Genomic DNA, 457,329 nt, shown 5'->3' with positions numbered 1-457,329 from the left:
TCTCTGATGAGCTGATGCCTGTTCTGTCTACATTGTGAAGAGAAGATATGTCTGGAAGCTTCCAGGTGTTTTGAACCTTTAAGGTTTGAAGCGTCCGAGCCCAGTCTCAGTGAAACCTTGTGATGGCTTAGTCGGCCGGGATTGGTGGAGGGATTGGAGTAGGTAGGAAAGCTTGTCTAAGGCATGTTCGTTGTTGGGAGATTTAAGGATCTTCCTCTGATGGATATGCTGGATTGGTGTTGCCTGACCGCGCATCACCGGATGATATCTCGAGAAGCTGGTCTTAATGATACGGCCTCGAAGTGCACCGGCGTGCCTTCAAAGAGGACTGTATCGACACGTCGATGTCATCAAGAAATGACCTGATTGTAAAAGGTAATCGGGTTGTCGTTCCTAACGGAACGGCTATGGATGAGCATAGACAATGAGAACGAAGAAGTGAATTAAGGGCATTTGGTGGATGCCTTGGCATGCACAGGCGAAGAAGGACGTGATACGCTGCGATAAGCTGTGGGGAGCTGCGAATAAGCTTTGATCCATGGATCTCCGAATGGGGCAACCCACCTTAAATGCTTGGGAAATCTGTTTTGTTGGTTAGTTGGTCTGTTTGGGTCTCCCATACAGGGCGCTAGCCCGTCGGTGCTTTTGCACCGCGCCGTCCGCAGGGCTTTGGCCGTGAGGACAGAACTGAACAGGTTTCCAAGCATTATGATAAGGTATCTTACTTTCGAATACATAGGGGTAAGAAGCGAACTCAGGGAACTGAAACATCTAAGTACCTGAAGGAAAGGACATCAACCGAGACTCCGTAAGTAGTGGCGAGCGAACGCGGACCAGGCCAGTGGCAATGAGGAATAAAGTCGAACGATTTGGAAAAGTCGGCCATAGCGGGTGATAGCCCCGTAGACGTAGAACACTCATTGTCCTTGAGTAGGGCGGGACACGTGAAATCCTGTCTGAACATGGGGAGACCACTCTCCAAGCCTAAGTACTCGTGCATGACCGATAGCGAACAAGTACCGTGAGGGAAAGGTGAAAAGCACCCCGACGAGGGGAGTGAAATAGAACCTGAAACCGGATGCCTACAAGCAGTCGGAGCTCGAAAGAGTGACGGCGTACCTTTTGTATAATGGGTCAACGACTTAGTGTAGCAAGCAAGCTTAAGCCGGTAGGTGTAGGCGTAGCGAAAGCGAGTCTGAATAGGGCGTTTAGTTTGTTGCATTAGACCCGAAACCGAGTGATCTAGCCATGAGCAGGCTGAAGGTTGGGTAACACCAACTGGAGGGCCGAACCCATATCTGTTGCAATAGATTGGGATGACTTGTGGCTAGGGGTGAAAGGCCAATCAAACTCGGAAATAGCTGGTTCTCCGCGAAAACTATTTAGGTAGTGCGTCGATCGAATACCCTCGGGGGTAGAGCACTGGATGGGCTATGGGGACTCACCGTCTTACTGATCCTAACCAAACTCCGAATACCGAGGAGTACTAATCGGCAGACACACGGCGGGTGCTAACGTCCGTCGTGAAGAGGGCAACAACCCTGACCTCCAGCTAAGGTCCCCAAGTCATGGCTAAGTGGGAAAGGATGTGAGGATCCCAAAACAACCAGGATGTTGGCTTAGAAGCAGCCATCATTTAAAGAAAGCGTAACAGCTCACTGGTCTAAATAAGGGTCTTTGCGCCGAAAATGTAACGGGGCTAAAGCCATGCACCGAAGCTGAGGATAGTACAGTTATAGTGACTGTGCTGTGGTAGCGGAGCGTTCCGTAAGTCTGTGAAGGGGGACCCGTGAGGGCCCCTGGAGATATCGGAAGTGCGAATGTTGACATGAGTAACGATAAAGGGAGTGAGAGACTCCCTCGCCGAAAGACCAAGGGTTCCTGCTTAAAGTTAATCTGAGCAGGGTTAGCCGGCCCCTAAGACGAGGCGGACACGCGTAGTCGATGGGAACCACGTTAATATTCGTGGGCCTGGTGGTAGTGACGGATCTCGTGTGTTGTACATTCTTATTGGATTGAATGTGCGGCGAAGAGGTTCCAGGAAATAGCTCCACCGTATAGACCGTACCCGAAACCGACACAGGTGGTCAGGTAGAGTATACCAAGGCGCTTGAGAGAACTATGTTGAAGGAACTCGGCAAATTGCACGCGTAACTTCGGAAGAAGCGTGACCCTGTCGTACGCAAGTATGTCAGGGTGGCACAGACCAGGGGGTAGCGACTGTTTATCAAAAACACAGGGCTCTGCGAAGTAGCAATACGACGTATAGGGTCTGACGCCTGCCCGGTGCTGGAAGGTTAAAGGGAGGGGTGCAAGCTCTGAACTGAAGCCCCAGTAAACGGCGGCCGTAACTATAACGGTCCTAAGGTAGCGAAATTCCTTGTCGGGTAAGTTCCGACCTGCACGAATGGCGTAACGACTTCCCCGCTGTCTCCAACATAGACTCAGTGAAATTGAATTCCCCGTGAAGATGCGGGGTTCCTGCGGTCAGACGGAAAGACCCCGTGCACCTTTACTATAGCTTTACACTGGCATTCGCCAAGGCATGTGTAGGATAGGTGGTAGGCTTTGAAGCAGGGACGCCAGTTCTTGTGGAGCCATCCTTGAAATACCACCCTTATCTTCGTGGATGTCTAACCGCGGTCCGTTATCCGGATCCGGGACAGTGTATGGTGGGTAGTTTGACTGGGGCGGTCGCCTCCGAAAGAGTAACGGAGGCGCGCGATGGTTAGCTCAGACCGGTCGGAAATCGGTCGTCGAGTGCAATGGCATAAGCTAGCCTGACTGCGAGACTGACAAGTCGAGCAGAGACGAAAGTCGGTCATAGTGATCCGGTGGTCCCGTGTGGAAGGGCCATCGCTCAACGGATAAAAGGTACGCCGGGGATAACAGGCTGATGACCCCCAAGAGTCCATATCGACGGGGTTGTTTGGCACCTCGATGTCGACTCATCGCATCCTGGGGCTGGAGCAGGTCCCAAGGGTATGGCTGTTCGCCATTTAAAGCGGTACGTGAGTTGGGTTCAGAACGTCGTGAGACAGTTCGGTCCCTATCTGCCGTGGGTGTAGGAATATTGACAGGATCTGTCCCTAGTACGAGAGGACCGGGATGGACGTATCTCTGGTGGATCTGTTGTCCTGCCAAGGGCATAGCAGAGTAGCTATATACGGAATGGATAACCGCTGAAGGCATCTAAGCGGGAAACCAACCTGAAAACGAGTGTTCCCTATCAGAGCCGTGGAAGACGACCACGTTGATAGGACGGGTGTGGAAGCATGGCAACATGTGAAGCTTACCGTTACTAATAGCTCGATCGACTTCTTCGTTCCCATTGATTATGTTCATCTTCATCGAAGATGAAGATGAGACTTCTGTCCTCACGCGCCAAAGGCGCTGCGGACGGCGCGCCAAACGATTGGCGACGGACTATCGTCCTGTAGGACGCCCCGCTCACACTGCAGCAAGGGTGAAATACGGATAGGTCAAGTGAGACGTGTATTAAGACAAAAAAGAACCTCGTGTTCTCCAGCTTCTCGAAACAACAGTTTCCATGCCAAAACATGGACATATGTTGCGTTTTGCCGACCTGGTGGTTATTGCGGGGCGGCTGCACCCGTTCCCATTCCGAACACGGCCGTGAAACGCCCCAGCGCCAATGGTACTCCGTCTTAAGACGCGGGAGAGTAGGTCGCTGCCAGGTCTGCAAAACGCAACGTAAAACAACAAAAACATCTTCTCATCACATACCTCGGCCCAGCCGATACCAAGGGCCGCTATCAAGCGGCCTTTTGCTTTTGAAATGAAATGCAGTGCGTCCTTACTCGAGACAAATCGCTTCGCAATTTGCTCGGCAACAGGCATAAATCCTAAAGGATTTACGCAAACGGTATTTTGCCGTCGGCAAAAACCGGAAAAGACGACATTTTGCTAACGCAAAAGTCGGTAGAGGCGCAAACAAAAAGTGTTTGCTCTGGCGCGACAAGTTCTTCGAACTTGCGCTGGTAACGCGGGGTGGAGCAGCCCGGTAGCTCGTCAGGCTCATAACCTGAAGGCCGCAGGTTCAAATCCTGCCCCCGCAACCACTGAAACTTGTAAATTCGACCATTCCAGATATTTACGTTCAAGCTCCTCACCATACTGGTCGAGGAGCTTTTTGTGTTTGGCCTCCGTGTCGATCTCGCCAGACCCGATTCGCGCCATGAAATCGTTGCCTGCTGCGGCAAGGAACTGTTGCTCCATCAGATCGAGAACCTCCATGGATGCCATGATGTTGGCTGCATCGGAATAGGTCGTAGTCTTCGACACTGTCGCGCGCGCCGATCCACTGCCAGCCAGCCTGCTTAGACAATGTAATGAAGACCTCATTGGGCGTGATCTTGACGCGGTTCGTTCCCGTCTCAGCCTTGATCGCATCACGAAAAAGCTGATCCAGTTTGCCACTTGCACCCGTCCTCTTGGTGTAGGCGATCGCCACCTTTGAGAAGATTGGAGTTGGTGCGACGCGCTTGGTCAGCGCCGAAACGCGGTTTTACCCTCTTGCGTCGTCTCTTTGCCTCATCGATGTCGAGCCGCGATGGTCTAAAAGTGTTCATCGACGATATCATGGCAATCTACCGGGCAATCGAAGGGGCCATGTTGCAGAAACGCGTCATCAAGGAGGCGCTTGCCAAGGAGTTTCAGGACCTCGCGCGTGTTGCCCGGCTCGAACTGATGAACCTGGCGCTGTTCGTCGCGACGGAAACAGAGTTGCGTTGCAACGCTCGCGCCATGACGTTCCCGAAATCGAGCGAATGGGCGCGGGTCCATGACATGCTCTATAAACTGGGAGGTGTTGAGCAGTTGCCGAAGTCGAGCGGTATGCGGGACTGGTTGCACTTGAAGTCCTGCCGGTCTTGCTCTGGGTGGTCTCGAAGGAACGCAAACCGAAGTGGCCGCTGGAAAGACCGACGGCTGCAGTTGCGACCGAACGTGCGGAGATCTCTGATCTCACCGAGGGCGCTCCGGACGGGGTGGCCGAGGGTGCCGAACCAACGGCGACCCGTGCGCAGATCGATGTCGTGCCGCCACTCGCCCCCGAGATCGAACTTGACCCAAGCGACGAGATAGATGTCAAGCCTTCAGAAGAAGTGGAACTGCCAACTGCCGTCAAGGCATGAACTCCACCACGGATGGCGGCTTCTGCCCTCCAGACAACATTCGAGAGGGCCGCTTGTCGGCCCTTTCTCTTATCCAGCAGTCAGTGAATGAATCGGGTCGCACCCGGCGGCCGTGATGATCGTCGCAGGCCGATGTGCGGATCAAGGCGATAAAGTCCGGATTGTTGGTCGTGAGCCCGCTGTTAACCTTGTGCCGGCTTTGTTCTTTTTTGTTGTTTTGGGGCCTTGAGCCCGAGCGCCGGTCCTGCCAGGTATGTCGTCGACAATGCCGGGGACGTGGTCACCGAGAATGCCGGCGAGGGCATGGATACGGTCAAGACCGCGCTTGCGAGCTATACACTGGCCGCCAATGTCGAGAACCTCACCTATACACGCACCGCAGCATTTGCGGGGACTGGTAATGAACTTAGTAATACCCTGAAAGGCGGTTCGGGTGCAGACACGCTTTCGGGTGGTGGAGGTGATAACATTATCACCGGTGGCAGCGGGAGCAACAGGTTGTCCGGTGGATCAGGCAATGACATTTTGATTGGGGGCGCCGCAGCCGACACGTTCGTTTATATTGCTCAGGGTGGCGTCGACACCATAATTGGGTTTACGCCGTCTGGAACCAGTCATGACGTGCTTGCTGTGGACAGCACTTTATTCGCTGATTGGGCGCATCTCCTCGCGGCTTCAGCGCAATCTGGCAGCGACGTGATCATTACCGCAGACTCCGAGGACTGAATTGTTCTAAAAAACATGACGGTCGCGAGCCTTCAGCCCGCAAACGTCCAGTTTTTGTAACGCGATGCCTCACCCTGAAGGTCGATATTCGGGGTGAGCAACAACTCATTTCGGCGTAACAGCCTTTGGGCACCACCACCTGCGGCGGCCCTACACTTCCAAATAGCGGTACACACTGGAGAGCAAATTTGGCTGGTAAGCGAGCGGTGATAAATCGACGAGGCAAATACTACCTGTTCAATTCGCCGGCCAATGTGACAAGGCCAAATCGGTAAGCTTGCGCGAAGGCTATGATGTATTAGCCCACTGGTGAAGAACGACCTGTACATGGACCCCTCACCGCAACAGTCTTTGCGTCGCAGTAGCTCAAGGCTGTCCGCCTAAAGCTGATCTACTGCTATGTCTACAACTGCCGCGATTGTGGGCGGTTCAGAACGTATTCATGTTTACGTGCTTTTGCCTCTATTGGAAACGCTCGGCGCCGCTATAGCGAAGATTTGGGGATGCGAGCGAAAACCGCGAAATATCTGAGGTCATGGTCGACATTGTGTTCCAGAAGTGCAGCAGCGCCCCATGTATTCGCTTGGAGCAGCCTGGACGGCATTCCACAGGGCGATGCATATCCGATCTCACTGTGGGTACGATTAGGGTGATTGCTGATGCCCTTATTCATTGTTTTGGCAACACTGCTGGCTTCCCAAACCGTCATAGTTTGGGCGCTGACGAGATCGCCGGATGATCTTGGTGGAATGGAGTCTCCCGCGGCTGGCGCTTGCTCTCGTGCTGGGCTCTTGTCTCGACATGAACGTTGCGATGTTCCGGCCGTCAATCATGCCATGCCTGCAGTTTTAAATCAGTATTCGGTTGTGGATCTGGCGGCGACGCAGCAACATTGAAGTCCGGGAGTAGAAAACGAGCTGAGGAAATGAGAGAGTCCTCGACTCGGTCCAGCAAGCCGATAGAGCAAGGGTTTCAGTGAGATGGCGGACACGGAAGAGCTGAAATAACGGGAAGTAGGTTCGAACCCTTTCAAGAGCTGTGGCTCGTTTTAACTGGCAGGCGCTTGTTTCACATGCCAGCGTTTTGAAGACAAACTTTCAGGCATCACGCTCGACCGCTGAAAACAGCGAAACGCCATGACTTGAAACTACAATCCACGTCTGAGAAGCCGGCATCCGTCAGCCACTGAAGTTGACTACTAACAGATGCGCATTTGTCATAGGACATTCGATCCCGTGCCTTGTCGATTTCCTGCTCCGAAACACCAAGTTGCAGTATCTGTTCAAGCCATATCCGTGAATAGCGCTCGTCCGCGTTCGTGTTCGGCCCCGCGACCTGTTCGGCGTTTATAAACAGGCCGCCCGGCTTCAAGGCACGGCGGATGCGTCGGTATACGTCACGTTTCTCATCATCGGCAAGATGGTGGATCGCCAGGGCCGATACCACAAGATCCCATTCGTTGCCGAAATCGGCGTTCGCCATGTCTGCAACGCGATATTCGACATGTTCGTTTGGCGGAAATCGGTGACGCGCCTGTTCAAGCATCGCTGCAGATCCGTCAAGGAGGCAGAGCCGCCCGATCGAACATTTCGACTGCACGATCGCGGAGAACATGCCAGTTCCTGCTCCAACATCGAGAACGTCAATGGTTGGTAAGGCCTGCCACTCCTGAACGAGTTTAAGCGCCGTGCCGTAGAAGTCGTCGAAACAGGGGATTAGCCGTCGGCGCAGATCGTCGTAATCTCCGGCGTCTCGGCTGAACAGCACGGACGCCGACACTTCCTCATTGCTCATATTGCACTCCTTAAGGAAAATCCGTCATTTGGCGGGCTGCGGGGCCAGACGGGGGTTCAGAGTATAAGTCGCGATAGCTTCACCTTGGGCCAGAATGTGTTTGACCATGGCCTTCTCCGCATCCGGGCCGTCGAACGCACCGGTCAAACCCAGAGACGAAACATCAAGCGCAAATACCTTCACGACATAGCGGTGAGCTTGTTCGTCATTAACAGGAGGGCAAGGCCCGTCGTAGCCGCCATAGGTGCCAGCCATTTCCGGGTTCGAGGCAAGGAAGGACGTATAGACGTTCGCACCGCGACGGCCATGTTCGGTCTCTCCGACTGGCTTTCCATGGGGCACCAGACCATCGCTTTCGATGCCCGAGGCGAGCGACGTGATGGTGTTCGGAATATCTACCAGCACCCAATGATGCAGTTTGATGCGCGCAGCATCCGCTGAAATCGTCGTTCCGGCCTTGTTGATCTGGTTGAAATCTTTGGGAACATCCAGGTCAGCCATCAGGAGCGCATAGGACTGCGTGCCGTTCGGACCCGTCGACCACTTGACCGCTGGGCTGATATTCTTCGTGGCACTGGAGGGTGGAGGGCAGAAGGCGGCTTGATCCGGCAGACGCCCGTCTCGATCCAGACCGCCAATTTCGACCTTCAGATGGTCGCTATCAGCATAGACCGCTGGTGCAGTCAGCAATGCGGCCACAATGGCTGCTGCTGTCATTCTTCGATAATGAGCTGTCATATTTTTCATCCTCGTCCTTTGAAGTTATGACGAGGATAGATAAATCGAGGCGTAAGCGTGGATCGCTTCCGATCACAATTGGGCCCGATCCGATCATGAGTCAGTCGTCTCCCGCCTGCGATGCCGTACCGACGAGGGTGTCGCGCCAAACTGTTCCTGAAAATGCCGGGAGAAATGCGATCGCGAACGATAGCCAGTCGCCGCAAGAGCGTCTGCGACATCGGCGTTCCGATCATTGAGGACGATATAGGCGGCTTTCATACGCTCACTGCGGAGCGTTCCCTGGATAGTGTGCGACTCTGCATGGAGCCTGCGCCGCAAAGTCGCCTCCGACATGGAGAGTTCGGCGGCGATGCCTGCAGTCGTCCATGGCAAATGCAGGCGATGCCTCACAAGCAGGCGGACCGCCTCGACAACCGATCCTTCGACGTATTTGGGTACGAGTGGCAGGACACCTTGCTCAGCGAGGATCAGAAGGATTTCAAGAACGCGGTGATCCATGACGCGCCGGGACGCTGATATCCGGTGCGACAGGGCTTCCGCGCCATGAAGAACAGCGGAGCACAAGTCGGCGCTGATAGTAACGTCATTTGAACACGTCTCCTGCCCAACGAATTGAGGCCAGAGCCGCGCAGCTTCGATGATCAGCTCGCGGGGGAACCGCACGAACAAGGCGCGATAGAAACCGGTTCGTGAATCTGGCTCATTGACCACATCGACACGGGCGTTCGCCGGAAGAACGAAAGCATCACCAGCCCCGTACATGCGCTCGTCGGTTCCGACGATGACTTCCTTTCGGCCCTCAATAACGATCACGAGACCTGCGGTATGCATGACAAGTTGGCAAATTGTTTCACGGTTCCTGGCGACGAAGGCCGAAATGACGGGAGGTTGGCCATACTCCACCATATCGCGTGTGTCACACATGGCTAAAGACATCAGTGCTTTGACGATATCCATCTTTTGAAGGCTGTTTCTATTATCGATAGCTGTCATCATCGTCCCATCGCGGTGTTTTACCCTTGATGGCTCGCCAAGGCGCATTTTGCAAACAGCTGATTGTCAATTTTATTAGCTGACGGACGCATAAGGTCATCAGATGAGTGTCGAAATTGAGTGACTTAGAGGTGGAGCGAACACAGGTTTTTGGGCGAAACCAAGCCTTGGACCATTTGTTAAATTTGAGACAGGCAAGACCGGGGGTAACCAGACCGTTGGTTCCAATCCTTTCAAGGCGTAGGACACGGCATCGCCGAGCTTGGTATCCGGCACGACCTTTGGCGCGATGGTATCGAGCCATGTCTTTAGGGCGATGAGGACAGGCAAGCTGTGCTGTTGCCGGAAACGACGAATGCAATCGGCCTGCGTTTCACCGGCGTCGGGCGTTTGGTCTCTCGCCTGCTTTTCGATACGGCAAAGCTGCTCGAAGAACCGGAGCGCCTGCTCCGGCGGTCCGCCTCCGTTCTTCCTGTTTTTGAGAGCCTCGACGAAGCGCCGCCGTGAATGAGCTATGCACCCGACATGGGTTGCGCCATATAATGTACACCAGACGTTGTATCCATCGGTCACCAATATACTGCGGTAGTCGCCGAGAAATGCTTGCGGGTGGGCTTGGCCGCGGCCGGGCTGGTAGTCGAGCAGTACGTGGCTCGTCACTGTCCTCGCTGCTGCGGTACGCCCACATTTGAGATGTGCTGGTGGCTTCCTTGTTCTTTTCCTCCAGCACCTGAACCGTCGTCTCATCGCCATGAATGAGAGGCTGTGACTTAAGCTTCAGCCTCAGCGCATGGTAGATGCGATGCAGATGCCTCTCGCTCGAACCGATCACCCAGTGCGCGAGAGCACCCCGGCTGATCGGAACGCCGGCCCGTTCGAACGTTAGCGCCACGCGGTAGGGCGGCGTGCCGTCGACGTATTTGTGGACGAGTGCGAAGGCCAGCGTAGAGGCGGTGGCGATGCTGCCCGGCAATGGTTGCGGCGGCATCAGTGCCATTACGACAGAGGTGTTGATGCCGGTGCGGTCGCAATGGCGGCACGCGTATTTGAGCCGCACATTCTGCAGAACCTTGGCCTTGACCTCGATATGAAGCTGCTCGGTAACGGCCTCGCCCATGCGATGCATTCGACTGTCGCAGCAAGGGCAAACTTTCTGATCGTCGGGCAGATCGTATTCGACAAGCTCGCGCGGCAGGTCTTCCGGCAAGGGTCTGCGGCCACGCTTCTTTCCCGCCGCACTATCTACCGCCGGCAAGCCTGTATCCGGGAGATCGGCGACGACCTCGTCGCCACAATCAGGACCATCCTCGTCTGCGGCCTCTTCGGCCTCGTTGAAGATGCGATCGACGTGCTTTTCGCTACGGGGTGCAAACCGATGGAGCCTTGCGAGCGCCAGTTCTTCTTCCAGCTTGACGACCCGCCGTGACAGCGCTTCCTTCTCGACTTTGAGCGCAGCGATTTCGCCAGCACTTGCCGCCAACTGCGCCATCAGCTCTGCAACATCAGGTTGGCCGGTTCGGGTCATCCCAGTTCTGAATCTGAACCGCGTCGCCGGGTCAACAGATCAACACGTCACCTCAGCCGGCGATCTGATATTGCCGCACGGGATGGCGGATCATCGCATCGATATCGATCCGTCGAGAATCCAGTGCAGTTGCTCTGTTGTCAGTGTAACCACCGGCACCTCTCGGCGCGGCCATCGGAACTTGTCTTCCGTCAACCGCTTCAGGATTAACACTAAGCCCGACCGCTCGAAGAACAGCAGCTTCACCCGGTCACGCCGGGTAGTGGAAGCAACTCTAATTCGGCTCGGCCAATCATAACGCTTCACGCCAAAGCCGTCCGATAGACCGAAAGCGATGCGCCGAGGCAATGAAGGCTCTCGGTAAGATCATCAATTGCGAGGCTGTCGGCAGGTATTGCCAGCTCCGCGTCAAGCAAATGTGGAGCTGCGCCGTGCCACGGGCGGATGCGATCGATTGTCTCAAGCTGCGTCTTGTTGCTACCGAACTTCTCGGTCTGAAGCCATTGAGCAGTTACGGCTCCGGCGAGATCGCGGAGCGCCGCGAGCACATCGGCGGCTTCGTCGAGATGCGAGCTGTATCGCTGTCCTTCGAGAAGTAATCGCTGCAGGGATGTTTCGGCAGCGGTGCTGGCGATACCGGCGGCACGCCGGGCGTCGCGTATCGAGCTATCTGCTACGTCAGCCTGAGCTGACACCAATTCGGCATAGATGAGATTGGCGTCAACGGCTTTCGACAAGGCGGCGTCCATCTCGTCGCGCACGCGTTCGGGCCAGAGCGAACTGATCCCGACACCGATCAGCGCTCCGACGATATTGTCGACCGCGCGCGTCCAGGCGAGGCTGTGACCGGGCTGGAGCAGTTCGGAGACGAAGATGAAGAGCGGGGTCAGGAACGCCACGAACAGCGTGTAGCTGACCGATCGCAACGCAATCGTCGCGGCGGCGACCGGGAAGATGACGAGCAGGAGCGCACCCTGGGTCGAGAGAAGTTCAGCGCCGGCGGCGGCGATGATAGCGCCCGTGACGCTGCCAAGGACGCGCTCTAGGCTCCGCCGCCAGGTCGCGGATGCGCCTGGCTGCATGCAGACGACCGTCGCCATGGTTGCCCAGTAGGAATAGTCGAGGCGAAGGAACTGCGCCGCAGCATAGGCGACGATGACGGCAATCGCCGCGCGGACGGCATGCTTGACGATCGGCGGGGCAAACAGACTGCGAACTGGCCGTGCAGACTTCCCAGGTTCGATGGGATCGCGCCTTGGCGCGAGCGCGAGAGGCGGCCATTGCCGGGCGAGCGAATCGAGCGCGGTCACGCTCTGCGCGCTTAGCTTCGTGAGGAAGGTTTCTGTGGCGACCGGCTTGCTTCTCAGGCGCGCTGCGATTGCGACCAGCGCACTGCCATGGGGCATGCGCCGGGCGGATTGCAGTTGTAGCTCGGCAAGCACCTCGGCAAGAATGCCGATGGTCTTGCAATATGCAGGCCCATCCGATGGCGCAAAGCCGTTCCTGCCATGGTGCTCGATGGCGATCAGGGTCGCGAATAGTTGGTCCGCGACATCCAAGCCGGCGCCGATATAGTCGCGCTCGACGTCACCCTCAGATGGCAACCGGGCGAGGAGTGCGTGCCCATGCTCGATGGCATTGCGTACCGCGCGACGATGGTCGGCGGTCAGGGCGACGGATTTCTTCGAGCTGAATGTCCCCGAATCTTGGGGCAAGAGATCCGCGAGCATGTCGTGGAGGCGCGCATAGGCCGCGACTACCGCACGGCGCGCGGGTCCATGGGGATGGATCCTCCAGATCAGTAGGCAGAGCGTCGTCGCCCATATCGAGCCCGAGAAGAAAATTATGCCGAGTTCGGCGGCGGCGAGCGGCGGGCGCGGAAAGCTGATGGCGACGACCGCGACGACGCTGGCCATCAGGCCAGCCGGGGCGACGGCTGGACCCCAACCGCGGCTGAGCGAGCACAGGAAAACGGTCGCGAAGAGGAAGGGCGCAGCGATGAATGGGCCAAACCCGGCGAGCGTGGCGGCAAGCGGCGCGATAATCGTTCCGGCAACAGCGAGACCGCCCATTGCTAGGAAACGCTCGCGATCCGGGCCGCCGGGATCGGCAAGGCAGGTCCAGAAGGCGCCGAAGGCGGCCCAGCCGAGCATTGGGGCGTCCAGCACCCAAGCGATCGCGACCACCACAGCGACGGCTGTCGCGGCGCGAAGACCTTCGGTGAATCCTATCTGCTCGGGCGTCAGCGCGACTGAATACTTTTCGAGGAAGCGCACGAGCGCACTCAGCAGTGGCGCGTGCCTGGTCTTGTGTCGCCGTCGGAAGCTCTTCGCACTCCCATTCCTGGTATCGATCGTTGCCATGCGGATTCACGCCTTCGTCGGTCCCTTAGGCGGGGCCGGTCGACAATGTTTGAGACATCTCCTTCATAACTTGCGCCACATAATTCGTAAAATGACTTATTTGACTGATAGTAAGTCTTGTATGGAATGAGATCAGTACAGTAGGCCTTGTGCGCGTCGGATCGGTTGAGCGGCCGCCGACACCGTCGTGGCGGATGCCGCTCGACGGAGAACTGGTTCGACCCTCAGCGGGCGCGTGCGTTCAGGTCGCGGCTGGCTTGGCTGGCGGCGGGTCGAGGACCACGGAGGCCCCGGAGGTCTGGACCCGATAGGGCAGCGTCTCCTGCAGGTAGAGTTCGACGCCGTCGGCATCGTGGCTCAGATAGCCGATCGACACCACCACGCCGCCGGCGACGGCCGGGCTCCAGACGACCTCTTTGTCGATGAGCTTCTGGATATGCTTGAGGATTGGGTAGCCATCGTCGCTGCCGCCGGTCAATGCGGTGTAGGGATCGGCGCCCAGGAGCAACGCATAGGGACCGTTGACGCCTGCCAGGCGCAGCGCGTTGACGGCGCGCTCGACGATCTCGGGATGGGTCTGGATATCGCCCGGCAGCGTGAGCAGCTCGTTGCTGGTGACTTGGCGGATGCCGGCGGCTTCATAGCCCTCGAACACGACATGGTCTTCGGCGAATGCCATCGTCTTCGCGGCATCCTTGAGCGGCTGCCAGTAGGAATCGTTGGCGCCGCGCTCGACATCATCGATCGCGCGGCGCGTGAGCATGAAAGGCACGCGCAATTCGATGACAGGAGCGATTTCACGCCTGACGACCTTGAGACCCTCGCGCAGCGGCGGAACGTCGTTGGTGTGGCCGGTGCCGACCGCGGAAAGATCGAAGCCTTTCGGGCCGATCAGATCGACAAGTTTGCGGGCGGCGAGATAGCGCTTGAGGGTGCGTGACGCTTCTTCTTCGATTTGCGTCCATGCCGCGGCAGATATCGGCGCCAGTTCGCGATGGAGATTGTTCATGTCAGTCCTCGTTCTTGAGAGAGCCTATGCCCAGGGAGCCGTCCAGCGGCGCGGTGGGCTTGGCGATCGCGGTGGGAAGTGGGGCGGTGGCGGGTGACGGGTCTGGCGTCACGGCATCGAGAAAACTCACAGTGGGGACGAAGAAAAGCGAGCCGGTCATCGCTCTGCTGAAGTCGAGCAGGCGGTCGTAATTGCCCGGCGGATTTCCGACGAACATATTCTGGAGCATCCGCTCGATCCGGCTGGGCGAACGCGCATAGCCGATGAAATAGGTGCCAAACTCGCCCCTGCCGATGTCGCCGAACGGCATGTTGTCACGCACGATATCGAGTTCGTTGCCATCCTCGTCGTGGACGACGGTGAGCGCGTTGTGCGCGAAGGAGGGTTTAACGCTGTCGTCGAGCTCAACGTCGGAGAGCTTCTTGCGGCCGATGAAGCCTTCCTGCTGCTCGACCGGCACCGCGTTCCACTTTGATAGGTCGTGGAGATATTTCTGGTCGATGACGTAGCTTCCGCCGGCGAACAGTGGATCCTCATCGGCCAGGATCGCCGCATCGAGCACTGCCTGGCCGGTGGGGTTCTCGGTCCCATCGACGAAGCCGAGGAGGTCGCGGTCGTCGAAATACTTGAAGCCGTGCGTCTCGTCGACAACGGTAACAACCACCCGGAGGCGATCCATGATCTCGGCCGCCAGCTCGAAACATTGGTCCATTTGCGCGGCGCGGATGTGAAACAGGATGTCGCCGGGCGTGGAGACGGCGCGATGAACGCCGTTGATCTCGCGAAAGGGGTGCAGTTCCCTGGCGCGGGGCACCCCGAACAGGCGATCCCAGGCACTCGAACCAAAACTCATCACGCAGGACAGGCCGCCGTCGAGATCACGAAAGCCGACCGCACGAACGACGACGGAAAGGTCCGCGCAAAAGGTCCATACTGCCCGAAGGGGCTCAGTCCCGGCGTTGATCGTGGCCACCAGGAAGATGGCTGATCGCGAGAGCCTCGCGGCAATAGGCTGACTGTCGATGGCCTGCGCCAAAGTAGCTCTCCTTGGATTGGTTGAAGTCGGCGCAACCTTTCGTAGCCGAATATATTCTCAAAATGACTTTTGTGACTTAATCGAAGTCTGGTATGGAATGGCGGTGTGTTCGGACACCTGCATGGTTACGAAATGCCGCTCAACGAGGAATGAAGATGGAACTTCGCACCCTGCGCGCCTTTGTCGAAGTCATTCGCTGCGGTGGGTTCACCGAAGCCGGGAAGACGATCTTCGCGACGCAATCGACGGTCAGCAAGATGGTCAAGCAGCTCGAGGAGGATGTCGGCGTCCAGTTGATCGACCGCTCCGGCCAGCGTGCCCGCCCGACCGAGCCGGGCCTTCTAGTCTATCAGCGCGCGCTCGACATGCTCGCCATGCGCGACGAACTGCTCATGCAAATCGGTGAGCTTCACAGCTTCAAGCGCGGTGTCCTGCGCGTCGGCGTGCCGACGGTGGGTGGCGACACGCTGTTCGCCCCGGTGATCGCGGAATATCGCCGACGTTTTCCCCTCATACAGATCAATCTCATCGAGCATGGCAGCGCACATCTGCATGCGCTTCTTCGAGGCGGCGACCTCGATGTCGCCGGCATCCTGCTTCCGGTCGAAAGCGATCTCGAATTTCGCAAGGTCCGGCGCGAGCCGGTCGTCGTGCTCACGCCCGAAGGCGCATACCCGGCACGAAAAGCCTCAATCTCGCTGGCCGAATTGCAGGATCAGTCCTTTCTCCTGTTCCAGCAGGGCTTCGCCTTGAACGATATGATCCTCGCCGCCTGCCACCGACAGGGCTTCGTGCCGAATGTCGCCATGCAGTCGGCCCAGACCCGGTTCATCGCCAAACTCGTCGAGGCGCGGCTGGGCGTGGCGTTCATGCCGCGCATGGTCGCGATGGCCGACCGGCCGGGCGGCGTCGCCCTCCTCGATCTCGATGATCCGGACATTGCCTGGGATATGTCGCTCGCCTGGCGGCGCGATGGCTATCTGCCGAAAGCGGCGACCGCGTTCATCGATCTCGTACATGAAATCGTCGCGGATCAGTGAAAGGCCGGGCCGAACTGCCAACGTGAAGGGCAATCTCACTCATTCCAAATTCGACTTACGCGAAGTCAAACGTTTCATTTTACGAATGGTGAGATGCGCCATACCTTGTTCGTAGAAACTTCGAAGTAGCCAGCAACCGAAGTGGACCACGAAAGGAAAGTAAAATGATCGTCTCTGCTCCCACAGACTTTCGCGAAGCTGCCCGTCATCGGCTGCCGCGTTTTCTCTTCGACTATATTGATGGTGGCGCGGTCACCGAAAACACCATGAAGTCCAATTCGACCGCGCTCGCGCCGATCGCGCTGCGCCAGCGCGTGCTCTGCGGTGTCGGCGCACCGACGCTCGATACCGAGATCATGGGCTCGAAATGGTCGATGCCCGTGGCGCTCGGCCCGGTCGGCGCGACCGGCATGTATGCGCGCCGAGGCGAGGTCCAGGCCGCGGCCGCCGCCTCGAAGGTCGGCATTCCCTATACGCTCTCGACCGTGTCGGTGTGCCCGATCGAGGAAGTGGCGCGCGGCGCTGACGGCGAACTCTGGTCGCAGCTCTATGTACTGAAGGACCGCGGCTATATGCGCAATGCGCTCGAACGCTCCTGGGCGGCGGGCATGAAGTCGCTAGTTTTCACCGTGGACATGCCGGTGCCGGGCTCGCGCTATCGCGACAACCGCTCGGGAATGTCGGGGCCGCATGCGACGCTTCGCCAATATATGCAGGCGATCACGCATCCGCACTGGGCGCTCAATGTCGGCTTGTTGGGGAGGCCTTTGTCGTTCGGAAACATCGTCGCCTATACGGGGCGAAAGATGAGCATGGGCGACTATATGGGCTTTATCGGCGCCAATTTCGATCCTTCGATTGCATGGAGCGATCTCGAATGGATCCGCGAGAGCTGGAAGGGCAAGCTGATCATCAAGGGCCTGCTCGACCCCGAAGACGCTCGCGATGCAGTGCGGCTTGGCGCCGATGGCATCATCGTTTCCAATCATGGTGGCCGCCAGCTTGACGGCGCGATCCCGACCGCGCGGGCTCTCCCGCGGGTGGCCGAGGCGGTAGGCGATGCGTTGACGGTCCTCGCGGACTCTGGCGTTCGTTCCGGCCTCGACGTCGTCCGCATGCTGGCGCTCGGCGCCAAGGGTGTCATGCTCGGACGCGCCTATATCTACGCCCTCGCCGCGGAAGGCGAGGCCGGCGTCGCGCGTTTGCTCTCGTTGTTCGCCGCCGACATGAAGGTGACCATGACGCTGACTGGCGCCAAGTCGCCTAGCCAGATCAGCTCGGACTGCCTCGACGAGATCGAGCGGCACATCCGGGCAGAGCGGGAGCAGGTGAAGGCCACCGGCGCGCCCGCTTTGACACACGCGGCCTGACAGCACCGATGAGAGGCGACGCATAACCGCGTCGCCCTCGTTAGCACACGCCACAGCCCATCAACTCCAGGACCGCTCGCAAGGCGCGCGAGCGGTAACGGCGAGGCTTTGCCCGTAAGCGGCCCGCCGATCAGAAGGAAAGCAGTTATGCCAAGTTTTGTCGTCAATCTGCCCGCCTTGCTTCGAGATGCGCTCGAACGCGAGGCGACCCGGGTGAAGGACAGCCCGTCGAACGTCGTCGCCGCGGCGATCGGCCAGTATCTCGGCACGCCGGCGCACACCGTATTCCAGGTGTCGACCTCGGGCGCGCTGGTCGCTGGCGTCTATGCCGGCGTCGTGAGCGTCAGGACCCTCCTCAATCACGGCGATTTCGGGCTCGGGACCTTCGCCAATCTCGACGGCGAGATGGTCGTGCTCGACGGCCTCGCCTATCAGGTCCAGGGCACTGGCCGCGTCAGCGTCGCCGACCGTGAGGCCCGCGCGCCCTTCGCGGTGGTCACCCGCTTCACGCCGGATACTGACACGACGATCGAGGCCGTCCACAGCTTCGAGGAGCTGACGCACCAGTGTGACGAGCTCCGGAAGTCGTCGAACATCTTCTACGCCTTCAGGCTCGATGGCCGCTTCAAGGTGGTCCGCGCCCGTGCCGTCAACCCGTCAGAGGGCGAGGCGCGCCTCGTCGACACCGCCAAGGCGCAGAGCGAGTTCACCTTCAGCGAGGTCGAGGGGACGCTGGTCGGCATCTGGTCGCCGGCCTTCTCCAGCGCGTTCAGCGTGCCCGGCTACCACTTCCACTTCCTGTCGGACGACCGCCGGCAGGGCGGCCATCTGCTCGACTGCATCAGCGCCGGTGACCTCCGGCTGCAATGCGAGTCGATGACCGACTTCCATCTCGTCCTTCCTGAAACGGCAAGTTTCCTCAACGCGGACCTTTCGAATGATCCCGCGGCTGAGCTCGCTTACGCCGAACAGGCCCACTAGGAGCAGCCCAAATGGACATGAACGTCACTGCAAAGCAGCAAAACGGCGCCGAGCTGGTGGTCCGGTCGCTCGAAGCGCATGGGGTCACTCATGTGTTCGGCATCCCCGGCGCCAAGATCGATGCTGTGTTCAACGCGCTCGACGATTCCTCGATCGAGACGGTGGTGTGCCGACACGAGCAGAACGCCGCCTTCATCGCCGGCGGCATCGGCCGCATGACTGGCAAGGCCGGTGTCGCGATCGCGACCTCGGGTCCGGGCGTCTCGAACCTCGTCACCGGCCTCGCGACCGCCAATTCCGAAGGCGATCCCGTCGTTGCTTTGGGCGGTGCGGTCGCGACCTCGGAGGCGCTCAAGCGTGTCCATCAGACGATGGACGCGGTCAGCATCTTCAAGCCTGTCACCAAGTATAGCGTGACAGCCGGCGCGTCTGACGCGATCGGCGAGGTGATGGCGAACGCCTTCCGCACCGCCGAAACCGGGCGGCCGGGTGCTGCCTTCATCAATCTGCCCAAAGATATCATGGCCGCACCCTGCGACCATGACGTGCTCGCTCCCCCAAGCTTCTCGGGTCTCGGCGCGGCCGATGCCGGCGCGCTTACGGAAGCCGCGCGCCTGATCAACGCGGCGCGCAATCCCGTCGTGCTGCTCGGGTTGCTCGCCAGCAAGCCCGCCAACGCCAAGGCGCTCCAGGCCTTCGTGGGCCGTAGCAACCTGCCCGTGGTGGGCACGTTCCAGTCGGCAGGCGCGGTCGGCGCGCATCTGTTCGAGAATTTCGGCGGGCGCGTCGGCCAGTTGCCGAACCAGCTGGCCGACCGGCTTCTCGATGCCGCCGATCTCGTCATCACCATCGGCTACGACCCGGTCGAATATCCGCCGTCCGACTGGAACAAGGAGCGCAATCGTACCATCGTCCATGTCGACGTCCTTCCGGCCGATCTCGACAATGCCTATCGCCCGGAAGTCGAGCTCACTGGCGACATCGCCCAGACGCTCGATGCGCTGACGGCGCGGCTGACGCGCCCCGCGCGCTCGGCGCTCGCCTCGACCATCCTTCAGGACATCGCCACCGAGCGGGAGTGGTTCCACAAGGAATCGCTGCGGCTCAATGGCTCGCCGGTGCATCCGCTCAGGATCGTCCACGAGCTGCAGCCGCTCCTGAGCGAGGACGTGACGCTTTGCCTCGACATGGGCTCGTTCCATCTATGGATGGCGCGTCACCTCTACAGCTTCCGGGCGCGCCAGCTCCTCATCACCAACGGCCAGCAGACGCTCGGCGTAGCACTTCCCTGGGCAATCGCTGGTTCGATCGTGCGGCCGACCGAGAAGATCCTCTCGATCTCGGGCGATGGAGGCTTCCTCTTCTCCGCGATGGAGCTGGAAACCGCCGTCCGGCTGAAGGCGAACATCGTCCATATGGTCTGGATCGACGGCACCTACGACATGGTCGCGGTGCAGGAAGAAGCGAAATACGGCAGGACGTCAGGCATCCAGTTCGGACCGGTCGACGTCGTCAAATATGCCGAAGCGTTCGGAGCCAAGGGTCTGATGATCCGCTCGCCCGAAGATATCGCGCCGGTGCTGCGCCGGGCCTTCGACATTCCCGGCCCTGTGATCATCGGCGTGCCTGTCGACTATCGCGACAACCACAAGCTTTTTGAGATGGCCGGCGCCGGGCACGCTTATTGAGCCCGGCGAGGTCGACCATTCCCCAATCCATCACATGGGCGGGCGCTGACGAATTGAACGTCGGCGCCCGCAACGCCCCAGCTTTGTGCGGAGCCGCGCGATGGAATTGACAGCCCTTCTCCTCTCGCGAATACAGTTCGCGTTCACCGTTTCGTTCCACATCATCTTTCCGGCCTTCACAGTCGGTCTGGCGGCCTGGCTGCGCTTCCTAGAAGCCCTTTCGCTGTGGACCAGGAACCCGCTGGATCACCGCCTGTTCGATTTCTGGCTCAAGGTCTTCGCCGTCGCCTTCGGCCTCGGCGTCGTCTCTGGCGTCGTGCTCGCGTTCGAGTTCGGCACCAACTGGAGCGAGCTGTCGCGCCGGAAGCGTCCTTCTTCGGCCGTGCCCGCGTGCGGCCATGGTTCTACATGGTGGCCTGTCGGATGGTGGCGCTGGGCACGACGCTTTCGTCCTACTGGATCATGGTCAACAATAGCTGGATGCAATGGCCGGTCGGCTACGCGATGGGGCCTGACGGCACCTTCGTCCCGACCGACTGGAATGCGATCATCTACAGCCCGGTGGTCGTCGCCCTGCAAACCGACACCGAAGAGGTTCAGGCGCAGATTCTTGATCGCATCTTTGCGCTGAGGATGGAACAAAATAAGACACAGGCCGTTATGCTAACACGATCGACGCGTCACGCGGTACGCTCTTTCCGGATTGACGTGCTTTACACCACGAGGTCGAAGCAAAATCCGCCGATCGGACCCATCTAATGACTATCCTTAAAACAACGGCCATCGCCGTTGGGCTTGTCTTTGCGCTGTCTGCCACTGCCGTTCAGGCGGCCTGCAATATTTCTGACGCCAAGCTTGAAGAAGCTATTTTGCAGAAGCCCGAGTTGCGTGATCCCGAGAACCGCTATCTCGTGCTCGACCTCAGAACATTGCGTGATGCGGCTTTCCTATTGTGGACCTACGGCCTGGAAGATGATTGCGAACGGCTGGTCGGTAACATCAGAGAGCTGATCGCATCCCCCTCAATGGGCGAACGCGGCACGAGTGACGAAGATGCCGTCGATCAGCAGCAGGCTGCGGGCGAGCCGCTGCAACAACGGTTGGGCAAGGTCAAAGGCAGCCGCGGTACGCTCAACGAAGCTCCCCTCGTGCCGATCAGTGCGCTCGATCCGGGCCTTCTGGTCAACGAGATCGTGGGAGTAGAAGTCAGAACGTCTGACGACAAAATCGTCGGTGAAGTTCGCAACGTTGTAATCGGAACCAAAGACCAGAAAGATTACGTGATTGTCGCGTCCGGCGGCTTTTTCGTCCCTGGAAAAGACAGCCTGGTGGTGCCACTTTTGTCGCTGGTGATTGATCGCGCACGAACCAGCTTCTTCCTGCCCATCACCAGCGCCCAGGTGAAATCAGTACCTTTGATGCCCGATCAGGATTATCTCTGGCTCGATGACAAGGAATGGCGTGCCAACAACGATGCAATTTTCCAGAGCCTCGTTTCCAATGTTGCTAGTATCGATAAGACCCTCGCACCCACGGTGGTCACAAAGTGACCGTTAAAAGCCAAATCGCCCTTGTGGTTGAAGACGAGCCGCTGATCGCCATGCTGGCGTGCGACCTTCTGTCCGACCTCGGTTATATCGTTTTCGAAGCGCGGACCACGAATGAGGCTATGGGCTTGCTGACTGACGTGGACGGGATTTCGATCCTGTTTACCGATGTCGATCTTGCCGATGGCTCCTCCGGTGTCGATCTGGCGGTCCGCGCGAAACAGCACTTCCCGACGGTACGCATCGTTGTCACGTCAGGACGTTTCAAACCTGCAACACTCCCAGATAGCATACCCTTCATACCAAAGCCCTATAGCCGCGAATGTCTCACGAACGCCTTCGCAGTCAGTCCGTCTATTCTAACGGGACTAGCGCAGAGGCGTTATGCCGCGGTGTAACGCTTGACCCTGCGCTAGGTTAGGGTGAGGCGAACAACGCTCACAACGAGTGCTCATTCTCAATTCATTCTTGCAAAGATCGGGACCAACATGACCCACTACGCGGCCGACAAATCGGTACTTGCTGAAATCGCGACGCTGCGGGAGGCGCTCCCGAAATGGATTGTCAGTACGGTCGAACTGGTCGAGCTGGCAGAAAACGCCGAGCGCGCGGCCCGTGCCGTCGATCCGCAGACAAACGACCGGTCGCGTCAGCTCATCGTTGAGGTTGCCGAGTGGCAGCAAAAACTGACGGATTGGCAGCAGGAGAATCTGAGCCCACGCCTTATGGCAGAGCTTCGTATTCTCAAAGCAACGCTGGACGCCTCCATGGATGAGGCAAATGCTGCTGCGGCAAATCTGATGCTTTTTTAGGTGTTCGCCTTAGAGTATTCGTTGGTGATGCTAAGGGATATTCTAACTTGCCAAGCGTTCCGGGTCGACCATCACAGTGACGACAAGGCCGTCTCGAGCCCAGTTATAGTTAATTGAACCGCGCAGATGGCCTGTCACACTGCGTTCCACCAATTTGCTGCCGTAGCCAGCTTTGGATTGCGGTGCGGACACTTTAGGGCCGCCGTTTTCGGTCCATACGATCGTGACTGCTTCGTTTTGTGCTGAGCATGAAACGTCGAGTGTGCCCGTATCGGACGAGAGTGCGCCGTATTTCAGGGAGTTGGTGGCCAGTTCATGGACAATCAACGCTACGACTGTGGTTGATGCGTCACCAACACTCATCCGTGGCACGGAAACCCGGATACGGCCGCTAAAAGCTCCCAAATCGTCATAGGGGGCGAGAAGTACGGTCAGAAGATCGCCCAGCAAGGCTGATGGCGCTTCTGTTTGCCCCGGGACCGGCCGGACGAGATCGTGGGCCCGCCCCAAAGCCGTCAGCCTGAGGGTCAACTCGCGGGCCATGTCCTCGACTGTTGTCGTCGACCGTGAGGTAATGGCGGTCAGGCCGGAGGCTATGGCAAGAAGGTTTTTCACGCGGTGGCTCATTTCTCCCGCCAGCAACTCCCGACCTTCCTCTGCCTGCTTACGTCCGGTGACATCAATGAAAATACCAAACATGATCCCCTGGACCATACCTTCATCGTCACCCTGGCCACGCGCGGAAATCCACTTGAGTTCATCGCCGATCATGATGCGGAAATCGATCTCATAGGCACCGATGATGGAACGCGTGGCCGTAAAGGCTGCACGGACCCGATCCCGATCGGCCGGGTGAATGTGCGCGGAAAGATCTTCGAATGTGACGTCTTTGCCTTTAGGAACGCCCCACAGCTCATAAGAATGATCGTCCATCGCAAAGGCGTCAGTGTTAACGTTCCAGGACCAAAGAGTGACTCCGGCAGCTTCGATGGCACGCACCAGATTTTTCGGTTCCCACAGAAGTGGTTTAAGGGTCTCCGCCGGCGTCATGGGAACTCCATATTGTCTTACATTTCGAGCGATAGGACCTTCGTCGTCACGCACTTGAATTCCAGCTCTATAGCGAAAATACGATCGGAATGTTGGAATAGTTAGCAATGGTGCTTTGCGATAATACTTTCGACACGACTAATTAAGCGTCTGTTCCGCTGAGGGAATCGGATACATGATGTCATGCTTGGGAGCGACCCGAGGAACTCTGACCGTCGCTCGAACGCTTTGCGCACATCGTAGGCCAAGCCAAGAAAAGAGCCCTCCTTGTCAATGACAAGCGGCGGCCGTTCCCGTCATGCATGACCTTATGTAGCCAGGTCAGTGACGTGTAGTCTCCGACAAGCAGGATGCCGGCGTGGTTTTTGAGCAAGCTGTAGGAGGAGAGCATTAAGACTATTCCTTTCCATCGACGAACAGGGCTGATCAAGCGGTCGATGGGTCGATGATATCTATTCCGAAGCCTTCGAAATCCTTGGTGTTGCGCGTCGCGAGGGTCAATTGGTGAGCGACGGCCGTAGCGGCAATCAAGCCGTCCATCGAGGCAAGCCCCCGACCGCTTCGCTTGGCAAGCGCCATGAGGTCGCCCCAGGCAAAGGCGACAGGCCCTTCCACCGGAATAATCCTGCTTTCGAAGCGTTGAGGCATATCATACGTGAGCCATTCGTCCAAAGCGTCGCGCTTTCTCCCACTGTCCATCAAAGCAACACCACGGCGAATTTCAGCGATCGATATGATGCTGATGAATGTGCGGTCCTCATCCAGCTCGTGGAGCCACTTAAGAACACCTTCATCGGGCCGAGGTTTGGTAACTTCTGACAGAACATTCGTATCGAGGAGTAATCTCATAACGACAAGTCACGCGGCTCGTCGTGTTGTCGCTCGATATCCAGATCGGCACCACGCAGAGGCGATGCCAGCAGAAACTCCGCTAGCGATCCCCTGCGTGCAGTCTTCTTTTGCCATTCTTCTGCAGAAACAACCACGACGCTAGGCTTTCCGTTCCGCGTAATTGTCTGAGGTGCCAATTGCGCGCGCTCCATGACTTCCGAAAGCTTTGCCTTCGCGCCTGCGACCGTCCAGTTCATATCATCGTGTGTTGATGTTTGCATCGCTTCACCTATAACCAAAATGACTATCGTGACTATATTGCGTGAGGAGCGTCTCTGCAAGCGTGGTTGGAGCCGGGAGGGAGGGAAGCGTGGCGTCTCTGATATCTGCCGGTCTCCGCGATGACCCTTTCGCTGCCGATATCGTCTTTTCAAGCTGGGGTGGAACGACGCAGGACGCGCAGAAGGCCGCATGGGCCGATAAATTCACCGAAAAGACCGGCATCAAGGTTTTGCAGGACGGACCGACCGACTACGGCAAGATCAAAGCTATGGTGGAAGCCAATGGTGTGACCTGGGATGTGGTCGATGTCGAGGGTGACTATGCAGCCCAGGCGGGAAAGGGCGGGATGCTCGAAAAGCTGGATTTCTCGGTCATCGACAAGTCGAAGCTCGACCCACGCTTTGTCACGGATTATTCCGTTGGTAGCTTCTATTATTCATTTGTCATCGGCTGCAACGCCGATGCAGTTGAGGCCTGCCCGAAGTCTTGGTCGGATCTTTTCGACACGGCAAAGTTCCCCGGCAAACGCACATTCTACAAATGGTCTGCACCCGGCGTTATCGAAGCAGCCTTGCTTCTTCCTCCAGACCGGCCTCAATGGCACGATGCCTGGCTTTATCATCGCCCATCTGGTGCTGGCACCACCATTCTCCATCCTGTCGATTACGAAAGCCCTTGAAGGGTTCGACAAGTCTGTCGAGGATGCGGCGGTACTGTGTGGTGCGTCGCCGCTGGAAGCCAAGATCAGGGTCGCATTGCCAGCCATCAGCCATGGCCTATTTTCCGTAGCGATCTTCATGTCCAGCCCGACGCTCCAGACCCTGCCGGTCAAGGTCTGGTCGACATTGCGGCAAGACCTGACACCGGTGGTTGCTGCGGCCTCAACACTTCTCATCCCTCTGACTGTAATTTTGATGGTGCTGTTTGCGCTCGTGCGCAAGGGACTGAAATCATGACGCAACCGTTCCTTCAGATCAAAGGGATCAAGAAACAGTACGGCCCGGTTACGGCTGTCCAGAATGTCGATCTACAGGTGGAGCGCGGAGAGTTTCTGACATTTCTCGGGCCGTCCGGCTCGGGCAAGAGTACAACACTCTATATCCTGGCAGGGTTCGAGGACCCGACTGCGGGTGACATTTTGCTGGACGGAAAGTCCATTCTGTCCACCCCCTCGCACAAGCGTAACATCGGCATGGTGTTTCAGCGATACACGCTGTTTCCGCATCTGTCGGCTGGTGAGAACATCGCTTTCCCCCTGAAGGTTCGCCGTCTCCCAAAGGCCGAGATCGACACTAAGGTCAAAGAGATGCTACGGCTGGTGCGGCTGGACGGTTTTGAGGATCGCAAGCCAGCCCAGATGTCGGGCGGCCAGCAGCAGCGCGTCGCGCTCGCCCGTGCGCTGGCTTACGATCCGCCGATCCTTCTGATGGACGAGCCCCTTTCGGCGCTGGACAAGAAGCTGCGTGAGGAAATCCAGTACGAAATCCGCCGTATTCACCAGCAAACGGAAGTCACGATCCTTTATGTCACCCATGATCAGGAAGAAGCGCTGCGATTATCCGATCGTATCGCGGTATTCTCGAAGGGTGTCATCGACCAGATCGGCACCGGGCCTGAACTCTACGCTGACCCGCGCACACGTTTCGTTGCGGAATTTATCGGTGACAGCGATTTCCTGTCCTGCGATCTCGTCTCTGCATCTGAGGGGCAGGCGAAAATCTCGCTTGGAAACGGTGCGGTCTTCGATCGGATACCGGTACATGGGACAGCGGTAGCGGGGAGCCGCGCATCGCTGATGTTACGCCCGGAGCGCATTCGTCTGTCCCGCGACCATAACGGCGCCAGCGGCCTTGCTGCGAAAGTCAGCGACATCACCAACGTCCACGTCATGACGGAAACGGTATCAGGCGAAAAGCTGGCTGTTCGACTGCCGTTCGGAAATGCGGCCATTGGAGGTATAAGCAGAGGTGATCTTGTTAGCTTAGATTTTGACCCTGGCTCCGCTCGCGTCTTTTCTTAACTTGGTTATGTTCAAGCCAACATTGAGCGATCTGTTAAACCCCTGGGGGCAAGCGCAAATTCGTTTTATCCAGTATCGGATGCACACGGTCTCGGCGCCGAAGTCAATGAGGAACTGTTGGTGAAGCAGAGTTTCGAATTCTGGGAGGCGCCACATTTGAAGTGCCGTGACGGCTCTGTGACCAATTGGTAAAGCGGCTATTGTCACAGAAATTACTTCATCTTCGCCAACCACAATTGCTTGCTGAGGAAGTCCACACCGCTGATAGGGAGAAAGACATGTTCGAGACAGCAAAACCGTCGAACGACCGTCATTGTAACAGGCACCGGCGGCAACCTCGGTGGCGATACGAGCATCTAAGCAATACATCAAAAAACTAACAAAAACGAAATCGTAGCTCGCACAAGGATGGGAATTCGGGTTCTGCTCCTTTCAAGAGCTTGCAGTCAGAATTTCTGCGTTTGGCCCAAACCGGTCATCGGCGGACGAATGCGATGGCGCCGCTTTGCGCCTTCAATTTGGCCGTCCACGCTGACCGAAAATTTCCCCCAAAGCAGCCGTGCGCTGGTTTGGGGTCAATGTCGGGGATGGGGGTTTTAGCGGTCGGTCAGCTTCTGAGTCTGAACGGTCAGAAGGCGGCGTTTCGTGCGCTAACCAAGCCGCGATGCTCTAGGTTACCTGGGGTAACGATGGAGGGTTGGTGCGTCACCGTTGGCCAAGATCGACATGGCCCTTGTGGGCGACACATTCCCGATATCTCAGCGGAAGTTCGGCCGCGGGCAGATCATGTGCCTCGAACGATTTCCCGCTGGACCAGGGGAGCGCGTTCAACACCACACCGAATCCTGTACTGAAAAGCCACGGCACGAGCTTCGCAAGGGGCTTCTTCAACGCGATTGCAAGAACACCGAGCGGCAACTTCACGACCATGAATAGGATGAAGATGAAAGGGGCGACGAAGATGGTCAGCACCATCGGAATCGCCGTTTCCAGCATGGGATCGCCGCCGTATCGCAGGCGGAGCAGTGGGTTCCGTGCTGCCGCAAACGGAATCAGTTCTTCCATGAAGCGAACGTAGTCGGCGGACCGATCAACGGCCGTTTCTCCGAGCGAATCGAGCGAGGAGATTTCCCTTGACCCGAAGAGCGTCCTAAGACGCGCGCTGTAGATTGGAAAGCCAGTGGTGCCGACTCCACTCGTGACGTGGAGGTGGAGGAATCTAAGCGATGTCCACGGGACGAGGCTTACGGACCGCCCTCGCGTCACCGAGAGGCCTCGGTCCTCGACGACGTAGGCCATCTCGAGCTTTTGCGCGGTATCTTGATAGCTCGGTATCTCCACAGTGAAGCGGTAGTTGGGAAGGTTGTCCGTCTGCAATCAAGCCCTCCAATACGGTGTGCTAGTCGAAATGCTGCCTATCTCGCGATAGGATTCGATAGCTGATTTACACGCAACTTGTTCTGTTAGTAATAATCGCTTGCGGCGGATCAGCCGCTATCTTCTCCTTCGGGCTCGGAAGCGGTTATGGAGGCCATACCCGCTCATCGCAGCTATTTCATTCGTAGCCTCCAAGACTGGACCATCCGCTCTCGGCCCCATTACAGCCCTCAACTTCGACGCAGCTCAGCTCTCCTTTTGGCTAGAAGCTGCCAAAGGCAGCAGTTGGCCAATGCGCACACGGCGCTGATCTCTACAACGGTCTTATCGCAATCAGTCATTTAATGGGCTACCTTATGCCGGCCATCAAGCTGCCGCAGTGGTCTTGTTTGGCCGACGTCGAAGTAACGGATCACTTGTCGAGGTTTCTATGATGGCTGAGTCGTCAAGGGTTTTGATCGTCGGTGGAGGTGCTAGCGGCCTGGCCCGCGCACTCAATTGCGCTCGTCTCGGCATGCAAGTAAGAGTGGTTGAGAAAAGAGTTTCAAGACCATCGGCGCAGAAAGCGACTTGGGTCGCTCAAGGCGTTTGGCACCAACTGGCGGATTTTGGGATAACCGAAAGAGTCATCTCGGAAGCTATTCCCATGAGGCGTTTCGTGTTTCACGACAATGCGAGATTGGTGGCGGATATTCGGGTTCTGAATGTGAACGGCGAACCGCCTGCGCATCTTTATCCGCAGGCCATGCTTGAGCAGGCTATGGAAGATGCCTTGGCCTCTTATGGTGTAAAGGTTGAGTACGGTCGAGCGTTTATAAGGGCGGTGGAAAATGCCGATGGCATTGAAACTAGTATAAGTAACGGCGATGAAACCGAAATCATCGAGGCGGATTGGCTTGTCGCAGCTGACGGGAGCAAAAGCGATGTCAGATCATTCCTCAATGTGCCATTCCTCGGACATGACTACCCCGAAGATTGGTCCGTAGCTGAGATAGAGACCACGCGAGTGGTCTTAAGAAATACAACCGCAACTGTTCTTGCAAGCAGACGGGGTCGGTCTCTTTCTTTCACAACCTCGTCGAGGTGTCATTCAAGGCATTCTCAATGCGAAGGGTGCGGCCTCGAGGCTCACTCGTAAGTTCCGAGATGCTAAGCTACTTTATGAAAGGGAGTTTCGTGTTTCACTTCGGCGCGTGTCCTCACCACGAATTGGTCGAGTATGGCTGATTGGGGATGCGGCCCATGTACAATCTCCGGTCGGCGGCCAAGGCCTAAATTGGCTATTTGGGATGGGATTACGCTTGGACGCGCATTAGCGCGAAACCAACCCGACGTGGAAGAAACGTTGCGCAATCGTGCACGATCAGTTCTCCGATTCACACACTTCGACTACCTCATGCTGTCGACGAAGTGGCGAAGTGTACAATATCTTAGAAATAGCTACTGCAAGTTCGCAGCAAGATTCCCACTCAGTGCAGCTTGGTTTTTCAGACTAATCTCCGGAACGTGGTGACGCGGCAAGGATGTCTCCTATTGGCGCGAAGCAGCCAAGGCAGCATCTGACCCGTCATTGGCTCGGCTTTCAACTTTCACCAAACCATCGCAACGCGGTTTCAGTGAACCCTCGATAGTGAGTGTGACCGTCGCCGACCCAGGCGACGAAGCCGTCGGGTCGTATAAGACCTGCCTCCAAGCCCAGTTGCTCTTTGGCCTCGCTTGCAATGTAGGTGATCTGCCGAGCAAAAGGCTGCATGAGGTCGTGTAGCGGTGATAGTTTTTTAAAATCCAACAGTATGCCTTTGCCCAATTTGAGATGCTCGCCCAGCTTTGACCCGTCAGCAAGTTCGAAATCGGGTGCACTGCGGCCGACCAGCGGATGGGTTCCGCCGAGATAGTAGCTAAGAGCGGGCCCCCATAAGCAATTCTAACTCCGGATTCGAGGCTTTCTTGGGCTAAACGCCACAGTTGGAAAAGCAAAACTGTTTGAACTTCGTCGTTGCATGATATTTTTACGCCTGATTTTTAGCTGATCAATATCTGAAATATCCATCCATCGTTGGATGACAGGGTTGATTGATCGTTTAGCATTTATCCCGAGAGCGTCCGGTTCTTATGGTTTCTTTATTTTTTTGATCCGAAAACCCAATCGAATTCCTATGTTGATCGGGCGTAAAACCGAAACCGTGAACAGTGTAGCGGTTTCGATGCAGCCAGATATTCTCAACATTACCGACCTTCGCCAACGGCTCCAAAACGGTTCGAGGGTGCGTGAAGAGCACGTATGGTGTCTGGCAAAACAGACGTTCCCTCAGTTGTGTTCGGCAACTAACGCAGAAGTAAAGCGCTTTGAAACGCTTCTGCAAGCCAATGCACTTCTCGATGCATTGTTTTTTGCAGTGTTGACGCTGCGTCCTTCCATCTCCCTCGAGGCCATACGCAGGACATGTCACGGTTGGATGTGCTCGGCATCGTTAGCCGTAGACGGAGCCTCCTCGCGCAAGGCAGTGGGTCGGCATGCAGACATGGAAGGCGCCTTGTTCATCGCCCTTCTCACCATCCTGAAATACCAGCGGCAGGGCAATATGAAGACAGTTCTAAAAACCGGCGAGGATGACTGAGATGCAGGAACACTCGCACGCAAAGCATCGTTTTTCGGGAACAATGACAGCTCTCATTACGCCGTTCCTTGGTGCGGGCATTGACTATGCTGCATTCGATCATTTGGTTGAATGGCAGATCGAGCAGGGAATTGATGGCCTCGTCCTGAACACCCTGATCGCCGAAGGGCCCACTCTTAAGACTGAAGAGCGCCGCAGTTTGATCAGCCGTTGCGTTCATCTGAGCAGGGGTCGCATTCCGGTCATCGTAGCGACCGGCACCAACAGCACAGCCTCGACATGTGAGAGAACCGTCGAGGCCGAACACCTCGGTGCCGATGCGGTGCTTATCGTCCAGCCCTATTACAATCGGCCAAGTCAAAAAGGCATCATTCACCATTTCGAGGAGGTTGCGAAGCGGGTTCAGCTGCCGATTTTCCTTCATAACGATCCGCGCCACGCTGGTGTCGAAATCAATCCTTGCACGTTGAACAGACTTTTGCAGATCCAGAACGTGGTCGGTGTTGTTGAAGACACCTGCACCATGGCGCGCACTGCCAAGTTTGGAGACATGGTCGCAGACGACGTCATCTATTTGTGCGGCGATGACTTCGCTGGTGAGGACGTGATTGCAGCATCCCACGGATCGATATCTGCTTTGGCCAATCTATGCCCTGCGACCGTTTCATCGATGCAGCGGGCAATAAGGGTAGGTGATGAGCAACATGTCTTTCAACAGCTGCTTTCGCTGGCAAGCGCGATGTCACTTGAAGATCCCTCGGCATCGTTAAAACATGGGTTGTCTCATTTGCGCGGAATCGATGATTCAGTCCGACTGCCAATGACAAACATTAGCGATGAGACAGCCCACGCCATCATGCGGGCACTGAAGCTTCTGCGACCCGCCCACCCGTATCGTCCTCCATCACCTTTGATTTTGGAGGCAAGAACGGCGCGCATTTCACAAGCTTATGATGGTCCATCCTGAAAGCTTGGGACACCGCGTTATCGGAAGTCTCATTCGACGCTGATCAATGGGTTGAGGTTGCGCCCCTTTTTTCAAGGAGTTCTCGCAGATGCACGGACGTTTAGGATTATATTACCGACTGCAGTCGGAACTGCGGCTAAGGGTTACTTCAGACCAGGCTGGAGAACACAAAACTCCGCTTGAACGCGGACAGGCCGTGACAGAGCTGACGATGTTTGTACGCCTTGTCGCCGTCGTCGGCGGACTGATACTCGCGGTGTCGCTCATCATGGGCAGCATCCAATAACCGAAAACATGGCTTCGCGACACCAAGATAAGACGCAAATTTTGCTCCAAGGAAGAGACAATGCAAGAGAAACTCGAACCCGACCCTGCAGCAGGAAATCGCTTTACGATCGGGCGTAACAGGAAAGGCTGCTGGCTTGTGTGTGACACGCTCGGGCTGGTCGGTGGCATATTCGTTGACAAAGCGTCTGCCATTCGCTTCGCAAGAACCGAAACCGGCGACCGTTCGGGTCATTTTTGCTGGAGACGTGGGAAGCAAAGCCTGGAGGTCCGGGATGTTTTCAATGTCGGCTCAACACGGCGTCATTCGGCATGAACACAGTTTCGGAGTCAAAATCGATGTTCCAACATCATTAGGCTGAGTCTCAGCGACAGACGTTCATAAGAGGTGCGTTCGAGTTGCTTTTTCTCGCCGTCATCACATGCAGCGCGATCATCCTCACATTCGCTCCCACGATTTTTCTTGGCTACTCCTGACACAGATGGCGTAAATCATTATGAAAGTGAAAGATATCTACGCCTACCAACTCGATGGCGTCGAAATAGAATGGAAAAACCTCACACGTTGTGACGATTACCGTGGCAAACTTGCGAACATCTATGCCCTTGAGCAGGACGGAGGGCAGCGAAAAATCCGGCTCGCTAAACTCCTCAAGTTCGAAGAGTTTTACGGCGCTTCAATCGAAGCCGGGCGGAACATTGGCTCACGGGGAAATTTTCTTGTCGAGCCGCATCTTGGTTTCCTTCCGACGGGTCTTTGTATGTCGGTCTATCTGATTTGGCAGGACGACGATCATGGCAGCATGTATGTCGTCTCGTCTGTCGAGATGCCGCATCTGGAAAACTAGAGACTCATAGCCATCCAGATTTTCTGAACTGGTAATATAAGACGCCGCAGAGAGAAAAGATGACTGCCAGGACGACATAGTAACCGTACTGCGTTTCAAGTTCGGGCATATGCTGGAAGTTCATCCCATAGATCCCGGCGATGGCGGTGGGGACGGCGAGGATCGCAGCCCATGCTGCCAGCTGTCTCGTGATCGTGCCCTGACGCTGCATTTCAAGCAGATTGCTGGCCTCGAAAACGGACGTCACCACCTCGCGCAGGCCTGACACCATTCCCTCGACCCGTCTGACGTGGTCGTGGACATCGCGAAAGTACGGTCGTGCATTGTCGTCGATGCACGGCAATTCAAGATGCGTCATCCTGCCGATCATTTCTGACATCGGCCCCAGAACGCGCTGAAAAAGGATCACTTGTCGGCGCATCCGGAAAAGACGTCTGATCTGGTCGCGTTCGAGAAAGGAGATCAACATATGCTTCTCCATTTCGAGAACCCGGTCTTCCAGCTTCTCGACCATGGGCAGATAGCCATCGACCACGAAATCGAGAATACCGTGAAGCACGTAGTCTGGGCCGTGTTCGAGAAGCCGCGGTGACTGTTCAAGTTGCTCCCTCAACTCCTTGTGCCCACGTGCCGAACCGTGTCTGACCGTGACCACATGGTTTGGACCCACGAAAACATAGGTCTCGCCATAAGCGATCTTGTCACGCTCGAGATGTGCAGTCTTTGCAACGACGAAAAGCCGGTCGCCGTAAACCTCGACTTTCGGGACCTGGCCGCCCTTCAAGGCATCCTCGACGGCCAGCGGATGCAGTCCGAACATAACCTTCAGGCTCGCCATCTCCTGCGTGGTAGGTTCTGTCAGGCCGATCCAGGCGAATGCGTTGCCGTCCGTTTCAAAAGGCTGATCGTTTATTGGTACGTCCTCTGCCCGTTTGCCCGCACGGTACACATATGAGGCGACAACTGTCATCTTGTTCCCTTCAAGAACAGGTTTAAGGCCTTCAGCCAAATAATGTCGTGGGGATACGGCCCTGTTGCGGTTGCTGGACAGTATCTCGCAGTCCGGTCCCGTTGTCTTTACGTCAAACTAAGGCGGATTGAGAGCCGGCATCGCTAAAAAATCGAGACATGAAATCCGCCAATCTTGTCTCCTTTTTTAGATGGATATGCCAAGTGTGCCGCACAAGCATGCCATTGACGGCGAATGCTGCAGCGCACATATAAAAGCGGTCGATTTTTTTTCATAGTGAACAACCGATACCGATCTAACGCTCGCAAACGCGCGCAGGGCGCAGAAACTGAGAGTATGACGTCACAAGCAGCTTTGTTGCTGGTCAACCCGAATTCCCGCAGAGGAAAAGACAGTCTGCCCGAGGTGCGCCGGTTACTGGAGCACGCTGGAGTCCGTTTTACCGAGCTGCCGACCGATTATGCGGGTACGACATCTCAGGCGATTGAAGAGCATATCGGCTTGGTCGATCGTGTCATCGTCGGCGGCGGTGATGGCAGCCTGAACGGGGCGGCAAGCGGACTTTTGAAAGCGAGGCTTCCCTTGGGTATTCTGCCACTTGGAACGGCAAATGATTTTGCCCGCACCATCGGCCTACCGCTGGTTCTTGCCCAGGCTGTGGACGTCATCGCCAAAGGCAACACGGCCCAGATAGACCTCGGCGAAGCGAACGGGCATCCATTCTTCAACGTAGCAAGTGTCGGTTTCAGTGCCGATCTGGCAATGTCGCTGACCGAAAAGGCCAAGAAGCGTTGGGGCAAGCTGGGCTACGGAATCGTCGCTGCCCGGTTGCTCGCCAGTTCACGACTGTTCACCGCAACGCTCGAGCACGACGGTCAGACCGAAGAACTGCGAACCTTGCAGGTGGCTGTCGGCAATGGGCGCTTTTATGGTGGTGGCATGACCGTGCATTCAGATGCCACGGCCACGGATGGCATGCTGGATTTCTACAGTCTCGAGGTCGACCATTGGTGGAGGCTGTTGGCTCTGCTACCAAGTTTGCGCAAGGGTACGCACGGCGGCTGGAACGGTGTCCGGTCGTTCTCGACCAAACATCTGACTATTCGCACCAGCAAGCCGCGCGCGGTCAATCTCGACGGCGAGTTAAAGACGAACACACCGGTGACGTTTCATATCAGGGAAAAGGCGATCTCGGTCTTCGTTCCCTGACGGACGCGAATTCATATTCATTCATTTCAAAATACAAAGGCTGCATTTTTCATGGCAACAGGTCTCATAGCGCTTCTCGATGATGTCGCGGCAATCGCAAAGCTGGCTGCTGCGTCACTCGATGACGTTGCGGCGCAAACGGTCAAGGCCACTGGTAAAGCAGCAGGCGTCGTGATTGATGATGCTGCCGTCACGCCGCGATATGTGGTGGGCCTCAGTCCCGCCCGTGAACTCCCCATCATCGCCCGCATTGCATTGGGCTCGTTAAAGAACAAACTTGTGTTTCTTCTGCCGACCGCGCTTCTGCTCGGTTTTTTTGCGCCGTGGGCCATTACACCGCTGCTTATGGTCGGTGGCGTTTATCTCTGCTACGAAGGGGCCGAAAAGCTCTATGCGGTTTTCTTTCCGCATGCTGCGCACGGTCACGAAAAGCAGGTTCTGGGTGAAGAGCTTGATCCGGTCGCTCTTGAAAACCAGAAGGTCAGCGGAGCTGTTCGCACCGATTTTATCCTCTCAGCGGAAATCATGGCGCTGACGCTGGCCGATGTTTCGCAGTCCAGTGTCTATATGCAGGGCTTTGTACTCGCGGCTGTCGGTATTTTGATCACGCTCGCTGTTTATGGTTTCGTTGCGCTCATCGTGAAGGCAGATGACGTCGGTATCGCAATGGCAAAGACCTCGTCGTCGCTCCTACAGATCATCGGTCGCGGTCTCGTCTGTGGCATGCCGATCTTCCTCAAAGTGCTGGCAGCCGTCGGCACCGCAGCGATGCTCTGGGTCGGAGGCAGCATTCTGGTTCACGGGTTTGCCCAACTCGGTTACGCTGGTCCAGAACACCTCATCCATGATGTTTCTGCGGCCATCGTTTCCACCATCTCTTTCGCTCCAACTGTCGTCGGTTGGCTCGCGACGTCTGTCCAGCAGGCTGTGCTCGCCATCATCATTGGTGCGGTTGCCGTGGCTGCCATGGGAACTGTGATCGCGCCAATGTGGAGAAAAATGCGCAGTCGCGAACATAATTGAAGAATCGATTTTGAGAGCAACACTGTAAACGGTGTGACGGTAGCACGTTGACGGTTACCGGCGATTTGATTGCGGCAACGTTTTGGTGTGAAGCGGACTATGCGCCCGTAGAAGCCTGATGATAAACCACAACACCTTGCCGAGCTGCAGTTCCGAAATCCAGACACTGGAAATACTCTGGAGGAACACCGGGAAATGTAAGAGTAGCATCGACCTTGAAACCAAATCGAGAATACTAGCCGGGATCGCCCAAAACGACGCAGCCGGCGGCACCAAGAGATTGTATTTGGTCCAGTCCAGCTTCTACGAGCCTAACACCAACGCCTTGCCGCTGTCGCTCAGGTCGCATTGCAACTGGCCCGAGGCCATACCATTTGACTTCTGTGCCAGCGATTTCGACTGGAGAGAAGGCGATATGGCCAACAATCTCACCATCGTGTTCTGCCATCAGGGAAACTGTCAAAGCAGCTCCGTCCCTCTGATCCATCGCTATGTGGCGCTCCGTCGAACACGGCGGTGATCAGCGCTCGAATTTCCTGAACGTCCTGGGGATTTTCTGGTCGGATGATCATGAGATTCGTTTAGCAAACGAGCGCCGGATGGCCAAGACGAAACCTCTTAGGCGAGTGTAACTTGGGAAAGGTTACTTCTCGGGATAGTTCCAAGGCAGTAGCTCATCGATTTGGCTCTGCTTGTGGCCGTTGACGATTGCTGTGAGAATGGCGGTCAGATAGGCTAACGGATCGACAGCATTGAGCCTACAGGTCTCAATGAGCGATGCGATGGTCGCCGAATAGACCAAGCTCGTGTCCGGGCTAGAAAATTCGTGCTACAGGAGAAAAATGTAAGTACGGCGTCTCCGGTTCGGATTCCTTCAAGAGCGCGAGGGGGCCGTTGCAGCCCTGACAAGCCATTCGGCCATTCCGCTTTAGTCGTTTTTCCTGGCATCGAGATGAACCTGTCCCCAGTCGCCAAGAGCTTTCATCACATGGGCCAGTGTCTTGCCGTGCTCCGTCAGGGCGTATTCGACGCGTGGCGGCACCTCCGCAAAGACGGTCCGCACCAAGATGTGCTCATTCTCCAAATCCCGCAGGGTTACCGTCAGCATATGCTGGCTGACACCGGGTATGGCGCGCCGCAGCTCGTTGAAGCGACATGGGCGACGCAATAGCTGCCATAGTGTCAGTACCTTCCATTTTCCACCGAAAATTGAAAGCGTCGCGAAAATCTCGGGTGGTGGACGCGCAAGCACCAAAGACTTGGGGCACACCGAGGCATTGGTCATCTTTTCCATCCTATGGCAGAATATCCATCCTACTTGTGAGATTCATCACGCCTGGTCAATATGCTAGCGGTGCTGACAGATAGGTGAAGACATGTCATTTGCGGCAGTTGCAAAAAGCAAATTCTTTAGAGGTTTGAAAATACTGCTTTCATTGCTCGCACTGGGGGCAGGAGTGGCAGAGCTTTGGGGACCGTCCGTCTTCGTTGCCGAGTTCGAGCTGATCGGCTTCGGACAGTGGTTCCGGTACTTTACCGGGGTGACCTTGATTGTCGGGTCCATGCTTCTTTTCTGGGAAAAGACGGCCGGGTTAGGCGCCGCGTTGTTGTGCGCAGTCTGTATCGGCGCATTTTTCGCGCACTTCTTTGTCCTTCACGGGGACCTCATCCATACGGTGATCCCAGCTTTAATCCTGGGCGCTATAGCATGGCGTCACCGCGATCAGATGTACGCGCTCTTATAAGCCCGCCATCGCGCCCGCCCGAAATTACAATCGATTCAAAAGGATCACACTGAATGCATAAGCCGATGCCATACTTGTACAAGATTTTTATCGTCGCTGCGGCGTTGACTGCGACAGCTGGATTTTCGGCCCCTTCGATTGCTGGTTCGCTAGAAGAGGCGAACACGAAAGTCGTTCTCGACTTCTACAACAGGGCGTTCAAATACCACGAACCCAAAAAGGCTGCCGATCTGCATATCGGCGACGTTTACATCCAGCACAATCCGCGTGTGCCAAATGGTGCTGCGCCATTTTACGGATTCTTCGGAAAGTTCTTCAAAGAAAATCCTAACGCCTCCAGCGACGTCAAGAGGGTCATCGCGGAAGGCGATTTGGTGGTGCTCCACTCGCATTCAAAAGCAAATGCTGAGGACTCTGGCCGGGCAATCGTCGATATCTTTCGCGTCGAAAACGGTAAGATTGTTGAGCACTGGGACGTTATGCAAGCCGTTCCAACTGAGCCCTCGCCAAATGGCAATACTATGTTCGAAGGCAGTAATGCGAAATAGCAGTACTTGAGGCCAAGGTCCGAGCAGGCGGGCAACTTGGCGGATCAACAGAGCCCGTTGATCCGCTATCTGGCGCTGTGATCACGGTGTCGGGGATGGCCCGTTCGGAGTGCGCCGTAACATGATCTCCCGCTGAGGTTGATCGATCCGGCAGATTAGCTGTTTTCCAACCGTGCCTGCTCCCGAAGCCGCCAGACGCGGGGTGGTTCGCCAGCCCGGCTGACGAAGAAGCGGGAGAAATAGGCCGGATCGGCAAAGCCCAGATGAGCTGCGATCTCGCTGACGGGCGCCGTTGAAAACAGCAGTTGCGCCTTTGCCTGCTCCATCAGTTTTTCCGCAATCAGGTCGTGCGCCGTGCATCCCAGTGCCGAGTGAACGATGCGATTGAGATGGGTGAGCGACACGTCCAACGCTTCCGCATAGAAGGCGACCGGCTTATGGGCGCGGAAATGCTCTTGAATCAGTGCGCGAAGCGCGTCGATGCGACGTCGCTTGTCTGCGGCGAATGGCGGGCTTGCATCCTGCGAGGATGAAATCCGTGTCAGCAGTTGTAATGTCGAAGAGATGTAGGCGGCCATAAGGTTGCCGCGACCTGGGCGACGATTGTTGAACTCATCCTCAAGCCGCGTCAGTGTTTGCGCTACATAGGCCCCGTCGGCCTGACCGATGTCGAGCCGCGTGACCTGCGGTACCAAAAGCAGTCCGCCGCGTTCGACATGCCCGTGGCCGAGATGTGTATTGAGAATCGTCAGAACGAAACCCTTCACATCGCGCGAGAAGCGAAATCCGTGATTGAAACCGGCTGGTACGCTGACGACGGAGGACGGAGGAATCGGTACAATCCGATCGTCGAGGACCGCGTCGCCGGATCCACTTTCGAGGTGCAATATCTGAAAGAAGGAGTCATGTCGGTGAAGCCGGATTTCCCATGCATGACGGCTGCTCCGAGACTCAATCGTTTCGCAATGCACCCAGAAATCAGGCTCTTTGCGCGAATTCTCGCCGTACAGCATATATGTGGGAACGGACTGTATCACATTTTTCTCCAATCTTAATGTTCAGATTGTGCAAGCTTCCGGCTGAAATGTCCATTGCGGACACGGTCGAAGCTCATCACACTTGCAACATCAACTGCGATCGGGAGGAAAGCATTGAGAACTCAGGTTGCTATCATCGGTTCAGGCCCATCCGGACTTCTGCTCGGTCAGCTTCTGAGTGAGGCAGGCATCGATAACGTCATTCTCGATCGTGTGTCGAAAGAGTATATTCTCGGCCGTGTGCGCGCTGGCGTGCTGGAAGAAGGCACGGTCGAACTTCTCGACAAGGCAAAAGCCGGTGCTCGGATGCATGCGGAAGGGCTTCCGCATGACGGTTTTTCGCTCGCATTCGATGGCCGCGACCACCGGATCGACCTAGCGAAACTCACGGGCGGCAAGCGCGTTATGGTATACGGCCAGACCGAGGTTACCCGCGACCTGATGGAATGTCGCGAAGCTGAAGGGGCGGTGACTATCTATGAAGCCTCCAACGTCCAACTGCACGGTTTCGACACGGCGTCGCCGTTCGTAAGCTACGAAAAGGACGGCACGACCCACCGGCTGAATTGTGACTTCATTGCCGGATGCGATGGCTTCCACGGTCCAAGCCGTAAGGCGGTGCCACCGGACGCAATCAAGATATTCGAAAAGATCTATCCCTTCGGGTGGCTGGGTGTTCTGGCCGATGTCGCGCCGGTCAGCCATGAACTGGTCTATGCAAACCATCCGCGGGGATTCGCGCTCTGTTCCATGCGCTCCGAGACCCGCAGCCGCTATTATCTCCAGTGTCCCTTGGACGAAAAGATCGAGGATTGGAGCGACGATCGGTTCTGGGATGAATTGAGGCGCCGCCTGCCGGTCCATCACGCGCAAGCACTGCTGACCGCTCCATCCTTCGAAAAATCGATTGCACCACTGCGATCCTTCGTTGCTGAACCAATGCGGTTTGGTACTCTGTTTCTTGTGGGAGATGCGGCCCATATCGTGCCCCCTACCGGCGCGAAGGGCCTCAACCTTGCCGCCAGCGACGTGCACTATCTCTTCAATGGCTTGAGAGAGCATTTCAGCGATCATTCGGATGCCGGACTTGATGCCTATTCGGAAAAAGCTCTTGCCAGGGTCTGGAAGGCCGTGCGGTTTTCATGGTGGATGACCACCATGATGCATCGTTTTCCAGGTACGGGCGACTTCGACCAAAAAATCCAGGAAGCCGAACTCGATTATCTCACGCATTCGGGGGCAGCATCCACAGCTCTCGCCGAAAATTATGTGGGTCTGCCGTACTGACCGACTGTCGATATGGGGTGCAGACCAGAGATATGCGTTAAAAATGCAGTTTGAAACGGTGCAGAGCCAGGGAGGTGCGCACCACAAAGGGAGGACTAGATCATGAGGAAAATGATTATCGCGGCGATTGCGGCCGCGGCACTCAGCGGCACGGCTTATGCAGAGGTTATCAAGATTGGCGTGGTAGGGCCGTTCTCAGGTCCGTTTGCCTTGCAGGGAAAGAACTTCAAGGCCGGGATCGATGCCTATCTGGCGATCAATGGCAACAAGATCGGCGATGACACGGTCGAGATCATTTATCGCGACGTGCCGCAGGCAGATCCGGCACAGTCCAAGGCACTCGGCCAGGAATTGGTCGTCAAGGAAAAGGTGCAGTACCTGGCCGGGTTCTACTTCACCCCCGATGCCATGGCCGTGACGCCGATCCTGAAGCAGGCGAAGGTGCCGATGATCATTATGAACGCCGCGACATCAGCGATCATGAAGACCAGCCCGCTGGTGGTTCGCACGTCGTTTACCACCTGGCAGACTTCGACCCCGATTGCGACGGTGGCTTTTGAGGCCGGCGTCAAGAAGATGATCTCCGTGGTGAGCGATTACGGTCCGGGCGTCGACGCGGAAAATGCCTTCAAAGCGGGCTTCGTGAAGGCTGGCGGCGAGGTCGTACAGTCCATCCGCATGCCGCTCACCACCAACGATTTCAGCCCGATCATGCAGCGCATCAAGGATTCTGGCGCAGACGGCGTCTTCGCCTTCCTTCCATCCGGGCCGACCACGCTCGGCTTCGTCAAGGCCTATAACGACAACGGCCTGAAAACCGCTGGCGTGAAGTTCTTCGCGCCCGGTGACTTGACGCAGGAATCCGATCTGCCGGCGCTGGGTGATGCGGCACTCGGAATCCAGACCACGTTCCACTACGCGGTTTCGCATGACTCGCCGGAAAACAAGGCATTCGTCGAAGCTGCCACCAAGGCGATCGGCAACAGGGCGGAGCTTTCCTTCCCGGCAGTCGGCGCGTTCGATGGTATGCATGTCATTTACAAGATGATCGAAGCGACCGGCGGCAAGCAAGACGCGGAAAAGGCTGTCGAAGCCGTCAAGGGATTATCTTGGACCAGCCCGCGCGGGCCTGTATCGATCGATCCGGAAAGCCGGCACATCACCCAGAACATTTACCTTCGCGAAGTCGTGAAGGCTGACGACGGCACGTATATGAACAAGGAAATCCGCACCTTCGAAAAGCAGGGCGATCCAGGCCTTGCAGCCGTGAAGTAAGCCTCAAGAAAATCTCGAAGCATCGGTGGGTCCATGACCCGCCGATTTGAGCAGGAATAATTCATGCAGACAGTCTTCAGCATAGCCATTGATGCCCTTGCCTATGGTATGGTGCTGTTCGTCATTTCCATCGGCCTTTCGGTGACGATGGGATTGATGCGCGTCGTCAATCTGGCACATGGCGCCTTCGCCATGATCGGCGGTTACATCGCGTCGTATGTGGCGCGCGATCTCGGTCTCGGATATTCCGTTGCAGTGATAGCGGCTGTCGTGCTTACGATCATCATCGCCATCCCGATCGAGCGGTTTCTCTATCGCCGCATCTATGGTGCCCCCGAATTGACGCAGGTTCTGATGACGATTGGCATCACCTTTTGTGTCATCGGCATTGCCAACTATGTCATGGGACCGACGCTGAAGACCATCCCGTTGGCTGGCCCGCTGCAAGGTGCCGCCGACCTCGGCTTCCGCAGCATTTCGGTCCACCGTCTCTTTGCCATCGTCTGCGGCCTCGTCGTGGCGCTCGGTCTTTGGTTTGCAATCGAAAGGACCAATTTCGGTGTCAAGGTCCGGGCGTCTGTGGATGACGCCGCTATGGCCGCCGCACTTGGTGTCCGCACCGAGATCATTTACGCCATGAGCTTCGCCATTGCGGTGGGTCTCGCAGCATTCGGCGGGGTCGTCGGTGCGGAGCTTCTGCCGGTCGAGCCCTATTATGCGCTTCGCTACATGGTTACGTTCCTCGTCGTCGTCTCCGTAGGCGGCGCAGGATCCATTCCGGGCGCCCTCGCGGCCTGTCTGCTGTTGGGTGCGATCGACACCACCGGGCGCTACCTGATGCCGGAATTCGGCGAGTTCTTCTTCTACCTCGCAGTGATCGCGATCATCTGCGTGTTTCCGCGCGGCCTTGCCGGAAGAGCGAAATGATGAAGGAGACTGTTGCAATGACCTCCAACGTGAACAACGACATCTCCCTAGGCGCCAAAACGCGCAGCGCTCTGGTCCGCGACCTGATCGGCATCACCGTGATCGTGGTTGCGGCCGTAATCGGCTATCTGCTGTTCCCGGACAATCTGGCGCTGCTGACGCGCATCCTCGCGATCGCTCTTCTCGTGCTGGCGCTCGATCTCGTTACCGGATATTGCGGCGTAGCGACACTTGGCCATGCCGCGCTGTTTGGATCGGGTGCTTATGCCGCCGGTATCCTTTCAGCCCATTACGGTATCAATGATCCGTTACTGATGACATTGGCCGGTCTCGTCGGCGGTGCCGTTTCCGGTCTGCTTTGCGGTGCGATCATGCTCCGCGCCCATGGATTGCCGCAACTCGTCCTGTCGATCGCGCTCATCCACCTGTTTCACGAGCTTGCCAACAAGATGTCGTCCTGGACCGGGGGTAGTGACGGACTTGCGGGCATCGCACCCGACCCTGTTTTCGGCATGTTCGAGTTCGACCTCTACGGTCAGACGGGCTATGTTTTCGGTGTGGTCCTTCTGTTGATCGTATTTGTTTTTCTGAGGATACTCGTTCGCTCGCCTTTCGGTATGCTTAGCCGCGGTGTTCGCCAGGATACGCTGCGAATACGCGCGATGGGCGCGTCTCCTAGCTCCGTACTGATCAGAATGTACGTAATTTCAGGTGCTGTCGCCGGGCTCGGTGGCGCATTGAACGCCATTTCGACGCAGGTCGTTGCGCTCGATACGCTATCCTTCACGCAGTCAGCGGAGGCGCTGGTCATGCTGGTGCTCGGCGGGACCGGGTCGCTGTTCGGCGCCTTGACTGGGACGCTGATCTTCATGCTGTTTGAGGACTACGTTTCGGCCGCTAATCCCTTTCACTGGCTGACGATGGTCGGCGCTTTGCTCATCGCCGTCGTCCTGTTCGCGCCGAAGGGGCTTTACGGAACTGCCGCCGATTACGTTTCGCGTCGCAGGGAGGCGAAGCCATGAGCGCGGTTTTCGAGGTCAACAATCTTAAAAAGACGTTTGGTGGCCTGACGGTCACCGACAACGTTTCGCTTTCCATGATGCCGGGCGACCGTGTTGCCCTGATCGGACCGAATGGCGCGGGTAAGACCACCTTCGTCAATCTCGTCACTGGCAATCTTCAGCCGAACTCCGGAGACGTTCGACTGAATGGTGAGACCGTTACGAACATTGGCGCGTCGGGCCGCGTCGGGCGTGGTCTCGTGCGCTCCTTTCAGGTCACCCGGCTTTTCCAGGACATGACGCCTGCCGAACATGTGGCGCTTGCAGTGCTGCAGCGTGACGGCCACGCTACCCGCTTGTTCGGCAATTTTCTGACGATGCCCGATGTCATGGCTGAAGTCTCGGCACTGCTCGGAAAGCTCGGTCTCGCCGATCTTGCGCACCGCCGGGTCAGCGAGATTGCATACGGACAGCAGCGCCTGCTGGAACTTGCCATGGCACTGGCGTTAAAACCGAAAGTCCTGCTTCTCGACGAACCGGCCGCCGGCGTGCCGCAAAGTGACAGCGGCCGTATCGAACATGCCCTTGCGGACTTGCCCGCAGATCTCGCGGTGCTAATGATCGAGCACGACATGGATCTGGTCTTCAGGTTTGCAAAACGGGTCATCGTTCTGGCGGCGGGAGCCGTCATCTTTGATGGCCTGCCAGCCGATGTCACCAAGGATGCCCGCGTGCGGGAAGCGTATCTAGGGAGCTATGCCGATGCCAGCCACGTCGCTTGAGGTCGAGAACCTCTCCGCCGGATACGGCCAGACGAAGGTGCTGGAAAACGTTTCCTTCTTGGTACCTGCTGGCCAGCGCTTTGCCGTGCTTGGCCGAAACGGTATGGGCAAAACGACCTTGCTCGCCACACTCGCCGGCCAGACCAAACGCTACGACGGACGCATCCGACTTGGCGGCACGGACATCACGACGTCACCAAGCGCTTCGAGAGCTCATGCGGGCCTCGGTTATGTACCGCAGGCGCGTTGCGTGTTTCCGACGCTCACTGTCGAGGAAAACCTGTTCGTTGGCCTGAAAGGACGGCCGAAATCCGCGTTGGAAGAGGCTTACCAGTTGTTTCCGCGCCTCAAGGAGCGGCGTCGCAATCTTGGCAACCAGTTGTCGGGAGGCGAACAACAAATGTTGTCCACCGCGCGCTCCATCCTTGGACGCCCGTCAGTTTTGCTGCTCGATGAACCGCTGGAAGGGCTTGCCCCGGTGATCTGCGAGGAACTGATGCTTGCCTTCACCGATCTAACGAAGACGGGCGACATGACGATCCTTCTGGTCGAGCAGCGTATTCAGAGCGCGCTAGATTTCGCCGAGCAGGTCATCATTCTCGAACGGGGTAAGCTGGCCTGGAGTGGAACGCCAAAGGCGCTCGCCGCCGACCATAGCACAGTGGAGCGCCTTCTTGGCGTCGGTGGCCTTTTAAGCGAGGAGGTTTAGCGGTCCAGCCTATCATGCTCTTGGACAACCAGCAGGTTCGAAACCGTTCATCAAGCATATAACAACATTGCGAAGAGCGCCTTATTTGCGTTGACGACGGCAAGATAGTGCCGTCATTCGTAAATTGTCTGTCTAGACCCATCATGGGAACGGCTGATAATACGATGATGTTCGCATATGATCAGCCCCTAGCGGCTCAGTGTGAACAGTTCGAAACGCCGCGCCAAAAGTGGCGACATGGGGGACGTGCCACGCAGGATAGCGCTGGCAATCACCTCGCCGTCGCCGAGCTTCAGCAATTCGCTGACCGGGCGGTCAAGCACAATGGATTGATCAGTGACCGTGACTTCCGACGTGTAGTTGTTAATTTCGACGGCGTCCTCGAGCGACGACTGCTCCTTGGTTCGACTTGGTACCAGCCAATGGAAGAACAGCAAAAACGTAATGCCGACCACCGCCAGCGTCAGCCCGACCGGGGTGAAGTCGAACATTCGAAATGAAGTGCCGGTTATCTCTTCACGCAGGCGGGAAACGACAATGTTAGGCGATGTACCGATCTGCGTCATCAGCCCGCCGAGCAAGGCCGCAAACGCCATCGGCATCAGGTACTTCGAGGGCGATACTCCAGAACGCCGCGAAAACTGTAACGCGACCGGCATCATGATCGCCAATGCGCCGATGTTCTTGATGAAGGCCGAAAGCACCGCGACAACTATCATCAGTAGCGCCAGTTGAGCCTGCAGAGAGTCGAGCTTGGGGAAGAACTTTTTAATGGCGATATCGACGATGCCGGAACGCGCCACCCCGGCACTGACGACCAGGGCGCTGCCAACGATGATGACTATGTCATCGGAAAACCCGGAAAAGGCTTGCTTCGCCGGAACGGCGCCTATTGCCACTGCCCCCACGAGAGCGCAGCAGGCTACTACGTCATATCGGAACCGGTCCCAGATGAAGACTGTCATCATCACCGCGATGACGTAGAATGCAAGGATTTGCTCGTGGGACACGAATTACCGTTGATATGGAGAATGGATCGGGTCTTGGGGCGTGCCTCGTAACTCCGGGAGCTTGCCGAAGTTCCGCCACAGCTTGCGGCGAACTGAAACTGGGCTGCTGCCAGAAGGCGATCACAACATAAGCTTTCGGCAGCTATTGGCCCAAAACGGACATCATAAGGCTAGCTGGTTTTCACGCATGTTTCCCCGTCTTTGCAAAAATAGCGATGCCATAGGAAAACAACAACAATGCTAAGACAGACCACGAGAGCCACTCGATGCGTGCATGGTCGAGCAACAGTCCTCCAACGAGGCCACCGCCCGCGATAGCTAAATTCCAGGCTGTTACGATCATAGACTGTGCGACGTCTGATGCCTGTCCTGAGGTGTTCGCGGCTGCCGTCTGGAACAAGGTGGCAGCACCTCCGAATGCCAGTCCCCACAATCCAATCGCCAGCCAGAACGGCTCCTGTACGTCGCCCCATATGCCGAGCATGAATGCTCCCACCGCAAAAAGCACGATGCTTGCCAGGATAAGCTCTCGCAGCCATCGAGTGATTAGGTACCCGACAATGCCGATCCCCGCTATCGCCGTCACCCCGAACACGAACAGGACAATGTCGAGTTTCTGGCCCAAACCTGCTGGAACCACAAGCGGGGCGATGTAGGTGTAGAGGATGTTGTGCGCTAGCACGAAAAGCAGGGTCACCATCAGAACCGACTTGATACCGCTGATCGCAAGCGTGCCCAGTACGGAAGCGCTGCTCTGGATCGCGGTGCCTGAATAATTGGGCATCTTCGCCCATGCCCAACCAATTAAAATGACGGTCAGCGTGGTCATAATCGCGAATGTACTACGCCAACCCACGGCCGACCCTATTAAGGTCCCGGCGGGAATACCTAATGACAACGCCAGCGGCGTACCGACCATGGCAACCGCGATGGCACGTCCTTTCAGCTGATCCGGGACCATGCGTGCTGCATATCCGGCGATCATCGCCCAAAGCAGGCCCGCACAAACGCCTGCGATAAAGCGTGCCACGAGCATAACGCCGTAGCTCCCCGTGATTGCTGTCACTGTGTTGACCACCGCAAAGCCCGCGATGGCGCAAAGGAGAAGCGGTTTGCGGGGAAAATGCTGGGTAGCAGCCGTCAGTGGAATGGCCGCCATCAGCGAACCGACCGCATAGACGGTAACAAGTTGGCCGACAGAGGATGGGCTGACAGCAAGGTCCGCGCTCATCTGTGGTAGAAGCCCCGCTGGCAGAGCCTCTGTCAAAATGGTGATGAAGCCTGCCATGGCAAGAGCGAGCAACGCAGCCATCGGCAATCGACGGTCGTCCGGCTTCGTGCTTGCCGTGCGTTTGTCTGGGATCGCATGGGACATGGTAGTCAGCCCACCTGTCCGAGTTTTGGCAAAACCAGATCGCCAACACTGTATGTGTGGAATTCGCTGGTGGAGACCGTGTCGAGTTTGCGAAATTTTTCGACGAACGCAGGGTCGGAAAAGAACTCGTTAACGTTGCCAGCGCCTTGGATCGCTTCGATGTTTACCACAGTCAGCCCGTCCGTGCTCTTTGCCAGATTGCTCCAGAGAAACCCCGCCTTCCTTTCAGCCACATAGTGGACCACCTCCTGAATAATCTGAAATGCCTCGTCCTGTTTGCCTGGATGGGCATGGATGACGTTGACGATGAACGTGGTTGGCTCCGGTGAGATGGCAAAACCGACGGGCGACTTCTTATCCATTGCATATTCCTTTCATAAAATATCGGCGTTGGTCGCCGCGTCACACTGGATATCGGTTGTGGGATAGGCGATAAATGGTCGTGTATTCCGTTAAGTATGGAATAATATTCTTCAATAAGGATTCCTATGGATAAGCTCGGGACGCTCGGTATGTTCGTTCAAACGGCGGAAAGCGGCAGCTTTGTTTCAGCCTCTCAACGACTGGGTCTTTCCAGCTCTGCGGTTGGCAAGGCAATCGCGCGGCTTGAGCAGGAGATGGGTGTACGGCTTTTCCACCGCTCGACGCGCAGCATGACCTTGACGGAAGAGGGGAGTTTCTTTCTCGATACCTGTCGGCGCATCCTGTCCGAACTGGATGCAGCACAGGCGCAACTCTCCAGCTCCCGCAGCAAGCCTCGCGGCCTTTTACGTGTCAGTTTTCCGCTGACAGGAATGCTTCTGATGCCAGCGATATCGGCTTTCATGAAAGCCTATCCCGAAATCAATCTGGACCTGGATTTTACAGATCGCCTGGTCGATGTGATCGAAGAGGGCTTCGATGCCGTCGTCCGCACGGGAGAGATACGTGACACGCGCCTCATGAGTAGAAAGCTCGGCTCATTCCGGCACAGGATCGTTGCCTCTCCCGATTACCTGGAGAGGGAGGGAACGCCGGAGACCCCCGAAAATCTATTGCAACATAGGTGTCTGCATCACCGCTACGCCAACTCGGGTAAACTTGAGCCATGGCCGTTGGCGAGACACAGAAAAGAGCTGCGCCTGACATTGCCGACCACGACAGTGGCGAGCACGCTCGAACCGCTTATTCATCTGGCGGAGAATGGTTTTGGGATCACCTGTCTTCCGCAATTCGCGGTCGCTCAACAGATCGCGGAGAGCAAACTGGTGCCTATGTTAGATGGCTTCACGACAGAGGTTGGTGTCTTCCGAGTCCTCTGGCCCACCAGTCGCTATCTCTCGCCAAAAATTCGGGTATTCGTGGACTTTATGGCAGAAAACCTGTTCGTGGTTGAAAGCGCCGGATAGGAGTTTGGGACGCGCTCTGGTACACGGCCTGCCGAGATGCTTGTCTGGAGTTGGCCCTAACCGGACATTCCTACCAGAAATTCCGAAGCCAGTTTGCGCCTTCATACCGGTCCTATACGCCGTCGTTTGCCGTTCCTGAAAATCGTCATCATTTTTGGCAGAGTTTCCTCGCTTTTGCGCCGGAAGCAGACGCTGCGGCTTCGAAATGAAGCACTCTGGCGACTACGACAGGTCGTGGAGGTCCTTGCCCAAAGCCCGCCCCAATTGCCACTCACTAAATCTTACTTCCAAGCCTGCACGTTCGGGAGTGCAGCACATTGGCCCAACTAGATAATGATCCGCTTTTGGAAATGGGCAGAGGCGGACCAGTGGCCAAGTCTGCCCATCGTCTGAAGCTTGTATTCTTAGAACGCCGCTCTGGACGGTCACCCTTATCCAAAAATCTGATGGGTCGCCGTCATATCGCCCCGTTGCCCAGTCGGAGGTTTCATCCGTCAGCACACTGCCGAGCAAGCCATATCCGTCCGAGAACTCGATCCCGGTCTTGACCCACCGTCTTTCGTCGACCCTGACCATAAGGCCAGCCTGGTCGTAAAGATGTTCAAAATGTGCCTGGACTCGAAGCTGGGCGGTAAAGTCGCAATCGGCCCGGAATGCGTAGAAGTGGCCGCTGTCGCGCACAAAGTCATAATGTGTCTCTCGCCAAAAATCCGTGTTGGCGTCAGTCGTTACGGAAAGTCCGGTATCCGAAGCATTTGCTTTTATGGGCTCATTGAGCCACCGTCCATTTTTAAGACTCTGCACGGGCGTCTCCCAACTAGCGGACTTACTCAGCCGCATCTCGCGTAAATGGTAATTCCTAGAGAGCGCAAGTGCTGCCAACAGGCAAGGTCTGGCAGGCGTCTTTCGCTTGGCGCCTCCATTGCGGACATCCAGGCCGCTCCGGAAAATCAGAGAAACGGACAAACCGTTCTCCGCCCCAAGTCCGACAGTGCGCCGATTGAAGAAATGTCCGGTCTTGGCGCTAAGCTGCCCTGAAAAATTAAGACAGAAAGAACCACTGAACTGAGGGTCGACGGTTCGATTCTTAGCAAGGCGATGCATCGGTTGGATGCACCGGTTCCAAGCATGAAGTCTCGCCCTCAGGCGCTTCATATGTCTTATGCCGATTTGACACTAACGAAATCCAGCCCGATATCGAGCGTTGGTGCGCTGTGGGTTATCCAGCCGATCGAGAGGAGATCGACCCCGGACGCCGCAACTGCCGCTGCTGTCGTTGGCGTGATACCTCCGGAGGCTTCGGTGATTGCTCGACCGGCAACGATACGGACGGCTTCGCGCAGTTGGTCTGGTGTCATATTGTCGAGCAGGACAGCATCGACGCCGACGTCCATTGCCTCGCGGAGCTGATCGAGCGTATCCACCTCCACCTCGATCTTCACCATATGACCGACGCCGGCCTTCGCGCGCCTGATGGCCTTCGCTACGCCGCCGGCGATGGCGACGTGATTATCCTTGATCAGCACCGCATCATGGAGCGCGAAGCGGTGGTTCATGCCGCCACCGGCGCGCACGGCGTATTTTTCCAATGCCCTCAGGCCCGGCGTGGTTTTGCGGGTACAGACGACCGAGGCGCTGGTCCCCTGGACCGCGGCGACGATGCCCGCCGTGACGCTGGCGATGCCGGACAAATGGCCGAGGAAATTGAGCGCGGTACGCTCGGCGGTCAGGAGCCCGCGCGAAGAACCTTCAATCGTAGCAATCGTGTCGCCGGGGTTCACCGCGGCGCCGTCTTCCAGATGCCGGGTCATGACGATCTTGGGATCGATCAGTTCGAATGCGAGTTGCGCTGCGTCGAGGCCAGCGACGACGCCTTGCTTGCGGGCCGCCATGATCACGGTGGAGCGGTGGCCGACGGGAATGATCGCAGTCGAGGTGACGTCTCCGGCAAGGCCTAGATCTTCGAGAAGTGCGGCGCGTACAACCGGTTCGATCATCAGGCGAGGTAAGGAAAACAGGGCCATGTCAGGCGCTCCAGGCAAGAGGGTGAGAGGCGGTAGAGCGGGCAATATCAAGTGCTTCGGCAAGCTGCATGGTGCGCCTTTCCGCATAGGCGAGTTTGAGGGGAAAATCCGTACGGGCAAGGGCCCCGCGCGATTCCTTACGCAGCGACGTGAAGACGGCGATCAGCAAGGCGACAATGGCAGGATCGGAGGACGGCCCGTTGCCTTCGACCAGCGACAGCAGGTCGGCAATCGCTCCTTGGACCGCGCCGGCATTGCGAAGCACGCCGAGATGGCAGGATACGATTGGCCGGGCGGCGGATATGTCGGCATCTGGCGGCAGTTCTGCGTCTGATCCCTTCGTGCAGGGGCCAGCGGGGACGTCGCCAATATTCTGTGCCGCCCTCATGCCCACTACGGCCGCTTCCAGCAGCGAATTGCTGGCAAGCCGGTTGGCGCCGTGCAGGCCGGTCGAGGCCGCTTCGCCGACCACCCAAAGCCCGTTGAGCGAAGTGCGGCCTCTCACATCCGTTGCTACGCCGCCCATGTGATAATGGACGGCTGGCCGCACGGGAATAAGATCCTTGGATGCATCGATGCCGGCTTCGCGACAGAGCGCATCGATCATCGGAAAGCGGCTGGCGAACCGATTGCCGAGAGCTTTGCTCGCGTCGAGGAAAACTCTGCCACCACGAGCGATCTCGGCGCTGATGGCCCTCGCCACCACATCTCGTGCGGCAAGTTCGGCGCCAGGCTCGCGGGCAAGAAAACGGTCGCCCTTTTCGTTGACCAGGATCGCACCCTCGCCGCGCACCGCTTCGCTGATCAAGGCCAGCGGCGTGCGTTTGGAGTCGAGGGCGGTCGGGTGGAATTGCACGAATTCCATGTCCGTGAGTTCAGCTCCGGCACGGGCCGCGAGCATGATGCCTTGGCCGTAGTTTCCGGTTGGGTTGGTGGTGGCGTGATAAAGCCCGCCGAGGCCACCTGTCGCCAGTGCGACCCGTGACGTCGGCAGGATCGCCGCGCCGGTGGCCGTTGCGCAAAGCAGGCCGGACACCGCGCCACCGTCCATGATGATCCTGCGGACTTCGACCCCAGAGAGCACCGTGATCGACGGCGTTTTCAAGACGGCTTCTAACAATGCGCGAACGATGGCCGCGCCGGAACCATCACCTTCCACATGCACGATACGGCGGCGGGAATGGGCGGCTTCCAACCCGAGCGCCAAGACCCCATCCGCCGCTCTATCAAAACGGACGCCGAACTTTTCCAGCATGGCGATGGCATGCGGTGCTTCGCTGAGGATCGAAGCGGAAACGGCCGGATCACAGAGCCCGTCACCAGCGGCGAGTGTATCGGCGAGATGCAGGTCCGCGCTGTCGTCGGCACCAACACTCGCGGCAATGCCGCCCTGCGCCCAGGCGCTGGAGGTTTCGGCGCCGAGTCCGGCGCGGGTCACGATGACCACGGGCTGCGGCGCCAGCGTCAGCGCCGTCACCAACCCCGCCAACCCGCTGCCGACGATCGCGATGCGGCCGGTGAGATGGCCGAGGACCTCGGTCATATCGCTAGCATCCTTTCCACAGCGCGCCGCGCGGCAACCGCAATCGACGGATCGACGGTCACTTCGTAGCGATTTTCCTCCAGTGCCTGACGGATGTTGCCAAGTGTGATGCGCTTCATATGCGGGCAAAGATTGCAGGGCCGTACGAACTCCACGTCCGGATGATGCACGGCGATGTTGTCGCTCATCGAACATTCCGTCAGCAACACGACGCGGGTTGGCTTTTTCTGGCCTACATAATCGGACATCACCGCCGTCGAACCGGCGAAATCGGCTTCGGCGACGACCTCCGGCGGGCATTCCGGATGCGCGAGCACGATAATGCCCGGATACACTTCACGCAGATCGCGGATATCCTGGGCGTTGAACAACTCATGCACTTCGCAATGGCCACGCCAGGCGATGATCTCGATATTGGTTTCCCGTGCCACGTTCTGCGCTAGATATTCGTCCGGGATCATCAGCACTTTCGGCACGCCGAGCGACTCGACCACCTGCTTGGCGTTGCCCGAGGTGCAGCAGATATCCGACGCGGCCTTCACCGCGGCCGACGTGTTTACATAGGTGATGATCGGCACGCCCGGATGCGCCAGCCGTAACAGCGCAATGTCTTCCGGTGTGATGGAATCGGCAAGCGAACAGCCTGCCGCCATATCTGGGATCAGCACCGTCTTTGTCGGATTGAGCAGTTTGGCGGTCTCCGCCATGAAATGCACGCCGGCCAGAACGATGACGTCCGCATCAACCTCGATTGCCTTGCGGGCCAGCGCCAGACTGTCGCCAACAATATCCGCTACGCCATGGAAAATCTCCGGCGTCTGGTAATTATGGGCGAGAATGACGGCGTTGCGGCGACGCTTCAAGTCGAGGATCGCTGCGATGTCGTCTTCATATGACATCCACTCTGCCTTGGGGATGACGTGGCTGACGCGATCGTAAAGCGACGGTACGGATGCCGGGGAATTCATGCGCAACTCCTTTTATACTCCAAGTGAGTATATCTGGGATGGAGAGATATTCTCGATTCGAGTTTATGTCAATTGCGTGAAAGCGGAAGTTTTGAACCGGAGAGCGCGCGTTCCTCGAGGACCGCGTGGCGATAGCGGAAAAGCTTGGCCGGACGGCCGCCGGTCTCGCTGGTCATCTGCCCAGTTTCCTCGATCAGCTCCTGTTGATCGATCAACCGGCGGAAATTCGGCTTGTGCAGGGTCAGCCCGGCCAGCGCCTCGACGGTGTGCTGCAATTGTAGAAGTGTGAAATTCTCCGGCATCAGTTCGAAGACCACCGGGCGGTATTTGATCTTAGCGCGCAGACGCGCAATGCCGGTCGCCAGGATACGGCGGTGATCGGCGAACATCGCGCGCCCGACGCCGTGCTCAGATGGACACCCGGCTTCGGTGACAAGACCAGCCTCGTATATGAGTTCGTACCGTTGCAGAGTGAGGTCTTCATTCCAGGCGGCGCCATTCAGCCCGAAAGCGAAATTCACAAGTCGCTGGCGATGGTCGCGACGCGCCGGTTCGGCCGCTGCCCAGTGCAGCAGTCGTTGGATTATGTCATCAAGAATATCCGGAGCCTTTTTGCGGCAGTCTTCCCATGGGAAATATTCGTACCAACTGTGCCAGCCCGGCTTGCCGGCGCCGGGCGCGGCCTGCTCGCGAACCAGACCAAGGTAGCTGATCGAGATGGTCCGTTGGCCTGTATTGTCGTTAGTTCGGTCGCGGTCGGCAAAGGTATAGAGCTGCTCCAGATAACCGAGCGGATGCCCGGTCTGGTCGCCTACCCATTCCCTCAGTCCAGCCTGCAGGCTTCGATGCTCGAGTTCGAGCGGACCAGATGGCAGGGCTTCTCCAGAGCGGATCGTCATGACCTTCGGCTCGTTCCCCGTGACGGCGGTCAATACAGCTATGAGTTCGGCATTTGCCAGCCCAATCATTTGTGCACATCCTTATTTCTTTCAGGCGACGTGCTTCTTCTGACACAAGCCAACGTCACCGCCAACGCCGCACGCACGGAATACATGCGTGACGTCAAATCCCTTGAAACCCAAGTGTTAAACTACGGATTCCGGGCGGCGGGTGTTTTTTGACCGACTTACCGCTCCCGAATACGGACGAATGGTCAACTGCATGCCGGGGCGACGCGTGGTGTCGCGGTGATTTTCGGCGAATATCTCGCTGTTGCGGAGCAATCGATATCGCTTGCGCAAGCGTGAAGCTTCATGTCGTTTGGTAGGTAAACGGGCTCAGCTTGCTGCTTACGCCAGTATAGGCTTTGGCCAAGCTCTTTTAGACAACCAACTGTTTTGACCTAAAAGCAGATGGCCTGGACCCGGTGAAAGCCGGCTCCAACGACCTCTTAGCCAACGTAGCCAAAAGCCACAGGCGGTTCTGCTGCGGTTTCAACCCAAATACTTTTCGTCTGGGTGTAGGCCATCAGAGCATCCTTTCCGCTGGAGCGTCCGTAGCCGCTCTTTCCGAAGCCGCCGAAGGGAGACATGACGCTGATTGTCTTGTAGCCGTTGATCCAGAAGGTGCCAGCGCGAACCTGCGAGGCAACGCGGTGAGCCTTTGCGACATTCTGAGTCCAAACTGCTCCAGCAAGGCCGTATGGATTATTGTTGGCCAGCGTAATAGCCTCTTCTTCCGTGTCGAACGGCGTCACGCCGACGACCGGCCCGAAAACTTCTTCTCTCGAAAGAGTGGCATTCGGAGCAACGTTATCAAGAATAGTCGGCGCAAAATAGAAGCCGCCTGTTCCTTCCAAAGCCTGCGGACGTCCGCCGCCTGCGGCCAGCGTTGCGCCTTCACCCAGCCCCAATTCCACCATCTCGGCAATCTTGTTCCACTGACGTAGATTGTTGATCGGTCCGACATGCGTTGTGTCTTCAAACGGGTTTCCAACCGGTATTTTGTTAGTCGCCGATGCATATCGCTCAACGAATTTTTGATGGATTGAGCGATGGACAAGAAGGCGCGAACCGGCAACGCAGCTTTGTCCAGCACCACCGAAGATTGCTGACTGTGCACCGAGGATGGCACGGTCAATATCGGCATCGTTAAACACGATGTTTGCCGACTTGCCGCCAAGTTCGAGGATGCACGGCACGACACTTTTTGCCGCGGTCGCTGCGATGAGCGATCCGGCATGAGCTGAACCGACGAAGACTACAAGCCCGGTTTTGGAATGCTTGATGGCGGCCTGGCCTGCCGTCGTGCCTTGGCCTGAGATAACATTGACGAGGCCGCGCGGTGCGCCAGCACGTTCGCACAGGGCACCCAAAATGAGTGTGCTGAGCGGCGTCAATTCGGACGGCTTGATGACGACACCGTTTCCAGCGCAGATGGCTGGCGCGATCTGCCAGCCACCGGTGAATAGCGGCGCATTCCAGGGTGTGATCTGGACCACAACACCAATCGGCTCATTGCGCGTGTAGTTGAGATGCGAGGTCGGAACCGGAATGACCTCGCCATGCAGCTTGTCGCACCATCCAGCGTAATATTCGAACATCTCCGCGACTTTGATCGCTTCGCCACGGATATCGCGGATGGGTCGACCGGCAGAGCGGCTTTCGATTTCAGCAATGGCAGCCGCATTTTCGCGGATTTGGCGGCCGATTTCGAACATGATGCGGCCACGAGCCGATGCGGTGAGCTTCATCCACTCGCGTTGCGCCGTGCCCGAAGCCTCCATCGCGAGGTCAATGACCGACTGATCGGCATCGTTGAACGTTGCGAAAACCCTGCCGGAAGATGGATCGGTCAGGTTGAGCGTTTCGCCAGCGCCGTGAACGATTTCACCGTTTACGAAGCTGCCGATTTCCTCTGTCTTGAAAAAGTCGTTGAAAATTTGACGAACGCGCGGACCCTGATCCTGTATTATATCCATAGTGCCCATAATCTTAAGTCCTTATTTCGAAGATGGTTTGAAGGCGCCCATGCGCGTGAAGTCATCACTGTCCTCGAGATTGGACGACCCTGCCCAAAGCTTGGCCACCAGCTCGGCCATCGGAAGCTCTGCACCCTTGCTTTGCGCCAATTCGCTGGCGAGCCGAACATCCTTGCGCATCAAGCCCATGGAAAAGCCGCTATCGAAGCGGTCCGACATGACCCAAGTGGGGAAGTGGACTTCGCTGATCATCGATTTGCCAGAGGCAGCGTTCAGCACGCGCAGCGCAGCTTCGGGATCAATACCGCCAGCAAGCGCAAGCTTGAGTGCCTCGCCGGTGGTGATCATATGTGCCGCTGCCAGAAGATTGTTGACCAGCTTTGCAACATTTCCTGCACCGCTCGCACCCACGTGCAACGCCTTGGCAGACAAGGCTTCGATGACTGGACGGGCAAAAGCGACGTCTTCGTCTGATCCGCCAATCATCATGGTCAGTTTGCCGGTAGCCGCACTAGCGGGTCCACCGCTGACCGGTGCATCAAGGAAGCCGTGGCCAAGTGTGGAAAGGCGACTTGCCAGTTCCCGGCTGACATCAGGCTCGGAGGTAGATGTATCGATAATGATGATGTGTGTACCGTCTCGTTCCTGAAGGATATCGATATGTTGATTGACGACAGCCGCCACATCCTTGGCCGTCGGCAGGGAGAATACGAGAAAATCACTCGTTTCAAATGCAGCAGCGATGGTGTCGAGCGGCTCGATTGCCGATTTGGCGGCAAGGTTGCGACGCTCTTCCGAGAGATCGAAACCGAGTGTACGGAAGCCTTTGGACGCTAGAGTCTGGGCCATTCCAATGCCCATGCTGCCGAGGCCGATAACCCCTACCGTCGTCTGTGTGTCTGCCGACATTCAAGTCCCCTTACAAGAGCGCTATGCTCTGCTGATTTTGTCTGGGGAGACCCTCTCATCTTCATCAAGGGGCGGGTAGTCGGAGTGTCGGGAACGACGCGTTGCCGCAACAGCAACGCATTCTTCAAAGTTTGAAAGCAGCCATCGCCACGGCAAGATGGCTTGCAAGACGATCGACCGAAGCAGGTAGTCTCCGACGAGATTTGACGAGAAGATGGGCGCTAGCCTGTGCTAAAAGAGGATCGCTCAGCTCAACAACGCCCAGCGCAGAGCGGGACAGTTCCGTCGATACGGCAAAGTTTGGCAGGAAGGTCACACCAAGCTCGGCCATCACGAAACGGCGCAGCACATCGATTGATGGCGTTTCCACCATGGGTGCCACAGCAATTCCGCAATCTGCGGCCACACGGCCGACAAGCTGGGTAACGCCATGACCTTTGCTCAGAAGGGCATAGCGGCTTTCTGCCAAGCAATCCTGTAGCATGACCGTTTTACGTGTCAAAAGCGGATGTCCATTTGGTGCCACAAGGCAAAGCGGCTGGCGAGAAATTGCCAGGGATCGCACACGAGTATCGATGACCGGGTTATAGGCGACGCCGATATCGGTATCGCCATTAGCAACATTGTCCAGCACGTCATCGGTGCTGCCGAGCGTTAGCGAATAAGCCACCATGGGGTAGATATTCACAAAACTTTTCAGGCCGTGTTCGATCATGTCGCCGAGAAAGCCTTCACCACAGCAGATGCGAATGCGGGCCTGCTGAACGCTACGCAGTTGATCGAGCTGTTCGGACAAAAGATTTCTGTCCTCGATGACCCGCTGTGCATGTTCCAGCACCAGCTTTCCGGCATCGGTAAGTTCCACGCCGCGGCTGCTGCGCTCGAAAAGTGTCAGGCCGACATTTTTCTCGGTTTCGGCGATCTGGCGGCTTACAACGGATGCAGCGACATGCAGAAGTTCTGCTGCACTTCGGATCGAACCCGTTCGCACGACGGCGGTGAACATCCGCAGAGCTTTGGCGTCAAGCGTTTCCATCAGGGCATATGTCGCGGATCGGGTGATCCTGTCAATGAACGCGGAGCCGGGTACACTATATCAATCATGCCGCCTTCAACTGATCCTGAACGAGCGATATCCACATGTTGGCTCCAAGCGGTAGTAGAGCATCGTTGAAGTCGAAATAAGGAGAGTGCAGGCCGGGATTATTTCCGCGCTTCTTCGCGCCAAGCCAGAAATAGCAGCCTCGCTTTTCTCGCAGCATGAAGGAGAAATCTTCCGCCGCCATGCTCGGGTCCGCATCAGTGACTGTTACGCCAGCAACATTCGGCGCGACATTGCGGATGATCGCGGCGAAAGCTGGGTCATTGATGGTTGCGGGGTAGCGGTGCATGTAATCGACATCCGCTACGCAATCGAATGCGGAGGAGATGGCGTTTGCAAGCGCGGTGAGGCGCGTCTCTATCTTCACGCCAACATGCTCATCGAACCAGCGGGTCGTGCCTCGGATGACAACCTCTTCTGGTATGACGTTCCAAGCATCACCACCATGAACCTGCGTTGCAGATACGACCGCGCTTTGCAGCGGCGAAACGTTGCGGCTTGCAATCGTCTGAAGCGCCGAGACGATCTGTGATGCAGCAACGATGGGGTCTGCGCCTTCATGCGGCATGGCACCATGGGCGCCGCGCCCTTTGACCTTGATCTCGAAGGTGCCGAATGCAGCCATCATTTCGCTGTCGCGGGCCACGCACTGGCCGAGTTCTAGCGCAGGCCAATTGTGCATCCCGTAGATGCCATCCATGGCAAAGTCCCGGAAGAGGCCGTCCCCGACCATGGCGCGACCGCCGCCCTCATTTTCCTCAGCGGGCTGGAAGACGAAATGCACCGTGCCATCGAATGTCTGCGACGAAAGCGATTTCGCAGCGGCGAGCGCCATCGCAACATGGCCATCATGACCGCATGCATGCATTTTTCCCGCTGTGCGAGACACGTAATCGGCACCGCTTTTTTCTAGGATCGGCAAGGCATCGATATCGGCGCGAATGCCGATGGCTTTTGATGAGCTACCCCGGCTAAGGCTGCCGATAAGGCCGGTTTTGCCATAGCCCGTTTTTACGGCGTAGCCCCATTCCGCCAGTCTTGCAGCTATGAAAGCAGAGGTTTCGATTTCTTCAAACCCAAGCTCAGGGTTCCGGTGCAGATGATGCCGCCAGTTGACGGCCTCCACGATTTCCGAGTTTTGAAGAAATTTCTGCACCGGCTTTCCTTTCCAAAGCAATACCGGCCGCACTTGATATGCGACCGGCTCATTTTCTTACTGACCTGTGATCCGCAGCGAAAAATCTGCAATCACCACTGAACCCATATAGGTTCCGAACATAACGCAGATCGCAACGATAACGATCTTCCAGCCCGACTTTCTGGCGATGTCAAACTCACCTTTGGTCAAAGCAAGGCCACCGTAAGCGAGTGCTGGCGTTGCGAGTGCGAGAAAGTTCAGAAGGTTTACCTTTTCAAGAACCCATGCGGTGCCAGGAATGAAAGGCAAGGTCACGATGATCGCTAGAAGCGAGGTCCAGGCGACACCGGGAAGATAGAATGGCATGTAGCGCGCCATAATCAGGCCTGCGACGGATACCAGATAAAGGATCGTCATGCCCGGTAGTGCAGTCAACGGGTCAACACCGGTGCCGACCCAGTTTGCAACAAGCCCGATTCCGCAGGCAATCAGCAGCAGGCTGGAGTAACGGGCGAGATCGACTTTGCGCTCATCTTCAGCGTGGGCCGGAATCTGTTCCTCAAGAGAAGAGGTTTGGGCGGGGTTCATGCTCATTTGCTCTCTCCTTTAACAGTCCAGTTTGCCGGATCATTCGGACGCGACTTCTTGTAAAGCCATTCTGTCAGCGGAAGGGCGACGAACAGGCCGACATAAAGACCCGTTGCATAGGTCAGGATGTTGCTGGCGGCAGCGAGTGCGAGGATAATGTCTTTGTTCTCGGGGAGAACTGAGACGAGGCTTCCCGTGCAGGCCGCAAGCATGCTTCCTGAGCCGACACCGCAGGACATGGCCAGCGCACGGTAATCGAACCAGCCGAGAGACTGGATGAGCGGCGGCATGATGGCGAATACGAAGGTGCCGATCAGCGTTCCCGTAGCGTAAACGCCCATGGCGCCAGCGCCTTCGGGGCTGTTGAGACCATACCGATCCGCGATGACCGCGAGGTTTGGTTCACGGTCGATGGAATAGGTCGCGCCAATCGATTCACGGCCCATCTTCAAGAGGAAAACCGCAATGGGGAAAGCGACGACGATCGTCCCGAGATTACCGATCTCCTGAACGATAAGCGCCGGTCCAGCCTCGATGATCTTGTCGATCTGCGGCCCGACGGTGGTGCCGAACTTCGCGATAAATGGCATGATGGCAATAGTGATCATCGTACCGGATAATTTGACAGCGCTTGGGGGGATGAGCGCCGCAGTCTTTTTCAATATGTGCGGGTTGAGCGCGATACCAAGCGCGAAGGCATAAAGAATTGGTAGGAACACGACGGTGCCGATGCCAATTGGCAGTCTCAGTATGCCGATGAATTCTGCGACGATGACGATGGCCAGCACGATGCCGTGAAGCCACCATCCTTCTAAGGATGTGTTGGTCATATGGTATTGTCCCTCTGGTCGATGCGGCCCTGATATTTGTTTTTGTCATCCGCTTAACGAAATTATGATCCGGGTGAGGAAGATGGGAAGTGCGGATGCAAGCAACGAAGCGTTGCGAGCGCAGCAACGCAGCCAAACCAGTATTGCTGTAACGGTGCAGGTCTGAAAGCGTTTCGTTTGCATATCCACATACTAAGCCGAGCTGCCTTCGCCTGGATGTTCAGCTTAACCTTTATCGGCTAGCGCCGACTGCGTTCAATACCCGAAAGCTCCATTCGAGCGAAGCTAACCTCCAAGACCTCATAGTGCCAGATCATCGCTTGGATGGCCCGGTTCGCGAAATCAGTTGGCCGGACGCACACCATGAAACAGCTAGCTACGCTCGTATTTTCTTATCAAGTCGCTAAGCTGCTTCGTTTAAACAAGGGCTTTTGCTTGTTTCAAGAAGCTTTGGAACTGCTCTTCCGGCACGAGTGAGCCACCCGTGGCCCACATGATATGCGTCACGTTTGAAAATCTCCCCTGACGCCCATGCCGCTCGGTGAATCGCTTTTCCCTCTATGTGGCGGACAATAAACTCCGGTCCACGGAGGCTGCGGTCGCAGAAGGCTCGAAGCGCCAGCCTTCGGTTTCGTGCGCTGCCAGCAGCATTTTAAAGAGGTCACGGTCTGAGACTGTGTACACTCCAGCCAGCATTTCGCGCATGACGGTGGCAACGAAGGCAGACATTCTGGCGACGGCCATCCCATCCGCCTCGGTTTTGTTCGTCAAACCGACGTCGTACACTGAAACCAGTTCTTCTTGTCCCGACATCATGTGCACCCTTCGACGGATGCGCCATTCAACGTGTACTTCTTTTCGCATAGGACGCCGGCGGCAGACCCGGTCAGGCAGAGGCGTTGGCGGGAGTTGCTAGCGCCCTACTATGTCGAGGCAGATCTCGATCCCGAGATCGAAACGACAGGAGCAGCGCGTGCGCCTTTTGATTCCGATTTCTGCGACGTTGTGGAAGAGTTCAGGCCGCCGATCGTCAGCTTCCATTTTGGACTGCCGGAAGCGGCGCTTGTCGAGCGCGTCAAGGCAACAGGCGCGAAGGTGATATCCTCAGCCACCACGGTGGCAGAGGCGGTCTGGCTGGAGACGAACGGGGTCGATGCCATCATTGCCATGGGTTTCGAAGCGGGCGGCCATCGCGGGAATTTCCTGACCGAAGACATGGCAACGCAGGTGGGAACGATGGCCCTGGTTCCCCAGGTGGTCGATGCGGTCAAGGTGCCTGTCATCGCGGCGGGAGGCATAGCCGACGGTCGGGGAGTTGCGGCCGCGTCGATGCTTGGGGCATCCGCAGTTCAGATCGGCACAGCCTATCTTTTCTGCCCGGAAGCGGGGATTTCATCGATACATGCGCAGGCGCTCGCCGGTGCCACCGATGACAACACGGCAATCACCAACCTGTTCACGGGCAGGGCCGCACGCGGCATCGTCAACCGGCTGATGCGTGAACTCGGTCCCCTGTCGGATGCCGCGCCTTCATTCCTCACCGCAGGGGCGGCGCTCGCCCCGATCCGCGCTAAGGCCGAGGCAGCGTCCAGGACTGACTTTACCAACCTCTGGTCAGGGCAGGCGGGAAGGCTCAGCCGGCGACTTCCCGCGAAAGATCTAACCAGAGCAATCTACGATCATGCGATCACGATACTTGGGCACCAAACAGGCGTTTGATTCGTGTTTGATCGGGTTACTACACCTGGCATGATGGCAGCGGCCTGAAGGAAGAAAACAACATCGCCCTCGTTAAGCGCGGCATGTCTCTGAATAATCTTCCAGCACCAGATCTATCGCTGCAATCATTCTCCTTATGGAGAACGTGTAACGAGTTGTACCCGATGGCTATGTCCTCATAATCGAGTTTGTTGCAATCCCTTTTCAGCCACCAAGCCAAGCTCGGACGCCCGAAATGTGTTGCTTCTCGAAAAGCAGATAAATTGCAGCCGCCCACTTTTGACGCGCGGGGTGTACGTCGTGGCCGACCTTTCACATCCTTTCAAGGCGAAATAGATTTACGATGGCGATCAAGATTTGTCGTTTGGCACTTAATCGTAAGAATGCGGCCATTCATCCAAGGTTGGGCATTTAAAATGAGGCCAGCGTGACGTGAATCCCGGTCCGGGACGACGATATAGCTAGACAACCTTCTGTAATCGTTGAGATTTGCAAAGGCATCGCGAGCGAGATGTTCATAATGAATATCGTGACGAATCTCAAATTAAGTGGCAAGTGCTGATCGAAAATCTCGAATTAAGTGCCAAATCTCAAATTATGTGCAGCGCTAAGTATATGTTTTCGTTGGAATCGTTGTCTCACCATTAAATGCCAAACGACAACATCGATGAGACCCCTTTTTTTGCCCCGAAAGATAAAAGGCTTGGCCGCTTTGCATAACATCAAGCTTTAATATTCGCAGATATGCGTGTCGGTCAAGCAAGCTTGCCTGTCTGCGCAGAGCATTCGACCCTATCGCAAGACCAGCTTCATACGGATCGTCTTGTCCGGCCGCAGCGTGACCTTCATGACCGGCTTAGGCGTTTGCGGTTCGATGGCGGCAAGCCGAACTTTTTGAAGCAGCACGGCGAGAATGGCGACAGCTTCCATCACGGCGAATGCATTGCCAATACAGACCCGAGGCCCCGCGCCGAATGGCATATAGGCGTAGCGATGTCGTGCCTTGGCAGCCTCCGGTGTGAAGCGATCAGGGTCAAAGATCTCCGCGTCCTGCCAGAGCGACGCGTGGTGATGGACCGCGTAAATCGGTACAATGAGCACTGTGCCCGCCGGGATCAGGTATTCACCCAGCCGGAAATCCTCGAGAGCGGTTCTGGTAATGATAGGGGCGGGCGGATAGAGGCGCATTGCCTCGGAAAACACTTGCCGTGTGTAGACCAGCTTCGAAACGTCATCCGCAGTTACCGGCCGGCCTTGCGTAACTTTATCGATTTCGGACAGCACCTTGCGCTCGACGTCGGGGTTACGGGACAGAAGATCGAATGTCCACGCAAGCCCCAGCGCCGTCGTCTCGTGGCCTGCCGTGATGAAGGTCATAAGGTTATCTACGATCTCCGCATCTGTCATCGTTCTGTCGGTTTCAAGATCTGATGCCGACAGAAGCATGTTCACGAGATCACAGCGGTCATCCGGGCTTTTCCGCCTCTCCTCGATGACGCTCTGGAGACTCGAACGGAGAAACGTGACGGCTGCCTTCGCCTTACTGCGACCGGGGTAGGGTAACCACTCGGGCGCGTGCACAAGTCCAAGTGCGAACGCCCAACCGGTCGGCCTTAGGAAGTCGGAGATACCTGTCTCGACCTTTCCGACATCGATGCCATGGCCGCCGGACATCATCGTGTCGACGATAATGTCGAACGTCGTGCGCATCATCTCGTGGCCGACATCGAGCGTGCCTTGTCCATTTTCTAGCCACCTGTCGCGGGTCCGTTCGGCCACTGCAATCATTGCAGGCTGCAACCCAAGAAGCTTGTCATGCCGAAAGGCGCCTGCGACCGATTGGCGTTGCCACTTCCAATGCGCGCCGTCGGCTGTCAAAAGGCCCTGACCGAGGGCCGGACCCAACGCTCGTCGAACCTGGTCGCCTTTTCCCAACGAGTCCGCATTTTTGACCAGCGCTTCATGGATCAAAGCCGGGTCTGCTAGATAGACCTTTATCTCCCCTGCGGTCTTCGAGAACACGAGCGGTTCTGTGAAGATCGAAGGCGGCAGAGCATCCAGCGGGTTGCGAACGATCGCCACCAGTGCGCCAAGTGTCGACTGTGGCGTTAGTGGAAAGCGCGTTTTTAGCTCGTTGTTACTATCAATGGCCGTGTCCATGCTTGAATCCTTGATTGCCGCCTGGCGATGCAGTACCCATTTAAGGTAACCGCCTTAAAACAATTGAGGTGTTTACCTTAGATTTGCAAGGGCGATTCATGGCTAGAGGTGATAATACGGAGGGGGGAAGACGTGTCAGTACGCGTGACCGGATCCTAGAAGCCACTCTTATCCTTTTCAACGACAGGGGACCGGACCGGGTCGCGACCGCGGAAATAGCGCGCACCGTCGGCATCAACGAAGGCAACCTCTACTATTACTTCAAAACGAAGGAAGCGCTTCTCGAGGCCCTGTTCAAGAAATTGGAGGCGGATGCATCTGCGTTTATGACGGACGCGAGTTCGAATACTGCCACGGACCCTGGTATCTATTCGACCTTTATGCGGCGCTGGTTCTCGATCATCTGGGCCCACAGATACCTTTTCAGAGATTTGCCCAGCATAATTGCCATTGCGCCGTCCCTGCGTGAACCAACGCATGTGCTGAGCATTGGGATGCGGCTTGTCGTGGAAGGGATGCTCCAGCAAATGACCGCCGCCGACTTGATGGACGTTCCGGTGGACGACGCGCCTCAACTGCTTGCCAATGTCTGGATCGTATCGACCTACTGGGCCGTATACCTCAGCTTGCAGGAAGGTATCGACGATCTGACGCCAGAGCATCTTGACTGGGGACTGAAGCAGGTTGCGAGCCTGTTCAAGCCATACCTATCGGAGTTGGGGAAGGGCGAGCTACAGATCATGCTCGATCGCTCCTTTGCGCAGGAAAAACTGCCTTGATCAAAACGCAGCACTATTTCCAGCTGGTATAGTCGGCAGCAACGCATCCGAACGGCGCTCGATCCTGACCGAAACGGTTCTTCAGCTTACTGCATCCCCATTCATTCAATGGCGCCGGCATCAGGTTGTTGATGTCCATGCCCGGAGACTGAAACTGCGTATCGGAGATCGTCACATACCAGAGCCAGAAACCGAACACGCCGACGATAATGAGGACCAGCACCCCTAAGAAAATCTGAAGTCGCTTCCAGATCGACATTGTCTTGTTCAGCGTATCGACCACAACCGGCTTCTGACCGTCGTCGTACAGGGCTTCAAACGGCGCCAACGCCGCCGTCCACTCTTCGTTCGTCAGCGACACACGCTGAAGGCCACTATCGAGCAGTACCGGCAGAGCAGTTTTGCCGTGCCTGACGGCCAATCCGACGGGTTTGCCATTGGCAGCGCCGACAATCAGTGGCTCCTGGGCTTGCTTCATGCGTGTGTAGGACGAACGTCCGGTCTTATCACTGGCAATCTTATCGTTGTAAGTAATGGAGAGGACGTCGCGTTTGCGATCAAATGCGGTAATCTCAACGGGCACGGGCATGAGCACAGCCGGTTGGCGCAACTGGCCTTTGACCCGCCAGATGCGCAACGTTAAGAATATCATTCCAACGCCCATTCCGCCCAAAAGAACAGTTAGGATGGACAGCGTGATGATCCGGTTCCAGAGCTTATCCAGGCCAAGGCTCATCGTCGCCAATTCCGGATGGTCCGCGGAAATGACCACGCCGGTCTCATAGTCGCCCATATGGAAATCGACGAACATTACTTCGACTTCGGTATCGTAATTTTGGCCGTTGTAGCTGTAGATCAAACGAGCTTCGCAGTCGGTGAAGATGGCTTTTCGGGTGGTGCACCGGCCATTTTGAACGTCGCCGTTGTCCAAAGCCAACGGGTTTTGACTGATCTGGAAGTCGCGGTAGATACCTGGGGCTTCCCAGACAAACAGAAAGATAGCCAGCAGAAGGATGACGGGGGTCGACCAGAAGTATGCCCGCGGCGTCGAGATAACGTCCGGGGCTAACGAGAGCGCGCGATTGGGGAGGTTGAGTGAGGGCGTCAAAATCTGTGCCTTTCGATATTTTTCTGCTGAAATAGATCACGGAATGTCAAAGTACGACCCACAGGCCGCGATCCGATGTATTCGAACAGCTTAGAGCGCACCAGAGTGCTGATATCGCGCCATGCGGTTTTCAAACTGACTGTCAAAGTCAGTACGATATCTTTCGCGTCTAGGCGGTCGCTGCGTTTATCAGTCCAGAACCAATTGTTGTCGCTAATTCAATACTAGTGATTCAGGGGCAACCTTGGGCTCACATTGGCCCGCACCACATTATAAAGTTGACGTGCGACAAGTTTCATGTTTACTTGCGGCATCTAACTGGGTATCGGGAGGCCTACCAGTTCGGACATGTGATTGTCAGGCCCAGCCAAATTTTGTCCCGGGAGGACTGAATGAAATTTAACGGCTTTAAGACTCTTCTCGCCTCTGCTGCTTTCTCGCTCGTGGCGGTTTCCGCATACGCAGATGGCATCGGCGCATCCCTGCTCACACAGCAGCACCCATTCTACATCGAGCTCGCCAAGGCGATGACCGATGAAGCCAAGGCCAAGAATGTGCCTCTGGAAATTTCCGTCGCCAATCAGGACCTCAACAAGCAGCTTTCCGACGTTGAAGACTTCATCGTCAAGGGCGTTGACGTTATTATCATCTCGCCGGTTGACAGCCAGGGTGTCATCTCCGCGATCGCTCGCGCCAATGCGGCGGGCATCAAGGTCATCACCGTCGATGTACCTGCAACTGGCGTACCCGTCGCATCCTATGTCGGCACCGACAACTTTGCAGGGGGCGTGAAGGCAGGCGAGTTGATGGCCGAAAAGCTCGGCGGCAAGGGCAAGGTTGCGATCATCGACTACCCGCTCGTTCAATCTGTTGTAAACCGCGTCAACGGCTTCAAGGAAGCCATTGCCAAGCACCCGGACATTCAGATCGTTTCGATCCAGACCGGCATCACCCGCGCAGAAGCGCTAGCCGTTGCCCAGAACATGCTTCAGGCCGACCCTGAAATTACAGGCATCTTCGGCTTCGGCGATGATGCAGCGCTGGCCGCCGCGGTTGCCGTCAAGGCGGCGGGCCTACAGGATAAGGTCAAGGTGATCGGCTTCGACGGCATGGAAGAAGCACGCAACGCTGTAGATGCCGATCCGGTCATGGTTGGCGTGATCCAGCAGTTCCCCGACCAGCTCGGCAAGACCGCTGTCGACACCGCCGTCAAGGTGATCGCAGGTGAGGAAGTTCCGGCAGAACAGCCGATCGTTCCAGGCGTCTACACCAAGAAGTAACAACTCCCAGGACGGCCCGCGCCTTAAAGTGCGCGGGCTGGACACGTCCGGTGGTCCCACGATGTTCAGCGTGGAACCACCGTTTCGAACGGCTGGAAGGAAGATCGGAATGGAAATTTCCACGACCGACACTGTATTGCACATCAACAATGTTACGAAGTCTTTCGGGCCCGTAAAGGCCATCCGGGAGATGCACCTGAATGTCCGGCCCGGCCGCGTGCACACGCTTCTGGGTGAAAACGGTGCGGGCAAATCCACGCTGATGAAAATCCTCGCAGGCGTCTATAAGCCCACTTCGGGCGAAATCCTGCTCGACAGACAACCCTATCAGCCAGCCAATCCGCAGGATGCCTCGGCGCGCGGCCTGACCATCGTGTTTCAGGAGCTTTCGCTGTGCAGCAACCTGACGGTGGCAGAAAACATTTTGGCGACCCGCGAGCCAGCAACGGGCGGTTTCATCAACGACCGCGCACTGCTGCGCAAGGCACAGGAAATCGTCAAGGATCTCGGCCTGCCGGTCGATGTCTCCGAAAAGGTCGGCAATCTTTCCATCGCCCAACGCCAGCTTGTCGAAATCGCCAAGGGCCTCAGCGTCGATGCCAAGATCGTCATTCTCGACGAACCGACATCCTCGCTCAGCGGCAGCGAAGCGGAGATCCTGTTCGACATCATCGGCAGACTGAAGCAACGCGGCGTCGCCGTCATCTACATCTCGCACCGCATGGAAGAGATCATGCGCCTCAGCGATGACATCACCGTCATCCGCGATGGCAGCTACATCACCACCCGTGACAAGAATGACGTCACCATCGAGGAGCTGATTGCCCTGATGGTTGGCCGCACCATGGATGAAATCTATCCGCCCCGTGATGTCCCGGCGCCAGAGCAATCCGCACAGCCGGTGCTGAAGGTCGAAGGCCTGACCCGTGACGGCGAATTCAACGACATCGGTTTCGATGTGCGGCCAGGCGAAATTCTCGGCTTTTTCGGCCTGATCGGTTCCGGCCGTTCGGAGGTAATGAATGCCATCTTCGGTATGAAGCATGCCACTGGCACGGTACAGCTCAACGGCGCAACCGTGCAGATCAAGTCGCCGGTTCGGGCGATCGAACACGGCATAGGCTTCGTTACCGAGAACCGCAAGGAAGAGGGCCTCGTCCTTAACCAGAGCGTGGGCTGGAACATTTCCATGGTAGCGCTCAAGGATTTTGCCGGAAAGATCGGTTTCCTTCGCCGCCGTCAGGAGCGCGCCGCAGCCGACATTGAGGTAAAGCGTCTAGCGATCAAGACCGCATCGATGGAGACGTTGGCCGGTTCGCTTTCGGGCGGCAACCAGCAGAAGATCGTTTTGGCGAAGTGGCTGTTAACCAAGCCGAAAGTGCTGATTCTCGACGAACCCACCCGTGGCGTCGACGTCGGCGCGAAATTCGAAATCTACAAGATCATCCGCCAATTGGCAGCGGAAGGAACGGCCATCCTGCTGGTTTCTTCCGAACTGCCTGAAGTTCTCGGCATGAGCGACCGTGTGGTCGTGATGAGCGAAGGAAAACACATCGCTACGGCGACTGGCGAAAACCTGACACCCGAGAAAATCATGGCCTATGCGACAGGATTGAAATCATGATCCAACAATCAGCTTCAAACGCTGCCTTCAAGGCGGTCCTCAAGCAGTATGGCGGGATTTTCCTCTCGCTGATCGTGCTGTGCGTCATCTTCTCCTTCATGAACCCGCGCTTCATGTCGGTAGCCAACTTCATGAACATTCTGCAGCAGGTGGCGGTGATCGCCATTGCCGCTTTCGGCATGACATGGGTGATCCTACTGGGTGAAATCGATCTGTCGATCGGCTCGATCATTGCCGTTGCAGGCATGGTCGGCGCGCAATGTTTCGCCTTCGGCCTAGGCTTCGGGCCAACCATCATCCTGACGATCATGGCCGGCGCAACTCTGGGATTTGTCAACGGCACGCTGACGGCCAAACTGCTACTGCCATCTTTCATCGTCACGGTTGCGACCATGGGCATCTACCGCGGTCTCGTCAGCCTGCCGACCAACGGTGCGCCTGCGATGATCATGGACCCGACATGGACGGCCATCGGTTCGCAGAGCTTCCTAGGCCTGCCGATCATCATCTGGATCGTCGTAGTGCTCTTCCTGTTCAACCATATCCTGCTGAGCAAGACCACATTCGGACGCCGCGCATATTTGACCGGCGGCAACCGAGAAGCGGCGCTGTATTCCGGCATCAAGGTCGACCGCATAAAGATCATCATCTTCATGATCTCCGGCGTCATGGCTGCCATCAGTGGCGTGCTGCTATCCTCGCGTCTTTATTCGGCGCAGACCAATGCGGGCATGAGCTACGAGTTGGATGCGATTGCCGCAGCCGTTCTTGGCGGTACCAGCCTTGCTGGCGGTGTCGGCACCATGGTTGGCACGCTGATCGGTGCGCTGATCATCGGCGTGATGAACAATGGCATGAACATGCTGTCGGTGCCCTATTTCTACCAGTTAATCGTCAAGGGGCTGGTGATCCTCATCGCCGTCTATCTCGACGTCCGCTCCAAGCGTGCAAAGCAGTAATCGGATCACAAGCATGTCGAAAATTCTCACCATCGGCGAAATTCTCGTCGAGATCGTTGCAACCGAACGCGGCGACGGTTTTCGCGCGTCTGTTCCGTTGATCGGCCCGTTCCCTTCAGGCGCCCCGGCAATTTTCATCGATCAGGTCGGCAAGCTCGGACAGGACTGCGCCATCATCTCGCGCGTCGGCGACGACGATTTCGGTTACGTCAATCTAGAGCGCCTCAAGGAAGATGGGGTTGATGTGTCCGGTATCGAAGTGGCGAAACAGGGCACCACGGGCAGCGCCTTCGTGCGTTACCGGGAAGACGGCAGCCGCGCCTTCGTGTTCAACATTCGAGACAGCGCCTGTGGAACCATCACCATCACCGACGCAGCCTCGCGGCTGATCGACAGCTGCACCCACCTGCATGTCATGGGCACGGCCCTTTATGCACCGAGCGTGGTCAACACCATTCTCGACACTCTGGACCGGATCAAGGCAAAGGGCGGCACGGTCTCCTTAGACCCGAACCTGCGCGCAGAAATCCTCGACACGCCCGGCATGCGCGAAGCCTTGAAGCAGGTCATCTCGAAGACCGATCTGTTCCTGCCAAGCGGTGACGAACTCTTCCTGTTTGCAGAAGCCAAGAGCGAGGCGGCAGCCGTTGCCGAATTGCTGGCAACCGGCATCAAGGCCATCGTCGTGAAGCGTGGCTCGGCTGGCGCAACCTACTTCGACACCTCGACCTCGATCGACATGCCAGCCTTCAAGGCTACCGAAATCGACCCGACCGGTGCGGGCGACTGTTTCGGCGGGACCTTCGTTACCTTCTGGCTGGCGGGCGCCGAACCCGCGGAAGCGCTGCGTTACGCCAATGCAGCAGGTGCACGTGCCGTGATGAAAGAGGGCCCCATGGAAGGGGCTTCGACCCGCAGCGAACTCGACCAATTTATTGCAGAGCAAGGAGCCTGACCCGCCATGACGCAGAACCATCTTCTCGACATCGCACAGTGGAAGAACGGCACGGGCGCACAGGGCATTCCATCGATCTGCTCTGCGCATCCGCTGGTGATTGAAGCATCGCTGCTGCACGCCCTGCGCGGCGGCCATCATCTGCTAATCGAAGCGACCTGCAACCAGGTCAATCAGGATGGCGGCTACACTGGCATGACACCGGCGGACTTTCGCACGTTCGTCGAGGAAATCGCCACAAAGGTTAGTTTTCCAATTGAAAAGCTGATCCTTGGCGGCGACCACCTCGGCCCAAATCCTTGGAAGGATTTGCCTGCGGACGAAGCCATGGCGAAAGCCAAGGTGATGATCGCAGCCTTTGCGCAGGCCGGTTTCACCAAGCTGCACCTTGATACCAGCATGGGCTGCGCGGGCGAACCCGTGGCACTGCCGGATGAACTGACCGCATCGCGTGCCGCATTGCTTGCGGCTGAAGCCGAAAAGGCCATTGCCGGTCGTGGTGGCATCGCTCCCGTCTACATCATCGGCACCGAAGTTCCAATTCCCGGCGGCGCCATGGAAGAACTTGACGTTCTGGAATTGACGACGCCCGAAGCGGCCATCAAAACCATCGACGTTCATCGCGAGGCCTTCAAGGCAGCAGGTGCAGAAGATGCCTTTGCGCGCGTTATCGGCGCAGTCGTTCAGCCCGGCGTCGAATTCGGCAACGAGAACGTCATTGCCTATGAATCCCCCAAGGCACAGGCATTGAGTGCGACGCTTGAGAAATTCGACGGTATCGTTTTCGAGGCGCACTCAACGGACTATCAAACACGCGCTGCTCTTCGCAGCCTTGTTACCGACGGCTTTTCCATTCTGAAGGTTGGCCCGGGCCTGACATTCGCGTTGCGTGAAGCCTTTTACGGTCTCGATCTGATCGCGGAGTTCCTGTTCCCCGGTAAACGTCCGGAGACACTGACGTCCGTTATGGAACGTGTTCTGACCACTGATCCGAAGAACTGGAACAAATATTATCACGGCTCCGAAGACGAACAACGTCTGCAACGCCATTTCAGCTATAGCGACCGCATTCGCTATTACTGGCCACAGCCGGATGTCGCCAAGGCTGTGAAGGACCTGTTCGACACGCTCGCCGGTGTGACGATTCCGGAAACGCTAATCAGCCAGTATCTGCAAAACAGTTATACGCTAGTGCGCGATGGACTGATCGAGCCGAACGCGAAAGCACTGGCGCTGGCGTCAGTCGATGCCGTGTTGGAAGACTATTTCGTGGCATGCCACGCCTAACCGGACAACGGGCCGCGAGACAATGTTCCGATTTCATGAGGATAATCGTCTTTTTCGCTTGCCCGAATCCCGCACGCATTTAAATCGATTAGACTGCTTTGATACAGGAGGTTGAATTCGTGGAAAAGCCACCTATCAAGACAATGGAAGACTTTTCCGCGTTTGTCGGCCTGTCACGTCCAACGGTATCGAAATATTTCAACGATCCTCAGTCTGTCAGAAGCAAGACGCGTGACAAGATCGAGGCTGCGGTCAAGGAGTCTGGCTTCCGCCCCAACATGTTCGCGGTCAATCTCAACCGTCGCCGCTCCAACATCCTCGGCGTCATCATTCCCAATTCGACCGATCCGTTCTACATGGCGCTGACCAGCCGTGTCGAAGTGATCGCCAACCAGTCGGGCTTTCTGGCGCTCGTACTGTCTTCGGATGGCAATCCCGAAATGGAAGAGTGGGCCATCGAGACCTTCAAGTCGATGAACGTTGCGGGTGCCATCATCGCACCGCTCGGCATCCAGTCGCACCACGACACCTTGCAGGCACTCGGCAAAACCATCCCGCTCATCTATGTGGATTCGCCGCTCGACGAGACATCGGCCTTCGTCGGGACAAACAACCGCCAGAGTTTCCAGCTAATCGTCGATTACCTCTGCCGCTCAGGTGAGCCGCCCTGTTATCTCGGCATGCCGCCCGTCAACACCAATGCCAAGACCCGTCAGCTTGCCTATATCGAGGCAATGCAGCAGTTGAAGATGGTGCCGAAAGTCATTCCGGTGCCGGACACCGACACATGGGACTTCGAGAAATTCGGCTATGACGAAACGCTGCGCATTTTGAACAATGGTGGCTTTCCAAGCAGCACCGTACTGTGCGCCAACGACCGCGTGGCCTTCGGTGCGATTGCCGCTGCCTATCACCTTGGCGTCAAGATCGGGCACGGGGCAGATTGCGATCTGCGTATTGCCGGTCACGATGACCACCCGCTGTCGCGCTATGCGTGCCCACCCATCACCACAGTTGCGCAGAACTACAACGAGATCGGCCGCCTGGCGATGCAGCTCTTGTTGCACAAGATCGGCGAAGAAACAGAAGCCAAAACCAGCTTTCCCGGCGGCGAACGCATATTGCTCAATGCGGAGATCATGTTAAGGAACTCTGCATAAGCCTTGCCGGTGGTCTTCGCCGGAATTTCGCCCACCAGTCAGGACATCCCTTGTCGACCACCATCCAAAATCTGTTCGCTAAAAACCACGACGCGTTTCTGTTCGACATGGACGGTACGCTGCTCAACTCCATCTCCGTCGTTGAACGTGTCTGGAGCCGTTGGGCCGTTGGCCACGGTATCGAGCCGATGTCTTTTTTAAAAACCATTCACGGGATGCGGGCGATTGATGTGGTGGTCCGCGAGTCCATACCGGGCGTCGATCCGATGGTCGAAGCCGAGCGCCTCAAGCAGGAAGAGATGGAAGATGTCGACGGCATCATTTCCATTCCTGGCGCGATACCCTTTCTGGCGTCCATTCCCGAGGACCGCTGGGCGATCGTGACATCAGCACCACGCGACCTCGCCGTTTTGCGCATGGCAGCCGCTGGCATCCCATGTCCGACGGTGATGATCTGCGCTGAAGACATCCCCAACGGCAAACCCGATCCAGCCGGATACAAACTCGCGGCTGAGAAGCTCGGATTTACGCCGGAGAACTGCGTTGTCTTCGAAGACGCACCAGCAGGCATTCTGGCAGGCGAGCGTACCGGTGCCGACGTTGTGGTGATCCACGCTACACATTCCGAACCGCATGTGACTGATCATCTGTCGATCGGCAGTTACGATGAATTGGTCCTGACCCAGGCCGGTGCCGGTGCGTTGAAGTTGGCTCTTGCACCATGAATACGGCCAAATGCGGCACCATGTGTGTTTCGGCAAGTCAGTTGACCCCACCATGGGCACCGAAGGGTAACCCCAGCCGGACAGCAAAAAAATAATACTCGTCAGCATCTTACTTCATAGCATCTGGGGTTATCCTTCCGCGCCGACAGTGGTCAGCTTTGGAAGCCGGATCACAGTGTTCGCAAGTGACACGTCCGCAGCCAACGTCTGCCGCAATGATTTTATCGAAAACAATTGAGTTCGCTGAAAACTCGATTCGGGATTTGAATTTTAATGTCGAACTTCTGCGCGGCATCAGCAGCCAGTTCCGGACCATGTCGAGACATTTATGGCCGATTTTGCCCGCTAGGCTAAAGCGCAGCTTTAGATGCGCATCACACTGGAATGATTTCGTTCGCGGCAAGCTCCCCCATAATCCATATTTGAGAACGACACAGCCTCATCGTTAGCAGCCGATACACCTGCACCGTGGTCGGAAACGACACGGTGGATCCTGGCTATATCTAATCGCCATCGACTTAATCATGCTCGGTCCAAATTTTGCGCTATTGCACACTTGTTCGGCAATCATGAAAGATTGTTCAACAGTATAGACATTATTGTCCTACCTTGATAGCCTTATGGAGAGAATTGCGCTACGACTTTGCTCGGTCGCGACTATTGGTGTTAGCGGATAATATCCGTCATCATTTGCATTGCAGAGCGAGATATCGAGGCCAATCTGAACACTATGCCGGGGGGGCGCCATGACCAATGCACCAGACACTGTTAAGCCGCTTCTTTCGGTTGAGGGTTTGAGTGTCGAATTCGGCACAAGCCGGGTAGTGGATGGTCTCTCCTTCTCAGTTGCACCGGGGAAGACCGTTGCGATTGTCGGCGAGTCGGGTTCTGGCAAATCGATTACGTCTCTATCGACCATGCGACTGGCAGATATGATGGGCGCAAAGTTTGCATCTGGCCGTATTATTTTCGGCGAGAAGGATTTGCTCAAGACTTCACAGAAGGAGATGCGCTCCATTCGTGGCAAGGAAATTGCCATGATTTTTCAGGAGCCCATGACATCCCTCAACCCGGTCTTCACCATCGGCGATCAGATTTGCGAAGTGCTGATATTGCACGAGAAGATCGGCAAAACTGCTGCGATGACCGAAGCGCGCAGGCTGCTAGACATGGTGCGTTTGCCAGATGCCGCGGAACTGCTGACACGTTATCCACACCAATTGTCTGGCGGCATGCGCCAGCGCGTCATGATCGCCATGGCGCTGGCCTGTCGCCCCAAGCTTCTCATTGCCGATGAGCCAACCACCGCTCTCGACGTGACAATTCAGGCGCAAATTCTCAATATCATGCGCGATCTGCAAAAAGATCTCGGCATGGCCATGGTGTTCATCACGCATGATATGGGCGTTGTGGCCGAAATGGCTGACGATGTTGTGGTTATGTGGAAGGGTAAGAAGGTCGAAGAGGGTTCCGTCGGACAAATCTTTGCCAATCCGCAGCACCCCTACACACGCATGCTTTTGTCCGCAGTGCCGCGTCTTGGCAGTATGACGGGTGAAGATTTCCCCAAGCGCACGCCGCTGACGGTTCTGGAAGACGGAAAGCCGAAGATTGTCGGGGAGGAGCGCGTTCAGGACACGGCGAAATATGATGAAAAGCCGCTGCTGTCGGTAAAAGACCTCTTTGTTCGCTTCGACATTCGTAAAAACCTTCTCGGCAAAGCGACGCATCGTTGCAGCGCAGTGCAGAAGGTTAGCTTCGATATCCACCCCGGTGAGACACTGGCGCTGGTGGGTGAATCCGGTTCCGGCAAATCGACAATTGGCCGCACGATCCAGCAACTTCAGGCTTCGATGGGCGGCGAGATTGCCTTTAACGGGCGCACCTTTTCTTCCATGTCTGCGGCAGAGCGTTTTCGCATGCGTCAGGAAGTTCAATATATCTTCCAAGACCCATTCGCCTCGCTTGATCCCCGCAAGACCGTGGGTTTCTCGATTGCGGAGCCAATCAATACGCATGGTCTAATCTCCGGCAACAAGGCCGTTCGCCGCCGTGTGGATGAATTGCTGGAGCGGGTGGGCCTGAGTTCAGAAGTGGCGGAACGCTATCCGCACGAATTCTCTGGCGGGCAGCGACAGCGTGTCTGCATTGCGCGCGCACTCGCGTCCGATCCCAAACTAATCATCGCGGACGAGGCGCTCTCGGCGCTGGACGTTTCCATTCAGGCGCAGATCATTAATCTGTTTATGGATTTGCAGGCGGAACGAGGCCTCGCCTATCTTTTCATCAGCCATGATATGGCTGTGGTGGAGAAAATCAGCCACCGTGTTGCAGTGCTTTATCTCGGCCAGATCATGGAACTGGGCAGTCGCCGTCAGGTCTTCGAGACGCCGATGCATGATTACACACGCCGCCTGCTGTCCGCCGTTCCGGTTGCTGATCCGACCGCGGTGCGACACACGGCGATGATTGAGGGTGAAATCCCCAATCCGGTTCGCCGTGTCGGCGACGAGCCAGCTATCCTCGCACACGAGGAAATCAATCCAGGCCACTTCATCGCAAAAAGTGCCTGAAAAACCGCGAAAAATCGCATCTATCTGAGAGGAACAGATCAATGAATACGATAAAAAGGGGACTGACGGCATTTGTAGCGCTGGCATTGTCGGGCGTTGCTTTTACCGCTGCTCCAGCTTTTGCCGCTGGCAAACTGACGATTTCCACGCCGCAAGATCCTGGCAGTTGGGACCCAATCGATACGTTTCTGGTTCAGTGGGCCGCCGTTTCCACTAATATTTTCGATGGTCTGACCTATCGCGGTCCTGATTTGAAGCTGGCTCCCGGTCTGGCTGAATCCTGGGAAGAACTGGACGAAGGCAAGCGCATTCGTTTCAAGCTGCGCCAGAACGTCAAGTTCCACAATGGCGAGCCTTTCAATGCCGAAGCCGTAAAGTTCACCTTTGATCGCCTTCTTGGCGAACAGGGCGCAAAAGGCCCGCAGCGTTCTAATTACACGGCCATCGCAAGTGTTGACGTCATCGACGAGAACACCGTGGACCTGAAGCTGAAGGCTCCAGACCCTGTTCTGTTGACCAAGCTTGCCGGTTACGGTGCCATGATCGTGCCGCCAAAGTACATTCAGGAAAAGGGCGAAGATAACTTCAACGTCAATCCTGTGGGCACTGGCGCATTTAAATTCGTGTCCTATGCGCCTAAGGTCAATATCAAGCTTGAAGCCAACGCGGATTATTGGGGCGGTGCGCCGAAGCTGTCTGAGCTGGAATATCGCTTCATCTCAGAACCTGCGACAGCCGTTGCCGAGCTGCAGGCCGGACGCGTCGATATCGTCATTCCGCCAACCATTCCAATTGGCATGCTGCCGGTCATTCAGGGCGATTCCAAGCTGGAAATCGTCAGCGTTCCCGGTCCAACGGTCGATGCACTTCGCTTCAACACACGTGATGGCATCACGGCTGATCCAAAGGTGCGCAAGGCCATCATCATGGCCGTTGATCGCGCCACCATCGTCAAATCGATCTTGGCTGGACAGGGTGCAGAAATCGCCAGCTTCCAGAGCGCGCTTTCCTTCGGTTACGATCCTGAACTGAAGCCATTGGCTTACGATCCAGCAGCAGCAAAGAAGTTGCTTGCCGAAGCTGGCGTCAAAGCTGGTGCAACGTTGCAAATCGATATTCGCGGCAATGACGCGACGATGAACGAAGTTGCGCAGGTCATCGCCAGCTATTTGCAGATGGTCGGCATCACAGCAACGATCAAGCCCTATGAAACCAACGTTCTGCTGAACGACATCATCCCGCAGGGCAAAACCGGCGCTATGTTCCAGCAGAAGTGGGGCGGCTGGACGTTCGATTACGATAACACCGCTTATTCCATGTACCACTCCGGTGAGAAGTGGAACCCTTACGACAAGGACGAAACGCTGGACAAGCTGCTGGAATCCCAGCGCCCGCTGACCGACCGCGCAGAGCGTGAGCGTATTCTGAAAGAAATCGGCAAGTACACAGCCGAAAGAGCGCTTGAGCTTCCACTATACAACACCAATGCGATTTACGGCGTCAGCAAGAAGGTCAAGGGCTTCATTGCACCGCCCGACAACCGCCTGAAGCTGACAGACGTTACCGTCGAGTAATCCATTGTTTGACGCCGCTCTTCCGGGCGGCGTCAATTCCCCGACTTTAAGGAAAAGAACGTGGCCGGTTTCCTCATCAAGCGATTGTTGCAGGCGTTTTTCGTCGTCATCGCCATTACGCTGCTCGTTTCATTTGCCGTTCGCCTGACGGGCGACCCTGCCGTGACCATGTTCCAAGGCGGCGGAAGTATGACTGAAGAGGATCTGGCGCGCATTCGCGTCGCGCTGGGCACAGACCAGCCGTTCTTCGTGCAATATCTAAACTTCCTAAAAGGCCTTGTGACCTTTGATCTGGGCAAAAGCTTTGCCGGTGGAACGCCCGTATCGCGGTTGATTGCCGACGCGTTGCCCGCCACGCTGCTGCTGGCCTTCATTTCCATGGTCGTATCGATTGCGCTGTCGATCCCGCTCGGCATCAAGGCCGCTACGGCGAAAGGCAAAGGCGTCGATCAGGCGATCCGTATCTTTTCGCTTCTCGGCCTGTCCTTCCCGAATTTCTGGCTGGCGCTGATGCTGGTGCTGCTGTTTTCCATCACGCTCGGCTGGCTTCCACCAAGCGGCATGGGCGGTTTTGTCAGCTACATCATGCCTGCGGTGACGATGGGTGTCATTCTGACCGCCACCAATGTGCGCCTCGTGCGCACGGCGATGCTCGATACGCTGCAATCCCAATATATCATGGTGGCGCGCGCCAAAGGTCTGAGCGAAAGCAAAGTGCTTTACAAACATGCTCTGCGCAATTGCGCCATTCCTTTGATCACCTATTTCGGCCTGCAATTCGGCGGCCTTCTCGGCGGCATCGTCGTTATCGAGAGGGTTTTCAATTGGCCGGGCATGGGGTCGCTGGCATTCGATGCCGTGGGTGCGCGTGATTATCCTGTCTTGCAGGCGGTTATCACTGTCCTGTCGCTGATGATCGTCGGCATCAATCTTCTGGTCGATATCGCCTACGGGCTGGTCGATCCCCGTATCCGCACGGAGTAAATGACATGGCTGCCAAGACCTCCCGCCTTTCGCGTTTTTACAGCCTTGAATTCATACTCGGTGCAACGTTAACTGCTATCATCTGCATTGCCGTTCTGTTGTCTGATGTGCTCTTTCCCGGCGGTGCCGAAAAGATTGATTTGATGGCACGCCTTGCCAAGCCCTTTGCCAGTGCCGCTCATCCGTTCGGCACCGATCCACTGGGCCGTGATGTGCTGGCACGTGTCGTTGCCGGCGGCAAAATCTCGCTGCTGGTTGGCTTCACATCCGTCATTGGCGCGGTAATTTTCGGCGTGGTCATGGGCTTGGTTGCGGGTTATTACCGTGGCTTCTGGGACATGATCGTCATGCGCTTTGCCGATATTCAGCTTGCCATGCCGTTTATCCTTCTGGCCATCACCTTCATCGCCATTGTCGGCGGTAGTCTCACCAACACCATCATTTTGTTGATTGTTTCGCAGTGGGTGCAATATGCGCGTCTGGTGCGTGGGTCGGTTCTGACGTTGCGCGAACGTGAATTTATCCTGTCTGCCCGCGCAATCGGCGTGAAGGACTGGCGCATCATCTTCCAACACTTGCTGCCGAACCTCATCGGCCCGGTCATCGTGCTGATGACGTTGAATGTTGCTAACAATATCCTGCTTGAAAGCAGCCTGACATTCCTTGGAATGGGTGTTGATCCGACCATTCCAAGCTGGGGGGGTATGCTTGCAGATGGCCGCACCTATTTGCAGATTGCATGGTGGGTCAGCGTCTTCCCCGGCCTCGCTATTCTTCTGACCGTGCTTGGTCTCAATCTTCTCGGTGACTGGCTGCGCGATAGCCTTGATCCAACTGGCAGAACTTCAAGGTAAAGCGCAATGACAGAGATTTTCGCCCAAACACTTCAGCGCAGCCTTGATATTCTGGTTGAGCAGGCCATTCCCGGCCAGTCCTTAGAAGCTTGGACATTTGACGACGTAAAGAGCCGTCGCGATGCGGAACAGCGCTTGTTGGAAAAAGGCGTCAACGCCCGCATCCGCAGCGCCTACAAGCCTTTGCTTCACGCGTTTCTGGAAGAGATCGATCTTGCTGGTGTAGAGGCGATTGAAGTTCTTTATCCCGTTCACGCCAATGCGCCTGCCAACCGTTTTCGGTTGGAAGCCTATCCGCTGGCTGCGTTGGTTGGTAATGTCAAAATCGACTTCATACCGCGTGAAGACAATGAGTTTTGGTACGATGTGACACTGACGCGGGCTGGTGGAGAACAGACCTTGGAGGTACTCGCGCCAAACCGCGTTCACGTCGATGTGGTTGGCGAAACCAATGTTTCACCAACCGGCTGGATGCGCCTTACTGGTGATGAGGTCGGTGAACGGCTGGAAACCGATTATGAGCGTTTGTTTGAAAGCACCATCGACGCTGTCGCCACGCATGATTGGGGCAATGACGAGCCCTATTTCGAAGAACTGAATATCCGTGCATTGCACCCTGCCGAAGACTTGGCGCTGACCATTGGCGATGAAGTCGTTAGCTTGCGGGAAGCACTGCACGAAGATTTCTATTTCTCGCTGCTCGAATTCTTCCAGAAGAAATCCGGGCGACCGCTGGGTGATCGCGGCTTGAAGCCTGGCCAGATCGTGCCGGAAATCGTCAAAAGCGAAGGGGAAATTTCGGTTCGCATCGAAATCAGACCACTTGGCACGACGTTTCTGGATTGCGCAGATCAGCCGATTGATACCGCTGTCGAGCCCCCGGCTGCCGACCAGATGTCCCGTCTGCTGGCCGAAATCGGTGGCGAGGCGTTTGATGCGCGGTCGCGCTCAGGCCGTAAGGTTTCCGCTCGTTACGTAAAAGGAAGCGATGCCGCTGTGATGATCAGCGGCGGGCAGCATCCGAATGAGGCGACCGGCATTGTCGGTGCCATCCGTGCGGCCCGCTCCCTCGTACAGAAAGACGGCGCACATTTCACAATCTCGCCGCTGGAAAACCCGGATGGTTATGCCATCCACCAACGCCTTCGTGCTGATAATCCACGGCACATGCATCATGCGGCGCGCTATACGGCGCTGGGGGATGATCTCGAATATCGGACAGTTGAGAATTCAGGCGCGCACCTCAACGAAAAAGCAATCCGCTTCAAGGCGCAAAAACTCAGCGAAGCTGGTCTGCATGTAAACCTGCACGGCTACCCTTCGCATGAGTGGACACGGCCATTGTCCGGTTACGTCCCGCGCAATTTCGCCATGTGGACATTGCCAAAGGGCTTCTTCCTTGTGATGCGTCACCATTCAGGATGGGCCGAACAGGCTGACGCCCTGCTGGACAAGGTCACCCGCCACCTCGGAAGCATTCCCGGACTACTGGAATACAACGACCGCCAGATAGCTCTTTACGAAATCCATGCCGGAGAAACCGGCTTCCGCATCATAAACGGATTTCCGTGCCTCTCATCCGTCGATGACCGTCACACCGTGCCGATGACGCTGATAACGGAATATCCTGACGAGACGATTTATGGCGATGATTTCATCGTCGGCCATACGGCGCAAATGGAAACGGTCCTGTCCGCATATGCTGCTTGGCAAGAGATTTCCGCAGAAATATCTGTCCCGTTAAGCTGAAAACGGTTGCTGTGCGTTCTCAAAGGACGCACAGCAAATACTTCGGCGAACTTAAAGAGCAGCGTTCTGAGCGCGCTATTGTTGTTGCAAAAAAGCTTGAGCTTTCGAAAAGTCAGGGCAGGGGGGTCGGATTCCCTCGGGGACGGATAGCCGCTGTTGTTTTCACAGGACTCGAAACAACGATATTTTAGCGCCGTGATTACTCTAGGTACGTCCCGGCCTATCTTGAGAAACGCTCGGGTGGAACACTCGCCTGATCTTTTTACGTACCCGCAAAAATCAGATATCAGGCTGCTTCTTGTCCCTGAAACCCTCATATTGAGGCGGTGAGGGCCTAGGTGAAAAAAAAGGGTGATTTTGCGGATGATAACGAGGACCAATTGGCCGTCGAGAGCGCAAAGATGGCTCTCTCCTCGTTGATGGCTGGATCGACATCCGCTATGTCTCGAAGCGTCTGGACATCGACCTTGTCGATGACGCGGATCCACCCTTGCTGGCTTAATTATTTGGCGGCTTGGACACATGCCTGCTGTCGGTGAAAAGGCGGCGTTCGGAGGGCTTGTCTACGAAGTGATGGCTCTGGACGGACACACCATCGACAAGGTTAGGATTGGCAAAGTCGGCGCGACTAGCGAAATTTCCGAGGAACAATAATGCGCTTTTGTCCGTTTCATTGCCATTTCTTATGTGATGATAGGATAAAATCATACCTGACGCCAAAAGAATTTCATCCAGCTATTCTTGTGCGGACGGCTGGACCACCTTTTTTATCCTACGCACGTTAATGGCCTCGGACTGATGTGAAACAGCAAATCGAATGACCCCGAAGGCGTTACAAATGCTTGTATCCCGTATCAGCAAGTGGACCAGCCTCCTGACGACACGCAAGCTTTACCAGAAGGAGTTTTCGTGGCTTTGGTTCGGGACATTGGGCGTCACAGAGGAGAGCAAATGCCGATGACGATTGCTATTCGTCGGCCACAAACAGCACCCGCTGTGATCAAACGAGCGCCAGAATACGTGCCGGGCCACCTGTCCCACCCCGGTGGGTTGGTGCTCCGACGATGATGGTTGCCCCTTTGACCGGCAGGGCTTCAAGATTGTTAAGGCCTTCGATGCCATAGCGGCCAGCTGGAAGCCACGAGTTATGGACCGCGAAGTCGGAGGAATTGCCCGGATCCAACGAGAGTGTATCGACGCCGATTGCGACCGTATCGAGCTTCAGCAGCAAGTCGGTTGCCGACTTGCCGAAGCCGGGAAAGGCGAATTTACCAGCGTCGTCGTTGCGAAAGGCTGGGCTTTTTACTTTTGTCGCCCAGCCAGAGCGCAGAGCCACGACTGCACCTGCCGGAATGTCACCGTTTGTGCTCATCCACCGCTCGATATCCGCCGCTTCAATGGTCGAGTTGGCATCCTCTTTGGCGCGGTCCGTGATGTCGATGATAATCAGGGGCGCGACCAGTTTTTGTGGTTCCAACTGATCAACGCTGGCGCCGTCGGCGCTGAAGTGGAACGGGGCGTCGATGTGGGTTCCTGTGTGTTCGAAAATTGTCAGTTTATGGAGCTGATATCCGTCCTTGGTGATATCGGCAGCCCATTCAAACTCGATTCCGGGCTTGCCATCAAATGTCGGAAACGCTGCGTCATAGATATGCGAGAGATCGACAACTTTGCTGGCTGTCTGAGCAAGTACCGGCGTCGCCAAATTGCTCGCGCCCAATGCGACACCCGCTAACGCCGCACCTTTAAACAGCATACGCCGCGATAGCATGTTTTTCTTCACGCCTTCGATTACGCATTGATTGCACATCCGCTCGTCCCTCCGTTGCAAACCTTATGTCGTGACGGTACCTCAAAACCGGCATGAAGCAAGAGCGGTGATCTTAAAGGTTGCAGATCCAATAGAAAGACATTCTGCCTTTTCGCCTGTGTAATGGGTGACCGGTTGCCCGCTAGCGACGTTGAGCAACTTTGAGTTGTAATAGGTCTGGCAGCTGGGCATGACTTACTTCAATTGATGAAGAAGGGTTTCGATGGGCGCAGATTGTGGCAGAGCAGGCGGGTGATCGAGTTTTGCCCGCATCCGGTAGGTCGGATCCCTGGAATACCAATCAAGCAACGCGGATGCGACTTCGATGGCTCTTATGTCAGTTCTTTCTACTCCGTTCTCCTCGCACCACGCAATGTGAAATCGATCAATTTCTTCAAGGTCATGTGACGATAGCAGGGTGGCAGAGCGGGATGAGGAATTCTGATCCATGTCTCACCGAATATAGGCGGTTTCTACATTTTCCCTAAAACCGTTTTGAATTCATTTTGTTCCAGCATCCGTACGGCTGGAAAGCTGTGTGTCTGGACAAAAGGCGGCGCTGGCATCTCCGCAACCGCAGCGCTGCTAGCAACGGGACTAGCGCTTAAAGGCCGGTGACGATGCTGGACTGCACCCCCAACCATGTAGCAGATCGAAAATCGGTGGGACCGAACCCTCGACCTCGTTTGAGATGGCATAATCTTGAGCCAAGTCGGCGTCGCCTGTCAGGATTGCAGCCACAGGCAGGCGGATGCCAAGATGGGCGGCGTCTCACAGCAAGCGATTGTGACGAACAGTAGGCCTCGCAGCCGGAACACCAAAACATGCACCTGACTGCGTTAGCGGTACGGCACCGTCGTCACGGCACTGATGGGTTGTTATCGTTTGCGTCCTTGACGATCAGAGCGAGGAGCCCGGGCAACGCCGCTTCGATTTCGTGGCGGCACAGAGGGGCGGCTCTACTGTTTCCCCTGTCGACCTGACTGATCAGGCCCGCCTCTCGCAGTATCCGGAAGTGATGGGTGAGTGTTGCCTTCGATACCGGCAATCCAAACGACACGCAGGTTCGTTCAGTTCCTTCAGGCGCGATCGACAGTTCCGCGATCACGCGTCGTCGATGCGGGTCTGAAAGGGCGGCGAGCACAACTCCCAGATCGAGAGGCGCTTTTTCCATATTTCCATTCTGCAGCACTGGAATTCCCTAGGTATGACTTGTATCATACCTTCTTCGTTGATAGGTACGATTTCAGTCTTACCAAAGGAGCGTACAAATGTCGAACAATGCATTTTCTCTGCCCGAGCCTGATCCGGCAGAAACCGGACCTTACGCTGTGGTGGGTGAGGCACGAGCAAAACCTGGCAAGGCCGATGCGCTTGAAGCCGTACTCGTTTCGCTTGTTTCCCCAACGAGGCTGGAAGACGGAGCGTTGGAGTACCACGTTCATCGGGACCGGCACGACACTGATCTATTTGTGTTTTATGAGGTATGGCAAAGCAAGGAGAAACTTATTCAGCATCTTCAGGCGCCTTACATAATCGCGTTTCTTGAGGGTCGTCACGAGTACCTCGCGAACGAAATGACAGTTCGCTGGCTGAAAATGGCGAGTGCATACGCGACGCAAAGCGCACGCTCGCAATAAAGACGTTCAGGTCAAAAGCAGTGACGCGCCGGTTCCCGACGCCTCCCAAGACCGCCAGTACAAATGAGGCTGAGGCATGGCTGCAATCGCAGCCTTGGCGTTGCCATCGTTGCCGAACAAGATGTATTCAGCCAGGTCAGCAGGTGGATGCCTTATCCGCGGGCGCACGTTCTTAAGGTCCATTTTTCAAAGCCTCAATGCCGTATGGTTGGTGGAGGAGACACCCGCCCCGGTTTCAGCGATAGTCTATATGTTCTCATTGCTGAGGGAGCCACGATGGCTGTTTATCGGGTTGCATGGTGTCCCGTTTCACGTTAGGTGCACAGACTTATCGGAGATGCAATTTGCAATTACCTGACCCGGAATATCCCGGGGGAGCCAAACGACGGCGAGGGCGCTCTATCTGGCCTTGGCTGTTATTGCTCGCTGTCATGCTTCTGGCGATTTATGCTTACGGACAGGCCGTCGCGGCTTGGGACGATATGGTCAGGATGTGGCGGGACCTCGTTCAGCTTTTCTGGTGGATAATTCCTGACGAACGGTCAGCGAGCTAAACTTGGGCCTGCGGATTGGTCGGCGTGGAGTGCTAGAGGGCGCGACGAGAAACGTGATGTGTCTCCAACATTCTGCCCTGTTATATGTACTATAATCTTCTCTTGAACGGCGCTCATTGAGATAACTGATTGGATGCGCCGAGGGCTATGGGAGCATAGTTGCTCAATAGGAGTGTGTCAGGCCAACTCGGTGGCACCATTACCTATGACTGGTCGCCAGCGGGTGTCGTCGTTCTGGTGAAGCTCAGTGGAGAGAAGCTGGCCAAGTGATGGCCGGCTATCCTATAACTCGCAATGCCAACCGGATTTACGGATAGGCAGAACCATTTAAAAAGCTCTCGTGCAGCAGTAAACTGGTCGATCTTGTCTGAAGGATTTCGCGACCTATCTCATTTTCTCACGACGATGGAGCGACGAGATGGAAGAACTGGTGGCTAATTTTCTGTTCGACAAAGCTGTCGAAATTATTCCTCCGGAAGCCAAAGAGAACAGGTCGGATGCCCGCATTTGTCTGTGCTGCCGACGCTCAAACTGCTGGATAGACGACGACGGCTGTGGAATCTGTGAGGAGTGTATCGCGGCGTAAGTCCGTGTGTTCATCGCAGCCACCTATGTCGCGCTTGGGCGCATTCAGTGTGGCTCGATGTTTCCAAGAATGCTTGGGACCGCCCTATGCGCATCATCACAGCTCTCGAGACCTATCTTGTTCTACAGGTGCGCCGCGATTATTGGGGGGCGGCGGCATATTATTCGTTCTCACATGTTAGACCACTGACGAATTGTTCTTGGCGCGGTTTTTGGTACACGAAGAAATTAATCAGCCCGCAAACGAATACGGAAATTTTCTTCGCGGACCTTCAAGCGATTTCGTAGAGGAATTCCCATACGAGATCCGCGAGGATGCTCGCTTGCTCATCGCTCATGTAAGCGGCCGTTTCCACCGCAATAGCCTCTACGTCACCCCGATCAACAGCGATCAGGTCGAGGATCCTCGCGAATTTGATTGTCAGTTCCGGATCGCTAGCAAACTCATCTATGGTTACCGTCAGCAAGCTTTCGGTCGCGTCAATCACCCGAGTCTGGATGCTGTCGGGAGAGGTGGATAGCGCTCTTACTGCTTCGAACAGACGTGCGCGTGCCTCGGGATATTTGACGTCCATGGTTTTTACCTTTTCCATTATGGTGGGAAGTCTGGACGCGCGTTCGATGTCGGCCACCGATTGTGGAGGTCGTTCAACAGCGAAAACATGACTGCTACAAACTGTTCCATAACACGACGGACACGTTACGGTTCGTTTTTATCGTTGTATCACCTGAAATAAAAAAGCAGGCACTCATCCCAATGCAACTATGCGATTTCCGCATTGCTGCGCTGCAATAACGTCTATTTATTGTGCGCTACGATAGAATATCGTGGCTTTATCGAAGTGATGCACCTCCTCCCGCAGAGCTTCGTATTCAGACGGCCCACTCCTCCTCCCAAGGGTCTTCTGTTGGAACAGCGGCAATTCTCCTCCCAGTCGTTGTTCGTTTCTTTTCCGAAAGCCTGCCGCACCTCCTCCCGCGGCAGGCTTTTTCGTTTCAGTGCCGGCTGCATCGAGGTCCCAGATTGAGCTGCCGGTCATGCCTGCTCTCGTAGGTTGAGCGAGGAAAGGGTAATGCCCGAAGCCGCACCGCCCGCTTAACCAGCAGCACCGAAGCAAAACGGCGATATCCTAAGATACTTCTATACCGACAGAGAACTGGAAGCCCGCGGCGTGCACGACATGAATCGGCAGTTCTAGACCTGCTTCACGTGCCTTTGAGCGCAATCGCCGAACCACTGCGTCAAGACTACGGGTTTCGGGGCTAAGTTCTCTGTACCCCATGGCGCGTGAGAGATCTGCTCTGGAAACGATGCGGCCACTAGCTTCGGCCAAGCACAAAATCAACTTCGCTTCCCGGCCGGACAGCCTGATCTCTGTACCTTCGGGCGAGATGAGGCGTTGGCTAGCGCAGTCTACACGCCATTTCGAGTGCGACTGATTTGGTAACTGCTCTGTGGTCGTGACGCGCTTAATACGATCTGAAAGATTTTTAATCGCAAAAACCAACTCGTCTCCGTCGACCGGTTTCGTCAGATATAAATTTGCTCCTTCAGCATAGCCTCGAATTTTGTCGTCACGTAGCGTTCGAGCGGTTACGATAATGACTCCCATATGGGTTCTCTCGGCCAATGATCGCGTAATCTCGTAGCCGTTGGTGTCCGGCAGGTTTATATCGACGATCGCAACGTCGAAAACGTCAGTGGTAACTGAAAGCGAAAACTCTGCACCATTGGCAACTGGCGTTACCGAAAACCCGTTCAGACGAAGAAAGTCTGTCAGGCCTTGCCGCAGATCGAAATCGTCTTCAACAAGAATAACGCGGACGCGTTGGTTACCAATTGTCTCGTTCATCTTTAAGGCTTTTGACAAGGGACTAAAAACTCTATCACGCAAATGATCAAACTCCCTGCGCACAGCACTGTTCGCAGCGTGGCAGGCATTGAATAGTACCCCCGCAACGCATCAATCGGCCAACCGATTGAACTTGGGGAGAACAATAGTTGCTTCTGCACCCCCTTCTGAGCGGTTGCGGATCAAAAATTGTCCGCCGTGGGCATCTACGGCGCGCTTTACCAGCGATAATCCTATCCCTTTTCCTTCTACGTGAGCCGAATTGGACCCCCGCACGCTGTGCTTGACAAGGTCATTGATCTGGCCATCTTGGATACCAATGCCATCGTCCGTGATCTTCAGATGGACTTCATCCCTCACGCAAAATACCGCAACCTCAACCTTCGTAGATCCAAGGGGAGCGGAGAATTTCGCTGCGTTCTCAAGAAGATTGATAATGGCGAGCCGCAGCATCTCTTTGTCGGCGAGTATCCAGGCCCTTCTCGCTTCCACGCTCACTGCTAAATTGATTTTCGTGCCAGGAAGAAGGTCACTTGCATCTGATAATGCGGCCTCTGTCAGATCAGCCACGCTCGTATCCACCAAGTTTGGCTGATAACTCGGCCCTTGTATCTTGCTTCGAGTCAGGTTGACTTCAAGCACTTCGACTAATCGCATAATTCCGCCGTTGGCGCGGTTCAATCTCTCACGATTGGACCCATCGCTCTTCGGCAATGTCAGTCGAATGCTTTCCAGATTGGTACGTATTACGCCAAGAGGTGTTCGATACTGGTGCGAAATAACCTCCATGAAACGAACTTGCTGCTCCTGTGCCTGCAACTCTGCATATAGGGCAACCTCCGCTACACGCTTCGCTGCCTCGAGTTCCTGCGTTCTCTCTCGAACGAGATCGTTTGCTCGATGTTCGGCAACATTGGCCGCCAGAAGAGCGCGACGATCAGCCTCTCTAGTTGCAGCCTCCGCCTTGCGAAGCCTGACAGCGAGCGACCCAGTCAGCAATGTGAAGTGCATGATGCTGGTTGCTGCGTAGGAGCTGGCGACCCAACCCGGCAATGGCAAAATGCCGTAGCGCTGACTATTGGTCACGATCAGACCAGCCCACAGCAAACCAAATGCTGCAAAGTTCAAGCCCTGTTGAGCGTCGCGCGAACGGTAGAAATCCAGAAAAGCAACGATCACCGCCAAAGTTGTTAGAACCAGAATAACTGGACCGGCCACGGTTACAAAATAACGATTCACGCCTGCGAAAACGCATGTAACGCCAACAAAGCCAGTAATTGCAGTAAAGCGGCAATAAAGGTCAAGCCGTGGGTAACGATGTCGAAGCTCAAGGATTCCAGCAATCGATAGAGCGCCCGCCGCTAGGCCCAACCAGGACGAACTGCTGGTCAGATAGTCGTTACCTAGTCCACCTTCGCTGAAAAACAGCAACCGCGCTAGCCCGAGGCTACCGAAATAGGTCGAGCTTACCGCCAATATGTCCAGCGCAAGAAATAAATAAAATATCTTCCGATCAAAATAAAAGAATAAAAATTGGATGACAAGCAATATACCCATGCCACCGAACCACATACCACGAACTATGTTCTGAATAATCGATCTATATTCGTAGTCGGATGGAGACAACAATTCCGCTGAGACATTCAGACTCGCGTCTTGGTTCCGCGCACGAATGTAAACTACAGTCGTCTCGCCAGGTTGCAGCTCAAGAGGAAGTATGTTTGCCGAGGTATTGAAGTGTACCTGCGAACGCGGCGAATGATCGCCCATCTCATAGCGATTGAAGTCGTCTGTATTTTTGCTCTTTCCTTGCAAACCCACATAGACCTCTAGTTCGTCTGTGAAGTTCGGTGTGAGTGAAAGAAGCAGATTTTGCGGATGTTTCGCCTGCGGAGACGGCGCAAGAGCAAACCGCATCCAGGCAGACGTTTGCACAAAACCGAGATTGATGTCGTGTCGCGCGATCGGTGAGAACAATATCGGCTGCCGCAGGATATCCTGCAGAGTTACAGAACTATCTTGGACAAGGGCAACATCGATATAGCCATCCAGGGGCAAAGAACCGGACATTTCAAGTGGCACGTCACGAACTCGAATTTCGGAACTGCCGCTGTCTGCGCGGACGACTACCGCGTTGAAAATCAACGCCATTATCAGTGTTAAACAGACTTTGAATATCGACATGAGTCACATAGTGCGGGGACGAAAGACCAGACTCCGTTGGGGATGAACGACCGCTTTATCCATCATTCGGAAATGTCACTCCCTTGCCGTCGCGCTACGAGATGAGATTGTCAAGTCCGGTTGGGCATGAAGTGGACGATGCGACTTTCAAGCCGCGAACGGTGAACCATCTTGTACGGACACATGAGGTTCACTCACTTCCGGAACGTCTCTGTTGGAAAAGGGATCGCTCGCTTTTCCTCAACCGGTCTACATCCGTGGACGGCTGTTGCCGTCACAGCACGCGTTCCGTTCCAAAGCGTTCCAACTCGTTCCAATTGCGTCCTGTCAGGAATGGGCGAACCAACTTAAGAGTTCGACTAGCTGCATGGTCGCAACTCAATGAACGCATATTTGACGGAAAACCCAGAGAAATGATTGCTAAAACAGCCGCAGCTTTCTGTGCAAAGAAGTCATTTTTCTTGAAGTCATTTCTAGGATTGCTGTTGCGGACAATCCTTTTTTCCACATTGTCTATATTTGGTATCGGGGCCAACTCGTCTCCCGCATTTGCGTTATCAAGCGCTTGCGAAACATTGAATAGCAACACCGGAACCACAGCATATTCAAAGATATTCAATGCCTCGGATTTTGGGGCCGGAGAGTCTGTTACCGTGTCATTTACAGATAACGGCACGGACCCAAAAACTGTGCCGGAAATCAACTCCGGGCAGATCAGACTGAACAGTTCGGACAGTAGCACTGTATTTTACCGATACTCGACATACACAGGCTTGGCCGGACAATATTCCGGTAGTCACACTGCCCTTAGCACCAACGGGCTTTCAATCACGGTCAACTCAAGAACCTTTCTGAGCCCGGTAACGATCGTGTGTTCCGCACCGGTTTCACAACCGACCCTGAACGACGTCACACCGAACACGGGAACTGCTGCTGGCGGCACCTCCATTACCATCACCGGCACCAACCTGACGGGGGCAACGAGCGTCACCATCGGAGGCGTGGCCGCGACAGGCGTTACAGTCCTATCCTCCACTACCATTACGGCAACAACACCTGTCCATGCTGCTGGCCTTGTCGATGTCGCTGTCACCACATCGGCCGGCTCCGATGTTCTGGTCAACAGCTTCACCTATGTCGCGCCAAATCCGCCGGTCGCCAACCCGGTGTCAGCAACAGTTGCATCCGGTTCACCTGCAAACCCGATCACACTCAACATCACCGGTGGCCTGGCGACTTCCGTCGCGGTCGATGCCGCTGCCAGCCATGGCACCGCAACCGTATCTGGTACAGCGATCACCTACACGCCGACATCAGGATATGCAGGTCCCGATAGCTTCACCTATACCGCCAGCAATGCCGACGGAACGTCTGCCGCAGCAACTGTTTCCATCACCGTCAGCGCCGCCGAACCGGCACTGACCGGCATCACACCCAACACAGGCACAACGGCTGGCGGCACCTCCATTACCATCACCGGCACCAATCTGACGGGGGCAACGAGCGTCACCATCGGAGGCGTGGCCGCGAACAACGTCACGGTTGTTTCTTCGTCCTCAATTACCGCAACGACGCCGGCCCACGCCGCCGGTCCCGTCAATGTCGCCGTGACCACACCTGATGGTGCTGACGTTCTGGTCAACAGCTTCACGTATGAGGCAGAGCCAATCGTTGTTTCACCGTCGAGCGGAACGTTGCCCGAGGCCACGTTGGGAACAGCGTATAATCAGGCACTGTCCTTGAACGGTGGAACCGGGCCGTTCACATTCGGAACATCTGGATCGATGCCCGCAGGCCTCAGTGTCCACCCCGCTACAGGGGCTATTTCAGGAACGCCGACCGCCACTGGATCCTACAGTTTTTCGGTTATAATCACTGATGCGAATCATACAACCGGCTCCGCAACCTACGCGCTGACAGTCAATCCTCCATCGGCCAGCTTCGTGTTCACGCCGTCCGGTGGCGTTTTGAAGGAAGCCATGGTGGGCGAAGGCTACAGCCAGCCGATCAGCGCAACGGGCGGAACTGGCTCGCTGGTCTACAGCCTTTCCAGCGGCACTCTGCCAAACGGCATTACGCTCAACGTCTCTACCGGCGAACTGACCGGACCTTTGGGATCGGATGCCGACGACAAGGATTACCCTCTCACCATTCAGGTACGCGATGGCAATGGCGCTACTGGAACGGCGAGCTATACGCTCACCGTCAAGGCGCGTGCCGTAACGGTGAGCGACAAGGTTGTTGACGTCGATGCCGGTTCCTCACCTGCCGATGTTTACCTCAACCGTGGCGCCACCGGCGGGCCGTTCGTTCGGGCCGACATGACCTTCGTGGAGCCGTCAAACGCTGGCACTGCAACAATTATTCAGGGACAGCTGGCGCAGAGCGGACCCGTCACGACACCTGTGGGCTGGTATCTTCAGTTCACGCCAAACCCGGCCTACAAAGGACAGGCCCGCGTCGGGTTCAGACTGACCAGCGCACTGGGGATCTCCAACACCGGCACCGTGACCTATAACATCGTCTATGATGCGCAACAGGTCGCTTCCGATACCGACCGGTTGGTCCGCAGCTTCGTCAGCAGCCGCCAGAACATGATCTCCTCCACGATCCACGTTCCCGGCCTGCTGGAACGGCGGCGGATGACTGAGGCGACCGATCCCGTGACCTCCCGTATGGCGCCTTCCGAAAACGGCATGACGGTCAGTTTCTCCACCAGCCTCGCGCAGATGGAATCGGCACGCGACAGCACCGATGGCATCGCCGGCGGCTATTCGTCCGCCTTCAACATCTGGATCGACGGCGCCTTCCTGGCCCACAACGACAAGGACATCAACGGCGGCAAGTGGGGTAGCTTCGTCATGGTGAATATGGGAGCGGACTATCTGCTGAATGAAAGGGCGTTGCTTGGCTTATCGTTCCATTACGACTACATGACCGATCCAATGGACGAGGACGCGAAATTGAAGGGCAATGGCTGGCTGGCCGGTCCTTACGCGTCCTTCGAGATCGGCAAGGGTGTGTTTTGGAACGGCAGCCTGCTCTATGGCGGCTCGTCCAATGACATCGATACGCAGTTCTGGGACGGCTCGTTCGACACGAAGCGCTGGATGGCGGATACCTCGATCGAGGGCCAGTGGAATCTCGGCAACGATACGACGCTAACACCGAAGCTCAGGGCCGTATATTTTTCCGAAAAGGTCGAGGACTACACTATCGGCAACGTTACAGGCGATACTATCACCATTGATGGCTTCAACCAGGAGCAGTTCCGTATCAGCCTCGGTACCGAGATCATCCGCTCCTTCACGCTAGGAAGCGGCGCAACAATCAAGCCGGGTCTCGGCGTGACGGGCGGCTTCGCTGCTCTCGACGGCTCCGGCGCGTTCGGAACCGTAAAAGCAGGCGTGTCGCTGCAAACGGCAGATCTGTGGATGCTCGATGCAAGTCTGCTTCTCAACGTAGAGGGCGAGGGTCAGAAATCCTTAGGTGCCCGGGTTGCTGCGAGTAGACAATTTTAACTGATACAATTTTCTGGCGCCAAAGGCCTTATCCAAATGTTATTTGAAGGAGCAGAGTTTAATGTCTGGCGAAGACTTAAAAAAAATACAAGGACACAGCTCTCGATACTCGTTATGCGGCATTGGTCGAACGATCGCGTGAGCATATCATAAGAAGAACTGAGCTAGAGCTTAGTGAGGTAGGCCGTGAGCTACAGACGAGGGGGCTCAGCTTCGAAAAGAGGCTGCCGATGATAACTGTATGGCGAGACATCTTTTCGCTATCTGGCGATAAAGCTGTCACGAGCCACGTCGATTCACTCAATTCCAACGAGACGAATATTGCGCCAAGATCGACGGGGGTGGTGGTCTGCGCTTGAGTTTGATCTGCTGTTATTGGCATGATTGGCCTCCAGAGAGTTTTCGAGCGACCTCACTCTGCCACAGTGCTGGCTGCTGCTCACCCCTGATGCGATCTCAAGAGCTGCAATCGCGCCTTCATCATCGGTTTGACAAACTTTGCCATCAGCGGGTATCTTGAGACATCAAGGAGACTCAAATGGCGACGATGAATGTATCCCTGCCAGATACCATGAAAGATTGGGTAGAAGCACAGGCCAAGACGGGTCGATACTCGAATGCGAGCGATTATGTCAGAGACCTCATCCGCAGAGACCAAGCCCGCACGGACAAGATTGCCGAGATGCAGCGCTTTGTCGACGACGGGATTAGAAGCGGAGTTGGGAGCCGTTCAAGGGACGAGTTGTTTGCTGCAGCCACCTCTCGAGCGGAGATCAGCCGCGGACGCACTTGATGCGATTCAGCATTTCGGTCCAAGCGGAAGAGGATATTGTTTCCATTGCAGAAGAAGGCATTCGCAACTTCGGAGCACTGGTTGCCAAAAGATATAACCATGAGCTTTTTGCCTTGCTAGAACTCATCGCTACCAACCCAAGAATGGCGCGCGAACGCCATGAGATTTCCCCTCCTGTCAGGATTCATCCGTTCAAGGCTCACCTTGTCGTGTATCGCATCATTGAAGACGGAAGCATATTCGTGATCCGCATACGGCACGGCCATGAAGATTGGGCCGGAGATTCTTTCTAACCAACCCCTTCGCTGAATTCATAACATACTAGTCGCGAGTGCGTATCCCATCAAGGCGACGAATTTTACAAGCTCTCTGTGTTCAGGCCCCCGCAACCAAATAATTCCCCTGCAATACCAAAAAAGCCCCCTCGTGGGGCTTTTTGCGTTCTTCGCCTTCAATCGACGTGACTCTTCCCATAAACTCTTCCAAGGCCGCCCCTCATTGGGCAGCGCCAGCCTCCTTTTGCCATATCCACACCTAAGAACCCCAGCAAGAGCCAAGAGCAAAACGATCGTCAGGGCAGAGACAGCGCACGCGAGATCGATGCGGAAATTCCTAGGTGAGAATTGAAGGAGCGCAATTTAGCTCAACGTGCACGCAACCTATATCGGTGGATCACGATCTGACAAGATTTGAGGCTTGGCGACGGATATCCAGTTGCCGCGGCCTTAACTCAGACCTCTGAGAAAAAAGTCAAGTATAGCCCAATATAAGTATACTGCGTACATCTATAACGAGCGCTTTTCGTTGTTTAGTCAATTTTTAGTAATGCCGCAGAATATGGGCGTAAGGACGAGTTTATCGCCGAGGCGAGGCAATAATTCAATTAATTTTCTATTTTGAATATCATTAAAGGTTAAATACATCTTTTTATTGTACAAATCTATCTGTCAGGTTTTAATTATTAGATGGTAATTTATGATTTTTATACAATAAGTTAGCGTCGTTTTTCTCTAAAAGTTAATGATCAAATTCGAATATTCGTCAATTATCCAGAGATTGACGTTGAATATGCTTAATAATTTGTTATGGTCTAAAGCATTCAAGGAAAATACAAGTTAAAAAAACGGAATTCGGAGCATGAAGCTTTCTCGGATGTCGTCACCACTTGTTCAGAAATATAAGGTGCTAAACGGTTATTGCCGTAATCGAACCATCTTATGCATGATCTTCGCCGTGACTGGTCCACTCGCTTCGGTTGCGCAAGATTTGTCTGCCTGCACTGAAACCGTTTTGCCTTCGTCAATCGGGGAGCTCTCGCAGACCCAAGTTCTGCGAGATGTTATTCGTTCGGGCGATAAGCTCAATCTCGCCTTTTACGAAAGCTTAGGATCGGAGGAGGATCGATGGGGCGCTTCCAAAGGTTCGGGTCCACGTGGCTTTTATCAACGCCCTGAACTCAGCGCCGAATATACGGTCGAGGCGGACGGGGCTATTTCACTTCCACTTCTGGGTCGATTTCCGGTTCGAGGGCTTCTCCCAGCTGCGGTGGAATCGTCCCTCCTCCATTCCTACGAAAACCTTGTCGGTAGAAAAGGGTTCGTGAACATCGTCAAGATCGAGCATCAGCCGATCTATATCAGCGGGCCGGTTCGCAATCCCGGGTCATTCAAATATGTGGATGGCATGACCGTCATGCACGCCATAGCCCAGGCTGGCGGCATGACAGCCAAGAGCGTCGAACCTTGGCAACGTGTCGAAATCGCACGCCAGATAGAGCGGCTCAAAACGGGACTGACCGATCTGAAACGGATTTCCTCACGAACCGAGGTGCTGAGGGGCGTACGGGATTCCGTGAAAGTTGCCAGTATTGATACGCCTGTTCTCGGCGTCGATCAGGATGCTCAGCGGCTGCTGAATGAAGAGACATGGCAGCGGCAACTCGTAACAACAAGCAGAGATGCTCAACACGATAGCTATGCAAAGGCCGTTACGAACGCTCAGGCCGATCTCGATTTGCGTCAAGCGCGCGTCGGCAATTATGACGCCACCATCCGGGTCCGTCAGGACAGGTTGGCCAGTGTCGAAAATCTGGCCAAGAACAAACTGGTCACCAGCATCGAACTAACCCGCGCGCAGAGTGAACTGACAGAGTCGGAAGATCGAAAGCAGCAGGCCATAATCGATGTCGAGAGCGCCAAGCAGCGACTGGCAGCAGCGAAACAGGATCTGGATCGTGACCGTATCGAAGGCAAGATCGAGATTGAAAAGTCGGCAGCTGATGCAGAGAAAACCTTGTCCACCGCGTTGAAGACGACCGAGAGCGATCTTGAAATCTTCCGCGCCATGGTTTCATCGAATGATGCCGGTGATATCGCATTCGAAATAGTTCGGGCTGGACCGGATGGAGTCGTTGTCGAGCCAGCCACTGAGGAATCGGTGCTACAGCCGGGCGATCTTGTCAAAGTGCATTGAAATCTAGTGCATTCCTTTCCCAAGCGGGAAAGCACGTCCTCCCCTCCGCCAAGGCGCTCAGGGGCATTACCTATTTTTGACTTATCGTGCGTTTTAAAAACGCCATGGAGAGGTATTGTGTCATGGAAGCTCTACCCTATTCAAACTCCGTCGTGTCGGCTCAGGTTCCGATGTTCGCGATGCCGAAGATATCATTGGTCATTCCGACCTTGAACGAGGCGGAAAACATCAAGCTACTGTTGCCCCGCATACCGACATGGGTACACGAAGTCATTATCATCGATGGCCGCTCGACAGATGGAACGCCTGATGTTGCCCGAAGCATACGTCAGGACGTCAAGATCGTGCTTCAGCCCAAGAAGGGTAAAGGCATCGCCCTGCGAACGGGTTTCGAGGTGGCGTCCGGCGACATGATCGTCATGCTTGATGCGGACGGCTCGATGGATCCGGAAGAAATCATTCTTTTCGTTGCAGCCCTTGTCGCCGGTGCGGATTTCGTCAAGGGATCGCGTTTCATGCAAGGCGGCGGCACCAGCGACATGACCGTCATCCGTCGTTTCGGAAATCTCGGGCTGACATTCCTCGTGCGGATGCTTTTCGGCAGCTCTTTCAGCGACCTATGTTATGGCTACATGGCCTTTTGGAAGCGACATGTTTCATTGCTGCGTGCCGATTGCGATGGCTTCGAGATCGAGACGCTGATCAATTTGCGGGCGCTGAAAAGCAAGCTCAAGGTCATGGAAGTGGCGAGCTTTGAATCAGAGCGCATTTTCGGCGTCAGCAATCTACACGCTCTTCCCGACGGCTGGCGGGTTTTGAAGACCATCATTCGGGAGCGCATCAGCACGCCGATCAGCGTGCAGGTCCTTGAGCACCGCATCTCTTGAGGGTCGAATGAGACTGGAGACAGCATCATGCGCATCCTCATGCTGAGTGCCCGATACCTTCCTTTTATCGGGGGAACTGAAACCCATGTCAGAGAAGTGGGAACCCGCCTTGTACAAAAGGGGCATTCGGTAACGGTGTTGACCGGCGATCCTGACGGTCTTCTGCCCGAAACAGAAACACGGGATGGAATTCAGATCGTCAGGATGAAAACCTTCCCCAAGGGACGGGATTGGTGCTTTACGCCAGGTATCTTCACAGCCATCAATGACAGTGGTTGCGATTTGATTCATGTTCAGGGCTACCATACTTTCTTGGCACCTTTGGGAATGATGGCTGCGCTGCGGAAGCGCCTTCCTTTCGTGGTCACGTTTCACAGTGGTGGACATTCATCTCGATTTCGGTCGTCTATGCGGCGTCTACACCACAAAATGCTTGGGCCTTTGGCCTCCCGCGCGGCGCAACTGATTGGGGTGTCGCAGTTTGAGGCGGATTTATTCAGTAGGAATATGGGGATCGCAAGAGACCTGTTCACCGTCATTCCTAACGGCGCCCGGCTGCCTGAAACGTCCGGTCAGCATCCCGCTTCTCGTCATGGCGGGCCTCTGATTATTTCGCTCGGCAGGCTGGAGCGTTATAAAGGTCATCATCGAGCGCTTGCGGCGTTTGGTATTCTTGCGACGAAGTTCCCGGATATGCGCCTCCGGATTCTCGGAGAAGGGCCTTACGAGGCAAGATTGCGTGAGCAGGTGGCACAGCTCGGGCTGGGTGATCGTGTCGAGATTGGTGCAATACCCCATGCCGACCGTTCGGGAATGGCTGATCTTTTATCCTCGGCGGCTCTGGTGGTGCTCCTCAGTGATTATGAAGCGCATCCCGTGGCGGTTATGGAAGCTCTTTCCGTCAAGGCGCCGGTACTGACCACCGATACATCCGGTTTTCTGGAGTTGGCAGCGAAGGGTCTTGTGCGCACCGTTCCGCTCAATGCGCCGGCGGGCATTACCGCACGGGAAATGTTGGCCACCATGGAGGTGGGGCCAATCTTTACCGAAACGAAGTTGCCGGATTGGGAAGAATGCACAGACAGCATTCTAAAGGTTTACAGGCGCGTGCTCTCGCATCCGCGACAGCCGGAACCGCAGAACGGCCCCGCACGGCTTGGAGAGCTAAGGCATGACGATAGCTATTGATGGGGATCCGGATAGGGTAGGTAGGCTCAAAAGGTTCTACATTCCGCGCCTCGATTTGTGGATCGCGGCCTTCCTCGGGCTGCGCAGAAAGGACAGTGTCGTCCGTGATGTGTCAGTCGCATCTTCGCTGGGACTATCACCGCTTTTCGCCTTCATTTCCAGTTGCGCCCTTGTTTTGGCAGCCGAGGCGGCGAACGCCAATCGTTTGGGAGATGGCTGGGCGGTTTCGGGTTTTTACGCCGCGATCGCCATGATCTTCCTGCCCGCAGCTGCACGGATCATCCATCCCGCCGCCAGCCGGCTGGAGCGACTGTCGCTCATCGTCACCATGACCTCAGCCTTTTTTCTGGTGCGCGTCATTCGCGCCCCGGTCGCTTTCATCGACCATGACGAATTCCTCCACTGGGCGACGGTGAATGACATTATCGAAGCGGGACGACTGTTCCTGCCCAATCCGCTGTTGCCTGTCAGCCCGCTTTATCCGGGGTTGGAAATCATAACGTCCGCTCTGGTGAACCTGTCGGGATTGTCCGTTTTTGCAGCGGGGCTTGTCGTGCTTGCTGTGGCGCGCATCATGCTGATGCTTGCTATGTTTCTTCTGTTCGAGAAGATTACGGATTCATCCCGGATCGCTTCCATCGCCTGCCTGATCTACATGGGCTCTTCGGCGTTTCTGTTGTTCGATGTCCACTATTCTTATGAGAGCCTGGCGATCCCAATGCTCGCGGCTGTACTGCTGTCTTCGGAAAACCGCTCCGTAGAAGGGGATCGGGTCGCAAGCTGGCGAACGGTTTTCGTCACTATTGTCTTGATCGCTGCGCTCGCGACCACTCATCATCTCACGTCCTATTTCTGTATGGTGCTCTTATGCATCACGGCGGTGATGGAATGCCTGCGACGCGGCGCATCCGACATGCGCAAGCGACAGGCAATCCTTCTTGCCTTTGTCGCCGTTGTTGTTCCGCTTGCCTGGTCGAAGATCGTCGGAAATCCAGCCAGTAACTACATCCTGCCGGTCCTGGCGGGCGGCTTACAGGAGGTCGCCCAACTCGTACTGGGCTCTAATGCCACTCGCCAGCTTTTCGTGTCTGACACGGGAGCATTGGCACCCCTATGGCAGCGCTATGTGACGATGGCAGGTGTTGCATTGATATGCCTCGGCCTCCTCACCGGATTTCTTCGCTCGCTCGTCTTTAACGGGCAACGTCGGGATGTGAGTATCCTTTGGCCGCCGACCAGATGGCGCAGGTGGCGGTCTAGTCTTCTTGTCGTGCTCATCCTCATCACGCTGGCCTATCCCGTCAGCATTATCTTCCGCCTGACGCGCAGTGGCTGGGAGATCGGCAACCGTATCGGCTCACTCTCATTTTTCGGCGTCGCGATCGTGGTTGCTATTGCCATCGTGGCGTTTTGGGATGGCGCGTCACGCAGTTGGGTCCGTGCAACGGTGCTTGCTGCCGCTGCGACAATGGTTCTGCTTGCCGGTGTCATCAGTTCCGAGGGGCCGCGTATATTGGTTCCATCAGGCTATGAGGTGTCGTCCGACTCTTCTTCGATAGAACCCATGGGGATCAGCGCCGCGAAATGGACACGGGAATGGCTCGGCCGGGATCAGCGTTTTTCGGCCGACCGGATAAACCGACTGCTTCTCTCTACCTACGGTCGGCAGAAGGTCGCAACCACGCTTGAAAACTGGCGGGATACCAGCATCGCCATCACCGCCAGCGATTTCGGTCCGATAGAGCGAAACCTGCTGATTGACGCTGGTGTCGGCTTCGTAATGGTGGACCTGCGCATGACCACGGATTTGCCAGGTGTCGGTGTCTATTTCGATGGAGGCGCTCAAGACCGAAACTATATGAGGCCTCTCCCGTCATCGTCGCTGCTCAAGTTCAATTCAAAGCTCGATATCGACCGGAACTTCGACAATGGCTTCATGGTCATCTTCGACATCGAGCGGCTGGGAAAGACGTCACAATCATCGAGACGAACAGGTGGAGATTTACAATGAGCAGCAGTCTCGACGCGTTCATGTGTGTCCATTCGCGAGACATCGCATATTTCCTCGAAGCGTCTCTCCGCTCCTACCAGCAGCATTTCCCCAGCAAGGGAAATCTCACCCTCGTCACTGACAACCCATCTGCATTAAAGGCCTTTTTGAACGAGAAGGACTTGGTGCCTAACGCATTTGTTACGGGTGACAATGACTGGCTCTCGACCCGAGAGTTGAGACTGCCAGGCTGGTTTCGGCAACAGATCATCAAGCTGCGCGCCTTCGAATTCTGCCAGACCGACACTTTCTGTAATCTTGGCGCCGACACGCTGCTGCTGCGCCCCATCGAGACGACCGATCTGGTCGATCAGGGGCAACCGGTCCTTTATTACTCCAGTCATACGTTGCCTGATCCTCATTATCTTTTCGAGAAAAAGAGGGTGCGCAATGTGGCAAAGATTCTGGATGTCGCGCCGCTGCGATCGCTTCGATATGTCGATTTCATCAACGATTTTTTCTGCTTCAAGCGTGAATGGCTCATCGCGCTCAACGACGTCATCGTGTCGAAATACGGTGCAGAACCTTACGTCAAACTTCTCGAAGGTTTCAGCGTATCAAAAGACCAGACCCGGTTCGGGGAGTGGACACTCTATTCTGTTTTCATACTCGATGTGATGAAGCAGTCCCCGACGGTGCGTGACGCACGCGGCGCCTATCTGACGCAGATCCACAGCCGGCTTGGCCTCGCACTGAGTACGCTGGACAGCAAGATCGTTCATCTCGTTGCAAAATCCTTCGATCCTGACGCGATACGGCAGAAGCTGATGAAAGTGAACCCGGCTGCCGCCCAGATCATCAGCGCTACCACATGGACGGACACGGGAGAAAGCTACAGATGATGGTCCGCCATATCCAGCTGTCAGTCATTCCGCCATGGATTCTTGCCGTGGCGCTGGTCGTAATGTGGAAGCCCGAGACGTCTTCAATCTTGGAGACGTCATTGCGTCTGGCACTTTGCGCACCGCTTGTTCTCTATTTTCCAGGCAACATGCTGGTGGACATCATGCGAATCGAGGGTGATACCGTCACAAGGGTGACTTTTTCGGTGTTCCTGAGTTTGGCGGTCTGTCTTTTTTCGGGTTTCGTGCTGAACGTGATCGGCCATCTTGATGCGCGAGGCTGGGTGTGTGTGCTTGGCCTGACAACGATGGTCGCATGGTGCCTGAACATCGTGCTTTTGCCGACAAGGCAAGCTGCGATTGTGTCATGGGCGTGGCCCGGCCCGCGCTTCGTGATATTCGTTATGTCTGGAATTCTGGCGACCGGCTCGGTTCTTATGGCGCGTCCATCCGCGCTTGAGCGCAAGCCTTTTGATTTTACCGAGCTCTGGATGGTGCCCCAATTGAGCTGGACCAACAATGTCGTGACGATTGGCGTGCGAAATTCGGAAGCCGGCAGCACGCTTTATGGCGTAGACCTCGTTTTGGGCGACACTTTGATTGCAAAGATGCCAACATTTGAACTGGCACCGTCTGCCAGCCAAACCTTCGAATTCTCCGTGCCGATGAAAACGCACACGCCTCAACGGTTGGAAGCCTGGCTTTATAAGGATGGCGACAGGGGAACGATCTACCGTAAGGTCTGGATGACCGTCAACGCGTTACAGTCCCCGGCATTGACCGGGAATAGCCCCTCAGATCGACGATTTGGAGACGAGCAATGCGTAATGTGCCGCAGCCCACGCCTGATAAATGCGAAACGGCAATCGTCATCTGCTGCTATTCCGACAAGCGCTGGGACATTCTGAACAAGGCGATCAGATCGGCAATGCACCAAATACCGGCAGCAGACGAGGTCATCGTCGTGGTCGACCACAATCCAGGGCTGGCGCGACGCCTGCGCGATCAGGCGTTTGAAATCCCTGTCAGGATCGTTGAGAGTACCCATCCGCCTGGGCTCTCAGGTGCCCGCAATACCGGGATCTCAGTCAGCAGCAGTGAGATCATCCTGTTTCTTGATGATGACGCCATTGCCGACCAAGACTTGCTGGCGACACTGGTTCGGCAAATGGCGCATCCCTCCGTTATGGGCGCCGTCTCAACTATTCGTCCCTTATGGGAAACGGAGCGCCCCTCCTGGTTTCCCGATGAATTCCTGTGGACCCTTGGCTGTACTTATCTAGGCCTCCATCCGGGACCGGTGCGTAACCTTATCGGCGCTTCGATGTGCATTCGCCGCTCCGTCTTTGATCATGCTGGCGGTTTCGATTCCGGCCTGGGTCGCACGGCCAAGGCGTTGCCATCAGGGTGCGAGGAAACGGAGCTTTGCATCCGTGCACAGAAGGTTTTGCCGCATGCCCGGTTCGTTTACGATCCTTCAAGCGGCAGTGATCATGCCATCCCGGCCTCTCGCGCAACCTGGAGATATTTCCTTTATCGGTGCTGGGCGGAAGGTCTCTCAAAGGCCAGCCTGTCATTCATGGCAGGCACTGGAAAAGCGCTGACGTCGGAAAAGACTTACATGGTGAAGACATTGCCGCGAGGGGTTATGCAGGGGTTTGCCGATGTGTTGAGCGGGCCGCCGGGCGGGCTTCTGAGGGTCGTTGCGCTGGCTTCTGGCCTCACCGCCACCGCAGCCGGTTTCGCTTTCGGCCGGACCCGAATTGCCCTTTCGAGATCGCCCGCTCTAGCATTCAAACCGCTGGAGTAGTCATAATGACCGTCAACACCGCCATGCAAAACGTCCGCAAACTCTTTATAAGCCAGGCGGTTATGCTGCTGAATGCTGGCATGTTGGGGCTCGGAACATTGCTGACGGCCATTCTTGGCTTCGTATACTGGTGGTTCGCAGCGCGTTCCTTTTCCGCTGAAGCCGTTGGGCTTGCCGCGACGGCCATATCGTTGATGAATCTGCTCGCGCACCTCAGCGAAATTGGTCTTGGCCCTTTTCTGATGGGTGAGATCAGCCATCAGAGACAACCGGGTTCATTTCTGACCGGAGCCCTCCTTGCCACGTTTAGCGCCGCCATTGTGGTGGGGCTGATTTATCTTGGCATCGCGATTTACACCTCCACACATCTTGGCTCGATCGTCAGTTCCTCTGCTAGCGACCTGTTCTTTGTTGCCGGTTGCGCCTTGACGGTTGTGACCATCGTGCTTGATCAGGCTTTGGTCGGCCTCCTGCGAAGTGGCCTGCAATTGACTCGAAATGTGTTTTTTGCTGTCACCAAGCTCATTCTTTTGATCGCCCTTGGACTGACAATCGGCCGGTCAGCGAGCGAAATGGCGATATTTGCTACTTGGGTCACTGGCCAGTTCGCCTCTCTGGTCATGGTGGTCGGGCTGCTTGTTTACGCGGGGACACGCGTTTTCCACCGGCCGGAAATTCGCGTTTTTCAACCCGTGATCAGACATGTTTGTGGCCACCACACACTGAGTATTGCGGTTCAGGCGCCGGGGCTGCTGCTGCCGTTTGTCGTCACAGTGATGCTGTCCCCGCAGATCAATGCCGCCTTCTATGCAGCATGGACATTGCTGAACGTGGCGCTTCTGGTTCCTGCATCCCTTGCCTCGGTGCTGTTTGCCATCGCGGCGCGGGATATGGAGCTGTTTCCCGTGCGCTTGCGCCTTTCGCTCGGCTTGTCTGTGTTGGCTTGCACGGTGACAGCCTTGGCTTTTTTCTTCTTCTCGCGCTTCATGCTTTGGATTTTCAATCCGGCTTATGCTGTTATTGCAGGAAACAGCCTCCAATTTCTTGGCATTGCTGCGTTTGGAATGACGGCGAAGTATCATTATCTGGCTGTTCAACGGGTCCGGCGGCGGCTCGGCGTGGCCACGCTCATACTGATTGGCGGCGCTGTGCTGGAAATCATCGCCGCGGTGATCGGCGCACGATTCGGTATCGCAGGCACGGCCAACTTCTGGGTTGCCGCCGTTTCGCTGGAAGGTCTTCTTCTCTGCCCAGCCTTGTATTGGGCCACGCGCGACATCGCGAAGCCTTCCACGACTGTACCATCTGCGGCTGATGGTCTCGCCACAAACCTGGGGGAAACGGGCCAAAGAGGATTTGCGTCGCAGAACTGAAAGGGAGCTTCCTCGTATGCGGCATACTCACCACATCCGTAATGTCTGTGTCGGCCTCATCGCCTTCTCGCTCTTCTGGGCTTTTCAACCCGGGCCGGAAGACGCGCAATCAGCCGGGCGGCCATCGTTCGTCACGACAAAAGATGGTGGTTTTTCACTGGATGGCAAGCCATTCCGGGTGGCCGGCGTCAACAACCATTATCTGGCATTCGGCTCCTCGGGCGAAGTGACCCGCGTGCTGGACGACGCCACGGCAATGGGTGCCAACGTGGTGAGAACGTTTCTCCAGCCGGTTATCGGGTCGCTGGACGGCAAGGTGCCGACCATCTGGAATTCGAAAAGCACGTCCGATTCCAGCAATCTGGGAACGAACGGCATCTATATGATGAGTTGGGATACGATTACGAACCGAATGGTTTTTAACGATGGACCGGATGGGCTTCAAAAGGTCGATTATCTCATCGCAGAAGCGGGAAAACGGAAGCTCAAACTCATTCTCGCACTTGTCGATTTCTGGGCATATACCGGCGGCGCGCAGCAGATGAGTGCCTGGTACGGGAGTTCGGACAAATACACTTTCTTTGCCGCTGATCCGCGAACGAGAGCCGATTACAAGTCATGGGTTCGTCACGTCTTGTCGCGGGTCAACACGATCACCGGCGTTCGTTACTCCGATGACCCAACCATCTTTGCCTGGGACTTGGCCAACGAACCTGACATCCATCCGCCACCTCTGCTTCATGACTGGCTGTCCGAGATGTCCGCTTACGTCAAAACCCTTGCGCCGAAACAGCTTGTGACGACCGGCCATGGGAACATGGATCAAAAGTTGTCGGATATGAATATTCCAAGCGTCGATTTTGGCACTTGGCATGGCTATCCATCCTATGTCCAGATGAGCCATTCCGACTTCGATGCTCGCATTCGCGAATATTGTGAGATTGCACGAAATGTCGGCAAACCCGTTATCCTGGAGGAGTTTGGAGTTCCAAGATCCGATCCGGATCAGGCGAATGCCTATGAAACCTGGCTGAACACGATCGCCACATCGGATTGCGGAGGTTGGGTCGTTTGGCGACTTGTGAGTAAACAGGATTCGGGCCTCTATCCAGAAGATGACCACGACAAATTCGATATCCATAATGATGGGGGTCGCACCTGGCAGGTTCTCCAAGCCGCCGCCCTCAAGTTTAGACAGTAAGCCGACTGGTATGATTTGGCCCGCAGCTGTGTCTTCATTGTATGTGTGGGCGGAGACTGGATGGCTGTACAAGTGTCTTCGATATCGTGGCGAGCTTTCTGGAGACCAAGGGCCAGCTCGTTGTTGATGAGAGGCGCACGCTGCCTCATTGAAAGTCTTACGAGGATCGTGAAAAGCCGGTGAACCTGACGGTATGTGGCTGGCTCGGTTGATACGCAACCAAATTTGACCGATCAGCATTCAACTTTCCAACATTACTCACGTGTGCTGAACGTGGCGTAAAAAATCTCGAAGCCTCGCGGCGAACTCTCGAAGCATTGGCCTGAGTATTGGGTTTCAGATTTGATCTCGATTGCATATCCCACGAGCCATCATACGGTTTGAAGATCGCCAAACGAGCTTGCTCCACGGCACCAAGCGATGCCGTGGAGCAAATGGTTAGCGCCAGCCGAGTTCCGGCGCGACATATTTCAAAATAGAATCAAGGACGTGCACATTGTAGTCAACGCCCATCTGGTTCGGGATCGTCAACAGCAGCGTATCGGCTTCGGCAATCGCCTCGTCCTGCGCCAGTTCCTTGATCAGTACGTCCGGTTCTGCCGCATAGGAGCGCCCGAAGATGGCGCGTGTGTTGGCATCCAGATAACCGATGCTGTCGCTTTCCTTGGCTCCGCTGCCAAAATAGGCGCGGTCGCGGTCATCAACCAGCGCAAAGATGCTGCGGCTGACGGAGACGCGGGGTTCGCGGTTGTGACCGGCTTCTTTCCATGCCTGGCGGAATGCACGAATTTGCGCGGCCTGCTGGAGGTGAAACGGCTCGCCTGTTTCGTCGTCCTTCAATGTCGAGCTTTGCAGGTTCATACCCAGTTTGCCTGCCCAAACGGCAGTTGCGTTGGAACCGGCACCCCACCAGATGCGGTCGCGCAGACCTTCCGAATGCGGCTCCAGACGCAACAGGCCGGGAGGATTGGGGAACATCGGACGCGGATTGGGCTCGGCAAAACCTTCGCCCTTCAGCACTTCGAGAAAGACCTCGGCGCTGTTGCGGCCCATATCCGCATCGCTCGCACCTTCTTTGGGCTGATAGCCGAAATATTTCCAGCCATCGATCACCTGTTCGGGCGAGCCACGGCTGAGGCCAAGTTGCAAGCGACCATTGGAAATAAGGTCGGCAGCACCGGCATCCTCCGCCATATAGAGCGGGTTCTCATACCGCATATCGATGACGCCGGTGCCGATTTCGATCTTTTTCGTTCTGGCACCGACAGCGGCCAGCAGTGGAAAGGGTGACGCGAGCTGACGCGCGAAGTGATGGACGCGGAAATAAGCGCCATCGACACCGATCTCTTCGGCGGCAACGGAAAGCTCGATGGATTGCTGCAACACGTCCTTGGCGGTACGCGCCTGCGAATGCGGGCCGGCGCTCCAGTGACCGAAAGACAGAAAACCGATCTTCTTCATGATAATTCACCTGAATTGCATATGTTTCGTTGCCGAACATATAGTGCGCAATTCAGGGAATGAACCGGTGCGATTGTGAACAGTCTGTTCAGGCCTAGGCGCGAACGACATTGCCGGTGGAATGAACATGGCCACCCTCTGGCACATGTGCATCGACGATGGCGCCTGCGAGCTGCCGGAAACTCACCATACCCAACACCTCGCCAGATGCATTGGCGACGGCGGCATCGTCCTGACCGCTGAGTGACAGCAGGCGCATGGCCTCCTCGACACTCGTTCCTGCCATGACCTGCGGACCACTGAGCGGCAGGCCGGGCCTGATCGCCGACATGATCGCCTCGACATTGATGACACGACCACGGTTCACTTCCTTGACGAAGCTGGCGATATAATCATCAGCAGGGCGCAGCACGATGTCTTGACTGCTGCCCTGTTGAATAATCTCTCCGTCGCGTAGTATGGCGATCTGGTCACCCAAACGAAGCGCCTCATCCAGATCATGGGTGATGAAGACGATGGTTTTTTTGATTTCCTTTTGAATATCGAGAAGAACGGTCTGCATGTCGGTGCGGATCAGCGGGTCGAGCGCCGAATAGGCCTCGTCCATCAACAGCACCGGCGCATCGTTGGACAATGCCCGCGCCAGCCCGACGCGCTGTTGCATGCCGCCGGACAGTTGATTTGGAAACCGCGTTTCGAACCCTTTCAGCCCAACACGCTCCAGCCAGCGCATAGCGATGTCGACGCTTTGCGCCCGCGCCATACCTTGGACTTCAAGACCATAAACCGTGTTGTCCAGCACGTTGCGATGCGGCAAAAGGGCGAATTTCTGGAAGACCATGGCGGTCTGGTGGCGGCGAAAGGCAAGCAACTCTGTCCTATTCATCTTCACCACATCGACACCATCGACCAGCACCTCGCCGGCCGTCGGATCTATCAGCCGGTTGATGTGGCGGATCAGCGTGGATTTACCGGAGCCGGACAGACCCATGATGACCTGAATGCAGCCCGATGGTATATCGATGTTGATATCCCGCAGTCCAAGAACGTGGCCGTATTTCTCGTTCAGTTCCGTTTTCGTCAGTCCTTGTCTGACGGCGTCGATATGGGCTTCCGGCTTCACCCCGAAAATCTTGTAGAGATTGCTGATCTTTATGCCGCCAAAAGCTGTGTCAGCCATGGGCCATCTCCTGATGTTTCTGGAGCCTTTTGCCATAGGCCTGGCTGATGCGATCGAAGATGATGGCAATGCCGACGATTGCAAGGCCGTTGAAAATACCGAGTGTGAAATACTGGTTGGCGATGGCCTTGAGAACCGGTTGGCCCAGACCCTGAACGCCGATCATGGATGCGATGACGACCATGGCAAGCGCCATCATGATCGTCTGGTTGATGCCAGCCATGATGGTGGGAAGCGCCAGCGGCAATTGCACCTTAAAAAGTTTCTGCCAGCCGGACGAGCCGAAGGCATCTGCCGCCTCCAAAACATCCCGGTCCACCAGCCGGATGCCCAGATTGGTGAGGCGGATCATCGGCGGAATGGCGTAAATCACGACCGCGATCAGGCCCGGTACCCTGCCGATGCCCAACAGCATGACGACGGGGATCAGGTAAACGAAGCTCGGCATGGTTTGCATGACGTCAAGGATGGGATTGACCACGCGCTGAAAGCGATTGGAATGCGACATGACGATGCCGATGGGAAGGCCGATGGTGATGGACAGAACCGTACAGACGAAGATCATCGAGATCGTCCGCATCGTATCCGTCCACATGTCGAAATAGCCGATGGCCAGAAGTGTCAACAGACACCCCAGCACGATTTTGGCGCTGCGACTTGCGGCCCACGCAATGCCCAGAATAATCAGAATGATGATTGGCCATGGGGTTTGGGTCATGAACCGCTCTGCCCAGATCAAAAACTGCTGTAACGGCGAAAAAAAGCCCTCGATGCTCCCACCCCAGGCGCGCGTGAACTCACGAAAACCGTCATCGATCATCTTTTTCAGATTGCGAAGCGTGTCGTCGTTCATGTGCGGAAACTTGTAAAACCAGTCCATACAATTCCCCTATGATCGCGGCGACATGCGACTGGGTTTGCCAGTCGCATGTCCATTTGCGTGGATGCCTGACGGCTGGTCAGGCAGCAGGGAAGCTCGTCAGAGCGAAGCCTTGATCTTTTCCGCAGCGTCGGCAGAGACCCACTTGGTCCAGATATCGGGGTTTTCTTTCAGGAAATGCTTGGCGCTGTCTTCGCCCGTTGCCTGGTTGTCCGTCATCCAGGCCATCAGCTTGTTGACGGTGCTGTTGCTCCATGACCGTTTGTTGAGGTAGTCCATAATTTCTGGGCCAGCCTTTTCCGAGAAAGGCTTGGCAACCAGCGTGACGACCTTGTCGACTGGCCATGCGTTCGGCTTCGGATCGGGGCAATCGGCAACCGTGTTGCAACGTTTCCATTCGGCTGCGTCGGCGGCGACACCGGGCTCAAGCTTCACCATCTCATATTTGCCGAGAAGGGCGGTCGGTGACCAGTAGTACCCTACCCATGGCTGCTTGCGCTCATAGGCTTTGGCAATTGACCCATCGAGACCGGCGGACGAGCCGCTATCCACGAGGGTGAACCCAGCTTTTTCGGCGCCGAATGCCTTATAAAGTTGAGCCGTGACGACGGTGCCGCCCCAACCCTGCGGGCCGTTGACAATGGCACCCTTATCAGCGTTTTCAGCGTCCGGAAAAAGCTTGGGATTTTTGAGGAGGTCGCCGATCGTCTTGATGTCCGGGTGGGCGTCGGCCACGTATTTCGGTATCCACCAGCCCTGAATGCCACCATCGGGCAGGGCGGTGGCGGCGACAACGAGTTTGCCCTCATCCACACCGCGCTTGACCACTTCCGGCAGCGTATCGGCCCATGCTTCCGGCGCTATATCCGGTTGGCCTTTTTCGACCATGGAGGTGATGGTCGGAACGGTGTCGCCGATGGTAATGTCGGCGCTGCAACCATAGCCTTCGTTGAGAATGATCTTGTCAATGGCAGAGAGCACTTCGGCACTTTGCCAGTTCATGCTGGCGATGGTGGGGCTACCACAGTCTGCGGCGCTCGACGCGGATGCGCCACCCAGCAAACCGAACACCAGACAGGTCGATGCAATCAGTTTCTTCATATCTGTTCCCTTTATTGGCGACGCTTATAAGGAGGCAAGCCTGCCGCTTGGGTCTGCCCCTGTCGTTGTCTTTGTCTTTGCAAAGTTGAGGCGATGATGGCTTGAAGCTCATCCTCAACCTACACAAAATGCGACGGCAATCCGCCAAACCACGACGGGTCAGGGCATTTTAATCTTCAGGTAACATTTCAGCCGTGGCGGCCTGCGACGTGCAGATCGCTCACTCCGTACTGCTTGATGTCAAAAAAAGCTGAAGAGTTGGCCTTGGCAGGCACGAGAAGCAGCGGCCCCGGCAAAGGGCAGGGCGCTATTGGGGGATTTCGTCCTGGCTGGCATCTGGCTTGTGGGCAAGGTCGTGGACCGTGGCTTTGCTAGACTGTTCTCGCTTTCGGAATATGGGCAACATCGCCGGTCGTGGTTTTTGTCGATGTGGTGATATGGGGCGTCACGTTTCGGCTACTCAAGTTTAATGACGACCTTGCCCTTTGCGCGACCGGTTTCAACATAGGCAAGCGCCTCAGGCATCTTTTCGAACGGGAATACCTTGTCTACGATCGGGCGAAGCGAGCCGTCATCGATCAACCGGGCGATCTGCTCCAACTGGTGGCCATCCGCCTTCATGAACAAGAAAGAATAATGAACGCCCAAACGTTTGGCTTTTTGGCGTACGCTAAAACTCAATAGACGCATGACCGTCTTGAGAAGGATGTTAAGGCCCAAATCATTCGCAAAGGCCGGATCGGGTGGGCCGGAAATGGACACAAGTTGTCCACCGGGCTTCAGGATGGTCAGGGATTTCGCAAGCGTCTTGGGGTCTTGGCTATTCAGGACTACGTCATAGCCCGACACAACCGTCTCGAAGTCTTGGCGCGTGTAGTCGATCACCACATCCGCGCCGAGGCTTTTAACAAGGTCGATATTCCTCGCGCTTGTTGTCGTCGCGACCGTCGCGCCCAAATGTTTGGCAAGCTGGATCGCAATCGTGCCGACACCGCCGGAACCCGCCTGAATGAACACCTTTTGGCCCGGCTTCACCTTGGCGACGTCGACCAAGGCTTGCCATGCCGTCAGCGCAACCAACGGGATGGACGATGCCTCTTCCATCGTCAGCGTGCCCGGCTTGAGCGCGACATCGGCCTCGTCGATCGCGATCAATTCTGCGAACGTACCGACGCGGTGATCCCTCGGACGCGCATAGATCTCGTCGCCGATCTTAAAGCGGCTGACACCCGGGCCGACTTTGACGATGGTGCCTGCGACGTCGTGACCAAGCACAAAGGGCGGGCGGTAGGGCAGGAAAATTTTAAACTCTCCGTCCCGGACTTTTGAATCAAGGAGATTGACGGCCGTGGCATGAACGCGAACGAGGACGTCGTTGGCCTGAACCTGCGGATCCGGCAACTCGGCGAAACGAAGCACGCCCTTTTTTTGGTACTTGTCGACGACATAAGCTTTCACTTGGGGCTCCGGTCTGTTGCTCTTGCCTTGCAAGATTTTGATTTCGCTGTGCCGTTGCACAGGTTCATATTTGTCGAGGGCGGTGACCGCGCTTTGACGCCATCCAAGATCGCTCACATCACCACGCGGCATTGATTCAGGTTGAGGAAGCCGGTGTGTGCGGACGACCTGACAAGACGCGTATTGCATCCCTTCCGGACTGTAGAATGCGGCCCGACGTCTCATTATCTACCGCACGTGCCAACTGGAGCGTCCCGATCAGCGTTGCAAAAATCGCGCATGCCACGTCCTCTTTTGCTTCAACATCTGCCGGCAGCGCTTCTGCGAGCTGGAGCACAAGGGTACGGGACTGTTCGGCATACATGCCGCGCGTCTCTTCCGGCTGTCGCGCAAGCTCCGGCAGCAGTGCCGCAGAGGCGCAACCAAGTCCCGGATTGTCCCGATGTTCGGGTGAAAGGTAGAGATCTACCATACGATCAAGTCCGCCCTCATTCAGCACCTCGCGCAGCCATACGGCTTGCTTGCTCAACGCATCAGACAAGGTTTCCCGCACGAGGTCAGCCTTCGAGGGAAAATGGGGATAAAAGGCGCCATTCGTCAGGCCGGCATCCTTCATAATGGTTGCAAGACCTGAGCCTGCTATCCCATCCGTGCGGAAGCGTTCGACAGCGACGTCGATGATCCTGCGGCGTGATGTGTCTTTTCGGCCTTTTTCATATCGCATGACGGTTTTTTTGGACCCTATTGAATTATGATCATAATACTATTAAATCATCGTAATGCAACTGATCTCTGGACTTAAAATCCAAGACGTTTACGCAAGGGAAAAACATGGACACCCTCAGAACCGCAATTGTGACCGGAGCGTCGTCCGGTATCGGCTACGCCGCCGCCGAAGGTCTTGCCCGCGCAGGTTTCCGGGTTTTCGGAACGAGCCGAAACGTCTCTGTTGTTGGGCCGGAGGGTGTGACGATGCGGGCATGCGATGTGACCGACGACGCGTCAGTGTCGGCTTTGGTCGCAGAGGTGGTGGCGCGCGCGGGGAAGATCGACCTCCTCGTCAACAACGCTGGCATCGGCATGTTCGGCGGCGCAGAAGAATCCTCGATCGCGCAGTCGCAGTCTCTGTTCAACGTCAATGTTTTTGGTGTCATGCGGATGACGAACGCCGTTCTACCGGTGATGAAGCGCCAAGGCGGCGGTCGCATTCTCAACATCGGCTCCATACTGGGTGTTGTCCCGGCACCATACTCTGCGCACTACTCCGCGGCCAAACATGCGATCGAGGGTTATTCCGAGTCGCTTGATCACGAGGTCCGAGCTTTCAATGTCCGCGTTTCGGTGATCGAACCGGCCTATGTCCGCACTGTCTTTGACCAGAACGGCATGGAGCCAGATCAACAGAAGGCAGAATACAATCAGGCGCGCGCGGATGTCGCGGCGCTGTTGCGGGATGTCATGCCAACGGCGGACCTACCAGACGTTATCGTGAAGGTCATCATCAAGGCAGCCAACGATCCCACCCCGCGTCGCCGATACACCGCTGGCAATGCGGCGCGCATGGTGAGCCTACTGCGCCGTTTCGCACCGGCTGGGATTTTCGACAGGATCCTGCGCAAGCAATTCCGCATCGGTTGACCAGATGGCGATGTCGTCCAGAAAATCATGGGCCATTGGGCACCCGTAGGCTGAAGACGCGTCACGGTTTTCGGCCATTCGTCGTCGTTCCATGATACGGATTTGTACTTCGCGATCCCGGCAAGAGCAGCGCTTTATCCAATCTGTTCGCTTCATCAGCAGTTTGTATTGTTCCAAGAGGTGCGCGCATCCCATCATACCTGCAACGTAATTAAACAATTCGCCTTGGTATCGACGTGCTTTTGACATGGCTAGGTTACTGGCCTCGTCCATAAGTTCTCTGCACAAAGGAGATCGCTATGTTTGAACGCGAGTTGACAATAAACGGGGTTCTGAACGATCCGCTTATCGGTCTGGTAATGCGAGCCAACAGTATTTCTTACGTTCATCTGCACAGTTTGCTGAACAACGCGCGCGAGCGGCAGTTGACCTGATCTGGCAGCTGATTTCTTCAAAGACGGTGACGGACGTGATATCCCTTGGATTCAACGTTCGCATTGTGAGGCTCTAATGGTTCTGTCCCTGTCTGGCGTTCGCAAGTCTTACACGACCACCGAGGGGACAATCGAGATACTGAGCGGTATCGACCTTGATATCGCGGCAAGCGAAAGCGTGGCCCTGACCGGTGAATCTGGCAGTGGCAAGAGTACCCTTCTTCATCTGGCAGCAGGGCTCGACCATCCTGACAGCGGCTTGGTGTTGATGGGAGGGCAGGATATTGCGTCGTTTGATGACCGAGAGCGTGCCAGGTATCGCAGAACCCAGGTCGGCATTGTGTTTCAGCAATTTAATCTCATCCCGTCGTTAAACGTCGCGGCAAACATATCGTTTCACGCCAAGTTAGCCGAAAGGTACGATCCGATATGGGAAGCCACGCTCACGAAAGAACTGGGCTTGAGACCTTATCTGGCCCGATACCCGGAACAGCTTTCTGGCGGGCAACAGCAGCGGGTGGCGATCGGGCGAACCCTGGCGGCGAGACCTCCGCTCATCCTGGCAGACGAACCCACCGGAAATCTTGACGAGGCCACCGGCGATACGGTTCTTGATTTGATGCTTTCGCTTGCACGCAGCGCCGGGTCTGCGCTTCTTCTTGTCACCCATTCATCGAGGTTGGCGGATCGACTGGATCGGAAAGTTGTCTTGCGGAGTGGGCGGATCGCCGGATGAGGCTTGTCGCATTCACAGCCTTGTTGTCCCACTGGCGTCGCAAGCCGCTGCAATTACTGACACTGGTGATGGGCATCGCGCTGGCAACGGCGCTCTGGTCCGGCGTGCAGGCCATCAATGCCGAGGCTCGCGCGAGCTATGCTCGGGCAGCATCCGTTCTTGAGCAGGGCGCTCTGTCTCAAGTCGTGTCCAAGGCCGGCACCGGTATTTCGATCCGGTCCTACGGCAATCTTCGCCGTGCAGGGTGGAACGTGTCCCCTGTAATCGAGGGTATGGTTCGTTTCGGCACGTCACGCATCAGGCTGATCGGCATCGATCCGCTTAGCATGCCGAAGGAAGGGCAGATGGCACCGGTTTCGGACGGCTCCGAACTTTTAGCGTTCCTTTCGGCCCCCGGGCAGCTTGTTGTCTCGGCCACAACGGCAAACACGCTGCGTGGCAAAACGGATTTGGGTATCAAGGTCTCGGATCGTGTTCCGGATGACGCGGCCTTCGTGGATATTTCGGTCGCCGACCGGTTGCTTGAGAGGAATGGAATGGTCACCCGGCTCGTTGTCGCCCGCGAGCAAAAGACCGGATTGCTATCCATTGAAGACATTGCACCCGAATTGGTGCTGAGGGAAAACAACGATCAGCCGGATGTCGCTCGTCTCACAGACAGCTTCCATCTCAACCTCACAGCGTTCGGTTTCCTCTCTTTTGTAGTCGGACTTTTCATCGTCTATTCGGCAACCGGATTGACGTTCGAACAGCGACGAGGAACGTTCCGTACATTGCGTTCGCTGGGCATCTCTCAGTCGGCACTTGCAACCATGCTGATGATCGAACTCGCCGGGTTGGCACTTGTGTCTGGGCTGATCGGCGTCATTATGGGGTATTTCATTGCGGCGGCTCTGATGCCCGGCGTGGCGACAACTCTGCGCGGTCTCTACGGCGCGAGCGTGTCAGGTTCGTTGACAATACGACCGCAATGGTGGGCAACCGGGCTGGCGATCGCGCTTGGCGGAACGGCGATCGCGTCGGCGCAAAGCCTGTGGCGGGTCTGGACGTTGCCGATCCTGGCGGCCGCTCAGCCAAGAGCTTGGGCAAGAGCTTCAGGATCGGCGCTGACCTACCAAGCCGGGGCGGGAGGAATATTGCTGGGTCTCGGGGTAGTATTGGCCGCTATCGGGTCCGGGCTTGTCGTGGGGTTCGCGGTGCTGGGGTGCCTGCTGTTGGGCGCCGCTCTTCTGCTGCCGCCGTTTCTCTCCATCAGTATTTCCGTTGCAGAACGCATGTCTCGCGGGGCTTTGACACAATGGTTCTGGGCAGATACACGCCTGCAACTGCCAGGCCTGTCGCTCGCGCTGATGGCGCTTTTGCTCGCATTGTCGGCAAACATCGGCGTAGGAACCATGGTCTCAAGTTTCCGGCTGACATTCACGGAATGGCTGGATCAACGGCTGGCAGCGGAACTCTACGTGACCGCCCAGGATGAAGAGCAAGCCAGACGGCTTAGGGAATGGCTTCCACAGCACGCCACAGCGGTGCTTCCAATCTGGAGCGTTGAGCGCGATGTGCTGGGAGAGCAATTGCAGATCTTTGGCGTGGCTGACGATCCGACCTACCGCGACCACTGGCCGTTGATCGTCGCTGACGCAGACGCCTGGGACAAGATTGCCTCGGGAACGGGTGCTCTCATAAATGAGCAGATGTGGCGTCGTGGCGACGTAAAGCTTGGCCAGACTATTGCCATGCCCGGCGGCTGGAATGTCAATGTGGTGGGAACCTATTCTGATTATGGCAATCCCAAAGGGCAGGTCATCGTCGGAATAGACAGCCTGGTCACACATTATCCCGATGTGCCCAAACTGCGTTACGGCGTCCGGGTGCCGCCCGAACGCGCGCAAGATCTCAAGCGGCAGATCGTCAGTGAGTTCGGCCTTCCGCAGACCGCAGTGATCGATCAGGCTTCTCTCAAGCAGCAATCGAAGGCTATCTTCGAGCAGACATTCACCGTAACCGGTGCCTTGAATGTGCTGACGTTGGGTGTCGCCGGATTTGCGATGTTTGCCAGCTTGCTGACATTGTCCGGCATTCGCCTTCCTCAACTGGCACCGGTCTGGGCCATGGGCATCCGGCGGCGTGATCTGGCGTTTTACGAGATCGCCCGCACTCTTGCACTGTGGCTCGCCACCTTTCTTGCCGCCATTCCTGTGGGCCTTGGATTAGCGTGGGTGCTTTTAACAATCGTCAATGTGCAGGCATTCGGCTGGCGTCTGCCGATGACGGTCTTCCCGCTAGACTGGGTGTGGCTGGGCGCAGTGGCGCTCATTGCCGCTCTTTTATCGGTTGCCGTGCCTGTCCGCCGTCTGGCAACGATCAATCCCGCCGACTTGCTCAGGATATTCGCCAATGAACGCTAGAAAGTTGGCCGCAATGCTGGCGGCAATACCCATAGCCATCTCCGCTGGAAGCAGCCAGTCGCAAGGCTTTGCCGGACTCGGGTCCGATGCCGGCGGTTTCGCAATGCCTGAGCGCGGGCATGCACTATCGTTCCCGGCCGACCATGGTGCTCACCCCAATTTTCGGATCGAGTGGTGGTACGTGACTGCCAATCTGCAAGGAGGGGATGGCAAAATCTATGGAGCACAGTGGACGCTGTTCCGGTCAGCCTTGGCACCCGGAAACAGTGAAGGGTTTTCTGATCCCCAGGTCTGGATTGGTCATGCGGCTGTTACCACGGACGACCGGCATTACTTCGCTGAGCGTTTCGGCAGAGGAGGCGTAGGGCAGGCGGGGGTTAGCGTCGCACCTTTTGAAGCCTGGATCGACGATTGGCAGATGAAGGGGGTGTCGCCGTCGACCCCGGATGTGCTGGATGATCTTTCGCTTTCCGCCAGTGGAAACGACTTTAGCTACGCTCTGAACCTGAAGGCAAACGGACCTCTCGTTTTGCAGGGTGATCGCGGCTTCTCCGTTAAATCGGCAGCCGGTCAGGCGAGCTATTATTACTCGCAGCCTTTCTACCAGGTTTCAGGGGCAATCAAGATTGCCAACAAGGATGTCAAGGTCACAGGAAAGGCATGGCTTGATCGGGAGTGGTCGTCTCAGCCGCTTGCGAACAATCAGACCGGGTGGGATTGGTTCTCGCTCCATTTGGACTCGGGTGAGAAGGTAATGGCCTTCAGGCTCCGCGACGACAAAGACGGGTTTGTCTCGGCGAATTGGATTACGGCTGATGGGCAGACTACGCCGATGTCGAATGACGACGTGCGTTTGACGCCTGTACAGCAAGCCAAGGTAGACGGGCGCGATATGCCGGTTGGATGGCGCATCCAGATACCGACCAAGTCTCTGGACATCACAACCAGGCCGTTGAACGAACGGTCCTGGATGGAAACGTCCCCGCCATATTGGGAGGGTCCCGTCATCTTCGCAGGGAGCACAACAGGCATCGGGTATCTCGAGATGACTGGCTACTAGTTTGCCTCATCGCGACGCAGACGTTCGATTGTCCAGGCTCTTGCGGGTGGTAGGCCGACCATCGCGCCGAACGGCCGCCCATTTGGTCAACGAACGGCAGTGGCCACATAGGTTCATCGCGGCGGTCATAAATCGCCGACAAATCCGGTCTTAACTTTGGCGTTTCTTTAGCCGCAGACGCTCAATGATACTGCGGCCCGAGCCTTCGACATGCTGACCGATAACGCGCGCCGCTTCTTCGGCATCCTGTGCCTTGATACAGGCTATCAACTGGCGGTGCTCCTCCAGTACGTTGGCTCGGCGGCTGAGTGGGGTTGGAAATCCGCGACCGATGGCACCGAGAATCTGGCGATGTCGCACCCAAAGATCGACCGCGTGTCGATTATAGTGCCTGTCGTACATCAGCCGATGGAACTGTAGATCGAGATCAGAGTGTTGTTCCTCGTCGGCATAGTTGAGTGTTTCGATTTCCATTTGTATGCGCTCGAGGTCGTCAATGTCTTGGAGGGTGGCAATCCCAACGAACCAACGTGTCAGAGCAGGCTCTATCAATACCTCGATTTCGCAGATGTCGCGAACAAACTCCTCATCGATCGGTCGAACTCGGGCGCCGCGATTGGGAGTCATGAGAACGAAGCCCTCACCCCGCAATTGTTGAAGCGCTTCGCGAATGGGATTTGTTGATGTTCCCATTCGACTGGCAAGCTCCGATACCTTCAGACGCTCATTCGCCACAAGCCGACCGTTGATGATGTCGTCGCGCAGGCGCTCATATACCGACGATTCGGCATCTTCGGGTTGTTCATCGCCGACGGCACGGGCTTGGCTTATGTTGGTTATCGCGCTCATAAGTACCGCTTTTAATCCATCATATTGGTCTTTGCAAAGCGTAAAAAAGCATAGATTATACATTTATATTGACAAATAATGTACGATTTGTAAGTTGATGTCGACGCAAGGCCGGGAGGATGTCTGGCCAACGTGTTGGAGGAGACCGGTTGACGCCGGTGATCAGGAGGAGAATTCTATGAGATACCAGCGCAAACTGCGCGGCCTTGTCGTTTCGACAGGGTTGTTGGGAATTGCTGTATGCGGACTGATCGCGCCGGCCCATGCACAGGACTACAAGCAGGCTCCCACTCTTGAGGAGCAGGTCAAGGCTGGAAAGCTTCCTGCGGTCAACGATCGGTTGCCCGAAAAGCCTTTTGTCGAGACGATGATCGATGGCGTGGGAAAATACGGTGGCACTCTTCGCACAACCATCCTCGCCAATGGTGACCAGTATAACCTGACCCGCACCATCGCCAACGAACTTCTCGTTCGTTGGGATCCGCAATGGAAGAAGGTCGTGCCATCACTGGCCGAGGAATTCACCGCATCCGATGACGCAACCACTTACACATTCAAGCTGCGCAAGGGCTTGAAGTGGAGCGACGGCCAGCCCTTCACCGTCGATGACATCATGTTCTGGTATGAAGATGTCTTCATGAATAGCGCGCTATCGCCTGCGAAAAACCCGACCTTCACGGTCGCTGGAAAGCCGGTCAAGGTTCGCAAGATCGATGAGCAGACCGTCGAGTTTAAATTCGACACCCCTTACGGCCTGTTTATTCAGCAACTGGCTTATGGCCAAGGCCATCTACCGGTCATTTATCCCAAGCACTATCTCAGCCAGTTCCACGAAAAGTACAACAAGGACGGCATTCCTGCCCTTTTGAAGTCCAACACTGCGGCCGGTGATTGGGTCGCGCTTTTCAACTCTAAGGTCTCACTGACTTTTCAGCCGACATACTGGCAGAATCTGGAGCTGCCGACGCTGAACCCATGGGTGCTGACTGTTCCTTATGCGGATAGTGAACGTGTGGTGGCCAAGCGTAACCCCTATTACTGGAAGGTCGACACCGACGGCAACCAGTTGCCGTACATCGACGGCATCACATGGGCAAAACTTGACGATCCGCAGTTGATGGCGCTGAAAATGACATCAGGCGAGTTCGATTTTGCGTTCCGCCACATCAACAATTCCACCTTCAAGTCTGTCCTTTTCGATGGGCAGGAAAGCGGTAATTACAAATTTGTGGATGTTAAGGATCTGCCAGCAAACGACGCCACCATTCTGCTCAACCTCAACTCCACCGATCCGGTGAAGAAGAAGCTGTTTCAGAACAAGGATTTCCGTATCGCTCTCAGCCATGCGATCAATCGTCAGGAAATCATCGATCTGGTTTACGTCGGACAAGGCACGCCTGCACAGGTCGCCGTTCAGCCTGAACATGAGTTGTTCAATGAGCGCGAAGCCACGCAATACACCGAATACGATCCGGCAGCGGCCAACGGCATGCTCGACAAGATCATGCCCAAGAAGGACGGTGAAGGATACCGTCTGGATGAGAGCGGCAAACGCCTGACCATCAACTTCATGGTGGCTGATGTCTTCGGTCTTTCCTACCCTGACGTCATGCAGATGGTGCAGCAATATGCCAAGGACATCGGCATCGATATCCAGCTGCGCACGACGGACCGCGCTCGTCTCAACACCATGTGGGCTGCCAATGAGCAGGACGCCTACATCTGGAATTGCGTTGGCGGGCTTTCGGAAGTCTACACCGATCCGCGTTGCTATATGCCGTTCCAGAAAGCGGACATCTTCTTTGCCGTGCGTTGGGCTGAATGGTACGCCAATCACGAAACAGGTGAAGAACCGCCTGAACAAGTGAAAGCGCTGATGGCGGCTTACGACAAGGTCAATGCATCAGCCAATGATGCAGACCGGAAGACACGGATGGAGGAGTTCCTCAATCTTTCAGCGGACAATTTCCTGAACATCGGCATTTCACGCCCCAAACCGAAATACATGATGGTTTCCAAAAACCTGAAGAATGTCGTCAATGGCATTCCGATTACCGGAAACCTGTGGCACCCGGCGCCCACGCTGACGCAGTGGTATTTCGACAAGGCCAAATAAACGCTTCCTCCCTGGTCGGCGGTGATCTACGGGCCATCGCCGGCTCCCTTCGATCCAATCGAATGGTGCAGTTCCATGCTTCGATATATTGCCAAGCGGCTCGTGTTCGCCATCCCGACACTGTTTGCCGTCTCCATCATCGCGTTTATTATTATCCAGTTGCCACCGGGAGATTATCTCACGACCCTGATGGCTGACTGGGCAAGTCAGGGCGGCGCCGTAGAGGCGGGAACCGTTGCGGCCATGCGCGAACGCTATGGCCTCGATCAGCCCATGTATTTCCAGTATTACAAGTGGATAGCTGGCATTATCACCCATGGTGATTTTGGCATGTCGTTCGAGCTTGGCAAACCTGTCACGGAACTGATCTGGAGCCGCCTCGGCTTCTCCATGTTGCTTTCGTTGCTGACGCTGTGCTTCGTATGGGCCATCGCTATTCCGATCGGCATTTTGTCCGCCGTGCGCCAATATTCGATTTCCGACTACACAGCGACTTTTTTCGCATTCTTCTTCCTCGCCGTGCCTGATTTCCTGGTGGCGCTTTCCTCCATGTATCTGATGTCGGTCTGGTTTGGTCAAAGCGTTGGTGGATTGTTCTCGCCTGATTTGATTGATGCGCCATGGAGCTTTGCCAAGCTTCTGGACTTTGCCCAACACGTCTGGCTGCCGGTCATCGTTATCGGGCTCGGTTCTCTTGCCGCGCTTGTCCGCATCATGCGTGCCAATCTTTTGGACGAGTTGTCCAAACCTTACGTCACCACCGCGCGCGCCAAGGGCATGTCGGAATTCGAACTCCTGATCCGCTACCCTGTGCGGCTGGCCCTCAACCCGCTCATTTCAACACTCGGCTGGATTTTGCCTGCGGTCATTTCCGGTGAAATCATCGTGTCAGTCGTGATGAGCCTGCCCACGACCGGGCCGCTGCTTCTCCGCGCCCTTCTTGCTCAGGATATGTATCTCGCAGGATCTTTGATCCTTCTGATCTCGGTTCTTACGATCATCGGAACCCTGATCTCCGACATCCTGCTCGCGCTTACCGATCCACGGATACGCCTCCAATGACAGATATCACGCATCTCCCCACTGATCCCGGGCCATCGGTTCATCTTCATGGCAAGGACATCGCCGTTGCAGGTCAATGGAAACTGTTCTGGCTGAAGTTCAAGAAGCACAAGATCGCGCTCGTCAGTCTCGTCGTGATCTGCGCCATGTATCTCATCGCAGCCTTTGCGGACTTCATCGCCCCCGTCGATCCGAACGCGACCAATGCGCGCTTCACCTATGCACCACCGCAGGGAATCTCGCTGTTTCACGATGGTTCGTTCCTGCCGCATGTCGACCAGTTGAAAATGACGCTGAACACGGAATCGATGCGGCGCGAGTTTGTACCCGACCCTGCAAAACCAGTGCTGGTCGGCTTCTTCGTGCCTTCGCAACCCTATAACCTGCTTGGCTTCATCCCCATACAGACCAAGCTTTTCGGTCTGGCTGATGCCAAACCGGGCGATAGCCTTTATATCTTTGGCGCTGACCGTCTGGGTCGCGATATCTTCTCCCGTGTCGTTCACGGCGCGCGTATCTCGCTCTCCATTGGTCTCGTCGGCGTCTTCATGAGCCTTATTCTCGGCGTAACGATTGGTGGTATTTCCGGCTTCTTTGGCGGCTGGGTCGATCTTTTCATACAGCGCGCCATAGAGCTTCTGCGCTCGATTCCAACCATTCCGTTGTGGATGGGGCTCGCCGCCGCAATTCCTGTCGGCTGGCCACCGCTTCGAACTTACTTTGTCATCACCCTCATCGTGTCGCTTATTGGCTGGACAAGTCTTGCGCGAGAAGTGCGCGGAAAATTCCTGTCACTGCGCAATGAGGATTTTGTGACGGCGGCACGTCTGGATGGCATGAGCGAAATCGGCATTATCTTCCATCATCTCGTACCATCCTTCATGAGCCACATTATTGCGACCGTCACGCTGGCGATCCCGACGATGATCCTTGCCGAAACTGCCCTGTCATTCCTCGGCATCGGGCTTCAGCCACCGATCATCTCCTGGGGCGTGTTGCTTCAGGAAGCGCAGAACATTCGTGCGGTTGCGCAGGCACCATGGCTGCTGTTCACGCCTGCGGCGGCAATCGTCATCGCCGTCCTTTCCCTCAATTTCCTTGGCGACGGCCTGCGTGATGCCGCAGACCCGTACGAGTCGGTGTGATGAACATGACAAGTGACACAATCCTGAAGGTCGAAGACCTGAAAACCTATTTCCCCACCCGTACTGGCGTGTTCAAGGCGGTGGACGGCGTTTCGTTCGAACTGAAACGCGGCCAGACACTCTGTGTCGTTGGCGAATCCGGTTCTGGAAAATCAGTAACTGCCCGTTCGATCCTGCAAATCGTCGACAAGCCGGGCCGTATCGAAAGCGGTTCCATCATCCTTGCAAAGCGGGAAGGCAATGCCGTCGATCTGGCCAAGCTTGACCCACGTGGCAAGGAAATCCGGGCCGTTCGCGGCAAGGAAATCGCCATGATCTTTCAGGAACCCATGAGCTCTCTGTCGCCCGTCCACCGGATCGGCGAGCAGATTGGTGAGGCACTGCGTATTCACTTTGGCACGCCCAAACGCGAAAGGCGTGAACGTGTTCTGGAACTGTTGCGGCAGGTGGAAATTCCCCGCCCTGAAACCGCAATCGACCGCTACACGTTCGAGTTTTCCGGCGGCATGCGCCAGCGTGTGATGATCGCCATGGCGCTCGCCTGCAATCCATCTGTTTTGATCGCTGACGAGCCGACAACAGCGCTTGACGTCACGACGCAGGCGGAAATTCTTGACCTCATCAAGAAACTGCAACAGAGCCATGGCATGGCGGTGCTGTTCATCACCCACGACATGGGTGTCGTGGCCGAAATCGCCGACGAGGTTCTGGTGATGTATCGCGGCAAGGTCATGGAGCATGGCCCGGTCGATCAAATCTTCCATTCGCCTCAGAACGATTACACCCGCGCCCTGATCGGCTCCGTCGTGAAACTGGAAAAGAAAGCCGAAGTCCGCCTTTCCCGCCCGCCGATTAGACCGGACACGCCAGCGCTGATTGAAGTCAAAAACCTTTCGCTGGTATTCCCTTCTGGCTTAAAAGCCGTGAACGACGTGTCGTTGTCCGTCCGTCCCGGCGAAACCCTCGGCATCGTTGGCGAATCCGGTTCCGGCAAAACCACCATGGGTCGCTGCCTCCTGCGCATCTATGACCCGCAGGAAGGCGAGATCAATTATCGCCGTCCGGACGGCGGCGTTATCGACCTGTGCGCTTCCGACAAAAACGAACTGAAAAGTATCCGCCGGGAAGTCCGCATGATCTTTCAGGATCCTGTCGGATCCCTCAGCCCGCGCAAAACCGTGGGTCAAATCATTGCAGAACCCCTGAAACTCGCAGGCGTCAAAGGCAAGGAACTGGATGACCGTGTTGCCGAACTGATGCAACAGGTCGGGCTGGAACCGGCATGGCGCGAGCGATATCCGCATGCCTTCTCAGGTGGCCAGCGTCAGCGTATCGGCATTGCCCGCGCCATTTCCGTCAGGCCACGCCTGATCGTTGCGGATGAAGCAACATCAGCGCTGGACGTATCGCTGCGTTCGCAGGTTCTGGACCTGATGATGAAGCTTCAGGACGAACTCGGCCTGTCCTATGTGTTCATCTCCCACGACATGTCGGTCATTCGTTATATGTGCGACCGCGTGGCCGTGATGTATCGCGGACGGATCGTTGAAGAGGGCGAGACCGATCAGGTCGTCAACAATCCGGCCCACGATTACACGCGTGCGCTGCTTTCCGCCATTCCCCATCCCGATCCGCGTGATCGCCGCATCCAGAAGCGCTTCCGCTACGCCGATGCTCAAGCTGCTCAATAAACGGAATTCGTCATGAAAATCACACAGGTCAAAATCATCGTCTGCTCTCCCGGGCGCAATTTCGTCACCGTCAAAATCTTCACGGATGAGGGTCTGACAGGCGTTGGCGACGCGACACTTAATGGTCGTGAAAAGGCAGTTGCCTCCTATCTGGAAGACCATATCGCACCTCTGCTGATAGGACGTGATCCTTCACGCATCGAAGACATCTGGCAGTATTTCTACAAGGGTGCTTACTGGCGGCGTGGCCCTGTAACCATGGCTGCTATCGCAGGTATCGATACCGCCCTTTGGGACATCAAAGCAAAAGCAGCCAATATGCCGCTTTATCAGCTCCTTGGCGGAGCCAGTCGTGAAAAGGTGCTGTGCTACACCCACGCGCAGGGACGCGATATCGCAGAAGCCGTTGAAGCTGTCGGTCGACGCAAGGAAGAGGGTTATAAGGCCATCCGTGTACAATGCGGCATACCCGGACTGCCGGATGTCTACGGCACCGGCGCAAAGTCCGTTACCAACAATGCGGAAGATGACGCGGTACCGCATGAGGAAACGTGGTCCACATCCAAATATATGCGCCACATTCCCAAACTGTTCGAGGCCGTTCGTGAAGCCCATGGTTGGGATATCGAGCTTCTGCATGATGCCCACCACAGACTAACGCCCATAGAAGCGGCACGTGTCGGCAAAGATCTTGAGTTTGCGCGACTGTTTTGGCTGGAGGACACAGTCGCCGCTGAACATCAGGAAGGTTTCCGCCTGATCCGCAAACATACGACCACACCGCTGGCCGTGGGCGAAGTGTTCAACACTATCTGGGACGCCCGGCTGCTGATCGAAGAGCAGCTTATCGATTATATCCGCACCACGTGCGTCCATGCAGGCGGCGTGACCGCGCTTCGCCGCATCATGGATTTTGCCAGCATTTACAATGTGCGGACCGCCTGCCACGGCGCAATGGACATGTCGCCCATATGCCTCGGCGCCAATCTCCATCTTGATCTGTGGGTGCCGAATTTCGGCATTCAGGAATATTCGGGCTATCTCCCAGAAATCTTGGAAGTCTTCCCCGGCGCATGGAGCCTCAAGGATGGCTACCTGCATCCCGGCGATGCCATTGGCCATGGCGTCGATATCGATGAGGAACTTGCTGCCAAATACCCATACCAGCGCGCCTACCTGCCCGTAAACCGTCTGGAAGACGGCACTTTGTGGCACTGGTAGGAGGGGAGATACATATGAAAATCACTGCCATAAAAACCTACGCGGTAAAGGTTGGTATCCGGAACCAGCTATTGGTGAAAATAGAAACGGACGAAGGGATTTTCGGCTGGGGCGAAAGCGGTCTTTCGGGCCGCGAGAAAGCCGTTGTCGGCGCACTGGAACACTATGCAGAATTCTTGCGTGGGCGAGATCCATTCAAGATTGGCTCGTTGTGGCAGGAGATGTATCGCAGCCAATATTTCGAAGGCGGGCGCGTCCTTCAGGCCGCAGTGTCCGCCATCGACATCGCGCTCCATGACATCAAAGGCAAGGCGCTTGGCGTGCCGGTCTATGATCTTCTGGGCGGCAAGCAGCGGAATCATATTCCGACCTTCGCAACCACTTACGCCGCCCCTGGGCCTGAAATGATTGATCAGGCCAAGATGCTGATTGAGCATGGCTGGACGGCGATGCGGCTTTCTCCCTCGGGCCATGAAGAGAAACAAATCTACGAGCCACGCGAACACATTGCCACGACGGCAAAGTGGCTGGTGAAGGCCCGTGAAGAACTTGGAGAGGATGTCGTGCTCGGCATCGATTACCATCACCGTCTCACGGTGGCAGAAGCCGCCAGCTTCTGCCAGAAAATGCCATCAGGCACACTCGACTTCCTCGAAGAACCCATTCGTGACGAATCCCCGGGGGCTTATGAAGCTCTGCGACGATTAACCGATGTTCCCTTTGCAATCGGCGAGGAGTTCTCCTCAAAATGGCAGTTCCAGCCCTATATCGAGCGTGACATCCACCAGTTCAATCGTCTCGATGTTTGCAACGTGGGTGGCCTGACGGAGTCGATGAAAGTCGCTGCCTGGAGTGAAACACACTACGTGGATATGATGCCACATAATCCTCTCGGTCCCATCTGCACGGCAGCGACCTTACATTTCTGTGCGGCAGTGCCGAATTTTTCTTGGCTGGAAACGCGTGCTAGTCCAGCAGAGACCCATCTGGGTTTCGACAATTCAGATTTCTTTCCCGTACAGCCAAAACTTGAAGGTGCCGTTTACACCGTCTCCGATGCACCAGGACTCGGCATCGAAGTCAATGAGAAACTATTGGCCAAGCAAGACTTCGAGTTTTGGGAGGCACCCCATCTCAAACGTCGCGATGGGTCTGTGACGAACTGGTAGTCTCGCTGCGGTATGGGGACGGCGCGTCGAATTCCTACAGACGGTAGGCCGTTTCCATCACAGCTTGGCGCTTCGTCGGATCGAAAGCGCCAGCAGCCGTAACTACTGGGATCTTAGGGCTAAACGAAATCCTAAGCGGTGGCCTGCCAGCATCCCATCTCTAGATGCTGCCAGGATGATATCGTACAATCACTGGAAGAGCGTTGCGGGAAGTTTTGCCGGCGCGGTTTGTGAACTTCCGATCAAGCCGCCACCGGCTGCACTCTGCGTTGGCGGGTCACTTTTCGCACCGGGCTTTTCAGTGCCACAGACCCTGTATCGCTGAGCGCCGATATCACCGCCTGAGTGAGTGAGGCGGACACGAAGTCGGCGCTTATTTCCTCCGGATCTATTTGCTTATAACTTTCGCCATCGGTCATCGGCATCAAGATGCCGACCCGCAGCGAAGGCCTGATACGCTTCAGACGGCGCACGACCTGGCGGGCGTGCGACTTTGAGTTTCCGTTGAGAAATGTAACGACAACCGTGTCGATGTCATCATCCACCAGTGCCTTTAAATCACGCCCGTCAATGATGCTATGATCGCCCTGTCTTATCTGCGCGCCCTGAACCACAAGCACTTGCGACAGCATCGCGGATGCAGCGTCATCCATCGCTCCTCTGCCTCCAAAAGACAGGATCGATTTTCCTGCACCATCCGGCAGCGTAATTGTCTCTTTGGTCTCAGGCGTTCCAGACTGTTCGTCTTCTGAAGTTTCCTCTTCACCCGCAAATTCGGCTAGGTTTTCGATGAGAGTTTGCGTGCTGGACGCAAGGAGAACGATCTGGGTTTCCGACATGACACCACGCTGTCGGTCGGCTTCACCGAGCATTAAGGCCGGAAGACCGACTTTTTCGTAATAGTCGATCAGATATTCCTCTTCGAGAAACTCTTCCGCATTATCCGTCGCCTCGTTGGGATCGCCGGACAGCAGACGTTGATAGAGTTTTTCCTGCGGCTGGAGGACGGGCTCGTTTCCGAGGAGAACATCGAGAAAGCTGAACTCCGGCACATATCTTCCAAGCACGACCAGGCACACGGTGAGGGGCGTAGACAACATCAGCCCTAGCGGTCCCCACAGCCATGACCAGAAGATCGCGGAAATGATGATCGCCAAAGGAGACAGGCCGGTGTGGCTACCGTAAAGCCACGGTTCAACGACATTGTTGCTGACCAGTTCAGTAACAATGAAAAGTGCTGCGACCCATGCCATCAGTGACCAGCCGGGGGAGATGGCCAGAGCAAGAAACAATGGCAAGATCATTCCGATGACAGGACCGATATAGGGCACAAAACGCAAAACGAGTGTCAGCAGACCCCAGAGGATTGCGTTTGGAATGCCAAGCACCCACAGCCCGATGGTGATGGGAAAAGCATAAAGCGCATTCACCACCAATTGCATGAGAAGATATTTTCCAACCCGCTTTCCGGCGTCCTGAAGCGCCGACGTGGTGCGATGGAGATCACCTAAGCCGACCAGCCGAATGAACCTGTCACGAAGATCCTCGCGTTCTATCAGCATAAAAATCACAAGAACGATGACGAGACCTGCGGTGGCAAATGGGCTGATCAGCGGAAGGATAAAGTTTCCAAGTGTCTCGATTGGATGAGATCGTGTGACGATTTCGACCAGCATCGGTTCGCGCGGCGTTGGTGCGGTGGTCGTCGTCGTGTCATCCTGACTTTCCACAGCACGCGTCTGCAATTCCGATCCGACCCTTTCAACCACCTTGCTTAGATGTTCCAGCACGCCGTTGCCGGACCCTGCCTGACTGAGCGCCTGCACTTTCGTGACGATATTGCGCTGATATGTCGGGATGTTTTCTGCGAGATTGGTGACCTGCGTGGCGACGACGAAGCTGAACAACGCAATTGCCATAAAGGCGGAGGCGACCGCCAAGATGACCGCAGCAATCTTCGGAACGGATCGTTTACGAAGAAACGAAACAATCGGCGCGAGCGTGAAGGTGAGGAGCAGGGATAGAGCCAGTGGCACGAATATGTCCTGCCCAACGCGCAGAATAACTGCAACACCAATCAGGATGAGGATCGTTCGTCCAGAAAGCTTCGTGTTGGCCAGCGGACCTTGACTAGAAACGGCCATAAGCTTTCCGATATCGTTTGATGTTGAGGAGATAGAGCCCATCAGTCGCTCACCGCCTGATGCCCTGACCAATTAAGAGTGATCTGTGCCATGTCCGCACCTGCTGCATGAAGAGCAGCTTTAACTCGCGAAAGACATTAAAGATGCAACGTACCGCGCACATCTTTCGTCCCGGTAGGTGGCGCTGCGAAGGGGCTCTAGATCGGGTTGCGACAAAATGAGTTTGGCATTTGCCTTAATCGCTTTATGGAGCTGACAGGTTTTCGTCTTTTGAATATTTCACATCAGGTCAATATGGAAACGTCGCTTTATCTACCCGTCAAAACCTTTCTTGAAGCAGCCGGTTATACGGTCAAAGGTGAGATTGGCGGCTGCGATATGGTTGGAGTTCGTGAGGGCGACCCGACCGTTGTGGTCATCTGCGAACTGAAGCTGAGCTTTAATCTGGAGCTCATCTTACAAGCTGTTGACCGTGCAACCGTCTCCGACGAGGTGTGGATTGCCGCGAGAATTTCCTCCAAGGGTCGGGGACGTGAGGCGGACAAGCGTTATCGCGATCTCTGCCGCAGGCTCGGCATCGGGATGCTGGGGGTGACGGGTGCGGGCGATATCAGTGTTTTTGTCAGTTCCGTTTCGCCAATGCCACGCGCCAACCCCAAGCGTCGCACACGGCTGGTGAATGAACACAGGAAACGAAGAGGTGATCCCGCGCTGGGTGGCTCCACCAAAATCCCGATCATGACAGCCTATCGTCAGCAGGCTCTGGCCTGCGCCAGCGCTTTGGTCAACGGTCCACTTCGTCCGCGCGACCTTAAAGCCGTGGCGCCGACGGCGGGCAAGATTTTGCTCAACAATTACTACGGCTGGTTTGTGAAAATCGAAAAGGGTGTGTACGGCCTGAGCGATGCCGGGCGACTGGTGCTGTCAAATGGGTTGAATGCACAGGATTTGCCGTAAGGTGAACTTAACCCTGTCCTTGATCAGCCGCTCTTGAACGCAACGCTCCGCGTCCCCATTCCTATAGGGCTGGGACATATCTCTTTTTTGGAGTGAGGTTGCTATGACGGCAAGAACATGGAACGCCAGCGGTACATCGGAGGATTTCGCAGATGGTGCGGAACGGCTCCGTCGTCTGAGACGACTTTCGGGCATCGCGCGCCTCATGGATACGGCGATCGGCATTCCCGGCACGCGCATCCGTTTTGGTGCCGATTCCATCATGGGCTTGTTGCCTGTCATCGGCGATGGCGCAGGCGCTATGGTCGGTCTCTACATCGTCAATGAAGCCCGCCGCCTCGGTGTTCCAAAAGAAAAACTGACCCGTATGGTTGGTAATATTGCCATGGATGCGGTTGTCGGCAGCGTGCCTTTGGTTGGAGACCTGTTTGATGTCTACTTCAAATCGCACCGCCGCAATGTCGATATGATCATTGATCATTTTGGCATCCACCGCGACGAGTTGCGACGTAAACGCTCGTCCGCGTGACCGCCGGTGGCACATCCCAAAAACATCCCCGGGTAATTTGAAGGTTCTGCGACGGCGGCTTTTCGCTCAAACCCAACAACGCGTGCGACCTTAAATTTGCCTCAGAAACTCAAGGATCAACGCCGAGACGTCACTTGGCCGCTCTTGCTGGAGCCAGTGTCCGGCATCCGGAAGAGCGTGGGAGCCGCGAAGGTCTGGAACTAACCTCCGCATGCCAGCGATAATTTGATCCATGCCCGGTACGCTGAGCCCGTGTCACGATCACCGATCATGGAACAAGGCCGGGACCGTGACCATCTGGCCAGCATTGCTTTGTTGTAGTTCCCAATTTCGATCCAGATTGCGATAATAGTTCAATCCTCCCGTGAAACCAGAAGCCTTGAATGCAGCCGCTGTTGTGGTTCGACCACAACAACACGCTCCCCTCGCATGGAGCTTCAGGATATCGATTGCCTCATGAATTCTTAAACCGTCCAACAGACGTCTGATGCTGCCTGGTTTTTATCGTGCAACACCATCCGTAGTACGTATGGCCCCAGGAGGCGCCATACGTATGTGTTTTTTTGTCGTCACTTATCGTGCGGGACGTAGTTGCAGGCGCGATACGCCCGCTGCTACGTTCAGACCCAAACCTGCTTCAGCGCTCAGTGGCTGGAGGCCGAAGTTCTTTGCGTTGCCGCCGACGAGTGCATTGGCTCCGAGCCCGATACCAACTGACGCGCGAGCGGATGCACCGACGTAAGTTCCAGCCAAGCTGCCTTGGCCAATGGTTGTTGGCTCTGTGTTGACGACCACCCAGCTTATATAGGATTTGCCTGTTACACCGACGTCAAGGCCTAGCTTGCCGATAGTGCCCGTGTAACGTTCCACCTTGCCGGTACGCTGCTTGAACTGGCAATCGACCGCACGGCTGGAGCCGACGAGAAGGCCGATGCCGCCTGCCACTTCGCAGGACAATGTTCCCAGACGCTGCTTGGGTTGAGACACCACCTTCTCCGCAGGCTTTCTGTTGTGATGCGTGCTGGCAGCAGATGCGGCAGATGTCATGGCCATTGCACCGGCAACAGCGAGGATGAGTGTTTTTTTCATATCGTATCTCTTTTCATGTAAAGAATGTTGCCGGACTTTCGACGATCTTTTGACGGATCGTGAGCAGGCCGAACGGGAAGGGCCAGGTGTGTCTCGCACACATCGATGTCGCTGAAGACCGGTCTCGATGAAATGTCGGAGGCAATCTGGATCGCCTTGTCCACGGCAGCAACGCTGGACGCTTTGCCGGTAAGCATGACGATACCAAAAGAAACTTCGACGTCGATCTGGCAATCTTCCAGACCGTGCGCGTAGGCCAGTAACGATTTGATCGCGGCACCGGTTGCATAATGGCCTGAAGTTGACTCTGTGTGTGTCGAGAGAACGGGAAAGAGCATGTGGGCTGGCCTCCTTGGATCTGGCTCGCCATTGCCGTCGAGCCAGATTGCTGGATGGACGCTTATTTGAGCGCGCCCTTGACGGCATCTATACCTTTGCCCACGGTGCTTTGTGCTTCGCCAGCGATCTTTTCGCCCTTGCCTTCGGCTTCAAGCTTCTTGTTGCCGGTCAGTTTGCCGGCTGCTTCCTTGATTGTGCCCTTCAGTTCCTTGGCGGCACCTTCGATACGGTTCTTATCCATGATGTATCCTTCCTAAAACTGTAATCTCAATCGTATGACGCCTGACAGTCGTAAGGACGACAAGCATCATGGCATTGGAGATACAGCGGCGACGGACGCTTTCACAGATCGTGAAGTACTATTCGAATTGGTAGAAAATAACCTTTTTTATCAATTTCTGCCGATTTTTGGTTATGTCGTGGATTTACGCCGTGGAGTGGTTTTGGTTGTCGCTGGCGCGCCGGTAAATCCACGCTCACGGGCCCATATGACGGCTGCCGCCCGGCGGTTGACGCCAATCTTTCCATAAAGGGATGCTATGTGATTGCGGATCGTATTCTTTGAGAGATGGAGAGTTTCGCCCATATCCGCATCGCTTTGGCCATTGCAGATCAGCCCCAGGATTTCACGCTCGCGATCGCTCAATTCCATCAACTGGGCAGTGGGTGCCGCTGTCGACTGGTGTTTGAGCGTTGCAAGGCGATCGACGATGGAGCGGCTGAACCATGACGTATCAGCCATGACGCTTTCGATGGCTTCGACAAGCTGTGCTTCGCTCCGTCTACGCTCCGTCACATCCTGAATTGCCCAGATCACGCATTGCTCGTCATTGATTTCGACCCGCTCGGCAGACACGAGGCAGTCTGCCACGCCGCCATCCTTCAGACGCATGCGCAAAGGCTCGTTACGAACGAAAATATTGTCGCGCAGCTTTTGCTCCAGCGCGCGCCTTGCAGGAACGTCTTCGAACAGGCGCAGATCGCCAGCGGTACGGCCGGTGATTTCTGTTAGGCCGTAGCCGAAGATTTGCAAAAACGCGTCGTTTGCTTCCGTAAAAACGAAGTCATCCAGCCGGGAAACGGCGGCAGGTGCCGGGGATAGCCTGAAGGATTTGGAGAAGCGTTCCTCGCTCTGGCGCAACGCATTTTGGGCTTTTCGTCTTGCGTCCAGATCGGCAAAGGTGAAGAGCATGCACGGCTCCTCGATCACGGAAATCGGTTCGCCTGCGACGATGACCAGACGGTCACCGCCACCAGGCAGCGAAACAAGCGCTTCGCGATGACGGATCACGCGCCCGTCGTCCAGCTTGGTCAGCGCATCCTCGCCCGTTTCGCAGTTTGAAAACAGACCAATCGCCTCCACGGTTTTTCCGACCACGTCTTCCTTCGTAAAGCCCGTCATCTCAAGGAAGCCTTCGTTGACGCGAATAAAGCGGTGGTCATCCAGCCGGCAGATCAGCCCCGGTGCGGGGTTGGCGTTGAATGAGCGTTCGAACCTCTCCTCCGCCTCAAAGCGCGGCGTCTCGTCTCGCAAAATAAGAGCCAGGACATCCGGCTTGTCGGTTCCGTCGGAAATGATCATGCTCCGCACGGTGTGGACCCAGACGAGATCGAGATCGCTGGACGGCGAGATTTCCACGGTCACATCATCCACCGTGTCCCCAGATAACAAGCGCTCGAGCGGGTATTGGCCCTCCTCCAGAAGATGGTTGTTTCGATAGCGCAGAGTGAAGAGACGACGGTACTCTCTGGCGTTGGCGCCCAACTCTTCAATGCTCGCCACGCGGTGCATCTCCAGCGCGGAACTATTTGCCCAAGCGATATTGCCATTGGGCTCCAAAAAGATGACCCCATCACTCAACCCCCCAATGAGTTCCTGAAGGCTGCCTCGATTGATCTTAGGGGGCTGGGGAATATCGTTCATCGCATATCTCGAAATATAATCGTTGGAACATACGTCGCATTCTTATGGCCAGTGGAAAAGAAGAAAATCCTGACATCATAGACAAGCAGGCCGACCTCAGCCTCAACGTGCATCGCTCCTATCGACCTGGATGACTATGATGTATCATCGATAAGGGGACGAAAATGCGCCCATCCCTAATTTACCGGTTTGGTGGCAAAATCGTGCGTCACAGTGACACGCGCGCCAAATGATCGCGCGATAATTGAGCGCAGTGCGCCCGCTTAGCCTTTCTATTACACAACGGAATATTATCACTCATTGAAGGAGGTTAAAGTGTTTGACGGTTTCAGCGCTGAGATTCTAGCGCGTATCCAGTTTGCTTTTACTGTGTCTTTTCACTTTATATTTCCGGCATTTTCCATTGGCACGGCAAGCTATCTCGCCATTCTCAATGCGCTTTGGTTGTGGAAGCGCGATCCGGTTTATCTCAAACTCTTCGAATACTGGAAACCGATCTTTGCCATTACCTTTGGCATGGGCGTGGTTTCGGGCATCGTGATGAGCTATCAGTTCGGCACCAACTGGGCAGTGTTTTCCGACAAGGCCGGGCCGGTTATCGGGCCATTGATGGGATATGAAGTTCTAACGGCATTTTTCCTTGAAGCAGGCTTTCTGGGCATAGCTTTGTTCGGGCGCAAACGCGTGGGCGATAATCTGCATATGTTTGCCGTGGCCATGGTTGCCATCGGCACGCTGATTTCCGCGACCTGGATTCTCTCTGCCAATAGCTGGATGCAGACGCCACAAGGCCATATCATGGGCGAGAACGGACAGTTCATGCCGCAGGACTGGTGGAAGATCATCTTCAATCCGTCATTTCCGTATCGATTGGTTCACACGGTGTTGGCGGCATTTCTGACCACGGCTTTTGGTGTGGGCGCGGTGGGTGCGTATCATTTGCTGCGTGATCGCAGCAATCGTCAGGCGCGGGTGATGTTTTCCATGGCCATGTGGATGGCCGCCCTGGTCACCCCTATCCAGATTTTCGTTGGCGATCTCCACGGCATTAACACGTTGGAACACCAGCCCGCGAAAATCGCCGCGATGGAAGGTCATTATGAAACGCATCGCGGCGCACCGCTCATCCTTTTCGGTCTGCCCGATGACAAGGCTGAGGTGACCCGCTACGCGCTGGAAATTCCCAAGCTCGGTTCGTTAATCCTCACCCACAGTCTGGATGGCGAGATCAAGGGGCTGAAAGAATGGGACCGCAACGACAGGCCCCCAGCGCTCATTCCATTTATCACGTTCCGCGTTATGGTTGGTATCGGCATGCTGATGCTCGGACTTGGCATGTGGTCGCTCTGGGCGAGATATCGCCGCTGTCTGTACGATAACCGGCTTTTGCACCGTGCTGCCGTGTGCATGGGACCATCGGGTTTCATTGCGGTTTTGGCGGGTTGGTACACCACGGAAGTCGGTCGTCAGCCATGGACGGTCTATGGACTGCTGCGAACCTCCGAAAGCCTATCGCCGGTCGATGCGCCCGCAGTGGGTGCATCGCTGTTAGCCTTCATCGTGGTGTATTTCATCGTCTTCGGGGCAGGTGTATTTTATCTGCTACGACTGATGCACCGCACACCGATCTTCGATGAGGACCACGAACTTGATCACGCGCCGGTGCGCGCCGCCGGCATCACACCCGGTCTTGCTCAGGAAATGCATTCGGGAGACCGTCATGATGTTTGATCTTGCGTTTATATGGGCGGGGCTGATCGCTTTTGCCGTGCTGGCCTATGTCATTCTCGATGGCTTCGATCTCGGCATCGGCATTCTTTTTCCGCTGTTTCCCAAACGGCATGACCGGGATGTCATGACCAACTCCATCGCCCCGGTCTGGGATGGCAACGAGACGTGGCTGGTGCTGGGCGGCGGCGGCTTGATGGCGGTGTTTCCGCTGGCCTATGCCACAGTGCTGCCAGCCCTTTACATGCCGATCATCCTCATGCTGCTGGGGCTGATTTTTCGTGGCGTCGCCTTCGAATTTCGCTGGCGTACGAACCGCGGCAGCATCTGGTGGGATGCGGGGTTCTTCGTCGGTTCTACCATTGCGGCGTTTATGCAGGGCGTGGCACTCGGCGCACTGGTTCAGGGTATCCGCGTGGTCAATCGCGCTTATGCAGGCGGCTGGTGGGACTGGTTGACGCCGTTCAGCATCGTCACAGGGCTGGCCGTTGTCGTCGGTTACGCGCTGTTGGGCGCAACATGGATCAACCTCAAAACGACAGGTGAGCTACAGGCACACGCACGAAAAATCTCTATGGCCACAGGTGCAGGAACGCTGCTGCTGATCGGCGTCGTAAGCATTTGGACGCCGTTTATCGACCGTGTCTATTTCGAGCGCTGGTTCGGCTGGCCCACGGCATTTTTCTCGGCGCTTGTGCCGCTGCTGGTGGTGACATGTGCGGTGGCGTTGTGGCATGGACTGTTACGTGAAAAAAGCGTTCAGCCATTTCTGGCTGCGCTCGGCCTGTTCATAATCTGCTTCGCTGGTATCGGCATCAGCTTTTATCCATATATCGTGCCGGGTTCACTGACGATCTGGGAAGCGGCAGCGCCTGAAAGCTCTCTGGCCTTCCTCCTGGTGGGCGCAAGCGTGCTTATCCCCATCATCCTTGCCTATACCGGATATGCCTACTGGGTGTTCCGCGGCAAGATCGATCCTGAAGAGGGGTATCACTGATACCAAATCCGTCTCCCCATACGCCCCTGCCAAAAAGACTTTTATGGTTTGCAGGCATCTGGCTGGTCAGCGTGCTGGCGCTGACAGTGGTGGCCTATGCGATCCGACTGATGATTATGCCGTAACTATGGATAGGAATCGTTTCTTCCGTGAGCCAGATTTGACCAACGCAAATTATATTTATTGGGGGAGGGCTGATCTACATCAGCTGCGGCATGTTCGGGATCGTGTTGATCTTTAATGACACCATGGTTTGATATCTGCTCTCCATGGTGAGAGCCGAAGCATTTTTGGCTCTGGGCAAGGTAGAGCCGAAATAGGTGAGTGCGGAGCCGGACATGGCTTAGGAGGTCGCAGTAACAAGGAGCGGTAATGCGGCTTGCACACCTCGTTCTCTTAACGCATTCATGGCAAAACTACCCAACGAAATTTCGCAGGGGAACCGCTACTGATCCAACGGAAACCTGCATGGGTTGGCTGAGGTTTGATGATAAATAAGTCGTTTTGGGTAATGCTTTTGCTACTTGCGGTACCCGTTTTCTCGCTGATCGCAGTTCAGATCGATACGAGCTCCGGAGCCTCGATCGGCGGTGGCGGCTATGATCTCGGTCCGTTTCTGTATTCGTGGCTTTTGATTATCGTCACAACCGTGTGGTCCCTCTGCACGTTTGCAGCTGCGATAATTCATCGTGAGCGGACCGCGAAAATACGAGCTTTGTTTTTGACTGCTATTGGTTTTGCGACCTTCGTAGCTGTCCTGCTACTTTACCGAACAAACCTTTCTTAAGCTATGAGACACTCACCGGCTTTGAGCGAAGTCTGTTGGCTGTGGCGGGGTCGGCGCGTCGGCAAAGCTGCGGCGGAAGGCCTTTCATGATCAGTTCCGCGTCCGCGACTGCCATAGAGCCGAGCTTGTAGAAGGCATCGCGCGTGCCGCCCGTGCGATGTGCGGAAAGCAGCAGGCCCGGGATCGAACGGACGGGATCATCCGCCGCCACTGGTTCATCGGGAAACACGTCCGTTGCCGCGCGGACATGGCCGGATTTTACGGCGTTCAGCATGGCGGGGAAATCGACCACGGCAGCGCGGCTCATCAGCAGGAAAGCCGAGCCCGGCTGCATGACGTCGAACTGACGTTTTCCAATGAAACCCTGATTTTCGCTGGTCACGCTGGCAAAGACATAAACCACACGGGATTTGGAAAAGACCTCATCTAGAGTGCTGGGGATACAGTCCAAACGCTCGATGATCTCTTCCGGCAGCCACGGATCATAGACGCGAACTTCGTTCTTGAACGGACGCGTAAGTTCGCGAAGCTCTCGGCCCAGATCCCCGAACCCAATGATGCCAATGGGTGCTCCGGCATAGCGGAACGTGTCAGCGTTGCCTGCAAGGCCATACTCTTCGGTGCCGTTGCGAAACTGGCGGTCTGCAATGGTTATGCCGCGTGCCAGATCGAGCGCCATGCCGATCGATGCCTCAGCGACAGGCGATGAAAAGGCCGACGCGGGCGTGATCACCCAGATGCCGCGCTCCACACAGGCCTGATAGTCGATATTCGGCAGGAAGTTCGATTCCACATTGATGATCGCCTTGAGCTTTCGTGCTCGCTCCAGCCGCTCTTTCGGCATGTCGGTCTGGCCAAAGATCAGAACGGTATCGGGAAGAAGGGCATCCACCTGCTCCGCAGGTATTTGCCGATCTTCCGAAATGACAAGTTCACCGAGCTTTTCCAACCGGGCGCGAACATCGGGCTCCATGATCAGGTCAAGGGTTCGCGGCAGCGGATCGACGAGCACGATGTTGCGACCTGTCATGAATACCTCCCGTTATGAGACGGCACCTTTCCGTCCCGTTTTTCGTTACCGCGCGGCCCAGTTTGCGCCACGACGGAAGATTTCCCGCATTTGCGGGACGGCAAATTCCTTCGCCTGATGGCCGAGCGCCGAATAGAAAACGCGGCCTTTGCCATAGTTCCGCTTCCACGCCACGGGCATCACCACGCCATTGATCCACCACGCATGATCGCCGGTGAAGGTGGTCGTTGCCAGTACTTCGTTCGATGGATCGACGTGCATATAATACTGTTCCGACGTATAGGGAAAGTCGGTGATGCCTTCCATGATCGGATCATCCGGGCGGGTGATGTTGACCGTGTAATCGATGATGTTACCGGGGTGGGCGACCCATTGACCGCCGATCATGAACTGGTATTCCACGCATTCGCGGAAACTGTCGCCCGCACCGCCATGGTAACCGGCAATGCCTACGCCGTTTTCAACAGCAGCGGCAAGGTTCTTGATCTCTTCCTTCTCGATCTTGGACATGGTGACGATCGGCACCACAAGGCTGAGATCATGCACGGACGGGTCGGCAAAGGCCTCGGTGCTGTGCTCGACATAAACCTTGAAACCTTCTTCTTCCAGAAGATCCTTGATGATGACGGAGCATTCCTGCGGCTCGTGACCGCTCCATCCGCCCCAGACTATCAGTGCTTCACGCATATTGTTGCTCCTTAGGGATTATTTGCCGATCTGGCCGTTAACCAGTGATTCCGCCAGCGGTGCTGGACGGTCGACGGCAGTGGTAATGTTGATTGTTGTGCCGGTGTCGGATGCGCTTTGGAACGCCTCCATAACTTCCAGCACATGCAAGGCGAGATCGCCATTGGCACGGTGCTGCCGGTTCGAACGAATCGCATGTGCCATATCCGCGACGCCGATGGACCGGTAATTGCCATCCGCATAGGGCGACGATAGATCCTGATTTTCTAACTGGCCACCCTTCTTCAGCAGTTGTACTTCGCCACCGAAATGGTTCGGGTCGGGCACGATAAGCGTGCCTTCCGTGCCATAAAGCTCCAGCGGCACATGTTTGTGACCCGCGACATCGAAGCTCATACCAACCTGCACGACTGCGCCGTTTTTGAACGCCAGTGCGCCAGCAACATGCGTTGCCACCTGCACCGGAATTTTTTCGCCGTTGCGCGGTTCGCTGGTGATCAGCCGTTCCGTTCGCGGCGAGAACGCAAAACCTGCGACCTTGGCGACAGGGCCGAACAGATTGACAAGATCGGTGATGTAATATGGTCCCATATCCAGCATCGGCCCACCGCCAACCTCGTAATAGAAGGCGGGGTTGGGGTGCCAGCGTTCATGGCCGGGGCACATGAAGGTCGCTGTGCCGCCGACGGGTGTGCCGAGTACGCCTTGATCGATCAATGTGCGGGCCGTCTGATGGCCGCCGCCGAGGAAGGTATCCGGTGCAGCGCCGATCCTCAGGTTTTTTGCCTTTGCCGCTTCCGCAAGCCGTTTGCCTTCTGCAAAATTGATGCCGAGCGGTTTTTCGGAATAGGTGTGCTTGCCTGCATCCAGCGCCCTCAAAGCCACCTCGACATGCGCCTTGGGAATTGTCAGGTTGACGATGATTTCGATCTCCGGATCGGAGAACAGTTCATCCACGGTGCGGGCCGGAACGTTGAACTCTTCGGCCTTTGCCTTTGCCATATCGGCATTCATGTCGGCAACGCCGCGAATGTCGAGAATGGAAAACGATGCCATCGCTTTCAAATAGGCACCGGAAATATTGCCGCAGCCGATGATGCCTATGCCGACTTTCTTCATATTCTCTCTCCCATAAAAAATTGTACCCGCTCCCTCCTTAGAGAGCCGGACCCGTGGTGTTCCACGGCGATTCGTAAAGCTCGTAGAGTGCGACGGCCGCAGCACCCTGCGCCCACAATTCATCGCTCGATTTGTCGAAAACCAGTTCTGCCACGCCTTGCAGGGAAGGTGGCACCGAGGCCTCATAGGCAGTTCGGATGCTGTCGATAAAGGGCGCGCCAAGTTCGAGGCTCGACCCGACGATGATGACCCGTGGCGGTGCAAACAGGGTGACGATGTTGGCCAGCGTCAGCCCGATGGCCGCGCCCGCCCGCTCGGCAGCAGTGATGAGGTCGTTATCCTGCGCCAGCACCAGCGTATGGGCGTGCAACATGCCGCGGCCGAGGCGAATGGCTTCCGCAAAACGTCCGTCCGCAGGGCGTGATCCGAGGATGGCATTCTCTCCCGCCTGGCTGGCAAGGCGAACCGTGCCTTCCGGGCTTGCGACCAATACCAAATCGCCGAGATTGTGGCTGAGACCACCGGCACCGCGAAACAGATCGTTCCTGTGCAGCACACCCAATCCCAATGTCTGTTCCAGTGAGATCAGCACCATGTCTTCCAGATCGCGCGCCTTGCCGAACCAGTGATGGCCGAGCGTGACAGCGTGTGCATCGCTTTCGATGATGGTCGGCGTGCCGAAACGGGCCGTCATTTCTTCAGCGAAGTTGATGTTCACTTCGCGCAGCACGGGGCTGGAGCGAATTCTACCTGTACGATGTTCGATAACGCCCGGCAGGCCGAGGCAGACCATGTCCACATCTTCCAGCGAGAGATTGGCGTCGACCACACAACGGCGCACGCCGTCTTCGATAAGGTCGGCAATGACGCCAATCGGTTGGCGGTCGATACGGATCGGCAGCGCAAGTGTGGAAAGCACGTTGCCGCAGAAATCCGTCACCACGAACACCATGCGGCTGGCTGCGATTTTTGCACCGACGACGCGTGCTGCATCCGGGTTGAGTTCCAGCATGACGCGAGGCCGGCCACGGGCGCCTTCGGTGCGGATGTCGCCGAGATGCCGGGAGAGAATCAAGCCGTCATCCAGCAGCGATGCCGTAATGGCCGAAACGGTTGTTGTGGAAAGCTGTGTTCTTTCACTGATCTCCACGCGCGATATCGGGCCGTGGCGACGAACCGTGTCGAGGACATTCAGGCGATTGATCGCACGCATCAGTTCCGGGTCTGCGGTCTTCATGGTTTCCAGTCGCGATCAAGCTTCGGTGCTGTTTGGCCGACACGATATTTATGTCGGGTTGCGGATTAAATAACGGGGAAGGGCGGGGGTGTGTCAAGTGAAAAGCTGAAAAAATCGGCAATATGCCTTGACACTGACCACGTCCTGATATGAATTAATCCGCATTGGGGAATAATTGGTGAGGAACGTCCCCTGGGAGGATTACCATCATGACGTATCTGCACGCGGGCGCAAGCCTGAGCGGCAAGCTGATGTCGTTTGCCGCAACGACAGCCATCACATTCATGCTCGGCGCAGCCAGTGCATCGGCCGCCACGGTTGTGAAGTGGCTACATGTGGAACTCGATCCGAAAGCCGTGGCCGTCTGGGAGGAGATTGCCAAGGATTTCGAAACCACGCATCCGGGTGTGGATGTTCAGCTTCAGTTTCTGGAAAATGAAGCGTTCAAAGCAAAGCTGCCGACACTTTTGCAATCCAATGACGTTCCGGACTTCTTTTATAGCTGGGGCGGCGGCGTGCTGGAGGAGCAGTCCAAAACCGGTGCGTTGAAAGATCTATCCGAGACCTTTGATGCAGACGGCGGCAAGCTGCGCAAGGCCTACAACCCGGCAGCAATCGATGGTCTGTCCTTCGATGGCAAGCTGTGGGCCGTGCCTTACAAAGTGAGCCTTGTCAGCTTCTTCTATAATAAAGCGCTGTTTGCCAAGGCTGGCGTGAAGGCCGAAGATATCAAGTCCTGGGACGATCTGGGTGCTGCGGTCAAAACCATCAAGGCAGCGGGCGTCGTGCCGATTGCCGGTGGTGGCGGCGAGAAGTGGCCGATCCATTTCTACTGGAGCTACCTTGTGATGCGCAACGGCGGACAGGCCGTGTTCGATGCTGCGCGCAAGGGTGAGGGCGAAGGGTTCATGGACCCGGCGATCATCAAGGCAGGCGAGCAACTGGCCGAATTCGGCAAACTGGAGCCCTTCCAGCCCGGCTATCTCGGCTCTACATGGCCGCAGGCGCTTGGCGTGTTTGGTGATGGCAAGGCCGCGATGATCCTCGGTTTCGACAATACCGAAGCCAACCAGCGCAAGAACGCCGGTGACGGCAAAGGTCTGGCGGCGGACAATATCGGTCGCTTCGCTTTCCCCGCTGTCGAAGGTGGCGCTGGCAAGGCAACGGATACGCTCGGCGGTCTGAACGGTTGGGCCGTCACGAAAAATGCCTCCAAGGAGGCCATCGAATTTGCGACCTTCATGACGAATACTGAAAACGAAAAGAAGATGGCCAAGGCCGGTATGATCCTGCCCGTTGCGGTTGATGCAAACGAAGCTGTGACCAACCCGCTGCTGGCGAGTTCTGCCAAGCAGCTTGCGGAATCCACCTGGCACCAGAACTTCTTCGATCAGACGCTGGGTGCAGCCGTCGGCCGCGTCGTCAATGACGTTTCTGTCGAAATCGTCTCGGGCCAGATGACATCCGAAGAAGGCGCCCAGCAGATTCAGGATGCCTTCGAGCTTCGCTGATCCCGCCTGAACGACAGGACGCCGCCGTTATTGCGGCGTCCCTTCGCCCCGCGTGAAACCGAAAGCGGACATGATGACGAATATTTCCATCAATGCAGTACCTGCATTGGCCAAACCACTGACGAAGTTGAAGCGCAAACAAAGCTCGGTCGCCCATGACCGCGCCCTGACGCTGCTGATCTTCCTGCCGCCCGCACTTCTTCTCTTTACCCTCTTCGTCATCCTGCCGATGGGGGAAGCGGCCTGGTACAGTCTTTACCGCTGGAACGGTTATGGCACGCCGACCGACTTCATCGGCCTGAAAAACTTTCAGGTGTTGTTCGGCAATGCAGCCTTTTCGCAGGCGCTCATCAACAATGCCCTGATCATCGTCATTTCTATCTGCATCCAGATTCCGCTGGCCATCTGGCTGGCAACAATGCTTGCGCACAAAATTCCCGGCGTCGTCGCTTTCCGTCTGGTGTTTTTCCTGCCCTATGTTTTGGCAGATGTCGCGGCGGGTCTGATTTGGCGTTTTGTTTATGACGGTGACTATGGCCTCTTCGCCGCGATCTCCAACTTCTTCGGTTTTGCCAACCCCTATGTGCTGGCTGACAAGGATGTGGCGATCTATGCGGTGCTGGCCGTCATCGTCTGGAAATATTTCGGCTTCCACATGATGCTGTTTATCGCCGGTCTGCAATCGGTCGACAAAAACGTGTTGGAAGCCGCCGAAATCGATGGCGCGACCGGCTGGCAGAAGTTTCGCTATGTGACGCTGCCGATGCTGGGTTCCACCGTGCGTCTTTCCATCTTCTTTGCCGTCATCGGCTCGCTTCAGCTGTTCGACATGATCATGCCGCTGACCGGTGGTGGTCCGTCCAACTCGACGCAGACCATGGTGACTTTCCTCTACACCTACGGTGTGATGCGCATGCAGGTGGGGCTTGGAAGTGCGGTTGGCGTGGTGCTTTTCATCATCTGCGTCACGCTTGCCTTCGGTTACAAAAGGATTTTCATGCGCCATGACTGATACATCCACATCCATCCGCGTAAGCACACAGACGAAGCTCTATCTTTATGTATCGCTCGGCCTTATCGCAGCCATCGTGCTGATACCGCTTTTGACGACGGCGCTCGGCGGCTTCAAGACACTGGGTGATTTGCGTGTGAACCCATTCGGCCTGCCCGCCGAATGGCAATGGTCCAATTACGGCGATATTCTTTTCGGCAAGCGCTACTGGCTGCAAATCTTCAATTCGTTGGTCATTGCAGTTTTGACTGTGTTTCTCACACTCGTCGTTTCGGCCATGGCGGCCTTCACCTTCGCGCATGTGAAATTCTTCGGCTCCAATTTCCTGCTGAATTACTTTTTGCTGGGGCTGATGTTTCCGGCAGCGACCGCCATCCTGCCGCTGTTCATCCGCATCCGCGACCTTGGCCTGCTCGATACCTATTGGGGCGTAGTGCTGCCGCAGGTGGCCTTTGGGCTGGGCATGAGCATCCTGCTGTTTCGCAACTATTTCAGAAATCTGCCGGAGGAGCTGTTTCAGGCGGCGTTTGTGGATGGCTGCGGTTATCTGAAATTCTTCTGGTATATTTCCATGCCGCTGTCTCGTCCTATCATTGCGACGGTGGGCATCGTGTCCTTCGTGGGAAGCTGGAACAGCTATATCCTGCCGCTCATCATGCTCAATTCGGAATCGAAGTACCCGTGGCCACTCGGCATCATGGTTTATCGCGGCGAATTCGGCACGGAATGGCAGCTGGTTCTGGCGTTCATCACCATGACGATCCTGCCCACCATCATCGTCTTTTTCCTAGCACAGAAACACATCATTGCGGGTCTGACGGCTGGCGCCGTCAAGTCTTGAACAGGAGCAGAACATGGCATCCGTCGAACTCAGAGATATCCGCAAGTCCTACGGCGCGCACGGTGTCATTCACGGCATTTCGCTCGAAATCGCCGATGGCGAATTCATCGCGCTCGTTGGCCCCTCCGGTTGCGGCAAGTCCACGCTGCTGCGCATGATTGCGGGTCTGGAAGAAATCACCGATGGCGACATCATGATCGGCGGCAATGTCGTCAACGAGATGACGCCACGGGAACGCAACATCGCCATGGTGTTTCAGTCCTACGCGCTCTACCCGCATATGACAGTGGCGGAAAATATGGGCTTCAACCTCAAGATCGCGGGCCAACCGAAAGCCGTGATTGAGGAACGCGTCACTGAGGCCGCCCGCATGCTGGATCTCGCCAGCCTTCTGGAGCGCAAGCCATCCCAACTCTCCGGCGGTCAGCGCCAACGCGTGGCCATGGGCCGCGCCGTGGTGCGCAATCCGGCCGTGTTCCTGTTCGATGAGCCATTGTCCAATCTGGACGCCAAGCTGCGTGTGCAGATGCGCAGCGAAATAAAAACTTTGCACCAGAAGGTCGGCACCACATCGATTTACGTCACCCATGACCAAATCGAGGCTATGACGCTGGCCGACCGCGTGGTCGTTCTCAATCAGGGTCGTATCGAACAACAGGGCACGCCGCTGGAACTCTACAAGACACCCGCCAACCTCTTCGTCGCCGCTTTCATCGGCTCACCCGCCATGAACCTCATCGAATGTATTGTCGATGGGGAAGAGGGCGCTCCAGCTGCACGTCTCGACGATGGCACTGCGATCCGTATCTCGCAGGATCGCAAGGTGAAGCGCGGTCAATCGGTGACCATAGGTCTTCGTCCCGAACATTTCACTATGGGCGGTGGCGGTGATGTAGCTGTGACGGGAAAAACGCTTTTGGTCGAACCGACTGGCGCGCAGACGCACGTGATTTTCGATCTCGCTGGGCATCACGTGACGGCTGTGGTGGATGGCGAACAACTGGTTCGGACCAATACTCCCTTTGCCGCAAATATCAGCCGTGAACGTGTTCATGTCTTCGATAGGGTGTCCGGTTTGGCGCTCTGAGGCTGAGCACCACAGAAGGATTTTCCGAAGCGAACATATTAGGAAGATAGAAGACGGAGCGGCTTGAACCTCTCCGTCTCCTCGTTATCTCGTCATGCAGCAGCGAGCGCTTTTTCGATGTCCTGAATCGAATGCCCGGTCAGGTCTTTGTCGAGTTCACCCAACAGAACGTCCGACAGGGACTTGTGATATCCCTTGCGCATCTCACCAAGCGTCCGCGGAGCAGCCACCACAATCAGTCCTTTGATATTGCCACCAAGAACCTTTTTGTTCAGCATCTCGGCAATGCCGGCGCTGAAACCGTCTTCATCCTGCTGGCTGTCGTCGGGGTTTGCCGAGCTGCTGGAGTGGCGTGCACCGGACGCAATTTTGGAACTGTCCACGTCTGCATCCGGAAGGGCCTTCAGCTTAACGTTCTGCGCATCGCCTTCATTCTTGAAGAGGCTGAGCTTCTCGCCATCGGCAACGGCGACCACGGTATTTTGTGGAATATCCATATTCTTCTCCAATATTGCATTCAAAGCATGGTCATTCGGACCCTTGGCTTGCTTTGAATAACCTGTCGGAGAAGAATCCGTTCCTTAATGAGATGTCTTGAAACATCTCCGCGCGCATCGCGACTTCGAAATTGAAGTTTGACCCTCTCTCTATCCGGACAAGGCAGGCACAAAATGGCCCCCTTGCTCCGGTCCAACCCCTCGGGCAGCTTCATCTGGACCTGATTTTCTCACACAAAAAAATGTGAGCTACACAACACCTTTGCTGAAAATGAAGCAACCGTACGGTCCTGGATCTGATGTTCTGACAATGACGAATGATTTTTTCGCTTCTTCATAAAATGCGAAACGTTCCAGAGGCTCGATTGGAACATGTCGCTTTTCGGCCTGATCTATGACATGTTGAATCGTCGCGAAAATTGGAACCTGACCGTCAGGATCGCCTACGACTTGCATACGCTTCACCGGCATTTCAATGAATGTGTCCAGAGGAAAAAGCTTGAGAATGGCTTGCGCCGCGCGCTCCAGACCGCAGCCGGAAACGTCAATCAGGCGGCCATAGGTTGTTTTCCGGGCAATGGTTTGTGCGGGGTGGTTTATATCGCACAAGACCAATTGGTCGCCATGTCCCATCAGCATCAATGCATAAATCAGTTCGGCATTTAGAACTGGATCGATCCCCTTAAGCATCTCGGTTTCCTCCCGGTGGGCGCAAATTTACTCTTTACGAATTAAGCATAACTTGTGATGTTATCAATTGCAGAATTTTGTCTTTCCAGCATTTGACGAAGAATCGCGATGATACTCTGCGAGTCGACGCTGTAAAACATTGGATTATTGCGGTTGAAAATTCATATCTCAAAATATTCGACGGAATCGCAATGACGCAATTTACAATATTTAATAATTGTGTGAAGTTTGAAGGGTGATGACGTCCTCCCAAGACGGCAGAACGGTGGCGGTTGAAGCTTCGAGCTTTATTCCGCCGCCGTATTCAGGGAGGTTCGTCAAACGTCGCGAGGAGTGCGCGACGCCGTGGGAGGAGAAGAGCTTTTGGCATCGATGAACATCGTCAATGTCGGAAAAGCCTATGGCAGCCTGACGGTGATCCATGGCGTTTCCGTTGAAATACCCGATGGCGAGTTTGTCGTCCTCGTGGGGCCGTCTGGCTGTGGAAAATCAACGTTGCTGCGCATGGTCGCAGGCCTTGAACCGATTACCTTTGGCGACATTCAGATTGACGGCAAAGTGGTCAACGATCTGCCGCCGAAGGATCGCGATATTGCGATGGTGTTTCAAAGCTACGCGCTTTATCCACACAAGACGGTGGCCGAAAATATGGGTTTCGCGTTGAAAATGCGCGGTGATAGCAAGGCTGATATCGATACGCGGGTGCGCAAGGCCGCCGAAATTCTTGATCTGACGCCATATCTGGCACGTTATCCGCGCCAGCTTTCTGGCGGACAAAGGCAGCGTGTGGCGATGGGCAGAGCTATCGTGCGCGATCCTAAAGTCTTCCTGTTCGATGAACCGCTTTCCAACCTCGATGCCAAGCTGCGCGTGCAGATGCGCGCTGAAATCAAGGAACTCCAGCGGCGTCTGGCGACGACCATGATCTATGTGACGCACGATCAGGTAGAAGCTATGACCATGGCAGACAGGATCGTCGTTCTGCGCGATGGGCGCGTAGAGCAGATCGGTTCGCCACTGACCCTTTACGACAAGCCCGCCAACACGTTCGTGGCTGGGTTCATAGGCTCACCCTCGATGAATCTGATTAGGGGTCAAATTCGCGCCTCCGACGTGCCGTTTTTCGAGACGGATGACGGCATCCACCTGCCGCTTGCCCACGCGCCTGCGGGTTCGGATGGAGCCTCTGCCTTTTACGGAATTCGGCCGGAGCATTTTACGCTCAGCGGTTCGGTCAATGCGCAGGTGACGGTTGTTGAATCGACGGGTTCCGAGACGCAGGTTTTTGCAAAACTTGGGACACAGAAAATCATCGGCGTTTTTCGTGATCGCGTTGATGAAGCATCGGGAAAGATGATCGCGATGACACCGAATCCGGCTCTGGTCCATCTGTTCGATGGTGAAAGTGGGCTGAGGCTCGACTGAGTTTCTGCTGGTGCTTTGAGGAGAAAGCGCTGGCGGCCACACATCGTGGCATTCTATCAACGGGAGGAAAATCGCATGAAAGTCAGTGATTTCGAGAGAATGATGGCGATCGGGCTGAGCAGGCGCGCCATCTTGAAGACCGGGGCAAGCCTTGGTGCGGTGGCCGCAGCGGGCAGCATGATTGGCCCGTTTGATGCGGCCTATGCGCAAGGCGCATCGTTGCGCAGCCAGATTCTTCAAGTGCCGGGTGTCGGTAAGGGATCGCCAACCGATGCCGACTGGCAGAAGGTTGGTGAGATGTGCCTTGAAGCGACAAAGAAAAGTATCAAGCAGGGCGAATTTGCCGGTGTTGAGCTGTCCTTTATGGGGCTAAACAATCAGAACCTGCATAACGTTCTATTCCGTGGCTTCCTGAAGCCTTGGGAAGATTACACTGGCGCCAAAATAACGTGGATCGATCTTGCGCAGGCCGATTATAATCCGCGTCTTCAGCAGGCTATCGCCACCGGCACGGTTGACTTCGACCTGCTGGAGATGGGTGCGCCGTTTGAAGGAGATGTGTGCGGCAAAGGATTGGCGTCTGAAATGCCGGATTGGGTGAAAGCCCAGATCGACATGGATGATTATGTGGATTACCTCAAGGCACCGGTTGGCACCTGGGATGGCAAAACCTACCGTATTTCGGTTGATGGCGATTGCCATAACTTCAACTATCGCACCGATTACTTCACCGATGCCGACCTTGCCAAAGCTTGGAAAGATGAAGGGCATGAGGGTGAGTGGGGCGTTCCGAAGACTTGGCAGAAGGTTCAGGAGGTCACCAAGTTCCTCAAGGGCAAAAAAATCGGCGGTGCTGATGCAATCGGCTATCTCGATGCGCCAAAGGCTTGGGGTGGTTTCGGCTTCTACTTCCTCGGTAGCCGCGCGACAGCCTATGCCAAGCATCCCGATGACAAGGCTTGGTTGTTCGACACCGATACGATGAAGCCACGCATCAATAATCCAGCATGGGTTCGCGCCATTCAGGACGTTATCGACGCCCTGCCTTCAGAAGCGGGCGACCAGCTCAATGCCGATCCGGGCACGACAGCCTTCCAGCAGTTCCTTGCAGGGACGGGCTCGATGGTGTCGTGGTGGGGTGATGTGGGCGCCAGTGCGCGCACAAGCGACAGCTCGGTCGTGGGCGATACGATTGGTTTCGATATCCTGCCGGGTTCGGACGATGTGTATAATTCCAAAACCAGCAAATGGGAGAAGCTTGCAAGCGGCCCGAACCATGCGCCGAACATGGCTTATCTTGGCTGGGGTGTTTACGTGATGTCCCGCGTTGATAGCGATGAGAAAAAGAAAAAAGCCGCTTGGAGCGCCGCAGCCCATCTTGGTGGCAAGGATCTGGCACTGTGGACGGCAGCCTATCCATCCGGCTTCCAATGCTACCGAAAGAGTCAGTTCGACATCAAGGAATGGGTGTCTGCGGGTTATGACGAGCCATTTATCTCAAACTATCTGGCCTCGCAGTCCAACTCGTATAATCACCCGAATGCAGCCATCGAGCCGCGCATTCCGGGCATCTTCCAATATTATAGTGTTGCGGAAGACGAGTTGGCCAAGGTGTTTGCCGGAAAGGCAACAGCACAGGCTGGCGCCGATGCCATTGCAGCCGCGTGGGAGAAGATCACCGACCAGCTAGGACGCGAAAAGCAGGTCGCACTCTACAAGGCCTCGCTCGGAGCCTAACCGCGACTTTGGTTGCGTTTCACACCAGATTCAGGCGGCACGGAAAAGTGCCGCCTGATCGTCAGCACGGCTTTCCAGCCCAGAGGTCTGCCCATGTCGCAAACGATCATGCCAACCCTAAGCCCCGTCGAACCGAAAACGGTTCAATTGACCACTGCCCGGCGGGGCAAGCTTTTGCTGTTGGCTGCGACCGTTCTGTTGTTTGCCGTTCTCATTTTACAGATTGCTGACGTCGCAGGCATCACGACAATCGGCTTCGTCAGCTGGCAACCGCTGTTGTTTGCCTACATCGTCTGGTCTGTCGCGTTGTGTGCTGCACAGGTGTTGATCCGTGGGGAGGCCGGGCAGCGGGCCGCATTCGTGCTTCCAGCGGTGCTGTTCACTGTTGCCATGGTGGTATTTCCAACAGTCTTTGGTCTCTACATCGCCTTTACGGACTGGAACCTGAGTGCTGCTGCCGGTCGACGGTTCAACGGGCTTGATAATCTGCGTACTTTGTTTGCGGATGTCTATTTCTGGAACGCGCTTTTGAACATGGTCTATTATGTTCTGTCCGTTCTGGTTCAATATGCCATCGCGTTTGGATTGGCGCTGCTGCTGAACGCCGAGATCAAGGCGCGTAAATTCTTTCGCGTCGCTTTTCTTCTGCCTTTGATGCTCAGCCCCGTGGCCGTCAGCTGGATGATCGGCAAATCGCTGATGGAGTATCGTTTTGGGCCTGCCGCGACGCTTGCGCGGTATCTTGGTTGGGATAATCCTGCGTTTTTCTCGACACCATGGCTTGCACGCACATCGATCATGGCAATGGATGCGTGGGTCTCCATTCCTTTCATGATGATCCTGCTGCTTGCCGGTCTTCAGGCTCTGCCTGCAGAGATCAAGGAAGCGGCGAAGGTGGATGGGGCTTCCGGTTGGCAGAGTTTCAAGGAAATCACCTTCCCGCTGATGCTGCCGGTCAGCATGACCGTCATCATTCTGCGCATCATCTTCCAGCTCAAGCTGGCCGATATCGTCATCAACGTCACCGCAGGTGGGCCGGGCGGTGCGACCGATACGGTGTCCAGTTTCATCTTCCGTGAATATCGTGATCGCTCGAATGTCGGCTACGGTACGATGCTCGCGGAGTTCTATCTCGTCATTATCATCATCTTCGTCGCGCTTATCCTCAAAGGGGCGAGCCGATGGATGCAACGTGAAAATTGAGGCCGAAGCCTATGGCGATACATGCTGAAACAACCACCAAACCGGGAAGTCTTTGGTCCCGCCGCCCGCAGTTCCTCACCAGCAGTCTGCTGATTTATGCGGCTCTGGTGTTCTGGGCCTTCGTTTCGCTGTTTCCGATTTACTGGACGGTTACGACCTCGTTCAAGACGGCTGTGAACGTTACGCAGGGACATCTCATTCCTTTCGTTGATTTCACGCCGGATTGGAAAGGTTGGCGCTCGCTGGGACTGTCGCCAGATACGATCTTTGCGCAATCCACCGTGCGGGATGAGTTTATACGTCGCTTCTTTAATAGCATCGTCGCCTCGGCGGGGGCGTCGTTCCTGGCCGTCGTTATTGGATCTCTGGCAGCCTATGGACTAAGTCGATTTTCATATAAATTCCTCTGGATGAAGAACAAGGACATATCTTTTTTCTTCCTGTCGCAGTTGATCCTCCCGCCCGTCGTTCTCGCCATGCCGTTTCTGGTTCTCTACAAACACCTGATGCTGCTGGACACGCTGATTGGCCTCATTCTCGTTTATACGTTGATGGTTCTGCCGATCGTGATCTGGATCATGCGCGACCAGTTCGACACCATTCCTGTGGAACTGGAGCAGGCGGCACTGGTTGATGGCTGCTCGATCTGGGGCGCTTTTTTGCGCATCGTGCTGCCTATCGCACTGCCCGGCATGGTGGCGGCTTTCATTCTGTCGGTCATTTTGTGCTGGAACGAATATTTCTTCGCGGCTTTGCTGACGAGTTCAAACGCCAAGACGTTGCCGGTCATGGTGGCTAGCCAGACCGGATCGCAAGGGATCAACTGGTGGTCGATGGCAGCAATCGCCACGGCCGCGATTATGCCTTTGGTCCTAGTTGGAATTTTCCTGGAACGATACATCGTGAAGGGTCTGACGGCAGGGGCCGTCAAATAAAATGAGGTCAATGATGAAGTCTGGCGTTTCCATTCTCGGTATTTTTGTTGCCGATACCGCCTATCTTGCCCCCCGTATGCCCGTTGTTGGAGAGACAATCACCGGCACCGGCTTTTCGGTAGGCCCCGGCGGCAAAGGCTCCAATCAGGCCGTGGCTGCCGCGCGCGCTGGTGCCGAGGTATCCTTCATTTCCAAAATCGGCCGCGATACATTCGGCGATCTCGCACTGAGCACTTACAAATCGGCTGGCGTGACGCCGGTGTTGACTATCATGGACGACCAGCCAACCGGTGCCGCTTTCATCTATGTCAATGATACCACAGGAGACAATGCAATCATTGTTTATCCGGGGGCGGCTGGCACTATCGGTAGGGATGATGTCGATGCGGCGCGTGATATCATCACCCAGTCGGCTGTGTTTGTGACGCAATTGGAGCAGCCAGCGACGACGGCGCACTTTGCTCTGGACATTGCCCATAGCGCCGGTGTTACGACGATTTTCAATCCCGCACCCGCCGAAACATTCCCTGAAGAAATCTACGGACTTTGCCACTACATCATTCCCAACGAGACAGAGGCCGCCGCACTTGTCGGCTTTGCCATCGCGACGATTGATGATGCACGACGCGGCGGAGATATTTTATTGGCGCGCGGTGTCGGTGCAGCGGTCATCACACTTGGCGCACGGGGCGTGTTGTTTCATGCCCCCGGTCAATCCGTTCATGTGCCTGCCGTTACCGTCGGCCCGGTCATAGATACCACTGGTGCCGGTGACGCGTTTGTTGGTGGTTTTGCCGCAGCACTTGCACGAGGGACAGACCCACTGGATGCCGTGCGTTTTGGCTGCGCGACGGCTGGCATCGCCGTCACGCGGCGCGGAACAGCCCCTGCAATGCCCGCACTGGCTGAAATCGAAGCGGTGTTGGCGCGCTGACGCCGCTATTGCGCCCTCGCATGTGACTGAAGAAGTGATGGCCGTTTACGGCCTGTTGCGCCATGAGCGTCGAACGCGCGCGACAGAAGGGATAATCGCAAAAAAACAGCCAGACCTGAACGAATTGGTGCGGTGCACAACATATATAACTTTACAAAATAATATTAATCTGTGAAGTTAACGCAACAACGAGTGAAGTGAGCAAGAGCTGTGACCAAACTGAAATTCGCGACCCGACTGAATTCTTTCGCCTCAAAGCCATCCGCAGAATGGCCGGGCCTTTCTGGCAAGCCGACAATGCTACAGATGGCGACGCGCGCGGCAAAGGTCGAGGGACTAACGGATCTCGATCTCAATTATCCCGATCACGTTGCGGAAGATCCTGCTGTTCTTTCACGCCAAATTGGCGACCTCGGCTTGGCGATCAACGGTTTTGCCATGCGTTATTATACCAATCCCGCATTCAAGATCGGTGCCTTCACCAACCCGGACCCGGCTGTACGGCGTGAGGCGATCGACCTGACAAAGAAGGGAATCGATGCGACACGCGCTGCTGGTAGCAATTTGATGACTCTCTGGCTTGGTCAGGATGGTTTTGATTACGCCTTTCAGGCTGACTATCACACGCTCTGGCAACACGAAATTGACGGAATTCGTGAAGTATGCGCGCATGATCTCGATTGCCAGATCAGCATCGAATACAAGCCGAATGAGCCGCGCTCTTACAGCCTGATGCCCGATTGCGCCACCACGCTTCTGGCCATCAAAGATGTGGATATGCCCAATCTCGGTGTGACGCTGGATTTTGCCCACGTTCTTTACGCGGACGAGCAGCCCGCTTTCGCGGCGGCGCTGATTGCCCGTTACAGCCGGGTTCTCGGCGTTCATCTGAATGACGGTTATGCCAAGCGTGACGATGGTTTGATGGTTGGCGCAGTCCATACCCAACAGACGATCGAGCTTCTGCGCCAGATCCGTAGAGATGGTTATGACGGCGCAATTTATTTCGACACGTTCCCGGATATGACCGGCCTTGATCCGGTCCACGAATGCGAAGTGAACATCCAGACTGTGAAGCGAATGCTGAACGTTGTGGATCGAATTGAGCAGGACAATCGCCTGTCTGGTGCGATTGACCGACAGGATGCCGTGTCTGCGCAAGCCGTCATTCAGGAACTGATGCTCGGCTAGACACTGTAAACACTGACATTACTCGCAATCTCTGAACCTTTTTAACCAAGGTCACGCCGAAGGCTTGCCGAAACGACACCATCTGGGAGGAACCGATGAATACCTTTTTGAAGACCACACTGGCTACCGGGTTAGCCGCAAGCTTCCTGTTCAGCGCAGCTTTCGCGCAGGAACTTGCACCCCTTAATTCGGACACTGAGAAAGACCGTATCGACTGGTCGCAGCTTGAAACCAAGCTTGGCGCGTTCCCCAAATTGCCAGAGGGCACGAAGGCTGGTGCCGTTTCCAAAACGCTGACCAACGAATATTGGCGCTCGCTGGGTGAAGGATACGCCTCGTTTGGCAAGAAGGTGAATGTGCCTGTTGCCTATCAGGCTGCACAGAGCGAAGGCGATCAGCTTGGCCAACTGACGATTGCTGAAGGTATGATTACGCAAGGGTATAATGTTTTGCTGGTTTCCCCGCAGACAGACGCCAATCTGCAACCCGTCATCGAGCAGGCAAAAGCGGCCAAAATTCCAGTCGTGAACGTCAACGATGCCGTCATCCCGCAGGTCGAGCATTATGTTGGCAACGTTCAGCGCGACAATGGCGTGCGTGTGGCAAGGTGGTTCATCAAAAATCGTCCACAGGGTGGCAAGGTCGCGATTGTTGAAGGACAGGCCGGTGTTTATGCCGCCGTTCAGCGCACGGACGGCTTCAAATCCACCATCAGTGAAGGTGGCAAGTTCCAGGTCGTGGCCAGCGTTCCTGGGAACTGGGACCGCCAGACATCTTACGACGCCGCGACCAACATCCTCAATCAGCATCCTGATTTGGTTGGCTTTTATGCCAACAATGACGGCATGGCGCTCGGCATCGTAGAGGCGGTCAAAGCCGCGGGTCTTGCCGGCAAAGTTGCCGTATTCGGCACAGATGGCATTTCCGACGCCTATAAGTCGATCAAAGCAGGCGAACTGACAGGCACAGTGGATAGTTTTCCGGTGCTGACCGGCGAGGTGGCACTCGAAACAGCGCTGCGTCTCGTCGCTGGCCAGAAACTGCCCCGTGTCGTCGCCACGCCACAGGCGCTCATCACCGCTGACAACCTCAGCCGTTATCAGGGCGAAGGCGTCAATGTTCGCGCCGTGCTGATGGAAGATGCCAAAGCCGCAAAGTAACGAACGCCAAAAGGATGCTGGCCATGACGGCTGGCATCCTATTGAGCATGGAGTTTGAACGATGACGCCGCGACTGAGATTCGAGACGATTTCCAAGAGTTTTCCCGGTGTGAACGCGCTGACAGACGTTTCGTTTGAGGTAGCGCCTGGCGAAATCCACGGACTTCTTGGCGAAAACGGTGCGGGCAAGTCGACCCTTTTGCGGATATTGTCCGGCGTGTTTCGTCCAACTGCGGGAACTGTCTTCGTAGACGGCACAGCGGTTGCTTTCAAAAAGCCAATGGACGCACGCGCAGCGGGCATTGCGATGATCCATCAGGAACTTCAGCAAGTTCCGCATCTGAGCGTCGCCCAGAATATGTTTCTTGGCCATTCGCTCACGCATATGGGTGGCCTGTTGGTGTCGCGGCGCGAACAGGAGGTGCGGGCCGCCGAAGCGTTGTCCATGATCGACAATACGATTGATCCTTCTGCACCGATATCGTCCCTTAAAGTGGCGCAGCGCCAGATTGTTGAGATTGGCCGCGCTCTGCTCGACAAGGCGAAAATCATCGCCATGGACGAGCCCACATCAAGCCTGACACCGAGCGAGTTCGACCGTTTGGCCGAGGTTATCGCCAGCCTGTCGGCCAGTGGTGTCTCAATCATCTACGTGTCGCACAAGATGAACGAAGTGTTCCGCATCTGCCAGCGCTCTAGCGTTATGCGGGATGGCAAGCTCGTCGATGTCGTTGATCTGAATAAGGTTTCGGAAAATGACGTGATTGCCAAAATGGTCGGTCGCGAATTGATGCAGGAAGAGCATAATTCTTTCGTCACCAAAACGGTCAAGCTCGAAGCAAAGAACCTCTCTTCGGCAACCAGAATTCGTGACGTCTCATTCACGCTGCATAAGGGCGAGGTTCTTGGCGTCGCCGGGCTGGTGGGTTCAGGCCGCACCGAATTGCTGCGGTTGGTGGCGGGCGCAGATCGTTTGAGCGCGGGTTCGATCGCCATTGACGGCAAAGAGGTAAGCTTTGCCAGTCCGCGCGATGCGATTGCCGCTGGCATTGGTCTGGTTCCAGAAGAGCGCAAGCGGGAAGGCATCATCCCCCTGCGCCCTGTCAGCAACAATATGGCCCTCGCCTCGCTCGGCAGTTATTCATCCGGTGGGATGATCAGGACGTCAAAACTTCGGGCATCCGCGCGGGATTTGTTGAAGCGGGTCAATCTGCGACCTTTTCAACTGGATCGCCCCATCCGCCTGTTCAGCGGTGGCAACCAGCAAAAGGCGATCATCGCGCGCTGGTTGGCCGCAAAATCGCAAATCTTGCTGTTTGATGAACCGACCCGCGGCATCGATGTGGGTGCCAAGGCAGAGATTTATCATCTGATCGAAGACCTCGCCCGTGAGGGTCACTCTATTATCGTCGTTTCATCCGAACTGCCGGAAGTCATCCGGCTTTCAGACCGTGTGCTGGTCATGCGCGAAGGTCGGATCGCAGCAGAGATTCCACGCGACCAGCTGACTGAAAGCGCGATCGTCGCGCATGCCATTCCAGGGGCAAATGCCGATGCGGCGGATATCCGCACTGCGCGGCCCGCGTGAACCATACAGGACATCCCATGACAAGCTCTTCAACAGTACCCGCAAACTCTGCTCCCGCCTTTCGGCGCTTCTCGTTTTCACTTCGCGATGCGGGAACCCTGATTGGCCTCATCATCATCATGGCCGTGTTTGCGGCTCTCGTTCCGGGCTTTATTTCGGAACGAAATCTCGTCAACATCCTGCAACAGTCCAGCATCAATGCGTGCCTGGCGCTGGGCATGACGCTTGTTATCATCTCAGGTGGTATCGATCTGTCGGTTGGGCCAACCGCTGCGATCTCCGCTGTCATTACCGCCAGCCTGCTGGTGGCCGGAATACCAATACCGCTGGCCATCCTCGCAGGTCTTGGCGTGGGCGTGGCTTGCGGCTTCATCAACGGCGCGCTTGTCGCCTATGTTGGCCTGCAACCGTTCATCGTCACTCTTGGTACACTCAGCACCTACCGCGCCATCGCGCTGATTTATACCGGCGGCAATCCCGTTCTCGGTATTCCGGCTGGCTTCCGTTCGCTGTTCAACGGCAATCTCTTCGGCATCCCGACACCGGTTTTAATCGTGGCCGTCGTTGCCATTGCCGCATGGATACTCCTCAAGAAAACGCCGATTGGCGAATATCTGATGGCCGTGGGTGGAAATGAAGAAGCTGCCTATGTGGCAGGTGTTCCGATTGCGCGCACCAAAATCACGGCTTACGTCATCTCCGGCGGACTTGCTGCTCTTGCCTCGCTTATTCTGATCGGTCGGCTGGGTGCTGCCGAACCTATCCTCGGCAATCTCTGGGAGCTTGATGCAATTGCCGCTGCGGCGATTGGTGGCGCTTCGCTGATGGGCGGCAAGGGAAGTATTCTCGGCACCATTCTGGGGGCCATCATTCTGGGCGCAATGCGCAACGGTTTGACGCTGATGAATGTTCAGGCCTTCTATCAACTGCTCGCCACTGGCCTTATAATCCTCGTCGCAATGATGATTGATCGCGCCACGCGAGGACGAGAATAGGAGACGGGGATGGACGCTGAGAGCTTCGACATGAAAGCCGTGGGACCGCGCATCCGCATGATGATGCCGTTGTTGACGCCGCTCGAAGCGAAGGTTGTCGATACCGTGTTCGCCATGCGGGACTTCAGCGATGAGACCTCGCTCAAACAGATCGCGGAAAACGCTGGCGTGTCTGAAGCCATGGTGGTCAAAATCACCAAAAAGCTCGGCTTTGCCGGTTTCCGTGATTTCCGCTCCGCTGTCAGCCAGTATAATCTTCAGCCAACTGCGGAGATGCACCAGGAGCTTTCGGTCGATGATACCTCGCTGGAAATCGTCCAGAAGGTGTTTCGCACGTCCATTCATGCTCTTGAAGAGACGCTGGCTATTCTCGATATGGCGGCGTTCGACCGGGCTGCCGATCTGATCCACAAGGCTGCGACCCGCGATTTTTACGGTGTCGGCGGTTCTGCACAGATCGCACGGGATGTGGCCCATAAGTTTCTGCGGATCGGTGTGCGTGCCAGCGTGTTTGATGATTCCCACATGATGCTCATGTCTGCCTCGCTGCTGGTGGAGGGCGATGTTGCAATCGGTTTCTCTCATTCCGGCAACACGATCGCGGTGATCGATGCGCTACAACTTGCGCGCAGAAACGGCGCGAAAACCATCGCTATTACCAATTACGATTCCTCTGCGCTCGCGCAGTCCGCTGATGTGGTCCTGTGTTCTACGGCGCAAGGATCGCCGTTGATGGGCGAAAATGCTGCGGCGCGCATTGCCCAGCTCAATATCCTCGATGCCATTTTCGTGGCCGTTGCCCAGCGTGATTATCAGGCCGCCGAGCGCAATCTTGAGCGCACCATGTCTGCCGTCACATCCAAACGAAAAGATCGCCTTTTATGACATCCTCCCCCATCGTCACCGTCTTCGGTAGCCTACATTACGATATCGCGGTTTTCGGCCCTGACCGCCCGCGCAAGGGCGAGACAGTAACCGGAACGTCATGGCACCCGAAATTTGGCGGCAAGGGCGGCAATCAGGCGGTATCGGCTGCGCGCGCAGGGATTTCCACCTCCATGATCGGCGCGGTTGCCGATGATGATTTCGGGCGATTTCTCATTGCAAATCTCAAGAGCAAAAATGTCGATCATACCTTCGTGCGGCGTGATGCGTCACAATCGACCGGAATGAGCGTTGCGATTTTCGACGCAGATGGCGACTACGGTGCGGTCATTGTGTCAGGAAGTAATTTGACACTCGGCGAGCACGACATCACGGCCGCTCATGATTTGTTGAGCCGCACGACAATCCTTGTGCTGCAAAACGAAATTCCCGACGCCGCAAACGTGGCAGCAGCAAAAGCCGTTAGGCAAGCTGGCGGTCGCGTACTCATCAACGCGGCGCCGGCGCGCATCCTGTCTGACGATCTGCAACCGCTCATCGATATCATCGTGGTCAACGCTATCGAAGCCGAAATGCTGGCTGGTGTCCCGGTGGTGGAAACTTTGGATGGCGCTCTGGACGCTGCTCTGAAGCTTGTCAACTTTTTCCCCGAGGTTGTAGTGACGGCGGGCGGCGCGGGTGTCGCCTACGCAAACAGGGCTGGCGACAAGATCGTTGTTGAGGCAGTAAAAGTTAAAGTCGAAAGCACGCACGGTGCGGGCGATCAATTCATTGGCGTACTGGCTGCTGAAATTGCGTCCGGAAAGGCCACTATAGCGGCACTTCATAAAGCCAATACCGAGGCGGGGAAATTCGTCGGCACGCCAGAAGCTGACCGTATTTGATAATCTATGCTCATCTGTTGTTCGAAACGAGGATTGTCGACACATGTCTCACTCGTTGGTCGTCAGGACGTGTCTTCGCCGCCTTGGCGTGCAAGTGGGCATTGTCTGCCATCCAAAGCTCGACCAAATTGCCCGTTTTGATCGTATATTCGGCGATATGTGACCCCGGTCGCCCCAACATGCCGGGTGGCCGCGAACGCGCCGTAAGGCCGAGGCTCAAGAGCGACACCAGAAGTCAAAATAGGATATAAAAATTTGCGCCTCTTTTGGAACATTAATGGCAGATAACAGTTTGTTCATCTGACATTCATATTCGCAGCGGAGATATATCACGATGTTTTTGAGCAGCATGCACGACAGCAGCGCCTTCAGTTTTGGTATCGGTAGCAGCATTTCCGCCCGTCGCGCCGCAATTGAAGCAGAGCTGCGGCATCTGGCGAATTTTTCCGGCCACGATATTTCTGTCGACGTTGAAGGCGGATGCGTCATCCTGAGCGGTGTTGTTTCCAGCCAACTGGATTTGTACAGAGCGATGAACGTTGCGACGGATATCGCCGGTGCAGACAGAGTGATTTTTCAAGTCAGTTTCAGTCAGATGGCTTTCGCTTAACTGAAAGTTATCGTCCATGTTGGGCCGACTAGCGACGCTGGTGCATTTCGGTTGCCATCAGCGGAAACCAGCGAATGATCGTTATCGCTCCCTCTGAATATCCGGACAGAAGATGTGTTCCCCATGTTCAGAAAGTCTCACCGACCATAACTGCATCAATTTGTGTCTTCCAACACGTGGCGGTTTAGAGAGACTTCATCCTAAACAAAACACCGAAGCCTCAAGGGCAGCAGGGCAGCACCAATGGCTGAGGCGTCTCCTTCGGTTTCAGCTAGAACGAGTTTCGCTTCCCTCGGTCCTACGCCGTAACGATGTTCGCGTTGGGAGGGCAGTTGGGTCCGTTCTATCATCATTCGACCGAGCGCTGGCGGTAATTGTCCGCCGAAGACGATCGCTTGAGGGTCGATGACTGCAATGAGGCTTGCGACCAAGCGGTCCACTTGCGGCATAGTGGCGGAGAGCCATTCCTCAACGCCGGGCCATTGCGGATCAAACCGTTGATAGAGCGTTTCGATCGAATGGATGTCGACACCGTTTTTCTTCAGCGTTGCGATCAGATACTGCAATGCGGGGCGCTTGTCCGATTCATCCGGGTTGTAGATGCCGCTGAATTCGCCGGCATTGCCGTGAAAGCCATGAAATGGCTGGCCGCCCAGGATCAACCCACCGCCGAAGCCGTAGTTGAAGGAAAGATAAGCAAAGGTCTGGCACCAGAGGCCCACGCCGCGAAGGCTTTCACCGATCGCCCCGGTTGTAGCGTTGTTCTCGAGCCAGACTGGCAGGTGAAACATCTTCTCTAGGATGGGTTTGAGGTTCATCAGCGACCAGTCGCGCAAAGGCTCCGGCGCGTTGAATGCCCGGTCTTCGGAAACGAAAAATCCCGACATGGAAAAGCCCAGCCCCACCAGCCGCTCACGCGCGATGCCGTGGGAGGCGAGCATCTCATCCAAAACAAGTGAGAGTGCCGCGAGTGTTTTCTCTCGGTCAACGGGAACGATATCCAGCTTTTTCTGGACGACAATCGCGCACAGGAAATCCGCGACACAGATCACTGCGGAATCGGTATTGATGGAAATTCCAAGCGAATAGGCAGCTTCAGGCACCAGCTCTATCGTCGGGCTGGGCTGGCCGCGTGTTCCCTTCAATGCTGCGCCGGTGCGCAAGAACCCGCGATCCAGCAGGCCTTCGATCAATCGATGTACGGATTGCTGCGTGAGGTTTGTGTGACGGGTAATAGTGGCCCGGGCAATTGGACCATGGCGCCTGACAATATCGAGAATGAGGCGTTCATTCTCGCTGGCAAGCGGTTCGCGGTCGAGCTCTAAGCGCGGTTTTTCATCAATAGTCATAATCTTGGATAGCCGCTGCAACAGGCCGCCGCAACCACGCCACACGCCCTCTCGATGAATTTTTCTCTGGACTGTCACAAATATTACACCTAAAGTGTATTAATGGGAACCAGTGAGCAACGGATCCCTAGGAGGAGCCACCATGAATATGAAATACATTGCGATCGCCGCGCTTGCGTTGGCGACGACGGCAGCGCCTTGCCTGGCGGCAGATATCAATATGAAGAACCTCGATTTCGATCTGTCAAAGGTCACGCGAGACAATTTTTATGAGATCGTCGTTCCCGCCGCCAAAGCGGAAGGCGCGGTCACGATGTATAATTTCGCTGGAAGTTTTGCAGATACCTGGAAGGAGCTGATCACGCGCTTTGAGGCGAAGTATGGCATCAAAGTCTCCTACAGCGACGTAAAGGGTGATCAGGCCAACCAGCAACTCATCGCCGTTCAGGCTGCGGGACAGGATTCACCGGTCGATGCCTATTTTGCAGGTGGCGGCAGCTATCCGCTCCTGTCGTCCAAGGGCGTCGTCGGTAATATTGCGCTGACGAAAATCCTGCCCAATATGGCAAATTACAATCCGGAGTTTGCCGAAACAGTCTTCGGCAAAGCGCATGGCGGCAGCTTTCCGCTGGTACACTTGAACCAGACAGCGATTGGCTACGACGCGGCCTTCGTAAAGCAGCAGGACGTGCCGAAGAGCTTCGATGAGCTGCTGGCATGGGCCGAAAAGAACCCCAAGCGCCTCGGCGTGACGTTGCCGGCAAAGGGCGGTTCCGGTGGCGGTTTCATCTATTCGGTCGCACTCAACTACCTGACTGGCGAATGCCGCACGCAACTGACCGACTATAATCAGACACTGCAACAGGCCGAAGACTGGGCCATGACGTCTGAGTGCCTCACCCCCGTCTGGGATTATTACAAACGATTGCTGGCGGTCGCGGAATTGACCAATGGCAATGCCGACACGCTGAACCTGATCAACAACCAGCAGCTCTACATGGGCACCGTATGGGAAGATCAGGTCATGAGCTTCCTGGGCACAAAACAGTTGCCGGACAGCTTCCGTTTGACACTGCTTGAAAAAGGCCAGATTGGCGGCGGGGACGCGATGTTTGTTCCTGCCAACGCAAAGAACGTCGCCGCAGCGCTGCTTTTTATCGACATGGCGATGAGCAAGGAATTCCAGCTTTGGAAGCTGGAAAACAAGGCGTCTCGCTCGCCACGGCTGGATGTGACCAACGATCTGATGCCGCAGGAAAAGCAGGTGCATGTTCTGCCGCAAGATGTCTATCCACGCCTTTCGGCGCCGGCCTTCTGGGATATGTCGACGGCTCTTGCTGAAGCGCTCGATGAAAAGGTGCTGAACCAGTAGCACCGCTTTGAGCCTCCCCTCGCTGCGCTTGGCGCAATGCCAGTCCGCAGTGTGGAGATGTCTGAGCCGCGATCATGAAGGATCATCGCCATGAGCGAACTCGAAATCAGCAACATCACCAAGGATTATGGCGCAAGCCGCGCGCTTCATCCGGTATCGATCACCGTCGAGCGCGGCGAATTCGTGACGATCCTCGGCCCGTCAGGCTGCGGAAAATCGACGCTTCTGCGCATTCTCATGGGCATCAGCGAGCCATCCGGTGGTGAAATCCATCTGGGCGGAAAGCGCATCGATCAGGCTCCACCGGAAGCGCGAGACATTGCCATGGTGTTCCAGTCCTATGCGCTTTTTCCGCATATGTCGGTCGCCAAAAACCTCGGCTTCGGACTGCGGATGAAAAAGGTGCCGAAAGACGAGCGTGCACGTCGTATCGCCCACGCACTGGAGATTTGTAATCTCGCAGGCCTTGTCGACCGTATGCCGCGCCAACTGTCTGGTGGCCAGCAGCAACGCGTGGCACTGGCGCGCGCCATTGTCATGCAGCCGAGCCTTCTGCTGTTCGATGAGCCTCTTTCCAACCTGGATGCCAAGCTGCGAGACACCTTGCGCCATGAGCTTACGGAACTGCACAGGCGGATTGGTGCCACCAGCATATATGTGACCCATGATCAGGCCGAGGCGATGGCAATGTCCGACCGGATCGTGGTGATGAATGCCGGACGGGTGGTGGAGGTCGGGACGCCGCTCGACCTCTACCGCGCACCCAAGCACGCCTTTACTGCGGGTTTCCTCGGTCAGACCAACCTTCTGCCGGTGACAGCTGATGGAAGCGAGGCACGTTTGCCTTGGGGCCAACCGGTGATACTGGACAAGAAAGCGACCGGCCCGGCGCAGATTTCTGTGCGGCCTGAAAATATCGTCATCGCCGCCGACAAAAAAGGTGCAGGCACGGTCTCCGCCGTCTCGTTCATGGGGGCGAACGCGCTCTACACCGTTGAGATCGGCAAGGCGCTGCTGCGTGTCAGCCAGTCCGGTGCGGAAAGTCTGATAGACGCGGGAAGCAGAGTGTCGCTGCTATTTCCGGGGTCAGTGCATCTGCTTGAGGACAAGCCGGTCAAGGAGGCTGCGTGATGCAATGGCTTCTTCGTGATCGGCGCGTGCAACTGTTTGTTTTGCTGGCACCCGGCGTTGGTTATCTCATCGTCTTCTTTGGCGGACCGTTGTTGTCGGCACTGATCGGCAGCTTCAGGATGGATGATGGCAGTTTCACACTGTCTTTTTATCAGCGAATTTTCACCCGCCCGTCGATGATCCGGGGCCTGACGACCTCGATCTATTATGGCGTCATGCCGGTTATCGTCTCACTTGCGGTCTCGGTGCCATTGGCTCTCCTGATCCGCAAGAGTTTCCTGGGCCGAAAACTGTTCAGCGGATTATACAAGCTGCCAATGGCGGTGCCGGGCATCATCGTCGGTCTGATGGTCATCGTCGTTTTCGAACGCGGCGGATTTATGGACCGTCTCGTCACACCGCTCGGGCTGGAATTGCCCAAACTTGTGCGCGACGAGTGGGGCGTTGGTGTTATCCTCGCCAGTGTCTGGAAACAGATCCCGTTCATGACGCTGATCATTACCAGTGCGTTCGCGGCCATTCCGGAAGATATCCGCTACGCGTCACGCACACTTGGCGCTTCCCGTCTGAAGACCTTTCTCTTCGTGGAGGTGCCGCTTGCCATGCCCGGCATCACCGCCGCTATTCTTCTAACCTTCATCGGCTCCATGGGCTCCTATGCCATTCCCGATATCGTCGGGCCGCCGACGGCACGCCCGCTGTCCGTTCTTATGGTGCAGGAATTCAATCAGGGCCGGTTCAATCAGGTCTACGCCATGGGCATGGTGCTGAGCGTCTTCGCCATATCGGTCCTACTTTTATATTACTCGCTGACATCTCGCATCGGCGTTGGCCAGACACGGGGAGACGCATGATGAGCGTTACAACCACTGAAACGATGGCAATTCCTCGTCGTCGCACGTTCAACCCGGAAGACCGCATATTCGTATCGATCGGCCTTTACGTGGCGCTTGGCCTTGCCATCGCGGTACCGCTTGCGCTGATGTTCCTGTGGAGCGTCGCGGACGGCTGGTCGCCTCCGCTTGTCGTGCCGAAGGACTATACGACTGCGCGTTGGGCCAGCATTCTGACGGATAGTGGCCTGATCCGTGCCGCCTTCAACAGCATTGTCATCGCGATTGTCGTCACGTTTGCAACGGCGGCCATTGCCTTGCCGACGGCCTGGGCCATGGCGCGTTTTCCATTCCGTCTCAAGCGGCTGGTGGAAGTCTTCATTCTTGCGCCGATCATCATTCCCGGCCTCGTCGTCGCGGTCGGCATCGGGCAAGTGTTTCTGATCAAGGGGCCTTGCCTATTCGGTCACTGGCGTCATCCTCGTCCAGATCGTCGGCACGCTGCCGTTGATGATCCGGCTGATGACGGCTGCGCTGGAAACCATCCCGGACGAACTCATCCACGCCGCTCGCTCCCTTGGTGCGGGAACTGTCGGCATCGTCATCCACATCATTCTGCCACTGGCGGTGCCGGGTCTGCTGGCCGGTGGCCTCATGTCATTCATTGGCAGCTTCGAGGAATTCGACAAATCCTTCATCGTCGGTGCACCTGTGGTCGAGACGTTGCCGATCAAGCTCTACATGTATCTCGACCCCTATTCGATGCAGCTGCCCTTGGCCTCCATCGTCTCCTTCATCCTGCTTCTCCCAGCCCTCATCGTCTTCATCATCGCCGGTCGCATTCTGCGCGACGACTTGATGGCGGCCGGCATGGGAAAAATCTGACCTCGAGTTCAATCCATCCACCTTAAACATCCGAAAGCCAAACCATGTCTCAGACTCTTGTTGCCTCCCGTCCCGCCAGCGATACCTGCGACGTTCTCTCCCTGTGCTCGCGAAGCAATCCCGCCATCCTCACCATTGCCCATCGCGGGTTTTGGCGAAAAACCGCGGAGAACTCGCTGGCGTCGGTCCGCGCCGCCGTCGCTGCCGGCGTGGACATGATCGAGATCGACACGCAGTCAACAGCCGATGGCAGGCTCGTCGTCATTCATGACGAGACGCTGGACCGCACGACAACAGGCACTGGAACAATCAGCGAATTGCCATTCGATGTCGTCAGGGCAGCAAAGCTGCGGGCAGGCGCAGGCGGCGCGGATGCCGATATCCTTGACGAATGCGTGCCGACGCTGGAGGAATTGCTGGAGGAAATCCGTGGCAAGATCACCGTCAATATTGATACGAAGTATACGCGGGATCTGCCGCAGGTGATGGAGACGGTGCTGCGGCTCGGCATTCAGCATCAAGTGCTGGTGAAAACCGACATCGACCCGCAGGCAATGCATTTCGATATTCTCGACGCAGACTGGTTCGGGAAAATTCCGCACATGCCAATGTTCCGGGTCCGTCCGGGCCATTTCACGGAAGATCTGCGCCGCATCGAAGCCTTTCGCGCGCCGATGATCGAGGTAAAATTCACGGATATCGCAGACCTCGCCAGTGGTCGCGAAGAACTGGAGCGCCAGAATATTCGCCTCTGGATCAACACGCTCGACGTCTCCTATTGCCTCGATTTCAACGATACACGTGCGCTCGGCGAACCAGACGCCGTTTGGACCACGCTTGCAAATGCTGGCGTCGGAGCAATCCAGACGGATGAGGTTGAAGCCTTCACAGCTTGGCTGAAAAGCCGTGCAGGCGAGGCGGTCAAGTGATGGAAACGGCGAATGAACGTCTGGATCGGGCCGTCGCGATCATCGAGGAGGCGATGACACTCGCGCTCGAATTCTTTGCGGCCCGCGGCAATATCGCCACCCGAACCAAAGGTTTTCAGGATTTCGTATCTGAGGCCGACACCAGTGTCGAAACGCTGGTGCGCGAACGTTTGGCGGCGGTCTTTCCAAACGAGACCGTGCTTGGCGAGGAAATGGGCGGCATTGCCGATGACGCCTACTGGATCATCGACCCCATCGACGGTACGGCGAATTTTTTGCGTGGCTCGCCGCTTTGGGGTATATCACTCGGATTTGTGCGGAATGGTCGCCCGGAACTCGGCATAGTCGCCATGCCGGTTTTCGGGGAGATTTATTCCGCTGCCGATGGCACGGGCCTGCTCTTGAACGGAAAGCCGTTTCCTCGCGATGTTCCCTTCCCGGAAGTGCAAGTGATGTCCCTCGGTGACAGCGCATCAACGGATGCTGAAGAGATTGCGGCGCTGAATGTTGGCCTGCGCCATGCGGGCTGGGTGGTGGAATCGATCCGCTCCACCTCCATCTCGCTCGTCTTTGCAGCCCGTGGCACATTCGATGGCCATCTGCAAAAACTCACCACCATGTGGGATATTGCCGGTGGTGTGGTCCTCGCGCGCGAAGCGGGCCTTGATGTCCGCATCGGCACCCGTGAAGGAACGGACATCCCCTGGGTCGCCGCCGGAACGCCGAAGCTGATGGCCGCGACGACAGAGCTGTGGCCAGAAATCAAAACCGTCCGTTCCAGTTCCTCGGCTTGAGGAGTTGAGGCATCGTCTCGTGTAGAGAAGGAATAAGGCTCATAATGACTGTATGTGGCCCCACGCCGCTGGCGGACGGGAACGATAGTCGCTCGGTGTGCAGCCGATCATTTGACGGAACTGTGTCGAAAAGTGGAATGCGGAGTGAAAACCGAGAAGACCAGCGATCTCCTTGATCGATTTGTCGGTGTTCATCAGAAAGTCGCTGGCGCGCTGAATGCGGACTTGCATCTGATATTGCTTGGCCGACATACCGGTCTGCTCGCGAAACAGACGCCGGAAATAGGGATAGCTGACGCCGAGTTCTTCGGCGAGCAGTTCAACCAACAGCGGTTGGCCGCAACGCTCCATCAAAATCATTCTCGCGCGATCGACGATCCTGCCGGAGACGTTGCTGTTGATATCGGTGGCCCTGCATATAAGCGCAAGCAGTTGAAGCCCAAGAGTTGAAATCAGCGGCTGATTGCTCAGGGAATCGTCCTGCGCCAGTGCGTGGATCGACGCGAACACATCTGCAACATCAGGGATGCTTGCGTGGACCGGGCGTTCCGGATGCAGCAAACCTGCGTCGCAGGCAAAGTCGAAAGCGCTGCCCTTGCACTCAATCCAATGCTCAACCCATCCCGTGCGCCGATCTGGAGCAAACCGGTGCCAGACACCGGGGAAAAGAATGAAAATCGAGCCTTCGGCAATCGTGGCCTGTCGACGTTCATGCCCGAATTCCAGCCGTCCGCTACCAGCGCTGATCTGTACCACCTGATATGCATTCAGGATACGGCCGCGCGACCAACTGAAATGATGATCGTCCGGATGACGGGTCGGTGGGTAATCGGAATAGGGCGCAATTTCTGTATAGCCCGTGGAAACGGCCGTGCAGCCCCAGGCTACGCAAAGACGGTTATCCGGCATGTAGACGAAATAGTTCTGCATTTTGCTGGCCAAGTTTTAGGATCATATTTTGTATGTAAAAGATCATTTTTGCGGAATATGCCCGCGTGTCAATGAAAACGCTTGGTGTTAACGTTGAATAGTAGGGTCAGTTTTCGAATGATCTGGACATCTTAGCTGAGATCATCAGCGTTGTCGCTGCCAGGGAGGGCAGTGGCCGGGAGGAGAGAGACATGAAACATCAAGCCAGCTTGCTGGTGGTTGCCGCGTGCCTTGCGGCTTCTGCTGCCTATGCCGAGGATTTCCACGGGTTCGATCCGACGAAATTCGACGGAAACATGCTGTCGGCTGAAACTCTGAAGGCGATGGCGGCGGATGCCGCCAAGGTTACCCCGCCCAAGAACGGCAAGAGCTACAGCATTGGTTTCGCCAATTTACAGCGCGATATTGCGTTTGGTGTCCTCGTTGAAAAGGGTATTCAGCAAAACGCCGATGCGGCAGGCGTGGAACTGGTGATCGCGGATAATCGTCTCGACGGGCCGACGGCGCTTGCCAATGCCAAATCCTTCGCCGAGCGTAAGGTCGATTACGTCATCGAATTCCAGACAGATGCCAATTTCGGCCAGACAGTCATGGACGTCTTCAAGAAGGACGGTACGAGAGTCACGGCGATTGACATCCCGATGCCAGGCGCAAGTTTCTTCGGCGTCAATAATCCAAAGTCGGGTTTCATGGGCGGGTCTTATCTGGCGACAGCAGCAGTCAAAAAGTTCGGCGCTGATGTCGTGAAGACCGGCTATCTGGTTATCGGAGCGCTACCGCAATCCGGCGTTATCCCGCGCATGCGCACCGAAGGCCAGCGGGCAGGCTTCGTGGCGATGAGTAAGGATTTCCCCGCTGATCACATCATCGAAATCGATACCAAGAATACGCTGCAAGAATCCTTTGCGCAGATGAATAATGTCATTGGCCGTATTTCGCCTGGCGCGCCTATCCTCATCATCGCAATCAATGATCAGGCCACAATGGGGATGCTACAGGCTGTCAGGGCTGCTGGCCGTGTTGATCAGGCTATCGCTGTCGGTAATGGAGCTGACGAGGCTGAGGCGCTCGCAACCGATCCGAACCTGGTTGCCGCCACCGGTTCGTTTCCGGGAAGCTATGGTAACTATCTGATCCCGATTGGTCTGTCTGTGCTTGCCGGAAAGCCTGTTCCAGAGGCGACCTTCGTTACCCACCAGATGGTCACCAAAGCCAATATCTGCCAGTTCTATAAAGAGTTTCCCTGCGTCGGGGACGCGGATGGCTACGTGTTTCCGGAGACGGAATTCGCAGCCTATCTTGCAGATTTGAAGAAGCAGGACTGGCTGAAGGGCTACGAGTCCATTCTCCCTCAGCAGTGAGCGGGATGCCTTCAAGGGAGTGTGACATGACCGACGACAGAACCAAAGGGAGCCGCAATCCGCGGCTTCAGATTGACAATGTCAACAAAGCCTTCGCCGGCGTGACGGTCTTGAAGAACGTCTCCCTGTCAGCCCATGTGGGCGAGATCGTCGCGCTTCTCGGTGCAAACGGTGCGGGTAAGTCGACACTCATGAAAATCCTGTCCGGCGTTTACACGCTGGACAGCGGACAAATCCGAATTGACGATACGGTCACGACGATCGCCACCCCGCAGGATGCGATTGCGGCTGGCATCAGGCTGATGCCGCAGGAGCTTTCGGTCCATCCGGATCTTTCAGTTGCCGAAAACATCGCGCTCGGTTCCATGCCCAAGCGGTGGTTTTCAGGCATTCCCGTAATTGACTGGCGGGCGATGGAGGACCAGGCGGAAGCGCTGCTCAAGCGGTTGCGGCTCGATCATGTCGCCCCCAGCCGACGGATGGGCTCGCTGCCTTTGTCCGAGCAGCGTATTGTCGAAATCGCCCGGGCGCTCTCCGGCAAGGCGCAGATCCTGATCATGGACGAGCCGACTGCATCGCTGGGCGAGGTGGACGCCAACAATCTTTTTCAGGTGATCGAGGCACTGAAGGCACAGGGCGTCACCATCATCTATATCTCGCATTATCTTGACGAGGTCTTCCGGCTGAGCGACCGGATCGTCGTTTTGCGCGACGGCGAGGTTCGCGGCCAGTTCAAGACCGCCGAGACAAGTCGCGACGAGGTTCTGACGGCCATGCTCGGCAGCGAACTCGGCGATCTCTATCCAGCCAAATCAGCAGCGCGTGCGGATGCAACGACGGTCCTGTCCGTCGAAGGCCTGTCTCTTGCCGGATGGCTCGAAGGCGTCTCGCTGTCCGTGCGGCGCGGCGAGGTCTTCGGTGTTTTCGGATTGATCGGATCGGGTGCCGAAAAGATCGGCCGCGCCATCTATGGTGCCGAGCCTGCTGCGCGGGCCAAAGCCGTCCGGCTGAACGATATCGACATCGGCCTGTCTAGTCCCCGAAAGAGCGTGCGCAGCGGTATTGGCTTTGTTGCCGCCGAGCGCAAGCGTCAGGGGCTTATCGGCAATCTTTCGGTGCGCACCAACACCACGCTGCCCTATCTCAGCCTGTTCACGCAGTCCAGTGTCGTTGATCAAAAGCGCGAAGACGCAAGTACCAGAGACTGGATCAAGGCGTTGCGGGTCAAGACATCCGGTCCGGATCAGGAGATACGCCTGTTGTCCGGCGGCAACCAGCAGAAGATTTGCCTGGCCCGCTGGCTGCTCGGGGCCCCGAGTTTTCTCATACTCGAAGAGCCGACACGGGGTGTCGATCTCGGCGCCCGGCGCGAAATCTATGCGGAAATCCGCCGTCTTGCGCAGGCGGGACTGGCGATCCTGATCGTATCCTCCGATGCGGAAGAAGTGGCCGGGCTCGCGGATCGCAGCCTCGTTCTGGACGATGGAAAGGTCGTTGCCGAGCTTGGACAGGATGCCACCGCGACAGACCTGATGCGGGCGGCCGAACCTCGATCTTCCATCCGCGATATGAATGAACTGGAGAAAGCATGATCAAGTCGTCCTCCATTCCCGCAGCGGCGGGGGCCTCGAAGAAGCAGGCAGGTTCGATGGCCGACCTTCTCGGCCGCCCGGCCGCGGGCATCGTTCTGCTGCTGGTGTTTTACATCCTGCTTCTGGCGGCATTCTCGCTTCTTTCCCCCTATTTCCTGACGCTGAGCAACCTGTCCAACATCGGCACCAACATGGCCTTCATCGGCCTGATGGCCGCCGCCGGGACGCCGTTGATCATCGGCGGTGGGCTCGATCTGTCGGTTGCCGCCGTTGCCGGACTGGCCGGTGTCATCGTGGCGCTGATGCATGCCAACGGGATCAATATCTGGGCAGGGTGTTTCACGGCGCTCGTTATCGGCTGTGCGGTCGGCGTGATCAATGGCTTCATTGTCACCCGCCTCAAGCTCAATCCGCTCATCGCCACGCTCGGGACGATGAGCATCTTTTCCGGCCTATCCATGGTGATGACCGGCGGCCTGTCGAAGCCGCTCTTTGTTCCCGCCTTCAGCTGGCTCGGATCAGGCCGCCTTTTTGGCATCCCTTTTCCAATCATTCTTATGCTGCTTGTGTTCGCGGTGCTGTGGTTGATCCTTTCGAAAACCCCGTTTGGACGCTTCGTCTATGCGACTGGCGGTAACCCGGAGGCCAGCAGCTTGCTTGGAGTACCGGTCGAGCGAACCCAGATGATACTCTATGTCGTCTCCGGACTTTCGGGGGCGGCGGCAGGCATTATCCTCGCCGCAATGCTTGGCGCAGCTGCCCCAAATGCGGCCGGTCAACATTTGCTCACCATTATTGCGGCCATCATTCTTGGCGGAACTAGCCTGTTCGGCGGTCGCGGCAGTGTCTGGGGTACACTCATAGCGGTGTTGATCCTCGGAACGCTGAACAATGGCCTTACACTGATGAATGTCTCCAGCTTCTGGCAGGACGTCACACGCGGCGTTGTTCTCCTCATGGCGGTTGGCCTTGATCAGTTGCGTGTGCGCTTGCAGAACTGACGCATTTATCCCCCGAGAATACTGGAGAAATTCAATGTCTGAACGCCTGTTGAAAGTCGGCTTGTTCGGCATCGGCCTGGAGGCTTATTGGCCGCAGTTCGAAGGCCTGCACGCACGGCTGAGCGGTTATGTCGATACGGTCGAGAAAAAGTTGGCGCGACCGGGTGTGGACGTCGTCAATCTCGGCCTTGTCGATACGCCCGAAAAAGCGTTGGAGGCCGGCCACCAGTTTCGCCAGGCTGACGTCGACATTATTTTCCTCTACATCACCACATATGCGCTCTCGTCCACGGTACTGCCCGTCGTTCGCAGGGCCAAGGTTCCGGTCATCATTCTCAACCTGCAACCGGTCGCCGCGATCGATTATGCCAGCTTCAATGCCTTGGGCGACCGTACTGCGATGACAGGTGACTGGCTGGCTCACTGCTCTGCCTGTCCAGTTCCGGAAATTGCAAATGTCTTCAATCGGTCGGGCATCCGTTTCCACCAGGTCACCGGCGTACTTCAAGGGGACGACGGTGTCGACGACGAGATCAATGACTGGATGGAAGCCGCGCGTGTCGCACATATCATGGAGCACAATCGACTGGGAGTGATGGGTCGCTATTACAACGGTATGCTGGATATCTATTCCGATCTGACTGCGCAGGCATCGGCATTTGGTACGCATATCGAGGTCATTGAAATCGATGAACTGGCTCGCTTACGGCAAGATGTGAGCGAAAACGAGATTTCCGCCTGCCTGGCTGAGATCAATAAGGATTTCGATGTGCAGGCGGATTGCGATCCGAAAGAATTGCTACGCGCAGCCAAGACAGCCGTGGCGTTGCGAAAGCTTGTCGAGAAAAAGTCGATCGGCTCGCTGGCCTATTATTATGAGTCCGTCCCCGGACATGAATACGAAGACATTATAACGTCCGTGATCGTCGGCTGCTCTATGTTGACGGCGCAGGGCGTGCCTGTGGCCGGCGAGTATGAAATTAAAAACGCCCAAGCCATGAAAATAATGGACAGTTTTGGGGTAGGGGGGTCGTTTACCGAGTATTATGCGATGGATTTTGCACAGGACGTGATCCTTATGGGGCATGATGGCCCTGGTCACACCAAGATCGCGCAAGGCCGCACAAAGGTTCGTCCTCTACAGGTTTACCATGGCAAGGTGGGGTCAGGTGTGAGTGTAGAAATGTCCGTTCAGCATGGTCCGGTGACTTTGCTATCCGTTGTCGAGGTTGCGGGTAAGGTCAAACTTCTCTGCGCAGAAGGCCACTCCGTCGAAGGTCCGATCCTGGAGATTGGCAACACCAACAGCCGCTACAAGTTTTCGCTGGGCGCACGACGGTTTGTTGAGGAATGGAACAACGAGGGGCCGGCGCATCATTGTGCCGTTGGAATAGGGCATATCGCTGCCAAAATTGAGAAGCTTGGAAAGCTCCTCAGTCTTGAGGTCATTAAGATTTGCTGAATTCCTAGATCCCCGATTTTGAGACCGTTGGGGCCATAGATTTCCGGGGCTTCGGATGCGTTTACCGAAGTGGCAGCTACGACATTCACGAGGTGGACATCGTTAAATTGCGAGGCTCACGCAGGCCCCAGCATAATATAGGTCTCGCTCTTTGCCACGCCGTTGATGGCACGGACCGTTGAGATCAATTCATTCAGCTGCAGCATCGTTGATACCTCAATCTCGGCGATCATATCCCAGATACCGTTGGTGTTGGAGAGCGCTTTGACGCCTGGCAGTCGCTTGACAGATGAGATTGTCGTCTTTGGAGAGCCTTCGACTTCGATCAGAATGAACGCCCGGAGAAAGTCCTTGCCGACATCGTCCCTTAATCTGACGGTGAAACCCTTTATGTCGCCGTTGGCAATCAGGCGATCCAAGCGTTTTTGGGCGGTGGCACGAGCAACGCCGAGCAATTGTGCCAGCTCCGGTACGGAGGCGCGGCCATTGACGCGAAGCTCTGAGACCAGTCGCTTATCAAGTTCATCCATTCGAAATTTCCTTATTCGGCAATATATTGATTATATCGTCAATTATTGAGAAAATAAGACACTTTGTGTTCTTTTTTGTTCATGAGACAACAGCTAAACCGGCCTCTGTCGGGGCTTTTTGCCAGCCATAAATGCGGGATCAAGCTCAAAACAAGCTGGTCTAAACGCTCCCGATCAATCAATGCCGCTTACGCATGTAAGCGCTGATTAAACAGTGATCCGGCAAGCCGGATTGTGATGGGAGATAGATTTATGAGATTGTCACGCGTTTTTTCTTCAATACTCGTTATTGCTGGCGTGTGCGCCACCGTGACTGCAACACATGCAGACGACCTTCAGAAAGTGGAAAAGGCTGGAAAACTTTCGGTCGCCCTGTCTGGCGCGTTTCCGCCCTTCAGCTTCGTAGACGAGAACAACAAGGTTGTTGGTTTCGACGTTGATATCGGGTCCGAAATGGCGCGTCGCCTTAAAGTCGAGCCCAACATCGTCACCACCGCTTGGGATGGCATCATCGCCGGTCTCGTGACCGGTCGGTATGACACCGTCATTGGCTCTATGGGCATTACAGATGAGCGTAAAAAGGCCATCGACTTTGTCGGTCCTTATTATCGTTCTGGCCTTGGTCTGTTTGTTGCCAAAGGTGCCGATGTCAAAAAAATCGGTGAACTCGAAGGTAAAACCATTGGCGTGACTTTGGGCGAAACCTCCGAAAAATGGGTTCGTGACCAGAACAAATTTACGGTCCGTACCTATAAGGGTTTGCCCGAAATGCTTCTCGATCTCGGCGCAGGCCGCGTCGATGCCATTGTTGCTGACGACGTTCCCGTGCTTGTCGCGATCAACAAGAGCAATGCTGCCGTCGAGCAGGTCAAGGACGACGCTTTGCCTCGCTTTGATATCGGCATTGCCATTCGCAAGAACAACCCCGAACTTGCCGCCGCAATGCAGAAGGCTCTGGATGCGATGATGGCAGACGGCACATACGAAGCCATTTCCAAAAAGTGGATCGGCTCGGACATCCGCTAAGTATCTTGCTCCGGGTTGCCAAGGGGGTCTCCCGGAGCATTGCACACGAAAGCGCATGGTTTGTTGCAAACGGTAGCGCTTATTTCATCAAAAGTCATCGCGTTCGGGCGTTGTCTGCGGCAGCGCTGTCGCTGACGTGTTTCGCATCGGCGAATGCAGGACACAGAATTTCGCGCAAACCCATGGGATGATCCTTTCCGCAATCTTTTTGCGTGAAAAGGCCGGTCCGGAAAGGCCGAAATGGATATCGAACTGATCAGGCGTATATTGCCCTTCATGGTCGAAGCATCATTGCTAACCCTGTGGCTCACTGCCGTGTCGCTGGCAATAGGGCTCGTCGTCGCAACGGCAATCACCACGGCACGTTTCTCAAAGACCGCACTATTGCGGGGGCTGGGAACAGCATATGTCAGCATCATGCGGGGTACGCCCTTGCTCGTGCAGCTTTTTCTCGTTTACTTCGGCGGCCCGCAATTTGGTCTTGACCTGACACCATTCATGGCCGGTGTGTTGACCATGGGCCTCAACATCGGGGCCTATATGTCCGAAGGGATCAAGGGTGCCATCCTGGCCGTCGACAGGGGGCAGGCAGAGGCTGCTCGCTCCATCGGGTTCGGGCGTTTTGCGACCATGCGGTTGTTCGTTTTACCGCAGGCTGCACCGCTGATGATCCGATCTCTTGGCGTCAACACCGTGATCCTGTCGAAAAGCACCGCTCTGATTTCAACCATCGGCGTGGTGGAACTGACCTATTCGGCGCAACGCTTCGTAACCTCGACCTACAAACCTTTTGAAGTCTTCGCCGTGGCAGGCCTGTCTTACATGGTCATCGTCGCAGCCATCTCGGTTGTGATGCGAACGATCGAAAGGATATTCGACACGAGCAGGAGGGCAGGGGCATGAGTCTCGATCTAAGCGTCGTCCCCTCATACTGGGAAATCCTTTTCACGGGCGTGTTATGGACCGTTCTTATTACCGTCCTTGCCGGTGCGATCAGCATCATTCTGGGTATGCTCATAGCCACGACGACACTCTACGGTCCGAAACTCGTGAGCCTGCCGATCCGCGGCATCATGTTCCTGTTCATGGGCACGCCGCTGCTTTTGCAGCTCTATCTGCTCTACTATGGACTGTCGCAAGTCGGCATCATGTTGCCAGCCTTCTGGACAGGCATAATCGGGCTTGGCCTGCATTATGCCGCCTATAATGCCGATATTTTCGGGGCATCGCTTAGAGGTGTGGATTCCGGGCAGATGGAAGCAGCCAGAACACTTGGTTTTGGCAAGGGTGCGACCCTGCGGCACTTCATCGTACCACAGGCCGTGCTGGCAGCACTTCCGCAGGTTGGAAACAACAGCATCATTCTGTTGAAAGACACGGCGGTTCTTTCGGTTCTTGGTATCGCGGAACTCGTGCTGAACGCGCAGCGGGCCATCAGTGAAACCTATCGCCCGTTTGAGTTCTATCTCACCGCAGCGGTTCTCTACTACATCGTCAATATCGCGATGGAAGTCCTTCTGAAACAGGCGGCCAGAAAAGCGGAGGCAATCCGATGACAGCGCAGACCCCCATGATCGAATTACGGCAAATCCGTAAATCCTATGGCGACCACGAGGTGCTGAAGGGCATCGATATGAGCGTTGCCCGCGGCAAGATCGTATCCATCATCGGGCCAAGTGGTTCGGGAAAGAGTACGTTGCTGCGGTCTATCAACATGCTGGAAGAGATTTCCAGCGGCGAAATCTGGCTGGATGGACAGCAGGTAAATCGCCCGTTGAAGGGCCGCGCCTTCGAAAACCATATCAACCATATCCGACAGGACATGGGCATGGTGTTTCAACAGTTCAATCTGTTTCCTCATCTGACCGTGCTTCAAAACATCATGATCGGACCGATCAAACTCAAGGGCTTGGGCAAGGCCGAGGCATTGGACAGAGCCAATACGCTGCTTGCCAAGGTCGGGCTTGCCGACAAGGGAGATGCCTATCCGGCCAGATTGTCCGGTGGCCAGAAACAGCGCGTCGCTATTGCGCGCGCTCTCGCCATGCAGCCGAAAGTCATGCTGTTCGATGAGGCAACCTCAGCGCTTGATCCGGAGCTGGTTGAAGAGGTGAACCAGGTGATGAAGCAGCTTGCTGCTGAACATATGACCATGCTGATCGTGACCCATGAAATGCGCTTTGCTGCCGAAGTCTGTGATCATGTCATGTTCATGGATGGAGGTGTGGTTGTCGAGCAGGGTGCCCCCCGCGATGTTCTGTCCAACCCTGTCGAAGAACGTACCCGCGCATTTCTGCGCAAACATCTTTCCTATTGAGCAGAGACCACTCCCATGACCATTCATAAAAATACATCGCTCGATCCTGCCCATGTTCGCGATCTTGCCCTGCGCATCGTTTCCTGGCCGAGTGAAACTGGAACGGTGGGAGAGGCAGAATTTGCCGATCGCCTGCACGCGTTGCTTCTAGAAATCCCCTATTTCCGCGATCACCCGGACGACATTCGTCTTATCGAAAGCCATGGCGATCCTCTCACGCGAAATGTGGTCGCGGTGGTGCGTGGCACGGGCAGGAAAACAATCGCCCTGGCCGGGCATTTCGACACGGTATCCACCGACAACTATCACGAACTCAAACCCATTGCCTGTGACGGCCTCAAGCTGAAAGAGGCTTTGATTGCCGATCTATCGGTAAAAACGCGTTCCGAGCAGGAAGAGCGGGCTTTGCAGGATTTGCTGAGCGGTGATTTCCTGCCCGGACGGGGAATGCTGGACATGAAGAGCGGCGATGCAGCAGGTATCGCCTGCCTGGAACATTTTGCAGGCAGTCCTGACCGCAAGGGCAACCTGATGCTGATCCTCACCCCCGACGAAGAGCGTGAGAGCCGCGGTATGCGTTCGCTGCGCGATGCGCTCCCCGGTCTTGCCGACGCCTTCGATGTCGAGATATCCGCTGCGATCAACATGGATGTAACGTCTGATCAGGGTGATGGTCGCGAAGGCAGGGCGGTTTACGCCGGCACCATCGGCAAGCTTTTGCCGTTCGCGCTGGTCATAGGCTGTAGTTCACATGCAAGCTACCCGTTTGAAGGTGTCAGCGCGCAGGCGATGGCCGCTGGCATTTTGTCGCGCTTTGAAGGCAACGCGGCACTTGCGGACAAGGACGACAGCGATGTTTCGCCACCACCAATTTGTCTCGAAGCAAAAGACCTGCGTGACGGTTACGAGGTCACGACGCCCGAGCGTTTCTGGATCGCCTTCAACTGGCTTTATCACGCCATGACGGCAGAAGAGCTTTTTGAACGCTTCCGCAGTGAGGTTCTGACTGGAGCGACGGAGGCGGTTGACCGTTTTGCCGCTCAGTCCTTGGAATATGGCAGGCTGGTGAGCAAAAGTGCCGGTGCCACGCCTGCGAACCCGCGTCTCTTTAATTTCGCAGAGCTACGTACACTCGCCGCGCAGTTTGCGGGAGAAGGATTTGAAGCACTGTATGCTGACAAGGAAGCAAGTCTTTCGGCAATCGACAATCCGCTGTCGCTGACCCGCCAGATCACCGAGTGGCTGGTTGGTGTGGCACGGCTGTCAGGCCCTGCTATCGTCGTCGGCTTTTCCGGGTTGCACTATCCGGCCAGCCGTCTGCGGACGGAGCACGCCAACGACCGCGCCTTGCATACGGCCATTGAAAAGGCCCGCGCCTCTCTCGGCAATGCACCAGACCGTAGCCTGACTTGGAAACCGCATTTTCAGGGCATTTCCGATATGAGCTTTCTCGGTCAAGCAGCCATGAGCAGCGATGTCGTTTCGCAGAACACACCGATTTCCCGCCTCATCGATCATCCTCCTGCGAATGCGCTGCGCTTTCCAGCCGTCAATATCGGTCCATGGGGACGTGAGTTTCATCAAAAACTTGAGCGGGTTCATGCGCCCTATGCCTTTGAGGTTTTGCCCAACCTTGTCGCCGACATCGTTGATCAATTTCTCAACGAGACCAGCAACGACGTTTGAAGCGCTTTCGCGCCGGCGTCGGCGTGTTGTTGCAAGCCGCAGCGTAACGCAAACAGGATAAAATCCATGACCACCCACACAAATCTAAACACTGTTCCTTTCGTCAGCGTCGATCATATGATGAGGCTTGTCCTGACGGTTGGAACAGATACCTTTCTGACCGAGCTTGCTGCCGTGATCGAAGAGGATTTTCTCCGTTGGGAGCAGTTTGATAAAACCCCGCGCATTGCATCCCATTCAGACGAGGGCGTTATCGAATTGATGCCGACGAGTGATGGAACGCTCTATGGTTTCAAATATGTCAACGGCCATCCTAAGAATACCAAGGAAGGACGCCAGACTGTTACAGCGTTCGGCGTGCTGTCGGATGTCGGCAACGGCTATCCGATGCTTCTTTCCGAGATGACGATTTTGACAGCCCTTCGCACCGCCGCTATGTCTGCGGTGGCTGCCAAACATTTGGCACGCAAGGGTTCAAAGACCATGGCGATCATCGGCAATGGCGCACAGAGCGAATTTCAGGCGCTGGCCTTCAAGGCGATTGTTGGCGTGAACGAACTGCGGCTGTACGATCTCGATCCTTCCGCAACAGACCGATGCACCCGCAATCTCGCCGGACACGGCTTCACTATTACCAAATGCGCGACCTCCCAGGAAGCCGTAGAAGGCGCCGACATCATCACGACAGTCACGGCCGATAAGCAATGCGCCACCATCCTTTCCGACAACATGGTTGGCCCCGGCGTACATATAAATGCCGTGGGTGGTGATTGCCCCGGCAAAACGGAACTGCACAAGGACATCCTGCTGCGCTCCGATATCTTTGTCGAATATCCGCCACAGACCCGCATCGAAGGCGAAATTCAACAGCTTGGTGCCGATTACCCGGTTAAGGAACTTTGGGAAGTGATGGCAGGCAAGATCGAAGGGCGTCAATCCGACCGCGCCATCACCCTCTTCGACAGCGTCGGCTTCGCCATCGAAGATTTCTCAGCGCTTCGCTACGTGCGCAGCAAACTTCATGAAACAGCTCTCTACATCGACCTCGACCTTCTGGCTGACCCGGATGAGCCACGTGACCTCTACGGCATGTTGTTGCGATGCGAGCAGCACTTGGAGACTTTGTCATAGCGAGTAGCGCATTGCCTTTGCTCTGGACGTGTGATCGTCGCTGCGTGCTTCTGTGATTTAAAGAGCCCTCAGACTGCTTGCCGGTGCAGTGGCCCACTATCGCCGGCAATCGCACCAGATCACCCTCATCTGGTTCGTAACGGCTGCGTCGAAAGATGATGAATTGTTGCAACATCCGACTGCTTGGTCTGCTCGGGCTCAGCAGTCTCCACAGCCAATTTTCTGAACGGCTTGACGATCAGGATGAGGAGATCATCCACGAATGTGAAGATGACCGGAATAACGAGTAAGCTTAGAAAGGTCGACGTCAGCAATCCACCGATCACCAGGATCGCCATCGGCTGACGAAAGCTGGGGTCTCCGCCGCTGAGACTGAGTGCCACAGGCAACATACCGGCACCCATGGCGATTGTCGTCATGATGATTGGCCGCGCCCGCTTGTGGCAGGCGTCGATGAGGGCCGCTGCCCGCTCGACGCCTTGGCGACGCGCCATGATCGCGTATTCAACGAGAAGGATGGAATTCTTCGTCACGACACCCATCAGCATCAGCAGGCCAATGACGGCCGGCATGGAAAAGCTGATTCCGGTGACGACCAGCGGCAACAGCGCGCCGCCGACGGACAGCGGCAGGGCCATAAGAATGGTGATCGGCTGAAGGAAATCGTAAAAGAGCAGCACAAGCACCGCGTAGATGCAGAAGATACCTATGCCCATGGCGATGGCGAAGCTTGAAAATAGCTCCGACGAGCGCTGTAGTTCGCCCTGCTCGACAAGATGAACCCCAACCGGTAGATTTTTGAGAGCCGGAAGCTGGCGTGCTTCGTTCATCACTTCGCCTAGGATGCGGCCGTTCAGCTCCACCGAAAGCGTAACATTGCGCGACCGGTCAATTCTATCGACCTGTGCCGAGCTACCGCCAATCGATATATCGGCGATCGAAGAGAGCGCGATATCGTTGCCGTTGGCGCGTACCGTCAGGCGCGATATCTCGGCCAGATCGACACGCAATGCCGGATCAAGCCTGACCCGTATGGGTATCTGCCGCTCTGGAAGATTGAGTTTCGGCATCACCGACGAATAATCACCATTGGTCGCGATACGAACCGTGTCCGCAATCGCTTGCGAGGTGACACCGAGAGCCGCCGCGCGATCGAAGTCTGGTTTGATCTGAATTTCGGGGGTTTGGAGGGCCGCGCTAGACACCACATTCCCGATGCCTTTCAATGAGCGAAGTTGGGTCTCCAGATCGTTCGAAACGCTTTCAAGCATTCTCGAATCGTCACTTGCCAAGGTAATTTCAAGCTTCGTGCCATTGGCGCCTGCGCCGACTTCGACGCGAACGCCGGGCAACACCGTCAACGCCTGCCTTATCGCGCTTTCGATCTGTGACTGCTTTACGGACCGTTCGTTGATCGGTTTGAGATCGACGGTCAGCGTTGCTGACGTCGTGCTGCTTGTCGTGGACGCATCGGGTCCGCCTCCACCGGACGCTGCCGTGCCGATGGAATTGAAAACATGGGTTACATCGGCAACTTTGGACACGATGGTCGCCGCCGCTGCCGCTATGGTTTTTGTCTCCTCCAGAGAGCTGCCGGGAGGGGTTGTCAGAGATATCCGTGTCTGCGCCGTGTCGGAAGCGGGAATGAAACCGGTTTTCAGAAACGGGATGACACATAGGGACAAACCGACGAAGGCTACGACTGCGAGCAGCGTGACCTTTCGGTTTCCAAGGCAAAAGCCGACCGCCTTGAGATAGGCCGTCATGATCCGACCGTCCTCTTTCTGCACATGTTGCGGTTTCATGAAATAGGCGGCCATGACCGGAGTGAGCAGCCGCGCAACGAGGAGCGACGTGAGCACTGCAACCGCTGCCGTCACACCGAATTGCCGAAAGATGAGGCCGGGAATGCCGGCCATGAAGGCTGTCGGAAGAAAAACGGCGACGAGTGTGAACGTCGTTGCGATGACCGCAAGGCCGATTTCGTCTGCCGCCTCCATAGCTGCATCATAGGGTTTCTTGCCCATGGCGATATGCCGGGAGATATTTTCCACCTCGACGATCGCATCATCGACAAGGATACCGACAACCAGAGAAAGGGCGAGCAGCGAAACGATGTTCAAGCTGAAGCCCGCGAGATAAATGACGAGAAACGTCGGAATGATCGACAGCGGCAGTGCGATGGCCGAAAGCATCGTCGCCCGCCAATCGCGCAGGAACAACATGACAACGATGACCGCAAGCGCCGCGCCCTCGTATAGTGTTTCCATCGAAGCCTCGTAGTTTTCTTCGATCGGCGTGACGGTATTATTTGCCTCGGAGATGGAAATCAAAGGATAGGCCGCTTTGAAATTTTCGACGGCCTTGCGAACGTCTGCGGCAACGCCTGTGTCCGAATAGCCGTTGGACCGTTTGATCTGGAAGGCGATGACAGGCTTTCCGTCCTCGTATGCAAAGGATGTCCTGTCTGCGAATGCATCCGTGACGTTTGAAATCTGATCAAGCCGAATATGCTCACCGTTCGGCAGAGGAACGGCGATCGCCTTCAACTCGTCCACGGAGTTCACGGCGCCCAAGGTGCGAAGCGTCTGCCGCGCTCCGCCGACTTCGCCGACGCCACCGGACTGGTCGACCTGAACGGACTTGAGTTGCGTCGAAACATCCGAGGCCGTAATACCGAGAGCGTGCATGACATTGGGATTAAGATCGACATGGGCCTCGCGGTCCACACCCCCAATTCTATCAGTTTCTCCCACGCCTTTAACGGACATCAGCATCTTGGATATATCGTTGTCGACCAGCCACGAGAGCTCAGTCTCATCAAGTCGGTCGGAACGAACAACATAGGTCAACAAGGCGGAAGACTGCACCGTCAGTTTCGAAACCGTGGGGGTCGTCATCTCCTTTGGCAAGTCTGCCTGCGCACTATCCACCGCGTTCCGCACCTCATTCAATGCAGCTTCCGGGTCCTTGCCAACCTCAAATGTCACGGTTATCGACACTAACCCGTCGGTAATCGCGGTGCTGATGTGATCGAGCATACGCAGGGACGGAAGCTTATCCTCGATCTTGCGCGCCACCTCTGTCTCGAGTTGATCGGGCGCAGCCCCTTCGAGGGAAGCGGATATCTTGATGGTCGGCAAATCCATATCAGGCAGGTTTTGAACTGGCAGGCCCATGAAGCCGAGGATGCCGCAGACGGTCAGCATTGCAAAAAGCAAAACGCAGGGAACCGGATTGCGAATGGACCAGGCTGAAATATTCATTCGCCGATCTCCGTACTTTGCACGACCTTGACCGAAGCGCCGTCCGCAAGAAAAGCGCCCCCGGATTTCACCACATCGGACCCCGCGACGATGCCTGTCTTGATTTCCACGAGGCCCTTCTGTCGCCTGCCGGTTTCGACGCGTTTGCGCTCGACACGCATGTGATCGGCCATGACAAAAACGTACGTCATGCCGTCGCGCTGAACGATAGATGTTTGCGGGACTGCAAGGCTTTTCGTGCGCCCTATATCAATCGATCCCGAGACAAATTGGCCGGGTGTTGAACCCGTACCAGGGAGCGCAACGAAGATCAGCGCACGACCAGTGTTCTTGTTAACGGTCGGCGATACCAGTCGAACCGATCCCTGGACGGTCGATGCGTCCGGTAACAGGATTTGCGTTGCCTGACCCTCGCGGATGGAGGAAAGCTGGTTTGAAGGAACTTCCGCCTGCCACTCGATCCGCTGCTGGCGGATCAATCGAAACATTTCCGTGCCGGAGGAAACGACCGCACCGAGCGTGGCCGACCGCGATGAAATGATGCCGTCGTCGACCGCGATAATCCTTGTTTGCGCCAGCTTGATTTTTTCACTGGCAAGCCCTGCTTTTTCCGATGCCAGACTTGCCTGCGCGGTTCGCTGCGCGATCAGATATTGCATTTTCGTCTGACCCGAGAGTGCACCGGAGCCGTCAAGCTGCCGCGCGCGTTCGACATTGGCGTCTGCCTCGTCGAGATTGGCCTGCGCGGTACCGATTGCAGCCTGCTGTTTTTGAATATCGGCAAGAACGCTTTCGGATGAAAGCTCGGCAAGCGTGTCGCCTTTGCGCACCAGCGATCCCACATCGACAAGAATGGTGCTGACTTTCAGGCCGCCGACTTCGGAAGAAACAACGGCCTCCTGCCAGGGTAGCAACCAGCCCGAGGCAGACACAGTCTCGGGCCATTCTTGCGTGACCGGTTTGACGAGCTCGACCGTCAACGCAGTGGCTGTTTGCGACACGTCTTCCTGCGCCTGTGCACACGGTGTGCTGACAGCACAACAAAGAAGAGCGGCCAAAATGGTATTTCGAAAATTGAGATGCATCCGCTTCACCCTGAAAATCCAAAGCGCGCACCCGACATATCGACGGCGCAGCCACAAAACGCGGTCGTTGGACCGTCGTACTTTCAGGGTAAAACTAGCGGACGTTGTGCTAAGCGCCGTTATGGGAGTGTAAAATTATGTAAATAATGCGTGGTATCTGCCTGGCATCACTCGCCAATCTCGATGATGATATTCAAGCCGCCCTGCGTGCCATTTTCTGCACGAATCTTCCCATCCAGTATCTCGAGGGATTGCCGGGCAATTGCCAGTCCCAGCCCGTGGCCCGCGACTTCGGCCGTATCGACGCCACGTTGAAACGGCTCGAAGATGCGTTCGATTTGTTCTTCGGGCACGCCTGGACCCTGATCGCAAACCGTCACACGCAGTATTTTGCGGGCCTGGATTTCGACGCCGCGTGCCTCGATCGTCACCTTCGTTCCGGCATTCGTATATTTCACTGCGTTTCGCACGACGTTCTCAAGCGCCCGGTACACAAGTTCGCCGTTGATGTTGCAGACGAATGTGGGAATCGAATCCAGGGTCACGGTAACGTCTTTGGATTTTGCCTCGAACGCGGCATCATCGACGATGGCACTCAGCAGATCGATAATATCGATTTTGCTCTTTCCGAACGACGAGGCATATCCGGAATTGAGTTTGGCCAAGGTCAGGATTTCGTCGACAAGCGTGTCCAGCCGTTCGATCTCGCGTTCCATGCGCGACATCATTCCCTCCAGTTTGGCGGGGTTCTGGCGTAGAACGCCGATCGCCGCTTGAATGCGGGACAGCGGCGAACGGAGCTCATGCGAAACGTCGTGGTACAATCTTTGCTGTATCTGCTGCAACATCTGGAGTTTGGACGCGGTGGAGTCGAAATCCAATCCGAGATCGGAAATCTCATCCCGTCGTCGTCCGAATTTCTCGCCAATTCGAATGTGGAGTTCACCGTTCGCCAGAGCGTTCAACCCATTTTTCAACGTGACGATCGGACCCGCCAGATAATTGGCCAGCCAAAACGCTGCGATCAGGCTGGCCACGGCGGCCACGAGAAAGGGAGCGGCGAGAAACGCGAATGCCCTTGAACCATTTTCAACGGCCCGCGCAGAAAGCTGGTAACACACAGAGCCGGACCTGACGACTTGCATCGATTGAAAAATGCCGTTTCCGTTTTCGCATTCCCTATCGCCGACCGCCTGAATATCCAGCGTCAGCCTCGGCGCGGACAACACGGCGGCGCGGGCTATCGGAGCGATCAGGTCCGGCCCTCCGTGCGAGACGAGTTCTTTTGCCATCTCTAGAACAGTTGCGCGTTTCTGCACCTCCAACTCGTGGTCTGGTGGTCGAAACTGGAAAATATTGTTGAGCAGGATGAGCATGCTCAACAGGCCTGCAATCGACAGCCAGATGACGACAAACAGTTTCCAGAAGAGACGGCTCATTTTTCCTGGACCAATTGATAGCCTTGGCCGCGCACCGTTCTTATCCAAGACTGCCCATCCTTTTGCAGACCAAGTTTCTGGCGGATGCTGCTGATATGAACGTCGATCCCTCGATCGAAAGGCGTCAAGGCTCTGCCGAATGCCCGGCGCGATATCTCGCTCTTCGAAACCAGTTGACCGGTGTTGCGTACAAGAACTTCCAGCAGGTTGAATTCGGCACCGGTCAGCTCCAAGGGCATTCCATACCATTCCGCATTCCGTGTGGCTGGATACAAAAGGAGGTTTCCGGCTTGCAGCTTGGTCGGCGTCTGATCGATTTCGCTGGATTTATTGTATCGCCTGAGAATGGCGCGCAGTCGTGCGACGATTTCTCCAGGGGGGCATGGCTTAGGCACGTAATCGTCAGCGCCGAGGTTCAATCCGACGATGCGATCGATATTCTCGCCACGCGCTGACAGCATGAGAACCGGAATACTGCTTGTCTTGCGGATGCGCTGGAGAACTTCGATACCATTTATGCGTGGCATCATCACATCGAGAATGACGATTTCATAGGCATTCGACGTTGCTTCCTGAAGCCCTATCCGCGGATCATCGACAGCATGCGCGTCGAAACCCTCCTCGACGAGATATTCGACAAGCAGAGCCGTCAGTTCTTTGTCATCATCGATCAGCAAAACTTTCGTCATGATAAAGACCCATATGGTTGTTCCTTACATACCACGACACGTCGTCTCAACGTCGTTTTTCCGCTCACATTGATAATCACACAACCGCATTCACGATCTGCTGTCTGCCGTTCGTTTTTTGTCGGTCCAGCCAGGAGGCGCGCCCAACTTGGCGCCGATAGCACCTGTCAGGCCCGATGACCGTCCGAAACTTTCGCATGCAGCATATTTGGTTTTGCCACCAAGCCGCGACCAAATTTTCTGGCCCGACGGCAACGAGCCCATTCCGCCGAACGGGCTTTTGCCTAATGTCAGCATTTTTCCAAAATCATCGCCGAACGACTCGGCCAAGGCATATGCATCCCCGATCGGCGACATGCGTGCGCTTGTGGTGATTGAATCCGCCCCGCGTGCCCAGATCATGGCGGCTTTCTGCGCGCCGTCTGACCCCATCGCTTCCGCTTCGACCCCCAGCCCGCCGAGCCCGATGGGCAGGCGCGGGATCGACACCGGCAAGACGGCCGAACTTCCGAGAGATGTAACCACCGAGACACCGGCAACCATGGTGTTGGTCGGAAGGATATTGGTGATTGAGGCTCGGACCGTCAAATCCGCAGGTTGGTTGGCCGCGACGACTTCGAAGCGGTCACTCAGTGCCACGCACAAGGCCCGGTCAATGGCGTTTGCTGTCAGGCTTCGCTCTGCACCGTCTGGAATTTTGATGGCGGCAGCCGGCGATACGGTCGTCTGCTCGATCTTGATTGTCCTTGCCGCAGCCAGCGCAATCGCATCGACCTTAATTCTGGTTTTCGTTACCGCGCCGTTTGCAGGCTTCAGCCCGTCATAGGACGAAAGTGTTACTCCCTGCTGCACGGGCACGTTGGCGCAGCTGGCCAGCGACGTCACAGTTCCGATCATCAGGATCACAAGTCCGTTCAATCCACGATCCCGAAGTGGCATTTTATCACTGGTAAGACTCATGGATTTCCCTTCGACTTCCGGACCTCAGAACGCTTATGTCTCATATCGGCGCGGCTGTCTTTACATCAGTATAGGATGGGGCAGGAAAGACCGGACGATCTTTCCAAACGGTGCCGTTTTCCATTTCGGCAGCACCAAGATTGAAGACGGCGCGCATGTAACTCGTGCCGAATGGATCCAGCGGGTCATATTTTACGACCGTATCGATCGAGGCTACGTGGAAGCCGATCCCGGATTTTTGCGAAAATCCATAAAGTGCGACAAGCGCGCTTCGGGTCTGCGACTTGATCAAGGTCGAATAGGCGCGTGACATGACCGACAAAGTTCGATCTGTGGTGATGGCGAATTCCGGCATCAAGGCGTTGTTGGCGATGACATAAATATCCAGCTTCTGCCCACGTCGAACAGGCATCGATACGGCACTTGTCATCATGGCTTCGGGGACGGCAAGGAACTGCGTGGTCGATCCGCCGTCCGAGTGCATCTCCTCGAACGTATGTCCGCCGGACGTCGCTTTGATCATCACGGACGGATAAATACCGGGAATACTCGCTGATGCGATCAGAATCTGGCGGAAGAGCGCGAGCGCATCTGGCTTGCCGCTGTCGGCAATGGCACCCATGTTCCAAACCACAGCACGTTGCGCGTCGAGGTTCGAGGTCAAAACGAACAGTCTGCGACCTTTGCGGTGCTCGGCTGCAATCAGGGCAACAACATCGGTGGTAATATTCTGTTCGACCAGTCGGCGAAGAGGCTCCGGCTTCGCCAAGCTTTGCCCCAGCAACCCGACTGGAAGCGGCTTCGTCTGAAGCAGGGTTTTGGCGATGCCGCTGGTGTACAGCTGGACGAGGTCTTTGTCGTATCGAGACCCAAGAAATGCGTAAGGCGCAATGAGCGCGCCCGTGCTGACACCCGTGACCATGTCGAAGTTCGGACGCGTTCCCTTTTTGCTCCATGCAGACAGGACACCGACTCCGAATGCGCCACCCGCGCCGCCGCCGGAAATAACCAGAAGACTTTGATTCTTTGACGCCGTGCGCGGCATCCAGATGCCGTTTTGGGGCAACGGACCTTCAGCATCCAGGTAGACGCGCAGTTTCGAAAAACCTGGCACTTCTGCGTCTTGAGCGTCAGCGGCCGAATACGCTAAACGGCCGGTGCTCATGCAGCTCGACAGCGATGCGGAGACAACAAGCACCATGGCCAAGAGACGCAACAGCGCCGATTGATTGACGAATGATATCTGCATAGGCTCCACGGTCTCGTTTGCAGAATATCTCTAGCGACTGGTCTGTTAAGTACAGTCAGCTCGATGTAAATTTATGTAAAGACACGGTTGACGCCCTGAGGAGGCCCACCACTGTCGTATAAGCGATCCCGCTCGTCTCGGCCCGATGGCTACATGCTCGATATCGCCTTGATGGCGCGGTCGGGAGCTTCCGAAATCCAGCTTGATCGGATGCTGGATTACCGGACAAATCTGGAGCGATATCCCGAATTCCGGGGGTATTTCCGCAGGAGCCAACTGCATTTCCTCGCGGTTTGGGGTCGTCACGATCCAGCCTTTGTTCCGGCGGAAGCCGAAGCCTACAAACGCCAAACGCGCATGTGCATCTGCTCGACACAGGCCATTTCGCGTTTGAAACTCACGCGAGCGAGATCGCTCAGATTATCCGCAGCGTCCTCGGCCAGCACCTAGATCGGCCGAGGATGAGACACCCAAATCGTCACCACATTTCGATGCGATGCAAGATGACAAATAGGATTGGGGATCGAGGTCGTCTCACCATCGATAGTCACGATAACCGTGCCGACCACGCCATTCGCGTTGCTGATGCCAATCCCGGCGCTCTCGCCATTCGCGGTGATCGCGTCTGTCGCGCCACTCTCTTCTTTCTGCCCACCGATCACGTCTGTCCCATCGATCGCGATATTCGCGCGGCGGCCCATTTGGTCGGCAATAGCCACGAGGAGAGAGGTGGAAGCCACGTCCGCACGTGTAGTCCACCTTCTGCACGGATGATGCTGACGGGATGGATGGTTGCGCTAACGGCATGGCGTTAGCCACGTTGGCGAACACACTGCTTAGAATTATTCCCGCGCTTAATATTATTTTGCGCATCTCAGATCACTCCGTTGAAGGTAGCCTAATTTAGCGACCCGGCTCGTGAACCATGCCTGAATGAATGTTGACGTTTTCGTGGCAGTGCCAGGTAGGCGGATGGACGGATGCGGCGACCTTTGAGTCCGTAAAGGGATATAAAGGAAGGCTCTGGGCCAGATTGAAAACGTCGGCATTATCCTGACGTGGCGCCTTGTATCCAGCGTGGCGCAGTGTGCCGTCGGCGATGGGTCAGGATATCTGCACGCCATGCCGTTTGATTTGTACGGAAACAGGTCTAATGGTTCTCTAAAGCATGCCGATGGGAGAATGAAACAGTCTCTTGCGTTGGTGATTACCATTACTGGATATGATGTTCACGACCAAGGATGGGCTCAATGATCACACTTGAGCAGATCGCTTTCCGCGCAGGATGCTCCGTCAGCACGGCAAGCCGTGTCTTAAACAGGACTGGCCCGGTGAGTGCCGAAATGGTGCGCAAGGTGCGTCGGGCGGCAGCGGAGCTTGGTTACAGGCACGTCAAGAACAGAGATGGATATGGGCGGCGATCGCGGCCGGTTGTTGGCGTGCTGGTGCCGAGCATTTCCAATCCAGTGTTTGCCGCATCACTTGCGGGAATCCAGCACCGGTTGCAGGCGGCGGGGCACAGCGTGCTGATTGCACAATCAAATTACGATCCGTCCAGTGAGACTGCGGCGGTTGCCTCGCTGTTGGAGGAACACCCGACCGGGTTGATCCTGACACTTTGCGATCCGCGATGCAGCGATGTACTTTCGGCTGCTCTTCCGCCCACGGTTCTTCTCAACAACCTGCCGATGCCGAGGTTTCAGGCGGCCGTCACGGTCGATAATTTTCAGGCGAGTTACGAACTGACAGCGTTTCTATTGAGCAAGGGTCATAGGCGTGTTCTGTTCGTTTCGGGCCATTTTACCTCGTCGGACCGGGCGCGGCTGCGGTACGAGGGGCATTGCCAGGCGCTGAACGACAGCAATCATCAGCCGCTCGAAGCTTTGCAAATTGCCTTTCTGGACGGATACGAAAACCTCGACCTGCTGGATGTGGTGGAGAACATCCGCCCAACAGCCATTATCGCCTCCAATGATCTTCTGGCACTGGGTGTCATCGGTGCATTGAGACGGCACGGAATTTCTGTGCCTCACGATATCTCGGTTTGCGGTTTTGATGGCATTGCGATCGGACGGCTGCTTGATCGGCCTTTGACCACCATCAAGATGCCTGACGCCGATATGGGAACGGCGGCTGCCGCGCTGTTGCTGGACATTGCCGAGAATGCAGCACCACCTAGACATCTGCGGGTTGGGCATCAATTGTTTGCCGGGGCAACCGTGGCCTTCGCAAAGTCTTAGTTGCTGGACGCATCTGTTATAATCAACGAAACATGCGAATAAAAAGAGGCGGCTTTGCCGCCTCTTTCCGTGCGATGTCAGCCTGTTATGAGGACTTGCGTGGCAGAAGCTTCTTCACTTCGCCAGCTGCGTCGTTGAGAGCGTCATCCGGCGTAGCGTTTTGTTCAACGATGCGGGAGAGATTTTCAACGATGGTCTGCGTAACCTTGACACCGTTGCTGCCAGGGAAGGCGTACCACGGGATCATACGCGACATCTGTGAAAGACCGGCTTGGAACAGCGGGTTTTCCTTGTAGAAGTTGCCGAGATATTCCGGTGACTTTGCAGCCAGTTCGTTGTTTGGAACGTAACCGGTGCCGGGCACGACAACGGATGCGCCGTATGGACCGGCAGCAAACTTGGCGAATGTCCATGCAGCCTTCTGCTTTTCGGCATCCTTGGTCAGAATGACGACGGCGTTGCCGCCCGTTGGCAGCTTACCGTTTTCTGCGTCGATCAGCGGGATCTGGGCCGTGCGAAGGTCGAACTTGTCGCCGACATTCTTGATGGTGTTACGCAGCGCGCCGGTTGTCTGGAACGCAAAGCCGATCTTGCCAGCGGCAAAAGCCTGTTCGCCAGCCTGCTTGGTCAAAACGGGAAGTCCGCCTTCCTTGACCATCTTGTCGAGCACGGCAACGGCTTTCTGGCCAGCTTCACCATTGAACGTGACCTTGGTTTCGTCTGCATTCAGCATGGTGCCGCCTGCGCCGAACAACAGTGCTGAGAACATCCAGTCGTCGCCCTGCCAGCGGAAGTCGATGCCTTCATTGCCATCGCCGAGCGCTTTGATCTTGCCACCAAGCGCGATCACTTCGTCCCATGTCTTTGGCGGAACGTCAGGATTTCCACCGGCTTTGCGAACGAGGTCGGCGTTGTAATACATGATCGGGTTGGATGTCGCGAAAGCCAGACCAACCTGCTTGCCATCCACCTGAGCGAGCTTCAGGATGGTGTCGGAGAAACCCTGCTCGGCCATGTTACCGTCAGCAGCAACCAGCGGTCCCAGATCGACAGGGATGTCGCGCTCACTGACTATGCGCAGGCGGTTGAGGCCGATGAAGGTCAGATCAGGCATTTCAGCCGTTCCGGCCTGACGCATGATGGTCTGAATGCCTTCTTCATATGTAGCCGAAGGGTTTGCGAACTGGATCTTGATCTCCGGGTTTTCTTCCATGAACTTCTTGGAGATGTTGTCCATGACATCCTTGAAGAAGCCCGGCATTGGATAATGCACTGTGAGGACGGTTTCTGCCTTCGCCGGTAAGGCCGCAAAGGCAACTGAGACGGCAAGCGCCGTCAATGCGTGTCTGATCAGTTTCATGGCACGTTCTCCGTTGAGAGGTAGATTGTTGTTGGTATGTCTGTCCGGCTCAGCCTTTGAGACCGGTCATGGTGATGCCTTCGACAAAGCGCTTCTGGGCAGCCAGAAAGGCAATGACGAGGGGAAGGGTGATGATCAGCGTTGCCGCCATCAGTGCGCCGTAATCGTCTCCGGCTTCGGCGGCGCGGAAATAGAGCAGGCCGAGTGGCGGTGTGGCGTAGGACTGGTTGGTGACGACGATCAGCGGCCAGAACAGATCGTTCCAGTGGGCAACCACTGAGAAGATCGCAAAGGCGGTAACCGCAGGCCAGGCGTTCGGCAGGATGACGCGCGCAACGATGCCCGCCTCGCTCATGCCATCCAGACGGGCGGCGTGAATGAGATCATCCGGCATGGCACGAAAAAACTGTAGAAACAGAAAGATCGCAAAGACCGAGATGGAGAAGGGGGCAACCAGCGCCAGATAGCTGTTGAGCGCCGACATCCGATCAAACGCGACATAGAGTGGCAGTGCTGTCGCATGGATCGGCACCAGAAGACCGAGCATGACCAGTACCATTAAGGCACGGGCTGCTTTGAACTTCAACTTGGCCATGGCATAGGCGCAGGGGATAGCAACGATGACCTGAATGAACAGGATGAGTGCGCAGACGATCGCACCGTTCAACAGGAGGTGCGGCATGGACACCCGCGTCATGGCCTTGGTGAAATTGGCCATGTAGCTCCATGTCAGCGGGATGAGCGACAGCGACGAGGAGAAGATTTCGCTCTGCGCCTTGCCCGCCGTCGAGATCATGAAAATATAGGGCGACAGGAAGATGAGCGCGCCTATCGTCAGGATGGACAGACGGATGATGCGTCCGACGGTCATGCCCGGGTGTGTCATGGTGGGATGGCTCATGAGTAGTGCACCTTGCGGTCAAGAACGCGGTACTGGAGGAACATCAGAACCACCAGAATGGCGAGGAAGATCACCGTCATGGCCGAGGCGTAGCCGACCCGCAGGTAGACGAAACCCTCCTGATAGATGGTGAAAAGCAGAACTTCGGACGCCTTGTTCGGGCCACCTTCGGTGAGTGCCTTGACCGTTTCGAACACCTTGACCGAGTTGATGATGCTGATCGTCACGACAAACAGCGTGGTCGGTCCGAGCATTGGCCAGGTGACCAGCCGGAACCGTTCGAAACTGGAGCGCACGCCATCCATTTCGGCAGCCGCGTAGAGATCGCGTGGAATGGCTGTCAGGCCCGCCAGAAAAAGCACCATATTGAAACCAACCGACTGCCAGATGCCGATGATGGCAAGGCTCGGCAGGACCGTGCTGGACGAACCGAGCCAGTTAGGACCGGTTATACCGAAGACGGCGAGCAACATGTTCACCGGCCCGATGCTGGGGTGCAGCATATATTGCCAAACGGTGGCCATGGCGACGAGCAGCGAGGCAACCGGCAAGAAATAGACGGTGCGGAAGAATGCGCGTGCACGCGGCTCCGCCTCGATCAGCATGGCAATGCCCAGGCCGATGAAGATGGAAAACGGGGTGACGATGGCGGTGTACACCACCGTGTTCCACAGGGACTTGCGGAACGTGCGATCACTGAAAAGCTCCGCGTAGTTTTCAAAACCGACAAAGCGGAAATCCGAATAACCCAGTTCGAAATCGGTAAAACCGAGCACGATGACGGCAAGTGCGGGAACGATGATGAACAGCATCATCAAGGTGATTGCGGGCGCAGCCAGCAGCCATGCCACGCGGCTTTCGCGCCGGGCGGCGATGTCGGCCTGCGACGGTGCAGATCTCGTAAACGCTGTCGCGGAGGCAGTGAGATCAGCCATGGAGCAGCTCCGGCGCGCCAACGGTGGAGACTTCCGTGCTGATACGTTCACCTTCGCTGGCAAACAGCATCGCCTTGTCTGGCTGGATGGCCAGATACACCGGCTTTCCGGGGCCAAGGTTAGCGGCATCTGATGGCGTCAGCTTGACGACAACCGTTTCACCCATGCCGTTCAGGCGGGCAAAAAGAATGACCTCAGAGCCGAGAAATTCCAGGCGTTCCACCGTGGCGGCTATTGTGTCCTTCGACTGCGACGCCAGCGTTACGAATTCCGGGCGGATGCCGACAGTGACGTCATCGCCATGCGACAGGCTGGACGCTGCAATGGTGATGCCGCCGAACTGCACCATGCCGTTGGCCGTGGCCTTGGTGGGAAGCAGGTTGATGCGCGGCTGGCCGATGAAACGCGCAACCTCGATATGCGAGGGGTCTTCGTAGATTGCCTGTGGCGTTGCCAGTTGCAGCAATCGGCCACCGATCATCACGGCCACACGGCTGGCCATGGACAGGGCTTCGGACTGGTCATGCGTCACGTAAAGGGCAGGCACGCCGGATTTGCGGTGCAGTTCGACGATTTCGCCACGGGCATGCACACGCAGGTTGGCGTCGAGGTTGGACAATGGTTCGTCCATCAGGAACAGGGCAGGGTGGCGGACCATGGCGCGGGCGAGCGCCACGCGCTGGCGCTGGCCGCCGGACATCTGGCCAGGCTTGCGATCCAGCAGGTGGCCGATCTTGAGGGACGAGGCCATGGCCTCGACTTCCCTCAGAATGCCCTGACGGATATTCTTCTGGCCCGGCATGAGGTTGCCGATCAAAGGCAGGCGCTGGGTGGCCGTCAGGCGGCGCATGGCCAGTGGCACGGCAATGTTCTGACCGGCGGTCAGATGTGGATAGAGTGCATAGGACTGGAACACCATGGCGATGTTGCGGTCCGCAGCCGTCAGGTTCGACAGCGTCTTGCCAGCAAGGCTGATCTCGCCGCCATCGGCGTGTTCCAGACCGGCGACAATGCGCAGCAGTGTGCTCTTGCCGCAGCCCGACGGGCCGACAAGCGCGATGAATTCGCCGGGTTCCGCTTCAAGGCTGACACCCTTGAGAATATCGTTGGCGCCGAAGGATTTGGTGATGTTGGAAAGGGACAGGACGCTCATTCGGCGGCTTCCTTCTTCTTGACGGCAGAGGGGTAAACCTCGGCCACCACGTCATCGAGGAAATAGGGTTTCAGGCCATCGACCGCGACCAGACGGCTTTCGACAGTGTCTCCGAGTTCGTGGATGGCCGCGCCGACGAGGCGTTCGCCGGGCATTTCGCGTTCCATGGCCCCAAGTATGAAGGAGGAAGGCGGTGCCCAGACAAGGCTGGTGTTTTCATGACGGCCAATCCAGCTCCAGTGCAGGTGACCCGAGCCAACCAGTGCGACATCGTGCTTGGCAATGAGACCAAGCAGGCGCATGCGCGGTGCGAACGGAGCGCTCCAGTACCCTGCTTCCGGCTCCTTCGCGTCATCGACAAACAGCGGTTTGTGGGTAAAGATTGCCACACGGCGGCCTTCCCGGCTCGCGAGCTGGTCTTCAAGCCAGCGTTCCTGTGCTTCCTCTTCCGCACCACCGAGGCCAATCAGAAGGCTGTTGAGGCCGATGATACGCCAGGTGTCTGTGTCTTCGACCCAGTAGTCAGGGCCGACGAGGCGGTGCCAGCGTTCGAGACGTTCGGTGTTGACGGGTTGGGCCGAGCCGTGGAAATGGCCGACGTCGTGATTGCCCGGGACGATCAGCACCGGCATCGACAGCTGGCGCATCATGTCCATGGCGAAGGCGATGTCCGCCTCGAAATCCGCGCCATCGATGCTGAGGTCGCCGGTGTGAATGACGAAATCTGGTTTCTCGCTCTCGATCCAGCGGACCAGCGGTTCCCAGTTGTCGTTAAAATGCGACTTGCTGGGGCTGAGGTGAGTGTCGGTGATATGGACAATTTTCAAGACGAAACTCCGGAAACTTAGATTTTCCGGAGAATGCTCTAAAGCACGACCGGCATTTGTTTCCGCCGTCTTTAGTCGCTGATGATGTCAGTGTGGCTACAGCTTTTGTCAGTAAATTTTCAGTTTTGTTGCAAAATCTTCACAAGTTCGACGCTCTTAGAGGCAAGCGGATCCCCGGCTAAACTCCAACTGTGCAAGCCAAGCGTGCAGGGGTGCCTCACCGGTCTGCCACAGAGCCCAGAAGTAATACAGTTTCAGAGAATTCGTATCGCAAACGGCAGACCTATGGCTCGCACCATTGCAACAGCGTCGGACGACGGCCTCTCGACTCTCCACCCTTCGCCTGCAAGTCGACGTTTTCGACCTCGACATTGGTGGGGGCAGTTTCAACAGTCGCATGGCGAGGGAGAAGGAATCGTCACCGTCGTGCCTCTTCCAACCGCGGAATGAATCCTGACGTGTCCGCCTGACTGGTTCACGAGCCATGGATCATCGACAGGCCCAGGCCCGTATCAAGCCCGATGGGCTTGGTCGTGAAAAAAGGTTCGAATGCACGCTCCACCACTTCGGGCGTCATGCCGACGCCGTTATCCGAAACGGCCATGTAGTGCTCAAGCTCGTTGAAGCGTCCCTGCCCAATGCGGGTTTGCATCAGGTCGAGCGAACCGGAGATGCCCGCGAGCAGGTTGTTGAAGCCGCGGGCAAGGCCGCCGGTGAGTTGCCCGACCGCATCCATCTTCTGGCTTTGCCGCAGCGCTTCCTGAGCCTGCTCCAGTTCCGCCTCTCGCGCTTTCACATGACTGAGATCGCGCCCGACGGCGATGAAGTTTACGCCGTCACGCTCGGGGGCGACGGTCCACGACGGATGATTCTATTTCCGCCTTTAGCCAGCCGACGAAGGCCTCCACGGCCGATTTTTTTTTGGAAAGCGGGTCGAAATGCGCCCAGTAAGCGGCCTTCTCCGAACTGATGTTTATCGTTAGAGGTCTTACAAGCTGCCCGCTCTGGAGATACTTCTGGACGAGAAGGCTTCGGCCCATGGCAATACCCTGACCATCAAGCGCTGCCTGCAATACGATATTATAATCCGTAAGATGCACTTGTTTGGCTTGCCCCAAATGGATTTCCGCCGCCTCAGACCACAATTGCCATTCGAGACCGCTCTTCGACTGCAATATCGTATAATCGAGCAGGTCTTGTGGGGATTGGAAACGGGCACCGTTGTCATAGAGGGCTGGGCTGAGAACAGGAAAAAGTTCTTCGTTGGCAAGATGCACATATGCCTGTTTGCTGGTATCGAATTCGCCAAAGCGGATCGCCACGTCTGCTTCCCCGCGGCTGATATCAACGACCCTTAATGTCGGGTCCAGTTCGATGTCTATCTTCGGATGATCTTTGTGAAACCGGTCAAGTCGGCTGACAAGCCAGTTGGCGGCGAAAGACGGCAGTAAGCTAACCCGCAATCTTGTTTGCCCTGAACGTGCACGCACCTTGGCTGTGCCCTCCGATAAAAGCGTCAATGCATGATCCACGGTTGCAAGGAACATTGCACCTTCTTCGGTCAATTCGATGCTTTTGCTCCTGCGCCTAAAAAGCGAGGTGCCCAATGAGTTTTCGAGCTGCTTGATGTGGTGGCTCACCGCGCTTTGAGTGATCAGAAGCTCTTCTCCGGCCAGGCGAAAGCTAAGTTGGTGGGCCACAGCCTGGAAAACTCTGACGGCGGAAAGCGGAGGAAGAAGCGGAGAGTTTCGCAAATCAGGTCGGACCTCAAACAGAAGCGGCTGCATGACATTAGCGATTTCGATCGCAAGGCGTAAAGCTTTGAATTGGAACGCGGCTCTTTTTTCTTCCATGAAGAATAAAAAGGAGAAACACATGTCGACATCTATTCGCGAAAAACTGGCTACCCTCGGAATCGAGCTGCCCGCACCTGCTGCGCCCGTTGCGAGCTACGTATCCGTTGTCCGTTCAGGCGGCCAACTACTCATCTCCGGCCAGATCAGCAAGGCTGCAAACGGTGAGGTTCTTGCTGGAACGCTCGGCGCTGGGTACTCACACGCGCAGGGCATAGAGGCAGCACGCATCGCGGCTATCAATGTTCTTGCCCAGATCGCTGTCAGCACCGACGGTTCACTTTCCTCAGTGCGCCGTATCGTGAAGCTCGGCGTATACGTCGCTGCGACGAAGGACTTCACAGATCATTCGCAGATAGCAAACGGCGCCTCTGATCTCATGATTGCTGTTTTTGGCGAGGCCGGAAGCCATGCGAGAGCAGCGCTTGGCATGAGCTCACTTCCCGCAGGTGCCGCTGTCGAGATCGACGCAATTGTGGAGCTGGAGGGCAACCAGTGCTGACGGACGCTACGATCCAAATTTTGCGCGATGACACCCCCGGCTGCGCCGAACTCATTCATTTTAATCACTCCGGAGCATCACTGCCCCCAAAGCGCGTGACAGACGCTGTCGTCAGCCACTTGAAACGAGAGGCTTTACGAGGCCCAATGGAGGCCGCCGCGCAGGTTGCAGATCGGCTTTCAACTCTGCGCGCAAATGCTACGAGATTGATCGGCGCCGAAGCAGGCGAGATCGCATTCGGCACATCTGGCTCCGCCGTTTGGGGGATGGTCTTTGCAGCGTTGCCGCCGCTGCGTCCCGGCGATCGAATTCTGGTCGGCAGGCAGGAATGGGGCGGCAATGTTGCAACGATGCAGCGTGCCGTGGCCCGCGCAGGCGCGACGCTGGAGGTTATTCCCTGTCGTGATGATGGAAGCGTCGACGCGGATGCTCTTGCCGCAATGATCGACGACAAGGTGCGGCTGATCTCGCTTACTTGGCTTCCCGCAAACGGGGGGCTGATAAACGATGCCGAAGCAATCGGCAAAATCGCCAATGCGGCGGGCATACCCTATTTGGTTGACGCCGGGCAGGCACTTGGGCAGGTGCCAATCGATGTTGCAAAAATCGGTTGTGATGTCCTGAAAGCTGCGGGACGGAAATATATCAGAGGTCCGCGTGGCACCGCTCTACTTTATATCCGTTCGACATTCCTCGAAACATTGGAACCCGTATTTCTGGACGTGAGTTCCGGCCCACTGGTAGACTGGATGCCGGAACTGAGAACAGATGCCCGTCTGTTCGAAACATCCGAAGCATCGGTCGCTTTGCACATGGGTCTTGGAGAAGCAATCACCCTTGCGTCAGAGCTGGGCATTGATGCGATCCACAATCGGATTGGCATTCTGTCGGCCATACTTCGGCAAGGGTTACAGGCTGTTCCGGGAGTTGAGGTGCGCGATCTCGGCACAAGGCAGTCTGGATTGGTCTCTTTCACGGTTGAAGGGGTCTCAGCCTCGAACGTCAAAAGCAGGTTAGCCGAAAAAAGCATCACAATTGGAGCGAACGGGGTGGCTTATACGCCGTTCGACATGACGGCTCGCGGATTGCGCGAGATAGCCCGTGCTTCGGTCAGTTATTTTAATACCGTGGGTGAGGTCACGCGTCTCGTCGAGGCGGTCACACAACTCGCGAGGATATCTCGTTGATGGAAAGAAGATTTGCGATGGATCTGGGGATAGCTGGAAAACGTGCGATTGTGTGTGCCAGTTCGAGAGGTCTTGGCAAAGGCGTGGCACAAAAGCTTGCGGAGGCCGGTGCCATTATCACCCTCAACGGTCGCAACCGGGATGGACTCGAGGCGACAGCGCAAGAGATTCGTGAGCAGACGAACGCAGAAATTCGAACGGTTGTGGCGGACGTAACCACGGCGGAAGGGCGCCAGGCGCTGTTGGATGCGGAGCCTTCTCCCGATATTCTGGTGAACAATGCGGGTGGGCCACCGCCGGGATCATGGTCTGATTGGAGCGAGGAAGACTGGTTGAGTGCGCTCCACGCAAACATGCTCGCTCCGATCTCGCTGATGAAAGCGGTTTTGCCGGGCATGATCGATAGAAAATGGGGAAGGGTGATTAATATCACCTCGGCGTCAGTGAAGTCTCCTATCCCTGAGCTTGGACTTTCGAACGCGTCACGCAGTGGCCTGACTGGCTTTGTCGCGGGAACGGCAAGGCAAGTCGCCAAACATGGTGTGACAATCAACAACCTCCTTCCCGGTTCGCATGAAACTGATCGTATCGCAGCTCTTTTCGAGAAAACGGCAGCAGCGCGAAAGGTTTCCGCCGAGCAAGTGCGACAGGAGGCTCAGGCTGAAAATCCAACCGGTCGCTTTGGGACAGTAGAAGAGTTCGGTGCCGCCGCAGCGTTCCTGTGCGGCCAATATGCAGGCTATATCGTCGGTCAGAACCTATTGCTCGATGGTGGCGCATTCCGATCTACGCTTGGATAGCATTCCGCACATTCATACGCATTTGCTCCTGTTGCCAATGTGGGGCAACAGGAGGCTCGGTCACAATCGGCGTCAGGCGAATTTCATTATAAACTCAAGCCTGCCAATTCTTCAGAATCATTCGGATAAAATTCTGTCCGTCTGGCACCAGTTCGAAGGTGGCGTCGTCCAAGGCCCATTCGAGCATCAGGCCTCTTATGGAAGAAGAAAGAAGTGCGGCGGCCATGGCGGGCGTCCACGGTGCTGAGAGTTTCTTGCGGTTGTCTGCGGCTGTAAAGATTTGCGTCAGGGCAAGAAGCAAGGCTTGTTGGAACGCCTGTTTGTCGGCTGCCCCAGGCTCAACGGCGTCGAAATACATCATGACCCGCAACATGCCCTTATTGCGCTTGTCGGTATGCAATGTGGTAAACATTTTCTCGACAAAATCGGCAAGCGCATCCAACGGCTTGGACGCGTTATCCTGCATCATCTCCTCGGCCAGCGCTGAAAGTGGCTCTCGAAACTCGTCTCTCAAGGCGAACAGGATGCCCTGCTTGTTTTTGAAATGCCAGTGAACCGCGCCACGCGTGACGCTGGCGGCAGCGGCAATTTCTTCAAGAGTGACGTTCTCATAACCGTTCATGAGAAAAAGCTGCTCAGCCTTGCGAAGAATTTCTTGCCGTGTCTGGGCAGCTTCCTCTTTTGTGCGTCTCACGGTATTCTCCTCACATCACTACAGATTATGCGGATGCTTGCGCGCCCGTCCGTGCGAGCATAGCCGAATGGCGAGGCTTTACAAACTCATGTATGTATAATTTGACAAACAATTGGTATGTATGTAAATGGAAAGCCTCCCGGTCGTGAGTTTGAATGTTGCCGGTTCTCCGTTTGCGCCCGCTACTGAAACATGAGGTAAGAAATGGATTTGCTGCGATGCGTTTTTTAATGTCGAGCGGGAATAGCGCCTTTCTTTTGGTCATCGCCTGTGGCCTTCTGGTGTCGTCCTGCAAGGACGACGAAAAGAGGCCCGAACGCCAGAACACCGCTGTGCGAACCGTAACGGCTGAATTTACGAGCTACAGCCGACCGGTTAAGCTGACCGGCGAAGTCGCAGCGCATGTCACCACCAATCTGTCTTTCCGCGTCAGCGGCAAGATTACGGAATGGACGGTCGACGTTGGCGAGCGCGTTAAAAAAGGGCAGGTGCTTGCACGGATAGATCCCAAAGAGCAGAACGCGGATGTCGAATCCGCCGAGGCCGCCCTTCAGGGTGCGGAAGCTGTCGTAAAGCAGGCTTCGCTCTCGTTTGAGCGCCAGAAGATGTTGCTTGGCACAAATGCCTCGACACAGGAGCTTTTCGATCAGGCGCAGACGACACTTCAGACCGCTCAGGCATCGCTTGAATCGTCCAAGGCTCAGGTAGGTACTGCGCGTGACGCGCTCTCATACGCAGAGCTTCGGGCAGATACCGATGGCATCGTGACTGTGCGCAGTGTTGAAACAGGGCAGGTCGTCCAGACAGCGCAGACTGTTTACACCATTGCAAAAGACGGCCCGCGCGATGCAATTTTCAACATTTACGAATCTTTGCTCTCTGAAGAGCCGGACGACCCAAAGATCGTGCTGGCTCTTGTGAGCGATCCATCGGTCCAAACCACGGGCACCGTGAGTGAAATTTCCCCGACGATCAATGCGTCCACCGGCACGGTGAAGGTCAAGATTGCGATGGACAATACCCCGGATCGTATGACGCTCGGTGCGTCGGTAATAGGTATCGCCCGGCCCAAGCCTGCCAAGTTGCTGATCCTGCCGTGGACGTCGGTTTCGGCAATCAATGACAAACCTGCGGTGTGGGTCATCGACCCGAAGAGCCGAACGGCAGATTTGAGACCCGTGACGATAGCATCCTATGAAACAGGCCGCGTGTTGATATCCGGCGGCGTATCCAAAGGCGAGATCGTGGTCATCGACGGAGCAAAAAGTTTGCGCCCGGGACAAGTGGTTGATGTCGTTGAGGAGCAAGCCCTATGAAGTCCGTAACGATGACGTTTCTCCTCGCGTCCCTCGCCTCGCTGACGCTATCGAGTTGCCAGGAAAAAGATGAGGTGGCACAGCAGCCACCCCGCGCGGTATTATCCACGGTCGTCAAGATGGAGGCTCTTCAGGGGACGAGTTTTGCCGGCACGGTGCAGCCGAAGGTGCAAACCGTGTTCGGGCCACGCGTTGCAGGCCTGCTCGTCGCACGCGACGTCGATATCGGCGATGTCGTCACCCGTGGTCAGTTGCTGGCTGCGCTCGATCCCACATCACTCACGCTCGTCGTCAATTCTGCCCGAGCTGACCTCGTCAGCGCCGAGGCCACCCTTGCCAACGCGCGCTCTGTCGAACAGCGCGCAAATGCGCTGTTGAAAGGCGGGACGGAGACGCGCGCTGCCGTCGAAAACGCCGAACGTTCGAGTGCATCGGCGCAGGCGTCGGTCGTTCAGGCCCGGTCCGTCTTGTCAAAGGCCGAAGAGCAACTGTCCTACACGCAGATCACAGCAGCCTATGACGGCATCGTCACCGAAAAGGGCGCTGAAGTTGGACAGGTCGTAACCGCCGGCGCATCGGTCGTCACAGTTGCCAAGCCGGACGAACGAGATGCCGTCGTCGACATCTCTGATAACAACCGGGCTATTACAGAGGGAACGCTTTTTTCTGTCTCCCTACAGGTCAATCCTGCACTGTCTGTGAACGGTAGGGTACGCGAAATAGCCCCGGCGGCCGATGAGGCAACACGCACGCGCCGCGTCAAGATCGCCCTTGAAAATCCACCGGAGAGTTTCCGGCTTGGCACGACGATTACCGCCTCGCTCAAGGAAGCTGTCGCCGCACGGATAATCCTGCCCGCATCGGCGATATTGTCTCGCGATGGCAAAACCTTTGTCTGGGTCGTTGATGAAGGCAAGGGTATCGTCAACACGCGCGAGATTCAAACAGGCCCGGATATCGATGGCCGCATCGTCGCCCTATCCGGTGTCGAGCAGGGCATGCGCGTCGTCACCGCAGGCGTGAATAGCCTGACGGAAGGCCAAAAAATCAGGATTGAAGGCAGAGAACGTCCATGAAAAAATTCAACCTCTCCGACTGGGCGCTCGATCACGCATCCCTCGTCTGGTATTTTATGATCGTCTTCGGCGTTCTCGGTTTCTTTTCTTACCTCAATCTCGGGCGGGAAGAAGATCCCAACTTCACCATCAAGACGATGACGATTGCGGCGCAGTGGCCAGGCGCGTCGGTCGCGGAGACGACGCTTCAAGTCACGGAACGCATCGAGCGCAAGCTCGAAGAACTGGACGCGCTCGATTATACGAAGAGCATCACGACCGCGGGCCAGACCATCGTTTTCGTCTTCCTGAAAGACTCGACCAAAGCGCGCGATGTTCCAGCTGTCTGGCGAACTGTGCGCGATTACATAGGCGATATCAGAGCGCAATTTCCATCCGGCGTGCTCGATCCGACGTTCAACGATCGCTTCGGGGATGTTTTTGGCAACATCTATGCTTTCACGGCCGATGGTCTGACACAGCGGCAACTGCGTGATTATGTCGAGCGGGCGCGCAGAGATATCTTGACAGTCGCCAATGTTGGCAAAGTGGATTTGGTCGGCGCCCAAGATGAAGTCATCTATCTCGAATTCTCAATCCGGCAGCTGGCGGCTCTCGGTGTCAACCAAAGCGAGGTGCTGGCGACGTTGCAGGCACAGAACGCCATCGCTCCGTCGGGTGTTATCCAAGCCGAGGGTGAGCGCGTCAGCATTCGGGTCAACGGGCAGTTCGCGTCCGAAGATAGCCTGCGCGCCGTCAATCTTCAGGTCAACAATCGTTTCTTTCGCCTGAGCGATATCGCGACGGTCACACGTGGCTATACCGATCCACCACAGTCGCTGTTCCGATTTAATGGCCAGGACGCCATCGGGCTCGCTATAGGCATGAAGCAGGGTGCCAACCTGCTGGAGTTCGGCACAGCGCTCGAGAAGGAAATCGAGAAAGTTCAGGCCTATCTGCCAGTCGGCGTGGATATCCATCTCGTGTCGGATCAGCCGGTGATCGTGGCGGAAGCGGTATCTGGCTTCACCAAGGCGTTGATCGAAGCCGTGGTCATTGTTCTCGTGGTCAGCTTCATTAGCCTTGGCGTGCGAGCCGGCTTGGTGGTTGCCTTGGCCATTCCGCTGACGCTCGCCATCACCTTCGTCTTCATGTCCTATTATGGCATATCGCTGCAACGAATTTCGCTTGGCGCTCTCATCATCGCGCTCGGTCTTCTCGTCGATGACGCGATGATTGCCGTGGAGATGATGGTGGCGCGGCTGGAAGCAGGCGACACGCTGCGCAAGGCCGCAACATACGTTTATACATCGACAGCCTTTCCCATGCTGACAGGCACGCTCGTAACGGTAGCAAGCTTTATCCCGGTTGGCTTGAACAGCAGTGCCGCCGGTGAGTTTACATTCTCACTCTTTGTTGTCATCGCCGTGTCCCTGCTGGTTTCCTGGGTCGTGGCCGTGGTTTTTGCGCCCTTGCTCGGCGTTGCAATCCTGCCGAAGACGATGAAGCAGCATCATGGCGAGAAGGGCTGGTTCAGCCGTCTGTTCTCGCGCGTGCTTGACATCTGCATTCGCTGGAAGTGGACAACAATCGTCGCAACCGTTTTGGTCTTTGGAAGCTCGGTCTACGGTTTGGGTTTCGTCCAGCAGCAGTTCTTTCCGTCGTCGGACCGCGTGGAGCTGATTGTCGACTGGACCTTGCCACAAAACGCGTCGATCACGCAAACGAACGCGCAGATGGCGCAGTTCGAGCGCGAAAAGCTCGTCGGCAATCCCGATATCGAGCACTGGTCAACCTATGTCGGCGTAGGCGCCCAACGTTTTGTACTCTCTTTCGACGTTCAGCCGCCAAACACCGCCTTCGGCCAACAGGTGATCGTCACGAAAAGCCTGGAAGCCCGCGATCGACTGAAAGGCGATCTTCAGGCCTATCTCAAGAAGACCTTTGTTGGCACCGATGCCTATGTGAAGCTGCTTGACATCGGCCCTCCCGTTGGTCGACCCGTGCAGTACCGCGTCAGCGGTCCTGATATCGGCGAGGTGCGCAGGATCGCCCTTGAACTTGGCAGTGTGGTCGGCAAAAATCCGCTTCTCGGCGATGTGGTCTATGACTGGAACGAGCCGGCGCGGGTGGTCAAGGTTGATGTGCTGCAAGACAAGGCACGCCAGCTTGGCGTCACCTCGCAGGATATCGCTGCGGCGCTGAACGGTATTGTCGGCGGAACATCCGTCACGCAGGTCCGCGACGACATCTATCAGATCAATGTTTTGGCGAGGGCTACAGCGTCCGAACGCCAATCGATAGAGAGTCTGCGTGACCTGCAATTGCCGGGCGCCGATGGAAACTCTGTTCCTCTGGCAGCCGTTGCACAATTCCGCTACGAAACCGAACCACCGGTGGTGTGGCGCAGGTCGCGTCTGCCCACGTTGACAGTCAAGGCGGGCATTCTGGATTCTACGCAACCAGCAACGATTGTCGCCCAGCTTGACAAGGATGTCGCTGCCTTTTCGGCGAAGCTGCCGCAGAACTACAAAGTTGTCGTCGGCGGCAGCGTTGAGGAAAGCGCCAAGAGCCAAGGCCCGATTGCTGCGGTGGTGCCACTCATGTTGTTTGCCATCGCAACCCTGCTGATGATCCAGCTCCAGAGCTTTTCGCGCTTGTTCCTGGTCTTTGCCGTCGCACCATTGGCCTTGATCGGCGTGGTCATTGCTCTTTTATCCAGCAATGCACCGATGGGGTTTGTGGCCATTTTGGGAATTCTGGCGCTTGTCGGCATTCTAATTCGAAACTCCGTCATTCTCGTGGTCCAGATCGAGGAGCATCGTAAACGAGGCCAGCACGCATGGGACGCGGTGCGTGAAGCTACCGAACACCGGATGCGGCCAATCCTTCTAACGGCTGCTGCGGCAAGTCTGGCGTTGATCCCGATTGCTCGGGAAATCTTCTGGGGTCCAATGGCCTACGCCATGATGGGCGGGATCATCGTCGGTACAGTGCTGACGCTGTTATTCCTGCCAGCGCTCTACATCGCCTGGTTTGGAATCAAGCCACCTGAGGAGGGTGCAGCGAAGTCTGATCATCTGAGTCCCGACGACGTTGGCGATGGTCTAGCCAAACCCGTCTGACATCGAAGCCGATTTATCTGGGCGGAGTGGTTGACGACCATTCCGCCCCCATTGTCTTGGTACGGCGGATTAAGGACTTCTTGGGCCACGGTTTTTTTGTTAGCCCGCTCATCTGCGCTGAAATGGGATTGGTGCGGTTATCGCACCAGCCATCCGCCATCGACGGGAACGGTAATGCCGGTCACATAGCTTGAGGCGGGAGATGCAAGGAACAATACCGCTGTCGCAAGATCGTCCGGCGTGCCCCAGCGACCCATCGGAATACGCGCGGAAATCTGGGCGTTTCGGACCTGATCGTTGCGTAACGCTTCGGTATTGTCCGTTTCCATGTAGCCGGGAGCGATAGCGTTGACGGTGATGCCGTGTGGCGCAAGCTCGTTGGCCATGGCTTTCGTCAAGCCGGCAATGCCGTGTTTGGAGGCGGTATAGGCGGGGACGCGAATGCCGCCTTGGTATGACAGCATCGACGCGACATTGATGATCCGTCCCGGCCGCTTTGTTTCGACCATATGCCGCGCCGCTGCCTGTGACAGCAGAAAGGTTGACTTCAGATTGACGTCGATAACATCGTCCCAGTCCTCTTCCGAATGGTCGAGCAGATCGGCGCGGCGGATGATCCCGGCATTGTTGACCAGGATATCGATGCCGCCAAGGGCTGACAGAAATGACTCGATAACACCTTTCGCATCGAATTTCTTTGAGAGATCGACTTCGAGGTTAAGAAAAAGGCGACCGGTTTGAGTGATCGCTTTGGCCGTTTCTGGCATCGGGCTTGAGCCAAGAGCAGCGATATTTGCACCTGCGCGGGCGAGCGCTAGTGCCATACCCTGGCCCAGTCCAGTCCGTGCACCGCTGACCAGTGCCACCTTGCCGGAGAGATCAAACAGCGTGTTCAATTCGCAGCCCCTTATCATCGAACAGATGCAGGGGAGCCGACGACAGCGACAGACGGATATCAGTACCCGCTGTCAAATCATGCTGCCCCTGCGCGACAACAAGGATTTTCTGGCCTGCGACGTCGGTGTGAAGGATGGTTTCGGAACCGAGCGCTTCGACCAGCTTGATCTTGGCGGGAATGCCTTCGCCGTCGGTACGGATCGAGATATGCTGCGGACGGACGCCAAGCGTAATAGGGGCGCCGTTGGCCAAGCTGCTTGTCGCCACCGGCAGTTCCAGCTTATTGCCACCGGCAAAGGTGGCGACGGCCTTGCCGGAGGACGATGGTTCCACCGAGCCTTCGAGGAAATTCATGTGGGGCGAGCCGATGAAGCCGGCAACGAAGCGGTTTGCCGGGGAGTTGTAAAGCTCCATCGGTGTGCCGATCTGCTCGATGCGGCCAGCGCGTAAAACGACGATACGGTCTGCAAGGGTCATCGCCTCGATTTGATCATGCGTCACGTAGATCATAGTCGCCGATAGTCTTGCATGCAGTGCTGCCAGCTCGGCGCGGGTCGAACCACGCAACTCGGCATCGAGGTTGGAAAGCGGCTCATCCAGCAGGAATGCGACGGGACGGCGCACGATTGCCCGGCCGATCGCGACACGCTGACGCTGACCGCCGGAGAGCTGGCCGGGACGGCGCTCGAGATAGTGGTCTATCTCGAGCATCTTTGCTGCCTCGGCGATGCGGGTGGCGATTTCAGCCTTCGGCATCTTGCTGTTTTCCAGCCCGAAGGCGAGGTTCTGGCGGACGCTCATATGCGGGTAGAGCGCATAGGACTGAAACACCATAGCGAGCCCACGATCGGCAGCGGTTACCTCGTTGACAACCTTGCCATCAATGGCAAGTTCACCGCTCGTCGGGTTTTCAAGTCCGGCGATTGTGCGCAGAAGTGTCGATTTGCCGCAGCCCGATGGCCCGACGAAAACGACGAACTCGCCGTCTGCGATCTCCAGATTGATATCATGTAGCACATCGACCGCCCCGAAAGACTTTGCGACGTTGGTGAGTTTGATATGTCCCATGATAAACCCTTATTTCAGGCCGGTTCCGGCGATGCCGGTGGTGATGAAGCGTTGCAGGAAGAGGAAGACCAGAACCACGGGGATCATGGTCACGACCGTCATCGCCAGGATGAAATGCCATTGAACGTTCAGTTCCCCGGAATAGATGCTGAGACCGACCTGCAATGTATAAAGCTCTTTTCGCGACAGCACGATCAGTGGCCACAGGAAGTCGTTCCATCGCCAGACGACTGAGAAAATGGCGAGCACAGCGAGCGCGGGTGCCGTCAGCGGGAGAATGATCCGCCAGTAGATTTGCCACTCCGAAGCCTTGTCCATACGGGCAGCATCGAGCAATTCATCGGGGATTGTCAGCATATATTGACGCAAAATGAACACGCCGGTCGGTGTTGCCACCGTTGGCAGGATCACGCCCCAGAGATTGTTGAACAGGCCAAGAGCAGAGATGATCGAATAGAGCGGCACCATGATCACAGACAGGGGCACCATCAGCGTCGCGAGGATCAAAAGCATGGCAAAGGTGCGACCGCGAAACTCATATTTGCTCAGTGCGAACGCGGCCATGGAATTGACGACCAGCGTAATCAGCGTCGCGGTCACGGTGACGAAGACCGAGTTCCAGAGATAGCGGACGAAATCGAAATGGGTGAAGGGTTCGGTATAGTTCTCGGTCGCAAAGGAAATCTCCCGGACCGGGGTTCGCTTGCCAATGTTGACCTTGACGATCTCAGCCGGTTTCTTCGGGTCAACCATCTGGCTGATCGTACCGATGCGGCGGACTTCGGCAAGCACCGTCGTGCTGCCGTCCTCCAACGTTGCTGTGTAGAGATCGAGTGGCTTATCATAGCCTTCGACCGTCACTTTCTGAGTGACATATGGGAGGATCGTTGGCGGAAATTCGGCGAGTGCGGCAGGCGACTTGAATGACGACGCGGTCAGCCAGACGGCAGGACCGAACATCACGAACAAACCGGCGATCAGCCAAACCCATGTGACGATATCCGTCCAGTGCCAGCCTTTGCCGCCCTTGCGGCGAAGTAGAAATTGTAAGGCGCGGCTCATTTCTGAACTCCTTTCTTATCGCGCGATCGGCTCAGGCCGAGCTGCAGGAGTGTGAGGACGACGAGCACGATGCCCATCAAAATTGAGGCGGCGGACGCAAGGCCGGGATTGCGGAGCTGGGCTGCAAAGCCGGTTTCGTAAATGTACTGCGTGACGAAAACCGTGCTGGTTCCAGGGCCGCCGCCGGTCAATACATAGACCTCGTCGAAGATTTGTACGGCTCTGATCAGGACAAGGACGATGACGACGAGCAGGTTCGGCATCAGGAGTGGCAAAGTAATGCGGGTAAAGACACGCATTGCGCGCGTACCATCCATCTCCGCCGCTTCATAAAGATCTTTGGGAATGGCTTGCAGACCGGCAAGAATGATGAGCGTATAGAAACCCATATGCGCCCAGATCGAAACGCCGACGGCTGCGGCAAATGCCCAGTTGCGGTCATTCAACCATACATGCGGCTCGAATCCGAAGCTGTAGAGGCCGAAATTCAGAAGGCCCTGTCGTTGCAGAATCCATTTCCAGATCAGGCCGACGACGACGGGTGACAGCAGCACCGGAAAGAAGAACACCGCGCGCCAGAAGCTGCGTGCTCTCAGATCGCGATTGAGGATCAGTGCGGTGATCAGCGAGGCGCCGATCATCAACGTCACTTGCAGGATGACAAACCAGCCGGTGTTGCTCACTGCCGTCCAGAACGTATCTTCCGCGCAGGTGTTTGGGTTCAGATAATTCGAGCAGTCAAACAACCGGGCATATTGATCGGCGCCGACAAAGGTGCGGTCCGACAGAAACAGCGCGGTGCCGCCTGTCATCGAATAGGCAAAATTGATGAAAAATGGCAGCAGCACGAAGACGACGAAAATCAGCATATTCGGAAGCAGGAAGAATGCCGCCATTCCACCGAGGCCAAATTTCTTTTGGATCCAGCGCAAGGGTACGTCAATAATGCTCATGGCAAGGCGCACCGGTACAGCGGCAATCGTCCCCAGACTTTGACCGATGCGGCTCCGGCTGGTTTGGCGGAAGGTCTCTGCCATGGGTGATCACTCTCCTGTTGTCGGACAAATTGCGCCACAGCTTGGCGAATATTTGAGATAGGAATCTCGGGCGGCTAAAACGGATTTATTCGCTGCCGCCCGTGGTTCGTCTGGTTAGAGAGCCGAGTCTTTAACCTTGGCTGCAATATCCGCATCGATGCGGGAATAAGCCTCGTCGAGCTTCATCTCTCCTGCTGCTGCCTGACTGACGCGGGTGACAACCGCACCGTAGACAGTGTCGGACCATGTCCAGCCTGGCAATTTGCGAGCGAGGTCGGCAATTGCACCCGTCGCCTTGACGAAGATGTCGAGAGCCGCTTTGGCCTGCGGATCGTTCGTCTTGAAGTCCAGACCCTTTTCGACCACGCCCTTATGCGCTGGCAAGAACAAGGTGCGCTCGGAAAACTCCTTCACCACCGGTTCGCTGGCCAGATAATCCATGACCTTGGCAACGTCCTTCGGGTTTTTGGTGTATTTGATCGCCACCAGGCCAGCGCCGCCGGGCATGCCGGTGCAGTTTGCCGGGCCACATGGGCTGCCGGTCGCAACCCAATCGAAGTTGGTGCCGATCTTGGCCGAGAAGTTTGGCACCTGCCAGGAGCCGGAATAGTAGAAGGCGACCTGACCGTTGATGAAGTCGTCGGCGCCAGCGCGATAGGTCGAGCCTGCCGCCGAGACCCAGACGTCCTTGCTCATCGTGCCGTCTTCGATCCAACCCAGAAACTTTGAGATGAAGGTTTTTGATCCGGCATCAAGTGTTGCAGGCTTTCCGTCAGCGCCGATGAAGTTGGCTCCAAAGGCGATATTGGGCGCAGTGATGCGTTGTCCGGAACGGTCGAGAGCCATTGGGAACGGCAATTTCTGGCTCGCGGCAACCTGTTTGGAAGCTGTTGCCCAGTCGTCCCATGTGGCGTCCTTGCCGGGCATGGCCACGCCAGCCTGATCAAACAGCGTCTTGTTCGCATAGCCGCCGGTGAGCGTGATCTGCGTCATGAAACCGGAAATCTGGTTGGAGCCATCGGGACGCATCCAGTCAGCCTGATCGCCGAAATTCTTGTCCCAATAGGCGGCATCGGCCACCAATGGCCGCAGGTCCAGCCAATGTTTGCTCTGTGCCTTCAGGTTGGTGACACGGGCAATGTCTGGCCCGTCGCCAGCCTCGAGCTGTACCGGAAGCTGCTCACGGACCACGCTATAGGAAACGTTGTCGATAGTGACCTTGATATCCGGATTAACTGTCATGAAGCGGTCGATGAGGTCTTTGAGGACCGCGCCTTCCACGCCATCGGAATACCACATGATACGTACATCACCGGCAAGTGCCGCCGTGGATGTCAAAAGTCCGACGGCAAATGCCGCGAGCATCGTTCTTGCCTTGGTCATGTCTTCCTCCTCCTTTGGGTGCGGGCCTTCTCCTTGCCCGCATGTAAACTCGGCGCCGGCTTGTCCGTGCCGGCGCTGTGCCATTAGTGTGCGGCCAGCATGGCAACCTCGCCCGCGACCGTGAAGTCCTTGGGAACGATCGTTCGACCCTCGGCTTTGACCGAGCCATCCTTGAGGAACGTCACCGTGCCATAATCAGGGTCTTGTACCACCAGCGCGCCGTCTGCCGTCTCCTCGACTTCCAGCGAGGTGAACCGGCCTTGCGCCGTTGCGAGATCAGATGCCTCGCAGACGCGGACGATCCAGCGGGTGTTCTGACCGTACTGGCGCAGTTCCGCATTGGCCGAAGGTCCGGTTGTCACGGGTTGCAGGTCTGTGCTGCCCAGAAGGATCACCGCGCCGTTGCCGCTTCGGGCAGCAGCAACGCGTCCGTGAACGGCACTTTCATCGAATTCGGCAACCGGGAACCACGCATGGGTGAAATCCGGCTGTTCTTCGAACGTCAAAAAGTCGAGTACGGCCAACCCGCGATACTGGTGGGCGCGAGGGAGGGTGCCGCAACCGCCCCAGAAGGAGGGTCGACCGTACCCGAACTGGATTGTTTCGCCCGGATGGTTGATCCAGACGGCGGCCTCGGGCCGCTTGCCGATGCGAAGATGCAGGATTGTTTCCTGATAACCCCATTCGTTCCAGCGATAATGAGCGGCGGAACCCATGGCGAAATCACGGCTCTTGTAGTGATAGAGCGCTGCAAAGCGGTCCTGACCCTGCGCAAACCGCCATTCCTGATGTTCATCGGACTGATGGCTCGCAACGGCTGCCAGGCTTTCCGGCACGATCAGACCGTGATCGCGCAGGCAGACTGCAAGCTGCGGCAATGCGTGGACACGGCGACCGTACCAGCCTGCACCCCACAGAAGGCGGGCAACGGCTGAAAGCTCCAGCGAGCGGCCAGCGCAAAGCGTATGCTCATAGGAACGTCCCTGCGCTGCCGTGACCATGCCGTGATGGGCAGAGCGGGCGATGACTTCGCACAGGCGCACGATGCCCTTCTTTGCGCGTTCGGCAATATCGGCATCGGGCGAGAGTGCGGCGAGGGCCGTTAGCCCCTTCAGATCAATCGGGAAGTAAGGTGCGGAGTTGAACTCCGCCATTTCCCACGCCTCGAAATGATCGAGCCAGGCACGCACGCGGCTGGCACCAATTGCGCTTTGCTCGGCACCCTTGCGGCCAGAGCGGGAGAAGGTTTCATCAGCGAGCAGATGACCGGCAAGATAGGCGGATGTGTGGAACAGCAGAGCGTGGTTTTCGGAGAAATACCACTGCACATCGTTGCCGGGTTCGTCCATCCAGTAACGGAAATTCAGGATTGCCCGATCAATCCGGGCGCGGGTTGCGGCGCCGATGTCGTTGCCCCAGACCGTTCGTGACCAGATCAATGGTACGAGTGAGAAGTCGGCGCAATCATGGCAATCTTCGATCGACGGCAGAATTTCGTCGATCATCGCATCCGTATCGGCACCGCCACGACCGCTTGCCAGCCGGGCGAATGCCCGCACCGTATCGCGTTCGGAGAATTCCGACACTTCGGTCAGCGTCTCGGTGATGCGCCCGGCGAGTGTTACCGCTGCCGTGCCCTGACGGGCCGTATGGCATATTTCGATACCCAGAGACCGCGAGGCGACGAAGCCGCCAACCTTGAGCGTGATGCGGAGATGGCGGAAATCGGCAGGCGCTTTTTCCGACGGGCCGATGACCAGACTTGTCGCTTCGGCCTTGAGTGTGAAGTCGTAGTCGAAGCGCTCTCTCGACATGAAGTCGCCTTCGATCGCGACATTCACCTCGACATCCACTGGCAGCGGTTCGGCAAGCAGCAGTGTTATATCGCCTTCGAAATAAGCGGTCTTGTCAAGATGCATACCTTCAAGAGCAGCCTCGATCGTCTGTGCCACTTTGCCTTCGATTGGCACCGGTACGGCAACGCTGGCGGCAGGGCCGTCAACGTAATCGAGTTGGAAGAAATAGCGGGCGTCGCGTTCGGCGAGGTCATCGAAAAAGATCGTGATTTCGTTCTGGCCTTCTTTCAGCGGCAGGTCGAATTCAGCCTTCGCCTCGAGATTACGGCTATAGGGGGCCATCCAGCCAACTTCGGTCCCGTTCAGCCAGACAACCGCGCCACCGCATGTGCCAAGCCTGATTTTGGCCGTTCCCGCCTTTTCGGCCACGATGAACGTTTGAGCCCAGGTGGCAAGCCTGGTTGGACGGAACCAGAAACCTGAGAGATCAAGCCGCGGCGAGCCGAAAGGAAGCCACCAGCGTGCAGCATCGAAGGTGCCGCGCACCTCAGGCCGTTTACCGCGGTAGGTTTCGGCAAATATCGTCCGGCAGGGATATTCATGCGGAATGAAATTTTTGTGTTTGGTCAGAAAGAAGAACGGGTCCATCTCGCCCTTCATCGGGGCGTCAGGAACGTCGAAGCGTTCTTCGGCAATGGTTCCCAGCTGCCAGTAGCGGATGGCGTCGCCGGTGTTCAGGTCTCGGTTCATAAAAGTTTTCATCGGTGTCATTTCAGCTCTGCCAAGGCCACCGGGGCCACATCGTTATATTCCTGATTTTCTCCTGTCATGCCCCAGACAAAAGCATAGGGGCCGGTGCCCGCACCCATATGGAGAGACCAAGCGGGGGACAGCACCGCATCGCCATTGGCGACGATCAGATGACGCGTTTCTTCAGGGCGGCCCATCAGATGAATGATACGATCTTCCGCCGCCATGTCGAAATAACAATACGCTTCCATGCGGCGCTCGTGCAGGTGCGGCGGCATGGTGTTCCAGACGCTGCCCTCGGCAAGATCGGTAATGCCCATCAACAGCAGGCAGGACGGCGCGACTTCCGGATGGATATACATGGCGAGCCGTCGCTTGTTCGACCGGCGGCTGTCGCCCAGATCGATGGCCTTCGATTCCGCCTTCTTGATCAGCCTGTGCGGGATATCGGCACCAGCGGGGACGGAGTTCATATAGAACCGTGCGGGTGTTTTGTCCGAAAGGCTCGTCATGCTGATATCGCGGGCGCCACGGCCCAGATAAAGAACGTCACGATTTTCCAGCGTGAAGGATTGGCCGTCGACTGTCACGGTACCCGTACCGCCCAGATTGGCGATACCCATTTCGCGTGCCGATAGGAGATAGGGCGTGCCGATCTCGGCGCCGGATCCGAAAGCAAGGCTTGTGGACACCGGCATCGCACCGCCGATAAGCAGTCGATCCACATGTGTATAGGTGAAATTGGCGGCATCCGGGACGAACAGATCTGTTACCAGAAAGGCATCACGTAGCTTTTCCGTGTCATAACCTTTGACGTCTTGTGGTGCTGCTCCGTACAAAATCTTCATCGTCATGCTGGTTGTCCTTCCTGTCCCACATGCTCCAGACCTTCGGAAAGGCACAGGATCGCCAGGGCCTGGCCATAGCCGGTCGGCTGAATGGGGATGTCCTTGTAGAACTGGAGATCATGGCCCATGCGGGTGCCATAGGAGACATTGCCGACGGTCCCGGTCTCATCGATATTGTCCATCACCACCTGCAAAGCCTTTAGGCCAGCGTCGCGCCAAGCTGGGGTGCCGAGCCCGAGACGATAACCTTTGAGCAGGCCATAACCGATCCCGGCGGTGGCGGAGATTTCCTCATAGGACGTTGGATCGTCCAGCAATGTATTCCATGCACCGGACGGCGCTTGCAGCGACAGGAGCGTATCGACCTGTGCCACCAGCACGCCTTGCAGGAAATCCTTTACAGGTATGGCGAGGTCGGCGAGGTCGAAGAGATCGAGCAATCCCGCTGTTATCCAGGCATTTCCCCGCGCCCAGCGCGCTCTTGCGAAATTGTGTCGCCCATCAAACGTCCAGCCATGAAACCACAACCCGGTCTGGGGGTCTGCAAGATAGCGGGTGTGGACGAGAAATTGTCGTGATGCTTCATCGACCAGTTCGCGGCGTCCACTTGCCTGACCGTAGGATGCGAGGAACAGCGCCACCATATAGAGCGTATCGTCCCAGAGTTCGTCGTGATTGACCTTGTCCGAGACATGGTGCTCGAAGCCGCCTTCCGGCGTGCGTCCGAGTTCGGCAATCACTCGATTTGCCCAGTCATCGAGAACCGGCTGCCAGCGAGGGTCGCGGGTTTTTGCCCACAGGACCGACAGGCCGAGCATAGGGGCTGTCGTGTTGACGTTGATCTGGGGCAGACCGGCATCGATACGGCGAGTATACCAGTCTTCAACGAGCTGGCGGAGATCATCGCGATCGGTAAAAAGCCAAAGCTTGATCAAGCCATAAAGGCCAACACCCTGCGGCCATTCCCAGCTGTCGAAGCTGATGTAGTCACCTGCGGTGCCATCGAGATTAGGCTCATGGAAACGACCGTCGTGCTTGAGACCGGTTGTTCCGGCGACAAGACGATTTAGGCCGTCGCGAATTTCGCGGCCATTTGGACCCATGAATGCTCCTCCGAATGTTCCGCTTTTGGTAGCGGTTTGTTGGCGAAATAAATGCACAGTGAATTTTGTTGCGCAATCTGAAAATTTTTTTCATATTGCCGCAACGGAGATCGATATGGCTGTCAAACCTGTCGCGGGTAAACGCGGAAAAAAGAGCAAACGCGTGCGTTTGGAGGACATCGCCGAGGCTTGCGGCGTATCGCTTAGCACTGCTTCAAGGGCTATCGCCGGTGAAAAAGGTGTAAGGCCAGAGATACGTCATCGGGTGCTGGAAGCGGCCAAGATTGCCAATTACGTCATCCCGACGGCTGTTGCTGGCCAAAAAGTCATTCTGGCAGCGTCGAGCGCTGCCATGATCGATTATGTCCGCAACCAATTCACCCTTTATGTGCTTGAAGGCCTGAATGAACGTGCACAGGCGCTCGGGCTCGAAATCGTGACCCGACCGATCGCCGATCGCAACGAGGAACTGGCCGTTCTCAAAGAAGCGCAGGACGATCCGGAAGTTGCGGGTCTTTTGTTTCTGACTGTCGACGACGAGGGCATGCTGGCGGCGACACGCAGCTTCGATAAGCCGGTGGTGCTGCTCAATAGCGACGATCCTTTCATGCGTCTTTCCAGCGTCACACCCTGCAACCGTTCCAGCGCGCGGCTGGCTGCTGATCATCTGATCGGGCTTGGCCACGAGCGCATCTTGTTTCTGATGCGGCCCGGTCGGCGCACCATCGAGCGGCGCTACGAAGGCTGGAAAGATGCGTTGTTGCATCATGGACTTGCCCATGATTCCGATCTGGTGGTGCCGGTCGAGGATTGGCTGCCTGAGTTGGCGGCGCAAGCGATTGCAAATCGGATAGAGGCGCGTGGCCTGGACTTTACCGCTGTGCTCGCCGCAGGCGATAGCTTGGCCGTCGGCGCGATGATGGGTGTCCAGCAGCGGGGGTATTCTGTACCTGGCGATGTTTCGGTGATGGGGATGGACGACCTTCCGCAAGCGGCTTTCCTCAATCCGCCGCTGACAACCATGCACATCCCCATGCGCGAAATCGGCTCGGTCGCACTTGATCTGTTGCGCGATAGCCTCTCCGGATTGCCGATGCCACCGCGCCGCGTCGAACTGGCCTGCCATCTCGTGGAACGCGCATCCACCGCTGCCTACCGCCCCATCCTCATCACATAATCATGCCGGCTTAACCACGATATACGACGGCTAATGCCAAAGGTTAGCCCTGTTCTGACCTCTGGTCACAGAGGTGATGCATCACGCCAAAGCGGCGGAAACGATCTTAAGGCGCATGTTCGGCGGCAGTTCCGTCAGGACGACCTGGTGATGGGACGCAACATATGTTTTGCGTAGCAAAGCCGAGACAGATGCCGTGGTCCGATGTCGATATCGAAAGCTTCAAGACCCGGCATCAACTTTTTGCGCGAGAATGAGCGTTGCTGTCGCTTCATCTGTGATCAGGCCATTTATGATCTGCCCGTTGATAGCAGAAAAGATCGATTTGGCTTTTTTTTCGCCAGAAGCCACGCCCACGACGAGCCGATCCTTGCCGGAGCTGATCGGAACCGACGTTAGCCGGGCATTGACGCCTCCTTCTAGGATTTCGCCCCTCGCATCAAAGCTCCAACCCGTGATCTCGCCAACCGCTCCTTGCCTCATTTGGTGCAGGAGCTCTTCTCTGGAGATAAATCCGTCGATATGCTGAGGTGCATCCAGATCCATTTGTCCCACGCCAACCAGAGTGACTTCTGCGGCTTGCGCAAGGGCGTGTGTTCTTTGAACGATCCGCAGCGAGGTCAACAAGTCTCTCTGTTCCTCATTGTCCGCAAGTACTGGCAACGGGATGGGGAAGTGACGCGTTTTGGTGAGGTCGGCAAGCCGACTTAGAACATCAAAGAAACTCGCTGAACCATCCATTGCAATGTTTCCCACCAGCGCGACGAGCGTATGCTGTGGGCATTCCATGGGATGTATCAAATCGACCGCGACACGCAGCGTCCGTCCTGTTCCAACCGCCATGGTGATGGGTGAGGGAGCAGACAGCGTTTGTTCGATGAAGGCCGCGGCACTGGTGGCGACCCCAGCGTTGGACGATGGGTTGCTAGGGTCTGTTGGGACTATGTCGCAGTACTTCAAGCCGAAACGGGCACGCATTTGCTCCGACAGTTCCATACAGGTGGCGACATGGTGTTCAAATCTGAACGTGACATAGCGATTTGAGAGGGCAAGAGAGACGAGGCGTTGTGCTGTTGGCCGTGAAATTCTCAGTTTTTGCGCGATCTCTTCCTGTGTGTTGCCTGCAATGAAGTAAAGCCATGCTGCACGTGCCGCACTGTCCTGTTTTGCGTTTTCTGTTTCGTAGCCCAACGTCAGACCTCTTGTTTTCTCAAATCGGCGAATTGTCGCCGATCGTCATCGCGGCACTCAAGTTCCGCATTGTTTTTAGAATTTTCTCATCGGAGCAAAGGGCAAAATAGTCCGCATACAGTCTATCGTAGACGATGGCACGCTCGGCATCAGGCTCGAAAATACGGTATTCGCGGCATCCAAATCGACTTGCGCCTTCCTTAAAGTTCGCCACGGTTCCACTGGCCACAGCGGCATGAATTGCGGCACCCATTGCCGTGGCCTGCTCGATATTGGGCACATAAACCGCACGCCCCAGCACGTCACAGATTGTTTTGACCAGAAAGCTGTTGCCTCGTGCAATGGCACTGGTCAAGACCACACGCTCTATTGTTAGTCGTCCCCGCTCGCCTCGTTCCAAAATAGCTCTGATGCCGAAGGCGAGAGATTCGATAAGGGCGCGATAAATGTCGACAGGCGATGTGTCGATGCGTAGCCCGATCAAACATCCACTCAGTAGTTTGTCTGCGTAAGGCACACGGTTTCCGCCGAACCAGTCAAGAGCAATCAATCCGCTCTGGCCGGGCTTCAACAGATCGGCCTTGCCATTGTACCAATCAAACTCTTCACCAGTTTTAGCCGGGCAGGGGAAGGTTCGAATGAACCAACCCAATGTGTCTCCAAATCCAGCCTGACCAGCCTCGCAACACCAGATGTTCGGCAATGCCGCTCCAAAAGCACTGGCCTCAAATCCATCAGGAAGTGCACGCGGTTCGCTATCGAGAAAAATGAAGCCGGAAGACGTGCCGAGTACACCGACCATCGTGCCCGGAGATGTCACGCCGACAGCAGGCAGTACAGCGTGGGAATCGATGGATGCGACAGAGACAACAGGCGTGCCTATGATTCCGGTCTTTGAAACCCAAGTTTCTGAAAGGCAACCAGCAGCGCTACCAACCGAATGAGGCGGAGACAGTTTCTCTTCCAGCCCTGCGACCAGGCCGTTGGGGAAGCCGCTATCTTGCGAATACAGCGCCTTGAAGTATGCAAAGTCCGAGCTGCGAAATTCGCCTCCAGTCAGTTGCCAGACGACCCAATCGCCCACCTCGATGAACTTGTCGGCAATGTTCCACACCGCCGGGGATGTTTCGCTTGTTTCGGCAGCCTTGGCGATCAATCCCTCACCGGAAATCCGCCATGTGTAAGGCAGGAAACGCTCTCTGTTTTGCTCATTGATATCGTCTGCAAAAGGTTGCGCCCGCGCATGTTTCCAGAGTTTGACATAGGCTTGAGGATCATCTGGAAACTGTTTGACCAGCGAAGAGCCATCGGCACGCGCAGGCATCGGTGACGATGCTGTCGATGCAATTCCAATCCCGGCTATATCCTTACCGCGCCCAAGCTTGGTGAGAATATCTAGGGCGGTTTTGATGTAGTCAGCAGGATGATGGAGCGAAAACCCGGACGGAAGGCGATCGCCGTTGGGAAGAGAGGCACTGATCACGCCGTGCGGATATTCCGACACGACATAATCGACCTGCTTGCCAGAGGTTATCTCGACCAAAACGCCGCGAGCAGACGCAGTTCCAAAGTCGATTCCAATCAGATACCGGTCGCTCAAGAAACAAGCCTCTCTACGTCAGCGTGCGCGCCCGTCGCGCTTTTGCGAGATGCGCAGTAACGTCTCGACGCTGTACGATACCTCAATGGTCGTTTGAGGCTACCGCCGTCTCGGCTCAACCGGGAGATTTTTCGTCTCGCTGGCGCTGAAATTGACCTCATTTCCCGAATGATGGTCAAAGCTCTAAATATTCTCTGCGGTATAAAGTTCAATTGGAACAATAAATTGAGATGGCATCTGGTTTAGGTTGACGCTCTTATTCTGGGGGGCGATTGAACGAGTATCATCCGAATGATCGACCAATGCATTGATAGCTCCCAGCAACGCATGAACAGTTGCTCTTGCCAGGGCTTCTCGTGGTTGATGGATGACGAAATTGATTGCGCCGTCAACCAGTCCCTCACGTGTATCGTTTGTCAAATCGTGGCAGATCGTCGTGATACGCATTGTGGCGTTAGCTTCCCGTAAAGCGTCCATAACGCCCTCCACGCCGCCGCCAACCATATATATCCCAACCAGATTTGGCGCTTTTTGAAGGAGGTCCAAAGTCCCTTGATAAGCGAGGCGCGGCTCCTCGAAATTGACCAGCGGCTCAAGCAGCTGCAAATGCGGAGCGTTTTCGCGGACATAGGTGCGGAAGCTGATTTCGCAGACTTCGGTTGCAAGATATCGGTGGCTTCCGACAATGATCGCGACATCTCCGCTCTGCTTCGTCAAATTGGTCATCGCCCATCCGGCAGTGCGACCCGTCTTACGCCAGTCCACACCGATATATGCGGAACGAGCCGACGCAGACAGATCGCTGAGGAGTGTAACGACCGGCTTTCCCATCTCTTTGACGTCGAGAATTGCTTTGCTGACATAAGGATGGTCCGCCGCCACGAGCGCTATTCCGTCGGTTCGTGCGGCCATCTTGCGAATTCGCTCGGCGACGAAAGCCGGTGTGAGATCATCGAGATATTCGACAACCGGCACGCCATGGATCGCAGGATTTGATAGGGTCGCATCGCTCAGCGCTGCGCCCAGGGCACCATAAAACTGGACGGAGTGCTTTTGAAGAATGAAGCCCAACGTCATGATGGGCTTGTCGGGTTCCGAGCGCTGGCGAATGAGCGGGGCTGCGTGAAAACCGACGGCTTCAGCCGCTTCCCGAACGCGAATAGCCGTTTTCGCTTTGACTGGAAGACGCGCATTTATCACGCGATCGACTGTTGCGACACTGACGCCAGCCTGACGGGCAACGTCTGCAACGGTTGGCCGGTCACCTTTGCGACCGCGATGCGAGACCATCAATTCGACCTCCTTGTTGGAAGTTTTTCCAAGAAACCGCCCGGATTCTCATGAGCAGAACCTCTATATGCTGTCTCAGAGTTCAAGCATGATAGATACAATGATCACGTATTTCGATGATTTATTTATCATTTTTACCAGAAAATATCATCAGATTTTCTGAATCCCTCCAAAGTCTATCATTATGCAATATAATCTATCATTAATAACGTCAAAAAATGATAGATTGCTAGATAAATCTATCAGTAATTGATAGTTTGCCGTTCACCATGTTAGCTTCCCAGGCAGTAAAACACATCGCACAGACGGGAGCTGGCAGCATGGATGACCTAAAGTACGGAACTCGTAACAAACGAGGCGACTGGAAACCGCACGGGAAGATTCAATTCGCTCCCGTTCTGGATTGGCCGTTTCGGCCGGTTCGCTTTGTCAAATGGTTGGTGAGCTTTGACGGCTTTTTCCTGCCGTGGAACGTCACCTTCGTGTTCATCGCGTTTTTGGTTTGGCGTTTCCTGACCCCTGCCATGGAGACCACGCAAACTCTCAGTATCGACTGGATTGCTTATCTGCTGGTCCGCAATGCGCTCATCATTCTGGCGTTCTATGGCGCGTGGCATGTTCGGCTCTACATTCAAAAGGCGCAGGGCAGTGATTTCAAATATGATGCCAAATGGCCGCCGAAAGATAATAGCGCGTTTCTTTTCAACAACCAGAATATCGACAATCTGATCTGGACGTTCGCAAGTGCTGTTCCAATCTGGACAGCGTTTGAAACTCTGATGCTTTGGGCCTCGTCGAACGGCTACACACCATATGTCAGTTGGTCAGAGCACCCGATTTACTGCACGCTTCTTATTCTGGCGACGCCATTCTGGGCCGATTTCCATTTCTATGTGATCCATCGCCTGATCCATTGGCCACCGCTTTATAAATATGTGCACTCGGTCCACCACAACAATGTCAATCCCGGTCCGTTTTCCGGCCTGGCGATGCACCCTGTCGAGCACCTGCTGTATTTTTCAAGCGCGCTGATCTATCTGATCGTGCCATCGAACGCGCTCCATTTTACTGTGCAGCTTATTCTAAAAGCGCTCGGTCCGGCCCAAACCCATTCGGGCTTCGATAAGCTCGTGGTCGGTGATGACAAGACAATCGACACGCACAGTTACGCCCACTACCTCCACCACAAGTATTTCGAATGCAACTACGCCGACGCGCTCATCCCGCTCGACAAATGGTTCGGTACTTTCCACGACGGCACGCCGGAAAAGCAGCAGGAGATGGAAAAGCGTCTCGCGATACGTGCCGCAAAATGGAACCCGCCTGCATAAAGGCGCGCTGAATGTCTTGGCCAGTTGCTGATGTTGCTGGCCAAACCATTCATCAAAAACGATGAGCCAACACAATATATTCGGAGGATACCATGGCTTGGGTGGAAGCATGTGCGGTCGACGCCGTTGAAGAGGAAGAAGTCATTCGCTTCGATCATGGCGCCAAAAGCTTTGCAATTTTTCGGGGGCAAGATGACGATTATTACGTGACGGACGGTTTTTGCACCCACGAAGCCGTCCATCTCGCCGGCGCTTTTGTGATGGACGGCATTGTCGAATGTCCAAAGCACAACGGCCGGTTTGATTACCGCACGGGCCAGGCCAAGGGTGCACCGGTCTGCGTCAACCTGAAGACTTATCCGGTCAAAGTCGAAGATGGCCTTGTTTTGATCGAAATCGCCTAGGAGGCAGTCATGACCGAGGCTATTGTTATCATCGGAGCAGGCGAAGCGGGCGTGAGGGCGGCTGTAAGCCTTCGTGAACGCGGCTTCAAAGGCTCCATTTCATTGGTCGGGAATGAAGAACATGCTCCCTATGAGCGACCTCCGCTGTCAAAGGCTGTTATTACGTCCGAACTGTTGCCCGATGCTCCCAAGATCATTTCAAACCATCTGGAACTTGCGGAACGATCGATCGATTTTATACCGAATGTCATAGCGGAGAAAATTGATCGCTCTGCACGGAGTGTGTCCCTTAGCGACGGCCGTGACCTTCAATATTCGAAACTGCTTCTGGCCACAGGCGCTTTGCCGCGCCGTTTGGGTGTCACAGGTGCGTCTGCCGAAAATATTCTGTATCTGCGAACCTTTTCCGATGCGCTGAAGCTTCGTCACAGACTTGAACCCGGATCAAGGCTTATCGTCATTGGTGGTGGTTTTATCGGACTGGAAATCGCAGCAAGCGCGATCGCGAGGGGCTGTGAGGTCACAATTCTGGAAACCGCGCCGCGTCTGCTGATGCGAGGCGTGCCAGAGGTTGTGGCAGAACGGATTACGGATAGACACCGCAATGCTGGGGTCGATATCCGGACATCTGTTGAGATCGAAGAGGTTTCAGGAGATGGCAAACAGTACTCCGTCCGGCTCAAGGACGGTGCAGTCCTGGTTTGTGATCTTATCGTGGCAGGCATCGGCGCAATACCGGAAACGCATCTGGCTTCGGCCTGTGGTCTGGCCGTAGAAAACGGCATAAGTGTCGATAGCTACCTTCAGGCGAGCGATCCCGATATCTTTGCCGCAGGAGATTGCTGTTCGTTCCCTCATCAACTCTACGATGGACGACGGGTGAGGCTGGAAGCATGGCGGAATGCCCAAGATCAGGGGGCCATCGTTGCTGCCAACATGTTGGGTTTCAAAACCCGCTATTCGGCAGTCCCGTGGTTCTGGTCCGATCAATATGACGAGACTTTACAAGTCGCAGGGCTCTTTGATCCAAGCTGTAGCACGGTCGAGCGTAAGCTGGACGAGAACACCTCGGTCTATTTTCATTTGGCCCCGGATGGGCGGCTACTTTCGGCAAGTGCGGTCGGTGCCAACAACATTATCGCCAAGGAAATTCGAATTGCCGAGATGTTGATAGCCCTGCGCGCGCATCCAGACGCCGCAGACCTCAGCAATCCATCGTTCAAACTCAAAGACCTACTCAAAAATCTCAACAAGGATTGAGCGCAGTTGAACGGCGTATTTCTTTGCAAACGGATTGGCCTATCATGACCACGCAGAACCTCCATTCGACTGAGTTGCCGATCGGCATTGCCGAGAACGCGATCATGCACACGGACTCACAAGCGCCTTTCGATCTCGAAACCAAGTTCGACATGGTTCGAAATGCCGGGATTTTCGATTACCTGGATATCGACCCTCCAACCACACAACTCAAGGCCTATCGCGACCTGAGCGCCAAGTATGAACTGCCTGTTCGTGCATGTGGATACATCTACAAGGTAGGGCGTGACGAAACGCTGTTGGAGGAGCATTTGCAGATCGCGGCTTCCCTTGGCAGCAAAGTCCTGAACGTCCAGATGCTCCGACATCATGAGCGGGGATATATCGCCTCCAATGAGGAGATTGCACAGGCATATGCACGTGCTGCGGACATTGGCGAAAAGCTTGGGTGCCTACCTGTTTTCGAGGTCCATGTTGATATGTGGTCGGAAGATTTTTGTCGCGTGGAGCAGGTTGCAAATCTGGTCGAAGCGGGCGGGCGGCCATTCCGGCTGACGCTGGATCCGAGCCACTTGATCTTCAAAATGGACAATGCCCAAGAAGAGGAAGTTCTCAATCTGCGGCAAGATTTGGAGGACGGATCGGTTGTTCTCGATCCGTCGAAGCCCAACAATGTCATGGGTCGGTGGATCAACCGTAATCTCGTGTGGCACGCCCATGCGCGATCGGCTGTTCCGAACAATCCCAAGAACATCAACGCCCATCACCCGGATGGGAGAGTGGGACGCGGCATCCAGTATCCCTTCATCAAACCTGAAGAGGGGCAGTATCATGCGCCTTGGAGCGCTTCTGCGCTGGACCCTTGGAAGGATTCGATGCGGCTGCTTCTAAGCCACCATGCTGCCGATCCCGCCAGCCCTCTCGGCCAGATTTCCGTCGAATTCATCCCGTTCGCCGATTATGGCGGCGGTGGAAAGTATTCGATTTTTGAAAATGCTGTCGCTTGCGGCCATTGGCTGAGGGATGAAATAGCCGTTTTGCGTGACGGTAAAAAGGAGAGACTGGAAGGACGTCTTACGTCACCGCGCCGATCATGATCGGCTTTCTCTCGGTCGCAACTTTCGTCAGGACACCGCGATCGGGGCCGAACATGGCGTGAAGTGGCAGGATGCTTGCACCAACAGGGGCTGCCCAAGCACCGAATTCTCCAGCAACGATAGTTGGTGCAACCAGGCCAGCCGGTAATAACTCAGTAAAGCGGGCGCGAATTCTGTCGACGGTGTCAATCAGGATAGGTTTCGGAAGAATGCCGTCTATGACAATGACGTCAACGTCGATGACCGAAATGCTCGAGATGATTGCCTGGGCCAGAGCGTCGGCGCAATCGTCCTGCCATTCATTGACGAGAGCGGGGCCATTGCCTTCGACGGCAAGAATGTCCTTCGCACGATTGATCGGCACGCCGTTCTCACGCAAATGCCGCATCAAAATGTAAATGGACGCGCGCTTCAAAAGGATTTCGAAGGAGCCGGAAGAAGACCGCACTGTCGATAGTGACGACTTGGTGACAGGCATCGGGCCATAGGCACCTGCATTGCCGTTGGGGCCGCTTTGCAAAGTGCCATCCAAAACCACGCCACCACCAATGAGCGTGTTGATCGACAGGTGGATGAAATCTCGGCACGTTTTTCCTGTTCCGTAGACGAGTTCCGCCACCGCAGCCGCAGAGGCGTCGTTCTCTGTAAACACAGGAAGGACATTTTTAGGCTGGTGGAAAAACGTTCGTAGATCGATAGAACGCCATTGCGCGCTGATTTCCGATGCAAATTCCAGTTCCTCTCCCCAGCCACCAAGAAAATATGGGGCGGCAATTCCTATGCCCACGGCCCTGTCAACGCGTTTTCCCAACTTCGATTTGAATTTTTTTATGAGGTCGTTGCCAACCGTTCTCACCTGATCTGGATGGGGGTAATCGTATTCGAAAGTCTGTTCCATGAGCCGCTGCCCGGCAAAACCGGTCAAAACAGCATCTATGGCACGCCGTCCAATATGAATACCGATGGAGAAGGCGCCGTCCGGTGCAAGTTCATACATGACGGAGGGTTGACCTTTGCCGCCGAACTTCTTTCCCTTTTGGACAAGATATCCGGACGATTCAAGTGAATCCATAATCGTGGCGATGGCAGGGGGTGTCAGTCCTGTCGTCCTTGCAACATCGGCTTTCGATGCGACATCAAGACGCCGTATAACATCAAGCACGACGCGCTCATTGAAGTGTCGGAGCTGACCCGAATTGCTTCCCTTAAACTGAGCGAGATCAAGTGCGCGGGCCATGGGAGTAGACTTTCTGTGCGAGTTTTTTTGATCGGCGTGGACGCGAATGGCCCAGAAGGCAAGCCCAATTTCAGATCGTAGCACATCATCCAGTATAACATAATAATTATAGTAATTTACTTTAGTATTTCGTGATACGGGTGATTTTTACCCTTTCCGCCTCGATATGCTCCTTAAAACGGGGGTGCCCCTGCGCGGTTCTCGCCGAAATCTCTGGAGGCGGTAGCCTACAGTTATAAGTGCTTTGAACGCCTTGATGCGACTACGTTCTTTCTCGGCACGCAGGGTTGAAGCCGCCGTCACGTTTTTAAGGGCTGTCTGTTGGCAGTCACCGAGTGGACGACTGCCAACGCACGCTGTGATTTAAAGACTGCGCTTTAAATGATCCAGACCAAGCAGGCGGATGTCATTAGCCCCAGCACTTCGCCAAGCCTTCTTTCGTATCGATGCTTTTTATCCCGGAGACCGGCTTGTCTGTCACGAGAGTGACGCCGGTGTCGAAGAACGCTTTGCCTTCCGAGGGCTTTGGCCTTTCACCGGTATCTGCGAATTTTTTGATGGCTGCAACGCCGAGGGCCGCCATCTGAAGCGGATACTGCTGCGACGTTGCTCCAATAACGCCGTCTGCCACGTTCTTAACGCCGGGGCAGCCGCCATCCACAGATACGATCAACACGCTTTTTTCGAGCCCAACGGCTTTGAGGGCCTGATATGCACCGGCAGCAGCCGGTTCGTTGATCGTGTAAATCACATTGATTGCAGGATCGATTTGCAGCAGGCTTTCGGTTCCGGTTCGTCCGCCTTCTTCATTGCCGTTGCTTGCGCCGTGGCCAATGATGCGTGGGTCGGTTTCATCGCCGATCTTATTGGGATTCTTGGCATCTATCCCAAAGCCCAGCATGAAGCCCTGGTCTCGCAAAACATCGACGGAGACCTGGGCTGCATTGAGGTCCAGAAACCCGATTTTTGCATCTTTCGCCTTGTCGCCCAGTGTCTCTCTAGCCCACTGCCCAATTAATTTACCAGCGATGCTGTTGTCTGTCGCGAACGTCATGTCCGCGGCTTCTGTGGGTTCCAGAGGGGTGTCAAGCGCGATCACGACCATGCCGGCATCACGCGCTTTTTGTACGTAAGTTACGATGCCTTTGGTGTCTGATGCTGTCAGAAGTATGCCTTTGGCACCGGCGGCTATGCAGCTTTCGATGGCACTGATTTGACTGTCGGCGTCACCGTCCGCTTTCCCAGCATATGCATTGAGGGTGATGCCCAGCTCTTTCGCCATTGCAGTGGCTCCTTCTTTCATTTTCATAAAAAAAGGATTGGAATCCGTCTTGGTGATGAGGCACGCCTTTATGTCGGCAGACTGTGAAGGTCCGACTGCACATGCAGCAATCAAAGCTGCCAATGCAGCTATGTTCAATTTTTTCATTGTTTCCTCCCGTGAAAATTGCGGTCTTGAAATGAGAAATTTCTTTGGTTCAGATTGAAATTGTCCACTCTCCCAAGTCGAAATAACACCTAATAGAAAGGAATAATTCCTGTCAATATTAAAGTAATTTACCTTACTTAAAGCTGATATACGCTTGACATATATCCGAATAGGTGATTTGCACATAAATGCATTGTGTGGATAAATGTTCATGTCAGCGCACAGTAAATTTTGGGAGGAATTCACATGAAAGCATTCTTTGTAGCGCTCTTAGGCGCGACATCCATTCTCGCATTCAGCCAGGCAAACGCAGAAACCATTACAATCGCCACAGTCAACAACGGCGACATGGTTCGCATGCAGGGCCTGACAGAAGACTTCACCAAGGCCAACCCAGATATTCAGCTACAGTGGGTGACCCTTGAGGAAAACGTGCTGCGCGAGCGTGTCACCACAGACATCGCCACCAAGGGTGGTCAATACGACGTTCTGACGATCGGCACCTATGAAGTTCCGATCTGGGCGAAACAGAACTGGCTTCTGCCGCTCGACAATCTCGGTGCCGATTACGATGTCGCTGATTTGTTGCCTCCGATCCGCTCCGGCCTGACGGTCGACGATAAGCTGTTTGCCGTGCCGTTTTACGGCGAAAGCTCCATGATCATGTATCGCACCGACCTGCTGGAGAAGGCCGGGTTGAAGATGCCGGAGGCTCCGACCTGGAAGTTTATCGCAGAGGCTGCTGCCAAGATGACGGATCGCAAAGCCGACATCAGTGGAATCTGCCTTCGCGGAAAGCCCGGTTGGGGTGAGAACTCGGCTCTCATAACAGTGATTGCCAACTCCTTTGGCGCTCGCTGGTTCGATGAGAACTGGAAGCCGCAATTCGACCAGCCCGAATGGAAAAACGCTCTCGATTTCTACGTCAATCTTGTCAACGAATCTGGCCCGCAGGGTGCTTCGTCCAACGGCTTCAACGAAAATCTGGCGCTCTTCCAGCAGGGTAAATGTGGCATCTGGATGGATGCGACAGTCGCCGCTTCGTTCGTGACAAACCCGAAGGAATCGGTCGTTGCCGACAAGGTCGGGTTTGCACTCGCGCCTGATACCGGCCTTGGAAAAAGGGCAAACTGGTTGTGGGCCTGGAGCCTTGCCATCCCGGCCGGTACCCAGAAAGCCGCAGCCGCCGAGAAGTTCGTGTCCTGGGCAACCAGCAAGCACTATCTCGAACTGGTTGCCTCCAAGGAAGGCTGGGCCAACGTTCCTCCCGGCACACGCAGCTCGTTGTATGCAAATCCCGAATATCTGAAGGCAGCTTCATTTGCCAAGACGACGCTCGACAGCATCAACGCGGCTGACCCGAAGCATCCGACCGTAAAACCCGTGCCCTATGTCGGCGTTCAGTTCGTCGCCATTCCTGAGTACCAGGGTCTTGGCACGACGGTTGGCCAGCTCTTTGCGGCGGCACTTTCCGGTCAGACGACAGTGGATAGTGCGCTGTCTCAAGCACAGTCCGTCGCAACGCGTGAGATGACCCGGGCTGGCTACATCAAGAAGTAACGTTTTCTCCCAGGAGGATCGGCTTGGACGTTGTCCGGGCCGAACCGGGCCTGATCTTGCCATCGGCGTATTCTTTGCGCTGCGGGTGACATCAGGCCCGCCTTCTCCAAAAAAATCTTTGAAATCAATCAAACAGTGAAGCGATGTTCACCGCTTCAAAATGGGCCTCGTCACCATGGCAACGCAGAATACGCGGACTATAGCACGTCTGATGCTGGCCCCCTCCGTGGGGCTGTTCCTGATCTGGATGATCGTGCCTCTGGCAATGACATTGTGGTTCTCGTTCCAGAACTACAATCTGCTGAACCCCGGCAATGTCAGTTTCGCCGGTCTGTTCAATTATCAGTATTTCTACACCGACCCGGCCTTTTTCCAGTCCATCTGGAACACGCTGGTTATCGTTGGCGGTGTGCTGCTCATCACGGTCATTGGCGGCATTGGCATTGCGCTTTTGATTGATCAGCCGATTTTCGGGCAGGGCGTCGTTCGCATTCTGGTCATCTCGCCTTTCTTCGTCATGCCGCCGGTCGCCGCGCTGGTATGGAAGAACATGATAATGCATCCGGGCTATGGCGTCCTTGCCGACATCAACCGGGCATTGGGCCTCCAGCCGGTCGATTGGTTTTCGCAATATCCATTGCTTTCCATCATCATCATCGTCGCCTGGCAATGGCTGCCTTTTGCGACCCTCATCCTGCTGACGGCTTTGCAATCGCTGGATGGCGAACAGAAGGAAGCAGCAGAAATGGACGGCGCCGGTTTCGCCAGCCGTTTCATCTACCTGACGCTGCCGCATCTGGCCCGCTCGATCACCGTGGTCATTCTCATCCAGACGATCTTCCTGCTTGGCGTCTACGCGGAAATTCTGGTCACCACCAATGGTGGACCGGGCTATGCGTCCACCAACCTGCCGTTCCTGATCTATCGCACAGCACTGCTCGGCTATGACGTCGGCGGCGCATCCGCCGGAGGCATTATCGCCGTCATCCTGGCCAACATCGTCGCCATTTTCCTGATGCGCGCTGTTGGCAAGAATCTGGACAAATAGGAGGCAAGACCATGGCCCGTGCCGTTTCGACCCGAAGAACCATCTTCTTCACGATCGCCGCCTGGATTGTTGCGCTGATCATTTTTTTCCCGATCCTCTACACGATCATCACCTCGTTCAAAACCGAGACCGAGGCAATCAAAGGGTTCAATCTGATACCGTCCGGTACGTTCAGCAGCTATATCGACGTGCAGACGCAAAAGGACTACTTCAAGCCCTTCATGAACTCGGTCATCCTGTCGCTCGGCTCCACGGTTCTGGCACTTCTGATCGCGGTGCCTGCGGCCTGGTCGATGGCCTTTTCGCCAACACGGCGTACGAAGGACATTCTGATGTGGATGCTCTCCACGAAGATGATGCCAGCCGTTGCCGTTCTGGTGCCGATCTATCTTATCTTCCGCGATTTTGGTCTGCTCGATAGCCGTATCGGTCTCATGATCATGTTGATGATGATCAATCTGCCGATCGTGATCTGGATGCTTTACACATATTTCAGGGAAATTCCCGTCGAGATTCTCGAGGCTGCCCGTATGGACGGCGCCTCACTCTGGGGCGAGATCTGGTATGTGCTGACGCCTATGGCCTTGCCGGGCATCGCCTCTACCATGCTGCTCAACATCATTCTGGCATGGAACGAAGCGTTCTGGACGATCCGCCTGACGACGACCAACGCCGCACCACTGACTGCCTTCATCGCATCCTTCTCCAGCCCGCAAGGTCTGTTCTGGGCAAAGCTGTCGGCTGCGTCGACCCTAGCGATTGCACCGATCCTGATCATGGGCTGGTTCAGCCAGAAACAACTTGTCCGCGGCCTGACTTTTGGCGCCGTGAAGTAACAAAGAAAAGACTTGGGAGGTCCGCATGGGCAATATCACACTGAAAAAAGTCAACAAATCCTTTGGCGGGACACAGGTTATTCCAGGCATCGATCTCACGATCAACGACGGCGAATTCGTCGTCTTCGTCGGTCCTTCAGGCTGTGGAAAGTCAACCCTGCTGCGGCTGATTGCCGGCCTTGAAGATACGTCTTCCGGAACGATCGAAATCAACGGTCAGGACGTCACCGGCGTGGCACCTGCCAAGCGTGGATTGGCCATGGTGTTTCAGTCCTACGCGCTCTATCCGCATATGACCGTGCGCAACAACATCGCTTTCCCCTTGAAAATGGCGAGGATGGACCAAGGTGCGGTTGACAAGAAGGTGACGGAAGCCGCGCGCGTCCTCAACCTGACCAACTATCTCGACCGCCGCCCCGGGCAGCTCTCCGGCGGTCAGCGCCAGCGCGTTGCTATCGGTCGCGCCATCGTTCGCGAACCTTCGGCCTTCCTGTTCGATGAGCCGCTCTCCAATCTTGACGCGTCGCTCCGAGGCACGATGCGGCTGGAAATCAGCGAGCTTCATCATCAGTTGAAGACAACGATGATCTACGTCACCCACGATCAAATCGAAGCCATGACCATGGCCGACAAGATCGTTGTCCTGAACGCAGGCAATGTCGAGCAGGTTGGATCGCCGCTCGACCTTTACAATAAACCAGACAATTTATTTGTCGCCGGTTTCATTGGTTCGCCGCGGATGAATTTCGCGTCTGGACAGTTTTCGGCGCCTTATAATGCTCACACGATCGGTTTCCGGCCAGAGCATATCAAGCTTTCCAAGGAGAGTGGCAGCTTCGCCGGTGTTGTCGGCGTTGCCGAACATCTCGGCTCCGATACGTTTTTGCACGTGCATGTCGACGGGATCGGCATGGTCACTGTTCGCACAGGCGGTGATGTGCCCGTCGATCACGGCGACAAGGTTTTCCTTACTCCGGATTCGGACCGCATCCACAGGTTCGGCCCAGAGGGAAAAGCCATTCGATGAGTGGTTCAAACCGAAAGCCCTCGTCAGGGAACTCCTAAACTCACGCGTTATCGGCGAAATCGGCGGCCACTGGATAACCGGACCGAACCTCGTCGCAAGGAATCAAGACATGACGACCAAACTCTCTTCTGCCAACCTGGACACAGTCAAGGCAACCGCAACCATCCCGGCCTACGACCGTTCGGCGCTCTCGCCAGGCATCGTTCATTTCGGCGTTGGTAATTTCCACCGCGCCCATCAGGCCGTCTATCTCGATGACCTTTTCAGCACCGGCAAAGATTTTGACTGGGCAATTGTCGGGGCAGGGGTTCTGCCATCCGACGAGGCGATGCGTGCCAAGCTCGCCGAACAGGACTTTCTGACAACGGTGGTAGAGCAGGACAACAACAGAAGTGCGGCTCGGGTCACCGGCGCCATGATCGATTACCTGCGCCCCGGCAATGCCGTCGCAACAATTGCCCAGCTCGCCGATCCTGCGATCCGTATTGTGTCGCTGACGATTACTGAGGGCGGCTATTTTATCGATCCTGCATCCGGCAAATTCAATCTGGCACATCCGGCCATTGTCGCCGATAGCCAGTCCCCTGCCGATCCGAAAACCGTGTTCGGCCTGATTATTGCCGGGCTGAAAGCCCGCAAGGAAAAGGGTATCGTGCCGTTCACGGTGATGTCCTGCGATAATATTCCAGGCAATGGCGAAGTCACCCATGCGGCTGTTTCCGGTCTTGCGCGGCTGTCCGATCCTGCACTTGCCGAGTGGATCGACGCCAATGTGGCGTTTCCGAATGGCATGGTTGATCGCATCACGCCAGCGACCGGTCCGCGCGAAGTCGGCATCGTCGCAGACGACTACGGCATAGATGATAATTGGCCGGTCTTTTGCGAAGAATTCAAGCAGTGGGTGCTGGAGGATAACTTTCCTGCTGGCCGACCGGCACTTGAAGAGGTCGGTGTCCAGTTCGTGGAGGACGTCGCGCCTTACGAGCATATGAAAATCCGAATTCTGAACGGTGGCCACGCGGCGATCGCCTATCCGGCAGCGCTTCTCGATATTCATTTTGTACACGAGGCGATGGACGATGCAGATATTCGGGCGTTCCTGATCAAACTGGAGCAAGATGAAATCATTCCCGTCATTCCACCCGTGCCCGGAATTGATCTTCGAACGTATCTCACGACAATCGTTAGCCGCTTTTCCAACCCGAAAATCGGCGACACTGTGCCGCGTCTGGCGCTGGACGGCTCCAATCGCCAGCCGAAATTCATCCTACCCTCGACCGTAGACCGTTTGCGGCGCGGTGAAGATGTCACAGGTCTGGCGCTCGTATCGGCACTCTGGTGCAGATATCTCGCTGGTCGATCCGATGCGGGCAAGGCTCTCGAGGTGACGGACGAACTGATCGAAATCCTGCAACCTGCGGCTCTGCTCGCGTTAGAGCAGCCTGAGCATTTCGTGGGACTGAAATCGATTTTCGGCGAACTGGGTAGTTCCGCGATATTTACGCAGAGTTTCGTGAAAGCCCTGAAAAGCATCGCAGAAAACGGCACGCGCGAAACGTTGCAGCTTTACGCCAAAGACGAGCTCTAACGATCATCGCAAGAGAGAATACATGAGCCTTTTTGTCGATGGACATTGAAAAGCCTCGGCTTGTAGGGCCGGGGTGGCCAAGGGCATCTGAGGTATCGTCGAAAGCTTGGTGTCGGCTGAACTCGCGGACACCAAACATAAACGATCCTGAAGGAATGGCCGCCATCACCGACAACATCTCAATCAAGCAACTGGCTGATAAACAAGGACTTCTGAACCTTCGTCATCGGCTGGGCAAAGACTGGCTACAAGATCGCTTGAGGATCCCATGACCAAAATCGAAGATATCGCCTCTGACCTCGTTTTCAGAGCCTCCATGAAAAAGCGCTATATGATTGCCGTTGCTGGCCCGCCTGGCGCTGGCAAGTCGACCTTTGCACAGGCACTTCGCGGTGCTTTTCCAAAAGGCGATGCCGCGGTTTTCCAGATGGATGGCTTTCACTACGACAATTCCCTTCTGGATGCGCTGGACCTGCGAAGTCGAAAAGGTGCGCCTGAAACCTTCGATTTTGCGGGGTTCGAGACAATGTTGCGGCGCCTTCAGTCAGGAAATGGCGCGGTCACGGTCCCGATTTTTGATCGGTCGCTCGATCTTGCGCGAGCCGGAGCGGTGACGATCCCAGAAACCACGAAATTCATTATCGTCGAAGGCAATTATCTTCTTTTGGACGAAGAGCCCTGGTCTGGGATTTTTGACATTTTTGATTTCAGAATTTTTCTCGACGTGAAATCTGAGGAGTTGGAGAGAAGACTGATGGAGCGTTGGGTTGACCTTGATATTGCCATCGATACGGCAAGGCAAAAAGTAACCGACAACGACATGCCGAACGTTGACCGGGTTATCGCTCGTTCCGCCAAAGCCGATCTGGTCGTTGGAAACTGAAAATACGAATGTGCCTTCAAGGCTTGGCTGTGTTGGCTCAAAAACGCATCTGGGGTGATGCTGGGGAAACTATTTTGAGATAAGGAGTGAAGACGTCAGAATTTCAATCGTCCCCGAACAGAAACGTAAAACCAGAGAGATTTCGGACGGCCCTTCCATAATAGGGGGCAGTGAAATGAGATGGGAAAATTATAGTATTTTGGTCGGCGCTTTCGGTGAGTATGCGACGTCGCGTTGTTCTCGCCAATTCGGGCAGTTCACAATATCGGCTGTTCCACTCCGGCATATTTGCCTGGATTGGATGGTGCATGATGTCGCCAGTAAAAAGAGCGTTCTGAGCTTTGCTGCGGATGCGCAATGTGACAGATCCCACGGTATGCCCGGGCGCGGGCTCCAACAGAAGATGCTCGCTGATCGCGTAGGATCCGGCAACGGGCACCGCCTGACCGGCGAGCAGGATAGGCAAAACGCTGTCTTCGAAAGCGCCCGAATTGATATCATCGGAACGAAGCGGATTGTTGCGAGTATCGACACTGTTCAACTCGTCGCACGAAAAAATATAGCGCGCCTTCGGGAAGGTGGGCACCCAACGGCCATCGAGACGTCGCGTATTCCAACCGCAATGATCGACATGGAGATGTGTACACACCACCACATCGACATCCTCCGGCCTCACTCCCTTGGCCGCCAAGTGCTCAAGCCAAGGCGTTTCAAGCTGGTGAAAGCCGGGATTATTCGGTCTGTCTTTATGGTTTCCTGCACAGGTATCGACAAGAACGGTCAGCTCTGGAGTGCGAACCAGCCAGCTATGAAAGCTCATCACCAACCTGTTTTCGTCAGGCAGATAGTGGCCGTTTACGAGCCAGCTAAGGTGTTCCTCAAAACTCTCCCGGTCGAAATCCGGAAAAAGAACCTCCGGCTTGCTGCGAGGGCCTTCGGCTTCGGCAATTCGAACCACGGAAACATTGCCGACCTGCATAGACGCGGCCTCAACTTGAATATGGAATTTGGGCAAGAACCAACGGGCTGTCGATGTTGAGGCGCCCAACGCGACCGGCGAAGAACCCGCAATCGCGGTCTGCCGGTAAGGTCGTTTGAACTTCAAACTTAATTGTCATCTCATATCCTTTGAAGCCGGAAACGTCACATCACTGCGCCAACTTGCCATGGTACGAACTCAGCATCGCCATAGCCGAGCGTTTCGGATTTCGTGCGCTCACCCGAAGCGACAGCAAGAATTGCCTCAAAAATCTGCTGGCCCTTTTCCTCAATGGATGCGCCGTCAAGGATGTCTCCACAGTTGACGTCCATATCCTCAATCATCTTTTCGAACATGGTCGTGTTCGTCGCAAGTTTGATCGAAGGCGTCGGTTTGCAGCCGTAGGCAGATCCTCGGCCTGTGGTGAAACAGAGAATATTTGCTCCGCCAGCCACTTGTCCGGTGGCAGCAACGGGATCGAAGCCTGGCGTGTCCATGAATACGAAACCGCGTTGGGTCACCTTCTCGGCATAGCGGTAAACCGCCTGCAAGGTCGTTGAGCCTCCCTTCGCCGCAGCTCCCAGCGATTTTTCAAGGATCGTCGTTAGCCCGCCAGCTTTGTTGCCGGGGGAGGGGTTGTTGTTCATTTCGGCACGATTGCGTTTGGTGTAGTCCTCCCACCATTCGATGAGTTGAACGAGCTTTTGGCCCACTTCCACTGTTGCGGCGCGGCGGGTGAGGAGATGCTCGGCCCCGTAAATCTCGGGTGTTTCTGACAGAATTGCAGTGCCGCCGTGACGAACGAGAATATCGGCAGCGATCCCCAGTGCTGGGTTGGCGGTGATGCCGGAATAACCATCCGACCCGCCACATTGCAGGGCAAGCACCAGCTCCGACGCTGGCACGGTTTCGCGCCTCGCCTTGTTGGCGACGGTCAGCATGTCCTTAATTACCTCGACACCGGCAGCGATTGTTTTTCGCGTGCCGCCAATATCCTGAATGGTCATCGTCCGGAAATTTTCACCCTCGTTGATCCCGTAGGCATCTTTCCAAGGGTTGATTTGAAACGCCTCACAGCCAAGCCCGACCATAAGCACGGCTGCTATATTGGGGTTGGATGCATAACCCCACTGCGTCCGCTTGAGAATTTTATAGCCCTCACCTTTGGTGTCGAGAGCGCATCCGGTGCCGTGAACGAGAGGAATGATACCATCGACATTCGGATAGTCGGCAAGAATCCCGGACTTTTCAATCTCCTGAGCGATAAAACGCGCCACCGTGGCCGAACAGTTGACGCTGGTTAAAATGGCGACGTAATTGCGTGTACCCACGGATCCGTTCGCGCGCCGGAAACCCTGAAATGTTGCGCGCTCGGTTTCGGGCAGAAGATGCTCGGGTCTCGCATCCTCGGCAAAATGATAGTCGCGGGCAAAACTGTGGACTTCAACATTGTGTTCATGCACCCAGTCGCCAGCGGGAATGTCCGTCGATGCATGGCCGATGACCTGGCCAAATTTCAACACGGGCTGATTGCGGGCAATGAGCCGGGTCGCAATTTTGTGCCCGCGCGGAATCCGGCAAAGAGCACTCACCCCTTGTACAAGCGCGCCCGCAGCCAGAGCGTCGATTGCGACGGCGACATTGTCGCCATCGCGCAGGCACAGGCTGCGTGCACTGGATGTCTTGAGTGTATCGGGCTGCATCTTTACACCGGCTGGAAAGCGTGAACGACCTGACGCTGACGTCCCAGACCTTCGACGCCCAGCTCTACGATGTCTCCGGGAACAAGAAACTGAGGCGGGTTCATGCCGAGGCCGACGCCGGGCGGTGTTCCCGTTGTCACAACATCGCCCGGCATCAATTTCATGAAACGGGTGATGTATGAAACAAGATGGGCGATGCCGAATATCATCTTGGATGTCGTTCCGGTCTGCATCCTTTTGCCATTGACGTCGAGCCACATGCCGAGGTTCTGCACGTCGGGAATTTCGTCCGGGGTCACGAGCCACGGGCCGAGAGGGCCGAATGTTGGACCACTCTTGCCCTTGGTCCATTGTCCGCCGCGCTCGATCTGGAATTCCCGTTCCGAGACATCGTGGCAAACGCAGAATCCGGCAATGACGGAAATCGCGTCTTCCTCGCGAACGTGATAGGCGGGTTCCCCGATCACGAAGGCGATTTCTACCTCCCAGTCGGTCTTTTGAGAGTCCTTTAGCAAGACAATTGGATCGTTCGGACCGGAAATGCAGGAGGTGACCTTGTTGAACAGCACCGGCTCGGCGGGGATCGGTGTATTTGTTTCCAGCGCATGGTCGATATAGTTCAGCCCAACAGCCACCAAATTTCCGACATTTCCGACACATGGGCCTAGCCGTGTGCCCGCCGCAACAATTGGCAGCGATCCCGTATCAAGACTGGCAAGGCGCGCTCTGCCTTCGCGAGACAACACTTGGCCAGCAATGTCTGAAACGACACCAGAGAGATCGCGGATGGTGCCATCCTTGTCGATAAGACCGGGGTTCTCTTGGCCGGCCTCTCCGAATCGGAGGAGTTTCATGATGCTTTCCTTTCAATGTCGATAGCGCCCGCTGTAAGGTCGATGAGCGAAAATTCCAGACGATAGAGACCCCTCTCGGTGATGGTGTCTTGGGCATAAGCCGAGAATGCATCCGCAAATTGCTGTCCCGCCGCATCGGTCGCTGCAACCGACGATCCCTCGATCAAGACGATCCAGTTGGGGACTCCCACTTGGCGGCCCTTGCGCTCAGCGGTTTCCACGCTGCTGGCAGACGTATCGGCTATGCACAGATGAACTCCGCTGATGCCCTTCAGCTGTCCGATACGTTCGAGGTCGGCGGTAATCAGTTTTTCAAGTCTGGCGCGATCAGCGCTGTCTGCATCAAAGCGAAGTGTCAGCAGAAAACCGCCGTCGCCGGTGCCGTGCGAATATTGGGTGTTGCAAATCCCGCGAATGGTGTTGCGGAAATCTGCGGTCGATTGCTTCGTCCACGGGGTGGGGTTGTTCAGGCGCTCCAGATAGGGCTGGCCGGTCAGAACCGTTGGATCGGCAGCCTCATAAAGCGTGAAATACTCCGGGTTGCCGTATTCAGCGATGTACCGTCTGCCACGCAGAAAGCCGGGAATGGCAACACGCTCCGGAATATGTTCGCGGTTGTGCCATTCGATGAAGTTCTCGCGTCCTTCGGGGGTGATGTCGTTCCAAATTGCCACGACGGCTTTTCCCAATAACGTCATGTTCGGCACCTCAGTAGGTTGCGCGACCGCCGGACAGGTCGAACACTGCCCCGGTCGAAAAGCTGCATTCGGAAGACGACAGCCATGTCACCATGGCCGCGACTTCGTCGGGATCAAGAAAGCGTCGCATCGGAATGCGTGATAAAATGTCGTCAAGCCGCTCTTTCGGGGCATCGATACTCATCGCCGTAAGGGATGCAGCCGGTGTAATCGCATTGACAAGAATACCCGCAGTCGCCAGCTCTTTGCCGAGGCTTTTGGTGAGTGCGACAAGCCCTGCTTTGGCGGCGCTGTAGGCTGCGGCATTGTGCATACCTTCCTTAGCTTGGATGGAGGCAACATTGACGATCCGTCCAAACTTGCTGCGTGCGGCGCTGTCAATCATCAACGGGATCAGAGAGCGGCACACGAGGAAAGCCCCGAACAGGTTGACGTCGAGAATTTTGCGGAACTCCGCCACAGGAATTTCCCAGGTCGGCTGCACCGAACCGACGATGCCCGCATTGTTGATCAGGATATCGAGCGTTCCGAAACGGTTGCGGAGATCGGCTGCGGCTTCCTCGACACTTTCCTCACGCGTCACATCGACGCCGTAATAAGAAGCGCCGTGTAGGTCTTGACGTGCCAGGGCTTCAGGCAAATCCCACAAAATCACATTGGCACCGCAGTCCGTCAGGCGTTTTCGGATCGCGGCACCGAACCCGCCAGCTGCGCCAGTGATAACCGCTGTCCGTCCTCTAAGATCATATGTTGCCGATTGATGCATTTCTGTTCATCCGAGTTGAAGACTTGCGGCCCGGATTTAAAACCTCCGGGCCGACTGAGGCGTACGTCTGCTATTTCGTGACGAACGTGTTGGTGAAAAAAGCGTCGGCAGGCAGGTCAGTTTTGATGTCCTGATATTCCTTCATGAGATCGAGCGTCCGTTGCCAATCAGCAGCCGCCATTTCACCGAGCGGAGCGGAGGCATTCGAGGGAGAAGGCAGCAAGGTCAACGAAACAGTGAGTTGATCTTTCAGAAGTGCTGGATCTCCGGTCGGCTTCACCTTTACTGCCGCTGCAACGGCGGCGTCTGGGTCGGCCTTGGCAGCCTCGATGGATTTCAGAGAGGCTTGCACGAAGCGTTTGACCAGATCGGGATTGTCATCAATCAGCTTGCTGTTGGTCACGACCGTCAGGCCTTGCGTGTTCACGCCAAGATCCGCGAACAGGAAAACTTTCTGTTCCACGCCCTTGCTCTTGAGAACGACGACCTGATTTTCGAGGCCCGCCATCGTGCCGTCGGCACGGTTTTGCATCACAGCGATGATCTTGCCGGCGCCATCGACATTGAGAATTTTGACCTTTGAGGCATCGATGTTGTTCTGTTTCCATATTGCAGGCAGCAGAGCAAGCGATGCCTCGCCAGCACTGGCTGCGACGGTCTTTCCTTCGATGTCCTTGATTGTCTTCACGCCAGCATCGGCACGGAAGGATATTGCATAGGGCGAGGTGTTCAGCAGTCCCATAACCGATTTGACAGGCGCACCACGGGTTGCGCCGGAAATCACGCTGCCGCCATCCGCGATGCCGAACGTATCGCCGTTCGTGGCAATAGACTGCACGGTGCGCGCAGAGCCTTGACCTTCCCCGATCACCAGGTCGATTCCGGCGTCCTTGTAGAAGCCTTTTTCTACACCGTAATAAAATATGGTGTGGACGCCACTGAGAAGGAAATTAAGACGCAGGGTCACCTTGTCCTTTGCGGCTGCCGGCGACATTCCCGCTGTTGCCACCGCAACGGCAAGAGCGCCACCCATTAGGATTTTTTGTACCAGTTTCAGCATTACAACCTCCCTTGTTGAATCCTTGGTTTATGCGCAGTGTCAGGTTGGGCTCTTGCCGACGGCAAAATCGTCACGCCGTTGCGAGACATGCCACGGGATCGCCCATCGCTCGACCAGTTCGACGATGCCGTAGAGCAGCAGTCCGAGCAGACTGAGGACAACGATGACGGCAAACGTCATGCTGGTGTTCATGTTGCCATTGTAGTTGAGCAGCAGGTATCCAAGCCCGTTGTCCGACGCCACGAATTCGGCGACAACAGCCGCAGTGGCTGATAGCGCGGCCGCAACCTTGAAACCGGCAAAAAGGGATGGCATGGCGCCGGGAAGCTCAACCTTCCAGAAAATCTTCAGCCGTCCGGCTCGATAGCTTTTCGCCAAGTCGTAGACATCGGGCTCAATTGATTTGAAGGCAACGATTGAGTTCACGACGATCGGAAAGAAAGACAGCAAGAAGACCAGAAGGATTTTCGATGGCAGGCCAAACCCTACCCAAATGATGAACAGGGGTGCGATTGCGATCTTTGGAATGATCTGGAGAATGACCAGAAGCGGGTAAAAAACCGCCTCGAAGCCCTTCGAATAGACGACCAAAAGTGCCAGCAGCACGCCTAAGACCACGGCAACGAGAAAACCAAGAACCATTGGCTGAAGAGTATAAAGCGACGCTGACGCGACGATGCTGAAGTTCGCGGCGAGATTCGTAAAGACACGACTCGGCGCAGGCAAAATATACTCTGGAACAGAGAGAAGCCGCACCGCCGCCTCCCATACCAGCAGTGCGCCCGCCAAACTGGCAAGCGTATGCAACTGGCCCTTGATGGCTCCCATTACTTTCAAAATCATATTGTCCTCCCATTGAAAATCATCAAGGTTGGCTCGACAATTCTCTAACTTGGAACAATGTTCCATATGGACTAGCGTTCCGTCAAGTGATATTTGTGTTTCCAACCCGATGGTGTTGGGAACAGGATCGGTCAGTACGGGAGGAGCCTTCTTGAATATGCAAAATACAAAAACCCAATATGAGCCTGGAGTTTCGCTGGAGGGCGTGAGCAAATATTTCGGCCACCCCGATGCTCCAGTTATAGCCTTGGAAAAGCTGGACCTCACGATTGGGGATGGGGAGTTCGTCGCGGTCGTCGGCCCTTCCGGCTGTGGAAAATCGACGATGATGCGACTGATCTCCCGCTTGTCTCCAGCGAGTACCGGGCAGATATCAGTGTTCGGCGACGTGTCGAAGGAGCCGCCGGTCGGCATGAGTATCGTGTTTCAGAACCACGTCCTGCTGGCGTGGCGCACGATCATCGACAACGTACTTTTCCCCGCCGAAATGACAGGCAAAAACAAGGAGAAGTTCCGTGCCCACGCGATGGAGCTGTTGGATTCTGTTGGCTTGAAGGACTTTGCAAACCGTTATCCGCACGAATTGTCAGGTGGCATGAAGCAACGCGCGTCCATCGCCCGGGCCTTGTTGTTACAGCCGCGTCTGCTTTTGATGGATGAGCCATTCGGTGCGCTTGACGCGTTGACCCGCGAGCAGATGCGTATCGATCTGGAAGCATTATGGCTCAAAAACCGGATGACCGTCGTTTTCATCACCCACTCCATTGACGAAGCCGTTCTTTTGGCCGACCGGGTCATCGTGATGACGCCGAGACCGGGCCGTATCGAGCGTGTTCTGGAGATCGAAATGCAGCGCCCTCGTGGCCTTGCGGCTCGGCGTGCTCCGGAATTCATTGAAAAGTCTGAGGAGATCACGGAAATTTTCCTCTCACGCGGCGTTCTGCAACGGCACGCATAAATTTCGAAAGAGGAGAGGCTCATGGATAAGACTTCAGGTTCCTCGAGCGGTGGTGTCGATCGCACGATAGCCATGCTTGAGCTTCTGGCATTGGCTGAAGAGCCGCTCAAGCTGTCGGATATCGCGCATCGCCTCGATATCCCCAAAAGCGCATCCCACCGCATCCTCACGTCCTTGCTGGAAAATGGCTGGGCACGGCAGAGCAATGAAAGTGATTGTTATGCCCTAACGATCCGCATGGCGTTGATTGGCCAGAAGCAGTTGGATCGGCTGAAGGTCACGGACCTCAAGCAGCCGATCCTCAACGATCTTGCTGAACGGACGCGGGAACTGGTCCGGTTAACGGCGGTGCAGAACAATAGCCTTGTATGGATCGGATCGGCGCGTGGGCGGCGATCCGGCCTCGTGTTCGAGCCTGACATGAGTGCCGCCATCAGTCCGTTTGCCACGGCCAACGGCAAAATTTGGCTCGCCAGCCTTGAACGAGAACATGCCCTTCGGATTGCGCTTGAGGCTGGATTGGGGCAGGCGGGGCAGAGTTCCGCCTCCATTCGCTCCATTGATGCCTTGACCAAGGCGCTCGACGAAACAAAAGGGCAGGGCTACGGGCGTGCGCGTGGTGAAGCCGAAGAGGGTGTCGGTGCCATCGCGGTTGCAATCAAACAGGGAGACGCGGTCGTCGGAACCATGAGCGTGGCGGCCCCCCTGACGCGCCTGACGGACGACAAGGTGGCCGAGATCGTACCTCTCCTCCATCGGGCTGCGAGCAATATGTCCATTGCCTGGCAATCCAACTGAACACAGTCGCACCGCGCCTGCGTCGAAACCAAATCATAGACATGGGAATATGAGCAATGCGCATTGCAATAACGGGCGCTGCTGGATTTCTAGGTGGCAGCATTTGCAACCGGTTGGTAAGCCAAGGCCATCACGTGCTCGGCATGGATCGAACAGTTGTTACCTTGCCAGACGGATGTGAGGCTGCTGAATGCGACATTGCGGATCGCGACGCCGTGCGGCAGGCAATAAGAGCTTTTTCACCGGACTCGGTGATTCACCTTGCGGCACTTTTGACCGTCGAGGCGAAATGCGACATCGTTGCCGCCACGCGCGTGAACACACTTGGCACGGCGCATGTCTTTGCAGAAGCGCTTGATGCAAAAGTTTCACAGATCATATACGCAAGCTCTGTCGCCGCTTTGGGAAATGCCGACACAGGCTTTGGAGACCGTTCAGTGCCGCAACCGGGTAGCGTCTATGGTGCGACCAAAGCCTTCAGTGAGCATTTGGCGACCGCACTTGCAGCCCAGCACCCGACGACCACCTTCATTGGTTTAAGATACGGATACGTATACGGCCCCGGTCGTCAACGGGGCTGGCGTGAGATGCAGGAAATGGTCGAAGCCGCACATCGTGGCGATCAGGAAATTGTCTATCCCGACTATGCCGATGCCGTCGATTGGACGTGGGTGGACGATGCCACAGAAGTGACGGTGCATATGCTTGGTGCGGGGATCGAAGAAAGCCGCGTCTTCAATGTCGTTGGCGACAAACGCAGGATGCGAGATGCCGCAGCATTTCTCGCTCAGAGATATCCAGACATACGATTTGTTCCGAGAAACGCGCAAACACCGCCGTCCGCATGGGGTTTTCAGAATGATGGTCTGCAAGCCGCAATCGGTTTTGTCCCCCACACCACGATGGAAGAGGGTATCGAAAACTGCTTGAGCAGTCTTGATCGCGCAACAGAGACCATAGCCTCCGAGACTTGATAGTCAGCCGGAGTTACCCCAATTCCATGATCGCTGGGCTGGAGGACATCAGCGGTGGTGAGTTGCGAATTGGCGGTAAGGTCGTGAATGACGCCGAACCAAGGGACCGCGGGATTGCCATGGCCTTCCAGATTATGCGCTTTATTCGCATATGACCATTCGGGAGAATATCGCTTTCGGCCTGCGCCGGCTCGAAATCGCCGACGCTGAGACCGACCGCCGCATCGATGCTGGGCCTCGGTCCGGTTATTGCCAGAAAACCCACGAAGCTTTCTGGCGGCCAGTGCATCATGCGAAGTTTGCAGGGTACCCGACCTGTGGCGACGTGTTGTGGCGAACGGTGCGCTCGAACATGCTGTCACATTCCAACGTCTTTATCGTCCTCGTCAACATCTGTTGTGAAATGCCGCCGACCTTACGTTTGACACGGCATGTCGCCGTAAGGGACAGGCTCGCCCAAATCATTGCAAAGCTTCCTTACCACGTCGGATGAAGAGCTTCTCAAAAAGCGTACGCGAAGGTCGAGCGTCACGTCGACCTTCGCGGTGAATCCCGATACGCGTCTACTATGAGGTAGACGAGCTTAGTGACGCTGAGCCACAGTTGGCGCCGTCCCTATCCGCGAAAGCGGGCTAGAGGGTTCTCAAGCTCGCCGATGTACTGAAGGCTTTTTTCCGGATTGAGCAGATCCAGCATTTGTTGGTTGTTGTTGAGTTGCAGCCTGTTCAGGCAATTTCGCACGAAACGCTCCGAGAAAAAGTCGTACTGCTCATACTTCTGCGCATATTCCGGATGTTCGATCTGATAATTGCGTATGCATTGTGCCACTAACCCCCAGAACTGATCCTCCTGCATCGTATCCGTTTCGTGCAGGATCGCGGAGAGATACCGGAAGAAGCAATCGAACACATCTGTGAAGATGCAGTTCGGTTTCATACTGTCATCGAGCGTGTACGAAATACGGGATATTTCTTCGGGCAAGGTGATCGAGCCATTAAGAATGCCGATTTCTTCACCGATATCCTTCATGATCGCGCGAACAGGCGTGTTGTCGTCCAGCACCAGGATCAGATTCTCTCCGTGTGGCATGAAAGCGAGATCGTAGCGATAAAAGCAGTGAATGAGGGGTGCGAGATAGGCCTTCAAATAGGCGGCGATCCATTTCTCTGCGCTGAGGCCCGATGCTGCGATCAACTCCGACACGAGTGAGACGCCATCGCGATCCTTATGCAGAAGGGCGGCCATGGTCATGACGCGCTCGTTTGCACGCAAGCGCGGCAGGGGGCTTTCTCGCCAGAGCGCCGAGAGCATTTTCTTGTAGGGAGAATCGAGTTTCAGACCTTGATCGTAATAGGGGTATCGATACCCAATGGCTGCGACTTCCCGCAAAATACTGAAACCATTTTCGTTCAGGTACACATCGGCTTCAATGAGATTTCCAAGCCATTCGTTGATGGCAGGCGTCGTCAGCATGTACTTGGGTGACAGGCCGCGCATAAAGCCCATGTTCAAAACGGAAATACCCGTTTTAACATAATGCTTGCGACTGTCCGTCGTGTTGAAGAATGTCCTGATCGACTGCTGGGCCTTGTAGCTATCGCTCCCATATCCCAGGCATACGATATACCTGCGGGCCACGTCGGCGGCAAAAGTGATGGCGAGCTTATTAAACCACTGCCATGGATGAGCGGGCATCAACCAATAGTCATTGGGATCAAGGCCGAGCCGTGAGAGGCGCGTTTCAAAACTGCGCAGCGTGATTTCATCCAGCTCCGTCCCGATCAAGTCTTCGTAGTCGAGCGAACTGACGGAGGTGAATGTTGCACGCTCCTTGCTGACGGCCAACCAGATGATGTGTACGGGATGGCCAGCCTCTGGCGCGTAAAGCCGGTAATCGATTGCGTCGAAGCCGATACGTCCATTATTGGCAATGAAGGTCGGATGACCTTCCGTCATACCAGCCTCAATCGTTTGGTAATCCGCAACGGCGAGCTGACGGGACGAAATATGGCGTTCCTCCCGCTTGTACGACGCTCCATATAGGGTCGTGGACACTTCTTCCAAGTATACCGGAAGCATGGATTCGCGGAGACCCAGTGTTTGGGCAAATTCCAGGATCAGTGCCAGCGCATCCAGTTGCGCTGGCTTGCCGTCAGTCTTCTTTTCGATAGTGGCAGGATCGATCGACCAGTGATCCAGCGCCAGTCTTCTGGCTTTAAAGCTGTAGACAATCTCCGGGTTTTGCTCAGGGCGCACTTCGTACTGTCCCCAATCGCCATCGGTTGCAAGCAATCGAGGAGTCAGAAGCAGTTCGTGAGAGAATTCAGCCAGTGCCTTGTGAACAAGGTGTCTGTTGACGTCCTCCCACACCAGCGGACCCAGATGAGACGAGGCCTTTTCTGGAGAAAAGGGTGTAGGTTGAAACGCTGAGATATTCATTCGTTTTCTTCCTGTTCGAGAGTGTTGTTGAACGCGTCGCGGGTAACGAACGACAAAAGGGCGGTTTTCTCTTCGAGTTTGATATGTCCTGCGGACACAAAGCCGACCTTTCGATTCAGTTCATGCACCTTGGTGTTGCGTACATCGGGCTCCACGACGAGCCGATGGATCTGCGGGTTGCTGAAATGGAAACTCAAAATGGTGCGGATGATGCTGAGCGTGAAGCCAGAGATAGGGATGCTTGGCGGTGCGACGAGAAAATGCATTCCCCAGTCACCGGTCTGAATATTGTAATGCTTTCCGACCTGGTCATGCCGAGGATCATAAGATTCCATGACGAATGCAGGCTCGCCTTTAAAATAGCCCATGAAGCTTTCGGCATGCCCGCTTGCATTCATTTTTGCATAGAAGGCCGCGATCTCCTGGCGGGAGTAATGGCCCATGTTCCAGAACCGGGCATAATCACGGGTAAACCAATCGTGCAGGATCACACTGTCTTCATCCGGAGCAAGCGGGCTAATAGTCATTTCGCCAACATTTCGATGCTGCTTCTTAAAGACAACGTCTCGTTCTGACATCTGCGATTTTTGTAAGTGGAGCATAGTCATCCCCTTGCTCATGCGGGTTGGGCGCGACTGCTTGGTGCAGCGAGAATGGGTTTTAGGCCGACGCGGTACAGCAACAGTGTTGCCAGCACGAAGAAAGCCGCGAATAGAAAGGGTATGCCGTCGCCGAGCTGCTGAACCAGCAGACCGCTTGCGAGTGCTGCGAGCATCACGCCGCTGTTTCGGGCAATATTGAGGAAGCTGAAACCGGATGCGTAACGATGTTTTTGCGCGCGTTCAAAGAACAAGGCGTCAAGGCCGGTTGTCACGCGATAGAGGCCGATACCGTAAATGATACGGCCTACGATGATCGATGCAGGATTTGGAAACGCCTGAATTATGAGGCCGATGGCGGTTAAAGCAAGGCCAGCTTCGTTTCGGCGCCAGGCCTGTTTTCCTTTGTCCCACTTGTGATCTCGGGCCAGTATGGCGACGGCTACGAAACCCGGTATCGCATAAACCAGTCCTGTCCATTGCTGCATCGTCTCGCCTGAAATGGACTGCCACCACACGGTCATGAATGGCATGGACATGTAGAAGCCGAAATAAAACAGGAACATTACGCACAGCAGTGAGGTGAAACTCTTTACCTCGTGGGAAGTGAGCTTTGTCAGGTTTTGCCGCTCTTCGGAGGCAGGCGCGGGCGCTTCTTGGGACATGGTCTTGAGCAAAACCGCGCAGATTGATGCTTGAAGGACGTCGCCCAAAGCCATAGCGACATAGGGAAGCGCATAGCCATAGGAACCAACAATTTCGCTCCCGGATATGGCGCCGACGATTCCGCCGAAATGAACGATGACGGCAAGAGCACCAATGGTCGTAGAATGCTTTTCCACTGGCTGCTTGGCGATGACATAAGGGTACATCAGCAGGTAGCTGGCTTTGAAGCAAACCATCAGCAAGGAGAATACCCAGAAACTGGCGATATTCTCTGAGGCATAACACGCAAAGCTCAGGGCACCCGCCGCTACCTGCGTCCAGATCAGTACCGAAATGGTGTCGCGTTTCTTTGCGATAGCAACCCAGACCGGAAAGGCAAGCATGACCGCCAGAGATATGGACGCCAGATATAATCCCACTGTGAAGGATGACGTTATCTCGAAACGCGCCTCGAACAGCTGCGGGTAATAAGGGAGTAACATCGTGTCACTGATGACCGCGATTGCAGTCATCGCGAAAAGAGCAAGCCTCAGCATCATGCTACCACGCGCGGTGATGCAACGTTGCTGAGGGCGTTGACATCAAAGGTCTGGAAGGTCGTGTCCTCCTCGACCGGATAGACTTCGTAACCTGCAATCGCACGCAGGATCGTCGCATTGCGAAGGCATGCCATACCAAGGTCCGGTGCAACGAAACCATGGGTGTGAATATTGAGGTTCTGCACGAAGATGTCTTGCCGATCGTGATCGACGGCATAATTGGCAGCAACATCCAGCCTGCCTTTGCCATCTCTTTTGAGGCGTTCGTTGATCCCGCCGAGAAAATCCGGTTCTTTATAATCGTATCCGGTGGCAAGAATGACGGCATCTGCTTTGCGCGTGAAGGGAACGTCCTGTTCACGGTGCCGGAACTCCAGAGAAAATGTCTGGTGGACCGCAGAATGGCGAAGCTCGACAAGTTCGCTGTTCGGGATCAAATTGGTCTCGACGGTGCTTTTGAGGCTTTTGCGATAAAGAAGGTCGTAAATATCTTTTAGCAGGCTTGCATTGATGCCTTTGAACAGGGTTGCCTGCTCTTTTAGAACTCCGTCTCGTGTCGCTTCAGGCAGGTTATGGAAATAACGGGCATAATCTGGCGATGTCATTTCCAGGTTAAGCTTCGTCAGATCAAGTGGAAAGAAACGCTGAGACCGTGTGACCCAGTCGACGCTGTAGCCGTGCATGTCGATTTCCGAGAGAAGGTCATAATAAATCTCTGCTGCACTCTGGCCACTCCCCACGATGACGATGGATTTGCGCGCCTGGATTTTCTTCTTGTCGGCCAGATACTGTGACGAATGGGTTAGATGTTTGGCAGCGGAATTACAGCAGGAAGGTATCGATGGGGATGTCCCCGTGCCGACGACAAGCTTACGCGATCTCACTGTTTTGATCTCGCCTGCGCGGTCTGCAACAGTCAGGATGTAAAGCTTCGATGCCTCGTCATAACGCGCATCCTTGACGGCATGGCCGAACCGCAAATTATCAAGCTTTGCCGCCGCCCAGCGGCAGTACAGATTGTACTCATTCCTCAACAGGAAAAAGTCTTCACGGGTGTAGAAGGAATATATTTTCCCCTGCTCTTTCGCGTAGTTGAGGAACGTGAATGGGCTGGTTGGATCTGCAAGCGTGACGAGATCACCCATGAACGGAGTTTGCAGCGTAGCGTTTTCCAAAAGCATTCCGGAATGCCAATTAAATTCCGGATTCCGATCCAAGAAAATGGACTTTAATTTCGAAATGGGTTGGGTAAGGCATGCGAGCCCCAGATTGAATGGTCCAAGCCCGACACCCGTAAAATCAAAAATTGTATTTTTCATTACGGTCTCCAATGATCAGGCATCTTTTTTATAAACATGATTATAAAAATCAAGTATTTTTATTACCAAGAATTTAGAGATAAAAAATGACATTAAAAGTTGCGCTGTTTTGCTAGAATATACGATAAATGCGCTAAAAAATGCCATATTTTCACGAAACACCATGTTTCGTTTAGTAGAATAAAATATATAATTGTGCTGTGTCGCGCGAGGAAAGACGTCTGAGCGTTGGTCGTCAGACATTGAGATGCGAGATGGCGGCCGATATTTCTAAAAAATCGGAAACAGAAAATACTACTATAAATTGCGTTGAGTTTGGTGTGTCATTTCACGTGACGACGCATAAGGAGCAGGATTATTGGAGCTGCGAGCATCGAGACTCCTGCGGCGATGAGGAAGGACGTTGCGTAACCAAAACGCGCTGCAATGGCACCGGCGCCAAGCCCCCCAGCCATGCTGACAATCCCGTCCATGCACTGAAACAAAGTAAAATCCACACCAGCCTGTCGCGGGTCCGACCAGCCCATGAAGCAGGCATAGAGTGCAACGAAGCCGATCGACATGACACCTGAAGAGCTGACGATTGCGACTGTCATGACCATCCAATGGGCGATGTCGCGGTTGAGACTGAATGTTGCGAAGGCGCAGAGCAAAAGAGTTTGAGTGGCTATAGACAGGATAAGGACGCGTGATGAGCCAAATGACCGAACCAGTGCGCCACCGAGTATTGCGCCACCAAAGCCTACAATCATACTGCCCATACCGTTAAGAGCGCCTATCGTTACCAAATCGAAGCCATAATCGATCAGAAACGGGCCAAGCATCGCCAAACCCCATTTTTGGGCAGCGACATAAACGGCGGCAACCAAGAGTCCTGTCCGGACTTGAGGACGCTTGAGCGCGTGACGGATGGACGGTATCTGTTCGCGTGTTTCTGGCTTCGCCTTGGCGGCGGGTCCGAATATAAAAGGAAGGGCCAATGAAATGAGAAGCGCCGCCATAGCGGTCGTCGCGTTTTTCCATCCAAAATAGTCGACCAGCACAAGAAACAGACCTGCCCCGATGGCTGAACCGAGATAGGAGCCGCCGACTTGTGCGGCATTTCCCCAGCCATAATGTTCCACAGCCAGTGCCTCCACCGCAAAGCCATCGCAGGCAATATCAACGGTGGCGGTGACCATGGCGACGACAAAAAGCACTGCAATAGCCACGCTCACTGGCGATGGCCCAGTATAAGCAAGAATAAGCAGACCGGAGGCGCAGATAGAAACGCCGACTGCAACGATCCTGCGCGATCTGTTTTTACCCAAACGCGGTAATCGATAGCGCTCGACATAAGGAGACCATAGGAATTTCAGGGCCCAGGGCAGAACAACGAGATAAAGAAGACCGATCTGGTCGAGCGGCAGACCAGCAGTTCTGAGAACTGCTGGAAGACCGAGAAAAGTCAAACCGCCGATGACGCTTTGCCCGACATAAAGACCGCCGACAGCCACGAAAACCGATACCGGCGACGGCCTTTTACCCACTGGATGTTGCTGTAGCATCAGAAGCTGTACTTGACGCTGGCAACCACTTTTCTACCTTCGTCGTAAAGGCAATAGCCGGTTGCGCAAACCTGATTGACCTCGTCGAGTAGGTTCGTAGCGTTGACATGGAGCTTCACACCCTCCATCGCGCTGTTAAGTTTACCGAGGTCGTAACGCAAGGATGCATCGATAAAGGTACGCGCTTCGTTATTGTAAACCGGTGTATGGACATCGTCGCCAAAACTGGAGCCGACATAACGTATCCCAGCGCCTATACCGAGACCTTCAAGTGCGCCACTTTGCACCTCATAATCTGCCCAGAGAGAGAACATATGATATGGGGTCGAATTAAGCTGGTTTCCAACTGTCGCAGCGCTCTGCCTAGTGATTTCAACGTCGTTGTACGAATAGCCTCCGGTAAAGCTCAAGCCGTTGTCGAGAGACGTAGTGACCTCGAACTCTACACCGCGTGAATGGAGATCAAGCTGTCGTAGCAAAGCGACACCGGAGGAGGTGTCGTAAAGCGATGCGTTTTTCTGATCGAGATCGAAATAGGCGGCAGAGATGAGAATGTTCTGATCAGGAATTTCATACTTCAAGCCAATTTCGTACTGCTTCCCAAGTGCTGGATCGGCTTGTCTCGTCGTGCCATTCAATACAACACCTGCATTGGCGACATAGGACGTTCCGTAGCTCACATAGGGCATTACGTTCCACGGCGTCACATAACCAATCGAAGCTCGCCCGGTGGTTTCGCTATCGTTTCGGGAACTTCCGTCACCGTTGCTCGTGTATTCGCTTTTGTGCCAGTCATGACGCAGACCGAGGCCGATCCGCCAAGCATCGATTGCAATCTGATCCTGAACATAAATACCAATTGAATTCTGCTTTTGATTCGTGACGGAAGTAATCGCCGGGTTGTAAAAAATGGGGGGAGTAGACAGTAAGGGGCCATTACCTTGCCGAGATTCGTATTCCATAAAACTGTAATCGACGCCGGCGATAAGTTTATGCTGCGCTACACCAGTCTCAAATTCGCCTTCAAGGTAGGTATCCGTGGAGACACCCTTATTGTCTTCGTGCACCACACCTAGATAGCTAGACTGATAGTCAACCCATTGCTGATTAGTCGCAAGCTGAGAATAACGCAGCTTATGATGTAATGTAAGGTTTTCATTGAGTTCGTGTTCAAGTTCGTAGCCGATTCTCCACTGCTTCTGGTCAAAGTCGTTAAAGCGGGAATCCCCTGCATATACGGGCGTTGCTCCATTGTTTTGGATGTATCCCCAAGTTCCGCCGGTAGTGGAATCCATGTACTCGCCAAGGACGGTAAATTTAGTGCCTTCGTCCGGCTTCCACGTTATTGCAGGTGCGATCATCACACGATCGTCTTTGATTGCTTTGACTTCGTTGCGGGCATCTCGTCCGACTCCAGTCAACCGATACAAAACCGAGCCGTCTTCATTGACGGGACCGGACAAATCGAAAGCGGTTTGAACACGCCCGTAAGAGCCATATTGCAGTTCCACTTCACGGAGTTGCTCTTCAGTCGGGCGCTTCGAAATAATGTCCACGATGCCGCCTGAGCTGCTTGCGCCGTAAATAGATGCAGCCGGACCACGCAGAATTGTCACGGCTTCTATTCCATAAGGCTCCAAACGGAAAAGGCCGTTAGGACTGTTGATTTGACGCAGACCGTCGCGGAAGACACCTGTGTAACTGAGTTCGATCCCCCGAAGCTTGAAAATATCGAAGCGCGGCTCAGTTCCGACCGACCCGCTACGGACGCTTGGCGAGTAATTGATCACTTCTCTGAGATTCTGCGGCTGCCTATCGTCCAGTTGCTTTCGGCTGACCACGGACACGGACTGCGCAGTTTCCGCAATCGGCGTATCCGTTTTTGTTGCCGTGCGGCCCGACTTCGCAACGTATCCATCCGTTTCTACGACGCCCTTGACACCTTCTGCACCAGCGCCCTGAACGACGATGGGAGCAAGCACCGTAGAGCCGTTATTAACGGCTGCTGCTTGATTTGCGCTTGCCGCAGGATCGAAAATCCGCACTGTATTGGATCCGGTGATCGTGAAATACAGGCCGGAACCAGCAAGAAGTTGGTTTACTGCGGCAGAGACGCCAAGTGCGCCCTGAACGCCTGCAGTGGTCTTGCCTCTGGTAATGGCGGATGGATAGAGCATCCTCAGATTGGCCTGGCGGCCTAGTGCCAGAATGGCATTCTCCAGTGGGCCAGCGGGAACGGACAGATTGACCGCGGCAGAGGAAACGGGTGCGCCTTGTGCCAGAGCATGGTTCGTCTCGATAGCCGTTGCGACCGTCAAACCCACTATCGCTGTTGTCGTCAGCCACAACCCTCTGCGCACCCGCTTCGCTAATAACATTTCGGTCCCTTTCAACGCCTGATCAACAAGGCACTCCGCAACGGCGCAGTGCGTTCTGTTGACCTAGAGTGAAAAAGGACCTGACATCCTGACGTGCTGTGCTAAAAAATTATCGGGAACGAACAAGCACCATCATGCCGGACAACCGGGTGACGACGACGGGAAGGTTGCCTTCGAGAATGTGAAGTGCCTGATCTGTGTTTTTAAGATCGAAAATGCCGGACACGCTGAGCTTGGCCGCTCTATCGTCGAGAATGAGTATGCGGCCATGACGATATTGCGCCAGAATCTTGAGAACCTCCCTGAGAGACTGGCCTGAGAAAACGAGTTTGCCGTCGCGCCAAGCCGTATTACTGGAGACATCCTGTTTAGAGCGGACCATGTTGCCTGTATTATCCAGCGTCACCACATCGCCAGCGCCTAACCGGGCGACACCGTGGGGTGTCTCAACCTCGACCTCTCCCTCTTCGACTTGCACTTCCTGCGGTAACAAACCAGCTCCGGCACGAACGGAATAATGGGTGCCGAGAGCCTTTGCCGTCAGCGCCTTGTTGTCGACAACGAAGGGGCGTTGAGGGTTCTTCACCACATCGAAGAAAGCTTCACCGCGCAGAAGAACGACGCGTCGCTCGTGATCCGTATATCGTGTCTGAATGGCAGCATCCGTATTCAGGGTAACTTCCGTTCCGTCTTCCAGCCGAATGACGCTGGTCTCACCAATCGATGTGTAATAATCCGCCTGAAAGCGATCGATGACGCCGGTTTGCCAGAAGAAAACCGTTGCCAGCCCCAAGAGACAGATAAAGCCCATGGTTGTCGCGATGGTTTTTCCAGATGCCAAGCGGCTAGGTTCGGCGGGAAGTTCGATCTGCATGTCGCGCATCTCGCTCCAGAGGCCTTTCATTTCCTCGTAAGCGGACTGGCGACCAGGATCGGCCTCTAACCATTCTTCGAAATCTCGGTGATCTGCCTTCGTCGCGTCGGCTGACTGTATGCGTGCAACCCAAAGCGCTGCTTCTTCGGCAAGGGCATGATCAATCAGGTCTCTGCGGTATTTAGACATAAAGAGGTTGCCGCTCTATTGGTATGGTTTAACTTTGTACCCTTATATAATGAGTGAAAAAGATACGAGCGCCTGACGTTCTATCAGGGATTTATTTTTACGCGGGCCTCCCGGCAGTGAAGCAAGGCCTTGATGATATGCTTTTCCACCATGTTGCGCGATATCCCGAGCCTTGTTGCAATCTCGCCATTTGGCAGGCCGTGGAGACGGCTCAGCACGAAGACCTGCCGGCATCGCTTCGGCAAAGCGTCGATCTCACGCGTCATTGCCACGAGATGTTGCCGTGCCGCAACGATCTGTTCCTGGCAAGGCTTGTCGCAGGCAACGCCAAGACCATCTTCCAGTGGAACGAGAAGAGGCCGCTCACGGGACTGCCGAATTATCGTCAGCCGCGCCACTGATTTCGCGATCTGAAACAGATAGGCTTGGGGGTTTTCGATCAACACCGATTGTGAAACTTGCAAGACTCGCAGCGCCGTTTCCTGCATCGCATCGGCGGCATCCTCACGGTTTCGAAGCCGCCGCCAAAAGAATCGCATAAGCCGGTTTTCTTCGTCCGTATCGAGAAGCTGTAAAAGCGCTCTGCTCATTAATCGACCTGATCCAAAAGCTTTTTTGCACAGGGATGGGCTGATCCCAGCCACCTCAGATGCATATCAGTAACATGATTATCATTGTCATGTTTATAAAGCTTGACGAACAAGCGCTAGAGCCAAGAAATCATGAGCAGTCGATTGGGTGCAATTATACGGAAACTGTTGCGAATTTGCATTTCACCATTCTGCCCCAAAAGTACCATGCCGGGGCCTAGGGCGGAGATCGGACCTCTTCCTGCAAATGGGCAATACCTGCTATTCTTCGGTCTCATCGTCTCCGATTTTGCGCAGCAGATAAAGCAGGGCGATGCGTTCGGCGGGGTTGAGGCGCGCGACGGTTTTTTCGCTGATGAGATAGGCTTGGGGATACATCTCCTGTAGCAAGGCTTCGCCTTTGGGGAGAAGAGAGATCACCACCTTGCGGCCGTCGGCCTTGTCCTTTGAGAGATCGATCAGCCCGCGGGCTTTCAACCGTTCAACAATGCCACGGATGGTTGCCTGGTCGACGGACGTTGCGTTGACGAGTTCGACCTGCGAGCTGGGGCCGAGGTCATGCAAAGCGCATAGCGTTACGAACTGCACCGATGTCAGGTCGGGATCGCTGGCATTGGTTTGGAAAATCGAAAGATGACGCTGATAGGCTTTGCGCAGCAGATGCCCGACTTGCTCCGTGACGTGGTAGCCATTCTGAGGCGCCGGCACTTCGGGCAGCTGTTCGGGGTCTTTTACGGTCATCGTCGGCGTGGTCCATCTGTTAAGGTGTGCTCAGCGTCAATACTGCGCGGACTTAAGGAAACACCACAGCAAGTTGCGACGGTCAAGGCGTGTCGAGCCTCGCCACTCCGCGCGATTTCACGCGGAGTGGCTTGGTTATCCGGTTATTTGAAGTTGTGTTTCATTTCCTTGACGGCGATGTCTCCATTGAGGACCATCACTTCGTCGTCGAGGAAAAGCGAGCAACCGCGCATCGGTATATCCAGATGGCAGGCGGTGTCGTTGGGGCCACCCAGTTCGTTGTTCGGGCCGGTGGAGAACATCACGTTGCCGTAGAAGGAGCGTGCCTCCATGCCCATGCCCCCCGGGAATTCGCCGGGCACCATGCGATGCCATTTGGCATTCTGATTGAGACCCCAGCCGACATGGCTCATACCCATGCCACGAGGGTCGTTGAAGCCCGCCATGTAGGATTTGACCAGTTCGGCGTCGAGACCACCGCGAATGTCTGTGACCCAGCCGTTTTCGATGGTGTAGATGATCGGGTCGCGCACATAGATGTTCTGCGGCAGCAGGATATCGCCCGGTGCAACGACGATTGTGCCATCAACGCCGTCGTCGTCACCACCGGTGAACACAAAGCCGGATGGCCAGTGGTCCCAGCGGCCAGCTTCGTCCGTACACGCATATTCCGTGACAGTGGGATAGGTGTTGAGCTTGTAGGTGACATCGGTGCCATGCGGAGAGGTGATCCGCATCACCTTTGCCTTGGATAGCAGATCGCCTGCAAACTCGACACGCTCACGCAGTTCCTGTGTCGGCAACATACGGGCGAGAATTTCTGGCGGCTCAACGGCGGTCAGGATACGCGTGCCAGCCGCCTGGATCGCCATCTGTTCCGGGCTGAACAGCAGGAAAATGCAATCGATCAGCATGTCGGCTGCCTTCAAGGCCTCCACCGCTTCCGGCATGGCTGCGAGGCCTGTCTGGCCAACCGACCATGCACCTGCTGGCGGCACTGGCGGCAAGCGCATGTGATACATTCTGGCGCCAAGGCGCATACCTGCCGCCATGAAGGCGTCGGCGTAGTCGAGGCGCTCGTTGCCTTGGGTCAGGACGATGAGTTTTTCGCCCTCGTGGACGCCCGACATCTTTAGCTGATGCAGGCAGATTTCCGTGAAGCTGAATTGATCCATGCTCGTTCCCTTTTATTGTTTGAAGGCTTAGGTGCCTCGTACAGTTACGGACAGTCGGACTTGACCTTGGCGATTTCTGCGATGGCTTCCTCCCGCGAAACGACATCGCCATATTTGCTGTCGATATCGAAGAGGTTGGCATTGTGCGGGTCGGGGTGGCGGTCGCCGACGCATTCGCGCACGACTATGCCACGGAAGCCGTGTTGCACAGCGTCGACGGCGGTGGCGCGGATGCAGCCGCTCGTCGAGCAGCCAGCCATGATGACGGTGTCGATTCCCTGCGCGTGGAGCTGCGAGGCGAGGCTGGTGCCGAAGAAGGCGCTGGCATATTGCTTGATGATGACGAGCTCGCCATCGGCAGGCTCGACGCCCTCACAGAATTCGGCCAATACATTGCCGTCGACCATCGCCTTCATGACGGGCGATTTCTTCACCCACATGCCGCCATCGGCGCAGTTTTCTGCCAGATAGAGGATACGCGTGTGGATGACAGGAATGCCTGCCTTTCGTGCTGCCTCGATCAATTCGGGTGTTTTGGCAACAGCTTCAATCACACCGGGGGCGTACAGCGGAGCGCCTTCGATTGTGTAGGCTTTCAAAAAATCTATGACCAGAAGGGCAGGGCGCTGGCCGAAGCCGATGCGGTTGCCCCAGACGCCTTGATAATTGGATTCTGCGGTTTGCATGACACTCTTCCTCAATAAGCGCCGGACAGAAGCGCACCCGCTCCCGGCACGACAGGTTCAAGGCCCAGCGATTTCAACATGCAATAGGTCGTGGCGACGGCGGCAGTGACGACCGGTTTGCCGGTCATGGCTTCCACCTTGGCAATGGCTGCCAGCGACGGCATCTGCACGCAGGCCGACAAGACGATGACGTCCACATCGGTCAGGTCCAGTGTTTGCACGATGGCGGGAAGATTTTCCGGGTCGTGGCGGGCAACATCCAGATTGTCGGGGATTTCCAGTGCCCGCCAGTCCATCACTTCGAAGCCTTCTTCACGAATGTAGTTCACCACCAGTTCGGTCAGCGGCTTCATGTAAGGCGCAACCACGGCGATTTTTTTCGCCTTCATGAACTTCAGCCCTTCGATCAGGGCACCAGCGCTGGTGACAACGGGGATATTCGCGCCCTCCTCAGCCGTGCGACCGGTAAGGCGTTTCTCCGACTGGCGATGATAGCCCAACCCCATGGCCATGATGGCGACAAGGCAGGCGTAACCCAGCACGTCGACGCGCGCGTCGGAAAGCTCTATGGCGCAGCGGTCGGATTCGGCGTCCATGGCCGCCAACTCTTCCTTTACCACCTTCTTCATACGCATACGGCTGGAATGGAAGGTGAAGCGTTCAGGGCGAATGGATTGGCGTGCGATCAGCATCGCCGGAATTTCTGTTTCCATGGTGGTGTTGGAACTTGGTACGATCTGACCGATACGATAGAGTTTTTGCACTGCTGTGGTCCTCTGCAAGATAAGCCTGATATCAAACGAAAACGGCGGACCAGAAACCCGCCGCAGTCTTCATCTTCAACGGGAGAGGAAGTCTCCGAGAGCGACAAAAAAGCCGTCGAAATCGTCCCATGGGATCATGTGTCCGGCATTTGCCACATGGGTGATTTCCAAAGCGGGGCATAGCGCCTGCGCTTCGTCCTGATCGACCTTTTCAATCACGCCGCCGCGTCCGGCCACCATCAGCATCGCTGGTACCGACAACTTGCCGATATCGGGGAAAATGTCGTCCTTGTGGAAGTCTTCAAAGGCAGTAACGATCGCTGGTTCGTAGCAGGTGTGAAGCCATTCGGCGCGCAGCGTAAGTTGTCCTTCTGTCCATGTCGGGCAGAATGCCTTCATCGCCTCGGCGTCCATCCCGTTCAGCGACTGGTGAATACTATCCACATACCAGGGCAGCTTGCTCGGATAGGGGCGACGCCCCGGACCGGACACAGGCGGGTCGATCAGAGCCAGCCGCGAAAATGCATCGGGTGCCGATACGGAAGCGCGCATGGCAATGCGCGCACCCATGGAATGTCCCAACAGCGCCGGACGGGATAGGCCAAGTGCAGCGGCAAAACCCACCACATCTGCGGCCATGGGGTCGAGGCCGTAATCGAGATCAGGGCCGGTTGAGGACAGGCCACGGCCACGCACGTCCAAAACGTACACGTCATAACGCTCCGCCAACTTCTCTGCGACGAAACCCCAGGTGATTGCCGGGCTGGTAATGCCGGGAATCAAGATAACAGATGGTCCCTTGCCGCCGTAGCGGAGATAATGTTGGCGAATGCCGTTGGCAAAGACGTTCGCGCCGTAAAGCGGTCCGCTGCTCATGCTGCGCTCTCGGTTTTCAGCGGCGCGGCGTAGATGTCATAGCCATAAACCCATGCCGGATCTTCCTGCTGGAGCAGGAAAGTGTTGGCATTCGACACGCTCTGAACGCGTGTTGCGCGATCCCTGCGGTTGGTTTCATACAGGCCGAAGGCGGTACCGAAATCGTTGATGCCGGTTTCTTGCAGGCAGCGCGTCAACATCGCGGCATCTTCGATCGCCATCGCAGCGCCCTGCGCCATATGTGGCTTCATCGGGTGACAGGCATCGCCCAGCAGCACAAGACGTCCCTTGCTCCACAACGGCAGCGGATTGCGGTTGAACAGCGGCCACTTGGTGACCTCGTCCGTGCTTTCTATCAGCGCCTGGATGATCGGGTGGTAGCCCGCGAACGCGGCCGCCATTTCTTCGCGGCTGCTATCGACAAAAGCGGAATCGAATTCCCATGCGGGATGAGGAACGCCGGTGACATAATAATATTCGTCGCGGCGGGCAGTCGTGTAATAGACCATCATGTGACGGTCTGGACCCCACCATTTGACGCAATCTTCGAACGTCAGGTCGAACTTCTTCAGTTTCTCGGACGAGATCAGAGCGCGATGGCCGACCCAGCCGCTGTAGTTTGGCTTTTCTTCGCCCAGCAGTGTTTCCCGCACGCGCGAATTGATGCCGTCCGCACCAATCACGATGTCGGCGCGTATCGAGGTTCCATCCTCGAATTCGACCAGCACATCGGTGCCGTTGTCATCGAGACGAGCCAGCTTCTTGCCGAAATGCAAGGTGCCGGGCTGGAGTGCTTCTTGCTGAATGGTCTGAAGGTCGCCGCGATGAACGGTGCAATATGTATGGCCGTATCCCTCAAGCGGAACCCGTGCGGTGTATTCGCCGGTGATGCCGTCACGGCTGAACCAATGGCTCGGCGTGCTGCTGATGCCGATGACCTTTTGATCGATCCCAATCCGCTCGAAAATCTTGAGAACGTTCGGACCCATATGGATGCCGGCACCGAGACGCGAGAAGCTTGGCGCTTGCTCATAGATGTTGACATCAAAACCTGCGTGCTGGAGCAGCGCGCCAGCGACAGCGCCACCCAGGCCAGCACCGATAATGGCGATTTTCTCTTTTCCGTTAGACATAGCGACCCTTCTTAGCCGTCTTTCGACGCATTGTTCCCACGATTGGATGCTTGGCGAAAAGTCTAGCGCATACGCTCTAAATAGCAAGGGCGTGATTTTAATTTTCATCAGAATTACGCGTAAATTGCGGAATTAACACGAGAACTCAGTAGATCGAAATCTCTATTTCCGTCTTGTCATCTGTTGTTATAAAGCGTATACACTTGTTAATAAAATAAAAGGGGATATAGATGCGAAGAGTCGGTGACTGTCGCATCGTTATGGTTTGTGGGCGTCGGATCGGCGTCTGCTGCGTGACGGTTCGGTCGGTGAGGATAGGTGTGCCCTGTGTTTCGTTCTCCTGTTTGGAGGGCCTGCTTTGACGCTGCCGGTTTGCTTAAATTTGAATGTTAACGGCTCTGTTCACAGGGTCGAAGCAAGCCTTGAGACACCTCTTCTTTACATCCTCAGAAACGATCTTTCGCTCAATGGTCCGAAATACGGCTGCGGGATTGGCGAATGCGGCGCGTGTGCGGTTCTTGTGGACGGTCGTGCAGTTCGGTCCTGTACAGTGCCGCTTGGCGCAATCGGAACACGTCAGGTCACGACGCTGGAAGGTCTGGGGACGCCAGAGCATCTTCACCCGACCCAGGCCGCCTTTATAGATGAAGCCGCTGCTCAGTGCGGATATTGCCTGAATGGCATGATCATTGCCACCGCTTCCCTGCTTAATCGCAATTCAGATCCCGACGAGAACGACATTCGAGAAGCGTTGCGCCATCATCTGTGCCGCTGTGGAACCCATATGGAAATACTCGCCGCAGTCAGGCGGGCCGTTGGCTATATGAAGATAGAGCGCACCCGCCAAACCCCGTCGAATACCGAGACACCGGACGTCATAGAGGAGGCCTCGCCATGACAGATCATCGCGAAACATCCAAATCCAGCTATATGTCCGCTGCCGATATGTTGCTGATTGTTGATGACGCATCGCTGGGCGAAGCCGCCGAGCTGTATGTTGCCGTCGGCGGCAATGGTCGCGTGACCGCTTTCAACGGACACGTCGATCTTGGAACAGGCATACGCACCTCGTTGGCGCAGATTGTCGCCGAAGAGCTGAATGTGCCGTTCGAGCAGGTCGACATGGTGCTGGGTGCCACCTCGGTCGCGCCCGATCAAGGTGCAACGATTGCCAGTGAAACGATCCAGATCACCGCCATTCCCTTGCGACAGGCCGCTGCCACGGCGCGCCATCATCTGCTGGCCAAGGCCGCCGAGAAAACAGGCATTGCGCGTGAGCGGCTGACGCTGGAAAACGGTATTATCCGTGCGGATGGTGGCGAGAACTGGCAGCTCAGTTTTGGTGACATCGTCAGCGGCAACCGTGTCAGATTGTCGATCGATAAGAATGCGGCACTCAAACCGGCATCCGATTATCGGCTTGTCGGCTCATCGCGTCCGCGTGTCGATATTCCGGAAAAAGCCACGGGACGCTGGACTTATGTTCATGATGTGCGTGTGCCGGGTATGCTGCATGGTCGCGTCGTGCGTCCGCCTTATGCGGGCTTCGATCATGGCGACCATGTCGGCAACAGCCTGATCGCGATCGACAAGGCTTCGGTCGCACATATCCATGGGTTGGTTGGTGTTGTTGCCATCGGCGATTTCGTCGGTGTGGTCGCGACGCGCGAAGAGATCGCCATTGAGGCTGCGAAAAGCCTCAAGGTCGTCTGGCGTGCGCCGCCCGAGTGGCCCGACCTGAACGCGCCGGAAAAGGCGTTGCGCGCCAATCCGTCAACCGCGCGTAAACTTGCCGATCTGGGGAATGTCGACATGGCGCTGGCCGGTAGCGCCCAGCCGATGAACCGCACCTATGTCTGGCCCTACCAGATGCACGGTTCTATAGGACCTTCCTGCGCGGTGGCCGACTACGGCGACGCCGGGTTGACGGTCTGGTCCGGGACGCAAAACCCATTCCCGATGCGGCGCGATCTGGCGCTCCTGCTCGACATGCCGGAAGATCTGATCGTTGTGGAGCGGCTGGAAGCGGCTGGTTGTTACGGCCGCAACTGCGCCGACGATGTAACGGCGGATGCAGCGCTTCTCTCCCGCGCCGTCAAAGCGCCAGTGCGCGTACAATTGACCCGCGAACAGGAACACGCATGGGAGCCAAAGGGGGCCGCTCAAATTATGGACGTCCGCGGTGGTCTGGATCTGGAGGGTGGTCCGTCTGCCTATGATTTCGAGACACGGTATCCCTCTAATCTGGCGCCGACCCTTTCTTTGATCCTCACCGGCAAGGTGCCGCCTGTGGCCGACGTCGTGCAGATGGGCGACCGCACTGCGATTCCGCCCTATGCCTATGGCAACCTGCGCGTTACCGTGCACGACATGCCGCCAATCGCACGCGCATCGTGGTTCCGAGGCGTTTCGGCAATGCCGAACACCTTCGCCCACGAGTGTTATGTTGATGAACTGGCCGCTGCTGCCGGCGTTGATCCGATTGAGTACCGCCTTCGTTATCTTCATGATCCACGCGCTGTCGATCTGGTACATGCCTTGGCCGAACGCGCAAAGTGGGTGCCGCATACGACGTGGGGTACGCTCGGCGGCGAGGGCGATCTGCTGTATGGGCGCGGATTTGCCTATGCCGTTTATGTGCACGGGCCATTTCCGGGCAAGGCCGCTGCCTGGGCCGCGTGGGTGGCCGACGTTGCCGTCAACAAGAAGACAGGTGAGATTGCGGTCACGAAAGTGACCTGCGCGCAGGATTCCGGGATGATGATCAATCCGGATGGCGTGCGTCACCAGATCCACGGCAATATCATTCAGTCTACCAGCCGGGTGCTGAAAGAAAAGGTCGAGTTTTCGTCAACCGCTGTCCAGTCGAAGGAATGGGGCGGCTATCCGCTGATCACCTTCCCTGAAGTTCCCGACATCGATGTATTGATGATGTCGCGACAGGATGAGCCGCCGCTCGGTGTTGGCGAATCTGCTTCCGTGCCAAGCGCTTCGGCCATTGCCAACGCGGTCTACGATGCAACCGGCATTCGCTTACGGGAGCTGCCGTTTACGCCGGAACTGGTGCTCGCGGCGTTGAACGCCAAGAAGGACGAAACACCGGCCAACCCACCCGCCAAAAAGCGGAACTGGTGGAATATCGGCCTGTCCGCCATTGGTGGCTTCGCCGCATTGACCGGCATCGTGACCATGGCTTCACCATGGCGCCCGGCAATCGGTACCATCTTGAGACCAGATACCAACGTCTATAGCGCCGCCACCATTGAGCGTGGGCGAATGGCGGCAGCGGCGGGTGCCTGCAACGTCTGCCATGTTGGAAATGACGGCACGCCCTTCGCCGGGGGGCGGCGCTTCGACACGCCGTTCGGCGCGGTCTATGCCACCAACATCACGCCGGATACGGAAAACGGCATCGGTGCCTGGTCCTATCCGGCCTTTGAGCGGGCGATGCGTGAGGGCGTAAGCCGCGACGGACATCATCTTTATCCGGCTCACCCCTATACCTCATTTGCAGGTGCAGAAGAGGCCGATCTTCAGGCGCTTTATGCCTATATGATGATGCAGGCGCCGGTTGCGGAAAAGACACCGGAGACGAAGCTCAAGTTTCCCTATAGCATCCGTGCCATGATGGCTGGCTGGAATGCTCTCTTTCTGAAAACAGAGCCGTTCAAATATGTGCAGACCCGTGATGCACAGTGGAACAGAGGCGCTTACCTTGTGGAAACGCTTGGTCACTGTTCGGCGTGTCACACCGAACGAAATGTTCTCGGGGCGGAGAAAAGCGGTAGCGCCCGTCTCTCCGGCGGCTTTGCCGACGGCTGGGAAGCACCGGCTCTGAATGCCTTTTCCAAGGGGCCGGTCGGGTGGACCGCCGATGCATTTTATGACTATTTGCGCACCGGGCATTCGCGTGATCATGGCAGCGCTGCTGGTCCGATGGCGCATGTGGTCGAGGTCATGCAGCCGCTGCCCGACACGGATATTCGCGCCATGGCGAACTATCTCGCAAGCCTGAACGAAGCACCTTTGGACACGAAGGCACAGAGCGAAGCGGCGCTTGCGGCAAGTGATGCTGCCAAAGCCTCCGCCGCACAAATTTCGCCCAGGGGCGAGCGGCTTTTCAACGGCGCCTGCGCCACCTGCCATGCCGGAAACACGGTCCTGTCATCGTTGGCGCTCAACAGCAACCTGCACGCTGCAACGCCGAACAATCTCATTCAGGCAATCCTGAACGGTGTCGAAGCACCGTCCATCCTTGCGCAAACCACCGGGCGGGAAGCACCGGAGGTAATGTCGATGCCCGCGTTCCGGCAGACGTTGAACGATAGCCAGATCGAGGATCTCACCGCTTATCTTAGAGCCCGTTTCGCGCCTGACAAGCCGGCATGGACGGAAACGACACATGCCATGCAGCTTGTCACGGCAGCGGGCCACTAAGGAGGGCAGGAGAATTGGACCAGATCCGACCGGTAGATGATATCGACCATCGTGGTCTTTTCGAAAACCCGACCGCGGGGTTTCGACCATCGGCCTATTGGTTCTGGCATTCGATCCCGACCGAAGACGTCTGCCAAACGCAACTCGCCGATTTCAAAGGCAAGGGGATCAGCACGATCCTTATTCAAGCGCGTCTTGCGATGTCGCGTGACCTCTATCTTTCGTCTGCGTATCTCGAAGCCTATCGGGTGGCGGCTAGGATCGCCGGAAATCTGGGGCTGAAGCTTGGGATTTACGACGACTATAACTGGATCAGCGGCCATGCTGGAGGGCGTACGGTCGCGGGTTGCGATGCCGTGCGCGAACGTCATCTGTTCTGGTCGTCCTCACAAAATGTGCGGGGCGGTATCAGTGGTATTCACCCGCCGTTCGTTCAGGCGATGGGCGCGAATATCCTTGAGTGGCAATATGAAGGAAGCGTGGTCGAGTGGTGCGAGTGGACAATCGAGGCGGCGCTTTTGCATCCATCCACTGGCATCGGCGGCCTTGATCAGATCATCGATGTGACGGCAAGAATAACCGTCTGCGAGAGTGACGCCACTTCCTGCGCCTACGCCTTCGATGGTGAGCTTGACGACGACCAGACGCTGACGGTTTTTGTCAGCGCACGGTCCAAAACCTCGCGACTGATCAATTACCTTATGCCGGAGGCTGTAGAGCGGTTCATCGAAGTTGGTCTTGATCCGCTTGTTCAGGCGCTTGGCGATCTTGTGCCTGATCCCGTCAGTTTCGTATTCTACGACCAGCCCGCAGCAGGTTTTTACACGTGGGACCAGATTTCGGGAAGTCTCGCCAACAGCCTGCTGTTTGCTCCGAACCTTGCGAAAGCCATTTTGAGCGCCACGGGTCAACCACTCGCAAAGACCTTGCTCGCGTTGTTGTGGGATGTCGGCCCAGAGACCCTTCGCCTTCGTGCGCAATTTTATGCCGCCTATTCGGCATTGATGAATGAAGCCTTTTCGGGAACGTTGCGCAGATGGGCTGAGGGCAGGGGCATTGCCCTGACCGGGCACGAGATTTTGCCGCATATCAGCGCCTGGTCGTTGAATGGCGGTTTCACTAGCATTGATCCCAGAGTGGCACTTGCCGTGGATTTTTTCGGAATAGATGCGTTCAGGCATGAAACAGCCGTCGATTCCAACAATTTTGTGGGCCAACTCGCGCCGAAGCTCGGCGATTCCGTCGCACGCTCCAATGGCCGCAGCCGCTGCGTTGTCGAGACCTATGCCAGTGCGGAGCGAACGCCGGTACGTGCCGCCGGACAATGGGAATTGACGCTGGAGACGATGCGCGCGCAGGCGATACGCCTTTATTGTCTCGGCGCTCGACAGTTTCTCTGGCACGGCGTCTACCAGACCGATGGTCGTGACGAGGATCCAACACCCTTTGCCAATCCACGTTTCGATTTCGCGCCGGGCATCAATTTCGAGCCATGGTGGAGCTATCACGATCTGTTCTCCGAGGAGACGTCGCGCATTTCCGCGTTCATCGAGCCGGCCACTCCGCGCACGCCGGTTGCAATCCTCTATCCGCTCTATACCGCGTTTGCGGAAGGCCCGCGCCACAGCCACGCCACCCATATCGGCGCTTGGTGCGAAGGGCTTCTCGCGAACGGCTGCGATTTCATGTTTGTCAGCGAGCGCGATCTCGCCAAGGCCAAAATCAAGAGCGGGCGGTTGCACATCTCGGAACTCGCCTTCGATGCGGTCATCCTGCCATCGGTAACAGTGTTGGAAGCGGCGGAAACTTTGCATGTGCTGGACGTCTTCACGGCGGTTGGCGGAATAGTCTGGTCGTCCGGAGATCGTGTATCTACCGTTTGCAGAGGCGCAGATCCGGTGACAGGGGTATCCTCGACACATATCGATCACATGCCGGACAGCCATGATATTGAGGCCGTTTTGTCAGGCTTGCGGTCATCTGGTCCGAAGATCGTCTGCCATTCGCCCGACCGGCCCTGGCAATGGGTGGGATATGAGGCGAACGGCTGGTGGAGGATCGTCCTGTTCAACGATGCCGCATCATCATGCGTGAGCGAAATTTCCTTTGGCGACGGTTTCGACTGCGAAATCTGGTCTGCCACGACGGGCAACGTGCAGGACGCGGTTGCCTTCAGCCGTCTGAGGATTACGCTCGAACCGCATGAGGTTCGCTGCATTCGACTGCGCGAGACGGTGCAGAAGACTGCAATTGAAGGTCATCTCACGGACAAGCCGGTGCTTGACGCTCACCCCATATCGCTTGTCGAGGGCTGGATGTTCTCGCCGGGAATTGACGCGGAATTCGTGCCGATCTTTGTCGATGCGGGTTGGGAAACTCAGGGCTTTGCCGATTTCTCCGGCACTGGCATCTACCGGTTGGCACTCGAAATTGGCAATCAGGCTGAGTGGATACTCGAATTGCCCAAGGTCGATACGGCGGTTGCCGTTTGGCTTGACGGTCGCCAGATTGATCGCAGGGGCTGGCGCCCCTACCGCTTTGCGTTGGGGCGATTGTACCCCGGCATCCATTTGCTGGAACTGCATGTCGCAAACACGGCAGCAAACCGCTATTACGCTAACACGCCCTATCTAGGCGATACCCTGGACAAAAGCGGACTTTCCGCTGCACCGAAACTGATCCCGCTGGCACACTGACCGGAAGTTATAAATCCATGCTACAACATTCGACGATACCTTTGATGCGTGCCTGGAACAGTTGGTCTGAGCGGCCAGCCGAAATGGTTTTCCTGCCGTTGGGTGTGCGCATCACGCCGATCCTGTATTCCACACGTAGCAAAACCACCTCCGCCATCGAGCCGCGTCGCGACACGGTTCGCTTGGGACGCCACACCATCGATGGCTCACTCATCGAGCTGGAAACCGATCACAGCGGCACGACGGTTGCGTTCTCGACGACGAAAAGCGATCCCTTCGCCATTCGCGGCAGTTGGGACGGTAAAGTGTCTGCTGAATGGGGTTTGCGCTTCTGGCTGACGCTGGCGGTTTCTTCAGATGGTGGGGAGGTTGCAGTCCACGATGCGGGGCAGAACATCACGCTGTTGAAAGTCGGCACCCGCTTCGTGGCGGTCGCTACCGCCGAAGCACCCGTGCATGTCACCGGCCATGATACGATCGACGCGCTGCGGGCGGATTTCGAGGAAAACGGCTACTTCTACACCGCCACCCGCAAAAACGAGGCACCCGTTATCGCCTTGCGCTTTAATCTCGAAATGATGCGCAAGGGTGCCTATGGTGCAGGCGTGGCCGATAGTGCGGAACTTGCGATAGCCAAAGCGCGAGCCTGCCTTTCCGCCGACCTGCCTGCCGATATCGCTGATGCGCAGACCGGCATGTTCGAGGGCGCTCTCGACGCGATGCGCGACGTCGTGTCCTGGAACACCATTTGGGACGAAACCAATGCGCGCCCCTACACGGCGGTAACGCGTATCTGGAATCTCGGGAAATTTGCCGTCTGGTTCAACGACCAGATATTTGCGGCCCTTCTCGCCGGCGTGTTCGACGCTGATCTGGCGCGTGAAAACATGGCAACTGCGATGGCCGGTGCGACACCGCAGGGCAATATCGCCTGCATCGTCACCTCCAACGATGCGTGGGTGGACCGCACCCAGTTGCCCTTTGGCGCACTCGTCGTCTGGCAGCTTTACCAGCGGACCGGTGAACGATCCATGGTCCAGGCGAGTTATGATGCGTTGGTGCGCAACCGGCGCTGGTGGGACGACAATCGTGATCCCGACGGCTTTGGTCTGCTGTCCTGCGGTACTTCGGATGTCGGTGAAGGTCTCTATAAAGGCACGGCGTTTGGCGCGCGCAATGAAACCGGTATGGACAACTCCGCGACCCATGACGAAGCGATCTACGATCCCGTTACCCGAACGCTGTCGACTTTCGATCTGGGTCTGAATTGCGCCGCCGCTCTTGACGCTGAAATGCTGTCGAAAATGGCTGTCGTTCTCGGTAAGCACGATGATGCGCGCGAGTTTGCCGCTCTGGCCGAGCGCACTCGCACATTGATTTCGGAAACCCTGTGGGACGAAAGCCGTGGTATTTTTGCCAATCGTCAGCGCAGCGGCGGTTTCGTTCGATCGCTGTCGCCGACCAGTTTTTATCCGCTGTTGTGCGGCGCGGCCTCGCCCGCACAGGCCGCTCGTCTTCTGGAGCATCTGAAGGACGAGAGCACGTTCGGCGGCAACTATGTGCTTCCGAACGCGACGCGTGACGATCCGGCATTTGTCGACAATGTCTATTGGCGCGGACGCATCTGGCCAAACGTCAATTACATGGTGTGGCTTGGTCTACGTCGCTATGGTTTTATGGGTGAAGCGAGTAAATTGGCCAGCCAGAGCTATGATCTGTTCATGAAGAGCTGGCGTGAGGATCGCATTGCCTCCGAAAATTACAACGCCGTGACCGGCGAGGCGATGGATCAGGGTGATACAGACCCATTCTACATCTGGGCCGCGATGTTGCCGCTGATGGCGACGGGTGAGATCGTCGAGTTTTGCCCCTGGGCAGGCTGGACGGTGCGCAACACCGGCCAGAACGTGGCGCTCGGGCCGATGTTGTCACCTTCGGGAACGCTGCATCTTTCCGTTGATGCTGGCCTCCTTGAGATGAGGCTCAATGAAAAGCCAGCGCTGAGAACCGATCTGATCGCGACGTTTTCTGGCATCGTCATCACTGACGAGCGGTTTTCTTGTATCCTTGCGCCAGCGGCGAACGATGGGTTCATCGAACTGCCTGAGCTGGACGTTGAGAACGTTTTTGCTGCTCGTCTGGATGGTGAGCACATCGACTGCGTTGCAGATAAAGGAGGTGTACGCTTGACGATAACCGGAAACACGAGCGACAGGCAGTTGGATGTCTATTTTTCTCCGCGCAAACGCCTGTTGACGCAAGGCAGCGCTTGACAGGTGCCAATTCCTCATTAATACTTTGTGTACAAACAAAAATACAAGAAGACTGATACTAAAACCAGAGGGTTTGAACTGAGGGCTGGCTGACGATAAAATAGTCGCAGTTGGCTAAACACGGAGTTTTGAGCTAGTTTCAAGTCATGAAAGATGTTCCGCAACGTTGCGGCGCAAGTTTTTTTGTGTTCGGAAGCTAGGCTTTTTAGATAATTTCTCCTCTGGTTATAGTTTGCATACAAACGATTTGATGTGCCGCCAGCATGTCTTCTGTTTTCGGCTTCGCCGATCCGTTGAGGTCGCTGACTGCGGTCACGATCATCCATAACTGTGTATGTTCAAGAGGGGTGCTAAAATGACTGAATTCACCAGACGCAACACGATGAAGTTGATGTCTGCCGCGCTTGTCGCTGGCGTCAGCTTCTCCAGCCTGCCTGGAAAGGCTTTTGCTGCGGGCAGTATCACGGTCCTGAATTGGCAGGGCTACGGCACGGACGAAGCGTGGTCCGTCAAGGCATTTACCGAAAAGACCGGCATTGCAGTCGTTCACGACTACTACAGCTCCGAATCGGAAATGCTGACCAAGCTGCGCACCAATCCGGGCGCTTATGATCTCGTCGTTCTCAACGCCGCGCGTTGTGCCCAGGCGGTCGCCGAGGACCTGTTGCAGCCGATCGATTTCAGCAAGGTGCCGAACGCCGCAACGGTGGACGAGAACCTGCGCTCCAACCCGAATTTCAGCAAGGACGGCAAGGGCTTTGCCGTTCCGTGGGTGTGGGGCATGACCTCGCTCGCCATCCGTGAAGGCTTGCCGGTTCCGACCAGCTATTCCGCGCTTGCCGATGCCGCCTACAAGGGCCGCGTCGCCATGGACGACGATGCGATCATCAACGTTGGTGTCGGTGCGCTGATGAGCGGTCAGGATATCAACAATCCGAAAGACCTCGCTGCTGTCACGGCTGCGCTGAAGTCGATCAAGCCAAACGTCAAGCTGCTCTGGTCTACAGAGGATCAGTGGAACAAGTCGTTTGCTGCCAAGGAATTCGACCTTTCGCTGTTCTGGTCCGGTGGCTCGGTGCGCTCCAAGCGCAACGCGAAGCTGCCCGTTCAGTTCGTGGTTCCCAAGGAAGGCGGTATCGGTTGGGTTGATGGTCTCGGTATTCCGGCATCGGCGCCGAATGCTGAAGGCGCGCTCGCCTTCGCCAACTGGATGATCGATCCGGCATTCTACGTTGAATGGGCGACCAAGGTTGGCGCACCGGCATCGTCGAATTCGGCGGCTCTTTCCGCTCTGCCGGCCGACGATCTCAGTCGTCAGGTGCATAAACCCGAATATTTGAAGACGATGGGCATCATGTCGGCACTGCCAGACGACCGCCGTGAAGCCTTCAACAACGTATGGCAGGAAGTGAAAGCTTTCTATGCAGAATAACCAGCTGACATTGGCGTCAGAGCGCGGACCGTCGGGTCCGCGCAGTCGGCGCACACTCCCGTCATGGGTTTCAATGACCGCCTTGTTGCTTCCGACCTATGGTTGGCTGACGCTGGCCGTCTTCCTGCCGCTGTTGACCATGCTCGTGTTCAGCTTCATGTCGGCGACACCGATGGGCAAAGCGCCTATCGTTTTCACGCTGAAGCAGTATCGGGCTTTTATCGATCAGCCCTATCTGGTCGGTATCGGCATCACGTCGCTGCTGATCGGCTTCTGGACAACATTGTTCTGCGCCGTACTCGGCTTTCTTGCTGCTGTCGCGCTGGTTCGCTCGACTTTCGGCAAAACGCGCGAAATGCTGCTGATCCTGATCCTCTTGCCGTTCTGGACCAATGGTCTGGTCCGTGTGTTTTCGTGGACCATGGTGCTTCGGGAAAATGGCTTTCTCGACAATCTGCTGCATATGATTGTGCCTGATGCCGGTTCGATCGGCTTCCTCTACACCCGCTATGCGATCGTGGTTGGCTTGGTTCACGGCTATCTGCCCTACATGATCCTGACCTGTTACATCGCGCTGGTGGCTATCGACGATGCGATCATAGAGGCTGCGTCCAGTCTCGGCGCACGCTGGTGGACCATTCTGTTCAAGATTTTGATACCGCTCGCCGCTCCCGGCCTGATTTCCGGTGCTGTTCTGATCTTCATTCCGGTCATCGGTTCGTTCATGGAACCGCGCATTCTGGGTGGTCGTGTCGGCGTCACCATGGGGACGGTGATCGAGGACCAGTTTACACAAGCGTTCAACTGGCCGCTCGGCGCATCGCTGTCCTTTACGCTGCTGGCCGTCGTTCTCGCCATTTTCGCAACTTTCTCCGGCGTTCTGCGTCGCGGGACGGCAGCTTGAGGAGAGGATCATGAACGCACTCGGACGTATCTATCTCATCGCTATCCTGATTTTCCTGTACACGCCTATTCTCGTGATGATGGCAATGGGCTTCAATGCATCGCCGCTTTACGAACTGCCATTCAGCTTCTCAACCCAGTGGTATGAGGCACTGTGGAGCAACAATGTGCTTCTCACGGCGGGACTGAACAGCATCATCATCGCGTCCATTACCGCGGTGCTGGCGACAACGCTCGGAACCATGGCGTCGGTGGCGCTGTCGCGCCGGACATTCCGTGGAAAAAGCCTGCTGCAACTGATGCTGTTGCCACCCATCGCCATTCCGTGGCTGATTACCGGCACGGCAATGCTGATCTTTTTCTACTGGAGCGGTATCGGGCGCGGCATGCACGCCCTGCTGATCGGCCACGTCGCTCTTGCCATCCCCTATGTGGTTCTGGTGGTTGGCACAGGTTTCCGAACCATTCGTGCCGATCTGGAAGAAGCCGCGATGAGCCTCGGTTCCACCCCGGTTCATGCCTTCTTCTCGGTAACGCTGCCGCTTTTGTATCCAAGTATTCTCGGCGCGGCACTGTTTGCCTTCGCCGTATCGCTCGACCAGTTCGTGATTTCCTATTTTCTTGCAACGCCCGGCTACACGACTTTGCCGGTGCAGATCTATTCCTCGATCCGCAAGGGCTTCACCCCCGAAATCAATGCGATCTCGACCGTGCTTCTGCTCGGCTCAATGACGATCATTCTGATTTTTGCGCGTTTCGCCAAGCCCGGAGACACCAGTGACAAACGTTAAAGTCAATTCCGTCGCCAAAACTTATGGCACCACGCCCGTTTTGTCCGATATCTCGACCGAGTTTCCTGAAGGCTCCTTCACCAGCCTTCTCGGCCCGTCCGGTTCCGGCAAGACCACGCTTCTGCGCATCATTGCCGGCTTCATCAAGCCGGATCAGGGCGTCGTGACGATCGGCAACAAGGATGTCACCGATATTCCCGTATGGGGCCGCAACATCGGCATGATGTTCCAGTCCTATGCGCTGTTTCCACACATGACGATTGCTCAGAACGTTGCCTTTGGTCTGGAGCGTCGCGGCATCAAGGGCGCAGCGGCTCGTAAGGAAGTCGAACGCGCTCTGGAGATGGTGCGCCTTCCTGGCTTCGGGGATCGCACGCCAAAACAGCTTTCCGGCGGCCAGCAACAGCGCGTTGCGCTGGCACGCGCCATCGTCATCAAGCCGAGCGTTTTGCTGCTTGATGAGCCGTTGTCGGCACTTGATCGGCGTCTGCGCCAAGAGATGCAGGTGGAGCTTTTGCGCATCCAGCGTGAGAGTGGCCTCACCACGATCTTCGTCACCCACGATCAGGAAGAAGCGCTGACGCTCTCCGACAAGGTTGCCATTCTCGACAAGGGCCGTATCGTCCAGATCGGCGAACCGGAAACGGTTTATGAGCGACCGTTGACTCGTTTCGCTGCCGAATTTCTTGGTGATTCCAACTTCTTGACCGGCACTGTCGATCATGGCGCCGTGCGTCTGACCGATGGGACTGTGGTGAAGACCACCGGACCCCTGCCTGCCAGCGGCTCCACGGTCACGCTTGCAGTGCGTCCGGAAAAGATGTCGATTGCTTCAGGCCCAACGGATGGCAACAGCCTGACGGCACGCATCGTCACCGTCATCTATGCCGGGCCGGTTCTGTCCTACCTGCTGGAGACAGCCGACGGACTGGCATTGAAGCTGTTTGCGCAGAACAGTGACGGCAAGGTTCTGGGCGCAGGAGATACCATCACGTTGAGCTGGTCGCCGGAGCATACGGTTCCGGTGGCTGATTGATCATGGCAGCCGCACCGCTCTCCAACAACACGTTGCATGTCGTTATCGACATGCAACGTCTGTTTGCCGAAGACACGGCGTGGCATACGCCGACAATCGCTGGGATTCTTCCAAACGTGCTGACACTGTGTCAGGCGCGGCCATCCCAAACGGTCTTTGCACGTTTCGTCGTGCCGCAAACCGCGGCAGATGCCAAAGGCGCTTGGAAGAATTACTATCGCCGTTGGTCATCCGTAACGCTGGATGAACTCGATATTGCCATGCTGGATCTGGTTGCACCACTTGCGGCCATCGCCGGTCCGGATTCGATTGTCGATAAGGAGACGTATTCGGTCTTCGGCTCGCCCGGTTTTGCACAACGGCTGGAAGCCTCAGGTGTCGAGACGCTGATTTTTTCCGGTGTCGAAACCGATGTCTGCGTTTACGCCAGCGTTCTCCACGCGGTCGATGCGGGCTACCGGGTCATTCTGGCGCAAGACGCGTTAGCAAGCGGCGACATGACAGCACACGCACTCATTATCGAAAACCTGGCGCCAAGGCTCTCCGAGCAGATTGAAATTCTGTCTACGCAAGCCATCCTGAACCTTTGGCGGAGCTGAATTTGGCAATGTCGTTGCCAGTTTTGAAGACGGACAGATAGATTTGAGAGATCATATGAGCATTCCGTTCGAAGACAAAACCGCTTCACAAAAAATACCGTCGGCACCGATGGCCGACACAAACGGCCAGCAGGCCGAATATACACTTGGCGAGCAAATAGGATTTTATCTTCGTCAGGCGAACCAGCGCCACGTATCGATATTTACCAGCCTGATTACCGAGAAGCTGACCACCACCCAATGGGCCGCACTCGTCAAGCTCAAGGATTTGCAGCCCTGCTCTCAGGGCAATCTCGGTCGCGAGACGGCTATGGATATGGCCACCATCAAGGGCGTGGTCGATCGCCTTGTGAAGCGCGGGCTGGTGCATACCGCGCCAGATGCTGCCGATGCGCGGCGTCTTGTGTTGACGCTGACCCCAGAAGGCGAGGCGACAGTCATCCGCAATTTGTCCGTGGCGCTTGATATTTCACAGGAAACGCTCAGCACTTTGACGCTTGCCGAGCGAATGATGCTGATGGAACTGCTGCAAAAAATCTGTTGAGAGACAATGCCTGTCGGCTGAAATCGAGAGAATATCCATGTTCCAACCGGATGAAGACGAAATCGCGTCGTTGCTTGCCGAGATGACGGTTGCCGAAAAGGTCGACCTGCTCAGCGGACGCGGGTTATGGAAGACCGCCTCGGTGGAACGGCTCGGAATCCCATCGATCATCATGACCGATGGTGCCTATGGTGTCCGCTACTCGACAAGCCAGATCGATGCCGGCGAGAACGACGAGGACAGCTTGAGGGCGTTCCTGCAACTGGTCGATCAGCAGGCTGATTCCTCCGGCGGCATGTTCGGCAATACCCGTCCTGCGACCTGTTTTCCAAACGGTAATCTGCTTGGCTGTTCCTGGGATGTCGATCTGGCCTATCGAATGGGGGCGGCGCTGGCTGCGGAATGCCAGAATTTCGGCGTTCACCTGTTGCTCGGACCGGGCATTAACATCCGCCGCACACCGCTGGCGGGTCGCGCCTACGAATATTACTCCGAAGACCCCGTTATCAGCGGCGATATTGCCGCAGCCATCATCTCCGGCCTTCAAGACAATGGTGTCGGCGCTTCGTTGAAGCATTTCGCCTGCAACAATTCCGAGATAGAGCGGACAACCACCAGTTCGGACGTTGATGAACGGACGTTGCGTGAAATCTATCTGGCGGGTTTTGAGCGAGCGATCCAGAAAAGCACCCCCTGGACTGTCATGAGCGCCTATAATCCGTTGAACGGCGTTCAGGCGGCTGAACATCATTGGCTGCTCAACACCGTGTTGCGCGAAGAATGGAGTTATGACGGGCTTGTCGTGTCTGACTGGCACGCGATAAAGGACCGCAGGGCGGCCCTTGCTGCCGGGACCGATCTCGACATGCCGGAAAGCCAGCCGCGCAAGGCGCGACTGCGCGCCACAATCGAGGCGGGTGATCTGGCTCCAGAGGTTGTCGATGCCGCCTGTGCGAAGGTTCTAGCATTCATTGGCAAGTGCAAGACACATGAGCGGCGCGACATGGCCGCCGATCTCGAAGAACACCACGCCTTGTCGCGAGACATCGCAGCGGAATCTACTGTCCTGCTGCGCAACGAAGGCGGGGCACTGCCGATTGATCCGAACAGTCCGGGACGGATTCTCGTCGTCGGCGATGGCGCTGTTGTTCCCGTCATCCAAGGTTCCGGTTCGGCCACGACCAATCCCTACCGAGTTGATAGCCCCTTCGCCCAGATTGCGGCACGGGCGCGCTCCGGCTTTGAAGTCCGACACTTGCCATTTTCCTCTACGGCGGACGCGGATATGCAAGCGTCGGTCGCGGCTCTTGTCGAGGCCGCATCATTTGCCGATACCACCGTGGTGTTTGCGGAAAATGAAAAAAGCCGCCATGGGGAGGGCAACGACCGCGACACAATGAAACTAGCCGCGAGCCACGATGCCCTCATTCACGCGCTGGCTGACTCGGGTCGCAGGGTCGTCGTCGTGCTCTCCGTGCCGGATACGGTCGAGATGCCGTGGCTTAACAAGGTCGACGCCGTGCTTGCCAACTTCTATGCGGGGCAGGGTGGCGGCGAGGCGATTGCCCGCATCCTCTTTGGTGAACAGAACCCCTCCGGCAAGCTTTCCGCCAGCATGCCTGTGCGGATACAGGATATCCCCGGCTGGCACACCTATCCGGGCGAGCATGGGCGTCACCTTTATAGCGAAGGAATTTACGTCGGCTACCGCTTCTATGATCTCAAGGCAATCGCCCCGGCTTTCCCGTTCGGGCACGGTCTTAGCTACACGACATTTGCATATGAGAGCATCGAGACAGACGCGGTGGACATCGAGCCACGCAAGGGGTGCACGGTGCGGGTCACTGTGCGAAATACCGGGGCTGTTGCGGGCAAGGAAATCGTTCAGCTCTATATTCGCCCGATCAAACCCGGCCTTAAGCGACCGATCAGGGAGCTGAAGTCTTTCGCCAAACTCCATCTGAGCGCCGGTGAGGCCAAGACAGCCACGTTTGCGCTTACGCCACGCGATTTCCAGTATTACGATACGGTGCGTAAGGCCTGGGTGCTGGATGGCGAGGCGTTCGTGATCGAGGCGGCGGCGTCCTCACGCGATATCCGCCTGTCGGTTACGTTACCCTGCATACCCGAAATGCCCGGCCCGCCTGTCTTGTTGTCCAATTCGCCAACGGCGACGGTCTTTGCGCATCCTAAGGCCAAGGCTGCACTAGTTGCCTTTTTTATCGCAAGACTTTCGATCTCAGACACAGAGGCCACTGCACTTCTCGCCAAGACGAAAGGCTCCTTTCTTGGCTTTTATGACACCTTGAGCTGGTATGTCGGCGATAGTGTCCGGGAAAAGGATATCGCAGAACTTTTCGCGGCATTGAACGACCGCTTGGAAGAGGGGGTGTCCAAATGACGACGGCATTTTGTCCGAACGATCCGCTGTCTGTCGCCGAGGCATGGATCGGTGAACGTCGCTCCGTTGCCGTTGCAACCGTCATCGAGACATGGGGCTCGGCACCGCGTCCGGTCGGCAGTCATCTGGTCATAGACGCCGATGGCAACTTTGAAGGTTCGGTGTCCGGCGGCTGTGTCGAAGGTGAGGTCATCACCGCAGCCATCGACGTGATCGCAGGTGGTACGCCACGAATGCTGGAATTCGGTGTTGCGGACGACACTGCCTGGCGTGCCGGATTGTCGTGCGGAGGCCGTATCCGCATTTATGTCGAGAGGATAAGCTGATGCGCCTCGACAGTCTTCAACGTCTCAATGCCGCGCGTCGACAACGTCTTGCCGCAGTGCTGGTGACCGATCTTGAAGGCCATGAAGAACACGTCGTGCTGGAAGGCGATCCGTTTGAGGGACCGTTTGCCGATCTTGTCGAAAGCGCCTTTTCGTCTGGCCGTTCGATGGCGTTCGACGGTGCGGAGGGCAAAGGTTTTCTGAACGTGTACCTGCCACCACCCCGGATTGCCATCATCGGTGCGGTACACATCAGCCAATGCCTCACGCCGATGGCAAGGATCGCAGGGTTCGATGCACGCATCATCGATCCGCGTGCGGCTTTCGCGACGACGGATCGTTTCCCTGATGTTGCCCTGCATATCGATTGGCCTGCCGATGCCTTGGTGGCCGATCCGCTGGATCGTTACACCGCCTTGGTGGTGCTTACGCACGATCCGAAGATCGATGATTTTCCTTTGGCCGAAGCGGTCAGGGCCGGTTGTTTCTATATCGGCGCGCTCGGCAGCCGAAAGACACACGCGGCGCGGATCGCCAGATTGACGACGGACGGTGTCGCGCCGGTTTCGCTTGCGGCAATCCATGCGCCTATAGGCCTGAACATCGGCGCGACCAATCCCGCCGAGATTGCCGTTGCGATTCTTGCAGAGATCATACAGGCGATGCGTTTGCGGTCGCCTGTACTGAAGGGACATGGGGCGCCATGAAGTTTGGCGAGTTTTCTGTCGATGATGCAGACGGACTTGTGCTCGCCCGCGCGCTCAGATTGCCTGAAGGCGTTTTTTCCAAGGGGCATATCCTTCACCGGGACGATGTCACGCGACTGCGGCAGGCTGGTGTGCGTCAGGTAACGGCGGTCCGTATCGACAATGAGGATGTCGGTGAAGACCAGGCAGCCCTGATGCTGGCCCAATCGATTTCGGTTGACCATATCCGGTTGTCGGAAGCGACCGCCGGACGCGTCAATATTCATGCGACTGTCAAGGGTATCTTCAGCGTCGACAAGGCCATGGTGGACAGGCTACTGGATACTCGAGCGTGTTCTGGCGGGAGAACAACCCGACGAGAACGATATCGCCCTCATGGGCGTCGGAGGCTTGTTGATGGAAGTGCAGACGCGGCAGCTGCCGCTTGAGATGTCGGAGAAGGTGCCGATGCAGCCGAATGTCGCAATCGTTCTGCTGGCAGCGGGAATGGCAAGGCGCATGGGACCGAACGGTGCCCACAAATTACTGGCAGAGTTCGACGGCATACCGCTGATCCGCCGCTCGGCTCTGGTCGCGCAAAACAGCAAGGCAGGGTCCGTCACCGTTGTTGTCGGTCACCGCGAAAACGATTTACGCGCGGCATTGTCTGATCTGTCTTTGAGCGTCGTTACCAATCCGGACTTTGCATCCGGCATGTCAAGTTCTCTGGCCACAGGTTTCGCTGCCGTTGCTGGCGATGATCCTGACGGTGTCCTGGTTATGCTCGCGGATATGCCGGGTGTGACCAGCAGCGATCTGAACCGGTTGATTGCTGCATTTCAATGCTCCGGCGGTTCGTCGGTCGTGCGCGCTGTTTCGCAAGGAAAGCGCGGCAATCCTGTTATCTTGCCCCGCTCCCTCAACGATGCAATTTTCCGTCTTGAAGGAGATGTGGGTGCCCGTCATCTGATCGAAAATTCCGGGTTGGCGGTGATAGACGTCGAAATCGGTGATGCGGCCCATGTTGACGTCGATACGCCCGAGGCGATCATCGCTGCCGGAGGCACTCTGGTTAACAAAGCTTAACCACAAAGGTCAGTCGTTGCGGTTCGCGCTTGATCGCGTTGAGGTAACCGGACCGCTTGAGGTCCGCATCGTCTCCAAAAAAACATGCGACGCCGTGGGTAAGGAATTCTCCACGAAGCTGATTGGCAGTGCTCCTTATGTGCTGAAGGAATGGCCCAGCCGAGATGCGGCAGCGACGTGCCTGTTCTTCACGCCGGGCAGGGAGAGCGCAGCGTTGCCTCCCACTTCCCGCTGGCAACGGCACCCTTTGTCGTGCCTCAGGCGATTGCGGGGTAGCCATGACTTGCGGCTTCCCGATCCATCTCGGCCAGCGCCTCGTAGTCGGCATCGTCAAGCAGGCTGATGCCGCGCAGCGACAGTCTATCACAGATGTGCGCGTTCTGCGGATCGGCAATGGTCTCGACCAGCACTTGGCGCAGGATGGCGAGTTCCTCTGCCGGGGTAGAGGCCGCGGTGATGAAGGGCAGGCCGGGGCCTTTCGCGGTCTGCGCCAGAATGCGGACGCCCGCTATACGGTCTGGATCAAAGCGCAGCGTATTGCCAAATGTGACGCAATCGATCGAGGCCACATCCGCTTCACCGCTCGCAATCGCGTCAATGCTGGGGCGGTGTCCACCGGTCTCTATGACCGACGAGAAAAAGCGCCCATCGATTGCATGTGGCGCGATGAAGTGGCGGAAAAGATTGTGGCCGGAATTGCTGCCGGGCTCGTTAATTGCCGCGCGGCTGCCCCGCAAATCCTCGATAGAACCAAACTTGGATTTGGCATTGACGATGATGAAGCTGCATTTCAACGCTCCGTCGCAACCGGGAAGACCATAGACCGGCGTTGCCACCAGCTGCACCTTGCCGCGCAGACGCTGGACGTAAGGATATCCGCAGGTCTGGCCAAACAGCAGATCAGGCTGAAGCCAAGCCTCATCATAGTGGATGGTTTCATCAAGCGCCAAAGGCGCCTCAAGTCCTTTGGCGCGAATGCGCGCGCCCAGCGCCACCCAAAAAGCCTGTGTGGCCTCCGCGACCTGCGGTGGGCTGACATACATGGCGAGGCTGGCAAAAGACATGCGTGGAAACTCCAGAAAATCAGTCGAAACCTATGCAGTACATAGACTTTAATCGCAACGGAATTTCTCAGGATAAGGATTTCGACCATGAGCGCCGTCCCGGAGAAAGCGTCTTCCACCTCCGCCAGCCCACTAAACTATTATCTCGTTTTTGCAACCAAAAACGGCTTCTTGAAGGAACAAAAATCTAAGATTTTATTATTTTCTATATTAATTTAGAAAAATTCTCTAATAAATCAATTCATGGGAATTATGTTTCGAAATTAGGTATTCCTGTCGCGAGCTGTACTGTGGCCCGGGCTAAGTGAATTTTCCGAAAGGAAGATGGTCGGTGGCAAGGTAACGGCGTTCCTTTTCAGAGAACTCGAAGCGGATCGGATTGTGCTCGTATCGGGTCAGCAAAACGCGATAGCCATTGACGAATTCATTCAAGACTTCCAATTCCTGACCCCACAGCCAGCCGCCATAGAACGTGCCGGCATCAGATCGCAATACGATCTCGAAAAAACAACCACCCGATACACCCGGCATCCGGAAAATGACGTCGACATTGTCCTCATCAAAGCCATCAGATGGTTTGTCCGATAAGGTCGTATATGTCACCTTTGCGTTGGCCAGTGCCGAGATCGGGTAGAATGGGCGGCCTTCGAACCACATGAACTCACTGATGATGTATCCCACATCGTCAGCACGCTGATAGGGTTCAACGAGTTGATCGAACACCATGTAAGAATGGCTAAATGTGGTCATCCCGGAATTGTCTCGACGATTTTTATCCTGCAACATACATCGATCCTCTTTAATGTTTTTGACAAGATAAAAATATGCGTCACGCCAACGTCAAATTGAAAATATTATGCCTTTCAATTTTCCATTGCCATGGTTAGATGACGAAGCATGAGGGTGGTTGAGTGGCTGAAACTGCTGAGTTGATTCCGATCAGACTGCTGGGAACGCCGCATTGCGAAGCGTTGCACGCTGCATTTTTCCCGGCAAAGGGTTTCGCTCTTTTGGCCGCATTGCTTCTCGCGCCCAATCACTGCCTGCCTCGCACGGTTGCGGCATCGCTTCTATGGGAAGATGTCGAGCAAAAGCGAGCGCTCGGCAACTTGCGGCAATTGATCCTGCGTCTGCAAAAGCTGATTGGATCAGAGGGTAGTCTTGTCATTGTTGATGGCAACGACCTTAGAGCCGGTGATCTTGCTCATTCATCTGATCTGGGTAGGTTTTTGGCCCATATCCGCTCCAGCGACCCGGACCGGCGTGCAAACACCTTATTGCTGTTTGGTGGAGACCTGCTTGACGGAATAGACGCGGGCCAGGATCATTTTTATCTTTGGCTCTTGTCCGAGCGTCGGCGCCTCAAGGATATTTTCTTTTCCGTTTTCGTTCAGCATCTGGAAGAACTGACGCGTTTTGGCCGAGGTCGTGCGGACGATATTGCGACCCTTACTGAATGTGCAATCCGCGTCGAGCCGGACCGCGAGGAAACCTATCGGGCCTCTATGGTCGCTTACATCCGCACCGGCAATACCGGTGCCAGCGAGCGCATTTTTCAGAGGCTTCAGCACCGGTTGGATATGGAAGGGCGTGGCCCGGAGCCTGCAACGGTCGCGGCGCGTCGGATGATGCAAAGTATCGCATCCGCGCCTGAGGCAATACAGGGGGATGTTGCCGAGCGACGGCGCCCGCCAGCGCCCAGACCCCGCATTGCGTTTCAGAAGCCGGTAAACATTCATGGATTGCCCGCAACGGCGGTTATGCAGGCCTTTGTCGGAGACGTTGCCAATAATCTCGTTCGCTACCGGACGTTCGTTGTTCTATCACCTCACTCCACCTTTTCAGTCCGAGGCGATGGCAGCGATCCACGTGATGCCACCCTGCGTACCGACTATCGCGTCGTTTCCACTGTGTTCGATGACGCGCGCATGTCGGTGGCGTTGATCGAGGAGGCGAGCGGTGAGCTGATCTGGTCAATCGAACTGGCTCTGGTAGAGCAGCAAATTCACTCTGCCTTCAGGATTTTGACCAAGCAGGTCGCAGCGGCGCTCGCCAGGGAGGTTGAACGGCTTCAGATTGATACGGATCGCAATCATAATGCTGGCGCATACCTGCATCTGCTTGAAGGTCAGCAACTGCTAAGCCGGAAATGCGATCTTCCGCTTCTGAGACGAGCCCGTTCAATCTTTCGCAAAGCTGTCGATCTCGATCATGGCATGGCGATCGCGCGCGCGCGGGTTGCGCAGACACTGCAATTGGAATGGTTGATGTTGGGCGGAGGCGATCCTCACTTGCTCCACCGAGCCAAGGCGGAGGCAGATGCCTCTGTCAATATTGATCCTGCACTTGGGACGGGACACTGGATGAGTGCCGTCATTGCCCTTTATCAGCGCGACTTTGACACGTCGGCGGAAAAATTTCTGGAAGCGGAAGCACTGGCGCCGAACTCGGCGGACCTTTTGCTCCAGCATGCGGACGCGCTGGCGCATTTTGGGGATCGTGAAGCCGCATGGGAAAAGTTTCTACAGGCGACAGACCTCAACCCGTTTGCCCCGGACATCTACTGGTGGGCGGGCGCAAGTATTGCCTTCGATCGTCAGGACTATGCAGGAGCAATTGGCCTCTGCGCGAAGATGGAGGACGATGAGGCGGCACTGAGGGTTCTAACAGCCAGCCATGCGCTGAATGGAGATATTGAGCAGGCACGTATTTGTGCGGGCAGGCTTCAGGAAAACTATCCGGGCATGAGCGCTCGTGAAATTACAGCCTTGTCGCCTGATCGCGATCCGGCAGCAAATGAAAACTTTTATAACGCACTCCGCATCGCTGGGGTAAAATAGAGGCAATGATGGCAAATTCGCAATTTTATATTATCGGCAAAAGGGGATCTGGCGTCCTGTTCGTTAGAACTGCGCCACTCAGGGTCGCAAACGTGACCCACGAGGCGATTGTCAATTACGAAACAAGTCATCCGGGTGTTGATGGTTACGCGCGCGTTGCAGCCGCAGCCAAAGCCATGCTGGTCAATCAAGACGGTCAGGCTGAAACTTCGCTGGACGATATCCAGATTCAGGGGATTGAAGCCCTTATTGCTGGCGGCGCCGTTGTGTCCGAAGCCGATTTTGCATTTGTCGGTGACGTCACAGATGCGGGCTGGGATTTCAATCGTAAAGCTCAGGCTCCGTTGGAAAACGCACTTCAGGCCGTTGGGCCGTCCGGCCCGGCAGCAGGAGCGCTGTTTGAGGCGATCCTCTCGGACAGCCCGAACGCTGCACCATGACCAACGCTGGCGTATAGGTGTGTGGTAATTCAGAAATGGATGAACATCACCCATACATCGATCCCGTACTGCTTCGGCAGTTCGGGATCACCCGCGTCGGCGACGTCACTGATCTGGACACCATAGGGGTTCCGGTTTGGTTTGCGGTGCGGCCCAATTCTCGCGGCCTCTCAGTATCTCAGGGCAAAGGCCTCACTGCGGGTCAAGCACGGATTTCCGCCGTCATGGAAGCGCTTGAGGGTGCAGTCGCAGAGGATACGCAAAAACACCTGCACACCTGCGGTTCAATCGCAGAAATGACCGGAAAGCACGCTGCTCTCGTTCCATACGAACGTCTGGGGCGCGTTGATACGAGCATGATCGATCCAGATCGCGAGCGTGCTTGGGTGAGGGGTATGTCGGTGCGTGATGGCCACCATGTCCTTGCGCCGTTCGAATTGATTGGCATGGATTTCCGGGTGGATTTTCCTTGGGATCGCCGTGCTTTTCAGATGAGTTCCGAGGGGCTGGCCGCCGGGTTTCATTACGACAGGACCGTCCTGCATGCTCTGCTCGAACTGATCGAAAACGATGCGTGTTTTCTGATCGATGCTTTCGATAGCCGCAATGTGGCTCCGCGTCCGGTTTCATTCCCCGCAAGCAAAGACAGTCCGCTTGAAGAACTCCTTCAGCGCCTTCAGGCCTTGGATATCCAGCCACGCTTTTTTGAATTGCCGGCTATCGCCGATATTCCGGTCGTGATGGCAAGTGTGCCGCGATTGCTTCTGACAGAGTCCGGGCCAACACTCCGCCGGGCTGCGGGAGTGGCGTGTCGTCTGGATTGGCAGGACGCCGCGCTGGCAGCACTGCTTGAAGCGATCCAGGCGCGACTAACGGATATAAATGGTGCAAGGGACGACCTGACGCCCAGCCGCTACCGCATCGATGATGGTGCGCCAATCCAGTCTCCGTCGACTGTCCACGACTTGAATGGCGTAAAGTCGGTCTCATTATTTCAGCAGGACCGTAAACCCCTATGGCGCTCGCTCGCTGATCATTTGTTTGCAGCTGGAATCCGGGATATTTACGTGTTCTCGCTGGAGACCGGTGTGGATGGCCTCTATGTCGTGCGCGTTCTGGCAGATGGACTGAGTGCGGCAGGCAAAGGTTTGCAAACAATCCCCATGCGCGCATTCGATGGTCTGGTGACGGAGCGAACCGTAAGATGAAGCCCGTAGTCTTTGCTGGACCCTCAATCTACGGCATTTCCGACACCCATTTTTCTGAACTCGATCTACGCCCACCCGCTGCCTCTGGAGACATCCTCGGTGCTGTAGAAGGTGGTGCGCGCATCATTGGCCTGATCGACGGTCTGTATGGGGATTGCGCGGCGGTTTGGCACAAGGAAATTCTCTATGCGATTTCCAAGGGCGTGATTGTTGCCGGCGCAGCCAGCATGGGCGCACTCAGGGCAGCGGAATGCAACGATTTTGGTATGATCGGTCTGGGTGAAATATTTCAATCCTACAAATCCGGTCAACGGGTTTCGGATGCAGATGTGGCGGTAAGCCATGCTCCTTCGGCGCTGCAATTTCGCCCCCTGACAACAGCTCTGGTGGACGCGGAAGCAACAATCCTTAAATGCGAGCAGCATCTTGATCCCGCCAAACGAGATTTGCTGCTGGGCGCTGCAAGACGTGTTCACTTTGCGCGGCGCACGTGGCGTTCGATCGCGATAGAGGCCGGACTCGGCGATGTGCATACGCTGCTCGCAGCCAATGCGGTGTCGATCAAACGACATGATGCAACCAGACTTCTGGTAGCCTTGGCGAACAACGACTTTTTGCCGGGCGGTCATCCTCACTTTAAGCTACAGAATACGATGTTTTTCGATGGCCTGTTCAGACGGCACGCCTCTGACGGACCTCCACGTTGATGGAAAATCAGAGGCTGCGACTTTTACCGGACTGTGGAGGTTTGATCGAAACCATCGCACTTTCCATTCCGGCGGCTTTTTTTGAACGAGATGAAGCGGATGTCGGGCTTCGCCCCCTTCTTCCCATAGGCAACCTCCTTTCGGCACTCCCACATGACGTCGTTGTCTATATCCTTGTGGATCAAATGGCGTTCGTGATGGCGCAAAATTGGGTCAGTGTTTTGCCGATTGGCTGCACCATAAAACTTGTGTCCGTGGAAAATACGCAGGGTGCAATCGACAGTGTCTGGATACAGGATGCCATTCATGTCGCTGGTGGTGTGGGTGACGCAGATGTGGAAACAGAAATTCTCTGCAAACCGGACAGCGTCATCGGCCGTTCGGTCACCAGATATGCCAAGTTTCCATCGAGTTTTTCGGATCAGTGCCTACCCGGTGGCAACCAACTCGTAGGCGCTGATTTTCGACTGATTGGCTATGCCAGCCTTGAGGTTCGAAGGAGCAAAGGTGCCGTTGCAATCGACGAAACCACGCGTCTCCGAGACAAAATCAAGGCGCTGGACGACCGTGAAATTCGCATATTTGGCTACAATGGACGAACAGATGTCACCGTAGGGAGGCTGTTGTCCGCGGGCGGTTTCGCCCTCGTTGCCAGCGAACTTATGCATCAATGTGGCTTTCATCTCGATCAGTTTGTTTCGCTCACAGGTATCGATATTGACGAGCGGCCTCTGTTGCTTGTCGCAAAGCCGGTGATTTTTAACGGAGCCGAAACCCGAATGACGTCGAACCTGAAAATGCAGTTGGATGCGTCTGTCGCGTGCCTTGAGCAACAGGGCTTTCACGTTGTGCGCAATCCGATGCCTCTTGCGATCACGCCAGATACGGGCAAGCGCATGCCGCGTCTTTACAACAATATCATCCTTGAGAATGACACGCGTATGGATCGCACCAAACCGTTCGTTTGGATTCCGCACTTTGGAGACCAAGAGCCTTTGGCGGATTTCGATGAAGAGAACCGGGCGATCTGGTCCGGTCTAGGCTTCGATCCTGTTCCCGTGCCCGGATGGAGCAGTCTTGCCAGCAGAAATGGCGCCATCCGGTGTGCAACGAAAATACTGCGCCGCCGTAGCAGTCAGCCACCATCTTTACAGAAATAATAGTTGTAGATGGTGACCGAATACATGCATAGCCAGTATTGAAATTTTCCCTAATATAATCGTAGTGTCTGGCTTCAAGTGGAAACGAAGGCACTTCGGTATTAAAGGATGGGTTTAGGCGATGAAAGCACCAAACTCGATTGACGTGGGCGTAGGTGAACAGATCCGGATGCGGCGGAAGTCCATGGGAATAACCCAGATGTCTCTCGGTCAACAGGTCGGAATTACTTTCCAGCAAATCCAGAAATATGAATCCGGCAAAAATCGTGTTGGAGCCTCTCGGCTGCAAGCGATTGCTTCGGCGCTGGGTGTTGACGTTGCTTATCTCTTTGCGCCCGTTCCATATGATGATCCCAAAAAGAACGCGTCGTCCGGCAATATGGACGCCATGAGAGCCTTTTTTGGTTCAAGCGAGGGACATGCGCTCAATCGCGCTTTTTCGCGGATCAAAAACGCGGATGTCAGACGTGGAATCGTCGCGCTGGTCGCGTCGATTGCTGCTGAATCCAAGAGCGAAATTCCAAACTCCAGCGTCTCTGAGGACCAAAACGTCGATTGACTATGGTTTGACGCTCGTGTGACGCCCCCCCTGATTTATCTGAATTGTGCAATTTTGCACGTTTGGGGATGTTGGGTGTGGGGATGGATATGAAAGCGTCAAACATTGAAGTTGTCGAAGTAGAAGAGACCGATGAGGTCATGGCACTAGGCCGAATGGTGTCTTTTGCGTGCCAACGCTCAAAAGAGATGAAGCTGGAGATGTCCACTTACTTTCTGGAGATGGCGTTGACGTCTCTTGTGCACGACATAGATGCTCGTGGCGCGGAGTGGGTCAATGTTGAGCGCGCTGAGTTCCACTAAGCGGATATACGCTTAGGGTAAGCAACGTCACAATGCATCCAATTCTGACGATCTGTATGCCAGGAAGGTCGAGGCCAATGGCCTTGGACCTATATTGTTCTTTCTTGCAGCCCCAGTACCCCACAACTCATCAAAGTATTAGTCACCAGAAAAGCGGAAAATTCCCTTTTCTAACATGTGGAGAATGCGATGACGGCGGAGCATCATGTTTTTGTCCCTCATGAGATTTGAGAACTTTGTCAGTCGACATATCCGCAGCTTTGGCGTGAGGTTTACGACTATGCACAGGTCGCCTCCGATCCAATGCACCTACGTGATGTCCACTGAAGAAGGTGCGCGGATTGCTGGCAATATTTCGTTTTACGAAGACGCCCTGAGCAGTTTTCTCTCCACCCAGGTCAAAGCCGTTGAGAACAACGTCAGAAATGCTGTTAACAGGGCCAATCTCGAATTTAGTGACGAAAAGATCGTCGCATCGCTGCTGATCGATGCCTATGTCGACCCGCTGCGCGTCGATTTCGACAACCCGGACAGGAATGTCGAAGACATGCCGGTCGAGGGGAATGACGTGTTCAGCAGCAAGGTGACGATCAGCGGCACGAGAGTTACCAAAAGCTTTTTCTTCACCGGTCTTCGAGACCTGTTCCGATGCCAGTTGAGCACCTTGCCCAGTCCACCAAAGGCCGTCGTTCCAGCGGGAACGATCTCGATTGTCTACGAAGGCAGTGGTCACGCCAGCAGCATCAGACAGGAGATTGAGCGTGCCGAGAAGATTTTGCGCGAATATATCGAAAACAGTCGCCAGCGGGTTGATGCACACAATGCGCGACTGAGTACACTGTTGAAGCGGTCCGTCGAAAAACGCCGACTGTCCCTGCTCGAGTTTGATGGTGTCTTCAGCACGCAGTCAATTCAGCCTTTTCAAGATAAGATCGTGCCGCTCGAAGCTTAAACGGCCAATGGTGATCCCCGTTATGAACCCGATGCCGAGAATGAAGTGAACGGGAAAAACACAGCGCCAATGCATAGTGATGGTTTCAGATAAGCGCTGGGAATGCCTACATCCCCGTTGCCTGGCACTTCAAGCCAGCGGCGTCTATGGCTTCAATGACGTCGATATTCGCAATAACATCATTGGTATGGTGATTGGGGCTATTCCGACACTGAACAAGGCTGCGGTGCAGGCTCTTGACCGGTTGTTGGACAGACCTGATGCCTTGGAAAAAGCACAGGTGGCAGCACGCGCCGATGATGTAAAGACAGTGACAGCCAGCCTGATGGAAGCAATGGGCTACAATCCGGTCAATCCGCTGATCTATCGTCAACCGGTTTGCTGCTATTGGGCCGGCGATGGCCTCCAAAGTCATTCAGGAGGATTTGATACCTCGCACGGATGATACAGCGGTGCACGGATGTGACATGCCGTCTTGTGCCCTTCGCCAGTCACCACAAGCGGTGGGTGAGCCTCGTGGCACAAAGCCTCTGATACGGGACAACGGGTTACAAATTTGCAGCCTTTGGGCGGGTTTGCAGGGCTTGGCAAATCACCCTTCAAGACGATCCGCTTTCGCTGCCGCTGGGCAACCGGATCGGGCAGGGGTACTGCCGAAAGCAAGGCTTCCGTATAGGGATGGACGGGCCGCGCGAACACATCATCTGTGCGTCCCGTTTCAACCAGATGGCCGAGATACATCACTGCCACCCTGTCGGCAAAATGCCTCACCACGGATAAATCGTGGCTGATGAAAAGGTAGGACAGCCCGAAACGTTTTTGCAGATCGAGAAGCAGATTGAGGATTTGCGAGCGGATCGACACGTCGAGCGCCGACACCGGTTCATCGAGGATCAGCAGTTTGGGATTGAGCGCCAAGGCTCTGGCAATCACGATGCGCTGGCGTTGCCCGCCGGAGAAAGCATTCGGTTTGCGGTCGGCGTGCTGCGCGTGCAGGCCGACAAGACCGAGAAGTTCTGCCACGCGCTCCTTGCGCGCTGCTGCATCACCCACGCCATGAATGGCGAGCGGTTCGGCAATGCTTTCACCGATGGTCAGCTTCGGATTGAGGGCGGAAACCGGGTCCTGAAAGACGATTTGCACATCCCGCGACAAGGCGCGCATGGTAGACGCCTGCCCGTGAACAATAGGCTTTCCTTCGAACAGAATATTGCCGCTGGACGGCTTCGTCATGCCCAGAATGGCGCTGCCCAACGTGGATTTTCCACAGCCGGATTCTCCCACAAGCGCCACGCTTTCACCATGGCCTATATCCAGATCGATGCCATCCACGGCTTTCACAAAGCCCACTGGCCTGCCAAGCAATCCGCCACGGATCGGGAAATGCACCTTGAGGTTCGATAGCGAAAGGAGCGGCTCTGTCATAACATCTCTCCGACGCGGTCCGTGTGCCAACATGCGGCATTGCCAAGATCTGCGCGGGCGGCAAGCGGCGGGATCGTCTCCAGACAGGGCTTATCGGCAAGCGGGCAGCGCGGGCTGAACCGGCACCCCACCGGCCATTGCCCAATATCCGGCACAAGTCCCTCGATTGTCGGCAACAGCGTTTTCGGCTGGCCATCCAATCGCGGAATGGTCGACAAAAGGAGCTTCGTATAAGGATGCTCCTGCCGGGCAAAAATCGTATCGACCGGCGCTTCCTCGATCACGCGACCGGCGTACATCACCGCCACACGGTCGGCCATATCGGCCACCACACCCATGTCGTGGGTGATGAGAAGAATGGCCGTGCCGGTTTCATCGCGAAGGTGTTTCATCAGGTCGAGAATTTGTGCCTGTATCGTCACATCGAGTGCGGTTGTCGGCTCGTCGGCGATCAGCAGTTTTGGCCTGCATATCAGGGCCATGGCAATCATGGCTCGCTGGCACATGCCGCCCGAAAGCTCGAAAGGATATTGCCCGAAACGGATTTCGGCTTCGGGTATGCCCACCTCTTCCAGCATGGAAATCGCCGCATGGCGGGCCGCCTTGCCATCCAGTCCGCGATGCACGATGAGGCTTTCTTCGATCTGCCGCCCTATTTTCATCAGCGGGTTCAGAGATGCGACAGGCTCCTGAAAGATCATCGCCAGATCATTGCCACGCAAATGCCTGCGCCCAGCTTCCGGTATCGTCAGCAGGTTTTTATCGCCAAACAGAATGCGCCCGGAATCGACTTTCGCCACCTTCGGCAGCAGCCCCATGACGGAGAAGGCGGTCATGGACTTGCCGCAGCCGGACTCGCCAACAACCGAAAGGATTTCGCCCTGATTGACGTCAAAGCTGACGCCATCGACAACCGGCTGCCCGGCGATGGAAACCTTCAGATCGTCTACCCTGAGAACCGGTTCCATCATGCGTTTTCCGCCCCCACGGCTGCCAACGGGTGGTTGGGATGGGCCATGCCGACATTTTCGTCACCGTCGCGCAGCACAGCCGATGGAATGGAGAAACTGACCGGATAAAGCGTATCGGCAATGATCTCGACGGGAAACTCCTCACCAAGACGCGATGCCACATCGGGCTTCGCCTTCTCGTTGACCCGGAGCTTTACGCCGCTGGCATCAATCCTTGGTGCATGCAGCGCGTCTTCCAGCGACATGCCGAAGGCTGCGACATAGGAGAGTATCTGTGTCACCGCGGGCATGATCTGCCGCCCGCCCGCCGCACCAAGCGCCAGTTTAGGGCGGCCATCGACGGTGGCGATGATCGGGCACATATTGGCCAACGGCCGCACGCCAGATGCGATGGAATTGGGCTGACCGGGACGCGGATCAAACCACATCATGCCATTGTTCATCAGCAGATCGGTGGATGGCAAGACGACTTTAGAGCCGAAGCGCGACAGCAGCGTGTTGGTCAACGAGACCATGGTGCCATTCTTGTCCACCACGCTGATATGTGTGGTGCAACTTTCACCATTGCTGCCATGGCCAAGCGTTCGCAGCCTGTGTTCGGACGCGCGGCGCAAGGCGCGAGCGAAGGCCAGCGCGGTTTTGCCAGACAGAGGACCATCGACAGGCAGCGTGCCGTCCAGTTCCGACAATGTCTCGACAAGCGTAGGCCCGCCGGAAAGGCCGGACATGGCGTTGATGGTCAGGCCGCGAAAATCCGCCTGTAACGGTGCACGCCATTGCGGCGCATAATCGCGCATTTCAGAAAGGTCGATGGGCGAACCACCTGCCTGAAGATCGCGGACGATGAGTTCTGCCGTCTCGCCCTCGTAAAAATCGCGTGCACCCGCTTTTGCCAGACGTTCCAGCATGGCGGCCTTGCGGGGCATGGAAATAGTGCTGCCGGGACCGATTTCCTGCACACGCGGCGCGCGGCCATTTTTGAGGAAAAGCGCAGACGATGCCGGGAAACGACTGAGGCCTTCGGCATCGATGGCCAGACAGAGAACGGTAAACCAGTCCAGTGCCAAACCCCTACGGGCGTGTTCAATGGCTGGCTGTAGCGCGTCTGCAAAGTTTATGGTGCCGAACCGCTCAAGTGCTGCGGAAAGGCCGGCGATGGCGCCCGGCACGCAGATCGAACTATAGCCAATCAGGTTACGGTCTTCGTGTACTTGCGGCCAGTCGAACCAGTCTCCGTCACGACCGGTGACGACAGGATAGTCGGCGGGATCGATGTTGCGGGAAGAACGCACATTGAAATCAAGCGTATCGACCTGTCCATCGTGCCCGTCGGCGTGCAGCAAAAAGCCGCCGCCGCCTACGCCCGACAGCCACGGTTCTACGACGCTGAGGGTCAGTGCCGTTGTGACAGCCGCGTCCATGGCGTTTCCGCCACGCGACAAGACCGCAGCGCCGCTTTCTGCCGCCAGCCAGTTCTGACAGGCAACAAGCCCGCCTGTGCTGCGCACTTCGTGCTTTCGAACCATCCAGTGTTCACCCATTGCCTTGTCCGAACCTCCGCTTGCCGATGGCATCAGGCACAGTGCCCTCAACCGCGAAGCGGCCGAGATTGGCGGATGCGGAATGATGGGCCGCAATTTCGGCGGCAGTGGCAATCCATGTTCCTTTTTCGGCGGTAATCGTATCGAGAAGCTCTTCCAGCAGCGCGATGCGCTGTGCGCGACCGGAAATCCAATCGTGAACGGTCAGGGTGAACAGACCACCGAAATGGTGCAATGCGCGCCACTCGGCAATCCAGTCCTGCAACACCGCCCGCCCCGATTGATAGGGCCATTTATCCCGCCCGCCGCCTTCGAACTTGAAGAAGATGGCGTCATCAATCGCCCACTGCACTGGAATTTCCACGACGCCGTCGATCTCGTAAGGGTGGTCGAAACCGGACAGCGAGGAATCGTAGCCGAGACCCAGTCTTCGAACTTCGCGCAGCATGTGCGGTGTCATTTCCCACGCAGGTGAGCGGAAACCCACCGGCTTTGCGCCCGTGTGTTTGACGAAAAACGCAATGCTTGCTTCGAGCGCACCAGTGAATTCCTCGTTTGAAACCTCCGAAACGATTTCATGGAAATAGCCATGTAGGCCGATCTCATGTCCACCCTCCAGAATGGCGTCGAGGATCTCCGGGTGGGTTTCGGCAGTCAGTGCAGGCACATAAAAGCTGGCCTTCGCGCCATAGCGGGCGAACAGATCAAGCAGCCTATACAGACCCGTGCGGGGGCCGAAACGGCGGATTTCCAGCGTGCCGAGACGATCAGGGATATCATCCTTGTTTGCCCACATGAAGGGCACATGGGCATCCACATCCACCGACAGCAGCACGGCAGATTGCTTGTTGTCAGGCCATTCGTACGAAGGCCACGGGGACTTTATGTGCAGGGGTTGAGACATGGAACCTCGCTGTGCGAACGCTTCAAAGCGCCTTCTTTTTGGCCTGAAACACGACTTGCGAGCCGATGGAGTTGCCACCGTCAACCGTCAGCGTCGCGCCGGTCATGTAGGAGCCGCTTGTCGATGTCACGTAAAGCACCGCCGCTGCGACATCTGGTGGCGACGATGTTCTGCCCAGTGGAATGGAGGAGGTCACGGTATCGATATGGTCCTGCGCCAACGTGCTGACGTCGCTTCCGGCAATGAAGCCCGGCTCCACCGCGTTGACGCGGATGCCATACTCGGCAAGTTCCAGCGCAAAACCCTTGGTGAGACGGTCGAGTGCGGTTTTAGAGGTGCAATAAGGAACGACGGTCGTTCGCATCTTGCGGGCGGCGCCTGACGAAATGTTGACGATGGAGCCCGCCTTGCCAGCGGCAATCATCTGTTTCGCAAAAAGTTGCGACAGCAGGAACGGGGCGCGCAGGTTCACCCCCATAAGTTCGTCCCAATCGTCTATCGAAATGTCGAGCAAAAAGCCCGAAGGATAAATACCCGCATTGTTGACGAGAATGTCGGGTGCGCCCCACGTCTCTCCAACCTTGTCTGCAAAAGCAGCGATGGAGGCGGCATCCGTCAGATCGGCGGCAATGGCGAGATGGCCGGAACCGGCCAGTGCCGTTCTTTTGGCGTCAAGCTTTTCAGCATTTCGGTCTGTCAGGCACACCACCGCACCCTCGCGGGCAAAAGCGTCTGCAATCCAGCCGCCGATAATGCCGCTGGCTCCGGTGACAATGACCTTTTTGCCTTTGAACTCATGTTCGAAATTCATAAAAACTCCTATCGTGCACGCGGGTCGAGGCGGTCGCGGACATGATCGCCAATCAGATTGATGGAAAGAACAAGCAGGAAGAGTGCGAGGCCCGGAAACGTCGCGATCCACCAGGCCGTGCCCACATAGTTGCGCCCGGTGGAAAGCATCGCGCCCCAGCTCGCAGTCGGTGGCTGGACGCCGAGGCCGAGGAATGACAGCCCCGCCTCAAACAGCACCATCAGGCCAAACTCCAGAGTGGCGACGACGATCAGCCCGCCAGCGATGTTGGGAAGAATATGTCGCCACAGCAGCCTCAACCATCCTGCGCCCATGAAGCGCGACAGGCGCACATAGGGCATGTTGGCGACGGACAGCGTTTGCCCGTAGGCGACACGTGCGTAACGCGGCCAGCGGGTGAAGGCCAACACGATGACCACATTGGACAGGCTCGGCCCTAGGACCGCAACCGTGATGATGGCCAGCAAAATCGCAGGCACCGACAAAACGATATCGACCAGCCGCATGATGATGGTTTCGACCCAGCCCCGATAGAACGCGGCGATCATTCCAAGTGCGCTTCCGACGATGCCCGAAAGCGTGACCGATGCAAAAGCGACCAGAAGCGAGACCTGCGCACCATAGATTACCCGGCTCAGCACATCACGACCCAGCTCATCCGAGCCAAGATAATAGACGATGCCGCGGCTCTGGAAGCCGGGAGCCTTGAGGCGGGCAAGAAGGTTCTGCGCATTCGGGTCCAGTGGTGCGACCAGCGGCGCAAAGATCGCCATCAGCACCAAAGCAACAAGGATGGCCGCGAAAGGCAAAAACGCCCATGGGATGCGCCGAGCGGGAGACGCTTTGCGGGGTGCAGAAGACACGGTGGCCATCAGGCGTTCCCCTCTATCCGTATGCGCGGATCGATGATGCTGTAGAGCAGATCGGCGACGAGATTGAGAAGAATGGCGGTGACGGCTCCGAGCAGAACGACGCCTTGCACCAGCATGAAATCGCGGGCGCTGATCGCCTGAACGGTCAGTTGCCCAAGCCCCGGCCAGGCGAACACGGTTTCGACAATGACAGCGCCCGCCAGCAGGTTGGCGATTTCAAGTGCTGCCACGGTGACGACGGGAATAGCGGCATTGCGCAGCAGATGGCGCATAACGATGCGGATCATCGGAAGGCCCTTGGCGTGGCCGGTGCGGACATAATCTTTTTCAAGCTCGTCGAGAACAGCGGTGCGCGCCACACGCGCAAATGTCGCCATGGACAGAAGACCGAGAGCGATAGACGGCATGATGAGGCTGGGCCAATCGCGTGCACCAGAAGGCGGCAGCCAGCCGAGCCACACGGCAAACACCATGATCATCAGGATAGCGCTCCAGAAGGTCGGCATGGACTGGCCCGCAAGGACCACACCCATCATCACCTTCGCTTCCGCCGAGCCACGACGCACCGCCATGGCAACGCCCAAGGGTATGCCAACCCCAAATGCGACGACGAGCGCACCGCCGGCGAGCATCAATGTGTAGGGAAGGCGGCTGGCAATCAGGGTCCAGACCGGCACGTTCTGAACATAGGAGCGGCCAAGATCAAACGTCAGCAAGCCCCAGAGATACTCGATATATTGCACCGTCAAAGGACGGTCGAAACCAAGCGACACCCGCATGGCTTCGATATCCGCTTTGGTGGCATTTTCAGGCACGAGCAACAGCACGGGATCTCCCGCAAGCCGTTGCAAAAAGAAAATGAGGGTTATCACGCCAACAATGGCGATGAAGGCCTGCAAAGCGCGCTTGATGAAGAATGCCGGCAAGACTTCAATCCACTTCGTTATTGACGGGTGAGCCGGCCTCTGGTGAGGCCGGTTCGATGATGCGAGATCAGTCGGCCCACTTAATGCGGTTCAGGAAAAGGCTTTCATTGGCCGTTGGCTGCCACTCCAGATTTTTCGCCGCACCGTAAATGATTGCGGCCTGATAGATCGGCACGAGCGGCACCTCTTCAGCAACATAGGTGCTGACGGTTTTGTAATCGGCCAGCCGAACCTTCTCATCCAAGGTGTTGCGGGCATTTTCCAGCAGCTGGTCAATCTTGTGGTCGGATACCGACGCCCATGAGCTTGAGGAATGCAGCAGCGAGAACAGCACGCCATCCACATCCTGGCAGGCGCATGACCAGCGACCGAAGGAGATCAACGGCTGGCTGGCCGGTGCACTCTGTGCTTTTTTCAGATAGGTCGCCATATCCGTCATTTCGATATTCACGGCCAGGCCCGTGTCGCTGATCATCTGGGCCACGGCCTGAACGATGCGTTGGTCGAATGTCGGAGCCGTGGCAAACACGATCGGTTTGCCATCTGCTCCGGCTGCCTTCACCAGACGCTTTGCCTCGGCGGGGTCGTAAGGATAGCCCTTCAGGCCGTCGACGTAGCCGAAGTGTGCAGATGTCGCCATCTGGTCCACCGGCTTGTCGACACCGCCGAGCAGGCCGTTGACGATGGCATCCTTGTCGATGGAGCGGGCAACTGCTTCGCGCACACGCTTGTCGTTGAAGGGCGGCAGGTTGGGGTTGAGCTTGACGTAACCGATGCGCTCCGTCAGTACGGAAAGCGGCTTGGCGGCAGCGGATGACTTGAGCTGCGCGGCAAGATCGGCATCAAGGCCGACGACCAGATCGCTGGCTCCGGCCTGAAGGTTGGCAATGCGGGTTGCAGCATCGGGCACAGCGCGGAATTCCGCCGTTGGGAAGACACCCTTTTCGCCCCAGTAATCATCGTTGCGCGCCAACTTCACCGAGACGCCACGCTGCCACTCCGTGAATTTATAGGGGCCGGAGCCGACGGGGGCTGCGTTGAAACCGTCATTGCCTTTGGCTTCCACCGCATGTTGCGGGACGATGGAAAGCTTGACGAGCTGCGCGAGCAACACCGGATAGGCACCATCCGTCTTCAGCGTGACCTCATGCTCGCCCGTTGCCGTGGCCGAGAGGATTTTGTTGAACTGGCCGAGCTGTGGGCTGGCGAATGTCTTGTCGATGATGCGGTTGACGCTGAAGGCAACATCCTTTGCCGTCAACGGTGTACCGTCGTGAAATTTGACGTCGCTGCGGATGGTGAAAACAACCTCGCTGTCAGAATTGTATTTCCACTCGGTGGCGATTTGCGGCGCAATGGCGCCTGCATCGTCGCGCGTCACCAGATTGTCAAAAATGTTGCGATAAACGTAGTAGCTGTCCGGGTTCCACTGCTTGTGCGGATCGAGCGACGAAGGCTCGTTCACAAGATCGACCACAAGCAGGTCTTTTGCCAGAGCTGGCGCAAGCGCCAGAGGCGAACAGGCCAGAAGCAGGCCTGCCAGAGTGGAACGGATCGAACGGCTGACGGTCAACATCGCTATAAAGTCCTTATCTTACCAATTGTCGGTTGAGGCCGCATGGAGCGGCCCGGTTTATCGTTTTTTGCAGAGCGACGTGCGGACTTGCCGCCAACCATCGCTTCCGATTCCAGAAAGCGGTCGAGAAGATAGGTTTCGAGTGCGGTATTGGCGGCGGCCAGATGTTCGAGCGCGTCTGCCTTGCGACCTTCGACAATTGCCTCCACCAGCCACGAGCGATTTGCCGGAACGAGTTTGATGCGTCCGGTTCCCTCGAAGAAATTCACAAGACGAACCGAGCGGTCCCATAGGTCCGAAAGCCAGCCGGACACGATCGGCATTCCCAATCTGCCCGCCAGAAGCTCCAGCATGTCGCGCTCGCAACGGCGAATGGTCGGGATCAAATCTCCGCCAAGCTCATGGCGTTGCGTCAGCGCCATATGCATTTCCGCCAGCGCTTTCAGGCGCTGCTTATAGGTGTCTTCAAGAACCACGGAGCACAGCATCGGCTCAAGATGGCGACGTGCTGCGCTCAACTCGCGAATCTCATTGGCCGAGATCGGCGCGACTTCCCAGCCACTGCGCGCACTCGACGACACCAGCCCGCTTGCTTTCAGCCGTGCCAGTGCAGCGCGCACGGCGCCACGCCCAAGCGCAAACTCATCAACAAGTGCCGCTTCGGAAAGGCGTTCTCCAGGCGCAAGAACGCAGCCGACGATGGCGCTTCTCAGCGCCCGTTCCGCCAGCTCTGCTTTGCCTTCCGGCGGCATTGGAGATGCGTAGGCATCGTGATCCAGCATTTTCATTTAACCTTTCAGATTTCAATTCTGACATCTCATAGGATGAAGCGAAAGGACAAATATTCTTTTCGCAAAACCCGAATTGAAGAAATTATCTCATAAATATGGCTGGAAAGGAATGAAAAGAAATCAGCCACATGAGTTTGTAACCAAACAATTTTTTGACTCACGCTAAAGATGGAATGACATTCCGCTCAGGCGCGTTGTTTTAGAATGCGAGATAATTGCCAAGATTTAAACTGCATGTCAGGATGAGCTATTGATATTGCAATATGCAAAACTGAGATGTCAATTTGCAATATTGAGTTCGAACGAATTTCACTTCGAATGCCTGCTGGTCAACCTGTTGTCGGGGACCAGGCCTATGTGTTGGACCCGCAATTTTTGGAAGAGAGACAGACCATGCGCCTGAAAAATCTTGTGCTTGCCGCCATGCTGGCGGCATCCTCACTTGTCGCAGTTCCATCTTTGGCCGCCGCCAAGGATTTGCTTGTCGTGGATTTTATCGCTGAACCAAGTTCGCTTGATCCGCATGTTCAGTGGAACACGGACAGCTTCAATGTGTACCGCAACATTTTCGACAATCTTCTGACCCGCGATGACAAGGGTGAAATCGCCCCGCAGATCGCCACCGCGTGGAAATACCTGTCCGATACCGAAGTCGAATTCAAAATTCGCAGCGATGTGAAATTTCATGATGGCAAGCCACTGACGGCTGAAGATGTGGCTTTCAGCGTCAAGCGCATTACCGACAAGTCTTTCGCCAGCCCGCAGATTGGCCAGTTCAATCAGATCGTCGACGCCGTTGCCAAGGACGCGACCACCGTTGTTTTGACCACAAAGGGGCCTTATCCCGTTCTGCTCGCGCAGCTCACCAAGCTTTCGATCGTGCCGAAGCATGTTGTCGAAGCGGTGACGAAGGACGCGTTCAATCTCAACCCGGTCGGCACCGGCCCTTACAAGTTTGAAAAATGGAACCGCGGCGTTGAAGTTATCGTGGCCCGCAACGATGAGTATTGGGGTGACAAGGGCGTATTTCCGAAGGTCGCTTTCCGCGCCGTGCCGGATGGATCGACCCGCATTGCCAACCTTCAGGCCGGAGCGACTGATCTTGCCAGCAACCTGAACAACGATCTGGCAGCCCAGATCGAAGGGTCGGGCAATGGCAAGGTGTTGCCGGTTCGCGGAGAGCGCCTCGCATTCTTCAGCCTGAACGTCAACAAGGCACCGCTGAACGATAAGCGTGTGCGTCTTGCAATCGCGCACGCCATCGATAAGCAGGGCATCGTTGAGGGTATTCTGGGCGGTTTCGATGCACCTTTGGACGAGCTGACATCGCCGGTCTCATTCGGTTATGTCGAAGGCATCAAGGCGCCGGAATTCAATCCCGAAAAAGCCAAGGAGATTCTGGCAGAAGTCGGCGACGCTGCGAAAACCGAATTTTCGCTCTTTACCACGCCAACCTACGATCAGCGCGTGGTGCAGGCCATTCAACAGATGCTGACAGATGTTGGTCTGAACGTGAAAATCCAGAGCACAGACATGGGCAACTGGATGAAGCAGATGCAGTCCGGACCTGAAACCATTCCCGCGACCGCCTTTGGACGTTGGAGCTGCGGTTGCCAGGATGCGGATGGTACGCTGTATCCACTGCTGCATTCCTCCAGCAGCTGGTCCAATATCAAGGACGAGCGCATCGACAAGGCACTGGACGAGGCGCGTGTGACCATCGATCCTGCAAAGCGGCTTGCGCTTTACAAGACGGTTCATGAAATCGTCGCGACTGAAAACTACATCATCCCGCTGTACCAAGCTTCGGTCATCTATGGTGCCGCAAAGGGTGTCGAATTCTCGCCGCTGCCAAACGAGAACCTGTTTCTCAACCGCATTCGCTGGTCGGGGCAGTAAGCATCAGAAAACCCACGGAGACCGGGCGCTTTGCGCCCGGTTTTTGTCGTTTTGGACATGGAAATATACAAAGGGCTAGTCTGTGATCACCATTCTTGAAAATGCCAATGTCGTTGATGTCGAGGCGGGTGTAATCCTTGCAGACCGTCACCTGATACTGGAAAAGGGTATCATCAAGGAGATAGTCGAAGGAAAAGTCCCGTTTCTGGCCGCGCACCGCATCCCTGTCGATGGTGGCTTTGTCATTCCCGGCCTGATCGATGCCCATGTGCATGTGACGGCCTACACCGCCAATCTTGGCGAACTCCCGCGCCAGTCACCCATGTATGTCGCGGCGCGCACGGCGCAGGTTCTGAAAGGTATGCTCAGCCGTGGTTTCACGACTGTTCGCGATGTCGGCGGAGCGGATTTCGGTATTGCCCAAGCCGTCGAGGAAGGATTGTTTCCCGGCCCACGCGTTCTTTATGGCGGCAAGGCGCTCTCAGCCAGTGGCGGTCATGGCGACCACCGTTCCATGGGTGTGGACCGCACGGATGAAACCTATGCGCAGGTCAGCCTTGGCAGGCGTTGTGATGGTATCGATGCTGTGAGGCTTGCGGCACGCGATGAAATTCGTCGTGGTGCACATCATATCAAGATCATGGCCAATGGCGGCATATCGTCCCCGACCGATCGCATCACCTCGGATCAATATTCCGAAGCGGAGATTGCCGCGATTGTCGATGAAGCCAACATGGCCGACCTCTACGTCGTATCTCACACATACACCGCCCGCTCTGTGGCAAGAGCCGTGCGTAATGGTGTGCGTTCCATCGAACATGGCAATCTGCTGGACGAAGAAACGGTTGCCCTGATGAAAGAGGCGGGTAGCTACCTGACGCCGACGCTCTCCTGTTTCCGTGCTCTTGCCGAAGTCGGTGCCGAAAGTGGCTTTCCGAGGGACCGGATGGACAAAATACAGCTGGTTCTGGATTCCGGCATTCGCGCCGTTGAACTCGCCCACCGCGCTGGGGTGCCCATGGCCTATGGCACGGACCTCATCGGCCCGATGCACGAGCGCCAGCTTCATGAATTTGCATTGCGCGCCGACGTGGTGCCACCAGCCGATCTGCTCCGCGCTGCCACCAGCACGGCGGCGAAACTCGTGCGCCTTGAAAAAGAGATTGGCGACGTTCGGGAAAACTACCGGGCTGACCTTAATGTCCTTTCGGCCAATCCTCTGGACAAAGGCGTTCTGGAAAGCTTCGCCTCCCATCATCGTCTCGTCATCAAGGGCGGTATCGTCCAGAACTGATGTTGTGTGTCAGGCCGGGCGGAAGGCGATTTCGCATTCCGCCTCCACCTGTCGCTGCCATTCGGCATGGTCGAGATTGGCCAGCGGCAAGATGCGCGTTGCACGTCTGGTAAAAGGAAATTTCCGCGCGTCGGTTGAGGCATAACCACCGCTATCCACCACATAAACGCCCTGTTGCGCCAGTGGCGTAAACGATGTGCGGAAGTGGTTGCTGGATTTTATGTGGATGATCGCCTTGCTTTCCAGATCGATCCCCTGACTGCGAAAGGCCTGCGTATCATAGGCCTGAATGCGCTCGGTGACGATGGCGATATGCCCTGCATCGCCCACACGCAAAACTGCCCCAAGCCCGCCCTGAAGCAATTCACCAAATAGATTGGCGCCCTCGTTGCGATAACGAACCTCGTCCACGCGCTCAATCACAGCCTCGGCGACAAATGGCGTTCCGTCTTGCATCCGACCCATGGGAACCCGACCACGATTGCCAACGCCGATGGATTTCGCGGCCAGTACCGCATCGCCATCAACCATGAAGCCCGCCGCAAAAGGCAGGTTTTGGACGCAGAGCGCTGCAAAGATATCCGCGACATTGGCAACTCCGCCAGAGCCGGGGTTATCACCGGCGTCTCCAATCACCACGCGCCCTTTTGCAGCGCGGGCGAAGATGTCCGGTGCGGCCTGCACAAACGATGGCGCGGAACGGGTCATTGCCTCGCGACGTTGCCACACGGCATCCGCCATGTCGCGATAGGCCTGACGCATAACATCATCATCCGTACCGGTCACTAGAACCGAACTGCCGACCTCTTCGGAATCGGCATAAGGGAAACCGCCCATCACCACGACATCCGTAAGTCCGGTACGTTGTTCAATCGCGTTGGACAGCGCGACAAGCTCCGAGAATGGTGCTGAATCGCTGGTCTGAGCGCTCATGGGCGCAGCAACGGGCAACCGGAAGCGGCGCGTGCGGTATGCGACAGGATCGAGTGCCAGTTCCATCAGCTTCTTGCCACGGGCATGGGTATCGGCATGTGGATAAAGCTTGCCGCCGATAATAACATCGACAACATGGGGTAGCTCCGGTTCGACATTGGCGTGAAAATCCAGAGGCACGGCAATACGCACATCGGGCCCGATGAGGTTACGCACCTTGCGTGCCAGATCGGTTTCAGGCGTTGCCACTCCCTCCACCACAAGCGCGCCATGCAGGAGCAGCGCTACGACATCCACAGGGCCACGGGCAGCTATGTCCTTCAGCGACTGGATGATTTCGGTCACAAGCCGGTGGTAGCTCGCACCCTCCAGCGTGCCGCCCGGCAGGCAGCCGGTGCAAACACCATAAGCGATATCGTAGCCAGCCTCATCCAGCGCCTGCGTCACCCCTCCGAGCCAATTGCTGGTCGAGCCAAATTTTTGTCTGACATCGTCACCCGAAAAATACTGGGCCGACAGAAAACCATCATAGTTTGCCTTGACGGGTGTGAAGGCGTTGGCTTCGTGGAAAAGCTGTATGACGGCGGCGCGGGGCATTCGGGTTTCCTTTGAAAAGATCAGACTTCGCGGCTGTCCTGCCAACGCAGATAGGGCAGGATCATACGGGCGGTTGGGCTGACGATGGGATGGAGTGGAACGGGTGAAAGCGGCGTTGGCGTCAACGCCAGTTGCGCGTCCGGCACATCGCAGACGGCATCGGCCAGAACTTCGGCCATCACGCAAGCCAGTGCCAGACCACGCCCGTTGCAACCGATCCAGCTTGCCAGCCCGTCCTTGGTTCGATGCAGATGCGGCAGACGGTCAACCGTCATGGCAATGCGCCCGCCCCAGAACTCGGTCATTGTGGTGTTGGCAAAGCCGGGGTGAAACGCGGTCAGCTTACGTTTAATGATGCGGGGCAGACGAAGACTTGCCAGATATTGAACTGCGAGGGCACCACCGGAGACGATGCGTCCGTCACGATCTTTTCGCATGTAGCGCAAATCCTGCCGCGTATCGGAAAAGGCCTCGTTGCCGGGCAGGACGTTCTCTCCAAAAGAACCCAGCGGTGCCGTGGCGGACTGATAAGAGGTGACGGGTACGATTGTCTGTCTCAGTCCTGGCCAGAGATTGCCTGTGTAAGCCGCAGTGGTCAGCGCAACACGCGGTGTCTGCACCGTTCCACCGGGTGTTTTGACAAGCCAGATATCGCCGTGTCTGGTCAATGACACAGCCGGGCTGTGTTCATGCACGGCAACACCCTGCTCCTGTGCGGCGCGTGCAAGCCCAACTGTGAAAGCGTAAGGATTGATATGCCCGCCGCCTTTGTGTTCCCATCCGCCGAAATAGGCATCTGAGCCGATACGCTGTGCCATCTCGCCACGCGAGAGTGCGTGCGCTGGAACGTTCAGCGCAGCCCATTGTTCGGCCATCACCCGCCCGCGTTGCGCCCTGCCATGCGAATGTGCCGGTTGGAGCCAGCCGGTACGGCGTGCGTCACACTCTATGCCATAGGTGTCGATCAGATCGAAAAGGCGGTCCGCGGCACCGGTGAGCAAGGTCAGAAATTTTGCGCCGAGCTGATGCCGAATGGTCTCCGGGCCATGTCTTGTCAGTGCGGCGATGACCTGACCGTTGGCGCGGCCGGAGGCTCCGGCACCCACTGTTGCGGCTTCCAGCAGAACGACATCGCGGCCACGCCGCTTCAATTCCAGCGCTGTCGTGAGGCCGGATATGCCGCCACCGATGACCACGACATCGGCGCGACGATCAGCGTTCAGAGGTTTTGATGAAAAACGCTCGACGGAAAGCCTTTGCCAGAGTTGAGATGGCGCATCGGTGGGCCATGATGTCATGAGATGGCCACAGGCTCGATGCGCAGGCCGGTCTCGCGATGAATTGCTGCGAGGGCTTGCGTGGAAACATCCCGATCAAAAGCGATGGTGAGCGACCCTTCCTGTCCTTCTGAAACGGGCAGAAAATGACCGTCCACACCCGCAAGTGCGGCCAGTGCTGCACTGCCGGGAAGTGTTACGGCAACAATGCGTTTTGCACCATTGGCATGGTGCAAGGTATCTGCGGACCAAACCAGTTCCGGTGTATAGTGTTGGCAATAAATGCATTGAATACCCGGTGTGAGACCGGGCGGAAGTCTCAACGCCGAAAAGCGCAACTCGCCCTGCGGGATGGTGCGTGAAAACCGGCGGAACGGTTCAAGTTCAAAGCCTTTTTCGGAAAGGGCAGCGACGGTTTCTTCTATTACCGTGCTTCTAAGCGCTATACCACGAAGCCCCTGACCCAGATCGAGCAGTGATTGCCACCCCTCGCTGGCGGGTGTTTCGGCGACGATGCCCATGATCTCGATATAGGTGTCTGGCAACATGATGCAGGTATTGGCGGTTCCGGATGCCTCGCTGTGGCGGGCAAGCGGTGTGGCGGAAAAACCGGCGCTGACGAAAGCTGCCCTTGCAGCCTCCAAGTCCGGCACAAGAACGATAAGATGATCGACACCGAATTCAATGCTCACGATTGGTCTCTCCTTCTTTCAAAAAGGCGTGCTCCAGCACATGTCTTGCCGCTTGGCCCTGATGCCGGGATGCCCGTTGGCGCGGAAAATCGCCGGGCAGATGGGCCAAGGCTTGTCTGAAAATATCACTGCGCAATTTTTGACGCGAGGCCAGAGGCCGTAGAAGAAGTTCTCTGTTGAGGTCATCCATATGCTGGCGGTTAAAAACGTCGTCCCACGCTTCTCGTTCCGGGCCGAAGTCGACGCTGGCATCAGGCGCGCGCCCGAAAGCGCGCAGGGCATTGGTCTCGTATTGATTCACCGCATGTCCGACGATAACCACACCGTAATCGCGGCGGGCAGCATCTGGGGTTACGAAGCCGTTGAGGACGTCCGCAAGCACGGCTTCCGGGGTCCGCTCAAACGGATCACCCCAACCACCTGCGCCCGCCGTTTGAAATGTAACGGTGTCACCCGCCTGCACTTCGAGAACATCAATCTTGCCGAGACGACGTTCGGTATCGCGGCCTTGGTTGATCATCAGATTGCCGGGCGCACCAGCCTTTCCGCCATTGCAACCCCAAGGCCGAAACAGCAGGCGTTCCATACCACGGCCCAGCACGTTGCTACCGCTCGTTAAAATGCGGAAGGTGAGTTCCAGCCCGCAACCACCCCGCCACTTGCCAGCGCCGCCGCTGTCGGGGCGAATTGCATAGCGCAGAATTTCGATGCCAAGCTCGGCCTCCACCGTCTCAACCGGATTGTTGGCAAGATTGGAAATGCCGGAATCGCGCCCATCGACGCCATCATGGCCATCGCGCGCACCGGTTCCGCCAATCATCGGCTCGACAACCTGAACATTGCGCCCGCCACGTTCGTTGGGTTCGGCCACCACGACGGGAATGACGACACCGGAAGATGCCGCAGGCATGACAGACGGCAACGCCAAACCGAGCGCGCCGTTCAGTACATCGTTTACGCGAATGGCTACGGCATGGCGCACACCTGTTGCCGCCGGTTCCTGCGGGTTGAGTATCGTTCCTTTCGGCGCGGTTATCGTGACGGGCGCCAGCAGCCCGGCATTGAGCGGTGCCGTAGGGTCAAGCGTGTGGACCAGAGCCAGAATTCGAAGGGTCAGCCATGCGTGCGGACGTCCATGGGACGGAATATTCATCGCGGCTGCCACCTGCGGGTCTGACCCCGTGAAGTCCAGATGGATTTCACCGTTCTTGATCGTCAGAGCCAGTGCGATGCGTACCGGCAAATTGCTGACGGCATCGTCGTCAAGATAGTCGGAAAAGCGGTAGGTGCCTTCTGGCATATGCGAGAACACATCCCGCGCTTTCTTTTCTGCATAGGACACCAAATCCGTCTGCGCATCTAGAAACGTTTCTGCGCCATGCTGACCGATCACCTGCTCAACACGCCGCTTGCCGGTATCAAGGGCGGCGAGCATGGCGCGGATATCGCCCATATTGGCATCCGGTGTGCGGCTGTTGGCCCGCAAGAAGAGGGCGACATCGCTGTTGAGTATGCCGCCGCGCACCAATTTGACGGGCGGGATGCGAAGGCCTTCCTGAAAAATCTCCGAATTGGTTGGCGAGATGGATGAGGGGACACGCCCGCCGACATCGGAGCAGTGAACGAAACACCAGCCATAAGCCACGATGCGCCCTTCGTGAAAATAGGGAGCGATCACTTGCAGATCGGGAAGATGTGTTGCCAGACCCTTTGACAGATAGGGATCGTTGGTCAAAATGACATCGCCAGGGTTCAGTTCACCAACCGCCTCTATCGACGGGGCACATTCCAGACCGACGAACCCTGAAACACCGATGGAACGCGGATAGGCGAAGAAACGGCCATCAAGCCCTGCCAAAGCGCAGGCAAAATCGGCGGTTTCCTTTACATAGAGCGTGCGGCCGGTGCGTTGCAACGTCAGGCACATTTCCTCTGCAATCGCGGCAACCTTATTGTTGAGAATTTCAAGTGTGACCGGGTCGAGCTTCATGCGACCTTCCTTTCCAGGTGCAGGTTGCCCGCAGCGTCAACAGATGCCGACCAGCCGGAAAGAACGATGACGGTGGTATCGTCCTGTTCGACGATTGCTGGACCCTCGAAATGATGCGACGGGCCGAGAGCCGAGCGGCGATAGACTGCGGCATCGATCCACCTGCCATTCTCGAAAATTGGTCTCGTGCCAAGGCTCTCCAACGGTTTGTCAGATGGTTCGAACAAGGTTTCCGGCAGGTAGGGTGAGAGGCCGATTGCGGCGAGCCGGACTGTCCCGATGTCGATGGCGGCATCCTCATCGCGGAAGCCATAAATGCGTTCATGTTCCGTGTGAAACGCATCAGCGAGAGCGGCCTGCGTGGGCGTGGCATCATCCAACACAACGCGCAGTTCATAGGCTTGACCGGCATAACGCATATCCACGGCACGCTCGAAGCGCGTGGCGCGTGCTCCACCCTCGGCATCCAGCCACAAGGCTCCGGCCCGAGCCAGCGTTTCGAGGGTTGCGGTCAGTTTCAGTGTCGCAACTGCATCCAGCTGCAAACGCAGGCTTTTGACGAAATCGCGCCGCAGGTCGGCTGCGGCTGCGCCCAGCGCACAGAATGTTCCGGCTGCCGCTGGCACGATGATGCGGGAAATGCCCATTTCGTTGGCCAGTAAACCCGCATGGGTCGGCCCCGCGCCGCCGAACGGCACCAGCACGAAATTGCGCGGGTCAAGCCCGCGCTGCGCAAGGGTTTTATAAAGCGAACTTGCCATTCCAGCCGTGGCCAAAGACAAGGCGCCTTCGGCGGTTTTGACCGCTACCTCGCTGCGATCTCCGGTATAGCCGATGCTGTGTCCAATGCCTGTGAGCGCCTCGCGTGCGGCATCTGCATCCAGTTTCATCCTGCCCCCCAGAAAACCGGTGGGATTGATGTAGTTCAGCGTCAGATAGCAATCGGTGATCGTCGGCTCTGTCCCTCCAAGACCGTAGGAAACCGGTCCCGGATGTGCACCCGCACTCTGCGGCCCAACCTTGATGACGCCGTGCTGATCGGCCCAGACGATAGATCCGCCGCCAGCGCCGATGGCGCTGACATCCACCACAGGTAAAACCAGCGGCAAACCGCCAATATCGGTGCGGGTCGCCAGTTCTGGCTGACCTGCCGTGGCAACGGCGATATCGGATGACGTTCCGCCCATATCGAACGTAATGATATCGGCAACTCCAACCGAGCGCGCCAGCCGTGCCGCCGCCATCACACCGGATGCGGGGCCGGATAAGATCGTCTCGGCGGGTCGCTCCATCGCGGAGGCTACATTCAGCGAGCCGCCATTCGAAGCTGTGACAATGATGGGTGCTTTAACCCCGCGCTCTGTCAGCCCTGCCTGCAAGCCCTCGAAATAACGCTGTATCAGCGGCTGGATGTAGGCATTGAGGCAAGCGACGAGCGTGCGCTCATATTCGCGAATTTCGGGCCAGATGGACGCCGCCGAGGTGATCGGCAAACCGCCTGCCGCATCTGAAAGCTTTTGCGCAAGAGCAGCTTCGATGTCGGGGGCCGCATATCCATTGATCACCACCAAAGCCGCTGCGTCGAGGTCGAGAGCGGAAAGGCTGTGGGCAACCCGTTCAATTTCCTGTTCATCTGGCTCCATCGTCACAGCACCCGAGGAAGACAGGCGTGCGCCGATCTCAAGGATACGGTGTCTGGGAACCAGAGGCACTTCCTTGGACGCATGAAAATCGAAGGATGATGGCATACGGCAACGGGCGATTTCGAGGATATCGCGATACCCTTGTGTCACCACCAGCCCAATGCGCGCACCCTTGCGCTGAATGATGGCGTTCAGCCCTATCGTCGTGCCATGCATCAGCACGGAGACATCGTCTGGCTTCAGTTGCGCCCGCTTGAGCAGCGTTTCAAGACCGGAAATCAGCGCTCGAGACGGATCATCGGGTGTGGATGGTTCCTTGTAAAAAACGAGGCTTCCGTCTTGTGGATCGGACAGGACGAAATCCGTGAAAGTACCGCCGACATCGATGCCGATCCGCACGCCGTCTGCTGACGTCATTGTATGCAATGCCTTTCCAAGTAACCCATCCCGGCTTGCCGTGATCCGATACCAATCCATCCCAGAATACGGGAAATCGCGTGTCATCAGATTGCCTATTGTAGCGCTACAATAGGTGGTGCAATGTCGATGTCAACGGCGTGTGTGCGGCGGTGTATTTGTTCCAAAATGAACTATAGGCTTGAAAAAATAGCCTCCTTTCTTTGGCGGATGGAAAAGATGAATTCATTGGGGCAACCAGACGGCCAATATCCCGTCATTACCATGAGCGATGTGGCCCATGCGGCGAATGTTTCGCCCATGACCGTATCGAATGCTTTTCGGTATCCGGAACGCGTGCAGGAAGAGACGCGCCTGAGAGTGCTGGAGGTTGCGGCAACGCTTGGATATCTGCCCAATATGTCCGCAGGACATCTGGCTGCACGCAAGAGCCGCATCATTGGCAGCACCTTGCCATCTTTGAAAAATGCCAGCTTCTACCAGTACATCACCGGCTTGCAGGACGAAGCAAATGCCCGGGGTCACAAGGTGGTTTTTATGCTGACCGATACGCTTGAGCAGGAGCTGGAGGCCGTTCACGCTTTTATTGGTATGCGCGTGACCGGTATCATCCTGATCGGCAATGAGCACAAGGCGGCAACCGTCGACATATTGCGGAAAGCCCGTGTTCCGACCGTGGAGACATGGCTCTTGCATGACCCTGTCGATAGAGCGATTGGATATGACATTGCCGATGCCATTCGAACGGCGTGCCGGAGGCACATCAACGCGGGAAGGCGGCGTATCGGACTAATCAGCAACGATGATCCTGCTTCGCGTCGTTTCCGGGAACGACCGCCGGTTTTCCGCGAGGAAATGTGTCGTGCCGGTCTGCGTGACGACCTTGTCGTGAACGTTACCGAGCCTCATGCTTTTGAAGCCGGGCCTGCCGCTTTGGAGGAACTTCTTGCGCTGGATGCCAATCTAGATGCCGTTATCTGTCCGACAGATATCGTTGCGGCGGGCGTATTGTGGGACTGTGCCAGGCGCGGCATTTCGGTGCCGGAGAGGCTGGGGATTATCGGCTGGGGCGATTACGAGATTGCACAGGCCGTTTCGCCAAAATTGACGACCATCAAGCCTAACCCGATGGAGATTGGCGTCGGTGCCGTTAGACTGTTGCTTGATGGTGCTGGCGATGGTGAGACGACAAAAGTGGATACCGGCTACAGCCTGATCGAAAGGGAAAGCGCCTAGAGCATTTCCGCCTCTCTCCGAAACGCGAAAATTCTCTATCTATTTGTTTTACGTATTATCCGGACGCAAAACCGCTCCGCACCTTTGCTGGAAATGCTTGATACGTCATCGCGTTGCAGACCACGCCTCGATCCCATTCATGCATCCACCGTTACACTAGGAAAAGAAACGATTGGGCGGGCGCGGGAGTGCCAGATGGTCTCGCAGCGTTGTCCCTTCATAGTCTTGCCGGAACAATCCTCGACGTTGCAGTTCGGGCACCAGTCGCTGCGTGACGTCATCAAGACCCTGCGGTAGATAGGGGAAGACCACGGTGAAACCGTCCGACGCACTTTGGTCAAGCCATTCCGCCATTTCGTCCGCAACGGTCTTTGGCGTGCCGACAAATGCCAGACCGGCATAGCCACCATACCGTTGTGCAAGCTGTTGCACGGTCAGATTTTCCTCTCTGGCCAGCTTCAGGACTTGGGCTTGTCCGGTCTTGCTTGCATTCGTATCCGGTATTTCGGGCAGGGGTTTGGAGGGGTCGAACCCCGTGGCGTCATGTCCCAGAGCTATCGACAGGGATGCAATACCACTCGCGTAGTGCACCAAGCTATCAAGTTTTGCGCGCTTTGCTCTTGCCTCTTCAACCGTGTCGCCAATGACGATCATGGCAGCGGGAAGTATCTTCAGGTTTTGCCGATCACGACCAATCGCAGCCATCCGGGCCTTGAGGTCTTCATACAGCGATTTTCCGGCCGCCATGTCGCGGGGAGAACAAAAGACGAGTTCTGCCGTTTCGGCAGCCAGTTGCCGTCCCGGCTCCGATTGGCCCGCCTGTACGATCACCGGCCAACCCTGTACAGGCCGCGCTATGTTCAGTGGACCCCGCACGCTCAATTCTTCGCCCTTATGGTCCAGAACATGCATTTTTGCCGGATCAAAAAAGATGCCGCTTTCTTGGTCTCGCACAAAGGCGTCATCCGCAAAACTGTCCCACAGGCCGGTCACGACGTCATAAAATTCTCTGGCGCGCTTGTAGCGTTCCCCGTGTTCGACGTGCTCATCCAGCCCGAAGTTGCGGGCGGTATCAGGGTTTGAGGTTGTGACGATATTCCATGCAGCGCGTCCGTTGCTGATGTGGTCCAGCGAGGCAAAGCGGCGGGCAACGTGATAGGGTTCATCGAAGGTGGTCGATGCAGTCGCCGCCAAACCGATCTTATCGGTTACCGCCGCAAGGGCAGACAGAAGAGTGAAAGGTTCGAAAGAAGAGACGGTATGGCTGCGTTTAAGCGCCTCCACCGGCATATTCAGGACGGCCAGATGATCGGCCATGAAAAATGCATCGAACTTTGCCGCTTCGAGCTTCTGGATAAAGGACTTGATGTGCCCGAAGTTAAAATTGGCATCGGCGTAAGACCCAGGATACCGCCAGGCACCTGTGTGAAGGCTCACGGGTCGCATGAACGCGGTGAGATGCAACTTCTTTTCCATCAGTGTTCTTCCACCGTCGATGCCACAATATTTCAGCGAATCCTATATCTTTAGAACCGCGCAGGTGGCAAGCAAAGGCATTCCACTTGAAGTGGACGTGTAATTCTGGTGTTGGCCTATCTGGGCGCTTTTAGTCACTTGATGACACTCATGAGCGTCTGCCCCAACTGTTGACGATGACGACGCCGGTGAGTGCCAGTCCGCCGCCGATCAGCGTGCTGATTTGCGGAACTTCTCCAAGAACAAGCCAAGCCAGACCAACCGAGCAAGGCGGGATCAAATAGAGGAACTGGCCTGCGCGTGCCGCGCCAAAAGTCTTGAGTGCGTAGGTCCAGCAGCTTTGGCCGATAATACCGGGTCCAATCGCCAGAAATGCCACCATCAACAACGTGTCATTGCTCGCCACTCTCGCCTGTGCAAGTCCCGCCGGCAGCCATGGAAGAAGCGCCACGGCGCCTGCAATAATCACGAAGGCCGTTACATCCAGCGGAGCTGCTCGGCGAAACAGCGGACGTTGCAAAATTGAGTAACTTGCCGCACAGGCGGCGGCCAGCACAATCAGGGTCGAGCCGGTGCCGAAGGCCAAGCCACCCGGTTGACCGGACGCGATGATCGCAACCCCGGAAAATCCCAATAGTGCACCGATCCAGCTCCAGCGACTGAAGCGTTCCTTCAGGAACGGGACGGCCAGAAGCACCATGAACAGTGGCTGCGTGTTGACGATAAATCCGGCGGCGCCAGCCGAGATGGTCGTTTGCCCGGAATTGAGCAGCACGTTGTAGGCAGCAATCCCGAGCACGCCGCTGACGGCCAGAATGCCGTAGTCCCGTGCGAGGAAGGAGCGTGGTCGTCGCGATGCGATCCAGGCAAGCGCAAAGATTGCCGCCAAGGCAAACCGGATCGAAGCCATAGGAAGAGGCTCGAATGCCCGAAGAGCATAGCCGATGGCCGCAAAAGAAGCGGACCATGTGAACACGGTTCCCGCGACAGCGAGGGCAGGGAGGAGGACGGGGCGGGATGTACCGAGTGTGATGTTTGTCATGTTTCATATGTGCCTGAGAACGGCGCGTTGACATAGAACCCCTATCACTATTCAGATGTGCGCATGGAACACAGGACGGGCCTACCACCTTTGGAAGCTTTGGAGGCAGTGTTGAGCGCTGCCCGGCTCGGCTCATTTTCGGCCGCAGCAGCGTCTTTGGGCATCACGCACGGCGCTGTCAGTCGCCGGATTGCTGCAACCGAACACTGGGCGGGGATTCGTCTGTTCGTTCGGCATGGTCGCGGTGTTCGCCTGACGCTGGATGGGGAAAGGTTTGCCGCCCGCATCGAGCTGGCCGTTGCCATGCTGGAAGACGGGCGCGCTATTGACCGGTCCGATCATGGTCTCGATACGATCAGGATTGGTGTGGTTCAGTCCTTTGCGCGTCTTTGGCTGGTTCCGAGGCTGGCAGTGCTGGAGGGTTCGCCGCCGGATCTTCGGATCGAGATGGACATCGACCAGCGTTATATGACCCTGTCGGATGCGCGGATTGCCATCCGTCTGGGGCAGGGTGGGTGGCCGAATGTGGTGTCGGAGCCGCTGTTTCACGAGTTACTGCAACCGGTCGCATGTCAGCGCATTGCAGACGAGTTGGGGCCGGAACCGCAGGCTGCCGACCTCCTGCGCTACCCGTTGCTTCATGACGCGTCCGAAACCGGCTGGCGTCTCTGGCTTGCGGCCCATGGTGTTGCCTATCAGGCGGAAGGGAAGGACCGGACGTTTCCCGGTCACGATCTTGCCCTGTTGGCTGCGGCGTCCGAATTGGGGATTGTACTGGCGCGCAAGCCTTACGCAGATTGGTTCCGTGATCGGCTGGGGCTGGTGCCTGTCCATGCGCTTGCAGTCGATAATCCAGAACGGTTTCACATTGTTACCCGACCGGGCCAGCGGCACACGGCGGTGGAACGGCTCGTCCAAAGATTGCGTGACGCGGGGGATGATCGCGGCGACGAACACCCGCTGGCTAACGACCTAAAAGTTGACTGATAGATTGGCGTGGGCGGCGTTTGACTGAAGCCCATTCGCAAATTCGCCGGAATAGCTCAGCTTTAAACGCGTTGACTTGGAAAGCTGCGCGGTAATACCTGCTTTCAACACCACAGCATCGTGCGGGACCGTGACACCTTCCAGAACGAATGGCGAGCCACCCTCAAAAGCGGATATTATGCCCGGCGTCAGGTCGCCAGCGGCGTGGCGCCAGCCCACCATGCCGGAAGCAACGATGGGGAAATCGCCGGCCTGCACATCCGTAGACCAGCGCATCCCAAAGGTCGATACGGTCATAGCATCGGAGCCGCCGGTGACCGACAATGCTGCCGCGCCGCCACTCTCTCTAAAGTCGTCCGTATCGAGGTTGATATAGGCGAAGTTTGCAAAGGGCTGGAGACTGAAATTACCCGCCTCCAGCATCCATGCAATGTCCCCAAAGACCTGGGTGGTGGTACTGGCATAGTTGGCAGAAAGCTTGTCGGCAAACGTGCCGAAAGCGATATCGCGTTGGGTCGATACCTCGTTTCGAGTGTAAATCGTGCCCCCGACGATATTCAGAGGCCCGATGTCAGCCGCTGCGTAAAGGCCAACATGATAGGAATCAGCACTCGCTTGAGGGTGTGTCGAAAGTTGGCTGTAACCAACAAGTCCGCCGAGACGCCATTGATCGGAAACTGCCACGTCTGCTCCAAACAGCGCACCGGCAATGGTGTTATCAATGTTTCGCGCACGGCCATTACTCGAGAAACGGTTTTCAGCGAGGATACCAGACGTCCAGAAGGCAACATTGTCAGCATAGGCTGGTTGCCGCTGATAAAAAGCGCTCATCTGGTCGACGATTGCCTCACGCACAAATTGGCTGTCCCACAAAAACGTGCTTTCGAGTGAAGCATGAATTTCGCCGTTGAGCTGTGAGAAGGCGTTTGCGGCGGTCTCGACATCAAGCGGCAAAACGGCTGAAAAGAGTGGGTTTGTTGCGCCCAAGTCTTCAACAGCGGCTGCCGTTGCCCGGTCGTTTGCGGTTATGGCAACATCCGCGAAACGCACATTATTGCGATCAAGGCTGAGATCAATCGTTGTGGTGCCGTAGGTCAGCGTTGGTGACAGGAAGGCAAAGTCGCTTGCAATGTTATCGAAGGTCCCGGTGATGCTGCCAGCTGTCAGGATCGTATATTGTGTCGTCAAACCATAAGAGGTGCTGGCAGCTCGGAGCGTCAGAGTGCCACCTTCAATGGTGAGCGCGCCGGACGTATTCGCTCGATCAGAGAGGCCGTTGGCGTCGATGTCGACCTGATATATTGACCCGGAACGAAATGTCAGGTCTCCATTGACGGCAAGCGTCTGCATGCCGGGTCCGGGTGCAAGTGTGCCACCTGCATTCACGATCAGTCCTCCAGAAATCCCGCTCCCGGACAACAGGCCGCCATCAAATATGTCGATCGTGCCTGTGACCGTTCCCTGGTTGATGAATTCGCCACCTGTGACCGCTGCTGTTCCACTGATCGTGCCGGTGTTGGAAAAAGAACCATCATTGTTGACGAGAGAGGCGATTGTTCCGTCATTTGCAGCCTCGCCTGCATTGGTAACCGCGCCTGCCGTGGCCCCGCTGTTGTTGGTAAACGTGCCTTGTGTATCGATGTCGACATCAGCAAGCGTTGCATTGTTGACGACGGCACCCCCACTCACTTTTGTGGTTCCGGTGACCGTGCCGCCATTGTTGTTGGTGAATAACCCGCCGTCATTCTGGAGGGATGCAATCGTACCGGCATTCGTTGTCGTGCCTGCGTTCCGGACATCGCCTGCGGTCGCACCGCTGTTGTTGACGAAGGCAGCCGCTGCCGCGACATCCGCATCGGTCACGACGAAATTGTTGGTGACGGTGCCACCAGAAATCGTCGTCTTTCCGGTGATCGTGCCGCCAGCATTGTTGGTAAAGTTTCCTGCCGTGTTTGTCAGCGAGGTGATCGACCCGGCATTCGAGGCGTTACCCGCATTTGCCACCGCGCCAGCGGTGGCACCCGTGGCATTGGTGAAAATGCCGCCCGCGCCAACATCGACGTCACCGAAATTTGCATTGTTCGTGACGCTGCCACCGGAGACCGTCGTTGTGCCGGTTACCGAGCCTCCCAAATTATTGGTGAAGGTTCCTGCATCATTTTGAACCGACGCGATGGTGCCGGCATTGGTAAGGGTGCCGGAGTTTCGAACCTTGCCAGCCGTTGCGCCAATGTTGTTGACGAAGGCCGCCGCTGCCGCAACATCTGCGTCTGTCACGACGAAATTATTGGTCACGGTCCCACCGGAAACCGTCGTTTTGCCGGTGATTGTGCCGCCCGCATTGTTGGTGAAGTTGCCAGCGGTGTTCGTTAAAGACCCAAGGGTGCCAGCATTTGAGGCTGTGCCGGCATTGGTAAGAGCGTTGGCAGTGGCCGTGCTGTTGTTGGTGAATGTTCCGCCGGAAGACACGGAGACGTCGCCGACCGTTCCGTTGTTGGACAGCGATGTTGTGTTTCCTACGGTAGCACTGCCGAGTGCGCCGTTCACCGTGACGTTGCCGGTGTTCAGCATCAGCTTGCCGTTAAGAGTACCATCGATGAACAGGCTGCCGCCATTGAGGTCGACATCCGAATTTAAGGTGCCGTCTGCGTTGATGCCGATGCTGCCCGATGTGATCGTACTGCCGTTCGTAACGGTCAGCGCGCCCGTATTGGTGATGGTGACATTGCCGCCGTCCACACCAAGTCTATCGACGGTGATGTCATTGGTGACCTGCGGTGAGCCAGTGTTCACTGTTGCGATATCGGTCGCTGCTGGACGGTTGGGGCTCCAGTTTGCTCCATTGCCGAACTCATTGTCAGCACCGCCGGTCCAAACCGACTGGGCAAAAGAGGGCATGGTCAAGGCGAGCGAGGCCAATGCGGTGAACCAGCCAAGGCGTCTTGAAAACAATGGAACCGGTTGGTGTGTCATTTGGCGACCGATGCTAACGAATGCCGGCATAGATCGGCGGAAAGACAACGATTCGTACTCAATCATGGTTAATGGGAAATTAACTGTCAACGCTGACATGCCGGGGTAGCTTTATACGCCGATCAGGCCGTTCGCTTCCGCGTTCGGCCTTCGAATGGGTTCGCACTGGGATGGTGTCGGCCGTTTTTAACGGGTCAGGCCCGATGCCATGACGGCAACGGGCCCGAAGGTCGATAATGCCTAGGCTGGCCTTTCCGTGGCACTTGGGCGCCATTTTATGAGCCGCTTTTCCACCAAATCCAGAATGCTATCGATGATCAGCACAAAGATTGCCAGGATCAGAATGCCGGCGAAAACGCCGACCGCATCGAAATTGCCTTCAGCCTGGGCGATAAGGTAGCCAAGACCGGCAGAAGAGCCGAGATATTCGCCGATGATGGCACCAACGACCGCGAACCCGACGGATGTGCGCAGCGAAGACAGAATCCAGCTGGCAGCCGCCGGGAAATACACATGGCGCAGGAGATCCGAACGCTTGGCACCCAGAATGCGGGCATTGGACAGCACGACAGGATTGACTTCACGAACACCCTGCATGGCGTTGAAGAACGTGACGAAGAACACCAGCGTGACGGCGAGCGCGACTTTCGACCAGAGGCCGAGACCCAGCCAAAGAACGAAGATGGGTGCGAGAACCACACGCGGAATAGCGTTCAAGCCCTTGATGAAAGGATCAAGAATGCGCGACGCGCTGCGGCTGAGACCCAGCCATACACCTGCGGCAACACCGAGGCCCGTGCCAATGAGATAACCAAGAACAGTTTCCGTCAGGGTGATCGTGACGTGGCGGTAGAAACCAGTGTCGGTCACCCATCTGATAACTTGTTTCAAGATATCGACAGGAGCCGGGAAGAAGAACACGTCGATGATGCCAAGAGACGTACCCAGTTGCCAGCCGCCGAGAATGACGACCAGTAGGCCCACCTGAATAAGACGTTCAGTCGTGGCGTTCATAGCTTTTCTCCACTTCGCCGCGCAGCGACGCCCAAATATTGCGATACAGATCCAGGAAGCGCGGATCGAGCTTGATTTCCGCGACATCACGCGGGCGGTCTAGATCGACCGAGAAGCTGTCTATCACCCGGCTGCGTGGGCCAGCAGCCAGAACGACAACGCGGTCGCCAAGCGCGATGGCCTCTTCAAGATCATGGGTAATCATCACGACGGCGCGGCGCTCTTCCTGCCAGAGCCGCAGCAGCTCATTCTGCATGAGGTGGCGCGTGTGAATGTCTAGCGCTGAAAACGGCTCGTCCATCAGGATCACTTTCGGGCCGGTGATCAAGGCCTGAGCCATCTGCACGCGCTTGCGCTGTCCACCCGAAAGCTGGTGTGGATAGCGTTGTTCGAAGCCTTTGAGACCAACCTTTGCCAGCCAGGCGAGTGCGCTCTCGCGACGCGCGGCGGCACCGACGCCCTTGAACATCGGACCAAGCTCGACGTTTTCCAGTGCTGTTTTCCAAGGCAGCAAGGCATCCTGCTGGAACAGATAGCCAATGTCGTCATTGACACCGTTGACCGTCCGGCCATCGATGGAGACAGTACCGTGCGATGGCTTCAAAAGTCCGGCGATAGCGTTGAGAATCGTGCTCTTTCCGCAACCCGTCGGGCCGACGATGGCGAGAAACTCGCCATCCGCCACCGTCAGGTTGACATTCTCGACTGCGACGAATGAGCCGAAAGACATGGTGACTGAATCGATCGACACCATCGCCTTTCTGCTCTTGCTTGCGCCGTCTTCGGGCGCGGGTTTGGCTACGGCCAATGACATTGTCTCCTCCTGTCAGTTCGCAGCGGCGTGCGGCGCTTTGCCGACGAAGCTGTTTGTGTATGTCTTCGAAAGGTCTATCTCGGTCGCCGCCACTTTGTCGTTGAAGCTCTTCAAAACAGCGAGGGGCGTCTTGATATCCTCTTCGTTGAATTTTCCGTCTGTCGAAAAAATTGCCTTGGCGTTCTGGACAGCCTTCACATAGGTGTCTCGGTCGCCGGAGATAAATTCCTTCGGCAGTTTCTCGACGATTTCCTCAGCCGAATGGGTGTTCATCCATTCCAGCGCCTTGACCGTGGCGTTGGTCACTTTCTGAATGGTTTCGGGATTGCCGTCGATGTAGGACTGCGTGGCGTAGAGTACCGATGTCGGATAAATGCCGCCGTAGATTTCCTTGGCACCCTCGTCGCTGCGCGCATCAATCAGGATTTTGCCAACGCCCTTGGCTTCGATGAAGGTCGCGGCAGGGTCGTAGTTGACCAGCAGATCGATCTTGCCTTGTTCAAGAGCGGCAACAGCAGCAGAGCCGGAACCGACGCCGATCAGGGCAATGTCGTCTGCCGACAGCTTGTGGCGCTGGAGATAGTAGCGCACGAAGAAGTCCGATGATGAACCCGGCGAAGTGATGCCGACCTTCGCACCCTTGATGGTGTCTGGCTTTGCCGGATCGAATGTCGATTTATTGCCGCCAGCCAGAACCAGACCGGAGTTGCGGGCCAGCACGACGAAGCCGACGACGGCCTTGTTTTGGGACTGCATCTGGATCGTGTGATCATAGAAACCAACGGCGATATCCGTTGAGCCGGCAACAAGCGCCTGCAATGTCTTGGAACCACCGGACGCGAAGTTCTCTACAGTAACCTCAAGACCTTCCTTCTCGTAAAGGCCGAGACCCTGAGCGACTGGGAAGGGCAGATTGTTGAGGTTGTACGAGCCAACGCTGATACGAACCGGTTCAGCCATCGCTGTTCCAGCAAAAGCGACGGTTGCGGCCAGGGCGAGCATGAATTTACGCATTAAATTTCCTCCGAGTTAAGTGGCGCCCTCCCGGCAACCACATGAATTATGCAGCGCGATCGAATTTCGTGACAGGCTTTGCGAAGACGTGTCCTTCAAAAAGGCGACGTGCCGTTCGTAAAATTCCGGCAATCACCTTTCCGTCACGCTCCTGAAGTTTCACGTCGAGATGACCACTGGGATGTTCGATAGAGAGAACGACTGGCGGCTTGCGCACGCCGATGAGTTTAGAGGCGACTGTGCCCTCCGTTATGCAGGCTGTTGCGATACCAACTGCGCCCGTTGTTGCAAGGGAAGGGTGGCACTCGTGCGGCATGAAATATCTGACGTTAAGATCGCCGTCTTGTCTCGCCTTGCTGATGAGTACCGGCTTGGGCGTGACCTGATTGGTGACATCTCCCATGCCCATACGCCTGCCGGCTTCAAGTCTGACAGCTTCAAGCTTGGCCAGTAGCGACGTGTTGCTGTTGAGCTCTGTGGCACTTTCGTAACCGCTCACGCCCAGTGCTTCCGCATCGATCAGAACCATCGGCATTGCACAGTCTATGCAGGTGACTGCGATGTCGTCGATCAGTTCCAACGGCTGGCCAGAGGGAAACAGTTTGCCTGTTCTTGCGCCAGCGGCGTCCATGAATGTCAGGGCAATGGGCGCCGCCTTGCCCGGTACGCCATCGATGCTCGCATCGCCGAGATAGGAAACCTGACCGTGTGGTGTTGGAACTTCCGCCTCGATGAGTTTGCCGGTGTTGACGTTGTGAATGCGAACGAGTGTTACGTCGTCCTGTGCTTTCATCAACCCGGCTTCGATCGCGAACGGGCCGACGGCAGCCAGCATATTGCCGCAGTTTGGCGCGGTATCGACCATCTGCTGATCGATACGGACCTGCGCGAAAAGATAATCGATATCGGCGCCGGGAATGGTTGATGGGCCGATGATGGCGACCTTGCTGGTAACGGGATTGCCGCCGCCGATGCCATCGATCTGGAGCGGATGGCCCGAACCCATGATGGAAAGCAGGATCTGGTCACGCTCTGTTTTGTCGCTCGGAAGATCGGAAGCCAGAAAGAACGGACCCTTCGACGTGCCGCCTCTCATCAGTACACAGGGAATGGACATCAAATCATTCATGCTTGTGCTTTCGCCTCCACTCATGTGTAGTGGGTATCAATCAGTTCTTTTGTTGCACTCTGTGATAAATGGATTGATATGTGAAATGCGAAGATTCGGGGTATTGATGCGTTATGAGCATTAATTGTGAAATACTTGATCTCAGGGCTTTCCTCAGCGTCATCGAATTGGAGAGCTTTCATCGTGCGGCCGAGACGCTCAATTTGTCTCAACCCGCGCTCAGCAGGCGCATTCAGAAGCTGGAAACGGCAATTGGTGCGCCCCTTCTTGAACGCACCACCCGGCACGTCAGCCTGACAGCTTTGGGCGCGGAGTTGATTCCCCTCGTGCGGCGTATGCTGGAAGAGTTCGACGGATCGCTGTTCGTCGTTCGTGATGTCGGCGTCAGTCGGGGTGGGTTGGTGACAATCGCCTGCCTTCCAACCGCGGCATTCTACTTCCTGCCGACTGTCATCAAACAGTTCAACAAGGAATATCCGAATATCCGGTTCCGCATTCTGGATTTGCCAGCCACCGAGGGATTGCTGGCGGTTTCCCGTGGAGAGGTTGAATTCGGCATCAACATCATGGGCACGTCCGATCCAGACCTGACGTTCGACCGGTTGGTTGAAGACCCCTTTGTTCTTGCCGCACGCAAAGATCACCCGCTTGCCGAAAAGAGTGAGGTTGGTTGGGCTGAGCTGGAGCCGTACCCGCTTATCACCGTGCACCGTTCCAGCGGCAACCGGACACTTCTGGACGCGGCGCTCGCCAAATCAAATATCAAGCTGCGTTGGTTTTACGAAGTCACCCATCTCTCGACCTCGTTGGGGCTGGTTGAAGCAGGGCTTGGGATTTCGGTATTGCCGCAAATGGCGACCCCGCAGGGTGAGCATCCCTTCCTCGTCACACGTCCCATCCGCAATCCAGAAATTTCGCGAATGATCGGCGTGGTCAGGCGGCGCGGTGCTACGCTTTCGCCCGCAGCGGAAAGGTTTCTGGAAATGTTGATGGGTGCCTGGGGTAATTACGGGTCTGACACGTCTCGTTTAAAAGACTGACCATCGTTGGATCTGCGGCTAGGACACCTTCAGGTTCTTCACAAAATCTGCGGTCTCATGGGCATGTATGCGGGTAAATCGTATCAACTCATCGAAATGGCGTTGCATTTTGCGGATGGCCTCCACGTTGTTGAGAACAAGATACATGCCGCCGACGAAGAGCGCGGCACGCTGTGAACCAAAAATGGTATAAGGCACTGAAAACCGCTCCTTTTCGTTAAAAAGGAAAAGGCGGAAGGAGGGATAGAGTTCGTCTATCAGCGCAGACATATGCTGGAGTTGTTGTGCGCGGGTCTCTCGCTGCAATCCGCTCCACATGCCGCGTCCTTGGGCAAAGGCCTCCAGCGTTTCGCGTGGCATACACACTTCCATATCGGTGCCCGGTTGCCGGTTGTAGTCGAGACGAAACGCCGTTTCGCTCTCTTGTGCCGTGATGCTTTGATGCGCGCCGGTGGCTTCGAAAGCAATAATTTCGGGCGTGCGAAGCAGGTCTGGAATACGGGCCGGCACATAGCGGATTTTGGAGCCGACCGCCTCGGCGTGCCACTTCATCAACAGGGTGTCGGTGTAATCCGCGCCGCCTTCCTCAATCTCGAAGCTTGGCCGCAATTCACCCATGAGGCCTTGATCATAGGAAAGACCAAGCAGCCAGTCGAGCGAAACCGAGTGACGCTCGGCGATGTTCAGCAGCGTCTCCACGCGTGGAAGCCGCGCCGAATCACCTGAGAGAAGCTGTGAAAGTGCTGATCGATCGATGCCGATGGCGGCGGCAAAAGACGATTGGCTCTCCCCGGCACGGTTGACCAGCTGGATAAGACGGGCACGAAATAGATCTGCCAGCGCGCGTTTGTCCACTTTTCACCTGTTTGTTTATAATCATCACCATATTTCTTAAATTGTTACCAAAATCAACAGTTGGTCATCATAAACCCGTTGTGCGCTGCCCAGGCTGGTGCGACTCTGGTTCCATCGGGGCATCAAGAGCATGAAATGACAGACATATCTTCAAAACCCGCGGCGCGGGCTACCGGCTTGCGCACGGCAAGAAAACCATATCGAATCGAATGGCCGACAATTGCCCTGCTGGCAGGCTGCTATGGTTTGTGGGTGTTTGCGGGATATGTGTTATATCCAACCTTTCCAATAGCTTCACTCGTTCTGATGGGCATTGCGGTAGCATTGCATTCCTCGCTTCAACATGAGGTTCTGCATGGCCACCCCACCCGCAATGCACGCTTCAATGAAACATTGGTCTTTTTGCCACTCGGTATTTTCTACCCCTACCGCAGCTACAAGCGCACGCATCTACAACATCATGCAGACGAGCGCCTGACCGATCCTTTCGATGATCCCGAAAGCCATTACCGGGCTATGGGTGACTGGGAAAAGCTTCCGTCATTTTTGAAAGTTTTGCTCGGCTGGAACAACACATTTATCGGCCGTCTGGTCATCGGCCCGCCGCTGATGGTGGTTGGTTTCACGATAGCAGAATGGCGCAAGATCGCGCGTGGTGACAGACGGGTTATTTATGCCTGGACCTTGCATTTGGCCGGCCTGATTCCGACGCTGCTGTTCATATCTCTCGTGTTCGGTATTCCCATCTGGCTCTATGTGAGCGTCGCCGCCTATCTCGGTGTTTCCATCATCGCCATCCGCTCCTATTGCGAACATCAGTGGTCTGAGCAGCCGGACGGGCGCACGATTATCGTTGAAAACTCCATTTTGGCGCCGCTGTTTCTCTATAACAACCTGCATTTCGTGCACCATAAAATGCCGACAGCCGCCTGGTACAAACTACCGTCGCTTTACAGCGCCAAACGGGCCGAGTGGCAGGACATGAACGACGGTTATGTCTTTCGCAATTATTTCGAGGTGTTCCGCGCTTTCGCCTTCAAAGCCAAGGAACCGGTCGCACATCCGGTTTTGAGGCGTGAAGACCACACTTCAGGGAGATCGACCGTCGCGGACGGAGCGATCGATATTCCGGCCTTTGCGGCGCAGGCAGGTGAAGTCACGACGTGACGTGAATTGCGGCAACGCTTGAGCTTGCCGCGCCAGAGTCTTTCGTCATCCGGTGGATCGGTCAGTGGAAAAGCCAGCCGGTCATCCACGCCAAGAGCCAAACTCCCCTTAAAATGTGACCGTGATTTTTCGGCCCAGAATCTGGGTTTGACGATTTTCAGCGCCGAAATTTTTAGTGGCAACTCTGTCGAGTTGACCTGCCGTGCGCGCATGGGCTCTAAATCCTCAACGCTCGCAAGTGATTGAGCGGCCAATACAAAATTCCTGAAACAAATAGCCAATCGACCTGCGCATTTCGGCTGTCCTTAAGGCATGCCGAACCGCCTTAAAATGAGGCGTTGAGGGTCGCTTAAGCTGAATTATTCAGCAGTATTTTTCCATGCGAATTTTTTCACCAATGCGTCTTGCCGAAACGCATATTGCGTGATTGTATAGACAACTAAGACGTCGATAAACTTCCGCTTAAAGCGAAGTCACAGACCAGGGGAGAGATTGCATGATCGTCTTCGACAACGTCACAAAGCAATATCCGGGCGCAGCCACGGCCGTGAATGGTTTGTCACTGGAAGCGCCGAACGGAAAGCTGACGGTATTTGTTGGTCCCTCTGGCTGTGGCAAGACCACGTCGTTGCGGATGATCAACAGGTTGATCACGCAATCCTCTGGCTCCATCCTTCTGGACGGAAAGCCGACCGAGAGCATGGATGTTGCTTTGTTGCGGCGTCGGATTGGGTATGTCATCCAGCACGCTGGTCTCTTTCCGCATCGCACGGTCGTTCAGAACATCGCGACCACGGCGCGTCTCAACGGCGCACCAAAGCAGAAGGCACTCCGCACGGCGCATGAGTTGCTTGAGCGTGTCGGACTGACGGCGGCTTTTGCAGATCGTTATCCTTGGCAGCTTTCGGGCGGTCAGCAGCAGCGCGTCGGCGTTGCACGCGCACTGGCCTCGGACCCCAAATTCATGCTGATGGACGAGCCTTTCAGCGCAGTTGACCCGGTTGTGCGTGGGCAATTGCAGGACGAGTTCCTCCGTTTGCAGCGTGAGATCGGCAAGACGATCATCATGGTAACGCATGATATTGACGAGGCGCTGAAGCTTGGTGATCAGGTTGCGGTGCTGCGCGCCGGCGGAACGCTGGCGCAGATCGCCTCTCCACAAGAGCTTCTGGCGCGACCCGCAGATGCCTTCGTGGCAGACTTTATTGGCCGGGATCGGGGCTATCGCTTCCTGAGTTTTGCCGAATTCGATGGCACTGTTCCTCTCGGCGCGGAACCGACGGTTCTGCTCGGCGCGACACCAGAAACGTTGCGCGACATTGCGACCGACCGCTGGGTTTTGGTGACGGATGCCGAAAAGCACCCCATTGGCTGGGCCGATGCGCAGGGCTTGAAGCAGCCACTGCGTGACGGAGACCTCAATCTCAGTGGAACGCTGGCGCCGGAAGGCAGCAGCTTACGGCATGTGCTGGACGCTGCACTCAGCTCTCCGTCCGGTCGTGGTGTCGTTGTCGGATCATCGGGCGAACTCGTTGGCACAGTGACACTCTCAAATGTCGTTGCCGCCATTGAAGCTGCGCGCGTCGGCCGGTTTGGAGGGCAGCCATGAAGCTTGATTGGCTTTACCGTGAATCCGGGCGAATCTTCGAGCTTTTCATCTGGCATCTGGGCCTTTCGGTCATTCCTGTTGTGATCGGGCTGCTTCTCGCCTTGCCGCTTGGCTGGATTGCACAGCGCTCCGGGTTGTTTCGATCCACGCTGCTGGGTGCTGCCGGGCTTCTCTATACAATTCCGTCATTGGCACTGTTCGTGCTGCTGCCGCTCGTCCTTGGAACGCGTATCCTCGATCCGCTCAACGTCGTCGTCGCCTTGACCATCTATGCTCTGGCGCTTCTCGTGCGGACGGTGAACGACGGTTTGGACTCGGTTTCACCGGATGTCCTTCAGGCAGCAAACGCCATGGGCTATCGGCGTGTTGCGCGTCTTCTCGTGGTGGAACTGCCGCTCGCCGTTCCGGTCATTGCCGCCGGGCTGCGTGTCGCGGTTGTGTCCAATGTCAGCATTGTTTCTGTCGCGGCCTTGGTCGGCACGCCGCAACTTGGATTGCTGTTCACGCAAGGGCTACAGTTGCAGTTCCTAACGCCTATCATTGCAGGGATCGTCTTATGCGTGGTTCTGGCAGCCGTGTTGGATGGGCTGGTATTGTTCATCGCGCACCGTCTGACACCTTGGCAACCGGGGAGTGCTGAGCGATGATTGACTGGTTCACAAATCCTGCTCACTGGACCGGAAACGATGGCGTTATCGTTCTGCTCGTCCAACACCTTGCCTACAGTTCCGCAGCCCTTTTTCTTGCCTGTCTGATTGGCCTGCCCGTTGGGCTTTACGTCGGACACACAGGGCGTGGTGTCGTTTTCATCGCCGGTCTTGCCAATGCCTTGCGTTCGCTTCCAAGTCTTGGCCTCATCGCTCTTCTGGTCATCCTGTTCGGCCCGGTTTTTGCGTCGGACATGGCCTTCATCGTGCCCAGCCTCATCGTGCTCGTGCTTCTGGCGGTGCCGCCCATCATGACCGGCAGTTATGCCGGTATTGCGGCAGTCGATCCGGCAGCATTGGATGCCGCACGCGGCATGGGGAAACGTCCGCTCGATATTCTGTTCGATGTTGAACTGCCTTGCGCGCTGCCGCTCATCTTTTCGGGGCTGCGCAGTGCCACGCTTCAGATCATTTCGACGGCGACAATTGCCGCTTATGTCTCGCTTGGTGGCCTTGGCCGTTTGATCATCGATGGCCGGGCCCAGAATGATTATTACCAGATGGCCGCAGGCGCCGTTCTCGTCGGCATTCTGGCGCTCACGGTCGATCTCGTAATCGGCATCATATCAAGGCTCACCGTTTCGCCTGGTCTCACGCGCCGCCTGAAACGGCAGCGTTCTTAAATAACAACAACGATTTCAACACAGAAGGAGAAGCTCGCATGGCATTCAGGATTACCACTGCCGCCAGCGCATTCGCGCTCATGGCCCTTTCCGCCGGTCTGGGATTTGCTCAAAGCAATCCGCTGGCAGCTCCTACTGCTGCCCGAACCGATACCAAGACAATCATCGTTGGTTCTGCCGACTTCCCCGAAAGTCAGCTTCTGGCAACGATCTATGCCAAGGCTCTGGCGGCTAAGGGCATTGCCGTTGAAACCAAGCTGAACATCGGCAGCCGTGAAGTCTATATTCCGGCATTGCTCGACGGATCGATCGATCTTCTGCCCGAATATGCTGGCGCAACCTTGAGCTACCTCGACAAGAATGCCACGGCCCATTCGCCAAGCGACGTGGCAGCGGCGCTCAAGGCAGCCTTGCCGAAGGGTGTGTCGATGTTGACGCCATCTGCCGCACAGGATTCTGACAGTGTCGCCGTAACGCGTGCCACAGCTGAGAAATACAAGCTGAAGACGATTGCCGATCTGGCACCCGTCGCCTCACAACTGGTGCTTGGTGGCCCGCCGGAGTGGAAGACGCGCAAGGAAGGAATCATCGGCCTGAAGGAACTTTATGGTCTTGAGTTCCAGTCGTTCAAGTCGCTCGACGTTGGTGGCCCGCTCACGCTGTCGGCTCTCGTCAACGGTCAGGTTCAGGCCGCAAACCTGTTCTCGACCGACCCGGCCATCGCGGCAAACGACCTTATCGTGCTGGAAGACGTCAAAAACCTCTTCCCTGCTCAAAATATCGTTCCGGTCATCGCCACGCCAAAAGTCAGTGATGTCGTGACATCCACGCTCAACGCGGTTTCAGCCGCGCTGACGACCAAGGATCTCGTCGTGTTGAACGGTCGTTTGGCCAATCACGACAGCTTTGATGTGGTGGCTGGTGACTGGCTCACTCAGCACAAGTTGAACTAATCAGCCGCAAGGGCGTGACGTCTGCCACGCCCTTGCGGACAGGCCGTGCATATTTGCGAATTGATGGCTATGGACCGAGACACAGAAACTTTCCGAGGAAATGATGTCACTGGTACATGAGAAGGCTGATGACGAGCAGGGTGAGGCGCTTCACGCCGCACCGCTCTATGTAAAACTCAAAGATTATGTCCGCAGCCGCGTCGAGGCCGGTGAATGGAAAATTGGCCAGCGCGTTCCCTCGGAGAACGAGCTGGTCGATATTCTGGGTGTCAGTCGAATGACGGCCAACCGTGCCTTGCGTGAATTGGCGGATGAAGGGCTTGTGGTGCGGGTTCGCGGCAAAGGCTCTTTCGTGGCCGCGAAGAAACGCACTTCGCAATTCCAGAGCGTGCCGAACATTGCCGACGAAATCAGCCGGAACGGCGGTGTGCACAGCGCGCGGGTCATTCTTCTTCAGACCGAAACCTGTGACGTCGATCTTGCCGAGGCGCTTGCCCTGCCAACCGGCAGCCTTGCCGCTCATTCGATCATCGTGCACGCCGAAGATGGAGTGCCGATGCAAATCGAGGATCGTTTCGTCAACTCTGATTACGCATCGGACTATATGAAACAGGACTTCAATATCGTCACGCCGAATGGATATCTGACCGCGGTGGCACCCATCGTCAGGGCGGAACAGCATATCGAAGCGGTGAGCGCGCAGCCTTGGGAATGCAAGCTGTTGGCTATTTCCAAGACGGAACCGTGTCTGCTTGTGCGCCGCCGCACATGGTCGGCCACGGGTGTGGTTTCCTCCGTGCGCCTGCTCTATCCCGGCAGCCGTTATCGTCTGTACAGCAGCACTTGAAGGTCAGGCAAAATCCGCCGATCTTTAAGGTTTCAACAATGGAGAAATCCCTTGCCGCTCCTCTCATCATTCCCAGCAGTCGATAGGAAAATGTCATGACCGTTGTTTTGGATGATGGTCTGGACTGGCGCGCAGTTGCGCGTGTCGCAAAGGGGGAGCCGCTCTGCGTTTCGGACGCGGCCTACGCGCGGATCGATCGGGCAAGCCGGATCGTGGACAGCATCGTGGCAAGCGGTGTACGCGCCTACGGCATCAATACCGGCGTCGGCGCCCTGTCGGACACGGTGGTGGATCGCACGGCGCAGGGTCGGCTTTCACGCTCCATTGTTTTCAGTCACGCGTGTGGCGTTGGCCCGTTGCTGGATGCGCGCGAGGTGCGGGCCATTATAGCGGCCCAAATCGCCAATTTCGCTCACGGTCATTCCGGCATAGGGCGCGAGATCGTCTCGTACCTGTCGTTGTTTCTGGAACATGACTGCATTCCCGATGTGCCGTCACGCGGTTCGGCAGGATATTTGACGCACAATGCCCATACGGCACTCGTCCTGATCGGTGAGGGTCAAGCGCAGCTTGGTGGGCGCACGCTCAGCGGGCGGGATGCTTTGGCCGCGATGGGTCTTCAGCCACTGGTGCTGGGTGCCAAGGAAGGGTTGAGCCTCGTCAACGGCACGGCCTGCGCGACGGGACTGGCGAGCATCGCGCTTGCTCGGGCCAGTCATCTGCTCGACTGGGGTGATGCCATCGCCGCGCTGACGCTTGAGGCAGCGGGTTGCCAGATCGCAGCTTTCGACGAGACCGTTCTCGCGCTGCGCCCCTCCAAGGGGATCGCGACCGTCGGGGCATCGCTTCGGTCTCGCCTTCAGGGCAGCGGTTTGATCGCCGCCGCCCATGGCAGGCGAACACAGGATGCCTTGAGCTTGCGGGCCGTGCCGCATGCCCATGGTGCGGCGCGCGATGTGTTCGATGTCTGTGCGTCCATCGTTGATCGTGAACTGGCATCCGTGACGGACAATCCGGCAATTTTGGGCACGCCAGAGCAGCCTGTCGTCTCTTCGGAGGCCCATGCCGTCGCACCCGCATTGGGTCAGGCGGCAGATAGTCTGGCAATCGCGATTGCGCAGATCGCTGCGATGAGCGAGCGTCGGATCGACAGGCTCGTCAATCCTCTGGTGAGCGGCCTGCCACCTTTCCTCGCCAGCGATGCCGGAAGCCATTCCGGTTTCATGATCGCGCAATACACAGCCGCAGCGCTTGTGAATGACAACCGACGCTTCGCGGCGCCGGCCTCGACCGATGGCGGATTGACATCGGGATTGCAGGAGGATTTCCTCGCGCATCCCACAGCCGCCGCCAACAAACTGCTCGCGGTTCTCGACAACGCCGAATATATTCTGGCCATCGAATGGATGGCCGGAGCGCAGGCCCATGATTTTCTCGACAGCGTTGCTCAGCGCGCAGCGGGAACGGACGCGCTCTATTCTCTGCTTCGACGACACATCCAGCACTATTCGGACGACAGACCGATCTCTGCGGACATGGAACGGGTTCGCGCCGTCTTGCGTGACGAGCCCCCACACCAGCCAGGACAGGTATTCTAGACAGAGTTTCTCTGGCAGATGGTGGCGTCATCGTTTAAAGCGCGGCCCGGAACATAAAGGATGTCTCTGGTCGCCAGGGGCCGCCTTGATATTCCCAAAGGTCCAGACCCACCACTCTGAGAGAACGCCTTTGAAATCTCTCTGATAAATCCCGATAAAGCGTATCTGCCGCCGCCTTGGAGACCTTGTTCTGGACCGTAATATGCGGTCGCCAGCCGTGTGTATCCTGCTGCGTCAGCAAATGCAGGACTGAGCGTTTGAGGTGTGCCCTGACAGTTTCAAGCTCTGGGCTGAGTATGGTGAAGGCTACGCCTGCGCCGAGGTGGCGAACTCCGTCGACCTCCGCTTCGAATACATCCGTGAACGCGGCAACATCTGCGAGTGTGTCTCGGATCGTGTCTAGATATTCACCGGGCAAGCGATGAAACATCGTGACATGAGCGCGGATAAAATTTCGGTCTGCCGGGAAATGGCGTTTGCGCAGAGTGTCGAACGGCTCAAGATCAGCCTCATCGATGCGTGCCGTCAGAATGAGTGGAAAATTCGTTTTCACAGTCGCCACTATGGTCATTTGTAAGGGATGTGCGCTGCGGGAGGTTAATTTACTGGTCCGATTTTGCAACGGACCGAAGGGCAGAATTGAGGTAGCGCTCCGTTAAGGCGTTGCCACTTTTCTGGGCGAGCTCGATCGCCGCAGAAATATGCTTTTGGAGTTGCACCTCGTTCACCTCGGCCTCCGTGTCCTGCGCCGTCATCACAATGCCAGAGTAGATCGCGGGAATTCCATCTTCATCTCGCGAGCAGGAGCCAATGCTCAGCAGCGACTTATACTGTCCGCTAGGGCAGAGAATGCGATACCCAGACACAGCGGGCGGTCCACCCAACAGGACGTCATGGATGCGCTCCGCCAAGCGGGCACGGTCTTCCTCGACGATCAGGGAAAGGATATATTCAACAGACACGCCTCGGGCGAGGTCTACCTCGTCTATCTCGTATATCTCCGCAAACATCTTGTCGGCAGTGATGATGTTGTGCGTGATTGACCACGAGTAGAAGCCCACTTTTCGCATCAGACGAGTCAGTAGCTCTGTTTCCAGATGCTCCGTTTGCATTCAACCTCCACAATCTGGCTGAAATTCTAGTTTGAACGCCAGCTTCAAAAGGAAAAGCCGAGCAATCCGCAAGCTTCTTCGTAGACGTCGAACATCTGGCGACTTGAATTGCGATACACATGTCGAAATCATTTATAATGCTTTCGTTATTAAGCATCTCTTTGAATAATAGCTATAGGTCGCGTGTGTCTGCTGCACCTAACAACGCTAAATATGTTTGAGTTCCATTGGGAGGGTGTCATCCGTTCCTGTCGGAAGAGACTGGCCACCGGCGTGCGCGGGTGGCCATCAGGACGGATGGGCTGGCGATTTACCAGCCCGAGGGGCCATCGCCATCATAGGATTTAAAGGGTCGACACGGCCATGTGAGATCGGAGAAACCTCAGGCGCCCAGATGGTGATAGGCACGCTTGTAATAGACCAGCGCTTTTTCGGCCTCGTTTTCGTGGATTGCTTTGACCGCGCAAAACAGCACACGATGGGTGCCGACATCCTGCATGGTGGTGATGACACAATCGAAAGACACCATGGCGTCTTCCAGCACGGGTGCTCCGGTGACACTATAATGCCAGTTGGCCGCAGCAAAACGTTCCTCGACCGGTGTTTTGCCGCCAAACAGAGATGAAAGTTTTTCGTGCTCGGCGGTCAACACGTTGACGCAAAGCACCTTGTTTTCCATCACCGCATCGAACACCGAAGCCGTCCGGTTCAGGCAGATCAAAAGCGTGGCAGGACTGTCGGTGACGCTGCAAACGGCAGTTGCGGCAAAGCCGGCCTTGCCTGCCGGACCATCGGTTGTGATGATGTTCACGGCTGCGCCCATCCTTGCCATGGCGTCACGAAAAAGCTGGTGGCTAACGTCTGCAACCGCTTCTACCGGCGTTGTGAGGCTTGGCACGCTGTTCATCGGAGTATTCCTCTCTGGCTGGTTGTTCATCGCGGTTAGGCCGCAGGCCGGGCAAGCGACGTGGTGGCGAAAGCGGGAAGCGCAAGTGCCTGTTCCAAACGCAAGGCGACACTGGCGGCGATATCTTCCCGCCAAGGCCGCGCGACGATCTGGAGCGCGATGGGCAGGCCCTCGGCAGACGCGGAAACCGGCACCGTTACCACGGGTAGGCCAAGATAGCTGAACGGACGTGTGAACGAGGTCATCGCACTAACCACCGCATTCATCTTGGGGCTGGTGCCGATATCCACCTCGGCAGACAGCGGTGGCACAAACGGCATGGTCGGCGCAATCAGCACATCGGCTCCGGCAAAGGCCGTGTCCAGAAATTCCTTCAGCATCACAGCGCGAATTTGCAGGGCGCGCAGATAGATCGGTGCCGGTACCGCCAAAGACTGGGACAATCTCATCCGAATCTGCGGGCCATAATCCTCCGGGCGCTCGCGCATCCAGTCGAAATGCACGGCACCTGCTTCCGACATGGCAACGGCATTGGCGAGTTCCGCCATCGATGTGAGGTCTGGGATGGCAGCGGACGCGATGCTTGCGACATCGGGCTTCAGTGCCGAGATGGCCGTTTCGATACCTTGGACGACATCGTTTTCCAATCTTTCGGCAAACAATCCACCGGCAATGCCTATGCGAAGGGATGACAGATCGCGCAACAATTCGTCGGGCTTTTCGACGTCCATACAGGTCGTGTCTCGACCGTCCGGGCCGGAAATAAGCTGCAACAGCAGATAAGCATCCTCGACCGAACGAGCCAACGGCCCGACGCAATCTTGTGAAAACGATAGCGGCATCACCCCGTGCCGGCTGACACGGCCTTGTGTCGGTTTGATTCCGACTATGCCGCAGCAGGCAGCGGGCAATCGGATCGATCCACCCGTGTCAGAACCCAGCGCGGCCAGCACCACGCCGCCGCCCACCGCAGAGCCGGAGCCGGATGATGAGCCGCCAGTAATCCGTGCGCCATCGATGGGGTTCAGCGCCCGGCCATGGTGGAAATTGTGGCCTGTCGGCCCCATGGCGAATTCGCTCATGTTCAGCCGGCCAATGGAGAGCGCGCCTGCGGCCTGAAGCCGGTCCATGGCGGTTGAAGTGGAGGTGGCGATATGTCCGGCACGAATTTTCGAGCCGCATCCGGTTATGAAACCGGCTCGATCATACATATCCTTGTGGGCAAGCGGTACACCGTGGAGCGGCCCCACGGCGTGGCCCGATGCGAGCGCAGCATCGGCGGCTCTGGCCGCGTCAATAGCAGAGCCCTCCTCTATTTCGATGAAAGCATTCAATCGCTTATGGCTGGCTTTGGCACGAAAGAGGGCAGCTTCGGTCATCTGGACGGAGGTGATTTTGCCGGCGCGTATCGCGTCTGCGGCCTGGGTCAGCGAGGTAGGATTATCGAGGCTCATCGCTTGGCCTCCGCAAGCATCAAGGCGTCAAAATGCGCTGGCTCCGTGTTGAACAGCGCTCCAGACTTGCCGAGCGGTGAAGGGGCAATGGCGGCGCTGTCGCGCGCGACCTCTCCAGCCATCGCCACCAGTTCCGCTTCGACTGCCGGGCGCTGCCAATAGGTTTGTGCCATTGCTGCCATGATCTCTTTAGTTTCCATTAGCTGAAATCCTGCGGTTGGCGATTGCGCACCAGTTGGCTAAGCGACACCGCAACGACCAACGCTCCACCGTAAAACAGGTTTTGCACATAGGCGTCTGCGCCGAGCATGGTGAGGCCAGTGATGCCGGTGACGAGAAAATAGACGGCGATGACTGCACCGAAGGCATTGAAGCGACCAGGCGAAATCGTCGTCGCACCGAGAAAGGCAGCGGCAAAGGCTGGCAGCAGAAGGTTGAGGCCAGACAGCGGATCGGCAGATCCGGTCATTCCGGCATAAAGCATACCGGCAAACGCCGATATCAACCCGGAAAGCACGAAGGACGTGGCGCGGACGCGATCGACATTGATGCCGTTCAGCCGAGAAACCTCACGGCCACGGCCAACGAACAGCAGTTTGCGCCCCGCAATGGTGAACTCCAGCGCATACCAAAGGATGGCAGCCAGAATGAGGGCATAAAAGAAGGCGAGCGGGATGCCAAAAAGCCGGTTGATGATGACCCATTCCACCAGTCCCATGGACACGCCGGAAATGGTTTGCGAATTGCTGACCCAAAGGATCAACCCGTTGACGAAGGTGCCGACGCCGAGCGTCACGATCAGCGAATGAATGCGAAAATAGAGAACGAAGAAGGCGTTGACTGCGCCGATGATGATGCCGCTGACAAGGGCGATGAGGATCACCGGCACGATCGGCCAGCCCAGTTTCACATTGAGCACGGCGATCAACATACAGCTCATCGTCAGCGTCGATGCACCGGATAGATCAAAGTCGCCTGATGTCAGTGGAATGATAATAGCGAGCGTCAGCACCACGAGAATGGCCTGTGACCCAAACATGGTGGAAAAGCTGCGCCAGCTCAGGAACGAATCCGGCATCAGGGCACCAAAGATCACGATCAACAAGAGCCACGCACCGACCAGAGCGAAGCGTTCTCCCTCGGTTTTCAGGGTGAAACGGCTTTTGGTTGGGGTTAAGGTTTTGGTTGTTGGCATGTCCAGCGTCGTCATTCTGCGGCCTCCGCGTCATGGCTGTGGAAACAGGCTTCGGTAATCGCCTTGCGGCTGATCTCCGAGCCCTTGAGTTCGATCACGGGACGACCGCGTGAAAAGACGATGACGCGGTCGCAAATCTGTTCGAGTTGTTCATTGTCTGTGGAGGCACAAAGGATGGCTGTGCCATCTGCCGCTGCCCGGTCCAGCGCCTTGAATATCTGTTGGCGTGCGCCGAAATCGACGCCTTGCGTCGGCTCATCCAGCATCAGCAGCTTCGGTTTGATCTGTAGCCATTTGGCCAGAAGAACCTTCTGCTGGTTGCCACCGGAAAGCGAGGCGAGCGGCAGGTGCGGGTTCTGCGGTCTGACGTCATAAATCTGCGCGAGGCGGGCCGCCTCTTGCGTCATGCCGGCCCGGTCAAGGCCGTAAGGTTTCAGCAAGCCGTCCAGAATGGGAAGCGTGATATTGTCGGTCACAGAAAGCGAGCCGATGCCCGCGGAACCCAGCCGGTCTCCGGGCAGAAAGGCAATGCCCATCTGCTGTGCGGCCAGCGGTGTCATGGCGTCGATCTTGACGGTTTTGCCGCCTAGAGTGATTTCGCCGCCGCCACGTCTTGCGCCATAAAGCAGATAGGGAAGGGCAGCAAAGCCGGAGCCGATCAGGCCGGTGACTCCCAGTGTTTCACCTTCGCGGATTTCGAAATTGAAAGGCGCATTGGCGCCATCCGTCAGCCCACGCACGCGGACTGCTGCGGGCACACCGCTGGTCGACATCCGCTTTTTCTCAAAAGCATCGATGCGTGAACCGACGATCGTATCGAGGATAGATTGGCGCTCCGCACTGCGCGTGTCGAGAATGTCAACGAGTTCACCGTCGCGCAGCACCGCGACACGATCGGTAATGTCTCGCACCTCATCGATATCATGGGTGACGATAACGACGGAGGCCCCGGTTTTCACGATGGAGCGGATGAGTGCAAACAGCCGCTGCACATCTTCGGCTGGAAGAAACGGCGTCGGTTCATCCAGGACCAATATGCCTTCTCCGCCATAACCGGCATCTGATGCGCGAAGGTCTTCGAAGGCGCGGATGATGGCGACGAACGCTCTCTCGACCGGCGGCAGGTTCGCCACCGTCTGGAATGGGTCGATCCACAGATCAAATTGCGCAAACAGCTTTGCGATCGCCGCCGCTTCGCGTCTCCAGTTGATGAACCAGGGCGTTTTTTGTCCCAGCGCCGTGACGCGCATATTCTCCAAAACCGTCAAGGACGGCACGAGGCCGAGATGCTGGTGGACGAAGGCGACGCCACGTTTCTTGATCTCCATCGGATCAAGTGGCAGCGGCATCTTCTGGCCCCAGAGAATAACCTCGCTGCCGTCTTCCGGCTGGTGGAAGCCAGCCAGAACCTTGATCATCGTGGATTTGCCAGAGCCGTTCTGGCCGAGAAGCCCGAACACCTCGCCGCGCCGAATCGACAGCGACACACCCTTCAGCGCGTAATAGCTGCCAAACCGCATACGGATATTTTGCATGGTGAGCACGGCATTGTCGGTCATGATGCGGCTCCTGCTTTGGTCAGTGTTGGCTTACTTGATCCTCCAGAGCTTGCGGAAACCATCGAGATGGGCGTCGCCATAGCCATCGTTGAAGTTGGCCGGCGTGCCGGCGGTTTTGATGTTGCTTTCATCAAACACCAGCAGCGGCACGTTGAGCTTTGCCACCTCCGGCTTGCCGCACACCATGCGCATGATGTTGTCGATTGCGGCGTAACCAGCCCAGCCAAGGCTTTCACCGATGTCCATCTGCACCTGACCGGCACGCACCATGTCTAGGACGAAGGGTGTGCCGTTGAAGCTGGCAAGCTTGACGCTGCCTTCCGAGGCGGTGATGCGCAGGGCAGGGATGACGAACTGCGACATGGAGTCGTAAATCGGCAAGATATAGTTGATTGACGGGTCGGCCAGCAAAGCGGACTGTGTGCCGGACTGTATTTTCGTTGCCCATTCGGAAACAGGAACGTCCAAATGCTTCATCTTGCAGTCTGGGCAAAGCGCCGCCAACTCACTTTGAATAGATTTGACGAAGGGGATGGATGGCAACACGTCGGAGGAGCCGATGATCAGCACGTTCGGCTTGCCCTTGGTCTGGACATAGGCCCAGGCGGCAAGCAATTTTCCTGCACTGGTGAAGTCCACCTTGCCGGAATAGTCGACTGTGTCGATGGCCTTCTGCGTTACGTCGTAGAAATGCGTCGTCGAGATTTTGAGGCCTGCTGCACGGGCTTCGCCAAGCTGTGGCCCAAGCACTTCGGGGTTGAGGCCACCAGCAAGGTCGATGACATCATATTTCTGACTGATCGCCTGCGAGATGCCCTGAACCCATTGGTCGATCTTCAACTGGTTGTCCCATGTCGTATAGGTAAAACCAATTTCCTTGGCGGCGGTCGCCATGGCCTTTTGCAGTTCGACGTTAAACGGGATTGTCATCGAAATCGGGATCGACAGAACCTTCTTGTTGGCCATGCAGGCCTTGGCGTCGAATGCCTCGCCGGGAGCGGCAAAAACCGGCATGGCGCGGTGTTGCTCGATAATGGCCTTGGCGTCGGCCATAGGGTCTGCGGCAGCGGGCGTGGAGATGGCCGCAACAGCGGAGGCGGCCAAAAACGAACTGACAAAAAGCAGGCGCATGATCAAGATTCCCCTCTGTGATCCCGGTTTTCCCGGTGTCCTATGAAGCGGTTCTAATGCGCTTCCAAGAGATAATGTACGTACATAGTCAAGCGAACGTCAACCGGTTTTTGCCTAATTTTTTGCGCTGCACAATTAGGAGGCGGATGCCGAAAACCCCGTCAATGCGAGGATTAAATCATGTTCAATTGTCGAATTGGGCGCCATTGATGAATGCATATGTGCGGGTTGCAGCAGCGCGAAAACACGCTCAACTGCAACTATTATGTCAGTACATATGGAAGGTCTTGTGATCAGCGATTGGTGCGATGAGCGCGCCATGCGGTCGTCATGCCTGCAAAGCCGAACAATGAAAAGATCAGGAAGCTGGCGCCGTAATGTTCGGTCAGTGCGTAAATGCTGGCAAAGGAGGACGGGCCGACAATCACGCCGATGAAGGTGTAAACCAGCACGCCGCCGGTAATCGCACCGACCCTGCCTTCCGGGGCATTGTGGGCGACCTCTGCGAGCAAGACGCCGTTCCAGCCGATGGTGACGCCGCCCATGGCAATGAAGAGCGCGACCTGGGCGATGACCGGTAGGTCCGTGAGCCAATAGAGCAAAACATAGCCTGAACCACCGAGGAGGCCGAGCAGCGACAGTGTGATGTAACCACCGCCGATACGATCGGCGACGGCACCCCAAAAGATACGCCCGAACGCACCGGCAAACTGCATGGCGGCGGCAACCGAACCTGCGGCCAGCAGCGACCAGCCTGCATCGTGCACAAGCGTCACCACGGCAAAGGCAGAGACGGACAGTTGCATTGCCGAATAGGCAAAACCCAGAAAACTCAGCGCCCGCAGACTTGGATTGCGCCAGATCGTCGACTGTTCTTCAATGAGGCCGCGCAGCAGGGACGGTGACGTACGCGGGTTTATTGGTTTCGCCGCATGGGTCATTGCCAGCAAACCCATGGTCAGCAGTGGGGCAACCGCGCCAATGAGCAGCGCCACGTGCCAGTCGACATAACGCGACAGGAACGGAAAGGCGAAGCTCGCCAATATCCCACCCAGTGGAACGCCGGACTGCTTTAAAGAAAAGACGATATTGCGCTTGTTCTGCGGTGTGACGCGACTGAGCATCTCCGAAGAGGCCGGATTGTTCAGCCCATAGCCGATGCCGATGAAAAGCGAGGCCAGAATAATCAGCGGAATATTGGCCGTCGCAATGCCAGCAAAGCCGATCACAAAGCAAACAAGGGCAAACTGCTCGATGCGGATAGGCCCGAAGCGCTGCACCAGCGTTCCTGCGACGGCAGACGAAAACATGCCGGATGCGTAGATCAGACTGATCTGGTAACCGATCCAATAGGCGCCGATGTCCAGATCTGCCGCAACGGTGGGCGCGATGGCGGTCAATGCGAGGACGCTTGCCGTTGCCACGATCTGGATGAGCGTCGCTGCCGCCAGCGTCTGCATGAGCGAAGAGGTGCGGCGTGTCTGCGGTGCGTCTTCGGCGATCAAATCCGACATGCGTTTCAATGTCCTGGGAAATTAAATCTCGTATATGTACGTACTAATTGATTTGAATTAAAATCACAAGCCAGGCAGCGCGTCTTTGCCGATCCGCTGGATTTTGTTTGCCTTTCGCCCCGAAAGCGCGTTGAAACTGTATGTGACAGGAATGCGAATACGTGCGCCGACAGAGGTAGGGATGGGCTTGGACCAAAAAGGCACTGACTGGAAGCCGGAGCTTGATACGGCACCTCTTTATTTGCAGGTCGCACATCATCTGGAAAGGCGTCTCAGCAACGGCGATTACCCGGTTGGTTCTCTTTTGCCGACTGAAAATGAGATTGCTGTGGCTCTGGGCGTCAGTCGCCAGACTGTCCGGCAAGCGATTGGTCTGCTGCGCAACAAGGGTCGCCTCTCGGCGCGCAAGGGTGTCGGCACCCGCGTAGAGGCAGGCTTTGACCCGGAAGGTAAGCGGTTTATCGCTCATTCGCGTTCGGAACTGTTCGAAATTGCCGCCGAAACGGAATTCGTGATCGATACGAAGCAGGAAATCTCGGCGCAGGGTAAGCTTGCGGTGGAGTTGGGTTGCCGTCCCGGTCGCAAGTTTTTCCACATGGCCGGGATCCGGTATTCCAGCGGACGCAGCAGGGCATTTTCTTGGAATGAGGTCTATGTCGATTCAAAGCTTGCGGCGGCTGTGAAGGACATAACCGTCGCCCGGAGTGCGATCTTTCATTATATCGAACAATTTACTGGAGAGAAAATCCAGGAAATTCAGCAGGATATCAAGCCGTTGATGCTTGATGACGTCGTCGCTGCCAAGCTTGGTGTCAAGGCTGGCGACCTGGCGCTTGTGGTCACGCGCCGCTATTATGGCTCTGGGCGGCGTCTGCTGGAATATGCGTTTCAGGTGCTGCCCGCCGAGCGCTTCACATTCACCACGACGCTGCGCGCCGAAAGCTAACTCACCGCACCGTTCGTCCGCCGGCGTCTTTGTTCGTTGATCTGACGGCGTCGCACGCGCGCGCCTGCTCGGCTGCATTATTGCTCATCTGATTGGCGGCCTGCCTTGTCATTCGTCGTTTGGCGAATTCGGAGGCACCGTTTTTCTGCGCGCAAAATAACCGAATGAACAAGAAATAGGCGCGACTAAAATTGCGTCATTTTTGGCTGGACAGGCTCAAATATTTTTGCATTAGTTCGTACATACTGCCTTGCATGTCCACCAGATAAAAAAGGGGAACCACATGGATATCGGTGTTTTCATTCCCATCGGAAACAATGGCTGGCTGATCTCGACAGCCTCGCCGCAATACATGCCAAGCTTCGAACTCAACAAGCAGGTCGTGCAGAAAGCAGAGAAATATGGCCTCGAATTTGCGCTGTCGATGATCAAGCTGCGCGGCTTCGGCGGCAAAGCGGAATTCTGGGACTACAATCTGGAAAGCTTCACTCTGATGGCCAGCTTGGCTGCGGTGACGGAGCGGATCAAGCTTTTCGCCTCGACGGCGGTTCTGACCCTTCCGCCCGCCATTGTCGCCCGCATGGCCGCGACAATCGACAGTGTTGCGCCCGGTCGCTTCGGCGTCAACATCGTGTCCGGCTGGCAAATGGCCGAATACGACCAGATGGGCATGTGGCCCGGAAATGACTATTTCGGCTACCGTTACGACTACTCGACCGAATATGTCCACATCATGAAAGAGCTGTGGGCCAACGGCGAATGCACCTTCGAAGGCAAGCACTTCACCATGAAGGATTGCATGATGAAGCCAACACCCCAAAACAAGATCGAAATCGTTGCCGCCGGGCAAAGTCCCCGGGGTATGGAGTTTGCTGCCGAATATGCTGATTACAACTTCGTCATGGGGGCTGGCATCAACACGCCCAAAGCCTATGCACCGACCAATACCAAGCTGATCGAAGCGGCTGCCAAGACTGGCCGCGATGTTGGCGCCTATGTGCTGTTTATGGTGATTGCTGACGAGACGGACGAACTTGCGAAGGCCAAATGGGAAAGCTACCGCGCCGGTGCCGATGTCGACGCCTTGGCTTGGATGGCCGATCAGGGCAGCAAGGATGCAAGTGCCGACAGCAACTCCACCGCCAGGCACATCAACCTGCCGGAAGGCGCGGTCAACTTCAACATGGGCACTCTGGTCGGGTCATATGCCAATGTTGCCCGGATGCTGGATGAAGCAGGCAGCGTTCCCGGCACGAAGGGGATCATGCTGACCTTCGACGACTTCTTGATCGGTCTCGACCAGTTCGGCGAACGCATCCAGCCGTTGATGTCATCGCGCACGATCAGCCAGATCGCGGCTGAATAAGATGAACCAGATGCCGCCCGCCGTGTCTGCCAGTGGACCGCTTGTTGAAGCAGGCGATGTGTTCGATCCTCTGACACTCGTTGATCCAGGCCTGGCGGATCGCGCCTATCGCAGCGTGGGGGCATCATCTGGCGTGCTGAAAAGCGCGCCAGTCGAACCCATTTTTGTCGATATGCAGTCACGAAGCGCTGGCGTCGATACGCTCCTGTCGGCTTATGCCGGGGGGCACTTGTCACCTGAAAATGTTTTGAGCGAGTTGACGGCTGCTATTCACTCAAGCGCTGCTGGTGGCGAGGCCGTGCTTCGTTTCGTGCCGGGTGCGGAAAGTGCTGCCCGCGAAAGTGGAGAACGCTGGCGCAATGGTTCGGCGCGGCCATTGGAAGGCATACCGTTCGGTGTCAAGGATATCATCGATGTTGCAGGCGCGGTCGTTACCTCCGGCTCGCATTTTACCGGAGACCGGGTCGCACCAGCGGATGCCATGTCCGTGGCCGGTCTGCGTGCTGCCGGCGCTATTCCCTTTGTCATGACAGCCACCACGGAATTTGCGACGGGTTCTCCGCACAATCCACGCTTTGGCACCGTCACCAATCCATGGGATAAAAGTCGCTGGACCGGTGGCTCGTCCACTGGCTCTGGTGCGGGTCTGGCTGCACGATTGATGCCGCTGGCTCTTGGCACGGACACAGGCGGATCGATCCGTGTTCCCTCCTGCTGGTGCGGCACGACGGGTCTGAAACCCAGCCGCGAGCGTGTGTCTCGATCCGGTGTCGCTTCGTTGTCATGGACGCTTGACCATATTGGCCCTATGGCGCGTTCAGCAAGGGACATTGCTCGTGTCCTGCCGTTCATGACGGTACACACTGAGCCAGAACTTGCCGCGCAATGCGCCGCTGTTCTTGCGGGTGGTGGCCTTGATGGTCTGCGTATCGGTGTGCCGGTGAATTGGTTCACCGAAATGGTCGACGATGCGGTGCTTGCCAATTGGGAGAGTGCGCTCAAGACATTTGAGGCGGTGGGCTGCACACTGTTTCCTCTCCCGACAATCGATATCTCTCTCTGGCATGAGGCCGGTTGGATTATCCTTCAGAGTGAGCTGGCAACCCTGCATTCGGCGCGGCTAGATCGTGCCGAGCTTTTCGATGCAGCTTTGTTGCATCGGCTGAGGAATGGCCTTGCTTTTTCAGCGGTGGACTATGCACGCGCGTTGCAGCTGCGCGCAGAGGCGCAAACGGGCTTCATGGGTGCCATGGCGGATGTGGATCTGGTCGTCACGCCGGGCGTCGGTGGCGAGGCTGGCAGCCTCGACAGCTTGACCGTTGACGTTAACGGCGAGAGTCATTCCTTTCAGACGCTGATCTCTCGCAACACCATGATTTTCGATGTCACAGGTCTGCCAGCTTTGATGCTGCCCGCGGGTCTTGGCCGTTTCGGTTTGCCGACCGGCATCCAGATCATCGGACGTCCGCAGGCCGATGCTCTGTGCCTGCGACTGGGTGCAGCATTCCAGCGCGTGACCGAATTCCATCGTCTGACACCGCCGGGATTGGCATCATAACATCACCAGTCCGGTCAGACGTGCCAGAAAGGAAGCGATCCATGACAGATGCCGACCTGAACGCCAACTATGCCAAGGCCTATAACAACCGCATCGGTTTCGGCCAAAAACCTGCTTTGGTGCTGGTCGATTTTGTTCAGGCCTATTTCGAAAAGCACAGCCCGCTGTATTCTGGGGTCGATGCTGCACTTGAAAGTGCTCTCAGAATCCGTTCTGCCGCCCGCGAAAAAAAGCTCCCCGTCATCCTGACCGGCGTTGTCCTGCATCCAAGCGGCCTGGATGGCGGCAGGTTTTTCCAGAAGGCCAAGCCGCTTGCCTGCTTTACTGCCGGAAATCCCCTTGGCGCATGGCCAAAAGGGCTCAGTCCCTTTCCGGATGAGTTTGTGGTGACAAAACAATATCCAAGCGCTTTTTTTGGTACATCGCTTGCCCCTCTGTTGACCTCGATGGGTGTCGATAACGTCATTCTCACCGGCCTGACGACCAGCGGATGCGTTCGCGCGTCCTGCGTCGATGCCATGTCACACGGGTTTATCACAACCGTCGTCCGCGACGCCTGCGGCGACCGCCACCCGGCGCCGCATGAGGCCAATCTTTTCGACATGAATGCCAAATATGCCGACGTAGTCTCTGAAGCCGAGATTCTCGAATTTATCGACCGGCTATGAGCGCGCGCTGAAGCCCTCATTGCATGGCAAGCGTCACATGTTGGCATTGTCCATCACGTTCGACAAAACCATCACCAAACAGCATGTTCCGCTTTGCCTTCCGTATCCATTGCTTCATCCTTGTTCGTTCGGATATTGAGCACCATTGGCACACCCGCATGGGTTTATAGCGACGATCTTTATTGAGGCAGGGCCGGCTGAGCTTCCTTGATGAAGCACTGTCCGAGGCTTGAGGAGATTCCATGACACTTCACTCCACGATCGATGTGATCGATGCCGTTCTTGAGCTGGAGAAGTTTCCGCATATTCTAAAGCTGCGTGAACAACGGGCGAAGATGAAATATCTGACCCAGACCAGTTACGGTGCGGCGATCCATCCCGTTGAGCCGCGTCATTTTTCCCATGACCTGCGGGCAGCACTTGCCGCACGCATGGCCGGATTATGGAAAGCGACGGAACTTCGCGCCCATTATCTGAACCTTTTGGCGAAGGCTGGATCGGCAACCGACCTTCATTCTGTCGCCGATGCCGCCTTTACGCCTGATGAGAGCGATAAACGCCTTGCCGCGATCTTGGCGCATGTGGATCTGGTAACGCTGTCACCGAGGGAAGCGACACGCGCCAATATCGAAAAGCTTGAAGCCGCAGGCCTTGATGATGGCGATATCGTCACGCTGGCGGGCATCATCGCTTTCGTGAATTATCAGGTGCTGGTCGTGGCAGGTCTCAAGATGCTGAGAGACAACTGAAATGTCGCGAGCCGTACACGAATTCACCCTCGATGCCCTCATCTGGCAGCCCTATGTCAAGCCGATCGATCTCGACCAAGCCACGCCCGCGCAACGGACCGCGCTGAATGTGACGCCATCAAACACCAAGGTTTCGGCTTATATGCTGATGCTTGCCAATGATGCTGAAATCCTCACTGAGCGTACCCCGCTGTTCAACGATATCATGTATAGCGAGGGCGGATTGTCACGTGGCGGCCGCGAAATCGGGGCTTTGGCGGCTTCTTTCGTCAATAAATGCATCTATTGCGCCGCCGTTCACGCCAATCGCTACATTCAACTCGAAAAACGGCCTGACGTCGTTGATGAGATTTACGAGAACGGTCTCGACGCGGATTTGCCGGACTTGGAACAGGCGCTGTTTAATTTTGGCGTCAATCTGACCGCGCACCCGGACAATGTGGGTGTTTATCAGTTCTATCATCTGCGCGAGAACGGTCTGGATGATCTGGAAATTCTCGACCTCATCCATTCCGTGTCGATTTTCGGATGGGCGAACCGCTTGATGCACACGCTCGGAGAACCGCATCGAAAGGATTGAGTGTCTGTCTTTCTTCATGCGATAAGGGCGGACTTGTATTCGGTGTGGTTCTGGAACAAACAGTCGATGATGCGTGCTGAGGGTTCAGAATGACGACGAGATCTTTTGCTGGGCGTCAGATTATCCGTCTGGCTGGCCGTCGACCTACGCTGGCATGGCAGTTTGCCTTTGCTGGCACGATCGTTCTGCTGCTTGGTATGCTCTTGATCGGCCTTTGGGTGACATCGAAAATTGAGGATGCTGCCGTCAGGAACATGGCGAGCGGTACGGCGCTCTATGTCGCGGGTATTGTTTCGCCACTCACGCAGGACCTGGCGAATGGCTCATCGCTCAGCGAAAACACGCAACAGAAAATCCTCGATACGCTCAATCAGGGGCCATTGAGAGGTGAGCTGTTTTCCTTCAAGATTTGGGGAAGAGATAACACCATCGTTTTCAGCAGCGAGCCGGGCCTGATCGGCAAAAGGTTTGAAGGATCAATCGGGCTGTCCACCGCATTTAACGGCACTGTTCATGCCGCTTTCGACAATCTGGAAGGCGAAGAACATGAAGAAGAAAAACGTAGCGGCCAGATATTGCTGGAAATCCACAGTCCCATTCGCGATGCGGTGTCCGGCAAGGTCATCGCGGTCGCGGAGTTTTATGAGCGCTCAGCCGATCTGATGGCTGAACTGGATAATGTACGCCACGAGAGCTGGCTGGTGGTGGCCAGCGTAACGGCGGGAATGCTGGTTTTGCTGTTCGGCATCGTTGCAAAAGGCAGCCATTTGATCGAAGAACAGAAACACGCGCTCCATGCGCAGGTAACAGAATTGTCGCGGATGCTAGAGGTGAACAAAGGTCTGCGGCGGCGCATCGATCAGGCAACCCAGCGCACTGCGGCGCTGAACGAACGTTATCTGCGCAGGATTTCTGCGGAGCTTCACGATGGGCCGGCCCAGCTTCTTGGGTTTGCCGCATTGCGGCTGGAGGCCATCCGCACCGGGCGGGCAAGAGATGATGACGAAGCCATGGTGCAGCATTCCATCGATGAAGCGGTAAAGGAGATCAGGGGCATTTGCCGCGGGCTGACCTTGCCAGAGCTTGAGGGACTTTCCGGGGACGATGTGGTTCGCCGGGTGATTGCGACCCATGAAAAGCATTCGGGGCGGTCGATACACGTCGATATCGATCCGTTGCAGGTGACGTCTCAGGCAATCAAAATCTGCCTATATCGTTTCCTACAGGAAACCTTGAGCAACGCCACCCGGCATGCGCAGGCCGACGAGATCGCTGTCTCCGCAGCCGACAAGAGTGGCGACATCACTATCAGCGTTCGGGATAACGGCATTGGTTTTGTTCGGCGTGACGACGAGGACGGCCTTGGTCTGGCTGGCCTTGAGGAGCGCGTCGCGGGATTGGGCGGGCGGCTGGAGATTGTCTCTGCGGTCGGATCGGGCACATCGATCATCATGACCCTGCCAGGGGGCACCACGTCATGAGGCCGGATGTGGTCAGGATCGTTATTGTAGACGATCATCCGATCTTTCGAAGCGGGTTGTCGCGCAGTCTGGAAGACGAGCCGGGTTTTCAAATCGTTGGCGAAGGTGCCAGTGCCGCCGATGCGATTTCACTGTTCGACCAGCACCGCCCGGATATCGTGCTGCTGGATCTTTCCATGCCCGGCGGCGGACACTCAGCATTGCGCGTCATTTTGCGGCGGGATGCTGCGGCCTCGGTCATTGTGCTGACCGCTTCCGAACATGATTCCGATATTGCCCAAGCTCTTGCGGAGGGAGCGAAAGGTTATGTTCTCAAAGGCGTCGGCGTATCCGAACTTGTGAACGTCATTTCCGGCGTTGCAGCCGGTGATGGGTGTAGCGCGTCGGCCTCAACGCGAGATGGTATGGCGGGGATGGAAACCGTCAAACATCAGGCGCGCGCCCTTGCCAACCTCACGCCTCGTGAGGAGCAGATTCTTGAACTTGTGGCCGCAGGCAACAGTAATAAGGAAGTTGCCCGGCTGCTTAACCTTCAGGAAAAGACCATCAAGCACAACATGACCCGCATCCTTCAGAAGCTGAAACTGCGCAACAGAACCGAAGCCGCCATCTATCTGCGCGAAGCGCGATTAAAAAAGTGAGACGCGATAATCACCTCTCGGCCCTTCTCCCGATAGGGCCTTTAGTCCCCATGGCTCGAACACGCTCACGGGTATAAGTGGAGTTTATCCGAATAGTTTTAAGCGGGTTTCACTCGCGCGTTCGGATGCTCAAATTGCACGGAAAATATGGTCGATAGCGGCCTGTTTTGATCGGGAGAATGACGTGACTAAAGTATCTGGAAAACATCTTTTGATGGCTGCTGCCCTTGCCGCGACGTGCCTTTCGGGTGCAGCGCATGCGCAGGACGCCGACGGCATTGTGGTCTATAACGCGCAACACGAAGGGCTGGGCATTGCCTGGGCAGAAGCGTTCACAAAAGAAACCGGCATCAAGGTCACGCTGCGCAAAGGCAGCGATATGGAGTTTGCCAACCAGATCGTACAGGAAGGTGCCAATTCTCCGGCTGATGCGTTCCTGACGGAAAATTCCCCGGCCGTGGCGCTGGTTGATAGTAAAGGCCTCTTCGAGCCAGTTGCCAAGGAAACACTCGATCAGGTTCCTGAGCAGTTCCGCCCGGCCAACGGTCATTGGGTCGGCATTGCTGCCCGCTCAACCGTTTTTGCTTATGACAAGACAAAGCTGACAGAAGACAAGTTGCCGAAGTCGCTGCTTGATCTTGCGAAGCCTGAATGGAAGGGCCGCTGGGCTGCATCTCCAACCGGTGCGGACTTCCAGGCCATTATTGGCGCGCTGGTGCAACTGAAGGGTGAAGCGGAAGCCTCCACATGGCTGAAGGGCATGAAGGAAAACTTCAAGGCCTATCGCGGTAACTCGACAGCCATGAAGGCCGTTAACGCCGGTGAAGTCGAAGGCGCTGTGATTTATCACTACTACTATTTCGGCGATCAGGCGAAGACGGGTGAAAACAGCAAGAACGTTGCTCTGCATTATTTTAAAAATCAGGATCCAGGCGCCTTCCTCTCGACCTCTGGCGGTGGCGTTCTCGCGTCTTCCAAGCACAAGGAACAGGCTCAGGCCTTCCTGAAGTGGGTCACCGGCAAGGGTGGCCAGACGATCCTGCGTGAAGGCGATTCCTTCGAATATGCCATCGGCAAGGGTGAAGCCTCCAACAAGGCGCTGGTGCCAATTGCTGATCTTCAGGCGCCAAAGGTTGAGCCTTCGACGCTCAATAACGCAAAAGTCACCGACCTGATGACGGCGGCTGGCCTGCTCTAAATCATGACTGTCAGACAAAAATCATCGCAGCCTGCCTGCGGTGATTTTTCGATTTCGAGGCGCGGATGAAATCTGTCGTAGAAACCGGTCATCTTTCCATCTCCAGACCTCGTCTGGCGGTCGATGTGCCATGGACGATCCTGATCGCAATCGTCGTTGCGTTTCTGGCGCTTCTGCCGTTTTGCTTTGTGGTCTGGGCCGGTATCGAAACCGGTTGGGAGGCGGCTTCGCACTTGATCTTCCGCGCCCGCGTCGGCGATCTGATGGTCAATACGGTCCTGCTCATCCTCTTCACCGTCCCCATCTGCATCATATTGTCCGTGACGCTGGCTTGGTTGACGGAACGCACCGATCTTCCCGCTGCCCGGCTGTGGTCCTGGCTGGCGATTGCGCCGCTGGCTGTGCCTGCCTTTGTGCATTCTTATGCCTGGGTTGGTCTGTGGCCGAGTTTCAACGGGCTTCCCGCCGGTATCGCAATATCGGTCGTAGCCTATTTCCCCTTTGTCTACTTGCCCGTATCGGCAGCAACCAGATTGCTGGACCCAGCGCTTGAAGACTGCGCGGAATCGTTGGGGCTGAACCGCTTTGCGGTGTTTCGCCGTGTCGTGCTGCCGCAACTGCGTCTGGCAATCTGCGGAGGGGCGCTTCTGGTTGGCCTCCACTTGCTGGCGGAATACGGGCTTTACGCCATGATCCGCTTTGATACGTTTACGACTGCGATCATGGATCAGTTCCAGTCGACCTATAGCGGTGCTGCGGCAAACATGCTGGCGGTCGTCCTCGTCTTCTGCTGCATTTTGCTTCTGTTTCTTGAGGCCAGACTGCGCGGCAAAGGCCGCAATGCCCGCGTCGGTTCGGGCGTTGCCGCCCGCAACCGGACCGTTCCACTGGGCCGATGGAAATATCCGGCTTTCGCCCTTTTCATAACCGTTTCCGCTTTCTCACTCGGCGTTCCGGCGCTCACCCTTGGGCATTGGCTCATCGCAGGCGGTGCCGGAGTGTGGAAGGTCGGAACAATCGGTCTGGCACTCTGGCAGACCATGGAGATTTGCCTCATCGGCGGCATTGTCGTCACGGCTGCTGCCGTGCCGATTGCTTGGCTTTCCGTGCGCCGCCCGACACGGGCCTCTGGTCTGCTGGAGAAATGTTACTATCTGGCAAGCTCCATGCCGGGCGTGGTTGTTGCGCTGGCGCTGGTAACCGTGACAGTCCGGGTTATTTTGCCGTTTTATCAAACCGTGACCACCATCGTTCTTGCCTATGTCGTCATGTTTTTGCCTCGTGCGCTCGTCAGCCTTCGTGCAGGAATAGCGAAGGTGCCGGTCGAACTGGAGCAGGCGGCGGCAAGCCTTGGCCGTTCACCGGCGCGCGCGCTCTGGTCCACCACGGTGCGGCTTGCAGCGCCGGGTGCTGCGGCAGGCGCGTCGCTTGCTGCCCTCGGCATCATGAACGAGCTGACAGCCGCGCAAATGCTGGCACCGAACGGCACCCGCACGCTTGCCATGGCATTTTGGGCTATGACCAATGAAATCGATTATGCAGGGGCAGCACCCTATGCCTTGCTGATGGTGCTCTTTTCGCTGCCGATGACATTTCTGCTGCATAACCAATCCAGAAAGATTTCCGGTCGATGACATTTCTGAAACTTCATGCCATCCGCAAATCCTATGGTTCAGTGGTCGCGCTGGACAACATCGATCTTTCAGTCGAGGCAGGCAGCCGCACGGCCATCGTTGGTCCATCTGGCTGTGGAAAGACCACGCTGCTTCGGCTTGTCGCCGGTTTCGACGTCCCGGATTCAGGAACGATAACACTCGGTGGTGAGGTGATTGCCGGTGACGGTCATCCGGTTCCAGCCCATCGCCGTAATATCGGCATCGTGGCGCAGGATGGTTGCCTGTTTCCGCATCTCTCGGTCGCAGACAATATCGCCTTTGGGGTCAATGCCGAACGGGCGGTCAGACACGGCAAGGCTGCCGAGCTGATGGACATGGTCGGGCTTAACCGCGCCATGCTGTCACGCAAGCCCGACCAGCTTTCCGGTGGCCAGCAGCAACGCGTGGCGCTGGCACGTGCATTGGCGAGAAAGCCGCGTTTGATGCTGCTCGATGAACCGTTTTCGGCGCTCGACACCGGCTTGCGGGTCGCAACCCGAAAGGCTGTGACAGAAGTGCTGTCTGCCGCAGGTATTCCAACCATCCTCGTTACGCATGATCAGGCAGAAGCCTTTGCTTTTGCCGAACAGCTCGTCGTGATGCGAAACGGCACCTTTGCGCAGGTCGGCTCGCCTCAAGAGCTTTATGCACGCCCGGTGGACCCCGCGACGGCCAACTTCTTGGGCGAGGCAATTATTCTACCCGCAGAGATTTCAGGCGGTTATGCCGATATCCGGATCGGTCGGTTGCCCGTCGATGACCGTGAGTATCACGGCAAAGCGCAGATCATGATCCGACCAGAACAGATCACGGTGACGGGAGTTGCCAACGAAAGTCTAGCGTCTGGAACGATCGAAGACATGAGCTTCTGCGGCCCAGCCTTCACGGCCAGGATCACCCTCAATGGTGGAGGGGCGTCTTTCAACGTGAATGTCCCCTCTCATGAAACACTTCAGTGCGGCGATCAGGTGTCGATTAAAGTCATTGGAACGGTGCATGTCTTCAAGGGCACGACTGGCTCTAACGAACAATAAATTTGCCCTGCCAAAGCCGGAAGCCGCCTTCAAACGCGTGGAGATTATCGCCGCGCCTGCACTCCTTCGGCAACTCATCCAGCTTGTCGACATTACCACCGCCAATGACGATGTAGTCTGGAAGCATTGCGGCGCGCAGTCTTTCAATCGTGTCGAAAACGCTGGCGCGCCACTTTTTCTTGCCACGCTTCCCAAGCCCGTTTTCACCGACGTAATCCTCGAAGCTGCCGCCTTTTTTATAGGGCAGATGTGCGAGTTCCAGCGGATGAGCGACGTTCTCAAGGACCATGGCCGCGCCAAGTCCTGTTCCCAGCCCCAGGAACAGCATTCGCCCACCCTCATAACTGCCGATCGCCTGCATCAGCGCATCGTTGACGAGTTTGACCGGTTTGTCGAAGCTGGCCGCAAAATCATGGCCGACCCAGCCTTTTCCCAGATGGGCTGGCTCCTGTAACACGGCGTTTGCATGAACCGGGCCGGGATAACCCATCGAAACCACATCATAATCAATGTCTTTCGAGAGTGTCTTCACGGCATCGACCATTTGGTCCGCCGTCATCGTCGGCCCGGAATCGACCCTGAGCGGCGTAGCGCCAGTGGTGTTGGTCAGGATTTTCACATGCGAGCCGCCGATATCGATGCTCAATACAGTGTTTTGATTATGCGCAACGGGCTGATGGGTCATCGGTTCATCCGGGTCTGTCATTTGCTGGGGCCGATCCAGCCGTTTGGTGGGCCAAACGTTGCCATGGCTTCGGTTGGTCCCCATGTGCCTGCCTGATAGACATGCGGGGCGGATTTGTCGTCCAGCACCGGAGCCACGATGCGCCAAGCGATTTCGCTGGCATCCTGCCGGGTGAAAAGCTGGCCGTTGCCGTTCATTGCATCGCTGATCAGGCGCTCATAGGGTTCCATATCGCCCTTGTCATCATCCACGGCGTAAAGTTCGATCTGCTCGCCAACCATTTCATCGCCTGCCGCTTTGCGCCGCGCGCCAATGGCCACCGAAACCTCCGGTGCAATTCGAAAACGGATGTAGTTGGCATCTTCCGGCCTGATATCATCGAACACGTTGAGCGGCGGCGGTTTCAGGCGAACGACAACTTCCGTCATGTGAACCGGCAGGTTTTTGCCAGCGCGGATGAAAAACGGCACATCCTTCCAGCGCCACGTGTCCACAAAAAACCGGACCGCTGCGAAGGTCTCCACCGTCGAGGCGGGCTGGACGCCGGGCTCAGCAAGATAACCATCGAACTGCCCGCGCACCACATCATCCTTCGTCAGCGTGCGGATGGCCTTCAACACTTGCACTTTTTCATCAATCAGGTCGTCTGCCGAGCGTCCGGAGGGAGGCTCCATCGCCAGAAGCAGCATGATGTTCAAAAGGTGGTTCTGGATGACATCGCGGATGCAGCCGACTTCGTCATAGAACTTGCCGCGCCCTTGCACGCCAAAGTCCTCGGCCATGGTGATCTGGATGCTTTCGACATGATCGCGGTTCCACACCGGCTCCAGAAACGAGTTCGCGAAGCGGAAATACAACAGGTTCTGGATCGCTTCCTTGCCGAGATAGTGGTCGATACGGAAAATCGACTTTTCTTCGAACACCATGTGAAGAACACGATTGAGCCAGCGTGCCGATTGCAAATCGCGCCCGAACGGTTTTTCCACCATCACCCGTGCACCGGTTGCGCCGCCGGATTGTTCCAGCCCCTGCACCACCGGCTCGAACATGCTGGGTGGCACGGCCAGATAATAGAGCGGGTGGTGGCCGGGGCCGATCACGTCTTTCAGCTTGTCGAAGGTCGATTGTGTGCGGTAATCGCCGCTGACATAGCGCAGCAATCCGGCAAGCTTTGCAAACACCTCTTCGTCAACAGTGCCGATGGCCTTGGTGATGCCTTCGCGGGCGCGGGCCTGCAACTGGCTGACATCCCAGTCCTCGAAGGCGATGCCGATGACCGGTTCGTTCAACATTCCCCGTGCCACAAGCGCGTAAAGGGCCGGGAATATCTTTTTATAGGCGAGGTCGCCGGTGGCACCGAACAGCACCAGCGTATCGGATCTTGTTTCGGTCATGGAGTGCATCCTTGATATCGATCCCGGTCAGGCACCGGATTTGGGTTTTTCATGATGACCGCCAAACGCAAACCGCATGGCCGATAGCAGCTTGTCCGCATAAAGGGACTCCCCTTGCGAATTGAACCGCTGAAACAGTGCCGACGACAAAACAGGCGTGGGCACGCCGGTATCGATGGCCGCCTTCAGCGTCCAGCGACCCTCGCCGGAATCGGAAACCCGGCCACCATAAGCCGCCAGTTCCGGGTCTTGTTTCAGGGCATCTGCCGTCAGGTCTAAAAGCCATGAGCTGATGACGCTGCCATGCCGCCATACCTCTGATACCGCCGCCATATCGATATCGAACTTGTAATATTGTGGCGTTGGCAGCGGGCTGGTTTCTGCGTCGATGTCACGCGTCTTGTTGCCCGCATTCGCGGCCTTCAGAATGTTCATGCCCTCGGCATAAGCGGCCATCATGCCGTATTCGATGCCGTTATGAACCATTTTGACGAAATGCCCGGACCCGGTCGGGCCGCAATGCAGATACCCCAGATGCGCAGTGCGCAAGCCTTCACTGGTTGCGGGTGCTTCCTCGGTATTGCCCGGTGCAAGGGTTGCAAAAATAGGATCGAGATGGCGCACCGCTTCATTCGGTCCACCGATCATCAGGCAATAACCACGGTCCAGACCCCAGACGCCGCCGCTGGTGCCGACATCGATGTAATCGATGCCTTGGGCGCGAAGCTGTTCGGCCTTGTCCACGTCGTCATGATAATAGGAATTGCCGCCATCGATGATGATGTCCCCAGCCGCCATCAGTGCCGCGACCTTATCGACATTTTCGCCGGTGATCGCAGCCGGAAGCATCAGCCAGGCGCAGGCCGGTTTCTGTAGCTTGGCAACGAAATCCTCCATCGAGGTCGCACCGATTGCGCCCTCTGAAACAAGAGCATTTACGCTTGCGGGGTTGATGTCGTAGACGACGCACTCATGGCCGCCCTTCAAAAGACGACGGACCATGTTGGCCCCCATCCTGCCCAGTCCCATCATTCCAATCTGCATGTGCTTTTCCTTCTGGTGAAGCGGATGATTGCCGGAATTCTAAAGTGCGTCTGTCGGGCTGACGGAAACAGAGAAGTCGACATTTTCCCAGTTCCCGGCCTCCGGCCAAAAGAGTGTGAAGGTAATCGTCTGTCCCGGTTGCAACGAGGCGACTGGCAAATCCAGTAGATGGATGCCGAAGCCGTTGACGCTCGTGTCCCCGTCGTGACGTGTCACCCAGCCATCGACGGTCCAGTGGACCTTTGCGGGCGCCAGCAATTCCAGCCTCAGCAGCTTGCCAGCCTGAATGGAGCGGATTTTGTTGTTGAAGCGCCATATCCGCAGCGTCGAACCGGTTTTGGCATCGATATATCTGTGCCGCCCCTGCGGTGGCATGTCGAACACGGAGCCATCGCGCAATGAACGCAGAAGTTTGATGTATTCCGAATGCGCCCAGACGAGCGGCATGGCGCTTCCCGTCGGGCCGCCTCGCAGAAGCTCCTGTTCCGGCAGATCATCTCTGTCCCAGACCTGCTCCGGTAAAAGGCCGCCTTTTCCGGCGCAGGCTTCGAATGTGGCTAACAGGCTTTTGGCAAAATCTTTGCGCCCCGCGGCCAGTTCGTAATGGGCGCGTTCACCGACCAGCAACGGCCAGGGCCGTCCTCTTCCGGTGCCGTCGAACGGGTCGCCATTGTCATGTTCGCCATAACCATCGTCGGTGTAGCGATACCAGACCGGGCCTTGCGGCAATTCGCATCGCAAATGTGCATCGATGATCTTGACCGTGTCGACAATGCGGGGATCATCCGGCGCGCGTAGCCCGAACCGCACAAGGGCAAGTGCATCGGGACTGACAATCATCTCGGCTGGCCTGTCGGTGTCGTCCGGAGGCCGGTTCTTGATGGGAACGTAGCCAAGTGAAGCGCAAGACGCTTCGGCTATATCCGGCGGCGCGATGCGGACATAATAGCCATCGACACCCAAGGAGAATGCGGGGTGGCTGCCGCGAACATATGTCCAGCGTTCGATCTGCTCATTCCAGCAATCTGCGATCTCTCGCAGATAATCTGCCATCGCAGGTTTGCTGCAAACATCAAGAATATCAGCTGCAGCAAGCAGCGCGGCGATCTCAACGGCCAGCGTGAAAGGCGAATACCCCGCATCCTCCTCCCACCTGTCTTCGCCGGTCACGGGGCCATTGCGGACGAGATAGGTTGCCGCGCGCTCTATCATCGGCAGAAAGGACAACAGCGCATCGGGTGTCAGTTTATTCTCTCGGCGCAACAGATCGGCAAGCAGGATGGGAAATCCGCACTCGTCCATCTGTATGCCATCCCAATAGGGCGTTCCGTCCAGCCATGCATTTTGCGGCCAGTGTCCATCGTCCTCCTGAATGGTGCGCAGGTAGGAGAGGATTTCAAGCGCATCGTCGCTGGCACCTGCGGCCAGAAACCCGCCTGCCGTTTCGACAAGGTCGCGTGGCCAGACGAGGTGATATCCCCCCAGTTCGTCATCGCCCTTGTCTGATCCCCAAGGGATGGAAAGGCTGGCAACGACGGGGCCGGGAAAAGCGGCGGAGCGATGTGTGGCAAGAACGGCAGTGCTGATGCGATAGATGTTCAGGCCGCTCGCAGCAACCCGGTCAAGCGGGTGCAGGTCTTGCTGCCAGCCTTTCCAAGCGGAAACATAGGTTGCCGCTGCCGCATCGAAGCCGGTCAAAAGACTGGCAAGCGCGTTATAGCCTGCCTCCTGCCAATCTTCTCCAAAGCCTAGTGAAAGGCAGGCATTGGGCTGCTGCGCCGAAAATCCGATCTGCCCGGCCAAAGATACGTTACCGTCTTCCGCTCGCACGAAGGCCGGATCGAGGACGCCGTCCGTCGAGAGCTGGCGCCAGCCATCGGAGACACCGACATATCCGGCTGAGCAAGACAGCCACGGCAGGGAGGACGCCAATGCCAAAGAAACGCCGTCGCGACCGGTCGCGAACAGCATCTGCCGTCCCTTGTAATCGCCGATCCACGCGGTGTTTCCCATGCCGCAATTAAAAAGATGCGGCGCCAGCAGTGCATAGACGCGGTAATCGCCATCAAGACCCGCCAGGGGCGTGAAGGTGATGTCCTGCAATACGCTGGGGCGGACGGGGTCTGTCAATATGCGCTTGTCGATCCGGTAGGTTCCGTCCAGCGCGGTGTTGACCATGCGGTAGGCAGGAACACCCGTGTCGAACGGCTCGATCTGATGTTCGGCATGACGTTTTTCTTCGGAGAAATAGCCACCCGGCCCGGTCACGATCAGCCCGAAATCGCGAGTGCAGGCACGGTCCAGTCGGGGGTAATATATTTCGTTCAGAATGCCGTGGCTGAGAGTGAACCAGACGCTGCTTGCCGATGTGCGGGCGGTGCCGACACCACTTTTGGCGCTTGATGTCCAGCGAGCGGGTATTCCACGCGGATAGGACGCCTCTGCATCTGCCATTCTGCTCTCCGGTTGTCTGCCGTCATGTTACAAACGGCAAAAAGCAACAACGAAACTTCTGTAGCAATTCCATATCGATGTGTTCATTCATTGTGGCGAACGCAAGTCTTTGCTTTCAGAATTCAGCAGTCACGTGTCGGGCACACGCCGAAGTGTTGGAACTTCGGGCCGTAAATCCCCTTATTATCCTTGGCGTCGCAATCGCGGGTCAGTTCGAGGAGCATTCACATGCAGGATCAGTCGACCGTTTCACCCCCAAAATCAGTACCACCGCCGCGTGATCCCCATTTGCGCGAGCTGGCCAATTGCATCCGGTTTTTATCGATGGATGCCGTTCAGCAAGCCCAAAGCGGCCATCCCGGTATGCCCATGGGCATGGCAGATATTGCAACGGTGCTGTTTTCGGAATTCATGACGTTTGATCCGCAAGACCCTCACTGGTTTGACCGGGACCGCTTCATCATTTCAAACGGTCATGGCTCAATGCTGCTTTATAGCTTGCTGTATCTGACCGGATATAAGGACATGACTCTGGATGAAATCAAGCGTTTTCGGCAGATTGAAAGCCGCACCGCTGGCCACCCGGAATATCACCACGCAACGGGTATCGAGACCACGACAGGACCGTTGGGGCAGGGGGTCGCGAACTCGGTCGGCTTTGCTTTTGCCGAAAGAATTATGAATGCTTCTTTCAATGATGATCTCGTCGATCATTACACCTATGTCTTCTTAGGCGACGGGTGCCTGATGGAAGGCATAAGTCAGGAGGCCATATCCTTTGCCGGGCACCGCAAACTCGGAAAGCTGATCGCATTCTTCGACAACAACTCGATTTCCATCGACGGTGCCACCAGCCTTTCGGAATCGGATGATCAGACAGCCCGTTTCCGCGCGTCCCACTGGCATGTCATTGAAATCGACGGCCATGACACGGATGCCATTCGGGCGGCGATCATCGAAGCCAGGAACGTGACCGACAAACCATCGCTGATTTCCTGCCGCACGATTATCGGCTTCGGTTTTCCCACCAGAGCCGGTACGCAAAAAGCCCATAGCGACGCGCCCGGCGAGGAAGAAATCGCTGGCGCACGTCGGCTGCTGAACTGGTCATCACCTCCGTTTGAAATTCCCTCACAGCTTCTCGACGACTGGCGCAAGATCGGCGCGAAGGGTCAATCCAAGCGGTTGGCATGGGAAGAGCGGCTGGCACAGACCACAGGTGCAACGGGGGAGGATTTCAAGCGTCGTGTGAAGGGTGAGCTTCCAGCCGGTTGGCATGATGCCATCACGCGTGCGAAGGCAGAACTTCTGCAAAGCGAAAAGGATATCGCCACGCGTCAGGCAAGCGGCGTAGTACTGAATCATCTGTTTGATGCCGTGCCGGAAATGCTGGGCGGTTCCGCCGATCTGACACCATCCAACAATACTAAAGCGAAGAACCAGACCGATATCGTGCCGGGCCAGTTTTCCGGCTCTTATGTCCATTACGGCGTGCGTGAACACGGTATGGCGGCCATCATGAACGGCATTGCGCTGCATGGCGGTCTCGTTCCTTACGGTGGCACGTTCCTGACGTTTTCCGATTATTGCCGCCCATCGATCCGGCTGGCGGCGATGATGGAGATCCGCACCATTTTCGTGATGACCCACGATTCCATCGGTCTTGGTGAGGATGGCCCGACCCACCAGCCAATCGAGCATCTCAGCGCGCTGCGTGCCATACCCCAGCTTGCCGTTTATCGCCCCGGCGATTCCATCGAAACGGCAGAGTGCTGGGAAAGCATTCTGGACGCGCCACATCAAGCGGCGCTGATTGCCCTGTCTCGTCAACCCATGCCGCTGGTGAGACGCGAACCGGGCACAGAAAATCTCTCAGCCAAGGGCGGATATGTCCTGCTGGATGCCGAGGGTGGCGAGCGCCAACTGACGATTTTCGCCTCTGGCTCGGAATTGCAACTTGCCGTCAAGGCACGAGATATTCTCCAGCGTGATGGGGTGCCGACGGCCGTGGTGTCCATGCCTTGCAGGCTGCTCTTCGAAAAACAGGACGCCGCATATCAGCGCTCCGTTGTTGGCGAAACGCGGGCGCGTGTGGCAGTAGAAGCCGCCGTGCAGGATTCCTGGGATCGTTATATCGGTCTGGATGGTCGGTTTGTCGGGATGCACCGGTTCGGTGCATCTGGCAAAATAGACGATGTCTATAAGAAGTTCGACATTACCACCGATGCTGTTGTGCGTGCCGCGCGTGAGGTGATTCAACAGCTGGAAACCCGCTAGTTTGACATGGAATGCATGGCCTATTCTGCCGTTAGGAAAACCAAACCAATTCTCTAGAAGGGTGTTCGTGTGCGAAAAACGGTTCTGTTGACTGTGATTGCCATCGCAGCCATGACCTTCGGGGGAACGGTATATGGCGGAACGTTGGAAGATAGCACGGTTCGCAGCAATGCGCTGGGAACCGATCTTCCGGCGATTGTCTATAAGCCTGACGGGCCGATACCAGACGGTGGATGGCCGGTCCTTTATTTGTTGCACGGACATGATGGTGATGAGAAAAGCTGGCGGGATCTGGGTGATATTCGCCAGACCCTCGACCGGCTGATTGAGACTAAGACCATCCGACCGCTGCTCGTCGTTATGCCCGGTGTTGGCAACAGTTGGTATGTCGATTCCGCCTCCGTCGGCGGTCCGGGCGATTTCGACACGGCGGTATCACATGATCTGCGCCGCCATATTGAAGCGAATTATCCCACCCGGAAAGATCGCGAAGGCCGCGCCATTGCTGGTCTTTCCATGGGTGGCTTCGGCGCACTGCATCTTGCCTATGCCCATGAGGATTTATATGGCGCGGTCGCAAGCATGTCCGGTGCGATATGGCAAAATGTCCCCGCGTCGGACTTCGACAAAACACCCAATGATCTGAAGCTCATTCAGGATAGCGCTTTCTTCCACCGCGTCGACCGTACGACGGTCACAAGCGGCATCGTGCTTCCTTCGACCGGCGACCATTTTTCCGGCTCTTTCGGCACGCCGTTCGATGCGCGCCTGTTCAATGAAAAGAACGTTTTCACGCTGGCCGCTCAGCATATCGCCGAGGAGGAAGACCTTCCAGCTACCTTCCTGACCGTTGGTGATGATGATGGATTTCATCTCTGGCGCGGAGCGGTTGCCCTGCACGACACGTTGCAGGCCAGCAATCGGGATTCCGAATTGCGGATCACCAATGGTGATCACGTCTGGTCATTGTGGAAGTCTTCGATCATCGACGTTCTGTCCTTCATCGACAGCCAGTGGGATAAGCCGGAATCTATCGCGAAGAACTAGCCCCACGCCTGACACGACATGATCCAGGAAACTCGCAAGCAAGGTCGCCGGAATTGTTCGAACATCTCATTCAGAGTTATGGCGCATTCGGTGTGTTTGTCGGTGCTGGCGTAGAGGGAGAAACTGCGGCGTTTTTGGGTGGCGTGCTGGCGCATCGGCACATTATCGCTTTTTGGCAGGTGGCGCTGGCGGCTGGCCTAGGTTCATTTGTCGCGGATCAATTCTTCTTTCTCGCAGGCCGCTGGGGAAAGAGCCTCCAGTGGGTCCAGAAGATGACGGATTCCGCGCTAATGTCCCGCGTAACAGGCCTTCTGGAAACCCATCCCACCAAATTCATCTTGGCGTTCCGTTTTATCTACGGAATGCGAACGATCAGCCCTGTCGCCATAGGCTTGTCGAACATCCCTGCAACCCGTTTTCTCATCCTCAATGGAATTGCTGCGGCTGTCTGGGGAATTACGATCCCCGCGGTCGGATATCTATTCGGCAACGCCGTTGAAGCATTGTTCGGCAGACTTCATACCCACATACACTTCTTGATAGCCGTCGGCGTATGTATCGCAATCGTGGTGATCGGCGCTGTCTTGTCGAGACATTTTATTGGTCAGTCGCAGGGTTCAGGCACTTCGCTCTTCCGCGATGCTGGACGTCATGTGACCGGGACGGACGATGAACGCAACGACAAGGACAAGGGCGAGCGCCATCATCGCGGATGATCCGGTCAACGCCATACCGACGCGGTGGGCGAGCAAATCAATTCCTTCGAGTCCCAGCGTTCCGTAAGCAGCAACGGCGACGAGGACGGCAAGACCCAAGGAATTTCCGATCTGGTGGGCAACGTTGACAACGCCCGATGCAGCGCCTGCGTTTTCTCCGGCTACACCCGCTATGCCGGATGCCGTCATTGGGCTGAGTGCCAAACCTTGGCCCAGCCCGATGAGGACCATCGGCAGACCAATGCCGGTCCAGTAGGACGAGGCTGCTGAAACGTGGGAAAGCCAGAATATACCAGAAAGGCTGAACGACAGGCCGGTTGCGAGCAAATACGCGTTTCCGTAACGCTGTGTCAGCTGCGGCACGACCATGGCGGCGGCAAAGTTAACGAGTGTCATGGGCAGGAATGCCAGCCCCGTCACGGCGGGCCGATATCCTGAGACGACCTGCATGAACTGGGTGATGAAAAAGAAAAAACCGATCATCGCGCCAATAAACAGCAGGCGTGCCGCATAGGCCGCCGAGCGCTCCCTGTTTGCAAACAGGTGGAGAGGTACGATCGGTTGCTTGGCGCGCCATTCGATCATGATGAAGATGGCCAAAAGTGCGAGGGCGAAAACCAACAGCGGGATGGTCCACGCATCGCTCCAGCCGTGGCTCGCAGACCGTATGAGGCTGTAAACAAGAGCCACCATGCCAGCGGTTGAGGTGAGGGCACCCGCGACATCGAATTGGCCTGGCTTGCGAGCCTGTTCGGGAATGTGGCGAAAGGCCGCGACGATCATGCCGATGCCGATCGGCAGGTTGATGAAAAACCCCACCCGCCACGATAACCAGTCGGCCAAAACACCACCCAGGACCAAACCTACGCTCGCCGCTATCCCTGCAACTGCGCTGTAATAGGAGATTGCGCGGGTACGTTCGTGGCTGTCGGTAAACGTCGTCTGAAGCAGCGCAAGCGTGGATGGCGCAAGGATTGCCCCGGCAAGACCCTGAATTGCGCGGGCGCTGATCAACCAATCCGATGTCTGAGCCAGACCTATGGCAACGGAGGCAGCGGTGAAGAGTGCCAATCCGACAATCAGCATCCGCCTGCGTCCAAGAATATCGCCCGCACGAGCGCCAAGCAGCAGGAAACCGCCGAATGTCAGGGTATAGGCGCTCTGAACCCAGGCAAGTTCGGGGTCTGAAAAACTGAGTTCGCTGTGGATACTCGGCAGTCCGGTGAGCACGATTGATGTGTCGAGCACAATCATCACGTAGCTGAGGAGAATGATGATCAGGATCGCCGTCTTGTTGGACGTCGGGCTGTTTGAAGACATTGGTTTGGCCTTTCTGCCCGATCAGGGCAGATATTGTTCGTCAGTGACGTGTTCCATCCAGTCAACGACCTTGCCATCCAGCGCTTCCTGAATGGCAATATGTGTCATCGCAGTTGTCGGAGATGCGCCGTGCCAATGCTTCTCGCCGGGCTCAAACCAGACAACGTCACCTGGGCGGATTTCTTCGACGGGACCGTTCTCACGCTGCACGAGGCCAAAACCCGCAGTGACGATGAGGACTTGTCCGAGCGGATGGGTATGCCATGCCGTGCGTGCGCCCGGTTCAAAGGTAACGGCGTTGCCAGCAGCGCGGGCCGTATCGCGCACAGGGAAAAGAGGATCGATTCTCACTGTTCCCGTGAACCAATCGGACGGGCCTTTGCCCGACGGTTGTGTGCCTGCGCGTTTGATGTCCATGGCTATACCTTTCTGACGTTTGCGGCGGGTGCCGCTGATCTTGTAAAGACAGATAACATTGTGGGCGTCTGTGTATTAGGCACAATAGAGCGCATGAACCTGTGAATGCGGTTCATCAATGCGAAACTCAGATGCCTGCCGACCGGCATACAAGCATTTATTGAGGAATGGGTGGCCTGATTTCATCGCTGTTGCGCAGCGCGTCCACCAAGACGGCAAAGGCCGGAGAAAGCTGGCGGCGGCTGGGATAATAGAGGTGATAGCCTGAGAATGGCGGGCACCAGTCAGATAAAACCCTGATCAAGCGCCCGTCCTCAAGCTCTTTGCGAATTTTATCCTCCATGACAAAAGCCAGTCCCGCACCGTTGCGGGCGGCTGTCAGCGCCATGCGCGAAACATTGAAGGCAAGCGGGCCATCGACCCGCACACGAAGTTCGCGCCCGTCCTTTTCGAATTCCCATGTATAAAAGCCGCCATATGTCGGCAGGCGGATATTGATACAGGCGTGCGCCGTCAAATCCTGTGGTGTCACAGGTTTAGGGTGCTGATCAAAATAAGATGGCGTGCCAACGACTGCCATCCGCATGTCCGGGCCTATTCTGACCGCAATCATATCCTTATCGACCTGTTCGCCCAACCGCACACCCGCGTCATAACGCTCGGTAACTATATCGGTCAGTCCGTTGTCGATGATGATCTCGACCTTTATGTCCGGGTAGTCCGGAAGCAAGCGTTCGACGACCGGCCAGATGACGGTTTCTGCGGCGTGTTCACCTGCGGTGATGCGAACAATACCCGCGGGTTTATCCCGAAGTTCGGTGAGTGCCGAAAGCGCGGCCTCGATTTCCTCGAAATGCGGCTTTATCGTATCCAGAAGGCGCTCGCCTGCTTCAGTCAGCGAGACGCTTCGCGTGGTTCGCGTCAACAAACGCACGCCAAGCCGTTCTTCCAGCAGACGGATCGTATGACTGAGCGCTGAGGGAGAAAGGCGCAGTCTTGCGGCAGCTTTGGTAAAACTGCGCTCGCGTGCAACGGCAAGGAAGGTGCTCAGATCGCTGATCGTATCTCTTGCCACTTTTGAATCCTATTCAATACTACATGCGTATTTTGCACTCTAATCGAAGGGTGCTGCCTGCGCTAGATGTGTCTCAAAGGTCGGAGACGACATTCCCATATGGAGACATGACCCATGAAACACCGCAGTCTCGGTAGCTTGGACGTATCTGAAATCGGCTTTGGGACGATGAGCTTTGCGTCCGTGTACGGCGCATCGCCCAGCGAAGACGAGGCCATCCGCGTTATTCGCGGTGCATACGACAACGGCGTTACATTCTTTGATACGGCAGAAGTCTATGGCCCTTTTACCAATGAAATTCTGGTTGGAAAGGCCGTGGCTCCGTTCCGCGATAAGGTTGTTATCGCCACCAAGTTCGGATGGAATATCGACCTTGAAACCGGCGAGCGACGGGCAGGGTTGAACAGCCGTCCAGATCACATCAGGCGTGCAACCGAACAGATGCTGAAACGCCTGAACATCGACACGATTGATCTGCTTTATCAGCACCGCGTCGATCCGTCTGTCCCGATCGAAGATGTGGCCGGGACTGTCAAAGACCTGATCGCTGAAGGCAAAGTAAAGCACTTCGGGCTATCCGAGGCCGCAGCAGCGACCATCCGCCGGGCACATGCCGTTCAGTCGGTTTCAGCCATTCAAAGTGAATATTCGCTTTGGACACGGGAGCCTGAACCGGAAATCCTGCCTCTCTGCGAGGAACTGGGCATCGGCTTTGTTCCATGGAGCCCGCTTGGCGCCGGGTTTCTCACGGGCAAGATCGATGCATCCACGAGCCTTGACGCAACTGACTTTCGTGCGAACGCGCCCCGCTTTACTGCATCAGCGCGCGCAGCCAATCAGGCACTTGTCGATCTTCTGGTCACCATTGCCGCCCGCAAGCAGGCAACACCGGCGCAGATCGCCATCGCGTGGCTCCTTGCGCAGAAGCCTTGGATCGTGCCTATTCCCGGCACTCGAAGACTTGATCGAGTTGAGGAAAATTTGGGTGCAGCCAACGTTGCCCTAACGGCTGCTGATCTTGGTGAAATTGAGGATGCCGCCGCGAAGATCGTTGTTGAAGGTGCGCGCCTGCCTGAAGCGTCCTTGCAGTTGGTCGACAAGTGAGCGCGGGCCAGTCATGGGTTCCTGCTCTCCGCGCCGCTAGAACTTTTCACTATGCAACGGCTGATGTTACAAAAACCAAAGGCCTTTTCAACGAAAAGGCCATGGTTTCATACTTTATGTCTGAGCGCCAGAACCGGCGCTTTGATATTTAGCGTCTGGAAGCGCCGACCACTGCGGAGTGGATGTGCGAGCGGGAGACGCCGAGGTCTTGCAATGTGCGATCGTCTAGCGCGCCAAGTTCGTTAATGGCACGGCGATTTGCGGCGTATGTTCTGATTTTCTTGAAGATGTTCATTTTTTCAGGTTCCTATTGGTTGCCCAATATATACGCAACTTCTTGCACAAATAGAATGCATAAGCTCACAGGTTAGTCATGTTGAAATTGCATAGCGAAACCCGCCTGGTTTCTGCCGTGCATTGTCAGCGCCCTATTCGGCGGGCATACGCGGAATGCTGGCCAACAGTTTTTGTGTATAGCTGTGGCGTGGTGCGGCCAGAATTTCGCGTGTTTTGCCGCTCTCAACGATCTTGCCATGCTCCAGAATAATCGTTTCTTCACAAAGTGATGCGACGAGGCCGAGATCGTGCGAAACGAGGACGAAGGTTACGTTTTGCGACAGTTCCCTCAAGAGTTCGACGATGCGAATGCGTGTCGAAAGATCAAGCGCGCTGACGACCTCATCGGCAAGGATGACGTCAGGTCGCGAGACTATCGCGCGGGCGATAGCGATACGTTGACGCTGGCCGCCGGAAAACTCGTGCGGATACCGGTCGGCCGCATCCGCTGGCAAGCCCACGGATGCCAGTGCCGATGCCACGGCGGTTTTAACATCACCCTCTATTTTCAGCGAGCGCAACGGCTCGGCAATAATGTCGAAAACGGTTTGGCGCGGATCAAGCGACGAATACGGGTCTTGAAACACCGCCTGCACGGTGCGGCGGAAGCCGCGCATGAATTGACGACTACCCGTATCCAGCAGCACGCCGTTTACGGTAATGGTGCCTTGCGATGGTCGATTGAGGCCAAGCAGCAGACGCAGCAACGTGGTTTTTCCAGAACCGGATTCCCCAACTATGCCGAGATTCATGCCTTTTCGCAGCGTCAGGCTGACATTGTCGAGCGTTTTTTGCCGGGCAGCATAACCAAAGCTCACGTCGCGGACATCGATGAGGCTCATGGCCTGATCTCCAGTGCATTATCAAAGGCACGCGCTGCGGCAACCAGACTTTGCGTGTAAGGATGAGAGGGTTGGCTGAACACGGTCGCGACCGGCCCCTGTTCCACGATTTGCCCCTGTTGCAGCACGATGACGCGGTCCACGGTGCTGGCGACGACCGGCAAATCATGGCTGATAAACAGCAGTGCCATGTTGCGCTCGCGTACGAGTTGGTGGAGCAGTTTTAGAATTTCGGCCTGTGTCGTGACGTCCAGTGCCGTGGTCGGTTCGTCGGCAATCAGCATTTTCGGTTTGCAGGCAAGCGCCATGGCGATTGCGGCGCGCTGGCGCTGACCGCCGGAAATTTCGTGTGGCCAGGAATTTGCAATGCGCTGTGGGTTGGGCAATGCGACTTGGCTGAGGAGATCAAGCACGTCTGCCGTGATCGCTTTCGTATCGACTGAGCGGTTGTCGCGTTTTGCGCGGCGTCTTACTGCCTCGCCCACCTGATTGCCAATTTTCATGAGGGGATCGAGTGCCGTCAACGGTTCTTGAAAAATCACAGCCGCAGCCGTGCCGCGCAATGGCACAAGATCACGGTCACGCGCGCCGACAACCTGTTTGCCATCAAGCAATACAGAACCGGACGCTTTCAATTCGTCGGATAGAAGCCCAATGGCCGCGAGTGCTGTCAGCGACTTGCCGGAGCCGGATTCCCCGATCAAACCAACCCGTTCTCCCGGCGCGACGGAGAAAGAGACGTTGGAAACCAGCGTCTTGGTGCCGGACTGCACGGACAATTCCTGGATATCGAGAAGCGGGTTCACTTGCGCCTCCTGCGTGTTGGATCGGCAATGTCACGCAATCCGTCGGCCAGCAGATTAATGCCGATGACAAGCGACACCAGCGCGATGCCCGGAGCGATAGCGGCGAGTGGTGCGGTGTAAACGGTTGCCTGCGCTTCTTGCAGCAGCCTTCCCCACGATGCGTTTGGCGGTGGCGCGCCGAGTCCGATGTAGGACAGCGAGGCCTCCGCAATGATTGCCAAACCGAATTGCAAGGCCAGATTGACCAACAGTGTTGGCCAGATATTCGGCAGAATATGCATCCACACGATGCCGGGCCAGGACGTGCCTGAGATGCGTGATGCGGTGATATAATCCATCCTCAAAACCCGCTTTACAAGAATGCGAGTGAGACGCGCAACGATGGCGGAGTTGGCAATGCCAATGGCAATGATCGCTGTTCCAAGGCTTGCGCCATCGCTGGAGGCGACGATCAGCATGGCGAGAAGCAGGGTGGGAAAGGCGATCAGGATATCGAGACCGGCGGCCAAGATATCGTCCAAGGTTTTTGAGGCGAACGCCGCAAGAAGCCCGATGGTGACACCAATGACGGAGCCGATGAGGACCGCGCCAATGCCCACCGTGAGAGCGATGCGCGCCCCGATGAGGATCAGCGTGAAAAGATCTCGGCCGAGACGGTCGGTGCCGGCAAAATGGAAAAGTGATGGCATTTCCAGCCGCTGACCTGACATGGCGCTGGGGTCGTATGGCGTCCAGAATATCGTGACGATGGCGGCCAGGACATGCAGGCCGACAATCAGCGCGCCAATTGTAAACGTCCATGAGCGACGCGGGCGATCCTGCGTGGGATTGATGGTCAAAGGCGTATCGGTCATGTGCTGCTTCCCGCGGCGCGGTCGCGCAGACGTGGATCGATCAGGCGCTGTGTAATGTCGGCGGCAAAGCCGACGAGGAGGACGAGCAACGTCGAGATAAACAAAACGCCTTGCACACTGGGATAGTCCCGCTGCTCGATGCCGAGAAGAAGCATCGATCCCAAACCCGGAAGCGAAAAAACGCGTTCCACGACAACTGCGCCCAAAAGCGTTGATGCAAGTTCGATACCGATAATGGAAATGACCGGAACCGAGCCATTGCGGATACCGTGGCGCACCAGCGCTTCGGGAAAGCTTGCCCCCAATGCGCGGGCGGTGCGCAGATAGTCGGAACCCAGAACATCCTGCGCGGCAGAGCGCACGTAGCGGATCAACGATGCGGACATCACGATGGAGATGGTCACGACCGGCAGTACGAGAGAATCGATGGCCGCTTCCGGTCGCAGCCAGCCCCGCGAAGGAAAACCGCCGGACGGAAACAGCCTGAGATTAACGGCAAAGACCGTGACCAGAAGTATTCCGATCCAGAAAACAGGGACGGCTATGCCGAGCTGGGAGACGACGGAGATAAGCCAGCCGTACCAGCGCTCGGATTTCACGGCGGAGATGATGCCGAGCGGCAGGGCGATGATGATGGCAATGAAAAAGGAGATCAGTGTCAGTGGTACGGTGACGGCCAACCGCTTGGCGATCTCCGGCAAAACCGGCGTATGGCTGACGAAAGAGTTGCCGAGGTCGAGGCGGGCAAGACTTGAGACGAACTGAACAAATTGTTCGGAAAGTGCCAGATCAGACCCGACCTGTCGGCGCGCCGCTTCGATTTGCGCAGCATCGGCTCCAACGGAGACAAGCGCATTCGCAGGATCGCCGGGCAACAGGCGCAGCAGCAAAAACAGCACCATAGCCGCGATCACGATTGACACCAGCAAAATTGCCAGACGGCGCAGAAGGTAGGAAAAAATGGTCGGCACCTTTCATGACGAAGACCGCCCGGTACGAAACCGGGCGGTCAGCTCTGTAGCATAGATGGCGAACTTGCCGAGGGGCAAGAGAGGAATTAATCGGCTTTCTTGATGCCAGCGGCGAAGAACTGCGAGTTCAGGCCGTTGATCGGATAACCCGTGACCGTTTTGGCCGAAACGACGATCTGCGGATAGAGGTAAATCCAGTTGCTGGCCGCATCCTCGGCAACGATCTGGTTTGCTTCCTTCAGCTTTGCCGTCTGCTCGTCGGTCGTAGCACTTGCCTCTGCCTGCTTGATCAGATCGACAACTTTCGGATTGTTGTAACCCCAATAGAAATCCGGGTTGCCGTAAAACACGATATCGCGGTGATTGACGTGCTCCTGCAATGTCGCCTGAAAATCATGCGCCTTGTAGACCTTCGAATACCACTCGTTGGCGGTGATGACGTTGATCGTTACCTTGACGCCAATCTTTGCGAGTTCGGTCTGCAAAAACTGTGCGGCGATCGGGTGCGGATCGTAATTCGGCGTATCGATCGTGAAGCTGAATCCGTTCGGATAACCTGCTTCGCTCAGAAGTGCCTTTGCGCTTTCCGGATTGTAGGCGTCGGTCTTCGTGAGGTCGATGTACCAAGGGTCCGTCGGTGGCACCATGGAGCCGATCAATGTGCCATGATCGCCCCAAACGGCCTTGAGCAGCTTGGAATCATCAACCGCGCGGGCCAGCGCCTTGCGAACCTTGACGTTATCGAAGGGTGCCACGCGGTCATTATAGGCCAGCAGCAACTTGGTCGTGGATTTGCCTTCGGTAACGGTGAAGTCTTTGTTGTCGGCGAATTGACGCAGCGAATCCGGGCTTTGAACGGAAGTGATAAGATCCACCGAGCCGGTCAGCAGTGCATTGTTGAGTGCGGTTGCTTCCGTGAAATACTGGAAAACCACTTCGCTGTTGGAAGGCTTCTGGCCCCAGTAGCCATCGAAGCGGCTGAGCGCCAAGGACGAGCCGCGACGCCATTCTTCCAAGGCGTAGGGCCCGGTGCCGTCTTCGGTCGATGTCAGGTTGGTTGCGGTGTCGCTGACGATCCAGACATAGCTGAGGTTATAGGGCAGCGAGATCGATCGCGATGCGAGCTTGATCACGACGGTTTCGTCATCCGGCGTTTCGATGCTCGTGATGGTTTTCAAGCTGTTCTTGCGGGAGCTTTTGGAATCGGCAGCGGTAACGCGCTCGATCGAAAACTTGACGTCCTTGGATGTCAATGCATCGCCGGAATGAAATTTGATACCCGGCTGTAGCTTGAACGTATAGGTCAGGCGGTCATCGCTGACCTCGTAGCTCTTGGACAGGACAGGTTCGACCGTACCGGAATCGGTCAGGCGGAAAAGCGCTTCATAGACGTTTCCGTTGAAGGCCTCATTGATGCCTTGGCCAGCACCCGCGGTGTTGTCCAGATTCTGCGGCTCGTAAAGCGAGCCGATATTGATCGTGGCGTCCGCGTCAAACGTTTGCGCGTGAGCTGTGCTGGCGGCAAGCGCGCCGAAGAAAAGCGCTGTCAGCGTGGCCGTGCGCACTTTTGCGATGCCCGTCTTTTTTGTTGCGCCCACACTGATCGTCAGACCGCTCATTTCAAAACTCCTCATTACCGACCCTGCGGCTATTTTACCGCGCCGGAGAATACCTTAGTCTCTACCGACGAGAAGGTTTAGCCAATGCCATTTTAGGCACAGTCGAGAAATGCGCTTCGCAAGATATGCTGATGTTCGGAATTTTATTCCAGCGCTGGCGCTTGGTCGCTGAGGAGGCTAAATCCTTGCAAAACCACAGGGAAAGAATCCATGAGCGATATAGACCGGACGCGTGCACAACGGCTGATGTTGGAGGCTGGTCTTGATGCGCTGGTGCTTTTCCAGCCAGAAGCATTCCGCTATGCCATCGGTGCGCCAGCGGGTGTCGCCACCATGTGGGGCAGGGCAGGAGCGGCGATTGCCGTTGTGCCTGCGGATGCGGAGTCTGGCCTTGCCGCCATTGCAAGCGACCATGCGGCCAGCACCATCCGAAAACTGGCGCCGTCGGTCAATCTTCGCACCCACCGTATCTGGATCGACATGCTGGACATCACCGGGGCTGACACCGTGGAGCAGATCAATGCGACCTATGATCGGCATGACATGGCCGGGCCAAGACCGGAAACATTTGACCGGTCTACCGCTTTTGGTCTGCTTGGCGAGGTTTTGACCGAACGTGGGCTTCATCGCGCACGGGTCGGCGTCGATCTGGAATTCATGCCTGCGGCGGATTTCGAGGCGCTAAAGACAGCGCTTCCTGATGTGACATGGGTAGATGGATCGCTGGTGCTACGCCGTTTGCGGGCAGTGAAAACCCCGCGTGAAATAGAACGCCTGCGCCGTGCCACGAATGCGGCAGAGGCGGGCCTCGTCCAACTCGCGGCGGCTGTGAAGCCGGGTGCATCTCTGCCCGAACTCTCGGCAGCTTGGCAGGCGGGGGCGCAGGCTTATGCAGCGACAAACGGCTTTTCGATGAGCAGCCATTGGGATTTCATTTCTGTTGGCGCTGATCTCTCCAACATGAATGCGGTTGCGACACGCGGCGCGCTCATCAAGGCGGATGTCGGAACATTGGTCGACGGTTATTCCTCTGATAGCGCACGCACATTCACCCACGGCCCGGCGCTGCCATTGGCACAGGATGTTTTTAAAGCGCTAGAACACGCATTCGCCGCCGGTCTGGAACAGATCAGGCCCGGCAATACATTTGGCGCGGTGCATCGAGCGACGCTGGGCTCAATGCGCAGGGATGGATTTTTGCAATATTATCGCGGCCATTTTGGTCATTCAGTCGGCGGCAGTGTTGGTATTGAAGAATGGCCGTTCTTCTCCACAAGCAATCCCGAACGCATTGAAGAGAATATGGTTCTGGCGCTTGAAACACCGTTCTACGGCAACGGGCTTGGCGCGCTTATGATCGAAGATCAATTTCTGGTGGGAGCCGGGGGCGTGGAATGCCTGAACCGGCTGCCACGCGGTCTCATTGACCTTGAGACCGCTGGCTAGTCTCAAGATAGAACCAGATGCCCCGGTGACACATCGCGGTAGTGTCGTTCGGGTGCCACATAACCCACCGGGCGTATCGGGCTTTTCAATTCTTCAATGGCGGCATTGCGGCGCAGTCCACGGCGTGCAGGGTCGGGCACTGGCACCGCTGCCATCAACTTCTTGGTATAGGCATGTTGCGGGTTGGCAAAAATCGATGCACGCGGGCCGATTTCAACGATCTCACCGAGATACATCACTGCCACGCGGTGGCTCACCCGTTCCACCACGGCCATGTCATGGCTGATGAACAGGAAGGCAATGTTGAACTGCTCCTGCAAATCAAGCAGCAGATTGCACACCTGCGCCTTGATCGACACATCCAGTGCCGACACGCTTTCATCGGCAATGATAACCTTGGGGTTAAGCGCCAATGCACGAGCAATTGCGATGCGTTGACGTTGCCCACCGGAGAACTCATGCGGATAGCGATCCATCATCGAAGCAGACAGGCCGACGCGCTCCAGCAGATCGGCCACCTTTTCCTTCGCTTCGGAAGAGGAGGCCAGACGGTGTTTGATCATCGGTTCCGCAACCGCATAGCCTACTGTCATGCGCGGGTTGAGGCTTGAGAACGGGTCTTGAAAAATCATCTGCACGCTGCGGCGCATGTTGCGCAGTGCAACCTGATCGAGCTTCAAAACGTCATAGCCATCCAGCGTGACCTGACCGCTACGCGGCTCGATCAACCGTGCAATCGAACGACCCGTCGTGGACTTTCCGCAGCCGGATTCGCCGACAAGAGACAGGGTTTCCCCTTGGAACAGATCAAAAGAGATATTTTCAACGGCATGGACCGCGCCGGTGGTGCGCCCCAGCATTCCGGATTTGATATCGAAACGAGTCACGAGGTTTTTCACCGACAGCACAGGTGTTTTGCCCCCCGCGACTGTGTCTGAAACCGCTTTTGCCTCGGAGATTTCACCGCTCGCCATATCGACGCGTGGGAAGCGCAACGGCCATTCCTGTCCATCCATGGAGCCAAGTTTCGGCACGGCCGCAAGCAAGGCACGCGTGTAGGGATGCTGGCCACGATGGAAAATATCGGCGGTATCGCCCGTTTCGACCTGATCGCCACGGAACATCACGATGGTCCGGTCGGCAATTTCGGCAACCACGCCCATGTCGTGGGTGATGAAGAGAACGGCCATGCCTTCCTCTTCCTGTAACTGTTTGATGAGGTCGAGAATCTGGCCTTGAATTGTCACATCGAGCGCCGTTGTCGGCTCGTCGGCAATCAGCAATTTTGGCTTTGACGCCAGTGCCATGGCAATCATCACGCGCTGGCGCATACCGCCGGAAAACTGGTGTGGATATTCATCGAAACGGCTCTGGGCGTTTGGAATACGCACCTTCTCCAGCAGGCGAATAGTTTCCGCCCGCGCTTGTCCCTTGTTCATGCCCTTGTGACGTGTCAGCACTTCGGAAATCTGCCGCCCAATGGTGAAGACGGGGTTGAGCGAGGTCATCGGCTCCTGAAAAATCATCGCTGCGTCGTTGCCACGAACCCCGCGCATTTCTTTTTCTGAGATGCTGAGAACATCCTGGCCGTTGAGCAGGATTTTGCCTTCGATGCGGCTTGAGCGCGGTTCCAGCAATCGCATGACGGACAGCGACGTGACACTTTTGCCCGAGCCGCTTTCACCGACGATGGCAACGGTCTCACCGGCTTTCACATCAAACGAGAGGTTACGAACGACACTTCTCCATTCGCCGTCCACCCGAAAAGAGGTGGTCAGGTTCTGAACGGACAGCACGGTTTCACGTGGCGATGGTTTCACAGTTTCGGTCATGTCTTATTCCCCGGCATCAGACTGGTTTCAGCGGCGTTGCGAAGGAAACAGATGCCGTTCCCCTCGCCAGTCGCGTGGCTTCCAGCGTTGCTATTTTTTGATCGATTTCTGTTCTGTCTCGCAGCCCATGCGGATTTTCCCGCGTCGGCAATGTTTCGGCCACATGGAGGTAACGCTCCTGCGCCACGGCATAGAGGCGGCGAAGTTCGGTGAGCGGATCGGCATGGTCATCGGTGCGGATATCCAGCCACGGATAGTCCTGCTCACGGTAGATCACCAGCGCCGCAGATTGCTTGCCGCGCTTGTCTCCGCCCGCCGCTTCACCGGCCTCCATCGCCAGCAGCAATCGTTCTGCGAATGGCATGTCCGCAGCTTCCTGATAGACGCGCATGGTCTGTTCGATCACTTGCGGTCCGGCCAGCATGTTTCCGGCAACGGACACGTTGTGCTCGACACGATGACCGGCCCAATCGATGCAGCTTTCCCCTGTGAACGCCGCATTGCGCCCTTCGGCATCGATCATATGCAGTTGGCGCTGTGCGCTTCCTTCGTCCAATGACGTCAGGCCATCGATGATGTCCTGCGGCATCTTTCCTTCGACAAGCTGTATCAATCCGTCTGTACCGTAAGTCGGATTGACGAAGGCTTGCGTGGCAATCGCGCCGATCTTGCCGCGAATGTGGGGCACCAGTGCCCCCACCGCAAAGAAGCGTGTGGCCACGGCAATTCCCAGATGGCCAGTTTCAGGGTCACGAGCAACGATGGACCATGTCATTGAGATTACCTTCCGATTGCGTAGGCTTGCATCAGGCGAGGGGTGGCGGCGGCTCTCAACAGCCCGTCGGCATCGCGCCGTGCGGCCGTCAGACGGCCAACGGTCCACGGGTCGGCTGCGGAAATGTCATGGCCGCGTGCCCTGAGTTCAGCCAGTGCCGTCTCGCCAATGCTGCTCTCGATCATCACATTGCCGGGCTGGCGGGTGCGGGGATAAAACGATCCGGGGAAGTGGCTGGTATGAAACAGCGGAAGGTCGATGGCCTGCTGCAAGTTCATGCCGAAATGCGCATAACGCAGGAAGAAGGCCAGTTGCCACTGGTCCTGCTGGTCCCCGCCTGGCGTTCCGAATGCCAGTGTCGGTTTGCCGTCGTACAGGGCAAGCGATGGTGTCAAGGTTGTGCGCGGACGTTTGCCAGGAGCGAGTGAGGTCGGCAGGCCTGGCTTCATCCAGAACATCTGTGCGCGCGAATTGAGGCAGAAACCGAGGCCCGGCACGATGGGAGAGGACTGCAACCAGCCGCCGGATGGCGTGACCGACACCATGTTGCCGTCACGGTCAATGACATCGATATGCACCGTATCGCCGCGCTTCTCGGTCAGATGCGACATGGTTGGCTCGTAGACGGCACCGATGCCGGCCATGGAGTTCAGCATATCCATGGTCAGGTCATATTGTGCCTCGAAACCCGGAATACGACCGGGACGCAGTTCCATCGAAGCCTTGTCGGTGATCAGCTTGCGGCGCTCGTCATTGTAGCCATCCGAAAGCAGGGTCTGTATCGGAATTTGCGAGAATTCCGGATCGCCGTAATAGACTTCGCGGTCGGCATAGGAAAGCTTCATGGCTTCGACGACCGTATGGACGAATTCGACGCCAGCCGGGTCCATCGCGCCGATATCGATGCCCTTCAACAAGGCCAGTGATTGCAGCAGAACAGGCCCTTGTCCCCATGATCCGGTTTTGGCAATTGTCCAGCCATGGTAATCATAGGTGGTCGGCTCTTCGATTGTCGCCGTCCAGTTCGCCATGTCATCCGCCGTCAGCACGCCCTTGTGGCGCTTGCCACTGGCATCCATGACCTCTGCGGTGTTGAGATAATCGCTGATCGCCTCGGCAACGAAACCACGGTAGAACGCATCGCGGGCGGCATCGATACCCGCTTCGCGACCGGACTTGGCTTCGGCCTCCGCGATGATGCGTTTCCATGTTTCAGCCAGAACCGGGTTCTTGAAATTCGAAAGTGGTTCAGGCGCAACGCCGCCGGGAAGCCACGTTTCATAGGATGTCGGCCATTCCTTCTGGAAGAAATCACCAAGCCCTTTGATGGTCGCGGCAACGCGGGGCAGCATCGGATGGCCGTTTTCCAGATAATAGATGGACGGCTCCAGCACATCGCGAACGGTCATCGTGCCGTAATCGCGCAACATCAGCATCCAGCCATCGAAGGCACCGGGAATGACGGTCGCAAGCAGGCCATCGCCGGGGATGAGGTCGATGCCTTCAGCGGTGTAATGTTCGATGGTGGCAGCGGCAGGTGCCGTGCCCTGCGCACAGATCACCTCGACCTTGTCTTTTTTCTTCGAGTAGATAATGGCGGGCATATCGCCGCCCGGACCATTCAGATGTGGCTCCAGAACCTGCAACACGAAGCCGGTGGCAACGGCGGCGTCAAAAGCATTGCCACCTTTTTCAAGAATGCTCATGCCCACGGCGGAAGCAATCCAGTGTGTGGATGTGACGACGCCGAACGTACCAAGAATTTCCGGGCGAGTGGTGAATGTGGTCATTACGATATCCTTTGGAATTCTTAGTTTTCGCGTGGATCAAGCGCATCGCGCAGACCGTCGCCAAGCAGATTGAAACCGATAACAACGAAGAAGATGGCAGCCCCCGGCCACATCGCCATCCACGGCGCTTGGGTCAGGAAGTTCTTGGCAACATTGAGCATCGAACCCCAGCTTGGGGCGGGCGCCTGCTGACCAAGGCCGAGGAAAGAAAGGCTGGCTTCTGCGATGATGGCGGTCGCTACTGTCAACGTTGCCTGCACGATGATGGGCGCCACGATGTTCGGCAGAATGTAACGCAGCATGATTTCGCTATGGCCCAGGCCGATGGAGCGTGCGCCTTCAATGTAATCTTCTGTTTTGACGGCCATGACCTGCGAACGGGTCAGACGGACGAAAATCGGCATCGCAGAAAGACCGATGGCGATCATCGCATTGGTAAGGCTCGGCCCCAGAAAGGCGGCAAGCGCGATTGCCATGATCAGGAACGGCATTGCCAGAAATGCTTCCGTGATGCGCGAAATCACCTGATCGACCCAACCGCCGAAGTAACCGGAGATCAGCCCGAATGGCACGCCGGTTATCACGGCGATGGCAACGGAAATGACGCCTGCCATCAGTGATGCCTGCGCGCCCCAGATCATGCGGGACAGAACATCGCGGCCGATATCGTCTGTTCCCATCCAGTGCGCCGCCGAAGGCGCTTTGCGAATGGCGCTCCAGCTTGTTGCCAGCGGGTCGGCAAGTGGCAGCAACGGCGCGGTGATGGCCAATATGGCGAAGAAGATGATGATGATCAGACCGGCAATCGCACTGCGATTGCGCTTCATCTTTTTCCACGCACGACTTTCGCGGGCAGCGGATTTGGGGATGGGAGCCACCTGTGCTGACACACTCATAGCGCTGTCCTCATACGGGGGTTGAGAAGAACGGTCACGACATCGGCCAGAAGATTCATGAGAATAAAACCGACCGCCGTGCACAGCACGACGCCCTGAACAACCGCATAATCACGATTGAACACGGCATCGACAATGAGCTTTCCGAACCCCGGAATGGTGAAAATCTGCTCGGTCAGTACTGCACCGGCCAGAAGTTCACCAAACAACAGGGCCGTCAGGGTTATCACGGGCAAAAGAGCGTTGCGGAAGGAATGGCTGAGCACGACTTCGCGTGTCGAAAGGCCTTTCGCGCGGGCTGTGCGAATGTAATCAGACTTCATGACCGACAACATCGATGATCGTGTGTGCCTCATGAGTGTCGCGGCAAGTCCTGTGCCCAGAACAAAGGACGGCATGATCATCGTTTTTAGAGATCGCACCGGATCGACAAAGATGGATTCGTAACCCGATGCTGGCAGCCAGCCGAGATTTACGGACACCAGCAGAATGAGCATGATGCCAAGCCAGAAATTGGGAATGGATAATCCAGACAGCGCGACGATGTTGGCGACATAATCGATCCACGTATTCTGTTTGACCGCTGCCAGAATACCCATCGGCACGCCGATGATGAACGCGAAGAACATCGACATGATCGCAAGCTGGATCGTGACAGGCAGTTTTTCAGCGATCAGTTCCAGAACCGGCTGATTGGTGCGCAGCGACATGCCGAAATCACCCTGAAGCACGGAGCCGAGCCAGTAGAAATACTGATACACGACCGGATCGTTCATGCGGTATTTTGCGCGCAGCAGTTCGATGACGACAGGGTCGCGTTCTTCACCGGCCATGGCGAGAATGGGATCGCCCGGCAGGAGCTTTTGCAGCGAAAAAACGAAAACGGAGATGATCAACAGTGTCGGTATCGCTACCAGCAGCCGTTTGCCAATATACATATGCATAAAGCAGGTCCTTGATAGGGCAACGCTTTGAACCGGGGGCATGTGGGACGCGCCAGACGGGCGCATCCCACAAGTTGAGACGGAATTATTCGCCGTTCTTGACGCCGGTTAGGCGGATCATGCCATCACCGGAAGGCGTGAAACCTGTCACCTTCTTGGAAGATGCGTAGAGATAAGCCTGATGGCCGAGATAGATCAGCGGCAGATCCTCATCGAGAATCTTGGTCGCAGCATCATACTTCACCTTGCGAACGGCATTGTCCGTCGAAGCGCGGGCTTCGTTCAGCAACTTGTCCACTTCGGGGTTGCAATATTTCGTGTCGTTGATGCCGCCCTTGCAGGTGACGAACTGGTGGATGTTGCCATCCGGATCAGACCGACCCGACCAATCGGAACGCGACAGGACATAGTTGCCAGCCGTCTGTTCGGAGAGCAACGTGGCAAACTCGGTGGCCTTCAGCTTCACGTCGAAACCTGCTTCCGCCGCCATCGCCTGAATGACCTGCATCGCCTGCGTCTGCGTGGTGTTGTTTGCGTGCTGTAATTCGATTTCGTACTTATCGAAACCGGCTTCCTTCATCAGCTTTTTGGCTTTTTCGATATCGCGTGCAGGAACCGGAATATCCTTGTTGTACCATGGGCTGGATGGAGGCCAGGCCTGATTGCCAGCCATTGCGGTGCCTTCGAACACGACCTGATTGATGGCGTCGCGGTCGATGGACAGCGAGAAGGCCTGACGCAGTCGCTTGTCTTTGCCAAACGGGTTGTCGGCATTGGCACCGTTGCCGATGTTGACATACATCGCCATGTAACCGGGGCCGACGATTTCACCGTAGTTGAGTTTCGCATCGGCCTTCACATCCGCAGCGTCGGATGCGGAAATACGCTCTGCCAGGTCGAGATCGCCAGACCGCAGGTTGGCGAGGCGAACCGTTGTATCCGGGATCGGCAGGAACGTGACCTTATCGATGAAGATATTGTCCTTGTTCCAGTAATCGGCAAACTTTTCGAGAACGATGCGGTCCTGCTGGATACGCTCCACGAATTTGAAAGCACCGGAGCAAACCGGCTTAGATCCGAAATTGGCGCCGAGTTCCTTGCCAGCGGTTGGCGAAATCATCATGCCTGCGCGGTCGGAAAGCTGTGCGAGCAGGCTGGCATCCGGGCTCTTCAACGTGAACTTGATCTGATAATCGCCGGTCGCTTCGATCTTCGCCACAGAAGCAAGCTCGCTCTTGCGACGTGATTCGGGCAGGGTCATGTAACGGGTGATGTTGTAGACAACGGCTTCGGCATTGAAGGGTGTGCCGTCATGGAAAACAACGCCTTCACGCAGATCCATCGTCAGCGTGCCGCCATTGTCACCCCATGCCCACTTGGTCGAAAGCTGTGGCACGATGCCCAAGCTGTTATCCAGATCGACCAGCTTGTCGCACAGGCTGGTGTAAACGATGCGGCCCACGAATGTGCGAGACTGCGCAGGGTCGAGCACGTCGGCGTCGTCCATCAGGCCAATCCGAAGATCGGCAGCCATAGCAGACGTTGCCATCAGAGTGGCGGTAAGGAGAAGTCCTGAAATTTTTGTACGTCGTTTCATTATGATTGTTCCTCTGGTCGGGTTTTTTAACAAGCCGGTTTTCCGGTCTTTTCTTTGGGCAATGCCCGGGACTTAAAGGGTGTCGGTCTCCTCTGTGGAGGTGGACTGGTCGGGAAGGTCCATCGATGTCTGGCGGATCAAACGCTCCTGAAGCGTCAACAGGTGATTGCGCATCGCTTCGCCAGCGCGTGCCGGGTCTCTCGATGCAATCGCCTCGATGATGTCGGTGTGCTGAACACGCGATTCATTCAACGTCTTGTTCTGCCGGCGGGCGCGTTCGCGGACAGATTGCCAGACCGGGTCTTGGCGAACCCGGTTGATGACGTCGAACAGTGACAGGAAAAGCTGATTGCCAGCCGTCTGCGCGATCAGACGATGCAGCGAGCCATCCCATAGTTCTCGCCAGTCAGCATCCGTGCGCTCGTAAATCTTGTCGCGCAGGTCTCGCATACGATCGATGTCGGAATCTTTGGCGCGCAGTGCTGCCAGTTGTGCCAGTTGCGGCTCTATCCGCAAGCGCACTTCCATGATTTCCATGAAATTGGTTCCGGACACAAGGCTGGCCGCGTGGTCGCTCCAGCTGTCCGGTCTTTGACCAAGAAAGGTACCCGCTCCCTGCTTTCGCCAGATCAGGCCCTCAGCCTCTAAAACTTCGAGAGCACGCCGGATTTCCCGCCTTCCAACGCCAAGGCGCTCGGAAAGAGTACGTTCCGTCGGCAGTTTCCCGTCGGCAGAAAGTGTGGTGACGCGCAGCAACTCACGCAAACGCTCCAGCGCGTAGTTTGAGTTCTCACCAGCTTTAGGGTCCGATTTCTGATCCAATGGTTCGCACCAATTTACGATTGGTTCAGTCAAACGATTCATGACGGTTTCGTCAAGTCTCTTTTGGTGCGATGCAAAATAAAACTGGTGACTGTGCTGCGTTGGAACCGAGGTGGGAAAAACGTCTGCGCCAGAGGCGATCAAAATAGACGCGGCAACGCGAACCATCGACGTTGAGCGCAACGCTAAGTCATGAAACTGGTTTATGGGCCAAGCCAAATCAGTGCCATTTTTGCCCCGATCGTCAGGCAAAAAGCACTCTGATTTCTAGCGCATAGGCTTTCTCAAATCGAAAACCGATGGACAGGTACGCCAGCCACGGCCACGTCGAATGCCACGACGGTTCCGGGGACGAGAGTGCCGTCATTTTCTGTGTTGAGGCTTGTCAGATAGAGCGTTTTGAGATCAGGGCCACCGAAGCATGGCATGGTTGGTCCCTTGAATGGCAGGATGTAAATCTCGACGATCTCACCGTCTGGCGAAAAGCGGTTGAGGCGGCCAGCTCCCACGCCCGCGCTCCAGTAAAAACCTTCGCTATCGGTCGCCGCGCCATCAGGCCTGCCTTCGCCGGGGGCGAAATCGTGCAGGCGCTGCGCCGGGCCGAGGGTTCCGGTTGCAGCATCAAAATCAAAGGCTTGAAGCAGCAATCCGCTGCTGTCCGAATGATACATGCGCCGTCCATCCGGGCTCCAGGCCAGACCGTTCGATGTCAGCATGTCGCCATCGATGATATTTTGAACCCCGCCATCCGGCGCAACCCGATAAAGCCTTGCATTGCCGGTTTGCGGCACGGCTTCGTCGCGCGTTCCAATCCAGAAATGCCCGTCTGGACCCACCTTGCCGTCATTGAGGCGGCTGTTGGGGCGATCATCATCTGGATTGCACAACAGTTCGAGTTCGCCGGTCGCGGGGTCCAGAAGATGCACGCCAGTTTGAAGGCCAGCGGCGACTTTCCCGTTTTCGCAAAGGCCGATGCAGCCCACCGGGGCGGGCATCTCGAAACGGTTGAGTTTTCCGCTCGACCCGAGACAGAAAACGGCCGGTGCGAGAATATCGACAAACCACAAATTGCCTGTGCGCTCATCCCATGTTGGAGATTCGCCAACGCGCAAAGGAACGTCGATAAGCTGGCGGAAATTGGGTTCGATGATCCGTGGCAGTGTCATAAGGTCGTCTCCGCTTGTGGCGTGTCAGCTTCCAACGCCCTGAAACATTCTGGCCCGCGCCTTCAAAATATGGTCTTTCATGGCGTCATGTGCAGCCTGTTCGCGGCGTGCAAAGATCGCTTCGACAATGGCAGTATGTTCGTTCTGCACGTCTCGCACATGCTGCGGCGTGCGTTTGAGGCTGAGGCTTCGCGTCACCGACTGGCCGATGGAGAAATGCGGCTTGAACCATGCGCGCACGGTAATGTGGAACTGGTTGTCGCTGGCGACGGCTATCGCCTCATGCAGAGCGAAGTCTTCCTCCGCGCCCAGATCGCCGCGCTCAAGACATTGCTCCAAGGCCGTAATTGCTTGCTCTATTCGCGTTTTGTCCGCCGCCTGCCAGTTGCGGGCCGCGAGTTCCGCGGCAGAGGCTTCGAGCCCGGACCGGAATTCGAAAAAGCGTTGAACATCGGCGAGCGACCCGACTGGTATTTGTTGCAACACGGACGAATCCGGCTGCTGTCGCACGTAAGAGCCGGAACCCTTTTGCGATACGATCAGATGGTCGTTGCGGAGCCGTTCCAGCGCTTCGCGCACGACAGGCCGTGATGCACCGAACAGCGTTGCGAGATTTTGCTCTGAGGGCAGGCGCCCGTTAACGGGAAAACGCCCGTCAGAAATCATCCCGATGATCTTTTCATAGATGATGTCGCTGAAGCGCGTTTCGGTTCTGTGCTGAACAGATGTGGCCGGGTGATCCATCATCGCGCCTTCATCTTTAAATTCACCATGTCCTCTGCGCGCATTGCGCCGTAGCGATGCGCGTTCTGCCTCCACACATAAAAAATCTGTAAAAATCTGTCAATACTTGTAATCATTTGAAAACAGCCATATGGTTTGCGTGCCGATGGGAGATCGGTACGCAGGCTGGCCGGGAGGGCCATTGCGACGGGGCGCAAGCCCTGTCGCGGCCGGTGATTTTTTGGGAGGATAATAGATGCGCGATGAGGATACATTTTCGCTCGGCGTGACGCGCCGTACCTTTATGGCCGGGGTAGGGGGCGTTGCAGCACTTTCTCTTGTTGGAACCACGGCCCGCGCTGCGGCTGGCAAGGAAGCGCCGCAACTGGCCGCGCTGGTTAAGGACGGAAAGCTTCCGCCGCTGGCAGACCGTTTGCCGAAAAATCCGATGGTGGTAACGCCGCACGAAAAGATCGGCACGTATGGTGGCACGCTTCGTCGCGGCCTTCGCGGCTCGTCAGACCATAACGGCATTTTGCGCATGGTCGGCAACCAGAGCCTGGTGCGCTGGAACATGGACTTCACCGAAGTCCTGCCGAACCTGGCCGAAAAATGGGAGGTCAGTGCCGACGCCACACAGTTCACGTTCCATCTGTTGCAGGGTGCGAAATGGTCGGACGGCCATCCTTTCACTGCCGATGACGTTGTGTTTGCCATCGAGGACTGCATCAAGAACAAAGAACTGTACAGCGCCACGCCTGCGCAGCTTTCGGTCGCGGGCAAAGCCGTTACCGTTGAAAAAATCGATGACTATACGGTGAAATTCACCTTTGCCGCGGCAAATGCGCTGTATCTGGAAAACCTTGCGACACCGCTCGGTCAGCATCCAACGCTGTTTCCCAAGCATTATTGCAGCAAATTCCTGCCCAAATACAACACGGCGCTCGATGCGGATGTGAAGGCTGCTGGTGTTTCCAGCTGGACAGAGCTTTTCCGTGCCAAGTGCGGCGACATTGAAATTCCGTCGCGTTGGTCGAATGTCGATAAGCCGACGCTGGACCCTTGGGTGGTCAAAGAGCCTTATTCCGGTGGCGCAACCCGCGTTGTCATGACGCGCAATCCCTACTTCTGGCAGGTCGATACCGAGGGCAACCAATTGCCTTACATTGATGAGGTCAATTTCGGCATTTCGCAGGACGTGGAATCGCTGATGTTGAACGTCATCTCTGGAAAGATCGATATTCAGGAACGCCACATCAGCGTTCTGGCCAACAAGCCGACGCTTTCGCAGAATATGAAAAAGGGTGATTATCGCCTGCTGACGCTGGTGCCGTCTGCCGCGCAGCAGTGCCAGATTTATCTGAACATCACCCACAAAGATCCGGCAATGCGCAAGATGTTCGCCGACAAGTCGTTCCGTCAGGCTTTGTCGATTGCCCTCAACCGGCAGGAAATCGTCGATATCGTCTATTTCGGCCAGAGCGAAGGCTATCAGGCCGGGCCGCGTCCAACCCATCCATGGTATCACGAAAAGCTTGCTCGCCAGAATACCGAATACGATGCCGACAAGGCCAATGCACTTCTGGACAAGGCCGGTTACGACAAGAAAAATGGCAACGGCATACGCCTGCGGCCAGACGGTGAGCCCGTGTTCTTCTCGATCGACGTCATCCCAACCCTTTATCCAGATCTGGTCGACGCACTGGAATTGGTGAAGGCGCAGTGGGCGCAGATCGGTGTCGACATCAAGGTCAACACCATTGAACGTGCGCTTTATTATACACGCGGCGATGATAATGCCCATGATGCAGCGGTTTGGCCCGGCCCCGGCGGTCTCGACCCGATGCTCGATCCGCGCGACTTCTTCGCGTTCCATCCCCAAGGATCGCGCTATGCCATTCCTTGGGCGCTTTGGTACACATCCAATGGCCAGAAGGGCGAAGAGCCACCGGAAAGCCAGAAGAAACGCTTCAAGCTGTTTGATGAGGCACGCTCGACAGCCGACCTTGCCAAGCGCGGTGAGAAGATGAAGCAAATCTTCGATATTGCGGCGGAAGAGTTCGAGACAATCGGGCTTTGCCTCGCGGTCGGTGGTTTTGGCATCATTCGCAACAATCTGCGCAACGTGCCAGAGAAAGAGCCGGATAGCTGGTCTTGGCCAAACCCGGGTCCTGCACTGCCGCAACAGTTCACCTTCACAAGCTAAGAGCGCCAATGTGGTGTCGCCGTCACCGGCGGCGACACTTTTCCGGTTGTGTCGACCGCCCGTCATCCGCCCTGTTAAGACGGGTCGGCGCGCGCGGTGAAATGAGTGCGAGAGCGACATGCTGCTTTTTATCGTAAAACGGCTGCTGTGGATGATCCCATCCCTGTTTGCCGTCAGTTTTCTTGCCTTCGTCCTCATCCAGTTGCCGCCCGGCGACTATGTGACGACGTATATTGCCACGCTTGCCGCATCCAACGAGGTCATTGACCACAACACGGCGGCCCAATTGCGGGAACGTTTCGGCCTTGATGACCCGATGCTGGTGCAATATCTCAAATGGATATGGGGTATCATCTCACGCGGTGATTTCGGCATATCATTCGAGTGGCAGCAGCCGGTTTCTGGCCTGATCTGGGAACGTATGGCGCTGACGCTGGTGCTTGCCATTGCAAGCCTTTTGGCGACGTGGGCGATTGCACTGCCAATCGGCGTTTTCTCCGCCGTTCGTAAATATTCGATAGGCGACTATCTTTTCACGGCCTTTTCTTTCTTCGGTCTTTCCGTTCCGTCGTTCCTGTTGGCGCTGGTGCTGATGTACATTGCCGCAGTGGAGTTCGGGGCTGATGTCGGCGGGCTGTTCTCGGCAGAATATGAGGTTGCGCCCTGGAGCATCGGCAAGATGATCGATCTGATGGCGCATATCTGGCTGCCGGTGGCGATACTTGCCGTGTCCTCAACCGCAAGCCTGATCCGTGTCATGCGCGCCAACATGCTGGACGAGTTGCCGAAACCTTATGTCACCACGGCGCGTGCCAAGGGTCTCTCCGAGTTCCGCCTGCTGACCAAATATCCGCTGCGGATTGCGCTCAACCCGTTCATCTCCACCATCGCATGGCTGCTGCCCAACCTCATTTCGGGTTCCGTGGTCGTGGCCATCGTTCTGAACCTGCCCACCGCAGCCCCACTGCTTTTGCAGTCGCTGATGGCGCAGGACATGTATCTCGCCGGGGCCTTCGTGCTCTTGATCTGCGCGCTGACGCTGATCGGATCGCTCATCAGTGACATTCTTCTTGCGCTGGTCGATCCCCGAATCCGTCTCGAATAGGAGGGCGTCATGAGTGACATTGCCATCACCACCGCCGTACGCCCGGACCGTGCCGCCGTCGCTTCTCAATGGCAACTCATCTGGTGGGCGTTCAAACGCCACCGGCTGGCCATGGCTGCCCTTTTCATCACCATCGCCATGTATGTCGTTGCGCTGTTGCCCGGCTTCTTTGCGATCAATGATCCGGTGCTTCAAAATGCCCGCGCCACGTTTCATCCGCCGCAGCGTGTGCATTTGATTGATACGACTGACGGTTTTTCATTCGGTCTTCACTATTATCCGCTGAAACTGACGCGAGACCCGGAAACACTGGCGGCTATCTTCGTGGAAGACACGGCGAAGAAAATCCCGATCCAGATTTTCGGTCGCGGTTACGAATATTCCGTCCTCGGCCTGTTCACCACCGATATCCATCTGCTGGCCTCGACCGATAAAACCCGACCGCTTTTCCTGTTTGGGGCAGATCGCCTTGGTCGCGATGTCTACAGCCGTGTCGTACAGGGCTCGCAGATATCGCTGTCCATCGGCCTCGTCGGCGTGTTCTTTTCGCTGCTTCTGGGTGTCGTTCTCGGTGGTATTTCTGGCTATTACGGTGGCCGTATCGATTTCGTCATGCAGCGGATCATCGACTTCGTGCTGTCGTTGCCGACCATTCCCATCTGGCTGGCACTGGCCGCAGCGCTGCCACAGGGTTGGCCCGCCACGCTTCAATATATGATGATTACCATCATCCTGTCGTTGACCGGTTGGGCTCAGCTTGCCCGTGTGGTGCGTGGCCGGTTTCTGTCTCTCAGGACAGAGGAGTTCGTCGCAGCCGCCCGGCTTGATGGCGTGCCGGAAGGCCGCATCATCTTCCGCCACATGCTGCCGAGTTTTTCCAGCCACATCATCGCGTCGGTCACTTTGGCGGTTCCGGCGATGATCCTTGCGGAAACCTCGCTGTCGTTCCTCGGTCTTGGCCTTCAGCCTCCGACGATTTCATGGGGCGTGCTGCTTCGCGAGGCGCAAAACATTCGTTCAATCGCAACCGCTCCTTGGCTGTTCTTGCCAGGTGCTGCGGTGGTGGTCGCCGTTATGGCACTGAACCTGCTCGGTGACGGTCTGCGTGACGCAGCCGATCCCTACAACAAGTGAGGCCAACGATGAGCGATATTCATTCGATCACGCCTGCCAAGCCGCTTCTCGAAGTCCGCAATCTGATAACGGAATTTCCGGTGCGCAACGGCGTGTTCCGTGCGGTCAACGATCTTTCGTTTTCCATAGACCCCGGCAAGACGCTGTGCGTCGTGGGGGAAAGTGGTTCCGGCAAATCCGTCACCGCCCGTTCGATCCTTCAGATCATCGATAGCCCCGGTTATATCACCTCCGGGTCGATCATCCTCAACCGCGCCGATGGCACGTCGCTGGACCTTGCGAAACTCGATCCGCGTGGCCGCGCTATTCGCTCAGTGCGCGGCGCCGACATTGCGATGATCTTCCAGGAGCCGATGTCCTCGCTGTCTCCGGTCCACACGGTTGGCGACCAGATCACCGAAGTGTTGCGTCTGCATCTGAAAATGAACAAGGCGCAGGCACGGGCAGAGGCAATAGAGCTGCTGCGGCAGGTCGAAATTCCAAACCCGGAAACAGCGCTTGATAAATATGCGTTTCAGTATTCGGGCGGTATGCGCCAGCGCGCCATGATTGCCATGGCACTGGCCTGCAAACCACAATTGTTGATCGCAGATGAGCCGACCACGGCGCTTGATGTGACGACACAGGCCGAAATTCTTGACCTGATCTCGCGTTTGCAAAAGGCGCATGGCATGGCCGTGCTGTTCATTACCCACGACATGGGTGTTGTGGCGCAGATTGCCGATGATGTGCTGGTCATGCACCACGGCGTTGCCAAGGAATATGGCACGGTGGACCAGATATTCCACAGCCCGCAAGACCCTTATACGCGTATGCTGATCGGCTCCGTGCTTAAACTGGAGCAGAAGGCGGAAATCCGTCTGGCCCGCCCGCCGCTCGACCTCACTGCCGCACCCATTCTCGAGGTGAAAGACCTTTCCATGCACTTCGGCGAGATGAAGGCGCTGGACGGCGTATCCATCAAGCTGCTGCCCGGTGAAACGCTGGGCATCGTGGGGGAAAGTGGTTCTGGAAAAACCACAATGGGTCGCTCCATCATGCGGCTTTATGATCCGACCGGTGGCCGAATGCTCTATCGCAAATCGGATGGCGGCGTGGTCGATCTGGCGGAGATAGAGGGTGCGGAACTGAAAGCCGCGCGGCGTGAGCTGCGTATGGTGTTCCAGGACCCCTTCGGCTCACTCAACCCGCGCATGACCGTTGCGCAAGTTATCGGAGAGCCGCTTCTGGTCAATGGCATTGCCAAGGGCAAGGAACTGGACGAGCGCGTCTGCGCCCTGATGGAGCAGGTCGGTTTGGACCCGGCTGGGCGTGAGCGCTACCCGCACGCCTTTTCCGGCGGACAGCGCCAGCGCATCGGTATCGCCCGTGCCATCACGCTTAAGCCGCGCATCATCGTCGCGGATGAGGCAACGTCGGCGCTGGATGTGTCAGTGCGTTTTCAGGTGCTGGACTTGCTAATGCGCCTGCAAGACGAACTCGGCCTCGCCTACATCTTCATCAGTCACGATATCGGCGTTATTCGTTATATGTGCGACCGCGTGGGCGTGATGTATCGCGGCAAGCTGGTTGAGGTCGGAGATGCCGAGAAGGTCTGCAACGCACCGGATCATCCCTACACGCAAGCGCTGCTCTCGGCCATTCCACGACCTGACCCGCGTGACAGGGATCGCACCCGCAGGTTCCGTTACATTGAGCCCGCCATCGTCAAGACCGAAATCAAGGCCGGATAACTCAAAAGCGTTTTTGAAATTTATGAGGAAGACTGAAGCATGAAAATTGATCGCATGCGGGTATTCGTCACCCGCGACAAGGACCGTCCGCGAGTCGTCGTGGCGCTGGATACCGATGATGGACTGACCGGTTGGGGTGAATGTTACAATCACGGCCCAGATCTCGCGCTGCCGCCTATTCTGGATTACCTCTACAACTTCCTTGCTGGACAAGACCCAACGCGGGTAGAATATCTCTACAATCTGATGCTTCAGCAGAACCGCTTTCCTCCGGGTGCGCTCGGCTTGTCTGCAATGTCCGCGTTGGACCATTGCCTGTGGGATCTTGCTGCGAAAGCGGCTGGCGTGCCGGTTTACAAAATGCTCGGCGGAGAGGTGCGCGACCGCATCAAGGTTTATGCTGGCGTCTACACTGCACCCGATGCACCGGCGGCCAAAGAAGAGTTTGACCGGTTGAATGAGGAATGGGGTTTCACCGCCTTCAAACTCAGCCCGTGGCGTATCGACATTCACGCGCATCGCTGGGGTGAGGTTGTTCGCAGTTCTGCGGAATATTTCCGTTCGCTGCGCGAAACCGTGCGCGTTGACTATGACATCGCGTTCGACGCGCACGCCAAGATTTTTGAACCCGCTGCCGCGCGTCAACTGGGCAATGCGCTTGCGCCATACGATCCCCTGTTTTTCGAAGAGCCTTTGCGCCCTGAAAACATCGAGATGTGGGGCGATTTGAAACAGGGGCTGAACTGCACGCTGGCGACCGGCGAAAGCCTCTACAATCGCAATGAGTTTCTGCGTCTTCTTCAGGTTAAGGGTGCAGATATCATTCAGCCGGACATCTGTGTTGTCGGTGGAATTTCCGAAATGCGCAGGATTGCTGCGCTTGCTGAAGCCCACTTCGTCAGCGTCGCACCGCACAATCCCATGGGGCCGTTGGCCACGGCGGTCAACGTGCATTTTTCCGCCGCGCAGCAGAATTTCCGCATTCTGGAATATCGCCTGCCGAAAGGCCAGTGCTACGTGTATGGTGGCACGGACTTGGAAAAACGCGAGGACGAAACACGTTACGTCGTCGATCCATATCTGCCGAAGGACGGATATCTGGAACTGCGGCCCGATAGACCGGGCTGGGGTGTCGAGATGGACGAAAAAGCCATGCAGGAAGATGGTTATATACACTGGCAGCGGCGTGTGCCGAAGCGGCCAGACGGCTCTTACGCTTTTGCCTGATACGGTTTTTATCGAAAGCGGGCCGCTCTCGGCCCGCCTGTCGCCCGCATGGGGTGGACGGATGACACATCTTGCCCATGTCGGGATCGGAGACATCCTTGTTGCGATGCGTGACAAATCTTTTGAGCCTCTGAACTGGCCCCGCGCCGGAGCCTATCCGCTGTTTCCCTTTCATAATCGAATATACGGCGCATCATTTGTTCACGGTGGCGTAAAGTACGATCTCCTACCCCATCCAGCGCTTGGGCATGACGCCATACACGGCCCCGCGCATCGTCGCCCATGGCGCGTCTCCAGCCAATCCGCCAATCATGCCGTACTGACGCTCGACTACCAGCCAGATGCCGAGTGGCCGTTTGCCTTCCGCGCAGAACAGGCATTTTCACTCGACGCAACTGGGCTGACGGTGGAGCTCAAACTCACCAACCTTGCCGATATGCCAGCACCTGGTGGCATAGGCTGGCATCCCTATTTTTTGGCAGGACTTGATTGTGAAGCACAGACCGATGCGACGCTGGAATATCCGCTTGACGTTTTGAACGTTCCCAACGGTCAGCCACCCACTGCCCGAACATCGACGGCAATTTCTGCAAGCACGGGGTACACGCTGCATTTCACAGACTGGTCAAATGCACATATTCGGCGTCCCGACGGCCTCTCACTGATCCTCGAAGCTGATCCGGTTCTATCTCATCTCGCCGTTCACAGGATGGAACGTTATCTTTGCCTTGAGCCTGTCTCCATGGCCGCCGGTGTGCTTGGTGCGCCCGAAGAAGACCGCATAGGTTTAGGACTTAGAACACTTGCTCCGGGCGAAACTCTTTCGGGACATATCAGGCTGCGCATCGAACCGGGTGCGGTGTGACGCCAGACGGTGCCGTCTACATCTTCCATATGCCGTTTTTACAGGATACTTGATGAACCCGTAAGCGCGTTGTGCGTTTCGACCGTTCTACATTCCTGTGTCTGGATTATCGATGATAGCAACGCCTGTGCCTGAACGTTTTGTGCTGCTGGACGGAATTCGTGGCGTGGCAGCGGTTGCCATTGTCCATCGCCACGCGGAGATATTTTTCGGTAGACCGGAAGCGTCGAGCTATCTTGCTGTTGATTTGTTTTTTGCGCTCAGTGGTTTTGTGCTTGCCCACGCCTATGGCAAAAAACTCGGCAGCGGACAGATGTCAGCTTTCACCTTCATGAAGGCGCGCTTTTTCAGGCTTTATCCTCTTTATGGGCTTGCATTGGCGCTGATGGCGGCATTCTTCGTCTGCTTGTATTTTCTTGATCAGCCGACTCCAATCGATGATCTGCATCGCAAGATAAATCTTGGTGAACTCGGTTTTGCATTGCTGACGGGGATGCTGTTTTTACCCGCTCCCTTCACACTCACCCTCAATGGCGCGCTGTTTTTGGTCAGCCCTGCGTGGTCGTTGTTCAATGAACTGGTGGTCAATGCAGTTTACGCGCGATGGGGTGTTCGCGCGAACTTGAAAAAAATCGCGGCGATTTTGCTGGTCAGCGCGTGTGTCCTTGTCATCGCTGCCATCCAGTTCGGAAAACTCCATGCGGGCTTTCGCTGGAACGAGATGTATGCCGGTATGGCAAGAGTGTTCTTCTCGTTTTTCGTGGGTGCACTTATTTATCGGTTTTACACCGGAGCTTCGAAAATCCGGCCCATTGTGTCAGCACTGTGCCTTCTGTTCGTCTGTCTGGTGCTTTTCCTACCGATAACAAATGAAATCCGCCCGTTTTTCGATCTCTTCATCGTGCTGTTAGCATGGCCAGTCTTGCTGATAGTCTCTTGCAGAATTGTACCTGGACGCTGGGTTGGGGCGCTGTCGAATTTTCTCGGAACGGCATCTTATGGTGTCTATGTCTTGCACATTCCACTTTTGGCATGGACCACTCTGCTCATGCCTTGGCTTGGAGCCGACAATGTCGCAGTTCCCGCCGGTCTTGCCTTTATCGCGGTTACAACCTGCCTTGCTTGGGCTTTGACCATCTATTTCGATCAGCCATTGCAGAAGCGGCTGAAACAGCGCCTAAGGGCGAAGGCCAGCGACAAGGCTCTTTAAGCTCACTAAGAACGCTTAGTAGCTCTTTATTTTACGCGGCCCCAGCAGGATCGCCGATCGGCAACAGAGCCGGATTGAGCGTCGGATCGTTCGGATTTTTGGTGTCACTCGGGTCTTTGACCGGGGGTGTCGGTGGTTTTTCCTGCACGCGGTCGGGAATGCCCGGCGTCGCGGTTGGGCCACGGGGTGTGTCAACGGAATCTGTCGGCAATGGATCACGATTGGGCATGATGTGTCTCCTTGTTGAAAGGTACAACCAGTAAACCAATTGAAACCATTAGGGTTCCCGGAAATACGCTTCCCGCTTATCCATGCCAGCGGTTACCGCCCCTTTATTTCCCTGTTAACCCTCTGTTATCCATACGGTTAAAGTTTTAGTCAAATTTGAATGGATTTGAGGAACTGACCTTACCTTGGTGCCATTTTTAGCCATAACCGGGATCAGACGAGCGATCCGGCAGGTCCGCTCTAGAAATTTAAACGCCGTTCGACCTCCCTCGATCGGATAAGGTATGGAGTTAAATTGATGTCGAAGACCCTCAATTCATTCGCAATCGTCGCCCTTGCTTCTTTGGCGGCATCCCCGGTTTTGTCGGCGGATTTGTCTTCTTACGAAGCACCGCCCGCTTACAATGAAGCACCAGCGTCCTCTTCGTGGACCGGCGCTTATGTCGGCGGCCATCTCGGCGCAGCAATGCCAAGCGCAAATCCGTTCAAGGGCGGCAAAGGCTTGGCACTGGGCGCACAGGGCGGCTACGACTATGATCTCGGATCTGCGGTCGTGGGTGGTGAAGTCGAAGGAACCTATCTGGGCGACGCAAAGATGAAGGTGCCGAATGGCAACCTGAAAGAACGTTGGCGCGCTGCCGTCAAGGCAAAGGCTGGTATCAAGCTTGACGACACGCTGGTTTACGGCACAGCCGGTTTGACCGTAACGAGCCTGCGTGATGGCAACGGTGTGACCGGACCAGACGGCCTGAAGGAAGGTTATCTGCTGGGCGCAGGTGCAGAACACCGCTTCACCCCGCAAATTTCCGCAAAGGTCGAGTACAATTATGTTGCGACCGATGACGTCCGCACATTTTCCAATGGCGTAGCATCTCACACAGACCTCAGCGACCATGTCGTAAAGGGTGGCGTGAACTACCGCTTCTAATCTGCTGAAAAGGCGGCGGTTTTATTCGGCCGCCGCCTTTTTTTCCCTGCTTGCGAGAACAAGCTCGATATCCGGCGCTGCCGATAAAAGCTCTTTGGTGTAGGTGTGCTTCGGCGCATCAAAAATGTCCTCCACCAATCCCTCTTCCACAAGAACGCCGCTTTTCAATACACCCACCCGGTCGGCCATTTGCCGTACGACAGCAAGATTGTGGCTGATCAAAAGATAGGTCAGACCGAGTTCCGCCTGAAGGTTCGCCATCAGGCCAAGCACCTGCGCCTGAACGGAAACATCGAGTGCCGACGTAGGTTCATCACAGACGATAAAACGCGGCCTGCTGGACAGGGCACGAGCGATTGCGATCCGTTGTCGTTGTCCGCCGGAAAACTCATGGGGATAGCGGGTGCGTGCTGCCGGATCGATACGAACTTTGTGCAGGAGGTCGATGACGCGCGCTTCCACTTCTTTGGGGTCTGTTTCCAGCCCCAATGTGCGTATCGGTTCGGCAATGACGTCCGCAATACGCCAGCGGGGATTGAGGCTTGCGTAAGGATCCTGAAAGATCATCTGCACCGCGCTGCCGCGTTGTTTTGCCGTCAGTTCCCGAATATTGGTGTCACCAACCGTGACGCGACCGGACTGCCCGGAAAGAAGTCCAACGACGATGCGTGCAATCGTGGATTTGCCCGACCCGGATTCTCCCACGAGCGCGAATGTCTGGCCTTCGCCAATTGTGAAACTCACATCATCGACGGCCCGAATTGTATGTTCGAATCCCTTTTTTCTGAAAAAGGGAATGGCGCCACCGGGAAGGGCGAAATAGCATTTCAGGCCTTCCACTTTGACGAAATCCGGCCTTGCATCTGCACCGATGGCCGGGCGCTCATGTCTGGTTCGCGCCGATGGGATCGCGGCAATCAGCTTGCGGGTGTATTCATGCTGCGGATTGCGGATGACGTCGCTGACTGGGCCGGTTTCGACGATTTTCCCCTTGTGCATGACGGCAACGCGATCCGCGATTTCCGCCACCACGCCCATGTCATGGGTGATCAGTAAAACAGCAAGTCCCCGCCGTTCGCAAAGTGATCTCAACAGATCGATAATCTGCGCCTGTATGGAGACATCGAGTGCCGAAGTGGGTTCATCGGCAATCAACAGGTCGGGATCGGCGGCAATCGCCAGGGCAATGACCACGCGTTGCCTCATGCCCCCGGAAAACTGGTGGGGGTAGGCATCAAGGCGTCGTTCCGCATGGGGAATCCCGACCTCTTGCAGCAGCTCTATAGCCCTTTGCCGTGCGGCGGTTTCGCTGAGCGGCAAATGGCGGCGGATGGTTTCAACCAGTTGTTTGCCGATGGTATAAAGCGGATTGAGGCTGACAAGCGGGTCTTGAAACACGGTGCCAATCCGGCGTCCGCGCAACTGGCCCAATGCCGCTTCTGGCAAATCCAGCAGTGGTTCTCCGTTCAGACGGATATCGCCGCTGGCAATATGGCCCGGCGGATCGATAAGCCGTGTCACAGCCGAACCGGTTATGGATTTACCAGCGCCGGACTCGCCGATCACGCCCAGGACTTCGCCTTTCGTGATGATCAGCGACAGATCATCGACAGCGCGAAAAATACTATTGTCTCCGGGGAAATTGACGCGCAGATTTTCAATTGAAAGCACTGGCACCGTCTCAGGTCGATGGTTGGTCATGTGCGGGTGTTCCTCAAACGTGGATTGAGTGCATCACGCAGATGGTCCCCCAACAGATTGACGGAAAGCGCCAGCAAGACGAGCGTTAAAGCGGGAAAAGCCAGTATCCACCATTCACCTGAAAACAGGAATTGTTGTCCGATCCGGATCAATGTGCCCAGCGACGGGCGGGTTGGGGGAACGCCAACACCGAGGTAAGACAGTGTTGCCTCTTCAATGATGGCCAGCGCAAATCCAATCGTTGCAATGACCATAACGGGACCAGCAATATTGGGCAGAATGTGGGTGAGCACAATGCGCGTGCGGCTGACGCCGATCAATTTTGCAGCCGAGACATAATCCTTGCTTCGCTCCACCAAAACGGCGCCGCGCACGGTTCTGGCGAATTGTGGCCAGTTTGAAAAACCAATCGCAAAAATCAGCAGCCACACGGCGGCACTTTCTTTTTGTGCAGGTGAAACAAGACCCTGCGCCAGACCGAAGATCAGCAATGCAATCAGGATTGTCGGGAAGGTCAGCTGCGCATCGGCAATGCGCATGATGAGCGCATCGACAAAACCACCGGAGTAGCCGCTGATGAGGCCCGCGCCAACGCCGATAAACAGGGACAGTAATGTTGAAGAGAACGCGACGAGCAAGGAAATTCGGCTGCCGTAAAGGATCGATGACAGAACATCGCGGCCCTGATTGTCTGTTCCGAATATAAACACACTGCCGGAAAAGGCGTTTGGCTCCATTGGCGGCGTCATGCCGTCCATAAGGTTGAGCGTTGCTGGTGTGAACGGATCATGGGGCGCGATGAACGGGGCAAAAACTGCTGCCAGAATAAGAAAGCCAGATAAAAGCCCAGCCAGCAGCGTAATTCCGCTGACCCGAAGACGTCGCGATCGCTGCGGCGGCGCGGAAATTATGTCCGTTGTCATCTTATATACCTGTCTTGAGAGCGTCGATCCGAATGCGGGGATCGAGGACGTAATAGAGAACATCGACAATGAGATTGATCATGACGAAGACCAGAGCGATGAAGACGAGGTAGGCCGCCATCAGCGGCACATCGACGGCTTGAACCGACCGGATAAACAGAGAGCCGACGCCCGGCCATTGAAAGACGGTTTCGGTCACGACGGCGAAAGCAATAACCGATCCCAACTGCAAACCGGCCACGGTGATGACCGGCACCAGCGTGTTTTTCAACGCATGACCAAAATGGATCGTGCGCGATGATAAGCCTCTGGCGCGGGCAAAACGGATATAGTCCTGCCGCAAAACCTCCAGCATTTCTGCCCGCACCAGGCGCATGAGAAGCGTCATCTGAAAGAGAGACAGCGTGATGGCCGGCAAGATGATGGAACGCCATCCGGATATCGTCAAAAGCCCTGTGGTCCACCAGCCGATTTTTACGGTTTCTCCCCGGCCAAACGACGGCAACCACCCAAGTTCTACGGAAAAGACGAAGATCAGCCCGATGCCGAGCAGAAATGTTGGCAGTGAAACACCGACAAGGGAGATCGTCATCAACAGATTGGTGACGAACCCGTTCGGGCGAAGCGCACAATACACCCCGAGAATGCCGCCAATGACGAGTGCAATGGTCGCAGAGGCCAGTGCAAGTTCCAGTGTTGCGGGCAGGCGCTCGGCAATCATCCGGCTTACCGGTTCCTGTTGTCGATAGGACAGACCGAAATCACCTTGGATCCCGCGTTTCAGGAAACTGAAAAACTGCAAGGGTACGGCCTGGTTGAGCCCTAGTTGTTCTTTGAGTTTTTCACGTTCATCCAGCCGCGTTTCCTGACTCGTGAGCGATTCAAGCGGATCGCCCACAAATCGAATGACGGCAAATGCTATCAACGCGACTGCCAACATCACGAAAACCGACTGAACCAGACGTCGAAAAATAAAGCCTGTCATATTGTTATCCAATGCCAACGGGGCAAGCGTTGTGCACTTGCCCCGGCATTTCAGGTGTTGAGAGTTACTTGGTAAAATTGAAGCGGACGAACTTCGGCGAATTGTCAGGCTGAATTTCGAAGTTCACATTGTCCCGCGCTGCCCAAGCGACGACCTGATTGTGCAGTGGCAGATAAAGATGCTGATCCTTCACGTATTTCCACAGTTCAGCAACGGTTGCATCGCGCTTGTCAACGTCCAGTTCCGCACCGAGAGACTCGATCTTTTTATCGATTGCTGGGTCAGAGAAATATGTCGCGTTCCAAATGCCGTATTTCTCTCCGCGCGTATGAAGAAGATCGTTGAAGTTATAGGCGCTGTCGAATGTTGGAACACCCCAACCGTAAAGGAAGAAGTCAGATTTGCGATCTGCAAGCAGCGGTGAATGCTGGGCAAAAGGACGTGTCGCCAGCGTTACCTTGACGCCAACGCGCCCGAGAAAGCCAACGACCGCCTGTGCGATTGCTTCGTCGTTTACATATCTGTTGTTCGGTGCATCCAGCGTGATGGTGAAACCGTTGGGATATCCAGCCTCCGTCAGAAGCGCCTTGGCTTTCGCCAGATCAGGCTTGGAATAGGAGTCGAGTTCGCTGGTCCAGCCACGAACGAAGGGTGGAACGATGACGCCTGCTGGCAGTGAGTTGCCGCGCAACACAACAGCCTTCAGCGCATCGCGGTCGATAGCGAGGTCAAAAGCCTGACGGACGCGAAGGTCGCTGAGAGGATTTTTGTCCTTGGCGTCGGATGAGGCAAGCGGCGCGGCATCCAGTCTGTAACCGAGGAAGATGGAGCGGTTCTCTGCGCCGGTTTGTAGTTTCACGCCGGAGGTTTTCTTTAGCTTTTCAATATCTTGAACCGGTACGTCCTGAACAAAATCGACCTCACCGGACAAAAGAGCTGCAACCCGTGTCGCCGCATCGCTGATCGGCGTGTAGACGATTTGGGTGACGTTTGGCTTGTCCCCCCAATAGTTCGGGTTCGCGTCCAGAACGGTCTTCACATCCACTTCGCGTGATTTCAGCACGAATGGTCCGCTGCCATTGGCATTGCGCACGGCGAAGTTATCTTTGCCCGCGCCAATGTCCTGCACGTCGACAACGTTGTTCTTTTCCGCCCAGCCCTTGTCCAGAATATAGGCGCCCGTCAGGTTGTTGGGGTAAATGAGGTTGGATGCGCGCAGCTTGATCTCAACCGTATAATCATCCGCCGCCTTGACATCCACCACGTCTGCATGGAGCTGGCGCAGCTTGGACTTCTCGGAGCGTGCGCGGTTCAGGGAAAAGACCACATCTTCTGCCGTCAGATCCGCCCCATCGTGAAATTTTACACCCTTGTGGAGCGTAAACACCCAAGTGGTCGGATCACCGTCCTTGAGCTTCCAGTCTGTCGCAAGCCTTGGAATGAGCTTGCCCTTTGCGTCTCTCCACACGAGCGTTTCGTAAATCTGGCTTAGCAATGTGCCTGTGACGCCGTCATTTTGGGCCTGCGGATCAAGGGTCAGCGCATCTGACGCGCGAGTCCAGCGCAAGGTTTCCGCATTTGCTACGCCAAATGTCAGAGAAAAAGCCAAAAACGCCGCGCTTGTCAGGCGGCTCGTATGATATTTGCTCATTATTACTCCATAAAACAAAAGGATCAGTCCATTCCGAACCGCATCATCAAAACTTAAAATATATATTGCCTATAGATTTAGAAGGTAATTTAGTTCGATGAGAGCATGGCCGAGGGATTTATCGTTCTTCTTCACCGCGTCCCGAGCCATTTTCATTCCGGTTAAAGGTTAGTGGCAACCCCTCGGTGTAATTATCCTTTCGGGCGATGCCATTTCAAAGAAAAGCCCGCCGCTTGGTTGCGGCGGGCTTAAAATGGCAGCGTTGTTCCAGCGTCAGGCGCGTAAGGTAGAGGGCTGGCGATAAGAGCTTTGATTGACCGGCGGCAGTTCGAGATTGGCGCGGAAATCATCTCCGATATAGTCGGTATCGATCACGGAACGACGGCGCAGTTCCGGCAGAAGTCCGTTCAACAGAAGGTCTTCCTGATCCGGGTTGCCCAAACCATGCAGGGACAAAACATCGAGAACACCAGCGCGGACGCGCTCCTCGATGACGTCTGCCAGTTGTTCAGGCGTACCGGCAACGGACCAGTGCCCGGTTTCCTGCGCCTGAATAATCAGTTCGCGCAATGTCAGACCTTCCCGCGCATAACGCCGGAAAATCTCGACACGTCCTCGTCTGCGGTTGATGCTGGTCACTTCCGGCAGCAAGGTGTCCGGCAAGGGTTTGTCCAGCGGCAGGTCGGAAAGATCAAGTTCACCGCCCAGCATATCCGCAAGCTTCAGACGTCCCTTTTGATAGTCGATCTGCTCATGCTTGTCCTTGAGACGGCGGGCAACATCCGCGTCGGATTCGCCGATCACGGCATGGAAAGAGTTCATGATGAAGGGCAGGTTGGCGCCTCTTCCAAAGCTTGTTGCGCGGCGGCGCAGTTCCGTTGCGAAAGCAATCGCGTCTTCCAGTTTAGGCTGGGATGTGTAGACGACTTCCGCATAACGGGCGCCCACGGTCACGCCCGCATCGGATTGCCCGGCTTGAAACTGAACGGGGCGTCCTTGTGGTAGTGGCGGCACGTTGAGAGGTCCCTCAACGTTGAAATATTTGCCGCGATAGTCGATGCGATGGAATTTCGAAGGGTCGATGCTGACGGCGCCGGATGTTTTGCGCGTTGCCGCGTCCCGTTCGTTGGCGTCATAGAGAGCATTCACGATTTCGATGAATTCCGCGGCCTTGGCATATCGCTCTTCCGGGCTTGGCAACTGCTCCCCGAAGTTTTCTTCACCCACGGATGACGTTACGGCATTCCAGCCGCTGCGCCCGCCCGAGGCGTGATCCAGCGTGCCGATCTGCCTCGCCAGATTATAGGGATGGTGGAAGGTGGTGGAGATCGTCGCGATAAGACCGATATGGGAGGTCGCCTGGCTGAGAGCAGCCAAAGCGACAATCGGTTCCTGTATACCAGCCGTTCCAGCCAAACCGTCCGGGTCGATATGAAGCAAATCGGCGGTGAACAGGCCGGTGATCTTCTCAGCTTCCGCCTTGCGTGCAAGGTCAAATGCACGCTTGATTCCAAACGTGGCGTCAGCATCATTGCCTGTGCTGACGATGCTGCTGGCTCCGGTCAAGGTCTTCAATCGGCGTGTACGGGTGGTCATGGGAATTCCTTCACTCTGTATTTTTCGTGCCATTTGACTTCAGGCAAGCGCGGGGACGGCATCCAGCAAGGCGCGCGTGTAACTGTGATGAGGGCTGGAGAAGACTTTTGTGACGTCGCCAGTCTCCACCACACGTCCGTCCTTCATCACCAGCACGCGATCTGTCAGGTGGTGCACCACGCCCAGATCGTGTGAGATGAAAAGAAGCGAGGTCCCAAACGCCGCCTGCAATTCGGCCAAAAGGTCCAGCACCTGCGCTTGCACGGAAACGTCGAGCGCACTGACAGGCTCATCTGCAATCAATAGCTTCGGACTGGGTGCAAACGCGCGTGCAATCGCTACACGCTGGCGCTGGCCGCCGGAAAGTTCCCGGGGGTAACGGTCGAGAAACTGCGGGCCAAGGCGCACGGCATCCAGAACCTCCAGAACACGTGCCCGACGCGCAGCGCCAAAAACGCCTATGGAATCGAGGCTTTCACCGATGATTTTTTCAACCGTGTAGCGCGGGTCAAAGGAACTGAGGGCATCCTGTGCGATCAGTTGCATATTGGCGCGTCGTGAGCGTCGGTCCGCCTCACGAATATTGCTCCAAGCCTTGCCTTCGATGAGAACATTGCCTTCGTCCGGTTCGGTCAATCCGAGAACGATCTTTGCGACCGTTGTTTTGCCAGAGCCGGATTCACCGACGATGCCCAGAGACTCGCCTTCCAGTAGCTCAAACGAGACATCGTTGACAGCAAACGCGCCGCCATTCCCGCTGTAGTGCTTCACCAAATTATGGGCCGATAGAACTGTATTTTGCGGATTGATCTGTTTTGTCGGAAGACTGAGGCGGACGCCTTCGGCAGTTTGCGGGGGAAGTTTCGTCTTTGTCTCGTTTGGGTTCAACACGGCCTGCGGGGAAAGGCGGAACCCTCGTGAGCTGGCAGAGGGCACGGCATCCAGGAGCTGGCGTGTGTAGGGGTGCTCCGGGTTGTTCAGAATTTTCCGCGTTTCACCCTCTTCAACAATGATGCCATCCTTCATCACCAGAACACGATCCGCCAGCTTGGCGACGACAGCCAGATCGTGGCTGATCAGGAGAAGCGTATGGCCTTCCTTTCGGCGCTGATCCAGCAGATCAAGAATCTGCTTTTGTACGGTTGCGTCCAGCGCCGTGGTTGGCTCGTCGGCGATGAGAAGGGCGGGTTTGCGCGCGATCGCTGTTGCGATCAGTGCACGTTGCCGCAGACCGCCGGAAAGCTGGTGGGGATATTGCCGCAACCGCCTGTCGGGGTCTGGAATTCCAACCGTCTGAAGCAATGCGCGGCTGTCGACACGCAACTCGGACCGACCGAAGAACCCGCGCCTGCCGAATGCGTCCGACAGCTGCTGGGAAATGCGGCGGAGCGGATCGAGCGAAACGAGCGCGTCCTGCAAGACGAATCCGATCTTATGGCCGCGAAGACGTCGCCAATCTTTTTCGGTAAAGCCCAGAACGCTCTCATCGCCAATGCTGAATTCGTCTGCTCTGATCTGCGCGCCCACACCGGAAAGCCCCAGGAGGGTGCGGGCGGTGACGGATTTTCCAGAGCCGGATTCCCCGACCAAGGCAACGGTTTCACCCTGCTGGATGGTAATGTCGATACCCTGCACGACAGTGTTGGCGTTACCGTCCCGTGGGAAGCCAATGGTGAGATTGCTAATTTTAACGAGAGCGGTCATGATTGCCTCCGGCCTTCGAAAGCCTGTTGCCAGCGCCGTCCCAAGATGCTGATGGAAATGACGGTGAGGGTGATGACCACGCCTGGCCAGACGCCGATCCACCACGCCACGCGCAGATAATTGCGTGCTTCGGCAAGCATCGCACCCCATTCGGGAGCCGGCGGTTGCGGTCCCATGCCAAGGAAGCTCAACCCCGCTGCCTGAATGATGGTGGTGCCAAGGCCAATGGTCGCCAGAATGGGCACCTGCGCAATGGCGTGCGGCAGGACGTGCCGCGTCACAAGAACGAAGCGCGTCAGACCAAAGGTTTTTGCCTGTTCGACGTAACCGCTTTTGGCGATGACGAAGGTTTGGGCGCGCACCACCCTTGCAAAGCGCGGCACGGACGCCACGCCGAGCGCAAAGATCAGATTAAGCGTGCCGGGACCGGTGAAAGAAATCAAAACCAGCGCAAGCAACAGGTCTGGAAATGACGACACCACGTCCAGAAAACGTGAAATCGCTTCATCGACGATACCACGGACGAGACCGGAAAGCAGGCCGAGAAACGAGCCTGCAATGGCGGCGATGCCGATAGCGCTGACACCAATCAGCACCGAATACCGTGTTCCGTGTATGACGCGCGCAAGCACGTCCCGCCCCAGATGATCCGTGCCAAACCAATGTTCTGCCGAGGGTGGCAGTTGCGACTGCAATGGATCCGCCACGATCGGATCGATCGATGTCAGCAATTGCGGCCATAGGGTCGCGAGTGCGATGACCAAGAGAAACAAAGCCGATATCGTTTCTGCGGGATACGCGATCCAGATATGTCGAAGCCGGTTTTGTCGAATGGTCGTTGGTTCAAAAGGTGCGGAAGACAGGCTCATTTGCTGGCTCCTCGATTATCGTCTCGCAAGCGAGGATCAAGCAGCAGGTAAAGCACATCGACCAACGTGCTCAGCACGACGTAAATCAGGGCAGACAGGATCGCGACTGCCAGCACCACCGGCAGATCGTGTGATAACACGGCACCAACGGTTATGCGGCCCAGACCCGGCCTTCCGAACACGGCTTCGGTAATGACAGCACCCGATAGAAGATTGCCGATGAGCCAACCCGTCAGCGTGACGGCTGGCAGTGCGGCGTGGCGCAAACCATGTCGAAGTCGGACGATGATGTCGCTTGCGCCCCAGCTCCTGACGGTCAATGTAAACGGTTGTTCCAGCGCCCGCTCCAGGCCTTGTCTCAGCACCTGGCCCACCACGGCGCCGAGCGAAAGTCCAAGTGAAAGGGCAGGAAGCACCAGAGCGGACAGATTGCGATCTCCCGAAACCGGGAAGATTTTCAATGTGAACGAAAAAATAAACAGCAACACGATGCCGAGCCAAAAGGATGGTGTCGAGATCAACAGCAGTTCCAGGCCGCCAGCGATCGCACTTGGCAGGCGTTTTCCGGCAGTCAGAACCGCGCTGACGATGGCAAAAATTACCGCCACGACGAGGGCAGCAGCCGTTAGTTTCAGCGTCGGCACGATTTGCGACAGCACCAGACCCGACACATCTGTCTGCAAGATGTAGGAGCGCCCGAAATCACCATGCAACAACCGTGAAAGATACGAGAAATATTGCGAAAGGATCGGTTGATCCAGACCCCATTCCGCGCGGATGGCGGCTTCCACGTCCGGCGTGCGCAGCTGTTCACCGATCAGAATGCTGACAATATCGCCGGGTGCCAGATAAACGCTGATGAAGCTGAGCGTAACCGCTGCCCACAGCACGACAATGCCGGAACTCACGCGTCCCAGAACTTGTAGGGCGAGACTGTTGCGGCGCAAGCCTAATCTTTTTCGCGGCAGCGATGTCGCGTGAGGGCTACTAAGAGCGGTGGTGTTTTCAGCGGTCATGGTCAAACTCCCTGAGTGCCCTGCGGAGCGTCCGCAGGGCAGGGTGGTGGAAGGGTTATTCGCTGCGCCAGATGCCGTGAGCGCTTTCTGGCAATTGCTTGAACGGACGGAAGCTGATGCCCTTGACATAGCTTGCGGCCGCAACCTGATCTTCAGGCTCGTAAAGCGGGAGAGCGTAGGCCTGATCGGTGATCGCGAACTTTTGCAACGTTCCGTAAAGCTCGAAGCGTTTCTTCTCATCGAGCGTAGAGGCTGCCTCAAGCAACCACTTGGAAAGCTCTGGCGCGGAAGCGCGGCTGTAATTGATGGTGCCGCCCTTATCCAGAGGCAGGTAGTGGTACTCGATATCGATGGCGTCGGTCGGCGTATTGGAGTTGGCAATCGAGCCGAACTGGCCGGTTTTGCGGCGCTCGGTGTAGGTGCCTGCGTCTACAAAAACGATTGCCAGATCGATACCCGCATTTTGTCGGGCCTGTGCCTGAAGTGCCTGCAACAGCACGTCGCGCTGGTCGCGAACCGTCGCCTGCGCCTGAATGACTTCAATGGTCAGGCGTTTGCCGTCCTTGGTGCGGAAACCATCCTTGTCCTTCTCTTTCCAGCCCGCTTCATCGAGAAGCTGGTTGGCGAGCTTCGGATCGGCACCATAGGCCTTTTCGATGCTCTTGTCGTAAAACTGCGGATCGATAGGGGACGTAATGCCCCACGCACGGGTGCGTTCGCCGCGATAAACGGCCTTCAATACGGCATCAACGTCGATTGACGCCAACAGCGCTTTCCGAACGGCGATATCCTGGGTCGGACCCCACTGCACATTCAAAAACAGCGAATAGGGTGTGCCGGTGTTCAATGCGGTGTGGTAGCTGAACTCCGGATTGTTCTTGAACAACGCAGCATCGTTACCAGAAATGCCTTCGATCACATCAACCTGACCGGATGTCAGAGCGCCGCTGCGCACAGACGATTCAGACAGGAAACGATAGACGACTTCGTCCAGATAGGCTGGTCCCTTATGAGCCGCCGTCGCTGGCGCCCAATTATAGGCTTCGTTCTTGACGAACTGGATTTCCTGTCCCTTGGCATAGCGCTTCAGGATAAATGGACCCGTTCCGGCAATTTCCGGGCCGCCGGACTTGAGTTGGGCCGAGTCGAATGCGGCAGGAGAGAGGATTTCAAGGCTGGCAACATAATCCAGGAAGGGGGCGTAGACCTGTGAAAGCGTGAACGACACGGTGTGATCATCAACGGCTTTGACTTCGGTGATACGCGACACCGGGCCTGCGCTGACGCTGCCAGAATATGACGCGTCTTTGAGCTTCGTGAAATTCGTCAACACCGCATTGGCATCAAACTTGCGGCCGTCGGTAAAGGTTACGTCGTTTCGCAGCTTGAACGTATAGGTCTTGCTGTCGTCGGAAATTTTGTATTCTGTGGCAAGCCAAGGCGTATACCCGCCGTCGGCAGTTCTTGCGAGCAGCGATTCATACGCATTGCGCAGCAGAAGCTTGGTTTTGTCCTGCCCGTTGAGCTGCGGGTTAAGCGTCGCTGGCTCGGTTTCAACACCCCATGTCAACTTGCCGCCGCTGACAGGTTTGCCATCGTTTGCGAATGAAATGCCGGAAACCGTGCAAGATGCCAATAAAGCTGCAGTGAGGCTCAGAATATGTCGACGAAGAAGCATTATAGGGTCTTTCTTTAAGTTGGTTTTATAATCGTGCGCAGGACGTCAGGCTTCGCTCTGAAGCCAGATGTCGTAAGCGTTTTCGGGAAGCCGTTTGAATGGGCGGAAACCTGCGCCCTTGACGGTGACGGCAGCGGCGATCTGATCTTCCGGCACATAGAGCGGCAGGCCGAGTGCCTGCTCCTCAATCGCGTAACGCTGAAGCTTGGCGTAGATATCGAACCGCTTCTGCCGATCGAGGGTGTATGCCGCCTCGTCCAGCCATGCGGAGATTTCCGGGGCTTCCGAGCGGTGGTAGTTGATCGATCCGCCCTTGGCCCGCGGCAGATAGTGGAAGTAGATCGTGACGGCGTTTTCCTGCGTTGTCGTGGAATTGGGAATGACGCCGTATTGCCCGTCCTTCTGGCGGTTGGCGTAAGTGCCAGCGTCGACATATTGAAGGGCAAGATCGATGCCCGCATTCTGCCGGGCCTGCGCCTGCACCGCTTGAAGCAGGATGTCGCGCTGATCTCGCAATGTTGCCTGTGATTGAATGATTTCGATTGTCAGGCGTTTGCCGTCCTTGGTGCGGAAACCGTCCGCATCCCGTGCCGTCCAGCCCGCTTCATCCAGAAGAGCGTTGGCGCGTTTCACGTCGAAGCCATAGGCACCCTCGATGCTCTTGTCATAAAAGTCCGTATCCGCAGGCGTCAGCACGCCCCATGCGCGTTGGCGTTCACCGCGATAGACGGATTGAATGGTCCGCTCCACATCGATGGATGCCAGAACGGCCTTTCGCACATTGAGTTCGGATGTCGGGCCGTTGGCGATGTTCAGATAAAGCGTGTAGGGCGTGCCGGTGTTCAGCGCGCTTTCATAGACAAACTCCGGATTGTCCTTAAAGAGTGCAGCGTCATTCCCGGCAATGCCTTCGATGACATGGACCTGACCGGACGTAAGCGCGCCCGTTCTGACAGCTGCTTCTGGCAGGAAGCGGTAAATCACCTCATCAAGATAGGCTGGCCCCTGATGGCCTGCATTGGCGGGAGCCCAGTTGTAGGCCGGGTTTTTAACGAACCGGATTTCCTGGCCCTTGATGTAACTGTCGAGAATGAATGGTCCGGTGCCGATGATTTCAGGTCCACCGGATTTGATCTGCGACGATTCGAATGACTTTGGTGAGATGATTTCGATGCCGGCAGCGCCGTCGAGAAACGGTGAGTAGACGCGCGAAAGCGTGATGACCAGCGTATGAGGGTCTTCGGCGACAGCTTGGGATACGTGCGAGACATGACCTGCGCTGATGCTGCCCGAATAGGTCGTGTCCTTCAATCGGGTGAAATTCAGCGCAACGGCTGCCGCATCGAACGTCTCACCGTTGCTGAAGGTGACATCGTCACGCAATACGAAACGGTAGGTCTTGCCGTCCTCAGAGATGGTATAGCTCTTCGCCAGCCAAGGCACATAGCCGCCATCGGGCGTTCTCGCCAAAAGCGACTCGTATGCGTTGCGAATGATAAGCTTTGCCTTGGCCTGTCCGTTGAGATGCGGGTTGAGCGTGCTTGGCTCCGTCTCGACGCCCCATGTCAGTGAGCCGCCATTGCGGGGAACTTCACCCGCGGCCGCACTGGCTGCGCGCAGGTTGAACGATAGAGAAAGAGCCGCAACGCTTGCGCCTGCTAAAAAGTGTCTTCTGGTGACCACGTTGAAATCCTTGCTCTAATGGTGAGAATGATGCGTTCAGGCTGCAATGGCGGAGCGGGCGTTGGCCAGAAGCTCCAATGTCTTCAGGCGCTGTGCGCCGTCGCTGAGCGGGCAGTCGATGATAAATTCGTCGATGCCATAGGCCTGTTGCAGTCGCGCCAGCTCGGCATGAACGACATCAGGTGTGCCGCGGATGACGCGGGGGCTTCGCTCCTCGATCCGATAATCACGTGCTCCCGCCTGCCGGACGTATTCCAGTACCTGCGCTTCGCTTCCGACATTGACGGATTGCCCGCCGGTGATTTCCACCCGGAAACGTCGTGTATCGGTGGTCAGCGCTTCCGCCTGCGCCTCTGTTTCTGCCGTCACCACACTGATCGCCAGAAGGGCAGACGTTCCGCCTGCGGCACGGTAGGCGGAAAGTGCGTCTGCAATGGCAGTTTCGTCACCGTGAATGTGGCCGGCATAGACCAAGCCCCAGCCCAACCGTCCGGCGAGGCGTCCGCTTTCAGCGCTTGCGCCGAGCAGGAATCGGTTCGGCGCGACATCCGGCACCGGATAGGCAGCGAGGTTGTCCGCATCTGCCTGTGTGACTGTCTCATGCCGGAGAAAGCCGTCCAATTCCGTCAACTGTGCCTCAAAAGCCTGGATACGGGCTGGATCGCGTGCGCCCTGCAAAGCCCGAGTGGAAAGCGGCAAGCCGCCCGGTGCTTTGCCCACACCCAGATCGACGCGCCCCGGAGCGAGAGATGCAAGAAGGTTGAAATTTTCGGCAACTTTATAGGCGCTGTAATGTTGCAGCATCACGCCGCCTGAGCCGATGTTGATGCGGCTGGTGCGCGCCAGAAGATAGCTGATCAGTATCTCAGGAGAAGAGCTGGCAAGCTTTGCGGTGTTATGATGCTCGGCCACCCAAAACCGCTTGTATCCGAGAGCTTCGGCCTTTTTCGCCAGCGTTAGAGTGCGCTGCAACGCGTCTCCCGCGCTATCTGAACCGTGTATCGGGCTTTTATCTAGAAAACTGAGGTCGTAGGGCATCAACGTCTCACTGAATTGCTGTATTCGAATGTGGCGTTAATCTATAATTTTTATAAACTATTGAATCCAGCAATGATCTTTCAATAATCAGTTGCACAATAAAAGATCATGCCGTGCCAAGTGGCTTCGAAGTCGTGCATCCTGCGCGTGAATTTTATGCGAGGTCGACCCAACGCACGGGTCTAACGACCAATTTCGCAGTGGTGCATTATAAATGTCGGAGACAGGCATATGGCAGATATCGTTGTCCGGTCATCATTGATCGAGCCGGGAGCCCAACCGTTGATCGAAGGGCTTGTCAGCGAATATGACGGGCGTTACGGCGCAGAAAGCCGGCCCGGTGGCGCACGCGCCGAAATCATGCGCTACCCGGTTGAACTCTTCTCTCCGCCACTGGGCGATTTTCTGCTGTTGCAGCGAAACGGTGAGACCATCGCCGGTGGCGCTTTCATGAGCCACGATGATGACACCGCAGAGATAAAGCGTATCTGGTCTCACCCGCAATTGCGCAGACAAGGTCTGGCCCGCAGCATTATGCTGGCTCTGGAAGACAGTGCCGCGTCGCAGGGTTATACGCGCACATACCTCACAACAGGGTTTCGCCAGCCTGAAGCGGTCGCTCTTTATATATCGCTCGGTTACCGGCCTCTGTTCGATCTGTCGGTCAACCCGGAATATTATCGTTCTCTGCCGTTCGAAAAGAATATCGGCGCAAGGGCAGGGCAACCCAGTCAGACGCCTATCTACGAGCCTGCTGCATCCTTTGAAGACGCGACGGTGCGGATAAAGGCGATCAAGGCCGAGCAGGAAGCGAAAATCATCTCGCGCCTTGAAGGTCGGGGCGTGTCGGCTGCGTAGTCGATAGCCAACGGCCTCTTCGCGCTCACTCAACAACTGGATAATCCCATGCCGTTTTCTCATATCCGTCAATTTTCCTTCCTCGTTCCCGGCAACTATGAAGACGACGACCCGGCGCGCGGTCTTGAAGACACGTTGAAGCTTTTCGAGCGTGGCGAGGAATTGGGTTACGATGGTGCTTTGGTGCGCCAGCGCCATTTGGAGCGTGGCGTATCATCAGCCGCAACATTTCTGGCCGCCGCGTCGCAACGGACAAAACGAATTGGGCTAGGCACAGCGGTGATCCAGCTCGGTTACGAAAACCCGTTCCGACTGGCTGAAGATCTGGCAACCGTCGATGTGCTTTCGCACGGGCGTCTCAATATCGGCGTTTCGGTTGGTGCGCCGCCCTTCGCGCATCTGATTTCCGACTATACCGACCATGTGCCGGAGGCAGATTATAGCCACAAGCGCGCAGAAAGATTGGCGCAGGCGCTGCGGTCCAACCCGCTTTCTGCGCAAACCGAAGCGGGTAATGCAGCCGGTGCGCAGGTGCCGCGTTTGCGGCCTGTCGCCAACGGCCTGACGGATCGCCTATGGTACGGTGGTGGTTCGCAGAGTTCGGCGCGCTGGGCAGGAAAGACTGGTTTCAACCTTTTGACCGGCAACATTGTCAGCGGTGAAAATACCGATGATTTTCTCACGGCCCAGGCCGCGCTGATCAGCCGCTTTAAACAGGAGTGGGCGCATGAGCGTGCGCCGCGCGTGGCACTTGGCCGCGTGATCCTGCCCACAGACAGTGCCAGCCCTGACACGCGCCGCCGGTACGCAGAATTTGCAGCGGGACGAAACGCGCGCACCAAAACTGCGCATGGCGAACGTCGGACCTTGTTCCTGCCGGATATCGTTGGAACGACCGACGAGATTTTCGAAAAGCTGTCGCATGATCCGGTCTTGCCTTTGGTCTCCGAGTTCAGGCTGGAGCTTCCCTATGAATTCCACGCAGAAGATTATCACCAGATCATCGAGGACTTTTCCCGCGCCGTACCCGGATTGTCCGGACGGCAGCCCGCTTTGAAACTGGCCAGCAGTCACTAAGCGGATTTTACCCATTAAAGGATATTTGAAATGAGCAGAGACGGTCTTCAACTGGCAATCGGGCTGGATGTCGCAAGCTATTCGGGCAATGATGCCCCTGCATTCTGGAGCAAACTGGTTTCGGACGTTGGGGAAATAGCCGAATTTATAACCCTCGAAGACGGTTTCGCTAAACCGGCCAGAGATGGGTTGGATGCGATCATTCTTGCAAACTGGCTCGCTCCCCGCAGCGGAAATCTTGCCATCATCGCTGGCGCGCCGGTCAGTTTTCTGGAGCCTTTTCACGTCTCAACGGCAATCGCGACGTTGGATTATGTCAGTGAGGGCAAAGCAGGTCTGCTTGTTCAGCAGTTCCAGGGTGCAAGAGCGTTGGACGCGCTGCAAGCCATCGGGTCACTCAAAGGGTTCCCAGACAATGACGTGAGTGCGCTGCAAGACGATACTCGTGATGCAGTCGATGTCATCAGGCGCTTGTGGGACAGTTGGGAAGACGACGCGGTGATCCGTGATAAGCAAAGCCATCGCTTCCTTGATGGATCAAAGCTGCATTATGTCGACTTCAAGGGACCACGCTTCAACGTCCTCGGCCCCTCCATAACGCCGCGTCCGCCGCAAGGCCAGCCGATCGTCGCGGCCACCCATCGCAGCGCCCAGGAGCGTTCGCACACATCATTTGCTGACGTGGTTTTCCTTGAGGGCGAGAACCATTCTGTCGAAAGTTTCGAGCAGGGGAAGGCGCCGCTTTCCATTGCCGATATTCCGGTGACGTATGGATCGGTAAGCGAAATCGTCGAGCGTGTTCGCACGCTGTCGGGCACGGGCATATTCGGCATTCGCCTCATCCTTGATGACCCGGAAAGCCAAATCCCGAGCGTTCTCGAAGACCTCGTACCGGCGTTGAAATCGGCATCGCTCATCCGACCGCCGCTGAAGGGTTCGCTCAGAGACCGGTTCGGTTTGACGGTCCCAACCAACCGTTACGGCACCGCTGCCTGACATCAACAAGAAGTTTGTAATCATCATGTCCAAAAAACAGATCATCCTCGGCGCACAGTTTCCCGGCGTGAACAATTTCACCGTCTGGAGCGATCCAAAAGCCGGTAGCCAGATCGACTTTTCCTCGTTCCGTCACTTTGCGGAAACCGTGGAGCGCGGAAAATTCGACTTCATCTTTCTGGCGGAAGGTTTGCGCGTTCGCGAGCAAAAGGGTCAGTTCCACGAACTGGATGTTGCCGGTCGCCCCAATACGCTTGCAATCTTGACCGCAATTGTATCCATCACCCGCAATATTGGTGTCATCGGGACGTTGACGACAACGTTCAACGAGCCGTATGCGCTTGCACGCCAACTGGCCACGCTGGATGTCCTGTCCGGCGGCCGCTCTGGCTGGAATGTCGTCACCTCTCCGGGTGCCTTTACCGGCGCCAATTTCCGCCGCGGCGATTATCTTCCGCACCGTGAGCGATATGAAAGAGCTGCAGAATTTCTCGAAGCGTCGCGTGACATATGGGCGGGTGGGGAATTTGCGCGAAACTCGCCACACCTCTCCATCAAGGGAAATTCCAATATCGGTTCGCTGCCGCAAGGTAACCCCGTGATTGCGCAAGCCGGTGATTCCGAAGAGGGCAGAGACGTTGCCGCGCGCTACGCCGACCTTATCTATTCCCGTCACGGCTCCATCGAGGCGGGGCAGGCATTTTATGCGGACGTAAAAAGCCGTCTGGCAAAGTATGGGCGTGGCGCGAACGATCTCAAAATATTGCCCGGCGCCAATTTCGTGATTGGTGACACGCAGGAAGACGCCGACGAAAAGCTGAAAGACATTCGCCGGCAGCAGGTCAGTCCGAAAACGGCGACCGTGTTTCTGGAGCAAATCTGGAACAGGGATTTGTCTGCCTATGATACGGACGGGCCGCTGCCTGATGTCGAACCGGATTTTTCCGACGTGCAGCTGGCTCAGGGCCGTGCCAACAATCAAGATAGCAAAGGCCGCGCAGAAACGGCGCGCCTTTGGCGGGAACTGGCGGAGCGGGATAATTTGAGCATTCGCGAATTGGTCATTCGAGTCACAGCCCGTCAGCATTTTGTCGGCACGCCGCAGAAGATCGCGGACGACATCAACCACTACGTACAGGCCGATGCCGCAGATGGCTTCGTATTCGCCCCCCATCTTACTCCCGGCGGGTTCGATGAGTTCGTGCAAAAGGTCGTTCCCATTTTGCAGGAAAAGGGCGTTTATCGGAAAGAATATCAGGCCGAAACGCTACGCGAAAATCTTGGTCTTCCTCTTCAGGAAGAGGCTTTCACAGATCAACGTTTAAGCGCTTCGTCATAACGGCCGTTGGAAGACATGTCGGACATATAAAAAAGGAGGGCAAAGCGCCCTCCTTTTTGTCATCGATAGTAAACAATCGGTCTTCCATATTGGTCGTACCGAACAGGACGATCATCTCGACGTCCATCACGCCAATCGCCTCTGTCACGGCGATCATAGCGGTCATAACGACCGCGATCATACCCGCCCCTGTCGTCACGCCAACGATTGTCGACACGCGGTGGTGGGCTACGAAACTCTGGGCCACCGTAATAAGGCCGGTCATCGACACAACCGGTCAATATGGCGGCAGATACTATCAGTGCCGAGGCAACGAAAATCTTCAAGACACGCTCCCGTTCATTTTAATTCGTACCCACTAATAGACAGCTGTGGATGACTGGCGAATGAACAGAAAGCACACGTGTTACAAAGGTGGAGCTATGCCAGCGTTTTGACCGTATCCATTCTCAGATCGATAGTATCATTGGAAACTCGCCATCGTGAAACGCTATGGCGGCAGAATGGAGTTGTGTTGGCCAAATACGGTTTTATGAACCTACTGTGATGAGGTCAGCAACGTGCTGGCCTGTATGAGAACCGCATAAGCGGCAGCACGCAACGTAACGGCATAAGCCGCACGAAAGCATCCGAAAACGGAGTGGGAACATGAAACACACGCTAACTCGCAGAGTACTTTGCATTTCGACCGCCGTTCTTTCGCTGGCCTCGGTCATGCCCGCAATGTCCGGGTTTGCGCAGGCGGCGGACGGAACGATCAAGCTTGGTCTTGTTGCACCCATGAGTGGGCCGAACGCCCGTTATGGCGCGTTCTCGATGCATGGCGCTGAACTTGCCGTTAAAGACATCAATGCAGCTGGCGGCATCGATGGACGGAAAATCGAGCTGTTCAATGCCGATAGCCAGGGAACGCCTGTTGAGGGTGTTTCCGCTACCCGCAGACTGATCGATGAAGATGAAGTTGATTTCGTAATAGGCGACGTTTCCAGTTCCGTCACATTGGCGATGCAGCCTGTTGCCGAGGACGCCGGAGTGTTGCTGCTGAACGCGGCTTCGTCCAACCCGAAAATCACATATGGCGCTGGCGTAGGTGGCTTCAAATGGACCTTCCGCAACTATCCAACTGATGAAAATCGCGCTCTGATCGTTGCGAAATACGCAGCTGAACAACGCGGCTTTACCAAATTTGCCGTGCTGTCCGTCGACAGCGATTATGGCCGCTCCGCCATCACCTTCACCAAGAAATATCTGCCTGATTTCAAGGGCGAAATCCTCAGTGAAGACTACTACAAGGAAGGCGAAGTCGATTTCCGCAGCGTTCTCGCCAAAATCCGCGACAACGGCGCTCAGGCGATCATTATGTATGGTCTGGCCGACACAACGCCCATCGTCGCGCGCCAGATGGTTGAGCTCGGCATTGCGGGCAAGGTTACGCTGATCGGCAATGGTGAATTCAATACTGAAAAGACCATCAAGTCTGCACCGACCGCCATGGAAGGCGCTGTCGAAGCGGCCGCTTGGCTTCCAGCCTTCGATTCTCCTGAAAGCAAGTCGTTCGTCGAGAAGTTTGCAAAGGAATACAACGAGGCACCGAATAACCACGCTTACGTTCACTGGGATACAGTAAACCTGCTTGCCAAGGCAATCCATGAAGCCGGCAGCCCGGACCGTGAGAAGGTTCGCGATGCCCTCTCCAAAATTCATTACAAGAGCCCGGTTGGGGATGTCACATTCGATGACCACAACCAAGCTCGTTTGCCGATGATTCTTCTTCAGATCGAGAACGGCAAGCCGAGCATCAAGGGTGCCTTCAAGGCAGACATTCAGTATCCTGCCAAGTAATCTTTCTGGAGGATCGAACCATGTTCTCGACAGTTCTCGAGCAGATTATCAATGGTATTGTGACGGGTTCCGTCTACGCCATTGTTGCAGTCGGTATGACGATGATTTTCGGTGTGCTTCGCGCCATCAACTTCGCTCATGGCGAATATTACATGCTCGGAACGTTCGGGGCGTGGTTCGCAATCGATTATCTTGGGCTTTCCTATGAGGCTTCCATTCTCGTCGGCGTCCTTTCCACCATCGTGGTTGCTTATGCCGTTGGCCAATTGGTCATGCGGCGCATGGTTGGCGCACCGGCTGAGTCCGGCGTGCTTGCCACGCTGGGTATCGCACTGGTCTTGCAAAACACGGTCATTCTCGTGTTTGGCGGTGGCTACAAGTTCTTCTCCGGCGGCTATATCGAACCGGTTTCGATCCTCGGCTTCAGCCTGGCGCAGCAGCGCATCATCATTCTCGTCGTGTGCCTGCTCGTCTTCGTCGGCCTTGAACTAATGGTCACGTACAGCCGCATGGGCAAGGCGATGCGGGCGGTCTCGCAGAATGTCGAGTGCTGCGAAGTCGTCGGTATCGATGTGCCGCAGATCGTCATGCGGACCTTTGTTCTGGGTGCAGCGCTTGCGGCTCTATCAGGCGTCCTCACGGCACCCGTCAATGTCAGCGTCTATGGCGGGATGGGTGAGCTTATCACCTTCAAAACCCTGCCAATCATCATCATGGGCGGTCTTGGCAACGTGCGCGGAACATTCTTTGCGGCCATGATCCTGGGTGTCGCGGAAAGTCTGGTCGCGACCTATGTGGGGCTTCAGTTCCGCGACACGGTCGGTTTTGCAACTCTCATCCTGATGCTGATGTGGCGTCCACACGGTCTCTTTTCGACGCAAGCGCGCTTCTGACGCGCATCCGCCGATCAATCCTGAATTCGAGGACCCGACATGGCTATTACAGAAACAACACAGCCAATAAGAAGGCGAGATCTGCGTATCCCGCTGGCTGTTATTCTGATCGTTGTCGCGCTTGCCGCCCCCTTTCTGGGCAGCAGATACGTCACACACTCTTTGATCATCGCTCTGATCTTCATGCTGCCCGCCCATGGCCTGAACCTTCTGGTCGGCTACACCGGGTTGCTTTCACTGGCGCAGGCCGCATTCTTCGGCATTGGTGCCTACGTGGCGGGGCTTTTGGCGGTTAACTACGGCACGCCGTTTTACGTCAACCTCATCGCGGCGGGGTTGGTCACGGGTGCCATCGCCCTTCCTTTGGGCATTCCAGCACTTCGTCTGCGCGCAACATCCTTCGTCATGTGTACGCTCGGCTTTGTCATCATCGGACAGGCCATCGCCAAAAACTGGATTACCGTCACGCGCGGCGATATGGGCTTGTCAGCTATTCCCAAGCCCTATTTCGAGCTCGGCCCTCTGTCCTTTACCGTGTCTGGAACCACCGCTTTTTATTATCTCGCGCTTTCGGTTGGTGCATTGGCAACATTGGCCGTGTGGGCAATCGTCAGATCGCCTGCCGGGCGCAATATGATCGCCATTCGTGAAAATGAAACACTGGCGGAATCGGTTGGAATTCCAACATGGCGCTACAAGCTGATCGTCTTCATGCTCAGCGCCGTCTTTGCTGGCGTTGGCGGAAGCCTCTATGCGCATTACCTCACCGTTGTCAGCCCGCTGACCTTCCAGATGTATTATTCGACCACGATGCTGATCATCGTTCTTGGCGGCGGTGCGGGTACGATTTCGGGTGTGGTGTTCGGTAGCCTGTTGTTCGTCGGATTGACCGAAGCGCTCAGAGTGACGCCGGAACTGAGAATGATTGCCTATGGCCTTTGCCTGCTGGTGCTGGTGTTCTGGTTCAAGAAAGGTTGCGCGCCTCTCCTCAACCGCTTCTGGAACCTGATCGGAGGAACGAAATGAACCATCTTCCTATCCTTGAGATCAGTAACCTCACCAAATCCTACGGTGCCGTAAAAGCCGTCGACAATGTCAGTATCCATGTTGGTCGCGGCGAGATTGCCGGATTGATCGGTCCAAATGGGTCCGGCAAGTCCACATTTTTCGATTGCAGCACCGGGCTTGGAAAACCAGATACCGGAACCGTCAAGCTTGATGGTCAGGATATCACCGGCTGGTCGCTGAACCGCATCGCGCGCGAAGGGCGAATGCTGAGGTCGTTCCAGAAAACCGTTGTTTTCAAGGCATTGGATGTCGAAGAAAATCTCATCATCGCGGGCCAGATGTTTACCTTTCCGTCGATCCTGTCGACATTCGGTTTGGGCGGACTGTCGAAGACCCGCATTTCGGCACTGCGTGAGCGCGCTCGTGAGCTGATCAAGATGGCAGGTCTATGGGAGGTTCGCCACATGCCGGCAGGCAACCTGTCCGGCGGACAGCAGAAGCTCATCCAGTTCGCGTCGATGTTGATGCCGGAACCGAAGATCGTTCTTCTGGACGAGCCGATGGCGGGCATCAATCCGAAAATCATCGAACGTGTTGTCGATACCATTCGCTACGCAAACACATCTCTCGGAACCAGCTTTCTCGTCATCGAACACAATATCGATGTCGTCACCAGCATTTGTGAACGTGTCATCGTTCTCGATCAGGGTAAAAAGCTCGTCGAGGGATTGCCGCACGATATCATTGCAGACCAGCGTGTCAGGGAGGCCTATCTTGGTGGCTAATTCCAATCTTACGATCAAGGACCTCCGCGCTGGCTACGGTTCGCTCGATATTCTGAACGGCATCGATCTCGATATTCCATCCGGTCAATTCGTCGCATTGATGGGGCCAAATGGTGCGGGTAAATCCACGCTCCTGAAAACGCTTTATGGCATGACGACCGTTAAAGGCGGCGTCATCGACTGGCAGGGCAAGAATATTGCGGGTGCCAAGTCACGAGCGATTTTGGGCGAGGGCATTTCCTTCGTGCCACAGGGGCGCTGTAATTTCCCGGTCATGACGGTGGATGAAAACCTGCAAATGGCGGCCTATACGCTGCGAGACGCCAAGGTGAAAGCGGACCGGGACTATGTCTATGACCTCTTCCCTATTCTGAAAGATCGCCGCGCCACGTTGGCTGGCAATATGTCTGGCGGTGAGCAGCAATTGCTGGAAGTCGCCATGGCGGTGTTGCAGCGGCCAAAGGTGTTGCTGGTGGACGAGCCATCCGTCGGCTTGTCGCCCGCCGCCATCGGCATCGTGTTCGACGAACTTCTCCGTTTACATGCCGCTGGCCAAACCATCCTTCTGGTCGAGCAAAACACCAAGAAGGCGATGGAGGTCGCGGAACGCGCCGTCATTTTGCGTCTGGGCAAGGTGATCTGGGATGGTCTGCCCAAGGACATCACCCATGACGAATTGGGCGAGCTTTTCCTGACCGGGAAAATGCGCGGCGAGACCGAGGCGGTTCACTAATCTTTGCCTGAATACAATCACAGAACGATTTGAGGAAACTTCCATGAGCACTTTCGTGCCTGCATCGCGCGTGTCCAAAATCAGGGTGTCTCCGAGCACCGCTGCCGCTGCGCGCGCCCGCGAACTCAAGGCCGCAGGCCGTGATATTGTCGATATGACAGTGGGCGAGCCTGATTTCGATACGCCAGATAATGTAAAGGCTGCCGCCCATGCGGCAATCGACAAGGGCGAGACCAAATACACCGCCGTGAACGGCACGCCCGCATTGCGCAAGGCAATCATTGGTGATTTTCAGCGCCGCTTGAATGTCAGCTACGCCGAAAACGAGATTTGCGTGGGCGGCGGTGCCAAGCAGATATTGTTTCTGGCTTTGATGGCAAGCGTCGAAAACGATGCCGAGGTCATAATCCCTGCACCCTATTGGGTTTCTTATCCCGACATGGTCATCGCCAATGATGGCAAGCCCGTCATCGTGCAATGCCCGCAGGAGCAGGGTTTCAAGCTGACGCCCGCTGCGCTGGAAGCAGCCATTACGCCAAAGACGCTGTGGTTGATCCTGAACGCGCCGTCCAATCCAACCGGTGCAGCTTACAGCAAGGATGAGTTGACGGCGCTTGGCGAAGTTCTTCTTCGCCACCCGCATGTCTTCGTCTTGTGCGACGATATTTATGACCAGGTCTGGTTCAAAGATGAGCCGATGACGACATTGGTTGCGGCTGTGCCGGAACTCAAAGACCGTATCGTCCTCGCAAACGGTGTATCGAAGTCCTACGCGATGACCGGATGGCGTATCGGTTATGCGGCGGGTCCAGCGGCATTGATCGCCGCGATCAACAAGCTGCAATCTCAAATGTCGTCCTGCCCGTCTTCGATTAGTCAGGCCGCTGCGGCCTATGCATTGTCTGCCGACCAGTCTTTCGTCAACGATAGCGTCAAGGTCTATAAAGAGCGCCGGGATTATGCTTGCGCACGGTTGAATGGCGTACCCGGATTGTCATGCCTTGTGCCGGATGGCGCATTCTATCTGTTCCCCAATTGCAGCGGCGTCATCGGCAAAACCACGCCGGATGGCAAAACCATCGAAAACGATCTCGACTTCGTCCTCTATCTTCTGGATGGCGTCGGTGTGGCCGCCCTACAAGGTGCCGCCTATGGGCTGTCACCCTATTTCCGCCTGTCGATTGCCACCTCCATGGACATGATCAAGGCTGCTTGCGACCGTATCGAAAGTGCAGTCGCTGCCCTTCGCTAAAGTCTTTCGTCGGGCAGGGCTTGTATCACCCCTGCCCGACGTTTTAGGTTTCGCCAAAGGGTGGGACCATGAGCGTTGATTTCAGAAAACTGAAAAGTTTCGTAAAGATCGTCGATACCGGAAGTGTATCGCGCGCTGCCGCGATTTTGCGCACGGCCCAGCCAGCTCTGTCCCAGCAGATCGCGTCGCTTGAGGCGCATTTCAAGCACAAGCTCCTGATCCGCAGCAATGTCGGGATAACGCCGACCGAAGCTGGCCTTATTCTTTACCGGCATGCGCAATTGCTGCTGAAGCAGCTTGAACAGGCGCAGACAGACATCAATCTTTCCACGCAGTCTCTGGCCGGGCGCGTGTCGATTGGTCTGGCGACCTACTCGACCTCCAGTGCGCTGACGCTGCCGATCATCCGGGAAATGAAGGCGCAGCACCCCCAGATCGTTTTGCACATCAATGACAGTTTCGGCCACATCCTGAGCGAACTGATCATGACCGGAAAAATGGATATGGCGCTGATCTATGCGGCAGATCCCATCAAGGGCGTCACCTTGCAGCCGCTTTTCCGTGAAGAAATGTTCCTCGTTTCTCCGCCTGGAACAAAGCTGCCGGGCAACGCGGCGGAACCACTTCCCTTGTCGGAGCTAAACAACATCCCGCTGCTTTTGCCGAGCAAGGGGCATCTTCTCCGCAGGCTCATTGATGAAGCCATGGCAAGAGCGCGCGCAACAGCGCACGTCATATCGGAGATCGAATCGGTGCCAGCGCTAAGTGCTGCTGTTCTGGATGGAATGGGCTCCACCATTCTTCCGGCATCGGTCGTCACAGAGACATCCGGTTTTGCAGGTGCGGAGATACGCGCTCTGGTAAAGCCTGTCATCGAAGCGACCGTTTCGCTTTGTATATCCGACCATCTTCCCCTGTCGGAACCGGCGCTTGCGGCACGCTCTGTTCTGCTGGGTGTTGTCAGTAAACTGATGGCTGGCCACCATCCGGGCATTCGCGCCGCCTGAGCAAATCGCCATAAGCAAACCCTATGGCGGCAGACCGTAGTTGTGTTGGCCAATCATGTCGCAAGTCGCCTAACCTCATGACAGATAACGGGTCCAGAAAGTCGGACCTAACCTGTTCGGCACCTCGTTGCCTTACCGTTTCTCTGAGGAAAACATGGCAAAACTGGCATTTGACACCGGCGGTACCTTCACGGATTTTGCTCTTCTAGATGACAATGGCGAGCTTCATCTTCATAAGGTTTTGAGTACGCCGAAGAACCCCGCCGAAGCCGTTGTGCAGGGCGTTTCCGAGCTTCTTGAAAAGTTTTCAGATGCGATTTCGATAGAGAACTTGCAGGTGCTGGGTGCGACCACGGTTGTGACCAACGCCGTTCTGGAGCGCAAGGGCGTCGAAACCGGCTTTGTCACGACTGACGGTTTTCAGGATATGCTTCGTATCCGCAATGAAGGCCGCTATGATCTCTACGATCTGAATATCAAATACCCCGATCCGCTGGTCGCCCGCGCCAATAGCTATGGTGCGCAGGAGCGTATCGCCGCCGATGGCACTGTCATGACGGAACTCAAGGAAGAAACTGTCCGCGAGATTGCCGTGAAGCTGCGGGACAAGGGCATTCGCTCTGTGGCGGTGTGCCTCCTCCACGCCTACAAATATCCGCAGCACGAGCAGCGCGTCGCAGCCCTTCTGCGTGAAGAATATCCTGACATCTTCGTATCTATTTCCTCGGAAGTCTGCCCTGAAATGCGTGAGTTCGACCGCGCCTCAACAACAGTCGTGAACGCGTACACCCGTCCGCAAATGGCGGGCCATGTCGCCAACCTTCAGCGCGAATTCGCCACAAAGGGTATCGACCGCCAGGTGCTCTGGATGACCTCTTCCGGTGGTCTCGTTCCCAGCAGCCGCGCTGCCGAACTTCCGGTCAGACTGATCGAATCCGGTCCAGCTGCGGGCGCCGTTGCGGCTGCGGAATTTGGCCGCATCGCCGGTGAAGGCAGCGTGCTTTCATTTGACATGGGTGGCACGACTGCGAAGCTGTGTCTCATCCCGAATGGTGAGCCAACCGTTGGCACGGACCTTGAGGTTGCACACTACCAGCGGTTCCGCAAAGGCTCCGGCTTTCCGCTGAAAATTCAGTCCATTCAGATGATCGAAATTGGTGCCGGTGGCGGCTCCATCGCCGCCAAGAACCCGCTGGGTCTTCTCGATGTCGGTCCGCATTCAGCCGGTGCGCTACCGGGACCAGCCGCCTATCAGCGCGGTGGCACCCAGCCGACTGTCACGGATGCCGATATTCTGCTCGGTTATATGGGCACGGAATCCTTCGTCGGCGGATCGTTCAAGGTCTCCAAGGACGCGGCTCGCCAAGCCATGGCGAAACTCGCCACGTCGCTTGATGTCAGCGTTGATCGCTGCGCATGGGGCATTCATGATCTCGTCAACGAATCCATGAGCAAGGCGGCAGCAATGCACGCCACTGATCTGGGTGTAGACCCAAGATCATTGCCGATGGTTGCCTTTGGAGGCGCCGGTCCTGTTCATGCCTACGGCATTGCCAGAAAGCTCGGCATCAAGCGGGTTATCTGCCCCACGGGCGCAGGTGTGACGTCTGCCATCGGCCTTCTGATCGCGCCGGTTGCCGTTGATCTCTCTGCAAGCCATCCGATGGGGATCGATGCCTGGAACATGGACACCATGAACCGTCTTCTGGACGATTTGGTAGAGCAGGGCGCTGACGTGGTTTCGGCTGCCGGCGTTGCCAAGGAAACGATCACAAACCGTTATACCGTGGATATGCGCCACGTTGGCCAAGGCCATGAAATTACGGTCCTGCTGCCTGATCGCAAGCTGCCGAAAGAAGAATTTCTCAAGCAGCTGCTCGAAAACTTCTTCAAGCTTTATCGCGAGCTTTTCGGGCGCACCGTTGCCGCTTCGGTCGAAGTCATCACATGGCGTCTGCGCGCCAGTGGTGAGAAGGATCAGGTTACTCGACCCCACGAAACACATGTCGCGGACGCGAAAAAAGGCAGTCGTGAGGTCTACTTCCAGGAGCTTGGAACCTACACCGAAACACCTGTCTATGACCACTACAAGCTTCCGGTCGGTCACGAGACCAAGGGGCCGGCCATCGTTGAACAGCGTGAATCAACCGCAGTTGTTGGTCCAAGCGGCGTCTTCCACGTCGATGCCCATGGCAACCTCGTGATCAATATTCTCTAGAGCATTTACGCCTTTCTCTGAAACGCTCCAACGCTCTATCGATTTGTTTTAACGCATTATCCGGACGCAAAACCGCTTCGCAGTTTTGGCTCGGAAATGCTCTAAGGGGACATCAGATGTCGAAGCCCGCAACCGATTTTAATGATCCGATCAATCTACAGGTCATGTGGAACCGTCTGATCTTCATCGCTGACCAGGCGGACAACGTTCTTGGCAAAACGGCGTTCTCACCCATTGTTCGCGAGAACCACGATTATGTAACGGTTCTGCTCGACAGCAAGGGTCAGGCGCTGGCCCAATGCACATGGTCGATCCCGGTTTTCATCACGTCGCTTCCCGCGGCAGCCCAGAAATATTTCCTTCCGAAATTTCCGGCTGAAACCCTGAACGAAGGTGACGTGCTGGCCACCAACGACCCTGAAATCGGCACCGGCCACTTGCCTGACGTGACCATGATCACGCCGATCTTCAAGAACGGCAAGGTCGTTGCCTATGCCGGTTCCATCGCTCACTTGCCTGACATTGGCGGCGCGCCACTGCACTCCGAGGCAAGTGATATTTTCGAGGAAGGCATCCGCTTTCCGATCGTCAAGCTTTTGAAAGCAGGCGTACCCAACGAAGACGTATTCGATATTATCGCAGCATCTGTTCGCCTTCCAACAGAAGTAAGGGGCGATCTGGAATCGATGATCGCGGCCAACAATGTGATGGGACGCGAACTCGTTAAATTCCTTGACGAATATGGTCTGGATGATGTGGATGGTCTTGCAGAAGCGATCCATGTTCGCTCCGAAGCGCAGACCCGCAAGGCCATCGGTGAATGGCCGAATGGCAGCTACTCAGCCGAAATGCTGCTGGATGGTTATGAAACCGACATCAAGTTGAAAGCAACCGTGATCGTCAAGGACGATTCCATTCATGTCGACTATACCGGCACGTCGGATCAGGTGCTTCATTCGATAAACTGCCGCACGAATTATCGTTACGCCCATTCGGTTTACGCTCTGAAATGCCTGCTGGACCCCGATACCCCCAACAACGAAGGCTGCATCACGCCGATTACCGATGACGCACCGCTTGGTTCCATTTTGAACCCGGAACAATGGACGGCTGGCAACTCGCGCAATCTGATCGGCCACGCCATTCCGTCCTTGATCTTCAAGGCCCTGGAAAATGTCGTGCCGAACAAGGTCATGGGTGATAGCGGCGGGGCGCCCATTTGGGCAGCCAACTGCGTCGGCCGCAGGGATGACGGAACGCAATATGGGTCTGTTCAGAATTTCCATGGTGGCCAAGGTGCGCGTGCTGAGTTCGATGGCCTCGACACGTTGAGCTTCCCATCCAACTGCAAAGTCACCGCAATTGAAATGTTCGAAATCGCAGTTCCAGTTCTCACCGAGCGGAAAGAACTGATTGCAGATTCCGGCGGACGCGGAAAATACCGCGGCGGCTTGGGTCAGCGAGTTGTCCTTCGCAACATTGGTAACACGCCGATGAATATCTACCTCGCTTCCGAGCGGGTACGGCACCCCTGCTTTGGCGTTGTAGACGGCGAAAGCGGCACCCCGGGCAAGGTCTCAAAAGATGGAAAGCCGCAGTTTCCCAAGGGAAAAGTCGTTCTTAAAACGAATGAACGCCTTGAAGTGGAGACGCCGGGTGGCGGAGGATGGGGTCGTGCCAGCGAACGTGCGACACAGAACGTTGAACATGATCTTGCCGAAGGCTTGATTACGCTGAAGGCCGCGAAAGATGCATACGGTTACAACGGTAAACTCGCTGTCGCCGCAGAATAGGAGTGAGTGATGGGCCTGCTTGATGGAAAAATTGCACTGGTTACCGGTGCCGGAACGGGTATCGGTCGGGAGGCGGCCCTGCTTTTGGCGCAGGACGGCGCAACCGTTATTCTTACCGGCAGGCGTCTTGCTCCGCTTCGGGACGTCTCTGCATTGATTGAAAAGAAGAGAGGAAAGGCCTTCACCTATGCTCTCGATATTGAATCCCGCGAAGAGATTTTTGCTGCCGTGGAATGGGTCAAGAACGGCATCGGTCCCGTCGATATTCTCGTTAACAATGCTGGCAGCGCAAGCAAAGTGCTGAACGCCCGCTTTCTGGGCGAAGACGAATGGAACTCGACAATCAACGTCAATCTAAGTGCAGTTTTTAATCTGACGCAGGCCGTTCTCCCCGACATGATTGCCAGGGGACAGGGAACAATCGTCACGGTTTCTTCGCTTGCGGCGCTTAACCCCAACCTGCTGGGTGGTGCCGCGTATGGGGCTGCCAAAGCGGGCGTCAAAAACTTCATGACCTTCGTTCACAACACCTACCGCAATCAGGGTATTCGGGCGACAACGATCCTTCCCGGTGAAACCAACACGCCAATCATGAACAATCGCGCCCGCCCGCCACTGGAAAATGAGCGCGCCATCATGCTCGATCCGCACGATGTGGCCCGTGCGATCCATCTCTGCGCCAGCCTTCAAAATGGCGCGACAATACCGGAACTGCATATTTGCCCGACCTTCATGCGGGATACGTCAGCCGATATCGAGACGGCACGTTGGGTTGGTGCACCAGCCGATACGCCTGACTTGCCAAAGACACATCGTTAAGAGGAGCATCCATCATGAACGGTGCGAAATTACGCGCCCGCCTTCAGGCCGGCGAAGCCATTACCATGTTCACGCCGCACCATTCTTCATCGGGCATGGCTGCTCGTCTGGTAGAGCTGGGTGCTGATTCCGTTTTTCTGGATTGCGAGCATGGCACCTGGAGTTTCGAAGACGTTCGTGAAACCGCGCAGATCGTCCGCTCCGTCAATGGTGCCGCAATTGTTCGTCCGCATTCGCACGAACGGCCACTTATCATCCGTTATTTGAACGCGGGTGCAGACGGCATCATGGTGCCGATGGTGGATACCGCGCAGCAGGCGCAGGCCATTGTCGATACGGTCCGGTACGCTTTGCCATCAGATTATGAGAAGAGACTGGTAATCAGCATGGTCGAGACGGTTCAGGCCGTCGACAATCTCGAAGAGATGTTGGCAGTCGACGGCATTGATGTGTTCTTCATCGGGCCGGGTGACCTGTCGCAAGACATGGGCTTTCCGCCTGCACCGCCATTTGGCGAGCCGCGACCGGCTGTGGTTATGGAGAAAGTTGCCGTTGCCATCGAAAAAATTCGTGCGGCTGGAAAAATCGCCGGTACGCTGGCAACCGCCGACGAGCTACCGCATTGGCTGGAGAAGGGCGTTCAATTCTTCTACATGCATTCCGACCCGTTCCTGCGCCTTGGCATGAACGGGATTAAAAAGACGTTATGCCGTTGAGCAGAAGACTTGCATGCCCTTTCTTCTTTTCGATCTCGGATTTGAATAACGCTTGGCGCCCGGTGTTTTTTCGGGTGCCACAACACGGCATTATAAAACATCCTATCGGCACATCTGTTTAGAATGTCGGTGGGGTGTTGATCCAGATCAGCACCGTGTCGCCATCGAAACGGTTTCGCCATGCGTGTTGTCTGCGGCTCTCGAAATACAGTGAGTCGCCCGGGCTGAGTTCGTAAAAATCCTGCCCTTCCAGCGTGATTTCAAATCTGCCGCTTAGGACAAAGATGAATTCCTCGCCTTCATGATCATAGGCGCCTTCACTGGATGCGCCGGGCGCCAGGATAAACCGATGGCAATCCATCATGTTTCGACCTTCGGCGAGCAGCTGAATGGTAACGCCGGGGGCCATCGTCGGCCATGATTTCCACTCACCGGATTTTACAAGAGCACGGTTTACCGTTGGATTTTCGCCTGAGATGGTCGAGATCGTCGTGCCAAAATACTCGGCCAGATCTTTAAGGTCCCGAATACTGAAGCCGTGAGACGTGCGCTCAAACGTGGAAAGTTTCGATGTTGCCATGCCAAGGTCGGCGGTCACAGCATCAAGTGTCTTGCCCGATGCGTGTCGCAACGCACGAAAGCGAGGGCCGATGTCTGGGGGCGTTTCGTTCGCGGGTTGGCTCGTTTCAGATTCCGGCAACTGCTCTTCAAGATCGAGGGTTTCCCGTATTGCTGCGGGATTAAGCCCTCTATCTTTTCTGAGCCATGAAATATGTTTCAGCCGCGCAATCTGGTCAGTCGTATAGTGCCGATGCCCTTTTTCCGAGCGATCCGGTATGACCAGACACTGACTTTCCCAGAGTCGGAGCGTCGACGCTGACACACCTATCAAGCGGGCGGCTTCGCTCACACGATAGATTTGTTTGCTGTCATTCATTCCGGGTCCTTCATTGAATCGCACTTTGGTCAGTCATAAACTGTTTGTGTTCAAAAAAATATCTTGAACACTTCACCAGTACGAAACGTCTTTGGACACATCGGGCCGTGCGGTTGCATGTCAGCCCTTATCAACGAAGGACTTTGTTGCCCTCAGCTACCAGCCGTCCGGCTTTGAACACCCTGCGGCCTTTGGGGAAAGCGACGACGGCGTGTGGGATGTTGTCGGCGGCAAGCGTTACGAAATCAGCCTTTGCGCCAACCGCAATGCCGTAGCCGTCGATCCTCAATGCCTTTGCGCTTTCTGTCGTGACGATGTCGAAAGCAGCGTTCAGTTCGTCATCTGTGTAGAAGCCAGAACGGTAGCCGATAATTTCGGCCCGATGCAGCATATCGCCGTCGCCATAGGGCCACCAGGAGTCGCGGATATTGTCGCTGCCGCTGAAGACGGTGACGCCTTCCCGGCGCAACAATGCAACTGGTGGAAAATTGTGGTTACCCGGTGCGTTGGTCATGATTGAAACGCCGCTTTTGGCAATGGTCGCGGCAATCTTGCGGGCTGCGTCCGGCGCAAGGTCGCCGAGGCCGTAAGCATGGCTGATGGCCACATGGCCCTGCATGCCGAGAGCGACAGTCCGTGCGCAAATCTCCTCAATGGTGAAGGCACCCATGCTGCCAGCATCGTGGAGATGGATATCGACATCTACACCGCATTTTTCGGCAACGCCGAACACCACGTCGAGATGGCCGTTGACGTCGCGGTCGAAGCTCGCGGGGTCAAGACCACCGATCAGATCGGCACCGAGGCTGATGGCCTCGTCAAGAAGCTGCGGCGTGCCGGGGCTTTTGAGGATGCCGCTCTGGGGAAATGCGACCAGTTGAACATCGATCAGATCTTTATAGTCTTCGCGAACCGAAAGAATGGTCTCCAGCGATTTCAATCCGACCGATCCGTCCACCATGACGTGGCTGCGCATCGCGAGCGTTCCGTTGGCGATGCACAGATCGAGTTGGTCACGCGCACGCTTGTCCATGGGTGCAGCGGCAGCCATGTTTTCTGCCTGAAATACGACGCGCTCATGCACGTCGAAACCGTTCGTGCAGGGGCGATGCGGTCTCCATGTGTCGCCGTAAAAACTGGTGTCCAGATGAATATGCCCTTCGACAAAACCGGGAACGAGCAAATCTCCAGCTATATCGATGACGGAAGCAGATGCGCTCTCCACCCCGGCGGGGTCGATGGATGTGATCAAACCGTTTTCGACATGGATATCGCGCAGCAGGCCGTCGGCCATTTTTGCATTGGTAAAGACAGTCTTCGTCGTGCTCATTGAAACTCCTTGTCAGAATGGTTTTGCAGCCGGGGTATCGGTCAAAGCTCTGCCATATGGCAGGCAACGACACCTCCGCTGTGGCGAGGCCGTGATTTCGGAACCTCTCGCACACAGATGTCTGCCGCCAGTGGACAGCGCGGATGGAATGCGCAGCCTTTCGGTGGATCAAGCGGACTGGGCGGTTCTCCGCCCATCAGTTCCCGGTTGCGATTGGGAGAGGCAACGTCCGGAATCGTCTGAAGCAACAGTTGCGTGTAGGGATGCTGCGGGTCTGCGAAAAGCGCTTCGGTGTCCGCTTCTTCGACGATCCGGCCAAGATACATAACCGCGATCCGGTCTGCCATATGGCGCACTACAGCGAGGTTGTGGCTGATGAACAGAAAGGTCAGGCCAAGTTCGTCCTGAAGCCTACGCATCAGGTTGAGAATTTGGGCCTGTACCGACACATCGAGCGCCGATGTCGGTTCGTCGCAAACGAGGAATTCCGGCTCGCTTGCCAGCGCTCTCGCGATAGAGATACGCTGCCGCTGTCCGCCGGAGAATTCATGCGGATACCGGCGGTTATCGTCCGGCGAAAGGCCAACGATTTTCAACAGATCGGATACGCGTGCAGCAACCGCGTCTTCACTGTCACGCAGGCCGAATTCCCGGATGGGCTCGGCAATGATATCGCCGACGCGCCAGCGCGGATTGAGGCTGGCGTGCGGGTCTTGGAAAATCATCTGCGCTTCCATCGGCTTTCCATCGCTTGCCGGAGCAAAGACGATCGCGCCTTCGGTGGGTTCGTAAAGCCCTGTGACCAGCCGGGCCACAGTCGATTTTCCGCAACCGGACTCGCCGACAAGCGCCAGACATTTGCCCTTCTGGACAATGAAGGTGACGTCCTGCACGGCTCGCAAATAGCGTTTTGGTTTGCGTTCGATCATCCTGTTCAGCCAAGGCGTCGAGACATCGAAAACCCGTGTCAGTTGATCGACTTCAAGGGCGTTCTGTGAACTTCTCATGCAACACCTCCATCATGGATAAAGCAGGCGACAGCACCATGCGCTGATGGCACAACGGTCGGGCGTGAATGAAGACAGCGTGGACCAGCCGACGAACAGCGGGGATTGAACGCGCAGCCCGGGGGAATGGCGTTCAGCCGCGGCATGGAGCCGTCGATCTGCGTAAGACGCTCGACACGCGCGCCCAGCGCTGGAATGGAACCCATCAATCCGCGTGTATAGGGGTGTTTTGGCCGGGCCAGCACGTCCTCGACAGCACCGATCTCAATGATCCGCCCAGCATACATCACCGCTACCCGATCGGCAGTCTCGGCGATGACGCCCATGTCGTGAGTGACCAGCATCACGCCCACGCCCTGTTCACGGCACAGCCTGCGCAAGAGCGTGGTAATCTGCGCCTGGATCGATACATCGAGAGCTGTGGTCGGCTCGTCGGCTATGATCAGTTGCGGGTTGCCTGCCAGTGCAAGGGCGATGACAACTCTCTGCCGCATACCGCCGGAAAACTGGTGCGGATAATGATCGATGCGCTCATCGGCCCCCGGAATGCCGACCTGTTTCAACAGGTTGACGGCTTGGGTTCGTGCATCGGTGCGGGTTTTGTCGGAATGAAGTCTGATCGTTTCGATCAGCTGCTGACCGACGGAAAACAGCGGATTAAGCGAGGTCAACGGGTCTTGAAATATCGCTCCGACCATGCGACCGCGCACGCTTTCCATCTCGTGGTTGCTAAGGCAGTCTGTCCGCTTTCCACCAATATGGATTTCACCGGCGCAGATGCGGCCGGGAGGTTCGAGAAGGCCGAGAACGGCCATGCCGGTCATCGATTTGCCAGCGCCGGACTCGCCGACCACACCGAGAATTTCGCCGCGTTCGATGGTCAGGGAAACATCGGAAAGAGCCGTCAGCATTCCTCTGCGTGTCGGAAACTCGACCGAGAGACCTTTGACGTCGAGGGCAGGAGGGTGGCCCGTGGGATTCATGACGACGGCTCCGTCTGGGAGGAGGGATAGCTCGGCGGGAAAATCTCCTCCACCGGTGGATGGCCATAGGTGCGCTCGGGATAACGTTCGATCAGACGGTCGAACTGGTCCTGAGCCTGAGCGCGGGCTGCAATGAGGTCGATGCCAGCAACCGCGCCATCGCGCATGGAAAGCCGCCCATCGACGAATGTTGCGCGTGTGACGCGGCCTGTTGCGCCGTAAACAAGGGTCTGGATCGGATCGATGCGAGGCGCGATCATCCGGTCGCCCATGTCGAAGATGGCGATGTCTGCCTTCGCGCCGGGTGCGATGCGTCCAAGGTCAGGCCGCTTCAGAGCGTCGGCGCCATTCAGTGTCGCGGCGTCGTAAAATTCGGCGGAGGAACCTGCGTCGCCGCGCCCTTCGGCAATCCTGTTTGCCATCAGGCCGACAGCCATGTTCAGCACCATGTCGGGCGGTGCCGTATCCGTTCCCATGCCAATGCGGATGCCTTTTGCTTTGAGCCGCGAGAAGGATTTCAAAGAGGAGCCGTGACGGGCTGAAACCAGCGGACAATGGGCGACGGTCACGCCGTTGGCGGCATAGCGTGAGAGGTCATCGTCGGTCGCCACCGTGGCATGCGGCGCAATCAACCGGGATGAAAGAACGCCAAGACTATCCAGCCATTGCGGAGCGGTGGTGCCCTGAAGGCGACGGACGGTTTGCAACTCCATCTCACCCTGCGCCATGTGCAGGCGCACGGGCATGTCCATGTCGTCGGCATGTGCGAAGGTTTTGCGCAAAAGCGCTTCGGTACATGTCTCGACCCTATCCGGCGCGAACATGCCGGAAATCAGGCCATTGGCAGAGCCGTGTATTCGCTTGGCGAAGGCAGCGGCTTCAGCAAGCTCTTCAAGCCCACGCGCTTCATCAAAGACCGGCTGCATCGCGCCTGCTTCGTCGAGGATAACGCCACCTGTGCGATAGGCCGGACCCAGCCAGACGCGAAGGCCCAGGTCTTCGGCAGCAGCTGCGGCAGCTTCGAATTCGGCAACCGTTTCACCCCAGGCACGGTAGAATAGCGACGCGATGGGCAAGGCTGAGGTGATGCCGTTGAGGAGCAATTGCGCGAAAGCGTAACGTTTCTGAAACGCCAGCTCTTCCGGCGTATACATCTCATAGGCCTGTGCGGCATAGTCTGCGGGCCAGACACGGCCCTTTTTCCAGCCCGGCTGGTTGTCCATGGCAAGCACGGTTGTGTCCAGATCGGACAGGGCATCAAGGTCGATGAAACCCGGAGCGATAAGGGCTTCGCCCATATCATAACGCGCTGCCAATTTGCCTTCGAACCGGCGTCCGACCCAAATGATACGGTCGTTTTCGATGACCACTTCACCATCGGTGATCACGCGTCGAGCTTCGGGAAAATCGGCGATCACGAAACGCGCGGCAAGCGCCCATCGACCGGGCGGCCTTTTTCCAAGGGGCAGGGCGGGCCAATCTGCTGTCGTCATGGCTATGGTCATGGTCGGGCTCGCAGGCTTGCGCCATCGCGTGCGACGATGTTTCCAGCGGTGACAACCAATTTGCGCGGCTGATGGGTGACGATCGCTTCCCCGACGCTCTCGCCTTCGACAAGGACGACATCGCCGCGACCGCCCACTTCAAGTGCATGGGCCTTGCGGTCCATCGCCAAAGCGCCGCCAGTGGTGCAGACGTCCAGCGCCATCGCAAGCTCGTCATCACGGCGCAGGTTGTTTTTCATGCCGAGCAACATGGCGCGCTCCAGCATGTCGCCGTTTCCGTACGGCCCCCATGTATCGCGAAAACCGTCGACACCGGCACCGAAACGTACGCCCGCCGCGTGCAGTCGCTTGAGTGACGGCACTTCGCGTGATGGCGGGGCCGTTGTTAAAATCGGCACGTCCAGCTCGGCGCAGGTGTCGATCAGCGCCTGCGAGACGTTCCAATCGGGCAGGCCGAGGCAAAATGCGTGGCTGACGGCGACTTTGCCCTGCATGCCCATGGCGCGGATACGCTCAAAGATCATGTCCATCGAGAAAGCGCCGAGTTCGCCGCCCTCATGCAGATGGATGTCGATACCTTTTCCGTGCTTTTCGGCAATTGCGAAAATCGTGTCGAGATGCCCTTTCGGGTCGCGGTCCATGCCGCAAGGGTCAAGCCCGCCGACCAGATCGGCACCCATGGCCATGGCTTTGTCGAGCAATTCAGCGGTGCCGGGTCGGCGCATCAATCCAGACTGCGGAAAGGCAACGATTTCGATTTCCACCACGCCGGCAAGCTGACGCCGCGTTTCCATAACGCCTTCCAGTGCCGTCAGGCCTTGGTCGGTGTCGATGTCGACATGCGTGCGGATCAGCGTCGTGCCGTATCCGACGGATTGCAACGATTGGCGCATGGATTGCACATGAGCGTCGAGGCCGTATTCGCGCTTCACCTGACGTTCGTTGTCGATCTTGTCGATCAGGCGTGGTCCGACTTCGTTCTTGTACCATGGATAACCGAGAAGCGACTTATCGAGATGGGTGTGGGCATCCACAAGGCCGGGAATGGCGATGCGACCGCCTGCATCCTCAACGGTGGCATCGCCAGCGGTGAGCCCTTGGCCGATAGCGGCGATGCGTCCATCCTTGATGAGAATGTCGGCGCTCGCGCCACCCATCGGTCTTGCATTGGTAATAAGAAGATCACTCATCGGAATGCCTCAGCGCAGTTTGGGGTTAAGAGCGTCGCGCAGCCAGTCGCCGAGCACGTTGATGGAAACGACGAGCAGACACAGCTGCAAGCCGGGAAAAAGCACGATCCACCACAGGCCGGAGAACAGGTACTGGTTACCGATACGGATCAGCGTGCCCAGCGAGGGCTGCTCCGGCGGCATTCCGACGCCAAGGAAAGACAGCGTTGCCTCGATCAAGATGCCAAGGCCGAAATTCAGCGTGGCTGTGACCAAAAGCGGCGTGGTGGTGTTGGGCAGGATATGCTTGAGCATGATCCGCCATGTCGGCACCCTGATCAGCCGGGCGGCCTGAACATATTCCTTGTTGCGCTCAACCATCGTCTGCGCCCTGACGGTGCGGGCATATTGCACCCATGCCGACAAAGAGATCGCAAAAACGATGACGCCTGACGCTCCGACTTCGCGCAGATATGGCGGCAGAAGCTGGCGGGCCAGTGCAGAGACAAGGATTGCAATCAGCATCGTCGGCATGGAGAGCAAAACATCCCCGGCACGCATCAGCAGGCTGTCGGCCCATTTTCCGTGATAACCGGCAATCAGTCCAAGTGTCGACCCGATGACGAGAGACACAGCAACCGATGCCGCACCGATGACGATAGAAGCGCGCGAGCCGTAGAGGATCGCCGATAACAGGTCGCGTCCCTGCACATCCGTACCGAGGATGAAGGGCCATTGGCCTTCGTCCATCCAGATCGGCGGGATTTCGGCGTTGAGCAGATCGAGCGAGGCAAGGTCATAGGGGTTCTGCACCGTAAACAACGGTGCCAGAAACGCCGAGACGATCAGAACCAGCAGCAGGATCGCGGCGATGATCGCAGAGGGATGATGCTTAAAGCTCCACCACAGATCGGATTGGCGCAGACGCGTCAATCGCGATGGCGTGGACCGGGGCGTCGTGGGGTTTTGCTGAATGGCGGTCATGGTTTTGGTCCTGTCACGCGGCGCGCAGACGCGGATCGATGACCGCATAGGCGATGTCAACGAAAGTATTCAGCGTCACGAAGATAAAGGATACGATGCAGAGATAGGCCGCCATCACGGGGATATCGACGAATGTTACGGCCTGCATGAACAACATGCCCATTCCCGGCCACTGAAACACGGTCTCGGTCACAAGTGCGAAGGCAATCAGATTGCCAACCTGCATGGCCGTCAGCGTGACGACCGGCATCAGACAGTTTTTGAGTGCGTGGCGGAACCACAGTGCCTGTCGTTTGACGCCACGGGCGCGGGCAAATTTGATGAAATCCGCTCGTAAGGTTTCCAGCATTTCCGCCCGAACCAGCCGCATGACGAGCGTGATCTGGAAAAGCGATAGCGACAGTGACGGCAAAATCACGGCAGCACGTCCCGATGGCGTCAGCATTCCCGTGGACCACCAACCGATGTTGACGACATCACCGCGGCCATAACCCGGCAACCAACCCAGCGTCACGGAAAACGTCAGGATCAACAGAATGCCGACGAGGAAACTTGGCAAGGAAACGCCGATGATCGATCCGAACTGAAGACTTTCCGCCCACCATCGCCCGCGACCGATCGCCGTAAACACACCCAGCGGAATGCCGATGGCCAGTGACAGGATGGTCGCGATGATGACGAGTTCGAACGTGGCGGGAAAACGTTCCGCAATGAGGCCGAGTACGGATTGCTGGTTGCGCCAGGAAAGACCGAATTCACCTTGGGCCGCATTGGTGACGAAGCGGACATATTGCACGAAGAAGCCATCATTCAGGCCAAGGCGCGACCGCAATTCATCGCGATCAACCTGTGTCGCGCTTTCGTTCACCATCATCTCGACGGGATCTCCCAGAAAACGGAAGATGAGGAAAGCAAAGAAAGCGACCGTCAGCATCACGAGAACGGCATTGCCGATCCGCTTGATGAGGAAAGCGAGCATGGTGAACGGTCCTTGATCTGAACGAAACGGATGGAAATGACCCCCGCCACGGGTTTCGGGCGGGGGCTCGGATTACATCTTCACCAGCCACAGACGTGGAAGGTTGTCCGAAAACAGCGGAAAGTCGGCAATCTTTGCGCTTGTCGCCCACGCCAGCGGCTGCTGGTGAAGCGGGATCATCAGTGCGTGATCCTTGGCGATCTTCAGCGACTGTGCTTCCAGCGCAAGCCGCTTGGTCCTGTCGAGTTCCACCGCAGAGGCTTCCGTGACCTTATCGAACTCTTTGTCCGACCAGCCACCCCAGTTGAAAATTCCGAACGAACCTTCCTTGGTGTGCAAGACCTGAGAGGTCAGACTGTAGGCATCGAGCATCGGCAGTGTGGCCCAGCCGAGCGTGTAGACATCGACCTTGCCAGCCGACCGCTTCGGTGTCTGCACGGCGCGTGGCCCTTGATCCAGCTTGGGCTTCAGACCGACACGCGACCACATGGACGCGACGGCCTGACACATCTGCTCTTCGTTGACCAATGTGTCTGCACAATTGAAGTCAAATTCGAAACCTTCAGCGCCCGCTTCTTTAAGAAGTGCTTTTGCCTTTTCCGGGTCGGCTTTGACGGGTTGGTCCAGCGCAGCGTCGTATCCCGGAATTTGCGGTGCGACGAGCGCGCCGGCATTGCGTGACTTGCCGCGCATGACCCGTTTCTGGATGAGATCAAGATCGATGGCGAGCTGCATGGCTTGGCGAACCCGCAAATCCTTCATCGGGTTTGGTGCTCCCGACAACAGTTGGTCACGCTGGCTGAAGCCGATCATGACGGTGCGTAGGTCTGTTCCTTCAAGAAGCTTGACCTGGGCCGAGGCTGCTTCAAGCCGTGGCAGATCCTGCACAGGCGCCTGGTCGGTGAAGTCGATGTCGCCAGACAGAAGGGCGGCCACGCGGGTGGCGCTTGAGGCGATTGGTGTCAGTTCGATACGGTCGATATTGTGCTGAGGCTTGTCCCACCAGCCATCATATTTCACGAAGACGGTTTTCGCATCTGGCTGGCGGCTTTCGACCTTGAAAGGGCCGGTGCCATTTTCATTGTAGGTGGCGTAACCCTCAACACCTGAGCCGACATCTGTTGGAGCTTCTGCATTGTTATCTTTCAACCAGCCAGCATCGAAAATGTAAATCGTTGTCAGGTCGTTGAGCAGCAGCGGGTAATTGGCCGATACGTCGATTTCGATTGTGTGGGCGTCGATGACGCGTGATCCCTTATATGCCGGGATGTTGCCGCGCAGAGGCGACTTCGGGTTGGTTGCGCGCAACAGCGATGCTTGTACGTCATCGGCGGTGAAATCCGCACCATTGTGGAACTTCACGCCCTCGCGCAGCTTGAAGCGCCATGTGGTCGGCGAGACGATTTCCCATGATGTTGCGAGTGCGGGCTCGATCTTCAGATTGCGGTCGTAGCGCATCAATCCTTCATAGGAGTGATTGAGGACGCCAAGCGCAAAGCTGTCTCCGTAAGAATACGGATCGAGCGAGCTGATATCGCGCGACGCTCCCCATTTGAGCGTTCCGGCAACGGCGGGCATTGATAGGGCAAGCAAGGCAGCGCCTGCCACCAGTATTCTGGTCGTTTTGATCATTTTGATCCCCTCTTATCGTATTCAATTGAATGCCAAAAATGACACTGATTGTATGCGAAGCTTACTGACCGTGTTTATATCAGTGGTTTTTCGGCCTTTTTACGCTCTTTCCGGCGCTCCTAATAAAGAGGTATCGAATTTCGTATGCAATATCAAGAAAAAATTGGATGCAATAAAACCCGCTGGATTAAATACAAAATTTGTGCAATATGCCCATTAAAGTGCATTCGAAAAAGAAGACGGAAACGATGTCCACGAATCTCACCAGAAGCGATGCAATTTACGCTTCCCTTCGCCGTGCCATTCTTGAGCAAGCTCTCAAGCCCGGAACGAAGCTGCCGGAAGACTCCATTGGTGACACGTTCGGGGTCAGCCGTACCAGTGCGCGCAATGCACTTGTGCGGCTGTCTTCTGACGGTCTTGTTGAGATCAAGCCGAACCGGGGCGCCGCAGTTGCCATGCCGACGCTGGAGGAGGCGGAAGAGGTTTTTGCGCTCAGGCGTTGTCTGGAACGCGAAGTGATCGAGCGCCTGTGCAAGCGTATGCCCAAAGACGGCATCGACGCACTCGTCAGCCATGTGCGTGAAGAAGAGCGGGCGTTGCGGGCATCTTCACCGCGCTCTATTCGTCTCGCTGGAGAATTCCACATCCTTCTGGCGGAATTGACCGGCTCGAAACTTCTGATCGATTTTATCAGTCAGGTGGTGTCTCGCTCGTCGCTTATCCTCGCCCGTTTTGGACGTCCGCATTCGGCCGAGTGTGGCATCGATGAGCATATCCACTTGATCGAAGCCTTGAAAAACCTCGACCATGCGGCGGCAACCCACATCATGGATCACCACCTTCATGCGGTGGAGGATCGTGCCAAGGTGGACGAGAAGGACGAGGGACCGGATATTACGGAAATCCTCAGCCGTTACATAACCATAGCAGATTAAGGACGTTCGCATGCGCCAGACGAGTGAGACGGCGGCGCGGTCCCGGCGCGGTATGGTCACCACTCCGCACCACACTGCAACCGAGGCCGGTGCGAAGGTCTTGCGCCGGGGCGGCACGGCCATAGAAGCGGTGATTGCAGCCGGTGCCGCATTGTCGGTTCTCTACCCCCATTTCTGCGGACTTGGTGGAGATGCAATATGGATCGTCGCTGACCGTACTGGCAGACGTCAGACGATCATGGGCATCGGACAGGCGGCTCAAACCTTGCCCACTCTCGACACCATCCCGCAACGCGGCCCGCTATCGGCTCTGACCACTGCCGGACTGGTGGATAGCTGGGGTGAGGCGCTGCGATATTCACATGAAAATTGGCAGGGGACAGAAAACCTTGCAGCACTGTTGGCGGATGCGATTGAACTGGCTTCCGAAGGTTTCCCCGTCAGCCAGTCACAGAAATACTGGCACGATTTTAGAAGGCAGGAAATCCGCGACTGGCCCGGTGTTAATGCCTTGTTCGTGACCGACGGTGTTCAGCGTCAACCGCAGCTTGCTGGCGCGCTGGAGCGAATTGCCCGTCAAGGGCATCGCGAATTCTACGAAGGCGAACTTGCCCACCACATCGCTGCCAGCCTGGAAGCAGCCGGAAGTCCGATTCGCTTTGATGACATGAAAAATACCAGGGCCCGCATTGCTGAGCCTATTTCACTTGCCTACCGGGGCCTTGAGCTTCTCGCGCCGCCACCGCCATCCCAAGGCGTGACGACACTCGGCATTATGGGCGTGTTGTCGAAATTCGACATGGCAGAGGTGGACCCGGCCTCTGCCGATTTCTACCATCTTTGCATCGAAGCGGTGAAGCAGGCATTTCTCGAGCGGGGTCAAATTGCTGATCCGGATTTTGTAGCACAGGCCTGTGGCGAATGGCTTGCCGACGCCACACTCGCACGCAAGGCTGCGGCAATCGACCGCCAAGCTGCGCTTCCCTGGCCGTTCCGCCATCAAACCGGCGACACCGTCTACCTTGCGGCGGTGGACGCCGAGGGCCGATGCGCCAGCACGTTGCAAAGCACGTATTACGATTGGGGAAGCGGGGTGTTGCTGAGCGAAACCGGCATCCTCTGGCAGAATCGTGGAGCAGCTTTCAGCACCGACCCAGGCAGCCCAAACGTCCTGGCACCCGGCAAGCGACCCTTTTACACGCTCAATCCCGGCATGGCTTTGCGCAACGGCCAGCCACATTTGCTCTATGGCACGCAAGGCGCAGATGGCCAGCCGCAGACGCTGACCGTGCTGTTAAGCCGATTGATCGATCATGGTTTTGATCCGCTTCAGGCACTCGCTGCCCCACGGTTCCTGTTAGGCAGAACCTTTTCCGATACGCGGGACAATCTGAAGATCGAAGGTTTGGTCGGTGAGGACGTTCTGAGAGCATTGTCCGCGCTTGGGCACGAAACTATCGAAATTCCTGCCTTGAGTGCGCTGTCCGGTCAGGCCGGTGTCATCCGTGTGAATGATGACGGATGGATTGACGGGGCTCACGACCCACGCAGCGATGGCTGCGCCATTGGAGTTTGAACGCCGATATGCTTGTCGATCTGGTTCTGCGCAACGCGCGCCTCATGCATCAAAACACGCTGGTGGATATTGCGATCAAAGGTGGCCGTATTGTTGGGTTGCAGCCGAACATCCGGTGCGATGCTGTGGAAGAAGAGGATTTGCAGGGTCATCTTGCTTTTCCAGGTTTCGTGGACAGCCATATCCACCTCGACAAAGCATGTATTCTGGATCGCTGCTCAATTTGTGCCGGTACTCTGGAAGAGGCAGTTCGAGAGACGTCCAAAGCCAAGGCAGGTTTTTCCGAACACGACGTTTATGAACGGGCATCTGCGGTCGTCCGGCAGGCCATAGTGCATGGCACTACCCGAATGCGAACCTTTGTGGAGATCGACCCGCGTGCCGGCATGCGATCGTTTGAGGCCATCAAGCGCGTGCGCCAACATTTCTCATTCGCAATCGATATCCAAATTTGCGCCTTCGCTCAGGAAGGGCTGACAAATGAACCTGAAACAGAACAAATGCTGGAGGAAGCGCTCAGCACCGGTGCGGACCTGATCGGAGGCTGTCCCTACACCGATCCCCGCCCGGAAGAACATATCCGCCGAATTTTCATGCTCGCAAAGAAGCATGATGTCGATGTGGACTTCCATCTGGATTTCAGCCTTGATCCGGCGAAGACCGATCTGCCCAGCGTTATCGAAGCGACGCGCGCGAATGGTTATGAAGGCCGCGTGACAATCGGCCACGTCACCAACATCTCTGCGTTGGATGTTACCGCGCGCACGAAGCTTGCACTAAAAATCGCCCAAGCTGGGATCGCCTTGACCGTTTTGCCAGCGACAGACCTTTTCCTGATGGGGCGAGATCACCCAACCAACACACCACGCGGCATCGCCCCGGCTCATCTGCTCTTGGCGGAAGGCGTTCAGGCAGCCATTGCCACCAACAACATCCTCAACCCCTTCACGCCGTTCGGCGACGCCTCACTGGCGCGAATGGCGAACCTCTACGCCAATGTCATGCAGCTTTCCCGAGATAGCGACATCGACAACGTCTTTGAAATGGTCAGCACACGCCCCGCAGCCCTGATGCGGATGGATTACGGCCTTTGCATCGGCGCACCCGCCGACATCGTTGTCCTCAACGCCACAGACCACCGCACCGCCATCCGCACAGTGGCACCGGCGCTGGCCGGCTGGAAGCGTGGCAGGAAGACATTCGCGCGCGAGCAGCCAAAGATTTTCGAACGGGTGAATGGTTAGGGATAACCCCCAAGGTTTGCTCATCATTGGGAAAAGGTGAGTTCAGCCTGCGGAGAGCCGGCGTCCTATGAGTTTTCTAATCGTCGCACCAACGTCCGTCGATATTGTCCGAACGTGTACCACGCCTATCTTCGCAGCTTCGCAAATGTAATAAGAAAACTCCCAACCAATGGAGCGCGGCTTGTGATCAGAGATACTCAGGAACAAAGCATTGTCGATGGCTTATCCCAACGACATGGCGTGAGCCAAGGCGTCATCGAGCATCTGACAATGGCGTTGATTGCGGGCCATACCAATCAGGCCCAGTTCAATCACTCTGAACTTGGCGGGATGGGGCAATGGTCGAGCGGCGGCATGATCATGGTCGGCGACATGTTCAACAATGGCCTGAAGCATCGGGTGGATATGCTGTGCTCCGAGATCGCCGATTATATAAGGTCGGGTAAGCTATCCGGCCCGAAGCTGGATCGGCCTCATCAGTCCCAAAGCCAGGGAGACGGCAGCAGCTTTTTTTACCAGTCCAGTTCGCACAGCAGTTCGTGGCCACACCATCTCGGACAGCCTTCCTCGACTGGCGCGCAGAACAACCTTCGCTATGCCTTCTTTCCGGCAAACCGCCGATTGGCCATCGATGTCAACGGACAGATGACGGTCTACGATACTAAGGACCACAACATCGGCGGCTTTTCCCAGCAGCAGAGCGGCGACCAGTCGTTAACCTTCACGTCGCAACACGGCCTCGTCCGTGTGGCTGATCTCGATATCGTAACCACCGCCGACGACAGCCCGGATAGGCCTCAAGACATCCAGAGAGCGGTCCCCGCTCAGGTTGAGCCGAGACCAGTTCCGGCTATGACGCCTTCAACCACAAGCGTAGCCTCTGGCCCGACCGCTTTTGATCAAGACGATATCATCAGCAAAATCGAACGGCTCGCCGGCCTGCGTTCGAAAGGTATAATTTCAGACGAGGAATTTGCCGCGAAAAAAACGGAGCTGCTTGATCGGTTGTAATGTTGGCGACGTAGAAGCCCCTACTAACGCCCGCGAATTAACCAATCTTCGGGGAAAACGATGGTTGGTCAAAGACCCTTACTGCCCCAAGGCCTATTATGGCGGAGAGGGTGGGATTTGAACCCACGATACCCTTGCAGGTATGCCGCATTTCGAGTGCGGTGCATTCGACCACTCTGCCACCTCTCCGCGGGCACGAAGTTTTGAGGTTCGTGCGGGCGTTCTCATAACCAGCAATCTGGGTGTGGCCAGGAAGTGGCGCATGTAAATGCAGTGGGCCGACGCGGTCTTACCGCGCAACAAGCAAGTCAGCCTGCAGGCGCTCATATGCAACCCGGATTACTTTATCGTTGAACGTATTGCGCTTGGCTTCATTCCAATTGCGCATTTCTGCAATGATTTTCTCGACCGGATAGTGTTTTTCTTTATCTGCAAGCCAGTGAACCGACGAAAGCAGCTCCAAGCCGTAGGGGCTTTCGTAACCCTGAATGAGTTTGCTGAGCCGTTCGATCACGCTAAGACTGTTTGGACTGCTTTCCTTGAGATACTCATCCGCAGCGGCATATGCTGCCGGGGTAACATGCGATTGTCTGTCACCGGATGCAAAACCTTTAATCATGCCAAGTTTCTCAAAAGCGATGAAAGCTTTGCGGAGCGTTTCTGAATAAGGACCGTGGAGGTTTCTTGAAAACTGTAGATTGAACGGTGTTCCAAGCACCTGTAAGAAATACACTATTTTCTGAAGTGATATCCTGTCGAATTTTCCGTCGAAATATCCTTCAAAGTCGCCAAGTGTTTTCAACAGAATTGCACGCTCGTGATTCATAGTGAGCTTCACTTGAGCATATTCAGGCTCGTCTTCGGCGTCCATCGGTGCCAGCACGATAATATTCACGTTAGCGAGGCTCGCTAATCGAGATTCGATCAAGTGACGGACATCTTTCCAATCAAGGCCGCCATTCCCACAACCAAGCGGAGGCAAAGCAATTGAGGAAATTCCTCGATCTTTAATTTCTTTGATCAGAGCATCAAGGCCATCACTTACATATTGCAAGGTGGACTTAGCGCGCCAATGGTTCTTGGTCGGGAAATTGATGATATAACGCGGTCCGTCATCTCTAAAGAATTGTCCACGATCAAATACAAACATCCGGCCCGGAGTTAACTCCTGGGCATCACAAACTCGCTTGTAAGCTTTATAGTTTTCGGGCCAGCGCCGCTTGAATTCAAGCGCAACACCCTTTCCCATCACGCCAACACAGTTGACAGTGTTCACCAGCGCTTCAACTGGCTGTGAAAACAGGTCACCTTTTTCGAAAATCAGAGTCATCAGAAGTAGCACCCGCGCTTCGTAATTATCGGAATATTCCAACGAGAAGCGGCCATCATTTGCGACACGTTATCTCCGATAGAGGATGATTTTGCAACAAGGCAGCATGCCAAATTCAGCGGGACAGAACGCTTAACCAAAAACTCCGCCATACGTTTCTGACTCCTCAGTTGGCGCGTCGGAGGAGTGGCAGCATTCTGGAACCAGCGGCACACCCCGGCATATCCAATCTCCGGAATCGAAGCTATATATGGCGTGTCATCAAAAACGTTCCAGTGCACGTGCGCCTCAAGTTTGTCCAGGTCGGTCTCAATTGATGGCAAAGGTGCTTGCGAATTCAGCGCGTAATCGCTGAAACAATAATCCAGGCCTGAGCCCCGGAATAGGTCAACGGGAAACACAAAAAATACACGGTCGTCATCTTTCGCCACGCCAAGAATTTCGCCTGAGGGAGCAACTGAGGGAACATTCCCTTGATGTATGGTGTATGTGAATGACGTTATAGGAGAAAAATAGAAAGGCACGTAATCATTCACGACACCGGCCGGCAGCTCAAATTCCGCAGTTCCTCGGCGGTTGACGATTGATTGGTATGAAGCTTGATGGCAAACTTGTGGGTGCTCATGATTTTTAGCGCGAATCTCACCATCTCTAAGAAAGGTTGGGATATCCGCGAAGTGAACCTGCCGAAATATAAACCGTTGGGGCAAGACGCCTCCTCCACAATTGAAGTATGATTGCCGCGATTGACGTGCTCCGCTTCCTATATGTTACCCACCCTCATACGCTCTTAGCAAAAACGGCTGTGCCTTCTCAAAGTCCGCCATCGACTTCAGCGTGACCTGTAAGTCGCCCGTGCCAAAGTGGCCAACATTGCTGACGTCACGCGTAAACCCACTTTCGAGCGCCACAGTATCTGGTTCGAGCTTGAGAAAAAGCGTCACAGTTCGCGCCTGTGGGTAGATCTCCATGCAGACGAAGTTTTTCAGCCGCTTGAAGGCTGTGTAAAGCTTCAATTCCTTCACCTGAACATCGTCACCGAGACCGATCAGGAATTGGTAAACCGCGTCGTAGATATCCCGGAGGTCTGCTGACGACTGCGAGAGGCGGTAACTCATTCTTTGGCTGAGATAGGGGTCGTTTTCTGGACTGATATCGGGCGTGGATTGTGATGAACTTACACTTTTCGCCTCAGTTGCCACTTTAGGGCCATTGAGTTTGCTGGTCTTGGGCACGTGGACCAGTTCCAACATCAGCAGATCCTCACCGAACCGCCTATAGCGGATCAGCTCGATATTTCGGGCGATTTGCTTGACGGCGTGCTCGTCATAGCGTGTGAAGTCTCCAGCGATGCAGAGCAGTCGGGGAGCAGACCAATCAACGGAACTGGCGACGTCCTGCCCAAGGCGTTCCATTACCATCCACTGGAACTCTTTGCGGTGATCCATCAGCCAGTCGAGATAGAATAGGCCCTGATTGATGACGTTTTCGTTCACCGAACGCTTGTATTCGATGATGACGGGTGAGTTGTCCTCATCCAGCCCCAGCGTGTCGATGCGGCCGCCATGCACGGGACCGGTCGAATGCTCGGTCGCCAGAAACCGGATACCCAGCAGTGCCTCCAGGTTGGCTTCGAACAGGACCTGAAGGGATTTCTCCACTTGCATGGCACTGCCGGGAAGCTCGCTTACCTGAGCGCCGCCGAAATGAAACAGTTTGATATCGCTCAAGAATCGTTCCAGCCGTAATCAGAGATTGTGCTAGAAATTTCTAGTCGCTTTATCATCCTTGTCCAGATAATTTGGCGCGGAGCGCCGATTTGCTGTATCGGTTGCGGCGAGTGCATGGGGAAATACGGATATGTCGACATTGAGACTTTCGCAGCTGGAAAACCACCTCTGGCGCGCTGCCGACATCCTGCGGGGATCGATCGATTCCGGTGATTACAAGCACTATATTTTCGGTCTTCTCTTCTTCAAGCGCCTCTCGGATGTGTGGGAAGAGGAGTATGAGGAACGGCTGGCGCGCTATGGCGATGCGCAGATTGCTGCCGACCCAGAGGAGCATCGGTTCGATATTCCTAAAGGCCACTTCTGGAAGGATGTGCGGCAGCACACAACCGATATCGGCACCCATCTGAACAGAGCATTTCACTCCATCGAAGATGCCAATCTGCGCCTCAAGGGCGTGTTTCAGGATGTGGATTTCAACAACAAGGAACGCTTTCCCGACGCCATGCTGGAAAAGCTTCTCCAGCATTTCGAGGCCTATCGCCTGCGCAAGACCGATGTCGAGCCGGATATGCTGGGGCAGGCCTATGAATATCTGATCGAACGCTTCGCCGATGATAGCGGCAAGAAGGGTGGCGAGTTCTATACGCCGAAAATGGTCGTGCGGCTGATTGTGGAATGTTTGAAGCCGGAAGAGGGCATGTCGGTCTATGACCCCACCTGCGGCTCTGGTGGCATGCTGTTGGAAACGGTCCACCATCTGGAGCGGCAGGGCAAGAATCCAAGAAGCCTTTCCCTGTTTGGGCAGGAGCGCAACCTCAACACCTGGGCCATCTGCCAGATGAACCTGTTCCTGCATGATATTGACGACGCCAATGTGGCGCGCGGCGATACGCTGCTGGAGCCGAAACATCTGACGGGCGAGAGCGTCAAGGCCATCCGCACCTTTGACCGGGTGCTGGCAAACCCGCCCTTTTCGCTGAAAAGCTGGGGCCATGATGTGTGGTCGAAGGGCGACGCCTTTGGCCGCGACCGCTATGGCTGCCCGCCCAAATCTTACGGCGATCTGGCCTTTGTGCAGCACATGGTGGCCAGCCTAAAGGAAAACGGCACCTGCGGCGTGGTGCTGCCGCACGGCGTGCTGTTTCGCGGTGGTGCCGAGGGCAAGATCCGCGAAGGGTTGATCCGCGATGACATGGTCGAGGCCGTCATTGGCCTTGCGCCCAACCTGTTTTATGGCGCGGGTATTCCAGCCTGCATCCTCATTCTGCGCAAACAGAAGCCGAAAGCACGCAAGGGGCAGATCCTCATCGTCAACGGTGCCGAACAGGTGGTGGATGGCAAGAACCAGAACCATCTGTCCGATGCCAATGTGACAACTCTTGCCAAGGCCTATGGCGATTTTGCCGATGTGGAGCGGCTGGCGCGGGTGGTGCCGACAAGCGAAATCGAAGCAAACGACTTCAACCTCAATATCAGCCGCTACGTGCATCTGGGCGAGGAAGCAGCGGAGGTGGATGTTGCCGTGGAGGTGGAAAAGCTGGTGGAGCTTCAGACCGAGCGCGACGCGGCAGAAGCGCGGATGATGGGCTTTCTGCGGGAGCTTGGCTATGTCGCATGAGGTGCCAGAGGGGTGGCGGGAGAGCGACGTCGCGGGAACTTGTGAAATTCTGGATTCTCGCCGAAAACCGCTAAACAGCGAAGAACGTCGTATACGACGAGGAGCTTTCCCTTATTGGGGGGCGAATGGTATCGTTGATTACATTGACGATTGGCTTTTTGATGAACCGCTGGTCTTAATGGCCGAAGATGGAGGCTACTTTGACGAGGCGAGCGAGAGACCCATTTGTCATAGGCTTAATGGCAAGGCATGGGTGAACAACCACGCGCACGTTATTAGGCCGACTGCGATCACACGAGACTGGTTTTATTATTGGTTTGTTCATCGCGACATCACACCACACATCAAGGGCGGCACGAGGTCAAAGCTCAATCAAAAGGATTTAAAGCAGCTTCCTATTCTAGTTCCTCCGCTACACGAACAGCGCCGCATCGCCGAAATCCTGTCCAGCGTCGATGAGGCCATCGCGGCAACGCGGGCGGTAATTGAGCAGACCAGAAAGGTCAAGCAGGGTGTGCTGGAACGCTTGCTCACAAAAGGCATCGGCCACATGCGCTTCAAGCAGACAGAGATCGGGGAGATCCCGGAGGGGTGGGAGGTCGTAGAGCTTCAAGATGTCGCGTCGGTTCGCACAGGGATAGCAAAAAACAAAAAAGAGATCATCGACGCAGTGGATTTGCCATATTTGCGAGTAGCGAATGTGCAGGACGGGTATGTCGATCTTTCCGACTTACAGAACATCTCCATCCCTCGTGGCCAAGTGGAACGCTACAGTCTTCAAAAAGGTGATGTTCTCATGACAGAGGGCGGTGATTACGATAAGCTAGGGCGTGGCGATGTCTGGGATGGATCCGTGGAACCATGCCTCCATCAGAACCATGTATTTGCAGTTCGCCCGGACCAAAGCCGAATTGTCCCGGAGTTTTTGGCAAATCTTACCGCGTCTCAGGGTGGTAAGGCTTATTTTCAATCTTGTTCGAAGCGAAGCACAAACCTTGCCTCCATCAATTCAACACAAGTAAAACACTTTCCCGTAAAACTACCGGACCTCAGAGAACAGTTAGAGATTGTAGCCGTATCGAAGGCATTCGACGCCGCTATATCAGTTGCCACTGCCAGACTGGATCGGCAATTACGTTTCAAATCCGCCCTCATGTCCGACCTCCTCGCCGGTCGCAAGCGGGTGACTGACGCCTTGCTCATGGCGGCGGAGTGAGCGCGCAATGAGCCTTGGACCCGAATGGCAATTTGCCGAGCGCCCGGCAATCGAATATCTGCAAGCCATGGGTTATGGCTTTGTGACGCCTTCCGAACATGCTTCATTGCGCGACGGCGAGAACCACGTTCTGTTTCGCCCGCATTTGACCGAAGCCCTGATGCGCATCAACGGCATTGACCGCGCCTCTGCCGAGGCCGCCTTTGGCGAATTGGTGGGTTTGAGCAATAACGAAGCTTGGCTCAAGGTGCTGCGTGGCGATTTCGCCCGCAAGGTGACCGGGCAGGAGACGCGCCAGACGCTGCGGGTGATCGATTTTCTCCAACCCGCCAACAATCGTTTTACGGTCACCCACCAGTTGCGGGTAAAGGCCGAGACCACGCGAAAGCCTGACATCGTTCTCTATGTCAACGGCATTCCGCTTGTCGTCATCGAGGCGAAAAGCCCGTTGAATGTGAGGGACAAGACCGGCGAGGCCTTTGAGCAGATCAAGCAATATGAGGCCGAAATTCCGCGCCTTTTCTATTCCAATGTCTTCAACATCGTCACCGACGGTGCGCTGGTGCTTTATGGCGCAACCGGCTCCGGCTCCAAATATTACGCAGAATGGCGTGACCCGTGGCCGAAGGTTGAAGCCGATTTTGCAGACAGTCTCGTCAAGGGGCTCTGGTGCCTTCTGGAGCCAGGCCGCCTGCTGGATCTCATCGCGCATTACGTGGTGTTTGAAAAGACGGAGAGCGGCACGATCAAGAAAATCTGCCGCTATCAGCAGTTCCGCGCCGTTAACCGCATCGTGGATCGGGTGATTGAGGGCAAGCATCGTCAGGGACTGATCTGGCACACGCAGGGTAGCGGCAAATCCCTGACCATGGTTTTTGCCGCCCTGAAGCTGAAAACGCATCGGACGATACAGTCGCCCGCGCTGACCAACCCCAACATTCTGGTGCTGACCGACCGCGTGGACCTGCATGCCCAGATCAGTGGCACCTTCGTTGCCTGCGGCTTGCCCAACCCGACGCCGATCCGCAGCGTCAAGGATCTGCACGCCTTGATCCGCAGCGGCACGGATGGGCACACGGTGCTTTCCACCATCTTCAAGTTTCAAGGCTCCGACCAGCCGGTTGCCAATTCACAAAACTGGATCGTGATGGTGGACGAGGCCCACCGCACCCAGGAAAAAGATCTCGGCGCTTATCTGCGTGCCACACTGCCGGACGCGCGCTTCTTCGGCTTCACCGGCACGCCGGTGAAGAAAGACGACAAGAACACCTACGAGAATTTCGGCGTGGTGGGCGAGGGCTATCTCGACAAATACGGCATTGACGACGCCGTGGCCGATGGCGCGACCGTGCCGATCTACTATACCGGCCGCAAGACGGACTGGCATATCGACGAAGCCCGGATGGACATCATGTTCGACACATGGTTTGCCGAGCTGGACGACGACAAGTTGAACGACATCAAGAAGCGCGGCGTGCAGATGGAGGATCTTGTCAAGCATCCCCGCCGCATCGCGCTTATCGCCTATGACATCTGGACCCATTTCAAGGCCTATGCCCAGCCAGATGGCTTCAAGGCGCAGATCGTCGCTATCGACCGCGAGGCGGTCATTCTCTACAAGCAGGCGCTGACGTCGGTGATTGCTGAGGATTTGGCGGCGCAGGGCATGACGTCTGAAGAGGCGCTTCGCCAGGCCGACGCCATGTCTGCCTGCGTCTATTCCGTCAACCAGACGGACGGCCACGTGAGCGAGGGCGCCCACAAACAGGCGATCCGCACCGCATTGAAGGCGAATTATCTGGATGCCGAGGCCGAAAAGCTGGCAAAGAAGGCTTTTGGCCGCAAGGGCGAAGATCCGCAATTCCTCATCGTCTGCGACAAGCTTCTGACCGGCTTCGACTGCCCGATTGAAAGCGTCATGTATCTGGACAAGCCGTTGAAGGAGCACGGCTTGTTGCAGGCCATTGCCCGCACCAACCGCGTTTCCGATGCGAAAAAGCGCAACGGGCTGATTGTGGATTACATCGGCGTCTCCGGCCATCTGGAAGAGGCGCTTTCCTCCTACCGTGCCGATGATGTGAAAAACGCCATGCGCAATCTGGACGATCTGCGCAGCCAGCTGCGCGCAGCCCACTCTGCCGTGGCCGCGCTGATGAAGCCGTTAAAGCGCAACGCGCGCGACAAGGATGCCCTCAAGGCGGAATTTGATGCTTTCGTAAAGCTACTGGGCACGGAGGACATCTGGTTCGACTTCAAGGCCAAGGCGCGCAGTTTCATTGCCCTTTATGAGACGCTGAGCCCGGACCCGAGCGTTCTGGAGTTTACTGCTGATCTGAAATGGGTGGCCAGCTTCCTGCTGTATGGAACGCAGCACTTCGAAAAGCGGCAGGCATTCGACCAGATGAATTACAGCGAGAAGATCCGCGAGATGCTGGAGACGCATCTGGAGGCGACGGGTCTGAGCGTCACGGTGAAGTTACGCCACATTACCGACCCGGAATTCTGGGAGGATTTCGACCCCGCCGACAAGAGCGAAGACGACCTGATGACGGCGGCGATCCGCAAGACGACGGAGCTGCGTAAGACAGTGACCGAACGGATCGATGATAGCCCGCATCAATATGGCAAGTTCTCAGACCGCCTGCGCCAGCTGCTGGAAAAGCTGGAAAGCGCGCAGGCTTCCTGGGCCGAGAAGCTGAAAGCCGCCGAAGAGCTGGCGAAAGACATCACAGCCGAAGATGCCGCACATGTGGATGCCGGGCTCTCGCCGGGTGCCTATGGCATTCTCCAAATGCTGAACGGTTTCATTTCCGGCCCGGAGGGCGAGGATCTGGCTGTCCGGCTTGAAGCTCTCTACACTGACCCTGTTACTGCGCCCGCTGAATGGTGGGAAAAGGACAGTTTGCGCAAGAGCCTGCGCCAGCAGGTGCGATCCATGGTGCATTTTGCAGGGCTGACGCAGCTGAAGGAGATACCGGAAGAGGTCGAGGCCTACGCGCTCAAGCATTACGCGAGGCAGTGATATGACCGTCTTTCGCATCGGCAACCGAGAGATTGAATACACGCTTCGGCGATCGGCCAAGGCGAAGAAGGCCAGCCTCAGCGTGACGCCGCAATCTTTCGAGCTGCTGGTGCCTGACGGTGCCAGTGATGAGGAGATAGGTGCCGTGCTGGACCGTCGGCGCGGCTGGATCATCCAGACGGTGCAGCACATGGAAGAGCGTGCCAAAGCCCAGACGCGCGTCTATCAATTCGTGACCGGCGCAAAGATCCCTTATCGGGGTCGGATGGCGCGGCTGACCATCGAGCCCTTCGACGGAACACTGGTGGAGGTTGGGTTCCGCAATGGTTTTCGGATCCTTAGACCTCGGGATCTGCCGCCCGACTCGTGCGATGTCATTATCGAAAGCGCGATAAGGCTCTGGCTGAAGCGCCGCGTGCGCGATGACGCCCTTGAATTTGCTCGTAGGCACAGCGCGCGTCATGCAATGAAGCCGCGTGGCGTCCAGATCAAAGACCAGAAGCACATGTGGGGCAGTTGCGGTCAGGACCGCCAGATCAACCTCAACTGGCATCTCATATTCGCGCCGAAGCCGGTGCTGGAATATGCCGTGGTCCACGAGATGTGCCACCTCAAGCACCGCAACCACGAACCGGAATTCTGGGACCTAGTTGCTCGTCTTCTGCCCGATTGGGAAACTCGCAAGGCGTGGCTGGATAAGAACGAGCATATGCTGGGGTGGGAGAAGGTGGAGCCTGTGAGATGATCAGACTGTTTGGTCTTCTCCAGTGTATTTAAGGGGTATCTTGCATGATCGATCTCACCGAGGCAGCGCTTCTCGGCATCGATGTTGGCTTCTCGAAATCCAGGCCGACCACTGGCATCGCCTGGAGCAAGAATGGCGAGTTTGGAGCAGCCAGGACGCACGCGGATTGGGAACGTCGTAGCCAGCACATTCCAGCGTCTACGAAGTTTTCTGTGATAGCCATCGACGGGCCGCTTGTTCCCATCGGATCCGATGACAGCTTGGACCGTTTGTGCGAACGCCTGTTCATTCGCGGCGCATTTCAGACGCGATGCAAGCCGGGCCTGAGCAATCATGGTTACGGCAAGGATCTGCGTCGAGCTGCGGCGGAAACTGCAAATCAGGTGCTTCACCTGGCAGAGCATAACACAGGCGTAGCGAGAGCGATCCGTCAGGACACCTTCATCATCGAAGCATTTCCCAATGCTTTTTTGGGGGTTCTGCTGCCAGAGGCACGGTTTGCATTACCGAAGGCAGGTAAACGCAAGAAATTTGATTGGCTGTATGATCATGCCATCGATAGCGGCGTTCTTTCAGTCCTGTTTCAAAAGATTGGCTGGCATAATCCTCAGCTGTCGACCGAAGTTCTTGGCGAGCGCGACCACGAAAAGCGGGCTGCATGGATCTGCCTGCTCACTGCGGCCTGTGCTGCGAGCGGCGAAGCCGAGGTCGTTGGCGACGAAATAGGTGGCTGGTTTTGGTTGCCACCCTTAGATCAATGGGCAGGATGGGCGCGTGAAGCCCTTGAGAAGAACAGGTTGGCTCTGGCGTAGCGCTATTTGACTCAGGGGAGCGTGCTGACTGGCTTGGTGCAGATGCACGTCGCTTTGTCGCTCTGGATATGCTCAGCGCGCCGCTGAGTCGCTCTGGCGTTTTCCCGAGGTTGCGATTACCAGTTGCTGCGATTAGCTCCGGACCTTATTCAACATGCCGAAAAAACAGAAACGCGATAAAGCCTACTACGAAGAGCGTTTGATCCGAGATCATCCGGGAATCTACGCTGATTTGGTGGATGGAATATACCGGACGGTCACAGAAGCCGCATTAGCAGCGGGACTGAAAACGCCAAGGACTCGTCTGCATGAACTCCAGAATGCATGGTTGAAAGCCAGTGCGAACGAGCGAAACGAATTTGAACAGTGGGTTGCGTCGCAAGCCGGTTCAGTAGGTGCAGCTCTTGTTCCGTGGCAGTAAATCGACGGCTTCAGCCGTGGGCAAAGCTGCGTATCACCACGATCATCGCAAAACGAAATTTGAAGATGGGTGATGTGATGGCTGAGATGGGTTTAAAGCGGCTGACCGCTTCTCTAGGAAGTGCTTTGAGAAGCAATCACCGATTACAGCCAAACGTGTTAGCACAGATTGAAATCTGGCTGGATAAGAACAAACATGTTTGATTATTAGTAGATCGATCTACGGTCACATCAATGATCCCGCACTGTTTCGGACAGATGCTGAAGAGCCATTTCTGCACTTTTGCCTGACATGATTTTGTATAGGTCCAACAGTGTTTCTGAACACTCTGAGTAACCCGGTCTCGGCGCTTCACGCTCGAAGGCGCGCTCAATCTCTCGGTCAGCAGCAACCAGATCAATGTTGGGGACGCGACCCAGGATGTTGAGAAGGCGAGCCTTATAGGCAAGGTGCTCACCGGCTGGTTTCCCGCACTCTACCGTCCCACGCTTTAAGACAACGTATGGGACCATTGCATTCGCGTAAGCCGTGTCCAGTGGACCGGCGTTTACTGGCGCGCCGCTCATCATGAGACTAGCGATCACTGCAGGTCGCAAAAGTCTATTGGCGTTTTTGATGTGGTGAAAATGGATCCAAAGCCGCATAGAGCCTCCGGTGAATTCGTAGTGATGAACCGCACAAAAGGGAAGGGTTCCGTCATAACGAACCGACGATGTGGCGAGCGAAGTTAAAGTGTTGAAATCCTTCGGAACCGCTTATTCGGTCAACAGAAAAGCCACGCTGCACAAAAAGGTTCCTTTATTTCAAGGGTTTGGCGCGTAAGATGCACGGGTTAATTGCACCAGTTTAGTCAGGCGACAGATCAAATGATCACTTTCGGATATGCCCGTGTCAGCACCGTAGAGCAAAGTCTTGACCTGCAAATGTCGGCGCTGAGTGCGGCGGGATGCACCGATGTCCTTACCGATGAAGGATATTCCGGCGCTGATTTCACGAGACCGGGTCTGACACGCCTGCTTCGAAAGCTCCGTCGCGGAGATACCATCGTCGTCTGGCGCCTCGACCGTCTGGGGCGCTCGCTTTTCGAACTATTGAAACTCATCCGCAATCTCAATGAACGTGGTGTCGAGTTCCGGTCGTTGAGCGAGAGCTTGGACACCAGCACACCCGGAGGTCGTCTTCTCCTGCATGTTCTTGCGAGCATGGCGGAATTTGAGAGATCGCTCATCAGCGAAAGAACCAAGGCCGGAATGGCTGCCGCTCGGTCACGCGGTAGCCAGATTGGTCGCCGTCCTGCAATGACCGGTGCTCAGCGCCAGGATGCACGACAGGCTCTTGCCAGCGGCTCCGCTTCTGTCGAAGCCATCGCTAAAAAGCACGGTATCCATCCCCGCACATTGCTTCGAACGCTCAAAGTCGACGCTCAGTGTCTGGACGGCTCTCTTTGACTCAGAGATGGCCGCTGGCTGGCTTGGTCGCTCCGGATGAGAATGTATCTTGCCGAATAAACGCTCGCAGGGGAGTCTGTATAAGAAGCGAGCAA

General features: G+C 56.2%; 399 protein-coding genes, 2 tRNA genes, 2 rRNA genes and 17 pseudogenes. 221 read left to right on the top strand and 199 right to left on the bottom strand.

Features of this window, described 5'->3' with window-relative positions; translation table 11 throughout:
* Positions 1-432: 432 nt before the first annotated feature.
* The 3 genes from RMR16_RS17270 (at position 433) to RMR16_RS17260 (ending at position 4,082) form a co-directional block, all read left to right on the top strand.
* Positions 433-3,326: ribosomal RNA gene (locus tag RMR16_RS17270) — 23S ribosomal RNA — on the top strand.
* Between the two features lie 259 nt (positions 3,327-3,585).
* Positions 3,586-3,700 (top strand): 5S ribosomal RNA (gene rrf, locus RMR16_RS17265).
* Positions 3,701-4,005: 305 nt separating this feature from the next.
* Positions 4,006-4,082, top strand: a tRNA-Met gene (locus tag RMR16_RS17260).
* A 496-nt stretch (positions 4,083-4,578) separates the two neighbouring features.
* On the opposite strand, the gene RMR16_RS17255 is transcribed toward RMR16_RS17260, so the two are convergent.
* On the bottom strand, positions 4,579-4,806 hold the full coding sequence (locus RMR16_RS17255) for a hypothetical protein (protein ID WP_320202096.1): 228 nt from the start codon (positions 4,804-4,806) through the stop codon (positions 4,579-4,581).
* A 95-nt stretch (positions 4,807-4,901) separates the two neighbouring features.
* On the opposite strand from RMR16_RS17255, the gene RMR16_RS17250 reads away from it, so the two are divergent.
* Together RMR16_RS17250 and RMR16_RS17245 are read left to right on the top strand one after the other, a co-directional pair.
* A complete protein-coding gene (locus RMR16_RS17250; protein WP_320202095.1) occupies positions 4,902-5,156 on the top strand; it encodes a hypothetical protein in 255 nt (84 codons plus the stop codon).
* Between the two features lie 303 nt (positions 5,157-5,459).
* Positions 5,460-5,882: a calcium-binding protein gene (locus RMR16_RS17245; protein WP_320202094.1), complete on the top strand. Its 423-nt coding sequence runs from the start codon at positions 5,460-5,462 to the stop codon at positions 5,880-5,882.
* 1,104 nt (positions 5,883-6,986) lie between these two features.
* On the opposite strand, the gene RMR16_RS17240 is transcribed toward RMR16_RS17245, so the two are convergent.
* The 8 genes and pseudogenes from RMR16_RS17240 to RMR16_RS17205 form a co-directional block, all read right to left on the bottom strand.
* Complete coding sequence (locus RMR16_RS17240) at positions 6,987-7,676, bottom strand: class I SAM-dependent methyltransferase (protein WP_320202093.1); 690 nt, start codon at positions 7,674-7,676, stop codon at positions 6,987-6,989.
* A gap of 24 nt (positions 7,677-7,700) precedes the next feature.
* Complete coding sequence (locus RMR16_RS17235) at positions 7,701-8,414, bottom strand: YbhB/YbcL family Raf kinase inhibitor-like protein (protein ID WP_320202092.1); 714 nt, start codon at positions 8,412-8,414, stop codon at positions 7,701-7,703.
* Between the two features lie 93 nt (positions 8,415-8,507).
* Positions 8,508-9,410 (bottom strand): helix-turn-helix domain-containing protein, encoded by a 903-nt coding sequence (locus RMR16_RS17230; protein ID WP_432354928.1) that lies wholly within the window; start codon positions 9,408-9,410, stop codon positions 8,508-8,510.
* A 222-nt stretch (positions 9,411-9,632) separates the two neighbouring features.
* Positions 9,633-10,935 (bottom strand): annotated as a pseudogene (tnpC, locus tag RMR16_RS17225) (IS66 family transposase); the annotation flags it as partial.
* Positions 10,936-11,025: 90 nt separating this feature from the next.
* On the bottom strand, positions 11,026-11,148 hold the full coding sequence (gene tnpB, locus RMR16_RS17220) for an IS66 family insertion sequence element accessory protein TnpB (RefSeq protein WP_413786056.1): 123 nt from the start codon (positions 11,146-11,148) through the stop codon (positions 11,026-11,028).
* An 89-nt stretch (positions 11,149-11,237) separates the two neighbouring features.
* Complete coding sequence (locus RMR16_RS17215; protein ID WP_320202089.1) at positions 11,238-13,298, bottom strand: FUSC family protein; 2,061 nt, start codon at positions 13,296-13,298, stop codon at positions 11,238-11,240.
* A 241-nt stretch (positions 13,299-13,539) separates the two neighbouring features.
* The gene (locus tag RMR16_RS17210; RefSeq protein WP_320202088.1) at positions 13,540-14,307 is read right to left on the bottom strand and encodes a family 1 encapsulin nanocompartment shell protein; all 768 of its coding nucleotides are present in this window, start codon (positions 14,305-14,307) and stop codon (positions 13,540-13,542) included.
* Between the two features lies 1 nt (position 14,308).
* A complete protein-coding gene (locus RMR16_RS17205) occupies positions 14,309-15,343 on the bottom strand; it encodes a Dyp-type peroxidase (RefSeq protein WP_320202087.1) in 1,035 nt (344 codons plus the stop codon).
* 155 nt (positions 15,344-15,498) lie between these two features.
* On the opposite strand from RMR16_RS17205, the gene RMR16_RS17200 reads away from it, so the two are divergent.
* The 8 genes and pseudogenes from RMR16_RS17200 (at position 15,499) to RMR16_RS17165 (ending at position 22,781) form a co-directional block, all read left to right on the top strand.
* Positions 15,499-16,383: a LysR substrate-binding domain-containing protein gene (locus RMR16_RS17200; protein WP_320202086.1), complete on the top strand. Its 885-nt coding sequence runs from the start codon at positions 15,499-15,501 to the stop codon at positions 16,381-16,383.
* Between the two features lie 164 nt (positions 16,384-16,547).
* A complete protein-coding gene (gene lldD / locus RMR16_RS17195) occupies positions 16,548-17,753 on the top strand; it encodes an FMN-dependent L-lactate dehydrogenase LldD (protein ID WP_320202085.1) in 1,206 nt (401 codons plus the stop codon).
* Positions 17,754-17,900: 147 nt separating this feature from the next.
* Positions 17,901-18,734 (top strand): acetolactate decarboxylase, encoded by an 834-nt coding sequence (budA, locus tag RMR16_RS17190; protein WP_320202084.1) that lies wholly within the window; start codon positions 17,901-17,903, stop codon positions 18,732-18,734.
* Between the two features lie 11 nt (positions 18,735-18,745).
* The gene (alsS, locus tag RMR16_RS17185; protein WP_320202083.1) at positions 18,746-20,422 is read left to right on the top strand and encodes an acetolactate synthase AlsS; all 1,677 of its coding nucleotides are present in this window, start codon (positions 18,746-18,748) and stop codon (positions 20,420-20,422) included.
* A gap of 100 nt (positions 20,423-20,522) precedes the next feature.
* Positions 20,523-20,989: pseudogene (locus tag RMR16_RS17180) on the top strand (cytochrome ubiquinol oxidase subunit I); the annotation flags it as partial.
* A gap of 191 nt (positions 20,990-21,180) precedes the next feature.
* Positions 21,181-21,972 carry a PRC-barrel domain-containing protein gene (locus tag RMR16_RS17175; RefSeq protein ID WP_320202082.1) on the top strand — a complete coding sequence of 264 codons (792 nt, stop codon included), beginning with the start codon at positions 21,181-21,183 and terminating at the stop codon, positions 21,970-21,972.
* The gene (locus RMR16_RS17170) at positions 21,969-22,367 is read left to right on the top strand and encodes a response regulator (protein ID WP_320202081.1); all 399 of its coding nucleotides are present in this window, start codon (positions 21,969-21,971) and stop codon (positions 22,365-22,367) included. Before RMR16_RS17175 ends, RMR16_RS17170 begins: the two co-directional genes overlap by 4 nt.
* A 90-nt stretch (positions 22,368-22,457) precedes the next feature.
* Positions 22,458-22,781, top strand: a complete 324-nt coding sequence (locus RMR16_RS17165) for a hypothetical protein (protein WP_320202080.1) — start codon at positions 22,458-22,460, stop codon at positions 22,779-22,781.
* A gap of 42 nt (positions 22,782-22,823) precedes the next feature.
* Here the strand turns inward: RMR16_RS17165 and RMR16_RS17160 are convergent, their stop codons facing one another.
* From RMR16_RS17160 to RMR16_RS17150, 3 genes are all read right to left on the bottom strand, one after another.
* A complete protein-coding gene (locus RMR16_RS17160) occupies positions 22,824-23,831 on the bottom strand; it encodes a sensor histidine kinase (RefSeq protein WP_320202079.1) in 1,008 nt (335 codons plus the stop codon).
* A 426-nt stretch (positions 23,832-24,257) separates the two neighbouring features.
* Positions 24,258-24,680 carry a type II toxin-antitoxin system VapC family toxin gene (locus tag RMR16_RS17155; protein WP_320202078.1) on the bottom strand — a complete coding sequence of 141 codons (423 nt, stop codon included), beginning with the start codon at positions 24,678-24,680 and terminating at the stop codon, positions 24,258-24,260.
* On the bottom strand, positions 24,677-24,943 hold the full coding sequence (locus RMR16_RS17150) for a type II toxin-antitoxin system prevent-host-death family antitoxin (RefSeq protein WP_320202077.1): 267 nt from the start codon (positions 24,941-24,943) through the stop codon (positions 24,677-24,679). Before RMR16_RS17150 ends, RMR16_RS17155 begins: the two co-directional genes overlap by 4 nt.
* An 89-nt stretch (positions 24,944-25,032) precedes the next feature.
* On the opposite strand from RMR16_RS17150, the pseudogene RMR16_RS17145 reads away from it, so the two are divergent.
* From RMR16_RS17145 to RMR16_RS17130, 4 genes and pseudogenes are all read left to right on the top strand, one after another.
* Positions 25,033-25,536 (top strand): annotated as a pseudogene (locus RMR16_RS17145) (extracellular solute-binding protein); the annotation flags it as partial.
* Positions 25,520-25,900 (top strand): annotated as a pseudogene (locus RMR16_RS17140) (ABC transporter permease); the annotation flags it as partial. The pseudogenes RMR16_RS17145 and RMR16_RS17140, both read left to right, overlap by 17 nt.
* Positions 25,897-26,964, top strand: a complete 1,068-nt coding sequence (locus tag RMR16_RS17135) for an ABC transporter ATP-binding protein (protein ID WP_320202076.1) — start codon at positions 25,897-25,899, stop codon at positions 26,962-26,964. The pseudogene RMR16_RS17140 and the gene RMR16_RS17135, both read left to right, overlap by 4 nt.
* 66 nt (positions 26,965-27,030) lie before the next feature.
* Positions 27,031-27,156, top strand: a pseudogene (locus tag RMR16_RS17130) (mandelate racemase/muconate lactonizing enzyme family protein); the annotation flags it as partial.
* 513 nt (positions 27,157-27,669) lie between these two features.
* Here RMR16_RS17130 and RMR16_RS17125 read toward each other — a convergent pair.
* Positions 27,670-28,341, bottom strand: coding sequence for a hypothetical protein (locus tag RMR16_RS17125; RefSeq protein ID WP_320202075.1), 672 nt, complete (start codon positions 28,339-28,341; stop codon positions 27,670-27,672).
* Between the two features lie 433 nt (positions 28,342-28,774).
* Between RMR16_RS17125 and RMR16_RS17120 the strand changes: the two genes are divergently transcribed.
* Positions 28,775-29,479 (top strand): FAD-dependent oxidoreductase, encoded by a 705-nt coding sequence (locus RMR16_RS17120; protein WP_432354921.1) that lies wholly within the window; start codon positions 28,775-28,777, stop codon positions 29,477-29,479.
* The gene (locus RMR16_RS17115; protein ID WP_320202073.1) at positions 29,379-29,657 is read left to right on the top strand and encodes an FAD-dependent monooxygenase; all 279 of its coding nucleotides are present in this window, start codon (positions 29,379-29,381) and stop codon (positions 29,655-29,657) included. Before RMR16_RS17120 ends, RMR16_RS17115 begins: the two co-directional genes overlap by 101 nt.
* Before the next feature lie 266 nt (positions 29,658-29,923).
* On the opposite strand, the gene RMR16_RS17110 is transcribed toward RMR16_RS17115, so the two are convergent.
* A complete protein-coding gene (locus RMR16_RS17110) occupies positions 29,924-30,214 on the bottom strand; it encodes a hypothetical protein (protein ID WP_413786055.1) in 291 nt (96 codons plus the stop codon).
* Between the two features lie 196 nt (positions 30,215-30,410).
* Here RMR16_RS17110 and RMR16_RS17105 point away from each other — a divergent pair, with 196 nt between their 5' ends.
* The gene (locus RMR16_RS17105) at positions 30,411-30,959 is read left to right on the top strand and encodes a hypothetical protein (RefSeq protein WP_320202072.1); all 549 of its coding nucleotides are present in this window, start codon (positions 30,411-30,413) and stop codon (positions 30,957-30,959) included.
* 43 nt (positions 30,960-31,002) lie between these two features.
* Complete coding sequence (locus tag RMR16_RS17100; protein WP_320202071.1) at positions 31,003-31,926, top strand: dihydrodipicolinate synthase family protein; 924 nt, start codon at positions 31,003-31,005, stop codon at positions 31,924-31,926.
* 148 nt (positions 31,927-32,074) lie between these two features.
* Here RMR16_RS17100 and RMR16_RS17095 read toward each other — a convergent pair whose 3' ends face one another.
* The gene (locus RMR16_RS17095; protein ID WP_320202070.1) at positions 32,075-32,446 is read right to left on the bottom strand and encodes a hypothetical protein; all 372 of its coding nucleotides are present in this window, start codon (positions 32,444-32,446) and stop codon (positions 32,075-32,077) included.
* Positions 32,447-32,708: 262 nt separating this feature from the next.
* Here RMR16_RS17095 and RMR16_RS17090 point away from each other — a divergent pair, with 262 nt between their 5' ends.
* Complete coding sequence (locus RMR16_RS17090; protein WP_320202069.1) at positions 32,709-33,059, top strand: hypothetical protein; 351 nt, start codon at positions 32,709-32,711, stop codon at positions 33,057-33,059.
* Between the two features lie 4 nt (positions 33,060-33,063).
* Here RMR16_RS17090 and corA read toward each other — a convergent pair whose 3' ends face one another.
* Positions 33,064-34,029, bottom strand: a complete 966-nt coding sequence (corA, locus tag RMR16_RS17085) for a magnesium/cobalt transporter CorA (RefSeq protein WP_320202068.1) — start codon at positions 34,027-34,029, stop codon at positions 33,064-33,066.
* Positions 34,030-34,365: 336 nt separating this feature from the next.
* On the opposite strand from corA, the gene RMR16_RS17080 reads away from it, so the two are divergent.
* A complete protein-coding gene (locus RMR16_RS17080) occupies positions 34,366-35,238 on the top strand; it encodes a lipid kinase (RefSeq protein WP_320202067.1) in 873 nt (290 codons plus the stop codon).
* A 51-nt stretch (positions 35,239-35,289) separates the two neighbouring features.
* Positions 35,290-36,261, top strand: a complete 972-nt coding sequence (locus tag RMR16_RS17075) for a DUF808 domain-containing protein (RefSeq protein ID WP_320202066.1) — start codon at positions 35,290-35,292, stop codon at positions 36,259-36,261.
* A 97-nt stretch (positions 36,262-36,358) separates the two neighbouring features.
* Here the strand turns inward: RMR16_RS17075 and RMR16_RS17070 are convergent.
* From RMR16_RS17070 to RMR16_RS17060, 3 genes and pseudogenes are all read right to left on the bottom strand, one after another.
* Positions 36,359-36,833, bottom strand: a pseudogene (locus tag RMR16_RS17070) (GNAT family N-acetyltransferase).
* 71 nt (positions 36,834-36,904) lie between these two features.
* Positions 36,905-37,054, bottom strand: a pseudogene (locus tag RMR16_RS17065) (transposase domain-containing protein); the annotation flags it as partial.
* 135 nt (positions 37,055-37,189) lie between these two features.
* The gene (locus RMR16_RS17060) at positions 37,190-37,546 is read right to left on the bottom strand and encodes a winged helix-turn-helix transcriptional regulator (protein WP_320202065.1); all 357 of its coding nucleotides are present in this window, start codon (positions 37,544-37,546) and stop codon (positions 37,190-37,192) included.
* A 91-nt stretch (positions 37,547-37,637) separates the two neighbouring features.
* Here RMR16_RS17060 and RMR16_RS17055 point away from each other — a divergent pair, with 91 nt between their 5' ends.
* Both RMR16_RS17055 and RMR16_RS17050 read left to right on the top strand, forming a co-directional pair.
* Entirely contained in the window at positions 37,638-38,006 is a 369-nt protein-coding gene (locus tag RMR16_RS17055) for a DoxX family protein (RefSeq protein WP_320202064.1), read from the top strand.
* 53 nt (positions 38,007-38,059) lie between these two features.
* Positions 38,060-38,554, top strand: a complete 495-nt coding sequence (locus tag RMR16_RS17050; RefSeq protein WP_320202063.1) for a nuclear transport factor 2 family protein — start codon at positions 38,060-38,062, stop codon at positions 38,552-38,554.
* A gap of 155 nt (positions 38,555-38,709) precedes the next feature.
* Here the strand turns inward: RMR16_RS17050 and RMR16_RS17045 are convergent, their stop codons facing one another.
* Positions 38,710-39,591: a helix-turn-helix domain-containing protein gene (locus tag RMR16_RS17045; protein ID WP_320202062.1), complete on the bottom strand. Its 882-nt coding sequence runs from the start codon at positions 39,589-39,591 to the stop codon at positions 38,710-38,712.
* A gap of 114 nt (positions 39,592-39,705) precedes the next feature.
* On the opposite strand from RMR16_RS17045, the gene pobA reads away from it, so the two are divergent.
* From pobA to RMR16_RS17015, 6 genes are all read left to right on the top strand, one after another.
* Positions 39,706-40,878: a 4-hydroxybenzoate 3-monooxygenase gene (gene pobA / locus RMR16_RS17040; RefSeq protein ID WP_320202061.1), complete on the top strand. Its 1,173-nt coding sequence runs from the start codon at positions 39,706-39,708 to the stop codon at positions 40,876-40,878.
* Between the two features lie 102 nt (positions 40,879-40,980).
* Positions 40,981-42,153 (top strand): ABC transporter substrate-binding protein, encoded by a 1,173-nt coding sequence (locus RMR16_RS17035; RefSeq protein ID WP_320202060.1) that lies wholly within the window; start codon positions 40,981-40,983, stop codon positions 42,151-42,153.
* A gap of 63 nt (positions 42,154-42,216) precedes the next feature.
* Positions 42,217-43,080, top strand: coding sequence for a branched-chain amino acid ABC transporter permease (locus RMR16_RS17030; protein WP_067652946.1), 864 nt, complete (start codon positions 42,217-42,219; stop codon positions 43,078-43,080).
* Between the two features lie 17 nt (positions 43,081-43,097).
* Positions 43,098-44,102: a branched-chain amino acid ABC transporter permease gene (locus RMR16_RS17025; RefSeq protein WP_320202059.1), complete on the top strand. Its 1,005-nt coding sequence runs from the start codon at positions 43,098-43,100 to the stop codon at positions 44,100-44,102.
* Positions 44,099-44,863, top strand: a complete 765-nt coding sequence (locus tag RMR16_RS17020) for an ABC transporter ATP-binding protein (protein ID WP_320202058.1) — start codon at positions 44,099-44,101, stop codon at positions 44,861-44,863. The genes RMR16_RS17025 and RMR16_RS17020 overlap by 4 nt, the downstream gene beginning before the upstream one ends.
* Positions 44,844-45,572: an ABC transporter ATP-binding protein gene (locus RMR16_RS17015; RefSeq protein WP_320202057.1), complete on the top strand. Its 729-nt coding sequence runs from the start codon at positions 44,844-44,846 to the stop codon at positions 45,570-45,572. Before RMR16_RS17020 ends, RMR16_RS17015 begins: the two co-directional genes overlap by 20 nt.
* Before the next feature lie 230 nt (positions 45,573-45,802).
* Here RMR16_RS17015 and RMR16_RS17010 read toward each other — a convergent pair.
* The 3 genes and pseudogenes from RMR16_RS17010 to RMR16_RS17000 all read right to left on the bottom strand — a co-directional run.
* Positions 45,803-46,582 (bottom strand): annotated as a pseudogene (locus RMR16_RS17010) (SLC13 family permease); the annotation flags it as partial.
* Positions 46,583-46,763: 181 nt separating this feature from the next.
* Complete coding sequence (locus RMR16_RS17005; protein ID WP_320202056.1) at positions 46,764-47,957, bottom strand: MFS transporter; 1,194 nt, start codon at positions 47,955-47,957, stop codon at positions 46,764-46,766.
* A gap of 5 nt (positions 47,958-47,962) precedes the next feature.
* On the bottom strand, positions 47,963-48,319 hold the full coding sequence (locus RMR16_RS17000) for an antibiotic biosynthesis monooxygenase (RefSeq protein WP_320202055.1): 357 nt from the start codon (positions 48,317-48,319) through the stop codon (positions 47,963-47,965).
* A gap of 126 nt (positions 48,320-48,445) precedes the next feature.
* Between RMR16_RS17000 and RMR16_RS16995 the strand changes: the two genes are divergently transcribed.
* The gene (locus RMR16_RS16995; RefSeq protein ID WP_320202054.1) at positions 48,446-49,345 is read left to right on the top strand and encodes a LysR family transcriptional regulator; all 900 of its coding nucleotides are present in this window, start codon (positions 48,446-48,448) and stop codon (positions 49,343-49,345) included.
* A gap of 222 nt (positions 49,346-49,567) precedes the next feature.
* On the opposite strand, the gene RMR16_RS16990 is transcribed toward RMR16_RS16995, so the two are convergent.
* From RMR16_RS16990 to RMR16_RS16935, 12 genes are all read right to left on the bottom strand, one after another.
* On the bottom strand, positions 49,568-50,185 hold the full coding sequence (locus RMR16_RS16990) for a DUF1349 domain-containing protein (RefSeq protein ID WP_432355358.1): 618 nt from the start codon (positions 50,183-50,185) through the stop codon (positions 49,568-49,570).
* Between the two features lie 320 nt (positions 50,186-50,505).
* On the bottom strand, positions 50,506-51,369 hold the full coding sequence (nadC, locus tag RMR16_RS16985) for a carboxylating nicotinate-nucleotide diphosphorylase (protein WP_320199845.1): 864 nt from the start codon (positions 51,367-51,369) through the stop codon (positions 50,506-50,508).
* Position 51,370: 1 nt separating this feature from the next.
* On the bottom strand, positions 51,371-52,912 hold the full coding sequence (locus tag RMR16_RS16980; RefSeq protein ID WP_320199844.1) for an L-aspartate oxidase: 1,542 nt from the start codon (positions 52,910-52,912) through the stop codon (positions 51,371-51,373).
* The gene (gene nadA / locus RMR16_RS16975) at positions 52,909-53,880 is read right to left on the bottom strand and encodes a quinolinate synthase NadA (RefSeq protein ID WP_320199843.1); all 972 of its coding nucleotides are present in this window, start codon (positions 53,878-53,880) and stop codon (positions 52,909-52,911) included. The genes RMR16_RS16980 and nadA overlap by 4 nt, the downstream gene beginning before the upstream one ends.
* 68 nt (positions 53,881-53,948) lie before the next feature.
* On the bottom strand, positions 53,949-54,848 hold the full coding sequence (locus tag RMR16_RS16970) for an NUDIX hydrolase (RefSeq protein WP_320199842.1): 900 nt from the start codon (positions 54,846-54,848) through the stop codon (positions 53,949-53,951).
* Positions 54,849-55,270: 422 nt separating this feature from the next.
* Positions 55,271-56,809 (bottom strand): aldehyde dehydrogenase family protein, encoded by a 1,539-nt coding sequence (locus RMR16_RS16965; protein ID WP_320199841.1) that lies wholly within the window; start codon positions 56,807-56,809, stop codon positions 55,271-55,273.
* 12 nt (positions 56,810-56,821) lie between these two features.
* A complete protein-coding gene (locus tag RMR16_RS16960) occupies positions 56,822-57,709 on the bottom strand; it encodes an NAD(P)-dependent oxidoreductase (protein WP_320199840.1) in 888 nt (295 codons plus the stop codon).
* 124 nt (positions 57,710-57,833) lie between these two features.
* The gene (locus RMR16_RS16955) at positions 57,834-58,745 is read right to left on the bottom strand and encodes a LysR family transcriptional regulator (RefSeq protein WP_320199839.1); all 912 of its coding nucleotides are present in this window, start codon (positions 58,743-58,745) and stop codon (positions 57,834-57,836) included.
* A 64-nt stretch (positions 58,746-58,809) separates the two neighbouring features.
* On the bottom strand, positions 58,810-59,967 hold the full coding sequence (locus tag RMR16_RS16950; RefSeq protein WP_320199838.1) for a M20 aminoacylase family protein: 1,158 nt from the start codon (positions 59,965-59,967) through the stop codon (positions 58,810-58,812).
* 57 nt (positions 59,968-60,024) lie between these two features.
* Positions 60,025-60,543, bottom strand: coding sequence for a hypothetical protein (locus tag RMR16_RS16945; RefSeq protein ID WP_320199837.1), 519 nt, complete (start codon positions 60,541-60,543; stop codon positions 60,025-60,027).
* Entirely contained in the window at positions 60,540-61,367 is an 828-nt protein-coding gene (locus RMR16_RS16940) for a DUF3100 domain-containing protein (RefSeq protein WP_320199836.1), read from the bottom strand. The genes RMR16_RS16945 and RMR16_RS16940 overlap by 4 nt, the downstream gene beginning before the upstream one ends.
* Positions 61,368-61,925: 558 nt before the next feature.
* Positions 61,926-62,183, bottom strand: a complete 258-nt coding sequence (locus RMR16_RS16935) for a hypothetical protein (RefSeq protein ID WP_320199835.1) — start codon at positions 62,181-62,183, stop codon at positions 61,926-61,928.
* Here RMR16_RS16935 and RMR16_RS16930 point away from each other — a divergent pair.
* A pseudogene (locus RMR16_RS16930) lies at positions 62,178-63,086 on the top strand (NAD(P)H-dependent flavin oxidoreductase); the annotation flags it as partial. The gene RMR16_RS16935 and the pseudogene RMR16_RS16930 sit on opposite strands and share 6 nt — an antisense overlap.
* Positions 63,087-63,878: 792 nt before the next feature.
* Here the strand turns inward: RMR16_RS16930 and RMR16_RS16925 are convergent.
* Positions 63,879-65,246 (bottom strand): cytochrome P450, encoded by a 1,368-nt coding sequence (locus RMR16_RS16925; protein WP_320199834.1) that lies wholly within the window; start codon positions 65,244-65,246, stop codon positions 63,879-63,881.
* 98 nt (positions 65,247-65,344) lie between these two features.
* Here RMR16_RS16925 and RMR16_RS16920 point away from each other — a divergent pair, with 98 nt between their 5' ends.
* Positions 65,345-66,025 (top strand): TetR/AcrR family transcriptional regulator, encoded by a 681-nt coding sequence (locus tag RMR16_RS16920; protein ID WP_320199833.1) that lies wholly within the window; start codon positions 65,345-65,347, stop codon positions 66,023-66,025.
* A 13-nt stretch (positions 66,026-66,038) separates the two neighbouring features.
* Here the strand turns inward: RMR16_RS16920 and RMR16_RS16915 are convergent, their stop codons facing one another.
* On the bottom strand, positions 66,039-67,133 hold the full coding sequence (locus tag RMR16_RS16915; protein ID WP_413785991.1) for a hypothetical protein: 1,095 nt from the start codon (positions 67,131-67,133) through the stop codon (positions 66,039-66,041).
* A 392-nt stretch (positions 67,134-67,525) separates the two neighbouring features.
* On the opposite strand from RMR16_RS16915, the gene RMR16_RS16910 reads away from it, so the two are divergent.
* From RMR16_RS16910 to RMR16_RS16850, 13 genes and pseudogenes are all read left to right on the top strand, one after another.
* Positions 67,526-68,413 carry a substrate-binding domain-containing protein gene (locus RMR16_RS16910; RefSeq protein ID WP_320199832.1) on the top strand — a complete coding sequence of 296 codons (888 nt, stop codon included), beginning with the start codon at positions 67,526-67,528 and terminating at the stop codon, positions 68,411-68,413.
* A 109-nt stretch (positions 68,414-68,522) separates the two neighbouring features.
* Positions 68,523-70,037, top strand: a complete 1,515-nt coding sequence (locus RMR16_RS16905) for a sugar ABC transporter ATP-binding protein (protein ID WP_320199831.1) — start codon at positions 68,523-68,525, stop codon at positions 70,035-70,037.
* On the top strand, positions 70,034-70,996 hold the full coding sequence (locus RMR16_RS16900; protein WP_320199830.1) for an ABC transporter permease: 963 nt from the start codon (positions 70,034-70,036) through the stop codon (positions 70,994-70,996). Before RMR16_RS16905 ends, RMR16_RS16900 begins: the two co-directional genes overlap by 4 nt.
* Positions 70,997-71,009: 13 nt before the next feature.
* Positions 71,010-71,951, top strand: coding sequence for a tagatose kinase (locus tag RMR16_RS16895; RefSeq protein ID WP_320199829.1), 942 nt, complete (start codon positions 71,010-71,012; stop codon positions 71,949-71,951).
* A 6-nt stretch (positions 71,952-71,957) separates the two neighbouring features.
* A complete protein-coding gene (locus tag RMR16_RS16890; RefSeq protein WP_320199828.1) occupies positions 71,958-73,238 on the top strand; it encodes a D-tagatose-bisphosphate aldolase, class II, non-catalytic subunit in 1,281 nt (426 codons plus the stop codon).
* A gap of 143 nt (positions 73,239-73,381) precedes the next feature.
* Positions 73,382-74,398 carry a LacI family DNA-binding transcriptional regulator gene (locus tag RMR16_RS16885; RefSeq protein ID WP_320199861.1) on the top strand — a complete coding sequence of 339 codons (1,017 nt, stop codon included), beginning with the start codon at positions 73,382-73,384 and terminating at the stop codon, positions 74,396-74,398.
* Positions 74,399-74,448: 50 nt separating this feature from the next.
* Entirely contained in the window at positions 74,449-75,123 is a 675-nt protein-coding gene (locus tag RMR16_RS16880; protein WP_413785990.1) for an HAD family hydrolase, read from the top strand.
* A gap of 746 nt (positions 75,124-75,869) precedes the next feature.
* Entirely contained in the window at positions 75,870-77,696 is a 1,827-nt protein-coding gene (locus RMR16_RS16875) for an ABC transporter ATP-binding protein (protein ID WP_320199827.1), read from the top strand.
* A 41-nt stretch (positions 77,697-77,737) separates the two neighbouring features.
* Positions 77,738-79,270 carry an ABC transporter substrate-binding protein gene (locus RMR16_RS16870; protein WP_320199826.1) on the top strand — a complete coding sequence of 511 codons (1,533 nt, stop codon included), beginning with the start codon at positions 77,738-77,740 and terminating at the stop codon, positions 79,268-79,270.
* Positions 79,271-79,330: 60 nt separating this feature from the next.
* The gene (locus RMR16_RS16865) at positions 79,331-80,254 is read left to right on the top strand and encodes an ABC transporter permease (protein WP_320199825.1); all 924 of its coding nucleotides are present in this window, start codon (positions 79,331-79,333) and stop codon (positions 80,252-80,254) included.
* Between the two features lie 5 nt (positions 80,255-80,259).
* Positions 80,260-81,108, top strand: a complete 849-nt coding sequence (locus tag RMR16_RS16860; RefSeq protein ID WP_320199824.1) for an ABC transporter permease — start codon at positions 80,260-80,262, stop codon at positions 81,106-81,108.
* 6 nt (positions 81,109-81,114) lie between these two features.
* The gene (locus RMR16_RS16855; RefSeq protein ID WP_320199823.1) at positions 81,115-82,857 is read left to right on the top strand and encodes a M14 family metallopeptidase; all 1,743 of its coding nucleotides are present in this window, start codon (positions 81,115-81,117) and stop codon (positions 82,855-82,857) included.
* Positions 82,858-83,355: 498 nt separating this feature from the next.
* Positions 83,356-83,511 (top strand): annotated as a pseudogene (locus RMR16_RS16850) (transporter associated domain-containing protein); the annotation flags it as partial.
* 346 nt (positions 83,512-83,857) lie between these two features.
* On the opposite strand, the gene RMR16_RS16845 reads toward RMR16_RS16850, so the two are convergent.
* From RMR16_RS16845 to RMR16_RS16835, 3 genes and pseudogenes are all read right to left on the bottom strand, one after another.
* On the bottom strand, positions 83,858-84,667 hold the full coding sequence (locus RMR16_RS16845) for a cyclase family protein (protein ID WP_320199822.1): 810 nt from the start codon (positions 84,665-84,667) through the stop codon (positions 83,858-83,860).
* Between the two features lie 639 nt (positions 84,668-85,306).
* A pseudogene (locus RMR16_RS16840) lies at positions 85,307-85,485 on the bottom strand (nucleotidyltransferase family protein); the annotation flags it as partial.
* A 41-nt stretch (positions 85,486-85,526) separates the two neighbouring features.
* On the bottom strand, positions 85,527-85,841 hold the full coding sequence (locus RMR16_RS16835; protein ID WP_432354904.1) for an ArsR/SmtB family transcription factor: 315 nt from the start codon (positions 85,839-85,841) through the stop codon (positions 85,527-85,529).
* A gap of 97 nt (positions 85,842-85,938) precedes the next feature.
* On the opposite strand from RMR16_RS16835, the gene RMR16_RS16830 reads away from it, so the two are divergent.
* Together RMR16_RS16830 and RMR16_RS16825 are read left to right on the top strand one after the other, a co-directional pair.
* Positions 85,939-86,307 carry a putative quinol monooxygenase gene (locus tag RMR16_RS16830; RefSeq protein WP_320199820.1) on the top strand — a complete coding sequence of 123 codons (369 nt, stop codon included), beginning with the start codon at positions 85,939-85,941 and terminating at the stop codon, positions 86,305-86,307.
* Between the two features lie 972 nt (positions 86,308-87,279).
* The gene (locus RMR16_RS16825; protein ID WP_432354902.1) at positions 87,280-87,447 is read left to right on the top strand and encodes a hypothetical protein; all 168 of its coding nucleotides are present in this window, start codon (positions 87,280-87,282) and stop codon (positions 87,445-87,447) included.
* Positions 87,448-87,718: 271 nt separating this feature from the next.
* Here the strand turns inward: RMR16_RS16825 and RMR16_RS16820 are convergent, their stop codons facing one another.
* From RMR16_RS16820 to RMR16_RS16800, 5 genes are all read right to left on the bottom strand, one after another.
* Positions 87,719-88,078: a hypothetical protein gene (locus RMR16_RS16820; RefSeq protein WP_320199819.1), complete on the bottom strand. Its 360-nt coding sequence runs from the start codon at positions 88,076-88,078 to the stop codon at positions 87,719-87,721.
* A gap of 171 nt (positions 88,079-88,249) precedes the next feature.
* Positions 88,250-88,486 (bottom strand): hypothetical protein, encoded by a 237-nt coding sequence (locus RMR16_RS16815; protein WP_320199818.1) that lies wholly within the window; start codon positions 88,484-88,486, stop codon positions 88,250-88,252.
* A 90-nt stretch (positions 88,487-88,576) separates the two neighbouring features.
* The gene (locus RMR16_RS16810) at positions 88,577-89,299 is read right to left on the bottom strand and encodes a response regulator transcription factor (RefSeq protein ID WP_320199817.1); all 723 of its coding nucleotides are present in this window, start codon (positions 89,297-89,299) and stop codon (positions 88,577-88,579) included.
* Positions 89,300-89,410: 111 nt separating this feature from the next.
* Positions 89,411-91,450, bottom strand: a complete 2,040-nt coding sequence (locus RMR16_RS16805) for a sensor histidine kinase (RefSeq protein ID WP_320199816.1) — start codon at positions 91,448-91,450, stop codon at positions 89,411-89,413.
* A 307-nt stretch (positions 91,451-91,757) separates the two neighbouring features.
* Positions 91,758-92,225, bottom strand: a complete 468-nt coding sequence (locus RMR16_RS16800; protein WP_320199815.1) for a hypothetical protein — start codon at positions 92,223-92,225, stop codon at positions 91,758-91,760.
* A 127-nt stretch (positions 92,226-92,352) separates the two neighbouring features.
* Here RMR16_RS16800 and RMR16_RS16795 point away from each other — a divergent pair, with 127 nt between their 5' ends.
* Positions 92,353-95,004 carry an IPT/TIG domain-containing protein gene (locus RMR16_RS16795; protein WP_320199814.1) on the top strand — a complete coding sequence of 884 codons (2,652 nt, stop codon included), beginning with the start codon at positions 92,353-92,355 and terminating at the stop codon, positions 95,002-95,004.
* 220 nt (positions 95,005-95,224) lie between these two features.
* Here the strand turns inward: RMR16_RS16795 and RMR16_RS16790 are convergent.
* Positions 95,225-95,386 (bottom strand): annotated as a pseudogene (locus RMR16_RS16790) (IS110 family transposase); the annotation flags it as partial.
* A 156-nt stretch (positions 95,387-95,542) separates the two neighbouring features.
* On the opposite strand from RMR16_RS16790, the gene RMR16_RS16785 reads away from it, so the two are divergent.
* The 12 genes and pseudogenes from RMR16_RS16785 (at position 95,543) to RMR16_RS16730 (ending at position 107,620) form a co-directional block, all read left to right on the top strand.
* Positions 95,543-95,797, top strand: a complete 255-nt coding sequence (locus RMR16_RS16785; protein ID WP_320199813.1) for a type II toxin-antitoxin system ParD family antitoxin — start codon at positions 95,543-95,545, stop codon at positions 95,795-95,797.
* Complete coding sequence (locus RMR16_RS16780; RefSeq protein WP_320199812.1) at positions 95,797-96,090, top strand: type II toxin-antitoxin system RelE/ParE family toxin; 294 nt, start codon at positions 95,797-95,799, stop codon at positions 96,088-96,090. Before RMR16_RS16785 ends, RMR16_RS16780 begins: the two co-directional genes overlap by 1 nt.
* Positions 96,091-96,934: 844 nt before the next feature.
* Positions 96,935-97,363: pseudogene (locus tag RMR16_RS16775) on the top strand (polysaccharide biosynthesis/export family protein); the annotation flags it as partial.
* Between the two features lie 33 nt (positions 97,364-97,396).
* A complete protein-coding gene (locus RMR16_RS16770) occupies positions 97,397-98,269 on the top strand; it encodes an SLBB domain-containing protein (RefSeq protein WP_432355356.1) in 873 nt (290 codons plus the stop codon).
* Between the two features lie 122 nt (positions 98,270-98,391).
* A complete protein-coding gene (locus RMR16_RS16765) occupies positions 98,392-99,156 on the top strand; it encodes a glycosyltransferase family 2 protein (RefSeq protein WP_320199810.1) in 765 nt (254 codons plus the stop codon).
* A 24-nt stretch (positions 99,157-99,180) separates the two neighbouring features.
* Positions 99,181-100,344 carry a glycosyltransferase family 4 protein gene (locus tag RMR16_RS16760; RefSeq protein WP_413785998.1) on the top strand — a complete coding sequence of 388 codons (1,164 nt, stop codon included), beginning with the start codon at positions 99,181-99,183 and terminating at the stop codon, positions 100,342-100,344.
* A complete protein-coding gene (locus RMR16_RS16755) occupies positions 100,328-102,355 on the top strand; it encodes a hypothetical protein (RefSeq protein WP_320199808.1) in 2,028 nt (675 codons plus the stop codon). The genes RMR16_RS16760 and RMR16_RS16755 overlap by 17 nt, the downstream gene beginning before the upstream one ends.
* Positions 102,352-103,236: a DUF6492 family protein gene (locus RMR16_RS16750; RefSeq protein ID WP_320199807.1), complete on the top strand. Its 885-nt coding sequence runs from the start codon at positions 102,352-102,354 to the stop codon at positions 103,234-103,236. The genes RMR16_RS16755 and RMR16_RS16750 overlap by 4 nt, the downstream gene beginning before the upstream one ends.
* Complete coding sequence (locus RMR16_RS16745) at positions 103,233-104,144, top strand: hypothetical protein (protein ID WP_320199806.1); 912 nt, start codon at positions 103,233-103,235, stop codon at positions 104,142-104,144. The genes RMR16_RS16750 and RMR16_RS16745 overlap by 4 nt, the downstream gene beginning before the upstream one ends.
* Positions 104,057-105,046 (top strand): glycosyltransferase family 2 protein, encoded by a 990-nt coding sequence (locus tag RMR16_RS16740; protein ID WP_320199805.1) that lies wholly within the window; start codon positions 104,057-104,059, stop codon positions 105,044-105,046. Before RMR16_RS16745 ends, RMR16_RS16740 begins: the two co-directional genes overlap by 88 nt.
* Before the next feature lie 5 nt (positions 105,047-105,051).
* Positions 105,052-106,419: a lipopolysaccharide biosynthesis protein gene (locus tag RMR16_RS16735; protein WP_320199804.1), complete on the top strand. Its 1,368-nt coding sequence runs from the start codon at positions 105,052-105,054 to the stop codon at positions 106,417-106,419.
* 16 nt (positions 106,420-106,435) lie between these two features.
* Positions 106,436-107,620, top strand: coding sequence for a glycoside hydrolase 5 family protein (locus RMR16_RS16730; RefSeq protein ID WP_320199803.1), 1,185 nt, complete (start codon positions 106,436-106,438; stop codon positions 107,618-107,620).
* Between the two features lie 438 nt (positions 107,621-108,058).
* Here RMR16_RS16730 and RMR16_RS16725 read toward each other — a convergent pair whose 3' ends face one another.
* From RMR16_RS16725 to RMR16_RS16700, 6 genes are all read right to left on the bottom strand, one after another.
* On the bottom strand, positions 108,059-109,081 hold the full coding sequence (locus tag RMR16_RS16725; RefSeq protein ID WP_320199802.1) for an LLM class flavin-dependent oxidoreductase: 1,023 nt from the start codon (positions 109,079-109,081) through the stop codon (positions 108,059-108,061).
* A gap of 94 nt (positions 109,082-109,175) precedes the next feature.
* The gene (locus RMR16_RS16720) at positions 109,176-110,261 is read right to left on the bottom strand and encodes a quaternary amine ABC transporter ATP-binding protein (RefSeq protein ID WP_320199801.1); all 1,086 of its coding nucleotides are present in this window, start codon (positions 110,259-110,261) and stop codon (positions 109,176-109,178) included.
* Positions 110,254-111,141, bottom strand: coding sequence for an ABC transporter permease (locus RMR16_RS16715; protein WP_320199800.1), 888 nt, complete (start codon positions 111,139-111,141; stop codon positions 110,254-110,256). Before RMR16_RS16715 ends, RMR16_RS16720 begins: the two co-directional genes overlap by 8 nt.
* A 99-nt stretch (positions 111,142-111,240) precedes the next feature.
* The gene (locus RMR16_RS16710) at positions 111,241-112,242 is read right to left on the bottom strand and encodes an ABC transporter substrate-binding protein (RefSeq protein ID WP_320199799.1); all 1,002 of its coding nucleotides are present in this window, start codon (positions 112,240-112,242) and stop codon (positions 111,241-111,243) included.
* Positions 112,243-112,698: 456 nt separating this feature from the next.
* Positions 112,699-113,700: an NADP-dependent oxidoreductase gene (locus RMR16_RS16705; RefSeq protein WP_320199798.1), complete on the bottom strand. Its 1,002-nt coding sequence runs from the start codon at positions 113,698-113,700 to the stop codon at positions 112,699-112,701.
* A gap of 136 nt (positions 113,701-113,836) precedes the next feature.
* Positions 113,837-114,424, bottom strand: coding sequence for a TetR/AcrR family transcriptional regulator (locus RMR16_RS16700; RefSeq protein WP_320199797.1), 588 nt, complete (start codon positions 114,422-114,424; stop codon positions 113,837-113,839).
* Positions 114,425-114,531: 107 nt separating this feature from the next.
* Between RMR16_RS16700 and RMR16_RS16695 the strand changes: the two genes are divergently transcribed.
* The 5 genes from RMR16_RS16695 to RMR16_RS16675 all read left to right on the top strand — a co-directional run bounded on the left by RMR16_RS16695 (position 114,532) and on the right by RMR16_RS16675 (position 119,973).
* Positions 114,532-115,338, top strand: a complete 807-nt coding sequence (locus RMR16_RS16695; protein ID WP_320199796.1) for an oxidoreductase — start codon at positions 114,532-114,534, stop codon at positions 115,336-115,338.
* A gap of 299 nt (positions 115,339-115,637) precedes the next feature.
* The gene (locus RMR16_RS16690; protein WP_320199795.1) at positions 115,638-115,772 is read left to right on the top strand and encodes a hypothetical protein; all 135 of its coding nucleotides are present in this window, start codon (positions 115,638-115,640) and stop codon (positions 115,770-115,772) included.
* 76 nt (positions 115,773-115,848) lie between these two features.
* Entirely contained in the window at positions 115,849-116,508 is a 660-nt protein-coding gene (locus RMR16_RS16685; protein WP_320199794.1) for an ABC transporter ATP-binding protein, read from the top strand.
* The gene (locus RMR16_RS16680; RefSeq protein ID WP_320199793.1) at positions 116,505-118,913 is read left to right on the top strand and encodes an ABC transporter permease; all 2,409 of its coding nucleotides are present in this window, start codon (positions 116,505-116,507) and stop codon (positions 118,911-118,913) included. The genes RMR16_RS16685 and RMR16_RS16680 overlap by 4 nt, the downstream gene beginning before the upstream one ends.
* Positions 118,903-119,973 (top strand): lipocalin-like domain-containing protein, encoded by a 1,071-nt coding sequence (locus tag RMR16_RS16675; protein WP_320199792.1) that lies wholly within the window; start codon positions 118,903-118,905, stop codon positions 119,971-119,973. The genes RMR16_RS16680 and RMR16_RS16675 overlap by 11 nt, the downstream gene beginning before the upstream one ends.
* Before the next feature lie 150 nt (positions 119,974-120,123).
* Here the strand turns inward: RMR16_RS16675 and RMR16_RS16670 are convergent, their stop codons facing one another.
* Positions 120,124-120,822, bottom strand: a complete 699-nt coding sequence (locus tag RMR16_RS16670; RefSeq protein WP_413785997.1) for a GntR family transcriptional regulator — start codon at positions 120,820-120,822, stop codon at positions 120,124-120,126.
* A gap of 178 nt (positions 120,823-121,000) precedes the next feature.
* On the opposite strand from RMR16_RS16670, the gene RMR16_RS16665 reads away from it, so the two are divergent.
* The 6 genes from RMR16_RS16665 (at position 121,001) to RMR16_RS16640 (ending at position 129,226) form a co-directional block, all read left to right on the top strand.
* The gene (locus tag RMR16_RS16665; RefSeq protein ID WP_320199790.1) at positions 121,001-122,938 is read left to right on the top strand and encodes an ABC transporter substrate-binding protein; all 1,938 of its coding nucleotides are present in this window, start codon (positions 121,001-121,003) and stop codon (positions 122,936-122,938) included.
* A 75-nt stretch (positions 122,939-123,013) separates the two neighbouring features.
* Positions 123,014-124,000, top strand: coding sequence for an ABC transporter permease (locus RMR16_RS16660; protein WP_320199789.1), 987 nt, complete (start codon positions 123,014-123,016; stop codon positions 123,998-124,000).
* Positions 123,997-125,145: an ABC transporter permease gene (locus tag RMR16_RS16655; protein ID WP_320199788.1), complete on the top strand. Its 1,149-nt coding sequence runs from the start codon at positions 123,997-123,999 to the stop codon at positions 125,143-125,145. Before RMR16_RS16660 ends, RMR16_RS16655 begins: the two co-directional genes overlap by 4 nt.
* Positions 125,145-126,836 carry an ABC transporter ATP-binding protein gene (locus RMR16_RS16650; protein ID WP_320199787.1) on the top strand — a complete coding sequence of 564 codons (1,692 nt, stop codon included), beginning with the start codon at positions 125,145-125,147 and terminating at the stop codon, positions 126,834-126,836. Before RMR16_RS16655 ends, RMR16_RS16650 begins: the two co-directional genes overlap by 1 nt.
* Before the next feature lie 12 nt (positions 126,837-126,848).
* Positions 126,849-128,057, top strand: coding sequence for a D-mannonate dehydratase ManD (gene manD / locus RMR16_RS16645; RefSeq protein ID WP_320199786.1), 1,209 nt, complete (start codon positions 126,849-126,851; stop codon positions 128,055-128,057).
* Between the two features lie 14 nt (positions 128,058-128,071).
* Positions 128,072-129,226 carry a mandelate racemase/muconate lactonizing enzyme family protein gene (locus tag RMR16_RS16640; RefSeq protein ID WP_320199785.1) on the top strand — a complete coding sequence of 385 codons (1,155 nt, stop codon included), beginning with the start codon at positions 128,072-128,074 and terminating at the stop codon, positions 129,224-129,226.
* Positions 129,227-129,468: 242 nt separating this feature from the next.
* Here RMR16_RS16640 and RMR16_RS16635 read toward each other — a convergent pair whose 3' ends face one another.
* A complete protein-coding gene (locus RMR16_RS16635; protein ID WP_320199784.1) occupies positions 129,469-131,370 on the bottom strand; it encodes an AI-2E family transporter in 1,902 nt (633 codons plus the stop codon).
* Positions 131,371-131,664: 294 nt separating this feature from the next.
* Here RMR16_RS16635 and RMR16_RS16630 point away from each other — a divergent pair, with 294 nt between their 5' ends.
* Both RMR16_RS16630 and RMR16_RS16625 read left to right on the top strand, forming a co-directional pair.
* Positions 131,665-132,327: a DUF2161 domain-containing phosphodiesterase gene (locus tag RMR16_RS16630; protein ID WP_320199859.1), complete on the top strand. Its 663-nt coding sequence runs from the start codon at positions 131,665-131,667 to the stop codon at positions 132,325-132,327.
* Between the two features lie 103 nt (positions 132,328-132,430).
* Positions 132,431-132,856 carry a DUF4112 domain-containing protein gene (locus RMR16_RS16625; RefSeq protein ID WP_320199783.1) on the top strand — a complete coding sequence of 142 codons (426 nt, stop codon included), beginning with the start codon at positions 132,431-132,433 and terminating at the stop codon, positions 132,854-132,856.
* 573 nt (positions 132,857-133,429) lie between these two features.
* Here the strand turns inward: RMR16_RS16625 and RMR16_RS16620 are convergent.
* From RMR16_RS16620 to RMR16_RS16605, 4 genes are all read right to left on the bottom strand, one after another.
* Positions 133,430-133,945 (bottom strand): DUF992 domain-containing protein, encoded by a 516-nt coding sequence (locus tag RMR16_RS16620; RefSeq protein ID WP_320199782.1) that lies wholly within the window; start codon positions 133,943-133,945, stop codon positions 133,430-133,432.
* Positions 133,942-134,283, bottom strand: coding sequence for a BON domain-containing protein (locus tag RMR16_RS16615; RefSeq protein WP_320199781.1), 342 nt, complete (start codon positions 134,281-134,283; stop codon positions 133,942-133,944). Before RMR16_RS16615 ends, RMR16_RS16620 begins: the two co-directional genes overlap by 4 nt.
* 62 nt (positions 134,284-134,345) lie before the next feature.
* Complete coding sequence (locus tag RMR16_RS16610) at positions 134,346-134,525, bottom strand: CsbD family protein (RefSeq protein WP_320199780.1); 180 nt, start codon at positions 134,523-134,525, stop codon at positions 134,346-134,348.
* A 171-nt stretch (positions 134,526-134,696) separates the two neighbouring features.
* Positions 134,697-136,208: a helix-turn-helix transcriptional regulator gene (locus tag RMR16_RS16605; protein WP_320199779.1), complete on the bottom strand. Its 1,512-nt coding sequence runs from the start codon at positions 136,206-136,208 to the stop codon at positions 134,697-134,699.
* 315 nt (positions 136,209-136,523) lie between these two features.
* Between RMR16_RS16605 and RMR16_RS16600 the strand changes: the two genes are divergently transcribed.
* Genes RMR16_RS16600 through RMR16_RS16590 form a run of 3 tightly spaced genes read left to right on the top strand, consistent with a single transcriptional unit; the run spans position 136,524 to position 139,058 of the window.
* Positions 136,524-137,939, top strand: coding sequence for a cytochrome ubiquinol oxidase subunit I (locus tag RMR16_RS16600; RefSeq protein ID WP_320199778.1), 1,416 nt, complete (start codon positions 136,524-136,526; stop codon positions 137,937-137,939).
* Complete coding sequence (gene cydB, locus RMR16_RS16595; protein ID WP_320199777.1) at positions 137,929-138,933, top strand: cytochrome d ubiquinol oxidase subunit II; 1,005 nt, start codon at positions 137,929-137,931, stop codon at positions 138,931-138,933. The genes RMR16_RS16600 and cydB overlap by 11 nt, the downstream gene beginning before the upstream one ends.
* On the top strand, positions 138,930-139,058 hold the full coding sequence (locus tag RMR16_RS16590) for a DUF2474 domain-containing protein (RefSeq protein WP_320199858.1): 129 nt from the start codon (positions 138,930-138,932) through the stop codon (positions 139,056-139,058). Before cydB ends, RMR16_RS16590 begins: the two co-directional genes overlap by 4 nt.
* A gap of 663 nt (positions 139,059-139,721) precedes the next feature.
* Here RMR16_RS16590 and RMR16_RS16585 read toward each other — a convergent pair.
* The 4 genes from RMR16_RS16585 to RMR16_RS16570 are packed head-to-tail and all read right to left on the bottom strand — an operon-like array spanning position 139,722 to position 143,793.
* Positions 139,722-140,750 (bottom strand): hydroxyacid dehydrogenase, encoded by a 1,029-nt coding sequence (locus tag RMR16_RS16585; RefSeq protein ID WP_320199776.1) that lies wholly within the window; start codon positions 140,748-140,750, stop codon positions 139,722-139,724.
* Between the two features lie 45 nt (positions 140,751-140,795).
* On the bottom strand, positions 140,796-141,437 hold the full coding sequence (locus RMR16_RS16580; protein WP_320199775.1) for a ThuA domain-containing protein: 642 nt from the start codon (positions 141,435-141,437) through the stop codon (positions 140,796-140,798).
* Positions 141,438-141,455: 18 nt separating this feature from the next.
* Positions 141,456-142,556 (bottom strand): Gfo/Idh/MocA family protein, encoded by a 1,101-nt coding sequence (locus tag RMR16_RS16575; protein ID WP_320199774.1) that lies wholly within the window; start codon positions 142,554-142,556, stop codon positions 141,456-141,458.
* A 37-nt stretch (positions 142,557-142,593) separates the two neighbouring features.
* Positions 142,594-143,793: an ROK family transcriptional regulator gene (locus RMR16_RS16570; protein ID WP_320199773.1), complete on the bottom strand. Its 1,200-nt coding sequence runs from the start codon at positions 143,791-143,793 to the stop codon at positions 142,594-142,596.
* A 251-nt stretch (positions 143,794-144,044) separates the two neighbouring features.
* Between RMR16_RS16570 and RMR16_RS16565 the strand changes: the two genes are divergently transcribed.
* The 4 genes from RMR16_RS16565 (at position 144,045) to RMR16_RS16550 (ending at position 148,244) form a co-directional block, all read left to right on the top strand.
* Positions 144,045-145,304 carry an ABC transporter substrate-binding protein gene (locus RMR16_RS16565; protein WP_413785996.1) on the top strand — a complete coding sequence of 420 codons (1,260 nt, stop codon included), beginning with the start codon at positions 144,045-144,047 and terminating at the stop codon, positions 145,302-145,304.
* 73 nt (positions 145,305-145,377) lie between these two features.
* Complete coding sequence (locus RMR16_RS16560; protein WP_320199857.1) at positions 145,378-146,316, top strand: carbohydrate ABC transporter permease; 939 nt, start codon at positions 145,378-145,380, stop codon at positions 146,314-146,316.
* On the top strand, positions 146,309-147,157 hold the full coding sequence (locus tag RMR16_RS16555; RefSeq protein WP_320199771.1) for a carbohydrate ABC transporter permease: 849 nt from the start codon (positions 146,309-146,311) through the stop codon (positions 147,155-147,157). The genes RMR16_RS16560 and RMR16_RS16555 overlap by 8 nt, the downstream gene beginning before the upstream one ends.
* A gap of 13 nt (positions 147,158-147,170) precedes the next feature.
* The gene (locus RMR16_RS16550; protein ID WP_320199770.1) at positions 147,171-148,244 is read left to right on the top strand and encodes an ABC transporter ATP-binding protein; all 1,074 of its coding nucleotides are present in this window, start codon (positions 147,171-147,173) and stop codon (positions 148,242-148,244) included.
* 92 nt (positions 148,245-148,336) lie between these two features.
* Here the strand turns inward: RMR16_RS16550 and RMR16_RS16545 are convergent, their stop codons facing one another.
* Both RMR16_RS16545 and RMR16_RS16540 read right to left on the bottom strand, forming a co-directional pair.
* On the bottom strand, positions 148,337-148,741 hold the full coding sequence (locus tag RMR16_RS16545) for a host attachment family protein (protein ID WP_320199769.1): 405 nt from the start codon (positions 148,739-148,741) through the stop codon (positions 148,337-148,339).
* A 249-nt stretch (positions 148,742-148,990) separates the two neighbouring features.
* Positions 148,991-149,431 carry an RbsD/FucU family protein gene (locus tag RMR16_RS16540; RefSeq protein ID WP_320199768.1) on the bottom strand — a complete coding sequence of 147 codons (441 nt, stop codon included), beginning with the start codon at positions 149,429-149,431 and terminating at the stop codon, positions 148,991-148,993.
* 363 nt (positions 149,432-149,794) lie between these two features.
* Here RMR16_RS16540 and RMR16_RS16535 point away from each other — a divergent pair, with 363 nt between their 5' ends.
* The 12 genes from RMR16_RS16535 (at position 149,795) to RMR16_RS16480 (ending at position 162,978) form a co-directional block, all read left to right on the top strand.
* Positions 149,795-150,856, top strand: a complete 1,062-nt coding sequence (locus RMR16_RS16535) for an ABC transporter ATP-binding protein (RefSeq protein ID WP_320199767.1) — start codon at positions 149,795-149,797, stop codon at positions 150,854-150,856.
* A gap of 75 nt (positions 150,857-150,931) precedes the next feature.
* On the top strand, positions 150,932-152,593 hold the full coding sequence (locus RMR16_RS16530) for an ABC transporter substrate-binding protein (RefSeq protein ID WP_320199766.1): 1,662 nt from the start codon (positions 150,932-150,934) through the stop codon (positions 152,591-152,593).
* Between the two features lie 93 nt (positions 152,594-152,686).
* Entirely contained in the window at positions 152,687-153,796 is a 1,110-nt protein-coding gene (locus tag RMR16_RS16525) for a carbohydrate ABC transporter permease (RefSeq protein WP_320199765.1), read from the top strand.
* Between the two features lie 11 nt (positions 153,797-153,807).
* Positions 153,808-154,731, top strand: a complete 924-nt coding sequence (locus tag RMR16_RS16520; RefSeq protein ID WP_320199764.1) for a carbohydrate ABC transporter permease — start codon at positions 153,808-153,810, stop codon at positions 154,729-154,731.
* Between the two features lie 13 nt (positions 154,732-154,744).
* Entirely contained in the window at positions 154,745-155,665 is a 921-nt protein-coding gene (gene rbsK / locus RMR16_RS16515; RefSeq protein WP_320199763.1) for a ribokinase, read from the top strand.
* A gap of 219 nt (positions 155,666-155,884) precedes the next feature.
* Complete coding sequence (locus tag RMR16_RS16510) at positions 155,885-156,856, top strand: sugar phosphate isomerase/epimerase family protein (RefSeq protein ID WP_320199856.1); 972 nt, start codon at positions 155,885-155,887, stop codon at positions 156,854-156,856.
* A 95-nt stretch (positions 156,857-156,951) separates the two neighbouring features.
* Positions 156,952-158,016 carry a sugar ABC transporter substrate-binding protein gene (locus RMR16_RS16505; protein WP_320199762.1) on the top strand — a complete coding sequence of 355 codons (1,065 nt, stop codon included), beginning with the start codon at positions 156,952-156,954 and terminating at the stop codon, positions 158,014-158,016.
* Between the two features lie 61 nt (positions 158,017-158,077).
* Positions 158,078-159,604 carry a sugar ABC transporter ATP-binding protein gene (locus tag RMR16_RS16500; protein WP_320199761.1) on the top strand — a complete coding sequence of 509 codons (1,527 nt, stop codon included), beginning with the start codon at positions 158,078-158,080 and terminating at the stop codon, positions 159,602-159,604.
* Between the two features lie 17 nt (positions 159,605-159,621).
* Complete coding sequence (locus tag RMR16_RS16495; RefSeq protein ID WP_320199760.1) at positions 159,622-160,599, top strand: ABC transporter permease; 978 nt, start codon at positions 159,622-159,624, stop codon at positions 160,597-160,599.
* Between the two features lie 9 nt (positions 160,600-160,608).
* On the top strand, positions 160,609-161,484 hold the full coding sequence (locus RMR16_RS16490; protein WP_320199759.1) for a MurR/RpiR family transcriptional regulator: 876 nt from the start codon (positions 160,609-160,611) through the stop codon (positions 161,482-161,484).
* Positions 161,481-162,368, top strand: a complete 888-nt coding sequence (locus RMR16_RS16485) for a PfkB family carbohydrate kinase (RefSeq protein WP_320199758.1) — start codon at positions 161,481-161,483, stop codon at positions 162,366-162,368. The genes RMR16_RS16490 and RMR16_RS16485 overlap by 4 nt, the downstream gene beginning before the upstream one ends.
* A 334-nt stretch (positions 162,369-162,702) precedes the next feature.
* Positions 162,703-162,978: a BON domain-containing protein gene (locus tag RMR16_RS16480; protein ID WP_413785989.1), complete on the top strand. Its 276-nt coding sequence runs from the start codon at positions 162,703-162,705 to the stop codon at positions 162,976-162,978.
* A gap of 200 nt (positions 162,979-163,178) precedes the next feature.
* Here RMR16_RS16480 and RMR16_RS16475 read toward each other — a convergent pair whose 3' ends face one another.
* On the bottom strand, positions 163,179-164,327 hold the full coding sequence (locus RMR16_RS16475; RefSeq protein WP_320199756.1) for an ROK family transcriptional regulator: 1,149 nt from the start codon (positions 164,325-164,327) through the stop codon (positions 163,179-163,181).
* 142 nt (positions 164,328-164,469) lie between these two features.
* On the opposite strand from RMR16_RS16475, the gene RMR16_RS16470 reads away from it, so the two are divergent.
* From RMR16_RS16470 to RMR16_RS16445, 6 genes and pseudogenes are all read left to right on the top strand, one after another.
* Positions 164,470-165,699: an extracellular solute-binding protein gene (locus RMR16_RS16470; RefSeq protein ID WP_320199755.1), complete on the top strand. Its 1,230-nt coding sequence runs from the start codon at positions 164,470-164,472 to the stop codon at positions 165,697-165,699.
* Positions 165,700-165,789: 90 nt separating this feature from the next.
* Positions 165,790-166,830 (top strand): ABC transporter ATP-binding protein, encoded by a 1,041-nt coding sequence (locus tag RMR16_RS16465; RefSeq protein ID WP_320199754.1) that lies wholly within the window; start codon positions 165,790-165,792, stop codon positions 166,828-166,830.
* Entirely contained in the window at positions 166,830-167,684 is an 855-nt protein-coding gene (locus tag RMR16_RS16460) for an ABC transporter permease (protein WP_320199753.1), read from the top strand. The genes RMR16_RS16465 and RMR16_RS16460 overlap by 1 nt, the downstream gene beginning before the upstream one ends.
* A pseudogene (locus RMR16_RS16455) lies at positions 167,684-168,548 on the top strand (ABC transporter permease). Before RMR16_RS16460 ends, RMR16_RS16455 begins: the two are co-directional and overlap by 1 nt.
* Positions 168,549-168,592: 44 nt before the next feature.
* Positions 168,593-169,477 (top strand): glycerophosphodiester phosphodiesterase family protein, encoded by an 885-nt coding sequence (locus RMR16_RS16450; protein WP_320199752.1) that lies wholly within the window; start codon positions 168,593-168,595, stop codon positions 169,475-169,477.
* On the top strand, positions 169,477-170,271 hold the full coding sequence (locus RMR16_RS16445) for an inositol monophosphatase family protein (RefSeq protein WP_320199751.1): 795 nt from the start codon (positions 169,477-169,479) through the stop codon (positions 170,269-170,271). Before RMR16_RS16450 ends, RMR16_RS16445 begins: the two co-directional genes overlap by 1 nt.
* Before the next feature lie 39 nt (positions 170,272-170,310).
* Here the strand turns inward: RMR16_RS16445 and RMR16_RS16440 are convergent, their stop codons facing one another.
* Positions 170,311-171,201, bottom strand: a complete 891-nt coding sequence (locus tag RMR16_RS16440) for an AraC family transcriptional regulator (protein ID WP_432354878.1) — start codon at positions 171,199-171,201, stop codon at positions 170,311-170,313.
* 191 nt (positions 171,202-171,392) lie between these two features.
* Between RMR16_RS16440 and RMR16_RS16435 the strand changes: the two genes are divergently transcribed.
* From RMR16_RS16435 to RMR16_RS16420, 4 genes are read left to right on the top strand one after another with little or no spacing between them, the layout of a single operon-like run.
* Positions 171,393-172,562 carry a sugar ABC transporter substrate-binding protein gene (locus RMR16_RS16435; protein WP_320199749.1) on the top strand — a complete coding sequence of 390 codons (1,170 nt, stop codon included), beginning with the start codon at positions 171,393-171,395 and terminating at the stop codon, positions 172,560-172,562.
* A gap of 26 nt (positions 172,563-172,588) precedes the next feature.
* A complete protein-coding gene (locus RMR16_RS16430) occupies positions 172,589-174,154 on the top strand; it encodes a sugar ABC transporter ATP-binding protein (RefSeq protein WP_320199748.1) in 1,566 nt (521 codons plus the stop codon).
* The gene (locus tag RMR16_RS16425; protein ID WP_320199747.1) at positions 174,151-175,155 is read left to right on the top strand and encodes an ABC transporter permease; all 1,005 of its coding nucleotides are present in this window, start codon (positions 174,151-174,153) and stop codon (positions 175,153-175,155) included. Before RMR16_RS16430 ends, RMR16_RS16425 begins: the two co-directional genes overlap by 4 nt.
* A 34-nt stretch (positions 175,156-175,189) precedes the next feature.
* On the top strand, positions 175,190-176,617 hold the full coding sequence (locus RMR16_RS16420) for an L-arabinose isomerase family protein (protein WP_320199746.1): 1,428 nt from the start codon (positions 175,190-175,192) through the stop codon (positions 176,615-176,617).
* Between the two features lie 116 nt (positions 176,618-176,733).
* Here RMR16_RS16420 and RMR16_RS16415 read toward each other — a convergent pair whose 3' ends face one another.
* Positions 176,734-177,147, bottom strand: coding sequence for an Lrp/AsnC family transcriptional regulator (locus RMR16_RS16415; RefSeq protein WP_320199745.1), 414 nt, complete (start codon positions 177,145-177,147; stop codon positions 176,734-176,736).
* Positions 177,148-177,399: 252 nt separating this feature from the next.
* Between RMR16_RS16415 and RMR16_RS16410 the strand changes: the two genes are divergently transcribed.
* From RMR16_RS16410 to RMR16_RS16385, 6 genes are all read left to right on the top strand, one after another.
* A complete protein-coding gene (locus RMR16_RS16410) occupies positions 177,400-178,173 on the top strand; it encodes a transporter substrate-binding domain-containing protein (RefSeq protein WP_320199744.1) in 774 nt (257 codons plus the stop codon).
* 240 nt (positions 178,174-178,413) lie between these two features.
* Positions 178,414-179,076 (top strand): amino acid ABC transporter permease, encoded by a 663-nt coding sequence (locus tag RMR16_RS16405; RefSeq protein WP_320199743.1) that lies wholly within the window; start codon positions 178,414-178,416, stop codon positions 179,074-179,076.
* Positions 179,073-179,729 (top strand): amino acid ABC transporter permease, encoded by a 657-nt coding sequence (locus RMR16_RS16400; protein WP_320199742.1) that lies wholly within the window; start codon positions 179,073-179,075, stop codon positions 179,727-179,729. The genes RMR16_RS16405 and RMR16_RS16400 overlap by 4 nt, the downstream gene beginning before the upstream one ends.
* Positions 179,726-180,490 carry an amino acid ABC transporter ATP-binding protein gene (locus RMR16_RS16395; RefSeq protein WP_320199741.1) on the top strand — a complete coding sequence of 255 codons (765 nt, stop codon included), beginning with the start codon at positions 179,726-179,728 and terminating at the stop codon, positions 180,488-180,490. Before RMR16_RS16400 ends, RMR16_RS16395 begins: the two co-directional genes overlap by 4 nt.
* Before the next feature lie 15 nt (positions 180,491-180,505).
* Entirely contained in the window at positions 180,506-182,176 is a 1,671-nt protein-coding gene (locus tag RMR16_RS16390; protein ID WP_320199740.1) for a M20/M25/M40 family metallo-hydrolase, read from the top strand.
* 66 nt (positions 182,177-182,242) lie between these two features.
* Positions 182,243-183,307, top strand: coding sequence for an ornithine cyclodeaminase (locus tag RMR16_RS16385; protein ID WP_320199739.1), 1,065 nt, complete (start codon positions 182,243-182,245; stop codon positions 183,305-183,307).
* Between the two features lie 125 nt (positions 183,308-183,432).
* Here the strand turns inward: RMR16_RS16385 and RMR16_RS16380 are convergent, their stop codons facing one another.
* From RMR16_RS16380 to RMR16_RS16355, 6 genes are all read right to left on the bottom strand, one after another.
* Positions 183,433-186,573, bottom strand: a complete 3,141-nt coding sequence (locus RMR16_RS16380) for an efflux RND transporter permease subunit (RefSeq protein ID WP_320199738.1) — start codon at positions 186,571-186,573, stop codon at positions 183,433-183,435.
* On the bottom strand, positions 186,570-187,658 hold the full coding sequence (locus tag RMR16_RS16375) for an efflux RND transporter periplasmic adaptor subunit (protein WP_413785988.1): 1,089 nt from the start codon (positions 187,656-187,658) through the stop codon (positions 186,570-186,572). Before RMR16_RS16375 ends, RMR16_RS16380 begins: the two co-directional genes overlap by 4 nt.
* A gap of 167 nt (positions 187,659-187,825) precedes the next feature.
* Complete coding sequence (locus tag RMR16_RS16370; protein WP_320199736.1) at positions 187,826-189,097, bottom strand: HAMP domain-containing sensor histidine kinase; 1,272 nt, start codon at positions 189,095-189,097, stop codon at positions 187,826-187,828.
* Positions 189,094-189,786, bottom strand: coding sequence for a response regulator transcription factor (locus tag RMR16_RS16365; protein ID WP_320199735.1), 693 nt, complete (start codon positions 189,784-189,786; stop codon positions 189,094-189,096). Before RMR16_RS16365 ends, RMR16_RS16370 begins: the two co-directional genes overlap by 4 nt.
* A 90-nt stretch (positions 189,787-189,876) precedes the next feature.
* Positions 189,877-190,746 (bottom strand): DUF3313 domain-containing protein, encoded by an 870-nt coding sequence (locus tag RMR16_RS16360; protein WP_320199734.1) that lies wholly within the window; start codon positions 190,744-190,746, stop codon positions 189,877-189,879.
* Positions 190,747-190,786: 40 nt separating this feature from the next.
* Positions 190,787-191,995, bottom strand: coding sequence for a patatin-like phospholipase family protein (locus RMR16_RS16355; protein WP_413785987.1), 1,209 nt, complete (start codon positions 191,993-191,995; stop codon positions 190,787-190,789).
* Positions 191,996-192,148: 153 nt separating this feature from the next.
* Here RMR16_RS16355 and RMR16_RS16350 point away from each other — a divergent pair, with 153 nt between their 5' ends.
* Positions 192,149-192,445 carry a hypothetical protein gene (locus tag RMR16_RS16350; RefSeq protein WP_320199733.1) on the top strand — a complete coding sequence of 99 codons (297 nt, stop codon included), beginning with the start codon at positions 192,149-192,151 and terminating at the stop codon, positions 192,443-192,445.
* Between the two features lie 84 nt (positions 192,446-192,529).
* On the opposite strand, the gene RMR16_RS16345 is transcribed toward RMR16_RS16350, so the two are convergent.
* Positions 192,530-192,868: a GCG_CRPN prefix-to-repeats domain-containing protein gene (locus RMR16_RS16345; protein ID WP_413785986.1), complete on the bottom strand. Its 339-nt coding sequence runs from the start codon at positions 192,866-192,868 to the stop codon at positions 192,530-192,532.
* A 377-nt stretch (positions 192,869-193,245) separates the two neighbouring features.
* Here RMR16_RS16345 and RMR16_RS16340 point away from each other — a divergent pair, with 377 nt between their 5' ends.
* Complete coding sequence (locus RMR16_RS16340) at positions 193,246-194,235, top strand: substrate-binding domain-containing protein (RefSeq protein WP_320199731.1); 990 nt, start codon at positions 193,246-193,248, stop codon at positions 194,233-194,235.
* An 85-nt stretch (positions 194,236-194,320) separates the two neighbouring features.
* Here RMR16_RS16340 and RMR16_RS16335 read toward each other — a convergent pair whose 3' ends face one another.
* The 7 genes and pseudogenes from RMR16_RS16335 to RMR16_RS16305 form a co-directional block, all read right to left on the bottom strand.
* A complete protein-coding gene (locus RMR16_RS16335; protein ID WP_320199730.1) occupies positions 194,321-195,595 on the bottom strand; it encodes an ABC transporter substrate-binding protein in 1,275 nt (424 codons plus the stop codon).
* Between the two features lie 49 nt (positions 195,596-195,644).
* Positions 195,645-196,481, bottom strand: a complete 837-nt coding sequence (locus tag RMR16_RS16330) for a carbohydrate ABC transporter permease (RefSeq protein ID WP_320199854.1) — start codon at positions 196,479-196,481, stop codon at positions 195,645-195,647.
* 11 nt (positions 196,482-196,492) lie between these two features.
* Entirely contained in the window at positions 196,493-197,431 is a 939-nt protein-coding gene (locus tag RMR16_RS16325; protein ID WP_320199729.1) for a carbohydrate ABC transporter permease, read from the bottom strand.
* Positions 197,424-198,584 (bottom strand): ABC transporter ATP-binding protein, encoded by a 1,161-nt coding sequence (locus tag RMR16_RS16320; RefSeq protein WP_320199728.1) that lies wholly within the window; start codon positions 198,582-198,584, stop codon positions 197,424-197,426. The genes RMR16_RS16325 and RMR16_RS16320 overlap by 8 nt, the downstream gene beginning before the upstream one ends.
* The gene (locus RMR16_RS16315) at positions 198,581-199,411 is read right to left on the bottom strand and encodes a metallophosphoesterase family protein (protein ID WP_320199727.1); all 831 of its coding nucleotides are present in this window, start codon (positions 199,409-199,411) and stop codon (positions 198,581-198,583) included. The genes RMR16_RS16320 and RMR16_RS16315 overlap by 4 nt, the downstream gene beginning before the upstream one ends.
* Positions 199,412-199,815: 404 nt before the next feature.
* Positions 199,816-200,273 (bottom strand): annotated as a pseudogene (locus tag RMR16_RS16310) (sensor histidine kinase); the annotation flags it as partial.
* Positions 200,248-201,288, bottom strand: a complete 1,041-nt coding sequence (locus RMR16_RS16305; protein ID WP_413785985.1) for a LysR substrate-binding domain-containing protein — start codon at positions 201,286-201,288, stop codon at positions 200,248-200,250. The pseudogene RMR16_RS16310 and the gene RMR16_RS16305, both read right to left, overlap by 26 nt.
* On the opposite strand from RMR16_RS16305, the gene RMR16_RS16300 reads away from it, so the two are divergent.
* From RMR16_RS16300 to RMR16_RS16290, 3 genes are read left to right on the top strand one after another with little or no spacing between them, the layout of a single operon-like run.
* Entirely contained in the window at positions 201,287-201,766 is a 480-nt protein-coding gene (locus RMR16_RS16300) for a RidA family protein (RefSeq protein WP_320199726.1), read from the top strand. The two genes, RMR16_RS16305 and RMR16_RS16300, sit on opposite strands and share 2 nt — an antisense overlap.
* Positions 201,760-202,953 (top strand): aminotransferase class V-fold PLP-dependent enzyme, encoded by a 1,194-nt coding sequence (locus RMR16_RS16295; RefSeq protein ID WP_320199725.1) that lies wholly within the window; start codon positions 201,760-201,762, stop codon positions 202,951-202,953. The genes RMR16_RS16300 and RMR16_RS16295 overlap by 7 nt, the downstream gene beginning before the upstream one ends.
* Positions 202,954-202,970: 17 nt before the next feature.
* A complete protein-coding gene (locus RMR16_RS16290; protein ID WP_320199852.1) occupies positions 202,971-203,753 on the top strand; it encodes an SDR family oxidoreductase in 783 nt (260 codons plus the stop codon).
* 94 nt (positions 203,754-203,847) lie between these two features.
* On the opposite strand, the gene RMR16_RS16285 is transcribed toward RMR16_RS16290, so the two are convergent.
* Positions 203,848-204,447: a TetR/AcrR family transcriptional regulator gene (locus RMR16_RS16285; protein ID WP_320199724.1), complete on the bottom strand. Its 600-nt coding sequence runs from the start codon at positions 204,445-204,447 to the stop codon at positions 203,848-203,850.
* A 218-nt stretch (positions 204,448-204,665) separates the two neighbouring features.
* On the opposite strand from RMR16_RS16285, the gene RMR16_RS16280 reads away from it, so the two are divergent.
* Genes RMR16_RS16280 through RMR16_RS16270 form a run of 3 tightly spaced genes read left to right on the top strand, consistent with a single transcriptional unit; the run spans position 204,666 to position 209,943 of the window.
* Entirely contained in the window at positions 204,666-205,763 is a 1,098-nt protein-coding gene (locus tag RMR16_RS16280; RefSeq protein WP_320199723.1) for an efflux RND transporter periplasmic adaptor subunit, read from the top strand.
* Positions 205,760-206,839, top strand: a complete 1,080-nt coding sequence (locus RMR16_RS16275) for an efflux RND transporter periplasmic adaptor subunit (RefSeq protein ID WP_320199722.1) — start codon at positions 205,760-205,762, stop codon at positions 206,837-206,839. The genes RMR16_RS16280 and RMR16_RS16275 overlap by 4 nt, the downstream gene beginning before the upstream one ends.
* Positions 206,836-209,943: an efflux RND transporter permease subunit gene (locus tag RMR16_RS16270; RefSeq protein WP_320199721.1), complete on the top strand. Its 3,108-nt coding sequence runs from the start codon at positions 206,836-206,838 to the stop codon at positions 209,941-209,943. The genes RMR16_RS16275 and RMR16_RS16270 overlap by 4 nt, the downstream gene beginning before the upstream one ends.
* Before the next feature lie 137 nt (positions 209,944-210,080).
* On the opposite strand, the gene kduD is transcribed toward RMR16_RS16270, so the two are convergent.
* The 8 genes from kduD to RMR16_RS16230 all read right to left on the bottom strand — a co-directional run bounded on the left by kduD (position 210,081) and on the right by RMR16_RS16230 (position 219,887).
* Positions 210,081-210,857, bottom strand: coding sequence for a 2-dehydro-3-deoxy-D-gluconate 5-dehydrogenase KduD (kduD, locus tag RMR16_RS16265; protein WP_320199720.1), 777 nt, complete (start codon positions 210,855-210,857; stop codon positions 210,081-210,083).
* Positions 210,823-211,908, bottom strand: a complete 1,086-nt coding sequence (locus RMR16_RS16260; protein ID WP_320199719.1) for an ABC transporter ATP-binding protein — start codon at positions 211,906-211,908, stop codon at positions 210,823-210,825. The genes kduD and RMR16_RS16260 overlap by 35 nt, the downstream gene beginning before the upstream one ends.
* A 9-nt stretch (positions 211,909-211,917) precedes the next feature.
* Positions 211,918-212,970 carry a carbohydrate ABC transporter permease gene (locus RMR16_RS16255; RefSeq protein ID WP_320199718.1) on the bottom strand — a complete coding sequence of 351 codons (1,053 nt, stop codon included), beginning with the start codon at positions 212,968-212,970 and terminating at the stop codon, positions 211,918-211,920.
* Positions 212,967-214,007 carry a carbohydrate ABC transporter permease gene (locus RMR16_RS16250; RefSeq protein ID WP_320199717.1) on the bottom strand — a complete coding sequence of 347 codons (1,041 nt, stop codon included), beginning with the start codon at positions 214,005-214,007 and terminating at the stop codon, positions 212,967-212,969. Before RMR16_RS16250 ends, RMR16_RS16255 begins: the two co-directional genes overlap by 4 nt.
* Positions 214,008-214,121: 114 nt before the next feature.
* Positions 214,122-215,390 carry an ABC transporter substrate-binding protein gene (locus RMR16_RS16245; RefSeq protein WP_320199716.1) on the bottom strand — a complete coding sequence of 423 codons (1,269 nt, stop codon included), beginning with the start codon at positions 215,388-215,390 and terminating at the stop codon, positions 214,122-214,124.
* Positions 215,391-215,473: 83 nt separating this feature from the next.
* Positions 215,474-217,957 (bottom strand): hypothetical protein, encoded by a 2,484-nt coding sequence (locus tag RMR16_RS16240; protein WP_413785984.1) that lies wholly within the window; start codon positions 217,955-217,957, stop codon positions 215,474-215,476.
* Positions 217,954-218,790: a 5-dehydro-4-deoxy-D-glucuronate isomerase gene (gene kduI, locus RMR16_RS16235; RefSeq protein WP_320199714.1), complete on the bottom strand. Its 837-nt coding sequence runs from the start codon at positions 218,788-218,790 to the stop codon at positions 217,954-217,956. Before kduI ends, RMR16_RS16240 begins: the two co-directional genes overlap by 4 nt.
* Positions 218,787-219,887 carry a glycoside hydrolase family 88/105 protein gene (locus RMR16_RS16230; protein WP_320199713.1) on the bottom strand — a complete coding sequence of 367 codons (1,101 nt, stop codon included), beginning with the start codon at positions 219,885-219,887 and terminating at the stop codon, positions 218,787-218,789. The genes kduI and RMR16_RS16230 overlap by 4 nt, the downstream gene beginning before the upstream one ends.
* 115 nt (positions 219,888-220,002) lie before the next feature.
* Here RMR16_RS16230 and RMR16_RS16225 point away from each other — a divergent pair, with 115 nt between their 5' ends.
* Positions 220,003-221,064 carry a LacI family DNA-binding transcriptional regulator gene (locus tag RMR16_RS16225; protein WP_320199712.1) on the top strand — a complete coding sequence of 354 codons (1,062 nt, stop codon included), beginning with the start codon at positions 220,003-220,005 and terminating at the stop codon, positions 221,062-221,064.
* A 222-nt stretch (positions 221,065-221,286) separates the two neighbouring features.
* On the opposite strand, the gene RMR16_RS16220 is transcribed toward RMR16_RS16225, so the two are convergent.
* From RMR16_RS16220 to RMR16_RS16205, 4 genes and pseudogenes are all read right to left on the bottom strand, one after another.
* Positions 221,287-222,255 (bottom strand): sugar-binding transcriptional regulator, encoded by a 969-nt coding sequence (locus RMR16_RS16220; protein ID WP_320199711.1) that lies wholly within the window; start codon positions 222,253-222,255, stop codon positions 221,287-221,289.
* 19 nt (positions 222,256-222,274) lie between these two features.
* A complete protein-coding gene (locus tag RMR16_RS16215; protein WP_320199710.1) occupies positions 222,275-223,855 on the bottom strand; it encodes an FGGY-family carbohydrate kinase in 1,581 nt (526 codons plus the stop codon).
* A gap of 183 nt (positions 223,856-224,038) precedes the next feature.
* On the bottom strand, positions 224,039-224,932 hold the full coding sequence (locus RMR16_RS16210) for a substrate-binding domain-containing protein (protein ID WP_432355351.1): 894 nt from the start codon (positions 224,930-224,932) through the stop codon (positions 224,039-224,041).
* 105 nt (positions 224,933-225,037) lie between these two features.
* Positions 225,038-225,145: pseudogene (locus tag RMR16_RS16205) on the bottom strand (LacI family DNA-binding transcriptional regulator); the annotation flags it as partial.
* Between the two features lie 320 nt (positions 225,146-225,465).
* On the opposite strand from RMR16_RS16205, the gene RMR16_RS16200 reads away from it, so the two are divergent.
* The 4 genes from RMR16_RS16200 to RMR16_RS16185 all read left to right on the top strand — a co-directional run bounded on the left by RMR16_RS16200 (position 225,466) and on the right by RMR16_RS16185 (position 229,237).
* Complete coding sequence (locus RMR16_RS16200) at positions 225,466-226,476, top strand: sterol desaturase family protein (RefSeq protein WP_413785995.1); 1,011 nt, start codon at positions 225,466-225,468, stop codon at positions 226,474-226,476.
* Between the two features lie 92 nt (positions 226,477-226,568).
* Entirely contained in the window at positions 226,569-226,880 is a 312-nt protein-coding gene (locus RMR16_RS16195) for a MocE family 2Fe-2S type ferredoxin (protein ID WP_320199707.1), read from the top strand.
* A gap of 9 nt (positions 226,881-226,889) precedes the next feature.
* Positions 226,890-228,140, top strand: coding sequence for an NAD(P)/FAD-dependent oxidoreductase (locus RMR16_RS16190; protein WP_320199706.1), 1,251 nt, complete (start codon positions 226,890-226,892; stop codon positions 228,138-228,140).
* Positions 228,141-228,184: 44 nt separating this feature from the next.
* Positions 228,185-229,237, top strand: a complete 1,053-nt coding sequence (locus RMR16_RS16185) for a sugar phosphate isomerase/epimerase family protein (protein ID WP_320199705.1) — start codon at positions 228,185-228,187, stop codon at positions 229,235-229,237.
* Here RMR16_RS16185 and RMR16_RS16180 read toward each other — a convergent pair.
* Positions 229,215-230,399, bottom strand: coding sequence for an ROK family protein (locus RMR16_RS16180; protein WP_320199704.1), 1,185 nt, complete (start codon positions 230,397-230,399; stop codon positions 229,215-229,217). The two genes, RMR16_RS16185 and RMR16_RS16180, sit on opposite strands and share 23 nt — an antisense overlap.
* 484 nt (positions 230,400-230,883) lie before the next feature.
* Positions 230,884-231,903, bottom strand: coding sequence for a sugar ABC transporter substrate-binding protein (locus RMR16_RS16175; protein WP_320199851.1), 1,020 nt, complete (start codon positions 231,901-231,903; stop codon positions 230,884-230,886).
* Positions 231,904-232,149: 246 nt separating this feature from the next.
* On the opposite strand from RMR16_RS16175, the gene RMR16_RS16170 reads away from it, so the two are divergent.
* From RMR16_RS16170 to RMR16_RS16145, 6 genes are all read left to right on the top strand, one after another.
* Positions 232,150-233,463 carry an ABC transporter substrate-binding protein gene (locus tag RMR16_RS16170; RefSeq protein ID WP_320199703.1) on the top strand — a complete coding sequence of 438 codons (1,314 nt, stop codon included), beginning with the start codon at positions 232,150-232,152 and terminating at the stop codon, positions 233,461-233,463.
* A gap of 175 nt (positions 233,464-233,638) precedes the next feature.
* The gene (locus RMR16_RS16165) at positions 233,639-234,511 is read left to right on the top strand and encodes a carbohydrate ABC transporter permease (protein ID WP_320199702.1); all 873 of its coding nucleotides are present in this window, start codon (positions 233,639-233,641) and stop codon (positions 234,509-234,511) included.
* An 11-nt stretch (positions 234,512-234,522) separates the two neighbouring features.
* Complete coding sequence (locus RMR16_RS16160; protein ID WP_320199701.1) at positions 234,523-235,347, top strand: carbohydrate ABC transporter permease; 825 nt, start codon at positions 234,523-234,525, stop codon at positions 235,345-235,347.
* Between the two features lie 25 nt (positions 235,348-235,372).
* A complete protein-coding gene (locus RMR16_RS16155) occupies positions 235,373-236,374 on the top strand; it encodes an ABC transporter ATP-binding protein (RefSeq protein WP_320199700.1) in 1,002 nt (333 codons plus the stop codon).
* 109 nt (positions 236,375-236,483) lie between these two features.
* A complete protein-coding gene (locus RMR16_RS16150; RefSeq protein ID WP_320199699.1) occupies positions 236,484-237,962 on the top strand; it encodes a mannitol dehydrogenase family protein in 1,479 nt (492 codons plus the stop codon).
* 268 nt (positions 237,963-238,230) lie between these two features.
* Positions 238,231-238,845, top strand: coding sequence for a nucleoside/nucleotide kinase family protein (locus RMR16_RS16145; RefSeq protein ID WP_320199698.1), 615 nt, complete (start codon positions 238,231-238,233; stop codon positions 238,843-238,845).
* A 103-nt stretch (positions 238,846-238,948) separates the two neighbouring features.
* Here the strand turns inward: RMR16_RS16145 and RMR16_RS16140 are convergent, their stop codons facing one another.
* From RMR16_RS16140 to RMR16_RS16110, 7 genes are all read right to left on the bottom strand, one after another.
* Entirely contained in the window at positions 238,949-239,824 is an 876-nt protein-coding gene (locus tag RMR16_RS16140) for an MBL fold metallo-hydrolase (protein WP_432354857.1), read from the bottom strand.
* Positions 239,825-239,988: 164 nt separating this feature from the next.
* Positions 239,989-241,527 (bottom strand): UxaA family hydrolase, encoded by a 1,539-nt coding sequence (locus RMR16_RS16135; protein ID WP_320199696.1) that lies wholly within the window; start codon positions 241,525-241,527, stop codon positions 239,989-239,991.
* Between the two features lie 2 nt (positions 241,528-241,529).
* A complete protein-coding gene (locus tag RMR16_RS16130) occupies positions 241,530-242,381 on the bottom strand; it encodes a fumarylacetoacetate hydrolase family protein (protein ID WP_320199695.1) in 852 nt (283 codons plus the stop codon).
* Positions 242,378-243,079, bottom strand: coding sequence for a DUF4286 family protein (locus RMR16_RS16125; RefSeq protein ID WP_320199694.1), 702 nt, complete (start codon positions 243,077-243,079; stop codon positions 242,378-242,380). Before RMR16_RS16125 ends, RMR16_RS16130 begins: the two co-directional genes overlap by 4 nt.
* A 10-nt stretch (positions 243,080-243,089) precedes the next feature.
* Positions 243,090-243,845, bottom strand: coding sequence for an SDR family NAD(P)-dependent oxidoreductase (locus RMR16_RS16120; RefSeq protein ID WP_320199693.1), 756 nt, complete (start codon positions 243,843-243,845; stop codon positions 243,090-243,092).
* Positions 243,846-243,915: 70 nt separating this feature from the next.
* Positions 243,916-244,905: an ABC transporter substrate-binding protein gene (locus RMR16_RS16115; protein ID WP_320199692.1), complete on the bottom strand. Its 990-nt coding sequence runs from the start codon at positions 244,903-244,905 to the stop codon at positions 243,916-243,918.
* Positions 244,906-244,944: 39 nt separating this feature from the next.
* Positions 244,945-245,748, bottom strand: coding sequence for an ABC transporter permease (locus RMR16_RS16110; protein WP_320199691.1), 804 nt, complete (start codon positions 245,746-245,748; stop codon positions 244,945-244,947).
* A 157-nt stretch (positions 245,749-245,905) separates the two neighbouring features.
* On the opposite strand from RMR16_RS16110, the gene RMR16_RS16105 reads away from it, so the two are divergent.
* The 4 genes and pseudogenes from RMR16_RS16105 to RMR16_RS16090 all read left to right on the top strand — a co-directional run.
* Complete coding sequence (locus RMR16_RS16105; RefSeq protein ID WP_413785994.1) at positions 245,906-246,706, top strand: ABC transporter ATP-binding protein; 801 nt, start codon at positions 245,906-245,908, stop codon at positions 246,704-246,706.
* Between the two features lie 21 nt (positions 246,707-246,727).
* Complete coding sequence (locus RMR16_RS16100) at positions 246,728-247,504, top strand: IclR family transcriptional regulator (protein ID WP_320199689.1); 777 nt, start codon at positions 246,728-246,730, stop codon at positions 247,502-247,504.
* 56 nt (positions 247,505-247,560) lie between these two features.
* Entirely contained in the window at positions 247,561-248,478 is a 918-nt protein-coding gene (locus RMR16_RS16095) for an NAD-dependent epimerase/dehydratase family protein (RefSeq protein ID WP_320199688.1), read from the top strand.
* Positions 248,479-248,504: 26 nt separating this feature from the next.
* Positions 248,505-248,669: pseudogene (locus RMR16_RS16090) on the top strand (sugar ABC transporter ATP-binding protein); the annotation flags it as partial.
* A gap of 97 nt (positions 248,670-248,766) precedes the next feature.
* Here the strand turns inward: RMR16_RS16090 and RMR16_RS16085 are convergent.
* The 15 genes from RMR16_RS16085 to RMR16_RS16015 all read right to left on the bottom strand — a co-directional run bounded on the left by RMR16_RS16085 (position 248,767) and on the right by RMR16_RS16015 (position 264,993).
* A complete protein-coding gene (locus RMR16_RS16085; protein ID WP_432354852.1) occupies positions 248,767-248,943 on the bottom strand; it encodes a winged helix-turn-helix transcriptional regulator in 177 nt (58 codons plus the stop codon).
* A 150-nt stretch (positions 248,944-249,093) separates the two neighbouring features.
* Positions 249,094-250,917 (bottom strand): IucA/IucC family protein, encoded by a 1,824-nt coding sequence (locus RMR16_RS16080; protein WP_320199687.1) that lies wholly within the window; start codon positions 250,915-250,917, stop codon positions 249,094-249,096.
* Positions 250,914-251,519 (bottom strand): GNAT family N-acetyltransferase, encoded by a 606-nt coding sequence (locus RMR16_RS16075; RefSeq protein ID WP_320199686.1) that lies wholly within the window; start codon positions 251,517-251,519, stop codon positions 250,914-250,916. The genes RMR16_RS16080 and RMR16_RS16075 overlap by 4 nt, the downstream gene beginning before the upstream one ends.
* Before the next feature lie 14 nt (positions 251,520-251,533).
* The gene (locus RMR16_RS16070; RefSeq protein WP_432354849.1) at positions 251,534-252,718 is read right to left on the bottom strand and encodes an MFS transporter; all 1,185 of its coding nucleotides are present in this window, start codon (positions 252,716-252,718) and stop codon (positions 251,534-251,536) included.
* Positions 252,718-254,040 carry a lysine N(6)-hydroxylase/L-ornithine N(5)-oxygenase family protein gene (locus tag RMR16_RS16065; protein ID WP_320199684.1) on the bottom strand — a complete coding sequence of 441 codons (1,323 nt, stop codon included), beginning with the start codon at positions 254,038-254,040 and terminating at the stop codon, positions 252,718-252,720. The genes RMR16_RS16070 and RMR16_RS16065 overlap by 1 nt, the downstream gene beginning before the upstream one ends.
* A gap of 323 nt (positions 254,041-254,363) precedes the next feature.
* Entirely contained in the window at positions 254,364-255,587 is a 1,224-nt protein-coding gene (locus tag RMR16_RS16060; RefSeq protein WP_320199683.1) for an MFS transporter, read from the bottom strand.
* On the bottom strand, positions 255,587-257,965 hold the full coding sequence (locus RMR16_RS16055) for a TonB-dependent siderophore receptor (protein WP_320199682.1): 2,379 nt from the start codon (positions 257,963-257,965) through the stop codon (positions 255,587-255,589). The genes RMR16_RS16060 and RMR16_RS16055 overlap by 1 nt, the downstream gene beginning before the upstream one ends.
* Before the next feature lie 109 nt (positions 257,966-258,074).
* Entirely contained in the window at positions 258,075-259,028 is a 954-nt protein-coding gene (locus RMR16_RS16050) for a FecR family protein (RefSeq protein ID WP_320199681.1), read from the bottom strand.
* Positions 259,029-259,111: 83 nt separating this feature from the next.
* Complete coding sequence (locus RMR16_RS16045) at positions 259,112-259,618, bottom strand: sigma-70 family RNA polymerase sigma factor (RefSeq protein WP_320199680.1); 507 nt, start codon at positions 259,616-259,618, stop codon at positions 259,112-259,114.
* A 261-nt stretch (positions 259,619-259,879) separates the two neighbouring features.
* Positions 259,880-260,359: a MarR family winged helix-turn-helix transcriptional regulator gene (locus RMR16_RS16040; protein WP_320199679.1), complete on the bottom strand. Its 480-nt coding sequence runs from the start codon at positions 260,357-260,359 to the stop codon at positions 259,880-259,882.
* Between the two features lie 143 nt (positions 260,360-260,502).
* Positions 260,503-261,534 carry a leucyl aminopeptidase gene (locus tag RMR16_RS16035; protein WP_320199678.1) on the bottom strand — a complete coding sequence of 344 codons (1,032 nt, stop codon included), beginning with the start codon at positions 261,532-261,534 and terminating at the stop codon, positions 260,503-260,505.
* 44 nt (positions 261,535-261,578) lie between these two features.
* Complete coding sequence (locus RMR16_RS16030; protein WP_320199677.1) at positions 261,579-262,220, bottom strand: N-carbamoylsarcosine amidohydrolase; 642 nt, start codon at positions 262,218-262,220, stop codon at positions 261,579-261,581.
* An 11-nt stretch (positions 262,221-262,231) separates the two neighbouring features.
* Complete coding sequence (locus RMR16_RS16025) at positions 262,232-262,984, bottom strand: maleate cis-trans isomerase family protein (RefSeq protein WP_320199676.1); 753 nt, start codon at positions 262,982-262,984, stop codon at positions 262,232-262,234.
* Positions 262,985-263,059: 75 nt separating this feature from the next.
* The gene (locus RMR16_RS16020) at positions 263,060-263,860 is read right to left on the bottom strand and encodes an alpha/beta fold hydrolase (RefSeq protein WP_320199675.1); all 801 of its coding nucleotides are present in this window, start codon (positions 263,858-263,860) and stop codon (positions 263,060-263,062) included.
* Positions 263,857-264,993 carry an FAD-dependent monooxygenase gene (locus RMR16_RS16015; protein ID WP_320199674.1) on the bottom strand — a complete coding sequence of 379 codons (1,137 nt, stop codon included), beginning with the start codon at positions 264,991-264,993 and terminating at the stop codon, positions 263,857-263,859. The genes RMR16_RS16020 and RMR16_RS16015 overlap by 4 nt, the downstream gene beginning before the upstream one ends.
* A 358-nt stretch (positions 264,994-265,351) precedes the next feature.
* Here RMR16_RS16015 and RMR16_RS16010 point away from each other — a divergent pair, with 358 nt between their 5' ends.
* The 15 genes from RMR16_RS16010 to RMR16_RS15940 all read left to right on the top strand — a co-directional run bounded on the left by RMR16_RS16010 (position 265,352) and on the right by RMR16_RS15940 (position 284,203).
* The gene (locus tag RMR16_RS16010) at positions 265,352-265,891 is read left to right on the top strand and encodes a (2Fe-2S)-binding protein (RefSeq protein WP_320199673.1); all 540 of its coding nucleotides are present in this window, start codon (positions 265,352-265,354) and stop codon (positions 265,889-265,891) included.
* On the top strand, positions 265,888-269,430 hold the full coding sequence (locus RMR16_RS16005; protein ID WP_320199672.1) for a molybdopterin cofactor-binding domain-containing protein: 3,543 nt from the start codon (positions 265,888-265,890) through the stop codon (positions 269,428-269,430). The genes RMR16_RS16010 and RMR16_RS16005 overlap by 4 nt, the downstream gene beginning before the upstream one ends.
* Before the next feature lie 14 nt (positions 269,431-269,444).
* A complete protein-coding gene (locus RMR16_RS16000) occupies positions 269,445-272,126 on the top strand; it encodes a carbohydrate-binding protein (protein ID WP_320199671.1) in 2,682 nt (893 codons plus the stop codon).
* Positions 272,127-272,143: 17 nt separating this feature from the next.
* On the top strand, positions 272,144-274,399 hold the full coding sequence (locus tag RMR16_RS15995; RefSeq protein ID WP_320199670.1) for an amylo-alpha-1,6-glucosidase: 2,256 nt from the start codon (positions 272,144-272,146) through the stop codon (positions 274,397-274,399).
* Positions 274,400-274,754: 355 nt separating this feature from the next.
* Complete coding sequence (locus tag RMR16_RS15990; RefSeq protein WP_320199669.1) at positions 274,755-275,831, top strand: ABC transporter substrate-binding protein; 1,077 nt, start codon at positions 274,755-274,757, stop codon at positions 275,829-275,831.
* Positions 275,821-276,735 carry an ABC transporter permease gene (locus RMR16_RS15985; protein ID WP_320199668.1) on the top strand — a complete coding sequence of 305 codons (915 nt, stop codon included), beginning with the start codon at positions 275,821-275,823 and terminating at the stop codon, positions 276,733-276,735. The genes RMR16_RS15990 and RMR16_RS15985 overlap by 11 nt, the downstream gene beginning before the upstream one ends.
* Positions 276,736-276,745: 10 nt before the next feature.
* Positions 276,746-277,525, top strand: a complete 780-nt coding sequence (locus RMR16_RS15980) for an ABC transporter permease (protein WP_320199667.1) — start codon at positions 276,746-276,748, stop codon at positions 277,523-277,525.
* Positions 277,512-278,561, top strand: coding sequence for an ABC transporter ATP-binding protein (locus RMR16_RS15975; protein ID WP_320199666.1), 1,050 nt, complete (start codon positions 277,512-277,514; stop codon positions 278,559-278,561). The genes RMR16_RS15980 and RMR16_RS15975 overlap by 14 nt, the downstream gene beginning before the upstream one ends.
* Before the next feature lie 2 nt (positions 278,562-278,563).
* Positions 278,564-279,160 (top strand): cysteine hydrolase family protein, encoded by a 597-nt coding sequence (locus tag RMR16_RS15970; protein WP_320199665.1) that lies wholly within the window; start codon positions 278,564-278,566, stop codon positions 279,158-279,160.
* A 55-nt stretch (positions 279,161-279,215) separates the two neighbouring features.
* On the top strand, positions 279,216-279,704 hold the full coding sequence (locus tag RMR16_RS15965; protein ID WP_320199664.1) for a MarR family winged helix-turn-helix transcriptional regulator: 489 nt from the start codon (positions 279,216-279,218) through the stop codon (positions 279,702-279,704).
* Positions 279,705-279,741: 37 nt separating this feature from the next.
* Positions 279,742-282,105: a beta-glucosidase family protein gene (locus tag RMR16_RS15960; RefSeq protein ID WP_320199663.1), complete on the top strand. Its 2,364-nt coding sequence runs from the start codon at positions 279,742-279,744 to the stop codon at positions 282,103-282,105.
* Entirely contained in the window at positions 282,102-282,431 is a 330-nt protein-coding gene (locus tag RMR16_RS15955) for an XdhC family protein (RefSeq protein WP_320199662.1), read from the top strand. The genes RMR16_RS15960 and RMR16_RS15955 overlap by 4 nt, the downstream gene beginning before the upstream one ends.
* Entirely contained in the window at positions 282,431-283,138 is a 708-nt protein-coding gene (locus tag RMR16_RS15950) for an XdhC family protein (protein ID WP_320199661.1), read from the top strand. Before RMR16_RS15955 ends, RMR16_RS15950 begins: the two co-directional genes overlap by 1 nt.
* Entirely contained in the window at positions 283,135-283,566 is a 432-nt protein-coding gene (locus tag RMR16_RS15945) for a hypothetical protein (RefSeq protein WP_413785983.1), read from the top strand. The genes RMR16_RS15950 and RMR16_RS15945 overlap by 4 nt, the downstream gene beginning before the upstream one ends.
* Complete coding sequence (locus tag RMR16_RS15940) at positions 283,535-284,203, top strand: nucleotidyltransferase family protein (protein ID WP_413785982.1); 669 nt, start codon at positions 283,535-283,537, stop codon at positions 284,201-284,203. The genes RMR16_RS15945 and RMR16_RS15940 overlap by 32 nt, the downstream gene beginning before the upstream one ends.
* Positions 284,204-284,460: 257 nt before the next feature.
* Here RMR16_RS15940 and RMR16_RS15935 read toward each other — a convergent pair whose 3' ends face one another.
* Positions 284,461-285,267, bottom strand: coding sequence for a phosphate/phosphite/phosphonate ABC transporter substrate-binding protein (locus tag RMR16_RS15935; RefSeq protein WP_320199660.1), 807 nt, complete (start codon positions 285,265-285,267; stop codon positions 284,461-284,463).
* A 300-nt stretch (positions 285,268-285,567) separates the two neighbouring features.
* Positions 285,568-285,993 (bottom strand): hypothetical protein, encoded by a 426-nt coding sequence (locus tag RMR16_RS15930; RefSeq protein ID WP_320199849.1) that lies wholly within the window; start codon positions 285,991-285,993, stop codon positions 285,568-285,570.
* A gap of 185 nt (positions 285,994-286,178) precedes the next feature.
* Here RMR16_RS15930 and RMR16_RS15925 point away from each other — a divergent pair, with 185 nt between their 5' ends.
* The 9 genes from RMR16_RS15925 (at position 286,179) to RMR16_RS15885 (ending at position 293,880) form a co-directional block, all read left to right on the top strand.
* Entirely contained in the window at positions 286,179-288,107 is a 1,929-nt protein-coding gene (locus tag RMR16_RS15925; protein WP_320199659.1) for a BTAD domain-containing putative transcriptional regulator, read from the top strand.
* A gap of 8 nt (positions 288,108-288,115) precedes the next feature.
* The gene (locus RMR16_RS15920; protein WP_320199658.1) at positions 288,116-288,547 is read left to right on the top strand and encodes a hypothetical protein; all 432 of its coding nucleotides are present in this window, start codon (positions 288,116-288,118) and stop codon (positions 288,545-288,547) included.
* A gap of 35 nt (positions 288,548-288,582) precedes the next feature.
* Complete coding sequence (locus tag RMR16_RS15915; protein ID WP_320199657.1) at positions 288,583-289,755, top strand: YcaO-like family protein; 1,173 nt, start codon at positions 288,583-288,585, stop codon at positions 289,753-289,755.
* Complete coding sequence (locus RMR16_RS15910) at positions 289,752-290,462, top strand: TfuA-like protein (RefSeq protein WP_320199656.1); 711 nt, start codon at positions 289,752-289,754, stop codon at positions 290,460-290,462. Before RMR16_RS15915 ends, RMR16_RS15910 begins: the two co-directional genes overlap by 4 nt.
* 197 nt (positions 290,463-290,659) lie before the next feature.
* Complete coding sequence (locus RMR16_RS15905) at positions 290,660-291,622, top strand: hypothetical protein (protein ID WP_432354837.1); 963 nt, start codon at positions 290,660-290,662, stop codon at positions 291,620-291,622.
* A gap of 121 nt (positions 291,623-291,743) precedes the next feature.
* A complete protein-coding gene (locus RMR16_RS15900; RefSeq protein ID WP_320199654.1) occupies positions 291,744-292,181 on the top strand; it encodes a helix-turn-helix domain-containing protein in 438 nt (145 codons plus the stop codon).
* A gap of 83 nt (positions 292,182-292,264) precedes the next feature.
* Positions 292,265-292,483 (top strand): hypothetical protein, encoded by a 219-nt coding sequence (locus tag RMR16_RS15895; RefSeq protein ID WP_320199653.1) that lies wholly within the window; start codon positions 292,265-292,267, stop codon positions 292,481-292,483.
* 316 nt (positions 292,484-292,799) lie between these two features.
* Complete coding sequence (locus RMR16_RS15890) at positions 292,800-293,435, top strand: hypothetical protein (protein ID WP_320199652.1); 636 nt, start codon at positions 292,800-292,802, stop codon at positions 293,433-293,435.
* Between the two features lie 79 nt (positions 293,436-293,514).
* Positions 293,515-293,880 (top strand): hypothetical protein, encoded by a 366-nt coding sequence (locus tag RMR16_RS15885; protein WP_320199651.1) that lies wholly within the window; start codon positions 293,515-293,517, stop codon positions 293,878-293,880.
* On the opposite strand, the gene RMR16_RS15880 is transcribed toward RMR16_RS15885, so the two are convergent.
* The 9 genes from RMR16_RS15880 to RMR16_RS15840 all read right to left on the bottom strand — a co-directional run bounded on the left by RMR16_RS15880 (position 293,847) and on the right by RMR16_RS15840 (position 303,249).
* Entirely contained in the window at positions 293,847-294,860 is a 1,014-nt protein-coding gene (locus tag RMR16_RS15880; protein WP_320199650.1) for an ABC transporter ATP-binding protein, read from the bottom strand. The genes RMR16_RS15885 and RMR16_RS15880 overlap by 34 nt on opposite strands.
* Complete coding sequence (locus RMR16_RS15875) at positions 294,857-295,831, bottom strand: ABC transporter ATP-binding protein (protein WP_320199649.1); 975 nt, start codon at positions 295,829-295,831, stop codon at positions 294,857-294,859. The genes RMR16_RS15880 and RMR16_RS15875 overlap by 4 nt, the downstream gene beginning before the upstream one ends.
* Entirely contained in the window at positions 295,828-297,372 is a 1,545-nt protein-coding gene (locus RMR16_RS15870; RefSeq protein WP_320199648.1) for a gamma-glutamyltransferase family protein, read from the bottom strand. The genes RMR16_RS15875 and RMR16_RS15870 overlap by 4 nt, the downstream gene beginning before the upstream one ends.
* Complete coding sequence (locus RMR16_RS15865) at positions 297,365-298,276, bottom strand: polysaccharide deacetylase family protein (RefSeq protein WP_320199647.1); 912 nt, start codon at positions 298,274-298,276, stop codon at positions 297,365-297,367. Before RMR16_RS15865 ends, RMR16_RS15870 begins: the two co-directional genes overlap by 8 nt.
* Before the next feature lie 22 nt (positions 298,277-298,298).
* Positions 298,299-299,087: an SDR family NAD(P)-dependent oxidoreductase gene (locus RMR16_RS15860; RefSeq protein WP_320199646.1), complete on the bottom strand. Its 789-nt coding sequence runs from the start codon at positions 299,085-299,087 to the stop codon at positions 298,299-298,301.
* Between the two features lie 8 nt (positions 299,088-299,095).
* The gene (locus RMR16_RS15855) at positions 299,096-299,959 is read right to left on the bottom strand and encodes an ABC transporter permease (protein WP_320199645.1); all 864 of its coding nucleotides are present in this window, start codon (positions 299,957-299,959) and stop codon (positions 299,096-299,098) included.
* The gene (locus RMR16_RS15850) at positions 299,959-300,885 is read right to left on the bottom strand and encodes an ABC transporter permease (protein ID WP_320199644.1); all 927 of its coding nucleotides are present in this window, start codon (positions 300,883-300,885) and stop codon (positions 299,959-299,961) included. The genes RMR16_RS15855 and RMR16_RS15850 overlap by 1 nt, the downstream gene beginning before the upstream one ends.
* A 67-nt stretch (positions 300,886-300,952) precedes the next feature.
* Positions 300,953-302,461: an ABC transporter substrate-binding protein gene (locus RMR16_RS15845; RefSeq protein ID WP_320199643.1), complete on the bottom strand. Its 1,509-nt coding sequence runs from the start codon at positions 302,459-302,461 to the stop codon at positions 300,953-300,955.
* A 2-nt stretch (positions 302,462-302,463) separates the two neighbouring features.
* On the bottom strand, positions 302,464-303,249 hold the full coding sequence (locus RMR16_RS15840; protein WP_320199642.1) for a GntR family transcriptional regulator: 786 nt from the start codon (positions 303,247-303,249) through the stop codon (positions 302,464-302,466).
* Between the two features lie 396 nt (positions 303,250-303,645).
* Between RMR16_RS15840 and RMR16_RS15835 the strand changes: the two genes are divergently transcribed.
* Positions 303,646-305,151 carry an ABC transporter substrate-binding protein gene (locus tag RMR16_RS15835; RefSeq protein ID WP_320199641.1) on the top strand — a complete coding sequence of 502 codons (1,506 nt, stop codon included), beginning with the start codon at positions 303,646-303,648 and terminating at the stop codon, positions 305,149-305,151.
* 82 nt (positions 305,152-305,233) lie between these two features.
* Positions 305,234-306,445, top strand: a complete 1,212-nt coding sequence (locus RMR16_RS15830; protein ID WP_320199640.1) for a metal-dependent hydrolase family protein — start codon at positions 305,234-305,236, stop codon at positions 306,443-306,445.
* A gap of 9 nt (positions 306,446-306,454) precedes the next feature.
* Here RMR16_RS15830 and RMR16_RS15825 read toward each other — a convergent pair whose 3' ends face one another.
* Genes RMR16_RS15825 through RMR16_RS15805 form a run of 5 tightly spaced genes read right to left on the bottom strand, consistent with a single transcriptional unit; the run spans position 306,455 to position 313,994 of the window.
* On the bottom strand, positions 306,455-307,975 hold the full coding sequence (locus RMR16_RS15825; RefSeq protein WP_320199639.1) for a M81 family metallopeptidase: 1,521 nt from the start codon (positions 307,973-307,975) through the stop codon (positions 306,455-306,457).
* A 20-nt stretch (positions 307,976-307,995) separates the two neighbouring features.
* The gene (locus RMR16_RS15820; protein WP_320199638.1) at positions 307,996-309,273 is read right to left on the bottom strand and encodes an NAD(P)/FAD-dependent oxidoreductase; all 1,278 of its coding nucleotides are present in this window, start codon (positions 309,271-309,273) and stop codon (positions 307,996-307,998) included.
* Complete coding sequence (locus tag RMR16_RS15815; RefSeq protein WP_320199637.1) at positions 309,270-309,944, bottom strand: VOC family protein; 675 nt, start codon at positions 309,942-309,944, stop codon at positions 309,270-309,272. Before RMR16_RS15815 ends, RMR16_RS15820 begins: the two co-directional genes overlap by 4 nt.
* Positions 309,934-311,934 carry a hydantoinase B/oxoprolinase family protein gene (locus RMR16_RS15810; RefSeq protein ID WP_320199636.1) on the bottom strand — a complete coding sequence of 667 codons (2,001 nt, stop codon included), beginning with the start codon at positions 311,932-311,934 and terminating at the stop codon, positions 309,934-309,936. Before RMR16_RS15810 ends, RMR16_RS15815 begins: the two co-directional genes overlap by 11 nt.
* Positions 311,931-313,994, bottom strand: a complete 2,064-nt coding sequence (locus RMR16_RS15805) for a hydantoinase/oxoprolinase family protein (protein WP_320199635.1) — start codon at positions 313,992-313,994, stop codon at positions 311,931-311,933. Before RMR16_RS15805 ends, RMR16_RS15810 begins: the two co-directional genes overlap by 4 nt.
* Positions 313,995-314,213: 219 nt before the next feature.
* On the opposite strand from RMR16_RS15805, the gene RMR16_RS15800 reads away from it, so the two are divergent.
* The gene (locus RMR16_RS15800) at positions 314,214-315,230 is read left to right on the top strand and encodes a LacI family DNA-binding transcriptional regulator (RefSeq protein ID WP_320199634.1); all 1,017 of its coding nucleotides are present in this window, start codon (positions 314,214-314,216) and stop codon (positions 315,228-315,230) included.
* A 156-nt stretch (positions 315,231-315,386) separates the two neighbouring features.
* On the opposite strand, the gene RMR16_RS15795 is transcribed toward RMR16_RS15800, so the two are convergent.
* Together RMR16_RS15795 and RMR16_RS15790 are read right to left on the bottom strand one after the other, a co-directional pair.
* Positions 315,387-316,706 carry an LLM class flavin-dependent oxidoreductase gene (locus RMR16_RS15795; RefSeq protein ID WP_320199633.1) on the bottom strand — a complete coding sequence of 440 codons (1,320 nt, stop codon included), beginning with the start codon at positions 316,704-316,706 and terminating at the stop codon, positions 315,387-315,389.
* Positions 316,707-316,854: 148 nt separating this feature from the next.
* Positions 316,855-317,748 (bottom strand): DMT family transporter, encoded by an 894-nt coding sequence (locus RMR16_RS15790; RefSeq protein WP_320199632.1) that lies wholly within the window; start codon positions 317,746-317,748, stop codon positions 316,855-316,857.
* 63 nt (positions 317,749-317,811) lie between these two features.
* On the opposite strand from RMR16_RS15790, the gene RMR16_RS15785 reads away from it, so the two are divergent.
* A complete protein-coding gene (locus tag RMR16_RS15785; protein WP_320199631.1) occupies positions 317,812-318,735 on the top strand; it encodes a LysR family transcriptional regulator in 924 nt (307 codons plus the stop codon).
* On the opposite strand, the gene RMR16_RS15780 is transcribed toward RMR16_RS15785, so the two are convergent.
* The 5 genes from RMR16_RS15780 to RMR16_RS15760 form a co-directional block, all read right to left on the bottom strand.
* A complete protein-coding gene (locus RMR16_RS15780; protein WP_320199630.1) occupies positions 318,721-321,708 on the bottom strand; it encodes an autotransporter outer membrane beta-barrel domain-containing protein in 2,988 nt (995 codons plus the stop codon). The two genes, RMR16_RS15785 and RMR16_RS15780, sit on opposite strands and share 15 nt — an antisense overlap.
* A 240-nt stretch (positions 321,709-321,948) precedes the next feature.
* Positions 321,949-322,722 carry an ABC transporter permease gene (locus tag RMR16_RS15775; protein ID WP_320199629.1) on the bottom strand — a complete coding sequence of 258 codons (774 nt, stop codon included), beginning with the start codon at positions 322,720-322,722 and terminating at the stop codon, positions 321,949-321,951.
* A complete protein-coding gene (locus RMR16_RS15770; protein WP_320199628.1) occupies positions 322,706-323,536 on the bottom strand; it encodes an ABC transporter ATP-binding protein in 831 nt (276 codons plus the stop codon). Before RMR16_RS15770 ends, RMR16_RS15775 begins: the two co-directional genes overlap by 17 nt.
* A 12-nt stretch (positions 323,537-323,548) precedes the next feature.
* A complete protein-coding gene (locus RMR16_RS15765; protein WP_320199627.1) occupies positions 323,549-324,550 on the bottom strand; it encodes an ABC transporter substrate-binding protein in 1,002 nt (333 codons plus the stop codon).
* A gap of 46 nt (positions 324,551-324,596) precedes the next feature.
* Positions 324,597-325,679, bottom strand: a complete 1,083-nt coding sequence (locus RMR16_RS15760; protein WP_320199626.1) for a 4-oxalomesaconate tautomerase — start codon at positions 325,677-325,679, stop codon at positions 324,597-324,599.
* 113 nt (positions 325,680-325,792) lie between these two features.
* Between RMR16_RS15760 and RMR16_RS15755 the strand changes: the two genes are divergently transcribed.
* Entirely contained in the window at positions 325,793-326,719 is a 927-nt protein-coding gene (locus tag RMR16_RS15755; protein ID WP_320199625.1) for a LysR family transcriptional regulator, read from the top strand.
* Between the two features lie 18 nt (positions 326,720-326,737).
* Here the strand turns inward: RMR16_RS15755 and RMR16_RS15750 are convergent, their stop codons facing one another.
* Complete coding sequence (locus RMR16_RS15750; protein WP_320199624.1) at positions 326,738-327,574, bottom strand: helix-turn-helix domain-containing protein; 837 nt, start codon at positions 327,572-327,574, stop codon at positions 326,738-326,740.
* Positions 327,575-327,709: 135 nt separating this feature from the next.
* On the opposite strand from RMR16_RS15750, the gene RMR16_RS15745 reads away from it, so the two are divergent.
* The 7 genes from RMR16_RS15745 (at position 327,710) to RMR16_RS15715 (ending at position 335,078) form a co-directional block, all read left to right on the top strand.
* Entirely contained in the window at positions 327,710-328,741 is a 1,032-nt protein-coding gene (locus tag RMR16_RS15745) for a fatty acid desaturase (protein WP_320199623.1), read from the top strand.
* Between the two features lie 496 nt (positions 328,742-329,237).
* Complete coding sequence (locus tag RMR16_RS15740) at positions 329,238-330,350, top strand: ABC transporter ATP-binding protein (protein WP_320199622.1); 1,113 nt, start codon at positions 329,238-329,240, stop codon at positions 330,348-330,350.
* A complete protein-coding gene (locus RMR16_RS15735) occupies positions 330,347-330,997 on the top strand; it encodes an ABC transporter permease (RefSeq protein ID WP_320199621.1) in 651 nt (216 codons plus the stop codon). The genes RMR16_RS15740 and RMR16_RS15735 overlap by 4 nt, the downstream gene beginning before the upstream one ends.
* Positions 330,994-331,680, top strand: a complete 687-nt coding sequence (locus RMR16_RS15730; RefSeq protein ID WP_320199620.1) for an ABC transporter permease — start codon at positions 330,994-330,996, stop codon at positions 331,678-331,680. The genes RMR16_RS15735 and RMR16_RS15730 overlap by 4 nt, the downstream gene beginning before the upstream one ends.
* 38 nt (positions 331,681-331,718) lie before the next feature.
* The gene (locus tag RMR16_RS15725; protein ID WP_320199619.1) at positions 331,719-332,633 is read left to right on the top strand and encodes an ABC transporter substrate-binding protein; all 915 of its coding nucleotides are present in this window, start codon (positions 331,719-331,721) and stop codon (positions 332,631-332,633) included.
* Between the two features lie 103 nt (positions 332,634-332,736).
* Positions 332,737-333,480, top strand: a complete 744-nt coding sequence (gene hutC / locus RMR16_RS15720; RefSeq protein ID WP_320199618.1) for a histidine utilization repressor — start codon at positions 332,737-332,739, stop codon at positions 333,478-333,480.
* A gap of 95 nt (positions 333,481-333,575) precedes the next feature.
* Complete coding sequence (locus RMR16_RS15715) at positions 333,576-335,078, top strand: HAL/PAL/TAL family ammonia-lyase (protein WP_320199617.1); 1,503 nt, start codon at positions 333,576-333,578, stop codon at positions 335,076-335,078.
* A gap of 34 nt (positions 335,079-335,112) precedes the next feature.
* Here the strand turns inward: RMR16_RS15715 and RMR16_RS15710 are convergent, their stop codons facing one another.
* The 9 genes from RMR16_RS15710 to RMR16_RS15670 form a co-directional block, all read right to left on the bottom strand.
* Positions 335,113-335,631, bottom strand: coding sequence for a 2'-5' RNA ligase family protein (locus RMR16_RS15710; protein ID WP_320199616.1), 519 nt, complete (start codon positions 335,629-335,631; stop codon positions 335,113-335,115).
* Positions 335,632-335,680: 49 nt separating this feature from the next.
* A complete protein-coding gene (locus RMR16_RS15705; protein ID WP_320199615.1) occupies positions 335,681-336,190 on the bottom strand; it encodes a PAS domain-containing protein in 510 nt (169 codons plus the stop codon).
* 382 nt (positions 336,191-336,572) lie between these two features.
* Positions 336,573-337,097, bottom strand: a complete 525-nt coding sequence (locus tag RMR16_RS15700) for a flavin reductase (RefSeq protein WP_320199614.1) — start codon at positions 337,095-337,097, stop codon at positions 336,573-336,575.
* A gap of 35 nt (positions 337,098-337,132) precedes the next feature.
* The gene (locus RMR16_RS15695) at positions 337,133-338,551 is read right to left on the bottom strand and encodes an amidase (protein WP_320199613.1); all 1,419 of its coding nucleotides are present in this window, start codon (positions 338,549-338,551) and stop codon (positions 337,133-337,135) included.
* Entirely contained in the window at positions 338,548-338,751 is a 204-nt protein-coding gene (locus RMR16_RS15690; protein ID WP_320199612.1) for a hypothetical protein, read from the bottom strand. Before RMR16_RS15690 ends, RMR16_RS15695 begins: the two co-directional genes overlap by 4 nt.
* The gene (locus tag RMR16_RS15685; RefSeq protein WP_320199611.1) at positions 338,751-339,761 is read right to left on the bottom strand and encodes an ABC transporter permease; all 1,011 of its coding nucleotides are present in this window, start codon (positions 339,759-339,761) and stop codon (positions 338,751-338,753) included. The genes RMR16_RS15690 and RMR16_RS15685 overlap by 1 nt, the downstream gene beginning before the upstream one ends.
* Complete coding sequence (locus RMR16_RS15680) at positions 339,758-341,305, bottom strand: sugar ABC transporter ATP-binding protein (protein ID WP_320199610.1); 1,548 nt, start codon at positions 341,303-341,305, stop codon at positions 339,758-339,760. Before RMR16_RS15680 ends, RMR16_RS15685 begins: the two co-directional genes overlap by 4 nt.
* Positions 341,306-341,335: 30 nt before the next feature.
* Positions 341,336-342,436 (bottom strand): sugar ABC transporter substrate-binding protein, encoded by a 1,101-nt coding sequence (locus tag RMR16_RS15675; RefSeq protein WP_320199609.1) that lies wholly within the window; start codon positions 342,434-342,436, stop codon positions 341,336-341,338.
* Positions 342,437-342,729: 293 nt separating this feature from the next.
* The gene (locus RMR16_RS15670; protein WP_320199608.1) at positions 342,730-343,950 is read right to left on the bottom strand and encodes an MFS transporter; all 1,221 of its coding nucleotides are present in this window, start codon (positions 343,948-343,950) and stop codon (positions 342,730-342,732) included.
* A gap of 181 nt (positions 343,951-344,131) precedes the next feature.
* Between RMR16_RS15670 and RMR16_RS15665 the strand changes: the two genes are divergently transcribed.
* The 11 genes from RMR16_RS15665 to RMR16_RS15615 all read left to right on the top strand — a co-directional run bounded on the left by RMR16_RS15665 (position 344,132) and on the right by RMR16_RS15615 (position 355,826).
* Positions 344,132-344,896, top strand: coding sequence for a GntR family transcriptional regulator (locus RMR16_RS15665; protein ID WP_320199607.1), 765 nt, complete (start codon positions 344,132-344,134; stop codon positions 344,894-344,896).
* A 283-nt stretch (positions 344,897-345,179) separates the two neighbouring features.
* Complete coding sequence (rutA, locus tag RMR16_RS15660) at positions 345,180-346,262, top strand: pyrimidine utilization protein A (RefSeq protein ID WP_320199606.1); 1,083 nt, start codon at positions 345,180-345,182, stop codon at positions 346,260-346,262.
* A 1-nt stretch (position 346,263) separates the two neighbouring features.
* Positions 346,264-347,820, top strand: a complete 1,557-nt coding sequence (locus RMR16_RS15655; RefSeq protein WP_320199605.1) for an amidase — start codon at positions 346,264-346,266, stop codon at positions 347,818-347,820.
* Between the two features lie 41 nt (positions 347,821-347,861).
* Positions 347,862-348,488, top strand: a complete 627-nt coding sequence (locus RMR16_RS15650; RefSeq protein ID WP_320199604.1) for an isochorismatase family protein — start codon at positions 347,862-347,864, stop codon at positions 348,486-348,488.
* A gap of 242 nt (positions 348,489-348,730) precedes the next feature.
* Entirely contained in the window at positions 348,731-349,237 is a 507-nt protein-coding gene (locus RMR16_RS15645; RefSeq protein WP_320199603.1) for a CMD domain-containing protein, read from the top strand.
* 1 nt (position 349,238) lies between these two features.
* Entirely contained in the window at positions 349,239-349,817 is a 579-nt protein-coding gene (locus RMR16_RS15640; RefSeq protein WP_320199602.1) for a peroxidase-related enzyme, read from the top strand.
* A gap of 89 nt (positions 349,818-349,906) precedes the next feature.
* Positions 349,907-351,298: a sensor histidine kinase gene (locus tag RMR16_RS15635; RefSeq protein WP_320199601.1), complete on the top strand. Its 1,392-nt coding sequence runs from the start codon at positions 349,907-349,909 to the stop codon at positions 351,296-351,298.
* Positions 351,295-351,939 carry a response regulator transcription factor gene (locus RMR16_RS15630; protein ID WP_320199600.1) on the top strand — a complete coding sequence of 215 codons (645 nt, stop codon included), beginning with the start codon at positions 351,295-351,297 and terminating at the stop codon, positions 351,937-351,939. Before RMR16_RS15635 ends, RMR16_RS15630 begins: the two co-directional genes overlap by 4 nt.
* A gap of 214 nt (positions 351,940-352,153) precedes the next feature.
* Entirely contained in the window at positions 352,154-353,137 is a 984-nt protein-coding gene (locus RMR16_RS15625; protein WP_320199848.1) for an iron ABC transporter substrate-binding protein, read from the top strand.
* 65 nt (positions 353,138-353,202) lie between these two features.
* Positions 353,203-354,771, top strand: coding sequence for an ABC transporter permease (locus RMR16_RS15620; protein WP_320199599.1), 1,569 nt, complete (start codon positions 353,203-353,205; stop codon positions 354,769-354,771).
* The gene (locus RMR16_RS15615; protein WP_320199598.1) at positions 354,768-355,826 is read left to right on the top strand and encodes an ABC transporter ATP-binding protein; all 1,059 of its coding nucleotides are present in this window, start codon (positions 354,768-354,770) and stop codon (positions 355,824-355,826) included. The genes RMR16_RS15620 and RMR16_RS15615 overlap by 4 nt, the downstream gene beginning before the upstream one ends.
* On the opposite strand, the gene RMR16_RS15610 is transcribed toward RMR16_RS15615, so the two are convergent.
* The 4 genes from RMR16_RS15610 to RMR16_RS15595 are packed head-to-tail and all read right to left on the bottom strand — an operon-like array spanning position 355,813 to position 361,403.
* Positions 355,813-356,511 (bottom strand): ROK family protein, encoded by a 699-nt coding sequence (locus tag RMR16_RS15610; protein WP_320199597.1) that lies wholly within the window; start codon positions 356,509-356,511, stop codon positions 355,813-355,815. The two genes, RMR16_RS15615 and RMR16_RS15610, sit on opposite strands and share 14 nt — an antisense overlap.
* A 17-nt stretch (positions 356,512-356,528) precedes the next feature.
* Complete coding sequence (zwf, locus tag RMR16_RS15605; protein ID WP_320199596.1) at positions 356,529-357,905, bottom strand: glucose-6-phosphate dehydrogenase; 1,377 nt, start codon at positions 357,903-357,905, stop codon at positions 356,529-356,531.
* 27 nt (positions 357,906-357,932) lie between these two features.
* Positions 357,933-358,949 carry a phosphogluconate dehydrogenase (NAD(+)-dependent, decarboxylating) gene (gnd, locus tag RMR16_RS15600; RefSeq protein WP_320199595.1) on the bottom strand — a complete coding sequence of 339 codons (1,017 nt, stop codon included), beginning with the start codon at positions 358,947-358,949 and terminating at the stop codon, positions 357,933-357,935.
* Positions 358,950-358,988: 39 nt separating this feature from the next.
* Positions 358,989-361,403 (bottom strand): glucan 1,4-alpha-glucosidase, encoded by a 2,415-nt coding sequence (locus RMR16_RS15595; RefSeq protein WP_320199594.1) that lies wholly within the window; start codon positions 361,401-361,403, stop codon positions 358,989-358,991.
* 228 nt (positions 361,404-361,631) lie between these two features.
* Here RMR16_RS15595 and tkt point away from each other — a divergent pair, with 228 nt between their 5' ends.
* The 3 genes from tkt to RMR16_RS15580 all read left to right on the top strand — a co-directional run bounded on the left by tkt (position 361,632) and on the right by RMR16_RS15580 (position 365,443).
* The gene (gene tkt / locus RMR16_RS15590) at positions 361,632-363,680 is read left to right on the top strand and encodes a transketolase (RefSeq protein ID WP_320199593.1); all 2,049 of its coding nucleotides are present in this window, start codon (positions 361,632-361,634) and stop codon (positions 363,678-363,680) included.
* A gap of 111 nt (positions 363,681-363,791) precedes the next feature.
* A complete protein-coding gene (locus RMR16_RS15585; protein WP_320199847.1) occupies positions 363,792-364,727 on the top strand; it encodes an alpha/beta hydrolase in 936 nt (311 codons plus the stop codon).
* A gap of 53 nt (positions 364,728-364,780) precedes the next feature.
* Positions 364,781-365,443, top strand: a complete 663-nt coding sequence (locus RMR16_RS15580; RefSeq protein ID WP_432354802.1) for a DedA family protein — start codon at positions 364,781-364,783, stop codon at positions 365,441-365,443.
* Here RMR16_RS15580 and RMR16_RS15575 read toward each other — a convergent pair.
* From RMR16_RS15575 to RMR16_RS15565, 3 genes are all read right to left on the bottom strand, one after another.
* The gene (locus RMR16_RS15575) at positions 365,345-366,763 is read right to left on the bottom strand and encodes an MFS transporter (RefSeq protein WP_320199591.1); all 1,419 of its coding nucleotides are present in this window, start codon (positions 366,761-366,763) and stop codon (positions 365,345-365,347) included. The genes RMR16_RS15580 and RMR16_RS15575 overlap by 99 nt on opposite strands.
* Before the next feature lie 21 nt (positions 366,764-366,784).
* On the bottom strand, positions 366,785-367,180 hold the full coding sequence (locus RMR16_RS15570) for a (R)-mandelonitrile lyase (RefSeq protein ID WP_320199590.1): 396 nt from the start codon (positions 367,178-367,180) through the stop codon (positions 366,785-366,787).
* Between the two features lie 157 nt (positions 367,181-367,337).
* Positions 367,338-368,255, bottom strand: coding sequence for a LysR family transcriptional regulator (locus RMR16_RS15565; RefSeq protein ID WP_320199589.1), 918 nt, complete (start codon positions 368,253-368,255; stop codon positions 367,338-367,340).
* A 114-nt stretch (positions 368,256-368,369) separates the two neighbouring features.
* On the opposite strand from RMR16_RS15565, the gene RMR16_RS15560 reads away from it, so the two are divergent.
* Positions 368,370-369,359, top strand: a complete 990-nt coding sequence (locus RMR16_RS15560; protein WP_320199588.1) for an aldo/keto reductase — start codon at positions 368,370-368,372, stop codon at positions 369,357-369,359.
* A gap of 148 nt (positions 369,360-369,507) precedes the next feature.
* Here the strand turns inward: RMR16_RS15560 and RMR16_RS15555 are convergent, their stop codons facing one another.
* From RMR16_RS15555 to RMR16_RS15530, 6 genes are all read right to left on the bottom strand, one after another.
* Positions 369,508-369,654: a DUF1127 domain-containing protein gene (locus tag RMR16_RS15555; protein ID WP_320199587.1), complete on the bottom strand. Its 147-nt coding sequence runs from the start codon at positions 369,652-369,654 to the stop codon at positions 369,508-369,510.
* 133 nt (positions 369,655-369,787) lie between these two features.
* Positions 369,788-370,537 carry an ABC transporter ATP-binding protein gene (locus tag RMR16_RS15550; RefSeq protein WP_320199586.1) on the bottom strand — a complete coding sequence of 250 codons (750 nt, stop codon included), beginning with the start codon at positions 370,535-370,537 and terminating at the stop codon, positions 369,788-369,790.
* Complete coding sequence (locus tag RMR16_RS15545) at positions 370,534-371,343, bottom strand: ABC transporter ATP-binding protein (RefSeq protein ID WP_320199585.1); 810 nt, start codon at positions 371,341-371,343, stop codon at positions 370,534-370,536. Before RMR16_RS15545 ends, RMR16_RS15550 begins: the two co-directional genes overlap by 4 nt.
* Positions 371,340-372,197 carry an ABC transporter permease gene (locus tag RMR16_RS15540; protein WP_320199584.1) on the bottom strand — a complete coding sequence of 286 codons (858 nt, stop codon included), beginning with the start codon at positions 372,195-372,197 and terminating at the stop codon, positions 371,340-371,342. The genes RMR16_RS15545 and RMR16_RS15540 overlap by 4 nt, the downstream gene beginning before the upstream one ends.
* Positions 372,194-373,144: an ABC transporter permease gene (locus RMR16_RS15535; protein ID WP_432355347.1), complete on the bottom strand. Its 951-nt coding sequence runs from the start codon at positions 373,142-373,144 to the stop codon at positions 372,194-372,196. Before RMR16_RS15535 ends, RMR16_RS15540 begins: the two co-directional genes overlap by 4 nt.
* 110 nt (positions 373,145-373,254) lie before the next feature.
* Positions 373,255-374,787, bottom strand: a complete 1,533-nt coding sequence (locus RMR16_RS15530; protein WP_320199582.1) for an ABC transporter substrate-binding protein — start codon at positions 374,785-374,787, stop codon at positions 373,255-373,257.
* A gap of 210 nt (positions 374,788-374,997) precedes the next feature.
* Here RMR16_RS15530 and RMR16_RS15525 point away from each other — a divergent pair, with 210 nt between their 5' ends.
* Complete coding sequence (locus RMR16_RS15525) at positions 374,998-376,233, top strand: Xaa-Pro peptidase family protein (protein WP_320199581.1); 1,236 nt, start codon at positions 374,998-375,000, stop codon at positions 376,231-376,233.
* A gap of 2 nt (positions 376,234-376,235) precedes the next feature.
* On the opposite strand, the gene RMR16_RS15520 is transcribed toward RMR16_RS15525, so the two are convergent.
* The 9 genes from RMR16_RS15520 to RMR16_RS15480 all read right to left on the bottom strand — a co-directional run bounded on the left by RMR16_RS15520 (position 376,236) and on the right by RMR16_RS15480 (position 386,799).
* Positions 376,236-378,065, bottom strand: coding sequence for an ABC transporter ATP-binding protein (locus RMR16_RS15520; protein WP_320199580.1), 1,830 nt, complete (start codon positions 378,063-378,065; stop codon positions 376,236-376,238).
* 16 nt (positions 378,066-378,081) lie between these two features.
* On the bottom strand, positions 378,082-378,840 hold the full coding sequence (locus RMR16_RS15515) for a DUF1028 domain-containing protein (RefSeq protein WP_320199579.1): 759 nt from the start codon (positions 378,838-378,840) through the stop codon (positions 378,082-378,084).
* A gap of 5 nt (positions 378,841-378,845) precedes the next feature.
* On the bottom strand, positions 378,846-380,630 hold the full coding sequence (locus RMR16_RS15510) for a gamma-glutamyltransferase family protein (protein ID WP_320199578.1): 1,785 nt from the start codon (positions 380,628-380,630) through the stop codon (positions 378,846-378,848).
* Between the two features lie 20 nt (positions 380,631-380,650).
* Positions 380,651-381,526, bottom strand: coding sequence for an ABC transporter permease (locus RMR16_RS15505; protein WP_320199577.1), 876 nt, complete (start codon positions 381,524-381,526; stop codon positions 380,651-380,653).
* On the bottom strand, positions 381,523-382,470 hold the full coding sequence (locus tag RMR16_RS15500) for an ABC transporter permease (protein ID WP_320199576.1): 948 nt from the start codon (positions 382,468-382,470) through the stop codon (positions 381,523-381,525). The genes RMR16_RS15505 and RMR16_RS15500 overlap by 4 nt, the downstream gene beginning before the upstream one ends.
* An 85-nt stretch (positions 382,471-382,555) precedes the next feature.
* On the bottom strand, positions 382,556-384,019 hold the full coding sequence (locus tag RMR16_RS15495) for an ABC transporter substrate-binding protein (RefSeq protein ID WP_413785993.1): 1,464 nt from the start codon (positions 384,017-384,019) through the stop codon (positions 382,556-382,558).
* Positions 384,020-384,139: 120 nt separating this feature from the next.
* A complete protein-coding gene (locus RMR16_RS15490) occupies positions 384,140-384,931 on the bottom strand; it encodes a FadR/GntR family transcriptional regulator (RefSeq protein WP_413785981.1) in 792 nt (263 codons plus the stop codon).
* Between the two features lie 242 nt (positions 384,932-385,173).
* Positions 385,174-386,055 (bottom strand): SMP-30/gluconolactonase/LRE family protein, encoded by an 882-nt coding sequence (locus RMR16_RS15485; protein WP_320199573.1) that lies wholly within the window; start codon positions 386,053-386,055, stop codon positions 385,174-385,176.
* A 24-nt stretch (positions 386,056-386,079) separates the two neighbouring features.
* Positions 386,080-386,799, bottom strand: a complete 720-nt coding sequence (locus RMR16_RS15480; RefSeq protein ID WP_320199846.1) for a FadR/GntR family transcriptional regulator — start codon at positions 386,797-386,799, stop codon at positions 386,080-386,082.
* A 235-nt stretch (positions 386,800-387,034) separates the two neighbouring features.
* Here RMR16_RS15480 and RMR16_RS15475 point away from each other — a divergent pair, with 235 nt between their 5' ends.
* The 7 genes from RMR16_RS15475 (at position 387,035) to RMR16_RS15445 (ending at position 396,258) form a co-directional block, all read left to right on the top strand.
* Positions 387,035-388,984: an ABC transporter substrate-binding protein gene (locus RMR16_RS15475; protein WP_320199572.1), complete on the top strand. Its 1,950-nt coding sequence runs from the start codon at positions 387,035-387,037 to the stop codon at positions 388,982-388,984.
* A 118-nt stretch (positions 388,985-389,102) separates the two neighbouring features.
* Positions 389,103-390,089, top strand: a complete 987-nt coding sequence (locus RMR16_RS15470; RefSeq protein WP_320199571.1) for an ABC transporter permease — start codon at positions 389,103-389,105, stop codon at positions 390,087-390,089.
* 9 nt (positions 390,090-390,098) lie between these two features.
* Complete coding sequence (locus RMR16_RS15465) at positions 390,099-391,223, top strand: ABC transporter permease (protein ID WP_320199570.1); 1,125 nt, start codon at positions 390,099-390,101, stop codon at positions 391,221-391,223.
* Positions 391,224-391,231: 8 nt separating this feature from the next.
* The gene (locus RMR16_RS15460; RefSeq protein WP_320199569.1) at positions 391,232-392,956 is read left to right on the top strand and encodes an ABC transporter ATP-binding protein; all 1,725 of its coding nucleotides are present in this window, start codon (positions 391,232-391,234) and stop codon (positions 392,954-392,956) included.
* Between the two features lie 39 nt (positions 392,957-392,995).
* Positions 392,996-394,183, top strand: a complete 1,188-nt coding sequence (locus RMR16_RS15455) for a galactarate dehydratase (protein ID WP_320199568.1) — start codon at positions 392,996-392,998, stop codon at positions 394,181-394,183.
* Positions 394,119-395,048 carry an aldose 1-epimerase gene (locus RMR16_RS15450; RefSeq protein WP_320199567.1) on the top strand — a complete coding sequence of 310 codons (930 nt, stop codon included), beginning with the start codon at positions 394,119-394,121 and terminating at the stop codon, positions 395,046-395,048. The genes RMR16_RS15455 and RMR16_RS15450 overlap by 65 nt, the downstream gene beginning before the upstream one ends.
* Before the next feature lie 115 nt (positions 395,049-395,163).
* Positions 395,164-396,258, top strand: coding sequence for an acyltransferase family protein (locus tag RMR16_RS15445; protein WP_413785992.1), 1,095 nt, complete (start codon positions 395,164-395,166; stop codon positions 396,256-396,258).
* A gap of 31 nt (positions 396,259-396,289) precedes the next feature.
* Here the strand turns inward: RMR16_RS15445 and RMR16_RS15440 are convergent, their stop codons facing one another.
* Positions 396,290-396,487 carry a hypothetical protein gene (locus RMR16_RS15440; protein WP_320199565.1) on the bottom strand — a complete coding sequence of 66 codons (198 nt, stop codon included), beginning with the start codon at positions 396,485-396,487 and terminating at the stop codon, positions 396,290-396,292.
* Between the two features lie 297 nt (positions 396,488-396,784).
* Between RMR16_RS15440 and RMR16_RS15435 the strand changes: the two genes are divergently transcribed.
* Entirely contained in the window at positions 396,785-397,414 is a 630-nt protein-coding gene (locus RMR16_RS15435) for an outer membrane protein (RefSeq protein WP_320199564.1), read from the top strand.
* Between the two features lie 21 nt (positions 397,415-397,435).
* Here the strand turns inward: RMR16_RS15435 and RMR16_RS15430 are convergent, their stop codons facing one another.
* The 11 genes from RMR16_RS15430 to RMR16_RS15380 all read right to left on the bottom strand — a co-directional run bounded on the left by RMR16_RS15430 (position 397,436) and on the right by RMR16_RS15380 (position 412,258).
* Positions 397,436-399,115 carry an ABC transporter ATP-binding protein gene (locus RMR16_RS15430; RefSeq protein ID WP_320199563.1) on the bottom strand — a complete coding sequence of 560 codons (1,680 nt, stop codon included), beginning with the start codon at positions 399,113-399,115 and terminating at the stop codon, positions 397,436-397,438.
* A complete protein-coding gene (locus RMR16_RS15425; RefSeq protein ID WP_320199562.1) occupies positions 399,112-400,038 on the bottom strand; it encodes an ABC transporter permease in 927 nt (308 codons plus the stop codon). The genes RMR16_RS15430 and RMR16_RS15425 overlap by 4 nt, the downstream gene beginning before the upstream one ends.
* A gap of 1 nt (position 400,039) precedes the next feature.
* A complete protein-coding gene (locus RMR16_RS15420; protein WP_320199561.1) occupies positions 400,040-401,023 on the bottom strand; it encodes an ABC transporter permease in 984 nt (327 codons plus the stop codon).
* Positions 401,024-401,087: 64 nt separating this feature from the next.
* Positions 401,088-402,674, bottom strand: coding sequence for an ABC transporter substrate-binding protein (locus RMR16_RS15415; protein ID WP_320199560.1), 1,587 nt, complete (start codon positions 402,672-402,674; stop codon positions 401,088-401,090).
* A gap of 273 nt (positions 402,675-402,947) precedes the next feature.
* On the bottom strand, positions 402,948-404,270 hold the full coding sequence (locus RMR16_RS15410) for an NtaA/DmoA family FMN-dependent monooxygenase (RefSeq protein ID WP_320199559.1): 1,323 nt from the start codon (positions 404,268-404,270) through the stop codon (positions 402,948-402,950).
* A 39-nt stretch (positions 404,271-404,309) separates the two neighbouring features.
* The gene (locus RMR16_RS15405) at positions 404,310-405,974 is read right to left on the bottom strand and encodes an ABC transporter ATP-binding protein (protein WP_320199558.1); all 1,665 of its coding nucleotides are present in this window, start codon (positions 405,972-405,974) and stop codon (positions 404,310-404,312) included.
* Complete coding sequence (locus tag RMR16_RS15400; protein WP_320199557.1) at positions 405,971-406,843, bottom strand: ABC transporter permease; 873 nt, start codon at positions 406,841-406,843, stop codon at positions 405,971-405,973. The genes RMR16_RS15405 and RMR16_RS15400 overlap by 4 nt, the downstream gene beginning before the upstream one ends.
* Positions 406,840-407,859 carry an ABC transporter permease gene (locus RMR16_RS15395; protein ID WP_320199556.1) on the bottom strand — a complete coding sequence of 340 codons (1,020 nt, stop codon included), beginning with the start codon at positions 407,857-407,859 and terminating at the stop codon, positions 406,840-406,842. The genes RMR16_RS15400 and RMR16_RS15395 overlap by 4 nt, the downstream gene beginning before the upstream one ends.
* 55 nt (positions 407,860-407,914) lie before the next feature.
* A complete protein-coding gene (locus RMR16_RS15390) occupies positions 407,915-409,537 on the bottom strand; it encodes an ABC transporter substrate-binding protein (RefSeq protein WP_320199555.1) in 1,623 nt (540 codons plus the stop codon).
* Between the two features lie 45 nt (positions 409,538-409,582).
* Complete coding sequence (locus RMR16_RS15385; RefSeq protein WP_320199554.1) at positions 409,583-411,220, bottom strand: ABC transporter substrate-binding protein; 1,638 nt, start codon at positions 411,218-411,220, stop codon at positions 409,583-409,585.
* Positions 411,221-411,256: 36 nt separating this feature from the next.
* Positions 411,257-412,258, bottom strand: a complete 1,002-nt coding sequence (locus RMR16_RS15380; protein ID WP_320199553.1) for an LLM class flavin-dependent oxidoreductase — start codon at positions 412,256-412,258, stop codon at positions 411,257-411,259.
* A 231-nt stretch (positions 412,259-412,489) separates the two neighbouring features.
* Here RMR16_RS15380 and RMR16_RS15375 point away from each other — a divergent pair, with 231 nt between their 5' ends.
* Genes RMR16_RS15375 through RMR16_RS15360 form a run of 4 tightly spaced genes read left to right on the top strand, consistent with a single transcriptional unit; the run spans position 412,490 to position 416,528 of the window.
* Entirely contained in the window at positions 412,490-413,116 is a 627-nt protein-coding gene (locus RMR16_RS15375; RefSeq protein WP_320199552.1) for a GNAT family N-acetyltransferase, read from the top strand.
* A 48-nt stretch (positions 413,117-413,164) separates the two neighbouring features.
* Entirely contained in the window at positions 413,165-414,193 is a 1,029-nt protein-coding gene (locus RMR16_RS15370) for an LLM class flavin-dependent oxidoreductase (protein ID WP_320199551.1), read from the top strand.
* Positions 414,194-414,223: 30 nt separating this feature from the next.
* On the top strand, positions 414,224-415,189 hold the full coding sequence (locus RMR16_RS15365) for an LLM class flavin-dependent oxidoreductase (RefSeq protein WP_320199550.1): 966 nt from the start codon (positions 414,224-414,226) through the stop codon (positions 415,187-415,189).
* A gap of 25 nt (positions 415,190-415,214) precedes the next feature.
* Complete coding sequence (locus RMR16_RS15360; protein WP_320199549.1) at positions 415,215-416,528, top strand: LLM class flavin-dependent oxidoreductase; 1,314 nt, start codon at positions 415,215-415,217, stop codon at positions 416,526-416,528.
* On the opposite strand, the gene RMR16_RS15355 is transcribed toward RMR16_RS15360, so the two are convergent.
* Positions 416,497-416,793, bottom strand: coding sequence for a hypothetical protein (locus tag RMR16_RS15355; RefSeq protein ID WP_320199548.1), 297 nt, complete (start codon positions 416,791-416,793; stop codon positions 416,497-416,499). The two genes, RMR16_RS15360 and RMR16_RS15355, sit on opposite strands and share 32 nt — an antisense overlap.
* Positions 416,794-417,176: 383 nt before the next feature.
* Here RMR16_RS15355 and RMR16_RS15350 point away from each other — a divergent pair, with 383 nt between their 5' ends.
* The 11 genes from RMR16_RS15350 to RMR16_RS15300 all read left to right on the top strand — a co-directional run bounded on the left by RMR16_RS15350 (position 417,177) and on the right by RMR16_RS15300 (position 429,594).
* A complete protein-coding gene (locus RMR16_RS15350) occupies positions 417,177-418,370 on the top strand; it encodes an ABC transporter substrate-binding protein (protein WP_320199547.1) in 1,194 nt (397 codons plus the stop codon).
* A gap of 20 nt (positions 418,371-418,390) precedes the next feature.
* Positions 418,391-419,263, top strand: coding sequence for a branched-chain amino acid ABC transporter permease (locus RMR16_RS15345; protein ID WP_320199546.1), 873 nt, complete (start codon positions 418,391-418,393; stop codon positions 419,261-419,263).
* A 39-nt stretch (positions 419,264-419,302) separates the two neighbouring features.
* Positions 419,303-420,289, top strand: coding sequence for a branched-chain amino acid ABC transporter permease (locus RMR16_RS15340; RefSeq protein ID WP_320199545.1), 987 nt, complete (start codon positions 419,303-419,305; stop codon positions 420,287-420,289).
* Positions 420,286-421,056, top strand: a complete 771-nt coding sequence (locus RMR16_RS15335; RefSeq protein ID WP_320199544.1) for an ABC transporter ATP-binding protein — start codon at positions 420,286-420,288, stop codon at positions 421,054-421,056. The genes RMR16_RS15340 and RMR16_RS15335 overlap by 4 nt, the downstream gene beginning before the upstream one ends.
* Complete coding sequence (locus RMR16_RS15330; protein WP_320199543.1) at positions 421,046-421,789, top strand: branched-chain amino acid ABC transporter ATP-binding protein; 744 nt, start codon at positions 421,046-421,048, stop codon at positions 421,787-421,789. The genes RMR16_RS15335 and RMR16_RS15330 overlap by 11 nt, the downstream gene beginning before the upstream one ends.
* A gap of 43 nt (positions 421,790-421,832) precedes the next feature.
* Entirely contained in the window at positions 421,833-423,041 is a 1,209-nt protein-coding gene (locus RMR16_RS15325; protein WP_320199542.1) for an aspartate transaminase, read from the top strand.
* A 68-nt stretch (positions 423,042-423,109) separates the two neighbouring features.
* Positions 423,110-424,048, top strand: a complete 939-nt coding sequence (gene nac, locus RMR16_RS15320) for a nitrogen assimilation transcriptional regulator NAC (protein WP_320199541.1) — start codon at positions 423,110-423,112, stop codon at positions 424,046-424,048.
* Positions 424,049-424,202: 154 nt separating this feature from the next.
* The gene (locus RMR16_RS15315) at positions 424,203-426,266 is read left to right on the top strand and encodes a hydantoinase/oxoprolinase family protein (RefSeq protein ID WP_320199540.1); all 2,064 of its coding nucleotides are present in this window, start codon (positions 424,203-424,205) and stop codon (positions 426,264-426,266) included.
* A 116-nt stretch (positions 426,267-426,382) separates the two neighbouring features.
* Complete coding sequence (locus RMR16_RS15310) at positions 426,383-428,059, top strand: hydantoinase B/oxoprolinase family protein (RefSeq protein ID WP_320199539.1); 1,677 nt, start codon at positions 426,383-426,385, stop codon at positions 428,057-428,059.
* A 9-nt stretch (positions 428,060-428,068) separates the two neighbouring features.
* Positions 428,069-428,878: an SDR family oxidoreductase gene (locus tag RMR16_RS15305; protein ID WP_320199538.1), complete on the top strand. Its 810-nt coding sequence runs from the start codon at positions 428,069-428,071 to the stop codon at positions 428,876-428,878.
* A gap of 14 nt (positions 428,879-428,892) precedes the next feature.
* Positions 428,893-429,594: an HpcH/HpaI aldolase family protein gene (locus RMR16_RS15300; protein WP_320199537.1), complete on the top strand. Its 702-nt coding sequence runs from the start codon at positions 428,893-428,895 to the stop codon at positions 429,592-429,594.
* Positions 429,595-429,712: 118 nt separating this feature from the next.
* Here RMR16_RS15300 and RMR16_RS15295 read toward each other — a convergent pair whose 3' ends face one another.
* The 9 genes from RMR16_RS15295 to RMR16_RS15255 form a co-directional block, all read right to left on the bottom strand.
* Entirely contained in the window at positions 429,713-430,531 is an 819-nt protein-coding gene (locus RMR16_RS15295; RefSeq protein ID WP_320199536.1) for a MerR family transcriptional regulator, read from the bottom strand.
* Positions 430,532-430,661: 130 nt separating this feature from the next.
* A complete protein-coding gene (locus RMR16_RS15290) occupies positions 430,662-431,861 on the bottom strand; it encodes an amidohydrolase family protein (protein ID WP_320199535.1) in 1,200 nt (399 codons plus the stop codon).
* Between the two features lie 41 nt (positions 431,862-431,902).
* On the bottom strand, positions 431,903-432,868 hold the full coding sequence (locus tag RMR16_RS15285; RefSeq protein WP_320199534.1) for an ABC transporter ATP-binding protein: 966 nt from the start codon (positions 432,866-432,868) through the stop codon (positions 431,903-431,905).
* Complete coding sequence (locus tag RMR16_RS15280) at positions 432,865-433,851, bottom strand: ABC transporter ATP-binding protein (RefSeq protein WP_320199533.1); 987 nt, start codon at positions 433,849-433,851, stop codon at positions 432,865-432,867. Before RMR16_RS15280 ends, RMR16_RS15285 begins: the two co-directional genes overlap by 4 nt.
* A complete protein-coding gene (locus RMR16_RS15275) occupies positions 433,848-435,356 on the bottom strand; it encodes an amidohydrolase family protein (RefSeq protein WP_320199532.1) in 1,509 nt (502 codons plus the stop codon). The genes RMR16_RS15280 and RMR16_RS15275 overlap by 4 nt, the downstream gene beginning before the upstream one ends.
* On the bottom strand, positions 435,353-436,546 hold the full coding sequence (locus RMR16_RS15270) for an amidohydrolase family protein (protein ID WP_320199531.1): 1,194 nt from the start codon (positions 436,544-436,546) through the stop codon (positions 435,353-435,355). Before RMR16_RS15270 ends, RMR16_RS15275 begins: the two co-directional genes overlap by 4 nt.
* 9 nt (positions 436,547-436,555) lie before the next feature.
* Complete coding sequence (locus RMR16_RS15265; RefSeq protein ID WP_320199530.1) at positions 436,556-437,509, bottom strand: ABC transporter permease; 954 nt, start codon at positions 437,507-437,509, stop codon at positions 436,556-436,558.
* A 13-nt stretch (positions 437,510-437,522) separates the two neighbouring features.
* A complete protein-coding gene (locus RMR16_RS15260; RefSeq protein WP_320199529.1) occupies positions 437,523-438,488 on the bottom strand; it encodes an ABC transporter permease in 966 nt (321 codons plus the stop codon).
* A gap of 72 nt (positions 438,489-438,560) precedes the next feature.
* A complete protein-coding gene (locus RMR16_RS15255) occupies positions 438,561-440,120 on the bottom strand; it encodes an ABC transporter substrate-binding protein (protein ID WP_320199528.1) in 1,560 nt (519 codons plus the stop codon).
* A gap of 248 nt (positions 440,121-440,368) precedes the next feature.
* On the opposite strand from RMR16_RS15255, the gene RMR16_RS15250 reads away from it, so the two are divergent.
* The 4 genes from RMR16_RS15250 (at position 440,369) to RMR16_RS15235 (ending at position 444,889) form a co-directional block, all read left to right on the top strand.
* Entirely contained in the window at positions 440,369-441,058 is a 690-nt protein-coding gene (locus RMR16_RS15250; RefSeq protein ID WP_320199527.1) for a GntR family transcriptional regulator, read from the top strand.
* A gap of 10 nt (positions 441,059-441,068) precedes the next feature.
* The gene (locus tag RMR16_RS15245; RefSeq protein WP_320199526.1) at positions 441,069-442,634 is read left to right on the top strand and encodes a gamma-glutamyltransferase family protein; all 1,566 of its coding nucleotides are present in this window, start codon (positions 441,069-441,071) and stop codon (positions 442,632-442,634) included.
* Between the two features lie 8 nt (positions 442,635-442,642).
* Complete coding sequence (locus RMR16_RS15240; RefSeq protein WP_320199525.1) at positions 442,643-443,878, top strand: amidohydrolase family protein; 1,236 nt, start codon at positions 442,643-442,645, stop codon at positions 443,876-443,878.
* A 270-nt stretch (positions 443,879-444,148) separates the two neighbouring features.
* The gene (locus tag RMR16_RS15235; protein ID WP_320199524.1) at positions 444,149-444,889 is read left to right on the top strand and encodes an SHOCT domain-containing protein; all 741 of its coding nucleotides are present in this window, start codon (positions 444,149-444,151) and stop codon (positions 444,887-444,889) included.
* Positions 444,890-444,988: 99 nt separating this feature from the next.
* Here RMR16_RS15235 and RMR16_RS15230 read toward each other — a convergent pair.
* From RMR16_RS15230 to RMR16_RS15215, 4 genes are all read right to left on the bottom strand, one after another.
* Positions 444,989-445,078, bottom strand: a tRNA-Ser gene (locus RMR16_RS15230).
* Positions 445,079-445,178: 100 nt separating this feature from the next.
* Positions 445,179-446,219: a type II toxin-antitoxin system antitoxin DNA ADP-ribosyl glycohydrolase DarG gene (gene darG, locus RMR16_RS15225; protein WP_320199523.1), complete on the bottom strand. Its 1,041-nt coding sequence runs from the start codon at positions 446,217-446,219 to the stop codon at positions 445,179-445,181.
* Positions 446,219-446,929: a DarT ssDNA thymidine ADP-ribosyltransferase family protein gene (locus RMR16_RS15220; protein WP_320199522.1), complete on the bottom strand. Its 711-nt coding sequence runs from the start codon at positions 446,927-446,929 to the stop codon at positions 446,219-446,221. Before RMR16_RS15220 ends, darG begins: the two co-directional genes overlap by 1 nt.
* 60 nt (positions 446,930-446,989) lie before the next feature.
* Positions 446,990-447,949 carry a DUF5655 domain-containing protein gene (locus RMR16_RS15215; protein ID WP_320199521.1) on the bottom strand — a complete coding sequence of 320 codons (960 nt, stop codon included), beginning with the start codon at positions 447,947-447,949 and terminating at the stop codon, positions 446,990-446,992.
* A gap of 130 nt (positions 447,950-448,079) precedes the next feature.
* Between RMR16_RS15215 and RMR16_RS15210 the strand changes: the two genes are divergently transcribed.
* The 8 genes from RMR16_RS15210 (at position 448,080) to RMR16_RS15175 (ending at position 457,234) form a co-directional block, all read left to right on the top strand.
* Positions 448,080-449,570: a type I restriction-modification system subunit M gene (locus RMR16_RS15210; protein WP_320199520.1), complete on the top strand. Its 1,491-nt coding sequence runs from the start codon at positions 448,080-448,082 to the stop codon at positions 449,568-449,570.
* Positions 449,560-450,786: a restriction endonuclease subunit S gene (locus RMR16_RS15205; protein WP_320199519.1), complete on the top strand. Its 1,227-nt coding sequence runs from the start codon at positions 449,560-449,562 to the stop codon at positions 450,784-450,786. Before RMR16_RS15210 ends, RMR16_RS15205 begins: the two co-directional genes overlap by 11 nt.
* A gap of 7 nt (positions 450,787-450,793) precedes the next feature.
* Positions 450,794-453,808, top strand: coding sequence for a type I restriction endonuclease subunit R (locus RMR16_RS15200; protein ID WP_320199518.1), 3,015 nt, complete (start codon positions 450,794-450,796; stop codon positions 453,806-453,808).
* Between the two features lies 1 nt (position 453,809).
* Positions 453,810-454,553, top strand: coding sequence for a M48 family metallopeptidase (locus RMR16_RS15195; RefSeq protein ID WP_320199517.1), 744 nt, complete (start codon positions 453,810-453,812; stop codon positions 454,551-454,553).
* A 44-nt stretch (positions 454,554-454,597) separates the two neighbouring features.
* Positions 454,598-455,365 carry a DUF429 domain-containing protein gene (locus tag RMR16_RS15190; protein WP_320199516.1) on the top strand — a complete coding sequence of 256 codons (768 nt, stop codon included), beginning with the start codon at positions 454,598-454,600 and terminating at the stop codon, positions 455,363-455,365.
* Positions 455,366-455,519: 154 nt separating this feature from the next.
* Positions 455,520-455,786, top strand: a complete 267-nt coding sequence (locus tag RMR16_RS15185) for a hypothetical protein (RefSeq protein WP_320199515.1) — start codon at positions 455,520-455,522, stop codon at positions 455,784-455,786.
* Positions 455,777-455,989, top strand: coding sequence for a hypothetical protein (locus RMR16_RS15180; protein WP_432354756.1), 213 nt, complete (start codon positions 455,777-455,779; stop codon positions 455,987-455,989). The genes RMR16_RS15185 and RMR16_RS15180 overlap by 10 nt, the downstream gene beginning before the upstream one ends.
* A gap of 663 nt (positions 455,990-456,652) precedes the next feature.
* Positions 456,653-457,234: a recombinase family protein gene (locus RMR16_RS15175; protein WP_320199514.1), complete on the top strand. Its 582-nt coding sequence runs from the start codon at positions 456,653-456,655 to the stop codon at positions 457,232-457,234.
* The last annotated feature ends 95 nt before the right edge of the window (positions 457,235-457,329 follow it).

The organism is Agrobacterium sp. rho-13.3 (assembly GCF_033957765.2).
GTDB lineage: Bacteria > Pseudomonadota > Alphaproteobacteria > Rhizobiales > Rhizobiaceae > Agrobacterium.
The sequence above is the reverse complement of the archived record's forward strand: the minus strand, read 5'-3'. Positions and strand labels throughout refer to the sequence as shown.

Bases quoted from the DNA above. Each gene is read 5' to 3' on its own strand.
- RMR16_RS16810 (WP_320199817.1), bottom strand. From the start codon at position 89,299: ATGAACGAGACAATTGGTAACCAACGCGTCCGCGTTATTCTTGTTGAA.
- RMR16_RS16450 (WP_320199752.1), top strand. From the start codon at position 168,593: ATGTCTCAGACTCTTGTTGCCTCCCGTCCCGCCAGCGATACCTGCGAC.
- RMR16_RS15465 (WP_320199570.1), top strand. From the start codon at position 390,099: ATGAGTGACATTGCCATCACCACCGCCGTACGCCCGGACCGTGCCGCC.
- RMR16_RS16920 (WP_320199833.1), top strand. From the start codon at position 65,345: ATGGCTAGAGGTGATAATACGGAGGGGGGAAGACGTGTCAGTACGCGT.
- RMR16_RS15250 (WP_320199527.1), top strand. From the start codon at position 440,369: ATGTCCACGAATCTCACCAGAAGCGATGCAATTTACGCTTCCCTTCGC.
- RMR16_RS16835 (WP_432354904.1), bottom strand. From the start codon at position 85,841: ATGGAAAAAGCGCCTCTCGATCTGGGAGTTGTGCTCGCCGCCCTTTCA.
- RMR16_RS15415 (WP_320199560.1), bottom strand. From the start codon at position 402,674: ATGAGCAAATATCATACGAGCCGCCTGACAAGCGCGGCGTTTTTGGCT.
- RMR16_RS15345 (WP_320199546.1), top strand. From the start codon at position 418,391: ATGTTCTCGACAGTTCTCGAGCAGATTATCAATGGTATTGTGACGGGT.
- RMR16_RS16605 (WP_320199779.1), bottom strand. From the start codon at position 136,208: ATGAACGATATTCCCCAGCCCCCTAAGATCAATCGAGGCAGCCTTCAG.
- RMR16_RS17235 (WP_320202092.1), bottom strand. From the start codon at position 8,414: ATGACAGCTCATTATCGAAGAATGACAGCAGCAGCCATTGTGGCCGCA.
- RMR16_RS15245 (WP_320199526.1), top strand. From the start codon at position 441,069: ATGCGCCAGACGAGTGAGACGGCGGCGCGGTCCCGGCGCGGTATGGTC.
- RMR16_RS16370 (WP_320199736.1), bottom strand. From the start codon at position 189,097: ATGAGCCGTCTCTTCTGGAAACTGTTTGTCGTCATCTGGCTGTCGATT.
- RMR16_RS15195 (WP_320199517.1), top strand. From the start codon at position 453,810: ATGACCGTCTTTCGCATCGGCAACCGAGAGATTGAATACACGCTTCGG.
- RMR16_RS15790 (WP_320199632.1), bottom strand. From the start codon at position 317,748: ATGACAAACATCACACTCGGTACATCCCGCCCCGTCCTCCTCCCTGCC.
- RMR16_RS17050 (WP_320202063.1), top strand. From the start codon at position 38,060: ATGCATAAGCCGATGCCATACTTGTACAAGATTTTTATCGTCGCTGCG.
- RMR16_RS15435 (WP_320199564.1), top strand. From the start codon at position 396,785: ATGTCGAAGACCCTCAATTCATTCGCAATCGTCGCCCTTGCTTCTTTG.
- RMR16_RS16935 (WP_320199835.1), bottom strand. From the start codon at position 62,183: ATGATGTCGGGACAAGAAGAACTGGTTTCAGTGTACGACGTCGGTTTG.
- RMR16_RS16475 (WP_320199756.1), bottom strand. From the start codon at position 164,327: ATGACTATTGATGAAAAACCGCGCTTAGAGCTCGACCGCGAACCGCTT.
- RMR16_RS16555 (WP_320199771.1), top strand. From the start codon at position 146,309: ATGACTGATACATCCACATCCATCCGCGTAAGCACACAGACGAAGCTC.
- RMR16_RS15530 (WP_320199582.1), bottom strand. From the start codon at position 374,787: ATGAGCGGTCTGACGATCAGTGTGGGCGCAACAAAAAAGACGGGCATC.
- RMR16_RS16580 (WP_320199775.1), bottom strand. From the start codon at position 141,437: ATGCGTGAAGCACTGATAGTCTGGGGCGGATGGAGCGGTCACGAGCCG.
- RMR16_RS15265 (WP_320199530.1), bottom strand. From the start codon at position 437,509: ATGACCGCCATTCAGCAAAACCCCACGACGCCCCGGTCCACGCCATCG.
- RMR16_RS15210 (WP_320199520.1), top strand. From the start codon at position 448,080: ATGTCGACATTGAGACTTTCGCAGCTGGAAAACCACCTCTGGCGCGCT.
- RMR16_RS16615 (WP_320199781.1), bottom strand. From the start codon at position 134,283: ATGCTCTTTCCCGTTCTCTCGACACACACAGAGTCAACTTCAGGCCAT.
- RMR16_RS15355 (WP_320199548.1), bottom strand. From the start codon at position 416,793: ATGACCGGCCTTATTACGGTGGCCCAGAGTTTCGTAGCCCACCACCGC.
- RMR16_RS16735 (WP_320199804.1), top strand. From the start codon at position 105,052: ATGACCGTCAACACCGCCATGCAAAACGTCCGCAAACTCTTTATAAGC.
- RMR16_RS15595 (WP_320199594.1), bottom strand. From the start codon at position 361,403: ATGGCAGATGCAGAGGCGTCCTATCCGCGTGGAATACCCGCTCGCTGG.
- RMR16_RS16210 (WP_432355351.1), bottom strand. From the start codon at position 224,932: ATGACGTTGGGCTTCATTCTTCAAAAGCACTCCGTCCAGTTTTATGGT.
- RMR16_RS16430 (WP_320199748.1), top strand. From the start codon at position 172,589: ATGACCGACGACAGAACCAAAGGGAGCCGCAATCCGCGGCTTCAGATT.
- RMR16_RS16400 (WP_320199742.1), top strand. From the start codon at position 179,073: ATGAGTCTCGATCTAAGCGTCGTCCCCTCATACTGGGAAATCCTTTTC.
- RMR16_RS16945 (WP_320199837.1), bottom strand. From the start codon at position 60,543: ATGAGCATGAACCCCGCCCAAACCTCTTCTCTTGAGGAACAGATTCCG.
- RMR16_RS15775 (WP_320199629.1), bottom strand. From the start codon at position 322,722: ATGAACGCCACGACTGAACGTCTTATTCAGGTGGGCCTACTGGTCGTC.
- RMR16_RS15995 (WP_320199670.1), top strand. From the start codon at position 272,144: ATGCTACAACATTCGACGATACCTTTGATGCGTGCCTGGAACAGTTGG.
- RMR16_RS15315 (WP_320199540.1), top strand. From the start codon at position 424,203: ATGGCAAAACTGGCATTTGACACCGGCGGTACCTTCACGGATTTTGCT.
- RMR16_RS16395 (WP_320199741.1), top strand. From the start codon at position 179,726: ATGACAGCGCAGACCCCCATGATCGAATTACGGCAAATCCGTAAATCC.
- RMR16_RS17035 (WP_320202060.1), top strand. From the start codon at position 40,981: ATGAGGAAAATGATTATCGCGGCGATTGCGGCCGCGGCACTCAGCGGC.
- RMR16_RS15390 (WP_320199555.1), bottom strand. From the start codon at position 409,537: ATGCTTCTTCGTCGACATATTCTGAGCCTCACTGCAGCTTTATTGGCA.
- RMR16_RS15400 (WP_320199557.1), bottom strand. From the start codon at position 406,843: ATGAGCCTGTCTTCCGCACCTTTTGAACCAACGACCATTCGACAAAAC.
- kduI (WP_320199714.1), bottom strand. From the start codon at position 218,790: ATGACGATGAAGATTTTGTACGGAGCAGCACCACAAGACGTCAAAGGT.
- RMR16_RS16860 (WP_320199824.1), top strand. From the start codon at position 80,260: ATGGCTGCCAAGACCTCCCGCCTTTCGCGTTTTTACAGCCTTGAATTC.
- RMR16_RS15920 (WP_320199658.1), top strand. From the start codon at position 288,116: ATGGCAAATTCGCAATTTTATATTATCGGCAAAAGGGGATCTGGCGTC.
- RMR16_RS16940 (WP_320199836.1), bottom strand. From the start codon at position 61,367: ATGACCAACACATCCTTAGAAGGATGGTGGCTTCACGGCATCGTGCTG.
- RMR16_RS16625 (WP_320199783.1), top strand. From the start codon at position 132,431: ATGACGGCAAGAACATGGAACGCCAGCGGTACATCGGAGGATTTCGCA.
- RMR16_RS15955 (WP_320199662.1), top strand. From the start codon at position 282,102: ATGACGACGGCATTTTGTCCGAACGATCCGCTGTCTGTCGCCGAGGCA.
- RMR16_RS16375 (WP_413785988.1), bottom strand. From the start codon at position 187,658: ATGCATCTCAATTTTCGAAATACCATTTTGGCCGCTCTTCTTTGTTGT.
- RMR16_RS15785 (WP_320199631.1), top strand. From the start codon at position 317,812: ATGGAACACAGGACGGGCCTACCACCTTTGGAAGCTTTGGAGGCAGTG.
- RMR16_RS15895 (WP_320199653.1), top strand. From the start codon at position 292,265: ATGGATATGAAAGCGTCAAACATTGAAGTTGTCGAAGTAGAAGAGACC.
- RMR16_RS17000 (WP_320202055.1), bottom strand. From the start codon at position 48,319: ATGGATAAGAAGTCGCCCGTCGGTTTTGCCATCTCACCGGAGCCAACC.
- RMR16_RS15905 (WP_432354837.1), top strand. From the start codon at position 290,660: ATGGCGCAAAATTGGGTCAGTGTTTTGCCGATTGGCTGCACCATAAAA.
- RMR16_RS16895 (WP_320199829.1), top strand. From the start codon at position 71,010: ATGTCGAAAATTCTCACCATCGGCGAAATTCTCGTCGAGATCGTTGCA.
- RMR16_RS16490 (WP_320199759.1), top strand. From the start codon at position 160,609: ATGGACGCTGAGAGCTTCGACATGAAAGCCGTGGGACCGCGCATCCGC.
- RMR16_RS17135 (WP_320202076.1), top strand. From the start codon at position 25,897: ATGACGCAACCGTTCCTTCAGATCAAAGGGATCAAGAAACAGTACGGC.
- RMR16_RS15270 (WP_320199531.1), bottom strand. From the start codon at position 436,546: ATGAGTGATCTTCTTATTACCAATGCAAGACCGATGGGTGGCGCGAGC.
- RMR16_RS15735 (WP_320199621.1), top strand. From the start codon at position 330,347: ATGAAGCTTGATTGGCTTTACCGTGAATCCGGGCGAATCTTCGAGCTT.
- RMR16_RS17005 (WP_320202056.1), bottom strand. From the start codon at position 47,957: ATGTCCCATGCGATCCCAGACAAACGCACGGCAAGCACGAAGCCGGAC.
- RMR16_RS16855 (WP_320199823.1), top strand. From the start codon at position 81,115: ATGACAGAGATTTTCGCCCAAACACTTCAGCGCAGCCTTGATATTCTG.
- RMR16_RS16020 (WP_320199675.1), bottom strand. From the start codon at position 263,860: ATGAGCAGCGGACCGCTTTACGGCGCGAACGTCTTTGCCAACGGCATT.
- RMR16_RS16900 (WP_320199830.1), top strand. From the start codon at position 70,034: ATGATCCAACAATCAGCTTCAAACGCTGCCTTCAAGGCGGTCCTCAAG.
- RMR16_RS16700 (WP_320199797.1), bottom strand. From the start codon at position 114,424: ATGCGATATGAAAAAGGCCGAAAAGACACATCACGCCGCAGGATCATC.
- RMR16_RS16330 (WP_320199854.1), bottom strand. From the start codon at position 196,481: ATGACACACCCGGGCATGACCGTCGGACGCATCATCCGTCTGTCCATC.
- RMR16_RS16905 (WP_320199831.1), top strand. From the start codon at position 68,523: ATGGAAATTTCCACGACCGACACTGTATTGCACATCAACAATGTTACG.
- RMR16_RS15845 (WP_320199643.1), bottom strand. From the start codon at position 302,461: ATGTTGACCGTCAGCCGTTCGATCCGTTCCACTCTGGCAGGCCTGCTT.
- cydB (WP_320199777.1), top strand. From the start codon at position 137,929: ATGATGTTTGATCTTGCGTTTATATGGGCGGGGCTGATCGCTTTTGCC.
- RMR16_RS15570 (WP_320199590.1), bottom strand. From the start codon at position 367,180: ATGGACATCAAACGCGCAGGCACACAACCGTCGGGCAAAGGCCCGTCC.
- RMR16_RS15740 (WP_320199622.1), top strand. From the start codon at position 329,238: ATGATCGTCTTCGACAACGTCACAAAGCAATATCCGGGCGCAGCCACG.
- RMR16_RS17155 (WP_320202078.1), bottom strand. From the start codon at position 24,680: ATGAGATTACTCCTCGATACGAATGTTCTGTCAGAAGTTACCAAACCT.
- RMR16_RS15820 (WP_320199638.1), bottom strand. From the start codon at position 309,273: ATGACATCATGGCCCACCGATGCGCCATCTCAACTCTGGCAAAGGCTT.
- RMR16_RS17160 (WP_320202079.1), bottom strand. From the start codon at position 23,831: ATGACGCCGGCGGAGACCCTTAAACCACTTCTGTGGGAACCGAAAAAT.
- RMR16_RS16630 (WP_320199859.1), top strand. From the start codon at position 131,665: ATGGAAACGTCGCTTTATCTACCCGTCAAAACCTTTCTTGAAGCAGCC.
- RMR16_RS16120 (WP_320199693.1), bottom strand. From the start codon at position 243,845: ATGCATCAATCGGCAACATATGATCTTAGAGGACGGACAGCGGTTATC.
- RMR16_RS15780 (WP_320199630.1), bottom strand. From the start codon at position 321,708: ATGACACACCAACCGGTTCCATTGTTTTCAAGACGCCTTGGCTGGTTC.
- RMR16_RS15985 (WP_320199668.1), top strand. From the start codon at position 275,821: ATGCAGAATAACCAGCTGACATTGGCGTCAGAGCGCGGACCGTCGGGT.
- RMR16_RS16280 (WP_320199723.1), top strand. From the start codon at position 204,666: ATGCGTTTTTTAATGTCGAGCGGGAATAGCGCCTTTCTTTTGGTCATC.
- RMR16_RS17015 (WP_320202057.1), top strand. From the start codon at position 44,844: ATGCCAGCCACGTCGCTTGAGGTCGAGAACCTCTCCGCCGGATACGGC.
- manD (WP_320199786.1), top strand. From the start codon at position 126,849: ATGAAAATCACACAGGTCAAAATCATCGTCTGCTCTCCCGGGCGCAAT.
- RMR16_RS16190 (WP_320199706.1), top strand. From the start codon at position 226,890: ATGACCGAGGCTATTGTTATCATCGGAGCAGGCGAAGCGGGCGTGAGG.
- RMR16_RS15890 (WP_320199652.1), top strand. From the start codon at position 292,800: ATGTCCACTGAAGAAGGTGCGCGGATTGCTGGCAATATTTCGTTTTAC.
- RMR16_RS17030 (WP_067652946.1), top strand. From the start codon at position 42,217: ATGCAGACAGTCTTCAGCATAGCCATTGATGCCCTTGCCTATGGTATG.
- RMR16_RS17165 (WP_320202080.1), top strand. From the start codon at position 22,458: ATGACCCACTACGCGGCCGACAAATCGGTACTTGCTGAAATCGCGACG.
- RMR16_RS15760 (WP_320199626.1), bottom strand. From the start codon at position 325,679: ATGAATGATTTGATGTCCATTCCCTGTGTACTGATGAGAGGCGGCACG.
- RMR16_RS16420 (WP_320199746.1), top strand. From the start codon at position 175,190: ATGTCTGAACGCCTGTTGAAAGTCGGCTTGTTCGGCATCGGCCTGGAG.
- RMR16_RS16720 (WP_320199801.1), bottom strand. From the start codon at position 110,261: ATGGCTGACACAGCTTTTGGCGGCATAAAGATCAGCAATCTCTACAAG.
- RMR16_RS16885 (WP_320199861.1), top strand. From the start codon at position 73,382: ATGGAAGACTTTTCCGCGTTTGTCGGCCTGTCACGTCCAACGGTATCG.
- zwf (WP_320199596.1), bottom strand. From the start codon at position 357,905: ATGACCGAAACAAGATCCGATACGCTGGTGCTGTTCGGTGCCACCGGC.
- RMR16_RS16610 (WP_320199780.1), bottom strand. From the start codon at position 134,525: ATGGATAAGAACCGTATCGAAGGTGCCGCCAAGGAACTGAAGGGCACA.
- RMR16_RS16670 (WP_413785997.1), bottom strand. From the start codon at position 120,822: ATGAGCGCGATAACCAACATAAGCCAAGCCCGTGCCGTCGGCGATGAA.
- RMR16_RS16845 (WP_320199822.1), bottom strand. From the start codon at position 84,667: ATGTGCAATCAATGCGTAATCGAAGGCGTGAAGAAAAACATGCTATCG.
- darG (WP_320199523.1), bottom strand. From the start codon at position 446,219: ATGACTCTGATTTTCGAAAAAGGTGACCTGTTTTCACAGCCAGTTGAA.
- RMR16_RS16675 (WP_320199792.1), top strand. From the start codon at position 118,903: ATGAACGCTAGAAAGTTGGCCGCAATGCTGGCGGCAATACCCATAGCC.
- RMR16_RS16660 (WP_320199789.1), top strand. From the start codon at position 123,014: ATGCTTCGATATATTGCCAAGCGGCTCGTGTTCGCCATCCCGACACTG.
- RMR16_RS16015 (WP_320199674.1), bottom strand. From the start codon at position 264,993: ATGTCTAACGGAAAAGAGAAAATCGCCATTATCGGTGCTGGCCTGGGT.
- RMR16_RS15235 (WP_320199524.1), top strand. From the start codon at position 444,149: ATGGCGTTGATTGCGGGCCATACCAATCAGGCCCAGTTCAATCACTCT.
- RMR16_RS16565 (WP_413785996.1), top strand. From the start codon at position 144,045: ATGTCGTTTGCCGCAACGACAGCCATCACATTCATGCTCGGCGCAGCC.
- RMR16_RS16140 (WP_432354857.1), bottom strand. From the start codon at position 239,824: ATGCAGGTCGGCAATGTTTCCGTGGTTCGAATTGCCGAAGCCGAAGGC.
- RMR16_RS16040 (WP_320199679.1), bottom strand. From the start codon at position 260,359: ATGACCGTAAAAGACCCCGAACAGCTGCCCGAAGTGCCGGCGCCTCAG.
- RMR16_RS15540 (WP_320199584.1), bottom strand. From the start codon at position 372,197: ATGACCGATACGCCTTTGACCATCAATCCCACGCAGGATCGCCCGCGT.
- RMR16_RS15840 (WP_320199642.1), bottom strand. From the start codon at position 303,249: ATGAAAATGCTGGATCACGATGCCTACGCATCTCCAATGCCGCCGGAA.
- RMR16_RS15650 (WP_320199604.1), top strand. From the start codon at position 347,862: ATGACAGATGCCGACCTGAACGCCAACTATGCCAAGGCCTATAACAAC.
- RMR16_RS15375 (WP_320199552.1), top strand. From the start codon at position 412,490: ATGGCAGATATCGTTGTCCGGTCATCATTGATCGAGCCGGGAGCCCAA.
- RMR16_RS16250 (WP_320199717.1), bottom strand. From the start codon at position 214,007: ATGGCAGAGACCTTCCGCCAAACCAGCCGGAGCCGCATCGGTCAAAGT.
- RMR16_RS15825 (WP_320199639.1), bottom strand. From the start codon at position 307,975: ATGCCCCGCGCCGCCGTCATACAGCTTTTCCACGAAGCCAACGCCTTC.
- RMR16_RS16130 (WP_320199695.1), bottom strand. From the start codon at position 242,381: ATGAAACTCCTCCGATTCGGAGAGGCCGGCCAAGAGAACCCCGGTCTT.
- RMR16_RS16305 (WP_413785985.1), bottom strand. From the start codon at position 201,288: ATGTGTTTCTCCTTTTTATTCTTCATGGAAGAAAAAAGAGCCGCGTTC.
- RMR16_RS15860 (WP_320199646.1), bottom strand. From the start codon at position 299,087: ATGAATTTCGAACATGAGTTCAAAGGCAAAAAGGTCATTGTCACCGGA.
- rbsK (WP_320199763.1), top strand. From the start codon at position 154,745: ATGAAGTCTGGCGTTTCCATTCTCGGTATTTTTGTTGCCGATACCGCC.
- RMR16_RS15795 (WP_320199633.1), bottom strand. From the start codon at position 316,706: ATGGAAAAGAAGTTGCATCTCACCGCGTTCATGCGACCCGTGAGCCTT.
- RMR16_RS16355 (WP_413785987.1), bottom strand. From the start codon at position 191,995: ATGCAGATATCATTCGTCAATCAATCGGCGCTGTTGCGTCTCTTGGCC.
- RMR16_RS16965 (WP_320199841.1), bottom strand. From the start codon at position 56,809: ATGGGCACTATGGATATAATACAGGATCAGGGTCCGCGCGTTCGTCAA.
- RMR16_RS16260 (WP_320199719.1), bottom strand. From the start codon at position 211,908: ATGGGACATATCAAACTCACCAACGTCGCAAAGTCTTTCGGGGCGGTC.
- RMR16_RS17025 (WP_320202059.1), top strand. From the start codon at position 43,098: ATGACCTCCAACGTGAACAACGACATCTCCCTAGGCGCCAAAACGCGC.
- RMR16_RS16585 (WP_320199776.1), bottom strand. From the start codon at position 140,750: ATGACAGGTCGCAACATCGTGCTCGTCGATCCGCTGCCGCGAACCCTT.
- RMR16_RS15615 (WP_320199598.1), top strand. From the start codon at position 354,768: ATGACATTTCTGAAACTTCATGCCATCCGCAAATCCTATGGTTCAGTG.
- RMR16_RS15930 (WP_320199849.1), bottom strand. From the start codon at position 285,993: ATGGTGTTCGATCAACTCGTTGAACCCTATCAGCGTGCTGACGATGTG.
- RMR16_RS15340 (WP_320199545.1), top strand. From the start codon at position 419,303: ATGGCTATTACAGAAACAACACAGCCAATAAGAAGGCGAGATCTGCGT.
- RMR16_RS15380 (WP_320199553.1), bottom strand. From the start codon at position 412,258: ATGCCCTACGACCTCAGTTTTCTAGATAAAAGCCCGATACACGGTTCA.
- RMR16_RS16335 (WP_320199730.1), bottom strand. From the start codon at position 195,595: ATGAAACTGATCAGACACGCATTGACGGCGCTTGCCGTCTCAGTTGCC.
- RMR16_RS15370 (WP_320199551.1), top strand. From the start codon at position 413,165: ATGCCGTTTTCTCATATCCGTCAATTTTCCTTCCTCGTTCCCGGCAAC.
- RMR16_RS15290 (WP_320199535.1), bottom strand. From the start codon at position 431,861: ATGAGCACGACGAAGACTGTCTTTACCAATGCAAAAATGGCCGACGGC.
- lldD (WP_320202085.1), top strand. From the start codon at position 16,548: ATGATCGTCTCTGCTCCCACAGACTTTCGCGAAGCTGCCCGTCATCGG.
- RMR16_RS16870 (WP_320199826.1), top strand. From the start codon at position 77,738: ATGAATACGATAAAAAGGGGACTGACGGCATTTGTAGCGCTGGCATTG.
- RMR16_RS16640 (WP_320199785.1), top strand. From the start codon at position 128,072: ATGAAAATCACTGCCATAAAAACCTACGCGGTAAAGGTTGGTATCCGG.
- RMR16_RS16715 (WP_320199800.1), bottom strand. From the start codon at position 111,141: ATGGACTGGTTTTACAAGTTTCCGCACATGAACGACGACACGCTTCGC.
- RMR16_RS15865 (WP_320199647.1), bottom strand. From the start codon at position 298,276: ATGTCTCAACCCCTGCACATAAAGTCCCCGTGGCCTTCGTACGAATGG.
- RMR16_RS15900 (WP_320199654.1), top strand. From the start codon at position 291,744: ATGAAAGCACCAAACTCGATTGACGTGGGCGTAGGTGAACAGATCCGG.
- RMR16_RS15665 (WP_320199607.1), top strand. From the start codon at position 344,132: ATGGGCTTGGACCAAAAAGGCACTGACTGGAAGCCGGAGCTTGATACG.
- RMR16_RS15680 (WP_320199610.1), bottom strand. From the start codon at position 341,305: ATGACCGACAATGCCGTGCTCACCATGCAAAATATCCGTATGCGGTTT.
- RMR16_RS15365 (WP_320199550.1), top strand. From the start codon at position 414,224: ATGAGCAGAGACGGTCTTCAACTGGCAATCGGGCTGGATGTCGCAAGC.
- RMR16_RS15475 (WP_320199572.1), top strand. From the start codon at position 387,035: ATGCGCGATGAGGATACATTTTCGCTCGGCGTGACGCGCCGTACCTTT.
- kduD (WP_320199720.1), bottom strand. From the start codon at position 210,857: ATGATAAGGGGCTGCGAATTGAACACGCTGTTTGATCTCTCCGGCAAG.
- RMR16_RS15625 (WP_320199848.1), top strand. From the start codon at position 352,154: ATGGCTGCTGCCCTTGCCGCGACGTGCCTTTCGGGTGCAGCGCATGCG.
- RMR16_RS15575 (WP_320199591.1), bottom strand. From the start codon at position 366,763: ATGTCTTCAAACAGCCCGACGTCCAACAAGACGGCGATCCTGATCATC.
- RMR16_RS16755 (WP_320199808.1), top strand. From the start codon at position 100,328: ATGACGATAGCTATTGATGGGGATCCGGATAGGGTAGGTAGGCTCAAA.
- RMR16_RS16055 (WP_320199682.1), bottom strand. From the start codon at position 257,965: ATGTTATTAGCGAAGCGGGTGCGCAGAGGGTTGTGGCTGACGACAACA.
- RMR16_RS15460 (WP_320199569.1), top strand. From the start codon at position 391,232: ATGAGCGATATTCATTCGATCACGCCTGCCAAGCCGCTTCTCGAAGTC.
- RMR16_RS16115 (WP_320199692.1), bottom strand. From the start codon at position 244,905: ATGCTGAAACTGGTACAAAAAATCCTAATGGGTGGCGCTCTTGCCGTT.
- RMR16_RS16520 (WP_320199764.1), top strand. From the start codon at position 153,808: ATGGCGATACATGCTGAAACAACCACCAAACCGGGAAGTCTTTGGTCC.
- RMR16_RS15550 (WP_320199586.1), bottom strand. From the start codon at position 370,537: ATGAGCCTCATCGATGTCCGCGACGTGAGCTTTGGTTATGCTGCCCGG.
- RMR16_RS15325 (WP_320199542.1), top strand. From the start codon at position 421,833: ATGAGCACTTTCGTGCCTGCATCGCGCGTGTCCAAAATCAGGGTGTCT.
- RMR16_RS16750 (WP_320199807.1), top strand. From the start codon at position 102,352: ATGAGCAGCAGTCTCGACGCGTTCATGTGTGTCCATTCGCGAGACATC.
- RMR16_RS15670 (WP_320199608.1), bottom strand. From the start codon at position 343,950: ATGTCGGATTTGATCGCCGAAGACGCACCGCAGACACGCCGCACCTCT.
- RMR16_RS15800 (WP_320199634.1), top strand. From the start codon at position 314,214: ATGAATTCATTGGGGCAACCAGACGGCCAATATCCCGTCATTACCATG.
- RMR16_RS15880 (WP_320199650.1), bottom strand. From the start codon at position 294,860: ATGACAGAGCCGCTCCTTTCGCTATCGAACCTCAAGGTGCATTTCCCG.
- RMR16_RS15875 (WP_320199649.1), bottom strand. From the start codon at position 295,831: ATGATGGAACCGGTTCTCAGGGTAGACGATCTGAAGGTTTCCATCGCC.
- RMR16_RS15770 (WP_320199628.1), bottom strand. From the start codon at position 323,536: ATGTCATTGGCCGTAGCCAAACCCGCGCCCGAAGACGGCGCAAGCAAG.
- RMR16_RS17210 (WP_320202088.1), bottom strand. From the start codon at position 14,307: ATGAACAATCTCCATCGCGAACTGGCGCCGATATCTGCCGCGGCATGG.
- RMR16_RS16105 (WP_413785994.1), top strand. From the start codon at position 245,906: ATGCAAAATACAAAAACCCAATATGAGCCTGGAGTTTCGCTGGAGGGC.
- RMR16_RS15960 (WP_320199663.1), top strand. From the start codon at position 279,742: ATGTTCCAACCGGATGAAGACGAAATCGCGTCGTTGCTTGCCGAGATG.
- RMR16_RS16070 (WP_432354849.1), bottom strand. From the start codon at position 252,718: ATGCTGAGGCTTGCTCTTTTCGCGATGACTGCAATCGCGGTCATCAGT.
- RMR16_RS16360 (WP_320199734.1), bottom strand. From the start codon at position 190,746: ATGAGTCTTACCAGTGATAAAATGCCACTTCGGGATCGTGGATTGAAC.
- RMR16_RS15745 (WP_320199623.1), top strand. From the start codon at position 327,710: ATGACAGACATATCTTCAAAACCCGCGGCGCGGGCTACCGGCTTGCGC.
- RMR16_RS17245 (WP_320202094.1), top strand. From the start codon at position 5,460: ATGGATACGGTCAAGACCGCGCTTGCGAGCTATACACTGGCCGCCAAT.
- RMR16_RS16340 (WP_320199731.1), top strand. From the start codon at position 193,246: ATGATCACACTTGAGCAGATCGCTTTCCGCGCAGGATGCTCCGTCAGC.
- RMR16_RS16255 (WP_320199718.1), bottom strand. From the start codon at position 212,970: ATGAGCCGCGCCTTACAATTTCTACTTCGCCGCAAGGGCGGCAAAGGC.
- RMR16_RS17095 (WP_320202070.1), bottom strand. From the start codon at position 32,446: ATGACCCGAACGGTCGCCGGTTTCGGTTCTTGCGAAGCGAATGGCAGA.
- RMR16_RS17150 (WP_320202077.1), bottom strand. From the start codon at position 24,943: ATGCAAACATCAACACACGATGATATGAACTGGACGGTCGCAGGCGCG.
- RMR16_RS15935 (WP_320199660.1), bottom strand. From the start codon at position 285,267: ATGTCTTTTGCCAGCCTCGCCATGTATGTCAGCCCACCGCAGGTCGCG.
- RMR16_RS15640 (WP_320199602.1), top strand. From the start codon at position 349,239: ATGTCGCGAGCCGTACACGAATTCACCCTCGATGCCCTCATCTGGCAG.
- RMR16_RS15915 (WP_320199657.1), top strand. From the start codon at position 288,583: ATGGATGAACATCACCCATACATCGATCCCGTACTGCTTCGGCAGTTC.
- RMR16_RS15440 (WP_320199565.1), bottom strand. From the start codon at position 396,487: ATGCCCAATCGTGATCCATTGCCGACAGATTCCGTTGACACACCCCGT.
- RMR16_RS16530 (WP_320199766.1), top strand. From the start codon at position 150,932: ATGAAAGTCAGTGATTTCGAGAGAATGATGGCGATCGGGCTGAGCAGG.
- RMR16_RS15450 (WP_320199567.1), top strand. From the start codon at position 394,119: ATGGTTATATACACTGGCAGCGGCGTGTGCCGAAGCGGCCAGACGGCT.
- RMR16_RS15695 (WP_320199613.1), bottom strand. From the start codon at position 338,551: ATGAGCCTCGATAATCCTACCTCGCTGACCCAGGCCGCAGACGCGATA.
- RMR16_RS17215 (WP_320202089.1), bottom strand. From the start codon at position 13,298: ATGGCAACGATCGATACCAGGAATGGGAGTGCGAAGAGCTTCCGACGG.
- RMR16_RS16745 (WP_320199806.1), top strand. From the start codon at position 103,233: ATGATGGTCCGCCATATCCAGCTGTCAGTCATTCCGCCATGGATTCTT.
- RMR16_RS15635 (WP_320199601.1), top strand. From the start codon at position 349,907: ATGACGACGAGATCTTTTGCTGGGCGTCAGATTATCCGTCTGGCTGGC.
- nadA (WP_320199843.1), bottom strand. From the start codon at position 53,880: ATGAATTCCCCGGCATCCGTACCGTCGCTTTACGATCGCGTCAGCCAC.
- RMR16_RS16620 (WP_320199782.1), bottom strand. From the start codon at position 133,945: ATGAAAAAAACACTCATCCTCGCTGTTGCCGGTGCAATGGCCATGACA.
- RMR16_RS17100 (WP_320202071.1), top strand. From the start codon at position 31,003: ATGACAGCTCTCATTACGCCGTTCCTTGGTGCGGGCATTGACTATGCT.
- RMR16_RS15730 (WP_320199620.1), top strand. From the start codon at position 330,994: ATGATTGACTGGTTCACAAATCCTGCTCACTGGACCGGAAACGATGGC.
- rutA (WP_320199606.1), top strand. From the start codon at position 345,180: ATGGATATCGGTGTTTTCATTCCCATCGGAAACAATGGCTGGCTGATC.
- RMR16_RS16740 (WP_320199805.1), top strand. From the start codon at position 104,057: ATGCGTAATGTGCCGCAGCCCACGCCTGATAAATGCGAAACGGCAATC.
- RMR16_RS17080 (WP_320202067.1), top strand. From the start codon at position 34,366: ATGACGTCACAAGCAGCTTTGTTGCTGGTCAACCCGAATTCCCGCAGA.
- RMR16_RS16225 (WP_320199712.1), top strand. From the start codon at position 220,003: ATGGCTGTCAAACCTGTCGCGGGTAAACGCGGAAAAAAGAGCAAACGC.
- RMR16_RS17055 (WP_320202064.1), top strand. From the start codon at position 37,638: ATGTCATTTGCGGCAGTTGCAAAAAGCAAATTCTTTAGAGGTTTGAAA.
- RMR16_RS15285 (WP_320199534.1), bottom strand. From the start codon at position 432,868: ATGAGAAGTTCACAGAACGCCCTTGAAGTCGATCAACTGACACGGGTT.
- RMR16_RS15310 (WP_320199539.1), top strand. From the start codon at position 426,383: ATGTCGAAGCCCGCAACCGATTTTAATGATCCGATCAATCTACAGGTC.
- RMR16_RS15690 (WP_320199612.1), bottom strand. From the start codon at position 338,751: ATGGAAACTAAAGAGATCATGGCAGCAATGGCACAAACCTATTGGCAG.
- RMR16_RS16485 (WP_320199758.1), top strand. From the start codon at position 161,481: ATGACATCCTCCCCCATCGTCACCGTCTTCGGTAGCCTACATTACGAT.
- RMR16_RS15410 (WP_320199559.1), bottom strand. From the start codon at position 404,270: ATGACCACCCGTACACGCCGATTGAAGACCTTGACCGGAGCCAGCAGC.
- RMR16_RS16435 (WP_320199749.1), top strand. From the start codon at position 171,393: ATGAAACATCAAGCCAGCTTGCTGGTGGTTGCCGCGTGCCTTGCGGCT.
- RMR16_RS15335 (WP_320199544.1), top strand. From the start codon at position 420,286: ATGAACCATCTTCCTATCCTTGAGATCAGTAACCTCACCAAATCCTAC.
- RMR16_RS17200 (WP_320202086.1), top strand. From the start codon at position 15,499: ATGGAACTTCGCACCCTGCGCGCCTTTGTCGAAGTCATTCGCTGCGGT.
- RMR16_RS15350 (WP_320199547.1), top strand. From the start codon at position 417,177: ATGAAACACACGCTAACTCGCAGAGTACTTTGCATTTCGACCGCCGTT.
- gnd (WP_320199595.1), bottom strand. From the start codon at position 358,949: ATGCAGATTGGAATGATGGGACTGGGCAGGATGGGGGCCAACATGGTC.
- hutC (WP_320199618.1), top strand. From the start codon at position 332,737: ATGTCACTGGTACATGAGAAGGCTGATGACGAGCAGGGTGAGGCGCTT.
- RMR16_RS16060 (WP_320199683.1), bottom strand. From the start codon at position 255,587: ATGCTACAGCAACATCCAGTGGGTAAAAGGCCGTCGCCGGTATCGGTT.
- RMR16_RS17175 (WP_320202082.1), top strand. From the start codon at position 21,181: ATGACTATCCTTAAAACAACGGCCATCGCCGTTGGGCTTGTCTTTGCG.
- RMR16_RS16980 (WP_320199844.1), bottom strand. From the start codon at position 52,912: ATGACCGAGGTCCTCGGCCATCTCACCGGCCGCATCGCGATCGTCGGC.
- RMR16_RS15185 (WP_320199515.1), top strand. From the start codon at position 455,520: ATGCCGAAAAAACAGAAACGCGATAAAGCCTACTACGAAGAGCGTTTG.
- RMR16_RS16145 (WP_320199698.1), top strand. From the start codon at position 238,231: ATGACCAAAATCGAAGATATCGCCTCTGACCTCGTTTTCAGAGCCTCC.
- RMR16_RS15870 (WP_320199648.1), bottom strand. From the start codon at position 297,372: ATGGGTGAACACTGGATGGTTCGAAAGCACGAAGTGCGCAGCACAGGC.
- RMR16_RS16415 (WP_320199745.1), bottom strand. From the start codon at position 177,147: ATGGATGAACTTGATAAGCGACTGGTCTCAGAGCTTCGCGTCAATGGC.
- RMR16_RS16240 (WP_413785984.1), bottom strand. From the start codon at position 217,957: ATGACACCGATGAAAACTTTTATGAACCGAGACCTGAACACCGGCGAC.
- RMR16_RS15715 (WP_320199617.1), top strand. From the start codon at position 333,576: ATGACCGTTGTTTTGGATGATGGTCTGGACTGGCGCGCAGTTGCGCGT.
- RMR16_RS16095 (WP_320199688.1), top strand. From the start codon at position 247,561: ATGCGCATTGCAATAACGGGCGCTGCTGGATTTCTAGGTGGCAGCATT.
- RMR16_RS16560 (WP_320199857.1), top strand. From the start codon at position 145,378: ATGACGAATATTTCCATCAATGCAGTACCTGCATTGGCCAAACCACTG.
- RMR16_RS16785 (WP_320199813.1), top strand. From the start codon at position 95,543: ATGGCGACGATGAATGTATCCCTGCCAGATACCATGAAAGATTGGGTA.
- RMR16_RS17255 (WP_320202096.1), bottom strand. From the start codon at position 4,806: ATGGACCCGCGCCCATTCGCTCGATTTCGGGAACGTCATGGCGCGAGC.
- RMR16_RS16910 (WP_320199832.1), top strand. From the start codon at position 67,526: ATGAAATTTAACGGCTTTAAGACTCTTCTCGCCTCTGCTGCTTTCTCG.
- RMR16_RS15480 (WP_320199846.1), bottom strand. From the start codon at position 386,799: ATGGATCACCCGGCCACATCTGTTCAGCACAGAACCGAAACGCGCTTC.
- RMR16_RS15515 (WP_320199579.1), bottom strand. From the start codon at position 378,840: ATGACATGGTCCATCGTTGCTCGTGACCCTGAAACTGGCCATCTGGGA.
- RMR16_RS15725 (WP_320199619.1), top strand. From the start codon at position 331,719: ATGGCATTCAGGATTACCACTGCCGCCAGCGCATTCGCGCTCATGGCC.
- RMR16_RS16765 (WP_320199810.1), top strand. From the start codon at position 98,392: ATGGAAGCTCTACCCTATTCAAACTCCGTCGTGTCGGCTCAGGTTCCG.
- RMR16_RS16995 (WP_320202054.1), top strand. From the start codon at position 48,446: ATGGATAAGCTCGGGACGCTCGGTATGTTCGTTCAAACGGCGGAAAGC.
- RMR16_RS16005 (WP_320199672.1), top strand. From the start codon at position 265,888: ATGACAGATCATCGCGAAACATCCAAATCCAGCTATATGTCCGCTGCC.
- RMR16_RS15470 (WP_320199571.1), top strand. From the start codon at position 389,103: ATGCTGCTTTTTATCGTAAAACGGCTGCTGTGGATGATCCCATCCCTG.
- RMR16_RS16525 (WP_320199765.1), top strand. From the start codon at position 152,687: ATGTCGCAAACGATCATGCCAACCCTAAGCCCCGTCGAACCGAAAACG.
- RMR16_RS16080 (WP_320199687.1), bottom strand. From the start codon at position 250,917: ATGAATATCTCAGCGTTTCAACCTACACCCTTTTCTCCAGAAAAGGCC.
- RMR16_RS16990 (WP_432355358.1), bottom strand. From the start codon at position 50,185: ATGCGGCTGAGTAAGTCCGCTAGTTGGGAGACGCCCGTGCAGAGTCTT.
- RMR16_RS16665 (WP_320199790.1), top strand. From the start codon at position 121,001: ATGAGATACCAGCGCAAACTGCGCGGCCTTGTCGTTTCGACAGGGTTG.
- RMR16_RS16345 (WP_413785986.1), bottom strand. From the start codon at position 192,868: ATGCGCAAAATAATATTAAGCGCGGGAATAATTCTAAGCAGTGTGTTC.
- RMR16_RS16030 (WP_320199677.1), bottom strand. From the start codon at position 262,220: ATGCAAACCGCAGAATCCAATTATCAAGGCGTCTGGGGCAACCGCATC.
- RMR16_RS16325 (WP_320199729.1), bottom strand. From the start codon at position 197,431: ATGGCTGATCTCACTGCCTCCGCGACAGCGTTTACGAGATCTGCACCG.
- RMR16_RS16970 (WP_320199842.1), bottom strand. From the start codon at position 54,848: ATGATTGGGCTGGCAAATGCCGAACTCATAGCTGTATTGACCGCCGTC.
- RMR16_RS16410 (WP_320199744.1), top strand. From the start codon at position 177,400: ATGAGATTGTCACGCGTTTTTTCTTCAATACTCGTTATTGCTGGCGTG.
- RMR16_RS16385 (WP_320199739.1), top strand. From the start codon at position 182,243: ATGACCACCCACACAAATCTAAACACTGTTCCTTTCGTCAGCGTCGAT.
- RMR16_RS15260 (WP_320199529.1), bottom strand. From the start codon at position 438,488: ATGCTCGCTTTCCTCATCAAGCGGATCGGCAATGCCGTTCTCGTGATG.
- alsS (WP_320202083.1), top strand. From the start codon at position 18,746: ATGGACATGAACGTCACTGCAAAGCAGCAAAACGGCGCCGAGCTGGTG.
- RMR16_RS17075 (WP_320202066.1), top strand. From the start codon at position 35,290: ATGGCAACAGGTCTCATAGCGCTTCTCGATGATGTCGCGGCAATCGCA.
- RMR16_RS17240 (WP_320202093.1), bottom strand. From the start codon at position 7,676: ATGAGCAATGAGGAAGTGTCGGCGTCCGTGCTGTTCAGCCGAGACGCC.
- RMR16_RS16955 (WP_320199839.1), bottom strand. From the start codon at position 58,745: ATGGAAACGCTTGACGCCAAAGCTCTGCGGATGTTCACCGCCGTCGTG.
- RMR16_RS16110 (WP_320199691.1), bottom strand. From the start codon at position 245,748: ATGATTTTGAAAGTAATGGGAGCCATCAAGGGCCAGTTGCATACGCTT.
- RMR16_RS16390 (WP_320199740.1), top strand. From the start codon at position 180,506: ATGACCATTCATAAAAATACATCGCTCGATCCTGCCCATGTTCGCGAT.
- RMR16_RS16875 (WP_320199827.1), top strand. From the start codon at position 75,870: ATGACCAATGCACCAGACACTGTTAAGCCGCTTCTTTCGGTTGAGGGT.
- RMR16_RS16350 (WP_320199733.1), top strand. From the start codon at position 192,149: ATGCTCGATATCGCCTTGATGGCGCGGTCGGGAGCTTCCGAAATCCAG.
- RMR16_RS15620 (WP_320199599.1), top strand. From the start codon at position 353,203: ATGAAATCTGTCGTAGAAACCGGTCATCTTTCCATCTCCAGACCTCGT.
- RMR16_RS17230 (WP_432354928.1), bottom strand. From the start codon at position 9,410: ATGACAGCTATCGATAATAGAAACAGCCTTCAAAAGATGGATATCGTC.
- RMR16_RS16650 (WP_320199787.1), top strand. From the start codon at position 125,145: ATGAACATGACAAGTGACACAATCCTGAAGGTCGAAGACCTGAAAACC.
- RMR16_RS15300 (WP_320199537.1), top strand. From the start codon at position 428,893: ATGAACGGTGCGAAATTACGCGCCCGCCTTCAGGCCGGCGAAGCCATT.
- RMR16_RS16780 (WP_320199812.1), top strand. From the start codon at position 95,797: ATGCGATTCAGCATTTCGGTCCAAGCGGAAGAGGATATTGTTTCCATT.
- RMR16_RS15275 (WP_320199532.1), bottom strand. From the start codon at position 435,356: ATGACCATAGCCATGACGACAGCAGATTGGCCCGCCCTGCCCCTTGGA.
- RMR16_RS16725 (WP_320199802.1), bottom strand. From the start codon at position 109,081: ATGAAGAAGATCGGTTTTCTGTCTTTCGGTCACTGGAGCGCCGGCCCG.
- RMR16_RS16290 (WP_320199852.1), top strand. From the start codon at position 202,971: ATGGATCTGGGGATAGCTGGAAAACGTGCGATTGTGTGTGCCAGTTCG.
- RMR16_RS16505 (WP_320199762.1), top strand. From the start codon at position 156,952: ATGAATACCTTTTTGAAGACCACACTGGCTACCGGGTTAGCCGCAAGC.
- RMR16_RS16135 (WP_320199696.1), bottom strand. From the start codon at position 241,527: ATGCAGCCCGATACACTCAAGACATCCAGTGCACGCAGCCTGTGCCTG.
- RMR16_RS16635 (WP_320199784.1), bottom strand. From the start codon at position 131,370: ATGGCCGTTTCTAGTCAAGGTCCGCTGGCCAACACGAAGCTTTCTGGA.
- RMR16_RS15485 (WP_320199573.1), bottom strand. From the start codon at position 386,055: ATGACACTGCCACGGATCATCGAACCCAATTTCCGCCAGCTTATCGAC.
- RMR16_RS16465 (WP_320199754.1), top strand. From the start codon at position 165,790: ATGAGCGAACTCGAAATCAGCAACATCACCAAGGATTATGGCGCAAGC.
- RMR16_RS16540 (WP_320199768.1), bottom strand. From the start codon at position 149,431: ATGCTTAAGGGGATCGATCCAGTTCTAAATGCCGAACTGATTTATGCA.
- nac (WP_320199541.1), top strand. From the start codon at position 423,110: ATGAGCGTTGATTTCAGAAAACTGAAAAGTTTCGTAAAGATCGTCGAT.
- RMR16_RS17060 (WP_320202065.1), bottom strand. From the start codon at position 37,546: ATGACCAATGCCTCGGTGTGCCCCAAGTCTTTGGTGCTTGCGCGTCCA.
- RMR16_RS16270 (WP_320199721.1), top strand. From the start codon at position 206,836: ATGAAAAAATTCAACCTCTCCGACTGGGCGCTCGATCACGCATCCCTC.
- RMR16_RS15705 (WP_320199615.1), bottom strand. From the start codon at position 336,190: ATGCAAACGGAGCATCTGGAAACAGAGCTACTGACTCGTCTGATGCGA.
- RMR16_RS15200 (WP_320199518.1), top strand. From the start codon at position 450,794: ATGAGCCTTGGACCCGAATGGCAATTTGCCGAGCGCCCGGCAATCGAA.
- RMR16_RS15190 (WP_320199516.1), top strand. From the start codon at position 454,598: ATGATCGATCTCACCGAGGCAGCGCTTCTCGGCATCGATGTTGGCTTC.
- RMR16_RS15175 (WP_320199514.1), top strand. From the start codon at position 456,653: ATGATCACTTTCGGATATGCCCGTGTCAGCACCGTAGAGCAAAGTCTT.
- RMR16_RS15610 (WP_320199597.1), bottom strand. From the start codon at position 356,511: ATGACCCATCAGCCCGTTGCGCATAATCAAAACACTGTATTGAGCATC.
- RMR16_RS17090 (WP_320202069.1), top strand. From the start codon at position 32,709: ATGAAAGTGAAAGATATCTACGCCTACCAACTCGATGGCGTCGAAATA.
- RMR16_RS15755 (WP_320199625.1), top strand. From the start codon at position 325,793: ATGAGCATTAATTGTGAAATACTTGATCTCAGGGCTTTCCTCAGCGTC.
- RMR16_RS15555 (WP_320199587.1), bottom strand. From the start codon at position 369,654: ATGAACATCTTCAAGAAAATCAGAACATACGCCGCAAATCGCCGTGCC.
- RMR16_RS15560 (WP_320199588.1), top strand. From the start codon at position 368,370: ATGAAACACCGCAGTCTCGGTAGCTTGGACGTATCTGAAATCGGCTTT.
- RMR16_RS16275 (WP_320199722.1), top strand. From the start codon at position 205,760: ATGAAGTCCGTAACGATGACGTTTCTCCTCGCGTCCCTCGCCTCGCTG.
- RMR16_RS15765 (WP_320199627.1), bottom strand. From the start codon at position 324,550: ATGCGTAAATTCATGCTCGCCCTGGCCGCAACCGTCGCTTTTGCTGGA.
- RMR16_RS16245 (WP_320199716.1), bottom strand. From the start codon at position 215,390: ATGACCAAGGCAAGAACGATGCTCGCGGCATTTGCCGTCGGACTTTTG.
- RMR16_RS16125 (WP_320199694.1), bottom strand. From the start codon at position 243,079: ATGACGTTATTGGGAAAAGCCGTCGTGGCAATTTGGAACGACATCACC.
- RMR16_RS16500 (WP_320199761.1), top strand. From the start codon at position 158,078: ATGACGCCGCGACTGAGATTCGAGACGATTTCCAAGAGTTTTCCCGGT.
- RMR16_RS15990 (WP_320199669.1), top strand. From the start codon at position 274,755: ATGACTGAATTCACCAGACGCAACACGATGAAGTTGATGTCTGCCGCG.
- RMR16_RS16160 (WP_320199701.1), top strand. From the start codon at position 234,523: ATGGCCCGTGCCGTTTCGACCCGAAGAACCATCTTCTTCACGATCGCC.
- RMR16_RS16065 (WP_320199684.1), bottom strand. From the start codon at position 254,040: ATGAAAAATACAATTTTTGATTTTACGGGTGTCGGGCTTGGACCATTC.
- RMR16_RS15510 (WP_320199578.1), bottom strand. From the start codon at position 380,630: ATGACCACATTCACCACTCGCCCGGAAATTCTTGGTACGTTCGGCGTC.
- RMR16_RS15970 (WP_320199665.1), top strand. From the start codon at position 278,564: ATGGCAGCCGCACCGCTCTCCAACAACACGTTGCATGTCGTTATCGAC.
- RMR16_RS15405 (WP_320199558.1), bottom strand. From the start codon at position 405,974: ATGACCGCTCTCGTTAAAATTAGCAATCTCACCATTGGCTTCCCACGG.
- RMR16_RS15255 (WP_320199528.1), bottom strand. From the start codon at position 440,120: ATGATCAAAACGACCAGAATACTGGTGGCAGGCGCTGCCTTGCTTGCC.
- RMR16_RS15295 (WP_320199536.1), bottom strand. From the start codon at position 430,531: ATGAATGACAGCAAACAAATCTATCGTGTGAGCGAAGCCGCCCGCTTG.
- RMR16_RS16695 (WP_320199796.1), top strand. From the start codon at position 114,532: ATGGACACCCTCAGAACCGCAATTGTGACCGGAGCGTCGTCCGGTATC.
- RMR16_RS15420 (WP_320199561.1), bottom strand. From the start codon at position 401,023: ATGACAGGCTTTATTTTTCGACGTCTGGTTCAGTCGGTTTTCGTGATG.
- RMR16_RS16460 (WP_320199753.1), top strand. From the start codon at position 166,830: ATGCAATGGCTTCTTCGTGATCGGCGCGTGCAACTGTTTGTTTTGCTG.
- RMR16_RS16815 (WP_320199818.1), bottom strand. From the start codon at position 88,486: ATGACCGGCAGCTCAATCTGGGACCTCGATGCAGCCGGCACTGAAACG.
- RMR16_RS16575 (WP_320199774.1), bottom strand. From the start codon at position 142,556: ATGAAGAAAGTCGGCATAGGCATCATCGGCTGCGGCAATATTTCCGGT.
- RMR16_RS16550 (WP_320199770.1), top strand. From the start codon at position 147,171: ATGGCATCCGTCGAACTCAGAGATATCCGCAAGTCCTACGGCGCGCAC.
- RMR16_RS16480 (WP_413785989.1), top strand. From the start codon at position 162,703: ATGTTTTTGAGCAGCATGCACGACAGCAGCGCCTTCAGTTTTGGTATC.
- RMR16_RS16830 (WP_320199820.1), top strand. From the start codon at position 85,939: ATGTCGAACAATGCATTTTCTCTGCCCGAGCCTGATCCGGCAGAAACC.
- RMR16_RS15305 (WP_320199538.1), top strand. From the start codon at position 428,069: ATGGGCCTGCTTGATGGAAAAATTGCACTGGTTACCGGTGCCGGAACG.
- RMR16_RS16655 (WP_320199788.1), top strand. From the start codon at position 123,997: ATGACAGATATCACGCATCTCCCCACTGATCCCGGGCCATCGGTTCAT.
- RMR16_RS17120 (WP_432354921.1), top strand. From the start codon at position 28,775: ATGGCTGAGTCGTCAAGGGTTTTGATCGTCGGTGGAGGTGCTAGCGGC.
- RMR16_RS15940 (WP_413785982.1), top strand. From the start codon at position 283,535: ATGGAAGTGCAGACGCGGCAGCTGCCGCTTGAGATGTCGGAGAAGGTG.
- RMR16_RS16685 (WP_320199794.1), top strand. From the start codon at position 115,849: ATGGTTCTGTCCCTGTCTGGCGTTCGCAAGTCTTACACGACCACCGAG.
- RMR16_RS15945 (WP_413785983.1), top strand. From the start codon at position 283,135: ATGAAGTTTGGCGAGTTTTCTGTCGATGATGCAGACGGACTTGTGCTC.
- RMR16_RS16085 (WP_432354852.1), bottom strand. From the start codon at position 248,943: ATGATTTGGGCGAGCCTGTCCCTTACGGCGACATGCCGTGTCAAACGT.
- nadC (WP_320199845.1), bottom strand. From the start codon at position 51,369: ATGGCCCTGTTTTCCTTACCTCGCCTGATGATCGAACCGGTTGTACGC.
- RMR16_RS15855 (WP_320199645.1), bottom strand. From the start codon at position 299,959: ATGGCCACCGTGTCTTCTGCACCCCGCAAAGCGTCTCCCGCTCGGCGC.
- RMR16_RS15835 (WP_320199641.1), top strand. From the start codon at position 303,646: ATGCGCCTGAAAAATCTTGTGCTTGCCGCCATGCTGGCGGCATCCTCA.
- RMR16_RS16925 (WP_320199834.1), bottom strand. From the start codon at position 65,246: ATGGACACGGCCATTGATAGTAACAACGAGCTAAAAACGCGCTTTCCA.
- RMR16_RS16195 (WP_320199707.1), top strand. From the start codon at position 226,569: ATGGCTTGGGTGGAAGCATGTGCGGTCGACGCCGTTGAAGAGGAAGAA.
- RMR16_RS16045 (WP_320199680.1), bottom strand. From the start codon at position 259,618: ATGAGCAGAGCGCTTTTACAGCTTCTCGATACGGACGAAGAAAACCGG.
- RMR16_RS16320 (WP_320199728.1), bottom strand. From the start codon at position 198,584: ATGAGCGTCCTGTCCCTTTCCAACATCACCAAATCCTTCGGCGCCAAC.
- corA (WP_320202068.1), bottom strand. From the start codon at position 34,029: ATGACAGTTGTCGCCTCATATGTGTACCGTGCGGGCAAACGGGCAGAG.
- RMR16_RS15490 (WP_413785981.1), bottom strand. From the start codon at position 384,931: ATGAATCGTTTGACTGAACCAATCGTAAATTGGTGCGAACCATTGGAT.
- RMR16_RS16570 (WP_320199773.1), bottom strand. From the start codon at position 143,793: ATGAAGACCGCAGACCCGGAACTGATGCGTGCGATCAATCGCCTGAAT.
- RMR16_RS16690 (WP_320199795.1), top strand. From the start codon at position 115,638: ATGTTTGAACGCGAGTTGACAATAAACGGGGTTCTGAACGATCCGCTT.
- RMR16_RS16680 (WP_320199793.1), top strand. From the start codon at position 116,505: ATGAGGCTTGTCGCATTCACAGCCTTGTTGTCCCACTGGCGTCGCAAG.
- RMR16_RS16425 (WP_320199747.1), top strand. From the start codon at position 174,151: ATGATCAAGTCGTCCTCCATTCCCGCAGCGGCGGGGGCCTCGAAGAAG.
- RMR16_RS15980 (WP_320199667.1), top strand. From the start codon at position 276,746: ATGAACGCACTCGGACGTATCTATCTCATCGCTATCCTGATTTTCCTG.
- RMR16_RS15655 (WP_320199605.1), top strand. From the start codon at position 346,264: ATGAACCAGATGCCGCCCGCCGTGTCTGCCAGTGGACCGCTTGTTGAA.
- budA (WP_320202084.1), top strand. From the start codon at position 17,901: ATGCCAAGTTTTGTCGTCAATCTGCCCGCCTTGCTTCGAGATGCGCTC.
- RMR16_RS15495 (WP_413785993.1), bottom strand. From the start codon at position 384,019: ATGGCAACGTCTGCTATGGCTGCCGATCTTCGGATTGGCCTGATGGAC.
- RMR16_RS15700 (WP_320199614.1), bottom strand. From the start codon at position 337,097: ATGAACAGCGTGCCAAGCCTCACAACGCCGGTAGAAGCGGTTGCAGAC.
- RMR16_RS15360 (WP_320199549.1), top strand. From the start codon at position 415,215: ATGTCCAAAAAACAGATCATCCTCGGCGCACAGTTTCCCGGCGTGAAC.
- RMR16_RS16470 (WP_320199755.1), top strand. From the start codon at position 164,470: ATGAATATGAAATACATTGCGATCGCCGCGCTTGCGTTGGCGACGACG.
- RMR16_RS15520 (WP_320199580.1), bottom strand. From the start codon at position 378,065: ATGACCGAAACTGTGAAACCATCGCCACGTGAAACCGTGCTGTCCGTT.
- RMR16_RS15810 (WP_320199636.1), bottom strand. From the start codon at position 311,934: ATGAAGCTCGACCCGGTCACACTTGAAATTCTCAACAATAAGGTTGCC.
- RMR16_RS16185 (WP_320199705.1), top strand. From the start codon at position 228,185: ATGACCACGCAGAACCTCCATTCGACTGAGTTGCCGATCGGCATTGCC.
- RMR16_RS15885 (WP_320199651.1), top strand. From the start codon at position 293,515: ATGGTTTCAGATAAGCGCTGGGAATGCCTACATCCCCGTTGCCTGGCA.
- RMR16_RS16710 (WP_320199799.1), bottom strand. From the start codon at position 112,242: ATGAAGAAACTGATTGCATCGACCTGTCTGGTGTTCGGTTTGCTGGGT.
- RMR16_RS16890 (WP_320199828.1), top strand. From the start codon at position 71,958: ATGACGCAGAACCATCTTCTCGACATCGCACAGTGGAAGAACGGCACG.
- RMR16_RS15395 (WP_320199556.1), bottom strand. From the start codon at position 407,859: ATGACCGCTGAAAACACCACCGCTCTTAGTAGCCCTCACGCGACATCG.
- RMR16_RS16050 (WP_320199681.1), bottom strand. From the start codon at position 259,028: ATGTCTAAATACCGCAGAGACCTGATTGATCATGCCCTTGCCGAAGAA.
- RMR16_RS16100 (WP_320199689.1), top strand. From the start codon at position 246,728: ATGGATAAGACTTCAGGTTCCTCGAGCGGTGGTGTCGATCGCACGATA.
- RMR16_RS16440 (WP_432354878.1), bottom strand. From the start codon at position 171,201: ATGCAGAACTATTTCGTCTACATGCCGGATAACCGTCTTTGCGTAGCC.
- RMR16_RS16230 (WP_320199713.1), bottom strand. From the start codon at position 219,887: ATGGGTCCAAATGGCCGCGAAATTCGCGACGGCCTAAATCGTCTTGTC.
- RMR16_RS16075 (WP_320199686.1), bottom strand. From the start codon at position 251,519: ATGCTCCACTTACAAAAATCGCAGATGTCAGAACGAGACGTTGTCTTT.
- RMR16_RS16445 (WP_320199751.1), top strand. From the start codon at position 169,477: ATGGAAACGGCGAATGAACGTCTGGATCGGGCCGTCGCGATCATCGAG.
- RMR16_RS15205 (WP_320199519.1), top strand. From the start codon at position 449,560: ATGTCGCATGAGGTGCCAGAGGGGTGGCGGGAGAGCGACGTCGCGGGA.
- RMR16_RS16170 (WP_320199703.1), top strand. From the start codon at position 232,150: ATGAAAGCATTCTTTGTAGCGCTCTTAGGCGCGACATCCATTCTCGCA.
- tkt (WP_320199593.1), top strand. From the start codon at position 361,632: ATGCAGGATCAGTCGACCGTTTCACCCCCAAAATCAGTACCACCGCCG.
- RMR16_RS15505 (WP_320199577.1), bottom strand. From the start codon at position 381,526: ATGAGTGTGTCAGCACAGGTGGCTCCCATCCCCAAATCCGCTGCCCGC.
- RMR16_RS16380 (WP_320199738.1), bottom strand. From the start codon at position 186,573: ATGAATATTTCAGCCTGGTCCATTCGCAATCCGGTTCCCTGCGTTTTG.
- RMR16_RS16165 (WP_320199702.1), top strand. From the start codon at position 233,639: ATGGCAACGCAGAATACGCGGACTATAGCACGTCTGATGCTGGCCCCC.
- RMR16_RS15685 (WP_320199611.1), bottom strand. From the start codon at position 339,761: ATGACGACGCTGGACATGCCAACAACCAAAACCTTAACCCCAACCAAA.
- RMR16_RS15675 (WP_320199609.1), bottom strand. From the start codon at position 342,436: ATGCGCCTGCTTTTTGTCAGTTCGTTTTTGGCCGCCTCCGCTGTTGCG.
- RMR16_RS15425 (WP_320199562.1), bottom strand. From the start codon at position 400,038: ATGACAACGGACATAATTTCCGCGCCGCCGCAGCGATCGCGACGTCTT.
- RMR16_RS15630 (WP_320199600.1), top strand. From the start codon at position 351,295: ATGAGGCCGGATGTGGTCAGGATCGTTATTGTAGACGATCATCCGATC.
- RMR16_RS16035 (WP_320199678.1), bottom strand. From the start codon at position 261,534: ATGGATCAATTCAGCTTCACGGAAATCTGCCTGCATCAGCTAAAGATG.
- RMR16_RS16960 (WP_320199840.1), bottom strand. From the start codon at position 57,709: ATGTCGGCAGACACACAGACGACGGTAGGGGTTATCGGCCTCGGCAGC.
- RMR16_RS15585 (WP_320199847.1), top strand. From the start codon at position 363,792: ATGACCTTCGGGGGAACGGTATATGGCGGAACGTTGGAAGATAGCACG.
- RMR16_RS16150 (WP_320199699.1), top strand. From the start codon at position 236,484: ATGACGACCAAACTCTCTTCTGCCAACCTGGACACAGTCAAGGCAACC.
- RMR16_RS15280 (WP_320199533.1), bottom strand. From the start codon at position 433,851: ATGAATCCCACGGGCCACCCTCCTGCCCTCGACGTCAAAGGTCTCTCG.
- RMR16_RS15525 (WP_320199581.1), top strand. From the start codon at position 374,998: ATGAGCGATATAGACCGGACGCGTGCACAACGGCTGATGTTGGAGGCT.
- RMR16_RS16405 (WP_320199743.1), top strand. From the start codon at position 178,414: ATGGATATCGAACTGATCAGGCGTATATTGCCCTTCATGGTCGAAGCA.
- RMR16_RS15430 (WP_320199563.1), bottom strand. From the start codon at position 399,115: ATGACCAACCATCGACCTGAGACGGTGCCAGTGCTTTCAATTGAAAAT.
- RMR16_RS16730 (WP_320199803.1), top strand. From the start codon at position 106,436: ATGCGGCATACTCACCACATCCGTAATGTCTGTGTCGGCCTCATCGCC.
- RMR16_RS16365 (WP_320199735.1), bottom strand. From the start codon at position 189,786: ATGACGAAAGTTTTGCTGATCGATGATGACAAAGAACTGACGGCTCTG.
- RMR16_RS15455 (WP_320199568.1), top strand. From the start codon at position 392,996: ATGAAAATTGATCGCATGCGGGTATTCGTCACCCGCGACAAGGACCGT.
- RMR16_RS17020 (WP_320202058.1), top strand. From the start codon at position 44,099: ATGAGCGCGGTTTTCGAGGTCAACAATCTTAAAAAGACGTTTGGTGGC.
- RMR16_RS15805 (WP_320199635.1), bottom strand. From the start codon at position 313,994: ATGACGTCAGCAGACGGCGTGCGGATCGGCATCGATGTCGGCGGTACT.
- RMR16_RS15950 (WP_320199661.1), top strand. From the start codon at position 282,431: ATGCGCCTCGACAGTCTTCAACGTCTCAATGCCGCGCGTCGACAACGT.
- RMR16_RS16545 (WP_320199769.1), bottom strand. From the start codon at position 148,741: ATGGATATTCCACAAAATACCGTGGTCGCCGTTGCCGATGGCGAGAAG.
- RMR16_RS16155 (WP_320199700.1), top strand. From the start codon at position 235,373: ATGGGCAATATCACACTGAAAAAAGTCAACAAATCCTTTGGCGGGACA.
- RMR16_RS16495 (WP_320199760.1), top strand. From the start codon at position 159,622: ATGACAAGCTCTTCAACAGTACCCGCAAACTCTGCTCCCGCCTTTCGG.
- RMR16_RS16200 (WP_413785995.1), top strand. From the start codon at position 225,466: ATGGATGACCTAAAGTACGGAACTCGTAACAAACGAGGCGACTGGAAA.
- RMR16_RS15240 (WP_320199525.1), top strand. From the start codon at position 442,643: ATGCTTGTCGATCTGGTTCTGCGCAACGCGCGCCTCATGCATCAAAAC.
- RMR16_RS16175 (WP_320199851.1), bottom strand. From the start codon at position 231,903: ATGAAAAAATTGAACATAGCTGCATTGGCAGCTTTGATTGCTGCATGT.
- RMR16_RS16300 (WP_320199726.1), top strand. From the start codon at position 201,287: ATGTCGACATCTATTCGCGAAAAACTGGCTACCCTCGGAATCGAGCTG.
- RMR16_RS15645 (WP_320199603.1), top strand. From the start codon at position 348,731: ATGACACTTCACTCCACGATCGATGTGATCGATGCCGTTCTTGAGCTG.
- RMR16_RS15910 (WP_320199656.1), top strand. From the start codon at position 289,752: ATGAAGCCCGTAGTCTTTGCTGGACCCTCAATCTACGGCATTTCCGAC.
- RMR16_RS16825 (WP_432354902.1), top strand. From the start codon at position 87,280: ATGGAAGAACTGGTGGCTAATTTTCTGTTCGACAAAGCTGTCGAAATT.
- RMR16_RS15500 (WP_320199576.1), bottom strand. From the start codon at position 382,470: ATGCATATGTATATTGGCAAACGGCTGCTGGTAGCGATACCGACACTG.
- RMR16_RS16805 (WP_320199816.1), bottom strand. From the start codon at position 91,450: ATGGCGTTGATTTTCAACGCGGTAGTCGTCCGCGCAGACAGCGGCAGT.
- RMR16_RS15965 (WP_320199664.1), top strand. From the start codon at position 279,216: ATGAGCATTCCGTTCGAAGACAAAACCGCTTCACAAAAAATACCGTCG.